Here is a 461,373-nt window from a genome sequence, read left to right on the forward strand (position 1 = left end):
CCTGATTTGGGACCATTGGAGGGCACAAGACATTTAAATGGCTACGATACCAAAGTGCAGGGAGTATTTAACATCTTTGGAGCAATGCTTAGTTTGGATCAACTGAAGTCTGACAATGATGTGGCCATTATGTCGTATCATCAAACCCAAGACCCTGTGGTTCCATGCAATGCAAACAAACCATATTTTGGCAATCCTTTAGTGGCTGCCAATTATCCCACTTTGTATGGAAGCTGTGTTCTTTCTCAGCACCTTCAATTTTTAGGAGTGCCAGAAAAATTGCACAAATCCTGGATTTATTCAGGTAATCAACATGCCATGCACAACCAAAATGAGGTGTTCAAATTTCTTTTGGAAGGAGCAAATCCATTGCTTTGTCAAGGTTTTACCTCCACCACAGAACCATCCAATCGTTTTGCAGTGATGCCCAACCCATTTCAAGATCAAATTCAAATTGTATCAGATTTAAATTTCGATTCATACCGAATTTTAGATTTGAATCACAGGGTATTGTCTTCCGGAAATCTAAGCACAGATTCCTTTATTTCTACCAGCACGGTTACCCCAGGATTTTATTTTTTGGAGTTAAGAGCGGGAAATGAATACATGAAAACTAAAATAATAAAACTTTAATTAACTTCTTTTTTATTTTCTTATAAAACCGATATGAAACTTTTGGATGGAGTCCATTTGTCTGGAATTATACGCCGGGAAATTGCAATTAGAGTGATGGAACATTGCGGCAACCAAAGGAGGTCACCTCATCTTGCCGCCATTTTAATTGGCAATAATCCCGCAAGCCAGGCTTATGTCAGAAATAAAATAAAAGCATGCGAAGAAGTGGGTTTTGGTTCGACATTGATTAAAAAACCAGAATCAACAACGGAGCACGAAATTATTGAACTAATTTCTGAACTGAATGCAAGCAGAGAAATCGATGGTTATATCGTTCAATTGCCCTTGCCAAGGCACATCGATGAAGATAAAATTAATCTGGCCATTGATCCGATAAAAGATGTGGATGGATTCCATCCCAATAATTTTGGCAGAATGGCTCTTGGCCTTCCAGCACTTAAACCTGCAACACCAAAAGGAATCATGATGATGCTGGAACGTTATGAGATTGAAACCGAGGGCAAACACTGTGTTGTTTTGGGAAGAAGCAATATTGTAGGCACACCTATTTCCTTGCTCATGTCAAAGAAAACCAATCCTGGAAATGCGACAGTGACCATTGCTCACAGCAGAACAAGTGATCTTGCTGGTTTGTGTAGGAGTGCAGACATCATTATTGCCGCCTTGGGCATTCCTAAATTTGTGAAAGGAAATATGGTAAAAAATGGTGCAGTTGTAATCGATGTAGGCATCAATAAAATATTGGATCCATCTCACCCGAAAGGTCATAGGTTGGTAGGAGATGTGGATTTTGATGAAGTGAGCCATTTGTGTTCTGCCATCACACCTGTCCCGGGAGGGGTTGGTCCCATGACAATTACTGCACTACTCGACAATACATGGGAAACTTATGCCAATACCCATATGATAAATGCTCCCTCATGAATAATTATGTTGGTCTGACCATCCAACTTAGCCCTGAAAGACAGGAGCTGATCATGGCATTCCTCTATGAAATGGGGTTTGAGGCGTTTGTAGAATCTGAGACTCAGCTTCAGGCTTTTATTCCGATCAATTTGTGGGGAGAAGATATAAAGTCGCAGGTTTTTGGGAAACTACATGCATCTGGTTATGCATTTTCTGAAAAAATATTTGAAAACAGAGATTGGAATGCGGAATGGGAAGCCAATTTTCAAGACATTGTTATTTCCAATGAGTTAAGAATAAGAGCTATCTTTCATCCCTATGACAAGCGATTTAAGGAGGAAATCATCATCGCTCCAAAGATGGCTTTCGGTACCGGACATCATGCCACCACTTCTATGTTGTTAGAGTGGATGATCGGACAGGACCTTATGGGTAAAAAGGTTTTGGATTTTGGATGTGGAACCGGTATTCTTGGTATCTATGCCATTAAGAAAAAGGCAGATTTTGTGGCCTTTGTGGATATAGAGGAACCAGCTTGCGAAAACACCCACGAAAATCTAAGACTTAATCAGCTTGAGTCTCAATGGGTAAAACAGGGTTCAATTGATTCTATCCCGAAGGTCACATTTGATCTTATTCTTGCCAATATTACCCGGAATGTAATTGTCGAGCATTTAGACGAATTGCTGATTCACTTGAATCACAACGGAAGTTTGATCATTTCTGGATTTTTAGAAGCGGATAAAAATTTTATGTTGGAATATTGTGAAAGCAAAAAACTGAAATTGACCCAGCTCATGCAAAAACAAGATTGGATAGCGATGGCGTGGGTAAAACCCTAATCTTTTAAGCTCAGCGCCCCATCAAAATTTCTGAGTGCTTCATACACCAAATCTGTTGGAAGACCCATAATATTGGAGTATGTGCCTTCGATTTGCGAGATTTTACAAAGTCCGATCCATTCTTGTACTGCATACGCACCGGCCTTATCGTAAGGTTTATATTTTTCAATATACCATTTGATTTCACCATCATACATTTCTCTAAAGCTAACGGTAGATTTTCCGGTAAACGAAATTTGCCTGGTGGAATCTTTAAGGCAAACACCTGTATAAACCTGATGTGTTTTTCCGGAGAGGGTGGCCAATATTCTGTATGCATCCATGTAATCGGTGGGTTTGTTAAATATTTGCTTTCCCATAACAACTACAGAATCTGCGGTCAATAAGATCTCGTCATCTTTAAAATGGGCTTTAGATGCAGCTGCCTTCTTCTCCGCCAAATAAACTGCAACCAGCTCTGGAGAAAGGTCTGGTGGAAATTGTTCATCAAAATCTAGGAAAACAGTGTCAAACCAAAATCCTGATTCTTCCAACAATTGTTTTCTGCGGGGTGACCCAGAGGCCAGAATTATTTTTCGTCGATTAATGTATTGCTCTTCCAAAATAAATGATTGTATAGTAAAACAAACCAAATAGCATGTATATTTTAAGAAATAAACTTACTCTTGAGTACAATTTGGGATGGTGTCCAAAGGTATAATAAATGAAGAGAATACAAACCGGAAGATACAAGAGAATCATGGGGTAGGCCCAATGAATAATTTCAGTGTCAATATTTAAGAGACATTGAATCATCAACAACAAAACAAGAAGTATTTTAACGAGAATTTTACTGCTATTCAAGCCCAATCCTACTGCTGTGGTTTTACATCCACAGAGCCAATCGCCATATCTGTCTTCCTGATCCTTCACAATTTCTCTGGCAAGTGTGATTAAAAACGCAAACCCAGACAGTATTAAAAAAGTGTTTTGTATATTTTCATATAAAATTGGTTGCTGTTCTTTTATATCTAGCAATAGCTCATGATGAAAAAAAAATGGTATTCCTATTAGTATTGCAACCAGACCAGAAATCAGGAGATTTCCAAAGAGAACAGTGCACTTTAAGCGATAGGAGTAAAAATACAACGCAATCACAAAAAACGGATATAACCAAAAGCTCCAGAGGAAGTCTTTTCGTACAGCCAGAATCAGCGCATATACAAAACCTCCCACCAATAAATATTGATACATTCTTGCAGCCCTTGGCACACTGATGATTCGGCCAATGATTTGTTTGATTGGCGGTCTGTTTGCCCAGTCAAGTCTTGAATCATAAATATCGTTGATCAGATTGCCAGAAGCAGCGACAAGTATACAAAAACAAGTAAGCAAAAATTGATCCTTGATTGTAATGGCAGAATATGGGTTTTCAATCCTCAAAAGGGGCTCATAAATCAGGATATAAAAGCAAACGGATTGAAAAATTAAAATCATCAGGAGATTAGGCCATCGGATCAGATTTAGCCATTCCCTCATGTTCACCAAAGATTTTTGGCCCGAAGAATATTTTCAATTAGTTCCCTGACGCAACCCTCTCCACCTTTGTATTTGGAAACATGAAGTGCATGATTTATGGCAGCTGCCATAGCGTCTTCAGGACAAACAGCTAAGCCCACCAATTGGAGACAAGCGATATCGAGTTCATCGTCACCCATATAGGCTGTTTCCTGTGCGGAAATGTTCCATTCAGCAAGTTGAGAAATAAGGACAGGCAGTTTGTCCTCTACACCCATATGAACATCCTTGACATTCAATATTCCCAATCTCTTTAAAACACCATCTGAGCGCCCTCCGGTGATGACCGCTATTTTTAAGCCATTCTGTATTGCTTTTTTGATGGCGTATCCATCTCTTACATTCATCGAGCGCAGGAATTGCCCGTCTTCTGTTACTAAAATTTTATTGTCTGTTAAGACTCCATCTACATCTAAAACGATGGCCTTAATGGTAGGTAAAAGTTCGTAATAGGATTTATCTCTCATGAATTGTTGTCTCTCCATTCATAGACCCATTTAGCCTGGATTTGTTCCAGGTGGCCCTCAGAACAATCTTCTCTCTTTCCTTCAAAATGGGGAATTTCCAAAATCCATTCGATGAGGTCTGTAAAACGGATTCTGTAAATTTTACCTTCATCAAATTCTGATCCAAACTTTTCATACAAAGCCATGGCGATGTCTTCGTGGTCCGTCCAATGAATTGGTAAATTTTCAATATCTTTAAAACTCATGTGTGGTGTGATTTGGAATTTAGTGTTCGTGACCAATGATCCTTTTTTGATCCGGTATTTCTACTTCTATTTCTGCAGATTCTTCCAAAACAATGCACTGGCAGGCCAGTCTTGATTCGAGTTTTGGATTGATGGCACGATCAATAAAATCTTCTTCTTTGTCAGATATCGCTTCCAGATATTGATCTCCCTGATGAATGTAAACATGACAAGTCGAACAGGCGCAAACTCCTCCGCAGTTGTGGTTGAGGTGGATGTCTAATTCTTCAGTGAGTTCCAGCAGGGATTTGTCCAAAGCTTCAATGTTTACATTGACTTCCGGAATGCTATTGTCTTCAAAAATAAATTTAATTTTTGCCATGTAAGATCAATCCGCTATTAAACATCAATAGGGTAGCAAGGTTCAAAACCCCTTCTGATATCAAATTTATTCTGTTTGAATGAAAAGGACAAATTACATATTCTGAACAATCTCTTCACCAAACTCACTGCATTTTAACAAAGTAGCGTTTTCCATCAATCTATGAAAATCGTATGTGACTCTTTTGGAGGCGATTGATTTTTCAAGACCTTTGCTAATCAATTCAGCAGCTTCATTCCAACCCATGTATTCAAACATCATCACACCTGATAAAATGACGGAACTAGGATTTACTTTGTCTTGTCCGGCGTATTTTGGAGCCGTTCCATGAGTTGCCTCAAAGATGGCATGTCCTGTGATATAATTTATATTTGCACCCGGAGCAATACCTATGCCCCCTACCTGTGCAGCCAAAGCATCGGAAATGTAGTCTCCATTTAAATTTAATGTGGCAATGACATCGTATTCATCAGGTCTAAGTAGAATTTGTTGTAAAAACGCATCTGCAATTACATCTTTGATGATCAAACCATTGGATAGTTTCATCCAAGGTCCTCCATCGAGCAATTGTCCTCCAAATTCATTCGCACAAAGCTCATAACCCCAATCCATAAAACTTCCTTCTGTGAATTTCATGATATTGCCTTTGTGCACCAGGGTCAAACTTTTTTTCCCTTGGGCAATTGCATAATTTATCGCGGCGCGCACCAATCTGAACGTACCTTCTTTGGAGACAGGTTTAATACCAAATCCTGCGGTATCAGGAAATCTTACTTTTTTAAAACGATCCGGAAAATGCTCTTCCAATATTTTCTTAAATTTATCAGCATCCTCTGACCCAGCTTTAAATTCGATGCCAACATAGATATCTTCCGTGTTTTCTCTAAAAATGCACATATCCACTTTTCCGGGTTCTTTGACAGGAGAAGGCACACCCTCAAACCATCTGACGGGTCTTACACAGGCATATAAATCCAATTGCTGCCTCAATGCTACATTGAGTGATCGTATACCTCCACCAACGGGTGTGGTCAAGGGTCCCTTAATAGCGATTAAATGGGATTTGATGATATCCAATGTCTCCTGCGGCAACCAGTTTTGGGTTTTATGGAATGCTTTCTCACCTGCTAAAACCTCCAACCAATGAATTTTTCTCGACCCATTGTATGCTTTTTCAACAGCAGCATCAAAGACTTTTACAGAGGCCGACCAAATATCGGCACCCGTACCATCACCTTCAATGAAGGGAATAATAGGTTCATTGGGTACAGTCAATTTTTGATTGGAGCAAGTGATTTTTTCGGCAGACATATTATATTTATTTAAATGTGTAGTTATTTAAAACGCAAAGATAATATTTTATATCATCATACTTCAAGAAATTGATAACCGATTTACAAATTTTGGAATAACAAAAGCATATCATCCAAGTTTAATTGCTATTTTCGTTGCTTGTTATTGGTTTTAACTTTTGTATGCATGAATTGTATCAATATCTAAGTGGGTTTTATCCCATTGGCATGGAGGATTTTCATTTGCTTTTTGAAAATTTTTCTGGGAAGTCGTTTAAAAAAAATGAGCATATTATTGTACCCGGGCAAACCCAGACCCATTTGTATTTTATCGGGAAGGGTGTTCAAATGTCTTACCATGAAGGAGAGTCCAAATCCCATGTGATTGCCTTTACTTATCCCCCCAATTTATGTGCAATTCCTGAATCATTCTCTTTCCAGCGACCTTCCAGCTATTATTTGTCTTGCTTGACCGAAACAAGCGCTCATGGAATCAGCTATGAGAATTTGCAAAAGGTTTTTGATCAATCTCACCAAATCGAAAGATTGTTTCGCGTAATGACAGAGGTCGTCCTTGCTGGAATGATTTTCAGACATATTGAATTGCACTCCTTGTCCATTGAGCAAAGATTTAAGGCATTTTGCAACCGTAGCCCACATTTACTACAGCTCGTACCCCATAAATATATTGCATCTTATCTGGGAATGGATTCCACCAATTTTAGCAAACTTTACAACCAGGTAAAAATTTAATATTGGTTTGTACCAACTTTCCTTTGGTCAAACAGATAGAAATTTACACCGAAATTCAAATCAACAGAAGGATTGTATTTTTCAAATTATTTCTAAGAATAGGAGAGTATGACGGATCAATTTGCCTGGCTTGACAGAAGGGAATATCCCTTTGAATCAAAATATTTTAACTTCAATAACCACAGAATTCATTACATTGATGAGGGGGTGGGTGAAATTCTATTGTTCGTACACGGTACGCCATCCTGGAGTTTTGACTTTCGCAAGGTCATTCTCAATCTAAAAAAATATTTTCGTTGCATAGCCATTGATCATATCGGATTTGGCTTGTCTGACAAACCAGAAAAGTATGATTATTCAACAAAGAAACATTCTGAGGCCCTTGAAAAATTTATCCTTGACAACAATTTGAAGGATATCAATTTGGTAGTGCATGATTTTGGGGGACCGATTGGTTTTCAAGTAGCCATCAATCATCCAGATCTTTTTAAAAAATTTATAGTTCTTAATTCCTGGTTGTGGAGTAGTGAAGAAGACCCAGATTTTCAAAAATTTAGTAAAATTCTGCGAAGTCCATTACTGCCTTTTCTCTATTTGTATTTCAATTTTTCCCCTTCTTTTCTCTTGCCCAGATCGTTTGGAGATCATAAAATTTCGAAATCAATTTTGCGACAATATACCAAACCATTTGCCAATAAGTCCCAGCGATATGGAGCTTTGGCTTTTGCCAGATCATTGATGAATGACCAAAATTGGTTTGATGATTTGTGGCATTCACGGGCTGTCATATCCTCTGAACCGGTACTTTTTTTATGGGGAATGAAAGATCCCCTTCTGAAGCCGAAATACTTAATCCAGTTTAGATCCGGCTTTACCAATTCTAAGGAAATTCATTTGACAAATAGTGGTCATTTCCCGCAGGAAGAAGAACCGGAATTGGTGTCTTTGGAGATAGAGCGATTTTTGAAGATATGATCCATGCAATCCATTAAACGCTTATTATTCAACGATCAACGGATTGTAAATAAATCTTGACCGCACTATATTTCTCTGAATTCAATATTATTTTGAAGAAAAGTTTCTTTTAGTTTCGGAGAATTGATAAAGCCGAAAGTAATATTCTTTTTTGGAATGTTGGCTTCTTCAACTTCTGCATAATGCCGCCATTCGGTTACAACATCCTGTAAAAGCAATAGAAGTTCTGATGGTGCATCCGGCTCAGTGATTAATTCATCGCAAAGTATTTTTTCAAAATGTTCAATTACGATAAGAATGTTCGAATTCGGGATCCAGGCCAGATCCAGCAAGCCATCGTAAAGGGCGTCTTGATTAGAACCAAAGTATTCTGGAAATTCAAGAGATTTTGCAATCAAATGAATTAAATCAGACCAGGATTTAGCTTTTTGTCCATTCCACCAGAATATGGAATGATTTTCAAGTGCCAGTTTTTGCAGGCTCTCCCGATCATGCAAAACGATCATCTCAGTTTTGAGCTTCATGGTTTTTATTATTCTATTGGAATGAACGTGCTGTAATGATCAAAAGTATAGTAAGCGGTTTGATTGGATCCTGTGACAAGTCTTTCCGGACCACGATCTTTGCCAGTTATATAGGGATGCACATCCCATTCTCTGTATTTAATACTCTGGCCTTTATTCGATTTTTGGGGTAATTTCTTTTCTCTGTTCTGAAAATTTCTGCCCCCCACATATTGATTAGGAGCTTTCCCATTTTCCCGAATATAATGATACACTTCAAGTACATATTTTGGAATCTCTACTTTTTTAAGAAGTTGATCCTTCTTGTCGATTTTTGTGCGAGCTATTTGAAGCTTTGACTGATATGAAAATAAATATCCAACCAAGCACAAACCGATGCACAGCAAAAAGAAAATTGGGAAATAGCCTGAATGTCTAAAATTAAAAGAACGTTTTTTCTCGTTCTTCATGCTTTAAAATCTGCTTGATAACTTTCTTATTTTTTCGCGGGTGTTGTATCCAAGCATATAAATGGTGGGTACCACCAGCAAAGTCAAAAAAGTGGAGGCGATAAGCCCAAATATCATGGTCCAAGCAAGTGGGCCCCAAAACTTGACATTATCACCGCCCAGATAAAACTTTGGATCAAAATGGGTCAAAAGAGACTCAAAACTCATATTCAGTCCAATGGCAAGTGGAATTAAACCTAGAATGGTAGCGATCGCAGTAAGTACCACAGGTGTCAGCCTGGTAGCCCCACCTTCAATGACGGCATCTCTCACTGAAAGTCCCCGCTGTCTTAATTCATCAATAAATTCCAATAAAATGATTCCATTCCTCACAACAATACCAGCCAAAGCAAAAATTCCAACTCCGGTCATTACCACACTTAAAGTCAACTTGGCAAAGCCAAATCCAATGGCAATACCAATTAATGAGAAAAGTACGGTTGAGAAAATAATCAATGGCTTCACCACAGAATTAAATTGACTTACCAGAATGAGAAGCATTAAAGCCAATGCGGCTCCAAAAGCCACACTCAAAAAATCCATGGTTTCCTGTTGCTGCTCTAACTCACCTGTAAAATCAACTCTGTAGCCTTCCGGCAATTCCATTTGGGAGATTAGGTCTTTTAAACTGGCAACAATGCTATTTGGGTTATAGCCCGGACTTACATCTGATGAAAGGGTGACCAATCTTTTTTGATTCTTCCTGTTGATGCCGTTTATGGCATTCGTATATCGGATCGTTGCCAAGGCATTGATTGGAATTTGACGAAACTGACCAAGAGACATGTCCATATATGATATGTTCATATTCATGATCATTTCCAGTTGTTGTCTGTCAGCTTCTTTTAATCTTAACTGGATGGGAGCATCATCGTTTTTATCTCTAAATTTGGAGGCTTCTTTTCCAAACAATGCCGTTCTTATTTCAGAAGCCACCTGAGCCAGACTTATCCCATTTCTCTGTGCTTTTTCTTCATCAATGTCAATGATTATTTCCGGTTTGCTGATTTGGAAGTCTGAGCTTAAATTGTCTACTCCTTCAATATTTGATTCCTTGACCGCATCCTTTATTTGATTGGATAATTTGACCAACACTTCAAAATCATCCCCACTGATTTCCATATTGATGGCTTTTCCGACTGGAGGGCCATTGCGCTCTTTTTCTACCCTGATTTCTGCACCTGGGATTCCATCCGCAAATTCCTCTTTTAATGCTTTCAATACATCAACGGTGGACGCATTATTTCTTTCAGAAAATCTTACAAATGCAACGGAGACTTTACTTTTATGTGGTGTAGCCACCCTGTCCGGATTGTCAGGATCGCCGGCACCTAATCCGACATTTGTAATAACTGAAGTAACTATTGGGTTATTTTGACCAATCACTTTGTACACCCTCTCTTCAATAATTTTGGTCACGCTGTCCGTTACAGAAGCATCTGTGTTCATGGGCATTTTGCAATATACATACGCAAAATTGGGATCTCCGTCCGGGAAAGTCTCCACAGCGGGATTGCTCATTATAAAACCCACCCAACTAATTATTAAAAATAAAGTAACTCCAATTAAGATAAAAATAGGTCTTACACCTTTGATCATCATGATCAGTAGATTCTTATATCCATTGATCACAGAAGGCCAGATTCGGGTTTGAAATGCAATTACCATCTTTTGAATGGCAAAGTGGTACAACAATATCAGTAAAATGGCTACTATTGAAAAATTACCCAATCCTCTTCCCAGCCAAAAATATCCCATCAAAGCAAGTACAACAAAAAAGAGGATGGGCCAAAAATAATCTTTGATTTGGGCTTTGTGTTCAGTATCATCCCTTTTCATAAAGGACACCGCAAAAACAGGATTCATGATAAATGCAACGAAAAGCGAAGCACCCAAAGTAATGATCAGTGTGACCGGCAAGTTGCTCATGAATTTGCCAATAATGCCTGGCCAAAACAACAATGGTACAAAGGGCATTACCGTCGTAAGAGTCCCTGATAGTACCGGAAAGAAAACCTCACCGGCCGCTGCATTTGCTGCTTGGACGATGGAAAGGTTTTTAAATTTATTAAAAATTCTATGGGTATTCTCAATGACAACAATGGCGTCATCTACAATAATTCCAAGCGCCAGTAAAAGCGAAAAAAGTACAATCACATTCATGGACATACCCAGAACAGGCATCCACAAAAAAGCAACCAAGGTTGAAAGCGGAACAGCCAAACCTACAAAAAAGGCATTGGTAAAACCCATGAAAAACATCAAAACCACCACAACAAAAATAAATCCAAGGATAACCGTATTAAATAAATCATCCAGTTGGACTCTGGTATTCTCTGATGTGTCACTTGTCACTTTTATGGTTAGACTTTCAGGAAATTCTTCTTTCTTGTAGTCTTCAATTATTTGATATATTTTGTCGGTAGCTTCAATCAAGTTTTCACCTGACCGCTTGATTACGTTTAGAGTGACGACCGATTTGTCATCCAGTCTGGCAAAATCCTGCTTTTCTTTGAATCCATCTTTTACCTCTGCAATATCCTTGATGAATACTTCTGTTCCGGTGAACGATCTGACAACGATTTGTTCAATGTCACTGGGAGAGTTGAATTCTCCGGTAACCCTTACATTTCGTCGCAGATCTTTGACCCTGAGTTCTCCTCCTGAAATATTTAAATTTTGCCTTTGTATTGCCCCTTCAATATCCCCAAATGTTATTCCGGATGCATTCATCCTATACAAATCGACATTGACTTGAATTTCTCTTTCAACTCCTCCGATAATATCAACCCTTGTAATTTCCTTTAAGGATTCAATTTGATCTTGTAATTGTTCAGCAAATCCTTTAATCCGATCCAAAGGAAAATCACCAGCAAGGTTGATGTTCATGATCGGAATTTCACTAAAGTCAAACTCCTGTACCTGAGGATCTGATTTTAAATCATTGGGTAAATCTTTTTTGGCCTTATCCACTGCATCAGCCACTCGCTGCTTGCAAATTTTTGGATCCATTTCTGTACTAAACTCAGCAATGATCAAACAAAAATCAGATACTGAATTGCTGGTTACTTTTGTAATCCCATTAATTGATTTTAATTGCTTTTCGATCGGCTTTGTGATCAGATTTTCAATATCCTGCGGGCTGGCACCTGGATAGATGGTTGAAACTGAAACGGTAGGAATGACAATGTCTGGAAATAATTCCTTTGGAGTTCTGTTGTAAGCCACTATACCAGCTATGGTGATGAGTATTGTAAAAACATAAATACTGGTGGAGTTGGCAATGCACCATTTGGTAAACCCCAGATTTTTAATATGATCCAATTCCATAAAATTCCTTCTTCGAAAATTAATTTAAGCAGCGGTTTAACTTAGAGGATCTTGATTTTTTGACCATCTACGATGTCTCCGAATCCTTGTGTAATTAAAAACTCACCTGTTTTGAGTCCTTTGTTAATCACAGTATAGCCATTGTAACTGACATCAGGGTTGATTATTTTTTTGCGAGCTTCCCATCCTGTCTCTGATTTTTCTGCAATTAAAACATAGAATTCTCCGTCAATTGTGGTTTGAATTAAATTTGCAGGTATGACAATGGTGTTTTTTATAACTCCATTGTTAATTTTCATTTTTACCAGCTGGTTGGCTTTAATGCCGATATGACCGGGAGGAATTTTAGCTTCAACGATAACGGTTCGACTGGATAAATTAACTGTTTGGCCGGCATAGCTGATCGTACTTTGTATCGTTTTGTTAAGATCTGGAAATGAAAGGCTTACTTTATCTCCTTTCTTAATTTTACCGGCATACAAATCACTTACTTTGGCCTTTACGGAAAGAGATTTGTCATTCACCACCCTGATTCCATTAAAGCCGGGACTCGCCATTTCACCTATTCGCAATTTAATCTCATCCACAACCCCATCAATCGGGGAAGTAATTTGGCTGAGACTTAATTGGGTTTGGAGAGATTTTAATCTTTCTTCCAATTGAAGTTTTTGATTTTTTGCCTGCAAAAATTGCGCCTCAGATCCTATCTTCTGGTCCCACAAATCCTTTTGTTTTTGGTACATGGTCTCAGCAAGTTCAAGTCCTGTTTTCACCTCCTCCATGGCTTGTCGGATGGTAGAGCCATCAAGGGTGGCCATGGTCTTGCCTTTTCTGACCGGGTCGCCTACCTTTACCATGATGGATTGCACAACACCAGGCATTTGAGGAGAAGCCACTAGGTTAAACTCGGCATCTACCATACCTTGAATCTCTAAATATTCATTAAAATCTTGATTGAGTAAAGTGTCAATTTGTACCAATTTAAGCTTGCGGGTACTATTTGAGGTCGAACTGTCAACACTCACCAAACTTTCTAATTCTGCAATGCGCGCATTGTACTCGGCCACTTTTTGTTTAAGTTCTGCCAATTCCATTGCAGGGTCTTTTGCTTTTTGTGGTCCACAGGAAAAGCCAATTGTTAAAACAGCCAGGAAAAGCCATTGGGATCGTTTATGCTTCATACTCTAATGCAATCTTTGTTTTGAAAAGCCGCAATCTAAACGCAAAATAAAGTTATAGGTTTGGCTTAAATCTAAATTTAAATGGCTCTTTGAACTAAGATTGCAAAACAATACTAATATTTGAGAAAGATTAACAGATAATCCATAAGATCACTCTTCTTCGAAGAGCTCATCATAAAATATGGGATCAAGCATAGGCAAACCCAACCAGACATTTTCCTCAGTGCTAACGGCACCCATTCGTAAGAAACCGCCTGAAGCTTTTGCTACTTCTTCAGCAAAATCAATGAGACTATCGTAATACTGTGAGGCTACATAAAGCTTTAGCTTTGGCAAAATCCCGTTGAGAATCATCAGCTCTTTGCTGATTTGTTTATTCCTGGTGATGTGATCGTTGGGGTATTCCTCCAGCATTTTTGAAAGCAGCGGGCCAAATTGTTCTTTCAATTCCTGGTAAATGGGTTTTAATTCATGGGTATATGCAAAAGAACGAATGCCGATTATTTTTTCTGCCCAGGCCTTTTCTTTAAAATCGATCTGGCCATCTGCGCCTGCAATCAGAATCGCTATTTTTGGTATGGCCAAAACTAATTCCTGATATTCAGATGGTTTAAGTATTTTAAACGCTCCGGAGGTTGTCATAATTCATCATTGATTATTGACCCAAAATTAACAGTAGTTTTGAAATTTTACAATTGAAATATGGGCATTGCTTTTTTTGCAACATGATTCCTTACCTTTGTGATCCTCTTCGTTAAAAATGGAGCAAAACTTATTGTTTGAAGTCAAATCCATCACTCCATTGATGGAACAGTATTATGCCATGAAGGCTCAACATCCCGATGCTTTGCTATTGTATAGAGTGGGAGACTTTTATGAGACCTTTGGGTCTGATGCTGAAAAGGCAGCCAATATACTTGGAATTGTGTTGACCAAAAGAAACAATGGTGGTGCAGACATAGAGCTGGCGGGTTTCCCATACCATGCCTTGGATTCATATCTTCCAAAATTGGTGAGGGCCGGTTTGCGTGTGGCCATTTGCGAGCAACTTGAAAAACCTGTAAAGGGTAAAAAGGTAGTAAAAAGGGGAATCACTGATGTAATTACACCTGGAGTTACATTGGATAACAAGCTCCTGGATCATAAAAAGAATAATTTTTTAGCGGCGGTCTTTCAAGCGGATTTAGTCACTTTTGGAATTTCGTTTGCTGACGTAAGTACCGGAGAATTTTTCCTTGCCCAGGGCACCAAAGAGTATATAGATAAGTTAATTCAAAATTTCTCACCTGCAGAAGTCCTGATCCCCAGATCATCAAAAGTCTGGTGGGAGGAACATTTTGAAAATTCGCTCTATATTTATCCCCTCGAGGACTGGATTTTTACCTCTGAATACGCTTGCAAAAAGTTATTAAATCATTTTAATACCCAAAGTTTGAAGGGCTTTGGAGTGGATGAATATGAGATTGGGCAAATTGCAGCAGGAGCCATTCTCAATTATCTTGAATCCACTCAAAGTATTGTCCCAAAACACCTTTCCAACATTAGTAGAATAAAAGACGACGATTATGTCTGGATGGACAGGTTTACGCTTCGAAACCTTGAATTGGTAGATTCAATGCATGTGGATGGGAAATCACTGTTGGATATATTGGACCATTGCCTTACTCCAATGGGCTCTAGATTGATCAGGAAATGGATTTCATTGCCCCTGCAGCTCATAGACAGAATCGAAGAAAGATTGGTTTCTGTCGAAAAATTTTTAATTCACGACGATGCTTCAAGTGAGTTGCGCAAAATCCTCAAGACTTTAGGCGATGTGGAAAGATTGGTGGCTAAAATACCCATGAGGAGAATTAATCCGAGAGAACTTCGATTTATTGCCACAGGTCTTCAAAGTATTGGCGAAATAAAAAATTATTTGCAACAATTACAACCGGAAGGATTGGTTTCCAAAATTGTGCAGCGCCTTGATCCAATGGACCCTTTGATTTCTTTGATCCGCAAAATTCTACAGAGTGATGCACCAGCCACCATAAACAAAGGAGGCATCATTAAAGAAGGAAATAACCAGGAGTTGGATGACCTTCGGTACATACACCAAAATAGCAAGGATCTATTGTTGGATATTCAAAAACAGGAAATTGTCAACACGGGGATTTCCAATCTTAAAATTGGATTTAATTCGGTTTTTGGGTATTTTTTGGAGGTGACCAACAAGTATAAAAATCAGGGAATGGTTCCTGAGCATTGGGTCAGAAAGCAAACCATGTCAACCGGCGAGAGATATGTTACCGATGAGCTTAAAAAATTGGAATCAAAAATTCTGGGGGCAGAAGAGAGAATTATTGCTTTGGAAGAGGAGTTGTACAACCGATTGGTGGACGAAATTCAGGAATTTGTCATTCCACTTCAGAACAATGCTTTGGCCATTGCTCAACTGGATTGTTTGTTAAGTCTTGCATTTGCAGCCAAAATATACCATTATACCAAGCCTGAGGTGTCCGATCACAGGGTTATTGATATAAAGGAAGGAAGACATCCGGTCATAGAACGCCAAATGAAAGAAGGAGAATTCTATATCCCCAATGATGTTTATTTGGATCATTCTGACCAACAAATCATCATCATCACGGGACCCAATATGTCTGGAAAATCTGCTATTTTACGTCAGACAGCCTTGATTTGTATCATGGCACAAATAGGAAGCTTTGTGCCCGCCAAATCTGCTTCCATCGGTTATTTAGACCGGATCTTTACCAGGGTTGGAGCTTCAGACAACATTTCTTCCGGTGAAAGCACTTTTATGGTAGAGATGAATGAGACTGCATCCATTCTCAACAATCTTTCTGATAGATCTTTAATCCTTTTGGATGAAATTGGCCGCGGCACCAGCACTTATGATGGAATTTCTATTGCCTGGTCCATTGCAGAATTTTTGCATCAAAGTGCTTTCAAGCCAAAGACTTTATTTGCCACCCATTACCATGAGCTCAATGAATTGGAATCTCATTATGCAGGCATTCGTAACTTCCATATTTCTACCCAGGAAATACAAAAAAAAGTCATTTTTCTCAGAAAGTTGATAGAAGGTGGTAGTGAGCATTCTTTTGGAATCCATGTGGCAAAAATGGCAGGTATGCCTGAATCTGTCGTATTAAGAGCGGAGGAAATACTGCTTAGTTTGGAATCCAAAAGGACAAAAGGTGAAAATTCTATTCCTAAAGTTAAAATGCACGATATCACAATAATTGATCCTGTCCAAAACAAATGGAAAATGGTCATTGAAGAACTCAAACAAATGGATCTCCAGTCTTTGTCACCACTGGAGTGTATGATAAAAATCAATGAATTAAAGAAAAACTTGTAGGGGAATGCAACTTAAAATTTGTGTAAGCTATTGAAATTAAGTGATTTGTGTTCTTACTTACTTAGAAATTATTTTTTTTTGGACTTGAAGCTTGGATATTTGGAAGGATTGTTCGTTTTAGATTTAATTTTGCGCCTTCAATTGATAAAAAGAAAATGATTCGAACTCTTTTAATTGCCTTTTTGGCTATTTTTATACAACAACTGAGCGCCCAAAAAGGAGATATCAGAGGTAATGTTTACGACAAGAGTACAGGTGAGCCCTTAGAATTTGCTTCTGTCTTTTTAGAAGGAACCAGGTATGGCACAGCTACTGATAAGACAGGTTTCTATATTTTGGCGGCTATACCTGCAGGAGAATACAACCTCTGTGTCAGCTTTATTGGGTACGATACTGTGAAGCAAAAGGTGAGCATTAGAAATAACCAGATCATTAATAAACAATTTAGTCTTTCTGAATCAAGCTTTAATCTGGAGGAAATATCCATTACCGGAAAAAGAGAACAGTCAAGAACAGAAGTGCGCATTTCATCCATTTCGATCACCCCAAAGGAAATTAAATCATTGCCGGCTACCGGTGGTGAAGCGGACATAGCTCAGTATCTTCAGATCATTCCGGGCGTCATTTCTACAGGAGATCAGGGCGGTCAAATATACATTCGCGGTGGATCTCCGGTGCAGAATAAAATTTTACTCGATGGAATGACGGTTTTTAATCCATTCCATTCGATAGGAATATTCTCTGTTTTTGAAACAGAAATTATCCGTTCAGTAGATGTTTTGACTGGTGGATTCGGTGCAGAATATGGTGGCAGAATTTCAGCCATTGTTGATATGAAAACCCGAGAGGGAAATAAAACCAGATTTGGAGGATTGGCCAGTGCAAGCCCTTTTATGGGTAAATTGTTGTTGGAAGGGCCAATATCCAAGTATAGAGAGGACAAATCGGGTAGCACCTCTTTTCTTCTTACCGGTAAAAAATCATTCATAGATCAGACAGCTCCAACACTGTACAAATATGCGCTGGATTCTTTGACTGGTAATTTACCTTTTTCATTTACCGATGTCTACGGAAAGATCTCTACCATTAGCGACAATGGTTCCTTTTTGAATCTATTTGGTTTTAGTTTTGATGACGCGGTCAATTATACCGGACTGGCTAGCTTGGGTTGGAATGCCAGTGGTGCCGGTGCCAATTTTAAAATTGTACCAGCGACTTCTTCCATTTTGATTGGTGGAAATTTGGCTTATTCAGATTATAAAATCAATTTGGATGAAGGTCAGGATGAACCTCGATTTAGTCGGATCAAAGGAATCCAATCCAATTTGCATTTTAGCTATTTTGGCAGAAACAGCGAGGTGAGATACGGTCTTGAATTTAACGCTTTTAGCACCGATTTCAAGTTTACAAATTTTTTAAAAGTTCCGCTGACCTTTAATGTCAATAATACTGAATTAGCGGGATTCGTCAGGTATAAATATTTTACAAAAAGAATTGTGCTTGAGCCCAGTCTCAGACTACAATATTATGCTTCACTTTTAAAAACATCCATAGAACCAAGATTTGGAGTAAAATACAATGTGACGGATAGGTTTAGACTCAAATCAGCAGGCGGTCTGTATTCCCAAAATTTAATGAGCTCAGTAAGCGAAAGAGACATTGTCAATTTGTTTGTGGGTTTTATCACGAGTCCTGATCTCATTTATGGAAGTCATCTGGTAGGAGGATTTGAATTGGATTTAAATTCTTTTACAGAGTTGAATGTGGAGACCTACTACAAAAGATTTACCTCTCTCTATAATCTCAATCGAAACAAAAGAAGAGTCAATGAGAGCGATTTTACCAAAGAGACAGGAGAAGCTTATGGTATTGACTTTTTGCTGAAATCAAGTTTTGTCAACTGGAGGGTATGGTTGGCTTATTCTCTGGGATTTGTCAATAGAGACGATGGACAGCAGCGATTTCCTGCACTATTTGATCGGAGACATAATTTAAATTTGGTTTTAGATTATCAGTTCGGAAGAAATAAAAGCTGGGAGACCGGGTTAAGATGGAATCTTGGTTCGGGATTTGCCTTTACCAAGATTCAAGGTTTCATTTCGGATCAGTTTTTGGGAAGTGGCCTCGAATCAAATTTCGGTATTGAAAATCCCGACATAGGAGTCGTTTATTCAAGAAATATTAATTCCGGGAGATTGCCTTATTATCACCGGCTTGATTTTTCAGTCAAAAAGAGAATTGAGTTCACAAAACGCCTGAAATTGGAAATTACTGCCAGCGCGACCAATTTGTACAACCGTAAAAATATTTTTTATTACAATGTGGTAGAAAACAGAAGGGTAAACCAACTTCCGGTACTTCCCTCTTTGGTTGCAATGCTCTATTTTTAATGATTGCATTTTTGAATGGCGGATTGAACTTCTTGTAAACTGGTTATTGAATCAATCTGTAGCATTTCATATAAATAGTTGATAAGATTGCAGAGCTGAATTTCACTGAGTTTTTCATTGGAGGGCATGGGTGTTTTAATTTCTTTTGAGGGCTGGGATATCGGACTGCCATATTTCACAAGGCAAATTATTTCCTTTTGAGATTTAATTAAAAGACCTTCTCTGCTCAAAGATGGGTATAATTGTGCCAATCCTTCCATTCGAAGACCGTGACAATTTGCACAATGATGATTGTAAAGCAATTTACCTTCTTTAAAAGGTTGAAGCGAAATCTGACAGGATACAATGAACAGGAAAGAAGCAATTAATTTACCTTTCATCCAGCAATATTCTTACATCTTTCATCAACCGATCGACATCCTTATCATCTGTGCCGAGTGCATAGGATCTCATTCGTCTGTTTGAATCGACCAATAGAATCCAGCCGCTATGGTTGATCCCACCTGCAGTCTCTGGATCATCCACAGCTATACTCATATAATCATTGACCAAATTGCGGATATCACTAGCAGTCCGACCTTGCAGTATGTGAAATGATGAATGGTTAATTCCCAATTTGGTATAGTAATCTTTTATGCGCCTGACTGAATCCCTTTTGAAATCCAGACTAAAGCAAATATAGGCTAGGTTTTTCTCTTCCGGGAATTCGTCTTTTAGGCGGATCATGTTGCGCATGACCTTAGGACAAATGGTGGGACATCCTGTAAAAAAGAAAGTCGAGAGATACACTTTTCCTTCCAGTGATTTGGATGAAAAAACCATACTGTCCTGGTTGATCAACTCCCATTCAGGAACCTGATTAAAAATGGTGTCATTATCAACAATAGTGTAGTTGCCAATGTATGGTAATCTCTTTTCTTGTTTGCAATATTGAAATGCGATGGCCATTAGAAATAAAAAATAGGGAACTCCTTTCATATCAATAAGTAATGATTTTACCAACATGATGTTTAATAGAAATCTGATTATTTATCAATTTAATCTTCAATGCAGTGCTGGCCTAAGCTCTAATTGATCAATGACCATGGCCTCCTGATCAAGCCACCAATTTAACCTTGTATAGACCTTTTCCTCTGGAAAATACTGCAGTGCCATTTTGACATAAATATGTCCATGTTTTGCTTCTGAGGTCCAGAGCATTTTGTAGAATTTTTGATACCCTGGATCCGACAACCCTTCTTCAATCAACTTAAATCTTTCTGCGCCCCTTGTCTCAAACACCGAACCTATCAGTAAATGATCCAAAAACCTTTCATTTCTTCCGGAATGCATGAATGCGATCAGTTTTTTTATATAGGGATCTTCAGTAAGTTTGTGCGGCATCTCCACTCCACGATCTCGCATTAGCCGATAGACCATTTTAAAATGTTCCAATTCTTCAATGGCAGTATCGATTAAATCGTCGTGAATCAAAACCCTGTCTGGATATTTGGCCACAAGACTCATGGCCATGGCAGATGCTTTTCGCTCGCAATCCGCATGGTCTTTTAAAAACTCATCAAAATGATTCAAAACACACACCACCCAGTCCGGCCGACTGGGTCTGCGTACATCAATATTTAATTTCAAATTAAAAAAATTATGAATTGGCTGATTTAAACAGGAAATACATCAAGATCATTAATGCCACTGCTACAGATAGAATGATGGTGAAAATTTTCTTTTCTTCTTTTTTCTCTTGCTGTCTGTTGGGCTGCTTTAGTTTAGACATATTGCATTGTTTTGTTGTGTAAAGTTAGAAATTATTATCAGATTTCGGGTTAAATTATCTTCATGCTAAGACCAGGCTTTTAAGAATTCAGTAACTCGCTCATCCGTCCGAATATCTTTCCAATTCAATTTTTCTTTGAGAAATACACCTTCTATTGATTTGCACCTGCTGAGCGCAACATACACCTGTCCGCTTTCAAATGCCCCAAACCCTAAGTCTACCAATATTCTCTCAAATGTTTTGCCCTGGCTTTTATGAATCGTCATGGCCCATGCTAGTTTTACAGGCAATTGGGTATAACTACCTAATATTTCCGAATGGATGGTATTGTCTTTTAACTTGTAGCGAACAACGTCCCATTTATTTTGTCCAATTTCGACGATTTCATCGCTCTCGTTCATTCTGGCTATAATGCTGTTCTCTCTAAGCTCAGTCACTACTCCGAGACTTCCATTGTAAAATTTCTTTAAAGGATCATTTTTGATGGTCATTATCTGTGCTCCAACTTTCAAGGACAAATGGAGATCTGCAGGATGTTGACTTTGATGTACAATACCTGTGGTGGTGGCGGTGTAGATTTTTGTGGCTTGATCAATCGCATTTAAGGCTTTCAGATTAATTACAGAAGCGGCAGAATTCGTGCTTGTTAAGGTCACATAGGGCGCTTGGATAGTTGCTGTTGATTGGACATGCCGGGTATTTATTTCATTCAAATCTTCTTCGTCCGCTTCATTCAGTCTAATCCGGTTTAACAATCGAATAAAGCGCATTTCATTTTGTCTAAACACCTGATTTAATTCAATTAATTCGAAATTGTCCAGGCGTTGCATTACCTTAGAAGAAAAGAAAAACGGACTTGGATAAACACTGCCAAAATATTCTCTTTCTTCGTTCGTACTCACTATTGGAGGCAATTGATACAGGTCTCCAATCCATATCATTGGAATACCGCCAAAAGCGAGGTCATTTTTTGCAGACAACCTTAAAACAGCATCGATATGATCCAGCAAATCTGCACGGACCATGCTTATTTCATCAATAATGATCATTTTGATTTGCTGAATCATTTTTTTGGGTAAAGGGCGGTAATCATTAGGAGTAATCCAACCTGGAGGAAATTTGAAAAATGAGTGGATGGTTTGACCCCCGATAAGTATGGCTGCTACACCAGTGGGCGCAAGTGTGATTACTTTGTGGTCTATGGTTCGCTTAAACAAGTTTAATAAGGTTGATTTTCCAGTGCCTGCCTTGCCGGTCAAAAACAAAACCCCCCGTAGTTCCTCCATCCTGTCAAGGATGGAATGTTGCTCTTCATTGAGCAACAAGATTTCTTTTTCATGCATGGTTATGGTTTTGGAAGCGGTCACTAATCCAAATTCTTTTTGAGAAATACAAGCACCGGAAAATGATCACTGTAACCATAATTGTACACATCGCCTGAAAAAGTTCTCTTTGGGTGATTTCTATAATGCCCCTGGTCTTCGATCATAAAAGCTTTTCGGTACACATGATTCTGATAGAATTTAAAACCCGAATTCTCTTTCTGAATGAAATCGCTGGAAAATAAAATCTGGTCAAATAAGTGCCAGCTGTTATTATGGGCCAATGTACCTTCACCTTGCATAAAGTTTTTATAGAAAGGATTAAAATACTGTTCCTTGGTACACTTGTCGATTTGATCACATGAATTAAGTGAGCTTTTTACACTTTCATTATTGGGGTTGTCATTGAGATCACCCATGATGATAATCCCGCAATCCGGATTTGCCATTCGGACTGAATCTGCCAGATGTCTGTTGACAAGAGCAGATTGGATTCTGAATTCTTTTGTTGCGCCTTCACCTCCTCTTCTGGACGGCCAATGGTTAAGCAATAAACAAACCTTTTGACCAGCCAACAATCCGGTGACCATGAGGATTCCTCTTGTTGGTTTTGACTCCCCCGATTTGTTAGTCAAATTAATTGTAACCATGCCGGAAGAAAATGGAATAAACACCTTCGGTTTGTAAATAAAGGCCAAATCAATACCCCTTGGGTCAAATGATTCATGGTGAATAATATCGTATTGCATTGGTTTAAGGAAGGGATGTTCAATCAAGTCTTTCAAAACTTGTCGATTTTCAATCTCACAAACTCCTAATATATCTGCACCTCTTGTCGAATAATGGAGTCCAAAATCTTTAATGACCGATGCCAATTTTTCAATTTTATCATTGTATTTGTCTTGTGTCCAAACTTTTGCCCCTCTGGGTGTAAATTCTTCATCCTGAGTTTCCGGGTCATCCAGTGTATCAAATAAATTTTCAAGATTGTAAAATCCAATACCAAGAATTTCAGCTTTGATCTTGTTCTGGGATTGTACGGCGGTTACGTTTACCAAAAAAAATAGACCGAAAATGAGATGGAAGCAATAACGAATACTTTGGAAGAAAACCATAAAATGTCCTACTTTTGAGGTACAAATTTAACTCATGACGGGCTTTCCGGGTTGTAAAACAGCCGTATTTTATTTACTTTCATCTTGTTGTCTATTTGCTCAGTCATTTTCAGTTTTGGTCTATGAATCCAATCAGGACATTCCGATCGAATTTGTAGAAGTTAGAATGGACGGGGTCTTGCTGGGTCTGACCAATGCGTTGGGGATCTTAAATATTCCCCTGGATAAGAAAGATAATGCATATTCAATTGATTTTTCTAAACTTGGATATTTTACCTTTAGCACGCAAATTACCAATATAAAGGAAGGTCAAACCATTGTGTTCAGGATGTCCAAAGAGGTTGGCGACTATGCTGAAATAGCTACTGTCACCCTTGATGAAGGAGAGGGCAGTGACAATAGAGACTCTGAAGTGTATAGTCTTTTGGCTGCATCCAGAGATCCATTGCTTCAGGCTGGTGCATTCCAATTTGGAATCTTCAGGTTTAGAAACCGCGGTATAGACAATCTGTATAATCAACTGGGATATGAGGGATTTTTACTCAATGACGCAGAAACTGGTTTTATCCCATTTCTTATTTTTTCTGGTCAAAATCAAATTACAAGATATTCTGAAAACAGCATGTCTTACCAAGTAGAAGCAGAAGATTTCGGCTCAGCTGGATTAAACCAATGGATTCAATTTGATCCAAGAACCTACCGACAAGGACTTCACTTAAATTATTCAGTTTCCAATAGATCTTTTACAACTCGACTAGGTCTTCAATATGTCAGACATTGGGGAAAGCAAGGAATCAGTCTGTTGGCTGGGGCAAACCGTCGATGGGCAGATGCTGGTATTTTTCAGGGCAGTTTTTACAATGCATTTGGCAGTTACCTTGGTGTGAGAAAAGAGCTTGGTAAAAGATCAGGACTTACTTTTTTGGGTATTTATTCTCCGGTAGAAAGAGGTAAGAATAGTCCCGGAGTAAGTGAAGTGTATGATTTGAGTGGGGATCCATTGTACAATTCTTATTGGGGAAATCAAGCTGGACAGATTAGGAATTCACGTGTGGCACGTTCTTCTTTCCCTACTTTTTTTCTCAATTTTAATTCTCAATTTTCCTCCAACCTTGCTTTCTATGGAGGTTTGATGGTTCTAAAGGGCAAAAGATCGGATTCAAGCATCGATTGGTACAATGTAGCTGATCCAAGACCGGATTATTATCAGAAGTTGCCAAGTTATGTTCCAGTGACTTTTGTCAAGGACTCCATTGAAAGTCTATGGGAAAACAATGAGTCAATTCGACAAGTAAACTGGGACCGGATCTATCAGGTTAATCGCTCAAATTACCGTACAATATATAATGTAAACGGCACCGATGATAGTTTGTCAGGAAATCGTTCATTGTATATTTTGTCTGAGAGATACAACAATCCCACGGACATTGAATCTTTCATCAGAGCACATCTTAAGTGGGGTCAATTCCAAATGAATGGAGGATACAGAATAGAATACACCACAAAAGAGAATTACTTGCAGGTGGGAGATTTGCTGGGAGGAGATTTTTTCTTGGATAAAGAGAATTTCATTTTAGATCAATCCAAAGCTGATCCGGATATCGCTCAACGGAATAAACTGGTCAGACAAGGAGATAAGTATGGATATCATTATTCATCCAACACTTGGAGGAACAGCCTTTTTGCAAATTTGAAATATCGATCTTCTAATTGGGACTTTCAATCCGGAATAAAATTGGCAATGAGATCGGATCAGCGAATATCTTATTTTGAGAATTCAATTTTTGACCATTCCATTGGTTCATCTGAACGCATTGTTGGTTTTCAATATCATCTAAAATCCGCCGCCACCTTTAAAGTAAACGGAAGAAACTACTTGCGCGCCAGTGTGGCAACTGAATCATTAGCTCCCAACTTCGAACAAATCTTTATCAATCCTGCTTGGCGCCCCGATGTCATTCCGAATTTGGAGAACACGATAGTTTATCATTCCGAAATCGGTTATTTTTACCGCAGCCCTAGCTTTAAGATTCAGATCGGCGCTTTCTTCTCACGCTTCGAGAACCAAATTAGAAACCGCGATTTTTTTCTGGATGAAGCATTGGTGACAGATAGTGACAACAATCTGGCCAGTGGTGGATTGATCAATGGTTTTTACACGGGACTTGATCAACAACATATCGGAATTGAATTTTTTGCACAGCAGAGTTTTCCAATGGGTTTTGATGTTTTATTGGGAGGTCAATTTGGTAGATATGTTTATTGCAGCAGACCTGAATTTCTAATTTTTGATCAGTTCGGTTATAGCTTTTCTTCAGAGAAAATTTACCTGCTCAATTTTTATGTGCCAAATACACCTCAGCATGTTTTAACCACCGGGCTAAAATACAATTTCAAAAGAAATGGATTTGCTCAAATAAACATTTCGTATGCAGACAGAAATTTTGTCGAAATAAATCCTTTGCGCAGGACAGTTGGTTTCGTTGAAAATGTGGAGAGAACGGACCCTTTGTTTCGGCAAATTATCGATCAGGAAAAACTACCCAGTTATTTGGTAGTTGATTGTAATATTTTTAAAAGTTTTAGGATTAGAGATCGTTTTTTTTCTGTAAGTCTGGCTTTAAACAACATCTTAAACAAAACCGGAATGCGATCTGGTGGATTTGAACAGAACAGATTGAATACAGAAGACAGAGACATTGGCCAATTTCCAAATAAGTATTTTAACTTACAGGGATTTAATTTTTTCATCAACCTTAACTTAAGCTTGAATTGATATGAATGCACCATCTATACCATCATCGGCAATGCAATTTTTGAGATTTGCAATTTTGATCATCCCAGTTCTTGCCATTGTATCGTGTCAGATTCAAGATTTTGACGAACCACCTGTTAAAACACATACCATACCCTTTGCAGCGAACAGCAGTATAGCGCATTTAAAATCATTGCACGTGCCGGGCCAATTTGTTGATATTGCAGAAGATCTTAAAATTATTGCGACGGTAATAGCAGATGATCTTTCTGGAAATTTTTATAAAACCCTGGTGGTTCAAGATAGCACTGCCGGAATAGAAATTAAAATCAACAGGACCGGTTTGCATGCCACTTTCCCAGTAGGTTCAAAAATTGGTATAAAATGCAAAGGTTTGACCATTTCGGATTACGCAGGACTCATCCAGTTGGGGCAAGGAAATTATCTGGATGGCAATAACAAGAGACTGGGAAGCATTGAGGATGTTTTATCTGACAGTGTACTTTTTTCTGGACCGCGAGGCAATTTTATAATTCCTGCGGTGAAAACCATACAGTCAATAAGCACTTTTGACATGAGCACCTTGATTCAATTGAACGATATGGAATTTTCCAGAATCTCTTTAGGTGCTACTTACGCAAATGCCACCAATCAAACCACTGTTAATCATATATTGGAAGATTGTAGCGGCAACAATTTGATTCTTAGAACCAGTGGATTTGCCAACTTTGCCAATGTCTTGATACCTGAACTCAATGGTAGTATCACAGGAGTATTGGGTAGATTTAATCAGGACCTTCAGTTATTTATAAGAGATACAGGAGACGTTCAGTTTAACCAAACACCCTGTGGTGGGGGCTCAGGCAATTTGGAATTAAAATCAATTCGCGACATCAGATCACTTTATTCAGGTTCAAACTTAAATATCAATGGAAATTTTAAGATCAAAGGAATTGTGATTTCGGATAGACTTAACAATAACCTGAATGCGAGAAATTTATTTATTCGAGACCAATCAGCAGGGATAATGATCCGATGGAATACAAATCATTCCTTTGATCTGGGAGATGAATTGGAGATCAATTTGCGCGGGCTAGAATTATCTGATTTTAATGGATTGTTGCAAGTTAATAATGTGCCAACCAGCAACGCGAGTTTATTATCAACTGGGCAATCCGTGGTGCCAATAGTTATCAATATATCCAATCTTATTTCGAATTTTGAAATGATGGAAGGTCAATTGGTGCAGATTCGTGCCGCAAAACTTTCAAAATCTTCGGGTACTACTTATGAAAGCAATGTAATCATTAGTGATGCAACTGGCAATCTAAATTTATTTACTTCAAGTGCAGCCACTTTTGCCAGCAGCAATTTTCCGATAGATTCTGTAAACATTACTGCCATCGCATCACAATTTAACAGCCAGCAATTGTTGTTGAGAAATTTGTCAGATGTTGAAATCAGACAGGGTGGGGGAGGTATGGGTCCGGAATTGCGAAGCATTCGGGAAATTAGGAATTTGTTTCAAGGAACAAGGACAGATATCAACGATGATTGGTTTGTAAGAGGCGTAGTTACTTCAGAAAAAAATGCCCTCAACATTGTAGGACAAAATCTTTACTTGCAAGACAGTTCGGCTGCAATTCTCATTAGATTTTCTCAATCCCATAATTTTGATTTGGGAGATGAAATAGAGGTACAGATAAAAGCTGTGGAGCTGTCGGAGTTTAACAATTTACTTCAATTAAACAATGTTCCACTCGGCAATTCAAAGCCCATATCGAAAAATAAACCAATAGTTGCCCGACAAACAACCATTAAAGATATTCTGGAAAACGGTGAAAATTGGGAAGGCGAGTTGGTCAAAATTGTTAATGTCAATATTTCCAAATCTTCAGGTACAACTTATGGTGGCACCATTGTTCTGAATGATATGACAGGATCTATTGATTGCTTCACTAGAACTCAAGCTAATTTCGCCAATCAGAATTTTCCATCATCTGCTAGCGCCATTATTGGCCATGTTGCTCAGTTTGGAAATTCCCGTCAACTTTTGTTGAGAACCTCTGCTGATGTAATCCCTTAATCCAATCTTTTTTTGAGAGGAACCTTTTTATTGCCAGGATTAAAATTGAATTACGATGACAAGGTCATGAGACCAGGTACCGATTCCCTTTTGCTGGGAGCTTGGGCTTCTAAATTGAAATTCCAACATGCTTTGGATTTGGGTTGTGGTATGGGTATAATAGGCTTTATGTTGGCAGCTATAAATCCAATGTCATCCGTTTTAGGGGTCGATTTTGATGTGGATGCATTTAAGATGTGCTTGCAAAATAAGCAATCAAATCCTGAGCTTAAGAATATTCATTTTGAGTTGGATGATTTCCTGGATGACTCTTTCAAGGACAATGGCCCATTTGATTTATTGGTAATGAATCCACCCTATTTTTTGATGGGCCTTGAATCGCCAAATTTGGCAAGGAAATTTCAAAGGCACTGGAACCTAAATCATTTGAGGAAACTATCAAGCCTGTGCAGTAGAATTCTTAGCCCGGAAGGTCAACTTAGATTGGTGCTGCCAGTTAATCTGGAGTCAATCTGGTGTTTTGAGTTGATGAAAAATGGATTTTGTCAAAATGAATCAATAATTGTGAGACATTTGCCAAGCAGTGAATCAAGCCTTTGTTTACTCCAGTTTTCTTTAACAGTTTCCGAATACAAAAGGAGCGAACTTGTATTAAAAAATTCAGTAAATTCTTTCACAGAAGCCTACCGCAATTTTCTGGACTCCTGGTATCTTGACACCTACAATCCATAACTCCAATTATCTATAAAAGCATTGACACAGGATTTTCTAAAATAAATTTCAGGCTTTGCAAAAACTTTGCACCTGTGGCGCCGTCCACAGCCCTATGATCGCAGGATAGACATACTTTTAAGCGATTTGCAATTACAAGTTCATCGTTTTTTACCGCAGGCTTTTTTTGAATGGCTCCTACGGCAAGAATGCAGGCATCCGGTGGATTAATGATGGCTGTGAAGTTTTCAATGTCAAACATTCCCAGATTTGAAATGGAAAAGGTATTGCCTTGCATTTCATCCAAAGAAAGTTTTTTGATTTTAGCCCGCGCTGCTTTATCAGCAATAGTTTCATTAATTTGAGACAAAGTCAATTGGTCCGTGTTGCGGATGACCGGTACCACCAAGCCGTCTTCAATCGCCACGGCCACACCTATATGAATGTCATTATGGTAAATCATTTGATCTCCCTTCCAGGAAACATTAACAGCTGGATTTTGTCTTAAAGCAGCAGCACATGCTTTTACTATAAAATCATTGAATGATATTTTCTGCTTTGCGATGGTATTAATTTGGTTTCTGGCCATAACACATTGATCCATGTCAATTTCCATATTCAGATAGAAATGAGGGGCAGAAAACTTACTTTCAGACAATCTTTGGGCAATGGTTTTTCTCATTTGACTAACTGGTACAAACTGATCACCCATATGGACTTGGAGGCCTGACTTTTGTTTAAAATCAGGGGGTTTAGAGAGGCTTAGTTCTATATCCTTTTTTACAATTCTGCCTTGCTCACCAGTCCCTTTAATTTTTCCAATATCCACTCCAGCATCTTTGGCCATTGATTTGGCCAATGGAGAAGCTTTTATTCTATTCTCTTGTTCTTCAGTAGCTTGGGTAGAATGCACTTCAGTATTGGTTACAGGTGCAGAAACCGAAGGGTTTGTATTTAAGGGCGTACTGTCTTTTAGTGATTTTTTTTGCAAAAGAGGACCGAAATCTTCACCTTTCTGCCCAACAATTGCAATAATGCCGTCAACTTCAACCTGACCCTCTAAAACCTCAATATGTAGAAGCTCACCTTCCTGGAATGCTTCAAGATCCATTGTAGCCTTATCGGTCTCTACTTCTGCCATGACGTCACCCGGCTGAACTTTGTCTCCTACCTTCTTGTGCCAAACCTTAATCACGCCTATCTGCATCGTGTCACTTAATCTGGGCATTCTGATTACTTCAGCCATATATCTTAATTTTGTGTAAGAATTTTGTGATTTCTTGAAAATCCCGTAAAAATAGTGGAATTTATATTAACAATCACTGCAGTTTTGGAATTTGATGAATTGTATTAAATCAAATCCTTATAAATTATACTTTAATGTAATTTTACACCTGTGAAATATACTTCCGAATTGATTAGAGAGGCTGTAGAAGTGCTCAGTACACTCCCCGGTGTAGGTAAAAAATCCGCCATGCGAATGGTCCTGTTTTTGGCAAAACAAGATAAAAGCAGAAGCAAAAGGTTTACACAGACGATTGCAAAAATGTTGGAAGAACTGAAAGAATGTAGTCAATGTTATGCATATTCTGACGATGAGATTTGTGCCATCTGTTCAAATTTGACAAGAGATCAATCGACCATTTGTGTGGTAGAGTCTATAAGAGATTTAATTGCCATTGAGGAGACTCAGCATTTCAAGGGATTGTACCATGTATTAGGAGGATTGATTAGTCCAATGGATGGATTGGGACCGGATCACCTTAATATCGAAAGTCTATTGAGAAGAATAAGGAACAATCAGCCAAAGGAAATTATAATGGCTTTGCGACCTACCATTGAGGGGGATACCACTGTTTACTATATAAACAAACAACCTGAATTGGAGGGGATTTTAATTAGCCAAATTGCTCGCGGCATCTCGTTTGGATCAGAATTGGAGTTTGCAGATGAATTTACTTTAAGCAGGTCCCTGGCAACACGAACCCCTTATACATTAAAGGATAAATTACAGACTTGAAATTAAGCATAATTATCGTCAGTTATAATGTAAGGTTTTTTTTAGAAGAAGCTATTGCATCTGCTTTTAGAGCTGCCGAGGGAATTGAATCCGAAATTATTGTCGTCGACAATGCTTCTGCGGATGATTCTTGTGAGATGATAAGGACACTTTTTCCAAAAGTAAAACTAATTGAATCTGATTTGAATTTGGGATTTGGCAAAGCCAATAATTTGGGTTTAAAAATAGCGACAGGAGAATATATACTTTTTTTAAACCCAGACACCATCGTGGCAGGAGATGCTTTGCAGATTTGCTTATCTTATTTAGAAGAACATCCTGAGTATGGAGCCTGTGGTGTACGGATGTTGGATGGTTCAGGCAAAATTTTACCGGAATCCAAAAGAGGATTTCCCACTCCGTGGGTTTCGTTTTGTAAAATGCTCGGTTTACATAAATTATTTCCTCATTCCAAACTCTTTAATGGTTACTATTTGGGTCATCTGTCTTATGAGGAAAATCAGGATATTGAAGTATTGAGTGGCGCATTTATTTTTGTAAGAAAAAAAGTCCTTGATCAAATCGGAGGATTTGATGAAAAGTATTTTATGTATGGTGAAGATATTGACCTTTCGACCAGAATACTTCGATCTGGATGCAAGATTGCTTATCTGTCTAACGCAAGAATTGTCCATTATAAAGGAGAAAGCACTAAAAAATCAAGCCTGAGTTATTTTAAAAGTTTTTATGAAGCAATGCTTATCTTTTCGGAAAAGTATATGTCTCAAAATAATAAGAGGTGGTTTGTATATTTATTAAAGCTTGCAATTGTACTAAAGGGTATTTTATCTTGGATCAAATCGATTTTGATCAGTTGGCTCATCTTTCTTTTGGACGCAGCGGCATTATTATTGGGTATTTATTTGATCAAAATATTTTGGTCAAAATTTTATTTTCAATCCGATTTCTATTTTGAGGTGGACCGGTTTTGGATAAATGCAGCTTTGTTTACAACAGGATGGTTAATGGCATTTTATTTTAACGGTCTCTATGATGATAGACCAAGCCGCAAATCTCTGATAGTTTCTGCAATTGGTGGATTTATTTTAAACCTCCTTGTATATGCACTTCTACCAGAATCTATGCGCTCTTCTCGTATGATACTACTATTGTCATTTGCATGGGTCTTATTTTATCTTTTGAGCAGCCGATGGTTACTTTATTTAGGATCTCAGAGAAAGAATGGACCAATGGAGATAATTTTAGTGGGCTCAGAAAAGGAGTGTGATACAGCTGAGCAACTCCTCAAGTTTACCTACACAGATTATAGAGTTTTGAAAAGATTATCACCTGAAGCAGCAAGCCTTCTGTCATCAGGTTGGAAAACGCTCATTAGAACTTTAAAGCCCGCTCAGATTATTATTGGTTCTGCCAATCAAAATTTGGAAACAATGATGCAAATCATGGGTGCTCTGCCTGAAAAAACTGAAATCAGATTGTTGACTAACAGTAAAAATGCAATTATTGGAAGCAGTTCCAAAGAATCCCCGGGGGAGTTGCATGCATTGGACTTTAGATATCACATTGAACTAACATCCTATAAACGACAAAAAAGGTGGTTTGATCTTTTTTTCTCTTTTTGGATTGTTGCATTTTTACCAGTTTTTATTTTTTTACAAAAGGAAAAAATGCAGTTTTTATCAAATATTTATCTTGTGATCAGCGGTAAAAAATCCTGGGTAGGTCTTCCACACGATTTTACCCACAAGATGTCAATATCTAATTTGAAAATTGGCGTATTGACAGCCTTGCCTTTCGGCCAAAATGTGGAGAATCACCTTTTTTCGGAGCAGTATTTGATCCATTACGCCCTTTATTATTCGGTGTGGATGGATTTAGACATCTGCATCAGAAATATTCAATCATTAGACAAGCACTGATATGCATCCATCTATATTAAAACAGTTTTTAAAGGAGATTGAAACAGATCTGATCGCCATTCGAAGAAATTTTCACGCTCATCCTGAACTCTCTTTTGCAGAGAGAAATACTTCTCTTCTCATTCAGACATGCCTAAATCGCTGGAACCAGTCCTTTACAAATGGTTGGGCTGGGCATGGGATTGTTGGATTAATTGAAGGGGAAGCTGGGCCAAGCGATAAAGTAGTTTGTATCAGAGCAGACATGGATGCCCTGCCAATACAGGAGAAAAATGATTTGGATTACAAATCCACCTTTCCGGGAATTATGCACGCATGTGGTCATGATATGCATATGAGCTGTCTGCTTGGGGCCATATATGCCCTTCAAAAATCCAAATCAAATTGGGCTGGGACGGTAAAATTTATTTTTCAACCCGGTGAAGAACAATTGCCTGGTGGTGCTTCAATAATGATTTCCGAGGGTGTGCTAAAAGATCCTGCTGTACATGCTGTGATAGGATTGCATGTACAACCCAATTTAGAAGTGGGTAAAATAGGTATTTGTCCGGGTCCAAGTATGGCCTCTTCAGAAGAGATTTTCATTGAATTGACTTCTCAGGGAGGACATGCAGCCATGCCTCACCTTGTGGGGGACCCTGTTTTTGCCTCTGCAAAGCTGATATCTGGGGTTCAAGAGCTCTTAAGTAGGACAAAACCACCTCTTGTGCCCGCAGTTGTAGGGTTTGGGAAAGTAACTACTGAGGGAGGGGCAACCAATGTGATACCCCAAAGGGTATTGCTGGAAGGAACTTTCAGGACGCTTGATGCTGCCTATAGGGAATTATTCTGTGCCATGCTTCCAGGGTTTATTGATTCGATGACTTCCTCATTTCAAGTGGGGTCTAAAACAAAATTGGTCAAAGGTTATCCTGTATTGGTCAACGATCCACATTTGGCAAAAATTTGGAAAGAATCCGCTATACAATATACAGATAATGAGTCTGTTGTGGAAATTTCACCAAGACTTACAGCTGAAGATTTTGCCAGATATTCGGAGATTGTTCCGGGCTGTTTTTTCCGATTGGGCACGGGTCCTTCTGCCAATGTGCACAGTCCTGAGTTCGTCGCAGATGATCGTGCAATTGTCATTGGGGCGGGTGTCATGGGCCATGCGGCGATCCAATTTTTACAAAACGTATAAAATATTTTCATAATTTGTAAGAATATATTATTCAAATTATTATCTTTGCCTCTGTTTTAAAATCAAGAATAAGAATTTAAACTAATGGCAAGAATTCTAATTGTGGATGATGAACAAAGTATCCGCAGGGTCTTAAAGGATATTTTGGAACTGGAAAAGTATCAGGTAGAAGAAGCTGTAGATGGCCTTGACTGTCTGGTTAAACTAAAGCAACATGAATACGATGCAATTATTTTGGACATTAAGATGCCCAAAATGGATGGTATGGAAGCTTTGGAGAAAATACAGACCCTGGCCCCGGATACGCCTATTGTGATGATCAGCGGTCACGCCACCATTGATACGGCAGTTGAGGCTGTCAAGAAGGGTGCTTATGATTTTATATCAAAACCCCCTGATTTAAATAGACTTTTAATTACCCTCCGCAATGCGATTGACAAATCCTCATTAATTAGTGAGAAAAAATTTTTACAAAAGAAAGTATCCAAGTATAAAACTCAGGAGATCGTCGGAGAATCTAAATCCATCCAGAAAGTGCGTGAAACGATAGATTTAGTGGCTCCTACGGACGCACGTATTTTAATCACTGGACAAAATGGAACTGGCAAAGAATTGGTGGCGCGATGGATTCATGAAAAAAGTCATCGGGCAAAAGGAAATATTGTTGAAGTAAATTGCGCAGCAATCCCTTCAGAATTGATTGAAAGTGAGTTGTTTGGCCATGAAAAAGGCTCTTTTACCTCTGCCATCAAACAGCGCTTGGGGAAGTTTGAACTCGCCAATGGCGGGACCTTGTTTCTGGATGAAATTGGAGATATGAGCTTGTCGGCCCAAGCTAAGGTGTTGCGTGCCTTGCAAGAAAATAGAATCACCCGGGTAGGAGGGGACAAGGAAATTCCGGTGGATGTCAGGGTTGTTGCTGCCACCAACAAAGATTTACGCGAAGAGATCTCAAAGGGAAAATTTAGAGAAGACTTATACCATCGGTTGGCAGTAATTATTATTGAGGTGCCTTCACTCAACGATCGGGTGGAAGACATTCCTGTTTTAGCCGAGCATTTTATGGAACACATTTGTCATGAATATGGATTGGCCCTTAAGAAAATAGATGAGTCTGCTTTGGAAGAACTAATGAAATACAATTGGACCGGAAATATTCGCGAATTACGCAATGTAATCGAACGATTGATTATTTTAAGCAAACAAAAAATCACAAGAAAGGAAGTTTTGGATTTTGTAATACCTGCCAGTCAAAGAAATCTCAAATTTAAAGAATTATTTGAGCAGTTTGATACTGTTCAGGAGTTGAATGAATTCATTAAAAAAGAATTCGTGGCTTATAAAGCGGAGTTGTAATTAACCCTCCGGGTGGAATGGAATAATATGGATGAGTGATCAGATCACATGTTGAAATGTCTACGCACCAATTTAGTTTCCTTCCATTTTCAAGAAACTGATTTTTCCCGTTTCTTATAATATTTGGGATGAACCAACAGCATGCCAAATGATTCACAGGATTCTTTGGTGGTCTTGGCATGATGTGCGCCGTGTGCCCTTAAAATGGCTTTTGAGTAAGGGTTATCCAATTGTTTGAACCATTGAAATCGCCTGTGAATGTATACATCATGAACAAGAAAATAGCATACTCCGTAGATTGAAATTCCAATACCAATGAAAAGTAACCAGGTATATTCAGCAACCAGTGAGCCAATCAGATAGCAAAAAAAGCTGGGAATGGCAAAGACCAAAAAGAATCGATCATTTCTCTCCCAAAATCCGGTTTTTGAGTGATGTGGCTTGTGGTGGTCTTCGTGCCAGGACCACAAAAAACCATGCATGATGTACTTATGAGTAAACCAAGCCATAAATTCCATTCCAAAAAATGCACCAACCACACAAATTAAATACAAAACCCAAACAGCCATCTGGTGTAAATTTTTTATTTAAAACAACAATTGTGCAGAGTTGGTTTAGGAGAATGCCTCAATCCTGACCCTCGTTTTTCATGATAGGCAGGCTCACAAAGAATTCAGTACCAACAGTCTCTTGAGTCTCAAAATAAATCGCTCCGTTGACAGACTCTACGATCTGTCGACACATGGCCAAGCCTAAACCGGTTCCGGAGCTTTTGGTGGTAAAATTTGGCAGGAAAACTTTGTCTTTCATGTCAATGGGAATGCCTATACCATTGTCTTTTATTTTAATAAGAGCAGATGGTGGGTCGCACAGCAAGACAATCTCAATTTTTCCCCGCCGATGTTCAGGTATTGATTGAATGGCGTTGTTAATCAAATTATTGAGTACTCTCATTAGTTGATTTTTGTCGCAAAATACATAACACTCATCAATTGGCACCGTTAGGAAAATATCAAGATCATCTCTTTTTCTATACAAATCATGGACATGAGAAATGAGTTCATTTAATAAAATTTTCTCGTGGACACCTTGAGGCATTTTGGCAAAATTTGAAAATTCAGTGGCTATTTGAGTGAGTCCATCGATTTGTTCCAAAATGGAGTGACTGACTTTTTGAGCCATTTCTCCAATGTCACGGTCTCCCGATTTAATTCTTTGTAATAAATATTGAATATTTAATTTCATCGGGGTCAAAGGATTTTTTATTTCATGGGCCACTTGTTTGGCCATTTCTCGCCAGGCGTTATCCCTTTCAGATTTTGCCAATAACTCTGCAGATTCGTCAATCTGGCTTACCATGCGATTGTAATCCTGTATCAGATCCCCAATTTCATCCTGACTTTCCCATTCCAATGTGTCATTCCTTTTTCCGAGACGCATTGATTTTATTTTTTCACTCAACACTTCGAGTGGAGATGTTATCGAGTTTGCCAACAATGTGGCTAAAGATGCAGCGATCAGAAATAGAAAAACATAAATGTTTAATAAGGTATTGATTAAATTGGTTAAACGGTTTTCGGTAGAACTTTCAGAACCATGAAAGCTTGACATCTCGATCGTCCCCAACCTGATACTGTTAAAAAAAATATTCTTGTAAGCGTACAGTTTTTCTTCATGGTCTGGTAGGGAGATCCTTTTGATAATGATATCAGATATGCTAAATGGGTAGAAAAAATAAAATTCCGGATTACAAAGTTTTATCTTTGAATCGCTAGCTGCAGGATTGGCAAATACCGGGACCTGATATCCCTGATTGTCATAGAATTCCAGACTATAATCAAAAAGTGAAGAAGTGGTTTTGATTTGTTCCCTCAAAAGAAACTTTGCGTCTTCCTGCTCCTTGACATTTTGAATGCTTTGTTCAAGAAATGTGCTTAAATACCTCAGTTTGTTAAATAATGATTCCTCGCTAATCTGTTGCTCTGATCTTCTGGTAAAGAAAACAGTAACCATCGCAATAATAATAAAACTGAATACGATTCCAAGGATTATGTAAAATTGAATTTTGGTCCGCAAGGAGGGTTTGGATTCTACCTGGATATTTAAACCTTCCGGTAGAATCGGATACCGTTGGTGCAACAGGCTTATTAAGTAGGATAATATGATAAGAATGGTAAATAGATAGGAAAAAAGAGAAATACTCTTTACCAGCGTGGGTAATTCATGTCTTAATACAACGATATGTTCTTTGCTGAATCTATGTATCCACAGCTCTGATTGTTGAACACGGACAATGCGTGAATTTTCTTTTTTTAAATTCCTAATACAAAATTGGTAATCCGGTGAATCAAACCCAGAACTGTATTTAAGGGATTTATTCTCAAATAGAAACAAGTCAAAACCCATGTCAAGGGAAAGACTGATCAGTTGATTGAGATCAATTTCTGAAGTAGCGAGACTATCGTTGCGCTGAACGATTTGCTGAATACTTTGGTTTGCAATTTGTTCCTTTTCTTTTCGCTTCCGGATATTCTGATAGTGGAATACAAGTCCGGATGTAATGACAGAGATGATGAGTAACCAACTGATCAACCACATTGAACTTGCCTGCTTGTATTCTACGAAATAGTCAAAAAGCCAAACAATTATCGAAGCACCAAGAATGAATGTGACTGGATGAATTTCTGTTTTGAGATATAAAATAAAAGGCAGAAAAAAAACGACAGAACACAAATACATCAAAAATCTGGTTCTAAGCTTCAGTCGAAAGCTAAACGTACTTTGGAATAATTTATGTGAGATTAAAAAGACAGAAATAATGATCAATAGCAAGCTCAGTAAGATCAGGTAATTCTCAACCGGCATAAAGATCGTCTTTTGTAGTTCAAAAACAATCTGAGATTTTACAAAAATGGTTTTGAAAAAACTGACATAAAATAGAAGGGCAAGTAAAATGGTGACGTAGTTCAAAATGGGAATAAGCTGCCTGGTAAATGCTTTTTGAGTTAAATCAAATTCAGGCAAACTAAAATACCTGTGGTATAGATAGGATAAATGGAATATGATGAAAGAGAATACAATCAATTCAAATAAAGTATATTCGAAGAGTATGGACTGGATTCTGAATTTTGTAAAAATGCTATTGAAATATTCAGGATCCTGAACCAACCAGTGGGCCAAGCTGGAGGTTGTCACAATCCCCATAAAAATGGAAAGGAATCCCCAACTGATCCATTTTCTTTCAAAAAATAGTTTTGCAAATTTATGTACCGGATAATAGAATACAAGCAATAGTAGAATGTAAAATAAAATAATTGTTTCTGAAAATTCTTTGGAAAGCCCAATGCCAATATGATTGACAAATCCAATTTGTTTTTTTTGCAAGTTGAAAATGGGCAGTTGATTTTTGTTGGATCTTTCTAATGTAATGTAGGGAGAATCTTTTATTGACGTTAATGGATTTGGAAGTTTGGAGTAAAGTATAAAACATAATTCAAAATTCGGAAAAGAAATATTTTGTCTTACTCCATAGTAGTTTTCATTGTGAATGGTAAAAAGTCCATCCCCGGATTCTGTCAGACAAGGACACCATTGAGGATCAAAGTAGCTTTCAGTCCGATGCCAATAAAGTAAATTACCTCCTTTGCAAAACACCAGATGGCTATTCTCATATTGCTTCTTGTCTTTTAAAAGGAGTGAAATTCTCTCATAGATTTGATTGGATTGATCGGAACTCCATTGTACCGATTTTAGCAATTTTGTGAGATATCCGGATAACTCTTCTGTTTCATGGATTTTTGATTCAATTTGAGATTTGTATTGGTGTCCGAGATCGTGCTGGAGGAGCTGATAATTTCGTTCATACAGTTTGCCAATAGCCACCATCAATAAGCCAATGGCCCATAAATAGTACCAGTGACCAAATCGCTTGAATGCTAGTTTATCCAATATCACCGCATAAAGTTAAAACATTATACATTTACATTATTTATAATGTGAAAATCTTTTAGGAATTAGTTACATTTGCAACGGAGTCAGGGTCCATCGCTCCGTGAAGACGGGGAGGAAAGTCCGGACAACATGAGGGATCACACCACCTAACGGGTGGGTTCTGCAGATATGCAGAAACAGATAGTGTCACAGAAACTAAACCGCCACGCCATTGGCGTGGTAAGGGTGAAAATGTGCGGTAAGAGCGCACAGGTGTAGTTGGTAACAATGCATCTGATAAACCTTGTGAGTTGAAATGCCATGTATATCCGTTGGAAGCAATTGCTTCCCAGTTCCTCGACTGTGCTCTTGGGCATGCGGAAGGGTAGGCAGATAGATTTTGTCAGTAATGACAAAACCAGATAAATGATGGACACCCTTTAAGGGAACAGAATCCGGCTTATACTGACTCCTTTTTTTATAAATATTGACTTATTGTTCCGCACAATGCCTAAGTTCAGAACCATTGAAGCATCAAAGTCTCTTGAGCTTGCTTTCTTTGATTAAACATTTTTGATTTTTGCAGAATATACTCCATCGATAAAACTGAATCCTTTTGTCGCAATTATCAAATTTGAATTTTAAACCATTGTTGCTTTGATATTTTGAAAAACCCTTAATTTATGATTGCAAGTTCGATTAGAATTTGAAAGTTTTTTATTGCAATGTTGATCAGGAGAATTTCACTGATTGCTTGATTTTGATGCAATCCGCCAAAAAAAATTCATTGTATTGTTTTATAAAGTAAAGTATCGTCATCAACGAATAGTCGTTTTGATATCTTGACATTGTTAGCACATGTTTCATTTAACCATTTTGAACAGGTGGTTCAATAATCAACCAAATTGAAAAGAGAAATCTTCAATCCGCCATTTCGAATGGATAAAAATAAGAACGATTGACTTATTTAATTTTCTTCGCCTTGTTTAGCTCCTAGATCAAAAATGAAAGTAAATCGCAAGGTATTTGCCAATGGGCTTCTATTTATATTGGTTGGCACCAAATAAGAAATATTAATTGAGAAAACATTGTATTTTACTCCACAACCCAATGAGAAAAATTTTCGATTACCCTTTAAAGCATGTTCGTAGAAATACCCCATTCTCACAGCGAACTGTTTGTCATACCAGTATTCCAGAGCTGGATGGATGGTAACCTCTTGCATTTCTTCTGTAAATCCTCCTACTGCATCCGAAAATGAGCCAAACACACCACTAAACAAAGGTCTCTCTCTGATATCGGCGATTTTGTTATTGTTGGCATCAAAATCTGGATGACCTTGTGGAATTGTGGAAGGAACCATTAGTTTGTTAAAATCGAGAATTAGATTTAAGCTATTGTAATCATCAAAATTCATCTCGTAATTGGCACCAATGCCAAAATTGGTGGGGATAAAGTCTCTTGTTGTTGATTTGGTGTAAGTTACTTTAGCTCCCAGATTGGTTATCGCAGCACCTAAACTGAGGTAATTTCTCCTTCCAGATGAACCTGCAGGCCCCTTGTAAAAAACACCAATATCTGCTGCAAACGTCCTCGCAGGAAATATTTGCGTTCCTGAAACCGTCCTTCCTGTAGCGAGACTAGATAAAGCAAATTTACCGCTAAGACTTGCGGACAATCTGGGTGTCAGTTTTCTGGCATACGCGGCAGTGATTTCAATTTCGTTTGGACGACCTGTACCAAGATCATTGCCAAATTCATCCCGGAAATCGATCGAACCCAGGGAAAAATATCGGATGGCACCCCCCACCGCTTGATCATTCCCTGCTTTATAATAGCCGGAAAGGTAGAGCAAATAAATATCGTCAATGTTTAGATTGCGCAACCAGGGAGAAAGGGTCGCTGAAACTGCAAATTTGTTTTCTACAAAGGCAAGTTTGGCAGCGTTGAAATGCATTGAATTTGGGTCAGGGCTAGTAGCCAAACCTGCATCACCTATACCACCGGCTCTTGCATCAGGATTAATGTGCATAAATGGAAGTGCTGTAAGTATCGTATTGGTGACACATTCACCGGTAGCCTGATCGATGATACAATTTTTCCTGTCGTCCCATTGCTGTGCATGAAGCAAGCCATTGAAGAACACGCAGGTGGATATGATAAAGAATTTTCTCATTGGACTTCTAAAATTTTTGCAAAATTATGATTTTCTGGAATATTACAAATAATAAATACTTATGATCTATCTATTTAATAAAGTTTATTGGGGTTTTATCTCAGGATTACTAATTTTTGAAAATCACTGGATTTATTGAATTGGATCTCATTGTCGTTGGAACTCACCCTTATTTGGTACAAATAAACACCATTGGCCAAGGGGGTGCCCAAGTCGTCGGTGCCATCCCATTCCAATTCTTCATACCGGTAACCGGTCAATTGAATTTGTTTTTCAATGGTTTTGACCATTTTGCCTGTGATGGAATAAATAGGAACAGTAATCAACATACCAAGTCCGCTCACATTTGTTTCAAATTGGAAACGGGTCCATGCATTAAATGGGTTGGGGTAATTTAGAACTCGATCCAGAATAAAATCGGATTCATCCACCACATGGAATTCAATTTCAGCGGTTCCCATGTTATTGGTAATATCCCAAGCTACAAGACTGAGAGTGTGTTTACCTGCAGCCAAATTCTTGAGAGGGTAACTTACTTCACCCTCCTGAAAGTTATTAAGTTTGGTTTTATAGAAGCTATTTAGAATAATTGGGTTATCGGAATTGCGGTCCAAAATAGCTACTAAATCATGGCCAATGGAATTACCGGTTACATTGATCCCCATATCATCAAACAATTTGGCATAAATTTTTGGATTTTGGTCGGTAATACCTCCGCTGACAAATTGGTCGTCATTGATAAATAATTGAATCACGGGCGGCTCGTCCTCTGCAATTCCCCCAGTGGAAACTCCGCCAACAACAATTGAATTGTTAAATCCCGCGGCGTCCCTGTTTGTTTGGTCCGAAGCATACAAACTTATCTTTCCATTGCCATATGCATAATTGATGTCTTTCGGGACGACGAAAGAAAATTCCCATTCTCCATTCTTTACTTCTGTATTTCCCTTAAATAGGATATTTTTTTGAACCTTAAAATTTTGAATTCTGCTACCGGCATCATTCCCCCTTGTTTTTAGTTCAATTACTTTGTCAAAAACGGTGGCGACCAGCGTGCCATTGAAATCACTGATCAATTCTTTGTTTTCATCGAGAATACGTCCTTTGAAAGTTACGGTACTCAATGCACTGATTGTGTCAGTGGCTTCTTGTATAGGCTTTCCATTCATCGAGACGATTTCTATATCGTTTTTCGGATAGGCCAGGGTTTGTGATGGATCGCCAAAGAGCATAAATTTGCGGGCATTTGTTGTAAAAAAGCCTCCTGAATTCGCATTCTTTGATTTGGCGAGAACCTCACCAAGGGTTAAGTATTTTCCATTTTCTTTTTTCCTGATGAATTTAAAAACCGCATTGGTCAATTGATAATTGTCATTGGCGTAAACAGGTCTGACAGTAGAAAATAATCCGATTGTACCACCTTTGATCAAAGTGGTTTGCTGCCCGGCACTGGTTATTTTTGGATCGTCAAAAGTAGTGAAGGTACAGGTCGCAGTGATCATCAAAAACATTTTATCCTGATTGTCCCATGTGTTGATATCAGGAACCTGTAACACTCTTTCCTGAGCCAATCCGGTTGGCCCCCCGTGTCCCAAATAGGTCATAATCAGATTTCCGGAAAACACAGAAGCATTGATCGCTTTATTGACTTCAGGAAAACGATTTCCACCCGGTGTCGTTACCTGTTCGTAAGCATCCAGATAAATTTTTTCGTGGTTGTATAACAAATCCTGTTGGTGAAAATCATCACTTACCCGATTTACATCTACCATGTGAATATTACCATCTTCGTCATCTCCAATGAAAGACATTTTTAATCTCCAGTCCTCCATCATTTTTGGATCGGTATCGTATTTTATAATTTTATCGACTTGATTTTTGGCTTCTTCTGCAGACCTCGCTAATATACGCCCAACATAAAGATCCAAAAGACCTGACAGAGATTTTCCTTCATTTTCATCCATCAGGGCAAAATAGTCATCTGAAGGAAACCCATCGATGGGATCAAGGGATTGATTTGTCTGAAAAGTTGGGACAAAATTATTATCAGGATAGCGATTGTTATTAATGTAGCGGTAATCAAATGTGGCATTTCCCATCAGAATCACATATCTAAAATTGGGACCTCTTGTATAAAGCATTCTTAGAAAATCCCGAAGTGCGGTAGGATCTTTGGAGCCTGAACCAAATTCTTCATAGATCTGATCAATCGGAACCACTGCTCCTTTCAAATTGGAAAAATTGGATCTGTGATTAAATAATCGGATGGCATCAGATTCAAAGATTTCAGGGTACACAACCACAAAATCCAGTTTGTCCAAAGAGTGGATGTTTTGATTTTCAATGAGGCCAATATATTCAGGAGAATTTTGAATGGCATTTGTATTGATTAAAAAATAGGACTTGTATTGATCTTTGGATGCGTCAATGAATTGGATGGAAGAACCTTGCGATTCAAAATTAATTTGAACTGGTCTGAGTGGATCAGTCACATTCCAAATCATAGTATTGGAATTGGCCTGGTGTTGTATGTTATATTGACTGAAATTAAATTGAGCTGCATTTGGATCAAAAATAAAGAGCGGTTCATTCTGATAAGCCAGTCGTCGCCATGCAGTTAATTGAATATAATCCAACCAACCATTTGAACTGGAAGAGATCGAAGGGAAATTTATTTTTACCCGGGCCAAATCTTCTTTCAAATCAATTTCATCAGAGATAGAATTATAGGCAGCATAAGTGGATGTGCAGCTATAATTAATGGTTCCTAAAAATTTAGACACCGTTTGATTGTTGACATTAATGTGAAGTTGAGTGGACCTGTCAGATCTGGAGGCAAAACCGGCTTTTAGTTTTACTTTTTTGGTAAAATCCACTCCGGTAAAACTAAAAAAATTACCAAGATCCAGGCTCCTGCTGTTGCTCAGGTCTTCTCCAAACCACTGCTGCCCTGTACCATGGGTGCAATCTCCAAGGTCCAAAAGATTGTTGAGTTCCTTTTGATAGTGTAGGCAATGTAAGCCCAGTTGTGTTTGATATTCAGGCTGAAAATTGTTTTCAATCTTTTCAATTCTGAGACCGGGTGTATTGTCAATTTTTATATAATAATAACTCTTAAAACTATAAGGATTTTTTGTCATTTCAAAATCCGAACTCAAATCAGAATACTTCAGAAGATCAGGGCCGGTGGCGTAAAATAAAATAAAATCTTGATCATTAAATACTCCATCTTCTGCACCGGAAACAAAAATGTGATTTTCAGCCAAATCATCTTCTCTCGGCACATCATTCCCTTCCGGTAGTTTAGTTCCTCCATTTCCAAACAAATGAATATGGTTTGGATTGATCCCTGTGAGGTTGATTTTTAAATTTTTTTCGAGGTATGATTTGTCCATTTTATAAAACCCCGCTTTGTCAACGGCAATTTTATAGATATTGCCACTTTCCAACACGGAATGCCGGGTATATTCCGGGCTGTTCCTCGTTTGCGTCAGAGGATTGTTTTCGAAGAGAATTTCTATTTTGAATTCAAGCAATCTTTCAAATTTGCCATCGGCAAGTTTTCGAACTGGATGAATGGCGATCACCGATTTATACTGATTTCGTTCTTTCAAAACTTCGCCAGAATGTAAATATTCTGTTTGGATGGACAAATTTGTTGCTTCCAATGAAGCTTGGGAAACTTCAAATGACTCAACCGATATTGGATACAATCTAGTGGTTACTTTGCCAGAACGCTCAACAGGGATTTCTATACGATAAATTGGAATTCTTGGATCAGATTGAGCCCTGTGCGCGCCTTGAAATATACCAAGTGGATTGAAAATTTCTTGATTCACAGAACTACCCAGAGGTAGCCAATTTAGTTTTGGTTGGTAGCTATATATTTGTTGGGATGATAAAATATAAGGACTAAAAAGTAATATAACTTTTAATAAAAGATTCATGACAGGGCTGATTGATTTACGTAAAAACTAGTCCAATATCCAAACAATTTGTGAAATAAACGATTGTTTAACCAAGTTATTTTAATTATGGTTGTAAAGAAATGGATTTTAACAGCTGGAATGGTATTAATCCTGATCGGGTTGGCCATGCAGACCAGCAGTTCTCAGGATCCAGTTTTCAGTCAGTTTTATGCGGCACCCTTACAATTAAATCCTTCATTTGCAGGACTTTCGGAGTCTCCGCGCTTTGCGGCTGTTTATAGGAATCAATGGCCTTTGATAGAAGAGCCTTTTAGAACCTATTCCACCCTGCACTTAAGCTATGATCAGTATTTTGATAAAATCAAAAGTGGCTTTGGTTTTGAATTATTGGCAGATAATGCAGGTGCGGGTTTTATTCAGAGCTATAAAGCGGCCGGATATTATTCTTATCGTGTCGAGCTCAATCGGGATGGCCACTATATAAAAGGGGGGGTAGAAGCTGGTTTGGTAGGATTGAATTATGGATGGGATAAGTTCGTTTTTGGCGATCAAATTGATCCCAAAACGGGTTATGTTACCCCAGGTGGTCTTCCAATTGCATCCAGCGAAGTACGTCCAGCCGATGACAGAATTGCATATTTAGATGTTGGTGCTGGCTTGCTTTACCACTCACCCAATTGGTTTATTGGTTTGTCTTCCAAGCACTTGAACGGACCTTCGATTGGAATATTGAATGTTAATAACAGTGGGTTTTCAGGTTTACCTGTTCGTTGGTCTCTGCACACTGGTGCTCAGATTCCTTTATCTAAACAGAAGAATATCAATGTATTATCATTACAGCCAGCTTTGGCAATATTTAATCAGGCCGGTTTTTTACAATTGAATGCAGGAACCCAACTCCAGTTCAATACTGTTTTTGTTGGTATGTGGTATAGGCATGCGACACAAAATCCAGATGCTCTAATTGGGGTTTTAGGATTAAAAAAAGGCAATCTAAAGCTGGCATATAGCTTCGATTTCACAGTATCTTCCCTGACTTTGGCCCAGGGAGGGAGCCATGAATTTAGTTTGTTGTTCAATAAGGCAAAACCCCCGAAAAAGTCCTATGTAAACTGTTTTGAGGCATTTAATTAATTTTTTTTCATTTTTTTTTGGGCCAAACAATAAATAAAGCAGTAATTTTGTTCTCCAATTGTAAAAGTCAGTAGTAGAATGAAAGTCAAAGTATTTTCAATGGTGTTGCTTTTTGCGACAATTTTATTGATCGCTTCTTGTAGCAAGAAGGATAACAAGTCTTCCGCAACTGGGTGGAAGTACAATGACCCAGAATATGGTGGGTTCGAAAAAGTAGATTATGAAGGACAGGTGACAGGCCCTAATTTGGTGCTGATCGAAGGTGGTACTTTTACCATGGGTCTCACTGAAGAAGATGTAACTTATGAGTGGAACAATATTCCAAGAAGGGTTACAGTATCATCTTTTTATATGGATGAAACAGAAGTTACCAATATCAACTACAGGGAATACTGCTTCTGGTTAGGTCGGGTTTTTAAATCATATCCGGACGTTATGCGAGCTGCCTTGCCAGATACTTTGGTTTGGAGAGAGGAGCTAGCCTTGAATGAGCCTTTTATAGAAACCTATTTTAGGTTTCCTTCGTATGACGATTATCCGGTAGTTGGAGTGAGCTGGTTACAGGCTACCGAATACTGCAAATGGAGAACGGATCGGGTCAACGAAATGATTTTGATTGAAAGAGGTATATTAAACCCCAATCCTGATCAGGTCGATTCAGAGAATTTTAATACCAAGTCTTATTTAAATGGCCAATATCAGGGCAATGTCAGAAAAAATCTGGAAGACATTTCCACAGGTGGAGAGCGTTCCGTCCGTTTTGAAGATGGTATTCTACTTCCGGAATACCGTTTACCTACAGAGGCTGAATGGGAATATGCTGCTTTGGCGCTGGTTGGTAAACAATCCATAAATAAAGATGAATTGTACACTGACAAGAGATTTTATCCATGGGATGGTAACACAGCAAGATACAAAAGAAGAGACAAACACATGGGTGAGATCCTTGCCAACTTTAAAAAGTCTGGAGGTGATTATATGGGTATGGCAGGTAAGTTGAATGACAGGGCTCACATCACTGCACCGGTAAGAACTTATTGGCCCAATGACTTTGGTCTGTATAACATGGGTGGCAATGTTTCTGAATGGGTAGAAGATGTTTTTAGACCTTTGACATCTACCACTTTACGGGATGTTGAAAACCATGATTTAAACCCATTCAGAGGAAATGAATTCAAGGAATTGATATTGGATGAATCAGGAGCACCTGTTGAAAAAGATACTTTGGGAAGATTGCAATATCAGGCTGTGAAGGATTCTGCGGTAAGCGATCGTGAAAACTACAACAGAGGTGATGTAAAAGATTGGAGAGACGATGATTCTGATCGCATTGAATATTTGTATGGTCAGTCATCTTTGATCAATAAAAAATCAAGGGTGGTGAAAGGTGGTTCCTGGGCCGACAGATTGTTCTGGTTGTCTCCCGGGGCAAGGAGATACAAGGATGAAGACAAATCAGACAGGACGATAGGATTTCGTTGTGCAATGACCCGCACCGGAGGACCAACCGGTAATGAAGATGCCGGTGGAATCGAATTTAACCGCAAACAACCCAAGATAAAAAGAAGTTACAAATAATTGAATCAATTGATTGTTCTTTAAGAGTTAGATCCCCGGGCTTTATTGTTCGGGGATTTTTTTTTATATTTCTATTGTTATGACAGAGGACCAGATTTATGCTTTACTTGAGCACAAACTCGATAAAATTGTTACGGACTCAAGACAGATTAAAGAAGGAGATATTTTTTTCGCGCTCAAAGGACCTAATTTTAATGGCAACCAATTTGCCATCCAAGCGATTGAAAAAGGTGCCCAATTCGCAGTAGTGGATGAACTGCCAATGGATGCTTCCGATCAAATTATAACTGTTCAGAACGCATTAATTTGCCTGCAAAATTTATCCAAACTGCATCGAAAAAAAATGAATCCTTTTGTCATTGGTATTACCGGGTCTAATGGCAAAACTACGACCAAAGAACTTTTGTATTCCATTTTATCAAGGTATGATGAAACCATTGCGACGATCGGAAATTTGAATAACCAAATAGGTGTTCCGTTGACCTTGTTAAAATTAAAACCTCATCACAAGTATATAATCCTTGAGATGGGTGCAAATAAGCCCGGTGATATAGCTGAGCTTAGTTCTATCGCTGACCCAGACCTTGGACTAATTACAAGCTTAGGTAAAGCACATTTAGAAGGATTTGGAAGTTTTGAAAATTTGGTGGCGACCAAATTTGAGTTATTTGATTATGTAGATCGCAAAAATGGCTATTTGTTCTACAACATGAATGATATTCACATAAAAGGACAATATCAGGCAAAAGGCAATCACATTACCTTTTCAGACACAGGATTTGATTCCCACTTTGAATACACCCTATTAAAATCACATCCTACTTTGCGATTTAGCCAAACAAAACCAATGATCAATGAAAACTTTGAATCAAGTTTGTTTGGACATCACAATTATCAAAATGCAATTGCTGCGATAAGTATTTCTGAGCATTTGGGAGTGCCAGTTTCAATGATTGTGGCCGGTATCAGCGATTATATTCCTAGTAATATGAGATCTCAGATTCTACAATGGAGGGGAAATCTGGTTATTTTAGATGCTTATAATGCCAATCCGGCATCTATGAAACATGCATTGGAAAGTTTGTGCATGTTCGATCAAAATCCAAAATGGGCCATTCTGGGAAAAATGGCCGAATTGGGAGCAGAATCTACCTTCGAACATGAACAAATTTTGCAGCATGCTTTAAGTTCAGACATCGAAAAAATAGTATGCATTGGAGAGGAATGGCCAGTTAAAAAGGATGGGAAGCTCTTATACTTTGGTAATGTAAATGAAGCCAAGAAGGAAATTCAAACCATGAACTTAAAAGCCAAAACGATTTTGATAAAAGGTTCCAGATCTGCTACATTAGAGAAGCTTTTACAGGATTAATTCCGCTATTCTTTTTGGGACATTGGATTGTATGGTCTGTAGATATTCTTCATAAGTACAGGGTATCAAAATATTTGCATTGGACAACTCTCCTGAGTATGGACTTTTAAACCACCATTTTCCGGTAATCTCCGATTTGCAAAAGCAGATTTCCGAATCAAATTCTGGTAAATCAACTACATATTCTGTTAATTGAGTTTTTTGAGCGGAAGCATCTAACTTTTTAATAGAAAAGCCCTCCATGAAATACCAAACCAATTGAGCTATATTATAGTCGCATTGCTCAGTACTGTCTTGTTTTGCCTGCCAAGTATGAATGAAAAAAAGTTGATTGTTTTCTCCTGCGCCCGCCATGCGGCAAATGGAAGCTGCTTCTTCTGAATATAACCCACTGGATATAGGATGCCCCTTCGCCGGAAAATCGGAAAAGCGAATGCTTAGGGGTGAAAAAAAACACCATTCCGATCTTCTCAGAATTGGATCCACAGAGTTTGAAGACTTTCTAAAATCGGACAAATAGGATGTGACAATATCTGGAAAATTTGTTTTAAGTTCCTGTCTATGTATAAGTTGCCTTTGCATTGCGATCCCGTAGATTTTTTTTACAACCATTTGACCCTTCCAGATTTCCAAATTTTGCAATGACCAGGTTGGTTGAATCCAACTTAAACTATAAGGTATGGTATTTTTCTCTGACCATTTGTGCATAGAACGAATCAAATCAATATCTCCGCCTACGACAATTGGCAATATCCCTTTTTGGATTAGATAATGAATAGTCTCTGCCATCCTGTCTGAATCATACCCGGCAAACTCACCCAAATCCTGAAACCTTAGTGAATGAAAAGCACTTAAGTCCATTTGTGAGAGATATAATTTCCACTGGGAGCCGGTTATAGAGGGATGTTGAATAATGGCTAAATCAAACTCCAAATTACTACTATTCAAACCCATCTTCTCGACATGGTTTAAGGATTGGGCTGATGGCCTTAGATACAGGGTCATAAACTGATTTTAGCACAAATATATATTATATTTTTGAATAATATATAAAGAATTTAAAAACATAAATTTTCTTCTTGAGAATTGCTTTTATTTTTGGCGGATAAATCAGATTTGTGGAAAAATTAGACCATTTTTTAGAAAAGAGACCTTTCTTAATATTTGAGTGGAAAGATGAATATTCTGATGCAGAAGCATGGTTGGTGATCAACTCATTAAAAGGAGGTGCAAGTGGTGGTGGGACAAGAATGCGTCAAGGTTTGACAAAAGAGGAAGTCGTATCCTTGGCTAAGGTGATGGAAGTCAAATTTAATGTATGCGGACCTCCTATAGGTGGTGCTAAATCAGGGATTAATTTTAATCCTTCAGATCCGAGAAAGAAGGAAGTGCTGGAGAGATGGTTTCAGGCAGTTAGTCCCTTGCTTAAAGCTTATTATGGAACCGGAGGGGATCTGAATGTAGATGAAGTTAGGGATGTTTTTCCAATCACAGAATCTCTTGGGATTTTTCACCCGCAGGAAGGAGTCCTTTCCGGTCATTTTGGATTTGATCAATGGAATAAAAGAAAAGCCCTGGAAAACCTGGATGCAGGATGTAAATTATCGGTCAAAAGTGATTTATACTCCCCGGATTTGTCGAATGGAGCCTATACGGTTGCTGATATGATAACGGGATATGGAGTTGCAGAATCTATTATTCAATACCTTCAAATTTTTGAAGGGAGTGAAGTAGCTGGTAAAACCTGCGTTGTACAGGGATGGGGAAATGTTGGTTCAGCCGCAGCTTACTATTTAGGACAAGCGGGTGTCAAAATAATTGGAATTTTAGACAGGCAATTTAGTTTAACTAAAAAAGAGGGATTATCCTTTGAAGAAATCAGGGAATTGTTTCTAAAAAAAGAAGGAAATCAGCTTTATTCCTCAGATGCAAAGCCGTCGGCTGAGGTATTGGATTATATTTGGGATTGGGGCCCTGATATTTTTATTCCTGCTGCTGCAAGCAGAATAGTTACCGCAGATCAACTTGACCGTTTGGTAAATTCCGGAACAAAGATTGTTGCTTGTGGGGCAAATGTTCCTTTTGTTGAAGATCAGATAATTTATGGAGATACCTCCAGGGTATATGATCAAAAATTGACCATTATCCCCGATTTTATCTCTAATTGTGGAATGGCCAGAACCTTCCATTTTTTAATGGCCAGTAAAGATCTTCCAACAGAAAATGAAATCTTTGAAGATGTGGCAAAAACCCTTGGCTTAGCACTGCAGAAGGTCAAAATGCAAGCCGATGAGAATAAGGGTTTTTTTGAAAATGCACTCAGTGTATTTGTTAAGTAGCAAACTATCATTCAAATATATATTGTAATTTATTGTTATTTGAATTTTGTCGATTATGGCCGGATTTTTGCATAGCTTTGCTATGGCTATGGTTTAACCATTGAGCTGAATTTCGTGGTCTATGATTCGAAAATTAAGTTTAATCCTCCTTATTTGGACATATCATTTGGTTTTGTTCGGTCAAACAGATTCTTTAAAATTGCAGGACACCACCAAAATCTTAATCCCGAATGCTAGTTCGGAAAGCAAAAAAGCCAGTTCACCAAAATATCCTCCAAAACCAAAACATGCCTGGGAATTAGGCCTTCATTTTGGTCACTTGCTAATAGATGGGGATGTGGATCAATGGAAACCACTCTCTGGTTATGGACTTGGAATTCACGTGCGCAGGGCGATTCATTATGTTTTTTCGATTCGCTTGGACGCGACTTACGGAAGAACATTTGGACTAGAACCACAGCCTTATGGCGCCAGTCTTGAACCTGAACAATTTTATCAGGAGCCCAATGGCACCAATCGAGCAGTTTTTAATGGATACAACCGAAATGCACCATGGTTTCCCGCTTATCGGACAGAGATCTATTCTATGTCACTGCAAGGAATATTGAATATTGGCAACATCCTATTCCACAAAGAGAGAAATAAGTGGAACTGGTACCTGGTGGTTGGAGCAGGAACTTATCATCATCGCACCTTTTTAGATCTAAGGGATGGAAATGGAAATAATTATTCAGATTTATTAAACAGGGTTCCATTCAACAATATTGATTTCAATACAAGGCAGGGCAGATCTGATATTAGGGATGCGATTAAGAATATTTATGACGGTGATTATGAAACAGAAGCCTTTAAAAAGAGAGGCATTTTTAGACTTGCAGATAAACACAACATTCACTTCGCATTTACAGGAGGAATGGGTATTGCAAGAAAAATAAACAAACGAATTAACATTGGAATTGAACATTCATTTATTATTTCTGACAATGATTATCTGGATGGAATAAAGTACCGTTCTGATGTGGATCAAACGAACAACAATGATGTTATTCATTATACTCAATTGAGATTGGCCATTAACCTTGGTAATTTGAATAAGATAAAGGAACCACTTTATTGGCTCAACCCAATTGATGGTATTTATGAAGATTTGGCAGAGTTAAAGGCAAGACCCATTTACGACCCAACGGATACAGATGGAGATGGAGTCATTGATTTAATAGACTTAGAGCCAAATTCAGCAATGAATGCGCCGGTGAACACAAAAGGTGTCACTTTAGATAGCGATAAGGATGGATTGGTAGATCATCTGGATGCAGAGCCATTTTCACCTCCAGGCACCAATGTGGATGAAAAAGGAGTGGCAATTGTACCTCCAAAAATGACCGAGGAAGATGTCAATCGATTAATCAATAATAAACTTGGAAATGCCCTGGACAAAGATGGCAATCTGAAGACCTGTTGTCCTCCGGATTGGTTTTTACCAATGGTGCATTTCAATTTAGATGAATATTGCGTAAAGCCGCAGTATTATCCACAGTTGCAGCATGTAGCAGATGTGATGAAAACCCACCCGGACCTAAAAATTGTAGTAAAAGGACATACAGATATCAGACATTCTGATGAATACAATTTGGTGCTATCTTACAATAGAGCAAAGTGGACCATTGATTATATCGTAGAGAAATACAAGTTGCCCAGAGAGAGATTTATCTTAATGTATGGAGGAGAATCAGCTCCTTATGGTAGCATTCATTCCATCGACCGCAGGGTTGAATTTTGGGTAGCCAAAGAAGGCGATAAAGAAATGGAAAGGCCACAAGGACCTGAAGCAGGACATTGTCGTAAAAAGATGGTGAGAAAAGCCGCAAAGCTTAAAACAGATACAGGAACAGAAGATGACAAGAAATCCGGTTATTGATGCTGCTTCTCAGACATCATACTTGATTTTATTCTTTCCTAATTGAAATTTTGTAGCCCATTCAGAAAGTCTGCAATATTCATCTTTCTTTTGGATTCAGCTTGTATTTCTAATATTTGAAGGTAGCCATCTTTGCAATATATTTTTAGCATTTTTGGCAACTCAATTTTCCATATACCCGGACGATATGAATGAACTTCCTGATGAGGTATAGCCTTTGTTATTTTAAAAATTTGATGATTGTGAATTGTTCTAGCACCTGGCGCCGGACTGAAAGCTCTAATTTGATGGTAGATTTCTTCTGAAGTTCGATTCCAATCAATTTCCAAATCTGCCGAAGTGATTTTTGGAGCATAGCTTGCATCCTCATTGTGTTGTTGTATGGGTTTAATTGAATTGGTTTGTAGTGAATGAATGGTTTTTACCAAAAGTAGGCTTCCTTCTTTTTTCATTTTTTGATAGAGAGTTTCAAAATTATCCATGGGGTCAATAGACAGCTCGGTTTGCATCAAGAGATCTCCGGTATCAATTTCTTTGTTTATGAAAAAAGTTGTTAATCCGGTTTTTTGTTCACCATTCAGGATGGCTCTTTGGATGGGTGCTGCTCCACGATATTTTGGCAGGAGAGAACCATGCAAATTAATGGTACCCAATGGAGGAATGCTTAATAAGGAAGCAGGAAGCATGCGGAAAGCCACTACAACAAACAGATCGGGATTTAAGGCTTTTAAAGTTTCATGAAAATGGACATTTTTCAAATTTTTCGGTTGAAACAGTTTACAGCGATTTTTTACGGCCCAAATTTTTACAGCTGATTCAAGGAGTTTATGATTTCTACCACCGACTTTATCAGTTGCAGTAACTACAGCAACCACTTCAAAGTGTTTTGCAAGCTCTTCTAATGAATCAACTGCAAAATCCGGAGTTCCAAAAAATACGATCCTCATAAAATTCAATATATACAATAATAGTTGGTCGCAAAAAATGTTCTTTAAGTGACCCAAAAGTACTCTGCAATGTCTAAATTAGTACGTATAGAATCGATCAATTTACTAATTTCGCACAAATTATCCACCATGACTGCAAAGGAATTTTTGTTTGAACTCCCATCCAAAATCAATTTGAATCTGTTAGAAGGCCTGGAGACTGTTTTTCATTTTGAGTTGGAAGGAGAAAATAGCGGTCCTGTGACCATAGTCATCAAGGGAAATGAAGTAAAAGTAGAGGAAGGTTTGATTGGTGAGCCTAACTGTGTGGTGAAAGCAACAGATGAAAATTTTAAAAAAATTTTAAAGGGTGAACTTAATCCTATGATGGCGCTGCTAACTGGAAAACTGAAAGTTGTGAACCAAACTGAAATGATGAAATTCGCCAAAATATTGGGTTGGATGTAATGGAGTTTGGTATTGCAGAATTTCAAGTTTGCTTTTATTTGTCCAAACTCTGAGAATGATCTCCAGAATCATTTATTTTTAAGATGAAATGCAATGCCCATAGAGTTTGTATTGAGTTGTGGTTTAATTTGTAAGCTTAAATCATCACTCACGTCAAAAGTCTTTAGATGACGATCAACAAAAGCATCCATACCAATCAACAAATAGACTGCTACAAGACCTAAATAACTCCGCTGCAAATTTTTATCGTATAAGTCCCTAAAAGATTTTAGACTTGATAAGCTGTAAATTCCAACAAATTCATCGTTGGACGATTCTCCAAAATCAACCCGCATGATATAGGCCTTTTGGAATCGATTGTAGTTTTTCTGATTGATGGCCAAGGAATAGACTGGAAGTGCAAGTGCTCCATATACTATGGGTAGTTTCCAATATTTTCCATTGTAAATTTGGCCTGCTCCGGGTAGCAGCAATGAATAAGTCAAGGCTCTTCCGGGTTTTCCCTGAAAAATATTGCGCAAGGTGCTTTGTGTTTTTTTTTGATCAGGAGAAATACTATCCTGTTCGCTAATTGAACTGTCGCGCCCAATTATTGAATTTGGTTCAGGATTTTGTTGCGCATGCAAAAAATGCACGATGAAAATCAAAGTTAAAGCGTAAAGCCTCATGTTGAAGCAATTTAATCTTCTAAACGGTCTAATATATCATTTAGTGCCTGATCAGAATTGAATCGAATGATGATTTGACCAACACCTTGGTCATTCCTTTTTACGATTACCTTACTTCCAAATTGGGCTGAAAGCCTATCCTCTATAGGTTTAATCAAGTTATGGCTTGAAGTGGAAACAGGTCTGACAGATTTGCGCTTGCCTGAATGCATGTGTTGGGCAAATTTTTCAGCATCTCTAACTGACAGGTCTTTTTCCACGATATCTCTATACAACTGTGTTTGCTGCAGCAAATCCTCAATACCCGCTATTACCCTCGCATGTCCCATGCTGATCCTTCGCTCTTTTATAGCGCCTTGAATCTCGGGTGGTAACTTTAACAAACGGATGTAGTTACTTATGGTGCTTCTCTGCTTACCAACTCTTTCTGAAAGTTTATCCTGGGTAAGATTGCATTCTTCCATCAGCCGGGAATAGCTGATGGCAATTTCTATGGGTGTCAGATCTTCCCTTTGAATATTTTCAACCAGTGCCATTTCAAGAACTTCCTGGTCGTTGGCTGAACGGACGTAAGCAGGCACCTCTTTAAGTCCAGCCAATTGAGCCGCGCGGAATCTTCTTTCACCGGATATAATTTGAAACATTCCATCCGATATTTTGCGCACAGTTAAAGGTTGGATGATTCCAAAGCTGAGGATAGAACGAGATAGTTCTTCTAAAGCTTCTGCTTCAAAAGTGTTTCTAGGTTGATGTGGATTGGGTTGTATGAATGATATGTCCACAAGATAACTCTCAGTCTCCTGTTTTGCAGTATGAGGCTTTATTTTAGAATCCTCCTTATTGATATTGGCTATAAGTGCTTTGAGGCCTTTTCCCAATTCTTGTTTTTGACTCATTTTGAGATGAGATTTTGATTGTTTATAAATTCCTGGGCAAAATTTAAAAAATTGACGGATCCTTTACTGGCGGCATCATAGAGTACCACAGGTTTTTTAGCCAATGGGGCTTCCGCAATTTTAGAATTCCGGTGGATTATTGTTTCAAAGATTGGAATTTTAGCCTCTGACCGAAGGGTTTCAATTACCATATTGGACATTCGCAACGTTTTATTGTACATAGAGAGAAGAGCACCTTCAATTTCAAGCCCGGGGTTTAGATTTTCTTTCACGAGTTTGATGGTGTGCAATATTTTTGAAAGACCTTCTAGTGCAAATAATTCTGTTTGAATGGGGATGATGACTGAATCAGCCGCCACAAGGGCGTTAACGGTCATTAATCCAAGCGAAGGGAGGCAGTCAATGATAATAAAGTGATAGTCATCTTTGACCTCATGGAGCACTTTGCGCATTACAAATTCCCTTTTTTCCATATTGACAAGCTCAATGTCAGCACCTACTAAATCGATATCTGCTGGTAAAATATCCAAAAAGGGAGTCGAAGTTTGAAGAATGGCTTTTCGGGTAGGTAAACCTTTTATCATGCAGTCATACAAAGTGTTCTCAAACGTCAATTGGTCAGAGCCAGTTCCTGAGGTGGTATTCGCCTGAGGGTCCGCATCAACAAGCAATACCTTATATTCCAAAATGGATAAACAGGCAGCCAGATTTATGGCAGTGGTTGTTTTTCCAACTCCACCTTTTTGATTCGCAATGGCAACAATTTTACCCATTAGTTCCAGTTGACTGTTTCACCTATTTTTGGTATGATTAAGCGTTTTGACCTGGTAGCGAACTTCTGTACACAAGCATCGTGATCAATTTTTATTCCTGGAAAACTGTCAAAGTGAGCGCCAATAACTGTGTTAACCTCACAAAACTGACTTGCCAAGATTGCGTCATCCGCTCCCATTGTATAAAGGTCTCCAATTGGAAAAATGGCAAAATCAAGCTTAGGGCAAGTGAGAGGAATTAATTTCATCTCCATACTCAGAGCGGTGTCTCCTGCAAAATAAAAACACAGTTCAGAATTCCAAAGAACAAATCCATTGGAATGACCACCGTAACTGCCATCTGGCAAAGAGGAAGAATGCGCTGCGTATACCATCTTTACCGTACCAAAGTCTGTATCTAATTTTCCACCTTGATTCATAGCAATTCCTTCTATTCCTTTACTTTTCAGCCAGTTGATTATTTCATAATTTGAAATAACCGTAGCCTTTGTTTTTTTAGCCAATTCTATACAATCACCGACATGGTCTGCATGGCCATGGGAGATAAGCATATAGTCGGCTTCGATTTGACCAATTGAAATATGTGAAGCTAGTGAGTTTCCCGAAATAAATGGATCAAATAACAATATTTTTCCACCCATTGTAATGGAAAAACAAGAATGTCCAAAATATTTTAACATAGATGCCTGCAAATTTTACACAAATTTAGCCTATTTATGACAACTGTATGGAGCAAGCTCATCCTAAACATTCGTTAACACTCTGGGTTATACTTTCCATGTCAATTTTGATAGTGAGTGGCACCAATCGACCCAATAGCCAAAGCTTTCAGGTCGCTAAAATTTGTCAGAAATTTTTAGACCAATTGGGTGAAAAATCCCGTGTACACTCTTTAGAGGAGTTTTGTGAAGATCTGGCCAATCCTGATTACTATCAGTCTGAATCTTGGACAAATGAAATGGTCAACTTTCAGGATCATTGGATATTTCCTGCTGTAAAATTTATTTTTGTAATTCCAGAATACAATGGAGGATTTCCGGGAGCGTTAAAGCTATGGCTGGATGTATTAAGTGTGAGAAATAGAGAGGAGTGCTTTGCTTTCAAAAAATTCGCTCTGATTGGAATTTCTGAGGGAAAATCTAGCAATATAAGAGGCTTGGATCATTTTCTTGCAATTGCGCGCTACTTTCAAATGATCGCTTTTCCCAAAACCGTTCATATGCCCGAAGTTCATAAAACACTTTTACATTGGAACGATGCCAATCCAATGTGGTCCAGATTGCAAAAACTCACCAATGACTTTTCAAAATTCTAATTTTTTCATTTTTTTTCTTTTAGCTGGGTTTATTAGTTGCAAATCGGTTTCAGAAGTTGATTCAAAGGCTGTTTTCCATTATAACCAACCAAACCCAATTGGCTCTTTGGATCCGGCTTTCGCAAAATCGCAAAACAATATTTGGGCAGTTGATCATATTTTTAATCAATTGGTGGATTTGAATGATGATCTTGAGATAACGCCCGAACTGGCTCATTCCTGGGAGATCACAGAGGATGGATTGCACTATATTTTTCATATCCGCACCGATGTTTGGTTTCACAAGGATCCTTGTTTTGGTGCTGATAGCTCAAGGCGGCTCTCTGCTGAAGATGTAAAGTTCAGCTTGTTGAGATTGATCAATCCTGAATTGAGCGCACCTGGAAGTTGGGTCTTTCAAGATAAGTTGGACGATCACAACCCAATTGAAGTCAACTATGACAGTACGCTGGTATTTCATTTGAAAAGTCCATTTTCACCTTTTTTAAGTCTGCTGACCATGCAATACTGCAGCATTTTGCCCCGTGAAGCAACGGAGTATTATGGGCTTGATATTCGATCCCATCCTGTGGGTACAGGACCCTTTTACTTGCACAAGTGGCTTGATCGTCAGGGTATATTTTTAAAGAAAAATCAGTTTTATTTTAAATCCGGATTACCATTGCTGAAGGGTGTCAGAATTAGTTTTGTGGAAGATCGCAATACGGCCTTTTTGGTATTTATGCGAAAGGGAATTGACTTTTTTTCAGGATTGCAATCTTCGTTTGGCGCGCAACTAATCGACGATCATGGGAATTTGCAATCCAAATTGCAGGATAAGATGCAAATGATCAAAGCCGAGTATTTAAATACAGAATACATTGGTATCAATCTTGAAGCACTGCCTGAATCTCATGCCTTACAAGATAAGAAATTCAGGAGAGCACTGAATATTGGCATCAACCGTGAGGAAATGATCCGTATTTTTCGCCATGGTCTGGCCTCTCCGGCAGAATTTGGATTTATACCATCCGTGTTAAAAGATTCTATCTATAAAGTAAGACGGATTTCATATCTCCCTGATTCCGCCAAAAAAATAATTCAGGACATTGGATATCAGAGTTTCTCAAATGAAGACAAACTTATTACCCTATATACCAACAAGGATTATTTGGATTTAATTTCCTATATCGCCCGACAGTGGCAAGAATTGGGAATACTTGTTCAAATTGAGTTAATGGAAACTGCAACTCTGCGCGAAAAGATGAGGGCAGGTACGGTGGGTATGTTTAGGGCATCCTGGATCGCCGACTACCCGGACCAAGAGAGTTTTGCCACCATATTTTACAGCAAGAATCCTGCTCCCCCAAATTACACGCGTTTTAAAAATGCTGCATACGATTCATTGTACGAGAAAGCCATTCAGGAAACCGAGGCTTCGGAAAGAAATTACCTTTATTTTAAAATGGAAACTATTTTGTGCGAAGAATCACCTGTAGTTTTCATATTATACGATCAAATCGCATTGTTTGCGCAGAAGAACATCACAGGATTGAAAGGTAATGCAATCAACTTATTAAAGTTGGAGCAGGTGCAGGATTTGGAATAACTGATTATCTGAGTTGGACAAATTTTAAACTTTCCGTTTCTCCCGATTCCAACATGCATTTTACTATAAACAATCCAGTTTCTCTAATTGTAAATTTTACTTTCGATGTATTAAGTCCTTCCATGTTTTCAACAGGAATTTTTCTTCCACCCAAATTAAAAACATCAAATCCAACGATATTAAGGTCTACGGAATGGAGACCAAATCCACCTGGAGTGGATCCTGTCTGTACAGTTACGAAGGAACCTTTGGTGATGGGTCCCAACTTTCGCTCAAATACAAATTTAGGGGTAAATGAAATGAGATTATTCCCCTCTGTAACTATGATTTCACAAATATTAGTAATGCAATTATAAAAATCCAAAACTTTATTGGATTTAAAAGTTAATATTGGATTATTTGAATTAAAATGATAATTTCTAGCAAATGGATCTGACCAAAGAAGTAAAAGAGAGTTTCCAGAAAGAACTGCATTTCCTGGTCCCAAACCACTTGGATCTGAGTTGATAAAAGAAAGTCCAAACACTTCGGACGAAGACATATTTAAGCAAAGTTGGATACCAGTAATTGGATTGTTATTAAATTCAAAGAAAACCTCATGCAAAAACTCCTCGTTGTTTTTGGTCGTCAGCACCTTTATAACAAATTCATCATTGGCTCTTGACATCAGGATCTCATCATCTTCTTTGAATTGACTTGCTCCACTTACATCTCCGTATTGGGCCATCCCAAATTCATTGGACTTTAATTTTTGGATCATATCAAGTAGTCGGACACTCTTGGTATACTGCTGACTCTTCAAAAATGGATTGATTGCCCAGGTGTAGGGACTGCTGACTGCTTGAAACCGATCCGTGATACCCAAAATAAACTTTCTGAGCTCATTGATATCCGCTGTGGTCACAGTTCCAGAATTGTTGACATCTGCTGCTGCGAGTTGCAGGGAAGTCAATTGGCTCATGCCTAAAATATGTCTTTGGATAAGAATAATATCCTGAGTAGTTATGCCGCTGTAATTAAAATTTGCCGGGGTATTTTTGGTGGGTATTAAAAAATAAAAATCTTTGGCCTCCGGAAAAGCATATTCACAATTGTATTTGTAATCTAGCAAAGTAAATTCAGGGGCAACAGGATCTACTAAATTTCTGATATAGACTGCATCAGGTTTTATTTCAGTCAGAAATTTGATGCCGAAGGAATCCTTGCAGCGGACTGGGTCAGGATCTGGGCCTCCGCCTCCGGACTTTACCCTCAAAGCTTTTGCAATCGCGCTATCCAGATTGACCTGGTTGGACCTGGTGTAGGTGATGTTAAATGTTACTTCTCCGTCGGGTGCGATAACAAGCATGGTAGGCGTGCCGTAATAAGGACCGAAAGTTCCAGATTTGTAGGGGGCAGTGGCTGCGAAACCTCCACCGTCAAAACCTACCCCTGGAAATGTTAAACCATGCTTTTGGGCATATCCCTTGACGTTGTTATTTTGATCCCAATTTTGAGTGCTGAGTTCAATAAATTCGACGCGATCTTTGCCAGAACCCCATTTGACATAGGATTGCTGTACCGTTGGAGCAATGCTATTGCACGGAGGACAATCCACAAAAAATAACTTGAGGACCACCACTTTTTCATGGTTGAGATAATCCGCGTAAAGGCGGTGGGTCTTTTGATTGTAATCCGTTACGGTAAAATCGGGGGCTTTTGCACAAAAGCAAGTGATTGGCAATAGGATGAGGAATAGAATAAACTGTTTCATGAAAACTATGTTTTGTCTTGCAAAGATAATAAACAGGTTTTTTAAAGTACCAAATAATTTTGAAAAAAATATTGAAAATCAAAGATTTGGGATTGATTCAATACCCTAAAGCCTGGGAATATCAGACTGAAATCCATCAACAATTAATTCTTGAAAAGAGATCTGGAAATGTAAAGAATCCCTCACCTCATGTCCTGATATTCTGCGAACATCCCCATGTATTTACTTTGGGCAAATCAGGCGATGAAGCCCATCTAAAGGTAAGCGAAGATCTACTCAGTGAAATGAATGCCGAATTTTTTAAAATCAACAGAGGAGGTGACATCACTTATCATGGTCCCGGGCAATTGGTGGTTTATCCCATCTTTGATTTAGACAGATTGCAAACCGATGTGCATTGGTATATCCGATCATTGGAAGAGGTTATCATCCGTACTTTGGCACATTTCGGACTGCAGGGAGAACGAGTCAATGAGTATACCGGCGTTTGGGTGGGTGCAAATTCTGCTAGCGCTCGAAAAATTTGTGCAATAGGGGTCCATTTAAGTCGATGGGTCAGTTTGCATGGACTGGCTTTTAATGTCAATACCAATCTTAATTATTTTAATCATATCGTACCTTGTGGGATCAATGACTCTTCCAAATCTGTCACCTCCCTTGAAAAAGAATTAGGTAAAAAGGTATTGATGGAAAATGTAAAGGAAATATTGCTGAAGCAATTCGTAGATGTTTTTGGATTGGAATTAATGGACACTTCTAATGAAACGGAATTAAATGTAAATTGAAATAGCATGAATTCTAAAACGGTAGCAGAATCGAAAACAGAAATGACCGAATTGGTTATGCCAAACGATACCAATATTCTCGGTAATTTGATGGGGGGTAACCTGATGCGTTGGATGGACATCGCGTCAGCGATTTGTGCCAGCAGACATTGTGGCGCCCACGTAGTAACTGTATCGGTCGATCATATGACTTTTCATGAACCGATCCGCCTTGCAGATGTCGTTACAATAAAGGCATCTGTCTCCAGGACATTCACAACATCCATTGAAGTGTTTTTAGAAGTATTCACCAAAGGAATTTTGGATCCTAATCCTAAAAAATCCAATCAGGCTTTTTTCACTTTTGTAGCCATCGACAAAGAAACGATGAAGCCAAAGCCTGTACCTCCTGTGGCCCCATTGACAGAAGAAGAAATCAAATTGTTTGATGAAGCAGCTGTTAGACGGGAATTCAGACTCATTGTAAGTGGCAAAATGAAACCATCCGATGCCAAATTGAGTAAGAATTTTTTTGAAGTGGTCAGAGAATTGTAATGTTTGAGTATCAAACAAAGAATGGAATATTTAAAGCTGTTAATGATTCAATTCTTTGACATGATGATTCGAACAATGACTTCCGCTGCTTTTTTGATATCCTGTACCGATACCCATTCTTTTTTAGAGTGAATTCCATGTTCTCCGGCAAATAAGTTCGGGCATGGTAATCCCATAAATGATAATCTGCTGCCATCGGTTCCTCCTCTTATTCGGCCTTTTTTGATTGGAATGCCGGCTTCTTTGATGGCTCTCTCTGCCAACTCAACGATTTCTGGTTTTGCAACCAGAATTTCTTTCATATTTCGGTATTGCTCCCTGCGTTGGATGTGAATGGTCGAAGCTGGATAATTTGACAAGACACGATTACAAATATTTTCTATTTCGGACAAATGTTTGGAAAGCATGGCGGTATCAAAATCGCGAATGATAAAATCAATCTCTGCTGATTCAAGTCCTCCTGAAATTTTGGTGGGGTGGACAAAACCTGAAACACCTTCTGTGGATTCAGGACTGAGTCGATCTTTGGGCAACAAACTGACTATCTCTGAGGCAATTTTAATGGCATTCTCCATTTTATTTTTGGCATAACCAGGATGGGTCGAAACTCCCTTAATTAAAATGGTGCAGGCATCCGCAGAAAAGGTTTCGTCCTCCAAACTTCCCAATTCGCCACCATCCAGTGTATATCCAAAGTCAGCATTTACTTTTTCAACGTTGACAAAATCAACTCCTTTGCCGATTTCTTCATCTGTTGTGAATAGGATAGACATTCCATGGTGAAGAATATCTGAATGATTGTTGATATACAATGCAGCCTCCATTATAGCACATACACCGGCCTTGTCGTCTGCCCCTAATAGAGTTTGTCCGGATGCCGTAATAATATCTTCACCAATTTTTGTGGCCAATTGCGGAAAGTCTTCGGAGCTAATTGTAATTTCCGGGTCATCTGGTAATTGGAGTGCCTGACCTTTGTAATTCTGATGTAATATAGGCAAGACATTTGTGCCAGAACAATCAGGTGCGGTGTCAACATGGGCGCAAAAAAAAATTCTTGGTCCGGGATTTGGAGAGTTGGGAGGAATCCATGCATATACATAGCCGTATTCATCACATTCTGCTTTTATGCCAGCTGAATTAAGTTCTTGAAATAACAATCGTGAAAGTACTTTTTGTTTTTCACTAGACGGAGAGGTCTTGGATTCCGGATCGGCCTGGGTATCTATCTTTGCATAACGTATGAAGCGTTCGGCTGTGGTATTAAATTTATTCGAAAAGTCCATTCATTTTTGTTTAAGCCCAAAATTAGAGAAATTTACCCAATGTGCAAACCACCAAGTCTGTGTAGCGTTATAGTTTACAATGCCAGATAAAATTATCGTCTTTTTCGACAATACCTGTCCAATGTGTCTTGGTTGGGTGAGATTTTTGATACAGAAGGATTCGAAGGGTGAATTTTATTTTTCAGATTTGTCATCTCAAACTGCGCAAAAGTTGCTTCTGGATCCTAAAAGAGACACAGTGGTATTGTGGAAGGAAGGAAAAATACACATCAAAAGTGAAGCCGCCATCGAACTGGGTAAATTGATAGGAGGGCCGTGGAGCTTGTTGGCAAAATCTATTGGTATTTTGCCCAAGCAATGGAGAGATTGGGTTTATGATCGAATCGCCAGCCATAGGGATTTTGGGCATTCTTGTGAATTACTGCCCATCGAGCAAAAATGGAGATTTTTAGCATAGGCCATATTTTAATGAGTATTATGGATAGTAATGAACTTGATTCGGTGGACTATCTTGTAAAATAGCTTATGCCAAATGGAACTTTTCTGGATAAATCAAAGTTATTACAGACTAACTGGGTAAAAGTAACCGGGGCTGAATGGAATCGACAGGAAATGTGATCGGTTGATAAGCATGCCGTAGCATGATAGTACACTACGCAAAAAACGTCTATCAAATCACAAATGGCAATACTTCTTTTGCTGTTGCAGCCTAATTCTAGGAGTTAGTTTGCATCTGTGCTATAGGACAGAAGTCTGATAAGTTCTTGTTGCGCATCAAAAAAACATCGGACTGGCAGAGTAGGAGTCCTGATTGCTCTGCAAGATTAAGGGAATAAGGAATTGAAAGGTGGTTTTCTGACCTCCTCAGTTCCTGACAAATAAACAGAAAACTAAGCATGTAGAAAGTGAATGGGTTCTTTCTCTGGACCGGGGTTCGAATCCCCGCAGCTCCACCATTTTTTTAAGTCAACGGATTAAAATCCAGCAAGATAGGCTTTGATAGCTTCGACCAACAAATCCCAGGTATCATCATTCTTCTACGGATAATCCTTGCGGGATAGCAGATTGTTTTCTGACATCAGACCTCATCAGCCCAGTGCTGACTTTTTGTTTCTCTTGAAAATTTTGTTTGATTGTATTGTTGAGAAGTGTTTTTTGGAATGGATAAACTTTTCCATTCTTCGCCTTTGTACATTTTGGCCAGATAAACGATCTGGCCCACGTGATAAGCATAATGCGCTAGTTGTCTATGAATGGCATCCCTTATGCTTAGACCTTCGTTGCGGATATAGACAGTCTGATCCAATTCCGCATCTTTTGTATCATCCAAGGCTTCAAATAAACAAGACCAGCCAAGGTCCCATATTCTTAAAACCTCTTCTTTAGTTTCTGCGGGATTTTCAAATTCCGAATCCCTGTTTCTCCATGCTTTCTCTCCATCACTTTGCTTGTAATTTGTCCATCGAGACAACATATTGCCAGAAAGATGTTTGACAATGATGGCGATGCTATTGATACCTTCAACGGGTTCGGATTTCAGAAATATTTCATCTATTTGATCCATGGCTTTGTCACCCAATTTTTTATAATATAAAAACAATTTTTTAAGGGACTCAATTTGATGGTTGTGTTTTGGCATTAATTTTTGTTTAGCAACAAAGTTAATTGTATTTTTGCCAGCAAAGTGGTTTAAATGAATGTTCAGCTTATGTCAAGAATTTGTCAGTTTTTAGTAAGCTTTTTACTTTTGGCTTTAATTTTTAATGCTCCTTATTCTGGAACTTCTCAAACCCTGCATTACGGATTTGAAGATTGGCTGGAATTTGAGTTGTATGACGAGCCCTTGGTTTTTGAATCAAGTAATTTCCAAAGCTTTTTTACATCATTCGAACCCAACGTGACTCAGGTACAGGGTTCCAATTCATCTGCTATTCGACTTGAAAGCAAAAAGGCCTTATTTGACAATACAATAACATCTGGCTTGATTTATGTAGGTGATTTGAGCAGCTTTCCCAATGGTGGAATCCCTTTTGAATCCAACATTCCTGATTCATTTTACATCACTGCAAGGTACAATATTGAGCCAAGTGATACGGGTATAATATTGTTGCTTTTCAAAAGATTTGGGTTTCCGGTTTCCGTCAACATTTTTCCATTAACTGGCGGAAACACCCAGTTTGAGAGATTGGCATTCCCTATCAGCCCTTCACCTATAGGAGCAGATTCCTTGGTTTTATTGTTTAGTTCCGGTGATTTGGAGGAACCAATAGAAGGATCGTTCATTGAAATCGATCAAATAAGAATCGGCACGGGAAATCTTCAAGTTCCAAACAGTGATTTTGAATTATGGGAGACTATCCGATTTGAAGAACCAGAAGAATGGACGGGTGCCAATCTGTTGTCTGCAATTTTTAGATGGCCAAAGTCCATTGAAAAATCAGACCAATCCAGCGAAGGGCAATATGCATTATCTCTTACCCAGCGCAGCATTCAAAAATTAGGACTTAATCAAAATACCGGATTTTGTTTTTTAGGACAAGAAGCCTCCGCTACACCAGAGTTCATTCCATACCCCACCGATGGCTTTAAATTATCCTTTGATTATCAATACGATCCGGTAAACAACGACACTGCCTGGTTTGTCGTAAGAGGTACTGATTCAGAACCTTTTGGATCGGATACTCTTATTTTGCTACAAATTCCTTTAACCAATTCGCCATCGTATAAAAAAATTGAGATAGAGTTAAATTCTCTTCCGGAGCCTGTTGATTCCATATTGTTAGAAATTTATCCGAGCAATGGATATCCTGGCAAGACGAGTGGACAGCTTGTTGTCACGGATGGTAGTCGGTTGCTAATAGATAACATCGTTTTAGGCGAAGTTTCAGGAATCGAGAAGGTAGATGGACCGAATCTTATTTTTTATCCCAATCCAGTTTGTGATTGGTTTCAAGTAGAAGGCTTGCAGACAGGAGATCATTTAAAGATTTACGACAGTCAATCCTTGCTAATCGTACAAAATCAAGTTGTTTCGGAAAGTATTAATATGAATCTTGTTGGACATCCTCCGGGTCTTTATTTTTTGGTGATAGAGCGTTCTGGCAAAACCCAAATTAAATCTTTCATTTTACAAAAACCTTAAAAATGCTGAACACGAAAATTGCTGGAATTGGCTATTATATTCCGGATAGGGTAGTGCCCAATTCAGAACTGGTCAAAATGATGGATACTTCTGATGAGTGGATACAGGAGAGAACAGGAATCAAGGAAAGGAGATACGGTCACCCCCATAAAGAAACCACCACCACCATGGGTGCAAGGGCAGCAGAAATAGCGGTTGAAAGAGCAGGTATCCAGAAAGAAGACATTGACCTGATTATATTTGCCACACTTAGTCCTGATTATTTTTTTCCGGGTTGCGGTGTTTTGGTTCAGAGAGAACTTAAAATTACACATAAAGAAATGCCGGCATTGGATATACGAAATCAATGTTCGGGCTTTGTTTATGGACTTGCTGTTGCGAATGCTTTCATAAAGAGTGGCCAGTATAAAAATATTTTGTTGATTGGTTCTGAAATGCATTCCATGGGTTTGGATTTTACTGACCGAGGAAGAAATGTAACGGTCATTTTTGGTGATGGGGCAGGCGCAGCCATTCTCCAAGCTACTACTGAGCAGGAAAAAGGTGTGCTTTCCACCCATCTGCACTCTGATGGAACCCATGCAGAAGAATTGGCCTTTATCAATCCCGGTTGTCATGGCGGGCATCATTTAGGCACTGATCGGTTTGGATATCCTGAGCAGGAGTATGGAGGTATTTTTCTCACAGAAAAAATGTGGCAGGATCAAGACATTTTTCCGAATATGAATGGACAACTTGTGTTCAAAACAGCTGTGACTAAATTTCCTGCTGTAATCCAGGAAGCTTTGGCTCAAAATGGATTGACACCTGCAGACATTGATATGTTGATTCCCCATCAGGCTAATTTGCGAATTGCGCAATTTGTACAAAAGACTTTAGGTCTCAGAGATGATCAGGTCTGGAACAACATCCAAAAGTATGGCAACACCACAGCAGCATCTGTCCCAATTGCTTTATGCGAAGCCTGGGAAGCTGGCAAAATCCAAACAGGGGATTTAGTTTGCTTGGCGGCATTTGGTAGTGGATTTACTTGGGGTTCAGCTTTGATCAGATGGTAATGGATCAGGTAATCCCTGTTGACATTTTGGCCATCGGTGTGCATCCTGATGATGTAGAACTTTCCTGTTCGGGTAGTCTTTTGGCAAATCGCACAAAGGGATTTCGATTTGGAATCCTTGATTTGACGAAGGGAGAATTGGGTACCCGTGGCAATGCGGATTTAAGGGTGAAAGAGGCTGCCGCCGCCGCTCAAATTTTGGGATCAGATTTCAGGAAAATATTAAACATGAAGGATGGTTTTTTCCAAATAGATCAATCTCACATCCTGCCCATTGTTGAAATTATTCGCGAAGCAAAACCTCAATACGTGCTTGCCAATGCCATTGTAGACAGACACCCTGACCACGGACGAGCAGCACAATTGATCAATGAAGCTTGTTTTTATTCGGGACTAAGGAAAATAGAGACTGATTATATTGGTAAGGAACAAGCGCCATGGAGGCCCAAAGCTGTCTATTTCTATGTTCAGGACTATGTCAGTACTCCGGATTTGGTGGTGGATACCACTGGGTTTATGGATCAAAAGCTGGAAGCCATTAAAGCATTCAATTCTCAATTTTACAAGGAAGGGTCAACCGAACCAGAGTCACCCATATCTTCAAAAGATTTTTTGGATTTCATCAAATCCCGAGACAAAGTTATGGGAAGATACATTGGTGTGGAATATGGAGAAGGTTTTAAAGTTGCACGCCCCATTGGCGTCAGAAGTTTTAATGGGTTGGTGTAAGTATGATTCACAATGACTTGAGAGCAGCGCACCCAAATGGATCATTTCGAAAATCCCCAGTTTAGGCCAATTCCAAATCTTGGGCCAATTTGAAAATGTAGGTCAGCGGCCAGGTCGATTGAGAGCTGATTCTTTAGATTTAGGCCTGCACCAAATGAAAAACTCCCTAAAGTTTTCGCCCCCATTCGGATAGAGAAAGCCTTGCGCAGCTGATATTCCAAACCCAGATGGCCATTCATGGGAAATTCACCTGATTTTTGAGCTCCAAAATAGATTAGCAATCCTTGGGAAGGTTCGTAGCAAAAACCCAGTCGATAATCACTTTGAAATAGTACTCCCTTCTGGATCTCGATTGGAATTGGATTGCGAACCAATACACCCAGGCTGATAGAACTGTTCAATTTTGTTTGTATTCCAATTTCAGGAATCAGACCCAATGAGTTCATCGATTCGGGAAATTGCTTTGACAATAGGGAAAGTCCAATCCCTATGGACGATTGAGCTCCTATTTTTTGTCCAAAACCGATTCCTGCCAAAATTTCATTTAAATAGCCTGAGCCTTCTCTCTGAATATAGACACCGATCCCCTGCCTGGAGCTAAGTTTCATTCCGGCAGTGATGCTTAAAAATGACAGACTGCCATTCCTGATATATGGATGTGAAATGACTCCCAATTGAAATGGATTCAGAAAAACAGCATGGGCAGGGTTGTTCATTGCAGTCGTTGGTGAGCCCATTACTACGCCGGTTTGTGACATTCCTGCTGCTCTGATATCTCCAGATTGATGAATCAGTGAATATTGGGACCATGAGTGACAAGACGTTGTCAGCCAAAGTGCCAAAGCAATCAATCTAGAAATCAAGTGTTGCATTTCTCGATGCCAAGTTATATCAAATTGTTAAATTGGGATCAATAATCCAAATTTTTTAAAATTAAATTAGTTTTGTACTTTGATCCAATTCATTATGAAAGAAAAGTTTGTTGAAGACATTCAAAAATCCTATTTATTCAAAGGAGATAGTTTTTTCTTGGGTTGTGGGTTTTATGACAATATGGTGGTATCTGAGGCAAGGGTAAGTCTTCCCATTAAAATGTTTAATCGTCATGGTCTAATTGCGGGGGCAACAGGTACCGGTAAAACCAAAACACTTCAGGTATTGGCAGAGCAATTGTCCCAAAAAGGCGTTTCATCACTACTATTGGATATCAAAGGTGATTTGAGCGGAATTGCAGCAGAAGGAGCCAGCAACCCAAAAATTATAGAGAGGCACCAATTGTTGAATGAAGAGTGGAAGTCATTTGCCAGCCCGGTCGAATTTTTGACATTAAGCGACCAACCAGGAACCAGACTCAGAGCAACAGTTTCAGAATTTGGACCTGTATTGCTTTCCAAAATTTTAAACTTAAATGACACCCAACAAGGAGTTGTGGCTTTAATATTTAAATTTTGTGACGACAGGGCTTTGCCATTGCTGGACTTAAGAGATTTGAAAAAAGTATTGCAATATGTTTCTAACGAGGGCAAGAATGAAATCATTCAAGAATTTGGTTCTGTATCATCTACCTCCGTTGGAACCATATTGCGTAAAATCATTGAACTGGAACAACAAGGAGCAGAATCGTTTTTTGGTGAGCGCAGTTTTGAGGTGGAAGACCTTGTTAGAACCAACCGTGAAGGACATGGAATGGTGAGTATATTGCGAGTGGTGGACATCCAAGACAAGCCGAAATTTTTTAGTACATTCATGTTGCAAATACTTGCAGAGATCTATTCGAAATTTCCTGAGGAAGGCGATCCGGATAAACCCAAGTTGGTCATGTTTTTGGATGAAGCTCATTTGTTGTTTGAAGAAGCTTCAGAAGCATTGTTAAACCAAATGGAAACCATTATCAAACTTATTCGCTCCAAAGGAATAGGTTTGATTTTTATAACACAAAATCCGATTGACATTCCAGCATCCATTTTAAGTCAACTCGGGATGAAAATCCAACATGCACTCAGAGCATTTACCGCAAAGGACAGAAAGGCAATAAAGATGGCTGCAGAAAATTATCCGGAAACCAATTTTTACAATGTATCTAAAATAATTACTGAGTTGGGGATAGGGGAGGCATTGGTTACAGCGTTGAATGAAAAAGGAATTCCTACGGCCCTTGTGCATACCATGCTAAGAGCGCCTGAATCAAGAATGGATGTATTGAAAGAAGATGAAATTTTATCCATAGTTAGAAAATCAGAAATTGCTGGATATTACAATGAGCAAATCAATCGCGAAAGTGCTGAAGAGATATTGAGTAAAAAGTTGGAAGATTTTAATAGAAATTTTCCAGAAAAAGAAACTCAAAACAGCCGTACTGGAAAGCATGAGAAATCTACAGTAGAGAAGGTGCTTGGAAGTCCAACCGCCAGATCATTGGGCAATACTGTGGTCAGGGAAGTGACCCGGGGATTGATGGGCATGCTGGGTATCAAAACAAGAAGTACTACCAGAAAAAGTACTACAGGTTGGTTTTAAATAAACATTATTAAACGAAAAGTAGAGATTGGTATTGATTATTTTTCAGTCTTCTATACACCAGTGAATCGGTGCAAGATTTTGAGTGGTTAAAAATTGATTTGTTTTTGAAAAGTGGCAATTTCCGAAAAATCCATTACCAGCCAAGGGCGAAGGGTGTGGGCTTTCTAAAACCAGATGCTTTGCGCCATCAATAAATACTCTTTTTGATTTTGCAAAATTGCCCCAAAGTAAAAATACAATTCCATTCTTCTGCAAACTAATCTGTGAAATTATAAAATCGGTGAAGCGATGCCATCCGATGTTTCGATGTGAATTGGGTTTATCTTTCTCCACAGTAAGAGAAGCATTCAGTAGCAATACTCCTTGTCTTGCCCAGGCAGTCAGATCACCGTGTGTTGGGATTGGGCAAGCCAGATCCCGATTCAATTCTTTAAAAATGTTCTTAAGTGAGGGAGGTTGCGGCATTGACCTTGGCACAGAGAAACACAAACCCATTGCCTCTCCGTGTCCATGATATGGATCCTGACCAAGGACAACCACTTTTATTTTTTCCCATGGAGTTAATGCAAAGGCATTGAATATCAAGGGTCCAGGCGGATAGATGACAGTACCTGCCTTTTTTAGTTCTTTAAGTTGTGTCGTTAGTTGAATAAAATACTCTTTCTCAAATTCAGTTTGTATTTGAGTTTTCCAGGAATTTTCTATTTGGACTTCCATTAAACTAATGTAAAAAAAATCTACTGTAAATTGTTTAATTTCCGTAACTTCATCCCAAATTAAAGGAATAAATGATGAGTATTTTACAATTTATCTGGTGTTTACTTGTTTTGTTGCCCACTTTCATTTTTTCTCAACCAAAGAAGCAATGGACAAAATCATATGGTGGCAATGGCGGTGAATACACAAACAAGGCCATTGTGTTTGATGATAGTTTGATTCTCGCTGTCGGAAGATCCAATTCAAGTAATTTGGGTTCAAAAGGATTGGATGACGGGGCCCTGTGTTTTTTTAATAAAAATGGTGGGCTTAATCACATTAAAACTTTCGGATCCCCCTCGAACGATGTTTTCAATGGGGTGAGCAAGATGCCAAACGGTAATTTGATTTGTGCTGGAAATGCCAATGGTCAGGGTGGCGATGTATCTACTCAGTATGGATTGCTAGATGGATGGATGTTAATGTATAACCCAATTACAAGGATGAAAGTCTGGGAAAAGAATTATGGCGGATCCAACAATGATCAAATCAATGATGTCAGTTTTCTGGAAGCGGGCAAAATAATTTTCGTTGGTGGAACCAGATCAACTGATCGAGATCTAAATGCCAACAAGGGTAATTTTGACATAATGGTTGGCACAGCAGATGAATCAGGCACTGTCGTTAGGGTTAGAAATTTTGGGGGAACCCGTGAAGACATAGCCCGTAAAATAATGAATGCAGGAGGTGGCGAATTTTGGGTAGCTGGTGAAACCCAATCTTCCGAAGAAGGGGATTTCAATGGCTTAAAAAACAAAGGAGGAAGAGACATATTCTTAATGCGGTTTAATCGCAATACTTCACTCTTGAAGACCACCATTTACGGCAGTCTTGGAGACGATTTGGTAGGTGACATGGTAGCTTTTCGCGATGGTTCAGTATTAATTGCTTCCACGATTAACGGTGGAGGTGGGGATGTGGATTCCACTTATGGCTCCAAGGATATTTTCTTATTGAAATTGGATCGTGAAGGAAGTATTCTTTGGAAGAAAACAATTGGTGGAACCGGTGATGAAGAATTGTCAGCATTGGTTTTAGATCAAAATGAAGAAATTATTTTATTGACAAGTTCGAATTCAGCAGATGGACATTTTCCGATCAATTATGGTGAAAAAGACATCAATATCGTCAAGTTGGATAAAGATGGCAATCATCTTTGGACACAGAATTACGGTGGACGACGGACAGAAACAGAAGGGTCCATCGCCATTGACGATGAAAATTTGATTTTTACCGTAAACGCCAGTTTTAGCATTGATCGCGATTTAGATACAAGCAATACCAATACACCGAATTTTTGGATCATGCATTTGTATGAATGTCCATACATCGAAAATGAAATCGTCCGGGAAATTTGCTTGGGAGATAGTGTTGAGATAAATGGCAAATTGTATTATCTCGGAAATGATAAGGGATTTGACACTTTGGTGGGATCTTCCTTTAGGGGATGTGATTCTGTATTAAAAATTCAAGTGTATTTCAACTCCCCTTCGACAGAATTTTTGAGAGATACATTGTGTGACAATGGCACTGCAACAATTAATGGTGTTGTTTTTGATAAGAATAAAAAGGACCATGTATTTTTACTATCCAACCAATATGGCTGCGATAGCAATTTAATCGTCAACTTGCATTTTACGGAGCCAATATCTATAAGAGATACAACCATAGTCCATGACAATGGAACAGGCAATGGTCGAATTCAAGTCAATCTCCAAGGTGGAACCGGACCTTATATTTACAACTGGAGCAATGGATTTTCAAGTTCACAAATTGTCAATCTTATAGCAGGGAGATATACCTTAACAGTGACTGATGCGAGATCTTGTGTAGAAATGTTTTCTTTTATCGTTCGATCTACCGTTTCTTCAGACAATCAACAGTTTTCAAATATAAAATGGCATAGAGCACAGGAAAGCTGGTTTTTTGAACTTGAATCTGGTTTAGAATCAATTGAGATATTCTCTCCAGAAGGCCAAAATTTGTTTTTCAATAATGATTCCTCGCAAAGATATGAATGTAATGTTCAGAGTTTGCCGGAAGGACTATTGATTGCTGTAATCAAAACAATGGATGGCCGACAACAAATTCTTAAATTTGTCAACCACAGATAAGAAATCCAATTATATTTGCGCCTCTTTTCGACTTTTTCTAATGGAAAGAGCATCAACTTGGGCATTTTGCTCTGCATTTTATACAGTGCTGGGGCGTGCAAAAAACTCAAAAGTTAGCAAAGGACTGAAAGCAGATTTGATAGATGATGATTAACAGGTTCCGTAGCTCAGCTGGATAGAGCATCTGCCTTCTAAGCAGAGGGTCTCAGGTTCGAATCCTGACGGAATCACGATTAGAGCCATAAATATTTGTATTACAAGTATTTGTGGCTTTTTTGTTTTAAAATAAAAACCCGACTTTTTAAGGGTCGGGTTTAAATAAGCCCAATCAATGGAACAAGATCTTTACTTTTACCTTTTGACCAGGTTTAGAATAATTGTTAACTCAGCGTAAAGATATAAGTCAATATTCTGGTAAATAATTAAAAAATCTTAATTATTCACGATCCATAAGAGGAGATTTTGTAAAATTCAGAAAAGCAATCGCTCGTAATAGTAAATAGAACAAAGCTTTACAATTCTCTATTTGATAGGAATTAATAGGTCAAGGGAGTAAATGGAATATTGCTATTGCGAACAAGTAAAAGATAAAAAAAAATACGGATTCTTAGAAATACCTACCGACATGGAAAACTATAAACGAATTTTCCATCCACATGGCAACTTGAATTCCCACAGTACGGAATGGCCAATATGGTAATTTCCATTTTAGTCATACGCTGGTTCTGGGGTAAAATATCTCTAAATACAATATTTGGAACAAAGGAATAGCGATATAGCCCTGGTCTAACTTCAGTCATATAAAATTCTTTGGCATCCTGTATGGTCAATAAGTTAGAAGATCTATAAGTGTTACCTTCATTGGACTCAACTCTTATCAGAACTGCAAAATCTGACTTGTCTTTTAGATGGATATTGTTTTCAAGCTGATAATTGTAATAAAACACAAATGGTTCGTCAGATCTGTAATTATTGGATTCAAAATGGGTCGAAGGGAAAGCCATCACTTTGGCATCTCCAAGAGGCAGACTGTCATTGAGCTGTATTTGGCTTAAGCTGATTTGTAAGTAAAACAACAGACTCGCACAGATCATTTTAATTCAATTTTTGATATTGGTAGATGAATTTGTTTTCCGGCAGTGTTTGGCTTAAATGGCAATCATGGTTTTGTCGGTGATATTCCCAAATAAGGGTGGATGAACCTGAAGGATGATGATGGAGCTCAATAGAAATCGAATAAATCAGGCCCGCCTGGTCTTTTACAATCATTTTATTCTGATTGGTTTCTAACACGATTTGAAAGTTTCCGAAATAAGGAATATAATGCAAAGAGCTGCCAGGTGCCAAAACATAGTCACTTTCAAACATAATTAAGGTGGATGGGTTATTGCCTACCATGATTGAAGTGACATCTTCTGCGTATTTTATCCCAAAATCCGGATGATACATGAGGATTTTGGTTAATTGCCATTCACCGGTCAAACCAGGTAAGCAGTCAGACGAATGACAATCGGTGGTAGTAGCATGGTGGACACAGTTGCTTATAAAAAGTAAAAGGCCAATTGAAATAGCAAAAGTTTTAAGAATACCTGGTTTAGAATATATTTCGCCACGGTGCATCATACCCCCATCAAAGATATTTATTATGGTCAATCAGTCAACCAAAGATACAATTATTTATAACAACTGTTAATCGGGTATAAAAGTTCTTTAAAATAAAGAGCTTGCAGGTAAAATACTAAATCGATTTTGGGTAAGCTGCTATCTGAATTTTTCCAAAATCATTTTTATGGATCGAAGCAAAAGGATGTATTGGATCGTGTTCAAAAACAAAAATGGAGTTTCTTTCCAATGCGGATTCCAAGATTCTACTTTTTTCTTTTAATGTCTCCAAAGGCCTGACATCATAAGCCATAATAAAAGGCAAGGAGATATGATAGCTTGAAGGAATAAGATCAGTGGGGTATATAAAATTTTGACCATTAAAATCAAAATCCAGGATCATCAATCCTTCTGTATGTCCATTGCAAAAGCTGACTTTGAGTTCAAACGGCCAATCAGGGTGAAGTCCTTCAGAATCAATCCATTTGACCATGCCGTGTTTCAATAGAGGTACAAAATTTTCCCGAAGAAAGCTAGCGCGTTCCCGATCATTTGGCTTGAATGCCCAGTCCCAATGAAGCTTATTGGACCAATACACCGCCTTCGGAAAAGTAGGTATTAACTCGCCTCTTGAATCTCTTTGTACGGCTCCGCCACAATGGTCAAAATGAAGGTGTGTTAAAAATACATCCGTGATATCTTCCGGCGATAAACCAAGATTACCAATGGAGCCTAATAAATGTGTATCGCCATGGGGATAAAAGTGAGATTTGAATTTTTCATCCTGTTTATCACCCATTCCTGTGTCTATCAGAATATTGCGATGCTCAGTTTGGATTAAAAGACATCGCAGGGCCCAAGTACACATATTGTTATCATCAGGTGGGTTCATTTTTTTCCAAAGGCTTTTGGGCACTACCCCAAACATTGCTCCTCCATCTAATTTGAAGAGGCCAGATTCCACCAAATGGACCGATTTAATCACCTGGCTATTTTTTGGATCATTTTTCGCAAATAGATCATTTTCAATAAAGTATATGCACAATCTTTGCCTTTGTTGCCGAGTTTTCCCCCTGATCTCGCCTTGGCTTGTTTGATATTCATGGTCGTCAATACCCCATTAATCACAGGTTTTCCAAATTTTAAACTCAAATCGAGCAGGGATTTGTTAATTGCATGGGCGATGAATTCATCGTGTTGTGTCTCTCCTTTTACAATGCACCCCAGGCAAATGATTCCATCTAGGCTTTTGGTTTCAAGCAGCCATTGAGCAGCAAGGGGCAATTCGAACGAGCCAGGTACACTGTGAATCAAAATTTCAGAGGGTGGTGATTTTTGATCGAGTAAAACTTTTTTGCAAGCCTCCAGTAGATTGTTTACGATATTTTCATGCCATTCGCTATAAACGATGGCAATACGATATTTTCCTTTAAGGGAAGGGGAATTTTTCTTATTGGATGGCAACTTGCCAGCCATTATTGATGCAATTCTGGTTTGAGGTTAATGATATAACGCTCAATCGTCACTCCATCCGGAGAGCCAAGATATTTTTCCTTAATTTCCTGATATGCTTTCAGGGCTCCCTCAGTATCACCAAGAGATTCTTTTAAAATCCCAAGTTTTTTGAGAATTACCGGAGTGAGGAAGTCATTTTGCCTAACGCTGATGGCTTTTTCATAATTTTTAATAGCCTCTTCGTTGTCCAATAAATTGGCATTGACATCCCCAAGCGCATTGTATTTCAATATTGGCATCACCTCACCTTTACCATCAAAATCTTCAAAATAAGACTTTGCTTCATCGTAATTCCCAAGTTTAAGTGCACAAACGCCTGCATAATACTTTGCCAGATTACCTGCGGGGGTATGGCCAAAATTTTCTGCGATTTCTTTAAATCCAGAAAAACCACCTCCCGGGTTGTTTAGCGCCATTTCAAAAGAATCTTTTTCAAAAAGTAATTCAGCCTGGTACATTTGTTCCAAAGCGGCTTTGTTATCTGATTCTATGTATAAATACTTATAGGCCAGATAAACTCCCACCACCAGTAAGATTCCACCAATAATCACAGTCAGTAAAGTCTTGTTTTTTTCGATGAAGTTTTCTGCTTGGTTCTTAACTTCACTGATATCAATTATGGTGTCGTCGGCAGAGGTTCTGGAAGTTGCAGATTTAGAAGTGGACGATGGTCTGTATCCTTTTGTCATGTATTTATGATTAAAATCCGCGCAAAATTAGCTAAAATAAAAGAACTCGATAAAAAATTATATTTTAGTGCTAAATGTCAGATTTTCAATCATTTAAAAAAGGATAATCCGTTTGGACATAATTGTCACTGTATAAATCAGATCCTTCGGGGAAAGGAGAGTTTTCAGCAAAAAGCACAGCCTCATCTATTTCTAACTTGATTCTTTCTTTGATTTCATCCAATTCGGCGGAATTGGCAATCTTGTTTTTTAAAATTTTTTCTTCAGTAACCAATACGGGATCCAGTTTCTTATAGTGTTCGAGCTCTTCTTTGCTCCGATAATTGCCTGGATCGGACACGGAATGACCTCTATAACGATAGGTTTTTATTTCCAAATAATAAGGGCCTGATCCTGCACGGCAATGTTTTGCTGCTTTTACGAGTGCCTCATGGACTGCAATTGGGTCCATCCCATCCACCTGTTCTGAAGGCATGTCAAAAGCAGCGCCGATCTTATATAATTCATTGACATTGCTAGTTCTTTCTACTGAAGTGCCCATTGCGTAACCGTTGTTTTCAACAATATAAATTACGGGAAGCTTCCAGGTCATGGCCATGTTAAAGGATTCATACAGTGCACCTTGGCGAGCCGCACCATCGCCAAACATCGTGACACACAATAAATCGGAATTTTTGTATTTCTCGGCAAAAGCAATACCTGTACCGATTGGTATTTGAGCGCCAACGATCCCATTCCCACCAAAGAACCGATGTTCCTTTGAGAAAAAGTGCATGGATCCTCCTTTGCCCTTAACGCAGCCGGTGGCTTTGCCATACAATTCAGCCATACAGGATTTGCTGCTTAAACCTCGGCAAAGTGCAATGCCATGCTGTCTGTATCCGGTCACAACTGCATCTTCTTTCCGAATGCCAGTTACCAATCCGGCTGCAATTGCTTCTTGTCCAATGTAAACGTGGCAAAATCCACGTATTTTTTGTTGGGAATACATCATCAATGTTCGCTCTTCAAACTTCCTGATTCTGTACATGGTTTCAAACCAAGTCAACCAGGTGTTTTTATCATAATTCCTGAAAGATGTTCCGTTTGTACTTTTGGCTTGTTTAGATTTTGAAATGGTTTGTGGCATTTCCGGTTTTTGATGTAAAAATAGGACTTTCCATTTAACTTCGCCGAATAATATGGTATTGAGAAAACTTAATTTATTGAATTACAAAAACTTAGAATGTATTTCAATAGCACCACATCCACAGATGAACTTCATCATTGGTTCCAATGGGGCTGGCAAAACCAATCTTCTGGACAGCATTTACTATACCGGAATGACAAGAAGTTATTTCTCTGCATCGGACAAAAATGTATGCAAGTTCTCTCAGGAATTTTTTAGGATTGAAGCTTTTTTTTCAGAGCAGCGTGAAGATCATGAATTAATCGTGAAAGTAGCACCGGGAGCGGTTAAGGAATTTGAATGGGATGGAGTGCCCTTAAAAAAAGCAACAGATCATATTGGAAAAGTTCCAGTTGTTTTGGTGTCTCCGGATGATATATTTTCATTTATTCAGGATGCCAATTCAAGAAGATCATTTTTGGACCAGACGCTGGTTCAGACCGATCATAAATATTTGACTGAATTACTTCAGTACAATAGATTGCTTAAACAAAAAACCCAACTTTTAAAATCTCCTCAGCTGAAAGGCTTGGAGACGATTTTGGATAGCTTTGATCAGCAAATGATTCAACCAGCCATGTACATTGCTCAGAAAAGGGCAGAAATGGTGGCGGAACTTAATCCTCTTCTTATAGAGCTGTCAGCAATTTTTAGTTTGAATGAGCAAAATTCAAGTTTGATTTATCAGTCGGATTCGGATGACAAAATTCTCGAAAAATGGCATTTTGATAGACCAAAGGATTTGAGAACAGCAAGGGTTCATTCAGGAATTCACAAAGACCGGTTAATTGCTGAATTCAATGGAAAATCATTAAAGGACTTTGGTTCGCAGGGACAAATTAAGACGTTCATCCTTTCCTTAAGATTGGCTCAGTACAATTTTCTATATGAAAAGTGTGGAATGAAGCCCATTTTGTTGTTAGATGAGTTATTTGCAAAACTAGACGGAGCAAGGGTGAGGTCTCTGATGCAATTTCTGTCTTCCAAACATTCAGGACAATGTTTTATAACAGATAATTATTTGAGCCGAGCACTTGATTTAAAAAATCAGCTTGTAATGGAATCCACTATATTTGAGCTTGATAAAAATGGGATTCGGATCTATGAAAAAAAGCAATGATCAGAAATTGTCTGAGATTATTCGGGAATTTGCAGATCAAAAGCCCTACAAGAACAAACTTTTTCACAAAAAAGTCGAAGTTGCCTGGATGGAGTTGTTTGGGGATTTAACAAAAGGATATTTGGAAAAACTTAAAATTCAAAATAAGATACTTTCTGTTTATTTAAAGTCTCCAAGTTTGAGAATTGAATTAGAAATGAATAAGAAATTGATCTTAAGCAACATAAACAAAAAGCTTGCTCCCGATCAATTGGAGGATATAAAATTTCGTTGATCTTTGATCCATTCATTGAGAAGACCCACTAGAAATTCGTTTAAATTCTCGATGGATTCAGAAAGTTTCCAGAGTTTTTTGTCTCTGGGTAGTACATGATTAGAAACGGCCCTGATCGATACAAACTTTACATCTTTCATCCTGCAGGCATAAAATACGGCTGCACCTTCCATTGATTCCAAAGCAAAAGGATATTTTTCCTTTAATTTTTGTATTTCAGATAGAATGCCACTTGCACAATTGCTGGTAATTCCATAAGCTTTGGGCAAATTGATTGCAAAATTAGAATGATTGACAATCCATTTGTCCTCAAACGGAAATTGATTTGAATCCAGGAATCCCAAATCGTGTAAATCGATCAGATTTCCTTGTTGATCCTTAGCACCCAGATCTGACCATTTTTCTTTTGTCACCTGAAACAAGGATGCCAGTTTGACCTCCGTATCCAACGAGCCGCTCAGACCGGCATGTATCACGAATTGGATATTTTGCATGTTTAATTGGGCTAGGGCAAAAGCAGTCATCGGGCTGCCTACACCTGAAATAAATGGGCTTACGCTAAAGCTTTTGAAGTAAAATGTAGAAATGGATTGCCTGATGGAATTCTTTTTTAGAAAATCGAGGGTTGGATCAATTTCAGCCTGGGTCGCAGAAATAAGTAAGATCTGCATGATTAAAAATTAAAAAGTCCCGAAGTGCGGGCATTGATCATCTCAATGATAGCACCCATGTCTTCTGGTCTGTTAATAAAATCAAGTTTATCGGCATCTACGATGACCATCGGGGACTCTTCATATTTTTCAATCCATTGATCGTACCGATGGTTTAGTTTTTTTAAATAATCCAAACTCATGTTGCCTTCATAATCTCTTCCGCGGGCTTGAATTCTGGATACCAGAGTTGGTATTGAAGCTTTAATGAAGATGAGTAGATCCGGAGGTTGTATTGTGCTCATCATGATTTTGAATAAAGTGAAATAATTTTCAAAATCTCTTTGATGCATAAGCCCCATTTCATGCAAGTTGGGTGCGAAAATATGGGCATCTTCGTATATGGTTCTATCCTGAATGATGGTGCTTGCACCGGATTGAATGTCGAGAATTTGTTTAAACCTTGAATTTAAAAAATACACTTGCAAATTAAAAGACCAACGCTGCATATCATAGTAAAAATCGTTCAGATATGGGTTTGAATCTGTATCCTCATAATGTACTTCCCAGCCATAATGTTTGGCCAGTTGGATACAAAGACTTGTTTTGCCGGCTCCAATATTGCCAGCAATGCCAACATGCTGAAGCTTCTTTTTGGGGGATGAATCCATTTAAAAATGTGGCTTTTACAGAATAAAACAACTCAAATATCTAAAATAATCCGATGTTCGTTGTAGAAGGTTTAATTTTAAGCCATAATTTTTGAATAAATGGGCCCCGAATCTCTTATTGAACTTATTGACATTGGCAAATATTATATCATGGGTTCTGAGAAACTGGAAGCCCTTAAGAAGATAAATTTAAAAGTTGGTTTTAATGAGTATCTTGCTTTAATGGGGCCATCAGGAAGTGGAAAGTCGACCTTGATGAATATTATCGGTTGCCTGGATAGTCCGAGTTTTGGCCGGTATTTTTTGCGGGGTCATGATGTGAGTTCGATGGACGACAGGGAGTTGGCAAATGTGCGCAATAAAGAAATTGGCTTTATCTTTCAAACATTTAATCTTATGCCCCGGATAAGTGCTTTGGAAAATATTGCACTGCCTCTTGTTTATGCGGGACTTAGTAAAAAGGAAAGACTTTTGAGGGCTGAAGAGGTCATTCATAGCGTTGGCTTGGGTGATCGGATGCACCATAAGCCTAATCAGTTGTCTGGGGGACAAAGACAACGTGTGGCAATTGGGAGGGCTTTGGTGAATAATCCATCGATTATCTTGGCAGATGAACCAACTGGAAATCTCGATTCAAAAACCTCAGAGGAAATTATGAAGATTTTGGATGACATCCATCGAAATGGCAACACCATTATTCTTGTAACGCATGAATCAGATATTGCCTCTTATGCAAATAGAATGGTGAAACTTAAAGACGGAGGTATTGAATCAGACCAGTATTTGAAATAATTGAAAGATCTGTTTAATGAAAATATATACTAAATCAGGCGACAAAGGAACAACAGGGTTATTTGGAGGCACAAGAGTGGATAAGGATGATATCAGAGTGGAAGCTTACGGCAGTCTTGATGAATTGAATAGTCATGTTGGAATGCTTCGCGCAATGAACAAGGAATCCGATACTGACATTTGGCTTTCCGACATTCAGAAAAATCTATTCATCATCGGCTCACATCTAGCAACGGATCCAGCCAAAACAAATGTAAAACTACCTGTGATGAAGGCCGATGCAACGCATATATTGGAACAAGCTATCGATAGTATGGAGCAGAAACTTGACCCTTTAAAAAACTTTATTTTACCAGCAGGTTCTGTATCAGTTGCACAGGCTCATATTTGCCGAACCATCTGCCGTAGAGCGGAAAGAAGGGTTGTCAGTTTGTCAAAGATTGGAAAAGTGGATGAATATGTCATCGTATTTTTAAATCGATTGTCTGATTTTTTCTTTGTTCTGGCAAGATTTATTGCACATCAGACAGGAATTAACGATGTGCTTTGGATTCCTGAGTAACTTCCAGATTTTCCTTTTTTTCACCATAAGGGCAATGCCTGCATCCACTTTTGCAGCAATAACCCCTTTTCAATAAAAATAAGGAAGTAAATACTACCTTACCATCTTCCAGATAATATTCCTCATTCTCATTGATATTGGGATTTTCAATGGCGGGTTTTTCCTCCAAAGACATATTGAAATTCTTCTACCTTGTTGTAATTCCAATACACGGCAAACATAAGAAGGGTATAGAAAATGGTACCTGATATTTCATTTACAAAAAATGGCAGTGCCAAAGTAAAACACTGAAGCAATCCATGAAAATCTTTGGTGTACATACTAGAACTTCCCCAGACTCCAATATTGGTTAATATGAAGAAAAAAAGTGAACTTATTAAAGATAGCGAGAACAATTTGAAAGGTGGGTGGGAGTTTTCTGTCATCATCCGATTAAAGAAATAAATCACGGCTAAAGGAAAATAAATCCAATAGACTTGCCCAAGCCCAACACCGAGGGTTCCATATTGAAAGTAGTTAATCAACAAATCTGCCAAGAAGTAACTCAAAAGGATCATGACCAATCCAATGCTGTGTCTTATGATCACTGCTCCAAAAATTAACCCGGCAAGGGAGGCAGTAAAATTTGGTGCATGCGGAATTAACCTGGAGATCACCAATGTAGCAGTTACTACAAAGACCATCAGAAAATCTCTTGAACTCATTGTTTAAGTTTGGATGCAAATATAAAGGATTTGAACATGAGATGAAGAAAAATCAGGGTAACTATCGCAATTGTCTGTAAAACAATATCTTAAACTTAATTGATGCAATCGCTTAATAATAAGATCTTCCAATCAACCAAAAAGATGGTTTGGGAGAATTTCAACAAGCCAGGAGATTAAATAGAAGGGATGAAACCTGCGGGCATGATACTTGTTAATGACTTTTGATAAATTTTGAAATAGGATTAAAAAATGACCAGACAATTATATTTTAGAAGAAAGAGAAAAAGCAAGATGGCAATCCAAAGAGCGGTAGGATTTATTTTCTTGATTTTTATTTTTTTAAATCCGGAGTCAGCGCTTTCTAACCGCTGGCAAATCGGGGTACAGTATAAAATGAACATACAGTTAGATGATCAACGACATTTATTGACCGGAAATCAAATTTTAACCATTTATAATGAAAGCCCTGATACCCTCAAAGAACTTTGGTATCATTTGTATTACAATGCTTTTCAGCCCGGAAGTGATATGGATGTTAGGTCCAGATCTCTTCCAGATCCTGACCCAAGGGTAAAGGATAGGATTAGTTTGCTTGGCAGTACTGAAATTGGATTTCAAAAAATCAAAAAACTGACTATTAAAGAAAGAAATCAGGACTTTGAAATCGATGGAACCATAATGAAAGTTGATTTGGATATTCCCGTGGCTCCGGGAGATTCAATCATCGTTGTATTGGATTTTGAAGCTCAGATACCTGTTCAGATCAGAAGAACAGGTAGATTTAATAAAGAATCGGTCGCCTATTCTATGGCTCAGTGGTACCCTAAGCTATGCAATTATGATGAGCACGGATGGCACACTGATCCTTATATTGCTCGAGAATTTTATGCTCCTTGGGGATCATTTGATGTACAAATAAAGCTTCCATCGGATTATTGTGTTGCAGCTACAGGGTATTTGCAGAATAGAGATGAATGCAATTGTGGTCAGTTAAAAATCGAGACCAGATTTAGGACCTGGCATTTCATTGCAACCAAAGTACATGATTTTGTTTGGGCAGCCGATAAAGAATTTGTACACGATGAATACCGGAGGAAGGATGGCAGGTTGCTACAATTTTATTATAAAAAAGATAAACCATATAGTGATACCTGGAAACAACTTCAGCCAGTTATGGATCGAGCATTGGACATTATTGAAGAACTGGTCGGGCCTTATCCTTATAACACCTACTCATTTATACAAGGAGGAGATGGAGGAATGGAATATCCAATGGCCACCTTGATAACAGGCAACAGACCTTTAATTAGTTTGGTCGGTGTGGCCATTCACGAATGGGTGCACAGTTGGTTTCAAATGGTACTTGCATCCAATGAAAGTCTTTATCCATGGATGGACGAAGGATTTACAGCATACATAGAGGAGGAGGTATTGAATCAATTGAAGAAAGAATCTTATATTCCAGGATATGATGAAAAGGAAGATGCCCATTTTGAAACGCTAAGCAACTTTAAAACTTTTGCGGGTTCAACAAAAGAAGAGCCCTTAAGTACCCATGCAGATCATTATGAGACAAACAAAGCTTATGGTATTGCGGCTTATGTGAAAGGAGCGTTATGCCTGCATCAAATAAGGTATATAGCAGGAGAGAATAATTTTTGGAAAGGATTGCGACGATATTATGAGCTTTATCAATTTAAACATCCAAGGCCAGATGACTTTTTTAGAGAAATGGAAAAAGCATCGGGTCTAGAGCTGGATTGGTTTAAAAGTTATTGGATAAATACGACAAAGACAATAGATTATGCGATTTCTGAAGTCAATGAGGATGGCCATTCCACTAAAATATCTTTAACCAGAGTGGGTGATTTTCCGATGCCAGTAGACATTGCCATCGTTATGCAAGATTCAAGTTATGTGTATTGTCATATCCCATTGGACTTAATGCGCGGTTCCAAGCAATTTACGATACCCAATGTTAAAATACAAAAATCATGGCATTGGGTGGACAGAAATTATAATTTCACATTGGACGTAAATAAAAGTAATATCAAATACATTCTATTGGATCCATCAAGAATGTTGGCTGACATTTTTGAACAAAATGATCTATGGCAATCCGAGAAATAAATGGTATTTTAACGAATACTAATTTATAATTTAAAGATTATCAATAGAAAATACCTTAAATAAGAATATATTTGATTAATTTTTCTAAATTGAATTTTATTTTTTCCTAATTTAGGAACAATTTCTAACTTGTGGTTCCATTTTTCAAGCAATCGAAACTGACGATCATGATGATTATTAGTATTGCAGGTGGCATGTTGCTAGCCTTCTCATTGGGCTCACTGTTCCTTGCCAGACGAAGTTTTAAAAGATGACAGTGATTTAATCATTGGTTGATTATTTTTAAACTTTCGCAGGTTTATTTAAGTTATTGTGTTTGTAATCAAACGCATGTCATCTAAGATCAGGGCCAAGCTCCCTACAGAATTTGGAGATTTTCATATTTTTACTTATCCATCGAATGATGAGCTTCATCCACATGTGGTATTAACACATCAGGGTATTGATCCAAAGGGTATTGTGCCCTTAAGAATTCATTCTGAATGTCTTACAGGAGATGTTTTTGGTTCTAAGAGGTGTGATTGCGGCTATCAGCTAAAGGCCAGTATGGAATATTTATCTAAATATCCTGGCATTTTGATTTACCTGAGACAGGAAGGCAGGGGAATTGGTTTAATTCACAAATTGGAGGCATACATGCTTCAGGATGGTGGACTTGATACGGTTGAAGCCAACCACCAATTGGGATTTGAGGCTGATCTGAGAACTTATGAGGTGGCAGCCTCCATTCTAAAAGAGCAAAAAATTAAAACTGTTAACTTGTTATCAAATAATCCAGTCAAAAGAGAATATTTGGAAGACAATGGTATCAGTGTTCACAAAATGATTCCCATCATTAAACCCCTTGATGAATTTAACAAGAAGTATTTAAAAACCAAGCGGGAGAAACTGGGGCATATCTTACCATTTATCTAAGCATGAATCCTGGATTATCTGATTCTTTTCTTCGTCTTGTGAAAATTATGGATGAGCTTAGAGAGGGCTGTCCGTGGGATAGAAAACAGACAATCCATTCTTTGCGCAATCTCACCATCGAGGAGACTTTTGAGTTGGCCGATGCCATATTGGACAATAATTTTGCAGGTATCAAGGAAGAGTTAGGAGATTTACTCTTGCACATTTTGTTTTATTCCAAAATTGCAAAGGAGCAAGATCAATTTGACCTTCTGGAAGTCTTGAATGCCATTGCCGACAAATTAATATACAGACATCCTCATATTTACGGAGATTTGAAAGTGAAGGATGAAGAAGATGTAAAACGCAATTGGGAGATGTTAAAGCAGAAGGAAAAAAAAGTTGGAATTCTGGCAGGCGTTCCGGTGTCTTTGCCAGCGTTGGTAAAAGCATATCGATTGCAGGACAAAGCAAGTCAGGTTGGATTTGATTGGCCGGATTCAGCTCAGGTCATTGATAAAATCATGGAAGAGATTGGAGAATTTACTGAAGTTGTTAAAAATGGAAAAGTGCAGGAAGACATTGAAGCTGAATTGGGAGATGTTTTATTTTCCATTATCAATCTCGCCCGTTTTTTAAAAGTGGATCCTGAAGCTGCCTTGGAAAGAACCAATAGGAAATTTATACAAAGATTTGAGTTTATTGAAAAAAATGCCAACAGGCCTTTGACCGAAATGGGTTTAGAAGAAATGGAACAACTTTGGCAGAAGGCAAAGGGGGAGAAGTAATCAGAGTTTAATGAGTTTTTTAGGAAGCGAAATTTTAGATTGATTTCCGACAATAATATAGTACAAGCCAGAAGGCAAATGTGCTATGTTTACTACGATTTTGTCAACGAGCTGAGCGTTATTCCTTTGTTCATCAAACACGGAGATTCCGTTTAAATCTATGATGGAAACATGAAGATCTTTGATTTCAGTATTGAGGTCAAGTGTGATTTCAACTTCATCCACCACCACACTGGATTTAAATTCAAATTGTAATGGATCTAAATCTTGTGTAGAGGTAGCAGAAGTACAGAGTTTCGAAAACGGACAATACGTCCTTCTGGCAAGACTGCAATCTAAAATGAAGGGATTGACTTTGTCATTTTGATATTTTCCTATGAGATGGGTCCTTTGCCATTCCAAAGAATCCACCGGATCCTGTAAATGCCAGTTGCATAAATCAGCTTTGATCTCCTCGAAAAAAGTTCTGTCGGCTTGTAGTTCATACATACACATAAAATAGAAGACGGCTCTTGCAACATTTCCTTTGTGGTCCTCTCTGGGTTCAAACGCATGATTGTTAGCCTCACTGTAAAGATCTTTGTTTATTGTTGGAATGCTTGATTGGCTGCTTGATTTGAAAAACCAACTAGTGGTTTGTCTGTCGTCAATTTCTTGAAAGGGTAAATTGGACCTCGCTTCGTTGACTGCTGCCCGTGATGGGTAAAGATGATGCATGTCCGATCTGGCATTGCCTTGATCAGCACCTTTGCTTTGCGGAAAAGTATGTTCGCAATTGATTCCATTGGGGTTGCCATTTTTGATGAGGTCGCCAATAGGATCAATGCTCAAAGGGTTTAAATACAAAGCATGCTTGCTATAAACACAATAAACCGTGTCTTTTTCGTTGTAAATTTCCTGATACATTTTGACCCTTGCATTGGAATAATCCAATACGGTCGAAGGTTTATATTGATTGACGAGTTTGGATAATAGAAAATAGGACGAATCACCTGGAAACAAGGTCGTATTTCTCCATTGTGAATGACAAAGATGAGGGCTCTGAAAATAATATAGAATTAATAGAAAAAACGGTCTCATATTTGCAAAATTAGGGTATTTATTCATTATTTTTCTAAAAATGAATCTTGAACAGTTTATTGCTTATTGTGAAACAAAGCCAGACATTAGCATGGAGTTTCCTTTCGGACCTGATACATTGGTTTTTAAAGTCAATTCCAAAATATTTGCATTGGCCGGAATAGACACATTGGAGTTTAAGGTCAATTTAAAATGTGATCCGGAATATGCAGAGGAATTGAGATCTGAATTTGAAGACATCAAGCCGGGATATCACATGAATAAAAAGCACTGGAATACGGTTCATTTTGAAGGTAGGATAGGCGATACCTTGCTTAAAAAATTAATTGACCATTCTTACAACCTTGTTGCTATTACAAAGTCTAAGAAGAATTCGTGAAAAAATACGATTTTGGAATAGTCGGTGCCGGATTGGCAGGTTGCTGGTTGGCGTATCAACTTAGCCATCAATTGGAGGCCAAATTAATTTTATTTGGAGGTAGTAAAACAGGTGAGGCAAGTAGTGTTAGTTCCGGGGTGATCAAACCAATTACTGGTAGGAAATATGTCAAAACCTGGAATTATGAAAATCTATGGAATGCTGCTTTTGAAATGTACAGAGAATTGGAAGAGGAGCTCAGAGTTAAAATATGGCATGATCGGGAAATCCTGGTAGAGTTAAAAACTGCTGCGCATTCCAACGAATGGCATGCACGAAGCCAGGATCCGGAGTATGCTTCTATGATGCACATGGTTCCATCGAATCATCTTGCCTGGAAATATTGTCAATCTGGTTCTGACCTGGGTTTGTTAAGTTGCGCTGCCCAGGTCGATGTGTCTTTGTTATGTACTATATTGAACCAAAAATTATTAGAATCTGGAATTTCTCGAGAATCAGAATTTTATTTAGACGATCTAATAAGAACGGAAAATGGATGGATTTATCATGGAGAACTGTTTGACAAAATTGTCTTTTGCGATGGTGCCAGAGGCTCGAAAAATCCATATTGCAACAGTATTGAATTATTTCCGTTAAAAGGGGAGTGTATGATTGTACGATTGAAGGAGGAAATTGATTTTATTTTCCAATCCGATTATAGTATTGTCCCTTTTGCAAACCATAAGTATTGGGTGGGATCCAATTATAATTTGAAAGATCAAACTTATATGCATACAGAAATTGAGAAAGCAAATCAAATCAATTTTCTGGACAATCTAACAAAAGGAGGTTTTGAGCTGGAGACTCATCTATTTGGATTTAGATCAACCACCCGTGACAGAAGGCCGGTCATTGGTGAGTTGATTAAATTTTCGGGAATGTATATATTTAATGGTTTTGGCACAAAGGGGGCCTCTTTGATTCCATATTCTTTGAAGTCTATGGTCAATTTATTGGAGAATCAGGTTCAACCGGAGTCCAGTATTAATTCGAATCGGTTTTTAGTATGACCAAATTCTGGTGGCAAAATATTTGTATATTTACTATCTTAATTCTAAATGATGTTCAAATCAGTTTTAATAGTCTCAATTTTTATTTCAGTTTGGTTAAATCTTCCCGTTGAAATGAATCAAGAAAAAGATTATCCGGATTATAAATTGGTGTGGGATAAAATCAACTTGTTGTTAAATGACGGATTGCTTGAAGACGCAATGATTGAAATTGAAAAGTTGTACCAACAAGTTACAGTGGAGCAAAATCATCCTCAGATTGTCAAAGCATTAATTCACATGGAAAGTATTCAGATTCAAAAAGATTCTGAAGGTTTAAAATCAGCCATTGGCAGACTGGAGAAAACTTTACCAAATATACAAGAACCTGGAAGATCGGTTTTATTTTCCTTGTTGGGAAAATATTATCATGAGATGGCAAATCTTTGGCATCCAAATTACTCCCAAAGAACAGATATTGCAGGAGAGGAGCAAGATTCTCTGGACCTGGACACCTGGTCCAAAAGTAGTCTGCTAAAGAAATCACAGTATTTTATACACCAGTCTTTGAAAAATGACTTGTCTAAAACAGAATCTTTAAGTAACTATGAATCCATTCTAAATATTGGTGAAGATTCTGTTTTTTTGCCTACTCTCTTTGATTTTTTGGTTCACCATGCTTTGGAATTATACAAAGAGGGTTCTTTTGGCTTATTGGAATTTCAATCAACGTATCGTATAGAGGATTTACTGAAGCCTGTTGATGAATTTCTGGAATTAAGAGTGGATAGCTTTTCTGCTTGGCATGTATTTCAGACAATATTGAATTACCACAAAGACACCAACAAAGATAAACTATTCATGTTGACCAATCTGATTAGGCTTCGAAGTGTTTACGATGCATATCAGACTACGCAAACAGCTATGGATTTGTATTTGAAAGCTTTGGATGAATACTTCAAGTCCCAAAACAGGAGTCCTTATTCTACATACATCCTCTGTGATCGATTGGAAATCATGCATGAAATTGCCATGGTAGAGAATGAATCAAATCTGGAAGATCAAAAAATTAATTTTCAATATACCCAAATTGATTCCTTTGCCGATCAGATTTTAAAACTGAATCCAGATTCTTTTTTGAGTCTAAAAATTTCTGAAATTAAAAATGTATTGCGAAGAAAAGAACTTTCTGTTAAGTTGGAATCAGTGGTTACAATCGATCAACCTTTTAAGTGTTTGGTCACTTATCGTAATGTTTTTAGTCATAAATTTCGTTTGTATAAATCTGAAAATTCAGATTGCAGGGATTTTCAACCTGTTTGGTCTGAAGCCGATATTAAGATATTGTATAAAACAAAACCATTTAAAGAATGGAACGAGACATGGCCGCAAAGCTCAGATTTTAAAAAGCATCGGGTTGAATTAAAATTGGATGGCCTTAAAGCAGGGTATTATTTGCTGACATCTGATTCCTTGGTAGATACAGAATTTCATTCAAGAATCTTGCTTTTTCAGGTGAGTGATCTTTCGGCTGTGACCCTACAAAATACGAATGTAGAGAAGAAATTTTTCATATTAAACCGCGTCACTGGTGCACCCATAAAAGGAGCCACTGTTCAATTCTATTCTTACAATAACGGTAGAATGCACAATGGCGATCCTTGTTTCTCTGTCCATACGATTAAGTCAAATGAAGATGGCTCCGTCATTGTTAAAAAGCCCAATTATCATAAGTATAAAGTAAGCTTTAAAAAGGATGTCTTGTGGGGGATCGATTGGTTTTACGACCATGGAAAGCAGCAAGATGTGGACTACACCCAAGCACATTTTTTTACGGATAGATCGATTTATCGTCCTGGCCAAATTGTTCATTTTAAAGTACTCTATACAAAATACAATTCTAAGAATAATTTTCCGAAAATTGTCGCCAATGAAAAACTCGAAATTGTTTTTCGAAATGCGAACTATCAGGAAATAGGAAGACAGCATGTGCGCACCAATGAATTTGGAACAGCCAGTGGCAGCTTTGTGATACCCATTGGTGGATTAAAGGGTGCTTACTCTATTCAAACGGTCAATGGCGGGACTGGTATTCAAGTAGAAGAGTACAAACGCCCCAATTTTGAAGTTAAACTTGATTCTTCTTTTGGCAAAGTCAAATTAGGTGACGAGGTTCAAGTGAAGGGTGCCGTAATAAGTTACAGCGGTGTGCCAGTGGCGCATTCAAAAATTCAATTTAAGGTGTATTTTTCTGTCTATTGGGATTTCTTTAATATTTTTAGAGGCTCAAAGATGTTTTTTCCACCTGCCAGAAGGATTTTATTGACTTCTGGTTCGGCAGAATCTTTATTGGATGGAACATTTTCTTTTCAATTTTTAGCCAGTAAATCGGATGATTTGAAGCATGGTATTCAGTATTTCGAGATTGAAGTGGACGCTGTGGACCCAAATGGAGAAACGCAATCTACATCAAGTGCTTTTTCCTTGTCCAATCAATCTGTATTCATTCACACAGAGTTGAAAGATTGGATGATTTTAGATTCTTTGCAACAATCAAAAGTAATTATAAATAATATACAAGGTCAACCAGTTCTTTCTAATGTTCAGGTTCAAATTTATGAACTTAAAACGCCTGATCAACATTTAAAAGCCAGAGTCTGGGAAAAACCTGACGTGTTTAAGTACAGTTTGACCCAACACCAGAATTGGTTTCCCAGGGATGTTTATGACAATGAAGATCAATTGGAGGGAATGGAGATTGGAGGGAAGATATTTGAAAGTGAATTTACTCAAGTAAAAGAATTCAATTTGAACCTTAAGGAAATTTTAAAAAATCGGAAAAACGTAAAATGTGTTATTACTGCAAATCGAGGAACGAAAGATGAATCTGTTTATATCAAGCATTTCTCTGTTTTTTCAAAGGGAGAGAATTTAAATTCCATCAAACCCTATGCTTTTACCTTAGCCCCAACCCTGAATCAAGGTGATAAACTGATTGTAGGGCTGACAGGTCCCAATACCAAACTTCATTATTACACTCAATTTTCTTCGAGGGATTCACGCAAGTCAGAGTGGAAATTTCTTCGGGATCAATCTGTTCTTGAATATCCAGTCCTTGATCAAGAAGCTGGACATGTCTTTTGGAGTGGATTTACGATCCTGGACAATAGAATGTATCCGTTTAATATTTCTGTGGAAGTGCCATGGAAAAATAAAAACATAGAAATTAATACTGTAACATTTAGAGATAGAATGCTGCCAGGGAGTCAGGAAATTTGGTCATTTAGTCTTAATTCAGTCGTGAAGGAAGATACTGGTTTTGAGATGCTTGCCTCAATGTATGACGCATCTCTAGATCAGATTTTACCATTTGCGTGGAACCATTCATTCTGGCCTGATTTTTATGCGGCTACTCATATTTCATCCAGCAATTTTGGGTCGGAGTATTTGGCTTTACAATCAGAACAGGGGTCAATTCTTTCTTGGCGAAATGGTCTTTCAAGGACGCATTATTCTTTACCTGATTTAGCGCAAAATTATTCTGATTTCCGAATGTTAAAATCTCATGCAGCCGGAGTGGCTGATCGAAGTGCTGCTCCGATGGCTTCCGAAAGTGCGGTGGAGGCTTTTGCGGAAAATGAGCAAATAAAAAACCACGATGGGATAGAAGAGACAAATAAAGTTAAAAAGGAGGAAGTCCCCACCAGAACCAATTTAAATGAAACCGTTTTCTTTTATCCGCATTTAAAGTCCGATAACACGGGTAAGGTTGAGTTTCAATTTAAAATGAATGAGGCATTGACGAGGTGGAAACTTCAGTTATTTGCTCACTCCAAAGATATGAAAACTGGATATAAATCGCTTGAAGTGATTACCAGTAAGCCGGTTCAGATTAAACCTTTTTATCCTAGATTTTTAAGACAGGGAGATCAAATGGAACTGCGTGCTACAGTGAGTAATTTGTCTGAAACTAGCATCATTGGTACGGCTAAATTGGAAATTTTAAATGCTTCCAATCTGCAAAATATTTCGGATCAGTTTAATATTAAACAAAGCAATGATCAGGTCCAAATACAAATTGGTCAATCAGAAACTCTGGTTTGGAAATTGAAAGTGCCGGAAGAGATGACAAATGCGGTGATCTTAAGATACAGTGTGGTGTCTGGCCAACACAAGGATGGAGAAGAGAAGAGTGTGACAGTGGTATCCAATCGGAAATTATTGACACAAACCTTGGCCATGCATGTTCCGGCAAAATCTACAAAAGAGTATAACTTTACTGGGATAAACAATGCATTTGCACCGGGCGCTAAGCCTCATAATTTTACCATTGAATTTAGTTCTAATCCTGTTTGGTACGCCATTCAGACGCTGCCATATTTGTCTGATTATCCTCACGAATGTAGTGAGCAATTGATGAGTCAAATATTTGCCAATTCGATTGGTTCGCATATCATTGAGAAAATGCCAAGGGTTAAAATGGTACTTCAAAGATTGTTGGAAGATGGTCAGCAACTTTCTCCTTTGTTAAAAAATCAAGAGCTAAAATCTGCTTTAATTGCAGAAACTCCTTGGGTTTTGGAAGCAGAATCAGAGAGTGAGCAGATAAGGAGAGTAGCATTGTTAATGGATTATAATTTAATGAATCAACAAGTTAAATCTTCTATAAATAAACTAAAGCAAAGACAAAATTCAGACGGATCTTTTTCGTGGTTTCCGGGTACCTGGCCAGATCGGACTATCACACAACATATTGTAAGTCAAATTGCGCATTTGCAAAAACTGGGAGTGATTGATAAGGGAGAAGGTGATTTACAAAGTATCGTCCTTAAAGCTTCAAAATTTTTAGATCAATCAATTCAGGAAGATTATAATCGCATCGAGAAATTGGTGAAGGAAGGAAAAGCCAAATGGGAAGATCAGCACATTTCTGCACTCCAAGTTCAATATTTGTATGCGACGAGTTATTATCCGGATTGGTTTTCAAAAATTAAGTCGACAGCAGCCGTAAAATTTTGGATGGAACAAATGAATGTTTATTGGAGAAAGATGAACATATATGATCAGGCCATGTGTGCCTTGGTTTTTCATCGGAGTAAGAATCAGACGAACTCTTTATTGATTATTGAGTCATTGCGCCAAAGATCCATTCAACATGCTGAATTGGGAATGTATTGGAAGATACCAAGAAGTTATTATTGGAACCAACTGCCAATAGAAACTCAGGCAATGTTGATTGAAGCCTTTTACGAAATCACCAAAGATGTAAAATCCTGTGATCAAATGAAATTGTGGTTGCTTAAAAATAAGCAGACGCAACATTGGGGAACGACCAAAGCCACTTCGCTGGCTGTGTATGCCATCTTGCAATATGCCACGGATTGGACGAGCGAAAGTCAGGAAACAAAAATCAGTTTAAACAATCAGGTCTTGGTTCCAAAAGATCAATTGGCGGGAAGTTTATATTTTAAGGAAAAATTTGAATCTTCCCAATTGAAGAAAGAGTTGGCCAAAATAAAAGCAGTGAATCCCAACCCACATGCTTCCTGGGGTGCTGCGTATGTTCAATATTGGCAAGATTTGGATCAGATAAAAGATGATTTTGGTTCCGGATTGTCTATTTCTCAGGAGCTGTTTAAGAAAGTCATCATTGACCAAAAAGAAAAATTGATTCCTATCAAAGGAAAAGAAAAATTATTGAAAGGAGATTTAGTAACAGTGCGATGTGTGATTAAATCTGATCGGCCGATGGAGTATGTACATTTAAAATTGATGCGTGCAAGTGGGCTTGAATTGATAGGACAATTGTCAGGATACGAATGGAAATCTGGTCTTGGTTATTATAAATCTCCTGGAGATTTGTCCACGGATTTTTTCATTTCCTTTTTACCGTCCGGAACATTTGTTTTTGAGTATGAACTGAGAGCTGCATTTACCGGATCTTTTTCCAATGGAGTGTCCACCATTCAATGCATGTATGCACCGGAATTCAATGCCAACAGCAAAGGAATATCATTAAACATCGATTAATTTACTTTATTGGTCTAAGATTGATAACTGGAATCTTTTGTATCTCTTATCTTTGAAAAAAAATAAAATGGAAGAAAAATCTAAAGCCAATCAATCTGAAGATGTCATTCGCAATCACGTGATGTGGGCCATGGGGGCCGGTTTAATCTGGGTCCCGGTCGTTGACTTTTTGGCCGTATCTGCTATCCAATTGGATATGATTCGGCAACTGTGTAAAATACATGGCAAGGATTTTGGAGAAAATCAAGGAAAAGCCATCATCACAGCACTTACTTCATCTGGTGCATCAAAAATAGCTTCAAGAGCTGTAAAATTTATTCCCGGTATCGGGACAATTCTGGGGGGGATTACTATGTCGGCTATGAGCGGAGCATCTACCTATGCAATGGGTCAGGTTTTTAAAAAACACCTGGAAGATGGAGGCACCATTCTCGATTTTGATCCTAAGGCTTTCCAGAAGAAGTACGATGAGTGGTTTGAAAAAGGAAAGGAATACGCTGAAAATCTTAGTAAAGCAAAGAAGGCAGAAAGGACTGAGACTCAAGAAACAGCGCAAAGCTCGGCAAGTAATAATGACAAAACCAGATCTGCGATTGACCAGTTAAAAGACATTGCAGAGTTGAAGGAAAAAGGGCTTCTTTCAGAAGAAGAATACCAGCAGTTTAAAAAGAAGATAATGGGGGATGCTTGAGGGCGTTAAGGAATTATTCGGATAATCCTGCCAAGTTGGTGTTGAAGCTCAAAACCAGACATTAAATCTATTTTGGCATTTTTGACTTACTTAAATTAACTCATTTTCAAATAATCAGTATAGAACAACATAGTGTATCCTTTCCTCTGTCCTACTTTTTGTCGCGCAAAAAGTAGCAAAAACGCAGCCTTTCTAAAAGGCGGCGGGTCTTTTTGCAGCGCTAATCTTTAACCTCCGTTTCTTAAATCCAACGCTGTTGAGCAGATTTTGGGTGCTGGATTTTGTCGTTACTTAAGTGTCACTTTCCGAAAATTAATTTAACCAATTCCCTCAATAAAATTTTTTCTAAGTAACGACAAAATAAGGCACAAAGCAATACCTTCCATCATGTGATTAACTCTTGGATCTTCATACTTGCCATGTAAATTTCATCGCCAAAATCTGCCTCTTTGGCGCCGCTGGTTTAGAAAGGCTATTTAAAATCAGAGCTTTATCTAAATACAACTATATCCAAATTTCCAAATTAAATTCTTTAACCGCTGGTTTAGCAAGGCTCATTTACAAGTCGGCGATAAATTATCAAAAATTCATTCTTCAATTTTCTAATTAACTAATTCTCTAATTTTCTAATTGAATTCTTAACGCAGTTTTATAGACTTCCAAACAACGTTTCCTAGCAAACTCATGATCGATGACTGGATTGGGATATGACTGGCTGTCAAATTCAGGGACCCATTTTTTAATGTATTCAAATTGAGGATCAAACTTTTTTTGCTGAGCCGTCGGATTAAAAATTCTAAAGTATGGTGCGGCATCTGTTCCCGATCCAGCCGCCCACTGCCAGCCTCCGTTGTTACTTGCCAAATCGAAGTCCAATAATTTTTTAGCGAAGTATGCCTCACCCCATCGCCAGTCGATTAACAGATGTTTTACCAAAAAACTAGCCGTGATCATACGCAATCTGTTGTGCATCAAACCAATATTGTTTAATTCTCTCATTCCAGCATCGACCATGGGATATCCTGTTTTGCCCTCACACCAAGCTTGAAATTGACTTTCATTGTTCACCCATTTTATTTGGTCGTAAGCTTTTTTGAAGGAAGAGAATTCGACATGAGGAAATGATTGTAAGATGTAAGAATAAAACTCACGCCAGATCAATTCACTAACATAAGTTTGGTCCGTTTGCCAAACCTCTCTTAGAAGTTCTCTGATTCCAATGGTTCCGAATCTTAAATGGATTCCCATTTTACTAGTGGCATCTAAATGTGGAAAGTCTCTTGAAATACTGTATTTTTTTATGATACTTTGATCAATTTTTGAAGACGGAAACACTGATCTTGCCGGCAAAAATCCCAGATCTTTCAAGTCCATTAAAGTTGTGGGAGTAAATTTTAAGAAAGGAGAATGGGGCAAGTTAATTGAATAATCCTTAAAACATTCCTCTACACCAATTTGCCTTATCTTGTTTAACCAGGCATTCTTAAACGGCGTGAAGATTGTGTAAGGAGTTCCATCTGATTTCCTTACTTCGTTAGACTCAAATATTATATGGTCTTTAAAGGAATGGAAAGTTATTTTTTGTTGGATGCATATCTCTTTTATCTTTTCGTCCCTTGATTTTGCATAAGATTCATAATCCCTGTTAAAATATATTCCATTTAGTTGATACTGCTTGATCCACATAGGCCACAATTCTTCAGGCTTGCCGTGTCCAATGACCAAATCAGAACCAAGCATTTGCAATCTGGATTTGATGTTTTGAATGGAGTGATAAATAAATCCCACTCTTGCATCCATTTCATCCTCTATCTTGGAAAGAATATGGCTGTCAAAAACAAAAAAACAAATAACCTGATGTCCAGAACCAAGAGCTTCATGTAAGGCCCGGTTATCGCTTAGTCGCAAATCCCTTCTAAACCAGAATGCAGTATTTTTCACAGTGCGAGGAACAGTTTATCTTTACTAAAGTTTAAATAGCTTGTTAATCAGTGTGTTATTGGAAATTATGGTTTATATTTGTGCTAAATAGTTCCTTATGCGGTTATTCATTGTTTTGTTGTTTTTAACTAGTTCTATTTCAGAATCTTGCAAGAACAGTTTGCCCAGCTATTCCAAAGAGCTGTTGGAGGCTGAAGAAAATTTTAATAAAAATCCAACGGAAGAAAATTATACCCAATTCATGACCAAAGTGTTGGAGCACCTTCAGACATCAACAAAGGGAATGGATCAGAGCGAGCTGTTGATTAAGGCCGCAAAAGCAAGTGAGCAATTGAATAAGAAAGATCAGGAAATTATTTTCCTAAACAATATTATCAAGTCCTATCCTAATTTGGAAGGGAACAAGGATCGAATATATAGAATGATTGGATTGCTTCACGGGACCAACAGACACACCACCGGTGATGTAATGGCCGTTTGTTTTATGACTGTTTATCCTGATGACCCAAGGAATGAAGAATTAAAAACAAAAATTCCTAAAGTAGCTTCTCCTCAGGAATATGTCATGGAAATTGCGAGATCAATTTTTGCAGATACCATCACCGGCTTTGATGAATCGAAAGCAAGAACCTATGTCGATGCATGTGAGGCTTATGCCATGACAATGCCAAACGATGCCGAGACTCCGGAGTATTTGTTTAAAGCGGCAGAAACATCCAATACTTTGCGCACGTATGAGAAAAGTTTTTCCTTGTATGACTGGATTATCGATCAGTACCCGAAGCATGATCGTGCACCCGTTTCCCTTTTTATGAAAGGATTTCTTTTTGATGGAACGCTCAAGGATTCAGCCAACGCTGCAAAATATTACAACGAATTTATTCAAAAATATCCGGATAATCAATTTGCCAAAGATGCCAAGTTATTGATGCAGAATTTGGGAAAGTCAGATGAAGAGGTGTTGCAGGAGCTGATGAAAAAAGGGGAAGCTACCCAATAGTCAGAAATCTTATTTTAGTTTTTCAATCACAAATTGATCTGTTGCCGGAATAGGACTTCCTTTGACTTGTGCAATGAGATCGAGGTGAAAAGTAGATTGGACTCCTCGGATTGTTTTTGCAAATCCGGTCAAAGGGGATAGCCATGGATTGGATTCCTTGAGTTTGTCAATTTTTGATTTAATTAAAGTGTATTCAAGGCCAAAGTTTATCTCACATACAGAATTTTGTTGCAATTCGATGGGTTCATCTAATTTCTTAAGACCCAGGATAAATTCATTTTTTGTATGCTTTTTGGATCTTCCTGATTTATAGGTTTCTTTTAAATAAATGTCAATTTCTTTGATGGTGGCCTTCTGAAAAGTTGAAATAGAAAGTGTGGCTTGAATCAGGCCCGGTACCGAAGTATTTACATTCTTGATTTCGATTTTAGGACCTTCAATGCCCAAAAGAGATTTTAGTTTGCCTATCATGAATCAAAAATAAGCAGAGATGGACAATGGAATTGTAAATTATCGACCAGTTCAAATTAATTTTAGATCAGATAAATCTTCGGTGCCATGAATCTTTTAAAGGCTTTAGCCAGGAGTGGATAAATTTGTACTTTGTATCTACCAAATTGTCAAAAAACAAGGTATCCAGGTTGATGATTCCTTTTTCCAGAAAGTCATTAAGTTCCACTGATTTTACCAAATGAATTTGATCCTGATCTAAGTACTGAAAATTCATTCGATTGAAAAAATCAATTTGATATTCTTCGCCCAGCTTCCTAATAAAGCGGACGGATTCATCGATGGAACATCCGGAAGCGCCAGCCTGAGTCTGGTCGACCACCAGCACGACCATATTATTGTGCATGATTCCTCCTGTGGCTTTTAAATGTGAACCATGACTAGCCCAGCTTTTACTAAAAGATTGAATGCTGTGATGAATTTGAGGAATTAAATCATCGGGCAAAATTTTATCTGCTGCATAAATCCAAATTTTGGATTCATCTGAAAATGCCAATAGATCCATCATTCACTTATCTCATTTTATGCAGTACCATTTCTGATAAATCGTACACCATCATTTGTTCTTGCTTTTCTTTGGCTTTGATCCCATCCTGAAGCATGGTCATGCAAAATGGACAATTGGAAACCACGATTGCAGATTGTGTTTCGATGGCGTCTTCTATCCGCTCTTCATTGATTCTCTTTTCTCCTTTTTCGTCTTCTTTAAACATCTGCGCGCCACCTGCACCGCAGCAAAGACCATTTTGGCGGGATCTTTTCATCTCTCTGATCTCCAATTTCAGATGATCGATCACCTGCCTTGGAGCTTCATACATTCCGTTGACTCTTCCCAAATAACAAGAGTCATGATATGTTACGGATTCAGTGGATCGATCTTCTTTAACTTTAATTTTGCCCAAGGACAATAATTCTTCCAAATATTGACTGTGATGCATGACTTCATATTTGCCACCCAGTTCAGGGTATTCGTTCGCGATGGTGTTAAAACAATGAGGACAGGTACATACAATTTTTTTAACCTGATACTGGTTTAGTGTTTCAATATTTTGGAGCGCGAGAATCTGAAACAGGAATTCATTGCCAGCTCTTCTGGCCGGATCTCCTGTGCATTTTTCTTCATTGCCCAATATGGCAAATTTGATTTCTGCTTTGGTGAGAATTTCTGCAAATGCACGGGAAACTTTTTGAGCACGCGCGTCATAAGAACCGGCACATCCTACCCAAAATAAGACCTCAAAAGTTTCTCCTTGTGAAAAATATTCTGCGGCTGTTTTAATTGGAATCATTTTACTTTAATTGGATTTAAGATTTGGTCCAGCTGTCTCTGGTTTCAGGAATTTGCCAAACCGACTGGGTGTTTTCAAGACTGTTGAACATACTCATCCATTCAGAAGGGCCACCAGAGTTCATCAAAATATCGTATCTTCTCAAGGCCAGAATGGGCTCCAAAGGATTGATCAATACAGGACAGGCTTCTACGCAAGCATTGCAACTCGTACATGCATAAATTTCTTCCCGACTAATGTAGTCAAAGAGATTTTTGCCATCGTTGCATTCCCCATTGGGTTTTGGCTGCTTCGAAATTTCTTCCATTCGATCCCGAATGTCCATCACTATTTTTCGAGGGCTAAGTTTTTTACCGGTCAGATTAGCTGGACAAACTGCGGTGCATCTTCCACATTCAGTACAGCTATAAGCTCCGATCAATGTCCGCTTGGTAAGGTGGAAAATGTCAGCTGCCCCAAATATTTCCGTTTGATCTTGTATTTCTTTAGGAGATAGACCTACCATGGATCTTGCTTCATTTTCAATTACCGGAATATTAGACATTTTACCCCTGGAATCTTGGTTGCTAAGGTAAGCATTTGGGAATGCCAGAAAAATATGAAGATGCTTTGAGAATGGGAGATAGAGAATAAAACCATAGATGACAAAAAGATGCAACCACCAACCCATTCGCTCTAACCATATCAGCCAATCTTGTGGAAATTGGCCAAGCAACGACGCCCCAATAAAAGAAGAGATGTATAGTTTTCCCGTGGAAGGGTAATGTTGGGGATCTAAGTTTTGCAAAATTTGATCTGAACTATTCATTACAAAAATTCCAGCAATGAGTAAAATTTCACCCATTAGAATCAGATTTGCATCCAGACTGGGCCATCCCTTCATTTCAGGTTTTTGGAACCTGATCAACTTTAAGATATTTCTTCGGTATAAGAATATGAAAGTGCTGATAAACGCCAGGAAAGAAAGTATTTCAATGCTATTAATCAAGAAATTATAAAATGAACCCAGCGCATGGGCAAAGATTCGGTGCTCTCCTGTAAATCCATCCATGAGAATTTCAAGGAGTTCAATTTGGGTAAGCGCAAAAGCCAAATAGATAAAAAGATGAAAAATTCCGGACACCGGCTTGTTAAACATTTTCTTTTGACCCAATGCAAATAAAATCATATTTTTAAGCCCTGTAATAGAATTATGTTTTTCGTTTTCAGTGATTCCTAGTGAAATATTTTTATAAATCTGGAGAAATCGTCCATAAGCTATGTAAAAGACCAAACCGCTTAAGATCGAGAAGAATAGGATTTGCAACATAACTAAAAGGGATTAGTAAAAAATATCCAATTTTGTCTTTTTAGAAACATGAGCCAAAATACCATGATAATTTTAAATCAGGATCAAATTAATAAAAAAATCCAAAGAATGGCCATAGAGATCTATGAAAAACATTCTGAGCGGGATGTGGTCTATTTTTTAGGAATCAATCAAAAGGGGTACTTTTTGGCAAATCAAATCAGAAAGGAACTTGAAAAATTGAGTCCGCTGAAGACCAATTTGTACCGATTGTCCATTAGTCCTTCTGATCCGCTTTCCACCGAAGTATCTATGGAAATCCAAGCATCTGTGCTTAAAAAACAAGCCGTAATCATCGTAGATGACGTGATGAATTCAGGCCGAACGCTTTTTTATAGTTTTAAGGGTTTAGCCAATGCATTGCCAGCCTCTGTGGAAGTATGTGTTTTGGTACTTCGAATGCACAAATCATTCCCGGTACATGTGGATTATTATGGAATGCGACTTGCTACTACGATTAAACAAGACATCGAAGTTGTTTTCCAAAAGGAAATTGCGACAGAAGCGAAAATGTATTGAGTTGGAACTTATTCCCAATCTACTACTTTTTTTACAATCATTTTCTTATAAACTGAAGCTTTTATTTTTTATTAATAGGAGGTTGAAAGTATTTATTATTTAATTCAAAATTTCTTTTAATTTCAAGCTGAGCTTTTTATTACGGAGTGAAACATCTTAATTTTTTAATGAACACTGTTGACAAAAGAGCCAAAAGTCGTTATGGCGATGTGATACAAAAGATTATGCCATGGCATGAAAAACACCTGTCATGTGGAGTAGGGACGGGTAGTATGGAGCATCAGATCATTCAGTAAGTAAATGTGCCGATAATTCAAAGAATTCAAATGATTTGACAATGATCCTTGTGATCACTTCACTCTCCCTCAAAAATAACTGACCCCACCCTAATCATCGTGGCACCCTCTTCAAGAGCTATTTGATAATCTGATGACATGCCCATAGAGACTTCGTTAAATTCAGATTGGTTTTGAAAAAAGTTCTTTTTTAGTTCGATGAAATGGGAGTACAAGTTTTTAAATTCTTGTCTTGTGTTTTGTGCGGCTAGACTTCCAATGCCCATGACACCTCTGATACGAATGGCATCCAATTGTTCCCATGGATCTTGCTCCAAAGAGCGAATTAAATCATCCCAGAGAAATCCTGATTTTTCCTGATCATTTGATATTTTAATTTGAATCAGTAGATCCGTGGTTTTATGCTGTTTTTTAGATTCTTTTTGGATGGTTTGGGCTAGTTTAAAGCTATCCAATGAATGGATCAAGCTGCATACCTGTATAGCATCCTTTGCCTTGTTGCTTTGTAAATGGCCAATGAGATGCCATTCTATGTCTTTTGGTAAACTTTGCTGATTCTTAAGTAGCGATTGCACCTTGTTTTCCGCAAACAATCTCTGACCTTCATTGTAAATTTTTAAAATGGAGCCGGGGGCTTGGTTTTTAGACACCACCAATAGCTTCGCTCTGTAGGATTCGCATTGTTTTAATATTTGATGGTAATCTGCAATCATTGTTTTGTAATCAACTGAATGGGGTAAATATGGGTTTGCTCGAGTGGATTCATAGCATTGATCAGGGCAAATTTTTCAAATCGGGTTAAATCCTGTAGCCTGATCTCAATTTCTTGGATTTTTTTTTGTTGTAATAAAACGGCCCTCATGGTGCCCTCCAATAGACAATGACTTGGAGTGAACCATTTGCTACCATCATAAAAAACCAGATTTGCATTCGTTGCATCGGTCAAAAAATTGTTTTTAAGTATTATGATTTCTGTGTCAGATGGTAAGCCTTTCTTTAGATAATTAAAACTCTGACGATCTGAATATTTGTAGGTATAATTCAATGAATTGCAAGGTACGAGGTAAATCTTATGCAATAACTTGGATTGATATTTTGTCTGTTCAAATTGATGACTATTCTCATTGTAAAGGAATTTAAGTTTATAATGCCCGGTGAGAGCAAAGGTCTTTGTATCCAGTTCTGCTGACAGGGTATGGGGATTGTGATCTGGATAAAAAAAATGAAAGGTCCGATTGATTCTGGCCTGGTGCATCTCCAGATTTTCCAATCTGCCATTTCTCAAACTGATGGATTCAAAAAATGGGTACATATACCTTGTTTAACATTTCCTGGTATTCTTTTTCTGGATCGGCATCATGCGTTATTCCTCCGCCTGACTTAAAGACCAGTTTTCCGTTGTTTTGTTCTATGAATCGAATCATAACAGCACTTTCCAATTTAGTTTTCGTACCTATTCCAAAAATGCCGGTGTAAAATCCTCGGTCGTGTCTTTCGATCTGCTGGATAATTTCAATGGTTTTTTTCTTCGGGGCTCCCGTTACCGAACCTGCAGGCAACAATTGATCCAACAGCGAACCAAAATTTTGAATATATTCATCGCGCAATTCTCCCTCAATTTGACTACTCATCTGGATCAATTCCCCTTGATTTGTTTTGATGGTCTCTAAATATTTGAATTTGGATACAATGACATTTTTGGCCACAATATGAAGGTCATTTCGGAGTAAGTCTATAATCGTATAGTGTTCTGCATCTTCTTTGGGATCTTCCAGCAAAATTGTCGCAGCATCTGGTCTGTCAGCCAAGATAGTACCTTTCATGGGAAAAGTGCTTATTTTACCATCTTCAATTCTTACGAAACACTCTGGCGAAAATACCACAAAATGATCCCTGATCCACAATTTATATTTTGCATTTGCCATTTCATAGATTTCCAATAATGAAAATTCTGTTTGAATGTCTGTGCTGCAAGTCAAATTGGTCAAATAGGTATTTCCACTTTGAATTTCCAATTGAAGTGAATGGAACATCTCTTTAAAACAATCATAATGAATGGGTGCTGGATTTAATTGTATTTTATGGGATGCCGGACTTGAAAATTGCCTGTTTTGATTTATATTGAACCGGACAAGTTTTTCATCCAGCAAATCGATTGGTTCACAAAATCCTTTGGTTTTTGCAAAATTGACCACAAAAAGAAATGGTCTGTCTTCTTTCTGGTATTGCGCAATGGCTTGGATGGTTTGTCGGTAGGATTGGAAGGGAGGCATTCGGCAAAAATAGCTAATTTTACCCTTGTAAAATGCGTTCCATTGATTGAGAAAGAAGTGATTGTTATTGACCATGAGGACTCCTTTACGTATAATTTGGTGGGCTTGATTGAAAACTCTGGTGCCAGTGCTTTGGTGTTGGCATATAAGCAGATTCCATACTTCGATTTTTCCGAATTCCAACACATTATACTTTCTCCTGGTCCAGGTACTCCGGAAAATTATCCATTGACAATCAAGTGGATAGGGGAGAATTTTCGTACAAAAAAAATTCTGGGAATTTGTCTGGGCCATCAAATATTGGGCTGTTACTTTGGTTTAGATTTAATACATCAGGATAAGGTGGTGCACGGTAAGCGCAAACACTGCTTTCGAACCAATGAAAATTTCTGTACTTCCATTTCTTCCTTGCCTTCATCCTTTAAGGTGGGATTGTACCATAGCTGGTATGTATCAAGGCCATCAGAGGACAGTCCTCTGATTTTGAGTTGTGAGTTGGAAGATGGTCAAACCATGGGTTTGGTGCACAGATCCCATTCGATTGAAAGTTACCAGTTTCATCCAGAATCTTATATGACAGAACACGGACATGAATTGATGCAAAGCTGGCTGTTTCGATGAAAATGCATGTCCAATTTCTTGTTTTCCTGTTCTTACAGCTACCCCTTGCCAATTCTCAGGTAAAGGGAATTGTTCGGGGACAAAATGGTGAAGCTCTTTCATTTGCAAGTATCTATTTAAAATCAGGATCAACAGGCACTACTTCTAATCTGGATGGAAATTTCGAACTATACCTGCCTGCTGGAAAGCATCAATTGGTTTTTCAGTACACAGGTTACCAAAAGGCGGTTAAAGAGTTGAATTATGATGGGACCGCAGTTTGGATTGAAATGGATTTGGTGCCTTTGGTTTATGAACTAAAGGAAGTAGAATTTATAGCCAGCCGTGAGGATCCTGCTTATGCAATCATGCGCGCTGCCATCAAAAACCGAAAGAAGTATGAGTACCATAGCAGACCTTATCAATGCAAATCGTATTCAAAAGGAATGTTTAAAATTGTGGACGCACCCGATAAAATATTTGGCACTTCCTTGGGAAATATGAACGGTCATCTGGATTCCAACAGACAGGGAATCCTTTATTTGTCAGAAGCGGTAACTCAGATTTATTTTCAACCTCCTGATATTTTCCATGAAAAAATGCTGGCCTCGAAAGTAGCAGGTTCAGACAATGGTTTTTCCATAAATTGGGCATCTGCCATCAGTTTGAATCTATACAACAATTTTTCTAGTTTTGGAAAAGCAGTAATTTCTCCGGTAGCCGATTTTGCAATGAGTCATTATAAATACAGATTGGAAGGTAGTTTTAAAGATACTGACAGCAGTGATTATTTCAAGATCAAAATCACACCCAGGTTTGAATATGACGCTACCTGGCAGGGATATATTTATATTACAGACAAAGAATTTAGTATTTATGGTTTCGATGGTTTTGTTTTGGGAAAACAGATCAAACAGGAATTATTTGATACGATTTTCTTAAGACAGGAATTCATTCCATTACCTTCTGAGAAAGTAAGGAAAATTCAAACCCAGCATTATAAAGTCAGCGGCAAGTTTTTGGGCATTAAAGTTCTCGGAAGTTTTAGTCTGAGTTTTTCAGATTATGCATTTGGAGATTCAGATATTAAAGTAAATAGGTCAGAAATTTTTGAGGTTTTGGATGGAGCCAATGTCCAAAAGCAAGAATTCTGGGATTCTGTCAGAACAATCCCACTTACCTCTGAGGAACTGGTGAATTACCACTTTAAGGACAGCATTAAGTTATACAAGTCCACCGATCAATACAAGGACAGCATAGACAGAATTAGGAATCGCATCAAGCCAATTCATATCCTGACTGGGTATCGGTACGTCCTCAGTAAAAAACGGTTTAACATTAGCACCAATGGTTTATTGGATTGGATCAGTTTTAATCCAGTACAAGGTATGGTACTCGATCCCGAAATTGATTTTGTAAATTACCTGAAAAAATATTTTAACTATCAAAGGATTGGATTGACTTTAAAACCCAATTATGGATTTGGTGAGGATCGTTTTAGGGTTTCCGCACATGTTTATTACCAATATAACAATGTCCGAAAGTCGGTTTTCCAAATCTCAGGAGGCTCTCAGACTTCAGAATTCCACAATCGCGAAGGAGTCGAGGGATTGTACAATACTTTCTCCAGTTTATATTTAAAAGTAAATTATCTCAAGCTTTTTGATCAAAAATTTGTGCATCTGTATTATGGAACCGATTTGAATTATACGCATCGAATCCAATTGAATGCTGGATTTTACCAACGACAGAATTTGGGCAATCATACTGACTATCATTGGTCTAAGCGGGATCAAGGGTATTTACCCAACCATGCAATAAATTTTCAAGATAGTGTGCTATGGTTGGATCACAAATCAGTTCTGAAAGCAGGGGTGGTATGGAGAATTCAACCCGGAATGAAAGTGTGGAAGACTCCGGATGGTGTAGAAAAAATAGGAAGCGAATGGCCATTTTTCGAATTTAATTATCAAAATCTTTATTATCCCCATCAGAATTTATATGTTGGAATCTTTGGTCTGAATTCATCTTATACCACGAGTCCAAGTCGTTTTGGTGAGCTGACTTTTTACACATACGGAAAATGGCGGTTTGGAAAAAATCCGCCGGATGTTCCCGATCGCTTTTATTCCAATTCCATTCCCTTTGGATTTTACCAGATATCGGAAAACCCTAACTCCACTCTTGGTTTGAGACCTTATGACATCATTGCGTCACAATATTTATTGGAAGGAGGAATTGATTGGAATTTTAAAGGTTTGGCTTTGGATCGCATTCCATTTATTAATAGACTTGGTCTGGAAGAACTTGTCAGACTTCATTCTGTTATCTATGATCAGGCTACTGTTTATACTGAGATTTCATTTGGATTGGGAAATATTGGTTATAAGATATTTAGAATTTTCAGAGTGGATTTTGTAAAGACCTTTGGATCATCGAGCCAATCATTGAACTATTTTAAAGTAGGAATGTCAAAAACATTTTCGGCCGGATGATGAGATTAATTTTTGCCGTGTTTTTCGGATGCACTTTGTGTGCTATGTTGACCTCTTGTTTTTCAGCAACCAAGATCAAGTCAGGATGGCAAGCATTTGAATTTCAACAATATGCAATAGGGATACCCTACTTTCTAAAAGAATACGAAGAATCTAAAAATCCGGGCACAAAAGCCAAAATTGCATTTTACCTTGGAGAGTCTTATACAAGAATGGGTCAGTTTAGAAACAGTATTAGCTGGTATAAAAAGAGTCATGATCTGGGATTTGGACCTCTGTCTCTTGAAAAATATGCCTTTGCCTTAAAATCCAATGAAGATTATGAAGATGCCATCAGAGCATTTTCACTGTTGGCAGAAGAGAGTGGCGCGGCAGCAGTTTATCGAAAAGAAATTAATATATGTAAATTGGCCATTGAATGGAAAAAAAGAGGATCTTCCAGTAATGAAGTTAAAATTGCCCCTTTACTTCAGGTCAATGAATCTGGAGCAAATGACTTTGGGGCTCAATTTCATCCGGACGGAAGTTTGTATTTTTCCAGTGATCGCCTGGGCTCCCGGGGTAATAATAAATATGGATGGAGTGGTCATTTTTTCTTTGATATTTTTCGATTTGATGCAGGTTCTAATAAAGTAGAACAATTACAAGAAAACATCAATACTACCCATCATGAGGGAAGTGTTTGTTTTGATCGTCTTGGTGAGTACCTCTATTTTTCGAGATGCGAAGCCAAGTCAACGGAAGATGCCTTTTGCGACATTTATGTAAGCAAAATTAAAGCAGATTCTGAAGCTGAAATATTGTATTTGCACGATCAGAACTGCAATAATATCCATCCTGCTTTGCACCGATCAGACACTGTGTTGGTTTTTAGCTCTGATAGGAAAAGTGGTCAGGGGCTTTATGATTTGTACTATACTGTTTTCAGAAATGGAGAGTGGTCAATCCCTGTCAATCTCGGAAATACAATCAACACCCCGGGGAATGAAAAATTCCCTACCTGGCATTTAGATACATTGTATTTTTCCTCTGATGCACATCCTGGAATGGGAAGTCTTGATATATTTAAAACCTGGCTTAGTAACTCAGGACAATGGGTTTCTCCTCAAAGGTTGCCGTATCCCATTAATGGCGGAGCAGACGATTATTCTTTGTCCATTGATCCGGTTTTTAAAAAAAATGATTCAATCCTTCAATCAGGAGTTTTTTGCAGCAATCGAATTCCGAACGAGGGGGACAAAATGTTTAGGTTTTATCAAATGCAAGGACAGTCGGATATTGTTGCAGATTCAAATAACCAAGGAAAAATCTTTTGTTTTGTTAATATCTTATTTTACGCACAGCCGCTTTACTATCAAACCAATTTTGAAAAAGCCCTTGATTCTGTGTATATAATAATTGAAGAGAGTGGTGAGAACCTATTTACCAAAGACAAAAATTTGGGTATCGTACAAGTTCAACCTGGGAAAAATTATGTTCTCAAATTTAGTAGAAGGGCTTATTGGCCTACTGAAATGGAAATTAGCATACCTTCTTATCATTTTAGTTTGAAAAGGGACACCAGTATAAACATACAATATACGGTGCGTATGGTTCCTATAGAGTACAACAAGGAATTTGTTTTGGAAAATGTGTATTTCGATTATGATCAATGGTTTTTGAGACCTGAAGCGCAGCAAGCTTTGCAGTCCGTGGTATTTTGGCTAAATGCAAATCCTGAAATCAGATTAAAAATTCAATCACATACCGATTGTCGTGGAGATGAAAAATACAATCTTGATTTAAGCCATAAAAGAGCCCGATCCATACTGGATTTTTTGGTGGGTGAAGGTATTTCCGCTGAGCGTTGTTTTTCTGAAGGATTGGGAGAAAGCGCTTTGGCCGTACCATGTGTTTGTGAATTATGCAATGAGGAACAACATCAGGCCAATCGAAGATCTACATTTATCTTGCTCCGCTGATTCTGTTTAGTTTTTTTGCTTTGAGGTGAATTGGCAAATAATAAATTGAAAATAGCACAAGCATTGCAAATTGACCTGTGAGCAAGTACCAGGGCCAAGGTCCAAGCCAATCCAACAGGCTGGCTGCCTCAGGTTTTCGACATGAATAGAAATAATTTCCACCCGTAAAATAGTTGGCCAACAATGAAAAAGCCAGATAAATATTGGCTCCGATCATAGCGTTTTTTAAATCAACCGGAAACACTTTGTATTCAAGAACAAATAAACCATGCAATACCAAAACAACTAATCCACAATGCTCCAGCCAGTACTTGAAATACTCGGGATGTGGAAACTGCTCTTTGAGATCTGGTGTTAAAATGGCCTGAAAAGTTCCTACCAAAACCCAAAAATAGAGTATGCCGAAAAACCATCTTTTTTTATAATAAGCTTGCAAGGGAAAAATTAAACACAGAAAATTACACAAATGAAAAGGAAAGTGAATGGTTGGATCAAATTTATCTGAAAAGTACAAGTAAATTGATTTGAATAAAACCACGGTGCAAAGAATACAAGAAAAAATTAGCGCAGCGGTATGGTGCATCTGTTTAGACCATTTATTTTTGTATCGGATAATCCAATAGCTAAAAAGGGAAAAGATCAATACTGGTATTAAATGCGTTAATCCAAAGGGTTCAAAACAGTCAGATAATTTGACACTTGATTCCATGTTGCGGTTCAAGCAGTAAAGGTAAATGTTTGTTTTAACAAACATTTAACCCGCGATGGTTTATTTTTGCATGCATTAATTGTCTAAATAAATATGAAATCCTTACTTACGATAGTTATCCTTTTCAGCTGCTTATTTAGAATAGAGGGAAAGCCAGATCCAAAATTATCCAAAATTCTGGCCAAGGTGGAATCTCAGGTTTTGACGGCAAATACTCTTTCCATTGAATTTACTTTAGAGACTACACCTGCTGAAATGAAGAAAATCACTCAGAAAGGTAAAATGGGTATAAAGAAAAATAAGTACTATCTCATTTTACCGGAACAGGAAGTTTATTTTGATGGAAATTCCCAATATACCCATTTAAAAGAAAGAAAAGAAGTTCAAATATCAAGTTCTGATGGGCGGGACTTCCCATTTCACCCAATTGCATTGGCGGGCTTGTACAAGAAAGGGCAATACGACTATCGCTTGGAATCAGAGAACAATGAATATTGGGTAGTAGATTTCAAGCCTTTGGATAAAAAAGCGGAATATTTTAAGGTGAAGCTTCATATTTCAAAGAAAAATTATCAAATGGCGGAAGTTCAAATTTTTGAGAAAAACGGGGATCGACATAAACTCGTTTTTCATTCCATGAATTTTAATAAAAGCCTTGAAGACAGTCTTTTTGTATTGAATGTCAATAAATTACAAAATGTAAGGGTAGAGGACCTCAGGTGATTTCAAAATCTTTCCTTTGTTATCAGCAAGAGTGATACTTTTGTTTTCGAATGAATATTAAGTCCAATCTAGCCCGCGCCACCGCTCAAGTGGTATGTAAGCGAGAGGAAAGGCTTTCCAGCCTTGCAATAGCAAAGCAAAATATTATTTTTAAATCCCTTATCACCAAAGGCTCCAAAACAAAGTTTGGAAAAGAGCATGAATTTGAAGGTATTAAGAACCATTCTGATTTCTGCAATAAAGTCCCCATCAGAGATTATGAGGGGCTAAAAGGCTATTTTGACCATGTGCGCGAAGGTTATCCTGATATATTGTGGCCGGGCAAACCGAAATATTTGGCCAAGACCTCTGGGACAACGAGTGGAGCCAAGTATATCCCAATTACAAGATCCAGTATTTCCAACCACATCAATTCGGCCAGGAACGCACTTTTTTCTTATGTTTATCATCGACCAAAGACCAAAATATTTGATGGTAAGATGCTGTTCTTGTCTGGTTCGCCGGTGTTAGAAATGGTCAACGGGATTCCGACAGGAAGGCTTTCAGGAATTGTAAACCATGAAATACCTAGCTGGTTTTCCAAGGCTAAGCTTCCTGGAAATGAGCTCAATTCTCTCCAGCCATGGGATTTAAAAGTTGAAAAAATTATAGCTGATCTCTGGAAAAGGGATTTAAGGGTGGTGAGTGGCATACCTCCTTGGATACAAATGTTTTTTGAGAAAATTATTGACTTCAGCGGAAAAAATTCAGTTTGTGATGTATTTCCAAATCTTGAATTATACATTCATGGCGGTGTCAATTATGAACCCTATTCAAATAAGATAAATCAGTTGGCGGGAAAGGAACTCTCATTGTTGGAAACATACCCCGCCAGCGAGGGATTTCTAGCATATCAGGATAATCCGGATGTTGACGCGATGAGACTGGTCTCACAATCAGGTATCTTTTATGAGTTCGTCCCACTATCAGATATCCACCAGCCCAATCCGATCAGACTGCTTTTGCAAGACGTACAAGTGGGTGTAGATTATGCGATTGTCTTGAGTAGCAATGCCGGTTTGTGGGCATATCTGTTGGGGGATGTGATTCGTTTTATAAGCTTAAATCCTTGGCGAATTAAGGTCACCGGCAGGGTAAGCCAATATATTTCAGCTTTTGGTGAACACGTTATTGCAGCAGAAGTAGAAAATTCCATTAGCCATGTGATTCAAGAATTCAAATTAACAATAAACGAATTTACGGTGGCACCTCAGGTTGCACCTCCTGAACAGGGTTCTCCTTACCATGAGTGGTTTATTGAATTTGATGTGATTCCATCCAATTTACACGAAATTGAAACAGCTCTAAATTTCGAAATGTCACGCCAAAATGCGTATTACTCCGATTTGATCAATAATAAGATATTAAGCCCTTTGAAAATTAAGTGCATTCAAAAAGGAGGTTTTAAAAAATACATGATGAGCATTCAACAATACGGTGAACAGTTTAAGGTGAAGCGTCTTTCTAACAATCGGAATATTGCAGAAGCTTTGAAGGAGCTAAATGTTGTAATTTAGAATTTAGGACACACGTACCCATTATTGTCATAATTCCCAATCCAGGTCAATCCCAATTCAAAAGAATGGGTTGGGTTTGAAAAACGTATGGCATCTCTTAAGCCAATGTCATAATGAAGGCCTATGATAAAGCTCTTGATTTCAAATCCCATTTGTAGCCCTAAATCAACAGGAGTAATCAGCTTGTCAGAAGCGACTGAACGAATCGCCACTGCAGTGTGAAATGCAGTTTGGTTTAGACTGTAGAAGGATTTTCGATATCCAGTGCCTAACTGAATAATGGTGTGAGGGCCTTGTGTGCCTACAAAAAGCCTGGGAATGAATTGTTCAAATTTATTGATCTCGTAGATAAAATTAAGGATGGTGTTTGTTCTGATAAGAGCTCTGAAGTCAGAAACACCTCTATAGTTCGGATCATCCAGGTTTTTAAAAAATGAAAAATTGGGTCTAAAAATATAATGAATAGCAGAGGCAGCTTGCAAGTTCCAGCTGGAGGTCAATTCTGTGCTGATCCCAATTCCAATTTTTAAATCAGGGGTCGTATGAATATTTATTGGCAAAATTTCACCGGTTGGGTTATTGTATTCGCTGAGTCCGTCAAATTGATCCTGAAAATAGATATTGTCATAACTCAAGGATCTTTGGAGCAATCCTATACCTAAACCACCAGACAAATAGGTATTTTTTGCTTTGTTCAATTTTTTATAATAGCTAAGTCCAACGCCCATTTCATTTTTATTCCAATCCAATAGTTGGGCGCGATCGGACAAAAAATAAGCGCCAAGTGATAAGTAATCATGTTTGAAATCCTGACTTTTTAAATCAAATTTAATGTCACCTGTAATTCCAAAACTTCTATATGGATTTTCTACGAATCGAACCCAGTGGTCTCTGTTGATTAAACTAACTTTCACAGTTCCCTCAAACATACCGGATAAAACCGGGTTGTAATAGGTTTGAAATAGATTGTACTGCGAAAAACTAACATCTTGTGCTTGTACAGAAAAATGCAAATAGCATGCTATAAAAAAGAAATATTTTAAATTAGAATTGAGAATCATGAAGGTTGAGACGATGATTTGCGCTGTAAAAGTAAACAAAATCGGGAAAATGTGTTTTATCTATTTTACATTGGTGCAATGACTAGCTATCTCGTTTCTCAACCGCTCATACCTTTAAGGTCAAATCCATCTCACAAAAGCGAACAGGTCAATCAATTGCTGTACGGCAGTGAATTTGTTGTTATGAAATCGGCGGGTAGTTGGACTAAGATAAAAAATTTGGAAGACCGCTATGAGGGCTGGATGGATTCTGAAGCTTATATTCCACAGGGAGTTGAGGATTGTATGCTCAATCCATTTGCAATTGCAACGATCCAAATTAATAAAGAGGTCATGCATTTACCCTTTGGGTCCAAAGTGCCGTATCAATTTATAGATCGGTATAAATTGAAAGAATGGCAAGAAAAATTTCAGCTTAACCCAACGGATAAATTACACTACTTTTCGACAGTGTTTCTAAATGCTCCTTACTTATGGGGCGGAAAGACCATTTTTGGGATCGATTGTTCAGGATTAACTCAACTCTATGCAGCATATATGAATGTCCCAATTGCCAGAGACGCCTCTCAGCAAGCTTTGTTGGGTGAGGAAATTCATTTTTCCGAGCGAAGGGAAGGGGATTTTGCATTTTTTATTCAAAACAATGGCCCGATCAGTCATGTCGGGATTCTGTTGAGTCCCTTTGAAATCCTACATTCTTCCGATTTTGTAAGAGTAGATGATTTCAATAGTGAGGGAATTTGCAGAAGGAGTAATGGGAAAATTTCACACCAATTCCATTCAATCAGAAGGGTGCTTAAATTTAATCTAAATAGCCCTAATGATATCGTACTTCGTTAGAACATGGTATCGGTTATTCACATCCTTTGTGATGACCCCTGGTATTTTTTCATTAAAACACTTATTCAGCATACTCATTGGCATATCCATGGGTACCATAGGCATGGGTTCAGACATGATGGAAGCCACATCCTTGTCTGCATTTTGTAATGGATTCTCTAGAATATAGGAGAGAATGGTATTCTCTGAAATAGTCCCCTTGATTTCTCCATTCACCAATACTGGTAATTGGGATATATCCCTGTCCTTCATGATTTTGAGGACTTCCTTAATCTTATCATTCGAGCTGACAGAATAGAACTCTTTGTCTGCTTTGGCATAAACAAGATCAGAAACCTTTTTCTCTGCGTCCAAAAATCCTCTTTCCCTCATCCAGTCATCATTGTAGATTTTTCCTATATACCGACTTCCATGGTCATGAAAAATAAGTACAACGACATCCTCTTTGGATAGTTTATCTTTTAGCTGAATCAATCCTGCCATCGCAGAACCAGCGGAATATCCCAATAGCAGACCTTCTTCCCTGGCTAGACGTCTTGCAGCTAAAGCTGCATCTTTGTCCGTAACTTTTTCAAAAAGATCAATTAACGAAAAATCAACATTTTTTGGTAGAATGTCTTCACCGATTCCTTCTGTGATATAAGGATAAATTTCCTTTTCATCAAATATTCCGGTTTCATGGTATTTTTTAAAAACTGAACCATAGGTATCGATTCCCCAAATTTTGATATTGGGATTTTTCTCCTTGAGGTATTTGGCGGTACCTGATATGGTGCCTCCTGTGCCGACTCCTACTACAAAATGGGTGATTTTTCCACCAGTTTGATCCCAAATTTCAGGTCCGGTGGTTTCATAATGTGCTTTGGCGTTGCTCAAATTGTCATATTGATTACACCAAAAAGAATTCGGAATTTCTTTGCTCAGTTTTTCGGCGACGGAGTAGTAGGATCTAGGATCAGTCGGCTCTACATTGGTTGGACAAACAATTACCTCAGCTCCCATGGCTTTCAACATGTCTATTTTTTCCTTCGATTGTTTGTCACTGGTGGTAAAAATGCAACGGTATCCGCGTACACAAGCCACCAAAGCCAAACCCATTCCTGTATTTCCACTGGTACATTCAATGATGGTGCCACCAGGTTTTAGTTTTCCCGCTCTCTCTGCGTCGTCGATCATTTTTACGGCCATTCTATCCTTTATAGAATGTCCAGGATTAAATGTTTCCACCTTCGCAAGTACCAAGGCAGGAATTCCTGCACATATCTTATTTAGTTTGAGCAGGGGTGTGTCACCGATGGTTTGTAGAATATTTTGATAAAATTGCATTGGATAATCTTCAATTAAATTGCAAAAATAGTTAAAATACAACTATTTAGAATATTTGACTTCAACAAAAAACTTTTTGTCAATTGCCCACAATTCTTTTGCAGCTTCTGAGGATACCACCACTTCGATATCTTCTGCAAATGTTTTTGGAATTCTACCCACAACTTTTGCCAAAACGGATCTTCCTGTAATAGGATTTAAAATCTGGATAAACTTATTTTTGGGAACGTCTCTGTGAAGCGCGTAAAACCGGCCCCTTCCCAATTCTATTTTTGACCTGGCGGCAACTCCTCTTTTTTCAAAATTGTATGTAAAAGTAGGAGTAGTCTTTATCTCAGGAACCAAAGATATTGCATTGCTATCTATTTTGGCATTTTTCATGCTGTCTTCTCTGGTAGAAATTAGGGATTCATTGAGTTTGGAGGGCTCTTGCCCCGGCATCCAACCGATTTGTACCAGCATATTGGCCTGCATCCCTTTTAAAACGGGTGGATTTATTGTTTCAAATTCCTTTCGCGAAAAGGAAGTTTTGTGTTTAAGGATATGGTATAGCGTTTCTTTGGGTAATACTTTATAATACAAAGGTATGCTGTGAGCAGTTTGCTTAAAGCTCATATTGACCGGCACTTTCAAATAGTCGCCTTCTTTGATTGATTGCAAATTAGAAAGTTCATTCAATTTTAATAGATGGATCTCTTTTTGGCTATAGAGCCTTGCAATGCTATATAAAGTTTGTTTCTTGGTGACTTGATGCACAATAAATGGTTTGAAATGTTCATCAAATTGAACCAATGCCTTTTCCGGCAATTGATACAATGGCTGATCTTGTGCATAGATCTTAAAAGATAGGTTTAGAAAATAAACCAAAAGTATAAAATGATATTGCATACCTTGTATTTGTCGCAAATATATTACTAATTTCTATCATATTCATTTTATTGTAAAACAATAATTTAATGAAAGTATTGGCTATCATACCCGCGCGTTTGGGGTCTTCCAGGCTGTCCGCCAAAGTCTTGCGCATGATCCAGAATAAGTCGTTGATACAGAGGGTGTACGAAAATGTATTGGCATGTCCTGGCTTAAGTGAGGTGGTAGTTGCCGTTGATCATCCATCGGTATTTGATCACGTGATCTCATTTGGCGGTAAGGCTGTCATGACCTCTGATGGATTATTGTCGGGTACGGATCGTTGCGCAGCAGTGAGTAAGCAGTATCATGATTTTCCATTGGTGGTCAATGTTCAAGGTGATGAACCATTTATTGGAACTTCTGAGATCCAGATTGTGATCCAACAACTTCAGAATTTGGATGCCGATATCGCCTCATTGATGGTGAAGATGGAAGATCCGATGGATTTAAATAACCCAAATGTGGTAAAAGTGGTGTGCAAGCTCAATGGAGAAGCCATGTATTTTTCAAGGTCTGCAATACCTTACAATCGAAGTTTCGAGATGGAAGAATGGGTAAATAGGGCAGTGTATTGGCGACATATTGGAATTTATGGTTTCAAGAGGGATACTTTATTGCAGATTACCAACTTGCCGGAAAGTAAATATGAAGGAATTGAAAAATTGGAACAACTGAGATGGCTTGAATCAGGCTACAGGATTAAGATGGGAATTGGTAATTATCGGGGGATAGGAATTGACACAGAAGATGATTTAAAAAAGGCTGAAGAAATTTTGTCAAAATAAATTCAAATCTGAGAGCGATAAACTAAGGAGGCGGAAAAAAAATTGATGGATCAATTGTATGGATTGGTCGATTTTGTTGAACAAAGTAGAACGTTACAAAACTTTTGTTTCTAGATTTGGTTTAATGATCTAAAATCACAGATGGGTTTTTTCATATTATTGGCCATTATTTTTTTGATTGAAATCTATGCATTCCAGGGTTTTAAAGTTGTAATTAATTCTATGGAGTCTGCAGCTTGGCGAATGGCAGCCAACTGGGCTTATTGGCTTATTTCTATTTTGCTTTTGACAATTAGTTTGTTTGGATTGTATTTTTATCGAAAAAATCTTCAATTTCCAGAATTGTCCAAATGGACTTTGAATATTTTCATTTCTATTTTTATTACCAAAATCATTTTCATTTTGTTTGTTTTTTCTGAAGATGTTTATCGATTTGTTTTTGGTATAGGGCGCAAAATGGTGGGTCAAGAAAGTGATGGTTTTCTGCCTGAAAGGCGATTGTTTTTTAATCAACTTGGTTTATTGGTGGCCAGTGTACCCTTTGTTTCATTTCTTTACGGAATCACCAAAGGAAAATATCATTTTAAGATTCACACTGTCAGTATAGAGTTTGAAGACTTGCCGGAAGAATTTGATGGATTTAGGATTGCGCAATTTTCAGATTTTCACAGTGGGAGTTTTGACAATCACGAGGAGGTGGCCAGAGGATTGCAAATGTTGCAGGCTCAAAATTGTGATTTGATTGTTTTTACAGGTGACCTGGTCAACAACAAAGCGAATGAATTTTTACCGTATCAGAAATTATTCAAAGATCTTTCTGCTCCATTTGGGAAGTACTCAATCCTTGGCAATCATGACTACGGTGATTATACAAGTTGGCCTAGTCCATCAGACAAACAAAATAATTTTGATCAATTGTGTAGATTGCATGCAGAGTTAGGTTTTCAGCTTTTGCGGGATGAGCATAATCTAATTGAAATAAAAGGACAATCTATTGCGATTTGCGGTGTTGAGAACTGGGGAATTGGGTTTGGGAAAAGGGGCAATTTAGCCAAGGCTTTGAATGGAGTAGATGAAGAAAAATTTAAAATTTTGCTTTCTCATGATCCCTCTCATTGGGAGCATGAAGTTAAAATGTATCCTAGCAAAGTGCAACTCTGTCTATCTGGTCATACCCATGGAGCTCAAATGGGAGTAGAAATTCCCGGTATTAAATTTAGTCCGGTGCAATTTAGATATGCGCATTGGGCCGGATTAAAGGAAGAGGGCATGCGATATCACTATATAAACCGAGGATTTGGATACCTTGGCTTTGGAGGTAGGGTAGGAATATGGCCGGAAATTACGGTATTGGAACTTAAAAGCAAAGAAAAAAATGTGGTCGGCTGATCTATTTTTTTAGCCTTTTTTCATGGTACATTGATTTAAATTTTTTGCTTCTCAACTCGTGTTCTTTTTTCCTTTTCGCTATGTAATGATTGACTAGTTTATCTTCCATTATGGGGTCTGATTTGACAGTTCTGTAAAATGCCCTGATCAGAAGATCTATTTTATCATCCGTCTCCGTAACACCTTTGAGCTTGTAATAGTGGCTTAATCTGCTGCCTTCTTCAAATCCCCAATTGATGGAAATCCATCTCCCCAGACTGAAGTGAAGCTTACTTGCGATGGTATCTTCTGATGCGGTTATGAGTTTTTTTCTCCCTTCTGAATCAGTTAACCTCAAAAGTTCTGCCATCGCATCATCTGTGTCCTTTGGGATATAAACATCATTGATTCTTGAAAGTAAAATTCTTTCATTGTAGTTCTTAATAAATTCTACTGAGTCTAAATCCTGTGAAAAACCAATGCCAAAAACAAAAAATGAAATTACTATAAAAAGAAAGGATTTCATACAATGCTAATCAACGTATAAATGAAGGATTTATTATAATATTATTGAGGTACAAACTCAAGTGAGACGCTGTTTATACAATAGCGGAGTCCGGTTGGTTGAGGGCCATCTTCAAAGACATGTCCAAGATGGCCATTGCACCTTGCACAAACCACTTCCACTCGTTTCATTCCGTGACTGATATCAGGAAATTCTATGATAAGATCTTTCCGGATGGGTTGATAATAACTAGGCCAGCCTGTTCCTGAATCAAATTTAGATTTAGAATCAAATAAGGCCATTCCACAACCACTGCAGCAATATATCCCATTGGTATGTTGATTGTAATATTTTCCGGTAAAAGGTCTTTCCGTTCCTTTTTCACGCAATACATAGTACTGCATTTCATCCAATCTGGATTTCCACTCTGTTTCAGAAAGTTCTAATTTTACAACTTTCAAAGGAATTTGAGGATTGGCAATTTTCGTTTTGCCCTTAGAAGGTTCATTATGTTTTGATTCAGTCCTGGTCTGACAAGCACCAGTATTAATAATCAAAACTAAAGCTGTGATCACATTAATGATTTTCATTTCTTAATTTTTGTTCCTGTTTTAAGGCTATTTGTATTATTTTGCGTATCAGACTCGCCAGACTTAGAAATAAAAGATATACAAAGGAAAAAACAAAAATGATCCAGGAATAGGTTTTGGCTTCGAATACAGATACTCCTGAAGCCCATTTTCCAACCATAATTCCGATAAAAAGCAAGAGAGCATACCCATATATCGAATTTCTATAGTAGATTAATTTATGTTCTTGATTCATGCCCAGTGAAATATTAAATAGGATATAGAATAAGAGCATAGAGGTAGTTAATGTCCAAATATCCAGGCTTTCAAAATTCTGAGGAAGCCATTTTCTTAAACCTATAAATAACAGGGTTCCACAAAATACAATCAGAATACAGATTCCGGACTGAACGAGCGGATTGGTTTTGAATGCTTTAATCATTTTGATCAGGTTTTATCAAAGTGGCATACAAATCAAATGGATGTGTTTCAACAATTTTAGCATGAACAAAGTCACCTATGCGCAAGTAGCCTGAATATTTGATATAGATTTCATTATCCACTTCAGGACTATCGGAAAAGGCTCTTCCAATGTAGTATTCTTTTTCTTTTCTGTCAATCAAGACCTTTAATACCTGTCCGATCTTTTGATCATTTAATTCCTGCGATATCTCTTCTTGAATAGACATTAGCTTTTGTGCCCTTTGTTCTTTTACTTCTTGACCAATTTGGTCAACCAAACGATACGCTCCTGTATCTTCTTCGTGGGAGTATTGAAAAACACCAAGGCGATCAAATTTTGTCTGTTTTATAAAATCACAGAGCTCCTCAAAATCTTCCTCTGTTTCTGTCGGAAAGCCAACCAGCATTGTAGTGCGAATGGCAACACCCGGAATCTTGCTTCTTATTTTGTCGATCAATTCAATGGTTTCTGCCTTTGTAATTTGCCGTTTCATATCCTTCAGAATTTTATCTGAAATATGCTGAAAAGGAATGTCAATATAGTTGCAGATTTTATTTTGTTTTTGAATCACATCTAATACTTCCAATGGAAATTTTGAAGGGTAAGCGTAATGAAGTCTGATCCATTCAATCCCTTCCACCTGACACAAAAGAGTCAATAAATCTGCTAATTTCCTTTCTTTGTATAAATCCAAACCGTAATAGGTCAATTCTTGTGCGATAAGGATTAACTCTTTAACACCTTGTGCAGCCAGTTTCTTGGCTTGGATATATAAATCTTCCATGGGGACACTTAAGTGTTTTCCTCTCATCAAAGGGATGGCGCAAAAAGTGCAGGTTCGGTTGCAGCCTTCTGAAATCTTGAAATACGCATAGTGCGATGGTGTAGTGAGTACCCTTTCACCTACCAATTCATTTTTGTAATCTGCATTTAATTTGTGCAAAAGAGCGGGCATTTCCATGGTGCCAAAGAAGGCGTCCACTTCTGGAATTTCATCTTCGAGTTTGTCTTTGTATCTTTGGCTGAGGCAGCCAGTTACAAAAAGCTTTCCAATAGTTCCCTGCGACTTTAGTTTGGCATAAGTTAAAATGGTTTCGATGGATTCCTCTTTTGCTCTATCAATAAAACCACAGGTATTTACGATGATAATGTCCGAATGTTTGTTACCAGTTGGGTTATGCTCTACATGGTAATCATTGTCATCCAATTGGTGCATGAGATTTTCGGAATCGACCAGATTTTTGGAACAACCCAAGGTTACAAGTTGGACTCTTTCTTTTCGGTAGGATTTGGTTTTCAATTCGAATTGCTTAAATATGAGATACAAAGATAGCTCTGTTGAAAACTACTTTGAAACAAAGAAATGTCAAGATGCGTTCAATGAATGATTTGTTGGGTTTAATTTTATCCATTTAGAATGACTAAATATCGCAAAAGATATGTGTAAACTAAAGATAGTCAATTACATAGTATTTATTTATGTGTTTTTTTGTATTGAAAATCTGAACGCCCAATTAGGTCTTGGAGTTCAACTTGAGTTGCAAAGTAATGAGATCAATGGATTCAATTCCAATGATATCGGGAATCGGATCTCATTACATTATAAGTTTAGATTAAAAAATGCCAGAATTGAATTTCTTCCAGGCTTGAGCATCGGGTGGGGAAGTTCTGGGATTTTTGTGGACACTGAGAAAGCCATCTATTACAATGAATTTTCACCGCAGATCCAGCTTCCAATCTTAATATACCCTTTTGATTTCAGGAGTGATTGTAATTGCCCGACTTTCAAAAAGTCTGGTAATGCAGCTTCGAAAGGTTTGCATCTGATGCTATCTACTGCCTACCGATTCGTGATGAGGGATTATGAACTTCAGTCCAAAAGACATCAAGTCTTTCCCCTTGGTGCAGGTTTCGGAATGGATTTTGGAATGAGTCCTGTATTTACCTTAACTCCGTTTATGATGTTTCAATACGTTTTTTCAGACCAACTGTTGGTTGAAAGGGAAACAACGAGTTTGGGCAGAAAAGAATTTGTTTTTGGATTAAGGGGTCAGTTTCACAAACCTGAAAGAAGAAGGGGTAGAAGCAGATGATTATTAATATATCATCCCTGCGTAAAAATGCCATGAGACAATCCCTGCAGCTACACTGACATTTAATGAATGTTTTGTGCCATGTTGAGGGATTTCGATGCAGACATCGACCATGTCAAGAAGTATTTGCGCTACTCCATCCAGTTCATTTCCCAAAATAATCAGATATTTTTCTTTTTTTTCTACCTGAAAGTCCTGTAAGAGGATGCTGCCTTGCGTTTGCTCCAAAGCAATGATCTTATATCCCTTTTCTTTGTACCTCGTAATATATTCCGAAGGATCTTCGACATCATGCCATTCCACACTTTCAGTGGCTCCGATGGCCGTTTTGTGAATTTCTTTGTGCGGTGGGCGGACGGTATATCCCGATAATGCGATGGCTTCAAATGCAAAAGAATCAGCAATTCTGAAAAGAGACCCCACATTGTGTCCTGATCGAAGCCTATCTGCCATGAGAATAATGCCTAACTTTGGCTGATTTTTATAACTTATGAGATCTGGTCGATTTAATTCATGGTTGTGAAGTTTGAGGTAAGTCATTTTTCAAATTTAATCCCAAAGCTAACAAAGTTGCGGAAACATTGGATTCAAATGGTGATTCCTTTGATTTACATGATTTTTTGGGGATTGAATACGGATTGTGGGGATATGACAGAAATCGTACCTGCTATAAAACAATTATCCAATCCACAATTGTACCCTAAAGATTTTTATTTGAATTTTACCAATCAATTACTCTGGTATGAAAGAAGTTTTATTGTATGGTTTTTGTTTTTGACCGTTTCCTGGCATAAAATTCTCTTTTATTTGATGTGGTATATCCTGGCTGTATTTTTTTTAACCGGCTTGCAAAAGCTGATCCAATATTTTGGCATTTTTGGGATCAACAGCTGGATGGCTATTCTAATTGTACTTTTCGTTTTTCCATATACTGCAATTGGAGGAAATGAAATATTTTATCCCGTGTTGTCCGGATCAATATTTGCCAAGACTTTGGTGGTATGGGCTTTTGTCTTTTTTCTGAGAAATCAAATCGTGATGACTTTTGTACTTCTTGGTATTTCCATTTGGTTTCAGGCGATTGTAGGGGCTCAGATGGGTTTGATGTTTGGATTGGTTTCTATTGGTTTATTGGCCTATAAAAAACTAGATTATGCTGCTTTCATGAAAGGTGTTTTCAGTTTTTTGATCCTTGCTCTACCATGTATCTTTTTATTAATGTGGTCAAGGTTGTCGGTGCATGACCACTCAAAGCTTTTTCATTATTTGATTGAATTCAGAATTGGACATCATTTTTACTTGCAATACAGTTCGAAAATCGATATTATAATATTCTATTTTTTATGGATAATTGGATTGATTTTATGGAGGAAAATTGATTTTCGGGTCTTTTGTTTCTTCTTGATTCAACAAATTATTATGATTCTTTATCTTCTCAATTCGTTTCTTGTGAATGATTCTGTTTTGCTGCAAACACAGTGGCTAAAAACAAGCATTTGGATTGAGTTGTTTGCATTGATTGGACTTTTTTTAAGTTTTAAAGATTGGATACCATTCCGTTTAAGTCCAATGCATTTATACATTGGGCTTGGAGTCCTCCTGGCGACCGGATTTTGGAAAATGGACAAAAGATATGCACAGAGCATTGATGAAAAGACACTTTCCTTGTGGGTGAAAGAGCATATTGAAATGGATGCCTTGTTTTTAATTCCAGCTGGATTTACCTGTTTTAAATCTTTATCTGAAAGATCTGTGTGGGTGGATTATAAGTCTGTTTGCCATCAAATCCAATATATGGCAGCTTGGTATGATCGGATCCAAAGAGTATATGGCATAGGTTTGAAAGACAGAAGGGAAGGACTCAATTTGTGGAAAATGGCAGACGAGTTTTATCAGAACTTGTCAATAGATAGTCTAGTTGAAATTTGCCAACAACACAAAATAAATTATGTAGTTCTACCAAGCTCAAGAAAAAATGATTTTGATAAAAATCAGTTGGTCTTTGAAAACAAGCTTTATTGCATCATTGCATTCCATTAAGCCATCTGCACATCTCAATGATCGTTGAGACTTATTCGATCATTAGCTTTTTTTGTTTTTGATGCAATGTTGGATAAAACTTACAAACAATGGATGTGGATTTTCCACAGTACTTTTTAATTCAGGATGAAACTGAACACCAACGAACCACGGATGGTCTTTAAGTTCAATGATTTCCACAAGATTTTTGTTGGGATGAATACCTGAGGCTAGCATGCCTTTTTCTTCAAATTGCTTCAAATATTGGTTGTTGAATTCATATCGGTGTCTGTGTCTTTCAGAAATGAGCGTTTTTTTGTACGCAATCCAAGCTTTTGTATTCCTGTTAACTCTGCAGTCGTATGCCCCAAGTCGCATGGTTCCGCCTTTTTCTGTGATTTGGAGTTGATCGGACATAATATGAATAACAGGGAACTTGGTTTTGGGATCTACTTCCGTGGATGCCGCTTTTTTGAAGCCCAACACATTTCTGGCATACTCAACAACTGCGCATTGCATACCCAAACAAATTCCCAGAAATGGAATTTTATTTTCCCTTGCAAATTTTACAGATTCAATTTTTCCTTCTATTCCGCGCTCACCAAATCCTGGCGCAACGAGTATACCATCTAAACCCGATAATTCTTCTGCAAGGCGCATTGGATTTTCAAGTGACTCTGAATGAATGGCTTTAACACGGACCTTGCATTGATTGGCAGCACCTGCATGGACAAAGGATTCATAAATGGACTTATAAGCATCCGGTAGCTCATTGTATTTTCCGATCAATCCAACATGCACCTCGTGGATGGGATGCCTCAGATTTTTAAGAAATTCTTTCCAGGCTTTTAATTCGGGAATGCCTTTTGACTTTAGTTTTAGCTCTTTGAGGACTCGGACATCCAGTTTTTCTTTCAACATCAGTAAGGGGACTTCATAAATGGTATCTGCATCGATGGCTTCAATCACATTTTCTTTCTTAAGATTGCAAAATAGCGCCAATTTTTGACGGATATCATCAGAAATGGGTTTCTCAGTTCTGCAAACGAGAATGTTGGGCTGGACCCCGGATTCCTGTAGTTCTTTTACAGAGTGTTGGGTGGGCTTTGTCTTCAATTCTTTGGCCGCTGCTAGGTAAGGTATCAGGGTGAGATGGACTGTGCAGTAATTGTTTTCTCCCAACTCCATTCTCAATTGCCTCAATGCTTCTAAATATGGAAGTGACTCAATATCTCCAACCGTCCCTCCCAGTTCAGTGATGATCATGTCATATCCTTTGTCCGACAACAACAACATTCGTCTCTTAATCTCGTCAGTGATATGAGGAATCACTTGAACCGTCTTTCCCAAAAACTCACCAGCACGTTCTTTGTTAATTACTGTTTGGTAAATTCTTCCGGTGGTGACATTATTGGCTTGAGAAGTGGAGATGTTTAAAAATCTCTCATAATGTCCTAAATCCAAATCCGTTTCAGCTCCATCGTCAGTCACATAACATTCGCCATGTTCGTATGGGTTGAGCGTTCCCGGATCAACATTGATATAGGGATCAAATTTTTGAATGGTAACTTTAAAACCATGCCCTTGAAGCAATTTGGCAAGAGAGGCGGCAATAATCCCTTTTCCCAATGAAGAGGTTACTCCTCCCGTAACAAAAATGAATTTAGACATAGGTGTGGTTTCGCTACGGGATACAAAGGTAGTCCGATATTTTAAAATGAAAGCTAAAAAGGAAATGATTAATTTTAAACCCTTTGGTGACCTTGACCAGTTTTGGTGTAAATCAGGTACATCAGCGATCCCAATAATCCACCCATCAGCCATCCACCCAGTAGATCCAAAGGATAATGAACACCAATATACAATTGCGCAAATCCTATGAGAAATGGCCAGGCCAAAAGTCCATAACGCCAGTTTGAGCTTGGAGCTCCGAGGACAAAAAATAAAAATACGCCCAGTGCCGCATGGTTTGAGGCATGGGATGAGGGAAAGCTGTATCCACCGCTGCATCCCAATACAGGTTTATAATATTGAAGAAGAGAAGTCTCCTGACAGGGTCTGATTCTCTTGACCCTCTTTTTGAGAAAATTGCTGCTAAGCTGATCTGAAAAGCCAACAATCATTGCAACAAAAAGGAGAATCTTGAGTATTTTGGTTTTGCGCCAAAATGCAAGATAGCTAATCAAAAACACATACAATGGCAGCCAAGTATGCTTGTCTCTGAGAATCGCTACCGGGAGATCAAATAGATGGTTTCTTAGATGGTGCTGGATCCACAAGAACAAATTTTGATCTAGTTCTATTAAATAATCCATGTCTTGTTAATTCTTCACAAATACAGCGATCAAGCGGTCAGATTGTTCAGAATGAAATTCTCCCAAATCGTAATCTCCAAATGTGTAAAGTATGCTGAGTCCAAATGGCTCAAAGAGTTTTTTAATGTCCGATAATTCATAGAGCCATACCTTTTCCTCAAATTGCAGCATTTGACCATTTTCCTCTGCAATAATTTGCTTCAAGATTCGCCCGTTTCTGATCAGCCTTTTGATTGAATATTGAACGTTTTCAATCTGCTTGGTTTCTGTATTGATCAGGCAATTTTGAAGTTTCAAGGCATTTAGAAAATCAAATACCAGAAATCCACCTTTCTTTAGATTGGCTGATAAACTGTATGCAGCTTTCACTTCATTTTCGTATCGTTCAAAATATCCAAAACTCGTAAACAGGTTGAGCACTATGTCAAAATAATTGATCCTAAAAAGTCGTCGCATATCATGTTGATAAAAGCTCAATCCGGCCTTTTGCTGTAGAATTGCTTCTGAAATACAATCAGGATGCAGATCAATGCCAATCACTTCATATCCATATTGTGACAACGCTTCTGCATGTCTTCCATTTCCACAAGCTACATCCAAAATTCTGGCGGGCATATTGGGATTCAAAAGATTAACGATGTTTTTGGTAAAAAGATCTGCCTCAAAGGCATTTCTGTCCCTGTACAAAAGTTTGCAATACCGGGTTCCAAACCAATCTTCAAACCATTCTTTTTGTCGCATTGAGCAAACTTTGCTGAGTTAAGAAGCGGCGAAATTAATACTTTTGCTGCTCATTGTAAGCCATGACTCTTATTTCATCTGTTTCAGGCATTAGAGGCACCATTGGAGGCTTGCCGAGTGAGAATCTCACTCCGCCTGACATCATGGCTTACACGCTGGCTTTTGGGTATTTGTTGAGATCCAAGTTTCAAAAACCAGTCATCGCCCTAGGTCGTGATTCCAGAATGAGTGGCAGGATGCTGTCTGGTATGGTCGAATCTACTCTTTCTTCCATTGGTATTGATGTTATTAATCTTGGCTTGACGACTACACCTACCATTGAGATGTTTGTAGCCACAAATCATTTGAATGGTGCTATGATGTTGACGGCCAGTCACAATCCCAAAGAATGGAATGCATTAAAGCTATTGAACGAAAAGGGAGAGTTTATTTCAGCGGCAGAGGGTTTGAAAATAAATGAACTTGTCAAGGATCGGTGCATTTTTCATCAGTTTGTCCCAGTGGATAATTTGGGTAGAATCCTTGAAAACGATCAGGCAGTAAATGATCATGTGCGTGCAATTTTATCATTGCCTTATTTACCGGTGGAAAGGATTAGGAGGAGAAGGTTTAATGTGGTCGTTGATTGTATTAATTCAACGGGTTCAATCGCTCTTCCAGTTTTATTGGATGCACTAGAATGTCAATATACTTTGCTCAATGCTTTGCCAAACGGTGATTTTGCCCACAACCCTGAACCCCTTGAAATTCATTTGAATGATTTAATGGAAGCTTGCAAAGTCCATCATGCAGACCTTGGTATTGCAGTAGATCCGGATGTGGATCGCTTGGCATTTGTCGATGAGAATGGAGAATATTTTGGAGAAGAATATACATTGGTGGCGGCGGCAGATTTTGTGCTTGGGATAAAACCTGGTCCCGTTGTGACCAACTTGTCATCATCTAGGGCTTTAGGGGATCTTGCCAGGAGTAAAAACCAAATTTGCCAATATTCCGCAGTAGGAGAAGTGCATGTAGTAGAAAAAATGAAACAGCATAATGCAGTCATTGGAGGAGAAGGAAATGGCGGAGTAATATTGCCGGAATTGCATTATGGACGAGATGCTCTTGTTGGAATTGCCCTGGTTTTGGGAAACCTGGCCTCAAAAAATATAAGCTTATCCGAGTTAAAAAAGAATTTCTCAAATTATTTTATGGATAAAGACAAGCTTACCCTAAATCCGGAAGTGAACTATGATGAATTGATTCAATATTTAACGAATAAATATTCAGATGAGAAAATAAACACTGAGGATGGCTTAAAAATAGATTTTGAAAATTCTTGGGCACATTTGAGAAAATCAAACACTGAGCCCATTATCAGGATATACGCAGAGGCAAACAGTGCGGCCAATGCAAAGATGCTCGTTAAGCAAATTCAAATAGACATTCAAAACTTTAAACCATGACTTTAGATCAAAGAATTTACCTTGATCACGCAGCTACTACACCACTTAGTTCAGGCGCTTTGGAAGAAATGATCAGGATAGGAAAGGATTTTTATGCCAACCCTTCATCGATTCATTATGATGGCAGCAAATCAAGAAGCTATATAGAAGAATCCAGAAAGCAGATTGCACAATTATTGGGAATTTCTTCGGGCCAGCTGTATTTTACAAGCGGAGGCACAGAAGCCATAAATACGGTTGTCCGGAGTTGCGTGATGGACCAGAAAGTTGAGCATATTTATTCCAGTCCGATTGATCATCCATCCGTACTAAACAGCATTCGTTATTATACAAATTACTTCAAAATTCCACATACCATAATTGCCACGGACCGATTTGGAAGAATTAATGAAGAAGACTATGTATCTAAACTGAAAAATATTTCTGATAAGTCTTTGGTGTGCCTTATTCATACCCACAATGAAACCGGTGCAATCAATCCAATCGAAAAACTGGCTTTGATGGCCAAGGAATCAGGTGCTTTGGTGTTGGCGGATACCGTACAGAGCATTGGTACTGTTAAATTGAATTTAGATCAACTTCATGTGGATTTTGCAACAGGATCAGGTCATAAATTTAATGGGCCAAAAGGGGTGGGGTTTTTGTACGCAAGACACCCTGAAAAACTGAAACCTTTTATCTTTGGTGGAGGACAAGAAAGGAATTTAAGAGCTAGTACAGAGAACATTATGGGAATCGCCGGAATGAAAATTGCTTTGGAAGAAGCCACGCGCGACTATGACATTCGCCATGAGAAGGTAATGCAACTTCATAAGGTGTTGCGTACCGGTTTGGCTTCACTTTCTGATAAGCTGGAATTTAATTCACCGGCTGAAGATTTTCATCCAAAAATATTAAGTACCTATTTTGATTTGGGAATTCATTCAGAGTACTTGCTGATGAATTTAGATTTGGCAGGAGTCTCTTCCAGTGGTGGCGCAGCGTGTTCTTCCGGATCTGAGAAAGCATCTCATGTATTGAGTTACTTGAGACCAGGACAGATGGGTAAAAACATTCGCTTTTCTTTGTCTCATTTGAACACAGCCGAAGAAATGAATCAATTGCTTTCAATAGTCAAAGAAACTATGGATAAATCAAAATGACCAATCCTAATAATTCAAACATCCTATGGCCTTTTTTATACCTTTGTATTTGAAATCCAGTTCAATTGAGTAAAAAACCCAAAATTCTAATTAAAAAGCGTCAACTTCAAATAATCATAGATCGCTTATGCTACCAATTGATTGAGCATCATGGAGATTTTGGGCAGAGCTGTATCGTTGGGATTCAAAAGAAAGGTGCCATCCTTGCTGAAAGAATTATCAGCAGATTAAAGGAAATTGGCGTAAAAACTACGATTCCTTTTGGAAAACTCGATATCACATTTTTCAGAGACGATTTTAGGCAGGGAAATAAAATATTGGTTCCACATGATAATTCCATGGAGTTTTTGGTAGATGATTTGGATGTTATTTTGGTGGATGATGTCCTTTATTCAGGAAGAACCATCCAGGCTGCACTCCAAGCACTTACACATTATGGCAGATCCAGGTCTGTGGAATTGATGGTACTTATTGACCGCCGATTTAATCGCTGTTTGCCTATCCAGGGTCAATACGTTGGACTTAAAGTAGATTCTTTGGATCAAGCTTATGTAAAGGTGGAATTGGAAGAGGAGGGTCACGAAGACCGGGTTTTATTTTTTGACGCGGATCAAAAAGTTGAGAAATGAAGGAACAAGCATTGAGTACAAACCACTTGCTTGGAATAAAAGATCTTAATCTTCAGGATATCCAGCTGATTTTGAAAACAGCGGATCAGTTTAAAGAAGTCATAAACAGACCCATTAAAAAGGTACCTTCACTGAGAGACATCACCATTGCCAACTTGTTTTTTGAAAATTCCACAAGAACTAAATTGTCTTTTGAGCTGGCAGAAAAAAGATTATCCGCAGATATCATTAATTTTAGTTCTTCCGGATCCTCCGTTAGTAAAGGAGAAACTTTGTTGGACACCGTCCAGAATATCCTAGCCATGAAAGTGGACATGATTGTCGTAAGACATTCTTCGGTTGGGGCAGCCCGATTTATTGCATCGAAAGTCAAAGCTCAAGTCATCAATGCAGGAGATGGAACCCACGAGCACCCAACACAGGCTTTATTGGATGCCTTTTCGATTCAAAAGTCACTTGGGTATTTAAAAGGTGCTAAAATTGCCATTATAGGTGATGTGTTGCACTCAAGAGTAGCATTGTCCAATATTTTCTGTTTGACCAAACTTGGCGCAAAAATTAAAGTTTGCGGACCTCCTACCTTAATTCCTAAATATATCAAGGACTTAGATATAGACGTCGATTACGATCTTAAAAGTACATTGGCTTGGTGTGACGTGGCCAATGTTCTCCGAATTCAAACCGAGCGTATGGAACTGCAGTATTTTCCATCTGCTAGAGAATATCATCGTTTTTTTGGTATCGATTTGGAATTGTTGCAATCGATGAAAAATAAGATCATTTTGATGCATCCCGGCCCAATTAACCGGGGAGTTGAATTAACAAGTCTGGCAGCTGACAGCCAACAATCCATCATATTAGAGCAGGTGGAAAATGGAGTTGCAATCAGAATGGCCGTTTTGTATTTATTGGCAAATAAAGTTTAAAAATTGTATAATAAAGCACAATTTCCAAACATTTTGCATTTTTAAAACATTATGCAGTTTGGTGATACGTTGTATTTCCAACATAGTCCGGTTTTCCAAATTTCAAAAGATCCCATGATGTTACGCAAATTATTGCACGTCAGTTTATTGTCTATCTGTATCTTGAGTTTAGATGCTCAGGGATATGAGATCAAGGTTAAAATCAAAGCCTATCAAAATGATACCCTTTTGCTCGGTTACCATTTTGGGGACAAGACCTATCTAAAGGATACCGCAATTAGAAAATCCGATGTTTTTACTTTTAAGGACGATACGCTGTTAGAAGGTGGGATGTATCTGTTGGTGCTGAAACCCAATAATGATTTTATACAAATACTTATTGATAAGGACAATCAAAAATTTTCCTGTGAGACCGATACCAATGATTTATCCGGGAACATTAAGTTTAAAAATTCAAAACTAAATCAGGAGTTTTATGATTATCTTGATTTCCTGGATATTCAAAGACAGAAAGGAGATTCTCTCAATGCGCTCTACAAAGTGGCCGGAGACGAAAATTCAAAAACAAACTTGACAATACAACTAAATGCTGTGGATCAAGAGGTTAAGGCAAGACAAAAGGCCATTTTTGAAAAACCACAGTTGAGTTTGCTCAGCCTGTTGCTTAAATTGGGAACAGAACCTGAAGTTCCGGATTTTGAAGGAAATGAGGAGGAAATTAAGGAAAAATCATTTTACTACTACCGATCCCATTATTTTGATCTGATCGATCTATCTGATGATCGAATCGTTAGGTTACCCCTGTTTCATGGTAAAATAGACCGATATCTGAACAAATTAACTTCACAAATACCGGATAGCATCAATAAAGCTTTGGATGTCATACTTGGCAAAGCCCCTGCTAAATCTTATGCCTTTAAATACATACTTTCTACCTGGCTAACCCATTATGCCAATTCGAAATACGTTGGAATGGATGCTGTTTATGTCCATCTAGTGGACAATTATTATTCAAAAGGCATGGCTTATTGGTTGGATGAGGAGCTTTTGGCAAAAATGATGTCGGATGCCAAGACCCTCAAGCCTTTGTTACTGGATCAGATTGCACCGGATATTACAGTTTACAAGCAAGATGGAACCCCAGTGCGCTTGCATAAAATACAATCTGAGTATACGATTTTATATATTTGGGCTCCGGACTGCGGTCATTGTAAGAGTTCAATGCCACATCTGATTAAGTTTTATGAAAATTACAAAGACAAAGGTGTGGAAGTTTTAGCGCTGTGTTCAAAAGTAGGTGAAGACGAAAAAACTTGCTGGGAAGGCGTACAAAGTCTTCATATGGAGTCACTTGTAAATACTTCTGACCCATTTCACCGATCGAAATTCCGGCTTACGTACGATGTAAAGACCACACCTGTGGTTTATATTTTAGACAAAAACAAAAAAATTCTAACAAAAAAAATATCCGCTGAGCAACTCCCAGAAGTGATGGAAAAGCTCATGGCTATGGATAAAAACGAAGACTAACTGGTTGGGGCTGCAAAAAAAAATTTTCGGTACTGTTATATATTATAAAAAATTGTAATATATTTGTGCCTGATTTTTTTGTTTTTAGTAAATACACAACCAATGAAGTATTTTAAGACCTACTCCTGGAGGCCATTGGCCTTCGTCGGCTTGCTTTTCTTCGCAGCTTGCAATAAAGATGTGCCGACACCGAACTCACCAGCTCTTGATTTGGCGGATAATCGCCTGGTCAGAGAGTGGCTTGACTTAAGCGTTACTCTAAGTCAGCAGTGCAATGGGTATTCTGAACCCATTATAGCCCGCTCCTTCAGATATCTCACGTTTGCTCTTTATGAATCTCTGGTCCCAGCAGTGCCAGGAATTCAATCCCTTCAAGTCAATTTGGATGGGTTTAAAGTTGTTTTGCCTCAGGCAGATCCGGCCCTTGTATATCACTGGGGCTTAGTGGCCAATGAGGTGATGTCTCAACTCAATAAAAGGTTTTTCGAGTCAGCAGGAGATTATTGGGTACAACAAATTTTAGGATTGCAAAACAAACACAGACTAGAATTTTCCGCCAATTTAGATCAAGATGTTTTACTTCGATCTGAAAGCTTAGGCAAATCTATCGCCAAAGCCATCTGGGATTTTAGCCTGACCGATGGAAAGGGCTATTCATTTTTGGATAATTATCCGCGGGGATATGTTTATCCAACTGGACCTGGTAAGTGGATTCCTACCTCTCCAGATTATAGACCTAACCCGCTTTTGCCACATTGGGGTGAGACTCAAGCGGTATTGAATGTCAATGTTTTAGGGGTGCAACCACCGAAGGTTTTAAAGTATGCCGATTCTCCCAATTCTATTATCTATTCTGAAGCCCTCGAAGTATATAACCTGAGCAAGGCAATTGTACCTGAGCAAAAAGAGGATTTCAATTACTTTAACAAAGAAATGCATGCCAATGCAGTTCCCGTTTCACATGTATTCAGACTGGCATTGCAAATTAGTAAAGAACAGCAACTTGATCTAAGCTCCACCATTCGAATGTTGTGTTCCTTGTCTTTTGGGATTCATGACGGACTTGTAGCCGCATGGAAACAAAAATATACACATCATTTGTGCAGGGTGTCAAGTTATATCAAGCAGGAAATTGATCGGTTTTATGTCCCACAAATGGGTTCAGAACCCACACCGGATTTTGTTTCAGAAGAGGCCATTGTATACAGTATTGGGGCTGAAATTTTGTCCGCTTATTTTGGTTACAGATTTCCATTTATGGATCATACCCAATCAGAGAGAAATGATTTAAGGGCAAAGTCAAGAGAGTTTACCTCATTCAGAGAATTTGCCAGAGAAGCAGCTTTTATAGACATGCATTTGGGAGTGCATTACCGGAGCAGCATAGAGGCTGGACTTGAAATGGGTTATGATATTGCTCAGAATATTTTGAGGATAGATTTTCATAAGAAGTAGTTGTAATTGTCAAAATTAACCTGATTCATCCTCCTGAGGCATTCGTTTCAGGAGGATTTTTATATTAAAGGGCTTGTAAAATTCAATTAATTTTGCAATTCGATGAAAAGAAATTTAAACCTGAATTATAAGGCCAATTCTGGATTAAATTCTTAGATCATACTTCGATGCTTTAACCTAATCAATTGATTTTACAATGAAAGTTTTCAAATTTGGCGGTGCTTCTGCCAAAGATCCGGAAGGGCTTAAGAACATTCGAAATATTATTTTGCAATATGGTGCATCCTCACCGCTTGTGGTGGTCATATCTGCCATAGGAAAAACAACCAATGCCCTGGAAGAAGTGGTCAATGCTAAATTGACGGATAAATCGAAAGCCTTTGATTTATTGAGAATCATCCGCAAACAACATGAAAGTTATATAGAACAGTTATTTGGTAAATTTCCGGATGTTTTAATGGACGATATCAATGAGCATTTTGTCGAAGCGGAATGGTTATTGGATGAGGACCGGAAGATGCACTATGATTATATGTATGACCAAATTGTTTCGGTGGGTGAATTGGTTTCATCCAGAATATTGTACCATTGGCTGATTGAATCCGGATCAAATGCTCAATGGGTGGATGCCAGAGAAATTATCCGAACCGATGAAACCTGGAGGGAAGGCAGGATCCAATGGGAAATGACCAATTCACAAATTTCGCATCGATTGTTGCCATTGCTGCAATCTGGTAAAATGGTGGTGACTCAGGGTTTCATAGGTAGCACCTCAGAAAATAATACAGTTACCTTAGGACGTGAGGGATCTGATTATACGGCAGCCATTATTTCTTCTGCCCTTGATGTACAAGACATGACCATTTGGAAAGACGTACCGGGTGTGTTAACGGGAGACCCAAGAATTTTCGATCATGTGAGCAAACTCGATCGGCTTTCTTATACAGAAGCCATAGAGATGACATACTACGGAGCGAAGGTCATTCACCCAAAGACGATTCAACCTTTGGAAAATGCACAAATCCCGCTATATGTTAAGTCATTTATTCACCCTGAACTGCCAGGAACTTACGTGTCGGGTGATCCAGATCCTGAATACCCTCCCATTGTGGTTTTAGAACCCAATCAAGCATTGGTTCATTTTTCATCCAGGGACCTGTCTTTTATTGCGGAATACCATCTGGCGCGTTTGTTTATTTTATTTGACCGTTTCAGGATTAGAGTCAATATGATGCGAAGTACGGCTATATCCTTTACCATTTGTACACAAAACGACGAATCCAGATTAAAACAATTGTTTGACGAGTTGAAGGATGAATTTAGGATCGTTGTTGATCCAGATCTGGAGTTGTATACGGTCAGACACTACAATGAATACATGCTTCCGGAACTCTTCAAGGAAAAGCTGATTCTTTTGGAAGAAAAAATTCGAAACACTGTTCAGAGGGTGGTTAAAAAATCTCCCCCAATCGTACATAAGAAGATGGTTGAATAAAATTACTCCAATTCCTTTTTACCATACATTGAACAAATAGGGCACAGTGCTTTCTGATGCCCTCGTGCAGGACAGAACTTTCGACCGAAATAGATGATTTGAAGGTGGAGCTTGTTCCAATTATCCTTCGGAAAAAGCTTCTTAAGGTCTGTTTCCGTTTGCGTCACATTTTTGCCGGAACTCAAACCCCATCGCCAGGCCAGCCGATGAATATGGGTATCCACAGGAAATGAAGGCACTCCAAAAGCTTGAGCCATTACAACTGAAGCGGTTTTATGTCCAACGCCCGGAAGCTCTTCCAATAATTCCAATTGGTCAGGGACCTGATCATGGTATTTGTTGTGTAAAATTTCAGAAAGAGACTTTATGGCTTTTGATTTGTTTTCCGAAAGTCCACAGGGCCTTATCATTTCCTTTATGGTTTCCAGGGAAAGTTTTGACATGTCGGATGGATTGTCTGCCAAGGCAAACAACTGGGGTGTGATCTTATTGACGCGTTCATCTGTACATTGAGCGGACAACAAAACCGCTACCAACAAGGTAAAGGGATCCTTGTGCTGTAAAGGGACAGGTACATCAGGAAACAAAGCTTCCAATATTTTTTGAATTTCTATTGCCTTTTGTTTTTTTGAAAGCGACATTGGACTATTGTTTCATATTTAGAAACTCCATGGTATCTATGCCATCTGCATATTCGCTTAAACCCGGTTTTTGAGAATTGCCAAATCGCACATTCTCAATATTTCTTAAATCTTTCGGCCCGACCACGCTTTGAATTCGATTTTTATGCGTTACAATTTTTTCTCGAAGATCCTCTTCTGAAGTATAATTCTCAAAATGCAAGGTTGCCAGCGGAGAATTGATTTCATTGTTTTGGATCAGTAACAAAGTCTCTGATTGAAAAAATTGAATTGGATTGAGGAGGCAGATCGCAAGACGGTATTCGTAATTATTTTGATAGCGTGTATTATTTTTCAAATAGCTATAATGCTTGTCCCACAATCCAAGAATTTTATCGATGTCAATATCCTGAGGAATGTAGATTTTGCTCACATTTCTGCAACCCAATCCAAAATAAGAAAAAACATCTTCGCCAAGCAATAGAATTTCTTCATCTGATTCATCTCCATGCAACCATGCTACAGAATTTCGATGCGAACGAATCAGATGTGGTACTTTGGAAAAATATTCCTTAAACAAAGTGGCAGATTGATCACTACCAGTGGCAATGATCATATCATAGTCACTCAATTTGTCAACTAGTATGAACATCTCCGCAGCTTTGGGTTCTAGACGGATCAATATATCTTGAAGCCAAACATAGAGTTGCTTGTCTCTTTCAGAGCATTTTACAATGGCTTGATGACCCGATATCAAGATGCACAACAAATCATGAAATCCCACCAAAGGAATATTTGCAGCTGCTATTAATCCTACTTTTTTTGGCTGTGGAGAAACCGGATACTGTGAAAGCCATTTTTCCAATTCATTTTTTTGTAAATATTGAGAAGCAATGGTGCCAATCATTCTTTCAATTTCTCTTGATTCAAACCAGGGATTTTCAAGTCTTGCCTTGTCAAATGCTTCCTGACGAGATGGGATATCTTTTAACACTTCTATTCCGAGCTGTTGAAATAGATCCAACCAATCTAACATTACATTTCCCATGGTTAAATTACTTCTGATATAGAATCATCATCTTCCAAGCCATCCTTGCGGTGGTTAAGATATTTTCGCCATTTTTCCAATAATTCTTGGAAGTCTTCAGGTAAAGGGACCTCAAATTTCATTCTTTCTCCTGTGACAGGATGGGTGAATGCCAGACTTTTTGCGTGAAGAGGAAATCTAGGCATTAGTTTATAACAGTTTTGAATGAATTGTTTGTATTTACTAAATAGTGTCCCCTTGTGGATTTTTTCTCCTCCATATTTTTCATCATTAAACAATGGATGCCCCAATAATTTTAAATGTATCCTGATCTGATGAGTGCGTCCAGTTTCCAGTTTACACCTGATTAAGCTGGTGTAGTAGAAAGTTTCGACGATTTGATAATGCGTGACTGCATGCTTGCCAAATGAACCATCTGCAAATGCATACATCTTTTGTCTGTTTTTCGGATCTCTACCCAGATTGGCTTCGATGGTTCCCTCCTTTTCTTTAGGTTCTCCCCAAACCAAAGCCAAATATTCTCTGTCAATGGTGTGGTCAAAAAACTGTTTGGCCAAATGAACGTGGGAAAATTCATTTTTGGCCAATATCAAAATGCCGGAAGTCTCTTTGTCAATGCGGTGGACCAATCCATAGCGACTTGTTTTTGGATCTTCAGGATCCAAATTAAAATATCCTGCGATGGCATTTACGAGGGTTCCTGTGTAATTGCCGTGCGCGGGATGGACGACCATTCCGGGAGCTTTATTGACCAATAATACATCTTCATCTTCATACAGAATATCCAACGGAATATTCTCCGGGATAACTTTGCTGTGATCGACCTGAGCAGGTAGTACAATATCAATCAGATCATTGGGCCGTACTTTATAATTGGACTTAATCAAATGTCCATTGATGGATACCAATCCATTTTCAATGGCATTTTGGATTTTACTTCGAGACACCTTACCCAATTTATCCTGAATAAAACTGTCAACGCGGATACTGGATTGACCAGGATCGACCCGAAGGTGGATTTCCCTTGTTTCTTGTTCATCTTCCTGCTCCGATTCCCAGGGCATGATTATTTCTTCGTCAATTAGCATCCCAGTTTAACTTTGTTGAAAAAAGATGAACATCAAATCAAAGAAACAGTTCTCAACTTTATGTGCCCAATCAGGAAAGTTGAGTCAACAAATACATCCCCACCAAACACCTGTTTACGCCACGGCTGCCTTTGAATTTGACCAATTGACAGAGGGGACAAACGCCTTTTTGAGCCAACCGGGCACCCATGTTTACAGTCGATATGGAAACCCAACGGTAGAAGCTGTGGCGGAATCAATTGCCAATTTGGAAGGCATGGGTGTGGACGGTCAAACTTATGCTGTTATGACGGGTTCTGGAATGGCAGCCATCCATTTGGTGGTTCAGGCTTTGTGCAGACCGGGAGATGTCATTTTAACCCAGGAAGATTTGTATGGAGGGACCACCGAGTTGTTTTTTAAACTGTTTAAACCATTTGGGGTGGATTTGCTGACTTCAGATTTTGCGGAGGAAATGGATTTAACCAAGCTTCTCAATAAATTTCCCATTAGACTCATTTATCTAGAGACTCCTACCAATCCAATGTTAAATTGTGTGGATTTGGAAATGGTTTGTCAAGTAGCAACAAAAGCAGGGGTGATGGTGGTGGTGGACAATACATTTAATACACCATATATCACTAGACCTTTGGCGCTGGGTGCAGATTTGGTCATCCATTCTACCACCAAATTTATACACGGCCACGGTTATTCTACGGGAGGGGTCGTTGTTGGCAAAAGCAAAGAGTTAATTATGGAAAAAATCTGGACGGTACTAAAGCTGAACGGATCAATTTTGAGCCCATTTGAAGCCATGCTGATTCAGATTGGAGTTAAAACACTGGGTTTGCGGATTAAGCAGCAGTCTTTCAATGCCAATCAACTGGCAAAATATTTTCAAGAGCATCCAAAAGTCAAAAAAGTGAATTATCCTGGTCTTCCTACCCATCCTCACCATCGGATTGCGCAAAAACAAATGAATGCTTTTGGTGCCATGTTGAGTTTTGAACTTGATCTAAACCTTGGTGAAATCGAAAGTATGTTGTCCGGTCTGGGTATTGGAAGAATAGCGCCATCATTGGGTGAGGCAGAGACTATGATCATGCACCCTGCCAGTATGTCCCATTTGAGAATGCCTGAAGATCAGAAGAAAAAATTTGGAATTACCGAAGGTTTGATCAGGCTTTCGATAGGCTTAGAAGATGTTGAAGATCAGCTCGATGCATGGGATTCGGCCCTGCGGGCAGTTTGAAAGTATCATTTGAATCTAGACTTTGGGAAAAATCAGTAATTGAATTGAATTAAAGCATTTGATATATTTTAACGATAAAGTTACAGAAAACCCTTATACTTAGGTACTTTTGCGGTTCATTACCGATTTTAAAAGATTCGATGAAATTAATCCGCAATTTTTGTGTCATTGCCCATATTGATCATGGCAAAAGTACTTTATCCGATAGACTTTTAGAGTTTACGAAAACCATTTCTGCCAGAGACATGCAATCTCAGGCTTTGGATGATATGGACCTTGAACGCGAAAGAGGGATCACCATCAAAGCACATGCCATCCAGTTAAAATATCTGCATGATGACGGACAGTTGTATGTGTTCAATCTGATTGATACACCGGGTCACGTTGATTTTTCGTACGAGGTGAGCCGTTCAATCGCGGCTTGTGAAGGTGCATTGTTGCTCATTGATGCCACTCAAGGTATACAAGCTCAGACCATTTCTAATCTTTATCTTGCTTTGGAGCACGATTTGGAGATTATTCCCATTCTCAATAAGATTGACATGGACAATGCAATGATTGATGAGGTCTCCGATCAGATCATCGATCTGTTGGGTTGTCCAAAAGAAGAAATCATTTTGGCAAGCGGCAAAACAGGAATCGGAGTAGAAGCAATCATGAAAGCGATTGTCGAGCGAATTCCACCACCCAAAGGAAATCCGGAAGCTCCCTTACAAGCCCTGGTTTTTGATTCGGTTTTCAATTCATTTAGAGGAATCATTGTTTATTTCCGGGTGCTCAATGGTGTAATTCGCAAAGGAGATAAAGTGCGCTTTTTCAATACCGGAAAAGATTACATTGCTGAAGAAGTAGGCTATCTGCAAATGAATCTAGTGGCAATGCCACAGGTCAATTGCGGTGATGTAGGGTATGTAATTACAGGAATTAAAGAGGCCAAGGAAATCAAGGTGGGTGATACCCTGACCTTAGCCAATAATCCCTGTGAACAAGCCATACAAGGTTTTGAAGAAGTAAAACCAATGGTCTTTGCTGGTATTTTTCCCATTGAGAACGAGCATTTTGAAGATCTCAGAGATAGTTTGGAGAAATTGCAGCTCAATGATTCATCTCTGGTTTACGAGCCAGAATCTTCTGTGGCACTTGGATTTGGTTTCAGATGTGGTTTCCTTGGAATGTTACACTTGGAGATAATTCAGGAGAGACTCAGCCGTGAATTCAATCAGGAAGTGATTACAACGGTTCCCAATGTCTCATATATTGCCAAGACCACAAAAGGAGAGATTTTAAAAATTAATACTCCCAACGATTTACCAGAACCCAACTATCTGGAATACGTTGAAGAACCCTATATTCGGTCCAAGATCATTACCAAACCTGATTTCATAGGAACGATCATCAAGCTTTGCATGGAGAAAAGAGGCAACCTCGAAAAGCAACATTACCTCACGCCTGAAAGAGTCGAATTAACTTTTGACATGCCTTTGGCTGAAATCGTATTTGACTTTTATGATCGGTTAAAATCTTCGACCAAAGGGTATGCTTCGTTTGATTACTATCCATTGGATTACCGCAAGTCTGATTTAATCAAAATGGACATCAAACTCAATGGCGATAATGTTGATGCCCTTTCTGCATTGGTACACCGCTCAAAAGCAGAGTCGGTTGGACGTAAGATGTGTAAAAAACTCAAGGAAATACTTCCGCAGCATCAGTTTGTGATCGCAATTCAAGCAGCCATTGGTGCCAAGATCATCGCCAGAGAGACGATATCGGCACTTCGCAAGGACGTAACAGCAAAATGTTATGGTGGCGATATTTCAAGAAAGAGAAAGTTGCTGGAAAAACAAAAGGAAGGAAAAAAGAAAATGCGGCAAATTGGTTCTGTAGAAGTACCGCAGAAAGCCTTTCTGGATGTGCTTAAACTTGACGACTAGACTTTTGTCACCAATGTATTTAATTCGATGACGACCATGGATATCTTTACTGAGTTACACGATGCTGTGAACAATGCCATTCAAACCTTGAATGGATCTCCTGCATTTGCAGGGGACATTGTGATCACTCCCTGTAAAAGAGAATTTGGAAAAGATTTTACATTGGTGCTTTTTGGGCTTTCCAAAAAATGGGGCAAAAACCCGGAAACTTTGGGTCGCGAGATTGGCGAAATCATGCTTGCACAGAATTCCATTTCATCCTTTGAAGTGATCAAAGGTTTTCTCAATTTCAGTCTACCTGATGACATCTGGATTCGTATATCTGAACAGCTTTACACAAATACGGTCGAACAACAGATTCTTGTTAAAGATCGGTTCAAATATTTGATCGAATATTGCTCTCCAAACACCAATAAACCCCTTCATTTGGGCCATGTGCGCAATATTCTCCTGGGTTGGTCTGTGTATCTGATTCAAAAATCTTTGGGGCATGATGTAAGTACCACTCAGGTAATCAACGATCGGGGCATTGCCATCTGCAAGAGTATGCTGGCCTGGCAGAAATTTGCATCTGGCAAGACACCAGAGACTGAAATGATTAAATCCGACCATTTTGTGGGGGAATATTATGTTTTATTTGAAACAAAATTTAAAGAAGAATTCGAGGCCTGGCAGAAATCAGAAGCAGGAATCCATACTTTTGACCAGCTGAAAAAGGAAAATGAGACTTTGGCTGAATTTTTCAAACGGTTTAAAAATGAATATTTTTCAAAGCTTAGCCCTCTGGGAAAGGAAGCTTCAGAAATGTTGAGAAAATGGGAGAGTGGAGATCCGGATACCAAATTGCTTTGGAGTCAAATGAACCAATGGGTCTATGCAGGCTTTGAGCAAACCCAAAAGCTTCTTGGAGTAGGTTTTGATTTTACTTATTACGAATCTGAAACTTACCTTTTGGGGAAAGACCTGATCAAGCAAGGCCTCGAAAATGGAGTTTTTCATACTGAGGAAGGAGGAGCAGTTTATGTTGATCTGACCGATGTCGGACTTGACAAAAAATATCTACTTAGATCTGACGGGACCTCCATTTACATTACCCAGGATCTTGGCACTGCGGTGGAGAGGCATAAAAACCATAAGTCCGATAGGTACATTTACATCGTTGCGGATGAGCAAGATTATCACTTTCAGGTATTGTTTGAAATATTACGGCGGCTAAAGGTACCTTTTGCGAATGGACTTTATCATCTCAATTATGGAATGGTCGAACTCCCTTCCGGTAGAATGAAGTCCCGCGAAGGCACCGTGGTTGACGCTGACGACCTTATTGCTGAAGTAATCAATGAAGCCAGTGTGTTGGCACAGGAAAGAGGTGAATTGGAAAGTTTGACCAACGAAATGAAAACCGAGATCATTTCTCAGATTGGACTTTCTGCACTCAAATACCAATTGCTTAAGGTTCACCCAAAAAAGCGGATGATTTTTGATCCGGCAGAGTCTGTTGACATGCAAGGCAATACCGGGCCCTATATTTTGAATGCGTATGTGAGGATTAAGTCCATTCTCAGAAAGACAGAAAGCAATGCAAGAATTAATCCGACGTCCATTTTACAAGAAGAAAAGGATCTGCTGAACTTACTGATTCATTATCCAAAAACCATACAGGATGCCGGACAAAATCTGGATCCATCTCAATTGGCCAATTATCTTTATCAAATGGCCAAAGATTTTCACAAATATTACCATGACATTAGAATTTTAAACGCTGAAACCGAAGAGGCAAAAAATTGGAGAATTTTATTGGTTCAAATTTTTGCCAAATACCTTCACCACGGAATGTCCTGTCTCGGAATTGAAATGCCAGAAAGAATGTAAATGAAGAAAGAAGATGAACGAAATAAGTCATAAAGCAAACTTAAATTTTATAGAAGAAATCATTGAAGAAGACATTCGCTCCAACAAACATGGAGGAAGAATTCACACGCGATTTCCCCCAGAACCGAATGGGTATCTGCACATCGGTCATGCAAAATCAATCTGCTTGAATTTTGGATTGGCTGAAAAATATGGAGGAAAGGCCAATCTCCGATTTGATGACACCAATCCTGTAACGGAAGAAATAGAATATATAGAATCCATCAAGGAAGATATCCGATGGTTGGGGTTTGACTGGGAGGATCGGGAATTTTTTGCGTCCGACTATTTTCCTCAATTTTATCAATTCGCCATCCAACTGATCAAAGCCGGAAAAGCATATGTGGATCATAGCACGCAGGAGGAAATTAGTAAGATGCGGGGAGTGCCGACTTCGCCCGGCATTGAAAGTCCTTTTCGAAAACGCAGTGTAGCAGAAAACCTTGCTTTATTTGAGGACATGAAAAATGGAAAATTCAAAGAAGGTGAGTGTGTACTTCGGGCAAAGATTAACATGGCCTCTCCCAATATGCATTTACGCGACCCCATTCTTTACAGAATATTATTTACCCCTCATCACAGGACCGGAAATACCTGGTGCATTTATCCCATGTATGATTTTGCGCATGGTCAAAGCGATTCGATCGAAGGAATTACCCATTCTATTTGCACCTTGGAATTTGAAAACCACAGACCGCTGTATGAGTGGTTTATTCAGGAATTGGGGATATTTCCAAGTCGTCAAATTGAGTTTGCAAGACTCAATGTGGAGTATATGATGATGAGCAAAAGAAAATTGCTCTTATTGGTCAATGAAAAAATAGTAAGTGGATGGGATGACCCAAGAATGCCAACCATCAGTGGTATGCGTAGAAGAGGTTATCCACCCGAAGCATTGAGAAAATTTGCCACAGAAGTGGGCGTTGCTAAAAGAGAAAACCTGATAGAATATGTGAGGTTGGAAAATGCGGTGAGAGAACAACTCAACAATGTGGCCATCCGGGCCATGGCTGTACTTCGACCACTCAAAGTCATTATTAGCAACTATCCGGAAGGGATGGAGTGGTTGCCTGTAGAAAACAATCCAGAGGATCCCAATGCAGGAACCAGAGAAATTCCTTTTGGAAAGGAAATTTATATTGAGCAAGAAGATTTTATGGAAATACCTCCACCCAAATATTTTAGGTTGAGTCCCGGTGGTATGGCCAGGTTAAAAGCAGCATACATTATCCGATGTGATGAAGTGGTTAAGAATGAAGATGGAAGCATTTTACATCTTTTGTGTAGTTATTTTCCGGAGAGTAAATCAGGCTCTGATCAATCCGGTTTAAAAGTGAAGACGACCATTCATTGGATCGAATGCCAACATGCCTTAAAAGCTGAGATCAGATTGTACGAGAAACTATTTGATGTGAAAGAACCGGCAGGTTCAGACGAAGATTTTAGAACATTGCTGCATCCAAATTCATTGGAAGTCATTGAAGGAGCTTGGATAGAACCATCATTGGCAAATGCTGAAATACACCAGAGTTATCAATTTATGCGTACCGGATATTTTTGTTTGGACAAAGATTCTACCAAAGACCATTTGATATTTAATAGAACCGCGACGCTTAAAGAAACATGGCTTAAGACCTAGTTGGATTTAATATCTGACTCCTAGTTTTTTATAAATAAAATGTAATAGCCAAGCAGGGCCTATCAATAAGAATTGTAGGTCTTGGAGGAAGGAAGGTCTTTTACCTTCTATATGATGGCCATAAAACTGTCCAATCCAGGCTATGGCAAAAATGACAAGGAAGATCAGGCTAGGGCTCCAATTGTTCCACACAGCCAAATGGTGGAGATATTCTACACCCAACAACATGACCAGACTAATCAACACAAATCCGAGGAACATCATAAAGGACAATCGGAAATAGTATCCTAAGGCCAATAGCAAGAAGACCACAGCCCAATTGAGGCCGATGATGTCTGAAGGGAAGGGTATTTGACGAATAAGTCCTACAAGGCTAAACATGATCAGAGGCACACAAATCCAATGAATGAGTTTATTGGATGCATTTTGGTGGCTCTCTCCATAAGTGATGAGCAGTTGATCGATGGCACGCATGGTTGGTAGGTTTTAGTTTGACAAAGTTAATCATTTATCAATAAACGATATTTTGGATTTGAAATTTATTTATAAGTGGAATACGAATGTTGAGTACATTTTGACTTGATAATTTTCAGTATTTAAAATTTTACAAATTTCTTTGAATAAGGAATATTTTCTTCATTTCTTAAAACCAGCACGTAGCAACCAGAGGGCAAATTGGTAATATTGATGTTTTCAATGTAATTTGGTATTACGATAACAGGTCTTCCAACCAAAGAATAAATACTTACTTCATGGAAATTTAGTTCGGTTGCGATGTGCAATTCATCTCCTAATAAGTATAAATTTATCGAATGATTATTTTCGATGTCATTTGAATTAATTAGGAGATTTATTGGTTTGATTGTCTTGTATACAGCGTCTTGAAAAGCCGATAAATAAAGGTGATCATCAGGTCCTTTAACTAATTTTGTAAAGTACTTATTGATTGGTAGGCCTGATTGAAGTGAATTCCATGTTTTTCCTGAATCAAGACTAAATCTAATATCATTTCTAGAATCTGATTTATATAATACTTGATTCTTTAATATTAAATCTAGGTAATGTTCGTTGCTTACAAATTCATAGCTGCATAATAAGTCCAACGAGCGATAAATTCCACCACTCATATTTTGGTTTGAAAGGAACTGTAGGTAAATTGAACCATCCTCTAAAATATCCATACTTAAAATACCTTGATTTAATCGTATTGAGTTCCAATTTTTGCCCAAGTCATAAGATATGTAAATTATTTTATTATGACTGGTTAAAACAAATACACTTCCATTTCGATGAGATTTAAAATTTACAATATCATTTAATCCAAAAGGAGTTTCCGTAAGGATCCAGTCAATTCCTCCATTTTTACTAATATATGTATATAACTCCATTTGTGCAATAAAAAAATCCTTGCCATCAGAGTAGAGATATAAAAATGTACTATCATCGTTTATGGAAAATTTTGTCCAACTATTGCCATAATCAATGCTTTTATATACAGTAGAATTGTTTTTGATAAAAACCTGGTCTTTTGTATTAATAAACATTTCATTTGCAGTGATTGGACATTTTATGTCGACCCACAAACCTTGAATTATATTGTATCTTAGAAGATTTGGGTTGCCTCGAACTATAGAAAACATGTAAGGATTATTTTGACATGTAATCAATTCATTAATGTATGGCGTTTTAAACATTTGAAAATGAGATGTCCAAGATTTTCCATGATCTTTGCTCGAAATAAAACCTTCATCGGAATCATTACTTACAATAACCATTAAATCATGGTCTAAATGTATTTTCGCAAAGGAATTAAAACGACTGTTATTGGAATTGCCTGTTGGCTTCCAATTTTTTCCTAGATTTTCTGAAATATAATCCCCATGAGGAGTGCTTATAAATAAATTTCCATTTTGATTTGAAAATATACGATGTGGAATGTGAGGATTGGACATTTCATAGTTACCAAATTCATCAAAAACTAAAATGCCATTCGAGCCTGAAGGAATAAGCAGTTTTTTAGAAGGATGCCAAATCAAATAATTTTCAAAATAATTTAATTTATATAATTCTTTTGAAATTATCCCATCGTCAGTTATTTTAAATAAATTGTACCTTGATTTATCTGTATGAGCAATGATGAAATTATTGTTTTCACCATTAAATATATATTTTTCAATGTACACATTATAAGAATAATGATTAAATTTTTTGCCATTGTCTTTAGAAATATAAAGCCCAAATGGTGCACTGGCTTCTACAACAAAGATAGTTCCATTGGGTGAGATTGTAATATTTTCTATTCCTATTGGTAAACTGGCTTCTTCCCATTCATCAAAGTTTGGTTTTAGAATATATAATTTTGAATTTAGAATAGCAAATAAAGTACCATCTGGCCCAAAATCTAAAGTAGCCTTAAAATACTCATTTATAATTAGTCCTTTTGATTTTCTTTGCCACGACAATCCTTTGTCTAGAGATAGATAGATACCGTCATTTTGAAGAATAACAGCCCACTTATTTTTATCAATTGCAATATCAAATGGAATACAACCTGATGGGCCTTGTGTGCTATTCCAAATATCTTGGGAAAAACCTCTATTGGTTATAAAAATTGTACCAATTATGGTAAAGAAAATTCGAACAATAACAGAAATAAGAGATTTCTTATTTGGATTATTAAGATTAGATGAATTCACAACCTCTATTTTTCATTAATTGGCTGTAAATATAATAAATTAACTCAGTAAATGACCAAATTCTAATTACTGGTCTCAATTTTTTACAAGAATTCTTTGTCCTGAGGATTTATAGAAATAAAAAAGCCCGACTTTCAAGCCGGGCTTCTAAATAATCGTAAAGATTAAATTTATTTTAAAGCAATTTCTTAACTTCTTCTTCCAAATTGTCTCTTGGGTCAATGGCGGCAATATTGCCATCTTTATCCACCAGAAAGGTCTTGGGGATCGATCTAACACCGTATGTTTGAGCAGGGGCACATTCCCATTTTTTTAGATCGCTGACGTGGGTGTCCCACTCTAACTGATCTTTTTCGATGGCTCCGACCCATGCTGCTTTTGCCCGATCCGTAAATTCTTGTATTTGTCCCGGATCCCCCAATTGCGCTTTGGTTCGGCTATCCACACCGTCCAAAGAAACACTGTAAACTGTGAAACCCTTTGATTTGTATCTTTTATAGATGTCCACCACATGTGGATTCGCTCTTCTGCAGGGGCCACACCAACTTGCCCAAAAATCAATCAAAACCACCTTGCCCTTTAAATCTGATAGTTTATAATTTTTACCTTTTGGAGATGGAAGATCAATGTCAGGAGCTGGCATACCCACTTGGATGGAACCGGTGGCTTTTTCAGCCATGACCTGTTGTTCTACTTGTACGATCAGGCTCTCATACGATTTGGTAAATTCACTCTCTGGATATTTTTCCTTCATATTTTTAGCCACGGCCTTATGAGACTCTATAAATTCAGGTCTGAATCCTAGGAGTTGGACAGCCAATAAGCCCGCTGAAAGGGGATTTTGTGCTGCATCAATCTTAGACTTTGCTAGGTCTGCAGTCAATTGCCCTTGGCTTAATTCTTTCAGTACATTTATCACTTCTGAAGCAGCTGCTGAGCCCGTCACATCGTAATTCCCCTGATTGAGTCCTGCCAGTGTGCCACTCAGTTTTATGTCTTTTTCAGTTCCATCCAAAACAAAAATCATTTGCTGTTGACCCAATCGGATTCGGTAGAGACCCGGTTTGAGTCCTTCTTTGGCCAAAAATTTAAATTTACCATCGCTCATTTTTTGGTTGTCAACACTCACCGAGGTATTGTCCAGTCCAATCCTTTCAAGGCTCACATTCATTTCTCCCGCGTCTGAAAAATGACCTTGAATGCAGGTGCCATCCTGACAGGCATTTAGAAAAAATGCCAAACTAATTATCAAACATGCTAGAATCGATTTCATATAATTGCTAATTTAAATTTTCATTTTATTTTCCAATACCTCATTGTACAATTTCTTGAATTGTTCAATGCTTCCATAGTTCTGTTGGTTGATCTGGATGTTTTTGCCTGAGCAAATACCAATTTCTCTGGCTTCTACTCCCGCGGATGTAAGGAACGAAATAATCTGCATTTTGTTTTCAGGAGCACAACTGATCAAAACCCTTCCCTGGCTTTCACCAAATAGGAAAATGTCACTCCTGAATTCAAAAGGAATTTTGATTTGACAACCAATTCCTGACACCATGGCTGATTCAGCCAAGCTTATAAAAATTCCTCCTTCAGAGACATCATGTGCAGAATGGATAATTCCCTGGTGAATCAGTGCTCGCAATGACTGTTGCATTTGATGCTCCTCCTCCAAATTGAAATAGGGGCAAGGTGCCAAATCAATTCCGTGAATATGGACGAGGTATTCGCTAAGTCCAATATGATTGTTTTGCTTGCCAACAAGAATGATCAGGTCTCCCTCATTCTTAAATCCCAGAGTTGTAAAATGATCCAGATTTTCTAGAATACCCAGCATGCCAATGGTTGGAGTGGGGTAGATGGGTTCCACCTTGCCATGGGTGTTGGATTGATTGTAAAAACTAACGTTGCCACCTGTTACCGGTGTGTCAAATTTTCTACAGGCATCACCCATCCCTTTTAAAGCGTGTTCAAACTGATAATACACTTCCGGATTATACGGATTTCCAAAATTCAGGCAATTGGTGATGGCGACCGGGAGGGCACCTGTGCAGCTAATATTCCGTGCTGCTTCTGCCACCGCAATCATTCCACCTTCGTATGGATGGGCGTAAACATAAGCGGAATTGCAATCCACTGTTAAGGCTAAACCTCTTTGGGTTCCTTTGATTCTTACAACTGCAGCATCAGCAGGCATTCCCGCGGTCACAGTGCCAAGCCTGACCATCCGGTCGTATTGATTGGAAATCCATTTTTTGCTGGCGATATTTGGCGTAGAAATCAGTCTCTTGGCAACATCAACCAAATCGTCCGGTTCGAGGATGATGGATGGGGAAAATTCATCCATCTTATCCATATAGTGCGGACGAACAGATTCTCTTTGATAGACCGGAGCGCCACCTCCAAGGACCAAGGATTCTGCTGGCACTTCTGCTACTTTTTCCTGATGCATATAATATTCTAATATACCTGTATCAGTAACTTCCCCTATTTGAACGCATTCGAGATCCCACTTTTCAAATACTTTTTGAAGAGATTCTTCTCCACCTTTTTTGCACACGATGAGCATTCTCTCTTGCGATTCAGAAAGTAGAATTTCAAACGGTTGCATGTTCTTTTGACGGGTCGGTACTTTATCCAGCCAGATGACCATCCCGGTCCTTGATTTCGCGGACATTTCTGATGTTGAGCAGGTGATTCCTGCGGCTCCCATGTCTTGCATTCCAACAATCTGCCCAGTGGCAATGGCTTCTAGACTAGCTTCCAGCAGTAATTTTTCCTGGAAGGGATCTCCCACTTGTACAGCGGGTAGATCTTCGGAAGAATTTTCGGTTAAATCTGCTGAGGCAAAGGTAGCTCCGTGGATACCATCTTTACCGGTGGCTGAACCCACAATAAATACTGGATTGCCGGGCCCATCAGCACGGGCAGAGACTGTTTTGCCCACTTCCACGATTCCAACTGACATGGCATTCACAAGGATATTTTGGTTGTAACAGTCGTTGAAATAAACCTCTCCACCGACGGTTGGTACTCCAAATGAATTTCCGTAGTTGCCAATTCCTTTGACGACACCTCGAATCAGTTTTTTGGTGTGCTGGAGGTCGGGGTTTCCAAATCGCAACGAATTCAAGGCTGCAATGGGCCTTGCCCCCATCGTAAAAATATCTCGGTGTATACCACCTACGCCAGTTGCCGCACCTTGGTATGGCTCAATGGCAGAGGGGTGATTGTGAGATTCTATTTTAAATGCACAGGCCAAACCATCTCCGATATCTACCAGGCCTGCATTTTCTTCCCCGGCTTCAACCAAAAGACGACTCCCTTTGCGGGGTAGTTTTTTCAGTTGTAAAATGGAGTTTTTATAGGAACAATGTTCTGACCACATCACTGAGTAGATACTCAATTCAGTGAAATTGGGTTGGCGTCCCAGTATTTCAACGATTTTTTGGTATTCTATCTCTTGTAACCCCAGTTTCTGTGCTGTTTCTAATCCAGGTAACTCCATCTTATATTGTTTTTTGTCTTAGAAATCGCAAAGATATCCCATTTTGACACACATATATGATTTTCTAATCAGGTGTATCGTTAAGGAAAACCTAATCATTTGCAATACTTTGAGCATTCAATGGCTTTCTACGGGAATAATGAATCTAAATTTCTATTTTACAGTCAAAACCAATTGCTAACTTTGAACTGTTTACTTTTAAATATTTTGAAAAATGACATTAAGACTTGCCTTAATTTTTATTTGGTTTTTAGCAATTTCCTTCCTCATCGCTCAGCCCTTTCAAACCCTGGATATTCCCTTTTACATTTCACAGAAAAAGCTGCTATGTCCGGCAACGGGGGGATTCAATAATCCGCAATTTAGCGAAGCTGATCTCAATTTGGATGGTCAGGATGATCTGATCGTATTTGACAGAACAGGAAATGTTGTTTTGCCTTATCTTTTTAATCCTGCTAATTCAAAGTATGAGTTTCAATTTGCCTATAAGTCAATATTCCCACCAGTTGAGGATTGGGTTCTTGCAAAGGATTACAACAGAGATGGACTTGTGGATCTATTCTGCAGTTCTTCGCGAATTGGCATTCCGGGAATAGAAGTCTATACGGGGTATTTGGAAAATGGAAAATTGCGTTTCAGTCTATTTAAAACTTACCGTAATTTCAATGCTTTGATGTGGCCCACCGGCAATGACAAATACACCCAAATACCTGTCGATTTTACAGACATACCGGCCATCGATGATGTGGATATGGATGGAGATTTGGATATTATAAGTTTTGAGCCTGGAGGCTCCAGGGTATATTATTTTAAAAACATTTCTGTGGAAAGAGGCTGGGGTACGGATTCTCTCTATTTTGTGTTAGAGTCTCTGTGTTATGGTGGATTCGTCGAATCTGGATTAAACAGTGACATCAAACTCAGCGGAAGCATTGACTCATGCGCCAGTTATTTTACGAGTCCGGATCCTGTGGTTCGCCATGCTGGTTCGACCTTGTTGAGTCTGGATCTGGACAACAATGGTTTGCAGGACTTACTGATCGGTGATTTGTCCAGTGATCATCTGGTGGCTTTGTACAACGATGGACGCAAGGACAAATCCTGGATGAAGACCATGGAAATCAACTGGCCGCTGAAAAGTAGACCGGTCAATATTCCAAGATTCGTAGCTGCCTTTGAGGTCGATGTTGACAAGGATGGTCTAAAAGATGTCATTGCATCTACCAACCAAAGGGGGCTTTCCAAAAATTCAGACAACGTTTGGTACTACAAGAAGATTTCCCGACAATTGGGTGAAGCTCAATATGACTTTGTTCAGCAAAATTTTCTGACCGAAGAAATGTTGGATTTTGGATCTGTGGCTTGTCCTGTATTTGTGGATTACAATCAGGATGGATTGATGGATTTATTGGTGGGGACAGAAGGAATTTATCAAACCGGAAATAAATTGCAGGCCAGTTTGATATTATTTGAGAACAAAGGAACACGCACTCATCCTGAATATCATTTAGTAGACAGCAATTACCTCAATTTTAGACAATATTCAGAAGGAGATTTTCCTTCCTATTCTCTTACGCCAACATTTGGAGATCTGGATGGAGATGGAGATCTTGACCTCCTGGTCGGGGATCACGATGGATTTTTGTTTTACTGTGAGAATTTGGCAGGAGCCAATAATCCTTTTCGTTTCAGAGCTCCTGAATTCGGTTACATGAACATCAAAGCCAAACAACAAGCTTGTCCTTGGTTGGTGGATTTGAATGAAGATGGTTTGCTAGATTTGGTGATTGGCACGCAGACTGGAAACAACAACACCAATTTTGAACCTTGCAGTAGTTTTTTCTACTTTGAAAATATAGGAACTAAATTCAAAGCCCAATTTGATCCTGATTCAAGGAAATTGCCAAACACCGCATGTCTTGGTCATGCGATCATTCAAGGAATTGGTTCACAAATGTATGGTTCCCCCAGAATTTATAAGTTCGGAAATGAGTACAAAATGCTTGCAGGAAGCTTAATTGGAAAAATAAATTTGTTGGAACGGATCAATGGTCATATTTACGATACATTCTCTATCATCAATTCTGATTTTGGACAGATCCGGGAAGGTTCCAGGACTCATATCGATTTGTACGACATCAATGATGACGGTGTTTTGGATATGGTAGTTGGGAATATAAGAGGAGGTTTTAGCTTTTATCAGACGAACCTAAAGACGGATGGAACGTACGTTCAAACCAAGCACCAGGCTGTTTCACCCTTATCGGTACATCCGAATCCGGTTGGTGATGTGCTGTTTTTTGAGGCAGATGAAGCACTGTCAGGACTCATTGAATTTATTGACCTGTATGGGAGGGTTGTGCATCGCGAACATATTCACGATCGTTGGGAATTGAAGGTTCCCTCAGAATTGTCAAATGGTTGGTATCTGATCAAATTGATAAACCAACATTCTATATTATTGCAGAATATAATTATTGCCAGATGAAAATAAAAATTTACACATTGCTTTCAGTTTATTTTGTTTTTTTAAATTTTGCCGGAACTCAATCCAGCTATCGTTTGACATCGGGTGATGTGGATATTCGGATTACGGAAGTAATCGAAGTTGCAACACCGCCTTCTGCTCTCGCAACATCCAATCCGATGATTTGCATTGGATCCAATTACTCCTATTTGGATGGGCGCGGAGACGGTGTTTTGTTATCTCAGCTTGATCAAAGACTAAGTTCGATAAAGTCTTATAAAATTTTTGGACAAAGAAGTCATCTTGCTGCAAAGGATTTGGTTTCGACCGGTTCCGATTATTTTATTCTTGGAGACATCGGCAACAGTGGAATTTTTATTAGTAAAATATCAAATGCTGGCGTGCCGCAATGGTCGAAATCATTTCATTTTGCACAGGGAGGGAATCAAATTTCTGCTGTTGATCTTCTCTTTGCCAACAACCAATTTTATCTTTTGACCAATGTACAAACTGAAGCATCCAATCCAAGTGGATTTTTAATTACACAATTGGCAGAAGATGGCCGTATAAATTGGTCCAAATGGTTTACAGGATCCTCAATTACTTCTCACCATTACTTCGGATCAAGCCTTACTTTTTCATCGGATCGAAGCATTCTGGTCAGTGGCAGAAGGGTGAGCATGGCTTCGGAATTTGACAAGGAGATATTCTTACTCAAATTGAATGAATCAGGAGAGAGCCAAATACAAAAAACAATGATTTTTTACAACTCATTTGGAAAGAGAATGAGTCCCGGAATTCCTTATCTGGATGTCAATGGGATCAATCTTCATTTGGTCGTTCAAGCAGTTGATCCTGGAAATGTACCCGGTAATCTAACAGTAACCATGATTGACAATGATTTAAACATTCGCACCTGGAGAAATTACAGCCCAATGTTTCGAGTTGAAGAATTCAAAATTGGATCGAACAAATTTTTATTATCAGGTCAGAATACAGGAAGGAAAAGCGGCAATGGTTATGCCATGGTTGGAATCAACAATGCAAACGCCATACCGGAAATAGTAGATTATTACCAATCGGGGTTTGAAAATTCGAGTCATCAAGGAAGTTCCTCGTTGGGTTTTCACAGGTCCTGGCAGAAGTATTTGATGGCATCACGACCAGATAATGGAAGGCATTCGGAAATTAGTTTTAGCATTCGTCCAGAAAGACAAGAGGCTTATTGCGCAGATACTTTTTCATTTACAGTGACAAAGGATCCAATTGATAATGAGGAATCTCTTGATCTGATTTCTGAAAATGTGGGTTTGGAAACTTCAGAATTGCAATTGATTGTGGAACCATTTGAGCAAAGATTGGAAGTTATTTGCAATCTGACTTCAACCGAAGAGCTTGCTTCAAAATTTAATATTTTTCCAACCATCGCCACTGATCGAATAAATATACTGAATCACGATGGAATTAATTTTCAAACGATGATTACAGGCTTGGATGGGAAAGTTGTATACAAGCAGGCTGCTTTTCAAAAGGAACATATCGATATATCAGATTTTCCGGATGGAATCTATTTTTTGCAATTGACAGATTTGTTGACTGCTAAATCCTACACAGCAAAATTTATTAAGAAAGATTAAATTCTGAAGAGTACACTGATAGGGTGTATTGTAAACTGGTTGTCTTGTTTTCCAATTCCAAAATCTTTGATTTGGATGGAATAATGGTCTGCTACTCATTTTTTATACGAACCCTTAGAGAATCATTGTATGGCAACTTGTAAATTTCATTCAAAATAATGGATTTATAATCGATTATCCCTGGGCTGATATCTTTCCTCTTGAATTTCAAAACGGCCTATTTAACACAGAGTTGAGTTTTAGCAAAAACAAGAGATCCTATCTCTGTTTAGGGTATATAAATCGGATAGGATGTGAGAATGAACTTATATTTGCAAAAATTATATATAAAGGATATGAATGCTTATCTACAGCTATTGGAAAAAGTATTGAAGGAAGGAGTGGTTAAATCAGACCGAACCGGGACCGGCACCAAAAGTATTTTTGGATATCAGATGCGATTTGAGCTTTCGAAAGGTTTTCCCCTGCTTACCACAAAGAGAATTCATTTGAAATCTGTTATTTATGAATTGCTTTGGTTTTTGAAGGGAGATACGAACGTTCAGTATCTGAATGAGCATGGTGTCACTATTTGGGACGAATGGGCCAGTGAACAGGGAGAGCTAGGACCAGTTTACGGTCAACAGTGGAGATCATGGAATTGTAAAGACGGACGTGTTATTGATCAGATTTCAGACGTCATTCATACCCTTAAAACCAATCCTGATTCCCGGAGAATGGTCGTTTCTGCTTGGAATGTGGAAGACCTTCCCAAAATGGCATTAAATCCGTGCCACTGTCTTTTCCAATTTTATGTGTCTGAAGGCAAATTATCTTGTCAGCTTTACCAAAGAAGTGCAGACTTGTTTTTGGGAGTCCCGTTTAATATTGCATCTTATGCATTACTCACCATGATGATGGCTCAAGTATGCCATTTGGAGCCTGGCGATTTTGTCCATAGCTTCGGAGACGTTCACTTGTATTTAAATCACATCGACCAGGCCAATGTACAACTTTCCAGAAGTCCATATCCCTTGCCTAAGATGCTGATCAACAAAAAAGTGGAGGATATTGATCAATTTGTTTTTAGTGATTTTGAGTTAATAAATTATCAATCTCATCCAGCGATCAAGGCACCCATTTCAGTATGAATTGCTACAAATCAAAGGATTCGTCATATTCAAAAATAAAAATATTTATCCATTTATTGGGCCAAGAATTAGGAAATATTCGAAGAAGGCTTACTTTTGCACCGAAGTAAGCCACAATCCCTTACTTGTGAAAATTTGTAATTTGTATTCACTTATTTTTCAATCAATTATGAGCTGCAAACAAGTTCTAAGGATTCTTATTGCTCTACTCTTCATTCAGTCGTTTGCTATGGCTGCTCCGGATATAGAGCTTGGAAAAACCTCTTTTAAAAACAATTGTGCCAGCTGTCACAACAAAAATATGAAAGACGCCCTGACAGGACCTGCACTTGCGGGATTTGTAGAGCGTTGGGCAGCATATCCAAAAGAGGACCTTTATAAGTGGATACGGAATTCTCAGGCCATGATCAATTCGGGGCACCCAAAAGCCAAAGAGCTATGGGATCAATACAAGCCAACTGTGATGACGGCCTTTCCGAATTTATCTGATGATGAAATTGAAAGTCTGACTTTATATATCAATGGGGTAGCTGAAGGTAGCTATCCACCAAAATCTGCAGATGTAGCGGGTGGTACAGCTGCATCGAATGCGACTTCAGCAGCTTCTTCTCCAATATGGTTGTACCTTATTTTTGGCATCCTGTTGGCACTTGCTCTTTTCCTCTGGAGCTTACAAAATGATTTAATTTACTCTAAAAAATTGGCAGAAGGCGATCCAACGGCATCAAGAAGATCAGTTTGGGAACTATTGACCAGTAAATCCGTGGTCACTTTTGTCATTTTCGCTTTGGTTCTTTTTGGGGGATATACTACGGTTAATAATGCCATTTCATTGGGTCGTCAGCAAAATTATGCCCCTGAGCAACCAATCAAATTCAGTCACGCTACACATGCGGGACTGCATAAGATAGATTGCAATTATTGTCACGATGGTGCCAGGAGAAGCAAACAAAGTGTGATTCCTCCAGCCAGCACTTGTATGAATTGCCATAAAGCAATCAAAACAGGAAGCAAATACGGTACTGCTGAATTGACTAAAATTTATGCTTCCATTGGATTTGACCCCTTGACTGACAAATATATCCCTAATTATGAATCCCTTAGCAATGAGGAAATTAAAAACATCTATACCAAATGGATTGGCGAAGAATATAAAAAAGCAAATGCAGTTGCTTCTATAAGTGGTGATGCTCAAGTTTTGGTCGATGAGCAATGGAGCAATATTGAAGCTTCACTTACACACGAATCCAAGCCCAAAGTTTCAGGTCCGATCGAATGGATTAGAATCCATAATTTACCAGACCATGTTTACTTTAACCACTCACAGCATGTGACCATTGGAAAATTGGATTGTCAAAAATGTCACGGTAAGGTGGAAGAAATGGATGTTCTAAGACAATATTCTCCACTCTCTATGGGATGGTGTATTAATTGTCACCGTCAGACGGATGTAAAGTTTCAGGACAATGCATATTATGAAACTTACAAAACATACCATCAGGAACTTAAAGATGGAAAGAGAACCAGTGTAAAAGTTTCCGATATTGGAGGTCTTGAATGTCAAAAATGTCACTATTGATTTTACTAAATATCAAATGATGAAAAGTAATGTAAATGGTTGGGTGAGTTTGGATGAATTGAATAATGACAATTCTTTTGTTGAAGCCCAGCAAGCTGAAGTGAATCCGGTGGCCATGGAAGCTATCCTTGAAGATGAGAAGCTCATGGATCTGTCTTCCAACAGAAGGGATTTTTTAAAAATGCTCGGTTTTGGAATAAGTGCTGCTACCTTAGCGTCTTGTGAGATTCCGGTTAAAAGAGCGATTCCTTATGTGGTAGCACCGGATGAAATTGTACCGGGTGTAGCCAATTATTATGCATCTTCTTTCGTCAATGGTGGAGACTACTGTTCCATTTTGGTAAAAACCAGAGAGGGAAGACCCATCAAAATTGAAGGAAATCCTTCTTCAAAAGTTACTTTTGGAGGGACCTCAGCAAGGGTTCAAGCATCCGTTTTATCATTGTATGACATCAACCGATTAAAAAACCCTGCAAAAATTAATAATGGTGAAGCTACAGAAATGAGCTGGCAGGATTTGGATGCAGAAATTATAGGAAAGCTGAATTCAAATTCAAAAATACGCATCATTGGTTCCACTCAAATGAGTCCTACTGCGCTAAAGGTAGTTGAGGAATTTTGTACCAAGTTTCCAAATGCAAGACACCTCCAATATGATCCGATTTCCAGCGCTGCCTTGCTGCAGGCTGTACAAAATTCATTTGGCCAAAGAGCGCTTCCTGATTATAGATTTGATCAGGCAGAAACCATTGTTAGCTTTAACGCCGATTTTTTAGGCACCTGGATTTCACCCATTGAGTATTCTTCTCAATACGCCAAACGAAGGACCATCCAAGCCTTGGATCCAAAAATGTCCAGACATTATCAGGTCGAATCTCACATGTCAATGACCGGGTCTAATGCAGATAGCAGAATATTGGTTAAGCCTTCCGAACAAGGTGTGGCCATTGCTTATTTATACAATTTGATTGCTTCGAAGGCCGGACAAGCTTCTCAGCCAGAAAGTAGTGGTTTAACTGATCGGGCAAAAAAGGGACTGAATGCAGCAGCAGAATCACTTTGGTCCAATGCAGGTAAATCGCTGGTGGTTTCTGCATCCAACAATGTTGCGGAACAAACACTGGTTCTAGCGATAAATTCTTTATTGGGAAATATTGGTAAGACCATTGGCTTTAGTAGAGTTTCTTATCAGCGCAAGGGGGATGAAAGATTGATGACTGAATGTCTAAAAGAAATTAACTCTTCTCAAGTGGATGCTTTGATTTTCTGGAATTCCAATCCTTGTTATGATCTTCCCAATGGGTCTGAATGGGCTTCTGCAATATCCAAAGTAGGCTTGAGTATTAGTTTTAATACCATAATGGATGAAACCACAGCACTATGCCAATACAGCGCTCCTGATCATCATTTTCTGGAGTCTTGGGGTGACGCAGAACCCAAGAGGGGCTTATTGTCATTGATGCAACCAGCCATCAATCCAATTTTCAAAACAAGGCAAAGTCCACATTCTTTATTAGTTTGGGCTTCCAGCTCTAATTTGTTAGCAACAGCAGAACAGCCTTATTATGAATATTTAAAATCCAATTGGAAGAACAGTTATTACTCAGGTCCAGACTTTCAGACTTTCTGGGATAGCTCACTTCACAATGGTGTTTTTGAACGTGAATCTGGCCTTCCAGATACCCTTGCTTTCAACGGCAATATAGCAGAATCACTGTCCGGAATTGGCAAACCTTCAAGTTCTCCCAACGAAATCGTTTTTTACGAATCCATCGGAGTGGGAAATGGACAATATGCCAACAATCCCTGGTTGCAGGAACTCCCAGACCCCGTGATGAGAACGACCTGGGGGAATTATTTGGGTAGTACGGTTTCCTTTGATGGCGATCGGAGATTTTTGGTAGAAAATGGAGTGAAAGAAGATGGAGAGATTCTAGATCTTAAAATAGCTGATTCCGTTTATACCCTTGGCTCAGTCAAACAATTTGGTTTGTTGAGCGGTACGACTTCAGTAGCTTTAGGTTATGGGAGAAAACAGGCTGGAGTTTGTGGTACAGGAGTTGGAACCGATTTTTACCCTTCATTGACAACAGACGCAAACGGATTTACACAATATTTTCAATCCAATGTAGAAATTGGAAAATCTTCCGGTAAGATCGAAAAGCACTTTGCCTGCGTGCAACACCACCACACTTTGGGTGTAACTGCGATTGAAAAAAGTTCTGGTCAAACCTTTAACGCGGATGAAGCGGCATTGGTCGATGATGCTTTTAAAGGAATGACCAAAGGATATCAGGGTTCGTTGACAAAACGATCCATTTTCAGACATTCACATGTATCTGAAATAAAGGAAAAAACGGAGGCACTTCTCAAAGAAAGAAAAGCCCATCAGCATCTCAATGAACAAACCCTCTATCCCGGACATGATTACCTCTTTAATGCCGGGCATCAATGGGGAATGCACATTGATTTGAATGCCTGCATTGGTTGTGGTTCATGTGCGGTGGCCTGTATGGCTGAAAATAATGTACCGGTGGTTGGAAAGAAGGAAGTGTCACGACACCACGAAATGACCTGGTTGAGAATAGATCGTTATTATTATGGGGATGTGGAAAATCCCAATGTGGTTTATCAACCAATGATGTGTCAGCATTGCAACAATGCCCCATGTGAGAACGTATGTCCGGTCAATGCCACCAACCATTCCGCAGAAGGATTGAATCAGATGGCATACAACCGCTGCGTTGGTACAAGATATTGCGCCAATAATTGTCCTTACAAAGTCAGAAGATTTAATTGGTACGATTTTACCACAGCCGATTTATTTCCTGTTAATCAAAAGAACCTGGCTGGTGAAACTGAAAGACCCTATTATGCTGAAAATTTGGTGAGGATGGTGTTGAATCCGGATGTTACTGTCAGATCGAGAGGAGTCATTGAAAAATGTTCTTTCTGTGTTCAGAGAATTCAGGAAGGAAAGTTAAATGCAAAGAAATCTCAAAGAAAATTATTGGATTCAGATGTGCGCACGGCGTGTCAGACGGCTTGTCCTACCGGTGCCATTACTTTTGGTGACAAAAATAATCCGGAAAGTCAATTGTCCAAAAAACTGGACAATCCACTCAATTATCTGGTGTTGGAAGAAGTCAACGTTGCTTCATCTGTCAACTATACGATGAAAGTAAATAATAGAGATCACAGTATTGATGCTTAATATTTATAACTAAATTAAAAGAATCGAAATGGCTGGAGGATATGTAGCCCCTGTAAGAAGACCACTTGTTGAAGGACATAAAACCTATCATCAGATTACTGAGGATTTATGTGCTCCAACGGAAAGAGCTCCCAGCAGAGCCTGGATTATTGCATTCATTGTATCAGTAAGTGTTCTATCGTTTGGTGTTTTTTGCATTTTGTGGACCATCTGGATGGGTACTGGTAGCTGGAACCTTAACCGTACCATTGGTTGGGGTTATGACATTACCAATTTCGTTTGGTGGATTGGTATTGGTCACGCGGGAACGCTGATTTCTGCTATCCTTATGCTATTCAGACAAAGATGGCGTACAGGTGTCAACCGCGCTGCCGAGGCCATGACCATTTTTGCGGTGATTTGTGCAGCCTTGTTTCCGGTCATTCACGTTGGTAGGGTGTGGGTGGTTTTTTACTTTCTGCCTTATCCCAACACACGGGGTTCACTTTGGGTGAATTTTAATAGCCCTCTCTTATGGGATGTATTTGCCATATCGACTTATTTTTCGGTTTCTCTATTGTTTTGGTACACGGGACTTGTCCCTGATTTCGCCACCGTCAGAAACAGAGCAAGTGGACTTCGCAAGAAAATATACAATGCACTTTCATTCGGGTGGACAGGATCTGCAAAGCATTGGCAAAGGTGGGAATCTTTGTCTTTGGTGTTGGCAGGCTTGTCTACACCACTGGTGCTTTCGGTTCACACCATCGTAAGTTTTGATTTTGCTACTTCGGTTATACCTGGTTGGCATACAACAATATTTCCTCCATACTTTGTCGCTGGTGCTATTTTTTCAGGATTTGCCATGGTGCAAACCCTGATGGTCATTACAAGAAAGATTCTAAAACTTGAAGAATACATAACCCTTGAGCACATTGAATCCATGAACAAGGTCATCCTGGTTACAGGAACGATTGTTGGTGTTGCGTATTTAACGGAGCTGTTTATCGCCTGGTATTCCGGTTATGTTTATGAGCAATTTGCATTTTTCAACCGTGCCATGGGAATTTACTGGTGGTCTTATTTTGGTATGATGGCCTGCAATGTGATTTCACCACAAATCTTTTGGGTGAAAAAATTCAGGAGGAGCATTTTTGTGACTTTTTTCATGTCAATATTTGTCAATATCGGTATGTGGTTTGAGCGTTTTGTTATTATTGCTACCACACTAGCAAGGGATTATTTGCCATCTTCCTGGAGTTATTATTATCCAACTTGGGTTGAAATCGGAATATTTGTTGGAACAATCGGTTTGTTCTTTACATTTTACATGATTTTTACAAGAGTAGCTCCGGTGGTGGCCATTGCTGAGGTCAAACACATCCTCAAAGTAGCGGGAGACCAATACATTGGCGACCATAAAATACACGCCTCTCATTCCCATGAAACCCACGAAACCCATTCAAATCATTAATCCAAGAAACAGAATCATAGAAATATGAGACAATATAACAAAGAAGTTATCTACGGCATTTACAACGACGAAGAGGTGTTGCTGAAAGCGGTGCGAAAAGCCAAAAGTGAGCATCTGGAAATCATGGATGTTTTTACACCATTCCCTGTGCATGGATTGGATCAGGCGATGGGTTTGAGTGAATCCCGACTGCACCAAATTGGATTTGTATATGGTGCTTTGGGCACCCTGACTGCTTTTTTGGGAATGACCTGGATTTTTACACAGGATTGGCCTACGATCTTTGGAGGTAAGCCATATTGGCCGGCACCTGCATTCATTCCAATTACATTTGAATTGACGGTACTGTTTGCTTCATGGGGAATGACAATTACTTTTTATACCATTTGCGGATTATGGCCAGGAGTAAGCAACCCACAATTGGATCTCAGAACCACGGATGATAAATTTTGTCTGGCTTTTGATACCAGCGAAGTATCTCCCGCTGATGCCAATCAATTTTTTCAAAACACTGGAGCTGAGGAAGTAAATAGCAAAAACATTTAATAATGAAATTGAGTCAATATATTCTTTTCGTTTCATTGGTTGCAATCGGGATGATGGCTTGTTCTCCATCCGGTGGCAACAAAACCGGACACGAGTATATGCCGGATATGGCACATAGCATTGCTTATGAAGCCAATGTCAATACCTATTATTCTTATCACATTTGGGGATCCAAAGCAGAACACAGAGAATTTAGTATTCCAAGGTTGCCCGTAAAAGGAACCATTGCTAGAGGATATGCCGGATTGGATCAGACAAATCAACCAGGTGACAATGGGATAACAACCACCCAAAATGGCCATGTCAATTACTATTATCAGGACACAGAAGACGAAAGAACCAGGGCAAGCAATGAAATATTGGTCAACCCATTTCCTTTGACGGCAAAGGCTTTGGAAAATGGAAAATCAAACTACACCATTTACTGTGCCATCTGTCATGGTGACAAAGGGGATGGAGCTGGATACCTTGTAAGAGATGATGGTGGAAAATATCCGGCTCAGCCCGCCAATTTTCTGAAAGATGATTTCATCGCATCTTCTGAAGGTAGGTATTACCATGGAATTATGTATGGAAAAAATGTGATGTCAGGATATGCCGATAAGTTAAATTATGAAGAGCGGTGGGAAGTAATCCACTATATAAGATCCCTTCAGGCAGGATCAAAAAGTTTGAAATATTCTCCTGAAGAAAATACTTTTACAAATTCACAGGTACTGTCTGATCTTAGAAAAGCTTACAACCTGGTGGGCATAGCCAGATGATTTTTAACCATTGTAGAAAGAAGTAAAAATGAGTACAATACAATTACCTTCCAGAGATAAAAACATCCTGTATTTAATGGGTGGAATTGGTGTTATTAGTCTGATTTCGATTATCATGAACGATGATCATTCACACACCAGGCTTTGGGCAAATTTGCTGCACAACTCTGTCTTTTTTACCCTGATTGCTTTAATGGCAGTATTTTTTATATGCATAAGCATCACCGCTTATGCTGGCTGGAATGTGGTTTTCCGCAGATTATGGGATGGTATGTCCCAGTTTTTACACATTGGATTTATATTAATGGCCATCATCGCAGTCGGTATTTATTTTGGTTGGCACCATCTTTACCATTGGGCTGACCCGGAGACCGCCTCTACGGATGAAATTATCAAGGGTAAGTCAGGGTTTTTAAATAAAAACTTCTATACAATTGCAGGATTGGGAATTTTGGGCACCTGGTTGTTTTTCGCAAGAAAAATGAGGCAGTTAAGTTTTCATGAAGATGATCATGGAGACGATAGATGGGGACATTATAAGTCAATGAAATTTTATGCTGCTCTTTTTCTCCCCATAGCAGGATTTTCAAGTGCCGCGGTCATCTGGTTGTGGGTAATGTCAGTTGATCCACACTGGTACAGTACGATGTTCGCCTGGTACACTGGTGCGAGTTGTTTTGTCAGCATGATAGCTTTGACGATCTTAATTTTAATTTATCTTAAGAGTAAAGGATATTACAAGAATGTAAGTGAAGAGCATTTTCACGATCTTGGAAAATTTATGTTTGCCTTTTCTGTTTTTTGGACTTATCTGTGGTTTAGTCAATACATGTTGATCTGGTATAGCAACATTGGTGAAGAGACCATTTATTTTAAAACCAGGATTAAAGAATATCCCGTTTTGTTTTATGGAAACCTTGTGATGAATTTTGTGCTTCCTTTCTTAATTTTAATTAGAAACGACACGAAAAGAAAGTATGGCACTTTGATTGTCGTTTCTATCATTGTGTTTTTTGGACATTGGATTGATCTTTTTCAAATGATTACTCCAGGAGCATACCACACCGCTCATGAATTGGGTGGACATGTGGCCACTGCCGTTGATCAAGCTGCAACGCATGGGGATGCACATGGAGGGCATGATTCTAATTTCAAAGTTGGTGTCAATATTCCCGGATTACCGGAAATTGGCCTTATGATAGGTTTTGTTGCCTTATTTGTTGGCACTACACTTCATTTTCTTTCCAAAGGATCACTTACTCCAAAGAGAGATCCATTCTTACAAGAAAGCCTTCATCATCACGTATAAATAATAATAAATCCATCGAGAAATGACAATTTTAATTATTATTTTATCCGTCATCTTACTGGCCATCGTTTTGGTTCAGATTGCAAAGATAAACGAGATAACAGAGCAAATCAAAGGAGAAGAAGAAGCAATCCGCAGCAGTTCTGAGACACACGGCAAATGGTTGCTTATCTTTTGTGTCTTGCTTTTTGCAGGATTTATGTGGTGCTCATTGTATTATGCCAATTACATGATGGGGTATGGTCCACATCAATCCGCTTCTGCACATGGCGGCACCATTGATTCTATGTTTAATGTAACTGCATTTTTCACCATCGTTGTATTTGTCCTGACGCACATTGCACTGTTTTGGTTCGCTTATCGATACAGATATACTCCTGGCAAAAAAGCTTTATTTATGCCACACGACAACCGATTGGAGATGATCTGGACCGCTGTACCGGCATTTGTGATGGTTTTTTTGGTCGTCAAAGGTTTGGTGGCGTGGAATGATATTATGGCTGATATTTCAGAAGGGGAAGATCACATCGAAATTGAAGCCACCGGATGGCAATTTGCATGGAATCTGAGATACCCCGGACAAGATGGAAAATTGGGAGTAAAAGATTTTAGATTGATTCAACCAGGCGTAAATGACCTTGGGCAAGATTGGAACGACGAAAGAAATCATGATGACTTCAATTCAGATGAACTGGTTATACCCAAAGGTAAAAAAATTAGGATTCGAATTACGGCAAGAGATGTTTTGCACAATTTTTATTTACCACACTTCAGGGTTAAGATGGATGCAGTACCGGGTATTCCGACCTATTTTATATTCACACCGATCAAAACCACAGAAGAATATAGACAGGAATTGCGAAAATACCCTGAATACAATATTCCTTCCGATCCAACCGATCCTGCAAGTCCTCCAAAATGGCAAGCTTTCAATTACGAATTGGCATGCGCTGAGCTATGCGGCAAAGGACATTACAGTATGAGAAGAGTCGTTAAAGTTGTTTCACAAGAGGACTTTGATAAATGGAATGCAAGTCAAAAATCTTATTATTTGAGCAATATAAGGAACACTGAAAACGACCCATTTAAAGGTAAAAATTTAGGTCTTGAATTAAAATTAAAGGCAAAGGATCTTGAATCTGCATTGACAAAGGCGTTGGATACAAGCAATACCAAATTAGAAGACAGGACCCTGAGGTTGGACAATATTTATTTTGAAACAGGATCAGCTGCTCTGAATGCTGATTCGGATTTGGCTTTGGAAGTATTGAAAAACGCACTGGATAAAAACCCTAAACTTCAAGTTGAGATTAGTGGGCATACGGACAATGTAGGTGATAATACAGCCAATAACAAATTGTCTTTGGACAGGGCATCTGCAGTAAAGGATTATTTGGTAGGGAAAGGAATTGCCGCACAACGAATGAGTGCGGTTGGTTTCGGATCCTTAAAACCAGTGGATTCCAATGACACGGAAGAAGGTAGATCCAAAAACAGGAGGATAGAATTTAAAATATTAACTTTTTAAAATTGTGAACATGTCATCAAGTCATCATTCGCATAAAGAAACAGACATCCTGATAGAAAAACAGGGTTTTGATGATCACTTTCATGAACATCATGAAGGAGATAAATATCAAACCAATTTCCTGTTTAAGTATATCTTCAGCATGGATCACAAAATCATCGCCCGTCAATTTTTAATGACAGGAATTTTTTGGGCGATTATCGGTGCGGCCATGTCGATTATATTTAGACTCCAGCTCGGATTTCCGGATGAGAGCATCGCTTGGCTTAAACCCATTTTAGGAAAGTGGATCATCATTAATGACGCTGGAATGGGCTCATTGGATCCTGAGTTTTACTATGCCCTGGTGACCATGCATGGTACAATTATTGTATTTTTCGTTTTGACGGCAGGATTGAGTGGAACATTCAGCAATTTATTGATTCCATTGCAATTGGGAGCCAGAGACATGGCTTCACCATTTTTGAACATGTTATCATATTGGTTTTTCTTTTTATCAAGTGTGGTCATGTTCTATTCTCTTTTTCTAAGTACCGGACCATTTTCTGGTGGCTGGACAGCTTACCCACCTCTAAGTGCTTTACCTCAGGCCTCTATTGGTTCTGGGGCTGGTATGACACTATGGTTGGTTTCACTGGCACTGTTTGTGGTATCGGTTTTGTTGGGTGGAATGAATTATATCACGACGGTATTGAATCTAAGAACCAAAGGAATGAGCCTTTGGAGAATGCCATTAACCATTTGGGCTTTTTTGGTGACCGCAATTTTAGCGCTCCTTTCTTTTCCTGTATTGTTCTCAGGTTTTCTACTTTTGATTTTTGACCGAAGTCTAGGAACCAGTTTTTATATCTCGGATATATTTATCAATGGAATGGCTTTGGACAGGATAGGAGGCAGTCCGATTCTTTATCAGCATATTTTTTGGTTTCTGGGGCACCCTGAGGTGTATATCATTATCTTACCAGCGATGGGCTTGGTTTCTGAAGTCCTTTCTGTCCATGCCCGCAAACCAATTTTTGGATACAGGGCGATGGTATATTCCATATTGGCCATTGCATTTTTGTCTTTTATTGTTTGGGCTCACCACATGTTTATGTCAGGAGTGAATCCATTTATTTCCAATTTCTTTGTGGTCTTTACCCTGATCATTGCAGTCCCTTCTGCTGTTAAGGTGTTTAACTGGATCAGCACGCTCTACGGTGGGAATATCAGACTCAATACACCCATGCTATTTTGTATAGGCTTTGTGTCTATGTTTATTTCCGGCGGCTTAACCGGTATTTTTTTGGGTAACTCAGCGATTGACATCCAACAGCACGATACTTATTTTGTGGTAGCGCATTTTCACATAGTGATGGGAGTAGCAGCGTTTTTTGGGATGTTTGCGGGTGTTTACCATTGGTTTCCCAAGATGTTTGGCAGATTCATGAATGAGACTTTGGGTAAAGTACATTTTTGGATCACAATGATTGGAGCCTATGCAGTTTTCGGACCTATGCATTTTTTAGGAATGGCTGGAGTGCCAAGAAGATATTATCGGTTTGATAGTTTTGAAGCATTTACAGGCTTTGATGATATGAATAAATTTATCACAATAGCCGCAATCATTACCTTCTTTGCACAAATCATGTTCGTGGTTAATTTCTTTTGGAGTATGTATAAGGGCCGGAAAGTAACCAATCAAAATCCTTGGGGTGCAACCACTCTTGAATGGACTACACCGATTGAAGCCGGACACGGCAACTGGCCAGGAAAAATACCGTCAGTCCAACGATGGGCTTACGACTATGGAAAAGATGGAATTGAATTTACACAACAACACGTACCACTCCGGGAAGGGGAGGAGCACAGCAGTCATTAACGAATATCAATCTTATACAGGAATATTGAAGTGTCAACTACCAAAACATATCACCTAGGTTCTTTTGATCTTATCCGAGACATTGGTCAACTGGTTAAATTCAAGTTGAGCATGATGGTTGTATTCAGCTCGATGATGTCGTATTTGATTTTTGCAGTGGATCAGTTTGTATGGCTTAATTTTTTATTGTTGCTGTGTGGTGGATTGTGCATTACTTTTTCGGCCAATGCCATAAACCAGGTATTGGAAAAAGATTTTGATCGCATGATGATCCGTACCCGTCTAAGGCCGCTTGCCGACCTGAGGATGAGTTCTTCCACCGCTGTTTTAATCGCAGGCATATTTACCGTACTTGGATCTATCTGTTTAGCCATGATCAATCCTTTGTGTGCCACCCTTGGGATGGGATCTTTGATCTTATATGCTTTTATTTACACTCCGCTGAAACGTTATTCCACCTTGGCCATTCCAGTGGGGGCAATCCCAGGTGCACTTCCTGTTTTGGTGGCAGGTGTTGCTGCACAAGATTCCATTTCTTTGGAATCACTTTCTTTATTTGGACTTCAATATCTATGGCAATTTCCCCACTTTTGGGCGATTGCATGGCTAGGCCATCAGGACTACAAAACAGCAGGTTTCAAATTGATTAAAGACGTAAACGGTAAGCCTGATCCCATGTACGGATTTTATTCGTCGCAGTATAGTTTATTAGGGATAGCCGTATTAGTTCCTCTTGTCATGGAAGGATATTTCAATCCTTTTATTTTAACCGGCATGATTATTTGTATGTTGGTTTATGCATGGTTTGGATTGCGTTTGTATCAAAAAAATAACAGACCAACGGCCAGAGCACTGATGTTTTGCTCAATTTTGTATTTGCCGATCCTATTAATTCTTTTACTTATTAACCAGAATCTGTAAAAAGCATTATGCCAATTGTACAAATGTTTCACAAAGAGCTTCCACCTGATAAAATTCAGGCGTACAAGTTTGCCTTGTGGATTGGCATGGCTTCTATTATCATGTTTTTTGCTGCGATAACAAGCGCTTATTTGGTTCGAAAACCTGTTGGCAATTGGTATGAATTCAAGTTACCTGTTCAATTTTTTTATTCCACCATTTTGATCGTACTATCTTCTGTATTTATAGAAAATGCATACAAAAGCATGAAGTTAGGAAACGAAAATAGGTATAAGTTGAATATTGTTTTTGGCACAGCTTTGGGTTTGGCATTTATTGTCATGCAAATCATTTCATGGAAGGTGATGGTTTCAACAGGATTGTTTATTGACCTAAATGTGTCTGTTTCTTTCTTGTATGTTATTTCAGGTTTTCACGCGCTCCATGTGATTGGGGGATTGGTCGTACTCTTGATCAGTTTGTTGAATGCTTTTCTGATCGAATTCCAGCCCGATCCAATGAGAATTTTAAAATCCAATTTAGTAAGGCAGTATTGGCATTTTGTCGGAATACTTTGGTTGTACCTTTTAATATTTTTGATTTTACAATAAAAGAATAAATAAAGATATGTCTTCAGAACATTTAGCGCATTCACATGATACCCATGCTTCGACCCAAGCAAGTTGGATGGGAGGCAGCGAGCCTTTCAAGGCCAGTTATGGCAAGCTTATGATGTGGTACTTTCTGTTGTCAGACGCATTTACCTTTTCCGCATTTTTGGTGGCCTATGGAACCCTGCGTTTTAGTATGCCAACCTGGCCTGTTCCGGATTTTGTATTTTCAACCCTTCCCTTTGGTATTCATCACAAGCCTTTGATTTTTGTGACGATCATGACCTTCGTTTTGATCATGAGTTCTGTGACCATGGTGAGAGCAGTTCAGGAAGGACATCGTGAGAATAAAAAGGGAATCGTATTTTGGATGTTGCTGACCATTGTGGGCGGACTGATGTTTCTTGGTTGCCAGGCTTGGGAATGGACCACTTTGATTAAAGGTGAGAATATGTCAATCACCAAGAATCCATTCGGTACCCATACAGAAAGTGGTGTATATCTGGAAGGAGATGGTCACGACATTAAAGAAGGGGATAGATTTAAAGCAGGACAGTCATATCTTATTCACTACCATGACGGACATTATACCCCGTTGAAATATAAGACTGACGATGGAGAAGTGAAGGTACAGCAAATGGGACCAAAAGCCTTTGGTGCGCTATTCTTTTTCATTACTGGATTTCATGGATTTCACGTTTTTAGTGGGGTGGTATTTCTATTGATTATCATGCTCAATGTGGCGAGTGGCATTTATGCTCGCCGCAACAACGGCTATGAAATGGTAGAAAAAATAGGCCTTTATTGGCACTTTGTAGATTTGGTTTGGGTGTTTGTGTTTTTGGTGTTTTACTTATTATAAAATTTAGCTCATGGGACATTTAAGTTACGAAGAAGGCAAGAAAGTTGTTTTTAAAGGATTGATCATACTGGGTATTGTTACCCTTGTGGAGGTATTTGTTGCTTTATTAGGGAAAGGATATATTGTTGATGGATTTCATCTACCCGTTTGGCTAATGTATCTGGCCATGATTGGAATGAGTCTGTATAAAGCATATTTTATTGTTTACGAATTTATGCATATGCGGTATGAAGTTCCAGGCTTGGTTAAATCTGTGTTGCTACCAACTTTGTTGTTGATTTGGATGGTGATTGCTTTTTTTGTGGAAGGAGGTACCTGGAGAAAATGGAGAGCTCAAGCCAATGACAGACCAATCGCTTCGTTTTTTTCTCCGGTTGAAAAGGAAAGCACCCATGGAGATGGTCATCATGACGCACCAGAGCATAAAGAACATACCGGCTCAGCAGTGACTGATAGTTTGGTCACAACGCCTATAGATACTACCGGTGGTACTCACATTGATGAAACAAAAGAAGGGAAGAAGCATTGATATATTGGTACCATTGCTTCAACCGATTGAATGACCCAGCAGATTAAAATAGCGCTTGTTCTAATCATTCTGATAGGACTACCCTTGTTTGCTTATTATTTTTTACAGTCTGGTACCAGAATGAGGAAAGAGGCAATGGAGGCTTTGAAACCCAAAATCGCAATATCCCATTTTCAAAACACAGATTGGAAAGATAGGACCATCTCAGAGGATTCTCTGAAAGGGAGTAAATGGCTAGTGGCTGTTTTGGGAGCTGATTCGATGAACAGGGATCACGTCCAAAAGCTGATAAAACTCAATCAACAATCATCTGAAGAATTTACCCAAAAAACCTATTTGATCGCAGGAATGAATTCCGGAGAAACTGCAGATTATCTCAACGCACTCTTGTCCGTACCGATTCACGATCCTAAATGGATTATCAGCTATATGGCAGCCGACCACGTATTTCCATTTAGTGCATCTGTATTTGGAATTCCGGAAGAATACAAAAATACATCTGTCGCTATTTTTTTAGATGACAAACAACAAATCAGAAATTATTACAAACTTTCAGATTCGGAAGATGTCAAGAAATTAGTAAGGCATTTACCGGTTTTTCTCAGTTTAAAAAAATAATCGCATGATCAGTCCGGGCAATCTGAAGATGATGAACAGGATGGCAACTCTAATTAGCGTTGTTGTATTGCTGGTGGTGGTGTTTATGAGGCGAATACACATAGACACTAAGATTGATTTTTCTTTTCTTCCTCCTTTTTACAGCACACTAAATGCCCTGGCCGCTATTTGTTTGATGATTGCATATATCCACATAAAAAATAAAAGAATTGCAGAACATAAAAGAATGATCATGATTGCATTGGGAATTTCTGCCTTGTTTCTGGTAAGCTATGTTGTCTACCACATCACAACTCCAGAGACAAAGTACTGCGGTGAAGGTTGGTTGAGGTCTGTTTATTTCCCCTTGTTAATAAGCCATATTGTTCTTGCAGCAATAAGTTTTCCATTTATTCTTTTTACCTTTATTCGCGGATACAGCATGCAGGTAGACAGGCACAGGAGAATGGCCAAATGGGTATTTCCCATTTGGTTGTATGTTTGCCTTTCTGGCCCCGTTTGTTATTTGATGCTAAAGCCTTGTTATGTATAATTGGAAGAAATACTTGATCAGATATACTTCAATATCGATATTGTTGTGTTCACAGTTATTATTGATGGCACAATGTCCCATGTGTAAAATGGCCGCTGAAGCAAATATGAAAGACGGAGGTTTAGCAGGGCAAGGGCTTAACAATGGAATTTTATATTTGTTGGTCATTCCATATTTGTTAGCCGGGACTTTGATTTACTTGTATCGCCGTAGCAGGAAACAACTGAAGAATTAAATCAGATACCTGACTTAATCGGATTTACACTGAAATTCCAAAACCTGTTTTTATACTTTTATTTGAACTTGGAAAATTTTTTCAAGCTTGATATTAAAAGGAGCCCTTACTTGCAAAAGCAAAACTTTTAATGCAAGCATCCTCAAAAATGAATAAGTTGATTGAAATTATTCTTTTCGGTGGTTTACCGTTTTGAGAGCCGGATTGGATTTAGCCGGGGTATTGTTCGAAGCTTTGTAACTTTCTTCATAAACCTGGAAAGGAGTTGATTTATGGTGGTTGCCATAGAAATAACTGGCAATGATTTCAAAAGTCTTTGAATCTAGATAACCCGGAATCGGCTGTATAACATCTAGATTTTCATCCATAAAAACAAAAGTGGGGAAGGAAAGATTGTTCTGTGTAATTTCAAGAGCAAGTTGGTGACAACCTCTCTTTCCATACGTGACGTATTTAAACACACGGTCCTTGAAAACAATATCTTCTCTGTAATCGGCATTTAGTTTGACGGCATAGTAATCCTTTGACAAAGCTTTAATGACTGCCGGATCCTGAAAGGTCGTCTGGTCCATTCTTTTGCACCAGGAGCAACGATCAGTATATATATCCACAATGACCTTCCTTTTTTGCTTTTTCATCATGGACTCCATTTGCTCCCAACTCAGCCACTCGATGTTGTTCGATTGGGCATACAATATATTGCCCATCCCAATAAAGAAAAGCACAGAAGCAAATCCAGTCAATGCTATTTTGTAAGCCAAATTCAACATTTTTCGTGTTTCATCCAACAAAGAAACAAAATTTACTGAATTTGTTCAATGTCTAACCCATTCATTCTGCCTATTTTAAAATAATTTTAACGTTGTTTAAAAGCTTTTGAATCTATATTTTTTCAAGGCTTGATGACAAACCAATCATCTGACAGAAAACTCCAGGATGCCTCTAATTTGCCTCTTAAGAGAGGAGCAGATATTCCGCTTTTCAATTCCAAACCGTGATTTTTTACAATTCTGGCCTCGTCCCACAATTCCCGATCAATGAAATATTGTAAAGTTTCTCTGCCACCCTCTACCAACAAAGATCCGCAGGCTTCTTCTTCATACACTTTCTTTAAACTCTGTACTATATTTAGGCCGGGGTATGGTAAAGTGGTAAATTCAGAAATGTTTTGTGAATGAGAAATGATGTATTTCTTCGGATGTCCTCCAGTCCAATGCCTGACATTGAGCTGTGGTATATCGTTGATGTATGTTTTAGAGCCCACGAGTATTCCATCTACTTGGGATCGCCATTTGTGAACCAGAATATCTGATATGGCATTGGAAATTTTAACTTTCTCATTTTCTCGGCCAATCAGCCCATCCAAGGATTCTGCCCATTTTAGTATGATGTATGGCCTCAGCAAGCTTTGACGGATATAGAAAGGATGGATCAGCTTAAGAAAATCAGCAGGATTGTCTGCGAGTTGTATTTGGACACCCTTGCTTTCTAAGTATTGTATACTTTTTCCTGACATTTTAGGATTGGGATCTGTGCAACCAATCATGACATTTTTAATGCCACTTTGCAAGATCAAATCTGTACAAGGTGGCGTCTTGCCAAAATGATTGCAAGGTTCCAGACTGATGTACATGGTGGATAATGGAATGTATTTTCTGAGTGCTTGTGGAACACTTCTAATGGCATTGACTTCCGCATGCGGGCCGCCAAATACCCCATGCCATCCCTCACCGATCACCTGGTCTTCGTACCGCAAAAGAGCCCCAACACTGGGATTGGTTTTGGTCATAGAACTTCTTCTGGCCAATTCCAGACAATATTTAAAATATATATCATGATTATCTTGCATTTGTTCTAAATTGCGAACTCAAGCAGACAAAAGTAGTCAAACCATGAAAAAATTGTTGGTAGAATTTATTGGAAGCCTGATCATTGCATTCATTTTGGTGATTGCAGCCATGCAGGATTCATGGACCCATTTGTCATTTGCAGTGGGCCTTGTGTACATGGCCATGGTTTATGCAGGTGGTCATATTTCAGGTGGACATTTTAATCCCGCGATTAGTCTAGCCGTATTTCTACGGGGCAGAATGTCTCTTAGAGAATTACCCGGGTTTATACTGGTTCAATTTCTGGGATCTTCATTAGGTGCTGCGCTGGGTTTGCTCTCCATTACAGTCAAACAACCTGCCGGTATCGTGCTCGATGCGGATGTGGTTCCTGCAATGCTTTGTGAACTTCTTGGGACATTCGTACTTTGTTTTGTATTTCTGAATGTGGCTTCATCGAGAACTACCATAGGTAATTCTTTCTATGGATTATCCCTTGGAGGAATCATGATAGGCGGAATGATGACTTTGGGAAAAATTTCAGGAGGAGCATTTAATCCGGCCCTTGGTCTAAGTCTTGGGATCAGCAATATTTCCGGATTTGGCAATATCTGGGTGCATTGGGTGGCGGAGGTGACAGCAGCAGTGGCTGCAGCTTTTTGCTTTATATGGATTCATGGTCGAGATAATTGACCCTAACCAAAATGGAGACGAATTCATTCATTTTTAGAACTCTTCTGCATAGCCAATGTAATTGTCGGGACGTAAATTTTTAATTTCATTTTTTACAGAATCGGAAATGTCAAGTGTTTCCACAAACTCAAATAAATCAGATTGTTTGATGGCACTTTTTCCTTGTGTCAGGTTTTTGAGTAATTCGTAAGGATGCTCAATGTTTTCCCTTCTTAGGATACTTTGAATTGCTTCTGCAAGGATAATCCATTGCTGATCCAAATCCGAACGGATTTTAACACTGTTTACTTGCAATTTGGACAAACCATGCATCAAGGATTTTAACCCTATGAGGATGTGGGCTGCCGGAGTTCCAATATTGCGCAAAACAGTACTATCCGTTAAATCCCTTTGGAGTCTGGAAATTGGCAGTTTCTCAGCCATGAAATGGAGGATGGTATTGGCCATTCCAAAATTGCCTTCTGCATTTTCAAAATCAATTGGATTGACCTTGTGTGGCATTGCAGATGAGCCTACTTCTCCCGCAATTACTTTTTGGGTAAAGTAATCCATGGAAATGTAAGTCCATAGATCACGGCTAAAATCAATAAGTATGGTATTAATTCGGATCAATGCGTGACACCATTGAGCGATTTCATCGTAATGCGCAATTTGGGTGGTTAGTCTTTGCCTCCCGATGTGCAATTTTTTCTTTAAAAAATCATCAGCCCACTGAGGCCAGTTAATTTGAGGAAAACTCAATTTATGCGCATTAAAATTACCTGTTGCTCCACCAAATTTTCCAGTAAACGCGGTGGATTTAAGAGTAGCTAGTTGCAATTCTAATCTTTCAACAAATACAGCCAACTCTTTACCCAGTCCAGTTGGGCTGGCAGGTTGTCCGTGGGTCCTGGCCAGCATGGGTATATTGCGATGGGCAAAGGAAAATGACCTAATTTGCTCTATCAATTTTTGCAGACATGGAACAAGTACTTCATTGGTAGCATCCCTCAATATCATAGGGATGGCGGTATTGTTTATGTCTTGAGAGGTGAGGCCAAAATGAATCATTTCGTGAAGCCGGTCCAAGCCCAGACTGCTTAGTTTTTCACGGAGAAAATACTCAACAGCTTTGACATCGTGGCGAGTGATGGATTCAATTTCTTTTATCCTGCGAGAGTCATCAAGTGAGAAAGCTTCAAAACAATTAGTTAAGGACAACTCCTGATCGCTGGTAAGGGGATTTAATGAAAGTTCTTTGGTTTTACACAGCTCTAACAAGTAAAGAACTTCAACCTGAACGCGGTATTTAAAGAGTGCGTGTTCAGAAAAATAGTCACTCAGTTCGATGACTTTTTGGAAATAACGACCGTCTATTGGTGAAATTTGAATTAGACCCATTTGATGTTTTTTAGACCGGTTGAAAACAAATTAAACCGGAGTCTTCTGAAAATATAGTAAATCAGGAGAACAAAAGCTGAACCGATGACTTCAAATCCAATGATATGATAAGGAAACTTACCCGTAATCAGGACATTGTCCACTTTTGGAGGTTCGCATAAGTAAATATAATTTGACCCAATGAGATAATTGATTAAACCCACCGTTCCTAAAACAATGTTGCCAAATACCAGAACATACAACCAGGAACGAACCCTGGGTCGAATATGCAATACAAAAAACAAATAGAGTGGTGTAAAAAGTATCAATCCATGACTCAAATAATAATCAAACAACAAAAATGGTGAATAACCATGCGTCATTTCCGGAGTCAGAAAACTCATAAGCGCTCCCACACTTCCAAGCATTAAAAGATATTCGTAAAGAAGCATTTGGGGTTTGTACAAACAAACCAGACAAGCTAAATAAGAGAGTCCGCAAAGATGAAGGGGCAGGGATTCTTGTATATTGAAATGACCTGTGACCAAATAGTATACGTGGATGAGTATTTCACGAACAAAAAATACGACAAACAATGCCCGGCGAAAAAGTTCTTCCTTGCCAATTGACTTAAAATAGCTTCCTAATTTTGCCAAACCACTGTAAAATCCCAGACCTAATATAATGCCACCCCACCACATCAAGGAGTATGTCGGAATTAAATAATGTTCGTGAGGCATATGGTTTTAATCATTGGCTTTGTCGCCAACAAAATGATTTTCCTTGTATTTAAACAATATATTAAAGGTGGTTAGGCTGCCGTAAATACGAGTGATGTATTGTTGGAGATTTACTTTTTCTTCATCGGTCAATAAGCTGGCATTGATTCTTTGCTCCATCACCCGCAGACGATCGCGCACCATGACGATTTTGTGAAAAAACGATTCGATCGGAATTTCTTTTTCCTTGAGACTTGGGTCCGCTGATCTGAGAATCATGACACCATCTTTCCACTTGTCGTGTAATGGAACAACTTCACTGATATCAGACCAGGCCTTGAGGATCTTGATAAGTGATTTTTCGGCCTCTGTAAAGCTAACGGCTTCGGTGGGTTCAATCTTTTCAATTATTTCCCAATTGGCATATTCCTTCCCCACCAACTTAATACCAAACTGTATGAAGCAAACACGGTATGCCGCAATATCAACTTCGATGACGACTCCATCTCCAAAAGCAGGATGCTTGACCCTGGAACCAACACCCAGGAATTTTTCTATGCTCATAAAGCTTATTTTGACCCAAATATATGGATTATGTGGTATTTAATCTGATATCAGCTAGATTGAAGTGCGTATATGCTTCAAAGCCACTCATAAGGCGGAATAAAAAGCAAAAGAATGCTTTTTTAGGTTTTGAAACTTTAGGATAATGTCTTAATGGGAGTCATCCAATAAAATTGAGAAAATCAGGTCTTTGATATTGTAAATTCCGATTGAATATGTGATGGTAAATCCTTTGTACAAAATTGAAACAGGGTAGGTTGTACCCATTGGGTGAACTGTCCCAAAGGCTTTTCAGGATATTACGGAACTCAACTGCTTTTCTATCTAAAAATCCGTTTGGGTAAGATGTCATCGGAGTTTCCCTCTACTTCGAATAATTAAAATTGATTAATTTGACAAATTTTAACCATAAATTTTTTATTTGTTAGGAAATATAGTATAAATTTACGCCAAAGGATTGAGGAAGATGTATAGCCCCACTATAATCACCGCCCCTAGCTTGTGGTTCGTTATTCGGGTTAAACCCCGTCAGGATGCCAAAACTTCCAGGTTTTTGCACACAATTGGTATGGAGCATTACCTGCCAGGAAAGAAAGAATTGGCTAGGAATAAGGACCTCATTAAAGAAAAAATCAAACCCGTTCTTAGCCCTTATATGTTTGTTAAATGCAGGCCTGGAGAAAGAACTAAGGTTTACGACGGAGGATCGGTGCTTGATTTTTTAAAAGACAATGGTAAGCCAGTTCAAGTTAGTCAGGAGGAAATCGATCGGTTACGGCAAATTTGTGATGGCTGCTTTGATGCGATTTGGAGTAGAGATCCGATAAAAGTGGGTGATGCTGTTGAGGTAATCGCGGGAGCTATGAAAGGTGTGCAAGGTTTGGCAATACAAGAGCATGGAAGGTGGAATATGTATGTTTTGATTGAATCTTTGGGGCGATACGTCAGATTCAGCATTGCCCGTTCCCTCTTGAGACGATTAAAATTTGTAAATGAGTGAATCATCTGCTGTTTCTTTTAAATGATTGAAAAACAAAGTGTTGGCTAATTTTTGACCAATCCTACGACGGCGAAGCCATTTGACAATTTAAAATAGAGAGAACAGCAAAATTGTGAAACATGTGGGCCAAATCAACAACTATCTTCACAAAGAAAATTAAAACCTGGCTATTGAAAGCGCCCAAATAATCTCCGCAAATGGTAGGAATTTTACCAAAGAATCGAACCATTGACAATTGAGAAAAAGGAAAGAGAAAACTACGATGTTAATTGGATCTATTGTACCTGTTTGCCGATTATAAATTTTTAAATTTTAATCCAATATCTATTGAAATATTAGAATTGAAGTTTGGAAGAATTCATTCGTCTTTTTTTTGGTAGGTTCAATTTAGGTTTGTCATGCAATTTGGAGAAACTATTTATTGATTTGCAATTGCATCAAACCCTACCGGGCTTTATGCTCTCTAAGGGTGTTGCATTTTAATGAAGATTATTCATTGCCATATTCTTTGCAAACCCCCAATTAATTGACTAGGTTTTGGTGATATTTATCGATAATTGTTGTTTAAAGTTTCCATGAAAATGGATCAGAATGTCATACTCAGATTGGTAATACTAAAGTCAAGGAGTTTAATCTTAAACTTCGTTGGAATTTAATATCAATCGTGTTATACCTGGGTTCATTAAAAATAAATACTGTAATTGATCTAATGAAAAGACAAATATGAAAAATAGAAACTCAAAAAAGAACAATGAAATACTTAATATTTCTACTTTGGAAATGTTTGAGCGACTAATCAACAGAGATGCAAAACATTATGACATTGATCTTATGGTGATGCCAGGAACATTGGAAGACAAGCATAAAAATTGCGAAACGATACCTGCTCTAAGAAGACAGTTTAATTTGATTTACTTGCTGCTGGAGGGTGAACATGATGTTCGCCTGGGTGCCGATCACCTCCAGCTAAAACCCAATGACCTGGTTATTGTTCCTGAAAATACTCTATATGCCAGCGATCACATTAAAGATTGTAAGGGGTATTGCATTCATTTCAAATCAGAATTTTTGAAGCCTCAACTGACTAAACCTCTTGCCGAAGAATTTCCCTATTTTCATTTTGATGCCCCTCATATTATCAATCTTTCACAAATTGAAAGTGAATTGATTCAATCTGCATTTGCACAAATTCTAGATGAATACAAACGATTTTCAGCAGAGAAGAATTTTCTCCTATGCAATCTGATACTCATATTACTTTATAGAGTTCGTGAAATTTACCGGATTCATGTAAGAGAAATAAGTAAAAATTACAGTAGAAAAGAGCAACTGGCCAATTCTTTTAAATTGCTTGTTGAAAAGCAATTTGTGGAATTGCGTACAGTCCAACAATATGCTGATTTGATGCATATCTCTGCAAAGCACCTTTCTGAAGTGGTTAGGGAGACTTTCGGACGCCCACCTTTACAAATGATCCATGATATTTTATTGCTTGAGGCAAAGGTGCAGCTGGGCTCGACGGATCGATCGGTTTCGGAGATCGCTTACGAGTTGAAATTTGACGACCCATCCCATTTTACCCACTTTATTAAAAGGAAAACTGGCTTATCGCCACAGGATTTTAGAAAGAAGCTCTGAAATATACATACCATTCCGAAGAATCTACAATGACTGCCCAAGCACTGCACATACCTTTGCTGTATTAAATCAAAAAATACAAAAAATGGAGAAGAAATCAAAAATGGCTGAGTGGAAAAATTTTGGAACATCTGATGAAGTCAGGGAATTCCCAAAAGGACGTTTGGAGCTTATTCAGATAGGGGGAGCCACAATCGGCCGAGGCATCTTTGAGCCTGGTTGGCGGTGGACAACTTCCGTGCAACCACTGGCCAAAACCCACAGTTGTGAAGCCCCACATTTTCAATACCATGTTTCTGGTATTCTTAGAATTAAGATGGATGACGGAACAGAGTTCGACTGTAAACCAGGTGATGTTTCTCTGCTTCCCTCGGGTCATGATGCTTGGACCATTGGAAATGAACCCGCTGTGGTAATTGATTTTCAGGGTATGATTGACTTTGCGAAACATCTATCATAAAATTTTCTCTTCAACATTCTTATTGAGATCTGTTTCCTTTTATCTTTTTTAAATGATCAAATTTATTATTGTTCAATTATATTAATTTTAACTTATGTCCTATTTTCGTATTCTTTTCAATGCTTTATGGTTCATTTTCGGATATGAGAACATTTTATTAGGCCAGTCCGTCAATTCTTCCAAACCCGTATATGCACCCGGAGAAAATATTGTGGTTAACTTTTCGGGATTTTCAGGTGCAAGCAGGGATTGGGTGGGACTTGCCGCAAAAGGACTGGCAGATGATAAATACACTAGCTGGCAATATACTGGCGGGGCGATCAGTGGTACCTTAACTTTTAATGGCTTACCTTATGGCGACTACGAAGTGCGAGGATATTTTAATGACGGAGGAGTGGTGAAAGCCAGGTCCTATTTTAGGGTGGGAAATACAGATCAAAATTTAGTGGCAAAAACAGAAAAAACAAGTTATAAGCCTAATGAGAAAATTAAGATTACTTTTTCCGGTTTTCCTGGAAATGCTAGAGATTGGATAGGGATTGCAGTGCCGGGGAGCAGTGATGAAAAATATGTGATCTGGGCTTATACCAATGGTCAACAATCCGGAATTATAGAATTTCAAGGTTTGGCAGATGGCAATTATGAGGTAAGGAGCTATTTTAACAATGAAGGAATCGTGAGATCGAGGTATTCTTTTAGCGTAAGTAATACTGTTTCGGCCAATCCTACTCAATTGTGTCGGGCACCCTTAAGTGTCTTCTTTGCAGGAATGACAGGTCTTGGCGCTGCCTGGGGCAGAACAACCTGTGAACCTACCATTATGAGTGCGATAGGAATTTCAGACATTCAGGCAACTCTGCGAAATGCCAAAGATGGAATGGATATGCTCAGGGATTGTTTCCAGTTTAACTCTGAAGAAATTAGTCAATTGATCAACCGAATACCAAATTTGACCAATGTGCAGGCTGAGCAGGAAATTCATTTACTTGTCCGCAAATTACAAGAAGTGGTCGTCAACAACCGATCAAAATGTCACCATCAGATTCCATTGTCCTCCCTCTATGTGGCGGGTGTTCATTTGGGAGCGGCGCAAGCTCATGCTTCTTGTCAACAATGTCAGTTGACACCGATGCCTATGGCCATTCAGACAGTCATCCGAAACCATCTGAACACTGCAAGAGATGCTTTTTCCGCTTTTTTGCCCTGTGTGCCTTCAGTAACTTTGAATCAATTTAACTCCATCCAGTTGGGCAGCATGAATTCGTTGGTAGCCCATACGGAGATAGTAGGTCTTCATACCAATTTATTGTGGAATATATCCCTATCCGATTGTTGTTGTGAATGTAGATAGAGTTGACCTTTTTGCAACTCATTTAAAGGAAAGAAATACTCATAAACAGAATTATATTTTGCTTGTACCAGGCCTGTAAGGCCAATACAAAATTTAACCAAGGTAATATAGGATCCTTTTTTGTGATAAAAACTGCTGTAAATAAATTTGACCATGTACACCCTTACTCGTCAAATCCGTCAAATACTCAAAAATCTGGTCAACCGCTAAAATTTAAAGCAGATAAGCCCGATCTGATTTAATTTTGCCTTGCTTTTGAAAATGATTGGGTTAAAATGTTATTATTTAATCATGCCAATTAAGATTCTATATACCAAACTCCAAACTCTTGTTCCCGAGGACTTTCTCTACAATCCTGCTTATAGTTATGAGAAATTGGGCAAATGGAATCGTTCTGGCTTGAAAGCAGAATACGGCTGGGATTTTAATCCTTTATTCTTAATGGAAGCTTAAAACTTATAAAAAATTTATAATACATCAAAAAAATGAAAATTATTGTGAAAAATTTATTCATCCTATTTGTTTGGTGGTGCGCTGAAACGATTATGGCACAAAATCTTTTGATTGAAGACTTTCTGTATGATCCTGTGGACAGTCTTGAAAATCAAGGATCTTGGTTTAGATCCGGCAGTAATACTGAATACAATATTAAGGTAGTATCTGTTGGATTAAATTATTCAGATTACGTTGGTTCAGGAAAAGGAAATAGCTGTTTGATAGAGAATTCCGGAAATGGCGATGTACTTCTTCATAATTTGAAATCCAAGGTAGAATCCGGTGATTTATATATGTCATTTATGTTTAGAACGGACAGTTTAGCTGCTACTATGACGGAAGGATATCCTATATGCTTCGATCAGGGAGGGCCAGCTACCAATAATAATACAAGGCTTTTTATTAAGAGGGAATCTGATGCCATCTTTCAGTTAGGTGTTTCAAAGTATGGTGAATCAACAAGTTATATTAATGCAAACTTCGAAATTGGCAAGACTTATCTCATTGTATTGAAATATAGCTATCTTGCTGGAACCGACAATGATGTTTCTAGCTTGTACGTGTTTGAGACTGGAATTCCAGCTCTGGAACCCGCACAACCGGACGCATCAAATAACCATGGAGAGGATATGCCTGATCAGGGCCAAATAAGCTTATCCAATAATTACGCCCAATCTGGACTCGAAGGTTGTAAAATTTTTATAGATGGTATCAGAGTAGGAACATCTTGGGAAACCAGTGTTCTGTCCATGATAAGTTCTTTAGAGTCCAATCATGACAAGGATCAATTGGCTTTTCAATTTTATCCCAACCCTATAACGGTTCATACAACAATCCGCATTCATACACCATATTCTGGAGAAGCACAACTCATTGTTTTTGACACAAATGGACGTCCAATGGAAAATCTAAATCTGAGTTTTCCGACCAGTGGGACTTATGATATTCCATGGAACAAAGGTTTGTATTCTCCGGGGGAATATTTTTGCAAATTGAAATTTGGAGCTAAAGAGCTAACGCATAAGCTTTTAATACAAAACTGAAAATATATTTACAATTATGCATGGTTCATAATGGGCAATCATGCTATTTAATTCAACTTATTTTGGTGAAAGTAAATTGAATTTAAAAATATTCCTATATTTGCATAAGAACTGTGAACCGTTTTTAACAACACTCTAAATTTTTAGCCATGGAATATTTTTATTTTTGACTTTTCTGTTATTAGAATATTTAGCAGGAAGTTTTGTTTGTTATAGCTATATTTGAATAGAATTCATAAATGGAATGTAAGCTTATACACTTGACTTTGCATTTTTGAGCAATGATTGGTATAGCTATGCCAATACTTAAATTTGTGTATTTATTTTCAGTCAACCTATGTCAATTCAAGTCTTTATACAGCAAGTCCTCTATGAATACAGTTATTTTACCCTTTTTGGATTGAGTTTTGTTTATTTTTTTGGACTTTACTTTGGATTAGCACCATTGTTTAAAGTTAGTTGCGAATATTTGGCTTCAAAGAATTTACTCACCAGAATTATACAAAAGGAAGTGACGGATCGCCAAATTTCAGATGAAAAAAGACATTCCTTTGTTTCCATTCTAATCTTTGGCACTTCAATTATCCCCGTGATTTATCTGATCAGAATGGGTGTGGCCAGTTTATTGCCAAATACTTTTTTAAATGTGATGGCCGGGATCCTCTTACTAATATTGTGGAATGAAGTCCATTTTTTTATCGTGCACCGGACCATGCATTTGAATTTTTTTATGAAGAACTTCCATTATATTCATCATCAGTCAAGGATTCCTACCGTTTATTCGGTGTATAGCTTCCACTGGTTGGAAGCTTTCCTGTTAAGTACGGTGCCATTGACTTTCATGCTACTTTTTCCCATCGCTATATGGTCTATTTTTATTTATCCTTTAATCAGTATTCTCCTTAATTATTCAGGTCATTGCAACCATCGATTTGGGAGTGGGAAGGGTTGGAGTATGCTGCTCTTTGGAACCTTGCACAATGAACATCACGCGAAAGGAAGAAAGAATTATGGTTTCGCGAGCAATGCATTGGATGAATTAAACGCCTGGTTGAAATCTAAATTTTAAAACACCCTATAAAATGAAAAATGTTTACATCAACAGTGCCGGAATCTTTCTACCCAATCAAGCTATTTCAAATGATGAAATGGAAAAGTATTTGGGTCTTATTGCTGGAAAAAACAGTTTGGCCAAAAGCAGGATATTGAAACAAAATGGAATTAAACAAAGGTATTATGCAATGAATGCCAATCAGCTAAGTACGCATTCTAATGCCCGCCTTGCCATCCACGCCGTTGAATCTGCTTTATCAAAGAGCCATTTGCGTCCAAAGCAGATAGAATTACTTTGCACAGGTACCACGCAAGGGGATTTACCCATACCAGGGTTTGCAAGTATGGTACACGCGGGTCTGGAATTTTCGAACTGCGAATTGGCAAGTTTCCAAAGTGTTTGTGCCAGTGGAATGATGGCCCTAAAAGATGCTTTTTCACAAATTAAATCAGGTGAGAAAAACAACGCAGTTTGTGTTGCAAGTGAATTTGCCAGCAGGCTGTTTAAAGCGTCGCGATTTGAGGCGCAAGGTATGTCCTCCTTATCTTTTGACACGGAATTTTTGCGATGGATGCTATCGGACGGGGCAGGTGCATTTGTTTTGGAGAATAATAGAAATTCGAATGGACTATCATTGAAAATTGAATGGATCGACATTAAATCTTATGCAAATGAATTTCCTTTATGCATGTTTACCGGGAAAACTGACAATACAAATGAAGATGAACCAAGCTGGCTGGACTATCCGGATTATGAAGCCGCAGCAAGGGCAGGTGCGCTGAACCTGAAACAAGATGTTCGCTTGTTAGACAGTTTAATAAAATCAGGTGTTGCCCATTATTTCGATTTGATCGATCAGGGAAAAATTGTAAAAAATCAAATAGATTGGTTGTGCGCCCATTATTCCTCCGAAGTATTTAAAAAACCCATCATGGAACTTATGGTCAAAGGAGGTGGTGAAATCCCTGAGGAAAAATGGTTTAGCAATTTGAGCAGCAAAGGTAACACTGGTTCTGCTTCTATTTATATCATGTTGGAGGAATTGATGTATTCCGGAAAACTGAAAAATGGAGATACCATTCTTTGTATGGTGCCTGAAAGTGGTCGCTTTGTCACTTCTTTTATGCAACTAAAAGTTGAATCTTCCGTAGAAAATGCAAGTATGACTTTTCCTTATCGAAGCATTGAAGCGCCTGAATTAAATATTACAAGAAATGAATCTTCGGAATGGCTGGTGAGACAGTTGACTCAGATTTGGATCGATTTTGAAACAGAATTGTTGAAAGTGCCCATCGTCTCTAAAATCCATGCCGGAAAACTAAGTTTACAAGATTACAAATTGCTCTTAAGAGATCTCAGACAACAAGTAATAGATGGATCACAGTGGATATCCAGGGCCGCATCCAATATTGATGTGGAATTGTTCGAACTGAGGTCAGCATTTATTAAACATACGGCAACAGAACACAAAGACTTTAAAATGTTGGAGCAGAATTATGTCAATCTGGGTGAATCCTTGACGGACATTCAATCAGGCGATAAAAACGTTGGAAGTCTGGCCCTTTCTTCATTTATGTTTCATCAGGCCAGCAAACCCAATCCTTTGGATCTCATGGGGGCCATGTTTATTATCGAAGGAATTGGTAAAAGACTTGCGGCCTATTGGGGAGAAATGATCAAAAAACAATTAAACTTACAAGATGATCAGGTATCCTTTTTTACCTACCATGGTGTAGCGGATGAAAATCATTTTCATCGCCTGGAAGAGGCACTAAATCACCCTTCCATGAACTTGGCACTTGCTAAAAAAATAGCAAAAACCGCTAAAACTACTGCAAAACTTTACTGGATGCAACTGAATGAATTAGGAAATTACTAATAACAAAACAATGGCTGAAATATTCGACATTAAAACCCATGACAGCAGAGATCCCAATCCATGGCTCGCATTGTATCTGGACAGTAGCATTCCAATGAATATCAAGACAAAAAGGGCTCTGATGAGAGACAACAATTCAAAATCAGCCCGATACCTTTTGCCCATTATTCAAATTTGGTCTAAGATCACTATGTTCTTTATTCATATCTTTAAATTCTTTTTTCCAAATTTGCTGAATTCCTCCAAAACTTTGCATCGGATTTTGGCATGGGGTTTAAAATATTTTGTGAGTCCGGATGCCAATTTATTAATCTTTAGACATTTTCACGTTGGTAGCGAAATCCTCGAATTCATTGCTGCCAATGTGAAGGGAGTTCAAATTAAAGGAAATCCATTGAAGCCAAGAAATTTTGAAGATGTAAAAGATGATCTATTTTTAAAACACGATTTGAATCTGTACAACTTTGTGATAAATTTGAACAGACAACTCAATGAAAAAGGAATTTCAATCAGCGAGGTAGAGGACAAAAATTTAAGTATGATCACTGAAGATCAGTTTGATCACATCGATTTTCCAAACCGATGGACCAATATTCTGGATTTAAGATCGGCCATCGAATTGTTTACACCCTTTTACCAATTGTTTTTGACCTCCAATGATTTTCTAAGAGCGTCTAATTCTTTGCAATTGGACGAAACCATTGCAATTTATTCTGCTCAAATTTTAGGTACACCCGGTCATTTGGGCCTGGTCAACAACAAACACCCAATGATCCCGGAGACAACTTACAGTGCTGCATATCGTTTGGTTTTGCACGGTCTGGCGGCGGAAACACTTCATGAAATATTGGTTAATTCAAAACTGAAAATTAAAAATGACGGGATTATGACGCCTATATAGACTGGCAAAAAATTAATCCTACTTTAAAACCTGGTCAATAAATGCGTGGATAACTTTTCTCAATTTCAATCGGCAAATACAAATGAATCTATTGATTAAACTTTTAAAATGGTTTGCAAAATCCATTTTGGTTTTATTGGGTATTCTGCCATTAATAAGATGCAGTTCTGGTTACAAGGATGAAGGAGGAAAGACTTATTTCAATGGTAAGGAAATTACGGATAGAAAATTTAAAGTTTTAAATGAGGTGTTCGCAAAGAATGACTCGATGGTATATTACAACGATATATTGATCGATGGTGCTGATCCATTTAGCTTTCAAGCGTTGGACAAGCAGTATGCAAAAGATAAGAATTTTGTATATTTCTGCGATGAATTCAGAGAAGGTCAGAATTACTATCTCACAAAAAAATCGAAAATTCAAAAAATAGAAATTGCAGATGTAGCGAGCTTTGAGGTTCTCTCTGAAGCTTATGCAAGGGATCACCATCGCGGATATTATAGGGGGAATGCTTTTGATCTTAACGATCCAGCCAGCCTTGAAGTATTGGATGTGCGATTTGTTAAAGACCAATACAATGTTTATTTCGAGCAAAATCCAGTGAAAAATGCAATCCCTTCTAAATTTCAAATCATCAATCATCATTATGCAGAAGATGGAGAAAAAGTGTTTTATTTTGGATATCGAAGTGATTTGTACAATGGTATACATATTTTAACACAACACACAGATCGTTTTGTGCTACTGCAATATCCATATTCCAAGCACCATTCTGCCGTGTATTTTTATTATTTTAAATTGAGTGAGGCGGATCCATTTAGTTTTGAAGTGCTCGGGAATTTTTATGCAAAAGACAAAAATCGCGTATATTTTGAAAACAAGGAAATTTTGGGGGCTGATCCCCTTAGTTTTCAATTGATTTCATTTGAGTCAGATAACAATGACCTGATTCAATTTGCTAAGGACCATCAGAAGGTATTTTGGAAAGACAAAATCATTCAAAAAGCCACAGCCAATTCTTTCAAGGTTTTAGGTCTTGATTATTCAACTGATGGGAACAGGGTCTATTTTGAGGATAAAATGCTTCAAAATGCCAATCCTAAAACATTTTCTGTCCAAAGACATGGTCATGGAGATTTTGATGCAGAAGATTCAGAAAATCAGTATTTTAAAGGAAAATTGCGCTAGACAGAATATTTATTTTATAGGAATCCTCCTTCTCCAATTCTAATATTCTATGGCTTCTTCAGCGAAACTAATAGATCGATTCATTACCTTTATCGTCCAAAAGCTTCGATTTTTGCCTTCAAGTTTTATGCAATATATTATAATTTCTATTAAAATCAACAATATTGAAATATGGAGAAAATAGAGATCGAATTAAAATGGGCATTCATTTTTTTTCTTGCTTCCCTTTTATGGATGGTTTTGGAAAAAGTGAGTGGATTGCATGGAGAAAGAATTGGCTTGCATCCATATCTTTCCATGCTATTTATGATTCCGGCAGTATGGATCTATGTACTTGCGTTGAAGGAAAAAAACACGAAGTATTTTGGGGGATCAATGGATTTTAAATCTGGAATGACTTCTGGAATGATCATCTCAATCATTTTAACTCTATTGGCACCTCTTACGCAATGGATTGCCGCTGAGTTTATTTCTCCTGAATATTTTTCCAATGTGATCGAATATTCAGTAAAAGAAGGACATTATTCTACTGTGGAGGAAGCAAAATCTTACTTTAATTTAAAGAGTTATATCTGGCAAAGTATGGTCGGTGCTTTAATTTCTGGGACATTGATCAGTATAGTGGTAGTCTATTTTTTGAGAAGAAATAGCCAAGCAAAGGGTTGATTCCAATTTATCTTAATTTTACGTATTTCAATTATATAAACCATTCATTAAAACATAAAAACAAGCATCATGACAACAATCAATGTATATCTTAACTTTAACGGAAACTGCGAGGAGGCTTTTGAATTTTATAAATCTGTCTTCGGTGGGGAATTCTCTTATGTTGGAAGGTTTGGTGAGATGCCACCACAGGAAGGGCAGCCACCATTGCCCGAAGAAATGTCAAATAAAATTATGCACATTGGCTTGCCAATTAGCAAGGAAACTTCGCTGATGGGTAGTGATACAGGCGGCGAGTGGGCACCTAATTTTAAACAGGGTAATAATTTCTCCATTTCAGTGAATACCGATAGCAAGGAGAATGCGGATAGAATTTTTCACGGCCTTTCCGATGGGGCTAGAATAACAATGGCAATGGCGGATACTTTTTGGGGAGATTATTTTGGCATGCTGGAAGATCGTTTTGGTGTTAACTGGATGGTTAGTTTTAACGCTCAACACCAGCAAGTGTAAAATCATCTAGTTAGACAAATCTTTCTATGTATTTACAGTTTAGTTTTTATGAATAAATATGAAAAGGATTCCGATTGGGCTTTGGATCATGCTCATAATTTTAAATGCGCTTGTTTTACTTGGTCAGCTTTGGCCAAATGGCCAACCACCTTTTGCATCTAAAGTTAATATTTTGACCCTGGTGTTCAATCTGATTTTATTCTGCTATATTATTTTCAGTTACAAAAGAATCAGCAATTATTGAGCAAATAGTAAAAAAAACGATATGAAATTATTTATTATATTTATATTCTTTGCTCTGCTTAATTTTAACGCAGAAAGGGAATTGAGCTTTCGCAGCATCAGAGAAGGTGAAATAATTAATTTGTATGATGCATTTGGGAAAGATTCGCTACTTAGTAAAGATTTTGGATTTTCGTGTATAACCAAATACAAGGGCAAAACATTACTTTTTGATGCCGGTAGCAATGCCGATATTTTCAAATCAAATGTTCAGAAAATTGGAATTGACCTTTCCAAAGTTGATCTTGTGGTTGTATCTCATGGGCATTTTGATCATTTGAATGGATTGGATTATTTATTGAAAATCAATCCCAATGTAAAGATCTATTTTCCCTATGACATATTTTGGGGTGCTCCTGTTCCTTTTGATGCAACTGGTCTTGAACCTGAAGTTAAAGATTCACTCCCACAGTATATGAAATATTTTGATGGGGGTTCTACAAAATTTTCTATCAATCAATCTGGAAGATTTTGGAATTCAAACATAGAATTTATTAAGCAATCGTGTGAAATATTACCGGGAGTAAAACTCATTGCTACCAATTCATCTTTAATGGGATATTTTTCGTGCTATCCAGGTAAAAGTTTTGTGGAAGGACATTTTGAGCACCCATCTGACAATTGTAAAAACATCAATTTGCCAGAACTTTCACTTTCTCTATCTGGTCGAAATGGTCAAACTTTATTGGTGGGATGTTCACATACCGGGGTGGTAGATATTGTCCGGCAAACAATGTTGTTTAGTAGTGAGAAGATCGACCTTCTATATGGTGGATTCCACATGATTCCATTCAACCGCGAGCAAATCCTTAAATCGATTCAAGTATTGAAAGAAGAAATAAAAATTGCCAGAGTTGCACCAGCCCATTGTACTGGTCATCTTGCCTTTAAATTATTCAAAGATTCATATGATGATAACTATTTGTTTGCTGGACTTGGATCTTCTGTAGAATAAGAGATCAACATGATTCTCTATCGTATACATGGTAAGATAAAATCCATCATCGATGAGCGGTACAAACATAGTTATTGGAATTAGTTATGATCGAAATCGAAATTGCTCGCGCAGCACCTTCCATCATGCGAATGGGTAATTTTAACATTCATTGTTCCGTTTAAAATAGTTAAATAATGCTTTTTTCTTTGGCTAAATCGATTGAAATTCTGCAGTCAACACCATCTGTGCTTCATGATTTGGTATATAATTTGTCAAATGAGTGGACTTTTGAAAATGAGGGGCCTGATACCTGGAGCGTTTACGATATCATCGGTCATTTGATCCATGGCGAAAAGAAGGATTGGATCGAGAGATTGGATATAATTTTGTCGGATTCTCCAAACAAAGAATTTACACCATTTGACCGATTTGCACAATTCACAGAAAGCAAAGGCAAATCAATCAAGGAGTTGTTGGCAGAATTTGAAACTTTGCGGAATAGGAATTTGGAATATTTGAAATCAAAAAATTTACAAACCGCCGACTTTGCAAAAATAGGAATTCATCCAAAATTTGGCACGGTGACTCTTCAGCAACTACTAGCTACATGGACTGTCCACGACATGAACCACCTTTCTCAGATTTGTAGGGTCATGGCAAAACAGCTAAAGGAAGAGGTAGGTCCTTGGGTTGAATATCTTCGGATATTAAAAGGTTAATGAACAATATTTCAATGCGACATTTGAGTTTAAACTAAAATAAAAAAAAAGAAGATCGGAAGACTTAAATTATACAACTAGCTGTTAATAAACAGAGTAATTTGGATTATCATCGTTTTTTTTGCGTACCCATAGAATTTATTTAACCATTTTGTTATAAAATTTTGATTCCAATTGATTTTTTAAATTTTATATGTATTTGTAAAACAAGTTATTAAGACTTTTTGTATTCTAATTGATCGTTAAATGGAACTACTCATCATTTTTATTTTGATTTTACTCAATGGAGTATTCTCAATGTCAGAAATGTCATTGGTATCCTCACGTCGCTTCAAGTTGGAGAATGCCAGAAAAAAGGGTAGTACAGGCGCCAAATCTGCCCTTGAGCTTTCAGAAAATCCAACGCGGTATTTATCTACTGTACAAATTGGAATCACTCTGATAGGTATTTTATTGGGAGTTTACAGCGGTGACAAGCTGACCAATGATGTTCAGATTTTTCTTGAGCAATTTTCTTTTTTTCATCCTTACGCCAATAATTTGGCGGTGGCTATTGTCGTCATTTTTGTAACCTATCTCTCCATCGTTTTCGGAGAATTATTGCCTAAGAGGCTTGGAATGGCATTTCCTGAATCTATTTCAATTTTACTTTCGCCTTTTATGAAAGTAATTTCAACCCTTTCCTCTCCATTCGTAACGCTTTTGACCGTTTCTAATAATTTATTGCTGCGACTAATGGGTATTAAAAAAATCTCGCAGAATAAGATTACTGAAGAAGAGATAAAATCAATCATCAAAGAAAGTGCTGACGAAGGAGAAATTCAAGACATCGAACATAATATTGTGGAAAGAGTCTTTGAGTTGGGCGACCGAAGGGTAAATTCGCTGTTTACCCACAGATCCGATATAGTCTATTTTACAACAACGGACAGTTTGGATGAGATCAAGTTAAAGATTCACCAAGAGAAGCATTCTGCATATCCGGTATCTACCAGCACTGACTTGGATGATATAATTGGTATCGTTCTATTGAAAGACCTGTTTGTTTTAAATTCGGAAAAGGATTTTGACATACGGCAATATATGAGAAAACCCATATTTATCAACGACAATGCGTTTGCATACAAAGTGTTGGAAATCTTCAAAAAGGAAAAAATTCATTATGGAATTGTGGTAGATGAATATGGTACCACTCTTGGTATGATCACTATGGATGATGTGGTGGATGCACTGGTGGGTGATGTTACAGAAATGGGTCAGGATGAATATAAGATTGTACAACGGGATGAAAATTCTTGGTTTGTAGATGGCCAGTATTCGATCAACGAATTTGTTCGCTTTTTTGGAATCCAATTGGAAGAAGAAGCCAATTACCAGTTTAGTACAGTTGCAGGACTGATCATTTATAGAAAAGATGATATACCTGATATTGGTGATAAAATTTCAGTGGACAACTACGTTTTGGAAGTAATTGACAAGGATGGCCAACGGATAGATAAGATATTAGTGACCAGGGTTTAATTGTTCGATTGAAAACATTTTCATTTTGAATTTGAATGAATTTATTCTGGTTTGGTTTTATCAATAGGATCACATTTTATCAAAATCAACCCTGCACGGTTTGATGTAAGTGATTCACATTGGATTGTATTTTACATGACGGAGCCAGCATCAAAAATCAACGGATCGATCAGATTGCTTTCGCCTTAAGAAGAATATATTTTCACTTTTTTAATAAATTTGAAGTAAGTTTGTATTTAATTTTATCTGAAATTCAATGACCGTGAATTTACTCCAGGATTTTCTGATACTTTTGATAGCCTTGCTACATTTGTACATTCTCTACATGGAAATGTTTGCTTGGGAAAGCATGGGCAAGAAAACATTTAGGGGAGCTATGCCGGAAGAAATGTTTAAGCCAACAAAGATTCTTGCAGCCAATCAAGGTCTCTACAATGGATTTTTAGCGGCGGGATTGGTCTGGAGTCTAATTATTTCCGATCCGAACTGGTCAGAAAATGTAGCCATTTTCTTTTTGCTGTGTGTGGCTGTGGCAGGTATATATGGTGGCTTTACTGCCAGTAGAAAAATCTTCTATGTGCAGACTGTTCCTGCTTTATTGACTTTGTGTTTGGTATTAATTAATTAATTTGGGAATTGGAAAATTTTGATATTTTTGTATTGTTTTATTACTCTGACTTAATTTTATTTGTATGAAAAAAATCTATTTTTTTGGTTTAATTTTATTTCTTGGATTGTATTCTTTCTGTTCTTCTGATAACAATACTACAAAAGATTGTTCTACTGCTTATGCTACCGAATTGCAGGTTGAGGTAAATGCTCTGACAACCGCTGCCCAGGCCTATGGAATGAATCCTACTCAGGCGAATTGTCTTGCCTATAAAGCTGCCGCCGAAGCTTACGTAAAAGCTTTAGAACCATATGGCAACTGTCCGGGACTAACTGGTCAGGCAAGGGTAGATTGGGAAAATTCGCTCAACATTGCCCGCAACAATGTGGCAGCAATCCAATGCTAAGACGATTTCAGTATTTTGTCTCTGATAAGACTTAGTGGGGTAGCCACTTTTTTAGTTTTTTATTTTTGATATTCATTCTGGAAATATTCAATTTTATTAATTGAGATGATTAAATTTGTTGAATTCATCAGGCGCATTTCTAACTGGAAATCCTTTCTTTTCTTCTTTGCCTGCTATATGGTATTCAATCTGTTTATACTTAAAAATGCAGAGACTAGAATGAATGGTTTGGCAGGAAAGGAAGTTGGAGTGATCGATCTGACATTTGGATATTCTCCGCAAAGAGCTCTCGACATGGTGGCGGCTTATGGGGATGAAGGCCGTGCTTTTTATGCTCGAACAGAATATACTGCTGACCTTGTTTATCCCCTTGTTTATGCTTTTTTGTTTTCGATAGTGTTTGTACTCTTATATCGAAATTCGGCCCAACCATGGATGATCCTATTGCCGTTTTTAACCTTGCTTTTGGATTATTCGGAAAATGTATTTATAGTCAGTCTGCTCACCAATTATCCTTTGCAATCCATGCAATCAGCAATCTTTTGTGAGATATTCAAATTGTTGAAGTGGGTTTGTTTTGTATTCATAATTGGCTTGGTTTTATTTGGGCTTCTTAGGAAAGCATTTTCTTCCTTCAACAGGAATAAGGCATAATTGCTGGTATAAGAATTATTTAGCACCTCATTGAAGACCTCGGGAGATGCTAAATTTCGTGGCCTATAATGGTCCTATACATTATCTTTGTTTTTAATATGCGAAATCCTGTATTAGATTCAGATCCCTCTCATCTGGCATCCGAAGACATAAAGATTGAGAAGGCATTGAGGCCAAAGCATCTAGATGAATTCTCCGGACAGTCTAAGGTTGTGGATAATTTACGCATTTTTATCAAAGCAGCCCTTCAGCGTGGAGAAGCTCTTGATCATGTATTGCTGCATGGCCCTCCCGGTTTGGGAAAAACGACTTTGTCCCATATCATTTCCAACGAACTAGGTGCTTCTCTGAGGATGACCTCTGGTCCCGTTTTGGAAAAACCGGGTGATCTCGCTGGTTTACTCACCAATCTTCAGACAGGAGATGTTCTTTTTATTGATGAAATTCACCGGTTGAACACGGTCGTAGAAGAATACTTGTATTCTGCAATGGAGGATTACCGGATCGATATCATGATTGACTCCGGCCCAAGTGCACGATCCGTACAACTCACACTCAATCCCTTTACCCTCGTTGGTGCAACAACTAGGATGGGTTTGCTTACTTCGCCACTGCGTTCAAGATTTAGCATAAATTGTCATCTTGACTATTATGATACCGAAACATTGAGACGAATTGTACTGAGATCAGCAGACATTCTGAAAATGGACATTACCGATGGTGCGGTTACAGAAATAGCACGCAGGAGTCGTGGGACTCCAAGGATTGCCAACGCGTTGCTCAGAAGACTTAGGGATTTTGCTCAAATCAAAGGGAATGGTACTTTGACCCATGAGATTGCTCTTTTTGGACTTGAAGCCCTGAATGTGGATTCCCATGGATTGGATGATATGGACAATAGAATTTTACTTGCTATCATTGATAAATTTTCAGGTGGACCCGTTGGGTTGACCACTATTGCCACAGCAGTAGGAGAGGAGGCCGGTACCATTGAAGAAGTGCACGAACCTTTTCTCATCATGGAAGGTTTTTTGCAAAGAACCCCAAGGGGTAGACTTGCTACACAGAAAGCATATGACCATTTGCACATTCCTTATAAAGCTACAACAGGTGGTTTGTTTTAAGTTTTTTAATTTTTTGAGAACTCCGATAAATTCTAATCGTAGGATTTCCTTCCACTGCGATCCACCAAAGTGGCCGATCCTTGCTGACTGGATGTCATCACAATGTCAAGGATATTGACATGTCCGGGAGCTGAAACCATGAAATATATGGCATCCGCCACATCCGATGATTTAAGAGGAGTAAAATCTTTATAAATGTCGGCCTTAACGACATCGCCTTCAAATCTGTTGATAGCAAACTCTGTTTCCTCAACATGTCCGGGGCTCACTTGTCCAACTCGGATATTGTAAAGGTAGAGATCCTGACGTATGGCTCTTGTTAAGGCATCCACTCCAAATTTGGTGGCGCAATACACATTGCCTTTGGGATAGACTTCTTTGCCTGCAGTACTGCAAATGTTTATGATTTGGCCAGACTTTTTTGCCACCATCCTCCTGCTGATCAATCGCGTAATGTAGATCAATCCTTTGATGTTGGTGTCTATCATGGTATTCCAATGATCTGTATTCCCCTCATGGATAGGATCCAAGCCCAATGCTAAACCAGCATTGTTGAGGAGAACATCCACATCCTGCCACTCTACTGGTATTGAATCGATTGCCCTTTCAACGGAAGCTTCTTTGCGAATATCAAAGCATAATACAAGGGTTGGAATTCTGTATTCTGATTCAATATATTGAGCCAATTCTTCCAATCGCTCTTTCCTTCTGGCACACAATATGAGCCGGAATTTTTTTTCTCTGGCAAGGCGGATTGCTGTTGCTTTTCCAATGCCAGAACTGGCTCCTGTGATGAGTACGGTTTTCATCATTTCAATGCATCAATAATTTGATCAAATTCGTTGTCAAATAATGTAAAATGACTGGTTGCGGGACCATCAAAACCAGTATGTACTTTCTGAATGACATTGTTTTTATCTAAAAAGATCATGGTTGGAAAAGCATAGATTTTGTCCAGTTGGGGAAACATGACTGAAACAGAATCTTTATTGGCAGGTCCAGCAATCAATATTTCATAGGGTAGATTCAAACTTTCTTTATACCTGCGGATCCTGGGAAGTGACCATGCAGGGTCTTTTTTTCGCTCAAAAGCCAATGCAATTACCCCTGTTTCATCCAATTTTCCATCCTTAATTTTTCTGGTCAGAAATTCACATTCATCCCTGCAGTTTGGGCACCAACTGCCTAGAATTTGTATGATTTTATTCTTGTTTTGATACCTTTCATCTGCCAGACCTACCCAGTTTCCATCTGCATTCTGCAATCGAAAATCAACTGGTTTTTGTGAAATGATTTTCACGATGTCCAAAGAATTGGACAGCTGAAAATTTTCATTTCTTGTAGCTTCAAGACTGGCGGTGTGGTGGTTGCCCGAGTAAAAAGTACCTGTGAATTTATTATCCGACAAATTCAGTTCAAACATAAATACATGAGCGCCATCAAATGAACTCATTTTGGCCTGCGAACCAAAAACCTGCCCGGATAAAAATCGATAATCTCCCGTTTCAGTTCTGAAAGTCCCTGTGATATGGCTATTATTCTGAGTAAATTCTCCGATTGCTTTATAAGAATCAGCTGAATCTTTGTCAAAAACAACTTCCCAATTTCCAGTTAAATTAAACTGTGCTTTTTCTGGAATTTTTTTAAACAAATAGGTTTGACCATATTGTGCCGTAAAAGGAATGCTGTAGTTATTCTTGTCTAACACGATTAAATCTCCTGCCAGCTTATCGTGTTCCCAAACTCCTTTTAGTTTTGCGTCATAAGGAGTTAGCATAATCTCAAACGTATCTATTCCATTTCGGACATCATAGCCCAAGCTAATCTGATTAAAATATATTTTTTCAGAACCATTGATTAAAATGAAGGTATAACTTGAATCCGATGGTTTGATAAATTCAAACTGAAATGGTATCACTTTTTTCAAAGATTCGGGTTCAGGGTCACGGATCACAATCTTGTCTTTGCCTTTGGTAATTATTATCTGGCGTTTGTCTTCAAGCACAAAAGTACCTCTCCAAATGCCAGGTATCGGCCCACCATGTTGCTTTGGAACCTCAATGCATGAACTTTGCGAGAAGAGCAATAGGATAAAATAGATACATCTGCTGTTGAAATTTGCCATTAAAACGAATCTAATAAGTTTTTAAAAAATAACGCGGAAATTTCAAACAAGGCAGTATAAAACTACCCTGCATTTTTTGAATTTAAAATAGCCCCAGCTTGTAAGGGCCATGACTCAATTACCCTATCTTCGATGTCTTCAAATTGGAGCATCATTTTTTTTATTTCCTTTCTGGGCAATTCGGCAATCTGTTGAAAAGTTCGCAATCCCATATTTTTGATCTCTGCGGAGGTATCTTCATCAATGCCCATTATCCAATGCAGAGGGTCAGAAGGTAATTCTTTAATAGGAGCAGAAATTATTTTATCATCTGCGATCAGTTTTCTCAGGACTTCAGCATGCTGGTCTAAAACGGATTTAAGGTCTTTTAGTATTTGATGGCCTGCTGTTTCCTGTGGAGATTCACGGTTGGTGCTTAAGCTATAATCTTGTTCATTTTTGCCAACCCTTCCGACTGTATAATCTTGGATGCTTTCCACCTTTGAGTCCATTTCTTTTTTTAGCAAGGTGTACTTCTGCTCCAGAATTTCATACTTACCTTTCCAATCTTCATAGGCCACTTTGTAGGTTCTCTCCTGGGCCTGCAATTGATTCAATTTTTCATCGGTCTCAAATTTTTCCTTCCGCAGCAGATCAAAGTTTAATCTGATTTGGTCTCTTTCTGATTTTAGATCCCTGATTTTGTCTCTTAACCTGTTGATGTTCCACCATAAAATTCCAATGCTGGCAAGCGCCAACAATATTAAAAAAGTAAAAGAAATTACGGTAAATTGATCCATATTTAAAAGAATGCAGCGACTCTAATTGCTAATTAAAAGATCTTATTGGGATACTCTCTATTGTATTCGTATTTCAAAATATCAAAAGTAGTCACCATGCCTACTAATTCGCCGTTGTCAATAACGGGCAATGCATGGAACAAATGTTCCATAAAAACTTCGGCAGCCGTACCAACCTTATCCGTCGGTTCAATAAATGCGAGCTTTTTGGTCATTACATTGGCTACTTTGGTCCTTTCGTAGTCTTTATGGTCCACATTGAGTTTAAACAGATCATAAGTGGTAATTAAACCCACCAGCTTTTTGCCTTCAACCACTGGAACGTGATGTATCCTGTTGTTAATCAGAATGTTTTTAACTGTTTGCAAATTGTCTTCCGGACCAACTGTGATCAATTGAGTTGTCATGATCGTGGCAACAACTTCGTTCATCATAAGCTTTCGATTTTAAATTTTGGCTGAAATTAAGTACTTCTAAAATATTGGAATCATATTATTTTATTCAACAAAGCTGAATCGACTAGATTTGGCTTGGTTATCAATAAGTTATCATTTTTTTTCATAATTTGTTCAGCAGCTTCCAGGGCACCGGGATTTCTGGCCCAGGCTCTTCGACTTATTCCATTCGCCACATCCCAAAGGATCATTGACCTGATATTTTCTTCTGATTGATCTGATCCATCAATGACCATACCGAACCCACCATTAATCACTTCTCCCCATCCAACCCCGCCTCCATTGTGCAAGGATACCCATGTAGCCCCCCTGAAAGCATCTCCGATTACATTGTGTACAGCCATGTCTGCGGTGAACTTAGAACCGTCTCTAATATTAGCGGTCTCTCTAAAAGGCGAATCTGTGCCTGACACATCATGGTGATCCCTGCCCAAAACAATGCAATTTTTTAGTTCACCGTTCCTAATGGCTTTATTAAAGGCAAGAGCTATCTCAATCCTACCTTCAACATCTGAATACAGGATTCTTGATTTGCTCCCAACCACTGGTAAATGCTTTTCTGCAGTTCTAATCCAATTGAGATTGTCTTGATTTTGGGCTTTTGTATTGCCAGTTGTAACACCAATCAGTTTTTCCAAAACACCGGCAGCTATTTGATCTGTTTTTTCCAAATCATCTATACTCCCAGACATACATACCCAACGAAAGGGTCCAAATCCATAATCAAAACACATTGGTCCCATAATGTCCTCCACATAACTTGGATAACGATATTGATTTGGATTTGTAGAATCCCTGATGTCTGCACCTGCAACTCCAGCTTCTTTTAAAAAAGCATTTCCGTAATCCCAAAAATACATTCCGGTGCTGGATAACTGATTTATGGCTTGCACATGCCGCACAAGCGTCTTTCTGACTTCCTGTAAAAAAAGATCTTTATCTCTATTTAGAAGTTGTTTTGCCTCTTCAAAACTAAAGCCAACAGGACAATAACCAAGATCATCTATATTGTGAAGTGAAGTTTGATCAGAACCTAGATCAACATGAATTTGATGGGAAGCAAGATATTCCCACAAATCCACCACATTGCCGGCATAAACATAACTGACTGCTTCTTTTAGATTCTGTGATCTGCGAACTGCCACGATTAGTGGATCGAGGTCGTGGTAAACCAATGATTCTTGGATGTAGCCATCATCTATCCTTTGACGAATTGCATCAGGATCAACTTCTGCTAATATGCATACTGCCTTGCAGATAACAGAGGCTAAACTTTGAGCTCCTGACATACCACCTAGTCCGGACGTGACAAATAATTTTCCTTTTAAGTCTGAATCACCTAAACCATTTAGTCTACCTGCATTCAGTAAAGTAAGTGTTGTTCCATGGACTATTCCCTGAGGTCCAATGTACATAAATGAACCTGCTGTCATTTGACCATACTGAGTTACGCCAAGAGCATTGTATTTGTTCCAATCTTCTTTTTTACTGTAATTTGGAATCATCATGCCATTTGTCACCACGACCCTTGGTGCATTTTTTGAAGATGGATATAATCCCAAGGGGTGTCCACTATACAGTACGAGAGTTTGTTCCTCTGTCATTTCGGACAAATATTTCATGCATAGTCTGTATTGAGCCCAATTTTGAAAAACAGCTCCATTGCCGCCATAAGTAATTAACTCCTGGGGATATTTTGCAACCAACGGATCCAGATTATTTTGAATCATTAGCATGATCGATGCTGCTTGTTTACATTTGCATGGATAATCATCTATTGATCTTGCATATATTGGGTGGGACGGAATAAAGCGATACATATATATCCTACCATATTGCATCAATTCTTCACGAAATTCAAAGGCCAAAACTTCGTGCATACTCGCATGAAAATAACGCAGAGCATTGGCAATTGCTAATCTTAACTCTTCCTGGCTCAATAGGCCATTGATATTCCTCTTGGGTGCGTGAGCAAATTCCCGATTAGGCGGATTGTGTTCTGGTAAATAGTCAGGAATTCCTTGTTTTATTTCTTCTGAAAACGTGATTGATCTCATCTGCTATTATGGTTGATTTTGGTAATCATACAATGATTTGACAATGATTTGATCAGATCCTATTGCTGATTGGTTTGTTTGAATTTGAATTTCTCTGCTTTCGCCCGGCGCAAGGTCTATGAAATTTGGAAAAAAACGCAATCCATTTTGCTCGCGAAAATAAACTGCTTTTGCAAATTTGTCAGATTGAATTAAAAATTTGTAACCAGAAGAAGTTTTTTTAAAATTAGTTAAGTTGAAATTGGGTTTTAATAACTCAAGATCCTTGCATTTTTGAGGGAAGAAAATACTTTGTTCTTTTTTGCCAGAATATTCCCACTCCAACACACCTACCCATTTGATACTCCTATATTGGTCCAAAAAATCCGCCATCTGCATGCTTTGCACAGTTTGTGTCTGCTCATAGCCCGCCAGCAATTTTGTCTTCCAATTAAAATACTCATTTCCGTTAAAATCTCTTAAACTCAATTGGATAAAAAGACTATCTTCATAAATGAGATCGGAGGTGTAGCCAATCTTCCATAGATCATCTTCTATGGTTAAATGACAGAGGATGGGTTGAAATAAATGACTCACTTTATGATGAAGGGCCTTCCAGTTTCCGAAATAATCCATTCCAGACCAGGAAATTCCGGGCCAGCAATCATTGAGCTGCCAATACAAAGTACCCATACAATAAGGCTTTGATTTGCGATGTGCTAAAATAGCTTTTCCCATGCCTTCAGCCTGCATGAGTTGACTTAGGTATATAAAGCTCTCCAGGTCGGTAGGTTTTGGATAATCACGCGCCAAATAAGTCTGGATGGTCTGTTGGCCCTTTGGATGCTTTTGATGAGATAATAAAAATTCTGATTCAAGCTTTAATTCATGCTCGGGCAAATATTTTCGCAGAGTAGAAAGGTCTGGAAAACTTTGAAAACCCGCTTCACTCATAAACCGTGGAACCCTATGTTCGAAATCTTCAAATGGCAAACCATCATGCCAGATTCCCCAATCATGCGCATCGCCATCCGATTTAAATTTTGGATCGCCACGCCCGTATAAGGGTGAGGATTCAATATAAGAATGGTAATTGCCATGAAGCTTGACAAGTTCTGGTAAAATGTTATTAAATAGTTTTTGGTAATCAGACCAAATTCTATCTTTGTTTTTCTTAGACATTCCGATTTGCCATCCCCAGCGATGCCATCCCTCGTTGTTTTCATTGTTGCCACACCATAATGCAATACATGGATGTGAAGACAATCGGGTAACCTGCTCGTATGTCTCCGCCGCAACATTTTGCAAAAATTCTGGATCGCCAGGGTACATGGCACAGGCAAACATAAAGTCCTGCCACACCATAATTCCATGACGGTCGCAAGAAGAATAAAATGCGTCTTGCTCATAGGTCCCTCCTCCCCAAATGCGTATCATGTTGAAATGACTTTCTTTCAGACTTTTAATCCACGGATCTGGATTGGGATGGTAAAGCTCAACTGCATCAGCTGGTATGTAATTGGCCCCTTTTGCGAAAATTGGAAGGCCATTGACCTTAAAATAAAAACTCCTACCGTAATCATCAGGCTCCTGAATCAATTCAATGGTTCTGATGCCAGCTTTTACCGTTCGAATTATGGGCTGAACGAGAGAATCTGCATTCGTAATGGAAATTTTGGCGTCATACAAGTAAGGTTCGCCGGAACCGGAAGGCCACCATAATTTTGGATTTACAATATCAAATTCAAAGCGTTGTTGGTGCAGTCCTGACGGATAGTTGAAATCAAAACTGAAACTATCCTTGTCCATTGTCAGGTGTATTTTCCCATCGCCGGATAGAATACTTTTGGTTTTAAGGTCCAACTCTAGAGTTGCCACTTCATTTTCAAGTTTCTTGGTAAAAACACCAAAGGAAGAAACTTCAAACAATCCTGGAAATTCCAGAAATATTTTTTTCCTGATGGCACATGCCTGTAATTTTGGGGCAAAATCCCATCCAAAAGAAAACTGTGGTTTTCTCACCATCACTCTTTCTCCTCCGGGAAGCAGATGAGGCAACATGCGATACTTAGTTTCGGCGATTAAGGAAGTAGATGAGAAACGAATTTCCAATAGATTCCCATTTTCCTTTAGCAAATCCTTACAAGGGATTCTCCACTCCCTAAAGCTGTTGTCCGCACTCAATATTTTTACTTGGTTTAGAAAGATGTCCGCATACCCATCCAATCCACCCAGTACCAACTCAGCTTGTGGAAAGGAAAACCACGTGCTGTCAATTTCAAAAGTGGATCTAAACCACCAGCTCTTATCATCTACCCATGTTAATTTTGTCTCTTGATCCATCCAATATGGATTCAGAATTTTTCCTTCATTCATTAGTATGGAATAAATACTTTGTGGGAGACTGCATTTTTTCCAAATCTGATCTGTGGATTCTTTATATTCCCATTGATCAAGTTGTATGGCCAACTGTCCAACTGCATTGAAAGAATTAAAAAAAAACTGCGATAACATCGGGATCAAAAGAAGAAGATTTCTGGGAAATTTGCTTAACATAGTTCAAAAATAGAGGATTTGAATGAGCTATAGGGTAATTTGATCATAAAAAAAGCCCTCTGTGAAAACAGAAGGCTCTTTATTAACTTAAAGCGGTATATTAATTTACTGGACTGGTGTTCTCAGCTTTTGCTTTAGAACAACCCTTTGCATCCTTTTTAGAACAACAAGCTTTTCCCTTAGCTGCCGAAGAACATGCCTTGGCTTTTGCTTCTCCTTCATGAGATACTTCAGTAGATTGATTTACAAACATGGCTTTGCCCTCGTCATACATCACCTGAGTTGAAACAGACACTCCAGTTTCATCTACTGTATTTCTGTAAAAACTCACTTTCCCAGATTTTTCACAAACTTTCTTTTCAATAGTAGGATCCAACTCTGCTGCTTTCAGGGCAGCTTTTTCTGCACTAGCGGTTTTAGAAGCACAACAACCGGCCGCTTTTGACTTGGAGCAAGATTGAGCAGAAACTTGCACCATCCCTCCCAATAAGAATACAAATAAAACAAAAAATAAATTCTTCATAATTTAATGGATTTAACTAATTTTGGCTTAAAGATACAACTGTTTTCGAAGAAATTTAATGTAGTGAATCTTGTTTTTAACAATTATTTAAGTCTACCTAAGGTTAATGACTTCATAGATAATAGGTTATATTTATTTATCAGCTTAAGTTTTGTCATATGCTGTGCCTCCAACAGGACAAAAAATGAGCCAATGGATCTTCTTAGATTTGGGCACGGAGGCGGGGTGCTTGGTAAGGAATATGTCTTTTTCTTAAAAACTGATGGAACGATCTGGGACCAATCCGGGCTAAATGTGAAGTTGAGTTCCAATCAATTGAAGCAAGTTTTGAAAAATATTGAATTTGCCAAATTGAGAGATAGCCGATACAACCAGCCGGGCAACTTATATCAATTTGTAGAGATTGAAAACACTCAGAAGGAATGGACCAGAATCGCTTGGGACCCAAACAGTCCATACCTTCCGGATAAGTATTCCCTATTTTATAACTTTATGTACCATTTTCTTAAATCTTAGTGGCGTGAAGAAGTTTTATCTTTTCCTGATGCTGTTCGGCTCTTTTCTAAATCAGATGGATGCTCAGGTACTTAAAAAGATAATTTTTGACGGCAACATTGAATTGCCAAAAAGTCCAAAAGTATTAAGAAAAGGCAATAACTCATCAGGAAGAGGTCTTTATTTTCAAAAACCCATAAACTCAAATATAGGAAAACAGAAAATCCAAAATTTCCATCTAAAAAAGGCATTGGGGAAAATTGCGGATCTCAGGCTGGACGAAAACGGTCATCCAATTTGGTTGGAGACCAACATTGAGCTTATGCCAAGGAATTCTGAGACCAAAAAAGAATTATTAGAAGAAATTCTTTTAAATGAATTGGGCGTAAAGGATTCTGGAAGAATAAACTACCAGCTGTCCAAGATTTACAAAGATGAATTGGGTATTGAGCATGTGCAAATGCATCAACATATCAACGGTGTAGAAGTGTTGGATGGCGAATTCAGAATGCATTTATATCCATCTGGCAAATTGATCCTTCATGGAAGAATGGTTATGCCAAATGAAGCCATTAGCTTACAGAGGGGTAGAAATTTTGATATCAATAAGGTATTAGATAAATTTTATAGTGCAAAAGGAATTTTGCCAAAAAACTCAACCCATTCTTTGGTTTCAACAGGAATCCAATCCATGAAAAATTATTATTGGCGGCATCCTGATTGGAAATCTTGGCATCTTATCAGTTTGGTTAAAGTGACGCCCAATTTACAGGAACATTGGGAGTTATACATTGATTGTCAAACGGGAGATATTTTAAAATCAATTAAAAACACCTGTAGCCTTTTTTACAATCACTCGCACAATGAAACTTGTAAATCCACCAGCGATGATTTAAATGAATCAATTTTTCCAGGACCGGAAATGGGTTCTGGTTTTGACCTTTTAAATCAACGAAGGGATTTTGGAATCTGGCGAGAGGGTGGTCTTTATTATTTGATCGATGCCACAAAACCAATGTTTGATGCACAAACGAGTCGAATACCTAACAGTGGGGTAGGGGTAATTGTCACTCTGGATGGTTTGTTTAAAAGTGCCAGTTCAAATGAAATTGATTATATAACGAGTCCTGTGAATTCTTGGTCATCCGCTGTCGCTGTATCCGCACACTGCAATGCTGGTGTTGCTTATGATTATTTTCTGACCACCTTTGGGCGTAATTCAATTGCCAATATCGGAGACAATATTGTTTCTGTCATCAATATCACGGAAGACAATGGCCAAGCTATGGACAATGCTTTTTGGAATGGCAAAGCCATTTTTTATGGCAATGGCAACAAAGCATTTACCAGTCTGCCGAAGGCATTGGATGTAGCAGGACACGAATTGACCCATGGTGTTATTCAAAATGAAGCCAACTTGGTTTATGAGAATGAATCAGGTGCAATCAATGAATCCATGGCAGATATTTTTGGAATAATGATGGATAGAAATGATTGGACAGTTGGCGAAGAAGTGGTCCTTAAATCATTTTTTCCATCAGGAGCTATGAGAAGTTTTAGCGATCCTCACAATGGCGGATCGAGTTTAAATGATCCGGGTTGGCAACCCAAACATGTCAATGAACAATATAAAGGGACTTTGGACAATGGAGGTGTGCATATTAACAGTGGCATTCTTAATTATGCCTTTTACCTAATGTGTACAAAACTGGCTGAAAGTAGATCTGTAGAAGGAGCAAAAATAATGGCTGAAAAAATATACTACAGGGCCTTAACGCAATATTTGATGCGCAATTCAGATTTCAAAGATCTAAGGGCAGCCATCGAACTTTCTTGTGTGGATTGGTATCCCACCCTCCCGGATGTATTAGCTTCTGCCATTTATGCTTTTGACAAGGTTGGTATTCTTAACCCAGGCCCTACAACACCTCCTGATAGATCCATTGAGCCCAATTCTGGGAAAGAATATTTAATTTGTACCAACTTTGAAAACGATGGGGTCTATTTATATGATTTTGTTTCAATTCCGGTTAAAATCAGCAATCGAAGAGTCTATTCAAAACCTTCGGTGACGGACAATGGACAAGAAATATTCTATGTTGGCGAGGATAAAAAATTGTATCAGTTGTATTATGATTCCATCACCCGGGGATATGTGGATTTTGAGGTGGACGACACCCCAATTTACCGCAATGTTGCGATTTCAAAAAATGGCAGACATTTGGCCATTTTGTACAATACACAGGAAAACAAAATTCACATCTATGATTTTGTGACCGAGACCTACAAAACATTCGTGATCTACAATCCTACTTCTTCCGGTGGAGCAACGTATGACGTTTTGTTTGCAGACCAGATGGATTTTGATTTAAGTGGTCAATACTTAATGTATGATGCATTTAGTGTAATATCTAATTCTGGTATTGAATATTGGGATATTGCTTTCTTAAGGTTTTTCGATCAACAGACTGATGATTTTGGTGATGGAAATATCAGTAAATTAATTGCCAAGTTGCCTGAAAATACCAGTGTTGGAAATCCGGTTTTTTCAAAGAATAGCCCTGACGTGCTAGCCTTTGATTATATCGAGTCAGAATTTTTCTCCACCAGTTACGCATTGTTGGGGATTAATTTAGAGCAAAATACTGCCAGCAGTATTGCAGATAACAGAGATCGGTTGGCCTATGCAAGTTATGGTGTAAAAGACAATGCGATTTTATATGACAGCAGAGGCACGTCTAATGAAGTATCCATTGGAGTAAAACCTCTTGCTAGCAATAAAATTTCTTCCGCAGGTCCGGAAAATATAATTCTTAAAAATGCAAAATGGGGAAGTTGGTTTGCCACAGGAAACCGTAAATTGGTAAATGCTGAAAATATAAGCACCATTTCGGAAATATCGATTGCTCCCAATCCTTTTGAAGAAGGATTTTATTTGAATTTGGATTCAAAAATGAAGCAATCTGCCATTTTGAAAATTTATGAAGTCACCGGAAGATCAGTTCGGGAATTGTCCATTGAGTTGACAGAGGGCCCCAACCAGTTTTTTATATCTGGAATGGAGCTCACCAATGGGCTTCACTATTTAAATATTCAAATAAAGGATGGGGTAAAATCCATTAAGATCTTTAAAAACAATTAAATATTATTTTATCTAGTCCAACTAAAGCCAAAAATAATCGATATGCCAATTAATGATTGCCTTAAAGGAGGCCTGCAGCCATATCAACCTTCAGCCTCAAAACCATGGAATGAGCGAAGAATTCATCATCTGTACAACAAATTGTCCAATGGCGCTCCTGTTCAACTTATCAATGCCGCTAAGTCAAATTCGCCTTCGGTCATCATTGATTTTTTATTAAACAATGCAGCAACTCATCCTTTGCCTGGCGAAAAGAAATCCGGAGGAACAGTGACCTGGGATTATACCTACCCATGGAGCGCAGAGAAGACAATTGACGCTGACGGCAACATTACCTATTACAAATATTTGGTTTTGGTGCAACAGTGGTTGAATGGGATGATCAGAGAGGGAATAAAACATAAACTGGTGCTTTTTTGGTCCAATCATTTTGTCGCTGAATCAGGCACCTATGGTCATTACCCAAGCTGGGTTTTTCAATATTATTACCTACTGCACAAGAATGCAATGGGTAATTTCAAAACCTTTGTTGAGGATATGGGTAGGACACCTGCAATGTTGCATTATTTGGATGGAAGGCTAAATATAAAAAACAGACCCAATGAAAATTATGCCCGTGAGTTATTGGAACTTTTTACCATGGGCGTAGGAAATTACACGGAGCAGGATGTAAAGGAGATTGCACGCGCATTGACGGGCTGGCAGTTGAGATATTCTTCCACCGACCTTTATCCGGTTGAAGTAGGGCAATTTTTATTTAGTAGCGGCAACCATGACTTTGGCAATAAAAGGGTCTTGGGGCAATCTTTTACTCCGCAAGATTCCTCTCAATTGGACAAAGGCGATTATAAACTGGTGCACAACATCATCTTCAATCAAAGAAAAAATGAAATTGCCAAATTTATTTGTACCAAATTGTACAGATTTTACATGTATCAATACCCACCACCAGAAATTATAGATGGTCTTGCACAAATTTTCATTCAATCAAACTGGGAGATAATGCCTGTTTTGAAGGCTCTTTTTAAGAGTGAACATTTCTTTGAGGATGAAAATATGGGTGTTAATATTAAATCAAATATTGATAACTTTATTCACTATTTCCGTTCACTGGATCTCAAGCCAGATGAAGATTACTTTTTCTTTGATTGGCAAAGAAAAACAGCTGCGGCAAACAATCTCAATAGGGATGCATTAGGCTCCATTTACAACCAATGCGCAAACCTAGGTCAAACACTATTTAATCCTGTCAATGTGGCTGGGTGGCAAGGCCACCGGGCCTGGTTAAGTGAATTTGTGTTGGTAAATAGATGGAGGTATAGTCGCGATCATGTAGATTATCATTTACCTTATAACGCCACCAAAGAGAAATATCGAAACTTTTTGAAAATGTTGGCGGGCCAAAGTCTTGATCCAAATCAAATTGTGACCAAAGTGATGGAGTATTTTATAACATTGCCCATGCCTTTGGATATTATTGAAACTGCTGTCTCCGTCTTCAAAGCAGGCGTTCCTGCCAATTATTTTGAAGACGGCACCTGGGATCTGGATTATGTGACCGTGCCCACTCAATTTGCTAATTTGATGAAATATATCACGACCCTTCCTGAATATCAATTATTGTAAAACCGCTTTAAGTATTGAAATATGCACAAAGATCATAAAAATCAAAATCATCCATTCTCTAGTGAAAATCTGAAAGAACAACACGACAAAGAACACATTCTTTGGAATCGCAGACAGTTTTTATGGACTGGTGGGTTGGCAGGATTGGGCACTGTTTTGTTGGGTGGATTACCAGTTAATTCAATCATGTCAGCAGGGATTCCAAATCCTATGGCTCCCGGCGATGAAAATATTTTGGTATTGATAAAAATGTTTGGCGGTAATGACGGTTTAAACATGATATTTCCACACACAGACAGTGCCGGTAATACAGCCTATAAAAATTTAAGACCCACCATAGCCCATCAATACAATACCGATTATACGGACCAAACCATTTTGGGAGGATTTGGTCCTGCTACTCATGCAATGCCCGGGGTCATGGCCAATTTAATGCCAATGTGGAATGAAGGAAACATGGCCGTGTTGCACAATGTTGGTTACCCCAAACAAAACTATTCTCATTTTGCCTCCATTGATATCTGGTCATCGGCATCGGATGACTTACATGACAAAAGAATTTCTTCAGGAATGATTGGGAGATATTTAGATCAGGATTTCCCTGCATTTACGGAGACACCCCCAACAGTGCCGCCTGCTTTGAGAATAGGATATAGCACTGATCTCCTTTTTGCAGCTCCAGGTAATCAACAAATGGAGTTGGTCTTCAATGATCCAAATGAGTTTTACCGATTGGCTCAGTATGGTAAGCTTTATCCAACCGAGGGATTTGGAGAATGCCCTCAAGGGGAAGAAAGAGCTTATTTGAGACAACTGACCAACAATTCTTTGAGGTATTCTACAGCGGTTTCAACAGCTTATGCCAAAGCGACCAATAAGATTTCTTACCCAAGAAATACAGCAAGCAGATTGGCAGATCAGTTGGCAATTGTTTCCAGGTTGATCAAAGGAAGATTAGGAACAAGACTGTATCTTGTGAATTTGGATGGATTTGACACTCACAGCAACCAAAAAGCGGCCCATGCGAGATTGATGGGAGATTTTGCCAATTCTGTCAAAGCATTTTACGATGATCTCAAGGCGGACAATGCCCAATCCAATGTAAGCATTTTGACTTATTCTGAATTTGGCAGAACCATAAAAGAAAATGGATCATTTGGTACTGATCATGGAAATCTTTCCCCGATTTTATTGTTTGGCGATGGGGTCAAGGGCGGATTTTATGGAGACCCGATCGACCTTTCAGATTCTTCGTTAAATGGTAATGGCACGGTGGTCTTTTATGAAACTCAAAAGAGTCTTGACTTTAGAAGAATATTTAGCTCAGTGATGAAAGACTGGATGTGCGTCGATTCAGATCTGGTTGACTTTTCAATGGGTAAGCACTATGAACCATTGGACCTAATGGACAATCCTTGCAATACGGGTAAAGGATCTAATTTTAATACTGTTTTACTGGGTCACCAACCCAGTGATTCGAATATAAAGAATTTAGAAATAAAATTTGCCACCCAATCCTCCAGCGATATTAAGGTTTTTGTAAAGTCTTTGAATGGCTCAACCTTGGCAATTTTATTTGATAAATTTGCTCCAAAAGGATCCTATACAGTCACATTTGATCCAGTTAAATGGAAAATATTGCCCGGTGAGTATATTTATCAAATAAATGCATCGGGAAAAACATATCTCAGAAGATTTAATGTTGTTTAAACATCAATTTTAAGAAATCATGAAATCTATTTTATATTTTATCGCTTGCATTCTTTCATTGACACTGAATGCGCAATTGCCAATCTACTTTAATACTCTGGACGAATGTAAATTATCTCCGGGGTGGAATTTTACAACACTGAACGGCAATTATGGATTCAATGTAAACAAGGACCAGGTAAGTGTTTTTCCTGACGGCAGTTGTTTGATTTCATATGAGCAAAAAAACAGATCAGATATCACGAGAAGGAGATTTCAGTTGCGGAGTCAGTCTTTTGCCATTGGAGGATATGATCGTTATTATCTGGTTTTTAATATGCAATATTTAAGACCCTTTAATTCTACTTTTAATCTTTATATGAATTATGGAACCACCAATATATTGGTAAGGAGTTTTTCTACCGAGGTAAGGGATTTGACAACACAAAGTGTATCTGTAAGTATTCCAATTTCAGCAACCAGTGTTTACTTTTATTTTGATTATGATTTTAATGGCAATGATGGTGGAACTAAAATTATTCTGGATGATTTTATTTTCAGCCCGGACAACGGAGATTGTACAAGAGCATTGCCTATAACCAAATCCGATATTTGTTTGATTGGGCATATCTCAGGGTCTCTTAGTTTTTCACCCTCTCAAAATATTTGTGCTGGTGATTATTCCGGCTCATCCTGGTATCGTTTCATCTCTGATTTTACAGGATTGGCCCGGGTTAATTGTAGTGCCAAATACAATAATTCTCTGACAATTTTTGAGGGTTCCTGCAATAATTTACTCCCTGTAATTTGTACCAACAAGGATGAAATCGGATTTAAAGGCGAATTCATTGAATTTCAAGTAAAATCAGGTATCAATTATTTTATAAGATCTTCTAGAAAAATCAACGACTTTGGATTAGAAACAGGATCACATTGCATTTCTATTGAGCAGATTCCGACCACAACCACACCGCCACCGTCACATGATCTATGTGATCAAAGAACAAAGGTGCAGGTAAATGGACCTTGCGTGCAGGGCTTTAATCGACATGCGCTGACAGGAAGCAAACTTCCTTCCTTGAATCAAAGATCTCGGGCCGATGTTTGGTATGAGTTCACAGCCATTTCTTCCAAGCCTCACGAAATAATTCCACATGCCAATTTTGCGGATGTTATCACCATTTTTGAAGGAAACTGTAGTAATTTGATGGAAGTTGTAGCTGCCGATCTCGGACATAAACTTACATTTAATCCAGTTTCAGGTAAAAATTATATTGTACAAATCACCGGTTACTTTGCTTCGATCGAAGGAGATCTTTGCTTATCTGTGGTAGAACAACAGGACAATTCTACTCCCAATGAGATTTGTCAAACCGCCACCCCTTTGGTTTTAAATAGTTCTTGCGTATCCTCTATTTTTACAACCAATCAGCTTAGTGTAAAAAAGCCAAGTTGCGTGGTGTATCATGCACCGGATGTATGGTTCTCATTCGTTGCTCCTCAAGAGAGACAGGTGGCAATTAGAATCTCTGCCGGCTTCTTATATCACTTTGCAGTTTACTCTGGAACTTGTACTAATTTGACTGAGAGAATTTGCGGGCTTACACCTGATCCATGTAGTGGATATATTACAATGGACAATTTGACAGCTGGTCAAACTTATTTCTTACAAATCATGTCAGCAATCAATATTCTTCCAGCCACAAATGGGCAGTTGTGTGTTAGAATTGATGAATTAAGTAAAACGACGCCCTTCGAACCAGTGCAATTAAATTTAACCTTGGATTGTTTGCACGGTGTATTGGGCCAAGTCAGTTATACCATCGAAGGTGGAATATCACCTATTGAATACAATGGTCCGGATCAATCTGAATTGTATTTACCAGGAGAAATAATTGAGGCATTTGCAGAGGATGCAAATGGATGCAGGAGCTTTGCTAAGCTTGAATCTAATTGCATTCCGCCAATTAAATGCAATAATTCAAACCTCACAACGGATATTCAAGTGGAGTGTTTGGTGGATCAAATAGGCAGACAGACTGGAGAAGTAATTTTGCATGTTTCCGGAAAAGGTGGATCCGGTGTGTATTATTTATATGGCACACAAGATGGTGCAAGACTTAAGCATGGAGATGATTACAAGGTCATTGTGATCGATCAAGACTCGTGTTTTGTCATTGAAGAAGGTAGGATTTATTGCCCACCATTCGATTGCGCACAATCGGCTTTGAAAGTTGATGTACAATATGATTGCGTAGATACCTTGTTAAAAGCCATTCTCAGAGTAGAGGTTAGTGGCCAACTTGGACAGATAGTATTAAATGGCAATAACTCAGGGGATTTGTTGGATCAGGGAGAAAATTTTAAAACGACTGTAATCGATGAAGCAGGTTGCGAAAGAGAGATTAATGGTATTATTCAATGTGATTTTGATTCATGCGCATACTCCCGGCTAAAATTGGAAGTAGATTATATATGTATCTCATCAGCACCTGGTCAGAATACGGGCAGAGCTGTATTGGTTGTGAATGGAAGTAGCAAAGCTGGATCTGTCATCTACATCGGAAATCAGCCAGGCGATACACTAATGGATAAAGAATCTTATCACGTCACATTACAGGATCCATTTGGGTGTAGATTGGAAGCAGAAGGGGTGATTAATTGTACAGTTTCTTCTTATGATGATTATCACACTGACCTTCTTCAAGTACATCCCAACCCAACAAACGGAATCGTAGAAGTGATTTTACCAGGCGCTGAAAAAATTAGAAAAAATGAATGGTCGATTTCTGTGACTGATTTAAGTGGCAAATTATGGCTCAGTCAATACTTAAAAGGGAACGACAAAAGCAAACAACTGATTCTTGATTTGTCCAATCTACCTTCTGGCTTGTATTCTATTCGTGCTGCATCAGATGGAATTTTCCAATGGACTAAAATATTGAAATTATAGTAAACTTAATAGTTTAAGGCGTATGTCTTTGGGTATTTTAGAGACAATGGGTGTTTTTGATTTCACACTTTATTTTATTTGAGCCAAATTTCTGTAGCGCCATCTTGTTGGATCGATTGCCAGAGACGAATGGATGGATGAAACTTGAGTATATTTCTGATTTCATCCCTCAGAATTCCTTCTCCCTTTCCATGAATGATTTGAATGCTGTATAGCTTTTGGTCAATTGCCCACTCCAGAAATTCATTGAATTTATCCAATTGATAGGAAAAGATTCTCTCTTTGGGACCTTGTAATAGTTGGGGTGCTAAAGTATGAATGTGCAAATCCAGTGTGTTTGAGCGGAATGAAGTGATAGATTCCTTGGTATTTTGAGGTTCTGATTCTAAGTTTAGATCAATATCCAACACATACTCTGGCGCCATTTCCAATTCTGTTGGATTGAATTTTTTCAGACCTTCGTTGGTCCTTAAAAGAATCAATCCATTGGAGTCTGTTCCTTCAAAATAACCTCTTTTCTTTCCATTTTGATGGATAAGCTCATCCCCAATCCAGAGTTCGTCTATATTTATCACAACAACTAACTAATTAATTTATGTACTGATTGTTTTAAAAAGTAATTCACTTTTTTGTGTATTTGGGAGTATTTTAAATATCTTCGCGGCTTCAAAATTGAAAAGCGTTGAAAATAGGAGTTTTAAAGGAATCAAGAAACCAGGAAAAGAGGGTAGCACTAAGTCCCCAGATTGTTAAACAATTGATTTCTAAAGGTTTCGAAGTATTGGTTGAAGAATCTTCCGGTGAGAATTCGGCATTTACCGATGGGGATTATCAAAACGCTGGAGCAAAGATTATTGCTCAAAAAAAAGAATTAATTTCTTCTTCACAAGTTTTGGTTAAAGTCAACCCCTTTACACAAGAAGAGATTAATTTGTTAAACTCCGGAACAATTACCATCAGCCTTATGTATCATTCTCTGCACCCGGAGATGGTGAAATCTTTGTCGGAAAAAGGGGTAAGTTGCTTTTCCATGGACGCCATTCCCAGAATATCTAGGGCGCAAAGTATGGATGTTTTAAGTTCTCAGGGCAGTTTGGCTGGATACAAGGCGGTGATCCTTGGAGCGGAGCAAATGACCAGAATATTCCCTCTTATGATGACAGCAGCTGGGACCATCACACCTTCCAAGGTGCTTATTTTCGGTGTTGGGGTAGCGGGTTTACAAGCCATTGCCACAGCGAAAAGATTGGGAGCGGTTGTGGAAGCAACAGATGTAAGACCGGAGACCAAAGAACAAGCAGAATCTCTCGGAGCAAAATTTATTTCAGTAGAGGATGACGGAGTAAAAGTAGAAGGAGGTTATGCGAAGGAAGTTACTCCGGAATATCTTGCCAAACAAAAAGCAGCCGTTAATAAGTCGCTTTTTCAGGCAGATTTGGTGGTAACCACAGCTTTGGTCATGGGCAGAAAGGCACCTGTTCTCATTACCGAAGAGCAGGTCAAACAAATGAAATACGGTACTGTCATTGTGGATATGGCTGCTGAGCAAGGGGGTAATTGTGAATTGACAGTGCCGGATCAAATTGTTGTCAAGCACGGTGTCAAGATCGTTGGTATCACTAATCTCCCATCCACCTTGGCTACCAATGCCAGTGAGTTGTATGCAAAAAATTTACAAAATTTATTGCTCCATCTTGCAGATAAAGATGGCTTCAAATGGGACTTGGAGGAAGAAATCACAAGTGGCACTTTGATTATTCACAATGGAAAAATATTAAAATAATACTGTATGGCTATTTTGGAATTTATCCATCAAAACATCGACATCATTTATTTGGTGATTCTTATGATATTTGTTGGGATTGAACTGATCTCGCATGTTCCATCCGTGCTGCATACCCCTTTGATGTCAGGAGCCAATGCCATACACGGTGTGGTTATTATTGGCGCTATCATAGTGATGGGGCAGGCTGAAGGTACTTTAAGTCTCATTCTGGGTTTTATTGCTGTGATACTCGGCACACTTAATGTAGTAGGGGGATTTGTTGTTACGGACCGTATGTTGGAAATGTTTAAGAAGAAAAAGTAATGGAACATATCTTAGTTGTAATTTATTTGATCGCTTCAGTCACCTTTATGTTGGGGCTGAAAATGCTTAGCAAGCCAGATACAGCAAGGAAAGGCAATCTCATTGCTGCAGCTGGAATGGGATTGGCTATTTTTGCCACCATTTTTTTATACAAAGGAGAGTCTGGACAACACCTTGGAAATCTTATTTGGATCTTTTTAGCCCTTGTAGTAGGTACTATCATAGGTTACCTTATGGCAAAAAGAGTTCAAATGACTGCTATGCCTCAAATGGTTTCATTTTTCAATGGAATGGGTGGAGCCTGTGCTGCTTTAATTAGCATCATTGAATATCAACATATTTTACACACCATGAGCGGAGTGTCCTTGGGAGCTGTTTTGCCGGAAGATTTAGTCGGCAAAATGGTGATTATTCTGGCAGGTTTGGTGATCGGTTCAGTTTCTTTTTCTGGATCAATGATTGCATTCGGAAAATTAGAAGGCAAAATCAATGATTACAATTTGCCCGGCCAAATGATCATCAATATGCTCTTCTTATCCGGGATATTGGTGTTGAGTATTCTCTATTCAATCGGATTCTTAGTTGGACCAACTTGGTTTTACATGATATTGGGCTTGTCTCTATTCTATGGAATCCTCTTTGTTTTGCCCATTGGTGGTGCAGATATGCCTGTCGTAATTAGTTTGCTCAATTCCTTCACAGGTGTGGCTGCCGCATGTGGTGGTTTCTTATACAACAATTATGTGATGCTAATTGGTGGGATATTGGTTGGATCTGCAGGTACCATACTCACCGTCGCTATGTGCAAGGCCATGAACCGATCTCTTTTAAATGTATTGATCGGTAATTTTGGAGGAGGATCCAGCACAGGGCAAACAAACTCTGCTGGTGGTTCAACCAAGGAAATCAATCATTCAGATGCAGCTATTTTGATGAAGTATGCCCAAAAAGTAGTGATCGTTCCAGGATATGGTCTAGCAGTTGCTCAAGCGCAACATGCCTGCCATGAATTGGAAAATCTTTTGGAAGATAGTGGTGTAATTGTGAAGTATGCCATCCACCCAGTAGCAGGTCGTATGCCTGGTCACATGAATGTTCTGTTGGCAGAAAGCAATGTCAATTACGATAAGTTAATTGAAATGGAGGATATCAATCCTGAGTTCAATACCACAGATGTAGTCCTTGTGGTAGGTGCAAATGACGTTGTCAACCCTGCAGCGAAAACAGATCCATCTTCGCCAATTTATGGAATGCCCATACTGGAAGTAGAAAATGCAAAGAATGTCATTGTGATGAAGCGCTCCATGAAGGCTGGGTATGCAGGTATTGACAATGATTTATTCTATCAGCCAAAGACATACATGCTGTTTGGGGATGCCAAAGAGACATTGACCAAATTGGTCAATGAAGTCAAAAGCCTTTAAATTGTTCTGCACAAGTAAACCATATCATCATTGGTCTGATTTATTTGTGAATGTTCAGACTTTTCATGTTAATTCCTGTTAATCAAATATTTCGACACACGATTTGATCTTATTGTGGTATAACTTTGCCACGCCATGATTGCTTTTTGGTCCTACATAGTAGTTCTCCTGCTAGCCGTTTTTACAGATTACTGGTTTTTTGCAGGAGGTCATGAAAAACACAAACACAATAATGCCATAAAAAGCATTATTTTTTGGGTCAGTCTGACCATTTTAACTGGCATTTACATTTATATAGCCTACGAAGGCCAGTGGTTTGGAGGTTATCAATCAGAAGATAAAACCCTTGATTCGTCCAAGGCGGTGAGTTTGTTTATTTCAGGTTTTCTGGTAGAGCAATCCCTAAGCCTTGACAACATCTTTGTCATGGCATTTATTCTCAGCTATTTTAGAGTGCCTAAGGAGAACCAGGCAGGACTTTTGTCCATAGGGATATGGACTGCAATCGTATTAAGAGGAATTATGATTATTGTGGGTATATGGCTCATTACCACGATTTCCTGGATGATTTATCTCTTAGGTATCATGCTCATTTGGTCAGGAATTAAAATTTATTCAACAGATCCTAAGAATCAGGCAGATCCAAATAAAGGATTTGTAATAAAAGTCATCAAAAGATATTTTCCAGTGACCAAAGGATATTTTGGGAATAAATTCTTTATTAATCGGATGGGAAGGCGGGCAATAACACCCATGGTTTTGACCCTGGTTGCGATTGAATTTACAGATATATTATTTGCAATTGATTCCATCCCAGCCATTTTTGCCATTACAACGGACCCTTTTATTGTATTGTCTTCCAATATTCTCGCAGTAGCCAATTTGCGTGCACTATTTACCATTCTTTCCAGGATGCTTCAAAAATTGGAATATATCCATTACGCATTGGCTATATTATTGATTTACATAGGTGTTAAGATAATGCTAAGTAATGTATTTCATGTCAACGAATGGATTAATATGCTCGTTATTATTGTGGTGATTGGTTTTGGAGTTGTGTATTCATTAAAAAGGACCGCCAGACACAAGACTAAGTCCAATTGAAACCATAAAGCTATGTTAATACGAAATAAATATATTATACTTTATCGTTATATTTGCAGCGTTAATTCCATCACACAATCCATACGAGCATGCGCAACATATTTAAACTGAAAACTTCGTCGAAAGAGTCAAAACTGGGAAAACCTCTATCTGAAAAAGACACCAAGACCAATAAACAAAAGTCCAAAACTTCTAAAAAAGAGGCTGCAGCACAGTCAAAAAATTTTTATGGCAATGACGACGATTTGGGTTATTGCTGAGTTAGTTTCTATTCAAATCATCTTTCTTCGTTTGAAGTAAATGATTAATGAGATCACAATAACAGAAGTGCTTATCCACCAGATCAAATATCCATATTCCCACTTTAACTCCTGCATGCTCTCAAAATTCATACCATACACACCTGTCAAAAATAGGATTGGGATGGAGATGGTGGAAATGGCGGCAAGCCATTTCATGTCTTTATTTAGTGATAAAGAAGTTTGATTGATCGAAATATCTCTTAAGCCATTCAGTAACTCCCTTTGATTGTCAATCATCTCGATGATTTGGACGATGTGGTCCTCAAGATCCTTGATGTATTTAATATTTTGTTCTGCAATCAAAGGACTTTCTGATCGAACCAGTTTTGTAAGATCATCTCTCAATGGATTGATGTATCTCCTGATTTGCAATAAGATATTTCTCAGGTTGAAGACCTCTAAAGAAACATCTTCGTGTTTTTTCTGATAGATGATTTCTTCTATTTTTGAAAGACTGTTCGAAATTTCATCCAGTGCTACAAAGTATTTGTCAATTTGATAATCCATAAAAGCGTACAGCAAATAATCTGTATTGCTCTGCCTCATTCTGCTCCGGTTCACTTCCATCCTTACCTGGATCAATGGAAATGATTCCTCAGAATTCTCCTGGAACGAAATAAGTAGTCTATCTGTGACAAAGAAAGCCACTTGCTCCTTTTTCAATTCATCCGTTTCAGAATTGAAGTCAACGTTTTTCATTAGGACAAAGACTCCATTCTCATATAAATTGATCTTTGTTCGTTGATGTACTTCCTGAATATCTTCCAGAGCAAGTGCATCAATTCCAAACTCCTGGCCAAGGGATTTCAACAAATCAGAATCATGTATTCCTTTGACATCTACCCACAACTTATCTTCTCCTTCACGCCAAGATTTTGTAAGAGTATTCAAATCTCCTTTTTTGAGATGATCTTGGCCATAAAGTGTGCCTACAATCACTGAGTTCTCCACCAATTTCTCTCTTTCCAGGATTAGCGATCCAGGTGAAAGTCCTACTTTTTGTCTTTGTTGTGGTTTGTACTTGCGCCTTCTCAATGGAAAATATTTTATTTCATAAAAACTATCCTACCATTCCGATCTAAAACAATCCACTTATATTTCCTTCCTTGTCAATGTCTATACCTTCTGCAGCGGGAATGTCTGGCAATCCTGGCATTCTCATCATTTCACCGGTTATGGGAATGAGAAAACCAGCACCAGCTGCAATTTCAATCTCACGGACCGTCATGGTAAAATCTCTTGGTCTTCCGATTAGATCCGGGTTATCAGAAAAGGACTTTTGGGTCTTTGCCATACAGATAGGAAGGTGGGATAGATTTAGACTTTTAATTTTTTTCAGATGGGACTTCGCCTCAGTGGAATATTCAACTTTTGCTGCACCATAAATTTTGGTGCAGATAGCCGCAATCTTGTTTTCAACTGTATCGTTCCAATCATAGGTTGGCTTAAAACTTTGGTCTTGATGATTGCTTAATTTTATAACCTTCTCCGCTAGTTCAAGAGCGCCATTTCCTCCTTTGGCCCAAACTTCAGAGAATACAGCTTCGACTCCGAGCAGCTCGCATTGCTCCTTAATGGCATTCAACTCCTCATCAGTATCTTTCACAAATCGGTTAATCGCTACTACAGCCGGCAATCCAAATTGCTTGGCATTCTCAAGGTGTTTGGACAAATTTTCGCATCCTTTTACGACAGCCTTTGCATTTGGTTCAGCCAAATCCTTCAGGGGTTGTCCTCCATGATATTTAAGTGCTCTTACAGTAGCTACAATTACAGCGGCATGAGGACTTAGTCCGGCCGTCCTACATTTGATGTTGAGAAATTTTTCTGCCCCCAGGTCGAAACCAAAACCTGCTTCTGTTACCACATATTCTCCTAAACTCATACCCATCTTGGTAGCCAATATTGTATTGGTTCCTTGCGCGATGTTTGCAAAAGGGCCACCATGGATAATGGCCGGATTTCCTTCCAAGGTTTGCACCAAATTGGGGAAAATAGCATGTTTTAAAAGTGCCGCCATGGCTCCTTGTGCCTTCAAGTCACGTGCAAAAACAGGCTTTTTGTCAAAAGTGTAACCAATGAATATATTTCCAATTCTCTGCTTTAGGTCTTCAATGTCTTTGGATAGACACAAAATAGCCATGATCTCTGAAGCCACAGTAATATCAAAACCACTCTCTCTGGGAATTCCATTTGAACTTCCACCCAATCCAACTACAATTTTACGAAGCGAACGATCATTCATGTCCATGACGCGTTTCCAGCTGATGGTCCTGGGGTCGATGCCCAAACTGTACTTTTTATTTTGAAGATTGTTATCGATGAGTGCTGACAATAAATTGTGGGCTTTTTCAACCGCTGCAAAATCACCTGTAAAATGCAAATTAATGTCTTCCATTGGAATCACTTGCGACCACCCGCCCCCTGTAGCCCCGCCTTTCATACCAAATACTGGCCCAAGTGAAGGTTCCCTTAAAACAACGATGGATTTTTTACCCAATTTATTAAGACCTTCTGATAGGCCGATGGATGTTGTGGTTTTGCCTTCTCCAGCCGGCGTCGGAGAGATGGCTGAGACCAATATCAATTTGCAATTACCCAAATTTCTTTCATTAATCAAATGAAGGGGCAATTTTGCTTTATGTTGACCAAATAAATACAAGTCAGAAACATCTATTCCGAGTTTTTCAGCAATCTTTGTGATGTGCTGGGGACTCACTGACTGGGCAATTTCTATATCTGAATTCATAATTTGACAATAATTTTAAATAAAAAACATGCTGGTAGCAAAAATTAATCCAATTTTAATTCCTGTCCTCCTATTTTTCATTAGTTGCAAAGAAATTAGAAATTCTGAAGGAGTGAATGCTTTAAATAAAAGTAATCCATTGATAATGAATGGTGAAAAGCATCTAAGCAATGTGCGCCAATTGACTTTTGGTGGAAACAACGCAGAAGCTTATTGGAGTTTTGATGGCAAAAAACTAGTGTTTCAGTCCGATTTTAAAGATTGGGGTGCCAGTTGCGATCAAATATTTTGGTTTTTAGTGGATCAAGATGACTTGTCCAAAAACAAACCAAATGAAATTTCCAAGAATTTAGGAAGAACGACCTGTTCCTATTTTCTGCCTGGAGACAGTTTGATCGTTTTTGCTTCCACAGCTACAGGCGGTGCTGGCTGTCCGCATGTCCCTGAGCGCAAACCCGGAGGAAAATATGTTTGGCCTATTTATAGGGATTATGAAATTTATATTTCTGATCTACAAGGAAATATAATCCAAAGAATGACAAACAATCAGTTTTATGATGCCGAAGCCACTGTATCTCCAGATGGTCTGAAAATGGTATATACTTCCGATAAATCAGGTGATCTCGAACTTTATGTAATGGATCTGAATGGCAAAAATGAAATTCAGATCACAAATGAGCTTGGATATGATGGGGGAGCCTTTTTCTCTCCAGATAGCAAGAAGCTGGTATTCAGGGCATCGAGACCTAAGACTGAGGAAGAGATAAAAGAATACAAGGAATTGTTGGAACAGGGTTTGGTTCAACCCACCAACATGGAAATCTATACTGTAAATGCAGATGGCACAGATTTAAAGCAAATAACTCATTTGGGTAAGGCAAATTGGGCACCTTATTTTCATCCGTCCGGTGAGAAAATCGTCTTTTCCAGCAACCACGCATCCACCCGTGGATTCCAATTTAATTTATACATGATTCATACAGATGGGACAAACTTGGAACAGATTACTTTTGATTCTGTCTTTGCGTCATTTCCTATGTTTTCACCAGATGGCAAAAGAATCTCTTTCAGCTCAAACCGCAACAATGGCGGAAATCATGACACCAATTTATTTGTGGCGGATTGGGTGGAATAAAAAAACAGCGGGCGATTTTTGGATGACCGGCCGCTGTTTTTGGATAATATGGAGAGTTATTTTTTAGTACAAACCATGGAACAATTTAGAGAACCACCCGCAGCGGATCCGGTGTAAGTAATATTTAAAATGTTTCCATTTAATGCCCCACTTCCGCTTAGGGTAACACTGATTCCACCAACATTTATGGTTTGATTGGGAATGGTTAGATTGTTACCACTTACCGTTGCTTTTACAGAGCTGCCTGTTTCTCCAAAATTATTGATCAATATCGTGCTGCTGGATTCTGCAGATGTAGTAATAATAATGTCGTAACTGCTATTAATTCCTGGACAACTTTCAACAACTCCATAGGTGGCCAGAAACTTGTCCCTGGGGTTGGTTTCATCCTTGGTGCAGGAAACAGCCAAAATCATCAGAGAAGCAAAAATTAGATTAAATTTCATGGTTTTGAATTTTTTAAGTGAGTTAAATTTATATTGCAAAGATATAGCACATTGCATATTTGTTATAATAATTACATATATTAAATATATATAATATATAGTTTACAGTATAACAATGGTATGAGTAATTTTCGTTTTCATGCTATTGGGGTGTCAACTGAAGTAAGTTGGAAAAATTCATTGAGGATGAATTTCTATCATTGAGTTCTTACTTTATTACAATACATCCAAAGTTACATTTTTTTTGAATGACTGACTGGGCTAATTTTGAGAAAGGATTTTGCAAATTGATCGCATGGAAACCTTTATACGATATCAATTTTTCTGAAGCATTTTTTACAATTATTCAAACACCAATCTGTGTTTAAAAGGATTCTGATGAATAGTATTGTTTCCTTAGAAATACTCCAATTTCAAAGCAGGTAATGCTGTTTTAAAGCACTTAAATTTATTCTAAGCGTTCAAGAATATATCTGGCATTAAGTCTGATGCATGAGTCCAAACCAATGTTGTGATAAATTGATTGAATTAATATTTTATCCATATATTCTGCATTCCTTAGTATGTCCTGTTCTATTTTGTTAAATTGCGCCATCGTCAATGAATCTGCATAATCCACCGTATACCCATCTTTGGTTTCAAAAAGAACCAGTCGATGCTCCGGATTTTCACCAAAACTAAATGATCTTATTTCAAGAAATCTTGAATCATTTTTAATTTGTTCTAAACTTATTTGCGATTCATAAATGCTATAATGAGAATCCCATATCAATAAACTTCCTTTTGGGAATTTCCTGTTTGTTTCATGGATGGCCCTAAGGTTTTCAAAGTACGGGCCAAAAGGATCAATGTTTAAACTATAGGGCAAATAGGCAGCCGAACTGAGTAAATGCGTTTTTGAAATTTGGGGATATTCTCTCCGAACATAATCTGTCGTTAAATCCATGGCAATTTGGATGGGCTTTTTGTAGAAAGTTTTATGGGTGACTGTGCGAAAAATAAATCCATCTATTATGATGATCAATACCAGAAATATTAAATTAAGATGGATAGATTTTCGAATGGTAAATTTACTATAGAGGAATTCTCCACAATAAGCTCCAATGAGGGCTGCACATGGCGCAATAGCCAACATTACCCTCAATAGCCCAAACGAATTGAAACGGCCCATTCCCCAAGCATACACATGAAATAGAAAAGTGCTGATTAAACTGCCCACTATCAATAAAATCCAAATTTGATCTTTTTTGTCTCTTGAAAACTTTAATCCGTTTAAATACAAAGTAAGCAAAACTCCAAAAGCAATCAGGAATCTTCCAAGATTACCGAAAGTCAAAGTCAGGTTTTCAAAAAAGTGTCTCCAGGTTCCATGGCCATAAACACCTTCATTCACTGGATAGGGTATTTTGGACAAAGTCCAGAAAAAATCGCCATCATGATATTGTGCACCAAATATTCCATATAAAACATGTCCTGTGAGCAACCATGGAATTTGCCGCCATTCCTTTTGAATCAATAGGAATAACATCATTAAAATCAAAAGAATTAATCCTTCTGACCTCACTAATGGTAGCATCGAAATGAGAAGGGTAGCAAGATTGGTATTTCCTTTAAGAGCAGCATAGATGGCCCAACATAAAACATGTGCAAACATAGGCTCAGTAAGTCCACCTGGAATATTGACCAATGTAACAGGAAAGCTCGCCATTAAAATTACAGGAAGGATAGGAAGTTTAAAATTCAGATGATTAGCAATTAAATAAATACACCATAATATCCCCAAGAGATGTATTACATTAAAAATCTGAATACCCTGAAAACCCAGTTGCGCAAATGGACTGGAAATAAAAGTAAACAAAGGTTTTCCCCATGGATCATAAAATAGTCGTTGGTGGGTCCACGAATATTTTGAAATTAAATAGTGCAGTATACTGTCTCCCTCATCAACAGTGCCATAAACACCAAATACAAGATACAGATAGACAAATATGAAGAAAACAAGGTAGCCAATCAGCTCAAATTGAATGGCTCTGAGTGGTGATGACATTTTGAAATGGTAGAATAATTTTTTGGGTCTAGTTGAGAATTTGTTCTCCAAAAAGAATACCCTTTTTTGCATCATAGCTGGCAACCCCGGAATGTAAATAGAGTTCTTTTTTATATGGATACTCTCTTGCATCTACAATATAGACCTTACAGCCTAAAGCCGATGCAAGCTCTTTGTTGCTGTCTCTCCAGCAATGCGCTAGTTCTTCTGTGGTTTCAGAATATGATTTTTTCCACTTTTTGGTAAACATCACTTCAAGATATATAATCCCATTCTTAAAGTTAACCAATCGGCTACAAAGCCCGTAATTGATTCTATATACGACATCTGAGCTGAGCAGATGTTTCCGATTGATTTCTTGAATGTTCAGTTCCATGCCAGAATTAATGCATAAATTATGCCAATCTGTCGCTTGCCCTGGTAAAGCAGATTTGTTCAAATTAAATTATACAGGCATTATATTTTGTCATATTATGTAAATATTAAAACAGGAAGTATTTAATTGTCATAATTCAAAATTATATTCTTCAAATGTTAAATAAGATTAAAGTGTAATTAAATCAATTATATATTATAAAATATTTTAATGTGTTATTTTGTGATTATGCGATCCCATATTCTTATTTTTTTAGAAATTTGCCTCCCCTAATTTTGATCTTTACTGGTCTCATAGTTCAATGGATAGAATAGGAGTTTCCTAAACTCTAGATCTGGGTTCGATTCCCGGTGAGACCACACTTTTTAGATCCTAACTAATTACTATATAGGTATTTATACAATGGTATTGACGCGCAGAATTTTACAGACTTGATCAATTTATGGATGATTTTGTACCCAATATGGCTTAATATATTGGTATTCTGAAGGGTCGGTCAATAAATCTTCAAATTATTTCCCATTTGTAACTTACTGACTTAGACCCTCCCAATCATACCTTTTTGTTATTGGGCCTAAAAACTCTGTACATCAAAGAATTATTATTATTTTCCACTTATTCCCAAACATTCATTACTTTTGCCCCGCTAAAACTGATCTCCGTGATCACATTTGGTAACTTTTAGATAAATCTTAGATGAGTGCTTATTTAACAAAAGAAAAAACAGCAGAGATTTTTAGTCAATTTGGTGGGACTGCGACCAATACCGGATCTACAGAAGGGCAAATTGCCCTATTTACCTTCAGAATTCAGGCCCTTTCTGATCATTTGAGAGTCAACCGCAAGGATTTTTCTTGTAAAAGGACTTTATTGAATTTGGTCGGCAAGAGAAAGCAGCTTTTGAATTATCTCCACAAATCGGATCTGGAAAGATACAAAAAAATTATTGATCAGCTTGGCTTGAGAAAGTAATAAACGGCTGATTAAGTTTATTTTATCTAAATTTTTCTGGAAACAGTACGATCTGGAAGTTCTCGGAATTCAGTGCGGCTTTTATCATTATAATCATTGAAAAAACATGGGACTAAAGACTCCATTTTCCACTTCATTTAATCTTCCTGATGGCAGGGAGGTAACGCTCGAAACGGGTAAACTTGCAACTCAAGCTGATGGTTCAGCTGTGATCAGATGCGGAAACACCATATTACTGGCGACCGTAGTTTCTGTGAAGGAAGCAAAAGAAGGCCAAAATTTTTTTCCACTGTCCGTGGACTATCAGGAAAAATTTGCCTCCAATGGCAAGATTCCGGGCAACTTCTTCAGACGTGAAACCAAACTGTCCGAATATGAAGTCCTGATCTCGCGATTGGTGGACAGACCCATCCGACCTCTATTTCCGGATGGTTATATGAACGAAACCCAAATTATCATTTACCTTTTGTCTGCAGAAGAGAATGTTCCGCCGGATGCTTTTGCTGGCTTGGCTGCTTCCACCGCGATGATGTGCTCCAATATCAATTGGGAAGGTCCTATTTCAGAAGTGAGAGTGGCTAAAATCGATGGTCAATTTGTGGTGAACCCCGGGAAATCTGATTTGGTCAATGCAGACCTCGATATCATTGTCGCGGCGACAGAAAAAAACCTGATGATGGTGGAAGGAGAAGGCAATGAATGCAGTGAAACGGATCTGATCGAAGCGATAAAGGTGGGCCACGAAGCAATTAAAGTGCAGTGCAAGGCCCAACACGCACTTGCATCACAACTTGGAGACAAAGTGCTGATCAAAAGAGAACTGATTCCTCCAGTCGAAGACGAGGAATTAAAAAATATGATTGCTCAAACCTTGTCTGAATCCATCAAAGAAGTGGCATATGGTGCGTTTGACAAGCAGATCAGAAAAGAAAAATTTGATAAGATATTCAAGACCTTTCTGGAGAATCTGAAAACCGAGAAAGGGGAGGAGTTTATGGAGGAGAAAGCTGGCCTGATTAACAAGTACCTCGACAAACTTAAAAAAGAGATTGTTCGGGACATGGTTCTCAGTACCGGCAAACGTCTTGACGGAAGAACCAGCAAGGAAATCAGACCTATTTGGACAGAAATCAATAGTCTTCCTTCGCCGCATGGGGCTGCTATTTTTAATCGGGGTGAAACCCAATCACTAACTACGGTAACTCTTGGTACCAAGGACGATGAGATGTTAGTGGATAATGCCCTGGAATTCTACAATGAGAAGTTTATGCTTCATTACAATTTTCCTCCATTTTGTGTGGGAGAAGCAAAATTCTTAAGAGCACCCAGCAGGAGAGAAGTAGGACACGCCAATCTCGCCGGACGTTCCATTAAAAAATTAATTCCTTCCGAATTTCCATATACAGTAAGAATCGTATCTGATATTCTCGAATCAAATGGTTCATCATCGATGGCTACTGTATGTGCAGGTTCTTTGGCTTTAATGGATGCTGGAGTTCCCATAAAATCCGCTATCGCAGGTATTGCCATGGGGCTTATCGCAGATGAAACTGGTCGCATTGCCATACTTTCTGATATTTTAGGGGATGAAGATGCGTTGGGAGACATGGACTTTAAATTGACTGGAACCCGCAATGGAATTTGCGGAACACAGATGGACATGAAAATAGATGGTCTCTCTTATGAAATTCTCGAGAATGCTTTGTTGCAGGCAAAAGAGGGTCGTCTTCACATCCTGGACAAAATGGATGAATCCATAACTCAGCCAAGAGAAGATTTCAAACCTCATGCTCCCAGAATTGTAGAAATGATCATCGATAAGAGTTTTATTGGAGCTGTAATTGGACCCGGAGGTAAAATCATTCAGGAAATGCAGGCAAAAACAGGGACCAAAATCAATATTGAAGAAGTGGGTGAAACTGGGGTAATCAATATCGCCAGTAGCAACAAAGAAGCGATTGAAGCTGCAGTTAAGATGATTAAGGCAATTACTTTTACACCTCAAATCGGGGATGTATACGATGCTAAGGTGGTTTCTCTATTTCCATTTGGAGCTTTTGTCGATTTTTCAGGTAAGAGCGGTTTGTTGCATATTAGCGAGATTTCACATAAGCGGGTAGATAAAGTGGAGGATGTGCTCAAGGTCGGTGACATGGTTAAAGTAAAATTAATTGGCACAGATCCCAAAACCGGAAAATTGAGATTGTCTAGTAAGGTTTTATATTCCAAAGACGGCCAGTTATTGGACTCAACTTCATCCAATTGATTTGGAAAACACATCCTCAGAGATAAGTATATCAATGTTTTATCATTTTCAAATTGAGAGCTTTATTTATTTTAAGAGGTAAGCTTTCTTAAAATTTCTTAATTTCGCACCATGGGTGTCAGGAACAATATTAGATTGATTGTGTACAGAATGCATGTGAAAGGTTTGGAGATTTTAACTTCGAAAGGCTCTCTAAGTTTATTAGAAGGGACCCATCTAAAAACTCAAATTCCTGTCCTCAACACCGACCATATTATTCAGTTCGATACTCAGGATCAGGACGGGATGCAAATAACCAATTTAGCAATTGAAGCAGATTGGCACGAAATCCCAAGAGTGCGCACGATGATAAAGGAAGACATAAAACTTGTGAAAGATACCATTTGGCATATGATTCCGGAATGGAAAGATTACAGCTATATGGCTGCGAAAGAAGCTCTAAAAAAAGCTCTTCCACACGAATATGCCGCACTAAAGGAATTGAAAGAAATCCTGATTGATCGCAATTTGGTAAAGAATATTTAGCCAATCCATGTTACCTGAGGAGGTTTCTATTCAATCGACGGATTTTAAGTTTAAAAATCTTATCGGAAAATATCAAGGTAAAGTCAGGGATGTCTATGACATCGGGGATTTGCTGATTATGATAGCAACGGACAGGATTTCTGCTTTTGACCATATTCTACCGAGACCAATTCCATCGAAAGGGCAAGTTTTAAATCAAATCTCTCAATATTTTCTGGAATCAGTAAGAGATATTTGCCCAGTCTGGCTAACATCGGTTCCAGATCCAAACGTAAGTATTGGACATAAATGCAAACCGATAGCCATAGAAATGGTAGTCAGAGGTTATCTGGCCGGGCACGCCTGGAGAACTTATCAGTCGGGACAAAGAATACTATGTGGAGAATTGTTGCCAGATCATCTTAAAGAAGGACAGGCCTTTGATCAGCCCATTATTACTCCAACAACCAAGGCGTCAGAAGGCCACGATCAGGATATTTCTTATGATGAATTGATAAAACAAAAGATCGTTTCAAAAGATATTTTGGATGAGATGTACCGATGCTCATTGCTTTTATATCAAAGAGGACAGCAAATGGCATCTGACAAAGGTTTGATTTTGGTGGACACCAAATACGAGTTTGGATTACATCAAAACAAACTGACATTGATGGATGAAATACATACTCCGGATAGTTCGAGGTACTACCTGTTGGAAGGATATGAAGAAAGACTAAATAGCAATGAACCTCAAAAACAACTATCCAAAGAATTTGTGAGAGAATGGCTTATAAGACATCAATTTCAGGGATTAGATGAACAATTTATGCCTCACTTTCCCGATGGATTTGTTTGGGAAATAAGTGATCGATATATTCAGCTTTATGAAAAAATTACGGGTACTCCATTTGTCAATCAGGCCAATCCATTTATTTTAAACAGGATTCAAAAAAATCTACAGGATTTTTTGATTTAATCAAATTCATGTTCACCCAGTTGAATGTTCATTTTTAAATTTTGTAATTCTGCAAAATCATGATCTGCTTTGCGTTGCAGACATTTTTCCAATCCTGATTCTATCACCTTCAAGGCAGCTATTTCATCTTTTAACTTTATTCTCAAGTTCGCTAAATGGTAGTAAGCACCCGTATAATCAGGATCTTTTTCCAACAAATCCTCCAGCCATTGAACTGATTTGGAAGTTTGATCAAGCGATTCAAATTCCTTTGCAATGGCAAACTTTATAAAGCTATTAGTAGGCTGTAATTCAAGTAGTTGCATCAATTTTGTCAGTCTTTCCATAAGTAGTAGAATTCAATTATTGATAAGTTTCAATCGCTTATCTTTGCTCCAGAAAATGATCGATCATGAAGATATTGGTTTGTATCAGCAAAACACCGGATACTACCTCAAAGATAAGCTTTGATTCCTCCGGTAAAAAATTTATCGAAGAAGGGATTCAATATATACTAAACCCTTATGATGAATGGTATGCGTTGGTGAGGGCGATTGAACTAAAAGAGCAATTGGGAGGAGAAGTCCATGCGATCCATGTCGGTAGTGGATCTTCTGATATGGTGATCAGAAAAGCTCTTGCTATTGGTGCTGATATTGCTTTTAGAATTGATGCAGAACCAATCGATTCTCAATTTACTTCTACTCAAATTGCTGCATTTGCAAAAGATAAAAGCTATGATCTTATCCTCTTGGGTAAGGAAACAATCGATTATAATGGTTCAGAAGTTGGCTCTATGTTGGCAGCGATGCTTGATATGACCTACCTTTCCTATGCCAACAAGTTGGAGTTGGATGGACAAAAGGCCACTGCACATTTGGAGGTAGAAGGAGGGGTAGAAGTGGTAGAAACAAATTTGCCTTGTGTCATATCCGCTGCTAAAGGTATGGCAGAACAAAGAATTCCAAACATGAAAGGAATCATGGATGCCAAGAAAAAACCTTTGGAAGTCTTAAGTCCTGTACCATATACTCCTACTGTTGAATACATTCAATTTATATTGCCACCTTCTAAGACCCAGGTTGAAATGATAGCTGCCGATGACATTGATCGTTTGGTGAGCATATTAAAAGACGATCTTAAATTATTTTAAATTTCGATAAAGATGATCATTGTATTTCTAGAACACAAAGCCGGTCAAATAAAAAAGCTGAGTTTGGAAGCATTGGAAATGGCCCACCAATTGGCTTCAACAGAAGGAATAAGCTATAAAGCGATGGTTATTGGAAATGAGGTACTGAGTCCCAATCCAGGTAATTATGGAGCTAAAGAATTAATCAGGATTGCTACAAATGAAAAATTATCTTCTGATCAGATTGCATCTGTTTGCTTCAATGTAGTTCAATCATTGCAACCAAAGTATTTTATAGCAGGATTGAGTACCCTTATGAAAGGGATTGGTGGGCAAATTGCTATAAAGACACAGTCCAGTTTGATATCGGGTGTGAGTGCCTTCCGGAGAGATTCCGGAAAGAGCATCTTTAAAAAATCTGTTTTCTCCGGAAAAGCTTTTGCTGAGCTTTCTCCGATCTCCGATAAAACTGTTTTAACAGTTATGGCAAACTGCTTCAATTCAACCATAAAATCTGAAGAACTGGCGACGGAGAATACGATGACTTTTGGTATTCCTTCTGCGAAAATTCAAAGTATCGAAACGAGATTAATTCAAGGAAAAACTCCATTGACAGAGGCAGCTGTCGTAGTGAGTGCAGGCAGAGGACTAAAGGATCCGTCTAACTGGGGTATGATTGAAGAATTGGCCGATTTATTAGGAGCTACTACAGCTTGTTCACGACCTGTTGCCGATGTGGGTTGGAGACCTCACCACGAACATGTGGGGCAAACAGGCATAGCCATCAGGCCAAACGTGTATATTGCAATAGGAATCTCAGGGGCCATCCAGCATCTCGCTGGTGTAAACAATTCCAGAAAAATCCTTGTTATCAACAAAGACCCTGAAGCTCCTTTTTTCAAAGCCGCAGATTATGGTGTTTGTGGTGATCTGTTTGAGGTGGTTCCAAAATTAAATCAAGCCATTAAAAAGCTAAAAAACTAAGTGAACCAATCACAGTGAAATAGCATTATATGGACTGATAATATTTGCATGGCAAAAGTACAACTGGAAATTATAGCACTCTCTCATTCTGTTACCCAAAGTCAAAACTACGCTGTTGTTTTGGGAGAAATCGGAGGTACCAGGCGCTTGCCAATTGTCATAGGTGGATTTGAAGCTCAGGCTATTGCAGTTGTATTGGAAAGAATGAATCCCAATCGCCCTTTAACCCATGACCTTTTTAGAAACACTTTAAATGCTTTTCAAATTGATATTCAGGAAATTATCATAAATGACCTCGTGGAAGGTATATTTTTCTCAAAATTGATCTGTGAGAAAGAGGGAGAGGTAATTGAAATTGACTCCAGAACATCTGATGCATTGGCAATGGCTGTTCGATTCAATTGCCCTATTTATACGTATGAGTCTATCTTAGAAGAAGCAGGAGTGATTTTTGAGGAATCAGAGGAAATTAGCAATGCCAAAGAAGAAATGAAAGCCAAATCAAAAACAATAGGATTTGATCGCTATACTTCTGAAGAACTCAATAATTTGCTAAAGGATGTGCTTGCAGAAGAAGATTATGAAAAAGCGGCCTTAATTAGAGATGAGCTTAACAAAAGAAAGTAATTTCCTGTCTCCATTTCTATCTTAATTTTCCTATAATTTCAATAACCTGATCAATCATTTGTCTATCAATGTCGAGATGAGTGACCCAACGAATTTTATTGTTACCAAAAGCAGCAGAATTTATTCCTTCATTTTTTAACTTATCGACCCAAATATCTGCTTTGTATTTTTCTTTCAATTCAAAAATGACAATGTTTGTTTTAACCGGTAACACATTTTCGATACAGGGATGGTTGAGCAAGGCTTGCTCTAGTAATTGGGCATGCTGATGGTCTTCGACCAGTCGATCGACGTGGTGATCTAACGCATAAATACCTGCGGCTGCAAGTATTCCAACCTGTCTCATTCCTCCTCCCATCACTTTTCTAATCCTCCTGGCTTCTTCAATTAGTTCAGTTGGACCCAACAAAACTGAACCAACCGGAGCGCCAAGTCCTTTTGAGAGACAGATGCTAATGGTATGGAATTTCGATCCAATCCATTGACTAGAAATATTTGAGACAAGCATTGCATTGAATATTCTGGCCCCATCTAAATGCAATCTCAATTGGTATTCTGAACAACAATTGTAAATTTCTTGAATAAGATCTGCGGGATAAACATTTCCACCAGCTCTGTTTGCTGAATTTTCCAAAACGACCAATTTAGTCCTGGGTAACCAGTCGTACAAAGGCTTTATATTGGATTTAATCAACTCTGCTGAAAGCAATCCATGATCACCTGCTAAAGGATTTACGGCTATCTGACTGTGAAACGCATATCCGCCTACTTCGAACTGATATACATGGGAGCTGATGTCACAAATCATTTCATCCAAAGGCCTGGTTAATAATTTTATTGCAATTTGATTGGCCATCGTTCCCGATGGACAAAACAAGGCAGACTTATGACCAAACATATCAGCCATTTTCTCTTCCAAAACCCGAACCGTTGGATCTTCTTTAAAAACATCATCACCCAACTCAGCCTTGTACATGGCGTCCAACATTCCCTTTGTTGGTTTTGTTACTGTATCACTAATCAGGTTAATCATGATTTGGATTTATCAATTGGATTTATAATCCAGAAATTAAAAAAAAATATTTCACCTTTGCCTAAATAAAATTGCAATATATGAAGAAAGTGGTGAATGGACCTGATGAAGCCATTCAGGATATTGAAAGTGGAATGGTCTTAATGTTGGGAGGTTTTGGCTTGTGCGGTATACCTGAAAATTGTATTGCTGCTTTGGTGAAAAAGGGAATCAACAATTTGGTCTGCATTTCCAATAATGCAGGAGTTGACCAATTTGGTTTGGGTCTGTTATTGCAAAACCGGCAAATTCGCAAAATGATATCTTCTTATGTTGGCGAAAATGATGAATTCGAGCGACAAATGCTTTCAGGAGAACTGGAAGTCGATTTAATCCCGCAAGGTTCTCTGGCTGAAAGATGTAGAGCAGGAGGTGCGGGGATACCCGCTTTTTTTACTCCGGCTGGATATGGAACGGAGATTGCAGAGGGAAAAGAAGTCCGTATTTTTAATAACAAACCCCATATTTTAGAAACCGCCTTGACTGCTGATTTTGCGATAGTAAAAGCATGGAAAGGTGATCATTATGGCAATTTGATTTACAAAGGCACTGCAAGAAATTTCAATCCTATGATGGCCATGGCCGGAAAGATAACCATAGCAGAAGTAGAAGAACTGGTCGAGCCAGGACAATTGGATCCAAATCAAATACATACACCCGGAATATTTGTACAAAGAATTTTCCAGGGATCGCAATATGAAAAGAGAATTGAACAAAGAACTGTAAGACCTAAATCTATAAATAATTAAAAATGTTAGACAAAATAGGAATTGCAAAGCGAATTGCTCAAGAGCTAAAAGATGGTTGGTATGTAAATCTGGGAATTGGAATTCCTACCTTGGTCGCAAATTATATTCCTGAAGGAATTGAAGTTGAATTTCAATCTGAAAATGGAATTTTAGGGATGGGACCTTTCCCTATCGATGGTGAGGAAGATCCGGATTTGATCAATGCGGGAAAACAAACCGTCACACTCAGACCAGGAGCATGTCTATTCGATTCAGCAACCAGTTTTGCCATGATTAGAGGACAGCATGTTCAACTAACTGTCTTGGGAGCGATGGAAGTATCAGATCAAGGGGACATTGCAAATTGGAAAATTCCGGGTAAAATGGTAAAAGGTATGGGAGGGGCCATGGATCTTGTTGCATCTGCTGAAAATATTATTGTAGCAATGATGCATACCAATAAAGCGGGTGAGTCAAAATTATTGAAGAAATGCACCTTGCCACTCACAAGTGTAAAATGTGTAAAGAAAATCGTAACTGAACTTGCGGTCCTTGAGGTGACTTCCGAAGGGTTTAAACTATTGGAAAGAGCTCCCGGAGTAAGCGTCGAACAGATTGTGCGATCTACGGAAGGCAGGTTGATTGTCGAAGGTGAAATCCCGGAAATGATACTCTGAGTGATTGTATTGGTATCAAGTTAAATCTCTTACTTTAGTCTCTAAAACTTTAAGTCCGGTCTTATAGCCTAAATCGTATAGGGCTTGAGGGTTGGTCAGATCATACCTTTTATATTGACAGATTTCATTGGTCTCAATCAATATGTTTGCGAATGGTCTTTGAATTTTGGTATTTTGATCAATACTGATTTCTAAAATACGGGTTAATTTTTTCACCAATCCATTAAAAGCAATATCCAAATTCTTATCGATTGGGATGAGATTTGAAGCGATTATAATGTCACAATATGGAACAATCGGAGTCACTGGAAGATTCATGGTAATCCCACCATCCATAAAAATTTGATCTTGGATTGTCACGGGTTCAAAGAGAAATGGAACGGCACAAGATGCCTGAACTGCCTCAAACAATGGGCCTGTATGAAATAGGTGGGCTTCTCCTAAATTCATGTTTGTTGCAGCCAACCAGATGGGTATTTTTAAAGATTCAAATCTATTTTCTGGAATGTATTTCTCCAGCAATTGACGCACATACCGCAAGTCTGTCAATCCACTTTTTGGAATTCTGGCACCTAAAAAGTGGAACCACCGAACTGATTTTGCTTCCTGTAATATGAATTCAATGGGTACACCAGCAGCATACAAAGTACCCACCAATGCACCAGCGCTTGTGCCTGATACAATAGATGGAAAAATTTTCAATTCTTCCATTGCCTTTAAAACTCCTATATGAAACACACCCCGCGTTCCTCCACCGGAAAGCGTCAATCCAATTTTCATGAATTAACTAAAATTACAACACAAAAAATTTGAGCACTGTTTTTTCTCCATTGGACTTTGTCAACTTGCACAAATACACACCAGTTTGTAATGAGAGAAATTCTGTGGTCTGGAAATTTTTACAAATAATGGACTTGCCATCCAAAGAAAATATTTCAGTGAGAATGATGTCCTCATAACTTCCATGAAAATGAATTTCTCCTTTAGTGGGATTCGGATAAATTCTGATTGAAGTTAATGGCAAGTCTATGTCATTGTCAGAACTTAAAAAATCAATGTCAGCTCTATACCTTGGCATAATTTGATAATCGCCATCATAAGGTATGGTATTGTCAAACTGAGAGCCAATACCTGTAACCGTAATCCTGGTGGTATTTGGTTTTGTACTGGCGAGATCTGTATTGTCATCTATTCTCATGATAAATTCACGTGTACCATCCGTCAGTCTGACATTGAAGCCCAATCCATTTCCAATCCAATCATCCGGATTTACCAAGTTCAAACCCACCATACGAACCAATTCTGATTCAGTATTTTCATCCAATGTGGTAACAACCCTTGGCGATTTTAAAGGATTGTTAGAACTTATCCGAACAATGGTATCAGGAATAATCTCAGCCAAACCTCTAAATTGATCAATTCTACCTTGTACAACAATTTCATCGCCTTCCCGCACCTGATAAGCAAAATTTCTATCATTGTGAAATACAGAAATGCCTCCCGTTTGATCGATAAGCGTAAACTGAATTCCGGAAGTTCCATTAAAATCAATTCCATAGACAATGCCGGCAAGTTCGCATCTTGCATTTAATGAATCTAAGACTCCATTCGCATTAATTGAGCGCATTTTCTGGATGGGTTGTCTGGTGTAAAATCTGCTTCCAGGTATGTATGGAGAAATATCAGCGGTATAACGAGGCCAAATTTGATAACCTTCTGTATATGGATCCGATGGATCGTTTTGGTAACCGAGTCCGGTCAGATCAAATTTTCCACCTGGTGCCTCCTTGTTGACCAATTCACAATCATTGTCGATTCTAACATCAAATGTATTGATTCCATCGGTTACCCTCACCGTAAACCCAATTGGATTTTTGGACCATTGTACCGGATTAACCAGAGAGACATTTTGAAGTCTGATTAATTTTGATTCTACAGACTCATTGATGGTAGTTACGACCTGAGGATTTGCCAATGTATTTCCCTGACTTAATAATAAAATGGTATCTACTGTAATCTGTGCAAGACCATTAAATTGAGAAATTACACCCCTTACAGACAAGCGATCTCCTTCTACCACCGTATACCCATGATTCGCCGAACCTGAAAAGACTGAAATTCCATTGCCTTCATCATCAATGATGGTAAACTGAAGGCCAGCAGGTCTGAAATTTATCCCATGCACCAAGCCATCCAGTTGACACTTTACACCCAATGAATCTAATATTCCATTCGCATTCACCTTATTGATTTTGTCGATTGGATAAAATGGATATTCTCCATCATCAACTTTAACCAAAATAGTGCCCTTCATTTGTGCTGGATTTGGATCACTTTGAAATTCATATCTACCTGGAATATCAAAGCGATGAATATAACTCCATGCAGTTCCGCTGGGTAAGCCATTTCCAAAGCTTTCCGGATTTTGTGGAAAGGTGCTTTTATTGCCATTGACATTATGCATACCACCTTTATTCAACCATTCAACTTGCTCCCCAACATTTATGGTAATATCTGCAGGCACAAATTTAAAATTAGACACCTCAATCACCTGATCACCACATGTGGCTTGGTTGATTTCGCCTGGTGTTCCTTTCAATTCAAATCCTTCTATAATTATACCTGTGCTCCCCGTGCTTGGTCTCCAAAAAGTCGGTAAGGTTCGATCAACTCCTTGCCTGCACAATTCCAGAGAAGGACCATTTCCATCCGGGAGTTTTGTCCAACCATTGGTGTCAAAGTACCGGATTGAATCCATGACGGTAGAATCAGCCTTTCTCAAAGTGATGATTTCAGAATCATTTCTCAATGCCCCGGCAGTCCATTCCAATGCTTTAAAGCCAAATGCAGTGTCAAAAGCCAGTTGATTCCCACAAATCACAAAATAACCATACCCTTTAATTATTGTATCTGGAAAAATAATTTCCACCGCATCTTCGATATAAAAATCTTTCAGTGAAATATCAATTGGACTGATGTTGTAAAATTCTATGTATTCCAATTTATCGTTTCCAAATTCCGGAGGATTGTACATAATTTCGTTAATAATCACCTGGGAGTATGTCTTATTGAAAATCAACAAAATACAAAAGAAAATAAAATTTAATTTGTTCATTGTCAAGTCTTTAGATTGCAAAGATAAAAATTTTCGCTTATTATAGGGTATTAAAAGAATACTTGTATTTCAGTTCCGCAGGAGTGAAATGTGTTTTGATCCAATTTTGAATAACTACAGAAATATTTTAATTCTATCTTATTCTTTCTCCATTTATAAAGACCGCTTCAACTTCGGCATTGAGAATTTCTTCATCCGTACAGGTAAGTAAATTTCGATTTAGTATAATAAAATCTGCCAATTTTCCGGAAGTTATACTTCCTTTATTGCTGTCTTCATACGAAGCATAAGCATTCCAAATGGTATAGGATCTAAGTGCTTCATCTCTCGTCATTTTTTGATTGGGATAAAACTCAAATCCCGAATCGATTCTTTTTCTAGTAACAGACGCGTAAATGCATTCGAATGGATTGATGCGCTCCACTGGTGCATCAGTGCCGTTTGCAAAATGGACTCTTTGGTCCAGGAGCTTCCTCCAAATATATGCTCCTGAGGCTGCTCTTTCTGATCCAAGTCTTTTTTCTACAAAGGGCGCGTCACTAATGCAATGGATGGCTTGCATGGAGGCTATAATTCCCATTTCTTTAAACAAAGTTATATCTTTTGGATCTAAATGTTGAGCATGTTCTATTCTCCATCGATCCGTTGCATTTACTGAATTCTTCTTAAAAATATTTAGTACTTCATGATTGGCTCTGTCTCCGATCGCATGCACACACATTTGAAGATTGAGTCGCTTTGCTTTATCGGCAAGTTGAAACATTTGATCCAAACTTATCAGCGTCTGTCCTTTGTTGCCCGGATTGTCGGAATAATCTTCCCACAACCAGGCTCCGTAAGAGCCCAATGCGCCGTCCATGTATGCTTTAATGGACTTAGCTCTAAACCACTCTGAGTTGTAACTCCTGTCGCGCAGACTATCCATAATACTCAAGATATTTTGGCTGTCCTCATATAGCATGACATTAAGCCTAATCGGAATTTTACCGGAGGTACTCATTTGGTATAGCCAGTCAATATCTTGCAAACTGGAACCGGCATCCTGTAAACTAGTAATTCCGTATTTTAAAGCTTCATGGCAGGCGAGATTTAACTGCTTTTCTTTGTACATTCGTTGGACACTGTCCGGTAATTTTGATTGATACGATTTTAAATTTTCAGAAACAATGTCCATCGCATTTTCTTCAAAAATTCCGATGATTTTTCCGGATGGGTCTTTTACAATCCGACCACCTTTTGGTGACTCAGAATCAGGATTTATACCACTTAAATGCATTGCATTTTCGTTAGCCAATAAGGCATGACCACTCGCATGGTACAACACCACCGGATGATCTGGACTAATATTGCTCAAATCATCATGATAAGGATAGCCGTTGTATGTTTTTAGAATTTTTTTATCCCACTTATCTTGATGCCAACCTCTACCTTCTACCCAAGTCCCTTTTGGCATTGTATCCACTGCCATTTTTACTTTCTGCAATAATTCTTCCCAGGATTTTACATCGAGAAGGTCCAGTTGAAGTAAAGATTTCCCAAGACTCAAGAAATGAGCGTGCCCCTCATTTAAGCCTGGCATGATAAACTTTCCTTTTGCATCCAATAATTCAACTCGATTGTTTTTGTGCTTTATAATATCTTCATAATGACCAACTTCGACAATTTTTCCCTTTTTAATCGCAAATGCCTCTGCAATGGGATTTGTGCTGTCTGCAGTATAAACTACCGCATTATAAACAATCAGATCAGGATTTTCATTTTCTTTGCAAGCCAATATTGTAATCAGCAAAAAGAGGAATAAATAGAATTGATTCATGAAAAAATGACTTTAAGTACAAAAATAAAATCATTACACCAATTGGCAGAAGAATATCTATCCTTTGCAAATTCTTTCAATTGGAATTTACAACCTGTTGGTTTGTATGAACCGATTTCATATATTATGAACCAACAGGGTAAAACCCTTCGCCCACAGGCCCTGTTGATGTTTGTTAATTTTACCGGCAAATCCTTAGCTACAGGTTTAAAAGTCGCCTATGCCATTGAATTGTTTCACAATTTCACTCTGGTGCATGACGATCTAATGGATAGGTCAGAGACCAGGAGGGGAAAACCCACCATTCACATCAAATATGGTGATGCCGCTGCTGTGTTGACCGGGGATGCAATGATGATTTATTCACTTAAAATGCTTACTGAGTATTTAAGAGGACCTTGCTCAGATCAGCTGATTGCTGATATCTATAAAATGGCTCTTGAATTGTGTGAAGGACAGCAACTAGATATGTCTTTTGAATCAGAACAATTGGTGACTATGCAAGAATACCTAAGTATGATTCGAAAAAAAACATCCGCCTTACTTGCAACCAGCTTTAAAATTGGTGCTAATTTGGCTGGACTCGATCAACATGACAGGGATATGGCATACCAATTGGGTGAGAAACTCGGTCTTGCTTTTCAGATCCAAGACGACTGGCTTGATTTTTATGGTAATCCTGAAATAACCGGTAAACAAAAAGGAGGTGACGTACTTCGTTGTAAGAAATCCATTCTGATCATAAAAGCTTTAGAAAAAATGAATGCAATGGAGCAAAAAGAAATCATTTCTCTTTACCAACAACAGATGGAAGCTAAAGTGGAAATTTTCGAAAATATTTTTGCTCAGCATCAAATTCGCGAAATTGTATTGAATATGTTTCTTTCCTATAAGGAGGAGTGTATTCAAATCATCCAATCTTTTCATTCACTGCAGGAAACCCACCGCAAACAGTTATTGGAATATGTGAATGTTGTATTATACCGAAACCATTAATAATAAAAAATATTTATGTGTATCAATTTAAAATCTATTTTTATATTTCTAATCTTAATTTCATTTTGCATTCTAAGCTGTACATCAAAGAACAGATATGAAAAACAAGAAACCGGAGAAACACTTCCGCCACCAAGCAATAAATTAAACTTAAAGAATGACAATCAAGCAGAAATAGAGAGCAATGCAATACCATATTTGGAGGGATTTGGAGCGCAGGATGAGTGGTTTCTAAAATTGTCCTTTATTCAAAACGAAGTATTTGAAGCACAACTTAATTTTCAAGGCAAATTATACATTGGACTGCTTAAACATTCGACATCAGAAAATCCACAAAATATTGGTGAGTTTTATGTAGGAGAAGTTATATACAACAATCAGAAAAAAGAGGTTCAATTTTATATGAAAACCGCCGATTGTACAGATTCTAAAAATGTGTTGCACAAAGCAAGAATTGCAATGCTTTGGGAAGGGAAAGAGTATTATGGGTGCGCCAAAATGTTGCTATAATCAATCAAAACTAAATCAATAGCCCACTGTGAAATGAAAAGGGGAGGATGCTTTGGCAAGATGGGAAGGATGCAATAAGGAAGTCCGGGTGCCCAAGTAATAATCGGATGGGGTTTTTATTTGCAATTTCAGTCTCAACCATTACTTGTCTGCAAAATCCACATGGAAAAGGAATTTCCTGACCAGGACTGTTGGTGACAATGGCCATGCTTTGAATAATTTCTGAGTCGTTACCAATGCCAAATGTGTGAATGGCATTTCTTTCAGCACATATTCCACAAGGGTAGGATGCATTTTCCTGATTAAATCCAGTGATTATTTTTTGGCCATTGGTTTTCAAAGCGGCACCTACAAGAAATTTGGAATAAGGTGCATAGGCTTTTTTGCTCGCTTTTAAGGCTTCTACCATCAATTCCTGATCATTCAATGACAGATCTGAAAATTGTCGGTAAACTTTATACTCTACACACCATGTTTTGCTTTCCATGAATTACTTTTTTACCACAATCTTTTGGGTGATGCTTTCGCCTTGAGATATCAATTGAATAAAATAATAAGGATGATACAATTCATCACTTCCTATCCGCAAGTAATTTTTTCCAAAGTCTGTAAGAAAAGTGTATGATTTTACTTTTTGAAAAGAGGGATCTAGTACATTCACAATTGTGTTTATTGGATTGGGAATGGATTGATTGTATTCAATATTTAAATCGGAATACCCCAGTGGATTAGGATATAAACTTAACCGATTTGTTGCAGCATAAGAAGATGACAAAGACACGATAGGAGAAAGATGTTTAGACCCATCCAAACCGACCAATGTAATTCTATAGAAGGCTTCATTGCTTATTTTAAAGTCATTTATGGAATAAGATCTGATTATGTCACTATGATTGACAGCCTTTACAAAACCTATGGAGTCAAAACTGATCCCATTGATACTTTTTGAGATTACAAAGTAATCCGTCTCTCGTTCCTTGCTGGTTGTCCAAGTTATATTTTGATAAGTCCCAAAGCGTCTGGCACGAATGGTATTATACTCTACCAAAGTCTTGCTCGTTGGATTTGGATTAGTTTGAACTCTTACTTTGGTGCCTGCGCTTATGGAAGATAAGTTAGAAATGAGAAGTTCAATGGCAAATTGATCCGCTTCATTTTTAAAAGTAAATTGTTGTGTGGTAGGAATGTCTGCTTTCTTATATTCTGTATAGTGCTTTGTCTCAACATTTTTATGACCGTTCTCAGGATTAGCACTTCCAGGATACTGGATTGTAAAAAGGTGCATTGCACTGATATCAAAATCAGGATTTACTTTCTCCAACTCTTCAAGGTCTGTTTGATTAAAATATATTTTTACTTTGAGTGGAAGTCTCGGTTGCGTTGTACTGATTATTTCCCAGTATTTGTTTGATGCGAAGTAATTATACCCGGGAATCTGGTACTTACCTGAGACTGCCGTTGCTTTTGTTCCGTAAGAAGGGGTTGTGTGGCATAAAATTTTGAGACTGCCGTCATGAAGACTGCCAATATTTTGTCCGCTCGTCTGAATGGACATTAACATCACATCATCTTCGGTTGTCAGGGTATTGTTGTCATAATAGTAATGGGTAAATTCAGCATCTGAGCACTGTATGTTTGCACTCAGGTGCGCATCTTTGTATTGAATGGATTTGATAAGAGGGGAGTATGCACTCATGCAACTTGCTTTTCCGACTGTGTTTCGGATTATATTTCCCGGCTCAGGCCCAAAGCCTAAACTCAAATCGATTCCAGGTTGACCTGCTACATGACAATAACTCATCAATGTACCTTTCACTGGTCGCTTTCCGGGAAGGCAGCTTCCTTCCACTTTTGCGCAGTTGTCTAAGGCCTGATTTTTGTTAGGTCCCCAAACACAAGCATGGGTATGACGAGATCCCAATATGTGCCCAATTTCATGGGCAGTGGCATAAACATCAAATGAAAAATTAGGTAAGGAATAATAAGTAGCATTGACGTTTACATAAGCATAGGAATATTGTCTTACACAAAGGGCATTGATATAAGCAATTCCTCCCAGAGAAGCTTTACCATTTTTCAACACACCGGATAAGCAAAGGTGGATATCACCATAATAATTGGTATAATTCCTCCTGAAATAATCAAGTGCCAATGTAGAACTAGTCGTAGGGAATCCATCTGGGGATGTGTGGATAATGATTTCTGCAAGTCCAATTTTGATGTCTTCTCTTTTGTAGATGGTGCTAATTTGGTTGAATAAACCTGTTATATAATTTGAGACTGCCTGAGTACTTTTACCAAATCTGAGAAATAATTCATAATCTGCCCGAATGCTAATAGACACTTGTTTACAACTTTCAGTGGTGCGGTACTGAATTTCACTTTCATTGTTCAGATAGTGTAGAACATCATCTGTATGACAATCGAAATTAGTTGTAGTTGACTGATTTTTTAGTTCATACATTGCTTTGCACATAAGCATATCCTTTGCATTGCCATTTGACTCAAGGGAAACACTCTCACCATTGAAACCCGTATAAAATGCCTTCACTTCTGTGGCAAAAACACTCAGGTCCATATATGAGTTGGGTTGATTGATTCGGATGGCTTTGAAGTGTTTTCCTTTTTGGATTTCAATTTCCGATTGAACTCCATTGCATAGGGTATAGACTTTAAAATCTGGATCAAAAAAATCATATTCCGTAAGTAAAAAGTCAGCCTCCCCAAGGACTGGCAATTCTATTTTGGTTTCAAGAATAGCTTCAGTATTTTGTAACCAGTGTTTAAGCTTGGATTTGGAAATCGTATAATCCAATACCTGAATTTCTTTCGGATATTTATTCTTCACCAATGTAAATAAGCTATTTTTCTTTGGGTGAAAACTCTTTTTTAATTCAATGATTTGATATGGATCGTATGTTTGCTGAGAATATGAGCTGAAACCCGTCATCAAAAGAATGCAAACCATCGCAAAAACAGGATGAAATTTGTTTTTCAATTCATTGAAAATTAAGGTTTTAACTACTTTTATGCACATAATGAACATTTTATACATTATATTTTAGTTTAATATGTATAAGAATTACCAAGAATTGTGCCAAAGTCTCATGCACAGACTTCAAGCGTCAAAAGAAATTGAATGGAATGTTGCACATACCCAATTTCTTATCAAATCTGAATTTCTAAAGAAGAAATTTATAGAAGGGATCGACCAAAAAGGATTTGAGAAGCTTATTGAATTAATAATAAAGGAAAGAAGAGTAGATAAACCCATCCAATACATCATTCACGAAGCAGTTTTTATGGAACTCATTCTATATGTCGATGAGAATGTCCTTATCCCTAGATTCGAAACAGAAGAATTAGTCGATTGGATTACACAAGAATACAAGAAACAAATGGAACCTTTGTCAGTTTTAGACATTGGAACCGGAAGCGGATGTATACCGATATATTTAAAGCGGCAATTTCCGCACTGGAATGTTTATGCATTTGATATCTCCGCTGAGGCTTTAAGGGTTGCAGAATTGAATGCAAATAAATATTCCTGTAAAATAAGTTGGACCCAAACTGACTTTTTATCCGAGCAAGTATCAGACCACTTAAAAGTAGACCTGATTATCTCCAACCCACCTTATATTACACCCGAAGAAACCCATCAAATGGACTCCCATGTTTTTCTACATGAGCCCAGGTTGGCGCTATTTGTTCCAACGGAAGATCCGCTCATCTTTTATAAAAAAATAATTGAATTTTCAGTTAACCATCTGTCTGCAAATGGCAAAATATTTTGCGAATTAAATGAATTTAGAATGGATGAAGTCGTTTATTTATTCAATCAATCAGGATTTATGGTTGAAATTAAAAAGGATCTTCAAAATAAAAACAGAATGTTGAAAGCATGGCGTTGCTGAGCCTTTAGAAAGCTAGTGCGTAATAACGCATTTCACCCGATGATGCTTACCTAAAAAATAATAAATACCCGGTGAAAGCTGTTCCCATTTATTCAATACATCATCTGACATGTTTGATATAATAATTCCCTGACTTGAAAACCACCATCCATCCCCTAGGGATCCCATTAGTCTTTCTAATTCAAATTTTTGAAATACCACTTTGAATTCGTTGACAGGATTGGCCAAAGTATTTAATTGACTTGGAGTTTTAAACTCTGCGCTCATTTGAAAAGCACCCTGTCCATGGGTAAAAATAGTGAGTGTGTTTCTCAAATGATCCAACTTCAAATCATATACCGGTACAATATAAATGCTTTCATCTGTAAAATTCTGCCAACTTTGCCCCATATTCTGGCTAACAAACAATCCGAAATCATTTCCAACAAATAGAACTCCGTCCTGATCAGGGTGAAATTTTAAACAGTGAATGGGTATTTCAGGTAAATTCCCTTGGAGACTAATCCATTTTTTTCCAAAATCATCACTAAAATACAAGTGATCCGTTTGATAACCAGAAAATGAAACCAGGATTTTATTGGGGTATTTGGGATGAATTTCGATATCAGAAATTATTCTATTCGGAAGAGTAGCATCTATCCGCGTAAAATGATTAAGGTTTAATCTAATTTGATACAATCTCGTTTCAGGTGGTTGAATCGAATAAGACGAAGCGTATAAAATATCCGGATTATATGGATCAAATTCACAGCCATTAAAAGTCTCATTCGGATTTCCAAAATCCAGTTCTTTCCAAATTTGCCCTTGATCATTTGTATGGTAAATTTTGCGTCCTGTAGCGGCAAGTATATTTGGCTGCAAAGGATGCATGGTGAATGGACTTATAAAGGAAGCATCTTGATCTACTTTTTTAATTTCTTTCCAACTTTTACCAGCATCGTTTGATCGATAAATATTCGAATATTGGCTTGAAATATAGAAAATATCCTTAACATCTTTGTGAAAGTAGCAGGAACCTCCATCACCTCTTCCAATTTTTGACCAAGTACCACTCGTATCCCTCCATACGGATTGATTGTCTTGTAAGCCTCCTATAATCCTACCTTCACTAAATGGATCTAAATCTCCAGCATAAAACTGCGCGGTTCGCAAGCCTCCATTACAAGCATAAAAGTCCTTTCCAAAATTATCAGACCGAAAAATTCCACCATCCGTGCAGAAATAAACCTTTTCAGGATCTAAATGATTTTTAATAATATCATGAAAATCAACATGCACCTTGGTTTCGTTTGGATATAGTCTTTCAAACTGATTACCAGCGCCTTTTTCATCCAAAAAAAGATCGACTCCGCCAGCAAGAATTTTGTTTGCGGATAAATCATGAATAGCCAATCCATTTGCATACCAACCCTGGTAACTTGCGATATCAGGCAAGTTGTGGTAAAACAAATTCTCAAAAAAATTAATCGTTCTGATAAATCTGATTGTCCTAAACTTGTCAGAAAGAATTGCACAAATATAATCCGGGCGTTTGCTTTGATGGGCAAGCATAATTTTCCCCTGATAAGATGCAGTATCTGGCAATTGGATTTTTCTCCAATTCTTCCCAGCATCTTTGCTTTGAAAAATACCATAATCATTTGCTCCCAAGCCGCCCACACCAACCGTAATCCAATGGGGCTTAAAGCTGTGCAATAGCAAGCCACTTATCATGGGTTTGTCCAATATTTGATTCCAACTTTTTCCTCCATTGATCGACTGATATAAGCCTTCCGTTGTTGCCGCATACACTGTATCGGGCGATATTGGGTTAAACACAATCTTATTGATGCCTCTGGGTATCTCATCCTTCCAATCCAGTACAATCTCCCAGGATGCTCCGGCATCCACCGATCTCAGTATTCCAATCCCATTGAATCCGCGTAAAGTTCTTATGTTGCGGTTGTCCCATTCCTCCTCTGAATGATATACTTCCCCCGTGCCAACCAAAATGGTATCTGGCTGCTGCGGGTGCAAGGCAATGGCAGAAAAACTACATACAGGATAAGTGACTTTAACCCTTCTCCAAGCCTGTTCGCCAATTCCGCCAGACGCAGAATACCACAAACCACCTGAGGCACTACCAGCCCATAAAATAGAGGTGTCAAATGGATGAATTGCTAAACTTAACATTCTTCCAGCAATATGATCTGGCCCTAAAAAATGCCATGAGTATCTATTTTCTTCTCCAGATTCTATCCGCTTTACATTTGCAAAACGATCTACAGCAATTTGATACAATGAATCAACATTCAGGAATTGGTGAGGAAATCTATCCCGAAAGCCTTCATTTTGCAGTCTATTGAATGATTCAGATGTTAAGGTGTTATTCTGTGATGGAGTACATGCAAAAATAAAAAAAATTATATAACAGAAAAGGTAAGTAAAAAAAATCCAAGTTGAAGAATTCATAAAATTAACCACCTGCCTTTTTACAGTTGCTATATCCCAATCCATTTAAGAATTCAATCGCTTTTAAAACCTGGTTACCTTGAATCAGAATTTCACCCTCCTTAACACTTCCACCAACACCACATTTTTCTTTGAGGCGTTTTGCCAATTCATTGATTACTTCATTGTTTTCTTCAAATCCAAAGATTCTGGTCACGAATTTTCCACCTCTGACAGATTCTGGAACAACTCTAATTTTTTGCATTTTTTTTGGAGTTCCGGGTTCTATTGAATCCGAATTAGAATTCAAATCATTCTTTGAATCACCTGTAGAATAAACCAAACCTAATTCTGAAAGTGAATTTAACTTCTTAGCCATATCAGACTTTTTTTCCTTTTAGAACTTGCTCCACTGAGAAATCCATGGCTTTATGCGCCAAAGGACTTGCAAATGTATTTAATTCTTCCAAAAGTTGTAATATCCCATCTTTATCCCTTAGTTCAATCCTGGTTTCCAATCGGTCTATATGATCCTGTAAGGTATGTACATCTTCATTGTTTAACCAAGTGGCATTTTGTTCGATAAATTTTTTGGTATGTGAAATGACCATTTTCGCTTCATTGCTTGCATCAATAAGGGTTTTTTGATCCATATCTGCTTTGGCAAAATCAATGGAATTTTTTAGCATTCCTGTAATTTCTTCCGGTGTAATCGCAAATTGAGATTTAATGATTACCAACTGCTCCGTTTCCGATCTCAGTTCCTTTGCTTTTACTTGTAATATACCATCCGCGTCAATTTTAAAAGTAACTTCAATTTTAGGAATGCCCAAAGGCATTGCAGGAATATTGCTCAGAATGAATTCACCCAATTTGCGATTGTGTTCTACAAGATCCCGTTCGCCCTGAAAGACAGAAATCTTTAGCTTGGTTTGACCATCTTTCGATGTGGTATAATTTTTTGCAAGTTGTGTTGGTATTTTGCTATTTCGAGGAATAATAACATCCATGATTCCTCCGAGTGTCTCAATGCCAAGGGAAAGTGGATTTACATCAAGAAGAAGCATGTCTTTCCTTCCTCCTGATAAAATATCAGCCTGAATCGCTGCTCCCAATGCAACAGCCTGATCCGGGTGGAGCTCAGTATGGACTTCCTTTTTAAAAAAGGACGAAACAGCATTTTTGACGATGTTCATTCTTGTCGCTCCTCCAACTAAAATAACTTGTTGAATATCTTCAAATTTTAATTGAGCATCTTGCAAAGCCAAGCGCACACAATCCATTGTTTTGCTTAAGAGATGATTTGTGCAAGATTCAAATTCAACACGATTTAGTTCCAGCTCATACTCATTCCATTGATATTTGGAGCTTTCAAGTTCATTTAAATCCTTCCTGACCTGCTCCGCAATCAAGCGCAATTGATTGAGAGAAGCGTGCTGTTCAGGAATGGAAAACTGATATTTTACTGCCCAAAAATCCACTATGGCTTGGTCAAAATCATCGCCTCCTAAATAGGTATCTCCCCTCGTGGATAAAACATCAAATACCCCGTCTTCAATTCTCAAGATAGAAATATCAAAAGTTCCCCCACCAAGATCATAAACAGCCACGATTGAACTATCAAATCTATTAAGTCCAATGCCATAGGCCAGACTGGCAGCTGTAGGCTCATTAATGATTCTCAAAACATCCAATCCTGCTAGTTTTCCAGCATCTCTTGTGGCCTGCCTTTGAGCGTCATTAAAATAAGCAGGCACTGTGATTACCGCTTTGTTGATTGTTTTTCCGGTACTTTTCTCAGCTTCATTTTTTAAATGCTGCAACAAAATTGCTGACAATTCAAGAGGGGAATAAGTTTTATCATAGACTTTAATTCGCACCATACCTTCCTGAGAATCTTGATCTAATTGGTACCCAAAATATTTTTTTTGTTCTTTGAGATCATGGAAAGATTTGCCGAGCAATCTTTTGACCGAATAAATGGTAATGCCAGAATCTTTGGTAAGGTAATCTTTGGCCTCGTTTCCAATCAATCTAGTGCCATCCTTCAAAAAATGAATAACTGATGGTACAAAAAGCTCTTTACCACAATGATCTCTGATGATATAACTTTTACCTTCATGAACCGCGGCAATTAAACTATTGGTCGTACCTAAATCAATTCCTACAACTAATTCCTTGGTATGGAGCAGCTCACCAGTCTTAAAATTAATTGGAATTTTTGCCATCGATGTATATAAACCAAATTTTATATACAGTGTTTAGATTTTGCCATGTTAAATCTCTCAAAAAATAAGCAGGTCTCTTTATTTATTGTTCTAGCTGGTATTTTTATTACAAATGTTATTTTGGCGGAGTTCCTTGGCGTCAAAATATTCTCCCTTGAAAAGACTCTGGGTTTTCAGCCGGTTCACATTTCTCTATTTGGATTCCAAAACTTATCGTTTAACCTTACAACGGGTGTGTTGATTTGGCCGGTGGTATTTGTATTAACTGATCTAATCAATGAATATTATGGACCAAAAGGGGTCCGGTTTTTGTCATATTTAGCTGCCGGACTAATTTTGTTTGCATTTGTGGTCGTATCAGTTGCCATCCAGCTTGTACCCGCAGATTTCTGGCCAAAGTCTCATCTTTCACTGGCAGATGATGGTCTTGCTCAACCTGTCCAAGATTTGAACCACGCCTATAAGCTTATTTTTGGGCAGGGAATGTGGATTATTGTTGGTTCATTGGTTGCATTTTTAGTAGGTCAGATATTGGATGTGTTTGTTTTTCATAAAATTAAGGAAAACACTGGTGAAGGAAAAATTTGGTTAAGAGCTACAGGATCTACTTTGATCTCGCAGTTTATAGATAGTTATGTGGTATTATGGATTGCCTTTTACTTGGGCGCAGGTTGGCCATTAAAGCAGGTATTGGCAATCGGCACGATAAATTATTTGTATAAATTTATAGTGGCCATTCTGACCACCCCTGTTATTTATATTGCCCATTATTACATCGATCGTTTTTTAGGAGAGGATCTCTCTAAATCACTAAAAGAAGAGGCCATTCAAAGTTAATATTTATATCATTTTTAGATGAACAAACAATTGACATCGCGTATCATTATGGTAAGGCCAGCTCATTTTGGCTATAACCCGGAAACAGCCAATAACAACAAATTTCAATCCAAACCTGCTGATGTCTCCTCCAATTCAATTCAGCAATTGGCAGTTGAGGAGTTTGATGCAATGGTTGCAAAATTGCAAATGAGGAATATTGAGGTAATTGTATTTCAAGAGGATGATCTAGAAATTAGGCCGGACGCTGTATTCCCAAACAATTGGCTTACTTTACATGAAGATGGTAAACTGATCAGCTACCCAATGTATTCCCCATTGCGTAGATTAGAAAGATCTGCCAAATTGGTTGAAATACTGCACCATAACTTTGTTGTCAATCAATCCATCCACTTAGAAAAATATGAAGAGAAAAATCAATTTTTAGAGGGTACAGGAAGTATGATTTTTGACAGAGGGAACAAGATTATATATGCTTGTCTTAGTGAAAGAACGAATCCTGAATTACTTCAATTGATTTCTGATATCCTAAACTATCAATTGATTACTTTTGAATCCAAAGACGCAATGGGCTATCCCATCTACCACACCAATGTGATGATGGCCATGGGTTTGGATTTTGTAATCATTTGTATGGAATCTATCTCAGTGCCCGATCAATTGAAATTAAAAACTATTTTTCAACAAACTGGTAAACAGATCATTGAAATAGACTTTCAACAAATGAATTCATTTGCGGGCAATATGTTACAATTGGTAAATTCGAAAGGAGAGCCTCAGTTGATTATGTCTGGATCTGCTCATAAAAGTCTGAATTTAAATCAAATTGAAGCACTTGAATCTAAGACCCAAATACTGGTTGTAGATATTCCTACCATCGAAAAAATTGGAGGTGGTAGTGCAAGATGCATGATAGCAGAAAATTTTCTTTCTCCCAAGTAGTCCAAATATTAGCACAGATTATTTATCAAGAATCCACTGAATTTCACTTTTCGATTTGGTCAACTGGGTACTTTTTCTTACTTTATCCATATTAAAATGGACAATATTAACCTGTGAGGGTATAATGGAATGGAGAAAATCAAGCTTAATTTTAATCATTTGTGGTGAATCACATTTTCCTTCTCTGTAAATTAATACAGCCTCTTCATCCTGTTCAAAACCCAACAGTCTTAAATTGATTTTGGTATTATTTATATAAACATTACTCGTAAGTTCTAAATATTGCCCGAGCAACTGTATATTATCAGAATATAAACTATCCTGCAGAAGATCAGTCTTTGTGCCTTGATGAAAGGAAAGGGCACGTTCCAAATCATCGGTAAACACGCGATGGGTGACTTGTAAGACCGAGTCAACAGCAATATACTTGAAGTTGGAAACACTCACAAAATGCGGGTGAGTAAATAAAAAAGAAAAGTGCAACAGGAAATAAAGAATCATGGACAAAAATAGGAAATATTAATGGATCTACGAAGAAATTCGTAGAATCATTTTACCTTTGTTTATTACAATGTTCTTCTATGAAATTTAAAAGTGGTTATACCATCGTTTTTATTCTCATGCTACATTCATATTATATTCTTTCTCAGAATATTATGAATAATCCCTCCTCTAATCATGGTAATAAATTTGAACAATTGGGCAGCATTCTTCCTGATCCAAACACCTATCGAAATGCGGCAGGAGCCCCTGGATTTCAGTATTGGCAAATGAAAGCCGACTATAAAATAAACGTATTTCTGGACGAAGAAAATTTCAGGATAAAGGGAGACGAATGGATTACTTTCCACAATTTGTCACCAGAATCTCTGGATTACTTATGGCTACAACTTGATGAAAATCAACATAGTCCGGATGCTGAAAGCAATTTCTATGATGGAAGCAAATACGCTCCGCCATTTTATGAAAGAACATTAACCGACATGGACATCCGGTCAAAATTGGAGGGACATGGCGTAAAAATTGAAGCCGTTCTGGATGGAAAAGGGCAAAAATTACCCTTTACAATCCATCAAACCATGATGAGAGTGGACTTGCGACAGCCACTGGCATCCGGTAAAACGTTCAAATTCTTTATCAAATGGACTTATGCAATTCCCAATAGGTTGACCATTGGTGGAAGAGGGGGATATGAGCTTTTTCCGGAAGACCAAAATGCGCTATTCACCATCTCGCAATGGTATCCAAGGATGTGTGTCTATTCTGATTTTCAAGGCTGGCAAAACAAACAATTTTCAGGCCGGGCAGAATTTGCATTGACATTTGGAAATTTTGATGTAAAGATGAATGTTCCTGCTGATCATATCGTTGCTTCCACCGGTGAATGCCAAAACTATGGTGAAGTTTTAAGTGCGGATCAATTTTTGAGATATAAAGCTGCCATTCATTCCGATGAACCCATAGAAATTGTACTAAAGAAGGAAGCTGAACAATCTGAAAAACAACAATCAACAGATCGTAAAATCTGGCATTATAAAGCAAATAATGTTCGGGATTTTGCTTTCGGGAGTTCTCGTAAATTCATTTGGGATGCCATGGGAATCAAAATAGGCAATAAGAAGGTAATGTGTATGAGTTATTACCCCAAAGAATCCTATGGATTGTACCGCAAATATTCCACCAAAGTAGTTGCACACACCATTCGTACCTATTCCAAATATACGATCGACTACCCCTATCCAGTAGCAATCAGCGTTGAAGCATCCAATGGAATGGAGTATCCTATGATTTGTTTTAATTTCGGGCGGACAGAAAAGGATGGTACTTATTCAGAGGGCACCAAATATGGTATGATTGGAGTCATTATACACGAGGTGGGGCACAATTTCTTCCCTATGATAATTAATAGCGATGAGCGGCAATGGACCTGGATGGATGAAGGATTAAATTCCTTTATTCAATACCTGACCCAGGAAGAATTTGATAACAACTATCCATCCCCACGTGGACCGGCGCATAAGATAGTGGATTACATGCGACTTCCCAAAGATGAACTTGAACCAATCATGACCAACAGTGATAATTTGGTCCATTTTGGCTCAAATGCATATCATAAAACGGCAACAGCCTTAACTATTCTCAGAGAGACCATAATGGGAAGGGAATTATTCGATCATGCTTTCAAAAAGTATGCGGAGCGTTGGAAATTTAAACACCCTACGCCTGCTGATTTTTTCAGAACGATGGAAGATGCTTCTTCTATTGACCTGGATTGGTTTTGGAGAGCTTGGTTTTATGACATAGACCCGGTTGACATATCGATGGATTCTGTAATCGTTTATTCTTTTGTAAACAAGGCGATCGTTAAAGATTCAACCACCCAAAATTCAAGTTTGACCAACCGTACATCCATGTCGAAAAGTATCGAACCGAAGTATGAAATTCCGAAAAACTTTAAGTCAATCACTAAAATTAGAAACAAAGAATCAGGGATGTCTTTCTTAATTGACCGGGACACCTCTCTTAGGGATTTTTACTATACTTATAAAGAAGTGGAAAAACCTTCAAATGAAATTTCTCCGGGTCCTATTAGAAATTCTAATAGCCGCACAGAAAATGAGTTATTAAATGATTCAATTTTTGCTAAATACGAATCCTACCATTTATACGAAATTCATTTTTCAAATATTGGTGGATGCGTGATGCCAATTATTTTACAGTGGAATTACAAGGATGGCACTTCTGAAATAGAACGGATACATGCGTATATTTGGAGAAAAAACGAATATTCGTTTACAAAGACATTCCTAAAAAAGAAACCAGTGCAGTCTATTGTCTTAGATCCCTTCCTCGAAACAGCAGATATTGATATGGACAATAACATTTGGAATACTCAAATAGAACCTGCTCGTTTTGAACTTTTCAAATCGGGTCAACGAACTGGAGGCAGAAGATCACAAAATCAAAACAGATCTCCTAACCCAATGCAGAAAGCACTTCAATCAAAAGAACAAAATAAATAAAAACTTTATTCAATACCAAAGCCATGGTGCTGACAGCTGCAGTGCGCATTGGAATATTGTAAGTTTAGTAAGCTTTGTGGAAAGATCGCTCCTTCCTTATTCCAATAGAACGATGGTTTTTTAGTTTGATCTGGATAAATCTCTTGCATTGAATTCGCATCCCATAATTTTCCATTGATCATCGTATATTGTACAGATTCGCTGTGTTGGATGTTTTCCAAAGGATTTTTACTCAGAATAACCAAATCGGCTAACTTGCCATTTTTAATGCTGCCAATAGAGTGTTCCATCCCTAAGTATTGGGCACCATTCATTGTAGCGCACTTAATGGCTTGCAAAGGACTCATTCCGCCTTGTACCAGCATCCATAACTCCCAATGAGCCCCCAAACCCTGAATTTGTCCATGCGAACCAAGATTTATACGAACGCCATGATCATCTAAAGCTTTGCAGCTTTTTGAACTAAGAATATGTCCATTTTCATATTCTTCTTCTGGAATCATCGTGCGATGTCTTGATCTCGCATCAATTATTTGTCGTGGAGTAAATTTTAAAAGTCTTTCATTTTTCCAAACATCAGTATGTTGATACCAGTAATATTCGCCATTGACTGATCCGTAATTCACAATCAGAGTTGGTGTATTGCCAGATCCAGCATGACTCCAAAATTGAATTACATCCTTGTAAATAGGATAAACAGGAATATTGTGTTCAATACCGGTATGCCCATCAGCTATCTGAGTCATATTGTGATAAAAAAATGAACCACCTTCCGGAACCACCAGCATACCTAAATCACTGGCAGCTTTGATAACCATCTGACGTTGGTCTCTTCTGGGCTGGTTGTACGACTTAACAGAAAATGCTCCCCAGGATTTTGTCCTATTCACAGCAAAGTATGCATCCTCTAATTGATCTATACTCGCTTTAAAATCACCATCAGCCCCATAGAGTATGTTGCCGGTTGTAAAAATCCTGGGACCAACCATTCTTCCCGTTTTGACCATTTCGGACTGAGAAAAGGTCATCTCACTATTGGATGAGGGGTCATGGGTGGTAGTTATTCCAAAAGCAAGATTTGTCCAATATTGCCAATGTTTCTTTGGACTTAAGCCAAACCTGAAAGCTCCCAAATGGGCATGTACATCAACGATTCCCGGCTTAATTGTCATACTTTTTAGATCCATTTCTCGATCTGCTTTAAAAGAAATGCTTAAATACTCGCTCATTGGCCCAACTTGAAAAATTTTGTTGTCTTGAATTATTAAGTATCCATTTTCCACAACACCTTCATTTTCCATGGTAATAATTCTTACATTCTTGAAAACAATGCTTCCCTGTGGTTTTTCAGCTTGGAGTGTCAAATTAATTTTTACAAATTGAGTATCGTATGGAGGCAATGTATCTACCTTGTTTCTTAGAAAAGAAAATCGATTTTCCAGTTTTTCACAATAGTATTCATTGCCCTGTGTCCAATACAATTTTTTACTATCAGCAGACCAATGCAAGCTAATTCCGGCTCGATCTGTAATTTGAGCAATAGGCATACCTTTGGTTTCCTTGCTTAAAAATAGTGGCTTACCTGCCGGAGGAAAAGCAGAAATATAAACCTTATACAACTCTGTAAATGCGACCCATTGATTGTCCGGACTCGGTATAAATCGATTGGCGTAAGTACTTGTAAAGTGGGTCATTTCCTGATGGCCATCAAAGTCCACAGATTTCAGAGATTTACTGAGCGAGCCAAATAAATAGCCTCCGGTTTGAAAAAAAATGCGATTTGAGCTGGCATTGAATAATGGATATTCCCCAATCGGAGAGACTAATTTAGTACCACTGCCATCGATTCGCATTAAATAAATTCCTGGATTCTTACAATGCAAAAAACCTAAGTGTTCGTTGCCTGGTTCTTTGCTATAAACAATCCATTTGCCATCAGGGGAATTGAAGGGTTTCGGTAAATTCCTCTTTCTGTTGACAGCACTGTCGTACTACCTTTCACCAAATTCATTTTGTGTATTCTGCCCATTTCGTCATCATCCCAACTGACAAATACCAACTCCTTTCCATCGGATGAAAAACTGGGTTCGTATTCAAAATGATCTCCTTTGGTTAGTCGTTCAGCTTGTCCATCAGGCAATTTCATCTTATACAAGTAACCTGCAGCATTAAAAACGATGATTTTCCCATCTGGACTGGTAATACAGTTCCGAATCGCATGAATCTTAACAGTATCTTCAAAACATATCTGCTTTGATTGCAAGGGATGCACAATCTTATGTTCCACTTCCACATCAAATGGGACTATAGAAGCAATTTTAGAAGCAACATTAATTTTTCGTATTTTTCCTTTTGCCCATATCAAAATGTCTTTATCATCTGGTGTCCAGGAAAAACCGGTGTAGATTCCAAAAATGGTCCAAGCCTCTTGTTGGTCTTTTGATAATTCAGAATAAAGGCTATATTCTTCTCCAGTTTCCAGTTGGTGAATCACCAGCTGGGTTTTCGTACGGTCTCTTCGGATATAAGCCAGATATTTTCCATCATTGGATGGAGTAGGGCGAAAAGCAGATCCTGATCCGCCGATGATATTTTCCGTTTTAGAGTTTTTGGTATCATATCTTCGAATGATAAAGATCTGATTGTTTGGGTCCTTATTGTATTGAAAAAAGCCACCAGGATACATGTCTTCACTAAAATAAATGTATCTTCCATCCGGAGAAAAGAAGGGTTCATTGACATCCTGTTGGTCATTTTTTCTTTCAGTTAATTGGACACCTGCACCTCCCGATCGGTGGTACAACCATATTTCACCCGCACCCAAAGACCTTGTGCTGGTAAAATGCTTCCTTGCGGCAAAATAATTGCCGTTGGGATGCCAACTTGGATTGTTTAACAAGCGAAATTTTTCACTGGTTAACTGCTCTGCATTTGACCCATCCACATCCATTACCCAAATATTGTCCGCTCCTCCTGCGTCACTCGTGAATAAAATTTTAGTTCCATCTGGACTAAATCTTGGCTGAACCTCATAGGCAAGTCCAGAACGAAGTGCAGTTGCTCTCCCACCAGTCATGGGCATGATAAAAATATCTCCTAGCAGATCAAATACAAGCTTCGAACCATCCAGGCTAACATCAAGGTTCATCCAAGTACCCTCATCCGTCTTTAAGGTAAAGGATTTGGTAGCAAGGGGTGGATTGTTTATATCCCATTTTTTCTCATTGGATTGCGACTGCAAATCAAATCCAAGCAAAGGAGAGAGTAAAAAAATAGGTATCAACCGTCCTAAAATAGCTTTTGTCATATTAAGTAAATTAAATTGTCCACAATATATCAAATATAATAACATTTCAAAGATTTATAAATTTGCACAAATTATCATTGCAATATGGTCATATATAACCCCAAAGATTGGTGGAAACTCATCTTTAGCTTCCACAAATCTGATACATTTAGAATGACCTGGAGAGGCATGATGGCAGTTGGAATTTATACTGCTTTGGTTGCCTACATAGAAAATGAAATATTTCATGCCACCTTCAAAAACACAACCGCCATTCATTCTTTGGTGGGTTTTGTGCTGTCGCTACTCCTGGTCCTTCGTACAAATACAGCTTATGACAGATGGTGGGAAGGAAGAAAATTATGGGGAGGTATGTTGACAAGCACTCGAAACTTTGCGTTTAAGCTAAATTCCCTTCCAATTGACGAAGAAACAAAAGCTTCAATAAAGAATCTGTTGGTGAATTTTTTTATTGCGTCCAAAGAGCATCTTAGAAATGGAGTTAAAATCGAAATTTTAATTCCGGTGAATGAACCCTCTTTGCAAAAACTTGAATCCAGCTCGCATGTTCCAAATCTGATTGTCAAAACCATTTACCATATCATTCTAAACTTAAAAAACAATATTTCAGATGAAAAAATCAAGATGCTTGATCAGGAATTGGGAAATCTAACACATCATTTGGGGGCTTGCGAACGAATAAAAAGAACGCCAATGCCCTATTCATACAATCTCTATCTGAAGAAAATATTGTTTATTTATATTTTCACGATGCCAATTGGTTTTGTTCGTGAATTTGGATATTGGGCAGTTCCAATAGTAGCGTTATTGTTTTATGTATTTACAAGCATTGAAATTTTGGCCGAAGAAATTGAGGATCCGTTTGGATTAGAACCGAATGACCTGCCTACAGACGAACTTACAGAAAATATATCTAAAAATTTAGATGAAATTTTTAGGGATTAATTTTACTTTTTGTTTTTAGTTTTTTTAACTTTTTTTCCCGACTCTCTTGCCATTAAAGAAAGTTCATCTTTTAATGTTTCAGTAAAAGCCTTTATATCGGAAGAAATTGCATTAAAAACTTCTTTGGATGTGTCAGCATTAATTTCTGGTTTGTTTTTCAGTTTTTTCAAAATTGAATTTTGCTGATTTAATATCTGACTATATTTTATCAAAATAGCAGTCTCAGATCTCTTTTCTGCGACAGAGGTCTTGTCATTATTAGAAAACTGACCTTCTATGGTTGGATTGTATGCTTTTGGCAAATCCTCAGCTTTGTCCTTTTTCTTAACAGGAGCTACCTTTATGGTGCGATCCGAAATTCTGGTATTCAATTCCAAATTTTCCTTATCCATTTGGCCAAGAATTGTCGCCAAAGAATTATTTATGTAATCAACATTTCCTGAAGCAAAAGATTTCTCGGTGGCAGATTGAAGCCTGATAAAATTTTTAAGGTCCTTTTTTTCTTTTTTAATTTCCTTCTTGGTGTATATCGCTTGATATCTAATCAAGGAATCCTGAGAATTTCCCCTCATTATTCCAAAGGATATACAACACAGAAGGATCCAAAATTTTAGCAGCATCTTACCAATCAATTGCAGTACATGTTAAATGCCCCCACGAGATTCTGTGCGATCATTTGTGCTGATCTTCCTTCTATATGGTGTCTTTCCAACATATGCACCAATCTTCCATCCTTAAACAGTGCAATGCATGGAGATGAAGGAGGGTAGGGTAGCAAAAACTCCCGTGCTTTTGAAGTTGCTTCCGTATCAAATCCTGCAAAAACAGTTAAAAGTTGATCCGGTTTTTTATCATTCTGAATCGACATTTTTGCGCCAGGTCTGGCGTTTGCAGCTGCACAACCACACACCGAATTAACCACCAGCAAGGTGGTGCCGGATGACTGATTTAAATATTGTTCTACCTCAACTGGGGTTCGAAGACTTTTAAAACCGGAGTCAATTAACTCCTGAGCCATGGGTTTAACCAATTCTGGAGGATACATATTTTATACTTTTGAATGGAAAAACGCAGCATTAAAAAAAAAGTTTAGGAACTTTGGCAATAGCTTTGTCATGCAGTGATATCTAACAATCGTTGCAAGTACTCACCGTAAAAGCTTTTATGCAATTTATCGGCCTGGACCTGCAGTTCTTCTCTGGTTATAAAATTCATTAGAAAAGCAACTTCTTCTAGACAACCTATCTTAAGTCCCTGTCTGGCTTCAATAACCTGGATAAATTGAGAGGCTTGCATCAGGGATTCGTGGGTGCCGGTGTCCAACCAGGCTACACCACGACCCAGCATTTCTACTTTTAATTGGCCTCTGCTCATATACGCCTTGTTTACATCTGTGATCTCATACTCGCCTCTGTCTGATGGTTTTAGCCCTTCTGAGATTCGAACAACCTCATTGTTGTAAAAATAAATCCCAGGTACCGCAAATTTGGATTTTGGGTGCTTCGGTTTTTCTTCAATGCTGATGGCTTTATGGTTTTCATCAAATTCAACCACACCATATCGCTCAGGATCTGCTACCGGATACGCAAACACAATACCTCCCTCTGGATTGGTACAAGCTCTGAGCATTTCAGGCAGTTTGTGGCCATAAAATATATTGTCTCCAAGTATTAAACACACCTTATCATTGCCAATAAACTCTTTTCCCAATATAAAAGCTTGGGCCAATCCATTTGCATTTTCCTGAACCTTATAACTTAGATTGATACCAAATTGAGATCCATCCCCCAACAAAGATTTAAACATCGGAGTATCCCGCGGGGTAGAAATGATCAATATTTCCCTGATTCCTGCCAACATCAGGGTAGACAAAGGATAATAGATCATTGGTTTGTCGTACACTGGCATCAATTGCTTACTCATGGCCAGGGTAAGTGGATAGAGTCGCGTTCCTTGCCCTCCGGCTAAAATAATTCCTTTCATTTTCACTATTTTATCTCCTAATCGAAGGGTAAAATTAGGGTCTATTGGCCCAAAATAGAGCAGAAAGTATATTATTTCAAACTATTCAACATAAATAATATTACAATCGTCACATTATCAATTCAATATCCAAAATACAAGATGTTGCAGTAAATTATTCAACCGTAAAAACTTAATACTATTACTGAAATATTAACAATAACAGATATTTGGAATTGTAATCTCATTTCTCAAGATTTGCAATTTTCAATTTGAATCAGGGCCATGAATTATTAAGAATAAAAGCGCTAAATGAAGAACTCGTCAACTGATTATCTTATGATAAGATTAGTTTGTCAAATTATAATTCTCCATTCCATTGAATTGGGTAGCTAAAATGGTCTTTGTTTGAGGATATTTCTTCAAGTAATTTAGAATGATACCATTGCTTTCAATATTGCCCGTGTATTTTTCCAAATGCACTTTAACAGATTCCAAATCATAAGCTTCAATATCATTCGGTACGTAACCGATATAGCTACAAAATCCATTCTCAATTAAAATCACAGATTGCTCTTCGTTGGTTCTTCCAATATCTATAATCATCATATCCTCTTGGAAGAAGCGATTAATTTTCTGATGCATTTGTTCAAATCTCTCCTCGTAATTTTCAAATGATTCGTCTCCTGTACAAGCTCCTAAACACAATCCAATTTGCTTCCTGGCACATGGTTGATTTTTCTTCATAAGATCTCTCTGAACAGCATCACACAATTGATACTGATATATGAGATAATCCAAATAAGCATGTGCTTTGGCTGAATTACTAAAAAGTTGGATGGTGATTTCGTTTCCGATCAATTGATCTTTATGCCGGACCCTGTAAACTGGATATTTATTGATGTTTAACTCCCTTACTATGGCGTAGGTTTCTGCCCTCTGCCTTTGAGCTCGGTTTATTTCAGGCTTATACGCTTTAATGTCCCGCGATTCAATCAACGAAGCCATAAGCTCACTTCCTGTCAGCTGAAACTGAATGTTGCAAACTGACTTGATCATTTTTGATGATTTAAAATTAATCTCTGAAAAATGCTGAGTAATTCTCTCTTTTATGTGCTTGCTCTTTCCAATATATACGAATTCTCCGTCTTTATCGGACATATAATAAACACCACATTCATCCGGGAGCTGATCAATTATTTGTGGTTCCAATCCGGGTGGAATTCTGGAATCCCTAATGGCATGTCCGATGTAATTTTGCAAATGACCATCCTCAATTTCCTGCAACTCAAGCATTTTCTTAAAAATCTGTAAGGTGGCCCAGGCATCGTCATATGCTCTGTGACGATTAATAACCTTTATGTCAAAATTTCGAATAAGGCTGCCCAAAGAATAAGACCTTAGCCCCGGAAAATATTTTCTGCTCAATGTAACTGTGCACAATTTTTTCCTGTGAAATGAGTAACCAAGTTTTCTAAATTCCTCTTTAATAAACCCATAATCAAAACTAACATTATGCGCCACGAAAATACAGTCTTGCGTCAGTTCAATAATCTTCCTGGCTATTTCATAAAATTTTGGGGCATTCTCTAACATTTCATTGGTAATCCCAGTGATTTTTGTAATTTCAGATGGCACTGAACATTCTGGATTAACAAGTGATTCGAATTTATTTATTTCTTTACCATTTTCAATGACGATTATTGCAATTTCCGTAATTTTGCAATACCGGTAATGACCCCCGGTAGTTTCAATATCAACTATGGCAAATTTACCCATGAGCTATGCGCACAAATATTTAAATGTTTTATTGTTATTTGGTCTTATCAACACTTTACTTTTCTGCTCACACAAAAGTAAGCAGATCATACCAAGTAAGCTACTCCAAAATTCAGTCCTAAAACTTTCTCTGGACACAGTCCTTCCGGGAGCCTATCAATTGAGTGAATATTTGCCAATGCTAAAAGGAAAGAAAATTGGCCTTGTTGTTAATCATACATCCATCATTCAAAACACCCATCTTGTTGATTCATTGATATCACTCCAGGCAAATGTAGTTAAGCTGTTTGTTCCCGAACATGGATTAAGAGGTGAATCTTCTGCAGGTGACCTGATTAAAGATGGCAGAGATGAAAAAACCGGAATTCCCATAGTTTCACTTTATGGAAAATCAAAGAAACCTACCAACGAACAACTTAGAGACATCGATCTTATCCTCTTTGACTTACAGGATGTAGGAGTTCGATTTTTTACCTACATTTCTACTTTACATTATGTCATTGAAGCTGCTTCTGAAAATCGAAAAACATTAATTGTTTTGGACAGACCAAATCCGAATGGTCATTATGTGGATGGACCTGTATTGAAAAATGAATTTAGTTCATTTGTTGGATTACATCCCATTCCGGTTGTTTACGGAATGACCATTGGTGAATTGGGAAAAATGATGATTGGCGAAGGGTGGGTAAAAACGGATAGCAGTTTTGCCTACTTGATCATTCCTTGCAAAAATTACCAACGAAGTTTGGCTTTCAGTTTACCGGTAAAGCCTTCTCCAAATTTGCCAGATATGCGATCCATTTGGCTTTATCCCGGAATCTGTTTTTTTGAAGGAACAAGCTGGAGTCTTGGAAGAGGTACTGATTCTCCTTTTCAAATTTTTGGGCACCCCCAACTTACTAATTTTGACACCACTTTTACTCCAAGAGAAATGACCGGCGCTAAAAATCCACCCCATAAAAATTTAAATTGCAAGGGTTTTTCATGTAAAAATCTAAGATTGGATTCCTTGTTTAATTCAGGTAAAATTCCCTTGAAATTCCTACTAAAAGCACATTCTCTCCAACCTGACTCTTTTTTTAGCCCAGGAAAATTTTTTGATCTTCTGGCTGGAACTGATCAATTGAGATTTCAAATAATTCATCAGTGGTCTGAGGAAGATATCAGAAAATCATGGGAAAAAGATCTAAAAAATTTTGGAAAATTAAGAAAGCAATATTTGATCTATAAAGACTAAAACATTATGAGTAGTCTCTAAGCTTTGATGTTTGAATCGACCTTAATTTACCTCAATCCATTTTTCAGATTTATCAATGCATATTCCAATTGGGTGAAGGTCTAAGTTAAATTTGCGACATAGATCCACAAAACCTGTTTCAAACTGTGGATCAATGGCTACTAGTAATCCTCCACTAGTTTGTGGGTCGCATAAGATTTTTTGTTGAAGCTCCGAAATCTCACTCATTTTATGGCCATAACTTTTCCAATTTCGCACCGATCCTCCAGGTACACATCCCAAATTCAAATAGTGATGTATAACTTCCTTATCGATCAAAGGAATTTCATTCCAATTTAAAAGGGCGCTACAATCACTTGCTTCACACATTTCAGATAAGTGACCAAGAAGCCCAAATCCTGTTACATCAGTCATTGCATGAACTTGAGGAAGCTTACCAAATTCAATACCAATAATATTGGGTTGAATCATTAAATCTCTCGCAAGAAATTGATGTTCTGGTTTGAGCAGTCCTTTTTTTTGTGCAGTAGTTAATATTCCTACGCCCAGAGGTTTGGTCAAATAAATTAAATCGCCTTTTTGTGCACCACCATTTCTTTTAAGATGTTTAATTTCGACGATACCTGTTACAGCCAAGCCAAAAATGGGTTCCGGACTATCAATACTATGACCTCCTGCCAATGGAATTCCTGCATCTAAACAAACCGACCTGCTTCCTAAAATTACCTGATTTGCGAGTTCCGGGGGTAGTTTATCAATTGGCCACCCTAAAATGGCAATTGCCATAATTGGTCGACCTCCCATGGCGTAAACATCACTTATGGCATTCACAGACGCAATCCTTCCAAAATCGAACGCATCGTCAACGATGGGCATAAAAAAATCGGTGGTACTCACCACTGCGATCTCTCCATCCAATTGCAAGACAGCTGCATCATCCCTGTTTTCATTGCCTACAAGCAATTCTGGAAATTGAAAATTGTCACCTGTTTGCTTTAATATAGAGCTTAGTATCGATGGAGAAATTTTACATCCACAACCTGCACCATGACTATAATTTGTCAACATGTATTGCATACCATCCTCACTTTTCATAAACATCTTTATTGGCCAAAATTATCAAATCCCTGGCGATGAGGTCAAATTCAAATTCTTCAACTGGAAACTGCTCATAATGATTTGTATTCATCGCTTGTAATGAGTGACTATATTTTTTGTCATAATAAAAAAGAGCAATCTCAGCAGCTAGCTCGTAATTCTTTTCTTCAATGGCCTGAATGGCGATTTCCAGTTTTTCCAAACCAAGTCTTTTAGAAATTTTACGAAAAGAATCAACCAATTCCTGCTTAGGATAATCGGCATAAACTTTAACCAAATGTTTGATCCGATTTTTTTTATCTACTTTCAACTCAATCATGCGAGACCCCGTGATTTGCTGCCAAACCAAATCCGGAATCCTGACCAAACCAATGGCTTTGCTTTCGCTTTCCAGCCAAATTATACGTTCACGGTCCATGGATTGAATTCTGTGGTGAAGATTATTACCAAACTGTTCAAAACTAGGTTGCTCTTTTTCACCAATGGCTCCAAATGCTGATCCCTTGTGACAGGCCAATCCCTCCAAATCGATGACTTGCTCGCCAAGTTCTTCGAGCTTTCTCAGAATTTGTGTTTTTCCAGATCCAGTTTTACCCGCTAAAACAATAAATTCAAATTTTGAATATTGAAAAGTATTTAGAATCCAATGTCTATAGGATTTATATCCGCCATCTAAAATTTCAACATTAAAATTTGCCTGATTCAAAAGCCAAGCAACGCTTTGACTCCTTTGGCCACCTCGCCAACAATACAATATGACTGACTTATTTGGAGAAATTTTGATCGAATCTTCTACCAAATTGCGCAACTTAGGACCCACCAATTCAAGCCCCTTGAGCAATGCCTTTTCTGGATCAGATTGTCTGTACAATGTGCCGACAATTGCACGTTCCTCGTCTGAAAATAATGGTAAATTAATCGCTCCGGGAATATGGCCGTTCAAATATTCAGAAGGTGATCTAACATCAATAATTTGTCGGTTGGAATTAAAATTCAGGTGTTCAATGTTTATTGTATTTAAATGCATTTAATTCTCCTGACAAGGGAATCCGCTAATATTTGACCATAGGAAAAGAAATACAATTTTAATTGAGCCTCTTTTCCATTCCAGCAATTTTAACAGTGACCATTCCACATTCTTTGCGGGCAGCCGATGGATTGGCGACATATTTGCAACTTTTGATTTGAGCCATTGCTGCTCTCACAAACTTAATGTCCCGTGTAAGTGATTTTTTTGAATTGAAGGAGGTATAGGTAATATAACCCTGTCTATCAATACAAATGTTAAATACAGCACTTTGCAAAACGGGCCCAGCCAAAGTTCTCGCATCAATAGAACAGGATTCTCTTCTTCTTCTAAGTTCTCCTAGTTCATCAAAATTGACTCCGACTCCATCTCCGGTTCCGCTGCCTGTACCAGAACCTTCACCGCCGCCACTGCCACCTCCGCCGCCAGTACCAGTACCGCCACCGGCTCCAGTTCCAGATCCTGAGCTGGAACCACCTGATCCGGTTCCTGCACCAGACCCTGTGCCAGTCCCACCAGTTCCAGGTGTATCCTCATCTCCTGAAGATGAGTGTGTTGTCGTTTTTGTAGGCGTTGTCGTGGTTGAACTTGTTCCTGTCGATTCGGTAGGGGTGGTAGTAATGGTTACTTTGGGTGGCGTGGGCAAAGTGACAATATCCGGTTCTGTAGTGGTGACTACTGTTTTAGGTCCTGAAGGAGTCGGGATTTTTTCAACCGGGGTTGTTTCTACTTTTTTGTCGGCAACTTCCACAGGTTCAGGAGTTGGTGAGGGCTTTGATTCACCTTCAGAGCCACCTTCTTTCGTTTCCAATCCTTCAGCTCCTTTACTGCCGCCAGCATTTTCATACTGTTTCATTTTTTCCAACGGAACAAAACTCACCAGACTTAAATAGGGCGGAGAATCTGGATCTTCGGGAGGTATAATTTCAAATTTGAAGAAAAATATAATTAACAACAACAATAAATGTGCAATTATCGCATAAACAGTGCCTTTTATACTATTTTTTTGCTCTGTTTTGACATAACTGAAATAAATGGTCGACATGGATTGAATTGTAGAATTGAAGTGTAAAGTTAGCTATTTATATTGAATATTATATAAATAAATATATTATAATTTCTTTATATTAACTTTTTGTAAAGACAGATACACCAATACAATACCGATCAAAGAAAGTATTCCTTTTATCATAAACGCCCAAAAAAAACCCAATTTTTCGATGGGTCTCAAAAAAACAAACGAAACATTCACCAGACTTAGTATGATGGCAAGGCAACCGGTAATAAAGAATACAAATCCGATAATGGCCATCCAATTTTTCATAGAAAATTATTAAAATTTTGTCAAATGTAGTTCTAATCTAGAATTCTACTCAAAAAGCCTTTAGTTTTGAGCTTTTTACGATGACGGAGATAAAAATAATTGAATGCCCAAGAGACGCCATGCAAGGTATTCAATCATTTATTCCAACTCAAACAAAAATAGAATACCTCACAAAACTACTACGTGTAGGATTTGATACCATCGATTTCGGCAGTTTCGTTTCTCCCAAAGCCATCCCTCAATTAAGAGATACCCATGAAGTAATACAAGCCATCTCATCCATCAAAGGAAATACCAAATTATTGGCTATTGTAGCCAATGACAGAGGTGCAAAGGAAGCTTGTTTGCATGAATCAATTGACTATTTGGGTTATCCATTTTCAGTTTCCGAAACATTTCAAATCAGGAATACAAATGCCTCAATTGAGGAATCCATTCAAAGGATTAAGTTTATTTACCAGATTGCAAAGGACCATGGAAAAGAAATGGTAATTTACATTTCGATGGCTTTTGGAAATCCCTATGGGGATCCATGGAATGCAGACATAATTTCCCATTATATTGATCTATTAAGCAAAGAGGGCATTCAAAATTTTGCACTTTCGGATACGATTGGAGTAGCGAATTCAGATAGCATATCTTATTTGTTTGAATCTATTCTTCCAAATTGGGAAGGACTTAGTCTGGGTGCCCATTTCCATACCACAGCTCATACCTGGGAAGAAAAAATGCAATCCGCCTGGAATGCAGGATGCAGGAAATTTGATGGGGCAATCAGAGGATTTGGTGGATGCCCAATGGCGAAAGATACTTTGACCGGCAATATGCCTACAGAAAATATGATTCAGTTTTTTGAAAAATCGGGTGTATCGGTTCCAATCGACAAAGAGGCATTTAGGCAAGCAATGATGTACACCACAGAAGTGTTTGGAATTTAGTAAATGAATGTATGTATTTTACCGAAATTGATTTTGGAACACCTGAGTATGACGAAGCTATATCACTTCGCTCAGAAATCCTTCGCAAACCTTTAAATCTTGAATTTGAAATAGGTCAGATTGCGGAAGAATGGAAAGAATTGCATTTGGCTGCAATCGATGGAAACATCATTGGCACCTTGACATTTCAAAAACAAAATGATGGCTTGCTAAAAATGAGACAGGTGGCTGTGGTATCTGATTTACAGAATCGAGGCATTGGTGCTGCTTTGGTTACATTTGCAGAAAACTGGGCGTTGACCAATGGATTTCATCAAATAGTTTTGCATGCAAGAAAGGAGGCTACAAAATTTTACCTAAAGCTTGGCTACCACATCGAGGGAGAAATGTATTTGGAAGTTGGTATTCCGCATTTCACCATGGTAAAAAACCTATTTTCTAATCAGGTATTCCAAAGATCCTAATTAAAATATTTTCTGTTTTATTTGGCACAAAACCTGAGGTGTTTATTACTTTTACGGGCTGAAATACTTGTTTTTTTACTTATATAATTTATTATTATTTGTAATAAGTTAATAATAAGTATTTTAGAGAAATTTATCAACCAACCTGCTCATGAACTCAAGCCTTATTCATCTAAGACTTTTATGCAAATTTTGCATAATTATTCTAATTACACATTTATCAGTTCCTTTAACAGTCAATAGTCAGGTAACCATATCCGGGGGATCTACCGTGAATGGTGTCTATCCTAGTATTTCTGCAGCCATTATTGCTTTAAATGGTGCGGTCATTTCTGGGCCGGTGGTTATTGATGTAAACGCCGGTCACAGCGAAACCAGCCCTTCCGGAGGGATTGAAATGACTGCGACAGGTACAATGGTAAACACCATCACCCTCAAAAAATTTGGCGCTGGTATAAATCCCAAAATAATTGCCTATACAGGCGGCACAGGGACCCCAACGACCGTTGTTCAAGATGGAATTTTCAGATTGGTTGGTTCGGACTACGTGACCATAGATGGTATAGATTTGGAAGAAAATAGTTTAAATACGACCAATCCATCCACCATGGAATATGGATACTCTTTTTTTAAAGCCAGTACTTCCAACGGTTGTCATTTCAACACCATTAAAAACTGTACGATCACCCTGAGCCATATCAACAATGCCACCTCAACACTTCCTGCAACAGAAGGATCCAGAGGAATTCAAGTGGTAAACAGTACACAAATTGCTCAGACAACATCTCTCATTCCGGTTTCACAAGCTGGTGCAAATTCAAACAATAAATTTCATTCCAACACGATCAAATTGTGCAATTACGGAATTGTACTCAGTGGATATGCGGCGCCTTCTCCATTTACTCTTGGCGATACTCTGAATGATATTGGTGGTAGTTTTTTTGGCACAGGAAATACCATTTTAAATTTTGGAGGTGCCCCTGCAGCGACTAATCCTTCAGCTGGTATTAGAGCCATCAATCAATGGGGTGTCAACATTTCCTACAACACGATAAACAACAACGATGGCACCCATACCAACCATGTGACCACCTTTAGGGGGATTTATGCTCAATCTGGTACAAGTGCATCTGCCAATATCAACTTCAATCATTTGGATATTAAAGGAGGAGGTACAACTTCTCAATTGGCCATTATTGAAAATGGAATTGGGGCTACTCCGGCAGGTAATACCGTCAATATCATGAACAACGTAATTACCGGTAGTTATTTAACGGCCACCTCAGGCGCATTTTATGGTATTTACAATTTATCGGCCACAGCTGCGGTCGTAAATATAGTCAGCAATTCTATTTCCAATACCACATATAGCAGTGCAGGATTAACGGGTACTGGGGTAAACTATCTGATTTACAATTCTGCAAACTTGAGTACAATGGTGCTAAATATTGCAGACAATGAAATCATCAATCATTACAGAACTGGTACTTCAGGTGGAACTACCATAGGTATATATCATGTGACAGGCACTACAGGAATGCAGGTAAATGTTAAAAGGAATACCATCGAAGGACTTTCAATCGATGGCTCCGGAACAACAAGCACACTCTACGGTATCCAGACTTCTACGGGTACCATTCGCTGTGATAGCAATAATGTATCTTATCTTACCTGTTTTAAAACATCAGGAACAAGCGCACTTTACGGTATTTATAATGGTTCTTCGCCGGTTGATGAAACATACAATTACAATGAGGTTAACAACCTGACACACAATGGTACTGGTATTCTTTACGGTATTTATGCTTTTACCACTACAGGTATTAGAACGGTTAGAAACAATGTTATCCACAGTTTGAGGACAGGAGGAACTACAATCTCTGGTATCCAAATGTCATCTAGTGTTCCAACCATTTTTAATAACAAGATTTACAATTTAGAATCACTAAGTACAGGGGCCCCCACCGTTTCTGGAATTATGATAACTTCCTCAACAGCTGGAACCATCCCAATTTACAACAATTTGATTGGAGATTTAAGAGCGCCCAATGCCAATACATCTATTGCGACTGCTCCTTCAGTGAGGGGAATCAATTTTACCACTACTACCTCCTCAACCACCTTGGCAGTAAGCTACAATACCATTCTTCTTAATGCCATGAGTTTTGGAACCAATTTTGGTACAGCCGGAATTTTCCATACCACGAGCACTACAGCCACTTCCGCAATGCTGGAATTAAACAACAACAACATTGTTAACCTTTCAACACCAAAAGGAATTGGAAAGACCACTGCATATCAGAGATCAAGTGCTACTTTGACCAATTTTGGTACAAATTCCAACAGGAATAACCTATATGCGGGTGGTGTTTGTAATGAACGCTTAATCTTTTTTGATGGCACCAATTCGGATTCCACATTGGCTCAGTATCAAGCTCGCGTAAATCCAAGGGATGCTAATTCAGTATCCGAGACCCCTCATTTTATTAGTACAAACGGTGCTTCTGCTAATTTTTTACACATAGATCAGACCAAACCAACACTTCTCGAAAGTGGAGCAGCGCCAATTGCTGGAATAACCAATGATTTTGATGGAGATACACGAAATGTCACTACCCCGGATATTGGTGGCGATGAATTTTTAGGGTCTATTCCTTCTGCATGCAACGGAACACCAGTATCGGGAACAATTAGTTCTACCCCAACTTCAGGATGTTCGGGTAATAAAGCCACACTATGCGTCTCAGGACAAAGCAATACAAGTGGATTAAGTTACCAATGGAAGTTTTCAAACAATGTTGGTGGGCCATTTGATAACATTCCTTGTGCCAAGGACAAATGCTACATGACCGATACATTGTCTGCGGGGACTTATTATTTTCAATTAATGGTAACCTGTGATGCATCTGGACTTTCTTCTACAACTCCTACCTACACTTTTGTTGTAAACGGTTCTCCTACGATATCAGTTTCACCCCCTGCTCCGTCAATTTGTAGTGGTTCACCCGTTAGTTTAACCGCATCAGGGGCGATTTCATATAGCTGGGCACCAGCAACTGGTCTCAATATGACAACCGGAGCAACAGTAATGGCAAATCCAATTGCAACAACAACCTATACCGTTACAGGTACAGATGTGAATGGGTGCACGGGTACTCAATCAGTTACGGTTTCTGTAAATCCCAGTCCTCAAATCAGTTCAGTGACTGCTGTACCCAATCCTATCTGCATCGGTGGAAGCACCCAATTGGATTTAATGGATGCTGACACAGCTTATTACATCCTGCCGATAGTCTATGGTGTAATTGATTCAACAGGCTGGAATGCGGTAAATTTAGTTACCGCCGGTATCGCCAATATTGGTTTATCAGCTGGTACGTTGGATGATGGTTATTGGAGTGGAATTAGCATTCCGTTTTCATTCAATCTGTATGGTACGCTTTATAATACTGCCGCAGTTGGCACCAACGGAAATCTTCAATTGGGGACATTGGCAACCGGTGGATATAATGGTGTTTGGCCAACTGCAACAGCGCCAAATGGAGTCATAGGTGGGGTTCATGCCGATTTACGAATGGATAACGCTGCTACCAATGTTTATTATTTCACCAGAGGTGTTTCGCCCAATAGACAATTTATACTAGTGGTGGATAATGCAGGCTTTTTCTCCGGAGGCGGAAATGCTTCATATCAAATTGTGCTAAATGAATTCGACTATACAGTTGAAATTCACACAGGTCTTTTGACGAATACGACAACGAATAAAGTCCAGGGGATCGAAAATGGTCCGGGTACTGTTGCAGCAGTTGTTGCTGGCAGAAACAATACTCCTACCTGGAGTGGGATTCCCGACGCTTATCGATTTTCAAGGGTTAAGTCCTATTCATGGTCTCCACCCACCTACCTCAACAATACGACCATCAAAAATCCATTAGGTACTGGAATCCTTAATGACATTAGTTATACAGTGACTGTCACCGCTCCTAACGGATGTACCGATACAGAGGATATTGACATCATTGTAAATCCAAAACCAACCATAAGTTGTAATGAAACTTCCGGCAACCTTCCAAATGATTGTGTGATTTGTTCCGGAGCAAATGCAAGCTTGACAGCAAGTGGTGGGGTCAATTATCTCTGGAGCAATGGTGGAATGACTGCCTCAATTGTGGTTTCTCCAGCCATGACTACCATTTACACAGTGACGGTGACTGACGCAGATAATTGTACTGGCACCCAAAGCATTACAGTTATGGTCAATGCAAACCCCAATCCCTCAATCTCACCTTCCAATCCTCAAATTTGCCCGGGTGAATCTGTACAATTGAATGGATCTGGAGGAGGTAGTTACCTTTGGAGCACTGGCTCGACAGCTCCATTTATCCTTGTTTCACCAATTACTTCCACAACTTATTTTTTGACCGTAACCAATGCAAATGGTTGTTCAGCAATTGCAAGCGCAACCGTGAATGTAAAGGCTGGTGTTACCCTTGATCATTCAAGAATAGAACCAAGCACTTGCCAAAGTCAAGATGGATCCATCGACCTGATGGTGACTGCTGGGCAACCACCATTTTCATACAATTGGTTTACCCCAAATGGTAGCGGTTTGGTTAACGGTCAGGAAGACCAAAATGGACTAAGCATTGGTTCTTATTTTGTCACTGTTACTTCGACCAATGGATGCTCAGCCACAAGACAAATAAATCTTGTGGGCCCAGGAAATTGTTCAGTATGCCCAACCATTGGAGGGCTCTCGAAAAGTGTCAACTCAATATGCCGTTCAGCACCTTTTACCCTGACAGCAACTGGACTCGTGAATATGGGAACTACCTATGGTATAACTTTTAAATATTCAACCACCATGCTCACAGGGACTGAGCCTTATACAATGGGCTCTGTGATAGGTACGGTTCCAAATGGAGGTTTGACAATGGGTGGTACACAGGCAGTATTGAATACAGCCAGTATACCAATTTCTGGTCCCGTATTTCTGTATGCCATCTTGTCTCCGACGCCGACAGATCCGGCTTGCAGACCTTCAGCTGCCAATTCAGTGAATGTAGTTAGTTGCAATGTGATTATTTCTGATCCTTGTGCATGCTTAAACAATGCTACCACTTTAACCAATGGTCAATTTAGCGAAACAATAAAAGTAACAGCTCCTCCAGGACAAATCTGGAGATTAACTGCAAATACAGGATTGTACACCACTTCAAGCCCTCCACCTCCAGGAGCTCCTGTTTTAATTCCAATTAATACCATTTTGACTGAGATGCCCATCAATTCAGATTCCAGCATGTACATTCTTGCCGGCAGGCACGTTGATGCCATGGGATATAATGTAACTGTTAGCAACACTGTAACCTCCAGCTCTATTAGCAATACATGCTATTATCCAAACCCAACAATCAACAATCTCAATGCCAGATATTGTGTTACAGATCCTGCATTCACCTTGCAAGGCTCTGCTCAATTGGGAGATGGTTCCGGACCCGCCATGGGTGTGGGTACGTTCAGAATAAATGGAAATATTGCAACCATTTTTAATCCCGGCGCTTTGGGAATTGGAACTCACACGGTACAATATTGTTTTGACGCTGCGGACGGAATACCCAACGGCCAGCATCCCGGTTGCAATCAATGCATCAGCCAATCTGTTGGTATTGACGGCCCACCCACCATTACCTGTCCGGCCAATCTAAATGTTTCATGTGCAATAGATGTCCCAGCTCCAAACCCAGCATTGGTAACAATAAATTCAAACCCTTGTCCAAATCCTGCAATGGTTGTACATGTCAGTGATGTAATTAGCAATCAAACATGTCGTGACCGTTTTACTTTGACAAGAACCTATCGAGCTACCAATCCATGTTGTCCAAACAATCCTGTTACTTGTACTCAAATCATAACAGTCAATGATGTGACTCCACCATCGCCATTTTGTCCGGCCAATCAAAATCTCCAGTGTGCCTCTCAGATACCACCTGTGAACACAGCGAGTGTAATTACAGCAGATGGTTGTGGTAATGCCGGGATTGTAGTGACGCATGTAAGCGATACACGAGTCAATGAAACTTGTCCAAATCGATTTACCCTGAACCGCGTTTATCGCGCTACTGATATTTGCGGTAATTCTGCCACTTGTCTACAGGTGTTTACCGTGTTTGACAATGTTGCACCTTCACTTACCTGTAGAAATCTCACCATTTATGTGGATCAAAATGGAAATGCTACCTTAATCCCAAGTGCTGCTGTTGTCAACGTTTCAGACAACTGTACTCCGGCTGCTCAAATTACTCTTGGAGCAAGTACTACCAATTTCACCTGTGCCAATTTAGGCCCCAATCAGGTCACTATTTTTGCCACAGACGAATGCGCCAATGTGGGTATTTGTACCACTACGGTTACCGTCTTGGATACGATAGCACCTGTCATTATGGGCTGTCCCATTAAGTCACCTGTGACCCTCAACCTGGGCCCCGGTGCCTGTGAAATCAGCTGGGATGTCCCTCCTTTTATGGCCATGGACAATTGTCTCGTGCCCAGTCGTCTGTTTGGTGCCAGAAACACCACCACCGTTTGTCTGCCTCCGGCCTCTTACTGGTCTATCACAGGTGGAGCCAATAGCTGGGGTGTGATGTTTGACCTGGTCAATACCTCCGGTATGGCTTTAAATCTTCAATTGCTGGGTGAAAGGGCTTTTGCCAACGTGCCTCATAGAATTTGGTACCGTACCGCTCCGGGTGGCCATGCTCCTGTTCAGGGTACTCCTGCTGCATGGACCTTGTGCGCAACACGAACCCCTCAGTTTGGTGCTCAATTTACTACCATCATTGACAGCTTTAATCTGATTACAGGTGTTGTGCGCGATACCATGGTCTCTTGTACAGGTACCCGCATTGACTCCTCTTCCGTAGGTTGTCTGACCATGTTACCCGGTGAAACCCGTGGTATTTACATACACGCTCCCGGTACTCCGGGCACCAACGCTTCCTTGTTTAATGGGTGTACACCTGCTCAAATGGGAAATGCCCAGATCACCACTCCTTTGAATGGGGCCACTTATACAGGGGGTGAGTTTGCCGCTCCGTTTATCAACAGCTCCTTTGGATTTGGAGGTGCTAACTGGATTGGTGTCATTGGATACAATCTGGGAGCTTCCACCAACCTGGTACCGCTGGTGCAAACCTGTGGTGCTCCTTATGGACCGGGTTGTTTCTTCCCCATTGGCTGTGTCAGATTATGCTATGAGGCCCGTGATGCTGCCGGCAATGTAGGACGATGCGAATTCGAAGTATGCGTCAACGAATATTCCAATCCCATCAATGAGCTGGCTTGCAATGACCTCATCCAAATCAGTCTGGATGACAGTTGCAGGGCTACCATCCACCCAGACATGCTCCTGGAAGGAGGTCCTTATGCCTGTTATGACAACTACATTGTCACTGCAAGAGACTGGATCACCAATGCCATCATTGACAGAGACCCCAACAGACCGGGTGTCCAAATAGATCGTCGCGACATCGGTCGTGATTTGCGAATCACAGTCACCGATCCTCGCACCGGAAATAGCTGCTGGGGCAAAGCTACTGTCGAAGATAAGCTTGCACCAAAAATCAGTTGTTCTTTGACTTCAACTTTACTTTGCGGAGAGGATACCAGCCCGAATGGAAGTTCTGGACTACCATCCATAGAAGAAAATTGTGGATCTTATTCGCTTACATATAGAGATCGGAGGATTCCTGGTGGTTGTGATCTTGGTTTTTCAGAAATCATTGAGAGGACTTGGTATGTTGAAGATCAATACGGAAATAGGGGAGAGTGCATACAACAAATCACAGTTGCATTAGGCGATCTGGCCAGTGTGACCGTACCACCCAATTATGACAACATCGATCAGCCTATCCTTAACTGCGATGAGAAAATCGATCGCAACAAAAATATAGTTCCACACATGTTGGACAATCCTGTTTGTTTGGATGGATACATTCTGGACAGCGCTTACTGGCTGGCCAGACCCACCCAACTTGATCAGTATCCAAACAGGAGAATCCCAAGGGTTTTGGGATGGAATTGCATTGATGATCCTGCGGATGTCCACTTTGGTCACCCCAGTCCGGATCCGGTGTATTATCCACAGCATCGCCTGTGGCAACCCAACAATCCTTTGTGTTGGGGACCTGACACCCACATCATGTGGATTGGTACCGGACGTCCCGGTGGATCTACTTCCTGCCACAATTTGGCAGTCACCTACAAAGACATTGTTTTTGATCTGGCCACCCCGGATGTGATGCCGGACCCATTGGCTGTTACAAAGTGCTGCGTCAGTGGACCGTCATGGATTGGTGTACCAGTCTGGTGGGCGGCCACAGCCAAATTATCAAGGTGGGCGACCTGGTTGGACCTCAGGTCTTGTATCCTGATTCCGTCAGAGTCAATATGGACAGCTATGTCTGTGCAGGACGCTGGGAAGTCTCTCCAGCATGGTTGTTAGACAACTGCTCCAACGAGCTGCACTATAGCGTCGAAGTCGAACATGGCACTGTCCTGGGCAACGAAGCCACCGGTTATGTCGTCATCAACATGCCCGAGGGAATTCAATTCGCTTGGATTGTGGCTGAAGACTGCTGTGGTAACATCACCCGCAAACAGGTGGTCATCAATGTCGTGGACAGAGTTCCCCCAACTCCCATTTGTCGCACTTGGACGACCGTCAGCATCAATGGCAACCAAAGTCCTCTGGACAACTATGCCAGAATATATGCCCATGATCTGGACGAAGGCTCTTACGACAATTGTGCCCCTCATGTCTTCTTTAAAGTCATCCGTATGGCAGAACTTCTGGGTACCAACAACGGATCCAATTCCAACAATACCGTTGCCTGCAATGGCCGCAACGGGGATGACAATCTCACCCTCGCTGGCAATCAGGTCTATTTTGATGATTTCACTGACTTCTGCTGTGCAGATGTAGGACAGAGAGTCATGGTCGTTCTCAGGGTCTTTGACATCGATCCGGGGGCCGGACCCGTCACTCCGGTCAGAATGACCAGCACCGCTCAGCCGCTCCACGGTCGTTTCAGCGATTGTATGGTCGAAGTAGAAGTTCAGAACAAAGCCGTTCCTACCGTGATCGCTCCTCCAAATATCGTCGTCAGCTGCTGGTTCTGGTTTGATATTGCCAAGCTCACCAATCCCAATGATGAAACTTTCGGTAAAGTCGTCACTGACCTTACCCTCAGAAGAAAGGTGGTTACAAAAGATCTCGTTTGCTATAAGTATTGCGAACGAAATGACTATACGGGTTATCCGGGTTTTGTACCGAGCAATCAGGTGCCTAAACCAGCTCCAAATCAAGCCTGCGAGTTCTATTGGCAGTATTTTGACAGCGCTCACTGGGACCGCAAATACGAACTGGTCTGGGGATTTGATGGTTACGTCCTGGCTCCTTGCGGTGCCACCCCTACCATCACCGTCAACGATCTGCGCGAATGCGGACAAGGTATCATCCAACGAATCGTCAGCGCTACAGGACCCAACAACATCAATGTCACCGCCATTCAGACCATCTGGGTGGTTGACTGTGATCCTTTCTATATCGACGATGCCACTTGCAATGATCCTCGCTTCAGCGATGTCATCTGGCCAAATGGTATCTGCACACAGACTCCGGTCACCCTCAATGGTTGTGGAGCGGACATCAGCCCGGACAATCCTCAATTGGGTCGTCCGCAAATTATCAACAACGCTGATGACAATTGCGCTTTGATTTCGGTAGAATACCACGATGAGGTCTTTACCATCGAACCCGATGCTTGTATGAAAATCCTGCGCACCTGGACCATCATCGACTGGTGTCAGTACGATCCTTTCATCGATGCCGACAACGGAAGATGGCAAAGACTGCAAGTCATCAAAGTCAGAGATCAGGACAAACCGGTGGTCAGCTGCAACGTAGGACCATGTGAACCGGCAAGCATACACCCAACCCTGGGTGTTTGTGTAGGACACATCAGCCTCAGCGCAGATGCCACGGACAACTGTACTCCCGTTGACTGGTTGTTCTGGGAATACAAAATAGATGCCTACAACGATCGCAAAGGAGTCCACGGAGGTTGGGACTTCAGAGTCGGTACCCTCACTCAAAAACAATTCAACGCAGGGGATACCGTAGAATACAGCCACAATCCTTTTGCCGACAACCCGCGCAATCCGTTTAATGCCAGCGGCACTTATCCGATCGGTATCCACAGAATCAACTGGTATGTCGAAGACGGTTGCGGTAATGTAGGTACCTGCGAAACCCTGTTTGAAATCAGAGATTGCAAGGCACCAACACCTTACTGTCTGACGGGTATCATCACCGTACCTATGCCCAGCAGCGGATGTGTCAGCATCTGGGCCAAAGACCTGGATAAAGGAAGCTTTGACAACTGCACCCCTCAGGACAGACTCTTGTTCTTCTTTGACAACGACATCAATAAAACAAGCATTGATGTGTGCTGTGAGGACTTTGTCAATGCAAGGGTAGACGATGAGCTGATTTTGAGTGTAGAAATGTGCGTACAGGATGAAGAAGGCAACAGAGATTGTTGCATCACCACCATCGTCATTCAGGACAATCAGGACCTGTGTCCCAACGGAGGTAGCTTCGGTAAAGTAACAGGTGCCATCCTCACTTCCAGCGGACAGGGTACCGATGAAACTCAGGTCGAACTCAAAAAAGCAGGACAGATCATGAAAGACGTCCATACCTCCGGGGATGGCAAGTATGCCTTCTATTCCCTGGATATGTATCAGGATTATGTGATCAAACCTTCCAGAGACGACGACCATCTCAATGGGGTGACTACCGCTGATATCATCAGGATTCAAAAACACATCCTGGGACAGGAAACCATCTCTGATCCTTATCTGCTCATCGCTGCGGATGTCAATAAATCCAATAGCGTCACCAGTGCTGATATCACTGAAATCAGAAAACTCATCCTCGGCAGCATCAGCCGGTTTGCCAAAGTCCCTTCCTGGACATTTGTTCCAAAAGACTTTGTCTTCCCTGATCCGGCTCAACCTTTCCAATATGAGGCCTATGGTAAAGTCAAACTCGATGATCCAAACATGACCCTCGACTTCGTCTCCATCAAAATGGGCGATGTCACCAACAGCGCACGTGCCAACGCTCATGCAGGCATTAGCGCCAGAACTGCTGGTAAACTCATTTTGGAATTCGACGATGCTCTAATTCAGGCCGGACAAAGCTACAAGCTGATCCTGCGAAGCAGCAACTTCCGACAAATCAAGGGTATGCAATACACCCTTCGCTTCGACCACCAGGCTCTCCAGTTTGAGGACATTCAGGGAATCCTATTGGAAATCAACCAGACAAACCTGGGTCTCACCAAATTACAACAGGGTGTCATCTCCCTGAGCTGGAATAACAAGGAAGCCCTCAGTGCCAAGCCTCAGGATGCTTTGTTCGAATTCCACTTTACCGCCAAACGAAACGGACGTCTCAGCGAATTGATACACATCAACAGCGACCTGACCAGGGCTGAAGCATATCTTGAAAATGCCGATGTTCTCGATGTCACCCTCCTGGCCAGAAACGGTCTGACAACTTCCTCTACTGCCTTGTTTGATTTGTATCAGAATGAACCCAATCCTTTTGACAAACTAACCAACATCAGATTCATGTTGCCAAAAGATGGACCCGTCACCCTGACCGTCTATGACATCTCAGGTAAAGTCCTCAGGGTCATACAACAAAACGCAGTCAAAGGACTCAATCAGCTGACTTTGCAAAAATCTGAACTCGGTGCTTCAGGGGTCTTGTATTACCAACTCGATGCAGACCAACACACCGCCACCAGAAAACTCATCGTCATCGATTAGTCCCGTGGATCAAAAAGGGTAGATAGGACCCACTGAATCAGCTCGCTATTCTTAGAGCATTCACCAAAACTCAACTCAAATAAAAAAGCCTCCACTATGGAGGCTTTTTTTTATATAAAAATATTTGGTCAATTGAAATTATTGTATTTTTGAGGGTAAATATTTGAATTTTAATATATTAGATTATTTTATAATTTATATACATATTGTTTTTCAAGTATTTTGCGAAGCATTTACTAAACCAAACCAACCAAACTCATGAACTTACAGTTTACTGTATTTAGTAGAATCAAAGGAATTACCCAGCTATTTTTGATTTTCTGCTCAATTATTTTTAACTTACATTCTAGTTTTTCTCAGACCACTGTATGCTTTAACTACACGGGGGCAATGGAAACCTGGACCGTTCCAGCGAATGTAACCTCTGTATTTATTGAAGCATATGGAGCACAAGGTGGATCAAACCCACTGGGAGTTGTCGGAGGATTAGGAGGTTTTGCCTCTGGAAATCTTGCTGTTTCTCCAGGTAATGTGCTTAATATATTTGTAGGTGGAACTGGCTTACCTACCACAACTGTTAATTCGTTCAACGGTGGATTTAACGGAGGAGGTAGTGGAGGAACTACTACAGCAACCAATGTAAATCCACGTGGCGGTGGCGGTGGCGGAGCTTCTGATGTGAGATTCGGAGGCATTGCTTTGGCAAACCGCGTAATAGTTGCTGCTGGTGGAGGTGGTGCTGGTGGAAATAGAGTTCAAAGTATAGGTAGAGGAACAGGCGGCGGCGGCGGCGGCGGATACTATGGCGGCGGTGGTGGCGCTGGTTGGCCCGGAACTCTTCCAGGAGGAGCAAATCCAACTGGCGGAACACAAATTGCTGGTGGAGCTGGTGGTGTTTCAACTTTTAATGTTGCATACAATGGTTTTCCCGGAGCTCTTGGTACAGGAGGAAATGGGGGTATAGAAGTAGCATCCGGTCAAGGTGGATCCGCAACAGCCACTTCTGGTGGTGTTGGAGGCGGACTTATTGGTGCCAACGGAACTTATGTTACCAATTGGTGTGGTGCTTCTGGAGCGGGTGGCTCAAGTTATATTGATGGAGTTACTGGTGGTGTTACAAACTCAGGCGTCAGGTCTGGTAATGGACAAATTTGTATCACCTATACCACAGGTAATCCTCCTCCTCCTCCAGGTAACTTTCCTTCGATTAGTTGCCCAGCAAACATCAATGTATCTTGTGCTATTGATGTACCCGCTCCGAATATTAATTTGCCCTTGGTGAATGGTGGCTGTGAGACCCCATTAATGGTGACTCACAGAAGAGATTCCATTACCAATCAAACCTGCAGAGACAGATTTATTGTTCACAGAATTTATCGTGTGACGGATCCTTGTAATAATTTTTCAGAATGTATCCAAACCATTACGGTTAATGATGTAACCTCCCCATCACCATTCTGTCCGGCAAATCAAAATTTTCAATGTGCTTCACAAATTCCAATACCCAATCCTGCCAGTGTTATTACAGCCGATGGATGTGGTAACTCTGGAATTACCGTAACCCATGTAAGTGATACCCGAGTCAATGAAACTTGTCCAAATCGATTTACCCTGAACCGCGTTTATCGCGCTACTGATATTTGTGGTAATTCTGCCACTTGTTTGCAGGTGTTCACCGTGTTTGACAACACAATTCCTTCCGTTACCTGCCGAAACCTCACCTTATATATTGGTCCAAATGGACTTGCTGTTCTGAATCCAGTGGATGCTGTTGTAAGTGTCAGTGAAAATTGCACACCTACTGCACAATTGGTATATGGTGCAAGCACTACCGACTTTACTTGTGCCAATTTAGGGCCCAATCAAGTCACTATAACCGTTAGAGATGAATGTGCGAATACAGGAACTTGCGCTGCAACAATTACTGTATTGGACACCGTAGCACCTGTCATTATGGGCTGTCCCATTAAGTCACCTGTGACCCTCAACCTGGGCCCCGGTGCCTGCGAAATCAGCTGGGATGTCCCTCCTTTTATGGCCATGGACAATTGTCTCGTGCCCAGTCGTCTGTTTGGTGCCAGAAACACCACCACCGTTTGTCTGCCTCCGGCCTCTTACTGGTCTATCACTGGTGGAGCCAATAGCTGGGGTGTGATGTTTGACCTGGTCAATACCTCCGGTATGGCTTTAAATCTTCAATTGCTGGGTGAAAGGGCTTTTGCCAACGTGCCTCATAGAATTTGGTACCGTACCACTCCGGGTGGCCATGCTCCTGTTCAGGGTACTCCTGCTGCATGGACCTTGTGCGCAACTCGCACCCCTCAGTTTGGTGCTCAATTTACTACCATCATTGACAGCTTTAATCTGATTACAGGTGTTGTGCGCGATACCATGGTCTCTTGTACAGGCACCCGCATTGACTCCTCTTCCGTAGGTTGTCTGACCATGTTACCCGGTGAAACCCGTGGTATTTACATACACGCTCCCGGTACTCCGGGCACCAACGCTTCCTTGTTTAATGGATGTACACCTGCTCAAATGGGAAATGCCCAGATCACCACTCCTTTGAATGGGGCCACTTATACAGGGGGTGAGTTTGCCGCTCCGTTTATCAACAGCTCCTTTGGATTTGGAGGTGCTAACTGGATTGGTGTCATTGGATACAATCTGGGAGCTTCCACCAACCTGGTACCGCTGGTGCAAACCTGTGGTGCTCCTTATGGACCGGGTTGTTTCTTCCCCATTGGCTGTGTCAGATTATGCTATGAGGCCCGTGATGCTGCCGGCAATGTAGGACGATGCGAATTCGAAGTATGCGTCAACGAATATTCCAATCCCATCAATGAGCTGGCTTGCAATGACCTCATCCAAATCAGTCTGGATGACAGTTGCAGGGCCACCATCCACCCAGACATGCTCCTGGAAGGAGGTCCTTATGCCTGTTATGACAACTACATTGTCACTGCAAGAGACTGGATCACCAATGCCATCATTGACAGAGACCCCAACAGACCGGGTGTCCAAATAGATCGTCGCGACATCGGTCGTGATTTGCGAATCACGGTCACCGATCCTCGCACCGGAAATAGCTGCTGGGGCAAAGCTACTGTCGAAGATAAACAAGCTCCCATTCTTACCTGTCCTCCAAATATCACTGTGACTTGTGCAGAAGGCACCTCACCTGCAGTAACGGGCGTTCCCAGTGTGTATGAAAACTGTGGAGGATTCAGCCTTGGCTACAGAGATCAGGCCAGTCAGGGAGATTGTGCCCTGGGATATCAAACCAGAATCATCAGAACCTGGACCGCTGAAGATGCTTACGGCAATCGCTCAGTCTGTGTCCAAACCATTGAAGAAAGTTTAGGCGATCTGGCCAGTGTGACCGTACCACCCAATTATGACAACATCGATCAGCCTATCCTTAACTGTGATGAGAAAATCGATCGCAACAAAAATATAGTTCCACACATGTTGGACAATCCTGTTTGTTTGGATGGATACATTCTGGACAGCGCTTACTGGCTGGCCAGACCCACACAACTTGATCAGTATCCAAACAGGAGAATCCCAAGGGTTTTGGGATGGAATTGCATTGATGATCCTGCGGATGTCCACTTTGGTCACCCCAGTCCGGATCCGGTGTATTATCCACAGCATCGCCTGTGGCAACCCAACAATCCTTTGTGTTGGGGACCTGACACCCACATCATGTGGATTGGTACCGGACGTCCCGGTGGATCTACTTCCTGCCACAATTTGGCAGTCACCTACAAAGACATTGTTTTTGATCTGGCCACCCCCGGATGTGATGCCGGACCCATTGGCTGTTACAAAGTGCTGCGTCAGTGGACCGTCATGGATTGGTGTACCAGTCTGGTGGGCGGCCACAGCCAAATTATCAAGGTGGGCGACCTGGTTGGACCTCAGGTCTTGTATCCTGATTCCGTCAGAGTCAATATGGACAGCTATGTCTGTGCAGGACGCTGGGAAGTCTCTCCAGCATGGTTGTTAGACAACTGCTCCAACGAGCTACACTATAGCGTCGAAGTCGAACATGGCACTGTCCTGGGCAACGAAGCCACCGGTTATGTCGTCATCAACATGCCTGAGGGAATTCAATTCGCTTGGATTGTGGCTGAAGACTGCTGTGGTAACATCACCCGCAAACAGGTGGTCATCAATGTCGTGGACAGAGTTCCCCCAACTCCCATTTGTCGCACTTGGACGACCGTCAGCATCAATGGCAACCAAAGTCCTCTGGACAACTATGCCAGAATATATGCCCATGATCTGGACGAAGGCTCTTACGACAATTGTGCCCCTCATGTCTTCTTTAAAGTCATCCGTATGGCAGAACTTCTGGGTACCAACAACGGATCCAATTCCAACAATACCGTTGCCTGCAATGGCCGCAACGGGGATGACAATCTCACCCTCGCTGGCAATCAGGTCTATTTTGATGATTTCACTGACTTCTGCTGTGCAGATGTAGGACAGAGAGTCATGGTCGTTCTCAGGGTCTTTGACATCGATCCGGGGGCCGGACCCGTCACTCCGGTCAGAATGACCAGCACCGCTCAGCCGCTCCACGGTCGTTTCAGCGATTGTATGGTCGAAGTAGAAGTTCAGAACAAAGCCGTTCCTACCGTGATCGCTCCTCCAAATATCGTCGTCAGCTGCTGGTTCTGGTTTGATATTGCCAAGCTCACCAATCCCAATGATGAAACTTTCGGTAAAGTCGTCACTGACCTTACCCTCAGAAGAAAGGTGGTTACAAAAGATCTCGTTTGCTACAAGTATTGCGAACGAAATGACTATACCGGTTATCCGGGTTTTGTACCGAGCAATCAGGTGCCTAAACCAGCTCCAAATCAAGCCTGCGAGTTCTATTGGCAGTATTTTGACAGCGCTCACTGGGACCGCAAATACGAACTGGTCTGGGGATTTGATGGTTACGTCCTGGCTCCTTGCGGTGCCACCCCTACCATCACCGTCAACGATCTGCGCGAATGCGGACAAGGTATCATCCAACGAATCGTCAGCGCTACAGGACCCAACAACATCAATGTCACCGCCATTCAGACCATCTGGGTGGTTGACTGTGATCCTTTCTATATCGACGATGCCACTTGCAATGATCCTCGCTTCAGCGATGTCATCTGGCCAAATGGTATCTGCACACAGACTCCGGTCACCCTCAATGGTTGTGGAGCGGACATCAGCCCGGACAATCCTCAATTGGGTCGTCCGCAAATTATCAACAACGCTGATGACAATTGCGCTTTGATTTCGGTAGAATACCACGATGAGGTCTTTACCATCGAACCCGATGCTTGTATGAAAATCCTGCGCACCTGGACCATCATCGACTGGTGTCAGTACGATCCTTTCATCGATGCCGACAACGGAAGATGGCAAAGACTGCAAGTCATCAAAGTCAGAGATCAGGACAAACCGGTGGTCAGCTGCAACGTAGGACCATGTGAACCGGCAAGCATACACCCAACCCTGGGTGTTTGTGTAGGACACATCAGCCTCAGCGCAGATGCCACGGACAACTGTACTCCCGTTGACTGGTTGTTCTGGGAATACAAAATAGATGCCTACAACGATCGCAAAGGAGTCCACGGAGGTTGGGACTTCAGAGTCGGTACCCTCACTCAAAAACAATTCAACGCAGGGGATACCGTAGAATACAGCCACAATCCTTTTGCCGACAACCCGCGCAATCCGTTTAATGCCAGCGGCACTTATCCGATCGGTATCCACAGAATCAACTGGTATGTCGAAGACGGTTGCGGTAATGTAGGTACCTGCGAAACCCTGTTTGAAATCAGAGATTGCAAGGCACCAACACCTTACTGTCTGACGGGTATCATCACCGTACCTATGCCCAGCAGCGGATGTGTCAGCATCTGGGCCAAAGACCTGGATAAAGGAAGCTTTGACAACTGCACCCCTCAGGACAGACTCTTGTTCTTCTTTGACAACGACATCAATAAAACAAGCATTGATGTGTGCTGTGAGGACTTTGTCAATGCAAGGGTAGACGATGAGCTGATTTTGAGTGTAGAAATGTGCGTACAGGATGAAGAAGGCAACAGAGATTGTTGCATCACCACCATCGTCATTCAGGACAATCAGGACCTGTGTCCCAACGGAGGTAGCTTCGGTAAAGTAACAGGTGCCATCCTCACTTCCAGCGGACAGGGTACCGATGAAACTCAGGTCGAACTCAAAAAAGCAGGACAGATCATGAAAGACGTCCATACCTCCGGGGATGGCAAGTATGCCTTCTATTCCCTGGATATGTATCAGGATTATGTGATCAAACCTTCCAGAGACGACGACCATCTCAATGGGGTGACTACCGCTGATATCATCAGGATTCAAAAACACATCCTGGGACAGGAAACCATCTCTGATCCTTATCTGCTCATCGCTGCGGATGTCAATAAATCCAATAGCGTCACCAGTGCTGATATCACTGAAATCAGAAAACTCATCCTCGGCAGCATCAGCCGGTTTGCCAAAGTCCCTTCCTGGACATTTGTTCCAAAAGACTTTGTCTTCCCTGATCCGGCTCAACCTTTCCAATATGAGGCCTATGGTAAAGTCAAACTCGATGATCCAAACATGACCCTCGACTTCGTCTCCATCAAAATGGGCGATGTCACCAACAGCGCACGTGCCAACGCTCATGCAGGCATTAGCGCCAGAACGGCCGGTAAACTCATTTTGGAATTCGACGATGCGCTAATTCAGGCCGGACAAAGCTACAAGCTGATCCTGCGAAGCAGCAACTTCCGACAAATCAAGGGTATGCAATACACCCTTCGCTTCGACCACCAGGCTCTCCAGTTTGAGGACATTCAGGGAATCCTATTGGAAATCAACCAGACAAACCTGGGCCTCACCAAATTACAACAGGGTGTCATCTCCCTGAGCTGGAATAACAAGGAAGCCCTCAGTGCCAAGCCTCAGGATGCTTTGTTCGAATTCCACTTTACCGCCAAACGAAACGGACGTCTCAGCGAATTGATACACATCAACAGCGACCTGACCAGGGCTGAAGCATATCTTGAAAATGCCGATGTTCTCGATGTCACCCTCCTGGCCAGAAACGGTCTGACAACTTCCTCTACTGCCTTGTTTGATTTGTATCAGAATGAACCCAATCCTTTTGACAAACTAACCAACATCAGATTCATGTTGCCAAAAGATGGACCCGTCACCCTGACCGTCTATGACATCTCAGGTAAAGTCCTCAGGGTCATACAACAAAACGCAGTCAAAGGACTCAATCAGCTGACTTTGCAAAAATCTGAACTCGGTGCTTCAGGGGTCTTGTATTACCAACTCGATGCAGACCAACACACCGCCACCAGAAAACTCATCGTCATCGATTAGTCCCGTAGATCAAAAAGGGTAGATAAGAACCACTGAATCAGCTCGCAATTCTTAGAACATTCACCAAAACTCAACTCAAAAAAAAAAGCCTCCACTATGGAGGCTTTTTTTTTTGGAATTCTGAAATTAAATTACCTTTGGCTCATAATTAATTGAAATACAATACATTAAATAATTTAATAATTTATTTAGTGCTGTGTATTAATTAGTTATAACTTATATTTAATAAACCAAACCAACCTGCTCATGAACTCGAAGCAATTACTGCTGGGTGGCTTAAACCGATTTAAAGCCCAATTATTTTCATTTTTAATTTTCTTTTTCACTTTTTTTCAAATTGGACACTCACAAGGTTCTCTTCCAAAAATCCAGGAATACCTTAATAGTGCAAAATCTCAATTTGGATTAAAAGACCCTGACATCGCTGATTTTGAAATAACTTCTGAACACACCAGTACCATTTCAGATGTTTTGCATGTGTATTTTACACAAAGATCTTCAGGAATTGAAATCTACACTACGGAAAGTTCCGCACACTTCTATGCTAGCGGTCAACACTTTCACAGCAACATTAAGTTTCTAACAAATTTAGAAAACTATCAAATAAATTCTAATACTCCTACATTAAATATTGAACAAACCATAATACAAGTACTTAAGGAACTTGGAATTAATTTCACCGGTAACATTAATATAAAAGAAGAGCTTGGGACCGAAGCCCGAGAAGTGATCATCGACAAGGGAAATATAGCTTTCGATGACATAAAAGCGAAACTTAAATATCTACCGATTTTAAGTTTGGATTCTCGAAGCACTTCTACTGAGAAAAATAAATTGGGCCTAATGTGGGAAATTTATTTTTATGAAAAGAATCAAAAACATTATTGGCACTTATTAGCAAATGCAACCACTGGAGAGATTGTCGTTAAAAACGACCTGGTTGTAAACTGTGGATTTGAACATTCGTGTGAATCTCATTTAGTCGAAAGCAATTTTGATTTTCCTGGATATTATAAAGTTCCTTTCACGCCAACACCTGCGATTTCAAACGCAAGTGTAGCAATGGTAGGAGCGTATCGCGTCTATCCCATGCCCGTTGAAAGCCCGGGGCATGGTGGGAGAGTATTGGTGGCTAATCCTGACAATGCTTTGGCTTCACCTTTTGGTTGGCATGATACCAATGGAGCTTCAGGTCCTGAATTTACAATAACAAGGGGAAATAATACCCATGCTTATGAGGATGGCAACAATCCAGGTTTTAGTCCGGATGGAACTGGTGCTTTAACTTTTGATTTCCCGATCAATACCAATTATCAAATGGGAATCGATGAATCTGAACCCGCCGCAATAACCAACCTATTTTATTGGACAAATATCATTCATGACCTTTTGTATCAATATGGATTTACTGAATCTGCAGGTAATTTTCAAGTAAATAATTACGGTCGCGGAGGAATTGGTAACGACGATGTAAGAGCTGAGGCACAAGATGGTTCAGGTACATGCAATGCTAATTTTGCGACTCCACCTGATGGGTCAAGACCAACGATGCAAATGTATGTTTGCGGTAACAGAGACGGCGATTTAGACAATGCGGTAATTGTCCACGAATATGGACATGGGATTTCAATCCGATTAACCGGTGGTCCGGGCAATTCAAGTTGTTTGAACAATCAGGAACAGCCTGGAGAAGGCTGGAGCGATTGGTATGGATTGGTGATGACCATAGAACCGGGTGATCAAGGTACTGATTCCCGGGGAATAGGTACCTGGTTATTTGGACAAGCGCCAAATGGCCCTGGAATTAGACCATTTCCTTACTCAACTAATTTAGCCATCAATCCTCATACATACGACGCCATAAAAACAGCGGCAGTACCACACGGAGTTGGGTCTGTTTGGTGTGCGATGTTATGGGAAATGACATGGGCACTTATTCAGCAATATGGCTATAGTTCTAATTTCTATACAGGAAATGGTGGTAATAACCGTGCAATGGCATTGGTTACAGAAGGATTAAAATTGCAACCATGTTCACCCGGATTCGTGGACGCCAGAAATGCAATATTAAGAGCTGACACTGTTTTATATGGCGGTGCTAATGCATGTTTGATTTGGACTGCTTTTGCAAAAAGAGGACTTGGATTTAGTGCTATTCAGGGAAGCTCAGGAAGCAGATCTGATGGCACCGAGGCCTTTGACATTCCACTTGCCTGCCAAGCTCAAGCACCACAAACGGTTTGTTTCAATTATACCAATAGTATGCAAACTTGGACAGTTCCAGCCGGAGTAACTAGTGTAACAATTGAAGCGTGGGGTGCAGAGGGAGGGTCTGCACCTAATAACCAGTCCTCTTGTGGTAACCTCAATATGGGAGGAGATGGTGGATATGCATCTGGTACACTTTCAGTCACCCCTGGTCAAGTTTTAAATATATTTGTAGGTGGGAGAGGATTTAATGGCGCAGGGCCTGGTGGATTTAATGGAGGAGGCTCTTCTGTTGGTAGAGATAACTCTACTTGTGCTTCTGGTGGAGGTGCCTCAGATATCAGAGTTGGAGGTACCGGTCTTGCAAATAGAGTTATTGTTGCTGCCGGAGGCGGTGGAGCTGAATGGTCTGGAAGATGCCAACAGGCTGGACAAGGTGGTGGATTAAATGGTGGCATCAACGGATATGGAGATAATACTGATCCAACAAGAAATGGTGGACCTGCTTCTCAAGCAGCTGGTGGATTTGTTGGAATTGATAATTGTAACTCCAACACTGGAACTGCAGGTTCTTTAGGTGTTGGCGGAACAGCAACTCAGATCCATTCAGGTGCTGGAGGAGGTGGGTATTATGGTGGTGGCGGTGCTGGTTGCGATGGTCATGGAGGAGGTGGTTCTTCTTACATAGGAGGAGTTACTGGTGGAATCACAACTCCGGGTCTACGTACCGGAGATGGACAAATATGCATCACTTACAATGGTACTGGTGGTACACCTCCCAGTATAACTTGTCCAGCCAACATCAACGTATCTTGTGCAATAGATGTACCTGCTCCAAATATTAATCTGCCCATCGTAGGAGGTGGGTGTAGAGCCCCATTGCAAGTTACCCATAGAAGAGATTCCATCACCAATCAAACCTGCAGAGACAGATTTATTATTCACAGAATATATCGCGTGACGGATCCTTGTAATAATTTTTCAGAATGTATCCAAACCATTACGGTCAATGACGTAACACCCCCATCGCCATTCTGTCCTGCCAATCAAAATTTACAGTGCGCTTCACAAATTCCAATACCCAATCCTGCCAGTGTTATTGCTGCCGATGGGTGTGGTAATTCAGGAATTACGATTACCCATGTAAGCGATACCCGAGTCAATCAAACCTGTACAAATCGATTTACCCTGAACCGCATTTATCGCGCTACTGATATTTGCGGTAATTCTGCCACTTGTCTACAGGTGTTTACCGTGTTTGACAATGTTGCACCTTCACTTACCTGCAGAAATCTCACCATTTATGTGGATCAAAATGGAAATGCTACTCTGATACCAAGTGCTGCTGTTGTCAACGTTTCAGACAACTGTACTCCGGCTGCTCAAATTACTCTTGGAGCAAGTACTACCAATTTCACCTGTGCCAATTTAGGTCCCAATCAGGTCACTATTTTTGCCACAGACGAATGCGCCAATGTGGGTATTTGTACCACTACGGTTACCGTCTTGGATACAATAGCACCTGTCATTATGGGCTGTCCCATTAAGTCACCTGTGACCCTCAACCTGGGCCCCGGTGCCTGTGAAATCAGCTGGGATGTCCCTCCTTTTATGGCCATGGACAATTGTCTCGTGCCCAGTCGTCTGTTTGGTGCCAGAAACACCACCACCGTTTGTCTGCCTCCGGCCTCTTACTGGTCTATCACTGGTGGAGCCAATAGCTGGGGTGTGATGTTTGACCTGGTCAATACCTCCGGTATGGCTTTAAATCTTCAATTGCTGGGTGAAAGGGCTTTTGCCAACGTGCCTCATAGAATTTGGTACCGTACCACTCCGGGTGGCCATGCTCCTGTTCAGGGTACTCCTGCTGCATGGACCTTGTGCGCAACTCGCACCCCTCAGTTTGGTGCTCAATTTACTACCATCATTGACAGCTTTAATCTGATTACAGGTGTTGTGCGCGATACCATGGTCTCTTGTACAGGCACCCGCATTGACTCCTCTTCCGTAGGTTGTCTGACCATGTTACCCGGTGAAACCCGTGGTATTTACATACACGCTCCCGGTACTCCGGGCACCAACGCTTCCTTGTTTAATGGATGTACACCTGCTCAAATGGGAAATGCCCAGATCACCACTCCTTTGAATGGGGCCACTTATACAGGGGGTGAGTTTGCCGCTCCGTTTATCAACAGCTCCTTTGGATTTGGAGGTGCTAACTGGATTGGTGTCATTGGATACAATCTGGGAGCTTCCACCAACCTGGTACCGCTGGTGCAAACCTGTGGTGCTCCTTATGGACCGGGTTGTTTCTTCCCCATTGGCTGTGTCAGATTATGCTATGAGGCCCGTGATGCTGCCGGCAATGTAGGACGATGCGAATTCGAAGTATGCGTCAACGAATATTCCAATCCCATCAATGAGCTGGCTTGCAATGACCTCATCCAAATCAGTCTGGATGACAGTTGCAGGGCCACCATCCACCCAGACATGCTCCTGGAAGGAGGTCCTTATGCCTGTTATGACAACTACATTGTCACTGCAAGAGACTGGATCACCAATGCCATCATTGACAGAGACCCCAACAGACCGGGTGTCCAAATAGATCGTCGCGACATCGGTCGTGATTTGCGAATCACAGTCACCGATCCTCGCACCGGAAATAGCTGCTGGGGCAAAGCTACTGTCGAAGATAAACAAGCTCCCATTCTTACCTGTCCTCCAAATATCACTGTGACTTGTGCAGAAGGCACCTCACCTGCAGTAACGGGCGTTCCCAGTGTGTATGAAAACTGTGGAGGATTCAGCCTTGGCTACAGAGATCAGGCCAGTCAGGGAGATTGTGCCCTGGGATATCAAACCAGAATCATCAGAACCTGGACCGCTGAAGATGCTTACGGCAATCGCTCAGTCTGTGTCCAAACCATTGAAGAAAGTTTAGGCGATCTGGCCAGTGTGACCGTACCACCCAATTATGACAACATCGATCAGCCTATCCTTAACTGTGATGAGAAAATCGATCGCAACAAAAATATAGTTCCACACATGTTGGACAATCCTGTTTGTTTGGATGGATACATTCTGGACAGCGCTTACTGGCTGGCCAGACCCACACAACTTGATCAGTATCCAAACAGGAGAATCCCAAGGGTTTTGGGATGGAATTGCATTGATGATCCTGCGGATGTCCACTTTGGTCACCCCAGTCCGGATCCGGTGTATTATCCACAGCATCGCCTGTGGCAACCCAACAATCCTTTGTGTTGGGGACCTGACACCCACATCATGTGGATTGGTACCGGACGTCCCGGTGGATCTACTTCCTGCCACAATTTGGCAGTCACCTACAAAGACATTGTTTTTGATCTGGCCACCCCCGGATGTGATGCCGGACCCATTGGCTGTTACAAAGTGCTGCGTCAGTGGACCGTCATGGATTGGTGTACCAGTCTGGTGGGCGGCCACAGCCAAATTATCAAGGTGGGCGACCTGGTTGGACCTCAGGTCTTGTATCCTGATTCCGTCAGAGTCAATATGGACAGCTATGTCTGTGCAGGACGCTGGGAAGTCTCTCCAGCATGGTTGTTAGACAACTGCTCCAACGAGCTACACTATAGCGTCGAAGTCGAACATGGCACTGTCCTGGGCAACGAAGCCACCGGTTATGTCGTCATCAACATGCCTGAGGGAATTCAATTCGCTTGGATTGTGGCTGAAGACTGCTGTGGTAACATCACCCGCAAACAGGTGGTCATCAATGTCGTGGACAGAGTTCCCCCAACTCCCATTTGTCGCACTTGGACGACCGTCAGCATCAATGGCAACCAAAGTCCTCTGGACAACTATGCCAGAATATATGCCCATGATCTGGACGAAGGCTCTTACGACAATTGTGCCCCTCATGTCTTCTTTAAAGTCATCCGTATGGCAGAACTTCTGGGTACCAACAACGGATCCAATTCCAACAATACCGTTGCCTGCAATGGCCGCAACGGGGATGACAATCTCACCCTCGCTGGCAATCAGGTCTATTTTGATGATTTCACTGACTTCTGCTGTGCAGATGTAGGACAGAGAGTCATGGTCGTTCTCAGGGTCTTTGACATCGATCCGGGGGCCGGACCCGTCACTCCGGTCAGAATGACCAGCACCGCTCAGCCGCTCCACGGTCGTTTCAGCGATTGTATGGTCGAAGTAGAAGTTCAGAACAAAGCCGTTCCTACCGTGATCGCTCCTCCAAATATCGTCGTCAGCTGCTGGTTCTGGTTTGATATTGCCAAGCTCACCAATCCCAATGATGAAACTTTCGGTAAAGTCGTCACTGACCTTACCCTCAGAAGAAAGGTGGTTACAAAAGATCTCGTTTGCTACAAGTATTGCGAACGAAATGACTATACCGGTTATCCGGGTTTTGTACCGAGCAATCAGGTGCCTAAACCAGCTCCAAATCAAGCCTGCGAGTTCTATTGGCAGTATTTTGACAGCGCTCACTGGGACCGCAAATACGAACTGGTCTGGGGATTTGATGGTTACGTCCTGGCTCCTTGCGGTGCCACCCCTACCATCACCGTCAACGATCTGCGCGAATGCGGACAAGGTATCATCCAACGAATCGTCAGCGCTACAGGACCCAACAACATCAATGTCACCGCCATTCAGACCATCTGGGTGGTTGACTGTGATCCTTTCTATATCGACGATGCCACTTGCAATGATCCTCGCTTCAGCGATGTCATCTGGCCAAATGGTATCTGCACACAGACTCCGGTCACCCTCAATGGTTGTGGGGCGGACATCAGCCCGGACAATCCTCAATTGGGTCGTCCGCAAATTATCAACAACGCTGATGACAATTGCGCTTTGATTTCGGTAGAATACCACGATGAGGTCTTTACCATCGAACCCGATGCTTGTATGAAAATCCTGCGCACCTGGACCATCATCGACTGGTGTCAGTACGATCCTTTCATCGATGCCGACAACGGAAGATGGCAAAGACTGCAAGTCATCAAAGTCAGAGATCAGGACAAACCGGTGGTCAGCTGCAACGTAGGACCATGTGAACCGGCAAGCATACACCCAACCCTGGGTGTTTGTGTAGGACACATCAGCCTCAGCGCAGATGCCACGGACAACTGTACTCCCGTTGACTGGTTGTTCTGGGAATACAAAATAGATGCCTACAACGATCGCAAAGGAGTCCACGGAGGTTGGGACTTCAGAGTCGGTACCCTCACTCAAAAACAATTCAACGCAGGGGATACCGTAGAATACAGCCACAATCCTTTTGCCGACAACCCGCGCAATCCGTTTAATGCCAGCGGCACTTATCCGATCGGTATCCACAGAATCAACTGGTATGTCGAAGACGGTTGCGGTAATGTAGGTACCTGCGAAACCCTGTTTGAAATCAGAGATTGCAAGGCACCAACACCTTACTGTCTGACGGGTATCATCACCGTACCTATGCCCAGCAGCGGATGTGTCAGCATCTGGGCCAAAGACCTGGATAAAGGAAGCTTTGACAACTGCACCCCTCAGGACAGACTCTTGTTCTTCTTTGACAACGACATCAATAAAACAAGCATTGATGTGTGCTGTGAGGACTTTGTCAATGCAAGGGTAGACGATGAGCTGATTTTGAGTGTAGAAATGTGCGTACAGGATGAAGAAGGCAACAGAGATTGTTGCATCACCACCATCGTCATTCAGGACAATCAGGACCTGTGTCCCAACGGAGGTAGCTTCGGTAAAGTAACAGGTGCCATCCTCACTTCCAGCGGACAGGGTACCGATGAAACTCAGGTCGAACTCAAAAAAGCAGGACAGATCATGAAAGACGTCCATACCTCCGGGGATGGCAAGTATGCCTTCTATTCCCTGGATATGTATCAGGATTATGTGATCAAACCTTCCAGAGACGACGACCATCTCAATGGGGTGACTACCGCTGATATCATCAGGATTCAAAAACACATCCTGGGACAGGAAACCATCTCTGATCCTTATCTGCTCATCGCTGCGGATGTCAATAAATCCAATAGCGTCACCAGTGCTGATATCACTGAAATCAGAAAACTCATCCTCGGCAGCATCAGCCGGTTTGCCAAAGTCCCTTCCTGGACATTTGTTCCAAAAGACTTTGTCTTCCCTGATCCGGCTCAACCTTTCCAATATGAGGCCTATGGTAAAGTCAAACTCGATGATCCAAACATGACCCTCGACTTCGTCTCCATCAAAATGGGCGATGTCACCAACAGCGCACGTGCCAACGCTCATGCAGGCATTAGCGCCAGAACGGCCGGTAAACTCATTTTGGAATTCGACGATGCTCTAATTCAGGCCGGACAAAGCTACAAGCTGATCCTGCGAAGCAGCAACTTCCGACAAATCAAGGGTATGCAATACACCCTTCGCTTCGACCACCAGGCTCTCCAGTTTGAGGACATTCAGGGAATCCTATTGGAAATCAACCAGACAAACCTGGGCCTCACCAAATTACAACAGGGTGTCATCTCCCTGAGCTGGAATAACAAGGAAGCCCTCAGTGCCAAGCCTCAGGATGCTTTGTTCGAATTCCACTTTACCGCCAAACGAAACGGACGTCTCAGCGAATTGATACACATCAACAGCGACCTGACCAGGGCTGAAGCATATCTTGAAAATGCCGATGTTCTCGATGTCACCCTCCTGGCCAGAAACGGTCTGACAACTTCCTCTACTGCCTTGTTTGATTTGTATCAGAATGAACCCAATCCTTTTGACAAACAAACCAACATCAGATTCATGTTGCCAAAAGATGGACCCGTCACCCTGACCGTCTATGACATCTCAGGTAAAGTCCTCAGGGTCATACAACAAAACGCAGTCAAAGGACTCAATCAGCTGACTTTGCAAAAATCTGAACTCGGTGCTTCAGGGGTCTTGTATTACCAACTCGATGCAGACCAACACACCGCCACCAGAAAACTCATCGTCATCGATTAGTCCCGTGGATCAAAAAGGGTAGATAGGACCCACTGAATCAGCTCGCTATTCTTAGAGCATTCACCAAAACTCAACTCAAATAAAAAAGCCTCCACTATGGAGGCTTTTTTTTTTTGGAATTCTGAAATTCATGAATTGTATTGCATTACTCTTTTAATAAAACCCCCAATAAGAAAACATAATCCCTTGCTGATTCTCTAAATGGCTTGAAACGTCCTGAAGAGCCACCATGACCGGTATCCATATCGCACTCAAACAAAATCTCATTGGATCCCATTTGATTTAATCTGAGTTTTGCAACCCATTTAGATGGCTCCCAATACTGAACTTGAGAATCATGGTAACCTGTTCGAATATAAATATTTGGATACAACTGATTCTTTACATTGTCATAAGGGGAATAAGATTTCATGTATCTGTAATATATTGGATCATTAGGATTGCCCCACTCATCATATTCTCCAGTGGTAAGTGGAATACTTTCATCCAACATGGTTGTCAATACATCAACAAACGGCACAACGGCTATCACTCCTTTCCATAACTGTGGGAATTCATTTAATATATAACCCATTAACATGCCACCTGCAGAACCCCCATATGCAAAAAGTTTATTTGCGGAGGCCAATTTTTCTTGTATCACAAACTGCGCGCAGGAAATGAAATCGTAAAACGTATTTTTCTTTGAAAGTAACTTGCCGCCCTCATACCATTCCCGCCCTAATTCTTGCCCACCTCTGACATGAGCAATTGCAACAACAAATCCTCTATCCAAAAGACTAAGTCTGGCAACACTAAATCCAGGATCAATCGAAATTCCATAGGATCCATAACCATATAAGAGAAGGGGAGACTGTTCAGAAGGCGGATGGTTTTTGGAAAAAATCAAAGTCAAAGGAATTAGTTTAGAATCATGGGACATCACATCCAGCCGTAAAACTTGGTAATGCTCTGATTGAAAATCTCCAGGAAGAATCTGCTTCCAAAAATTAAATCTTTGCTTATTGATAAAATGAAAACGATAAACTATTTTCGCTGTAATCGGCGTTGAATACTGAAAGTAGATCGAATCAGAATCCGGATTCTTGTTTTTATAAAATTCAATTACGTAGGCAGACTCATTGAAAGGAATGTAATAGGAATCATCGCTAAATTCTAATACTTTTAATCTTTGAAGACCAGAACTTCGTTCCAATACCACAAGTCTGCTGGAAAACAATTCAAAATCTTCAATATAAATGTGTGGAGAATGGGATAACAATATCTCCCAATATTTCATAGAAGTACGATTTTCCAATGTCTTCATAATTACAAAATTAGGAGCATTCCAATTGGTTCTGATATACCAATCATCAACTAGATGATCCACATAATATTCAATATTGTCTATAGATTCAGTAAACAGTTCTGGTTCACTTTCAGGAGCCAATGATGGTAATACCCTTACAGCTGATTGCACTGAAGAAATGGACTCTATCAAAATGTACTTTCTAGATTTGCTTAGATGAATACTGACATAATATGAATCATTATTTTCTTCATAAACAAGTTGATCTGAAGCTAAAGAGGAATGTAACTTATGTCTTATAACTTTAAATTCACGCAATGAATCATCTTTAGATATATAAAACAAAAATTGAGAATCTGCTGACCATTCCATTTCAACTCCACAACTATTACTAATTTCAGCAACCACGCTGCCATTATGTAAATCTATGATACAGATATTGTAAATTCTTCTACTTAATGTATCGCAACTATACGCCAGGTATTGGTTATTGGGACTTATTGAAAAGCTTCCCAAATGAAAATACACCTTATCCTTTGCCAATAATTCAATGTCTAGAATGAGTTGAGGATTGGCTGAATCCAAATTAAAAGACCGATAATATTGAGGATACTCACTACCATCTTTATATTTTTTAAAATACCAATATCCATTTTCAAACCAAGGTGCTGCTTCTTCATTTGGGGAAATTCTGGAGACAATCTCTTGATAAATTTCATCTTCCAAATTCTTATACGGTGTAAACCAAGACTTTGCATATTCATTTTCTTGATTTAAATAATCAATAACCTGTGGTGAGTCTCGCTGATTCATCCAATAAAACGGGTCAATTCTTGTGTCTGAATGCTTTACTAGAGATTTATTTTCTTGAATTGCTTTAGGTGGTTGCATGATCTTGATAATGATAATTTTACAACAAAAGAAAGCAATATATTGGATATAGACCTACCTAGAGACTTCACCAATCGTGTTATATTCATAGAAAATTACTATGCCTTCACTATCTTTGGGAGATATATCCTATGCACGAATTTATTCACAACACAAAGAAATTGATGTGGTTATCTGTTCCCATTATGTTGGGCAGTGCGGGTCAGAATTTGATTGCCCTTACAGACAGCCTATTTCTTTATGGATACGATGAAAATGATTTTGCCGCCGTCGGCTTTATAAGCGTTTTTTATTTGGTACTTTCTGCAATTGGATTTGGATTCTCAAAAGGAGGACAAATATTAATCGCTCGAAAATATGGAGATGGTTCTCATTTACAAGTGAATAAATTTTTTTATGCAATATTGATCTTTGAATTGATTCTAGGCGTTCTATTGTTCTTATGTTTAAAATTTTATTCCAAAGAAATTCTTTCGCTGTTTGTTCAATCGGAAATCATACTCAATAAATCAATTGAATTTTTAAAATACAGAAGCTACGGATTAATTTTTTCATTTGCCGGCCTTTCTCTTCTAAGTTTATATATGGGAATCGGCAAACCAAGAATCATTTTAATTGATACCGTTTTTTTAGGGTTGGTAAATTTAATGTTATGCTATGTACTTGTTTATGGTAAGTTTGGTTTTCCAGAAATGGGCATTTCTGGAGCAGGCTTGGCGAGCACTATATCCGAAGCTGCAGCACTTCTCTTTTTTATTGGATACATGGCCTTGGATTCCAATGTTAAGCCATACCGACTCGGTAAACTTCAACCCATTACATACCTAGATATCAGAAACATTATAAAAATTGGTATACCAATAATGTTTCAATCGATGATTGGCATTGCCAGTTGGTTTATATTTTTTAGTTTTATCGAAAAATTAGGAGAAAGAGCTTTGGCGATCTCGAATCTATTAAGAGTGCTTTATTTGGTTTTTTCAATTCCCTGTTGGGGGTTTGCTTCTGCAATCAATACCATGGTTTCACGAACAATAGGGCGGGGCAGAGAAACACGAGTTCTGAAACAGGTTTTTCATTCATCCATCATTTCACTATTGGTAACAGGAATATTGTCCTTTCCCTTTCTAATTTTTAGTCAAATTTTCCTGCAACCACTTCTTGGGGGAGAACATGGAGGAGTTTATGATGAAACCCAGCCCTATTTAAGTCTATTGTATTTTATTTTGCTCGTGGCTTCTTTTTCAATCATCTATTTTAATGGTGTTAGCGGAACTGGTGAGGGTTTTAAAGGTCTTAATATACAATTGATTGGATCAATTTGTTACCTCCTTTTGGCCTACATCTCTATAATATATCCGAATCAATTGGGTCTTAGGTGGGCCTGGATCTCAGAAATGGTGTATTGGGGTATCCAGTGCGCTCTGTCCTGGTGGGTTTTGAAGTCCGGAAAATGGTACTTTATCAAATTTTGAGGATGGACATCAGCCATCCTTGATCTTAATTAAACAGCCAAATTTTATCAAATTTTTAATCGATTGATTTCTATTAATTAATGTAGTATTAATATCCATATACAATTGTATTACAACAAATTAGGCTTTGATAACGAATAAAGATATCAAAATAATATATTAGAATTTTCTATATTTTTGCGGAACTATGAAATTGAGTAAGCTAGAAATCAAGGGATTTAAAAGTTTCGCAAATGAAACTGTCATACATTTTAATGAAGCCATCACAGGGATCGTCGGTCCCAACGGGTCTGGAAAATCAAACATTGTAGATGCTATACGTTGGGTTCTTGGGGAGCAGAAAGGACGCGAACTGAGATTGGAGCAAATGTCGGATGTGATTTTCAATGGCACCAAAAAAAGAAAAGAATCCCCAATGGCTTCTGTTACACTCAGTTTTGAAAATACACGACAGATATTGCCAATAGAGTTTCAGCAAATAGCAATTTCAAGATTGTTGTATAGAAGCGGAGAAAGTGAATATAGAATTAATAATGTTCCTTGTAGATTAAAGGACATTACCTCCATTTTTATGGACACGGGAATCGGAGCAGACAGTTATGCGATTATTGCTTTGGGCATGGTAGAAGATCTTTTATCCAACAAAGAAAGTGCTAGACGCAAAATGTTTGAGCAGGCTGCTGGAATATCGAAATATAAATCCAGGAAAAGAGAGTCAATCAATAAATTAAAAGCAACAACAGAAGATTTAGCAAGAATTGAAGACCTGCTATTTGAAATTAATAACAATTTAGTTGAATTGGAAAAGCAGGCTAAAAGAGCCAAAAAATTCTACGAATTAAGGGACAAATACCGCAATGCAGGTTTGAAGTTATCCGCAATGACAATAAGCTCTTTAAAGGAGCAAATTGGAATTCTTTCGACTCAAATAGACCAACAAATTGGGATTTTATCCGAAAAAGAAGTGGAATTAATTACTCAAGAAGCAGAAAATGAGAAATACAAAAAAGATCATTTGGACAAAGAGAGAAGTCTAAGCGAGTTTCAGAAAAAAGCCAATGACTTATTAGATTTCATTCGATCCATTGAAACAGAAATCCAGGTATTTGAGCAAAAAAATGGTTTGCTGAAAATCAGATAACACAATTGTCATCAGCTGAATCCGATCTCAATGCCAAAAAGGAGGTCTTGAATCATGATCTAAATTTGCTTGTGACTGAAATAGAAAAAACCCGCATTGAGTTTGAAAAATCAAATATTGAATCACTAAACCTAGAAGAAGAATTAATTAGCAGACAACAAAAATATGATCAGTTAAAGTTTATGGCGGATCATAATTCTGAAGTAAAAATTGACATTGAAAGAGAAATATTTGAATTAGAAAAAGTCATAGCCATTGAAGAAAATCAAATTGAAAATCTTGATTCAGACACACAACGATGCAATGCCGAACTCAATATAAAACAGTCTGAATATGATGACAACATACGTGAAAATGAACATATTCAACAAGAATATCAAAAACTATCATTAAAAATCAATGAAATTCATGCATTAGAAAGCCAAAGGAAAAAAGAGCTTCAGGATCGACATTCGTTGCTTGAACAGCAAACATTGCAATCAAATACACTTACAAGAAAAAGAGACGCCAAAAAAAATGAATTTGACCTTCTAAAATCGATGGTTGAAAAAATGGAAGGATTTCCAGAATCTTCTATTTTTTTATCACAAAATTGGAAAAAGGACACACCCATTCTATTGGATTTAATATATACGGATGAAAAATATCGTCCAGCCATTGAATTTTATTTGGAGCCTTTTTTAAATTATTTGGTGGTTAATTCTGAAGAAGAAGCCATTCAAGCCATAAAAATATTGTATGGCAATGCCAAAGGCAAAGCCAATTTTTTTATACTCAACAAGATTTCTGAAAATACAATGCCGGTAAATTCAAATTTGCCCAATTGTAAAGCTGCCATTGATTTAATTGAAACAGATTCAAAGTATTCAGCACTTTTCAAAAATCTATTGCACAATGTATTTATCATTGACAAGGAAGGTAGCGTTGATGAAATTAGTAAATATCCAGATGATCAGATAGTCATCACTCTATCGGGGTCCATCATAAAGAATCATTCAACAATTACAGGAGGTTCAGTTGGATTGTTTGAAGGGAAAAAACTAGGTCGTAAAAAGAACCTTGAAAAACTAGAAGTTGAAATTAATGAACTGGATCAGCTAGTTTTAAAAATGGACAAGCAATTGTCTGATTTGAAAAATGAAATTAAGCGAATTGAGCTTAGTAACCATGAGACTGAGTTGAGTCAATTACTTAAAGAAGAATCTTCATTTTTGCAATCTTTGGCCCAGATAGATGCAAGACTAAAAGGTATTCAAGAAATTAGAACTCAATTATACGATAGGATAAAATCCAACGAATCGCAAAAGGCAAATTATCTGGAATCTAAATCCAATCAACTTAACTTACTGCTTGACTTGCGAAAACGACACGAAGACATTAACCATAAAATACTATCATCTGATCAATTGTTTGGTCAGATTAGTGCCGAACTAAGTATATCAAATACCAACTATAACCAATCAAGATTGGAGGCTATAAAATGGGAAAATAAGCACGATAATCTAATCAAAGAACAGGAGTATAAAAATAAGTTGGTTCAAGATTATGAAACTCAGCTACAATTAACCAAGACCAAACTTGACTCCTATCAAACTGAAATATTACATTTAAATCAATCGATTCAAAATTCAAATCAAAAACTGCAAGAAAGATATGAATTGAAGAAATTTCTGGAAGCAGACCTATCTCAATTGGAGCAGGAGTACTTTGAAATAAGAAACCAGATTAGTATTAAGGAAAACCAAATTAAGGAAACCAATAGAAGCGTCAGTGAAATGCAGTCTTCTATCAATCAAATTAAGGATCAAAGAACCAACTTGAATTTTCGGATTCAATCCACCATTGAGCGGTCAGAACTTGAATTTAATTTGAAAATTGAAGATTATATCTCTGAAGAGGAGACAGATCAAATGACCGAAGAGCAACTGAGAGACCGCGTGCAATATTATAAAGTCAGGCTTGAAAATTATGGTGAAATAAATCCATTGGCCCTGGAAGCCTACGACGAAATGAAATCAAGATATGACAATATTACCTTACAGCGCTCCGACATTCTGACCGCCCAGGAGAGTCTACTTCAAACCATTAAGGAAATTGAACAAACTGCCACCGAATCTTTCCTGGCCGCATTTAACCAGGTGAGGTTGCATTTTCAAAATGTATTTCGTTCATTGTTCACCAGCGATGATGACTGTGATTTGGTGTTGATGGATGAGATGGATCCGCTGGAATGCGATATTGATATCATTGCAAAACCAAAAGGTAAAAGACCAAAATCAATTCATCAACTTTCTGGTGGCGAAAAAACCCTAACAGCCATCGCACTTTTGTTTTCTTTGTATCTTTTGAAACCAGCTCCGTTTTGTATTTTTGATGAAGTGGATGCTCCGTTGGATGATATTAATATCGATAAATTCAACCACATTATCCGTAAATTTTCAAAAGACTCCCAATTCGTTATCATTACACACAATAAGTTAACCATGGCTGAAGTGGATGTACTATATGGAGTTTATATGGAGGAACCTGGAATTTCAAATGTCACAGCTGTTGATTTCAGAACTTATTCACACGATGTGACTCTTGCAGAAATGGAAGCCTAATGATCGCTATAAATGATTATAAATATCAAACCATTCCATGAAGGCGGCATTCATCCATCATATCAACCAACCATTGGAAATAAGAGATGTTTCTCTCCCTAAATCGAGAAATGGTTATAAATCAGTCAAAGTACTTTATGCAGGACTTAATCACAGAGATGTCTGGATTTCTAAAGGGCAATACGCCGGCATAAAACTTCCAATTATACCCGGATCTGATTTGATTGGATTGCTTGAAAATCGAAAGGTTATTGTAAATCCTGCATTCAATTGGGGTGATAACGAGAAGGTGCAATCCCGTGGCTTTTCCATTTTGGGATTACCTGAAAATGGATCTTTGGCAGAATTTACCTTGGTGCCTGAAACCAACATCTTTCCTTCACCTGAACATCTTGAGGATTATCAATCTGCCTCTCTGCCACTTGCTGGATTGACTGCCTATCGATCTCTGATAACTAAAGGTAACGCCCAAAAAGGTGAACATGTTTTTATTTCAGGAATAGGTGGAGGCGTGGCTTTATATGCAATGCAATTTAGTCTTGCCTTGGGTTGCAAAGTTTTTGTAAGTTCTTCTTCTCAATCAAAAATTGAAACAGCCATCTCAATGGGTGCATCTGGAGGTGTAAATTATCAGCAGGAAAATTGGGAATCGACTTTAGTAGATATGAGCAACGGAATTGATTTAGTCATTGATGGTGCAGGCGGTGCTGGATTTAATAAATTGCTAAAAGTAATGAATCCTTCAGGCCGTATTTGTATTTATGGCGGCACTCAAGGTCTCATACAAAACATTTCTCCTCAGAATCTTTTTTGGAAACAAATTTCCATTTATGGATCTACAATGGGGTCTCCTTCTGATTTTGAAAATATGCTGAAATTTGTAAACACCCATAAAATAGTTCCAATAATTGATTCTGTTTTTAATCTGGATCAAGTGAATGATGCTTTTCAAAGAATGAACAATGGTCTACAATTTGGAAAGATTGTTATCCAAATTGGAGAGAAATGAAAATAGGTCTGCTCTCGGATACCCACGGCTATTTTGATTCAAAACTAAATATTTTTTTTTCAGAGGTGCAACAGATTTGGCATGCTGGAGATTTAGGCAATATCGAAGTATATGAATCTTTAAGTAAAATTGCCCAGGTAAGGTTGGTTTTTGGAAACATTGACAGCAATGCAATACGTCAAATATCCAAAGAATTTTTAATGATAGAACAGGGCCAAACAAAAGTATTAATGACTCATATTGCAGGGTCGTTTCAGAATTACAACCCAAAAGTCAGAGAATTAATTCAAATTCACCAACCCAATGTATTGGTCTGCGGGCATTCGCATATATTGAAAATTGCATTCGACAAAAAATTCAATCTGCTATATATCAATCCAGGAGCGTATGGCCTTCAGGGTATTCACAAACACCGAACAGCCCTAAGATTTAATATTAACCAATCTGGACTTTCCGATATGGAAATTTTGGAATTACCCAAAAAGAAAATTGATTCATCCCACACACAAACAGATGACACTAAGATTTAAAGAGATCATCGTATTGGCTTCTCTCAGCCGTATTCTTATCTTGTCTAAGTGGGGTCTGATCATCTAACTTAAATGTTTCAGTTTTAACTGGCCCCATCAAAAGCAACTTACTCTTCTCTTCGTAAGTTTGCAGCATTTTAAGCCCTTCTTCCTCAAAGACTCCATTTTGTAAGTCAACCGAATTCATAAAATTCTCAGAGAGTTCCATAAATCTTTCCATTTCCCCCACTTTCATCGCAACATCATCTGCGATGTGTTCGAGAGCCTGATCAAAAATCAATCGTTTGTCGGAATTTCCAGCGATTACATTCATTGCAGATTTCATGGCACTATGTGATGCTCTGATGGCTTTGCGTTCTTCTTCCTTAAGTTTAACTTGATCTCGGGTATCTGCCAATAGGATTTCAGAATTTTGATACATTTTGGTCAATACCCTGCTCAAAATATCCATTTTACTCAGCAAATGATTGTACTTTTCATTGGTTTCCTGCAATCTTGCAGCCTTTCTGGTTGCAAGCACCATTTGAGCTTCTTGATTTTGGTTTCTGGCCACCTGCGCCATCCTGAGCTGATTTTCTATTTCTTTAGAATTGTCAGTCACGTTGCGTTGCAACTTGCTAATTTGGCCTTTCAGTATTCCAATCTGTTTACTCATTTTACTTAGATTATTTTCCAAGTCATCCACATAATTTTTTAGGATTCCAATTGGATCAATGGTAACAAATATGCCAGTTATCCACCGCATAATACTTTTGTACATATACCCGATCAAAGTTCTCATTCTAGGATCAATGATCATATAGAGCAATGCCCCTAAAACAAGTAGCATACCAACCAGATATATTACATTTTGAGCCAAGGTCAAAAGAATAGGCAAGAATTTATACAACAAAGCTCCTGCTCCTATGACAATACCCAAAAGCACAACTGTCCCTGTGACTCCTTCTGGTCTTCCCCAAAATGACTTTGGCTTTTCTAAGCCCGGACCAGGCGATACTGAATTTGACATAATGTAAATTTAAAGTGAGAAAATTATTTTTCCAATGTTTGAATATCTTTTGAGATTAGATCCTTTATGACCGATACTGTATTTTCAAAAAGTTGTCTTTTTTCATCAATAAATGATTGTCCTTCTTGAATATCCTTTTCCAATTCTGATACCTTTGATTTCAGTTCATCAATTTCCATATACAATTGCTCAATCATCTTTTTCTTGTTTTCCAAACTTTCACCTGCCTGTATTCTTTCGGACATTAACTTTTCTACCCTTAAAGAATATTGGGATTGAAGCGCAATATTAAATTTATCCTGTTCTTTGGTCAACAATTCGATAAAATGCTTGGCAGATTGAAGAATCTCCTCTTTCTCAACTCCCATTGTTTTGGCTGTTGTCAGTGTTGATATTCTTGCCATTTCCGGATCCATTTTCAGGCCTAACAAGCCTTGTATTGCTTGTCTATATTTAACATAATCAAATTTGGTATTGGATTGTCGAAAAATTTCATCTCCAAGCACCCGTGCACTTGGGGCATGAATTCCTTCATTATTTAACGAGAACATTTCTTCCAGCATATCATCCTTTTAGCAAGCAATGCAAATATCGCGCAAAATTGAGTATTTTGTAAAATTGGGGTAAATTAATCTACAGAATCTCTAAATTTGAAGACTAAATATCATTAAATGAAGTCAACATCCGGCAAATAGGGATACCTCATCAAAAACTGGATTGCCTTTTCCAATTCAATACCTTCAAACAATACACTGTAAATCATCTGGATGATCGGTACCCGAATCTGATAATTCTTGGCCAACTGATGAGCAATTCTCGTGGTCCTTAGTCCTTCTATCGTCTCATCCATGGACGAGATTATTTGTTCCATTGTTTCACCTTTACTAAATCGGAACCCAAATTGAAAATTCCTGCTATTCTCACTGGTAGCGGTAGCAATCAAATCACCAATCCCCGCAGTCCCCAAAAATGACCTGTGGGTAGCACCCATCGCTCTTCCCAATTCAATCATTTCGCGCAATCCCCTGGTAATCAACATAGCTTGAATGTTTTTTCCCAGTCCTTTCCCAAAGAGCATCCCGGCGGCAAGCGCAATAATGTTTTTCAAAGCACCTGCCATTTCTGCACCCACTAAGTCATAAGATCCAAATACAAAAAAGTATTTACTGGACAGATATTCAGATCCCACTTTGATTACTTCATCGAATTCACTGGCTATAACACATGCAGTAGGTTGACCCTGAAGTATTTCTTTGTATAAATTGGGCCCTGCCAAGCAACCGACCCTGGATACACAGGATTCTTGTCGAATCACCTCACTCATCGTGTGTATATCTTTTCTTGAAATATTGATTTTGGCTAAATCCTTGATGTTAATTTTAGAAAGATCCAGCCCTTTTGTCCCATGTATCAAAATATGGCCCGGGTTTAAATGGGGTCCCAAACTCTGCATCGTCTCTCTAAATTTTTCGGACGGAACGATTGGAAAAATCAAATTACATTGGCTTGTAATCTCCTCAAGATCAGATGTTGCCTTAATTCTAGGAGATAGTTTTATACCGAAATGGGCTCCTTCATTGTTTATTTTATTTACAACTTCCTGTCTTCGAGTATAAACCAACACATCTGAATTGTGCGCCAATAAAGTTGAGACAGTTGTGCCAAAACTGCCTGCGCCAATCACTCCTGCTTTGTTTTTATTTGTAGAATGCATTTCGAATAAGGATCGCGAAAGTAGGGCAATTTAAACTATTTTTCAAACAAATCACAAGCAGAAACCCCCAAACAATACCCCTAAATGGATAAAATCTGTTAATTTTGGCCTTATAAGGCAATTAGAATAAAAATGTTTAAAACACGCTTGAACCTCCACCGTTCCAAATTTTGGTGTACAATTTATATTTTTTTAATCAGTTTTTCAGTTTTTCATACTGCTTGCCGCAAAAAAAATGCCGAGTGGGAAAGTGAGTGGGCCGTTCCATTGGTTAAAACCCAGTTAAAACTTTCAGATTTACTTCCTTCAGATATCCTAAGTTCTGACTCTTCCGGCTTACATCAATTTGTTTTTAAATCCTCACTTTTCAATTTAAATGTGGATTCCCTGTTTGTCTTACCAGACACTGTAAGGACAAGAAGTTTTACCATAGACTCGCTTTCACTATATGACGCAAGCACCATTTTTCCAATTACTTTGGGTGAAATATGCAGACAAGCCGGAATTCTTGGATTGTTGATTATAAGTAATCAGGGAAACATGGTTCCTGTAGGTCCCATACCATCTTTCAATACACCTGCTTTTGAAATTAGTGCTGACACCATATTTACCTCAATGACATTGGATGAAGGCACCATGGAAATTAGCTTCAAAAATGAATTGCCGATCGATATTACGGATGTCCAATTTGAATTGAAAAATAAGTCCCACAATGCAATCATTGTCTCAGGAACTTTTCCACTCATTAAATCCAAGGAAAAGGTGAGTCAATCTTTTTCATTGGCTGGGAAAACGGTTGAAGGTAAAATCAATGCCCAGATTATAAGCTTTGCATCACCTGGAAGTAATGGCATGCCTGTCCTAATTGATACTGCGAATGCAATTGTTACAGAGATAAGGGTGTTTAATCTTCGTCCGAATTCTGCAACCGCAATTTGGCCTGCGCAAAATTTAGTCAATACCCAACAAGATTTTAATATCAGGGGATTGCATGTATTATTAAAAGAAGCATTGATTAAAAGTGGTGCCATTCGGTTTAGAATGAAGAGTTCCATTCCAGATAGTGTGCGATTTACTTATACCTTGCCTGCAGCAATCAAGGATGGAAAATCTTTTGAAATTCATACAACACTTCCACCTGCTGAACCTGGACAGTTTTCTGAATTTCTGCGGGACTACGATTTTACTGGTTATACTTTGGATATGAGCGGAGTTTCCAAAGATACATTTAACGCTGCTTACAATACTTATCTGGTTAGAATTGACTCTTCGGGAATAATGAAGACTTTTTCAAAATCAGACATATTTATACTCGAACTTGGCTTTGTTGGAATTCGACCATCTTATGCCAGAGGTTATTTGACCACTGACACTTTCCGCATTGAGAAGCAAACTACAAACATTGATGTTTTTAAAGAACTTTCGGGAAAAATTAATTTTGACAATGCTCATCTGGAATTATCGATTGAAAACAACATTGGGGCAGATGCTTCGATCACACTGCACCAATTGGTATCTAGCAATACAAATACAGGATTGATCGCTACACTAGATGGAGATTCCGTTTATATGTCACATAACATCCCAAGAGCATCAGATCAAGGTGGAATGCTGCCAGTGTCTCCGGGTAGATATTCGATAAATATATCCAATGAAAATTCCAATATTACAGAACTCATTAATCTATTGCCCGACCAATTGGAGTACTCTGTTGACATAATAACAAATCCAAATGGAAACATCAGTGATTTTAATGATTTTATTTACGATGGCAAACTTTTGAATCTAGATTTGGAAGTTGCCATTCCATTGTCGATCAATGCTGAAGGCTTAACCCTGGTCAAAACAATGGACCTTGATTTATACAATCAGAATTTTGATGAAATCATTTCTGGCAAATTACATTTTCTATTTACAAATTGGTTTCCATTTGAGTGCCAGATTGTCATGCACCTCCTAAACGATGATGGATCAGAGGGAATTTCTCTCATTGACTCTGGCCAAAGAATACAATCTGCTAAATCAGATTCTTCCGGCAAAGTGATTCAACCAGAAGAATCTTTAATTTCCATACCATTGGATAGTGACCTAATTAAAAGACTTTCAAAAAATTCTAAAATCAAAGTAAAGACCAATTTTAGCACAAAACCAATAGACACATTGGTAAAAATATACGATAGTTATTTTATGGATCTTAAAGTTACTGGTGAGTTTAATTATTTGAATAAATGAAAATAGCTTCATTCTCCGTTTTTATCCTGTTCAGTTTCCAATTTGTCTTCGCCCAGAGTTCAACGCTTTTTAATTCAGAAGCAGTTTTAGATTTAGATGATCGCTCCAATATACAATTGTATTTAGGTGGAATGACCGGATCAAAAACTTTGACCAATCAATTTGGCAAAAATTTTTTCATAGGAAGCAAATTAGACAAAGACCTAATCAACAATCAGTATCGCAAATTGGAAAATAATAATCAACTGTGCTACATTGTACCGGCTTATTTGCGCTTTAACCTATACAACTCAAATTTTAAGTATTTTAACTCATTAAGGCTTGAATTCGCTTCCATGTATTATAATGACATCACATTTGATAAGAATTTGTTTGGCCTATATTTTTTAGGTAACAAACCATTTCTAAACACTACTTTGGGAATATCAGCCACATCGACCAATTACACTTACCATGTTCTCAAATTAGGATCAGCATACAGGAAAGGCATCTTTGAAGTTAAGTACAATCTTGGTTTAGTCTCCGGTCAAAATCTGGCAACGAATGAAATTGTAAATAGTCGAGTTACAACTTCCGGATTAGGAGAAAGTATTGATTTAAATTTAAATTATCAATCGACTCACTTAACCAACGGATTAAACAAAAGTAATTTGTTTAATGGAATTGGAGTTGCGCTGGATCTTGGTCTAAGTTTAAAATATGCCAACGGAAACTTTGTCTCCCTTGAAATCAATGACTTTGGAAAAATATACTGGGATAATACAATTTCCAGAACATCCCTTGATACTCATTACATTTTCGAAGGCGTGGAGGTAGCAGGCTTTTTTGATTCACTTTATTTTGACATTGGAAGTTCCGAAAATTTGCGCGACAAATTCATTTCAAGAAAAAATCTAAGTCAACATCAAACCATTCTTCCATATAGCATTAATATTTTCGCACATTATCATTGGAAGAATAAAAAAATTTATTCAAACATCAATTGTAGAGTATATCCTGAATCTTTCTTCGTAGGAAGCGTGGACGTAGAAACTTATTATAAATACAACAAGCACATTAATGCTGGAGTAATCATAGGAACTGGGTGGAACCAAATGATTTACGGCGGGGTTGGCCTTCATGGTTATATTGGACGATCCAATATTTACTTCATAAGATTCAATTCAATGGTCAATGCCTTTTATAACAATTCTCCACTTGGTCCAGTTGGGGAACTCAGATATGTTAGAATTCTGAAATAAACTAAATTTTATTTAGTACCAATAAAAAATAAATCCAAACACTTATCATCGCAACTAAGCAGTTTAAAGTCGTTGATTCCAATTCTCTTAGTCAATTCTGAATTTGCCTTTGCCAATTTTTTTCGATTCATGCGATTCAATAGATCATAAGGAATTTTAAGCATAAATCTAGGAAGTTTGTATTGAAGATTGAAAAGATCAAAGCGTGTGATTTTCCGAATTTGTTTTTTATTTTCTTCAATGTACTCATTGACTAATTTCGAACCATAGGTACCTTTTGTTTCAACTTTACAAAAACCTTGACCTATCATCAGATGGTATAACCCTTCTGGAGTATATTCTCTTACATGCCACGGATTCCTTGTCAGACTTTGCGATATATTGGGAGTAGTAATCAGCGCTTTTCCACCAGGTTTTAGAACCCGGACAATTTCCTTCAAAAAAAGTCCATCATTTTCAATATGTTCAATGACCTGAAAGCTTACTACAAAATCAAATTGATTATCTTCAAAAGCATCCAATGGTGGAATGGTCATTTGTTTAAAATTGACATTCGGATATTTTGAAAAATCAATCCCACAATCAAATTTATCAATCGTTGTTAATTGTTCACAATGACTGGCCATCCATTCAACTCCCAATCCAGAGCCAGTGCCTATTTCCAATACGGCCCCCGATAAATATTCCTTTGCTACATGGTAAGCAAACATGCATCTTTGAAACACATAATTATCCATTAGATTTTCCCCTGACACTCGTTCTGCGGTCTCTGACATTGAGTTAAACTTTTGAAATTACATAAATTAATGAACTGCTTTTTCGGTTGTCGAACAAACTTAAAACTTGCCCAATGAATCCAACAATAATGCCTTTTATAAAATAGAATCCACTCTTTAAATTTTTTTCACTTAACATACTTACATAATAACCGTCCATCGGCATCGACTTAATTTGAATAATTTTCAAATTGTGTGTAAGTAATAAGCGCTCGAGAGATCCAATATTGAAATGCCATAAATGTCTTGGAACATCCCATCCTGCCCAAAATCTCTGATAATGTTTTGCATCATAAGACTGTGAATTAGGAACGGCCACCACCAATATGCCATCATCAAATAACAAGTTTCCTATTTTATCTAAAATAATTGGCAAATCATATACATGTTCTAGCACATGCCACATGGTGATTGCATTGAACTTTTCCGCAGAAGGAAAATTGTCTAAATACTCTGGTGATTGTACTTCTAACCCAAATTTTTCTTTACAATATGCTCTTGCCTGATCACTTATTTCAATTCCTGATACTTCCCAATTGTTTTGAAGAAGTTCATTCATAAAATACCCTGTGCCAGAACCGATATCAAGTGCTTTTCTTCCTTTAGTCCATCTTTCCAATAGCCGTCTCTTTCTCCCAAGCATAATGGATCTCACAAAATGGTATAAATAATTGAACAAACCTTTTCTAGAATCAGTATGAGAAATGTATTGATCGCTTTTATAATAAAACCCTGCATCCATTTCATGAGGAGGATTGCGCGTAAATTTTAAATTGCATTGATTGCACTCTGCTATGGTAAAAGATTCTAAGCTGAAATTAAAGTCCATCGTTTCTAAAATATTGTCAACCTCCAAACTATTGCAGATGGGACAAACGAGATGATTGAGCTTGTGGGCGCTTACTTTGATCATATTAGAACACTTCTGAAAGTTTTAATTCATTTTGCAACTTTCTTGATAAGCCAAAACTTGGACACTTAATTTGCAATGGCTATAATTTTAATTTCAACGCGTTGATTTCGAAGACGACCGGCGACAGTGTCGTTGGAAGCGATAGGTTCTCTCTTTCCATATCCTCGATGTGAAATTTGTTCGAAAGGTATCCCATTGTTGTATAAATAATCAGCCACATTTTTTGCACGAGCGGCAGACAGTCGATCGCAATATTCATGTGGAGGAATTCCATTGGTGTGTCCTCCAATTTCTATACTTACATCTTTATTTTTCAATAAGAACTGATAAATTTCATCCAGTACAGGAAATGACTCTTCAGAAACGATGGCAGAATCCGCTGTAAAATAAAGTTGGTTAATTCTCAAAGTCTGTCCAACAGCCAATTTCGTTCGATCAAGGTCTGGAATAGCCTTCGGTGATTCGATATAAACTTCCGTAGATTGATAACATTGGTTTTGATCATATATTTTTACCACATGTTTTCCGGCAGAAAGATTGGTCCCATTTGTTCCTGTCCGTCCATTGTCCCAAATAATTCGATAGGGTGGTGTGCCTCCCTCAACCTGTATAACAGCCTTGCCATCCTTTGTATTGAGTTCGCTCACTCTGGTTTTTGAAACCACAGTTGATTTTATTTCCTTAGGCTGTCTGACAGAAACTGAAGTAATGTAACTTTCCCCTTCTGCATCAGTTATGGTTACAGTATACTCACCTGCACCAACACTATCTATTTTATTTCCATTTAGTCCTGGAATATTCCATTGAAAACTATAGGGAGTTTTCCCTCCCTTTGCAATTACAGTGATGGTAGAGGATTTTTCTCCTGGACATTTCAACTCCCCTCTGGCATACGCCACTGCTGTCAATTGAGAAACACCTTCAAGAGATACATCCACTCTAAACATACCTCGATCTGCTGTACCTACCCAGAGGTCATCATTTCTGTCACAAGACAAGGATAGTGTTTGAGAAGAAATAAATCCATAGTCTTTGTCAATGGGAGTACTTTGATCTGTGTATGGATTAAACTGAACCAATATCTCAGACGCGATGTAAATATTTCCTTTGCTATCTGAAACAATTGACCTAACCGGACCTTGGCTTAAGCCCCTTTTTACGGCGGCATCCTGCCAACGGTCACGACCCTCCTCCTTGTAAATGAGCCACATTTTTTTTTCAGCCAATAACCATATTCCTTCACTTGTAGAAACTGCTCCGTTGATTTTATTCTCTTTTTCAAAATGACTCCAAGATTTATCTTTGATAATTACAACACCCTCATTTGTTCCTACCCATAGCCTTCCTTCCGAGTCAGGGAACAATGAGTTAATTTGATTGGATTTGAGTTTGGAATTATTTGAAGTGTAGTGGTTTAAAATTTTTATCTGATCATCAGAAACTCTAAACAAACCGTTACTCGAACCTACCCAAATATCACCTTTATAATAACTTAAACAAGTCACCTGAACCCCTTTCACTTGAATGTCAATTTGATGATAAGGGTCAAGACTTTTGATCTGTTGATTTCGATTGGCGTACCAAATAACTCCTTTTTTATCTTCAGTGATTGCCAAAATACTATCGTTAGAAAACTTTTCTGGCTCCAAATCCAAACCGATCACCCTATACAGGCCTCTATCGGTGCCTAGCCACTTGTAATTGTTTCTGTCAATACAAATAGCGCGAACGGCTTCATCCTGGTCAAATTTTGTATAATTTTCAACAGTGATTGTTTGGATGGATTCTTGTGCAAAGGCCTCATAAAACACAACCAAAGAAAATAGAATTAATACACTGAATTTCATAGCTTTAGCTCTCAATATACATCATTTAACGAAAGTAGCTGAAATTTAGTTTTACCCATACGTTAAATTTCAAGTTTACATCCAAAATCTTAAAATAAAAAAGGCCCAATCCAATAGAAACGGGCCAATGTTGCTAATTTATGTAGTCTTATTTTAATTGGGAATAATTAATTCTTGTCCAGGATGAATCAGATCAGGATTCTTTAGAATATCTGTATTAGCCTCAAATATTTTCTTGTATTTGTTCGCATCTTTGTAATACTTCTTTGCAATTAAGCTAAGACTCTCTCCCTTTGCGACAGTATGCTTTGTATAGTAAGAGGTGTTGCTCACTTTAATATCGGCCATTAAATCAGATGGATTTTCTCCACCAATCTCTTTAATTTTATCCCAAAGCTGATCTTTTTCATATTGGGTCTTTGCAACCCCTCCGATTTTGAGTACACCATTGACTTCTTCTACACTTCCTTCTTGAATTCCAAAGGCCAAACCCAAATCTAACACTGCTTTGTACTTGTTTTGAAGACTCATAATTCTTTAATTTTTTGGTTATAAATACAAGCTTAACATTTTTATAGATAGATTTGTTTAAAGTCTTTTTCGGTCTCCAACAAATTGGATTCTACCTTCATTTTTAAATCCAAATTTTAGATCATCTAATTGAATGTCATTTATTTATGAAATAGTTCTTTCATGAGTTTTTGATCGTGTAGATATATATCGTCTCTAAAATGCAAGTTTCCGTATGAATCAACCCATGCCGTAAAATAACAAATAAAGACTTTTACGGGCACAGGTAGATTAACCCATGTCTCCTTCTCTTGATTGGAAAGATCGGCAAGCAATTTTGAGGTGTATTTTGGATTTTTCCTCAACAAATAGTTGGCTAATTTCATGGGTTCTGAAACCCTGATGCATCCATGGCTAAAATCTCTCCTATTTTGAGAAAAATAGGTTTTTGCAGGAGTATCGTGCAAGTAAATACTATAGGAATTTGGGAATAGAAATTTCACTTTTCCGAGTGCATTTTGTCGTCCGGGTCTTTGCCTAATGGTATAAGGTATGGTCGATTTAAATTTTGACCAATCGATACCCTTTGAAGAAATAATTTTATTGCCGGAAAGCAATTCCATGTTATTTTGCTCAAGGTATTTACTATTTCTCTTGAGCTTGGGGAGAATTTCTTTTATAGCGATACTTTGTGGTACTACCCAATACGGACTAAAAACAATATATGCAAGATCACCTGCAAAAATATTGGTTTGATGAATTGTCTTACCTACAACAACAGGACAACTCCATTGCAATCTTGCATCATGATAAACAAATAAATTGAAATCAGGTATATTTACCAACAAAAATTCATTGGGAATCGTATCAGGTAACCACCTCAAGCGTTCCAGATTAATGATGATTTTTTCTAAATAATAATTGGTATTCTTTATAGCAGCGTTCAAAGTGAATGAATCGATTATTCCCGTTCTTACCAAACCATGCCGAAATTGGAATTTTTCCAAGCCTGTCTTAAGCAACTCAAATGAAAATGAATAATCGGGACATTCAATATCACCAAGCAATTTTAAAAAAGCGAACCAATGTAAATTGAGATCTTGGGTTTCTTCCAAGTTAATATTTTTGTCATGTTGCATGAGAATTCTTAAACTGTCGATTTTTCCAGCTTTCGCATATAGCTTTATCAGATTATTTTTAAGTTCCCGATAATAATAATTGATGGGTTCATATTTCGCTAGATCTGCCCTTCCTTCAACCATTGCATCCAAAAACAAACCAAGATCCTTTTTCTTTCTTGGAATATACCATTCCAGATCCTTTGGATCTTTTTCCATTCCTTTATAATACTTAAACGCATAGGAGAAATACGCGGCAGTCAATCCTATTTCCATCTGAAAAATCAATTCAGGGTTTTTCGTAAAGCTATTAGAATCAATGATAAATTGCTCAATGATTAGATCCGTGTTAAACAATGAGAGTGTTGAATCATTAAAAATAGTTTTGTACTCTTTGACCAAATGAATAAAACTCAAAGCTGATTCTGAGATCCCATCTTCAGTATACCAGGCCAATTGAAAATCTCTTCGAATGTAAAAGGAAAACAAATCATCCACGATTGAATTGCTGACACATTGGGTATTTAAAAATTTTGCAATCTCAAAACTGTCCAAATGAAAATGGGTAAATCTGATCTTACTATAAACAGTGCTATCTGAAGGAATCGCATAATTGTCCTTAGAATTCTTGCAACCCTGATGGATAAATAAATTCATCTGGATGGCAGCAAGAAGGAAAATTATACGAATAAATGGTGTGCCGCGGCTCATTCCATTTTATTAAAAACTAAGAAAAATACAAGTAATCAGGATCTGGAATTTGCAGATGAATTGCCATGAATATAAAGCAAAGCGCCATCTTTCAAAAGGGGAATAATATTTTGCAATACTTTGGCAGGTACAGCAGGACATCCATGACTTCTCCCCAAACGTCCATTTTTCTTGACAAAATGATCACTGACATAATCTGCAGAATGAATTATGATCTCTCTCTTTCTGGCTTGATCATTCAATCCTTTTTCAAGGCCTTCTAAAAGCAATGCATCTCCATGTTTGGGGCTCTTGATTTTTTGTCCTATTTGAAAAAATCCCAAACTACTTTTGTATGAATTCATTTGGTTTGAAAAAGATGTCGCCATTAATTCCCCGGAGTTTCGTCCATGAGCAACCAATGATTTTGCCAATAATTTCATCTTTTGTAAATCAACAATGAAAAGACGCTCTGCAGTTGATGGTTTAGTAAAATCGCAAATTGCAATAATTTTTTTTGCGGGTCTAAATAGGTCTACTCCATCAATTGCTTTCTTAAACACTTCAAAATCAACCTTACCATCTAAATTGCAATTGGCGAAACAAATTCTGGCAATATCATTACTCGTAGACTCAGTTTGTTCTAAATCTGGACAATGTTCTGGTATGCTACATGTACCAGAACTTCCTTTGTAAAATACAAAAGCAATGCTCCAGGTGATTAGCATAAGTAAAAGCAAAATAATTATACGAGCTTGAACCAACTTTTAACCATTCATTGTTAAAAAAAAAGTGGAGGTTATCGGAGTCGAACCGACGACCTCTTGCATGCCATGCAAGCGCTCTAGCCAGCTGAGCTAAACCCCCTTTTATTAGAACCGGCCCCAATAAAACTTTTTAAATTGGATAGTGCCTAAAAATAAAACGCTGCAAAAGTAATAAATATAAAGATCTTAGACTATAAATTCACATTCTCTTGGATCTTTGATGGATAAAGCAAAGCCATAATAGTCAGATCACTATTATGGCTTTGCTGAATTCAGTTATTTTGTAACAAACTTTTACTTTAATTTTTATTGACTTCTTCAAATTCTACATCTGTTACTGGTTCGGTGCCAGATCCATTTGAATTGTGATTTCCATTGGCATTCCCTGAAGCGGATTGGTTTTCAGCCTGTTGGGATGCATTGTACAAATCTTGAGAAGCAGCCATCCAAGCTGTATTCAAAGCTTCCAATTTGGCTGTAATCGCATCCAAATCCTGAGCCTGATGAGCGGATTTTAATTCTGACAATGCGGTCTCAATGGTTGACTTTTTATCAGATGGAATTTTATCACCATACTCTTTCATTTGCTTTTCAGTTTGGAAAATCATAGAATCGGCCTCATTCAGCTTATCAACCCTTTCTCTCGCTTTTTTATCAGCGTCAGCGTTCGCGGCAGCTTCATTTTTCATTCTTTCCACCTCTTCTTTTGACAAACCAGTAGATGCTTCAATTCTTACGTTTTGGCTTTTTCCTGTCCCTTTATCTAGTGCAGACACACTGAGAATTCCGTTGGCATCCATGTCAAAAGAAACCTCAATTTGTGGAATTCCTCTTTGGGCCGGCGGAATACCATCCAAGATGAATCGCCCTACTGTTCTGTTGTCTTTAGCCATTGGGCGCTCTCCTTGAAGAATATGAATCTCTACACTTGGCTGGTTATCAGCTGCTGTAGAGTAAACTTTGGATTTTTTAGTAGGGATGGTCGAATTGGCTTCTATGACTATATCATAGACTCCTCCCATCGTTTCAATACCCATTGAGAGTGGGGTAACATCCAGTAACAATACGTCTTTTACTTCTCCGGTCAAAACACCCCCTTGGATGGCAGCACCTATGGCCACCACTTCATCGGGATTGACTCCGCGGTTTGGTTTTTTTCCAAAAAATTCTTCAACAACTTGTTGAATTCTTGGAATCCTGGTGGATCCACCTACCATGATAATCTCATCAATATCAGCTTTGCTTAGTCCGGCATCTTTTAAAGCATCCTCACAAGGCTTTAAGGTTCTTCTAACCAGTTCATCAGCCAGTTGCTCAAATTTTGCCCTTGTCAACTTCAGAACCAGGTGTTTTGGCACACCATCAGTAGCTGTAATATACGGGAGATTAATTTCTGTTTCAGTACTTGATGACAATTCAATTTTGGCTTTTTCGGCTGCTTCCTTAAGTCTTTGCAGGGCCATTGGATCTTTTCTCAAATCAATATTTTCCTGGCTTTTAAAACTATCAGCCAGCCAATCAATGATTACATGATCAAAATCATCACCTCCAAGATGTGTATCTCCATTGGTCGATTTTACTTCAAACACCCCATCGCCTAATTCGAGAATTGAAATATCAAATGTTCCACCACCTAAATCGTACACGGCAATGGTCATATCCTTATTCTTTTTGTCAAGGCCATAAGCCAGAGCGGCCGCGGTTGGCTCATTGATAATTCTTTTGATATTTAAACCGGCAATTTCGCCAGCCTCTTTGGTAGCTTGTCTTTGAGAATCATTAAAATAAGCAGGAACCGTAACTACTGCTTCAGTTACTTCTTGTCCAAGATAATCCTCGGCTACTTTCTTCATTTTTTGAAGAATCATGGCTGAAATTTCCTGGGGTGAATACAATCTGCCATCGATATCAACTCGGCAGGTATTGTTTTCTCCATTCACCACCTTATAAGATACTCTTCCTACCTCTTTATTCGACTCGTTGAATCTCTGCCCCATAAATCGCTTTATGGAAGCTACTGTGCGTCTAGGATTTGTAATAGCCTGTCTTTTGGCAGGATCACCAACCTTTCTCTCACCATTGTCCAAAAAAGCTACAATAGAAGGAGTTGTTCTCCTTCCTTCATCGTTGGCAATCACAACAGGCTCATTGCCTTCCATCACAGAAACACAGGAATTTGTAGTTCCTAAATCTATCCCAATAATTTTACCCATTTTTTTAAAATTTAATATATCATGCTGCATCAATCCTTGTGCCAAGACAGATTTAAGAAAATTTGTCAGGTTTGATCCTGCCAAAATGAACAAATAGCCATAGAAATCCTGCCAAAATTGACAGAAAGAACAGGAAGCTTAGAATCTAGAAATTTAATAATTGGGTCTCGGGAGTGTTTCTTAGCAAAACTTTGGTCTCGGGGGTGACTCCAAAGCTCTTGATGTGAGTGAAAACACTGGAAAATAATCCAAACCCTTCAGACATATTTGTATATCGAGGAATTTCCTGCGATGCTGTCAAACCGGTATTGGCATTTATCACTGAATCAAAATCATAAATTTCTACACCTCCTGCCTTCACAATAAATTGAAGAGAAGAAATCTCACGATGAATAGACTGGTCCACGATTAAATTGTCTTTTAGCAACCTGTAAAAATCTATTCCAGGTACCAAAACACTGTTTTTTAAACTTTTTCTCATAAACACCCAGGGAATGGTGACAATTTTAGATTGGCCCGTAACTCTATTGGTCTCAAGAATATTGACCTTCACCTCAAATGAATAAAGATGAGCCCCTGTCAGCAGCGTCCAGGCAAAGGTCTGTCCCACCTCAGGCTTAAATGTTATTTCCCGTGTATCCCGGGATGGAGAGGTCAAAACAATATCTCTTACTAAAACTATTTTACTAGTAACCAATGGTTTATTATCTCCTCGTTGCAATCTGAATTCCAAACTATCTCCTCCCATCAGCGGAATTTCGGAGGCTTTAATTTTGTAGAGAAAGTTTGGTGCGGTGGCAAAAGGACCTGGTTTTCTTTGAAACCCCTCCAAGTTCCCGTCTACTTTACTCAGCATAAACTCGGTTTTTAATCTAGGACTGTAAAGTGAGACAATTGCATTCGCATAATATAGAGAATCAGCTATTTGAGCTATTTCAACTGCTGACTTATTTTCGTCAACAAACAATTTCTCGACCCTGATATAATGTGCCGAATCCGTTCTATCTATAAATCCATACACCACAGGCAGGTCAATCCATTCTTCTGTTACCTGAAAATCTTCGTCGCAGGACACAAAAAGTATGATTAAAAACACAAAACATGAAAAAATTGCTCGAAACATGGCGCAAAAGTAATTATTTAAAATTTATCAAAACTATTGACTATAACGCATCAAAGTGAAAATTAGTGATCGGGTCCGACAGAATCGCTAATTTTGTGATATGTCTGTACACAAAGAAATTAAGAGAATAACCACCAGGACTTTACAAGAAATGAAATCAGCAGGTGAAAAGATCGCTATGCTGACTGCCTATGATTTTTCTATGGCAAAAATCCTTGATGAAGCCAATATAGATGTTTTGCTGGTTGGGGATTCCGCATCCAATGTGATGGCAGGGCATGAGACCACACTTCCCATTACTTTGGACCAAATGATTTATCACGCTCAATCAGTTGTCAGAGGTGTACAAAGGGCACTTGTGGTCGTTGATTTGCCTTTTGGAAGCTATCAGGGAAATTCAAAAAGGGCACTGGAATCCAGTATCCGTATTATGAAAGAAAGTGGAGCCCATGCCGTAAAACTCGAAGGGGGTGCTGAGGTCGTCGAATCCATTAAAAGAATATTAACCGCTGGAATTCCGGTAATGGGTCACTTAGGCCTAACTCCGCAATCAATTTACAAATTTGGCACCTATACAGTCCGTGCCAAAGAAGATATGGAAGCCATAAAATTAAAGGCCGATGCCAGAATTTTGGAGAAGGCGGGTTGTTTTAGTTTGGTCTTGGAAAAAATACCAGCCTCATTGGCCATTGAAGTGACTCAATCCATACAAATACCTACTATTGGTATCGGTGCTGGTGCTGGAGTGGATGGACAAGTATTGGTATTGCACGATATGCTTGGATTAAACAAGGGATTCAACCCTAGATTTTTGAGAAGATATCTTGATCTGCACGGAGAAATCAAATCGGCCGTTGAACAATATTCAAAGGATATCAAATCCGGTGATTTTCCTAACTTGAAAGAACAGTATTAATGCGAAAAAAGAATATTTTCATTAGCCTCTTTGTTTTAGGGGCTGGTGCGGTCGTTTTTTATTGTTTATTTGCACCCAATGTATCCAAGGTCCACCAATCCTATTTTTTAGAAATCAAACCGGTTTTCAGTTGGTCTGAAATTGAACAAAACTTAGTCGATCATAAAGTTCTAAAAAATAACAAGAGTTTCCAACTCACCAGTTATATTTTCTCATTCTCTGCCAAAAAGTGGAAAGCAGGACGATATAAAATCAACAAAGGGATGTCAAATTTTGATATCTTTAAAAAGCTTCTTTCAGGTGCGCAGGATCCAGTTATGCTTGTCATTAATAATGTAAGAGATATTTATCAATTGGCAGGAAAACTTGATCCTTATCTTATGATTGACTCTACTGACATACTAAATACCTTGAGCGATACTTTATTCCTGGACAGTTTGGGTTACAATTTGGAAAATATACTCAGCATGATTTTACCCAATAGCTATGAAGTATTTTGGACGATCCAGACAAAAGCACTGTTTTTAAAATTAAAAGCGCATCACGACAAATTCTGGGAGTCAGAAAGTAGATTAATGGCATTGCGCGATGTTGGACTAAGTCAAGTGCAAGCATATACACTTGCATCCATCGTAGAAAAAGAGTCCCAATATCTCCCAGAGAGAAACATGATTGCCGGAGTTTATCTAAATAGATTGAAAAGAGGAATGAAGCTGCAAGCTGACCCAACTGCTGTGTTTGCATCAGGTTTGGATGGGGTGCAGAGAGTAAATTATGACATTTTAAATGTGGACTCTCCATATAATACTTATAAAGTGGTCGGGTTACCTCCAGGTCCTATCTACATGCCTTCCATTAACAGCATTGAAGCAGTTCTAAACGCAGATAAGCATGAATATATATTCTTCTGTGCTTTGCCGGGTTATGAAGGTAGACATTCATTTGCCAAAACAGCTGAACAACATTTTGAAAATGCGAGAATCTACCGAAAATGGTTAGACCAGCAGAACATACATTGAGAAAAAAGTACGATTAATTGGAAGGGACAGGTAATTTGCTTTTTCGCAAAAATTTAATTTGCCAGGGGTTATTCCCATACTTTTCAGTACCAACAAAAAGCATGGCATCCGGGTCAACTTTTACTTTCCATTCACTGGAACTGTCTTTTACTGACCTTAACTCAATCGTCCCATTCTGAGGAACATACAAATACCTCCCTTCATCAGTCTTATCCCCAAAAATTCCTTTTTCATAGGTTCCATTGTCTTTAAGATCTAGCCAATGCCCCTCATAGATATTTTTTTTAGGAGTCTCTTCTGAAATAGAAAGAGCGAAGTAAAAATGCCATAAACTGTCAGTGATCAGAAGATATGGCTTTTGTTGATTGGACAATTCAATAAAATCTTTATCAATAGGCGCAAATTTAACCATGGTATTAGAAGAGAGCTTAAGCCCCTCATTATCAGGCAAATTTGTAACCATGGGTTTCTTTGATTCTACTTTTTGGTCCGGTTTACAAGAGCCAATAGAAAATAAAACAACCGCAATTAATACATACTTAATATTCATGCTAAATCAACTTTAATGCAAAAAAAATTCATTTTAATCGATTGAATCCTAAAAATTCCTCAACTTGCAAAAAATTAACTTTTCTTGAATTTGCGAACAAAATTTCAAAATGAAATTAAAACAGCTCTGGATGTTTATCTTGACTCAACATTTTTGGTAGCAGTCAGTGGTGGTGTGGACTCCATGGTTCTTGCTGATTGTATGAAAAGCCTTAGCCTTAAATTTGGCATTGCTCATTGCAATTATCACCTAAGAGGTGAAGATTCTAAATTAGATGCCAAGTTGGTCATGGAGTGGGCACATCTCCACAATATCTGCTTTCACATGGCTGAATTCCCTATAAATCCAGATGAAAAAAGCATACAGGAGAACGCCCGACAGTTAAGACTACAATATTTTGAGAAGATAAAATCAGAATTTGGTTATCAATTTATTTTAACGGCACATCACAAAGGTGATGTGATTGAGAATTTTCTATTTCGGCTTCTTAATGGATCTGGATTAAGAGGTATGGTATCCATTGAAAACAACTTTCATTTCTCAATTAAACCATTTTTGAATATTCATAAGACAGAGCTTTATGAATACGCCGCTCAATATCAGGTACCTTTTAGAGAAGATGCATCCAATCTATCGTCCAAGTACAGTCGAAATCAATTGAGAAATCAAATCATTCCACTTTTTGAAAAAATCAAACCTGGATCCCTAACTTCCATTCAACAATCATTGTCTATTCTTGCACAAGCCTATGACTTTATCACAAAGAAAAAAGAAGAATGGGTTTCCCTTAATGTTTTGAAACATCAAAACCATTCGATCATAAAGATCCCCAAAGAAGACGATTTGTATTTGCTCAATGAATATTTGGTGGAATTCGGATTTAATTTTAGTATCCTGCAAGATCTTAAACAACAAATTCATCAAGCAGGTAAGGTTTTCTATTCCAATACAGGATTCAGGATTACCACTGGGAAAGGATATTTAAATCTAGAAAGGGTAGAGGAATTAAAATTAGGCAAAGTAATATTTATCGAATCCCTTCCGATCCAATGTTCTTTGGAATTGGGTGAAATCAAGCTGACACTGAACAAAGAGACCGAGCCAACTATTAGGAATGAATCCAGTTTTAAACGAGTTCACGTTGATCTTCAGCAAATCAAATGGCCTTTAAAAATTGAATATTATCAGCCAGGAGATAAAATAAAGTCATTGGGTCTGAAAGGAAAGTCCAAAAAACTCAAAAAAATATTCATGGAAAGGGGGACCGATATGCAATTGCGTAAAAAATGGCCCATCGTAAAATCAGGAAATGAAATTATTTGGGTTCCGGGTCACGCCATGTCTGAATTGGTCAAATGCGGAGAAGCTACCAAGGAGATTGCAGTTTTTAACTGGTGTCCTTATTAAAAATTTTAGGTCACCCCACTATTTTCACATTACTCTTTCTTCTCTCTGCCAAACAGATCCTTCGGTCTATTGTCCAAAATTGGATGATCCCTTGGTGCTTCGTTTAATAGGGTATTGCTCAATTGCAATTCATGCCTCCATGCATTGTCTATATATTGTAAGGATTCATAAGTTCCGTCTGGGATAAAAACCGGACCACCCCCTGATCTGGTATCTTCAAACCTCATGATGTGATCGTAAATGATTTGGTTCTCAATTTCATTAAAACTTATGCTACAACTTGCATTTTCAGAATATCGGATCACTTGCCTGGCAGCTCCAAATGACTCATTGTTTTCGTCTTTGAGGGTCAAATCGTCAAGTCCAAAAAACAAAGTATCCGATTTAAATCTTAAACCATCGATAATTTTAAATTTCTCTCTTTTTTGATTCTGAGAAAATCCAAAAAAAATATATTGGTCATTGTTTGCACCAAACACTTTTGGAAGAATTTGGTAGATTAATGCGCCATACCAATTGTCAGAGGTGATATGATCTTTTCTTATGCGCAAATAATCCCTTCTTTCTGTATTTAAAACCAATAAGTTTCCATTGGACCATTTTAGGACTCCACCATAATGCCATAAACTCCTTTCGCCTTCAAATTGCCAGGTATAAAAGGTAAATTTTTTATCTGGAGCTTTTGCCACGATCAAACCTGGAATTAGGATGCTCGAATCCAAATCCATTGATCTCAAACTGCTTAATAAAATATTTTTAAACTGAATCTCTGCATTCATTCTAAATTTTGGATTCCTCGAAGAAGCCATTACGTCTGCCCAGAACTGCAAGCTATCCTTGGTAGTAACTAAAAAACTCTGCCCAGAGAGAAAAACAACTATTGTGCAATTTAATAAAAAGAATAATAAAGGCTTTAGAAAGAGCATTGCATAAAATTTTAACAACTGTCTTGTCCCTAAACGAGCAAAATGTCCTGACATTACGTGGGTACGCACGAAATCATACTTAGGTAATCTGGCTTATCTGAGGCATATCTATGCCTGAATTCTGAAGTTACTTTACCATTGGAAATGGTAAATACCCCGGGCATTTGGAAACCATCTCCCAATTGTACTCCCCAACCATGGCCCTTTACAATACCTGCGTCTACACCTCTAATCCATGATCTAAAACCAAACAATTGATTAAATCGCCCCTTGATCAGACCAAAATCCTGGTATATTTTACAATCAGGGTCAGAAATGTGATCTAAGTGGGAAATTTTAAACTTTTCAAAATAACTCATGGCGATACTAGGCTCCGCCATATGCACCAAAATGATCGAAATTTGTCCGGAATCCAATTTTTTATCAAGGATCCGTATTTCCTCAAGTGCTTCTCTGCAAAATGTACAACCAAAATGTCTAAGAAAAACGAGGAGTACTGGTTTGGAATAACTTAGCTCGCCGATCGATTTTCCACCATGGGTACTAAGGGTGCGAAGTCTTTCATTGATTTTATTCATCACTAGCTAAACAGCAAAGGATAGCCTCTGGTTTAATTGCTAGGATTGCGGAAGATTATCATATACTTTCATCATACTGGCAACTTCTGCAGCGGATTGATTAAGAAGGTCTTTTTCGGCTGAGTCTAACTTGAGATCAATAATTCTTTCAATTCCGTTTCTCCCCAACACAACAGGGACTCCTACAAATACATTGCTCAGGTCGTATTCGCCATTTAGCATTGCGCAGCAGGGAAATATTCTTTTCTCATCTTTCAAAATTGCTTCCACCATTTGGGCAGCAGCAGCTCCAGGTGCATACCAAGCAGATGTACCCATGAGTTTTACCAACTCACCACCACCATATTTGGTCCTTTCGACAATTTGGTGCAAGCTAGCTTCATCAAGAAATTCAGTTACTGGAATTCCTGAAACAGTGGTAAATCTTGGCAACGGGACCATTGAGTCGCCATGACCGCCCATCAATAATGCCTGTATATCTTTGGGTGACACCCCAATTGCTTCAGCCAAGAAAGCGCGGTATCGTGCTGTATCCAATATTCCTGCCATGCCAAATACCCTTTTAGAATTCAGACCACTTACCTTATAGGCTGCGTACGTCATCACATCCAAGGGATTGGAAACCACGATTATAATTGGATTATTAGAATACTTTAATGCCTCTTTGGTAACAGAATTCACAATGCCTGCATTGGTAGAAATTAAATCATCTCTGCTCATTCCAGGTTTGCGCGGCAGGCCGGCTGTAATCACAATGACATCAGAATCCTTTGTTAAAGCATAATCATCTGTGCCTGTTATTCTTGTAGAATAATAATCCACGGGAGCCTGTTGCCAGGAATCAAGGGCTTTGCCTTGAGCCATTTCTGCCTTAATGTCAACGAGTACAATTTCCTTTACAAAATCTTTATGGGCTAAAACATTTGCAACTGTTGCCCCAACATTTCCTGCCCCGATGACGGTAACTTTATTCATATTCAATCGTTATTAGATAAATCGGCGCAAAACTACTTAGATGTTTGGTCAAGTTGTTGTATTTTTGTGTTATATTTGAAATTAATTAAACTTAAAATGATTAAAAAATTCACATTTTCAATTTTTGCTCTTTGGAGCATCGTGTTATTCTCTCAGGAAAAGCCAATCGGTTTTTGCGGAACTAGTATTGAAGATCAAAGAGTTATTCTCGACAGAATGTTCAAAAATAGGGAAGAAATGGGCTTGCTCTCACAAAGAACCGGAGCCATTCGATATATTCCAGTCAATTATCACCTTGCTGCCAACGCGGATGGTTCAGGAAGATTGAGAATTGCAAATGTTTTCATTAATTTATGCGCCATAAATCGATTGTTTGAGCCCCTTGAAATTCAATTTTACCTTAGACACATTAACTTTGTTAACAATTTTGCTCTGTATGATGATCCAATTAGTCAAATAGGTACGGCCTGGTGCAATAGCCTGGCGAATAACAATCGAAATGCAGTCAACATCATTTGCGCCCGGGTAGCCAATAAAAATGAAACAGGCGTTTTGGCTTTTTATAGCCCTTCTGGAGATTACATAGTTTCAGGAAACTCTTCCGTAAATTCAAATGGTACAACCCTTGCACATGAGATCGGTCATTTTTTTAGTTTGGCTCACACTTTTTATGGCTGGGAATCCACTCGATATACCTGTAACACACCGACACCCAATACAGTATTTATAAATAATCAACCCGTTCAGGTAGAATACGTTGATCCTACTAAGAGGATAAACGGTCAATTGGTTTGCAAGTTAGCCGCTGATGGCTTCTGTGATACACCTGCGGACTATAATCTTGGCTTTGGATGGGCCGGAGGTTGTGTATATAATGGTTGTGCGGTTGATCCAGACAACCAACCATTGGATCCGGATGAGCGCAATATGATGAGTTATTTCTTGAGTTGTCTTCAAAATTTTTCAACGGAACAGATTGCAGCCATCAATAGGGATTACAATAGTAGTCAGAGAAATTACCTAAAAGCTGCTTACAATCCTCTTCCTTCCTTGACTTCAGAAATAAGTATAGTTTCTCCTTTGGATCAATCCATTACGGAAGGTTTCAATCAGGTCAAATTTGAATGGGCTGCTGTACCCAATGCAACCCATTACTTCGTTGAATATGGCGAAAGCTCCTTAACCGTCAAAAATGTTAGTTTTATCACTAGACGGACAGATACCACTTTGACCAACCTGCTCGCAAACAAAAGATATGCCTGGCGAGTTTTTGCTTACAATAGCACAAATTTTTGCCACAATATCATGAATCCAATTAGCTTCACAACTGGAAAATTTGCAGTTTCCAATAATGACATTTTGCAAGACATCCACAACATTGACTGGTATTCTGTAGGAGGCAATCAGCTTCAATTTAACATAAATGCAAGACAATCTGCAAATGCTGAGTTTGAAGTATTTGGACTGGATGGTAAAAAAGTGGCACTGATCTCAATGAATTTAGCTCCTGGACAAAATCCAGTTTTAGTACAATTGCCAATTAGTGGTGGATATATTTACAGAGTGAAAACCGTCAATGGTTCTATTGGGGGTAAATGTTTATTATTTTAAATTGATTTAATTCTTTCCATCTATGGGTTCGCGATTATTTCTCTTGTGGACATTTATTCTTTTTGCATTTATTGAAATTTTAAAGGCACAAGATCAGCCCTGTGGTACAAGCCACAAGGATCAAAGTGTCATGTTAGAAATGGCTCAAAAATCAAGTCAACTTACTTATAAAAAAGAAGGTGGCTTTATTTTTCTCCCCATACAAGTACATATGTTACTCAATGATCAAGGCAATGGTTTATACAACTTAATTTCATTGGATGAATCACTTTGTACACTTAATAAAGACTTTGAGCAAACTGGATTCCAATTTTACATGGAAAATGAAATTAACTTTATTAAAAATGGCGAATGGGACAACCACACCGAATTTCATGCTGGAATTGAAATGATGCAAACCAATAATGTGGACAATGTAATAAATTGTTACATTGTAACAAATCCAGCTGGCACATGTGGATATTTCGCCTGGGATGGAAATGCAGTGGCATTGAGTAAATCCTGTTTAGGTAAGGCATCACATACCTGGGCACACGAATTAGGACATTTCTTTTCATTGCCGCATACGTTTTTTGGCTGGGAAGGAATTTCATACAACGGTTCTCAACCCACCTCAGCATACCAACAAAGGGTAAGGCGTCCCATCGAGAACGTAAACAGAGAGAGATGCCAAAATCAAGCGGATGGTTATTGTGGAACCACTCCTGATTACATCAGTAACCGTTGGACATGCAATCAGGAACAAAAAACATCTTATTTTCTGAAAGACCTCAATGATTCATTGTTTCAGGCAGATGGAAGTTTATTTATGTCCTATGCCAACGATAGATGCATGAGCCGATTTTCATCCGATCAGTCTGAAGCAATGGTCCAATTTCTTCATTCAAATCGATCTGAATTATTGAGATCAGCTGTACAGCCAGTCTATCTCAGCAGAATAGAAAAAGAAAATATGTGGCCAAATGATTCTTCCGTAATTTCAACCAGTTCTGTAAATTTTACCTGGCCTGAAATCCCTGGAGCTGATGGTTACATTTTTCACCTAGCCCGAAATGAGGCAATGACAATCACTGTAAAATTCACCTCCACCCAAACGAATCATATCAGTCTAGACAATTTAGTGAGTGGTAGAAATTATTACTGGCGTGTAAAGCCTTTTAATAAATTTGATTTTTGTCAGCCTGTTTCCGACACTTCTTATTTTCACTACAATACAATTTCTAATATTTTAGATTCTGATCAAACTGTAACAAGCATCCATATATTCCCAAACCCTGCCACAGATATTAATGAAATTACCATACAATCTGAAAATGTTGATATTTTAGACGCATCGCTTGCCAATCAACTAGGTGTTTTGGAATATAGGCCTCTACAAAAAATAAACAACCATTTTTATAAATTGAACATAGAAGGACTACCAAAAGGGATCTATTTTATTTCAATGAAAACAAGAGATCAAATCATCACACAAAAACTGTTGGTAAAATAGATATCTCATTATGAATTTACACGAGTACCAGGGAAAAATAATCTTACAGAAATTTGGTGTGCCTGTTCAGCAGGGTATGATGATTGAAGATGCATCAAAAGCTGAAGCAACATACCAAGAATTAAAACAAAAAACAGGGACTACATTTGCAGTAGTTAAAGCACAAATTCACGCAGGCGGTCGTGGCAAAGGTGGAGGCGTTAAATTAGCCAAGAATCTATCTGACGTTATTAACTATACAAATTCAATCTTAGGAATGATGCTAAAGACCCCACAAACACCCGGTGGTATGGAAGGTCCTGGTAAAAAAGTTAGAAAAGTTTTGTTGGCTGAAGACAGTTATGCCCCTGATTTTGATGCGTGCAAAGAATTTTATTTATCCATTCTTACTGACAGAGGATCGCAGCAGAATGTAATTATTTATTCGACACAAGGAGGAATGGATATTGAGAAAGTGGCTGAGGACACTCCCGAATTGGTATATAAGGAATTTGTAGACCCGGCGTTGGGTATCCAGGAATTTCAGTTAAGAAAAATTGCATTTAATCTTGGATTAAGCAGCCAAGCATTCAAAGAAATGACCGCTTTTGTAAGAAATTTATACAACGCTTTTGTTGAATCTGATGCAAGTTTGATTGAGATCAACCCCTGTTTGAAAAATTCCAATGACAAAATTATTGCTGTGGATTGCAAATTTGCAATTGATGACAATGCTTTATACAGGCATCCCGAGATAGAAGCCATGAGAGATGAAGACGAGGAAGACCCAACTGAAGTAGAAGCAAGACATCACAATCTCAACTATGTAAAATTGGATGGCAATGTAGGTTGCATGGTGAATGGCGCAGGATTGGCCATGGCAACCATGGATATTATTAAAATGGCAGGAGGTAACCCAGCTAATTTTTTAGATGTTGGAGGTACAGCAGATGCAGCCAGGGTTGAACAAGCATTTAGAATTATACTTAAAGATCCTGAGGTAAAAGCAATTTTAGTCAATATATTTGGAGGAATTGTCCGATGTGATCGGGTAGCACAGGGTATTGTGGACGCATACAGAAATATGAATAACATACAAGTTCCGATCATAGTGAGATTACAAGGGACTAATGCAGAACTTGCAAAGGAAATTATTGATTCATCAGGTCTAAAAGTCCACTCTGCCATCGAACTTCAAGAGGCTGCCGATTTGGTGACCAAAGTTTTAGCCTAAGCTTTTTGAGATGGAAACCATCTCATTGTCCAGTTTATTCAATAAAATCAGTAGGGTAGTAGCTCTTAATTTTCCTGAGCCCATTTGGATCACCGGCGAGGTTTTGCAAATTAAAATGGTCAAAAACCATTATTATTTAGAGTTGGCGGAAAAAGGAGAATTAAAAGACATTATTGCACAGGCATCTGCTGTCATTTGGAAAGCAAAAGTTGCAGAAATTGAAGCCCACATTCAAACGGATCTTTTGCAAATATTAAAACCAGGAAATGAGACACGAATGAAAGTCCTGGTTGATTTTCATTCAAAATTCGGACTAAAGTTAGTTGTTTTGGATGTTGATGAAAGATACTATCTCGGGAAAATTCAACAAAGGAAAAATGAGATTATAAGGCAGTTGATTCAAGAAGGAGTTTGGCAAAAAAATAAAGAACTTGCACTACCATTAGTGATTCAAAGAATTGCTATTGTAAGTAGTCCATCAGCATCTGGTTACATCGATTTTCTCACCCATATGAATCAAAATAAATATGGATACAGCTTCAGGTTCAATTTATTCCAAAGTAGTATGCAGGGAATTTCAACGGAGACCGATGTGATCAATGCCATCGGTCAAATTAATAATCGATTAGAGGATTTTGATTGTATTGTCATCATCCGTGGAGGAGGTTCAAAATCAGATTTACATGATTTTGATAATTTTGCAATAGCCGGTGCGATTAGTCATTCACAACTTCCTGTCTTTTCAGGAATTGGTCACCATCAGGACGAGTCCATCGTTGACCAAAATTGTCACAGCTCATTCAAAACACCTACCGCGGTTGCGGAACATTTACTGGACCACAATTTTCAATTTGAAAGAATGATGTTGAAATATTTTGAACAATTAACAGCAAATATTGGACAAAAAACAATTTACCATAAAAGCAGGATCGAACAATATGAATTAAAACTAAAGGCCCATTTAGCCCAAATTGTTTCATTGGAATACATGCGGATAAATAAAATTGGAATTCAATTAATTTCAACCTACAAAAAATATTTAATTGATCTCACCAAAGAAATACACAGCCTGGAAATGCAATTGCAACAAAATGATTTGGGTCTAATTCTTTCTAATGGATTTACCATGGTAAGTCAAAATAATGTAAGAGTTACCCAAATAAAAAACCTTAATAAAAATGAAAAGTTAAACATTCACTGGGCAGACGGAACTGTCGAGTTGAATTCTAAAATTACAAATGAAATTTAGTGTTATGAAGAATGATTCTTATTCAGAAGCCATTAAAGAAATTGAATCCACCTTGGAAAAACTCCAGAAAAATGATATTCCGGTGGATCAGTTGGAGTCCACATTGGTAAACGCCAAAAATTTAATTGAATTATGCAAGAAGAGACTTCGCAATATTCAGACTGAGATAGAGAAGGCGGAGGAAGAAATAATGGATTGAGGTAATCATATTATGATTAAAAATCACGAATTTTAAAATAAAATGTCAATTCTAAAACTATGAAATCAATGAAACAATGGAGCCAACTAAAAGCCGAAAATAGTTGGACCATGTTCAAAGTAATGGCTGAACTGGTGGATGGCTTTGAAACCATGCAAAAACTGGGACCATGTGTTTCAATCTTCGGCTCAGCCAGAGTAACGGAAGGCCACCCGCATTATGAATTGGCGTGTAAAATAGCACAAAGATTAACAGAGGAAGGATTTGGAATTATAACAGGGGGAGGTCCCGGAATCATGGAGGCTGCCAATAAAGGCGCTCATCTTAATAATGGGGTTTCTGTTGGGCTAACCATCAATCTTCCATTTGAGCAATTCAGCAATCCCTATTTGGATCCGCGAAAAACCCTTAATCACCGGTACTTTTTTGTCAGAAAGGTGATGTTTGTAAAATATTCGCAGGCTTTTATAGCGCTACCGGGGGGGTTCGGCACCCTAGATGAACTTTTTGAAGTATTAACCTTAACGCAAACTGGAAAAATCAGTAAAGTGCCCATTATGTTAATAGGAGCAGAATTTTGGAACCCTTTAAAAAACTGGTTAATGAATGTAGTTGGCGAGAGGTATGGATACATCTCACCAAATGACAAGGATTTGATTCCAATTGTAGATGATCCGGAAGATGTTGTGCGCATAATTAATGAATTTTACGGTGGTGACGGATCGATTGGATTAAAACCAACCTTTGATTTATAAATTTTAGCGTCATTCAATTGATAATATAAATGAACCTATAGTATTTATGAAGCAATTTTACAGATATCTGTTCTTTAGTGTAACATTTCTAAGTATATCCTGTGACAATGCAACTCCACCTTACATTATTCCTAAAATTTGGTTTATCTCTTTTTCCAAATTGGAGTTTATGCAAGGAGATATTAATCAGGATTCTGTTTGGCTGGAAATCGGATTTGAGGATGGAGATGGTGATATTGGCTTTGGGGCAAATAATCCATCCCAGGATATTTTTTTGTACGATCGCCGAACGGGAAAACTACAGGATTCTTACAAACTACCCGATTTGCCAAACTCAGATGGAAAACCTGTTTCTGGAACAATTAAATTAAGGGTTTTCAATACTTGTTGCATTTTTCCACAAGGAATTCCTCCATGTTCATCACCTCCACAATTCCCAAACGATAGTATCAATTACGAATTGTACCTCGTTGATAGATCTGCCAATCAAAGTGAAAAGATCCAAACTCCTTTTTTGAGTATTTTATGCAAATAATGAAGGATTATAATTCAATTATCAAAATTGATATTTAATAACAATTCCAAAGTTTAGCTATAAGTAAATCTGAATCTCCTTTCTAATTGCTGACAAAGCAGTATTGACCGCTTTATCTGCAAGCAATGTCGTTTCGAGTTGCATTAAATTTGCGGTAGCGACATCGGATAACGCGTTTTGTGAAATAGCATCAGTCAGTGCGTTTAGCGTTTCATTTTTTGCAAATTGAACAATTTCCCATAATTTGTCACTCACATACAATTGCATGGCCATATTGTGCTCATACTCCTGATGAACTGCCATCATCATTGATTGATACCATGATATTGCACTGGTATCTTTAAGATGGGGAAAACGTATAATTAAATTGGACAAACGAATGCGCTCGAGGAATAAACTCAACCTCTCATATGCCTGAAGCCTGACTGGTAATGAATCTTTTTGTGTCTTTGCAAAACGATCTGATTGAAACTTAAGGCGTTCAAGATTAAAATACTGTCTTAACAGAAAATAGACTGTTAAAAATACAACCACCGAAGGCAAGGTGTACTTTAAGACTTCAAAAAAAACCTCCATTCTTTTTATAATTTATTGTAGGACAGATACTTAAGAATATAACTGCAATAATAGGAACAAAATTATTTAATTTTGTGTTAGGATGATGGTAAATGTGAGCAAATATGAATGTCATCGATCAATCTCCAATTATAATTACTGATTCTGCATTGAATCAGTTGAACAGAATCAGGCAAGAACAAGGAATTCCTCAAGATTTTGGACTTCGGGTAGGAGTAAGAGGTGGAGGTTGTTCCGGATTTAGCTATACACTTGGATTTGATGAAAAGAAAGAACATGATCAGGAATTTGAGATTGGAGGAATCAAAGTATATATGGAAGCTTCCCATTCTCTATATTTGGTTGGCATGCAAATAGAGTGGGTAGATGGATTGAACAACCGTGGTTTTTCTTTTGTAAACCCCAACGCAAAAGAAACCTGTGGTTGTGGCCAATCATTTTCCGCCTAATTCAGCAAGTGTCGGTCATGAAAGATTTATTGGATCTAATTGCACGTGCATTTATCTCAGCTATATTTTTATTTGAAGCTTTTACTTCTGCAAAGTTTTTTGACAGGACAAAGTTGACCATGACTGAATATGGATTGACCTGGAATCAGGATTTTTTACTGGTCTCTACCATAATTGCTCTCACTGTTGGGGGTATTTTTTTATTAATTGGATATCGACCAGGTTTTGCTGTTTTATTGTTGTTGATTTATTGGGTTCCGGTTACATTTATTGTCTACTCTTTTTGGAACAAAGCCCCTGACAAACAAACCCTTTATTCGATTCTATTTATGAAAAATATTGCTATTACCGGTGGACTTATACATATTTATTTGTACGGTACAGGTCGATATAGCTTTAGAAGATTGGTAGGGATGACCCGAATACCAAAATCTTAAATTAAGGGAATTGTAAATGATTTCGGACATGTTTTCAAAGTGTTGGCTGGGCCTATTTTGCATTTGTGCGCTCAATACTTCGGCTCAACAGAAGATTGAATTCAGTTTTGATACCATCAGATTAATAAATTGGCCAAACATCCATTCCTTTAGCTACGGAGAATGGGAAAATGAGGTATATATCTTCGGCGGAAGAAAAGATGGTATTCATGAAAAAAAGTCAGGGTTTGAAAGACAAACAAACAACTTCAATTTGTATATTTGGAATCCTTCTACCCAACATATTGATTCGATGGACCTTCGATTCCTCCCGGACTCATTGCTGGATCCACTAATTGCTGCAGCCACTAATTTCTATCAAAAAGATAATTTTCTTTTGATCATTGGAGGATATGGTCAAAATAGATTGGATAGTTTTCTAACTTATGCCAGTCTGATCGTTGTGGATTTGGCGAAAGCAAAAAAACTCTCTAATTGGTCTGATACCTCCTCCAGAGTGATCAGACAATTGATCCATCCGGATTTTGCAATCGCTGGTGGACAACTCATCATGATCAATGATGCTTTTCTCTTAGTTGGAGGGCATCAATTTTACGGAATTTATGATGACAACTCAGGAGCAATAGTACAACATTATTTAAATAAAGCTTCAAGCTTTAAACTGAAGTTTGAAGGCAATGATATTATAATTAATGATTGGTTTGATCTTATCGATGAGTTTAATTTTCACAGACGCGATTTTAATTTAGTGCCTTTCATATTTGAGGATGGGATTCTGGAAAGCATGGTCTTTTCGGGAGTATTTCTTGTCAATGAAAATAGGCCCTTTCTCAATATTGCTAGATTAAATTCGAACAGATTTGTTGACATTCAAGATTTCAGACAGTTGTTAGCCAACTATCATTGTGCTAAATTGGGCATTTATGAAAGGGGAGCAAACATCATGCAGCAGTGGTTTTTTGGAGGAATGGCTGAATATTTCATTGATGAAAACGCACAAGTCATTCAGGACCCTAAAGTCCCATTTGTCAAGACAGTTTCCTCCATTGTAAGATTACCGGATGGAAGTTATTTTGAAAAGTATCAACAGACTGGTTTGCCGGGATATTTTGGTACCAATTCTGAAATTTATATTTTACCCCATATCAAAAGGACAAATGAGAGTTCAAAGATTATTGAATTGGACTCCATTCAAACAGATTCGATCGACATAGCCATTCTGTTTGGTGGAATCTATAACCCAACAACTGATCCTAATCCCTGGAGTAATAACAAAGCATCTACAACAGCAGCAAATTCATACATTGTCAAAATAAAATTACGAAAATCAATTCATAATCAAACTCAAAGTGGAAATACCAGAAATGAGAAATTTCCAATCTTTAACTTTTACCCACAACCAGCAAAAGAAAACTTGTTTTTGGACTTTGCAGACTATGGTTGGAAGAATATTTCTGTTTGTTTAATAGACCAACAGGGGCTTCAAATACAAAATTATACATTTAATGCAGGTGACAAGCTGGAAATTCCTTTAAAAGACGTAAAACCAGGGATCATTACAGCTTATGTCTTGTTGGATCATCAGTATCCTTATTCAAGGAAAATTGTCATCTCTAACTAAGGTGGTAATTATTTCTGTTTGAATTTAGCGATTGCATTTTTAGAAAATTGGCTTAATACCAATCTACCACTAATCGAGGCCCTTTTATTCATTAGATTTTCCCAATGATCTGTCCCTTCCCAAAAGACACTCTTTAGTTCAGCCAAAGCTTCCGGATTTGAGGAAGCCAATATCGAGGAAAAATATTCAATATATTGATCCAACTGTTCCGTGGTTTGAAAAACTTCGTGGAATAGATTATTTTGTTTTGCCCAATCAGCGGTTTGCCATTCCGTCGCATTCAAAGCCAATTTTGCAAAAGTAGATGTTCCAATTTTTTTTTCGACCACCGGACCAATCACAAAAGGCCCAATACCTACTGCCAATTCACTTAGACGGATAGAAGAAAAGTGAGTTGCCATTGCATAATCGCAAGCTGCTGCCAAACCAACTCCTCCACCCACAGCCTTACCATGAATACGACCTATCACTATTTTTGGAGAATTTTTTAAGGCAAGAATAACCTTGGAAAATCCGGAAAAAAATTGTATCCCTGATGGCAAATCACGAATGGTAACCAATTCATCAAAGCTTGCTCCAGCGCAAAATGCTTTTTCTCCTTCACTCTTAAGTAAGATTAATGATTTAGTAGAACTTTTTGAAACTTCTGTAATTTTATCAGCCAACGAAAGTAGCAATGCAGATGGGAGAGAGTTGCTTTGCTCAGAAAAAAAACTAATTTCTTCATAATACTCTTTTGTTGACACTTTCACATATGGATCCATCATATTTTATGTTTTGTGTTTTGTCCAGTTTTTAAATTCTCCGGTAGGTGTTTTCCAATTCTCAGGAAGTGTATTCAAGGGCTCAACTGGCTTAAGTTCATTCAAACATTCGCCGGCCAACTGCTGGTACAGTTGTGTGCCCTGCTTCTTCCATTCCAACATTTCGTCGGAAACTTTCTTAATCACCTTAGCTGGATTTCCAACTATCAAAGATCGATCTTCAAATGTGGATCCTTCCTTCACAAAGGACATTGAACCCACAATACTGCCAGATCCTATTGTGCAACCATCCATAATAACAGAATTCATGCCAATCAAACATTCTGACTGAATGTAAGCACCGTGAATAATAGCGCCATGTCCGACATGAACATTGGATTCCAAATGCACGACCATCCCAGGAAACATGTGAATCATAACATGCTCCTGTATATTACACCCGTCATCGATAATAATCTCTCCAAAATCTCCCCGAATTGCAGCAAACGGACCGATATACACGTTGGCTCCAATTCTAACACATCCTGTTATAGCTGCCAAAGGATGAACGAAAGAGGATGGATGGATGTATGGGATAAATTCTTTAAACTGATAAATCATAAATCTGCAATCTATTGCAAAAATAGTCATTATTTTTACGAGAAATTGTAATTTAAAGAAATGCTTAGTCCTGAATACACAAAATTCTTCCGAGATCTGTCAGACAACAATAACAGGGAGTGGTTTAATCGCAACAAAACCATTTTTAAAACTGAAGCAGAGACTATGTTTAAGGGTTTTATAAAAGACCTGATTGATTCATTTTCCAACTTGATGCCAGACTATAAAAATTTACCTGAAGAAGCAATATTCAGAATTTATAAAGATGTAAGATTCTCAAAGGACAAAACTCCCTACAAAACTTACATGTCTGCCTTGTTGAGTACAGGGGGAAGAAAAAGCATGGAAAAAGCAGGATGGTATATTGAAGTTCATCCTGAAAGAATAGATTTTTATGCCGGGGTGTATCAACCTGACAGTGCAAATCTTCTGAGAATTAGAAATCATATTTCAAGGAATTTTACTGAATTTAATTCCATTATCAATGAACAGGAATTCAAAAAACATTTTGGTGAAATCATTGGAGAAAAAAGTAAAATACTACCTGCACACCTGAAATCTGTCGCTCAAAGCGTTCCTGAAATTTACAATAAAGCATTCTATATTATAGGTTGTTTGAAAGAAAATCAATATGACAAATCCAAATTGATCCAAGATATATTGGTTAAATGGAAATTAACACAGCCATTTATCAGGTTCCTTTCAGAAACTGATATAAAAAATTAAGGTCAATTTTGCGAAGGCGCGGTTAGTTGACGATTGATAATGATTGCAGCATTAATTTCAAAGCCCAATAACAAAATAATTACATTCAACCGAATCCAAATCAGGGTAATAATGAGTGCCGAAATAGCCCCATAAACTTTATGGTATTGCGAAAAATTTTCGACAAAATAACCAAACACCAAAGAAGACAAAATTGAACCCAATGTTGCGAATATCGTGCCAGGAGAATAAAATCCGATGGGTTTCCTAAGTGCTGGGCCATAGCGATAAATCAAATCAATTACTGTAAAAAACAGCAAAATAACTACAAGATATTGTAACATTTTAATGGCATAGGAAGTAAAAACATCCAAATTTAACAATCCAAATAGCCAGTTAAAAATTGTACCTCCTAAAATGAGAAGTATGACAGACACGATAAGTAAAAGACCCAATAAAATTGTAATTATAACTGCAACTGTTTGCTTTTCTATGAAACTTCTTTTTCGAAAACTTGATTTGTAGGTTTTGTCAAACCCCTTCATCATTGCAAGGATTCCATTGGAGGCAAAATACAGTGCAAGTAAAAATCCGATGGAGAGCAAACTTCCTTTGGCTTGTGGCTTAAGTCCGGAAACAACATTGTTCCATAAATATTTTGAAGTATCTTCTGGTAAAATATTATTCATCGAAATCTCTAGGGTCCTAAATAAATCCAATTCTGAAGGCAAATAAGCAGTCAAGGTAAACAAAAAGACAATAGCGGGAAACAAAGCTAAAAAAAAATGATACGCCATAGCACTTGACTTTGTGGAGATATCATTCTTATTAAGCTCGGATTTTATAAAGGAAATAAGATCATAAATACTAACTCCTTGAAATCCTGGGAAAGAGTTTGACTGTGCAAATACCATCATTTTTTTTACGAGTTCGGAATTGGAAACAAAACGATGGATTCGATTATTGATTGTCATTTTGATAAGGCTGGATAAGATCAAAGAGGACAGAGGGTGTAGCCATTCTACTTTTTGTTTCCCTTTCAACAAAACAAAGAATTACAAGGCCATTGTTTGCCAACTTTCCATTCTCTTTAAATACATTGGTTTGAAAATGGATGGTATTATCGGTTAAACTTAAGATGGTGGTTTCCAAAGACAGAAGTTCATCATAAAAACATGGCCTTATGTACCTGCAATTCATGGACATAACGGGCATAAAAATCCCCATTTCATCCTCCATCTTTTGATAACTCAAACCCAATGACCTCAATGCCTCGACCCTTCCGGTTTCGTAATACATAGGATAATTTCCATAATAGACATAACCCATTCTATCTGTCTCGGAATACCTCACCCTCCAATTTGTCTTATGTCTAAACATCTTTTATCAAGGTCTCTCTGCTCACTGGGAATGACATACAATGTGGGCCTCCACGCGCCCTTGATAATTCGCTTGAAGAAATGGTGATAATGGTATCCTTCAATTCAGCCGGATTCATTTTTCCACTTTGAAAATTTTCCAATAGCTCAGTGGCATGAATTACCTGATAACCAAAATCTTTAAATGCCTTTTCTGTTTTTGGATTCCTGTCATAAGTGATGGCAAGACCAGGTCGGATTGTCAACAAATTACAACCGTCAGTCCATTGTTCTCGCTCCTGGTATGGAGATTTACCGTTACCACTCCAGATAAACTGGATGTTCTTGCCCAATTCATTTTGCATAAAATCCAATACAGATGGATATTCCATGACCTCACCATTCATTCTGTGTACAGTAACGTATGATCCAAAGCCATCCTTTACGATGGGTTTATAGCCCACAAATTGTCTGTGATTAATTTGTGTAAACAAAGTGTCGATGTGCATAAAGGAACGCTCTTTTGGTACGTCTATTTCAACCACATTTTTAATTAGACCTTTATTAAACAACACTTTCTTTAAGACCATTAAAGCATGCTCCGTTGTTCGTTCGCTGGATCCTATTAATAAGTAATCATCATTGATCAACATCAAATCACCGCCTTCGATTGAGATGGGTTCACCGTCCCTGGACGGAGGAAACTCATCCACTAAATTTAGATTAATCAATTTATTTTCCAAATTCAAATGTGCAAAGAGGGGATGGGCATATAAAAAAAACCGGGTGAGTAAATTTTCTCTGTGGCGTACAGATTTTGCGGCTTTGGTAATAACGATATGGTCTTTGATGGCCAAACCAATGTCCCTTGTAAAAATAAAATTTGGTATTGGATCAAAATAAATTTTGTCTCCCTTTGAATCGTAACCCGAAATTAAAACTTTTGCCAATTCAACATGATCCATGTTATTGAGTTCATCCACCCATGCCTTGGGAAGCTCTTCCCATTCCTTAATTTTAAGAATTAATTCTGCCTTTAAATCCATGCTTGCATCAAGAGACTCCCTGATCAAAACTTCAGTTTCCAAAACATTTTCTGAACCAATCAAAAAACCCAAAATTTTGGTAAAAACATCGTGCTCATCTCGCATGGTAGGTAAATAAACGATGTCATCGAAAAGCAATTCACCCGCTCTTTTTGGACTTATGCGATCAATCCCTACATCTGGTCTGTGAACAATTAATTTTTTGAGATTACCAATCTCGGAATTAACATATAAATCCTTTAGCATAAAAATAGAGATAAGCACAAAGTTAGTAATTTTTTCGGATCATTGATGAACAGATTGCTGCCCAACATTCACAAGCTATTGATTATCTATGGAATAGACTTTTTTTATTATAAAGTATTACCTGCTATTGATTTAATCTCCAAACCTAAAAGTACTTCTTCAATTAAAAAGAAAATTTTACGGCAATTGTCACAATCGCTGTTGTGATATCTGAATATGCAAAGTAAAACAATATGTTTACAAAAATTTATTTCCAAACTGGCTTTCTATCTTTTGCACCAATTTCTTAACTGACTGTTCTTCATTTCTTGGTAAAACCAAGATGGCTTCTGTTGTATTTATTATGATCAAATCTCTGATTCCGTAGGTTGCTAATATTTGATTTCCTTCATTGTAAATCATACAACCTGAGGTCTCCAGAAGAATTTGTTTGCCATGCAGAGAGGTGTTCGCAAATTCATCCTGCTGGATTAAACCATAAACAGATCCCCAAGTGCCGAGATCACTCCAACCAAAATCAACTCTTTTTACAAAGATCTTATTGTAATTTTCGAGAATCGCATAGTCAATAGAAATGTTCTCGCATTCCTGATAGACCTTTTCAATTTGTTCCAAACCATTCTTTTCAAACAATTGATACATTGCAGCACATTGCTCTTGAAATGCCGACAGAATGGTCGGAATAGACCATAAAAACATACCGCTATTCCAAAGAAATCGGCCAGTATTCATATATTCAATGGCCAAATTTCTATCTGGTTTTTCAACAAATCTTGAAACCTTAAAAACCTCATTATTTTCTTCACTTTCAGGATCAAACTCTATATATCCATAACCAGTATCAGGTCTGGATACTTGAATTCCCAAAGTTAAAATCCCCTCTTCATTCTTTAAAAAGCTGACTGATTCCTCTACATCCAATATGAATTGATTGGATTGCAAAATCAAGTGATCTGAAGGAGCAACGAACATTAATGCATTTGGGTTAATTTTTTGGATCACTAGGGCAGCATATAATATACAGGGGGCCGTATTTTTGCGCTCGGGTTCCAGAAGAATATTCTCTTCAAGCACATCAGGTAACTGATTTTTTACAAGTTCGAAATAATCTTTATGAGTGACTATCAAAATGTTACTGGCAGGACTTACATTCAATAATCTGTCCCAGGTCAGCTGCAACAAAGACTTTCCTGTACCCAAAATATCCAAAAACTGCTTGGGGTGATTGTTTCTGCTTAAAGGCCAAAATCTACTGCCAACACCTCCGGCGAGAATGACTGAAAAAATTGAATCTCTCTGCATGATCGAATTGTCTTAAATGTTCTTTTATTTTAAAAATTTCATCATACCAGCTTTCAGTAAATCAAGCATGTCAGGGATCATTGTGAGATCAATGGTCCCTACAGATATTCTATACCAATCTGATTCCTTGTCGGCCCCAAAAGCCATAAAAGGGACAATGGCCCAATGACATTGTTTGAGTAAAAATTCAGTAACCGTACTTTGGCTTTCAAATGACAAACCCTGCCCGTAAGACAATCCTTTCCAGGGAAATCGAACGGTAAGATAAATAGCACCTTGAGGTTTAACGACTTCCACAGGAAATCCCTCCATCTTTAATTTTTCCAAGCCCTGATACAATGCAAATAGTCTTAAGTGAATTTCTCGCTTAAACTGAGATAGAAACTGATCAACTTTTTCAAAATCTTCTAGATAACGAGCTGTAGCAACCTGTTCTGCTTTGGGTGACCATGCACCTATATGCGACAAAATTGCTCTCATTCGATTGATGATTTCCAAAGGACCAAATGCCCAACCAACTCTTACTCCGGTTGCAGCAAATGACTTGGACATTCCATCAATGTAAATGACATAGTCTCGCAATTCAGGAACTAAATTAACAGGATCCAGATGTTGGTGCTCATCAAAACAAAGTTGACTATAAATCTGATCAAACAAAATATAAATGGGCTTTTTCTTTCCCTTTCGCCGCAAATTTTCTTTTAGTACGGCAGTTGATATGTCCATCATTGATTCCCTTGAAAACATGGTTCCTGTTGGATTTTGGGGAGAGCACAATGCCAACAAAACTGCGTCGCCAAGCAGTACCTCCAATTCTTCCAATCGAGGCATAAAATAATATCCGGATTGGGTCAGCAACTCAACGGGGATTGCACCTGCCAAGTAGCTGTAATGATTGTTATTCCATGAAGGAATTGGATAAATCACTTTTTCTCCAGGGTCAACGATCGTTAAATATGCCGCATAAATCAATGGTCTGGACCCCCCGGAAACTAAAATTTGGTCAACCGGGTAGTTCAGTTTTTGGTATCTATTTATATAGTTTGATATGGCTTTTCTCAATTCAGGCATGCCGTGTGCGGGCGGATAGTTGGTATGGCTTTGATGGTAAGCTTCAACAATAAAATCTCTTAGTTCTTCGGGAATCGGAAATATTTTAGGATCAAAGTCACCTATTGTCATATTGTATATTTGGTGACCTTCCTGAATTAGTTTATTTATTTCGTTTCCAAGTCTGATAATCTCAGACGGTATCAAATGAGTTGCCATTTGAGACAATTCTCTCAAGTTTTGATTTTCTGTCATCATTGGGCTTCGGCTTTAAATCAAGCGGTAATATATTCACATTTTTTGAATTGGTTAAAAGTTTATAATATTGCGACTTAATTAGTCCACCATTCATGAGTTACAACAAACAAAAGGAAATTCAATTCCTAAGCGGTCCATTGAGCAGGTGGCAAGAGTTTAAATATCTGCTTAGTGTAAGTAGAGACTTATTCAGAGGGATCAGGAAGCTTCATTTTGTTGGTCCTTGTATTACCGTTTTTGGATCTGCAAGATTTAAGCCAGATCATCCATACTATAAAATAACAGAAGAAATATCCGGCAAAATAGCCAAACTTGGATTTACAATTTTGACAGGGGGAGGTCCCGGAATTATGGAAGCTGCCAACAGGGGGGCCAAAGCAGTCGGTGGCAAATCCGTAGGCTGCAATATTATCCTTCCACATGAGCAGTTTCCCAATCCGTATCTGGATCATTTTGTGGATATGGACTACTTTTTTACCCGCAAAACGATGCTTATTAAATATTCGTATGGTTTTGTGGTAATGCCAGGTGGGTTTGGAACATTGGATGAATTGTTTGAAGCAATTACTTTGATTCAAACTGGAAAACTAACTAATTTTCCGATCATTCTATTCGGATCAGAGTTTTATAAGGACATGCTTGAATTTATCGATCTAATGGCAAAGGAAGGTACCATTTCTCCCCATGATCGTGAATTGCTTTACTTAACTGACGACATCGACGAGGCTGTTGAATTTATAAAAGATCACACAATTGTCAGAAAAACTTTGCGTCCATTTAATGAAGACAGACCTATTCCCTGGTTATTTGAAAAGTGATCTATCCATACAAGGTCTGAGGGTTCCTTTGATTTTACCTTCACCATTGCAAAAGATAGTATTACCTTTTTCCAAAAAGAATATTTGGATGAAAAGAGATGATTTAATTCATCCCATTCTGAGCGGAAATAAATTAAGAAAGATTGTAGGCTTTCTAGAAATTTTCAGGAATGCGAATAAATCAGAAATCATCACCTGCGGTAGCTTGCATTCCAATTTTATCCATGCTTTTGGATACATTGCCAGTCAACTTTCCCTAAAGACAAATATTTGGCTTTATGGACACAATGCCTCAGATTCATTTGTAACCAATGATTTAGAAAAATGGGGAATAAAATATCAGGTCATCGACCGGAAGACGTTTAAATTAAATTTTGAGACATACTTTCCTCTGGAGGACCAAATTTTATATATTAAAGAAGGCGGACAAGGTGTTGGAGCGGAAAAAGGAGTACGCCAATTGATTGAAGAGTTGGACATTCAATTCAATTCTCAAAATTATCAGATCGTATTAGCTACAGGTACTGGAACCATGTTGCAATGTATCCAAAAGATAAAACCAGGAGCATCTGTGGTTGGCTTCAGCCCAGTATCAAATAATTTTATTCTAAAAGAATCCCAACCACCTGCCATTTATCTTCAAGAAGAAAGAAAACTGGCTTTTGGCGGATATTCTGCTGATCTCATGAAATACATAGATCTGTTTTATTGTCTTAACTCAATTTGGTTGGATCCTATCTATACCGGAAGACTGGTAAAGGCACTTGATTTAAGTATTGAAAAATTGGACGATAACAAGGTAATAACCATACTTCACACAGGTGGATTACAAGCCTGGCGCTCTTACCTAAACAGATGGCCTCAGGCAAAAAACTACCTAGACTATAAAGCCTTAGAAAATTTCATTGCAACAAATTTTTCGTAAACCATTGATCTCACCAGTCTATTGGAAAGTAATCTTTTAGGAACTTTCCGCACCAATGTTTCCCTGTATTAATACCATCTATGAATGGGTCGCAAATTCTGGCAGCACCATCTACAATATCCAGTGGAGGTTGGAAATCATGGATTTCTTCTTTGTTTTTTGAAAGGAAGTATGGATCTTCATCAGTCACCCATCCGGTATCCACAGCATTCATGTAAATACCATAATTGGCCAATTCTGATGCTGAAGTATGGGTCAACATATTTAAAGCAGCTTTGGCCATATTGGTATGAGGATGTCTGGCTGATTTATGAAAACGATGAAACTTCCCTTCCATTGCAGTTACATTTACGATATGCTTACAAGCCGTATTTTCTCTCTTCATCAATTGGATCAACCGGTTGTTTAAAATAAATGGCGCCATTAGATTGATTAGCTGAACTTCAATCATTTCGGTACTTTCTATTTCTCCAAGGTATAGTCTCCAACTATTGGTTGTCCTTAAATCCACTTGCTGCAAATCTGCATCCAGCTTTCCAGAAGGAAAAAAATCATGCTCTGCAATGTCATTGTCAAAACCATACGGGCGTTGAGAAAGTCCTGCTGAATTTTTAATTCCAATGCCTGCTTCCGTGGCATTCCAGCGTATTGGAAGTGCTGCAAAATCTTGGTTGGAAGAAGCGATCCCTGAATTTAAATAGGATTTTAACGACTCATGTTTTCTAAGCAGATGTCTGACTGCTTCAGAACGATCGGTAAGAGCACTCTCTTCATCAGACATAAGATGACTATAAAACCCCGGAGGTCGTCGAACAGTCTGAGCAGCGTTGTTAATGAGCAAATCCAATCTTGAATAAGAACTTTGTATGTAATTGGCAAACAATTCCACACTTGGCAAACGCCTTAAATCCAAACCATATATGTCCAATCGATCTTTCCAATCCTGGTAATCCGGTTCAGATCCATATCTTTTTGCAGAATCAACTGGAAATCTGGTAGTTGCAATGACATGAGCCCCGGATCTTAGCATCATTAGGGTAGCCTGATACCCAATTTTAACCCTGGACCCGGTTATCAAGGCCACTTGACCAATGAGATTACATTTTTGAAATCGTTTAGAGTAGTTGAATTCCCCGCAAGAGGGGCATAAAGCATCATAAAAATGATGCAGCTGATCGTATTCACGTTTGCACACATAACAATTTCTGTAGGAGTTTAAACTGGGTGAACTTTTCTCCAGAGGTTCAATAAGTTGCTGCGGTGCAATAAAAATTTCGTTTTTTCTTGATCTTCTTATGCCTGTATCTTCTCGCAATAACCTATCCACTTTTCTGATTTTATCCTTTGTTTGTTTGCGAACTTCCTTATTGATTTTTTTTCGGTGATGTTTATCAGGTCTGGCAATTGCTCCACAATACGTCATAAATTGGATCCTCTGGGCTTCCGGTAATGTAGCCATCAATTCAGGTTGCTCCGTAATTCTTTGCAGCATTTGGACAACAAGGTCAAAATCATTCTTTTCTACCATTGATTAGCAAAAAATTAAAAATTCCATTGAGACAAGGTTTATAAGCCGAATTAAAACAGAAAAGCCGGCATTGAACCGGCTTTTTCCTTTTGTGGCGGAGGCAGGACTCGAACCTACGACCTCCGGGTTATGAGCCCGACGAGCTACCAACTGCTCCACTCCGCAATATTGGACGGCAAAGATACAATCTTTATATTATTGGACAAAAAATATTTTGAAAGCTAAACTTCAACAAAACTTATCGGTTTTAATTAAATGCTATACCTCATTCAAATTATTGGAATAACTATTGGTATTTTATCCTGCAAACCAAATCCCATAAAGGAAACAACATTCAACAAGCAAATGGAATTAGATACTACCAATATTGAAAATCTGTCAAATACAGATACTGCAATCTTCGGAGGTGGGTGTTTTTGGTGTCTAGAGGCCGTTTTTCAGGATCTGAAAGGAGTCCTTGAAGTCACTTCAGGCTACATGGGTGGAATGATTAAAAATCCGTCGTACAAAGAAGTTTGCAAAGGTACGACTGGGCATGCTGAAGTGGTAAGAATTATATACAATCCTCAATTAATCAGTTTTGAAACTTTACTTGAAGTTTTTTGGACCACCCATGATCCGACCACTTTAAATCGTCAGGGAGCAGATAGAGGAACTCAATATAGATCCGTCATTTTTTATCTAAATACAATACAAAAGGAAATTTCTTTAAGATCGATGAAGGAAGTGGCTTCACAACTTTGGGAAGACCCCATCGTGACAGAAGTTTCTACTGCTACCGAATTTTACAAAGCCGAAGATTACCATCAAAATTATTATAAGTACAATAGCAATGAGGGATATTGTCAAATTGTCATTTCCCCAAAGCTATCTAAACTGAGACTAAAATTTCCAGGATTAATATCAAAATAATTCAATGGATTCTACTTTTTTAAAACCACTCACGAAAGAAGAAGAGGCTGTGATTCTTCATAAAGGAACTGAGTATCCATATTCAGGAATCTATGAAAGTCATTTTGAGGCAGGAACCTACTGTTGCAAACAATGTTCCTCACCTTTGTACAAGAGCGAACACAAGTTTCATTCTGGATGTGGCTGGCCTAGTTTTGACAAAGAAATAGAAGGTGCAATTAAGAGATTGCCCGATCGTGATGGTCATAGAACGGAAATCGTTTGTTCTAACTGCGGAGGTCATTTAGGGCATGTTTTTGAAGGTGAGGGATTTACCCCATTGAATACAAGACATTGTGTAAATAGCATCAGTTTAGATTTTATCAGCAAATAAACCATCGCTGTCTTTATTGTTCCAATGTTTTTGAAATTCCTTCAGTTTGTCATTTATTTCAGATTCGATTTTTTGAATGGAAGTCATTGAATCCTGTACTTGCACAGGATCAAAAAAATGCAAACGCACCTCGGTATTCCAATTGGAAAAACTGATAAAAAATTGTTTTAACAAATGATTGTGCCACCAGAAATCAGTAGCTGGGTTCATGTACTCCATCGCACAATATTGAACCGGTGCACCAGCTTGCATTGCTGCCTCAAGTGATCCTTTACGAAAGGGTAGGGTATGCTTGAAAGTACTGATGGTGCCTTCCGGAAAAATCAAAACAGATTCATTATTTTCCAGCAAAGTACAAATTACTCCACGTACCTGATTCCTGCTTTCTGCATTTGACCTCTCGACAAAAACTACTCCGGAAAGGATGGCACCTGTATTAATCAATGGATAGTTTTTAACCTCCGCCTTACTAATCACATATCCATGATCAAGGATAGAAAAAAGCACCACCGCATCAATGAGTGATCTGTGATTGGATACAAACAGAGTACCGGATCTTAAGATGGGCTCGCCTGATCTAACTCTCTTGATTCCCAATAGAAAAACAGTCCAATTGCAAAAATACCACCTAATTTTATAGGCTAATTTTCTGTCAATAATCCTCATTTTAAATAGCGTCCACCCAATCAGAACTACGATGGCCATGGATAGCAATAATAAGAACATCCTCAGGCCAGCTAGCAAGTAATTGATTGGGCCTACCACCATCTATCTAATTAAGTAATTCAATTGCCAGAGGCACTTCAGTTACCGGCAATTTACACACTTTATTCCGGCAAACATAAATATAGGTTTTACCTTCCTGAAGCTTTTCCTTCAATAACTCAAGACTTCCCTCTGTGACACCACCCAAGAGGATTGCATTTGGCAAATAGTGAGAAGCCAGTTGATCCCTTAGATCAGTTGCTTTAGGTCCGACAATTGCAATCTCATAAGCAGGCTTTAACATAAAAATTCCCAATCGCATCCAATTTGCATAGAACTCGGCTTGCTGTTCTCCAAACTGCTGAATAGCTCCCAAGATCATTTTTTCAGCCCTATCTGAATATTTTGAATCATAATAATACAAACCCAATTTATAAAAACATTCCGCCAAGACCGAATTTGCAGATGGAATTACCTGATCCTCGAAATCAATTTTTCGCGCTATCAGCCTTCTGTCTGAATGAGAGGTAAAGTAGAAATAAACATTCTGATTGTCAGAAAAATCTTTTATCACAATTTCCGCCAATTCTTTTGAAAAATCCAAATAGGATTCATCAAATGTCAACTCATACAATCTCAAAAAAGCATCCATTGAAAATGCATAATCTTCCAAAAAAGCGGATATGCTCTTGGTATTATTCATGAAATTTCTGTAAAGCCCTTTTCCGGGATCATACATATTTATTTTTAGTTGCTCAGCAGCTTTTATAGCTGCATCCAAATATTCCCTGTTTTGTAAGGCAGCTGAAGCATCGGCACAGGCTTTGATCATTAATCCATTCCACGAACACAACATTTTTTCATCTCTGAATGGCATCGTCCTTTGATTTCTTGCTGAAAGCATTTTTTGTTTTGAGGTCGATAGGGCCTTGAGAGCAGCAGACTCTTCCAATTTATTCTTTTTAATGACAGATTTGATATCATTGGTTTGAAACAGGATATTTCTACCCTTCTCCCAATTACCGGCTGAGGTAATGTTAAAGGCTGATTTAAAGAGCATCTTTTGAATGGTGTCAGAAAGAATTTGATCAATCTCATTTTCAGTCCACACATAAAATTTGCCTTCTTCGCCGTCAGATTCTGCATCAAAAGAAGAATAAAATAATCCCTCTTTATGACGCATGCTATTCAATACAAAATTCATTGAATTCTTCACAACCTCCCTGAAACTTTCTTCCTTGTATCTTTGAAAGGCAAGCGAGTAAAGACTGATCAGCTGAGCATTGTCATAAAGCATCTTTTCAAAATGTGGTACTTTCCACTCAGAATCCACTGTATATCTGAAAAACCCTCCGGCCAAATGATCATAAATACCGCCTTGGGCCATTTTATTCAGACTTAAAACACACAATCGATTTATTTCTGCATTTTTAGCGTGGTACGAATATTCCATCAAAGATTTATGAAGTGCTGGCAGAGGAAATTTTTGCGATGAAATCTTGCCCCCATGTTTTAGGTCCATCTCTTTAGAAATGCCCTTAAATATATCTTCCAATTTACCCTTGGTCACTTGATTTGGGTTAGAAGAGACAAATTGAGAATAATCGACTGACAAATGACTTTGGATGCGCATGGCCATTTTTTCCAACTCATTGGGATCTTCCTCATATAAGTTCTGTATGGAGATAAGCAACTTTATCCATTCTTCCTTGGTGAGGTAGGTTCCAACCCAGACAGGTCGGCCATCAGGCAAAGTGATAGAATTTAGAGGCCAGCCGCAGGCTCCTGAGTTGACAATCTGACAAGCATTCATGTATACCTGATCCACATCAGGTCTTTCTTCACGATCAACTTTTATAGAGATGAAATTCTGATTCATAATTCGACTAACCGCTGTATCGCTGAAAGATTCTCTCTCCATCACATGACACCAATGACAAGAAGAATATCCGATGCTTACAATCATCAGTTTCCTTGATTTCAAACCCAATTCAAGCGCCTCATCTTTCCATGGGTACCAATCCACTGGATTGTGTACGTGTTGAAGCAGGTAAGGTGAGATTTCGTCTTTCAGGTGATTGGAAATTCCCGTACTTCCATTTTCGTGTTGTTTTGATTTGCAGCCTGCTTGCAACAAAAAGGCCCCAATAAACAGGCTTCCTAGAAAATAAAGCCTGGTAAAGTTGGAAATCTGCTTATTGCCAAACATTGGAAAATGGAAAATTAATCTGGACATTTTGTTAAAATTTGTAATATTGTGGAGAGTTATTAAAATTATTTTCGACAAGGCTCTTTTTAAGAATATTGAAATTTTTTGTAAGAATATATCTTATTGATATACAAAAATATAGAGAATTTTATTGAGTCTTTTGAATAATAAGAATGCAAAGATAACTTATGGAGTGGAAAACCTTTGATGGAAAAAAGATCCACCTAGATGTCAGAGAATTGGTAGAACAAACCATTCTTAGAGAAAAAGCACTGGGTTTTAATCTTAAAGTTTGTATCGGTACTGATTCTCGAGTACATGGCAGCGTTTCTGAATTTGCCACTGTTATAGTATTTCTTCGTGAAGGCAAAGGAGGATTTATGTTTATCCATTTAAGCAAAGAAGCTATAAAAATGAGTTTGAAACAGAGAATGTTGGCAGAGGTGGCAAAATCTGTTGAAGTGGCTTATGCAATTTGCGATTTGTTGGAATCCCACAAGATTCCACTAGAGGTGCATGCAGACATCAATACTGACCCACATTTTAAGTCCAATATTGCTTTGAGGGAAGCCATGGGTTATATACTTTCTATGGGCTTTATTTTCAAGTGTAAGCCGAATGCATTTGCATCAAGTTATTGTGCAGACTATGTGATTTAACCTAACTGGAGGTCTATTTGAAATTCGATTCTTTATTTTTTAGTAAATTTTATTACTTTAATCTGCTGGACCTGAAATTCAGGGGAAACCGTGGCCAGTCCTTCTATAAATCGAATAAGGTAAGAACCTACCGGTAAATAATGAATGGGGATGTCTGCTGAATTAAAATTCTTTTGAGCTTCGCTTTTCAAAGAACCATAACCACATAGTTTCCCGTCAATATTATAAATTTCAAAATTAAGTTGATCGCTCTTGCTGGTCCATTCGACCGAGATCAGCTGGTCAGCGGGTTGAGGAAATATTTTAACTTCTAGATTGTTTTTCAAAGATTTGGAAGCGGCTATGCTGATTGCCGAAGAATAGGTGTATGTATGGTCTTTTTCCACCATCTTAAGTCTGTAATAAGTAGTACTTTGTGGTATTGTAGGATCCATGTAATCAATTTCGTGAACAAAAGACCCGGAATACTCTGATTTGATGGCAAAAGTCTCGATTCGAACAAAAGTCTTTTCATGACTAAAACGCCTTTCCAATTCATAATGTGAAAAATACTCGTCCGCTAAGCCAGTCCAATTTAAATAATTGCGTTGATTCTCAAAATTTCCTGAAAAACTCAGTAATTGCAAAGGTAAAACTGTACCGCAAACAACAATATAACCAGAGTTATTTCCTCCACCCTGGGTGGATGTAAATTCATCGCCAGGGCAAGCCGGATTCGACCATCCACCGGTTGTTCCATCGCCGGTCACTGTTATGGTCGGCCTCAAAATTCGCGGATAACCACAGGTGTATTTTGCCTTAAAACAAAAAGGCTTTAAGTCAGGGAATGTGGCTCTTGGGGTTCCTTTTCCATTGTCACCGTAATTGTTCTTCGGATTTCCATCAAAATCATCAACGTAAAATCCAACCCCAGGTAACTTAAACTGTTTGGCTTTTAAAGAATCAATATAAATCCATTTTCTTGGCCCGTGTTGGGTATTCTGTTCTCCAGATTCTCCCAATTCATAGGTAACACCATCTTGCAAATCTCCAAATGAAATAAAAATTCCATGAACCCAATTGGTTTGAGATTCAAAAAATTCATCCAATTTAAAGCAAAATTCAAACTCAATTTGGCCCAATGCAGGATCGTCATAGGTACCAGCTCCTGTGGTTGATGTGACTTTGGTAATATAGGTCACACCTGATGCACATTGGCTGTTCGATGTATGAATCACCAAAAAATTAGCCGATATAAATAATAAAGCTGCTTTAAAAAATTTCATAATGAATTGATTATGAGATTAAAACTTATCTATCTACCAATAATTAAATGGAGACAGTTGGACAGCAGCAAATAATGTGCCATTTAATTATTATGTCAAGAATTTCAATACTTTACACTTTAAATTTTAAGTAAATATTTAATTCTGAAATTAATTCGTAGACAAATATAGCCAAATAATAGACAAGTGGCTATTATATAGAGAACGATCCCAAGGTTTTGAGTGTTATAAGGTTTTTAATCAACAAACCAAAAAGTCAAATGGGCATTTTTAGTTTTTTCAAAAACGAGTTTATTGAAGTGATTGATTGGGTTGAAAATGACCCAAATGTCATCCTTTACAAATTTCAGGACAAGCAGGCCGATATTAAGTATGGCGCAGCGCTTACGGTGAGACCTTCTCAGTTGGCCATTTTTGTCAATGAGGGTGAAATAGCAGATGTTTTCTCAGAAGGCCTTTATTCTTTAGAGACACAAAACTTGCCCATACTGACGAAGTTGAGGCATTGGGACATGGGATTCAAATCCCCTTTTAAATGTGATATATACTTTGTCAGTTTAAAACATTTCACCCAATTTAAATGGGGTACTCCAAATCCAATCTTATTGCGCGATCAGCAATTTGGACAAGTCAGGGTAAAAGCTTTCGGCACTTATATGCTTAAAATTTCAGATCCAATTGCATTTTTTAAGCAATACGCCGGAAACAGGAATATAGTATATCAGTCTGAAATTGAAGAAAGTATGAGAGATTTAATCTCTCCGAGATTTGGCGAAGCACTGGCCGAATCCAAAATTTCAGTTATGGATATGGTCTCTAATTTAACGGAAATTGGCTCAGCCATCCTTCCCAATTTACAAGATGATTTCAACCAGTTTGGCATTCAGATTACAAAATTTGTCATTACTAGCATCTCACTTCCTCCGGAGGTTGAATCCTTCTATGACAAAATTACGAATATGAACATGGTAAAAGATATGGATCGACTCACCAAATTCGAAACCTCACAAGCCATCGGAAAGGCAGCTGAAAATCAAGGTTCAACGGGTGCTTTTATTGGCATGAACATGGGAGCCGGTATGGGGCAAATGATTCATCAATCCATGTCATCTTCAAATCAAAACAGTCAGGATGAACTTGATCTTCAGGCCAGAATAATGGAAGCAATCCGCGAACTTGGTAAGCTTAAGTCTGAAGGGATTATAACAGAAGATGAATTTGAGTCAAAGAAAAAAGAACTCCTGGCAAGATTGTGATTCCAGAAGCGGTACCTGCAGAATTTCTAGATAAAGCAAAAGCTCTGGGTTCTAAATGCCCGTCTTGTGGCGGCAGTATAGGCTTCGATCCTAAAACCACCCAATTGCTTTGCGAATATTGCGGATACAACGAATCCCTTCCCAACAAGAATGACCAAATCAAAGAACTAAAGTATTCTAGAAATGAGGGAGAGGAAGAACTATTTTATTTAGACCCGGAATCCAAAAAAGCTTATCACTGTAACTCTTGCGGCGCAACTGTCCTGGTGGATGCTGACCAGATTAAGTCCAATTGCAGCTTTTGCGCTTCTGAAGTCACACTCATTGATGCTTTCCAACAGCGCATCATTAAACCAGCTGGAATCATCCCTTTTTATTTGGGTAAAAAAGAGGCTGAAAATAAATTTTCTGATTGGATCAAACAAGGATGGTTTCACCCATCAAAATTGAAGGATGCTGCGTCTCTGGATGCCTTGGTTGGGATTTATACTCCATTTTGGACATTTGATTTTCAAGTTTATGCAGAATGGTGTGGTGAAGCCGGTTATTATTATACAGAATACCACAATGCTTATGTAAATGGCAAATGGGTTACAAAACCAGTCACAAAAGTTCGCTGGGTGTATCGCTCTGGAACCTTGAATCATTTTTTTGATGATATTTTAATTGCTGCATCCGATATGATCGACCCAAAATTCAGATCAAAAATTGCTGGATATCGCCTTAATGAAATGGTTAATTTTGACACGCGGTTTATGATGGGATGGCAATCTGAATTGTACAATCAAAATATTCAGTCTTGCTATGAATTGGCAGAAAGGCAGGTAATGGAACAAGTCAGGCACATGTGTTCCGGGCAATTGGGAGGGAATACCCAGCGAAATTTGCATGTTACTACTCAACTCTCACAACAAACATACAAGCATGTTTATTTACCACTTTGGATCAGTGCCTATAAATACCAGGGTAAAGTTTATAAAATTCTGATCAATGGTCAAACCGGAAAGGTCTACGGTGATAAGCCCTGGTCCTGGATAAAAATCGGTTTGCTTATTTTTCTGTTTTTAGCATTGGTTTTTACCATTTGGTGGATGAGAGAATACGGATTGATGGATTAAGTATAAATTTGCAGAATGGTTACAGAGAACAATTTTATCCAAATATTTATTACAGGTGGAACATTTGACAAAGAGTATAATTTTGTGACCGGGCAATTGTACTTTAAAGACAGTCATGTCGTAGAGATGCTTGAAAGAGGTCGATGCTCACTTGATGTCAATGTAAAAACTTTGATGATGGTAGATAGTCTCGAAATGACCGATTCTGACAGAGACATGATCATTCATCAATGTAAAACTTCAAAGACTGATAAGATTCTGATCACGCATGGTACTGACACCATGGTCAAAACAGCGGAAGCCATTATTCAGGCTGGTGTTACTCAGAAAACCATCGTTTTAACAGGGGCAATGATCCCTTATGCATTTGGAAGCTCTTCCGATGGATTTTTCAATCTAGGAAGTGCCCTGGCGTTTGCCCAAACATTAAACAATGGTGTTTATATTTCAATGAATGGAAGGTATTTTCCCTGGGATAAGGTTAGAAAAAATACAAAGACAGGATTTTTTGAAGAAATCTATTAAATAAAGTTTCTGGTAATTATTCCATCAGAATCCATTTGCGGTGAATGATAGATTTACCTGTTTCCAATTTAATAAGATACAGTCCAGAAGGTTGAATCCCCAAATCGATTTCATGCAATCCTGGTAAAAGATTTTTTTCTGAAAATACAGTGATACCTCCGGAATTCAGAACCGAAATGTTTGTAGACCCAATCGTTTCTAAATACAAAGAAAGAATCGGCTGGTTTGATGGATTTGGAAAGACTAACACTGTTTCCAAAATGACATTAGTTTCTCCTTCAAAACTGACACAGCTTAGCTCAAATGGGCCAAAAGTGATGGTACAAGTTTCATTGGTCTGCGCGTCCTTGAAACTAACACGATAGAAATAAACCCCTATTCCTAAATTTTCACCCGTTTGATTATCCAGCTCATTCAAATCCTGATCCAACCATCGTGCTTCCGTGACTGAATCCGAAAAAAATAATTCAATCTTACCATCTTTTGCAATGCAATCTGAAGGCTCTGTAATAACTATTTCTCTGGGTTGGTAGGATGGATCCTTGTATTGAATATCAAAAGCAAAAGTCCGGTTGCATAAATTTGAATCCCGAAAACTCAACAAAAATTTAGAATCCGGTATCTCCCCAAACTGGTAAATCTCAATGGTGTCAAAAGATTTGACAATGGAATCGTTGTAATACATCGAATATTCCAAATCATTCTTGTGTTGCATGCTCAAAACAACCACCGGATCCTTACCAGTACAATCGTCCAAAAGGATGGTATCCACTTTGATTTCTAGGGGATTGATGAGCTCAACCTTATACGCTACTGCTGTAATATTTCCAGATGGATCCTCAAACTCATATTTTAAATGGTTTATCCCTTCATTAAACAATGCGCCTTCGTCAGGCCCTTCCAACTTCCTGATTTCTTTTATCCCGCAGTTATCAAATCCTGATAAAGCAGGAACTTTAAGGCTACAATTATTGATTGTCATATCCATTGGAACTTGAACAATGGGAGCCAATGTATCCAATACCAATACATCAATCATTGCAGAGTCAATATTTCCAGCAAGATCGGTGGCAACGATTTTGACAGGCAAAAGGCCCAAATTATTGCATTTGACTTGACCTACGTCAGCCTTTATAACAATTCCGGTATCACAATTATCGATTACGTTTTTTGCAAATAGTGAAGGCACAATGGTAAATTGTCCAAAAGAATCCAAATGAACCACTGGCATTGGATTCGGCAGAATCCTCGGCTTGATCCTATCATCCACAACAAGATTGATTGATTGAATTCTAACGCACAATTTTTGATCCGTGACCGTACAAGTGTACACTCCTGGAAACTTATCGCTTATTAGTGCAGAAGTCTCTCCTGAATTCCATTTATAGTTGTATGGTAAGCTGCCTCCGGATACACTCATTTCAATACTTCCATTGTTGTGATTTATGCAATCCGGTTTGTTTAAAACAAGAGGTATAAGGCTCAAAGCATCTGGTTGTTCAATAGAAAATTCTTTGATTTGCTCACACTGCGCATTGTCTTTGACTGTAACTGTATAGTCCCCAGCTCTTAAATTTGAAATATCCTTGGTGGTTGGTCCATTTGACCATTTATAGGTATATGGACTCACACCTCCACTGACTGTCAAATTAATAAAACCATTGTTATCTCCAAAACAATTTAACAATAATCTACTTGCAGAAGCATTTATATGGATGATAGTCGGTTGGGTCAGGTTTCTATTAAGTACCACCATACCGCCAGCTTGATCTGTGACCGTTACTGAATGATTCCCTGCCATGAGGTTACTGGCTGTCGCGGTGGTTTGACCATTGGACCAATTGTAGTTATAAGGTGGAACACCATTGGATGCTGAGACTGTAATAAAGCCATCGCTTCCATCAAAACACGACACGTTTTTAAAATTTGAAATACTTGCACTAAGTGGGGGAGGGCCCGGCATATTTCCCAAAACCTGTTCTGAATAAACCCTGTCTCCAGAATTGTTTCCATTGCCATTGGCCATCACACAAGCGGCATACATATTAACGACCTGACCTGTTGCACTGGCCGGTGCTTGCCAATCGACGGTCCATGTCAAATTATTTCCTCCACTAAAATTTTTAAAAGGGTTGTGTTCCCAATAATTTTTACCAACAAAAAAACTCAAAGTCGATGAGGTGCTTGGGTTTGATAAAGTTCCAATGTTGTTATTATTTTGATCGACAACAACCAACTGAAAACCACCCCGGACAGCATTGGTTAATGGAGTCGAGGTATTGTTTATTTTTAAGGTGATTTGATAAGTCTGCCCCGGAGTGATGCTGCCGGGAAGGCCCAATATTTCCAAACTTCCACTGATACTTCCACCGCCTGAATGGCAGCTCGCACAAGTACTTTCGCCAGGAGCCCCGGTATAACCATTGGGAGGGTTGGAGGCATAAGAAATGAACAAAAGACCTGAGAGAATAGCAAATGCCCATTTGTAAACTACCTTCATCCTGAAGTTCTTTAATTAATCAAAATTACAATAAATATTAGGCATACCTAACATTTATCGATAATCTTAATGTAGATTAAGAATAATTTCAATAAATACCAATGGGAGATCTGTTTTAGAGGCTACCGGCCTTTGAAAATAAGAGGTCAATAAAGGCCTTTTTATTGAAAACCTGAAGTTTATCAATACTTTCTCCAACTCCGATGTATTTGATTGGGATTTTAAACTGGTCAGATATGCCCAACACCACACCACCTTTTGCTGTACCGTCCAATTTGGTTAGAATCAGACCAGTTAATTGGGTAGCATTGGTAAAATGTCTGCATTGTTCAATGGCATTTTGTCCCGTAGTAGCGTCAAGGACCAACAAAACTTCATGTGGAGCACCAGGAAGGGCCTTCTGAATGGAGCGATAAATTTTACTCAATTCGTTCATAAGATTCAATTTCGTATGAAGTCTTCCTGCTGTATCAATTATTAAAATGTCAGAACCTTTGACAACGGCTTCACGGGTAGCTTCGAATGCAACTGCAGAAGGATCTGCACCCATACCTTTGGTAAAAAAATCACAGTTTACCCGATCTGACCAAATTTTAAGCTGATCTTCTGCCGCAGCCCTAAATGTATCTCCGGCGGCAATGATTACTTTTTTGCCTTTTGCAACAAATTGGAAGGCTAGTTTACCAATGGAAGTTGTTTTACCTACTCCATTGACACCTACCACTAAAATAATATGGGGTTTCGTTTCTCCGGTATAAAAATCATCCAGATCTTCCGTTTTATTTTCTCCCAACATTTGATCGATTTCACTTTTAAGTAGTGTGTTTAGTTCCTCTATTTTCACAAACTTATCAGCTGCAACCCTTGCTTCAAGGCGTTCGATAATTTTTACTGAAGTTTCCAATCCAATATCAGAGCTAATAAGAATTTGCTCTAATTCGTCCAGAATTTCTTCATCTATGGTAGATTTTCCAACGACAGCCCTGGCAATTTTATCAAAAAAGCTTTCTCTGGTTTTTTCAATTCCCTTCTCAAGCTCATGTTGTTTTTCTTTATTGAAAAAACGGTTGAAAAATCCCATATAAAAATGATTATGAATTAAATAAAAAATGAGACGCTCGAAATTCGAACCTCTCATTTTATCAAGTACTCAGATAAAAGAAATTACTTGTTTTGCTCGAAAAAGTCTTTGACTTTGTCCTTGTGGACCATCAGTTCTTTATAGGTATATTTTCCTGTTACCGGATCTTTAATCGACTTGATCACTTTGACAAAATCCCTACCAGAACCTACATTGGCTGCACGCTGAGCAACCCTTGCGTTTTTAGATACTTTAGCCATGATTATTTAATTTCTTTATGAACAGTGTATTTCTTTAAGATGGGATTGTATTTTTTCAATTCAATCCGATCGGGGGTGTTTTTCTTATTCTTTTCAGTCATATATCTTGAAGTTCCGGGCATTCCAGAATCTTTGTGCTCTGTACACTCCAAAATAATTTGTTGGCGGTTGCCTTTGCTTTTCTTAGCCATAACTTGTCAATTATTAAAATTCTAACATTTACATTCCAATTTCTTCAAATACTCATATAAACCATATTTATCAATGGTTCTTAGCGCTTTGGCCGTCACCTTTAATTCAATCCACTCATTGGTCTCTGGTATAAAGAAAGATTTTTTCTGAAGATTTGGGTTAAATCTTCTTTTTGTTTTTCTATTGGAGTGAGAAACTTTATTTCCAAACAAAGGCCTAGTACCGGTTAAATCACAAACTTTAGACATTGTTATACAGATTTATCAAAATTTTTTTTAGTGACTCCGTCAGGATTCAAACCTGAAACCTCCTGATCCGTAGTCAGGTGCTCTATTCAATTGAGCTACGGAGCCTTTTAAAAACAGGGTGCAAAATTAAAGAAAATATTCCATCAGAATGAACTTTTCTGTTAATATTTTACAAAACCCTTGGTTTCCTGTTTACCATTAAATAAAAATTGAATATAATATATACCTGAAGGATAATTACTTACATCCCTCTCAATGGTTTGATCTACAGATCCTGGACGGTGATTTTCATCCAAAAAGTCAATCATTTGGCCCAGAGGATTAAATATTCGAAGGGTATAAGGACCAAATTGATCAAATCCTAAATTTACTTTTAAATTGCCGTCTTTCAAAGGATTAACCTCAATTTCCATAAAGCTTTGTTCCTTTAGTGAGTTGCAATAAGTTTCCAAACACAGCATGGATTTAAACACATTAAACCTATTGCCGGATACCGTAATATTGGATAAGCTTGAAAGCGGGTCTCCACAATTGAGGATCATTGATTTCAGCAATTTGAGAGCATCTTCTGGTTTATTTTTTAGAAGCTGGGCATATTTACCACAAAATTGATTGAGCAAAACGATACCTGCTCCCACTTGAGGTGCTGATAAAGAACATCCTGAAGAGGATCCTAACATACCCCCTCTTTGTAAAACGGCGACTTCTTCACCAGATGCGCCAATATCAATGTGCAGCTTACTATATCCCGAGGATGGCACGAACCGGTCATTCATATCGGTATTGGTTACCGCTATTAAAAAATCACTTGGACACAAGGACGGAATATCTCCCTTTAAGCCAATATCATGATCAGGCTCATTTACTGTGGCACATACATTCATAATTCCGATGGATCCGAGCCAATCATACAAAGGGCAAACATTTGGGTGATCCTCAGGAAAAGCTGAATTAAAACCCAGTGAAATACTGGTGGCCACCACATAGGCTCCTTTCTGTCCTCCAGATTGGAGATACAATTCTTTCATTTTGTAAAAGTAGGTATAGCAGGCAATCATGTGTGATTCAGACATCCCGGAACACATTAAAATTTTTATGTTCTGCGCTGCTCCTGTAATGTCCTTCCCATTGTTTCCCTTGGCCCCCAAGATGCTAATTACCTCCGTTCCGTGATTGGCTTCGGGATGCTCATCATTCTTATTGATTGAAATAGGACTATAACCATAATAATCATCCACATAGCCATTTCCGTCATCATCGATTTTGTTGTTTGGCAGTTCGTGATGATTGACAAAAACATTGGGCAAAATATCATTGAGGCGAAAATCAAAACCGAAATCCATTAAGCCGATCACCAAAGTATCACCAAGAGGACTGATACCTTCGTTGGTATAACACCAAACCTCATCGAATTCCATTTTTCCCATATTCCATTGTCTGTTATACGATGGATCATTTGGAGAACACCCTCTGGCTTGAAGTACTTTGGAAGCATGGAAGTGCTTTATGGATGATTCGTTCGTTAATAATTTGATTTCATCTTCCCTTTGAAAAGTGGCGGGAAAAGTGATGATTCCAAAAGGTTGATACGAGTCCAGATATTGGATTTCAATATGATTCAATTTACAATTTGCAATGAAAGAATTCAAATGGGCTTTTGGTTGGCGCCACTCCACAAAGTATTCATGCGGTATGGTTTCCTGCCCATTGATATCACATGAGCCCACTAAAATACAAAGCAATAAGAGATATTTCATGGAGTAGTTGTTTGGATCTGATCAATTAAACGACAAAAATACTTAAAACTATATAACATTCTACTTCCATACCAACTGAAAGGTTCGCCATCAACAATGATAGAATTAAAATCCTTGAATAAATCTTTATGCTTCTCATTAAAAGGGTAGGGTTCTGATGAAAGAAAAATCCAATCAGGCCCACGTTGTCTGATTTCATCGAGACTGGTTGTTGGATATCGGATTTTATCTGAAAAAATATTCTCAAATCCAGCCAACTCAAGCATTTCATGAATAAATGTATCCTTACCTACACTCATCCATGGTGCTTTCCAAATCAAATAGCAAATTTTAAGCGGGGTTGGTAGAATGCTCTTTCTAAATTGCACAAAATGTCTTATTTCATGCTGTATTTTTTGCGTCATCGCTGTTGCTTCTAATTGGCGATCGCAGATCATGCCAATCTGGTCGATCATATAAAACGCATCTTGTACATTGGACACTTGACTGGTCCAAACCGGAATAGTTTGACTCAATCGATCAATATCCTCCTTGTTATTTTCTTCTTTATTGGCAAGGACAAGATCCGGGTTAAGATCAATCACTTTCTGAATACTGACATTTTTGGTACCACCCACCTTTAATTTCTCTTTAATCCAATGGGGTGGTCTGACACAAAATTTAGTAATTCCTACTACTTGATTTTCCAAACCTAAATCATACAATAATTCTGTCTGAGAAGGCACGAGTGAAACGATTCTTTTGGGAGGAAAGTTTATTTCGATCGTTTGAAAAACTTGATCTTTTACTTGCATTGGGCATTATCAGCTACGGTTCGTTGACCAGTAGAAATTGGTTGTCAAGAATGGAGATTCTCTTTATATTATTCAAACCAAATTCACTCAGATCTATCATCAAATTCCAAGAGGAATGAATCTTATCAAACTTGAATAATTCTGCGCCTTTTGCACAAATAATTTCTCCATCTTTGGTTAAACCAAAATCTTCAACACCTTTCGGCATTTCGCCTAGGTACTCCATTGACTTTGTAGAAGGAAGGTATTTCTTCAGTTGCCACACTTCTTTGGTCAGTTTATGGACAAACAAAATACTTCCATCTTCCAAAACTTCAAAACACCGTCCAATATCAGATGCAAATACGATCCGGCTTGTGTTTTCCTCATTGCAAATGGCCAAATAATTGTAATGGTCAACGATAAAACAAACCCATTTTTTCTGAGTTAAAAAACGATAATATCCTATTTTCCCATGTTCACTTAAAATCATCCTTCTTTTCTTGCCTGTCTTTAAGTCGTAAGCTGCCAGATACTGCGTGGTATCGGGTAAAGTATTTACCTCAACGACTGTAAGTTCAGTTGAATCCAAAGGATGAATCCTTGGCGAATAATGACTTAACGGATGGTCCAAAATCCTTGTATAAATGGATTCTGACAAATCAAAAAGACAAATATCCGGATCTTTTTTTTCAAGGGTAGCGATGGATGCAAGAAATTCATTCTTACTCATCCAAAAAGCCTGGTTATTGTAAGAGTTTTTATTAAATAAACTCAGATATTTTATTTTTCTATGAATCCAATTTCCATTTTTATCTTGACTTAAATCTAAATACCACAAAGAAGTGGTTGGCATCTGCGCGAATCCCTGTAAAGCAGACAATCCAAATAAAAAAAGAAAGAAAGACTTACCAATCAAATATTTTAAAGTTTATTAGGTGAAGAAAAAACCCTTTTCCAGTTGACTCCTTCTCTTAATGATGCATTTTTTAAGCTAAACCATATTAATACTGGTTTGCCAACAATGTGGTCTTCCGGTACATATCCCCAGGCTCGAGAGTCTTCAGAATTTCTTCGGTTGTCGCCCATTGCCCAATAATAATTTTGCTTAAAGGTGTATTGACTGGATTCAATCCCATTAATAAAAATTTTGCCATTATTGAGTTCTAGCTTATTTGATTCATATACTGAAATAACGCGGTCGAAAAACTTTAGGTTTTCTGGCGTTAGCTCAATGGTAACTCCGGCTTTTGGAATCCAAACAGGTCCATAGTTGTCAAAGGTCCAACCAGTCTGACCCGGTGGAAACACCTGGTCGTCATTGGACTCATAAGGCAATAACTCAATATCGGGTCCCAATGATTTAACTTTTTCATATTGGGTCTCATCCAGATAAATTAAACCCGCTCTTAGATTGGGATCGTAGGTATTAATTCCCCATTCTGTAAGTCTTTTCATCGGAATGGATGTCGTGGATGTTTTCATTAAATAGGCATGTTGAAGGTGCTTGGGATTTTGTGCTTCCTTTCCGTTGATGTACAATTGCCTGTTGATGATTTGAAGACTATCTCCCGGCATACCGACGCATCTCTTAATATAATGATCCTTCTTATCGACTGGTCTAACACGAAGTCCTGCACCTTTGCAATCTTGAGTTGCATACGGATTGTTGGCTAACTGAAATGCAGCCCAAGATCTTTCCTTCCCGAGATACACGCTATCTCCGACAGGCCAGTTAAATACAAAGGGATCATTTCTTTTGATTTCGACCAATTTTGGCAACCGCTTATATGGCAAGCTTGGCTTGGAAAAATAAGATTCTGTTCCCAGGCCTGGTACGGTGTTGTGCAACAATGGCAACATCGCAATCGTCATTGGCATTCTAACCCCATAATGCAATTTTGAAACAAATAAAAAATCTCCTACTTTAAGCGTTCCTTCCATAGAAGGAGTAGGGATGACGTATGCCTCCAATATAAACATTCGCAACAAAGCAGCTGCGAATACTGCAAATATGATAGATTCCAGCCATTCTCTTAGAGCCGATTTGGCATATGGACTTTGGGATTTAATTCGTTCAAATTTGGCACTGTCTTTTTCCTTCTGAGCCAAATGCAAGGAATGGATGTATTCTCTTTCCTTAATAACGGCAGGTTCGACAAAAACATCTTTTGGATTTCTGGCAATCAAAAAGAAACTAAGAGGTGCATAAACTACTGCCAGGGCTGAATCAAAGAATTTCATTTTTCTGAATGACCGGACCAGGTCAACACTCATCCCTACGAATATAAATACATTCACAATCGGCATTAAAAGCCAAAGTGCGTGCCATGGAGATCTCCCTATCCCTTTGCACCAAACCCCAAAATTGACACCCGGAATCCATGCTTTTATTGGATCAATCCCCATTTTAGGGAATATCAAATATAGACTAAGACAAAGCAGCAGGTAACTAATTATAAAAAATATCAATAAAAACATCGAGACATTGAATTGTTAAGGCGCAAAGATACTTATTTTAGCATGGGAGTGTCTGAATATTCAGACTTTGATTTAGACATACCCTATCAATTAAGCTAGAATATCGACTAAATACAATCATGCCTCTCAATTGTATATACTTTGCCTGGGATCAATTCTTCAAGAATTAGATTCCCAATGGAGATCCGAATCAATCTTAAAACTGGGAAGCCCAATTTTGCACACATTTTCCGAATTTGCCTGTTTTTTCCCTCGCTAAGAGTGATAGATATCCAGGTAGCTGGTATGTTTTGTCGGTATCGCACCGGGGGATTTCTAGGTGGAATCTGAATGGTATTTTCCAAAGGTTTGACCAAGGCAGGAAGACAGAAATGAGCTTTTTGATTAACCATTATTTCTATACCTTTTGCCATTGCTTGAATAAAATCATGATTGGGAATTCCTTCTACCTGAACCCAATAGGTTTTCTCCTTTTTTTGGTCTGGGTGTAAAATCATCTGATTGATTGTAGGGTCATTGGTCAAAATCAACAATCCTTCACTGTCCTTATCCAATCGACCTACCGGATAAACATCAGGTGGAAAAGCATAGAGGTCTTTTAAAGTTTGATCGTCTGGATGCTCTCTTGTGAACTGCGACAAAACCCCATAAGGCTTGTAAACCTTATAGTATTTGAAAACCTTCTTTTTAATCATCTCCGCAACAAATACCTGCTGCTATTTTTTGTCAAATTTCAACGGAATAAAAACCGGAGATTCTAATTTTAAGATCTTCTGATTTAGTTCCAATAAATCTATTGATTTGACCATTGAAAATCGGTGAAGTTGCTCATCTATTTGTTGGATCAATAAGTCTGCAAGTGCTTCTGCTTGTTCGGTGGGAGGATATACTTCCTGGTTGTACAATGCCACCAAATGGGCTAATTTATTCGTCAATTTAATGGGATAATTGATGGGATCCTGGATCGCCTGCATTTTGGTTTGGTACAACTCATTTTCTATAATTGTCAAAATGCTATCAATTTTACTTTTCTGCTTGCTGCATTCTTCAGGAATTTCGTTCCATCTTTCAAAATAACCGTCCATTTGTGCGCGCAAATCCCTTATTTCTAAAATTGCTTTGTGTGCTTCGTCCACTTTATCTCTGCATTTTTTTAAAAATTTAAATCGGTTGATCGCATCCTGATTACTTGATGGATACCCAAAATTTCTCAGGAGAGAGCAACTGTCTTGATATAGCCTTTGTTTGTTTTGCAGGACGCTTAGATGATAGGTACCGGGGGGTGCCAATGGTCCTGCGAGTGAAGCTCCCCAGAGGACCATGCCTTCCACCTTTGTCGCATCAGGGTATTTAAATGGAATTAACACAAGGTTTGATCCCGTTTTAATATTGACTTTTTGATAATTTTTCAAAGCTTTATTTGATAATCTGCTTAAAGTATCTGAATCCATAGAAACGAGAAAAAATTCCATCGTGTCCGAATTTCGGATTGAATCCAAATAAAAATAAAACATCCATTCAGATGGGTGATTGATTCCTGCATTCAAAATCGTTGTGTCCTGACTGCCCCTCATGCTGTATGCAGGTTTGGGGTGATGAAAAAAGTGTGAACCCTTTCTTAAGTTTTTCAGATCACGCAAAGAAGTCAAATCATCTAACATCCAAATACCTCTGCCCTGTGTAGAAACCAATAATGAAAAATCTTTTAAAGCAATGTCGGTGATTGGCACCAGCGGCAAATTTTTCTGCAATGAAAACCAGTTTCGTCCATCATCTTCTGAAAAATAGATCCCCCTTTCTGTCCCACAATACAATAATCCTGGATTAATGCGATCTGCTCGTATTACTCTGGTGAAATGTTCAGCGGAAATCCCTTGTACAATTTTTTTCCAGCTCTTACCGAAGTCTTCTGTCTTAAACAAGTAAGGCGTATAGTCACCCGATTTATAACATGTTGCAGCAATATAGCAACCGCCCGGATGGAAGGGGTCGGCTTCCAGGCTATTGATCATGGCCCATTCAGGCAAAGCCGAAGGCGTCACATTGATCCAGTTTCTTCCTCCATCTTTTGTCAAATGAACCAGACCATCGTCAGAACCAGTCCAGATTACATTGGAATCAGAGATTGACTCTGTGATTGCAAAGATGGTGCAATAATATTCTACAGAGGTGTTGTCTTTTGTAATGGGCCCTCCTGAAGCCACCAATTTAGTACTGTCATTTCTGCTCAGATCAGGGCTAATGGTTTTCCAACTATGTCCTTCGTTCTCTGAAAGATGAACATGATTAGAGCACACAAACAATTTTTTAGGGTTGTGTCTTGAAAATAATATGGGAAAATTCCATTGAAACCTGTATTTTAAATTAATGGCACCATGTCCTATGGGATTGTCAGGCCAAACATGAATGTTTCGATTCCACTTATTTTGATGATCGTAGCGAGTGAGATATCCCCCGTAACTTCCGCCATATACAATCTCAGGATTTAAGGGATCAACGGCTATGTGACCCGACTCACCCCCTGCAGTATTTTCCCAGTGGGCACTGGAGATGGAATTGCTGTATGTACGATGTAAAATGCGGACAGTGCTGTTGTCTTGCTGCGCTGCATAGACACGAAATGGAAAGTGTTCATCTGTCGTAAGTCTGTAAAATTGTGCGGTGGGCTGGTTGTTCAAACTGGACCAGCTCGTTCCTCCATTGTAGCTAATCTGTGCGCCGCCATCGTTTGCAAGAATCATTTGATTCGGATCTTTCGCATCTATCCACAAATCATGATGGTCCACATGTCCAGCAGAAATGGTTTTAAAACTTTTACCCCCATCCGTTGATTTGTGAAAAAAGACATTCAGCACATAGATTGTATTGGGGTCCAATGGGTCCACCTGGATTCTGGAAAAATACCAGGCGCGTTGACGCAAATCACGGCTATCATTTATTTTTGTCCAACTCTGTCCCCCATTTTCAGTTTTAAATAATCCACCTTCCTCATGCTCGATTAATGAATACATCACATCCGGATTGCTAGGACTAATGGTAATGGTGCTGATTCCCCATAATCCAGAAGGAAGACCGTTGATTCCTTTTAGTTTTGTCCAAGTATCTCCGCCATCATTGCTCTTCCACAAATTACTTTCCGGACCACCGCTAATGAGTGAATAGGGACTTCGTCTGATATTCCAACTTGTCGCATATAGAATATGGGGTAGGGTAGGGTGAATTACAAGTTCTACAACTCCTGCAGAGTCACTGGGAAATAGAATTTTGTTCCAATTTTTGCCCCCATCTGTGGTCTTAAAAACACCTCTTTCAGAATGATTTTTGAATAAATCACCCATGGCTGCAATATAAACTATGTCAGGATTGTCTGGATGAATTCTAATTCTGCTAATGTGTCTGGTTTTGGCCAATCCTTTAAAAGACCATGACTTACCGGCATCCTCAGATTTCCAAACTCCCTCTCCGGGAGAGACATTGCCTCTGACAGTTTCTTCTCCTGTTCCCACCCAAATGTGATTTGAATTTCGCTCGGCCAAGGCAATTGCACCAATTGATCCACCAAAATATCCATCCGAAATATTTTTCCATTGTTTTCCCCCATCTTTCGTCAACCATACTCCACCACCGGTACTGCCCATGTAATATTTGTCCTTTTGACCAGGAACTCCCGTCACTGCACAAGAGCGCCCTCCTCTATATGGACCCAGCTCTCTCCATTTTAATGCATCAATCATGTAAAACTTGGGGTGGGTGACTTGAGCAAAATTTGAATGGACATCAATCAGTAAAATCAAATTGAGTACGCCTAAAAATTTAGAGACAAATTTCATCATAAAAATTTCAGCGAATATAAGTCGAATTGCAGGACTGGCAGGGGTCAATGGTTAAATTAAGTTTAATAGATTGATTGTGATGTATTTATGAATGAAAAAAGGGCATATTATGCTGCATAAAGCCATAATTGAAATATAGTCTTAATTTTGCAGGCATAATGAAACAAGACATTCACATAGGATCTGTCCATTTAAAAGAATTTCCACTAATCCTGGCACCTATGGAAGATGTAAGTGATCCACCGTTTAGGGCGCTTTGCAAACAAAATGGATGTGATCTGATGTACACAGAATTTATTTCAGTAGAAGGATTGGTCAGAGAGGCAGATAAAAGTGTGAAGAAACTTGATATTAACAATGAAGAAAGGCCCATCGGTATTCAGATATTTGGGGCTGAATACGATTCGATGATGAAGGCGGCAGAGATCATTGAAGACGCCAGACCCGATATATTGGATATCAACTACGGTTGTCCTGTACAAAAGGTGGTTTGCAAACTGGCTGGAGCCGGAATATTAAAAGATGTCAATAAAATGGTTTCACTGACTGAAGCAGTGGTTAAATCTACTTCACTTCCTGTAACCGTAAAAACCAGACTAGGCTGGGATGAAAATACCATCAGAATTGTAGAAGTGGCAGAGAGATTACAGGATATTGGAATACAGGCACTCAGCATTCATGCCAGAACCAGAAGCCAAATGTATAAAGGACATTCTGACTGGAGTTGGATCGCAAAGGTCAAAGAAAATCCACGCATGAAAATTCCTATCTTTGGGAATGGAGATATTGATTCACCACAAAAAGCTTTGGAATATAAAAACAGATATGGAGTGGATGGTATAATGATTGGCCGGGCTAGCATTGGTTATCCCTGGATATTTAGAGAAATAAAACATTTTCTAAAAACGGGCACACTCATGGATCCACCAGATTTTGAAGAAAGAATCCAAGCGGTGAGGCAACATTTAGAAAGTTCCATACGCTGGAAAGGTGAAAAGTTGGGTGTACTGGAAATGAGAAGACATTACACCAATTACTTTAAAGGATTTCCAGGGATCAAAGAATACAGGTCAAAGCTGGTCACAGAAACAGATCCGACCACATTGTATGCAATCATCGATGAAATGAAATTTGTTTTTCAACATCAAACTGAAGAAGTAACAGCCTGATGTTTAACAGTGGATTATACAAACTTGATCCTCGGGAAAAAAAAATACTGAGCATCATTTCAGAAAAGGGAATTCAGCTTCAATTTCCATTGTTTGTAGTAGGGGGTTTTGTGAGAGATAAAATTCTGGGCCGGCCGTGTAAAGACATTGACATCGTTTGCGAAGGAGATGGAATTCAGCTGGCACAGGAAGTTGCCTCCGCATTTAGACCTATTCCAACGGTGAATTATTTTGATCGCTTTGGTACTGCGATGATAAAGCATGGGGATTTGGAAATTGAGTTTGTTGGAGCCAGAAAAGAATCATACAAACATGATTCTCGAAAACCACTCATCACCCCGGGAACCATCGAAGACGATCAGTTGAGAAGGGATTTTACCATCAATACCCTTTCCATCAGTTTAAATTCTCAAGATTTGGGAGAAATCATCGACCCTTTTAACGGATTGGATGATTTGACATCAAGAATCATTAGGACTCCTAATGATCCCGACATAACCTTTTCAGATGATCCCTTGAGAATGATGAGGGCCATCCGATTTTCTAGCCAATTGGGATTCAGCATTGAACAAAAAACATGGGAAGGCATCGTGCGAAATGCGGATCGACTTAAAATTGTCTCCAGAGAAAGAATCAGTGCAGAATTGGATAAGATTATTCTAAGTCCAGTGCCCTCGGTTGGTTTTGATTTATTGTTTAAATCAGGATTGCTTAAAATTTTCCTTCCTGAATTGTGCTTACTGCATGGTGCAGAATATTTAGATGGCAAAGGTCACAAAGACAATTTCTATCACACATTGCAAGTATTGGATAATCTTGCATTACAAACTGATCATCTTTGGCTGCGCTGGGCCGCAATCCTACACGATATTGCCAAACCTCAAACCAAACGATATGAATCTGAAATAGGTTGGACTTTTCATGGTCATGAAGTACTTGGTGCAGCAATGGTTCCAAGGATTTTTAAAAACCTCCGCATGCCTTTGGATCACAAAATGAAATACGTCCAAAAATTGGTTCGCTTACACCTTAGACCGATCGCTTTAACCCAAGAACAAATCACTGATTCAGCTTTGAGAAGATTGTTGTTTGAAGCAGGAGAGGATCTTGAAGATTTGCTCTTGCTTTGTGAAGCTGATATTACTTCCAAAAATTCAGATAAGGTTAAAAAATATTTGAACAACTATTCCATTGTCCGGCAAAAGTTGCAAGAAGTCGAAGAAAAAGACAAAATCAGGGCATGGCAACCACCAATTAGTGGGGAGAAGATTATGGAAATCTATGGTTTACCACCTTGCAGGGAAGTTGGAATAATTAAAAATGCAATTAGAGAAGCCATCCTGGAGGGTGAAATTCCAAATCAGCTGGACGCAGCCATGGAACTTATGGATCAAATTGCGCTAAAATTAAAACTAAAGAAGGTGCAACTCACTTGAAAATTTCGCCCACCTGTACCGCACCATTTGCCTTGTTTACCGAAAAGCCAAACCCAAATCCCTTGTTGACAAAATTGGTGCTGGCTTGTGCTTTTTGATTTCCATAATTTATTTCAAAAGTCAGCTTTGACAATACCATACCGTCAAACACCAAGTCGATGTGCTTCAATTCTATATTTTGAGCTTTAAGAACCAAAACAATTGAATCTAACAAAGCTTGGTCCATGGCCCGACCATACTCCAATTCGACGGTGCTTTCGCTGATTTCAAAGCGGTATGGCTTGTACTTTATAAAACAAGCATGGATGGTAAAAGCCAGGGTCAAAGTGGCCAATAAAAAGAATGCTTTACACCTTTTCATCCTCATTTGGCAATTCCAAAGTAGGCTTTGCAGGTTGTGTTTCATTCGAATCAGCAGTAGGGGAGGCAGCACCTGTTTGTTGATCTTTATTTAGAAATTGCTCTGCTTTTTCAAAAAAACTATCTTTTGTTTTGTCACCGGCCAATGGGCTGCCAAAATTGATGGGATTGTCTGCAAATCCGTCTTTGTCTTGATCCTTTTCCTGGTCTTTGATGTCTTCTTCCTTTGCTTTTTCAATGGTATGATCTACAAATTCATTGAGCTTTTGAACCGCTTCGGTGGCCTTTTTCTTAATGTTTTCTCTGACTTCCTTGGTGTCTTCGTCCAAATTTTGCCATCGCTCTTTCAGATCTTCCATGACCTCTTTGCCTTGAGCGACAACTTCTTTGCCAGTTTCTTCTAAAAATTCCCTGGCTTTCTCCACCATGCTATCTTCCTGAAGCTGAGTCTTTTGTTCTTCATGATTGACAACAACCGGAACCTTTCTCGGCGTTCTGTCATCTTCGGACATTGGATCAGGGTCCAGATAGGGATCTTCCTTTTTTATCAGTTTTGATTTCAGCCAACTTAAAACTCCCATTTGATTTAATTTGAAGCAAATATAACTGAATCCAAGCACATTAACCGCTGAAATAAAATCATTTATCCAAGCACCGCAACGGCGGTATCTACAATTTGAGATTCAAATCGTTAATGTAATTTAGCTTAATCAGAATAGGCCCTGTGTATTGTTGATATATGGGGCTTTTTATTAAAAATCAAGCTTTGGATTTGTCCCATAATTTATATTATGTTAACTTAATTGATTTTATTCTTAAATCCATTCCTCCTTGTATTTGGAAACAATCTTTGCAAGATTCAAAGCATCGTACAATGCCCTGTGTCTTTTTCCCTCAAAATGAAATCCATTTTGATGCATCACCCGATCCAAGCCCTGCAATTTACTTAGTTGACGATTGCGGTGGTAGCGGGCTTTGATATCAATGTATGGATCAAACCAGGAAACGTCGATGTTGAAATTTTCTGCGTCTGATTTGAGAAGAACCTGATCCGAGTTGCCCCATGCACAATAAAGAAATTCATCCTCTTCCAAATTTCCCCATTCCAAAAATTTTTCCATCACTTTGGGAAAGGAGTTGGCTTTATTAATGTCCTCTTGTTGGATGGTGGTAAGTTGTGTACAATAGGTGGATAACAATGGATGATTCAATGGTTTTACAAAACTCTGAAAGGTGGACTCTACCCTTCCATATTCATCCAGGATACAAGCTCCTATTTCTATGATCTCTTGCTGTCTAAAATGATTGTTACCGGAATTCCAGCAAGTAGCTTCCAAATCAAAAACCAGATGTCTCATGTCAATTTTTCCTAAGATTCAAATTCTCCCATTGAATCTCTTCATCCAACTCAAAAATGCTCATTTTATTTGCATAATACAAAAGTGTTATAAAGTCTTCACTCATGACATCTCCTCCCGGCAATATTTTAACGACTTTGTTTTTGTGAAAAATACCCAAACTCTCGCTTCCTTCTAAAAGGATTTCTTTTGCCTGCATATCCACACATTCCATTGCTATCAACTGGCCTGCATTTATCTTGTGTTTCAACAATCTAAGCACCTCTGCGATTAAGTTTTCAAGAACCTGACCGGGTAAAATAATTTCCTCTTCTGGCATTTGAACCATGCTAAAAATATCTTGACCGGTGTATAACTTTCCATATAACTTAAAAGTGCAAAATGCAACCAGATGAGCAGGAAAGACATAATTGTATTTAATATATTGGTTTGCAATTTTTTCTGAAAGTTCCTTTGTATAGATACTTTCTCGTTGCAAATCCAGGAAGTACTCCCCTTCCCTCTTGTAATACAATCCAATGTCCATTTTATGGCCATGTGCATCCAAACTATTGCCGTTATTGTCCACAATATTCCCAAAAACATCCATTGGCTTGGCGATTGAAAGACACATTTTGGATTCTTTGGTAAGTATTCTCCAGATCAAACTAATGTATTGCCCAATGGGAGATTGCACGGTTCTAGCTGTGTATTTCTCCTGTCCAGTTGTCTTTAAATGTTGGGTAATCAATGATCTAGCTTCCAGGACACTTTCATAGCTTAATACAGCCGGGACCACGATGATTTTTCTGGAATCTGCCTCCATGATTAACTCTCTTTGCGCTGAAATCATCGAACTTAATAATCCCAATTTTAGTTTCAATTCTACTTCGCCTGACCTTGACCTGGTGCCTCCCGGAAAAAAAATGGTATGAACCCCTTTCTTTGCAATAATTTTGGAATAGGAATTTAGTGTTTGTAAATAGATTTGATTTTTTTTTCTGCGATCCAATTTATATGCGCCAAGTCGATTCATAAAAAATGCAAAAAACTCGCTATCAAATAAATTAAGTCCAGCACCATAAGAAAATGCCGGCAACCCACATACAGAATCCAACAGATATCCTACCAAAACTGAATCCAAATTACTGGAATGGGTAGGAACCAAAATAATGGTATGATCTTTCATCAGTGATCTAACAGCTTCAACATTTCCTACAACTTTCATCCGATCAGAGAGTCGATTGGCTTTAAAACCTGATGATCTGAAACTATTCAAACCAAACTTAAAAAACAAAATATAAAAAAAATGATTTGTGATTTTTCTTGCAAACAAGAAAGTATTGATATTAAAATTACCTGCAATTTCTTCTGTATACCTTCTGATTAGTTTAAAAATGGATTCTCTGATTTTAGCTTCTGCGTGTTCTGTATTATGAAACTCATTGTAATCTTTTTGCAATTTTCTCAAATATTGCATTTCGTTTGGCGGATCCACTTTGAATGGATTTGACTTGACCCTTTGTTTTTCAAAATAAATGGTCTTTGCTAAAATCTGATCCAATTCTCCAGTTGGAATGTTCTTAAAATACTTCTCAAGATCAGCTTCAACATCTTGTAAGATAGACTTTCTCTTTTGAAAAACCTTATAAATAGGCCAATCCGTCAAATTTGGAATCAACTGAACGTATCGTTTCATAGCGGTTGATTTTCAGGTTTAATCCTTTGTATGGACTGAATCAATTCTCCCTTTCCAGTGCCTGTTCGCGTATTTACTATAATACACTCAGGAATTGGATCCCAATCTTCAGACATCCGTTCTGTATGCAATTTATACTGTGCCTGACTTGCTCTTTTGGTTAATTTATCAGATTTTGTAAACAAAACAATGAAGGGAATTTTATACTCGCCCATTTTTAATAAAGTATGCTGGTCTATTTTCTGGGGAGGTATGCTTAAATCGATTAATAAAAATAAGCACTCCAAATTTTTTCTGCCCTTGAGATATTTGTGAATTTCAAGCTCCCATTTACTCCTGGAAGATTTTGAAGCCCTTGCGTATCCATAGCCCGGTAAATCCACAAAGGATAAATTCTGATCGATTAAGTACAAATTAAAATGAATGGTTTTACCGGGCATTGAAGATGTTTTTGCAACATTTTTTCGATTCAAAATGTAGTTAATCATGGTGCTTTTCCCAACATTGGAACGTCCCCAAAAGCAAATCTCAGGAATTTCTGCCTGAGGTAATTTGTTAAATGTCGGGAATGATCCCAAAAACTGAACATCTTCAAACATTTCAGTGTTTTCTCTAATATTTACAAAAATCGTCGAAAGATATACATCTTATCCTATAAATAATTTTATTTGCTTTAAATTAATATTCATGCATCGCCATTTATTCCCCATTATTCTATTATTAACTATTGGTTATCAATCAAATGCGCAATTAAGTTTTGGACCTGGAGTGGGTATTTCCACCTTGAGAATTCCCGGTAGGTCATTTGTTGTAAACGACAAGGAAAAAAATGATTCCGTTCTCGTTAGTTATTTTGATGCTGATTACGGCTATCACTTTGGCGCTTTTTTAAGATACCAAATCAAATCTTTTATAATCCAACCTGAAGTGTATTTTAACTCTAACAAGACCACCTACAAAATTAAAGGATTTGGCTCCACATCCATTATTGATTCTATAAAAAAAGAAAGGTACCAGCACGTGGATCTTGGATTAATGTTGGGTTACAAAATAGGAATCATTCGATTTAATGCTGGGCCAATTGCTCACCTTTTTATCCAAAGCAGATCTGATTTGACAGATCTTGATGGTTTAAAGGAAAGGTGGAAATCTGCCACTTTTGCTTATCAATTGGGCATTGGATTTGATTTGTCTAAACTGGCTTTTGATTTGAGATGGGAACAAAATTTTACCAAATACGGAGATCACATTGAGATTGATGGTCAAAAATACCATTTTTCAAAGGCCCCAACCAAAATAGTGGCTTTGCTCACATATATGTTCTAATTCTCCAATTTGACCCTTGGGTCGAACACCGCATACAAAAAATCAGATATTAAACCAACGCTGGTAAAAATAATGACTGCAGCCACACAACAACCTGAAACAACTGGTATATCAAATTGATTAACAGCTTGTATCGTCAAAAGCCCCATTCCTTTATAGTTAAAAACAAATTCAACAAAATATGCCCCTGTTAAAAGGGAAGCAAACCATGAACCCACCGTGCTAATGACAGGATTAATGGCGTTTTTCAGGATATGCTGATAAAAAACCTGTCTTTCGGTAAGACCCTTTGCATAAGCTGTGCGAACGAAATCGGCATTCTTTACCTCCAAAATAGAAACTCTGACCATTTGGCAAATTTGACCAATGGGTCGAATGGCAAGTGCAATAAGAGGCAGCCAAAGATGATCGAGGTGAAAGCTGAGCTCTCCGTTATCGTTTAAATCCCAAAGACTACCCTGTATTGGAAACCAATTTAAATAAAACGCAAGCCCTATGGAAAGAATGATGGCCGTTACATAGCTTGGCAAAGCATACAATAGACTGGTGGTACTGACAATTAACCTGTCCAACAAATTGCCAGCATGTATGGAAGCCAACCAACCGAGAAAACACCCCAAAATAAATGATAAAAAGGTAGCAGCTGTCGCCAAAAGTAAAGTAGGCCAAATTGCTTCGATCAACATGGCTGAAACCAAGACCCCTGAGTGATATGATCGTCTTAAAAAAGGCAACTTAACTATAACTACATTTTTATTGGATTCCCATAAGGGTAAAAATTTATAATCTTTCATTCGCTCATCCATTCTTGAGATGAACTGTAAAGGAAACAAATCCTCAAAATACCTTAAAATTTGGATCAAAGGAGGCTTATCCAGAAAATACTTCTTTTTGAGTAATTGTACCGTATTCTCATCAGTCCTTTGACCAAAACTAATCCGTGTTGGATCTACGGGAGCCCAATAAATAATAAACGAAATACAAGCAACGACGACAAAAATTGTCAGTATTCCTAAGCCCAATCGTTTAACAAAATAGTGCAACATAAAAGCTCTGCAATGATCGCAATAAAATTTCTTATATTTGCGCTTTAATTTGAAGGATCAAGGATGAATTTACCATTTAATCATTTTTTGATGGTTGATCCATCCGAATGCACTGCCTTCAAAGTTGGAGATCTTAAATACTGGAGACATCCAGAGTTCTTCAAAGAATTTATCGGTAACCCACCAGATCTGGAGTCTATTCCGAATCAAATAAAACTAAAAGAAGAAAGCTATACTGCCAGAAGTGAATTTCTATCCATTGTAAAAAAACAATATCATTCGCTGGGCCTGTTTGATGATTTGAAGCACACCATAGAAAGATTAAATTCAGATAAAACCTTTGCAATTGTTTGTGCCCACCAACCCATTCTTTTTGGGGGACCTTTGTATTGGTGGTATAAAATCATACATACCATTTCCATGGCAAATAAACTGAATTCGCTCTATCCGGAATTTCATTTTATACCTATTTATTATATTGGATCAGAAGATCATGACTTTGAAGAATTAAATCACTTGGAATTGTTTCAGCACCTTATACATTGGAATGGCAAAAGTGATATTTCCATGGGAAAAAAATCTACATCAGGATTAGAAGTCGTTTTAGAAGAAATTTCTTCCCTGTACACCCGACAACTTGACGTTCAGGAAATTTTGCTCCATTGGAAGAACATACTACTCAGTACAAAAAATTACGGAGATTTCTATTTTAAGCTAGTACATGAAATTTTTAAATCATTTGGTTTACTGTGTTTTAACCCAGACGATGCATCTGCCAAATCTCAAATTAAAAATATTATAAAAGATGAGATAATCCATTCAAGCAGTCATCGCATTGTTAGCGATACAAATGAAAAATTAAAAAATATATCATTAAAACCACAAGCTTATTCGAGAGAAATTAATCTGTTTTATCACCACCCTGCGGGTCGAAAGAGAATTGTTCATCACACAAATGGCTTTGGCCTTCACGATGAAACGACAGTTTGGACATTGGATGAAATTCTTCAGGAAATAGACGACCAGCCAGAAAATTTTAGTCCGAATGTAATACTCAGACCACTTTATCAGGAATATTTAATTCCAAGCATTGCATTTATTGGAGGTGGAGCTGAGATAAATTATTGGCTTCAATTGAGGGATCTATTCAATTACCACAAAATCACATTCCCCATTTTGGTACGACGATATTCAAATATAATTGTTGCGAAATCTTTGGCGGGTAAGATTCATAAATTAGGCTTATCCGGTGAGGATTTTTTAAAAGAAGTAGAAGTCATAATAAATAAGTTCATTTTTAGTAAAGATCATGTCCAGGCTGAAATTAACCAAGCACAAAGTCAATTTAAAGAATATATAAGAAATTTAGAAGTCTTGGCTGCCAAAATATCAAAGTCAGAGTTGGCAGGAACAATGAATGAAATCAACAAACTAAATGTTGCCATGGATAAAATTGCTTCGAAAATGCTAAAAGACTACAAGAATTCTCATGAGGTTGAAATCCAAAGCATTCGCAAAATAAAGAATCAATTATTTCCAAACAACCAACTTCAAGAAAGAACAGAATCAGGATTGGGCTATTATTTAAAATACAAGAACGGATTTATCTCTGGTTTGTTAGATTTGTTTCGATTACAACCAACTGGCTTTCTAATTGTATTTGAATCCGATCATAGTTAATCAAATAGAATAATATGGCCGCTTCCTTTGAAACTGATATATGCATAGTTGGTGCTGGGCCATGTGGCTTGTTTGCGGTGTTTGAAGCAGGATTACTTAATCTCCGATGTCATTTAATTGATGCCTTGCCAATGGCTGGTGGTCAATTGTCAGAAATTTACCCAAAGAAACCGATTTATGATATTCCTGGATTTCCTTCAATCCTCGCCAGTGAATTGGTAGATAACTTGCTTAAACAAATTGAACCATTCAAGCCAGAATTTACCTTGGGTGAAACCGCCCAAAGCTTGGAAAAACTGGAAGATGGTCGGTTTCTGGTCACTACCAATTTCAATACAAAAATCACGGCTCACACCATTGCCATTGCAGGAGGATTGGGATGTTTTGAGCCCCGAAAACCAGATATCCATCGACTGGAATCATACGAAAACCATGGGGTCGATTATATCATTAAGGACCCAGAGAAATATAGAAACAAGAGAATCGTAATTTCTGGTGGAGGAGATTCTGCTTTGGATTGGGCCATTTTCTTAAGTGACATCGCTTCTGAAATAAGTCTTGTCCATCGCAGAATGGAGTTTAGGGGAGCGCCTGAATCGGTTCAGAAAGTTATCCGCCTTAACGAACTTGGAAAACTAAAACTATATTTAGAAGCAGAAGTGAAATCCTTGGAAGGAAATCCTGATTTGGAAAAGCTTATAATTGATACGAACAATAATCAAAAAACCATTGAGCTTGACTATTTCATTCCACTCTTCGGCCTGACGCCAAAACTAGGGCCTATTGCAGATTGGGGACTTAATCTGGATAAAAATGCGATAGAAGTAAATACATTGGATTATCAAACAAATGTCGATGGAATCTTTGCGATCGGAGACATTAACAATTATCCAGGCAAATTAAAACTAATTTTATGTGGATTTCACGAAGCGACATTAATGGTACAATCTGCTTATAAAATTATCAACAAAGGCAAGAAACCGAGTTTTAAATACACTACTGTTACCGGAATTCAACCCATCAAAGATGCAAACCATGGAAAATGAAATCTCAATAACAGTTATTGACAGAACTGAGAAAGAACACCAATATATTATACCATCTGATACGGGCCTTAATTTAATGGAATTGTGCAAAGCAGATCAGCTTCCTGTGGAAGGCACCTGTGGAGGATTGGCATTGTGTGGTTCATGTCATGTTTTTGTTTTATCTGATTTTGAACTACCCCCACCCTCTTATGATGAAGAATTAATGTTGGACCAGCTACCAGGAATAAAATCAAATAGCAGATTGGCCTGTCAAATAAAACTTTATCCGGAGGTTCATACATTGAAAGTGATGTTAGCTCCCATTGTTTAATGAGCTTATTGACTCAAAGAAAGGCATATATTGCGCTTGGAATCACCTGTATAATTTGGGGTACTACTTATCTTGTGAATAAAATTGGAGTATCTCAAGTTTCTCCAATTCTGTTTAGCGCAATCAGACAATCCATCGCAGGATCTATTCTTTTATGGTTTTGCTTCAGCTTTAAAAAATTCTCTTTTCCGGATCGAAAATATTTATTATTTCAACTTATTCTAGGTATTGTATTAATTGGCATAGGCAATGGTATCGGGATCGTTGGCTTAAGTTATATTGATAGTGGCCTTGCTGCCATTCTGGCAGCAACTTCGCCAATAATTATTGCAATCCTCAACCAATTTTACTTTCCTGCCAACAAATTAAATCTATTAGGTTGGCTTGGAATCCTTATTGGGTTTATAGGATTGGTGCTAATTTGTTCAGATAAAATAAATCTTGATTCATTTGCAGATACTGAAGCCGGGATTGGTATTGGTTTAACACTTGTATCAGTCATTGCCTGGGGAGCAGGCTCTGTACTTAGTAAAACCAAATCATTCGCGCATTCCACATTGATGTCTTCAGGATTCCAAATGCTTTTTGGAAGTATCCCTATGTATTTATTGATTGGCTTTACTAAAAATCCTACATTGAATAATTTTAATGCAACAGCCATTTGGTCAATGGTATATGTTATCATATTTGGGTCAATACTTGCATACAGTGCTTTTATATACGCATTAAATCACTTGCCTGCGATCATAACAGGAATTCAAAGCTATATCAGCCCAATCATCGCACTTATATTGGGATTTCTAATTTTAAATGAACAAATTAATGGAGTATTGCTCATCGGAAGCGCATTGGTGCTTGGCGGAGTCTTCTTGGTAAATTATTCAGAATGGATGAAATTAAAAAAATGAGCTTCCTATTGTTTAACTGCCACAATATTCGCAATAACAGTGTAAATCAAATCATTCACCTTTTGTTCTGATTTCAATTCAATATTTGGCAATTGATAGACCAAGGTATACTTCACATCATCTCCGGAAATACCAGAAAGCCAAACATGTAAATTCTCGAATTGAATTTCCAAATTCTCACTTTTAATTTTGGACAATATAATTTGCTCCAAATCAGACGCCGGTTTAAACATCGAAACATTGAGTGCAAATTCCAACTCCACCTGATAATTGCGAATTTTAGAAAAATTTATAATTTCTGAAAAATAGGCCTTCGAATTCGGCACATAAACAAGCTCTCCTTTTTCAGTCAATAATACAATTTTATAGATATTAATATCTAATACTTTTCCTTCAATATTCGCAATTCGCACATAGTCTCCCAAGGCTATGTCTTTTGAAAAGGATATAATAAAGCCGGTAATAATATCACTTACAATTTCTTTGGAAATAATCGCCAATGCCGCCGCAACAATTGATAAAGCAGTGAGCAGTTTAGAAAATTCAATTCCAAACATTCCCAATAGCATCACCATAATACCTATACCGGTCAATAAAAAGTAAATGTTCTGCAAGCCTACAATGACATTGTCAGAATACTTATCTCCAAGCTTTTTTCTTTTTCTGTAAATGAACTGATTGAGTCTGATAAAAATATTGGCGGTCAGCCAAAAAATTGCAAAATTAACCGCAGAAATTACAACACTTGATCTGGCAAAACTGCTATCCGGTTGGTAAGCCAGCCAATCTCCGCTTTTATAAAAAATCAAGCCCGCCAATAAGCCAGCTTTCAATCCAAACCGAATTATGTACTCTAACTTCATCTTCTACAAATCTAATCTACATTAATTCTTTTTCTTCTTAAAGGGGTTCCAATCCTTTACTTTGTTCTTAATATCATCAACTTCATTTCCTCCTCCTTCCTGCAATAATTTCTTTAGTTCTTTGTCTAAACTATCTTTGCCTTTCTTCAGTAATGTTGAATCAACATGAGACCGTAGCTCATTGGAAGCCTTATCGATCAACTTTTTCTTTTCTTCTTCTATCTTTCTGTTTGCAATAGCGCGAATACTGTCCTCAGCTTTCTTTGCCTCCTCCAAAGCTTTTTTCTTTAAATTTTCGGATTCCTGTTCTGCTCTTTTTCTCAATGAGTCGGTCAAATCAGAAGCAACATCTTTAATCATATTGCTGGCATTTTCTTCTAAACTCTGTCCAGAGCTACTCAACAATTTGATGTCTATTTTTGGATCCAATAGTTTTCCGCTCAATCCTACTAATAGATTAATATGTGTACTTGACTTTAACTCCAGGTTTGCCTTTGAAGCCAATCCTTGAATATAATTCATTCCTGATTCCATCACATTTCCTACCGCAGAATTTCTTAGCTTTGATTTGGGAATATTAAAGACAAATTTATAATTCATATCCCCCTGAATTTTATGACTCCCTTCATACTGCATTTTAATCTCCTTAAATACTTTTTCTCCCGGAGTTAAATGCATGGATCCACTTTCAATTTTAACCCAATTTTTAGTATTTTGCAATGAAATTGATTTTAACTCATCAACGCCGAGTTTATTGGCTACTTTTTCAAGCGGTGGATAAGATTTGATAAAACCATCTAAAGTTTCAATCAAACCATTTAAATTTAGAGATGTATAAACTGGTGACATATCAGAATTTAAACTACCAGAACAAACAATGGATGTATTAAATGTCCCTTCAATGTACTTAAAAATCGGAGCCAAGACTGAGATGGTTTTTACTGATTCAAAAGCCTTTCCAAATTTAATTTTTTTCATGTCATATTTGAAGTCAAAGGAAGGATTTTTTAAGTCAGTAGAATTATAAACTCCTTGCATACTAATATCACCTCCCAATGAGCCCGATGAAAAATTTCTAAGTTGAAGTTCGTGATCATCTGTTGCTAGCATACCTTTTGGATTTGAAAAAATCCATTGATCATATTTTAGCTCATCAAACTTAAAATTCACTTCAATATCCATATTGGTTGGAGCCTCAAATGCCGTTTCTGACCTATCAGTGGTCGATGCGTTTTGATCTTCACCCATAAATTGGATCACATCTATTTTTCCACCCTGAATGTTCAACGCTCCCTTTAATCGTGAACGATCAGAAGCAAAAGCCATTATTGGTTCCAGGTGACCGCTTAATTGTATACGATTATTATTAATTGTGGCATCAAATAACTCAATTTCCAGTATGTCATCGTTAAATTTTAACTTAGATTTGGCATCTTCAATTATATAATCTTCATATACAATTTGACCGTAGGAAGCCAAGACATTTAATTCAATCAGTTTTTCAAATCCAGTTTCACTCTCAGAAGAAGCAGTTGGTTGAGTTAACACTGAATCTTCCGGAGCCAGCCACTCATCCGCATTCAATAATTTACCCTTAACATTGAAATCGGCTTTACATTTTCCTTTACCGGTTACAATGGCCAGAGGATTAATGGCTTCGCCTGTTACTTGCATATCAGATTTACCTAACTGCATATTTGAGTTTTGCAATTTACAGGATTTAAAATCGAATATCCATTTCATACTTTCAATATAAACACCAGGAATACCACTGGTTTTGTACTTAACATTTAAAAGATCCAGAATTCCACTTAATTTAATTTTCTCATAATCTTCAGATTCCACCATTTGCTTGTTGAATCCAAATACAACATCCGCTATGACATCACCGCTCATACTGGTATTCTGATCCATTGGCAGGAACGATTGATAATCAGACAATGAAATACTGCCTTTGATTTCACCTTCACATTGGGCTTGCTGTTGCAATTCCTTAATACTACAATTTGCATTGAAATTTCTTCCATTTAAAACAAACCCCAATTCTGGAATTTGAATATTGGTATTTTCCAATTTAGCCCCTTTGTCGCTCGCCGACATGCGGAAGTTGATGTCTTCCATGGAGAATGGCATTCCTGGATACTTTACCTTCCCATCCAACAACAATAGGTCAATGTCAAAAGATGGATAAATATTCTCAACCCCTTGATATTTGCCTTTCGTGCTTGCAATCAAGGAAAATGTACCCTCTGATTGAACATCTTTATAATCTCCTTTGAAAGAATTGGGAATCAAAGAGAAAAAATCTTTGACAGAAGACTCTGAAGACTGCATTGATAAATCTAAATCGATGGATTCATCAGGATTCATCTGAACAAAACCTGATGTAAGGAGAGAAAGAGAGTTTAAACTCAATTCACCCCTTTTTATTATATATTTGTTGGTAGCATTTTCCTGATCCAAATCGATGGTATAATTTAGCCGGGCATTTGTCAAAAAATAGATTCCATTCATTTTCAAACTAAGTGAATCAATACTGGTCTTACCAATCATTGAATTAATTGATTCCCCGAGAGAAGCTTTGATCGATTGATTGATTCCAAGGGCAAATGCATTGGTACCATCTATATGATCAAAATATGCGATTTGTCCATTGATAATTTTCAGTTCTTCCAAATTCAATTCAAAAGCATCTGCAGCCGAAATCGTATCTTCATCAAGAGAATCAAATACGAGAAAATTTGAGGTGCTGTCTTTGAAAATTATCAAATGAATGACAGGATCTAATAGAGAAATTGTATTAATTTTTAAAATGTCTTCCTGCCGCACTATACTCCAGAAATCAACCGCCACAACAAACTCCTTGGATTTAAATAAAACGGTGGTGTCCAATCCAGCGTATGAATCTAATTTTGGGTTTTCAATGACCAAACTAATACTTGGAAAATTTCGAATCAAGCTTAATTTTGCCTTCGAAAATGTCAATTCTCCTTTTATTTCCTTATTCATCCCATCTTTGACAGATGCGATGATTTCATCCTCATACAACAAGGCAATCAGAAATGCAGTTGCTACCAAAAAAACAGATAAAATTGCTGTTATCTTTAAAAATATGAAGAAGTACTTTTTCATGTTTAAGGTTAAAGCTAAAGGAACAGATAAGTTAAACCATTATTGACCTCCGGGCTTCTATTTTAACTTGAATTGGATGAAATTGGTTTAATTTGTGGCTGTGAAAATACTTGAAGTTCAAAATTTAACCATCAGCTTTGAAAATGAAGGAATTAGCAAGAATGTTGTAAATTCTTTGTGTTTTTCACTAAAAGCCGGTGAAACTCTAGGTATGGTCGGCGAATCCGGCTCTGGAAAATCTGTCACATGTATGTCCATATTGAAACTGCTGGGCCCAAAAGCCAGATACAAATCTGGATCAGTCATGTGGCAAGAAAATGAGCAAGAGCAAGCAGTTGATTTGTTGAAACTGAATGCTGAATCCCTAAGAAAGATTAGGGGGAGAAGAATTTCAGTGATTTTTCAAGAGCCTATGTCAGCTTTGAATCCAGTTTTAACCTGTGGTTTTCAGTTGACTGAAATACTCCAGGCTCATCAAATTGTTCCTTCTACAGAATATAAAAAATATACCCTTGATTGGTTTGAAAAAGTCGGACTTAAAGATGTCGATCGAATTTACAAATCCTACCCCCATCAGTTATCTGGAGGACAACTCCAAAGAGTTATAATAGCCATGGCATTGTGCAGCCGGCCCAAATTAGTAATTGCTGACGAGCCAACAACTGCATTGGATGTTACCCTTCAAAAGAAAATACTCGATTTAATTGAAAACTTGAAGAAAGAACTTGGTATTAGTATCATTTTTATTTCACACGATCTTTCTGTCATTAAAAATATTTGCGATCGAATTATTGTGTTGAAAGATGGGTTAATGGTTGAATCTGCTACAACAGAATATTTGTTCAACCATTCCGAGCAAGCGTATACCAAGGGGCTTATCAATAGCAAGCCCCCTATTCGGATGAGACTTCGCCGATTGCCTACTGTTCAAGATTTTTTGAATGGCAAGTCGATGGAATCTTTTTACGACGATTCCCAAATTATTCATCCAACAGAGTCAGACCAAAAGCTAGCAAACTTATCCCTACAAAAACCCATACTGGAAATTCAAAACCTAAATGTTCAATATTCCATTCGAAAAAATATATTCGGTAAGACTAGCCAATATCTACACGCAGTTGCAAATGTAAATTTTGAACTCAGGTCAGGAGAAGTTCTAGGTATCGTAGGAGAATCGGGCAGTGGCAAATCTACCATCGGAAGAGCTATACTTGGCTTAGTTCCGCGCCAATCCGGTAATTGTACCTATAAAAACAGCTTGCTCCCGGAATACAATGCTCCTGAATGGAAAAGCTTGAGAAAAGAACTTCAAATTATTTTCCAAGATCCATATTCTTCCCTTAATCCGCGTAAAAATGTAGTCGAAGCCATTACTGAACCCATGATGGTACATAATATATTTCAAAAAAGAAAAGAACGAATTGATAAGGCCACTGGTATTTTGGAAAAGGTCGGATTGAGTTCAGAGTTTCTTAATCGGTTTCCACATCAGTTGTCGGGAGGTCAGAGACAAAGAGTTTGTATTGCAAGGGCATTGGTATTAAATCCGAAAATTCTGGTGCTGGATGAATCTGTATCTGCGCTGGACGTATCCGTTCAGGCTCAAACTTTAAACTTATTGATGAGCTTAAAAGAAGAATTTGGGCTCAGTTATTTATTTATCACACATGATTTCTCGGTTGTCCATTTTATATCAGATAGGATCATGGTAATTAAGGATGGTAAAATTGTTGAGCAAGGCCCTTCCTATCAAGTTATCAAGGATCCACAGCACGAATACACCAAACATCTAATTGATTGCATCCCTTAGATGGTACTTGACTCAGTTTTCTCAAGCCATTCAGCTGATATTTTTTTGATGTTAAGACCTCCAAATTGTCCAGATCCCATAAAGACCAATACATCAAAATCAGGTGCATTTTTATTAATTGCGTGATGTAACTCCACGGTGGTTGTGCAAATTTTCAAATCCTCTCTATTAAAGGCCTCCTTTATTTCAAATTGGGTCAATTCTGTCATTTTCTTTAATTGCATAGCCTTTGGATCAAAATAAAGTATCACATTACGAATCAGGTGAGTTGTGTCTTTGTATTGCGGAATAAATTCCCGACTCAGACTCGAATAAGTATGTAGCTCCATAATTAGCAATATTTTTCGGTCAGGATATTTTTCAACAAAAGCCTGAATGGTCGCTTTTACTTTGGAAGGTGAATGGGCAAAATCCAAATATGCTATTTTAGATTTGTTTTGGGCAAGAATTTCCATTCTTTTGGCGGATCCTTTGAATTTGGAAAGTTCCGCAATGATAGATCTTTTATCAAATCCCAACAAAAGACCTAATTCAATAACTGCTTGCATATTTTGAAAATTGTGGGATCCAAATACACCCGTTAGAAACCATTCATTTTCATACCGCAGATAGAATTGTCCATCTTTCATTTCATAAGGTACATGATGGTAGGGAATGCAATGAAGATGTTGACCTGACCCTTCAACGATTGAGCAAAGTGCTTTATCCCCCGAATAATAAATTAGATTTGACCCTGATTTCATACTTTCCAAAAACAAGCTAAAGGCTGATTCATAATCCTTTGTTGTGGGAAAAACATTAAAATGATCCCAGGCAATCCCGGTGATTATCGCTATATCGGGGATATAATGCAAAAACTTCGGTTTTGGATCCAGACATGAGCTTAAATACTCATCTGACTCAAGTATTATATGTCCTGCCTCAGATAAGTGCACCATCCTTTCGAATCCCTCAATTTGCGCACCAACCAGATAATCAAAATCCAATCCCAATCCCTTGAAAGTATGCATTGCCATTGAACAAGTGGTTGTTTTGCCATGACTTCCTGCAATAGAAATTCTTCTTTTGGACTGAGATTTACTGGCAATAAATTCAGGAAAGGAGTAGATTTTTAACCCGAGCTCCAAAGCTCTAAGCAACTCAGGATTGTCCTTTCGTGCATGCATCCCTAGAATTACTATATCCAATTGATTATCAATATTTTCGACAAACCATCCCTCCACAGGAGGCAGAAGATTGGCTCTGTATAAGTTAGACCGGGCAGGTTCAAAAATCTGGTCATCAGATCCTGTAACTATATAGCCCTGGCTGGCAAGGTCGAGTGCCAAATTATGCATGATGCTCCCGCCAATGGCAATTAAATGAACTCTATGAGGCATTTCTTATCAAAAATTTAACTCAAACATAAGTCCATTGCCAAAAATAATATAACTTTGCAGGCGTTTTGATGATAATTTAGTCATTTATACCGCTAATCATGAAAAATAGAAAAAATCTGCCGTCCTTGTTAGTTTTAACTGTGCTCTTTGTGATTACTTTGGGCTCTTGCAACCGTGGCTATGGTTGTCCCTATGATTTTAGCATTGGATCTGCCATAGAAAATGCATTCGCGATGGTCATCAGTTTTGTGGTAGGATTGTTTTAATATTGATTTGATTATTTGATTAATTCTGCCCTAGACCTCCACGGTGATCCATTTATAGTAAATACAGCCGATGGATCCGATACCCTCTTCCACCCTCTCCTTGCTCAAAGCTATCATTCCTTACATGGGGCCTTCACAGAAAGTCAACATGTTTTTATAAACAATGGGCTTCATTTTGTTTCACAAATGAAGCGTAATATCCACATTTTAGAAATTGGATTTGGAACAGGGCTAAATGCAATTCTCAGCCTAAGATACTCAATTGAGAATAAAATGCATCTTTGTTATCATTCCCTGGACAATTATTACTTACCCTTAACTATGATTGAAGGACTCAATTTTAATTTATCTGAAAGTGAAAAAATTGATTTTGCAAAACTGCATCAATCTGAAGTGAATGATGAAACAAAAATGTCTGAGTATTTTCTTTTCACCAAATTGCAGAACGATTGGTTGCAATTTAAAACTCAAAAAAAATACGACCTGATATATTTTGATGCATTTTCACCAGAATGCCAACCCAATATGTGGAATTTATCATCACTTGAAAGGTGCTATTCTCTGCTTGCATCCTCAGGTGTACTTGTCACCTATTGCGCCAAAGGACAATTCAAAAGAGACTTAAAAACAGTCGGCTTTGAAGTACAAACCATACCCGGTCCACCCGGAAAAAGAGAGATGACAAGGGTTGTCAAACATTAACCTAAATCCTTATCCGGGATTTCAAGATTTATTTGAAATTTAATTCCTTCTCATCCAATTCACTTTGATCCAAGAGATTGGATTTAAGTCAAGTTGCGCGGTCCAACTGAGTAAAATACCTGGTAAAAGTATAATAGCACATGGCAGAAAAGCACCTATTTCCGGACTAACCGCTAGACTTTCTGAAAGTCTCTTAAACAATGTATTCAGCAATATATAAACAACAAAGACAAATATGCATAAAATTAGTGGGTAACCGTATCCACCCTTTCTTACAATCGCTCCTAAAGGGGCACCAATAAAAACAAATAGCAGACACACCAAAGCATACGAATACTTAATGTATAGCTCGTAGGCAAATTTAGCAGCTTTTTTATTAAGACTCTTCTCACTTTCTAGGAATCCGGAATAAGATTCAAAATCTCTTTCAGCAATGTGCATGGCTGCTCTTGCAACTACTCTAACTACTGCGGTGTCATCAGAATGATAAATCTGCAAAATGCTATCAGGATCAAAATCGTTGGTTGTAAATCCCAAATAACTTCTTTGTTTCCAATCTGTTTTTAAGATTTCCGCATCAGAACCTGAATTGGCTGCACTCAGTATTTTAGAATTGGCCAAGCTATTTTTTTGTGATTTAAAATCTCTCACATATTTGCTCAATGCTTCTGGCAAATTGTTGTCTAACTCTTTTTGAATTGAATCTAGCTCTATTCTTAACTGTGTGGAATTTTTCATTCTTTGGTTGTTCTTAAATAGATCTTCATCAGATCTCTCAAGATTAAACTCATCCAATGCAAATACCTTTGTCAGATTTTTAAATCGAGTCCTTACAAACGGATAGATGGATTGATTTGCTGATGACTTGTCAGGCACCTGATACAATTCACCTTGACGCAATTCCATCACAAGAAACTTTCCACCCTGGGTCACGTACATTTTTCCATCTTCTGAAGAAATGGTTGATTTAGAATTTAGATTATTGTGGTCATCAATTAAGACATTCTGAATGCTTTTCCCATCATTTGCTTTATCTTCAATACGAATAACATAACCATAAAAGTCATCATTAAAAATACCCTCCTCCAGACTGAGCGTTGGTTTTTGACGCTTTAAATCATGTAACCGGCTCAAAAATTTTAAATTGGCACGAGGAATGATAATGTCAGAAAAAAACCATGATGTCATCACGATCATCATAGACAGCAAGACAATTGGCCGCATGATCCTCAATAAAGAAATACCAGCAGATTTAATACTGGAAAGTTCATATCGCTCCCCAAGGTTACCAAATAGAAAAACTCCTGACAGCAACACACCAATGGGTAAGGCCAATGGAACAAGTGATAAACTTAAATAGAATAGGAACTCCATTATAACAAGAATGCCAGCACCCTTGCCAATAATATCATCAATGTAGAGCCAAAGCGTTTGCATCACCAAAACAAACAAGGCTATAAAAAAAGAAGCTACAAAGGGTCCGACAAACCCTCTCAAAATCATTAAATCCAATTTCCGAAACACTCTATTAAAATTGGAGACAATGTCTAAAAACAAAAACCATTTTCCTCTATCGCTTTTAAAGCGATCATTCTTCTCAATTTCAAAATATTGGGTGCTTCGTACCGACTAAATCTTTTAACACCCATCAGCATAATTCTTAGTTCATCTCCTTCTGCAAATGAAACTAAGGCATCTTGGGCATTTTTGATGATTCGGGTTTGGGCGTCCCAAATAAAAGTCCTCATAACCGCTTCAAAAAGTGCCAATTTTGATTCACCCTTCTCTTTCAACTTCATCAGACGCAAATAAATAGATTCTGCATTATACACATCAATGGCAATATCAGCAATGTTCATTAAAATTTCCTGTTGATCTTTGAGATCATGTTTTCCATCCATCTGATACTTGACTGCAGCACCAGCCACCATTAACAAGTTCTTTTTAAAGTCTCGGATGCTTCTCAATTCCATCCCATAAGGACCTTCTGGAATCTCCATAGATGGCATTCCAGTGAGTTCTTTTTGTACAGCCCATGCAGGTCCCACCAAATCCAATTCACCTTTTAGAGCACGTTTGAGAATCATGTTAATACTCATCATCCTGTTAATCTCATTTGTGCCTTCATAAATTCGGTTGATACGGGCATCGCGGTATAACCTGGATGGAATATACTCTTCAGAATAGCCATACCCTCCAAAAGATTGCAGCATCTCATCTACTACAAAATCCAATACTTCAGATCCGTTTATCTTAATAATCGCACACTCAACTGCGTATTCTTCTGCTGCTTTAAGCATCGCTTGGGCGTATCCCGAACCCAAGTTGATTTCCTGGGTTTTCTTATCTTCCATTAAATCGCTTACCCGATAAACTGTGGATTCAAGAACCAATACTCTGATAATAGATTCCGCCAGTTTATATTGAATTGCTCCATAACTTGAAATGGGATGGTCAAATTGAATCCTTGTATTGGTATATTTCACCATTTCATCGATGGATCGCTTACATCCACCCATCGCCATAATGCCAAGTTTGTACCGGCCAATGTTCAAAACATTGAATGCAATTAAATGACCTTTTCCTGGTTGGCCAAGCATTTGATCTTTGTGCACTCTCATGTTTTCAAAGAACACCTGTCTAGTTGAAGATCCTTTTATTCCAAGTTTGTATTCCTCAGCACCCAACGAAAGTCCAGGAGTTCCCTTCTCGACAATAAACCCTGTAAACTGGTTTCCCCCAATTTGCGCAAAGACAATAAATATATCAGCAAACCCTGCATTTGAAATCCACATTTTCTGACCATTGAGTAAATAATGATCACCATCGGTATCCAGGTCAGCCCTTGTCTTCGCACTAAGCGCATCGCTGCCGGAACCTGGCTCAGTCAAACAATAGCAGGCTTTAAGTGTGCCATTGCTCAAACCCGGTAAGTATTTATTTTTTTGTGCTTCGGTTCCAAAATACAATATTGGAAGCATGCCTATTCCTGTGTGTGCTGCGATGCTGGTATTAAATGAAGCATCTCCACGTCCCAACTCCTCTGATATCAAAGTATTAGAATGGGTATCCAAAGCCATTCCTCCATATTCTTCCGGAATATGTGCACCCAATAATCCAAGTGAAGCAGCTTGGTTCAACAAATTCACTTGTTCTTCCAATTTATGCCCTTTGTGTCGAATTTCAGATTCGACAAATTGTCTGACCATTGATCGAATCATTCTCTGATCTTCGTTCAAGTCTTCAGGAATAAAGTTGGTCTTATAATCTGTTTCAAGGATAATAAATTCACCACCCTTAAGCACCTTATCTTCTGTCTGGTTGCTCATAAAGTTCTTATTTTATTTGCCATCAAGTATTAACGGATGGTTTTTGCCATTTAGTACGATCACTTTGGCATTTGAAGATGTAGCCAATTCTTTATACGCTTTAATCATTTCATATTCCAGCTGTTTCTCAGTCAAACCGGTATTGATGATTCGTTGATAATCTGCAATACCCTGGGCCTCCACTCTTTTTCTTTCTGCCTCTTGTTTTTCTTTCATCAGCACAAATTGCATTTTTTGTGATTCTTGCTCAGCTTGAATTTTTACTTCAATCGCTGTTTTAACACTAGCAGGCAAGGTGATATTTCGAATGAGCAATTGCTCAAGAATTAGGCCGCGATCTAAAAAATCTGTCTCTATCGTTTTAAAAATCTGCAATTGAAATTCTTCGCGCTTGCTGGAGTACAATTCAATTGCTTCATAAGCCACCGAGAAATCTCTTATTCGTGAGCGAGCCAATGGTCGAATAATTTTATCACGATAATCACTTCCGATTTCGTTGTAAATTTTGGGTGCCGATCCAGGAATCACTTTGTAAAGAACCGTCACGTCTATTACGATTTCAAGTCCGTCCTTCGTCAATGCCCGAATCGCGTCATCTCCTGTGGAATGAGCTTCATCATTGATACCACTCATTGTGTAATTTTGGGTTCTTACATCCATTTCATGAATTACAAGCAAGGGGTTTATGACATGGAGCCCCGGATGTAATACATCATTTTGCACTTTCCCAAAAAGTACTTTTACGCCCACCTGTCCGGCATTGATTTGAATAATACATGAAGTTAAAAACCCAATGACCATTAAAACCAATCCCACCAATCTCATGCCAGAACCAATCTTCCTTAAATTAGGGTGTTGGTTGTTTTGGTTCAAGACAAAATGAGCCATGAAAATAATTACTCCAAGAACTATTAAAGCCATATAAAAAATTTTAAGATAATAGTTAGAAACAGTTGTTAAAACAAATATTCCTTAAGCCAAGTTCATTTGGAGTTTGCAATGAAGATTTTATTTGATCAAATTCACATTTCCCTTACGGGTGAATTCCTTATCTTCAAAACAGTAAAACCTCAGGAAATAACCATAGACATCCGGTGGTAGCTGGTCTCCTTTAAAAGTTCCATCCCAGCCAGGTTCTGCCTTGTCAGTCTCAAATACTTTCTCACCCCATCGAGAGTATATTTCCAATTTAACTTTGGTCAGAAAGTCACTCCTTGGATAAAAAAAGTCGTTCTTGCCATCGTTGTTAGGACTAAATGCATTGGGTAAAAACACTGCTTCCTCACAAGATTTAACCATTACTGTCACAGATGCTGTAGAAACGCATCCAAGCTCATCTGTAACCGTTACGGTATAAGTTGTGGTTACCATAGGCATGGCCATGGGATTAAAAATGTCCGTTGCAGTCAATGATCCATCTTTCGGATCCCAGTTGTAAGTGTACCTGCTATCTTCTACTGTGGTCAATTGAGTTTTGTAACCAGGAACGATCATTGCAGGATCTGCATTGGCAAAAATTTGCCTACCTACCTGGCTGACTTCAATCGAATGACTTAACTCCCACACACATCCTTTACCATTGTCGATGGTCAGGGTATAGGTAATATCACTATTTGGCGAAACCGTAATTTTGGGTCCATCATCTGGTCCAATGATCCCATCCGAAGGCGTCCAATGATATATGTGGCCATCAGGTAAAATGGTATCCAATTGCAACATGATGGTATCAAAAGAACACATTTGATTGGGGCCAATGATCATTCCTTTAAAGTCATAAAGTGTAACATACACTGAATCAATGTAGGAGCATCCATATTTGTCAATCAACTTTATAATAAAGTAATCAGTTGAATCAATTTTTACAGTAATTTTTTTGCCGGAGCCAATTCTGCTCCCTCTTGAATCACACCAATACACTGAATCAATGTAATCAATCGTATCAATAACGCTAAGCATTAAAGAATCCGGTTCGCACAAAAAGGTATCCTTAGGAAATACAATGGAATCCCATTTTCTTGGAAAAAGCATTACATCGACGGTGTCAAAATACGGACAATCCAGAAAATCTGGGTGTTGAATTTTAACAGTAAATCTTGTCGCTAGATCACAACAAACGTATGGATTGTAATGCATAGAGTCTTCCAACAATTCTCCGGGAGACCACATGTATATTAAAGTAGAATCTCCATTGGGGTTTAAATACGTACATTGTCCATGACAGATGGTAATTGGAGAGCTCAAGGGTTTTATAAAAAAGACGGCAACCTCTTTACAAAGGGTTCTACTACAAACAGAATCTATCGTCAAACAAATTTTGTACCTGCCGTTTTTTTGATAGGTATATTCTACCATTGGGTCTGTGGACATTCCTACTCCATCACCGAAATCCCATTTAATCTTGCCTTTTGATCTTGTACTTACCTTCACTTTAAGGGATCCGCACTCTGACATCAATTCAAAATCAACAACAGGAGGATCTACCGCCTGAATAATAATTGAATCCTCGTATTGACAAGCATGTTGGTTCGTGGCGCTGAATTTTAATACAAACTTTCCTGCAGATGATACCAAAACACAAATTTCTCCGGTTCCCTGTCCTTCTACAATTAAACTATCCGGAATCCAGTTAACTTTTAAGGAATCTGTCGGATCAAGGGAATTTAATTTTATCTTCAAAGTATCTCCTACACAAATGGTATGTTCTTTACCAAACTGTAACTTGACCGAATGATCCAATAACCGGATGGATTTTCTACTTGGACAATCTTCATTTCTACCCGCTTTTACATAAATCGTCCTGTCACCGTTGATATTGATCATAAACATTGCGCCGGTACCAATTGTATCGCGAAAATCAGGAAAGGAAGACCAAAGGAAAATATCTGTAGAATCAGACATTGCCATCAGCGAAATCTTGCCATCACAGGTTGTAGTGTCACCTGTTACTTTAAATGAGATGGTGTCTTTAACCCTAATGTAAATACTATCTATCTTGTCACAAATGCCATCTGAAATTGACACAAAATAAGTGATGGAACTATCTGGTCTGGCTACGGGATTGTGTGGATTGGTCAAATCCAACCATTTTGTCGGCGTCCAGGTATATTGATAACTCGTATCCGGATTGCGGACAATTCGAATGGATTGCCCAATACAAATTTCAATGGAATCGCCAATTAAATCTGTTCGAATCCTAAAAAAAACAGTGTCTTTACTAATCCTGGCTGTACATCCATTGCTATCTGTTATAGTGAGGTGAATGGTCATTCTGCCATCCAAATTTGGATTAAAGATTACATTTTTTTCGGTCCCAATTAAAGAATCTGTACCTGCCACAAGCAACCATCTGTAATCTACAATTGTAAAATTAGACATGGATTGGTCAAATACCCGGATGGTTAAATCAGGGTCACAGTCTAACTCCATTCGAAAATCAGGTTTTAACCCCGGATCAATGACTGTCAATAATTTTCTGATGGTATCTGTACAAGAACCATTAATTGCAACCAGGACAACTTCATATGTACCTGCGGCAGGAAATGTAAAAGATGGGTCCTTTGCTGAAGATCTAAGGTTCCTGTTGTTTTGAAAATCAAAATACCAATCATAGCTCATTGCATCGACACTCTTGTTGGTAAATCTTTGATCCAATCCATCGCACAATTCGGATTCAACTGAAAAATCAGCTGTAGGCTGTTGGCCGCACATCACAACATTGAGTTGAAAGTCCCTTGTAACAATTCTAACCAATTTTCCATTGCGATACTTGTGAACTGCAACGCCGATGAGGAATTGTCCAACAAAAATTGGAGTTCCAGTTATTATTCCGGTCAAAGGATCAATCTTAAGTGGTGAATTGCCAACACCTGCATTGGTAAAATCCAAAACAGAGTAGTTGGCATTAAAAACCACACTGTCATAAGGAGGTGGATCAGGTCTGTCAGCTGGATTTAATATCGTTTTCCCAAGATTGGGTTTAATAAAAAAATAAGCCAGCGAATCTCCTTCGGGATCTGTTGCCGAATGATCAAACAGGAATGGTTCATTGACACAAGTATAAATTGGAGGAAATGCTCCAAACTGAGGAGAAGAAATGTTCCATTCGGTCCGTGAGCCAGGAATTCTAACAACATAAGTTGTCCCAGTCTCCAACGGATTTACAATATTTGAAAGCGTCTCGTTACGGCAACATCTTTGGTACACCAATATAAAATCCTTTTCCCTTTCAGGTAAAAATATTCTCCGTTGATAAACTGCCTCATGCACACAAACACCTTTTGATCCAGGAATACAAATTTCAGTTGGAATATCACGGATGGTGTCATCGCCGTTAAATTCAATTTGAAAAACTCCATCCAAACCTACGTCGTAGGCTTTCTGATTATCGCTGTAAAATACACCAATCACCGCTCTGGGATCGAAGGGTTCTATTCCTTTTTCGCAATCTCTTCGAATCACCAAACGAATGTCGTAATAACCATTTCCCACTGCTCTATAGGTCAATTGACCTCCAACAATATGGGTGGCATCTGCGTAAGGTAGCAATATACACATCGCAAATAAAAAAGACAATCCAACCCTCTTTATCATCGGAGAAGCTATATAGTAAAGTGCTTTCATTTTCATAACCATTTCAATTTTAAGACTACTCGTCTATATCAACTATTTCCACTCTGCGTTCCTTGCTTGCTTTTATCCCGTATATTGACTTTGGATCTTTTGAATTGTCGCTGATCCCAGTGGGTGCTTTGTCTTCGCCAAATGGCTTTTCTGAAATGACCAATTTTCCATTGTCCAAATACTTTTTGAAAATTCCATTCTTATAGCGGTAAAATTCATTTTTAACACTTTCAATTCTTCTTTGGCTAAGGTGATAATTGTAATGATTGGATGCAAGTGGGCTGGCGTAACCTTTAAAATAGATCACATATTTTTTACCCTCCGCCAATTCTTTTTCCAAAATTTTAATGAATGCGTCCAACTTTTCTTTACCACCTTTCACGCTGTCTTCAAAAAAACCATTCATGTCCTTTTGGGCATCTTCCCTATCTATACCTGATGAAATTCCAGAATACCTTTCAGCAAAATACGATTTCCTTAGATAATATCGATGATAGGTTGTGTAATAACCCAATTTGGTAATTGTATCCATTGTTCTTGGGTTGGGATGATCGTTGTCAAAATACAAAGCCAGAGGAAGGAAGCTGTAAAGAATTCTGTCCAGGAAAAGTTTTTGGGTTAATTTTCCACGGTCCAAACAATCAACGGTAAATTCTAAGCTTGCAGGAGCGTAGCCTTCTTTCTCTGCAAGGATTTTATATTTGTGACAAGGCTCGAGCTTAAACTGACTGAGATTGGTATTCGGGTTTAGGATTGTAATGGGAGCAATGGTGGTATCGCTTAAGTCAATCAAGCTTACCTTTGTACCATTAAGATCCAACTGTGATTGTTTGTCAAAGGTCAAAACGTCCAAACTCACGTTTGCAGGCGTGAGATAAATTCTTTTTACAATTTCCTCAAATTCACCTGGTTTACCAGACATAAATTGTACATTTTCGGTATTGTACCCAGTTTTACTTGCTTCTATTCTGTATTCTTTGTCACATAATATATCAAACTCATATAAATTGGAATTCTCTTTTGTTATAACAATAGGCTCTGATTCAGGATTTTTTAAATCATACAATTTAAGAGTGGCCCCATTGAGATCCTGTTTGGTTAATGCATCATACACCCAAGCCCTTAGTTTTACATCACAAGGCGGCATGAAGACTTTGTACAAATCGAGACAGCATGCTTGGGTCAAGTCATCCAGAAAAATAGAGCCTGTGCGATTGGAAGAGAGATAAGCAATTTTTGGATCCTGATCACGAACAAAATAAAGATCATCCAGACAAGAGTTGAAAGGAGTCCCCATATTATTAGGCTTACCAAATTCCAAATTCCTTCCTACAACTGAAGAATAAATATCAAATCCTCCCATTCCGAGATAACCTTTTGAACTAAAATAAAAGGTTTGGTTTGCATGATGATAATATGGTGTCATTTCATCTTGCGGTGTATTGAGTGCAGACAAATTAACAGGTTCTGAAAATTTCAAATCCTTGTCGATCGTCAAATACCAGATATCATATCCGCCTTTCCCGCCGGGGCGATCTGACACAAAATACAATCTGTCCAACCCAGTCATTTGATCCTTCACCCAGTTGGGTTGAGTAGTACTGCTATTGGGGAAGTTTACTTGTTCCGGAAGTTTTTCAGATTTTATCCAACTGCCATCATCTTCGACCATCGCCATATACAAATCACAGCGCTTGTCGTGATCATTCAGATCTTCGCACACTGTAAAAATAATTCTATTGGATGTTGGATTAAAACAAATATGGGCAACATTTAAACCAGGAAACTGCTCATTGAAATCTTTTAAAACGCTAACAGTACTGTCTTTGTCCATTGACAATACACCACTGATGGTTCGTCTTGGAATAAACTTGTTGCTCTTATTATCAAAACGGTTGGAAGAGTAGATCAACTTGCCATTTTTTGGTGCAGGTGCAAATTCAGAATTATCAGAATTTATATTTGGTCCCAGGTTCTCAACAGTTACATTCTTTACTGGCTGATCGATTTGTTCCATTGCCCATTCACAAGCACTAATTTCCTTCTCTGCTAAAGCTTTCAAATAGGGCTCAGAATCTCCCGTTTCAGAAATAAATATTTTATAAGCTGAAATTGCTGAATTAAAATCACAACGACTCTGCGCAATTTGGCCACGGTAAAATCCTGTTTTAGTATATTGATTTCCATTTTCATGTTTCCATAAAGAATCTAAATACAATCCAGCAAGTTGATAGGCGCCATGCAACCTTGCAGCTTCTGAAGCTTTAAATAAATATTCAACATTGTTAGGTTCAAACTCAAGTACTTGCTGATATTTTATCAATGCATCATAATAATTCTTTGATGCAAAGGACTTATCACCGACTTCAAGAAGTGATTTTTTACTCGCAGTTTGACTCCATCCGGAATAGAGGGGTATAAATAATAAGAACAAAAAGAAAATATATTTTTGCATGGTTTTGTCAGGATGAATGGTTAGAAAATTGGGCATGCTTTTAATTGAGAGAGCGGCCTGGCCTTAACAAAAATATATTGAACTGAAAATTCAGGACCTCCTCTGCGTCGGGTGGCCACCTTAAATGGTGATGTATTTACATCATAACTAAATCCCACATACCAGTTATTAATTTCAGCGGCAATTTTTGCAGCAATTGCATCACCAATTCTGGTTGCAGCTCCAAGCAACAAGGCAAAAGATGATCCTCTTTGGGTGCGTAAATAAAACTTTCCATAACCTCCTAAAACAGTTTCCTGGTGTGGCCCCTGATTTTGATAAAGTCCGTGCAACAATAAATCAACTCGCTGTGCGAGTTGGATGGAAGGCAATAATGATACACTCATTCGTATGGGCAAATTTGCATTGGCCGTTTGATCAAAAAACTTTTGTTCGGGTGTATTTAGATGAAAAAGCCCAAGTCCAAGATCAAACTTTGTTCGATTGGATCTTTGCCATCGATAATTGACACCAGCTGATAAATCCAAAAAAGCCCTGGAGGTATTGTTAAAATTTTCACCGGAACTTAACCCAGGATCATGACCTACACCAGGAACCCATTGCTCATTCCATGTTAATTTGTCTTGTTCAAATCTACGATGCGCAGCTCCAACCAAAGCCCCAACTGAAACAATATGGTTCGTCGAGATGGGATAGGCATAGGATACACTTAATCCCAAATGTCCCAAACTCAATCTGGAGTCACCAGCCCGATCATAATTGATCATGAATCCGGCACTCCAAATACCTTTGCTGGTCCATTTCTTGGGATAAAATCGCATGTCTGCCATCCCGGAAAAAGTGAGGTATTCTACCAACTCATCAACGAACCATTGATTCCTATAATTGGCAGAAGCCCTTAAATCTCCATTAAACATGCCTGTCAATGCCGGATTAAGTTGGATGGGAGCAGTATAAAATTGAGAATGATGGAGGTCTTGTCCCAGAATCGGGTTAAAATAGCTCATTAACAGGGCAATGGATAAGGATGCAATGAGATGGTTTAGATTCGTCTTCACAGTAACATATTTAATCTTGATGTAATATATTTTAATCTAATAATCCAGCGCTTCCAAAGTTATTAGATAAAATTCTGCCTATAATATCAAGGCATAGGCAATCGAAATTCTACAAATTCAGATTCCAAATGTCTGAATATCATGAAAATGGTCTTGCAAATATAAAAATCTCAATAGAATTATAAATATATAATATTAAAAAATTCTATATCAAATGAAATATTAAAAAAATTAAAATCCTTGATTCAGATGAACTACAAATTCCAGAAGAGTACCAGACAATCAAATCCTAGGTTAGCCTGTTATTCGGGCAATAAAAGCCAAACTATATTTGATTGGCGCAATAATTAGAAGCGTAGAAACAGAAAAATGAATTACATTTTGTAAAAAGGAAAATACATGGCTTGACCCAAGGAAGTGGAATGAACAACCAATAAAAATTGTCCTTTCCCCTGAAAATCAAGTTGAAGCCTTGTTTCTAAATTTGCTTGCAAGGTCATTTTTCTATTAAAAACCCTTTGCCCCAAAGGATTTAATACTTCAATCCAGTATTCGCTAACGGGTAAATCATAACTTTTTAACGTAAGCTCCTCCTGGACAAGATTGGATTTTAGTTCAAGCCATCTGGATTTGCCAGCATTTTGGGTGGATACCTGAGATTGATCTGGTTTGAATAATACTGAGTTGATATTTCCTGCGGTATCCGAAGAAACAGAAGCAATAAATCCTTTGGAATCATTGGAATAAAAAACATAATCGATGGAAGTATTGCTCAAAGAGATCCCTCCCAATACGGGTCCTGCTAAAACTGTAACATCTATCCAGCCTAAGAAACCTAGTTTGGCTTCAATAGTACCTGAGTTTACTGTTGTTCGTTTTTCCCTTAAAACATCCCAGGTTTTTACTGGCAGCTTGATTTGTCCCCAAGAATCAAACACTTTTGAAACATCTGCTTTATTTTTGATTCGGATAGAATCTGGTCTAATTCCTCCGGGAAATTGAGATAGAATCGTATCGGGTAAAAAATTGGCAGGGATGGTAAATGAAGTTTCGGTTTTGTGATTCAGGCCATCCTGATATTCTGATGGAGTGGTAAAAACAAGAACGGGTGAAGGATAAATATTGGGGAAATTTCCAAAGGGGCCACCCATCGGTTGAGCATTGCCAAACCCCAACTCTTCCATCCTATTCGCAGAAACCCTATAAAATCTTTCAACTCCCTGGGTACGAAATACCAAATTTGCATTAGGGAATAAGGAGGAATTGCGGCTGGCACTTGGATCTACCCATAAATCAGTTCTGGTTCCCATCCTTTGTAATCCACTTAAATCCCAAATTTTGTCGGGACCTTGTGCATCCACCGCTGTAAAATCATTAAAAACAGTATCCAAATGATAGATATAGCTATCTCCCAATGCTGGCAGAATACGATTGGTCAAAGTGATCTGAGCACTCAATTGCATTGAAATGCTGCAAAGGGCAAAAAGAAATAATCTGTTCATAAATTTATTTTAATGATTGCAAGGATACAAAGGTATAATATTCTCCTTTTTTGTCCAACAAAGATTCATGTGTACCTTGTTCGATAATTTTACCATCCTTTAACACTATAATTTTATTGGCTCTTTTAACAGTGGATAGTCGATGTGCGATCACAATTGCAGTGCGATCCACCAACAATTCATCCAATGCTTCTTGTATTTGTTTTTCCGATGCTGAATCCAAAGCAGAAGTTGCCTCATCAAGAATCAGAATTTCTGGGTTAAACAGCAATGCCCTTGCAATCGTCAGTCTTTGCTTTTGGCCTCCGCTCAATTTGACTCCTCTGTCACCAATGACAAAATCAAGTCCCTTCGATGGATCAAAAACAAATTCTTCTGAATTGGACAATTTGAGGGCTTTGTTAAGTTCTGCCTGGTTGGATTCTCTTTGTCCAAAAACCACATTGTTCTCTATGGTGTCATTGAACAAAATCGGATCTTGAGTTACCATTCCCATCATAGACCTCAAATCCCTTATTTTTATTTTTCGGATGTCTATTCCATCCACTTTAATAGAGCCTGAACTCACTTCATGAAACCTAGCCAATAAATCCACCATTGTTGACTTTCCAGCTCCGCTGCTTCCAACAAGAGCCACCGTTTCACCTTTACCGATTTTTAAACTTAACTGATCTAAAACTGGATGCTCAGAGCCAGGATAAAAAAAACTGACATTGTCGAATTCAATTTCTGAATCAAAACTTGTCTTGGCGATCGCATCATCTGCATCGCGTATTTTAATATCTAGATTCATGATTTCCTGAATTCTGCTCAGAGCGGCCATGCCTTTCTGCACATTAAAATACGATGCAGACAAGGCCTTGGATGGTTCTATAACACTAAAAAATGCGTACAAAAACGCCAAGAACACCGAAGATTGCATGGCTCCGGAAAACACAAAAATTGAACCCACTCCCAATAAAATACAAACAATGACTATTCCCAAAAATTCTGAAGTGGGCGCGGCGAGATCTCTTCTCCTTTGGATTTGAATCAATAAGTTTCTATAGGTTTGTAATATTTTATCAAATCTCCCGGTGATATAACTTTCAGCCCCAAACAGCTTAATGATTCGCAATCCTCCCAGACTCTCTTCCTGCAATGAAATCAAATCCGAAAACTCTTCCTGTGCATTTAGTGATTTTTTTCGCAATGTCCTTGATATACCACCAACGACAAAAGCGGTAAGAACCAATAAAATCAATACAAAGATTGTCAACCACGCATTCGTGTATAACATAAATGCAAGGCTGCCCATTATAATCAATGGATCTTTGACCCAAGATTCAAAGGTAGATAACAAAGTCCATTCAATGTCATGTACATCAGCAGTCATTCTAGAAATCAGGTCTCCTTTTTTCTCATCAGAAAAATATGAAACCGGTAATTCCACCATTTTTTTAAACAGATTGCTTCGGGTGTCTTTGACTATTGAAGCCCTGACGGGGGCCATGAAAAACATGGCCAAATACCGGAATAAATTTTTGAAAAAGAATACAATTGCTATCAATCCGCAAACATAGAGAACACCCTCATGTCTTTCTTTTGTAGCCAACCAACTGAAAAACTTAAACTTCAAATTTTGAATAAGCCCCTGGTCAGTTGAATGCGTTTGCGGAATTAGTTCTGCATTGTTTTGCGTAAACAACATTTCGAAAAGCGGAATAATGGCAGGGATTGAGGCCACTGTAAACAGCGCAGTCAATATATAACATATCAGATGCAGAATCACCTGTGTTTTGTAATGTTTTACCTGCCTAATATATATCAGGAAATCCTTCAATCCAAATCAATTAATTGTCTGAAGGAACAATGGATCAGGGTTCAAGTTTGAAAGTATTCAAAAATCCGGTATTAAAGTCGCCTCTGCGGAATGCCTCATTCTTCATTAATTGTTTATGGAATGGCAAAGTTGTTTTAACTCCTTCAATAATAAACTCATCAATGGCTCTTTCCATTTTGGTGATGCATTCTTCCCTGGTTTGCGCCTTACAAATAAGCTTTGCAATCATGGAATCATAATGGGGAGAAACAGTATATCCAGAGTAGACATGGGTATCCACCCGAACACCATGTCCTTTTGAGGTATGCAAAGAAGTTATTTTCCCGGGGCTTGGTCGAAAATCATTGTAGGGATCTTCCGCATTGATTCTCACTTCAATGGCATGTAAATTGGGATAATAGTTTTTACCGGAAATAGCAATCCCTGCGGCAACTTTTATCTGCTCTTTGATAAGATCATGGTCAATAACCTCTTCGGTTACTGGATGTTCAACTTGAATTCTGGTATTCATTTCCATAAAATAGAAATTTCGGTATTTATCTACCAGAAATTCAACAGTACCTACACCTTCATAATTAATTGCTTTTCCTGCTAAAATAGCTGCCTCTCCCATTCTGTCTCGCAATTCTGTAGTCATAAAAGGGGACGGGCTTTCCTCAACCAATTTCTGGTGCCTCCTTTGAATCGAGCAATCTCTCTCCGACAGGTGAACCACTTTTCCAAATTGATCTCCAACGATCTGAAATTCGATGTGTCGTGGTTCTTCAACATATTTTTCCATGTATACTCCATCATTGGAAAATGCAGCTTTGGCTTCAGCGCGGGCAGTATTCCAGGCATTTTCAAAATCTTCTTCCTTCGAGACAATTCTCATTCCTTTGCCCCCACCACCTGCTGTTGCTTTCAAGATTACTGGGTACCCGATTTCCTTCGCAATTTTTTTTCCTTGTTTTACATCTTTTAGAAGTCCGTCAGACCCTGGCACTACCGGGACTCCGCAACTTATCATCGTCTCCTTTGCAGTTATTTTATCACCCATTTTTCGAATCTGCTCCGGAGTAGGTCCAATAAATTTAATTCCATATTGGGTACAAATCTCAGCAAACTCAGCGTTCTCAGCCAAAAATCCATATCCCGGATGCACAGCATCTGCATTGGTGATTTCTACAGCTGCCATAATCTTGGGAATATTTAAATAGGACTGTGCAGATGCAGGTGGTCCTATACATACTGCTTCATCTGCAAATCGAACATGAAGACTTTCCCTGTCTGCAGTGGAATAAATGGCTACTGTCTTTATGCCCATTTCTTTGCAAGTACGAATGATTCGCAAGGCAATTTCTCCACGATTGGCTATCAGGATTTTTTGAAACATAAATAAGAGATGATGATAAAAAATTAAGGTTCCAAAATAAAAAGAACCTGATCGTATTCTACAGGTGAAGCATCTTCCACACAAACTTTGACAATAGTACCTTTTACCTCGCTTTCGATCTCATTGAATAACTTCATTGCTTCAATAATACAAACAGTGTTTCCTGGTTCCACTTTGTCTCCCACCTTTACAAAAGGCGGTTTATCAGGAGACCCAGAGCGGTAAAATGTACCCACCATAGGCGATTTAATTTCAATTTGTGCTTTCGATGAAGTGGTTTCTGGGTTTGTCGATGAACCCGCCTTTGGACTCTCAACAATTTGTTTTTCAACGATCGCGGGAGCTGGCATGCTGATAGGCGAAATCAAGGGCGGCACATAAGGACTTGCCGGTAATGCTTCCATTGCTTTTCCAGCTTTTTGGGTTTTGATGGTCAGTTCAAATTCTCCGTCTTTCATCTTAAATTCAGAAAGTTCAGATTTCCCAACCAACCGAATGAGTTCCTGTATTTCTTTAAAATTCATGATATGGTGGTTTGTTTTATTTGACTCTTTCGACATATTCTCTGGTCCGAGTATCTACTTTGATTTTTTCACCTTGTTCAATAAAAAGTGGCACTTTTATTTCAGAACCAGTTTCAATGGTCGCCATTTTCATTGCATTGGTTGCTGTATTTCCTCTAACTCCTGGCTCTGTATATGTCACTTCGGTAATGATATGGGCTGGAAGTTCAGCCGTCAAGGGAATGTTTTTTGAAGCGTGGTAAAGCACTTCAATTTCCATTCCTTCCTGTAAAAATTCTCCATTTTCAATCATCTTTTCATCCAGGGCCTCCTGCTCAAAAGTCTCAGAATTCATAAAATTGTAACCCATATCGTCCTTGTACAAAAACTGAACTTTTCGCCTTTCCACTCTTACTTCATTAATCGTGTGCCCGGCAACAAAGGTATTTTCTAAGACTTTTCCAGATGTTAAACTTTTCAACCTTGTCCTTACAAAAGCATTTCCTTTTCCCGGCTTAACGTGTTGAAATTCAACGATAACAAAAGTGTCATTGTTAAATTCCATGCACATTCCGTTTCTTATGTCAGATGTTGTAGCCATTCTCTATGATAATTTTTAAATTAGCACGCAAAGATACGGCTTTCGATGAATTCAAGCTAAGAATACTGCATTGACGCTCCCATTTATCCTACCCGAAGATTGCAATTTATTTGGGTACCATCACAAATTCAGTCCGCCTATTTAGATTTCTGCCTTGCTCAGTAGCATTATCTGCCACTGGTTTGGTCTGTCCATAACCAGCATAACTCAATCGAACCTGACTGATCCCTTTCGAAATCAAATATTCGTAACACACTTTAGCTCTTTTTTCAGATAGTTCAAGATTAAATCCAGCACTTCCCGTATTATCGGTGTGGCCGCCAATTTCTAATTTATAATCCTGGTATTTTTTAAGAAGCCCCGCTATTTTATCCAATATGGAAAAAGACTCTGACTTAAGTGTAGCTCTTCCTAAATCAAACTGAACAGCCCTCATCGCAAAATCGAGAACATCTTGGTCTTTCTTTTCAATCAATGGACAACCTTTGTTGGATTTTGGTCCTGCAACATTGGGACAAGAATCGAATTTATCTTGAATACCATCCCCATCGGAGTCCGGACAGCCATTGAATTCTTTAGACCCTGCTGCAAGTGGGCAGTCGTCCATCTTATCTTCAATACCATCTCCATCACTATCCTTAAATGTCTCCGGGCATCCATTCATCTCAGCTTTTCCAGCCTTATCCGGACATTTATCTTTGTGATCTGGAATGCCATCTCCATCAGAATCTGGGCAACCGTCAAATTGCAATAAACCAGCAACATCTGGGCATTTGTCCAGTGAATTCACTACACCGTCATTATCTGAATCTGGTTCAGGGCATCCTTTATTCTCGATCAACCCTTTCAAATTTGGACACTCATCCTCGTTGTCGGGGACATCATCCCCATCTGTATCTGGGCAACCCATGAATTTTTCCAATCCTACCTGTTCTGGACACTTGTCTTTGTGGTCAGGAATCCCATCCTTGTCCGTATCGGGACATCCCATATGAGCAGCTACGCCTTTTTCATTGGGACAAAGATCTAATTCATCAATGATCCCATCACCATCCGAATCGAGTTTTAGAATCGTGCTGTCCGCCTTCCGTGCTCCAAATAGATAAACCAGACCGCCAGTATATTGCAAATGATTTTCCCAATCCTTCAGAGAAAGTCTGTAATCTGCCTGGGCTTGTAAGAACACCTGAGGATGCAATTTAACATTGACACCAAGACCTATTGGTAATTGAAGAGCAAAAGGTCTGGATAGGGGAAACAATGCCTGTACACCACCAATTGCAAATGGGTTTAGCCAACAAGAGTTCTTGTATAAATGATATTGAGCCTGTAGCCCAACAGAGAAAAAAGGACTTTGCACCCCATCCAACAAAGTATCTTTGTATGAACCCAATCCCAATGGTAAAAACAAAGCAAATCGGTCAGAAAATGTCCTTAAGTAAGCAAGTTCTATTCCATCAGGAAAATCTCTAATGGCTGAACTGTTTTGGGATCTCAGGGTATTATAGTCATAAAATGTTTTCCGAATGGACATCCCGTTCTTGGTCGTAAAAAGTTGTGCACTCAAATCACAAATCTCTAATAACCAAATAGATATACTTAATACAGCAATAGATTTTTTCATATTTCCCATTAAAATTCAGTCAAAGGTAAAAATAAATATTACAATATTACAGCATATATTAATAAATCTAGGGTATTGAATTCTGCTTTGAAAAAACAGGGTTTGCTCATTTTGTAAATTGAGTTTTAATAATATCTTTATGCCATGAAATATCAAATTTGTCGAGACTGCATGTTCCAAAAACTTTTACAATTCATCTGTTTGATTTTTCTTTTTACCTTGGCATCTTGTGACAAAAAGGATGACCAAAGATTGGAGGAAAGTCCTTTTTTTAACTTCCTTAATTTTTCAAATATTAACATCGACACAAGCTCTTCCGGCAATAAAACCTGGGAGTATGGATTTGTTTTCAATTTTTTAAAGAAAGGAGAAATCAGAAAAATAGGATTGAAATTACCATCTCAGGGTGAATTCACCGTTCGTTTATGGGATTTTGAATCTGCCACCCCTACCGTAATTCATGAAAGAAAAATTCGCGTGAATCAAATCCATCGGCCAGAATTTGTAAATATACCTTCCTTCAATGCCGGAATTACTAACAAAATGGGGATCAGCGTTATTTCCAATACCTTTTATAGAGTACAAAAAAGAGACTCTACAGCTTTTACCTTCCCTCTTCAAATTGGAAATATAAACATATTATCTTTCAACGAATCAGAGGTCATTTCTGGTGAATCAGATTTTCCTAATAACACAAACCAATTGAGGGTGGCACCTTGTGTCAATGTGGTTTTTGTGGCAGAGTAAATTGATTGGATGCACAATGCGTGGTGGAGAATACTGATTATCTGGATTTGCACAATTCACCAAATATACAGTCAGAATCAGTTATTGGATTCACTGATCGAGCGAGAGTCCAAATACTCAGATGAAGATTCCATTCGATGCAAACTATTGATTGATATTGGGAGAGGTTTGCTCCTAAAACAAACCGAACAAAGTTTTTTGTATCTCGACAAGGCGGTTCTGCTTGCAGAGAAATTGCAGAATGGAAAATTACTCACCAACGCAATTAGTGCAAAAGGAACCGCTTACTATTATTTAAGAAAATTTGCATTTGCCCTAAGTGAGTATGAAAAAGCACTGGCAATTAATCAAAAAATGGGCAATGAACAAGGAGTTGCAAACAATTACAATAATCTAGGATTGGTTTATCAGGCCACCTTTCAATATCCTAAATCACTCGAGTGTTTTCTAAAAACTTTATCTCTGAATGAAAAAACGGGAAACCAACCAGCCTTGATCAATGCATTGGGCAACATTGGAAATATTTACAATGAATTAAGTGAATACCAAAAGGCAAAGGAGTATTATGAAAAAGCACTATCCTTAACAGATCAAATAAAAAGCAATCAGGCCCTTTCTGGAATCCTTACAAATCTGGGAAATGCCCACACTCAATTGGAAGAATATGACATTGCATTGGTTTATAAAATGAGATCGCTGGAACTGAGCAGACAGGCCAATGACTCAAATGTAATTGCGATCAACTTGGGCAATATTGCCAATGTCTATTTATTGATGGGAGTGCTTGACAAAGCATTGTCATTTTATCAGGAGGGATTGGCAATGTACCAAAAACTAAAGGATGATAAAGGTAAGGCAGAAATGCATTCTGGATTGACTGAGGCATACCTCCGATTGGGAAAATACGATTTGGCAAAGACAAATGCCTACATTGCATTACAGCTATCTAAAACCAACCAGCTTTATAATATTGAAAGTACAATCCTGAACAATCTAAGTAAAATATTTAAGGCAACACAGAATTTTGACAGCGCTTATTATACCTATCAACTCTATATAAATGCAAAACAAAAGATTGATAACGCTGAAATCCAAAGAGAAATAACGAAGACTACCCTATTGTTTGAATTTAGCAAAACAGAAGATTCGCTGCGCCAGCAACAATTGATTACTAAGATTCAGTTGAATGAACAATTGTTGATTTCTGAAAAGCAAAAACAGGAAATCAAACTAAAACAAAATGCGATTGATCTTTCAAAAAAAGAAAGGGAAATCCAAAAAATTCAAATTCAAAAGAGTCAGGCTGACTTAGAACTCGCTCAAAGCCAAAACAAAATTAAAGAAGAACAATTATTGACCGCAGAAAAAGATAAAAAGCTTCAAGCCTCATTGGTGGATCTACAAAAAGCTGAATTAGAAGTACAGAAAGTTGAAATTCAAACTCAAAAGAATCAAAAACTTTTTTTGTATAGTGGTATGGGGTTGTTGGCCATATTATCCTTTTCATTTTATCGAAATTTCATTAATCAGAAAAAATCAAAAATTGCCATTGAATCTGAAAAAAACAAGTCAGAATCTTTGCTGCACAATATTCTGCCATTTGAGATAGCACAGGAATTAAAAACGAAAGGAGAGACTACTGCTAAACGATTCAATGAAGTAACAGTACTTTTTAGTGATTTTGTGGATTTTACAAAAGTAGCAGAAAAATTATCACCAGAGGAATTGGTGCAAGAACTTCATTTATGTTTCAGCCAGTTTGATATTATATGCACAAGATACGGCCTCGAAAAAATTAAAACCATTGGAGATGCTTATATGGCTGTAGCCGGCCTTCCTGTTGAATCTAAATTTCATGCGGAAAATGCTGCAAAAGCAGCTTTGGAAATGGTAAGTTTTATGCAACAGAGATTAGAAAAAAATCCCTATACATTTAGAATTCGAATGGGCCTTCATTCAGGACCAGTCGTTGCGGGCGTGGTAGGAGTTAAAAAATTTGCGTTTGACATTTGGGGTGATACTGTCAACACCGCGTCAAGAATGGAAACAGCAAGTGAGCCGGGAAAAATTAATGTAAGTGAGATAACTGCCGGCCACCTGTCTCCGGTATATAATTTATCTTATCGAGGTAAAATGCCTGCTAAAAACAAAGGTGAAATTGACATGTATTTTTTATTGGATAAAAAGTAATCTTCCATGTTTGAGTTGTACTGCATTTATAAAAGAAATTTTTTGGAGAACTTATTTAACCAATAGATCTCTAACTTTCTCGCCAATCATCGAAGGAGATTCAACTACATGAATACCGCATTCTTGCATGACTTTGATTTTAGCTTCTGCCGTATCTTCTGCCCCACCTATTATGGCACCAGCGTGACCCATTTTGCGCCCTTTTGGCGCGGTTTTTCCAGCGATAAAGCCGACCACAGGTTTGGTTCCAAAATCCTTAATCCAAAGAGCTGCATCAGTCTCCATACTTCCGCCTATTTCCCCAATCATCACAATAGCATGGGTGTCATAATCTGACATTAGCATTTGAACGGCCTCCAATGTGGTTGTGCCAGGAATGGGATCTCCACCAATACCGATACAAGTGGACTGACCCAAACCCACTTTTGTGACCTGGTCGACCGCTTCATAGGTCAAGGTTCCGGAACGCGATACGATGCCTACATGCCCTTTGCGATGTATAAATCCTGGCATAATTCCCACTTTGGCTTCATCTGGTGTAATGACTCCGGGACAATTGGGTCCAATGAGGGTACAGGGATAATTTTTAAGATATTCCTTCACTTTTACCATATCTTGAACCGGTACCCCTTCCGTAATACAAATAATCACAGCAATTCCTGCGTCTGCTGCTTCCATGATGGCATCTGCCGCATAAGCAGGTGGTACGAATATAATGGAAGTATCAGCTTTGGTTTTTATGACTGCATCATTAACCGTATTAAACACAGGCAAACCCAGATGCAATTGTCCTCCTTTTCCCGGAGTGACCCCACCAACAACCGGAGTCCCATAAGCAATCATTTGCTCCGCGTGAAAACTTCCTTCTTTTCCTGTAAATCCCTGGACAATAATTTTAGAGTGTTTGTTAATTAGTACGCTCATTACCTATTCTTTCTTTTTGGTTTTGGTTTCAATGACAAATACCTCTTCATCTTTTCGGGACATAAAGTATTTTTCTCTTGCAAATTTTTCAAAATTTTGTTCTAAATCAATTTTATCAGCTTTTGCCTGCAAAATCATTGCTTTGTATTCATTCCTTTTTTGCTTTAACTCCTGAAGATTGCCATAGATTTTAATCTGATTCCCTATGTTGAATTTATCAAAAAACACCATGTAAATCAGAAATAAAATGATTGTAATCAATGCTTTACGTTTGTAAATATAACTTGTTACCCTGAAAGGCAATTGGAAAATTGTTGACGCATTACTCATAATTCACGGAATTAGAAGCAAATATACATTTAATTTACTTTTCAAGTAATCTTTTTCCAAAGAAAATGGAACTGCCTTCGAGTTCCTGTTCAATGCGAAGCAACTGATTGTATTTAGCCATTCTGTCTGATCTGGATAGAGAGCCTGTTTTAATTTGTCCCGCATTCACTCCAACAGCCAGGTCTGAGATAAAATGATCTTCTGTTTCACCGCTGCGGTGAGAAATAACTGCCGTAAAGGAAGAATTTTGAGCAAGTCGCACGGCTTCCATTGTCTCAGTCAGCGTTCCTATTTGATTCACTTTAATCAGAATAGAATTGGAAGCCTTCAGCTGGATTCCTTTCTTCAGCCTATTGACATTGGTCACATAAAGATCATCCCCTACCAATTGAATTTTTCTCCCAATAGCTGAATGCAATTTTATCCAACCATCCCAATCATCTTCAGCCAGACCATCCTCAATGCTAATGATAGGGTATTTGTTGACCCAATTTTCCCAATAGGCTACCATTTCATCGGTGCTAAGGCTTTTTTCTCCAGACTTATTAAATTCATAAAGTCCGGTTTCCTTATTGTACATTTCGGTGACCGCTGCGTCAATTCCTATAAATACATCCAAGCCTGGTTTATAACCGGCTTGTTCTATTGCTTTAAGAATTAACTCAACAGCTTCTTGATTGGATTTTAATGATGGAGCAAATCCTCCTTCGTCACCTACATTGGTGGAATGAGAAATTGATTTCAGTAATTTTTTAAGCGTATGAAAAATTTCTGAACCCATTTGCAAACTATGGGTAAAAGTATCAGCACCAGCCGGAATAATCATGAATTCCTGAAAATCCAGATGATTGTCTGCGTGTGCGCCACCGTTGATGATATTCATCATGGGCAGTGGTAAAATATGAGCGTTTGATCCCCCTAGATACCGATACAATGGAAGTTGAGCCTCCTCTGCAGCAGCGCGGGCACAGGCCAAGGATACGGCAAGAATAGAATTTGCTCCCAGTCTGCTTTTATTTGAAGTACTGTCCAATTCGATCATCGTTTCATCAATTAATCTTTGATCGGCCACTTCAATCCCAATGATCGTGTCAGCAATCTCTTCTTCAATTATACGGCATGCAGTAGACACTCCTTTTCCAAAATAAGAAGGATTCCCGTCTCTCTTTTCAATCGCCTCATGAGTGCCTGTAGAAGCTCCAGAAGGCACTGCTGCACGTCCTAGAAATCCATCTTCAGTAATAACATCAGCTTCCACAGTGGGAAATCCCCTGCTATCAAAAATCTGTCTTGCGACTATATCAATTATCCTGCTCATTTCCCGCAATTATACCATTTGTCTTATCCCTAATTCTCTTTGTACCAACTTTGAAAAATCTGAAAACAGATACCTTGAATCATGCGGTCCAGGGCCAGCTTCCGGATGGTACTGAACACTAAATACAGGAGAATGGTTAAATTTGAAACCCTCCACACTTTGATCGTTCAAATTGATGTGCGTAAGCGTTAACTCATCTTTGTACTTTTGGAGACCCTTCAAATCGACCATAAAGCCATGGTTTTGAGAAGTAATTTCACCAAGGCCTGTTTGTAGATTCTTCACCGCATGATTAGAACCCCGATGACTGTGAAACATTTTGACGGTTTTTACCCCATGTGCCAAGCCAAGTATCTGATGTCCCAAACAAATTCCAAAAGTAGGTTTTCCGGATGCAATAATTTCTGTTGCTGTTTGAATGGCATATTGCATTGAGGAAGGATCCCCAGGTCCATTGGACAAAAAGAAGGAATCTGGTTTCCATTCATTTATTTCTGCAAATGAGGTTTGTGCTGGAAAAACCCTTAGATAAAAATGATACAAACTTAACTGTTTTAAGATGCTCGACTTTATTCCAAAATCAATCACTGCCAGTCGCGTAGCGGATTCTATTCCTGCAATGTCATAAATCTTGTTGGTGGTAACAAGAGATGCCAACTCCAATCCTTCCATCGAAGGAACCTCATCCAACTTCATTTTCAATTTTACCGGATCTAAAATTTCACTGGAAATGATTGCATTCATGGACCCAAAAGTTCTGATATGCCTAACCAGAGCTCGGGTATCTAAGTCATAGATGCAAACAATTTTGTTTTGAATCAAATAATCTTCCAGGCTGCCATCAGCCATATTTCTACTTAAATGTTCGGAAAAATTACGGCAAACCAATCCGGAAATTTGAACCTTTGCCGACTCAGATTCTTGAAAATTAATTCCATAATTTCCAATGTGAACATTGGTCATTACAATGATCTGACCATAATAACTGGGATCAGTAAATATTTCTTGGTAACCTGTCATGCCAGTATTGAAGCAGATTTCTCCAGTACAGCTGCCTTGAAAACCAGCAGCTCTACCCTTCAATACGGTTCCATCCTGCAGTACCATGATGGCAGATCCCAAAGGTTTGTTATTCATTGAATGGATCTATTTAATTTGTTGCAAATGTACCAAAAGATATATATAATATTTGAATATAACTAGGCAATCAACAAAAAAAAAGCGGCAAATTGCCGCTTTTCTATTTCTTTATTGCTTTGCGCTTTCCTCACTCTTGTCTGATGCAGTTTCATCAACTGAAGCTTCAACTTCTTGTGGAACGTTCGCATCATTGGCATCGGTCTTCGCTTTTTTAACAGAAGATCGTCTGGTCCTTTTACCGGTTTTTGCTTCAGGGGCTTTCGCAGCCGAAGCGGAAACCATGGTGGAATTGAAATCAACCAACTCGATCAATGCCATTTCAGCGCCGTCTCCTTTCCGAAACCCGGTCCTGATCACTCTGGTATATCCTCCTGGCCTGTCAGCCACTTTTTCAGCAATACTTCCAAATAATTCGGCAACTACCTCCTTGTTGTTCAAATAACTAAAAACAGTTCGGCGGCTGTGTGTAGAATTTGTTTTGGATTTTGTAATAATCGGTTCAATGTAAACCCTCAAAGCCTTGGCTTTTGCAAGAGTGGTGGTAATTCTTTTGTGTTGAATCAATGCACCTGCCAAATTCCTCAGCAAAGCAACTCTATGTCCTTTCTTTCGGCTCAGGTGGTTAAATTTTTTTCCATGTCTCATGACAGCAGGTTTTTATCTTAATCTTATAATTAGAAACTAGTCTTTTTGATTGTCTTCGTCCATTTTAAACTTTCCCAAGTCCATTCCAAAAGAAAGATTCTTCGTCTCCAAAAGTTCTTCTATTTCAACCAATGATTTTTTACCAAAGTTTCTAAATTTCAACAACTCGTGAGTATCAAATTTTACCAATTCGCCCAAAGTGTTGATTTTTGCAGCTTTTAGACAGTTGTAGGCCCTTACGGATAAATCGAGATCTTCCAGTGGAGTTTTCAGTAATTTACGCATGTGGAGCGTTTGCTCATCTACGACGTTTTCTTCTTTTTTCACAGCATCTTCAAATGTTATATTTTCATCTGTGATAAGTAAAAGATGCTGGATTAAAATCTTGGACGCTTCCTTAACAGCTGCTTCCGGATGAATTGTGCCATCCGTTTTAATGTCCAAAATCAACTTTTCATAATCCGTTTTTTGGCCTACCCTTGTATTGGATATACTATATGTCACTTTTTTGATGGGTGTGTAAATCGCATCCAACGGAATCACTCCAATCGGTAAATCTTTAGTGAGGTTTTCATCTGCTGGCACATATCCTCTTCCTTTGGCCACTGTCAATTCAATCTCCAAATTGACAAAGGGCTCCATGTGGCAAATGATCTGATCGGGATTCGTAACTGTAAATACATTGGTAAATTTTTCAATATCCCCTGCCTTGAAAGATTCTTGTCCACTGATGGTTATATAAATTTTTTCTTCTTTGATGTCATCCTGCTGGTTTGCGGGCTTTAACCTCACTTGCTTGAGATTTAAAATAATCTCCACAACATCTTCGATAACACCTTTAATTGTAGAAAACTCGTGATCTACACCAGCTATTCTGACCAATGTTATCGCATGACCTTCCAATGATGACAAAAGAACCCTCCGCAAAGAGTTTCCCAATGTTTGACCAAATCCTGGTTCGAGAGGTTTGAATTCAAAAGAACCTTCGTAATCAGTCGCTTTTTGGAGAATGATTTTCTCAGGTTTTTGAAAGTTTAAAATACTCATATCCTTAGATAAATTGAGATGATTAAATAGAAATGCTTACTTGGAGTACAGCTCGACGATAAGCTGCTCATTGATGTTTTCGGGAATCTGGTCTCTGGTTGGATATTGTAAAAATTTGCCTTCCATTTTATCAGCATTCCATTCCAACCAAGGAAACTTGCGAACATCTGATTTTTGGGCAACCTGATGTGAAATGTATTCCAAGTTTTGAGAATTACCTTTTACAGTAATCACATCACCTGGTTTTAATCTGTATGATGGCACATTACATACCTTTCCATTGACAGCAATATGTCTATGGGACACTATTTGGCGCGCACCTTTCCTGGTGGAAGAAATTCCGAATCTAAAAACCGTATTGTCAAGTCTCGCTTCCAAAAACTGAAACAAAACTTCACCAGTAACACCTGATTTTTTATGGGCATCATGGAAGACATTTCTAAATTGTCTTTCCAATACACCATAGGTAAATTTGGCTTTTTGTTTTTCGATCAGCTGTAAGGCATAATCGGATTTCTGCTTCTTTCTTCTGGAAGGTCCGTGCTGTCCGGGAGGATATTTTTTCTTTTCAAAATATTTATCATATCCAGTCAAAGATTGACCTACTGCTCTTGACTTCTTTGTTACCGGTCCTGTATATCTTGCCATATCTTAAATAATCTAATAGGAATGGAGATGCAATTAAATTCTTCTTTGTTTGGGAGGTCTGCAACCATTGTGGGGAATGGGTGTGATATCCGTTATTTTCAATACTTTTATTCCTGAACTGTCGATTGCTCTTATGGCAGCCTCTCTTCCAGAACCGGGACCTTTCACAAAAACTTCCGCGCTGCGCATTCCCGCATCGTAAGCTACCATTGCGGCAGAATTGGCTGAAAGTTGTGCAGCATAAGGGGTATTCTTTTTTGATCCCCTGAATCCTGCTTTTCCAGCACTACCCCATGCAATTACTTCTCCCACCCTATTGCACACAGAAACTATAATGTTGTTAAATGTCGCCTGGATAAAAACGAGTCCTTCGGCATCCACCTTAACCTTTCTTTTTTTAACTTTTTTTCCTTTTGCCATTTCCTTTCATTTTTGTAATACTTAACCAAAAATCAAATCATTATTTGGTCACTTTTTTCTTATTGGCCACAGTTTTTCTCTTTCCTTTTCTGGTTCTTGCATTGGTCTTGGTTCTTTGCCCACGCACTGGCAATCCTTTCCTATGTCGAATTCCGCGAAAGCAAGCAATATCCATAAGCCTTTTGATACTCAATTGGACTTCAGATCGCAACTCTCCTTCTACTTTAATTTCATCCTGGATCACCTTGGCAATGGCCTGAACTTGATCGTTGGACCAGTCATTGACGCGCATACTTTCATCAATGTTGAGTTTATTCAAAATGTTGGAGGCAGTAGTTCGTCCTATACCATAAATATAGGTCAGGCCAATGACGCCTCTTTTATTTCTTGGAAGATCTATACCAGCTATACGAGCCATAATTATGATTGATTAACCTTGACGTTGTTTAAACTTAGGATTTTTTTTGTTAATGATATACAATCTGCCTTTTCTCCTGACAAATTTACAGTCTGCAGTCCTTTTCTTGATTGATGCACGAACCTTCATGATTGTTAATTATTTGTATCTATAAGTTATTCTACCTCTTGTTAAATCGTAGGGACTCATTTCAACTGAAACTTTGTCACCTGGTAAGATCCTAATATAATTCATCCTCATTTTACCTGATATTGTGGCTATTATAAGATGATCATTTTGTAATCTAACCCTAAACATTGCATTCGAAAGAGCCTCTTCAATAATGCCATCTTGTTGAATAAGGTTCTTTTTAGTCATCTTTTAAAATTCGGAGTGCAAATATCTGATTATTTAATGAATTATAGTATGATTTCGGAATTATTTTTTATTTCAGTTTTTATGATTTGATGGTCTGACAAAATTTCAGGTCCATTCATCCTGACAGCGATTGTATGCTCATAATGAGCCGATGCCTTCTGGTCTGCCGAAACCACTGTCCAACCATCCTTGAGCTGCTTAATCTGCTTGGTGCCCAGATTGATCATTGGTTCTATGGCGATTGTTAATCCCTCTTTCAAAACAGGACCTTTTCCTTTTTGCCCATAATTTGGCACTTCCGGTGCTTCGTGCAACTTTTTGCCGATTCCATGCCCCACTAATTCTCTTACTACTCCATAATGATGTCTCTTTTCGGCATGTTCCTGTATGGCATAACTAATGTCACCTATTCTATTTCCAACCCTTGCCTGATCAATCCCACGATACAAAGCCTCCTCGGTGACTCTGGCTAATTTTACAACTTCATCAGCCACTTCACCCAACATAAAGGTGTAAGCAGAATCACCGTAAAAACCATCTTTAATAACTCCACAATCGACAGAAATTAAATCTCCTGATTGAAAAGCTTGAGCTGAGGGTATACCATGTACGACACATTCGTTGATTGAAATACACAAGGTTCCTGGAAATCCATTGTATCCTTTGAAAGCAGGAATTCCTTGATGGTCGCGAATAAATTCTTCCGCCATTTGATCCAATTCCAAGCCCGTTTTGCCCACTTTAATTCCAGAAACCAAAAAGGCAAGCGTCTTACTGACAAGCAAACTGCTTTGGCGGATTAACTCAATTTCTTCATCAATTTTTAGGTAAATCATCCTATAGACATCTGATTGCCTACAAGGACTTAACCCATGGTCATTGGACCAATTCCTGTACTGGTTCTGCCTTCAATCCTGCCCGATTTTACCAATCCATCGTACTTTCTCATCAAAAGATAAGATTCAATTTGGGCAAGTGTATCCAAAACAACGCCTACAAGAATCAAAATTGAAGAGCCTCCAAAAAATCTTGCAAATGAACTATTCACTCCGAATACAACAGCAATGGCAGGTAATATGGTAAGAATTCCTAAAAAGATAGACCCGGGTAAAGTGATCCGGGTTGTGGTTGTATCTATATACTCTTCCGTATCAGGACCAGGTTTGATCCCGGGAATAAAAGCATTGTTTCTTTTTAAGTATTCTGCATAATTCTGCGGGTTAACGATCAAAGCTGTATAAATATAGGTAAAACCTACTACCAGAATAAATGTAATCGCGTTATTCCAAAAACCATAAGGATCTGTAAGAGCCCTCAACAGTCCTGAGCTTCCCAGGGACGGGTCATTGGTCACATACTGCACAACCGTCAATGGCAAAAACATAATGGCTTGTGCAAAAATTATTGGCATTACTCCCGCAGCATTTACCTTCAAAGGAATATAATCTCTGTCTGTCGCTACTGGCATTGCGCCACCGCCGCGTCCAACCATTCTCTTGGCAAATTGAATGGGGATTTTTCGAACTCCCTGTACAATGAGAATGGAAGCTATTATGGTCATAAACAAGATGACCAATTCAAAAATAAATAAAATCAATCCATTGTTGGCCAATTGAGCCTGAATTTCAAAGCTAAATGCACCGGGTAGTCCAGCTATAATACCAATCATGATAATCATAGACACACCATTGCCAATCCCTTTGTCCGTTATTCTTTCTCCCAGCCACATTGAAAATATGGTTCCAGTAGCCAAAATAATGCTATTCGAAAACCAAAAAACAAAAGGACTCACATTTGGATCGACCGCTCCAAGAGATTGTATATAGGTTAGATAGCCCCCACCTTGCACCAGGGTTATAAATACAGTAAAAATTCTGGTCATTTGATTGAGCTTCCTTCTGCCAGATTCTCCCTCTTTTTGCTGCAATCTTTGAAAATATGGAACAGCAAAGCCAAGTAACTGAATGATAATTGAAGCGGTGATGTAAGGCATGATCCCAAGCGCAAATATGGAAGCTTGATTGAACGCTCCACCAGTATAAGTATTTATCAATCCAAACAAACTATTGCTGCTGGAAGAAGTGGCACTTTTGAGAACACTTGGTACTACTCCAGGTAATACAACAAAAGAACCAAATCTGAAAATGGCCAATAAAGTGGCTGTAAACACCAGTTTATCTCTGAGTTCTTTTATACTCCAAATGTTCTTTATAGTTTCAATGAATTTTTTCATGTTGTAATTTAAATGATATCAACAGATCCGCCAGCAGACTGAATTTTTTCAGTGGCTGTCTGAGAACACGCATGAACTTTAATGCTTATTCCTTTCTTTGCCTCACCCCTTCCCAATATTTTTATCTTGGCATTTGATTTACACAATCCAAGTCTGTGCATTTCTTCAGGTGTAAATGTAGTAACTTGATATTTGTCGGACAAATCTGACAATTGGTCCAAATTGTAAACCTGATATTCGACTCTGTGAATATTATTAAAACCAAGTTTAGGAAGTCTCATATGAGTGGGTGTTTGACCGCCTTCAAAACCTCTTTTTCGTTTTGCACCGGCTCTGGCTTTTTGACCTTTGTGACCTTTGGTGGCTGTTCCACCATGACCCGATCCTTCTCCCCGAGCGATCCTTTTTTCTCTATGTACAGCCCCTTTTGCGGGTTTTAAGTTATGTAATTCCATTGTTAGATCTTTTCTACGGTAACCAAATGTTTTACTTTATCCACCATTCCGAGAATGGCAGGAGATGCTTGCAATTCTACAGCATCATTTAAATTTTTCAGACCAAGTGCCAAAATGGTTTTCTTTTGTCTTTCGCTTGTTTTTATGACACTTCTGATTTGTGTTATACGGACTTTGGACATAGATTTAGTATTTATATTCCTTCGAATACTTTATTGACTTCAATTTTTCTGGATTTGGCTACATCGTAAGGAGATCTGATTTTTGTAAGAGCATCGATTGTAGCTTTGACAACATTGTGTGGATTAGACGATCCGTTTGATTTTGCCAAGACATTGTGCACTCCTGCAATTTCGAGTACTGCGCGCATCGCACCACCTGCAATGACTCCAGTTCCATCGGATGCTGGTTTTATGAATACCCTACCTGCTCCAAATTTGCCATGCTGCTCGTGGGGCACTGTCCCCTTGTGTATGTGTACTTTTACCAAATTCTTTTTGGCATCGTCCACCGCCTTGGAAATGGCATCAGCTACCTCCCGGGCTTTACCCAAGCCATGTCCAACGACTCCTTTACCATCACCAACTACCACCAAGGCAGAAAAACTGAATGTTCTACCTCCTTTGGTAACTTTAGCTACCCGATTAAGAGCCACCATTTTATCTTTAAGCTCGGACTCTCCAGCTTTAACTCTTACAATATTTGTTCTTGCCATAATTTCTTCTTCTTAAAATTAAAAATTGAGTCCACCTTCACGGGCCCCTTCTGCCAAAGATTTGATCCTGCCATGGTAAACATATCCATTTCTATCAAAAACCACGGTTGAGATCTTTGATGCACTTGCTTTTTGTGCGATCAGTTTGCCTACTTCCTTGGCTTGTTCAGATTTGGAGGCATTTAAGCCTTTGCTTGAGGCCGCAACGATTGTCCTTCCAGAAATATCATCAATGATTTGACAATAAATGGCCTTATTGCTCTTATAAACGCTAAGGCGCGGTCTTTCGGATGTGCCACTTATCTTTCTCCTGATTCTGTATTTGACGCTTTGTCTTTTTTCAATTTTGTTCTTCATATACCCAAAATTTAGAATTCATTATTTACCCGCGGACTTGCCGGCTTTTCTTCTTAGAATTTCACCCGCAAATTTGATACCCTTACCTTTGAATGGTTCTGGTTTTTTGAATGAACGGATTTTAGCACAGATTTGTCCCAACAGCTGCTTATCAGATCCTTTAAGAATTATCTTAGGGTTTTGACCTTTTTCTGTCACTGTTTCAACTTTTAACTCGCTGGGTAGAAAAAACATAATAGGGTGTGAAAATCCTATTGACATTTCAAGCAAATTACCTGTATTGCTTACACGATATCCAACCCCTACCAATTCCATTTCCTTTGTAAAACCATCAGAAACTCCAGTAACAAGGTTACTTACCAAAGCACGGGTAAGGCCGTGGGCAGAACGGTGTCTTTTTTGGTTGGTCGGTCGGGTGATTGTCATAACGGACCCATCCATTTTAACTTCCATATCTGGATCAATCACCTGTGTCAAGGTCCCTTTAGGACCTTTAGCGGTTACTTTGTTTTTATCTACCTTAATCTCTACACCGTTGGGTATCGGGATTATTTTTTTTCCAATTCTGGACATAATTCTATCCTTTTATCTCTGATTAATAAATATTAAAAAGCACCTCTCCACCTAAATTTTTCTTTCTGGCTTCTTTATCAGTCATAACTCCATGTGAAGTAGATACCAGGGCAATACCTAAACCATTTTTTACCTTAGGCAATTGGTCTGAGGTCTTATAAATTCTTCGACCGGGTTTACTCACTCTCAACAATTCCTGAATTACAGGTAATTTGCTAATCGGATCATACTTAAGGGCTATTTTGATTGCTCCTTGTTTATTTTCGGTTTCTACAAATTTGTACTTGAGCAAATAACCATAGTTATATAATATTTCCGTAATTTTCTTTTTCATATTAGAAGCAGGAATCTCTACAACCCTATGGCTCGCCATTTGTGCATTGCGTATCCTGGTGAGGTAATCTGCAATTGGATCTGTTGTTATCATATAAACTTAAATTACTTTTATTAAAATTACCAACTAGCTTTTGTTACTCCAGGAATTTTTCCTTCCAATGCCATCATACGAAATGCGTATCTAGAAATTCCAAACCTTCTCACAAAACCTTTTGGTCTGCCTGTTAATTGACAGCGGTTTTTGAGACGAACAGGAGAGGCATTGCGCGGCAATTTATCCAATGCATCATAATCACCCTCTTTTTTAAGTTTTGCGCGAACGTCGGCAAACTTGGCGACCATTTTCTCCCGCTTATTTTGTCTTGCAATAATTGACTTTTTGGACATATCCTGTAGTTGATTTAAAATTGTATTTTAATTATTTGCATTCTTGAATGGAAGGCCCAATTCTTTCAAAAGACTAAAAGCCTCTGCATCGGTTTTGGCAGTTGTCACAAAAGTGATGTCCATTCCTGTTATTTTATTAATCTTATCAAGATCAATCTCAGGGAAGATAATTTGCTCAGTGACTCCCATGGTATAATTACCTCTTCCATCAAAACTTTTATCATTGATTCCTCTAAAGTCACGCACCCTTGGAAGCGCTACCGTAATCAATCGATCTAAAAACTCATACATTCTTTGAGATCTAAGGGTTACCCTTACACCAATTGGCATGCCGTCGCGCAATTTAAAATTTGAAATTGCCTTTCTGGCATAAGTAGCCACCGGCTTTTGACCAGTAATAATGCTCAACTCAGATACTGCGTTTTCAATTAATTTTTTATCCTGGGTTGCCGCGCCAATTCCTTGATTGATGCATATTTTTACAAGTCTGGGCACCTCCATGCTTGAACTATAATTGAATTTCTCCATCAAAGCTGGCACCACATTGGATTTATAAAATGTCGCTAATCTTGGTTCGTAACTCATCACTTAATAATTTCATTTGACTTTTTAGAATACCTTACTTTGAGCCCCTTCTCGATTTTATATCCCACTCGGGTTGGGCTTCCGGACTTAGGATCCAATAACGCTAGATTTGAAATATGCAAAGGTGCCTCAATATCCACAATTCCTCCTGGGTTGTTGTTGGTTGGCTTGAGATGCTTTTTGCGAATATTTATCCCTTCCACGACTGCCCGGTTGGTTTCTTTAATTATAGCTGTAATAGTTCCTTTCTTTCCTTTTTGTGATCCGGCAATTACCTGGACAGTATCACCTTTTTTTATTTTCAACTTCATCATATGGCGTTAAAATTTGATATAATTAAATAACCTCTGGAGCCAGAGAAACAATCCTCATATAATCTTTTTCTCTTAATTCACGTGCAACTGGACCAAAAATGCGGGTTCCTCTTGGTTCATCCGAAGCATTAAGCAACACAACTGCATTGTCATCAAACCGGATGTAGGAACCATCCCGTCTCTTGACTTCTTTGGCTGTACGAACGATAACTGCTTTTGAAACTGTTCCTTTCTTTACCCCTCCCGGTGAAGCCGATTTAACGGTAACAACAATTTTGTCACCCAAAGAAGCATATCTTCTGGCTGTACCTCCCAAAACACGAATGCACAATACCTCTTTAGCACCGCTGTTGTCTGCCACTCTTAATCTGCTTTCCTGCTGAATCATATCCGTTCGATTTAATTTATTTTAAATTATTCTCCTTTTTTGATGACCTCTACCAGCCTCCAACATTTCATTTTACTCAGTGGTCTGGTTTCCATAATTTTCACTACATCCCCAATTCCACATTCATTGTTCTCATCATGTGCATAATACTTCTTGTTTTTCTTCACGTACTTTCCGTATTTTGGATGCAACATTCTTTGCTGGATGGTAACTGCAATGGTTTTGTCCATTTTATTGGAACTCACCACACCAATTCTCTGTTTTCTTAAATTTCTTAACATACTTATTAGATGAAATATGGATGATGCTGATTAGGTATTTTTTCTTTTCGTTAACTCTGTATTCATCTGAGCAATTTCCCTTCTCAATACAGGAATTGCAGCAGGATTTGACAAGCCCTTTACTTTGTGTTCAAATCTCAATTTGGCCAAATTCTCCTTGGCCAAGCTCAAATCCTTTTGAAGCGTTTCTAACTCCATATTGACAAAGTCCGAATATTTTCTCGTTTTCATTTATCTCGAAAGTTTAACTATTGGTGTTATAATTGTAATCTCTTCTAACTACAGTTCGGGTCAGTACTGGCAACTTTTGGGCAGCCAATCTAAATGCCTCTTCTGCAATATTGAATGGTACACCATCCATTTCAAACATGATAGTTCCAGGCTTAACGACAGCAATGTAATGATCCAAAGAACCTTTTCCTTTTCCCATCCTCACCTCAGCTGGTTTTGAAGTAATAGGTCTGTCCGGAAAAATGCGAATCCATACGGTTCCTTCCCTTTTCATATAACGAGTCATGGCTATCCTTGCGGCCTCAATTTGTCGGTCTGTTATTCTGGCAGAATCAACAGATTTTAATCCAAAAGATCCGAAAGCAATGGTATGACCCCTGTGCGCGTCACCGCGATTCCTTCCTTTCTGCTGTTTTCTGTATTTCAGTCGTTTAGGCTGTAACATATCCTTTATTTAAGCTATATTTTTAAAAAAAGAGTTGCAAAATTACAACAATTTATACTATTTTATCTCCTTTTATCTCTTCTGCCTCCTTTGTCTCCTCCACGGCTTCCTCTTTCAGATCTTTCACCTCTTTCAGGTCTCTCCGGTCGATCACCACCCCTGAATGGTTTGTTTTCCTTTTTTGTCAGCCCAACCAATGGAGAAAGATCTCTCTTGGTAAAAACTTCTCCTTTACAAATCCACACTTTTATTCCTATTTTTCCATAGACAGTCAGTGCTTCTCTAATGGCGTAATCTATATCAGCTCTGAATGTATGGAGAGGAATTCTTCCCTCCTTGTATTCTTCTGAACGTGCCATTTCTGCACCATTCAATCTACCTGAAATTCTGATTTTTATTCCTTCAGCTCCTGCCCGCATGGTTGACTGGATGGCCATTTTTATAGCCCTGCGGTAATTAATTCTAGATTCTATTTGTTTGGCCACAGAATCACCTACAATGATCGAATCCAATTCTGGCTTTCGTATCTCGATTATATTGATCTGAACATCCTGATCCGTAAGCTTTTTCAATTCTTCTTTAATCCTATCTACTTCTGTTCCTCCCTTTCCAATAATAATTCCAGGTCTCGAAGTTTGAATAGAAACCGTAATTCTTTTCAAGGTCCGTTCTATCACTACGCGAGCAACACCACCTTTTGCAATCCTGGCATCCAGGTAGTTGCGAATTTTTTCATCTTCCACAACTTTTTGTGCCATATTACTGCCACCAAACCAGCTGGATTCCCATCCTCTGATGATTCCTAATCTATTACCTATTGGATTTGCCTTCTGACCCATTTATAATTTATTTACAATCGTTTTAAATTAATTTTCTTTACTTGCAACCACCAAAGTCACATGGTTTCTGCGTTTTCTAATTCGATGTGCACGCCCATGCGGTGCAGGCTGGAACCTTTTTAAAACGGTTCCTCCATCAACAAAAGCTGTTTTGACAAATAATTCATAGTCATCTGCAGCCCCTTCACCATGTTTTTGCTCCCAGTTGTTGATCGCAGACAGAAGCAATTTCTCAAGCCATTCAGAAGCTTCCTTCTTGGTAAACTTCAAAATATGCAATGCCTGATTGACCTTTTTACCCCTGATGAGATCAACGACCAAACGCATTTTGCGCGGTGACATCGGACAGTTTCTTAATTTAGCTACAGCTTCCATTTTTATCTCTGTTTACGTTAATTATCTATTTCCTGAGTGACCTTTAAATGTTCTGGTTGGAGCAAATTCACCAAGTTTATGACCTACCATATTTTCAGAAACATATACAGGAATAAATGATTTTCCATTATGAACGGCTATGGTTTCTCCGACCATATCAGGAATTATCATCGAAGCTCTACTCCAAGTTTTGATAACGGATTTCCTACTTGACTCCTTGGCCTTTTGGATTTTTTCCAAAAGTTTATGGTGAATATATGGTCCTTTTTTAATTGATCTTGCCATGACTTATAGAAGATTATTGAATTTACTTATTTTTTAGTAGATTTTCTTTTTGAAATAATCAAATTGTCTGAATGCTTGTGAGGGCTTCTAGTTTTAAGCCCTTTTGAAAATTGTCCATTTCTAGATCTTGGCTGTCCTCCAGATGAACGCCCTTCACCACCACCCATTGGATGGTCTACCGGATTCATCGCTACCCCTCTAACTCTTGATCTGAAACCCATCCATCTGTATCGACCTGCTTTACCAACAGACTCTAAACTATGGTCCGGGTTGGAGGTAGATCCGATGGTTGCTTTACACGTCATAAGGACTCGTCTAATTTCACCAGAAGGCATTTTGATTACAGCATAGCGATCCTCTTTACCCATCATAGTTGCAGAGGTCCCTGCAGATCTAACCAAAGCTGCTCCCTGACCTGGGTGTAATTCAATGTTATGAATACTTGAACCCAATGGAACTTCTGACAATGGCAAAGCATTCCCTATTTCAGGAGCAGCACCGGCACCACTAATAACCTTTGTATCCACTTTGAGTCCATTGGGTGCAAGAATGTATCTTTTTTCTCCATCAGCATACCAAAGCAAGGCAATAAATGCGGTACGATTTGGATCGTATTCGATGGATTTTACAGTTGCAGGAACGCCATCTTTGTTTCTAAGAAAATCTATGATTCTATATTTCTTCTTATGGCCACCACCTCTGTTTCTTGTGGTGCGATGGCCTTGATTGTTTCGACCACCAGTTGATGACTTTGAAGCCATCAATGATTTTTCAGGAACATCAGCTGTGAGTTCTTCAAATGTATTTGCTACCCTAAATCGGGTACCTGGTGTAACTGGTTTTAACTTCTTAACAGGCATACGGCTTGTTTTTATTCTTCACTGTAAATATTAATCTCTTCACCAGCGGCCAATGTGACGATCGCTTTTTTGTAGGCTGGTTTCCGTCCTCTCAACATATTTCTTTTGGTGTTTCTCACAACAGTCCTGGCCGGAATAACCATGGTATTGACTGACTCAACGGCAACGTTGTACATTTTTGCGATGGCTTTTTGGATTTCAATTTTATTGGCATCCCTACGGACAACAAAAGTGTACTGATTTCTGCTCTTTGACAGCCTTTCAGCCTTTTCTGTAATCACCGGTTTGATTATAATTTCATTTGTCATTTTCTGATAGTTTAACTTAATGTTTCAGAAATTTTTTGTATGCTAGATTCCAGCAACAACATATTCTTGCAATTGAGGATATCAAATGGATTGAGATCTGTTGCTACTCGCAAATGGGCCTTTTCAATGTTTCTGCCAGAATAATAGAAAGTTTGATTGTATTCCGGGGCAACGACCAAAGTTTTTACACCACTTAAGCCAAGATTTTTAAGAATGTTATTAAATTCTTTCGTTTTAGGAGATTCAAAACTGAAGTCTTCTATCACTGTAATTTTGGATTGAGCCGCCAATTGAGACAAAGCTGATTTACGGGCAAGAGATTTAACTTTCTTGTTCAGTTTTTGGGAATAGTCTCTTGGATGAGGGCCAAATGCACGTCCACCACCCTTAAACATTGGGTTTTTCAATGAACCAGCTCTAGCACCACCCGTTCCTTTTTGCCTTTTAAACTTCTTGGTGGTCCTATGAACATCGCCTCTTTCGGTGGAATCATGAGTTCCTTGCCGTTGATTGGCTTGATATTCCTTTACCGCCAAATACAATACATGCTCATTGGGCTGTATTCCAAAAATAGCATCGGGAAGTTCCGCTTGTCTTCCGGTACTTTGACCTTGAGTATTTTTAATATCCAGTTTCATTACTTAACGGTTTTTTCAATGATAACAATCGATCCTTTATGACCTGGAATGGCACCTCTGATCAACAAAAGGTTTTTGTCTTCCATGATTTTTGCAATCTTCAGGTTTTTTACTTTTACCTGTTCGCCTCCTGTACGGCCTGCCATGCGTAGGCCTTTAACAACTTTTGAAGGATAAGATGACGCACCAATAGATCCCGGTGCTCTGCTTCTATTATGTTGTCCATGGGTGGCATTCTGCACACCACCAAAACCGTGTCTTTTAACAACCCCCTGAAATCCTTTACCCTTGGTTAATCCAGTAGCATGAACGGTATCTCCTTCACTGAAAATTTCAGAAATACTGATGGTCTCACCAAGGTTCTTATTGAGTGGTATATTTTTAAATTCTTTTGACTCCTTTAATGCCTCTGAGCCAGCTTTGGTAAAATGACCTGTTATCGCTCTGTTGGCGTTCTTAGCCTTTCTTGAGCCATAAGAAAGTTGGAGTGCTGAATACCCATCAGAATCCTCTGTTTTAACCTGGGTTACCACATTGGGAGAAGCCTGAACAACCGTTACGGCAATGGCCTTGCCATCCGCTGCATAAATACTGGTCATTCCAACCTTTGTTCCTATTAATCCATTCACAATCGTATAGTTTTATGGTTAATTTAAGTCACAACATTTCATCTGTTATGACAAAAACAAAATTTCAATTTTTAAAAAATCAGGATAATTTGACTTGAATGTCAACACCGCTTGGCAGTTCGAGTTTGGACAACGCATCCACTGTTTTGGGAGTGGGCGTATAAATCTCAATCAACCTTTTGTGGGTCCGAAGTTGAAACTGCTCACGAGCTTTTTTATTTACGTGCGGTGATCGCAAGACCGTAAATATTTCTTTCTCAGTGGGCAGCGGAATCGGACCGGCAACAACTGCTCCGCTATTGCGGACAGTCTTGACAATCTTCTCCGTACTCTTATCCACCAGATTGTGGTCATAAGAGCGAAGCTTTATCCGAATTTTTTGATTCATGCCTTTTGAATTATTTAATCTATTTTATTATTTCAATTATACTTTTACTGTTCCTTTTGCTTTTGCAATGACCTCTTCCGCGATTTGCTTTGGCACCGGGGCATAATGTGAAAATTCCATTGTTGAACTCGCCCTGCCAGAGGTGATGGTTCTTAATTGTGTCACGTAGCCAAACATTTCTGAAAGTGGAACATCTGCTTGAATCGCCACTGCACCACCCATTCTCGGTTCTTGTCCTTTGGGTAGTCCCCGACGTCTGTTAAGGTCTCCAATGACCGGCCCAACATAATCCTCCGGTGTAATAACCTCCAGCTTCATGATGGGTTCCAATATATGGGGCGCTGTTTTTGGTGCGGCTTCTCTAAATCCATCTTTTGCACAAAGTTCAAATGCCTGGGGTTTGGAATCCACTGGGTGCATCGAACCATCAAAAACCCTAATCTTCATGCTATCAAGATTATATCCGGCCAAAATACCTTGACTCATCATAGAATCAAAACCTTTGGTAATTGCTGGCATATAGGATTTATCGATAGAGCCTCCAAAAATATCCCAAACAAACTGCATTTTCGTTCTACCTGATTTATAATCCTCGCTCTCAAGGAATTCTTCATCTGCAGGCCCAATGGTGAATGCCATGTCTGCAAATAATCCCGAACCACCAGTTTGCTTTTTAAGTCTCTCCCGATGCTCGATGGTTTTTGTCATTGCCTCTTTATAGTTCACTTGAGGAGCACCTTGATTACACTCCACATTAAACTCTCGTCTCAATCTGTCGACAATAATTTCCAAATGAAGTTCCCCCATACCACTAATGATGGTTTGGCCCGTGTTTTCATCTGTATAAACTCTAAAGGTAGGATCTTCTTCAGCCAGTTTGGCAAGAGCCATACCTAATTTGTCCTGATCTTTTTGAGTTTTAGGCTCAATAGCAATGGAAATAACCGGTTCAGGAAAATTCATTGCTTCGAGAATGATCGGGTTATTTTCATCACATAAAGTGTCGCCTGTTTTAATGTCTTTGAAACCAACTGCAGCTGCTATGTCACCTGCTTCCACATATTCAATTGATTTGCGGTCATTGGCATGCATCAAAAACAAACGGGAAATCCTCTCTTTATCAGTCGTAATTCTATCTTTATCAGACCTGACTTTCATAACATAGGAACCTGCATCCAATCTCCCTGAATAAACGCGCAAAAAAACCAATCTTCCAACAAATGGATCAGTGGCCACTTTAAAAGCAAGCGCGGCAAAAGGATCGTCAACAGAAGGTCTCCTTATTAGTTCGGCATCCGTTTTTGGATCAATACCATGAACAGCTTCCACATCCAAGGGACTTGGGAGAAAAGCACATACAGCATCCAAAACCGCCTGAACTCCTTTATTTTTGAAAGCTGAGCCACACATCATGGGCACAAACTTCATATCGCATACTGCAGCCCTGATGGCATTGATCATTTCTTGTTCTGTAATGCTTTCAGGATTGTCAAAAAACTTCATCATGAGATCGTCATCATACTCTGCAATATTTTCAATCAATGATTGACGATACTCCTGAACTGTATCTTTAATATCTTCTGGGATAGGAATTTCGGTATAGGTCATTCCCTTAGAAGCTTCATCCCAAACAATGGCTTTATTTGTGATCAGGTCAACCACTCCTTTAAAATTCTCTTCCGATCCAATTGGCACTTGTAAAGGGACTGCATTTGATCCCAACATTTTTTTAACCTGGTTGACTACCATAAAAAAGTCAGCACCCTGTCTGTCCATCTTATTAACAAATCCTAACCTGGGTACCTTGTAATTATCCGCAAGTCTCCAGTTAGTCTCGGACTGTGGTTCTACCCCATCCACTGCAGAAAAAAGAAAAACCAATCCATCCAAAACTCTCAACGACCTGTTTACTTCGACCGTAAAATCAACGTGTCCCGGCGTATCAATAATATTAACGGTAAAGGGCTGATCTTTCCAAATCCAATTGGTTTGGGTCGCAGCAGAAGTGATGGTTATACCACGCTCCTGTTCTTGAGCCATCCAGTCCATTGTAGCCGCACCATCGTGAACTTCACCAATTTTATGGGTTAGTCCAGTGTAATATAGAATTCTTTCAGTTGTTGTAGTTTTACCCGCATCAATGTGTGCAGCAATTCCAATATTTCTAAGATAATTAAGGTCCTTTGCCATTGGTGTTTGAAATTACACTTTAAAGTGAGCAAATGCTCTATTTGATTCCGCCATTTTGTGAGTATCTTCCTTTTTCTTTACAGCTGCTCCTTCTCCTTTAGAAGCTGCAATGATTTCTGAGGCCAGTTTATCAGCCATTCCCTTACCTGCACGTGCCCTAGAATATTTGATCAACCATTTAATACCTATGGACAGCTTTCTGGCAGGACGCATTTCCATAGGAATCTGAAAAGTAGCTCCCCCAATTCTCTTTGGTCTGACCTCAACATGAGGCATTACATTGTTTAAAGCTTTTTTCCAAACTTCGTGGGGGTTTTCGCTCGTTTTTGATTCAACAGTATCCATGGCTGAGTAAAAAATATGATATGCGGTACTCTTTTTACCTTGCCAAAGCATATTGTTTACAAATTGAGTCACCATGGTATCACCAAATCTTGGATCTGGTTCAAGTATTCTCTTCTTTGGTTTATGTTTTCTCATGATCTGGAATCCTCTGAATTTTGTCTAAAATGAACTTTGAATTACTTCTTTGGTCTTTTGGTACCGTAACGAGATCTGCTTTGTTTGCGGTTGTTGACGCCAGCAGTGTCTAAAGCACCACGAACAATGGTATACCTTACACCTGGCAGATCTTTAACCCTTCCTCCTCTTACCAGAACAATTGAGTGTTCTTGTAGATTATGCCCTTCACCCGGGATATAACAGATTACTTCTGTGCCATTCACAAGCCTCACCTTAGCCACTTTTCTTAAAGCAGAATTGGGCTTTTTGGGCGTCGTGGTGTAAACACGGGTACAAACTCCCCTTTTCTGTGGATTGGCCTGAAGTGCTCTGGATTTGCTTTTGTACTCCACCACTTCTCGCCCTTTTCTAATCAACTGGTTAATAGTAGGCATAAATTAAAATATCAATTAATTTCTTTTATTTTACTTAAATTATTATAAATCAATACCTTACAGGCACACGTATGCCATAAGGAGACGCAAAGGTAATATACTTTTGACAAATAGCAAAGAGTCGAAAATAATTTTCTGCCTAGATTTGCTGATTAACAAGCCATTAAAAAAATGAATCCGAATATCAAGATCAGAACTATGCAATTGGATGATGTGGAGGCAGTTCAGGGCCTCATTGTTGAGTTGGCATTGTTTGAAAAATGTCCTTTGGAGGTAAGGACTAGTAAGGAAGACCTGTTGACAAACTTACAAGAAGGCATATTTGAGGGTAAAGTGGCTGTCAATGAGTATGATATAATAATTGGTATGGCTCTTTTCTTTCCCTATTATTCCACTTGGAATGGAAAAACTTTATATCTGGAAGACTTTTATGTCAAGCCAGAATTCAGATCAATGGGTGTTGGACAAGAGCTTTTTGAAGCCTTCAAACAAACTGCCCTTGCTCACAATGCGAAGTTACTTAAATGGCAAGTGCTTGACTGGAATGTCGAAGCAAAAAAGTTTTACCTTAAAAATGGGGCTTTATTTCAAACCGGCTGGGAAAACGGAATTATCAGACTGTAACTTGAATTTGTCCTCAATATTTAAAAAAATTAATCTCACCTTTAGATTCAATATAAAAATCTTTGATTTTGGAGTTTGACTATATTGTTATCGGATCAGGTTTTGGCGGTAGTGTTAGCGCAATGAGACTATCTGAAAAAGGATACAAAGTCTTGATCATCGAAAAAGGGAAGCGATGGGGAAATAATGATTTTCCAAAAAGTAGTTGGAATCTTAGAAAATTCCTTTGGATTCCTTCATTGCGCTGTTTTGGAATTATGAAGATGAATTTTATTAACAAATTATTAGTCCTTAGCGGTGCAGGAGTCGGAGGAGGAAGTCTGGTTTATGGAAATGTGCACATGATTCCTGACGAACAATTTTGGGAAAGCGATGGCTGGCAGATAAAAAAAAACTGGAAATCAATTTTATGGCCATTTTATGAGAGGGCAAAGTACATGTTGGGTTCTACCATTTATCAAAAAGAATTCTATGAAGATAAAATCTTAAGAGATGTTGCCATTGATATGAACCGGGGTTCCACCTACAGAGCGGTAGATTATGTGGGAATATATTTCTCTGAAGACCAAAAAGCAAAAGATCCCTATTTTGGCGGGAAAGGTCCTAAAAGATCACCCTGTATTGAATGTGCCGGATGCATGATAGGTTGCAGGCACAATGCGAAAAATAGTTTGGATAAAAACTATTTGTGGTTTGCAGAAAAATATGGCGCCACTATATTACCTGAAACTTTGGTCACCAAAATTGAATATGTCCAAGGAAAATATAAGATTACTACGAAAACTCAAACAAAGCTTTTCGGAAAAGCTGAACAAGAATTTATTGCAAAGGGACTGATTTGCAGTGCCGGAGTGCTCGGCACCGTTAAACTACTTCTGCGGCAAAGGGATTTTTATAAAACCTTACCAGGATTGTCAAACCAATTGGGTCATTCTATCCTTACCAATCAGGAAATGATAGCGGGAATTGGTTATACGCCTTACAAACTAAACCATGGAATTGCCATCAGTAGAATGTTTCAACCCGATCGCAATACCTTTGTAGAATTGTGCAAATATCCAAATGGAAGTGGAACAATGTTCAAATTGGGTCTCCCTGCTGCTGGACCAGGACCAATTTTTGTAAGAATGATAAAGTCTTTTTTACAATGGATTAGAAACCCTCTGACCCTATTCAAAATAATCTTCCATCCCAAGACAGCAAACAGTTCTATAATACTTTTGGTCATGCAATCCTTACCAGGTAAATTAAAATTAGGATTAAAGTCTTTTTGGTGGGGAACAAAGCTCAAAATAGACAAGGATTTTCAAGAAAATATATCCAGCTATTTACCAATAGGGCAAGAGGTCATGTTAAAATATGCTCAAAAATCAAAAGGCATTCCACTTAATGCATTTAATGAACTACTTTTTGGCATGAATACCACCGCACATATTTTAGGAGGCTGTCCTATTGGTCCTCACTCAGCTACTTCTGTCGTAAATGAATTATTGGAAGTCCATAACTATCCAAACATGTATATCATTGATGGATCTATCATACCAGCGAATTTAGGGGTCAACCCTTCCTTAACCATTGCTGCAATGGCTGAATATGCAATGGATAGCATTCCAAACAAAAAGCAAAATTAGCCCTTACGATTCTTATGAAGAAGCACCATAAAATTATGCTTAAAAAAGCTGATATTAAGAATCTAAAAAAATCTATCCTGCATCAGGATCGCTCTACAATTATATCCATTCTCAATAAAATTAGAGTCTCAGATATAACATACCCATTAATCGTTGATTTGACCGATGTAATTTTGTTCTCTCTGGCACATCCTTTAAGCCAGGAAGTCCATCAATCAAGTACCCAAACACTGAAGTTTATTTCCAAAATGATTTTAAAGTTTCCAGTCGATGCAATGGAAAAATTTGACAATACCGGACTACCAAATTCAAACATTTATTCTCATTTTTCCTTCACCATTTTAAACTGGATTCAAAAAAACCATTTCAAAATTGAGTTAGATCATTATCCCGAACATTCAACAGAACTTTCGGATTTACTTTATCAAACTTTACCTCCTCACGAAAAAGAGCAATGCACTTTAGGTTTAAACAACAAGTTACTATTAAGACAATTGCACATAAAAGATTCCTGCTTGCTAAATTTCATAGTAAATCAAACCAAAATACTAGATTACTCGCCTTCCATTCAAGACTACTTTTTTGACAGATTAAATCTAGTATTTAAACTGAAACTTTCATCAAACTCTGTCACAAAGCTTAATAATTATATTCCAAGCGGATCTCCCTACATTCAGCAAGATTGGTCAAAAGATTTTAATACAAAACAATGGTTATTAAAAAAATTACCGGCCGGAACCAAAAATGATACTACAAATAGAGGCAAAATAATTTCCACAATAAAAAACTCTTTGATTTTACTGCAAAGAGAAACCGACCCTGTGACATATTTGGATCAGGAAAGTCTAAGGTATTATAATTTAGAACGAGGAATTGGCATTGCACTTTATACCATGACAACTGATCGGCAAATATATCCAGAGATATATATTGGTTATACCCTGTTCAAGAATGGAATTCCGGCAGCCTATGGTGGTGCATGGATCTTTGGTCAAACGGCACTTATTGGATTGAATATTTTTAATTGGTGTAGAGGTGGTGAATCAAATTTTCTTTTCGTACAAGTTTTAAGGCTATATCATCATATATTTGGAATTAGTCAATTCGAAGTAGAACCTTTTCAATTTGGAAAAGACAATCCCGAAGGGATTAAATCTGCCGCTTTTTGGTTTTACTATAGAATTGGATTTAGACCCGCAAAAAAATCAATCCATCAATTGGCCACCCAAGAATACCAAAAAAGACAGAGGAATGCCATGTATAAAACTCCAACTTCCCTTCTTTATAAATTTACAGAATGTAATTTAAGACTTCGGATCAACAATGATAATTTGATGCTTAAAACTACAACCGTACGGAATAGAATTCTTCAAATGATTACAATGAAGTACCATGGTGACAGATATCAAGCAACCCAAGATTGTTTACGCTGGCTTTGTGCTGAACTTGGCAACAATTCAATATTGGCAAACCTTTATCCGAAGGTTCCAGAAGAAATGGCATTAATGAATCGTGCTTTTGATTTTCCAATCAGTAAAGAAAAAAGTTTAATCAAATCTTTACTGCTAACAAAGAATTCAAATCAATATGAGTATCATGAATCGCTATTGAAATGGATGAAAAAAATTAAACTAGTGTATAACTTAGTTTAATCCAATGATCACTAATCTAGCAACAAAGAAGAATGGGGTAAAACTTCCAATTCCTCAATAACACCCTTCTCATGATCGATTCTGGCTATAAGACTTTGAAGTCCTGAAGTAATACAAAGATACCTGGCCCTGACTTCAAAATTGTATCTGGCTACCTGATTCCAAACCTCTTGTGATAAATTTGATTCAAAGGATTTACATTCTACCAATATCAGGGGACGAGCATTTTTATCATACACCAAAATATCAAATCGCCTTGAAAGTCCATGTAATTTAATCAATCTTTCAACAGCCATGTTTGAATATGAATATCCCAATATCTTGTGCAAGTGTATGATCATCAATTGTCTTACAAACTCTTCAGGCTGGTTCTTCACCCATTTTTTTCTGACTGGATCAAACAATAACTGATCGGGACTTCTTTGTACCAATGATTCCAGTGATTGCAAATTAAGATCAATCACTTTCATCCTCTGGACAGAACTGTGCGTTTAGATTGAATAAAAGATCCTTGAGCCGGAAGTTTCAAAAAATTTCTATATTCAAATAGTAAACTGGTACTAAAATCAATTATTTCAAAACCGGCAGCTTCCATGCACCTTCTAAAATGCCATTGCCATTCGAGTTGTTGAATTGAACCAACTTGAGGATTAAAAAGACCGTCAACAATCCATATTTTCTTCAATGTGCCTTTGAAAAGAAAGATCTCGGTCAACTGATCCAATGCACTGGAATCATCCAGAGTAATCTGATTCCAATCAGAATCTGACCATTGAAGTATCAAAGATTCTATATGTTTGGGTAGAAAAGATATGCAGTGTTCAGAAGAGTTGACAAATATTTTAAATTGAGGAAAATTGTTGTAAATAAATGAAGCAAATGAATGTAATACCTCAAAACTGTCAGAACCAAAATCACGTATTAAAACAGACTTAATAATTAATGGAGGGGATTGACTTAATGCGATTTGGAAACTACTTGTGTCTGAATAACCTTCAAATAGATTGATAAAATGATGGCATGATTTTAAAAATCTAGGTAGGTATTCATTTTGTAACTGATCGTTTAAATTCCAAACCTCATCCCAAATTTTATCAAAATCTGCTGGATAAAATTCCGGATGCAAACTCTCAAGGATTATTACCGGAAATACCATTGCAAGCGAATCCAATCTTTGATAATAATCGCTTAGTGAAAAGTGATGTCCCATGTTATTACCAATGGAGCTGTGCAATTCCTTACACTGCTTTTCCATTTCTATCAAGTTCAGATATTGTTCCTTTTCATACACAGAATGTAAATATTTCTGTATCTTACTTTTCCATACCAATAATGAATCAATGCAATTTGCAATTTGGTCATCCCCGGTGATGGATGGTGAATTTTTTGCCCCTTCAAACTGTTGATTGATGTAAAAATATTCTAAAGCATCTGACCATTGATCGGGAGGAATGGCCTTGAACCATAAAAGCAACTCCTTCTGTGAGGGGCTAAATGTATAAGTGAGTCTTTCCCACTCAAAATACTTTTCAAATTCAACATTTTGTTCCAAAATATCATAAACCAATCCCATTAACCTTTGCGCCAAAGAAATTTGACTGGAAAAATTTGAAACTTTATATTCGGGAACATGGATTAGTATTTTGGAGTTTTCCAAATCTTTATACCATACCTCAAATTGCTCTTTCAATGTATTTACACATTTTAGAAAAACTGAAGGTGTTTCATGGAAGTCAATCATTCTTTCAAATTCAAATGGCAAAGTATCTTCAATGGCTTTTTCCAATTCTACCTCCCACTCCAATTTGGAATAAGCCATTGAATTTGAAGAAATAATTCTTTCTTTTCCCAAATCAATTAAAAATGAAATCAAATTTTCAACTGCAAGTTGTTTCTCAATTGTATTATTGACAGGATTTTCAGTACTCAAATTTTGTAATTCCCACCCTGCTATTAATTGAGTTTTGATTTTCCTTAGTCGCCCGTAAACTTGATCTGCCAGTTCCGTTTGGATCATTTTAAACTCACTCAAAAGTACCTTTCCACGGGCATACCAATTTTGAAGAAAATGAGAAAAATAAGACCAAGCCTCGTCCACCAAAAACAACTCAAAGTTGACCTGATTCAAATTTTTCAAGGGATGATTTTCACGGAGTTGACCAAGAGCGTTGGCTGACAAATCATCGATGTTTCTTTTCAAAAAATAAATTTCTTCAGAACTTAGTTTGCTGGGAAAGTTGACCAGAAAATGGAAATTCTCCTTAGGGAGTCTTATGTATTTATTCAATAATAGCAGCAAAGAATCCTTGTTGGTTCCTTCGGGATAATAACATTGACTGATTGATCTCAATAGTAAATTTGCATGATCAACAAACTCTATTGTAGTACGCTTGAATGTATTGATATTTAAACTACCAGAAACGCTAACTGGCTTAAATCCCGCCAATTCTTTCTCAATTTCTGACCTGGAATGATGAAAACGTAAAAACAATGGACTCAAATTAAAGATATCCATAAACTCCTGAATGTCATTTAGTTGATTCAAATTATTCACAAGGACAAGTGTTTTTCTCTTTGTGATGAGATTCCTTAATAATTTATTGTGCATCCAAGTTTTATAGGCATTGGAAGTGGTAGGTCTGATGTGAATATTGGTCTCTGTCTCTGAGATCAACATGGATTGAGCGACATCATCAGGCATTGGATATAAATAGGAAAAGACCTCCTGGACCATTTTGAGTAATTATCAAACAGGGGTAAATATATATAAACTAATTTAATACGTTGCTAAAATTATAATAGATTCAATTCAAAATGAAATCTAACTTATTGAATTTATTCCACTTATTAGCGATCAAAGGATAATCTTTGGGCCGATGAACGGTCAGAAATTTTATGCCCATCATATATCATATGCCCGTTGACCCAGGTACTGCAAATTTTGCCGGTCAATAATTTTCCTTCAAGTGGAGACCATTTGCATTTATAAAAGAGTTCTTCCTTACGCACCAAAGTTTGAGAATTCAAATCCAATAATATAAAATCAGCAAAATAACCCTCCCTAATAAACCCCCTTTCCTTAATCTGGAAGCACTGCGCAGGAGCATGAGCCATTTTTTGTACAATGAATGGGAGGTCCCAATTCTCTTCTTTGGCCATGGTTAGCATTAACAAAAGCGGGTGTTGAATTAATGGAAGTCCGGCAGGAGCTTCCAAATAAGTCTGCATTTTTTCATCGTAAGTATGAGGCGCATGGTCAGTCGCAACAACATCCAAAACCCCCTCTTTCAATGCCTTCCTTAAAGCAATTCTATCAGAACGCTTCTTAATTGCTGGATTGCATTTGATCAGATTTCCCAGTGCCGCATAATCACCCTCATCAAAAAACATGTGATGCACGCAGACTTCAGAAGTGATTCTTTTTTGATCCAGTGGTATTTCTGAACGAAAAAGATCAAGCTCCTCTTCTGTCGAAATATGCAGAATATGAAGTCTGGTATTGTGCTTTTTAGCCAATTCTACCGCAAAATTGGAAGAATTAAAACAAGCTTCCCTACTTCTGATGCTTGGGTGTTCAAAAATTGGCAGCTGTTGTCCATATCGCTCCTTGAATTTAATGGCATTGTCTCTAATTATTTTTTCATCTTCACAATGGGTCGCTATTAAAGCATTGGCGTTGGCAAAAATTCTTTCCAATACCAAGGGATCGTCTACTAACATGCCTCCGGTAGAAGAACCCATGAAAATTTTAATTCCACAAGTTTGGTTGTAATCGATTGACATGATTTCATCATAATTTTCTAGAGAAACACCCATAAAAAACGAATAATTTACCGCTGAACTTTTGGATGCAATGGCATATTTCTCTTCTAAGAGTTCTTTGGTAAGGGTATTCGGCTTTGTGTTTGGCATTTCCATAAAACTCGTGACCCCACCAGCTGCCGCTGCCCTCGATTCGTGGAATATATCCGCCTTATTTGTCAATCCTGGTTCTCTGAAATGAACTTGATCATCAATGCATCCTGGCAGTAAAAATAGTTGGTTGCCTTCCGCTATGACGGCATGTGGGTCGGATAAATCTCTGCCAATTCTATAGAACCTATCACCTTTGATGTGTACATCCCCATCAAAGACACGACCTTCGTTAACAATCTGCACATTTTTGACAATCGTATTTATTTGCATATATTTCATGTAAATTTTGAATCTTTGCCCAATATCTGGATATGGCTTTTGTACCTTCAACATTAAAAATTGGAATTCTAGGTGCTGGACAACTTGGCAAAATGCTTGCGCAAGAAGCTTCCAAACTTGATATCGAACTCCATTTCCTCGACAAAAGTAAAGATTATCCAGCTGGTAAAATTACCCGATTTTTCACTGAGGGAGATTTTACTGATTACGCCGATGTATTAAATTTCGGCCGCCATTTAAACACCATTGGTATTGAAATTGAAAATGTAAATCTGCAGGCTTTACATGAATTGAAAAGCATAGGAAAGAAAGTGATCCCGGATCCAGGAATTCTAGAGATAATTCAGGACAAAGGTCTGCAGAAGATTTTTTTTAAGAAACACCAAATACCAACTGCTCCGTTTACATTATATGACCAAATTGAATCCATTCTTCAAGATATCGAACTAGGCAAACTAAAATACCCATTCGTTCAAAAGAGCCGAAAAGGAGGATATGATGGAAAAGGTGTATCAATTATTAGGTCAGAAAATGACTTGGACAAATTACTGGTTGGCCCAACCGTGGTAGAGCAAATGGCCAACATCGAAAAAGAACTTAGTGTTATCTGTATCAATGGACAAAAAAATGAAAGATTGGCTTATCCTGTTGTTGAAATGGATTTTCATCCGGAAGCCAATTTGGTGGAATATTTACTTTCTCCCGCGCAGATTGAAACCAATCTTTCTGCCCAAGCCCAATCAATTGCATTAAGAATTTCCGAATTACTCCAAATTGAAGGTCTTTTGGCAGTAGAGATGTTCCAAAATAAAGACGGCAGTATTTGGGTAAATGAATTGGCTCCCCGACCTCACAATAGTGGTCATCATACCCTGGATGATGGATCATGTTCTCAATTTGCAAATCAAATTCGCGTTTTGGCAAACTTGCCTTTGGGTACAGTAATGCCTGATCGCTTTGCCATTTTAATCAATTTGATTGGTAGTGAAGGGTTTTACGGTCCCGTCAAATATCTGGGCATTGAAGAATGCAGCACTCTGCCAGGAATTCACATTCATCTTTACGGCAAATCAGAAACAAAGCCCAATCGCAAGATGGGGCATGTTTGTATTACGGATATTGATCTTGAAAAATGCAAAGAAAAGGCTAACTTCGTGCGTCAAACTATAATAGTAACATCATAATTTAATTTATGAAAGTTGGAATAATAATGGGTTCTGATTCTGATTTACCCATCATGAATCAAGCAGTTGAGATATTATCTGATTTTGGAGTTGATTTTGAACTGAGAATCGTTTCAGCTCATCGCACTCCAGAACATATGATGACTTATGCCTCTCAAGCCAAATCCTTAGGTCTTCATTTGATCATAGCAGGAGCAGGCGGAGCGGCTCACTTGCCAGGAATGGTCGCTTCTATCACTACCCTCCCTGTAATTGGTGTTCCAATCAAATCCTCCAACTCACTGGATGGCTGGGACTCTATCCTATCGATTCTGCAAATGCCCAATGGAGTACCCGTCGCAACAGTGGCTTTGAATGCAGCAAAAAATGCTGGCTTGCTTGCAGTTCAAATCTTAGCTCTTCAATCAAATGAACTCCAGGCAAAACTTGTCCAATACAAGCTAAGAATGAAAGATGATGTTTTACAAAAGGATCAAAAATTAAAAAATAAAGAATAAAACTTCCTAATTAATAGAGTTAATGTAGTTGCTGTTATAGTATGGAGGAATTCTGGAATTTCAAATTATTTGTCAGTGGAGAGAACAACATAACAGTTGGAGTTGTAGTCACTTTTATTGCATCTCTTATCCTTTTAATATTTATCACGACCAGATTAAAAAAGTTTTTGGTAACCCGGATTTTTGTCAAATACAATATGGATCAGGGAACCAGTCAGGCTATGGCCTCAATTATTCAGTACTTGGTCGTCATTCTTGGAACCGTCATTATTGTCCACAATTCTGGTATCAATCTAACGGCATTGGGTTTACTGGCAGGAGCTTTAGGGATCGGTGTGGGATTCGGATTGCAAAACATAGCAAGCAATTTTATCAGCGGAGTAATTATTTTATTTGAAAGGCCCATTAAAGTGGGTGACAGAATCGAAGTGGGTAATGTTGTAGGAAATATAATTAAAATTTCAGCAAGAGCTACCACAGTAATTACCAATGACAACATTGCGATCATCGTACCTAATTCCGAATTCGTCAATGGCAAAGTTATCAACTGGAGCCTTAACAACCGTATCGTTCGTTTTAATTTTATGGTAATGGTTTCGTATAAAGAAGATCCTGCCAAAATAAAAAAATTATTGCTTGAGGTAGCTTCTCAAAATGAAGGCGTCCTCCGGGATCCTCCTCCAGATGTACTTTTTGATTCTTTTCTGGAAAACAATCTGCAATTTAATCTAAGGGTTTGGAGCACAAAATACAGCGATACCCCGAAAGTGCTGCAAAGCCAATTGTACTATTCCATTTATGAGAAATTTGCTGAAGAGGCTGTATCCATTTCATACCCTCAAAGAGAAATACACATTGTATCGAAGAATCCTTTAAGCAGCTCCATTCCATATTAAAAGATTGTCTTAAAAACATCTCGAATCATTCTATCCACCACAGCTTCTGGGTCTTTCGAAAATTGATTCGTAATTCTATTTGCCAAAATTGCATTTATTGAAAGACAATGATGACCCAACAAGCGCCCAAGTGCATATAATCCTGAAGTTTCCATTTCAAAATTGCTAATTCTTGTACCATCGGAATGTCGCAATGCCCCGATGATGGTCAAAAGCATAGGATATTTCAATGGAATGTGACTTATTCTTCCCTGAGGACCATAAAAACCTGGTGCAGTCAAAGTTAAGCCTGTGTTATAACTTATTTCCTTTTTAAATTTACCCAACAAATTTTCATCAGATCTTACGAAATACGGAGATAAATCCAAATTGGCCGATTTAAAAGCTCGATCCCAGGACTTTGATTCTACCATAAAATCCATCTTGTAAAAATTGTGCAATGAGTCAAGCCCCAAGGCTGAATCACTTACCAGAGTTGTTCCCACCGCAATATCAGGTTGTATTGCACCTGAAGTTCCTAATCTGATTATGGTGGCTCGTAAAGGCTCTGGTTTTCGTTCAAAGCTATTTATGTCCAAATTCCAAAGGACATCCATTTCATTCAACACGATATCCATGTTATCAGTACCAATACCAGTCGAAATCACAGAGACTCTGGTAGATCCCACCCAACCGGTATGTGTTACAAATTCTCTGGATGTTTTCTTTAATTCTATCACATCAAAATGCTGACTAATACTGGCTACCCGTGAAGGATCACCAACCGTAAAAACAAAAGTAGCCAACTCATCCGGTGATAGCTTTAAATGGTAAATTGAACCATCCTTGTTAAAAATCCATTGAGTATCCATCCTATAAAGATAAGTTGAACATGAAAAACAAAATTTACAATCTGCACGCTAACTCCACCCGCTAAAAAAAAATTGAATGGTATAAATTCTTTAAAAACTACACTATGCGAATTTAGAACAAAAAAATTTACTCCAAAGAGTCCGATACCTTTGCTAAGCTGCCTGAAAGCTATGAAACTTTGTTTTCTAGAAAAGCGTAATTGTAAAGAACCCTGGAAATAATAAACAAAGTTTTGACATTAGAAGATTACCGAAAATTGATTCTTGAGGAATACAGCCTTTCAAAAAAAAAAGTCATCATTGCAAATAAGAAAATATTGATTGGATCCACTTTGGATTTTGGTAACCCAAACAAAGGAACAACTATGTATCAGTAATACTTATAAATCTGCTTAAATGCAGATAATTAATCAATATGTCCTATTCTAGATAAATAAGTTCTTAAGATAAACTCTAATGAAAGTCCTATATCATCTGCTCCACTCTGCGATGGACTCATTGTTCATTTTAATATAGTTGTCATCACCCGCAGCAGTAGCCATTTCTAAAGACCTTTTGGCTATTTGGATGGCCTCAGCCCTTCTTTCTAACCTCGCCAAAATCAAGGATTCCAATCTCAATTTCCAATACTGTGGTTCCGCCGCATTGGACTTTTGAATCCAGGCCAATGCAATATTTAAGTCTTTTCCGGCATCAAAATAATACCTGGCAGCAGCGTAATAATCATTTGGAGATGGACCTGCCAATACTTTATCAATCGTCTGTAATACTTTGGAATCAATGTCTGTTTTAATTTTTACCGACACCATGGTATTTTCCCAAGTGATTACGAGGTTTATGGCATCATTGCGAATGTCGTTAAAATCAATGGTAAATGTTTCAACGGTTGTGGTCAACAGTTCTGGAATGGCTGAAATTTTTAAAGCTTCCTTGGTTACATCATAATTACGAGGTACGCCAGACAGATCCCAATCAGAATAAAAAACAATATCCCAGGAAGCCTCACCTGGTATGCTATAAAGGGCATAAGTTCCCTTGGCCAATGGCTTTCCTTCAATTGAAACATCATCTGTAAAGGTAATTTTGGTCGCTTTATTTGCACCAGTTCTCCACATTTTACCAAATGGAACCAAATCGCCGAAAACAACCCGATTTTTCATACTAGGCCTGGAATATTCCAAGGAAATTGAGCCCAATCCGAACTTTTGTTCAAGTTTAGCCAATGGACTGGCAGATGGAGTTTGGATCTGAGCATTCAAGTCAATGGTCAGGCAAAATACAATTAAATATAATACTTTTTTCATAAGAAGGAAATTTACAAGTTTAAGATAGTCAATATTTTAGACATAAACTATTAAAAAGACAAATTGTTTAGTGAAAAATATATTACAATTTTTGATAATATGTATTATCTTTGTATACAGTTATCAAAATTTGAAATTATGATTATTGCCTCCATTTGTACGGTGTGTTTTATTTGTTCTTGGTTTTTGGTACAGCTTAGGACGTCTGAGCAAGAATAGTAGACGCAATCTATATGGCTGAATCCTTAGTGGATTATTTAATGTCTTTTACAACATTCAATATGGTGGTTGTCTGCCAGTTTCGGACTTAAAAAAGGAATATCCAAATTCAAACCTCTTAGTATAAATAACAATGCCAATAGTAAAGTCGCAACTTGGCCAAGTTTTGTATATGAAAAAAATCTTTTGGGTTTAAACAATTTGCTTCCCCCAATGATCAATGTTAAAATTGGAATCGTTCCAAATCCAAAAAAGGCCATAAAAGCCATACTTAATCCTGGTGAGTATCCCATGACTGAGGCTGCAAGTGCCACATAAACCACTCCACATGGTATTAAGCCATTGGACATCCCGAGTAAAATAAAAGTCTTTCGGTTGTTTATCTTAAATAGAAGGGATATGTATTTTGACCATACAATCATAAGCTTGTTCTTCCAGTCTTTTGCATGACTGTTAATTTTAGGGCCAATCAGAAAAAGCAACAATAGAATTCCGAATATGACTGAAAACCACTGCTGAAATCCCACCAATTTTAAACCCATTCCAAAAAATCCAAATATTCCACCAAACAAGGCATAAGACAATGTTTTACCCAAATGGTATTCCAATACTGCCCTTATTTGGATAGCTCCGTCAGGTCTTTGAAATGGCATTGTTAGGACCAAAGGGCCACACATTCCTGCACAATGTAGGCTGCTCCCCAATCCGAGAATAAAACCAGAAAATAAAAAAATCCACATTTAAAGTGTAAAGTTTAACTCTTCATAATAAAATAATTGTTTTGTCTCTATTTCCACTTTAATAATATTGACGCCTCTTTTCAATCCAACCATTGGTATTTGTATTAAACGATTGGTATCACCTATAGCTATTTGATGTTTATAATCATTATGGGATGAAGAAGGGCAATATACTTTTATGGCTCCTTCTTGAAAAGGTCTTGGCAAAGAATCTGACAATTTAATCTCCAATTGATCCTCTCCAACTTTCAGCTGTGCCAATCCACCTATGTTCTCAGACCTTTTTCTACCTTCTATAAGTTTGTTCATCTTGGTTTCCTTGGAATAATAATCATCCTCCGACATTTGAAAATCTATTTGAAAACTGAGGGTAACTAAAAATAAAATAAATCCGGCCCCTAATATATAGGCTATTAATACATAATGTCCAAAATTTAGTTTCATCCTGTCAAAGTTTTAAAATGAAATCCAATGAACCGTTGTACAAAATTTGATGGTTTGAATGCAACCGGATTTTCACTTTGGTTTTCTTGAGGGTACTTTCGGAACCTGGCTTGGTTACAAAAAATAAATAGTCAATTTTTGACTCCGCTAAAATGCTATCTGGTACATGACCAACATTTTCAATTTTTCCCACCTCGTCATCTATTTGAAGTTGGATTGGCATCCCTCTTTTGCTCTTATTGGTTATTTTCATTGAATATAGATTGCTAATTGAACCATCATCATTGTATCTCAATACTTGTCCTGGAACTTTTAGAACGGTTACATCCACCATTTTTCTCGTAGCGAGGATTGACGCCAAGGCACCAGTCAAGACCAGAAGAATTGCACTAAAAACTTTTACTCTACCATTTAATGCAAATCTATTAGAACTGATAATGTTATCCTCGGATGCATATTTTATAAGCCCCAATGGTCTTTTAACCTTGGCCATCATCATATTGCATGCATCAATGCATGCCGTACATTGTGTACATTCCATTTGAGAAGATCCATTGCGTATATCTATTCCAGTTGGACAAACTTGAACACATAAATTACAATCGATACAATCACCACCAAAATCAGATGTCTTGTGTTTAGTTCGTGGCTCTCCCCGAATATAGTTATAACTTACAGAAAGGGTATGCTTATCCACCAATACTCCCTGCAAGCGTCCATAGGGACATACTACAGTACACACAATTTCACGAATAAAAGCATAAACTGCGTAAAATGTTAGGGTAAAGAAAACCAAAGCCACAAATCCTCCAATATGCTGAGATACAGGTTCATGAATCAACTTACTCCATTCTTCTTTTCCAATAATATACATTAAAAAAGTATTAGAAATGGCAAATGAAATGAGAAGAAATATGATATGCTTTGCAGTTTTTCGCAAAATCAATTCGTTGGTCCACTTCTTGTGATCGTTCACCCTTTGCTTGTTTGCATTTCCTTCAATCCAATATTCAATCTTGCGAAACACCATCTCCATAAATATAGTCTGTGGGCAAACCCATCCGCAAAAAAGTCTGCCAAAAATCATGGTGAAAACGATGATAATAAAAATAAAGACCAACATACCCAATCCGAACATGATAAAATCCTGGGGGGTAAAAAGAACCGTAAAAAAGTAAAACTCCCCTTTGAGTATATTAAATTGAAACAAAGGGTGGCCATTAAAATGGATAAATGGAAAAGTAAAAAAAAGCAGTAAGTAAAAATAACTCAACCAAGATCGATAATTATACCACTTCCCTTCTGGCCTGAGAGCATAAATCCATTTCCTGTTGCCAATGGATGTTACAGTAGAATGAATATCTCTGAAATCTGGATCATCTGATGAATTTTTCACGATAAACTATAGAAGGATTGAGCTATTTATTTAAAGTATCCTGTGTAGCTGAAATAGAGTCTTTTGCGATACCGTCTTCTTTGTAAAAATCTCCCTGCTTGTCCTTTTGATTGGGCGGATTTGTACCTACCAATGTTTTTACATAGCTAGAAACATGTGCTATCTCAGATGGCGAAAAATCTTCACTCCAACCTTTCATTCCATTTTGAGGCCAACCATATTTAATACTGTAAAAAATATCTTTTAAACTTCCTTTGTGAATCCAATAATCATCTGTCATATTGGGTCCTATTCCCCCTTCCCCTTTTGCTCCATGACAAACAACACAATTTTTTAAATATAAATTAGCACCAATTGCTATACCGGCTTCATCCGACATAGTTACATTGGTTTCATCAATAAGTTCTGCTGAATTCTTTAGATATTCGGCCTTTTTTACAGCAGCTTCAGCCAGGGCAATTTTATACTCTTCCAAAGGGAGCGGAGCAGATTGTGCAATATGGTATCGGTACATATATACTCCAGCAAAAATTATACAAAATAAAAATGACCAATTCCACCATGCCGGAGTCTTATTATCCAGTTCTCTGATACCATCGTAATCATGTCCAACATCAAACTGGGCCTCTTCTTCAATAGGTCTAAAATTGTTTAACTTATAAAAAAATCTAACCCACCAAGAATCACGGTTATATTCTTTATTCTTCTCACCAATATTTAAAAATGACCTTATTTTATTGCTTAAAAAAATTATAACCAGAATTTCAAGGAATACAATCACCAAATATATCCAGACATCATAAGGTAGATTTATCCATTGATTCATGTCCATACTACCTTGTGCAGAAACCGAATTTGGAACTAAACTCCCCAAAAAAGAAATGATTAGAAAAGCCCAGGGAGTGTAACCGGACATTTTATTCTTAATAAAATTCCTATAACTCGCTGTTAATGTATTTCCCAAGACGACAATGACGACAAACAAGATAATCCCAATTGTCAACAAAACCATCCTCAATGTGTCATGACCATCAGAGGATTGTTGCTGCACAAATTTATCTTGAGAAAACGCAAAATTATTAACTAAAAAAGTAAAGAGTAGAAAATTAAAAATATATCGAGGTTTCATTTTTATAAATTTATCATTTTAAAGGAATTTGACCATAATCATCGGCCAATGATTTTTTCATTTTGTAAACATAAAAAACCACCCCACAAAAAAAGCCAACAAACAAAACCAATGAAATGAGTGGATAAATGCTCACATCTTCAATTGCCGTCAAATAATTCTTAAATTTCATTTATTCAAAATTTACTTGTTTCCCAACCTACCATCTTTTCCCATCCGTTGTAAATAGGCTATCAGAGCAATTATTTCTTTATTTGCCTCAATTTCAATCTTGTCCTTTTTAAGCTTTAGAACAATACCTTCGGCCTGCTTCATTAAATCAATATTTGCTTGTTGATCATAATCAGCCGGATATGGCACTCCCATTATTTGCATTGCTCTGATTTTAGCCGGAGTCGTTTCCATATCAATGGCTTTATCAAATAACCATGGATAGGATGGCATGATTGAACCTGGCGCAACTGTTTGCGGATCCAGCATATGCACATAATGCCAGCTGTCAGAATATTTTCCGCCGATCCTTGCCAAATCTGGTCCCGTCCTTTTACTTCCCCATTGAAATGGATGGTCGTACACAAATTCACCACCCTTAGAATAATCGCCATATCGTGCAACTTCATCTCTAAAAGGCCTGATCATTTGACTATGACAGGTATAGCAACCTTCTTTTATGTAAATATCTCGCCCTTGCAACTCAAGTGGCGTATAAGGCTTTACAGAAGCAATCGTTGGTACATTGGATTTAATCAGAAATGTTGGTACAAGTTCGATCAATCCTCCTATGGCAACAACAATCAAACTAAAAACCAACATCAACATCGGCTTTCTTTCTAAGATGGCATGCCAAAATTTTGGCAGATTGGATTGACTTTGTTTCTTCAAACTCAATCCTTCAGATTGCTCATCTTGGGTAAACTGCCCAAGCTGAATGGTCTTATAAAGATTGTAAACCATTAGACCCGCTCCCACCAAAAATACTGTACCACCTATTCCCCTCACAATATACATAGGAATAATCTTTGTGACAGTCTCCAAAAACTGGTATTTCAATTGTCCGGCTTCTGTAAACTGCTTCCACATAAATACCTGTGAAAAAGCGCTCCAATACATTGGAATGGCATACAATAGAATTGCAACAACACCTATTAAGAAGTGCGTATTTGCCAATTTAGTGGAATATAACTTTGTGTTATATAGTCTTGGGACCAACCAGTACAACATTCCAAAAGTCAAAAATCCATTCCAACCCAAAGCTGCAATGTGCACATGAGCAATTGTCCAATCTGTATAATGGGAAATGGCATTCACATTTTTTAATGATAGAAGAGGTCCTTCAAATGTTCCCATTCCATAGCAAGTTAATGCCACTACAAACATTTTGAGTACTGGATCTTCCTTCACTTTGTCCCAGGCTCCACGCAAAGTAAAAAGTCCATTTAACATACCGCCCCAACTTGGCAAAATGAGCATTACACTAAACACGGTACCCAAAGATTGAGCCCAATCTGGCAAAGCAGTATATAATAAATGATGAGGTCCCGCCCAAATGTAAATGAAGATAAGCGCCCAAAAATGTATGATACTCCACTTGTATGAGTATACGGGTCTATTTGCTGCCTTAGGCACAAAATAGTACATAATTCCCAAATACGGGGTGGTCAAAAAGAATGCTACCGCATTGTGCCCATACCACCACTGAACCAATGCGTCTTGAACACCTGCATACCAACTATAACTGTGAAACAATGAAGTAGGAACTGCAAATGAATTAACGATATGAAGCATTGCAACCGTAACCCAAGTGCCAATAAAAAACCATATAGCCACATAAAGATGGCGCTCTCTGCGGGTCAAAATAGTACCAAACATATTTATCCCAAAGACCACCCAAATCAATGTAATTAAGACATCAATTGGCCAAATTAATTCTGCATACTCTTTTCCTTGGGTAAAGCCAATTGAAAGAGTAATAGCGGCCAAAACAATAATAAATTGCCAACCCCAAAAGTGGATGGCACTTAATTTATCGCTCCACATTCGGCTTTTTAACAATCGCTGCAGAGAGTAATAAACTCCAGTAAATATTCCATTCCCTACAAATGCAAAAATAACCGCATTGGTATGTATTGGTCTAAGACGGCCATAGGTTACAAACTCCAAACCCAGATTGAGCGATGGAAATGCCAATTGAAATGCAACAATGACACCAACCAGAAATCCAACAATTCCCCAAACAAGTGTGGCAAATGCAAAGTTTCTAACGGTTTTGTTGTCGTAATAAAACTTCTCCAACTCCATATTATTTATTTAAGTTTTGTTTCTTGTTGTCAAACAGCATTCTCCTTGGTGGTCCATATTCATCATCAAATTGTCCGTTGGTAATACTCCATAAAAATGCAAGTAGAAAAAAGATTGCCACAACAAGGCTTACAGCCAAAAGTAATATTATAATTTTCATTTTATATTGGACCAACAAAAGTAATTTCCATCCTATCACCTCCCAAAAACATGCATCAATTCTAAATATGATATTTATCAAATTTTTCTCAATGACAAATCACAAGCTTTGAGAAGGTAAATTTTAAAAAAATCATCCATCTTTTAAAAATTTATATTCATAAACTTTCAAAAACAAGAATGATAAAAATATAATACTTAATGATGAAATTGGCATAAGAACAGCTGATATCAATGGAGTAAGTCTCGCAGTAACAGCAAAGAATATTCCTATAATATTGTAAACAAATGAATAGAAAAAAATAGCTTTTATAACTTTCTGACCAAATTTTGACAAGGTGAGCATCTTATCAAATCTATTTAACTGCCCACCTTCCAAAATGGCATCAGAGGCCGGTGTAAAATTAAAATTGCCATTTAAAACGGATACACCTACGTCAGCCTGCTTAAGGGCTCCCGCATCATTCAAGCCATCACCCAACATAACTACTTTTGAACCACCGGATTGTAATTTTTTTATGAAATCCAATTTATCCTTTGGTGTACAGTTTGATTTATAATGAACACTCCTTGGAATTGAAGATACCAGCTGCTTAACGCTCTGTTCTTTGTCTCCACTTAAAATATGAATACCTTTCACTTTCAATTTTAATATACAATCTGTGATTCCATCTCTTAATTTCTGTTGAATAATAAACTTTCCCTTAATGGATTGATTGAACTTAATGTAAACTTCTGAATGAGTTAAAACATTGGTCTCAGTTTGATTTTCTACAAATTTCCTGCTACCTAATTTGATTACATCTTCTTTACATTTCGCGAGCAAACCTAAGCCTGTATACTCTTGAAAATAATCCAACTCCAAATACTTTTTACTTCCAAGATACTGGTGGATTGATTTGCTAAAAGGGTGATTGGATCTTGATGAGACCGAAACCAATAAATCTTTTTCGTAATCACTTAGCGGTTCCCCTTCATATAAAACCTCCATTTCGCTATTGGAAGTAATGGTACCTGTTTTATCAAACACAATCTGATCACATTCCGACAATCGTTCAATCCCTGTATAGTTTTTAAAATAAAAACCGTACTTTGAAAACAAAGATATTAGAAATCCATTCGTATATGAAGATGCAAGAAGCAACAGACATGGACATGCAATGATCAATATCGACGTGACCGAATTAAAAATATTCTCAGGCTTGGTTGCGGACCAATATATTGCAGTTGTAATAGCAATTGAAAACACAATTAAAGAAAAATATTGACTGAGTCTGTGAATTACAGA

Annotated in this window: 399 protein-coding genes, 5 tRNA genes, 2 other RNA genes and 1 pseudogene (2 of these 407 cut by a window edge); 186 read left to right on the forward strand and 221 right to left on the reverse strand. The window is 38.4% G+C overall.

Translation table 11 applies throughout. The features are described from left to right. The 3 genes in view from IPM48_11270 to prmA are tightly spaced (at most 33 nt apart) and all read left to right on the forward strand, a layout consistent with a single transcriptional unit that may run on beyond the window. On the forward strand, window positions 1-633 hold the 3' portion of the coding sequence (locus tag IPM48_11270; GenBank protein MBK9272164.1) for a T9SS type A sorting domain-containing protein. Its footprint begins 576 nt before the window's first position; 633 of the gene's 1,209 nt are visible here — the last part of the coding sequence; its start codon lies off the left edge, out of view; it ends in the stop codon at window positions 631-633. A gap of 33 nt (window positions 634-666) precedes the next feature. Next, window positions 667-1,560, forward strand: coding sequence for a bifunctional 5,10-methylenetetrahydrofolate dehydrogenase/5,10-methenyltetrahydrofolate cyclohydrolase (locus tag IPM48_11275; GenBank protein MBK9272165.1), 894 nt, complete (start codon window positions 667-669; stop codon window positions 1,558-1,560). Then, the gene (prmA, locus tag IPM48_11280; GenBank protein MBK9272166.1) at window positions 1,557-2,384 is read left to right on the forward strand and encodes a 50S ribosomal protein L11 methyltransferase; all 828 of its coding nucleotides are present in this window, start codon (window positions 1,557-1,559) and stop codon (window positions 2,382-2,384) included. Before IPM48_11275 ends, prmA begins: the two co-directional genes overlap by 4 nt. On the opposite strand, the gene maf is transcribed toward prmA, so the two are convergent. From maf to icd, 6 genes are all read right to left on the reverse strand, one after another. After that, complete coding sequence (maf, locus tag IPM48_11285; GenBank protein MBK9272167.1) at window positions 2,381-2,971, reverse strand: septum formation protein Maf; 591 nt, start codon at window positions 2,969-2,971, stop codon at window positions 2,381-2,383. The two genes, prmA and maf, sit on opposite strands and share 4 nt — an antisense overlap. After that, complete coding sequence (locus IPM48_11290) at window positions 2,967-3,902, reverse strand: UbiA family prenyltransferase (protein ID MBK9272168.1); 936 nt, start codon at window positions 3,900-3,902, stop codon at window positions 2,967-2,969. The genes maf and IPM48_11290 overlap by 5 nt, the downstream gene beginning before the upstream one ends. 2 nt (window positions 3,903-3,904) lie before the next feature. Next, window positions 3,905-4,426: an HAD hydrolase family protein gene (locus tag IPM48_11295; protein ID MBK9272169.1), complete on the reverse strand. Its 522-nt coding sequence runs from the start codon at window positions 4,424-4,426 to the stop codon at window positions 3,905-3,907. Then, complete coding sequence (iscX, locus tag IPM48_11300) at window positions 4,405-4,653, reverse strand: Fe-S cluster assembly protein IscX (GenBank protein ID MBK9272170.1); 249 nt, start codon at window positions 4,651-4,653, stop codon at window positions 4,405-4,407. Before iscX ends, IPM48_11295 begins: the two co-directional genes overlap by 22 nt. 19 nt (window positions 4,654-4,672) lie before the next feature. Further along, a complete protein-coding gene (locus tag IPM48_11305) occupies window positions 4,673-5,014 on the reverse strand; it encodes a 2Fe-2S iron-sulfur cluster binding domain-containing protein (protein MBK9272171.1) in 342 nt (113 codons plus the stop codon). 93 nt (window positions 5,015-5,107) lie between these two features. Next, a complete protein-coding gene (gene icd, locus IPM48_11310; GenBank protein MBK9272172.1) occupies window positions 5,108-6,325 on the reverse strand; it encodes an NADP-dependent isocitrate dehydrogenase in 1,218 nt (405 codons plus the stop codon). 164 nt (window positions 6,326-6,489) lie between these two features. Between icd and IPM48_11315 the strand changes: the two genes are divergently transcribed. Next, on the forward strand, window positions 6,490-7,059 hold the full coding sequence (locus IPM48_11315) for a Crp/Fnr family transcriptional regulator (protein ID MBK9272173.1): 570 nt from the start codon (window positions 6,490-6,492) through the stop codon (window positions 7,057-7,059). Between the two features lie 108 nt (window positions 7,060-7,167). Further along, a complete protein-coding gene (locus tag IPM48_11320; protein ID MBK9272174.1) occupies window positions 7,168-8,034 on the forward strand; it encodes an alpha/beta fold hydrolase in 867 nt (288 codons plus the stop codon). A gap of 65 nt (window positions 8,035-8,099) precedes the next feature. On the opposite strand, the gene IPM48_11325 is transcribed toward IPM48_11320, so the two are convergent. The 5 genes from IPM48_11325 to IPM48_11345 all read right to left on the reverse strand — a co-directional run bounded on the left by IPM48_11325 (window position 8,100) and on the right by IPM48_11345 (window position 14,199). Further along, window positions 8,100-8,558, reverse strand: coding sequence for a barstar family protein (locus tag IPM48_11325; protein ID MBK9272175.1), 459 nt, complete (start codon window positions 8,556-8,558; stop codon window positions 8,100-8,102). Window positions 8,559-8,566: 8 nt separating this feature from the next. Next, entirely contained in the window at window positions 8,567-9,007 is a 441-nt protein-coding gene (locus tag IPM48_11330) for a ribonuclease (GenBank protein MBK9272176.1), read from the reverse strand. A 3-nt stretch (window positions 9,008-9,010) separates the two neighbouring features. Then, window positions 9,011-12,376 (reverse strand): efflux RND transporter permease subunit, encoded by a 3,366-nt coding sequence (locus IPM48_11335; protein ID MBK9272177.1) that lies wholly within the window; start codon window positions 12,374-12,376, stop codon window positions 9,011-9,013. A gap of 41 nt (window positions 12,377-12,417) precedes the next feature. Beyond that, window positions 12,418-13,557 (reverse strand): efflux RND transporter periplasmic adaptor subunit, encoded by a 1,140-nt coding sequence (locus IPM48_11340; GenBank protein MBK9272178.1) that lies wholly within the window; start codon window positions 13,555-13,557, stop codon window positions 12,418-12,420. A gap of 150 nt (window positions 13,558-13,707) precedes the next feature. Next, window positions 13,708-14,199: a hypothetical protein gene (locus IPM48_11345; protein MBK9272179.1), complete on the reverse strand. Its 492-nt coding sequence runs from the start codon at window positions 14,197-14,199 to the stop codon at window positions 13,708-13,710. Window positions 14,200-14,317: 118 nt separating this feature from the next. Between IPM48_11345 and mutS the strand changes: the two genes are divergently transcribed. After that, a complete protein-coding gene (gene mutS / locus IPM48_11350) occupies window positions 14,318-16,924 on the forward strand; it encodes a DNA mismatch repair protein MutS (GenBank protein ID MBK9272180.1) in 2,607 nt (868 codons plus the stop codon). 155 nt (window positions 16,925-17,079) lie between these two features. After that, window positions 17,080-19,314, forward strand: a complete 2,235-nt coding sequence (locus tag IPM48_11355) for a TonB-dependent receptor (protein MBK9272181.1) — start codon at window positions 17,080-17,082, stop codon at window positions 19,312-19,314. Here the strand turns inward: IPM48_11355 and IPM48_11360 are convergent. The 5 genes from IPM48_11360 to IPM48_11380 form a co-directional block, all read right to left on the reverse strand. Beyond that, the gene (locus IPM48_11360; GenBank protein ID MBK9272182.1) at window positions 19,311-19,694 is read right to left on the reverse strand and encodes a c-type cytochrome; all 384 of its coding nucleotides are present in this window, start codon (window positions 19,692-19,694) and stop codon (window positions 19,311-19,313) included. The genes IPM48_11355 and IPM48_11360 overlap by 4 nt on opposite strands. After that, the gene (locus IPM48_11365) at window positions 19,684-20,292 is read right to left on the reverse strand and encodes an SCO family protein (GenBank protein MBK9272183.1); all 609 of its coding nucleotides are present in this window, start codon (window positions 20,290-20,292) and stop codon (window positions 19,684-19,686) included. Before IPM48_11365 ends, IPM48_11360 begins: the two co-directional genes overlap by 11 nt. Window positions 20,293-20,358: 66 nt before the next feature. Then, a complete protein-coding gene (locus tag IPM48_11370; protein MBK9272184.1) occupies window positions 20,359-20,943 on the reverse strand; it encodes a tRNA-(ms[2]io[6]A)-hydroxylase in 585 nt (194 codons plus the stop codon). Window positions 20,944-21,150: 207 nt separating this feature from the next. Continuing rightward, window positions 21,151-22,428, reverse strand: a complete 1,278-nt coding sequence (locus IPM48_11375; protein ID MBK9272185.1) for an AAA family ATPase — start codon at window positions 22,426-22,428, stop codon at window positions 21,151-21,153. 23 nt (window positions 22,429-22,451) lie between these two features. Next, window positions 22,452-23,522, reverse strand: coding sequence for an endonuclease/exonuclease/phosphatase family protein (locus IPM48_11380; protein MBK9272186.1), 1,071 nt, complete (start codon window positions 23,520-23,522; stop codon window positions 22,452-22,454). A gap of 34 nt (window positions 23,523-23,556) precedes the next feature. On the opposite strand from IPM48_11380, the gene IPM48_11385 reads away from it, so the two are divergent. Genes IPM48_11385 through IPM48_11395 form a run of 3 tightly spaced genes read left to right on the forward strand, consistent with a single transcriptional unit; the run spans window position 23,557 to window position 29,095 of the window. Next, the gene (locus IPM48_11385) at window positions 23,557-26,298 is read left to right on the forward strand and encodes a hypothetical protein (protein MBK9272187.1); all 2,742 of its coding nucleotides are present in this window, start codon (window positions 23,557-23,559) and stop codon (window positions 26,296-26,298) included. 31 nt (window positions 26,299-26,329) lie between these two features. Further along, window positions 26,330-28,363: a hypothetical protein gene (locus IPM48_11390; GenBank protein MBK9272188.1), complete on the forward strand. Its 2,034-nt coding sequence runs from the start codon at window positions 26,330-26,332 to the stop codon at window positions 28,361-28,363. A gap of 12 nt (window positions 28,364-28,375) precedes the next feature. Continuing rightward, window positions 28,376-29,095, forward strand: a complete 720-nt coding sequence (locus IPM48_11395) for a methyltransferase (protein ID MBK9272189.1) — start codon at window positions 28,376-28,378, stop codon at window positions 29,093-29,095. A gap of 10 nt (window positions 29,096-29,105) precedes the next feature. Here IPM48_11395 and IPM48_11400 read toward each other — a convergent pair whose 3' ends face one another. Then, window positions 29,106-30,320 (reverse strand): 2-oxo acid dehydrogenase subunit E2, encoded by a 1,215-nt coding sequence (locus IPM48_11400; GenBank protein MBK9272190.1) that lies wholly within the window; start codon window positions 30,318-30,320, stop codon window positions 29,106-29,108. 150 nt (window positions 30,321-30,470) lie between these two features. On the opposite strand from IPM48_11400, the gene recR reads away from it, so the two are divergent. The 4 genes from recR (at window position 30,471) to IPM48_11420 (ending at window position 35,552) form a co-directional block, all read left to right on the forward strand. After that, window positions 30,471-31,094: a recombination protein RecR gene (recR, locus tag IPM48_11405; GenBank protein ID MBK9272191.1), complete on the forward strand. Its 624-nt coding sequence runs from the start codon at window positions 30,471-30,473 to the stop codon at window positions 31,092-31,094. Then, the gene (locus tag IPM48_11410) at window positions 31,091-33,013 is read left to right on the forward strand and encodes a glycosyltransferase (GenBank protein MBK9272192.1); all 1,923 of its coding nucleotides are present in this window, start codon (window positions 31,091-31,093) and stop codon (window positions 33,011-33,013) included. Before recR ends, IPM48_11410 begins: the two co-directional genes overlap by 4 nt. 1 nt (window position 33,014) lies before the next feature. Further along, complete coding sequence (locus IPM48_11415; GenBank protein ID MBK9272193.1) at window positions 33,015-34,196, forward strand: amidohydrolase; 1,182 nt, start codon at window positions 33,015-33,017, stop codon at window positions 34,194-34,196. An 84-nt stretch (window positions 34,197-34,280) separates the two neighbouring features. Beyond that, window positions 34,281-35,552: a sigma-54-dependent Fis family transcriptional regulator gene (locus tag IPM48_11420; GenBank protein ID MBK9272194.1), complete on the forward strand. Its 1,272-nt coding sequence runs from the start codon at window positions 34,281-34,283 to the stop codon at window positions 35,550-35,552. A gap of 89 nt (window positions 35,553-35,641) precedes the next feature. Here IPM48_11420 and IPM48_11425 read toward each other — a convergent pair whose 3' ends face one another. Together IPM48_11425 and IPM48_11430 are read right to left on the reverse strand one after the other, a co-directional pair. Continuing rightward, window positions 35,642-36,121: a sterol desaturase family protein gene (locus IPM48_11425; protein MBK9272195.1), complete on the reverse strand. Its 480-nt coding sequence runs from the start codon at window positions 36,119-36,121 to the stop codon at window positions 35,642-35,644. A gap of 58 nt (window positions 36,122-36,179) precedes the next feature. Beyond that, window positions 36,180-39,500 (reverse strand): HAMP domain-containing histidine kinase, encoded by a 3,321-nt coding sequence (locus IPM48_11430; GenBank protein MBK9272196.1) that lies wholly within the window; start codon window positions 39,498-39,500, stop codon window positions 36,180-36,182. Between the two features lie 80 nt (window positions 39,501-39,580). Between IPM48_11430 and rnpB the strand changes: the two genes are divergently transcribed. Further along, an RNA gene (gene rnpB, locus IPM48_11435) (RNase P RNA component class A) lies at window positions 39,581-39,961 on the forward strand. 488 nt (window positions 39,962-40,449) lie between these two features. Here rnpB and porV read toward each other — a convergent pair. Continuing rightward, window positions 40,450-41,658 (reverse strand): type IX secretion system outer membrane channel protein PorV, encoded by a 1,209-nt coding sequence (gene porV / locus IPM48_11440; protein ID MBK9272197.1) that lies wholly within the window; start codon window positions 41,656-41,658, stop codon window positions 40,450-40,452. 95 nt (window positions 41,659-41,753) lie between these two features. Beyond that, the gene (gene porU, locus IPM48_11445) at window positions 41,754-45,605 is read right to left on the reverse strand and encodes a type IX secretion system sortase PorU (protein MBK9272198.1); all 3,852 of its coding nucleotides are present in this window, start codon (window positions 45,603-45,605) and stop codon (window positions 41,754-41,756) included. Window positions 45,606-45,692: 87 nt separating this feature from the next. Here porU and IPM48_11450 point away from each other — a divergent pair, with 87 nt between their 5' ends. The 3 genes from IPM48_11450 to murF all read left to right on the forward strand — a co-directional run bounded on the left by IPM48_11450 (window position 45,693) and on the right by murF (window position 49,671). Beyond that, window positions 45,693-46,721, forward strand: a complete 1,029-nt coding sequence (locus IPM48_11450; protein ID MBK9272199.1) for a PorP/SprF family type IX secretion system membrane protein — start codon at window positions 45,693-45,695, stop codon at window positions 46,719-46,721. A 78-nt stretch (window positions 46,722-46,799) separates the two neighbouring features. Next, window positions 46,800-48,299 (forward strand): SUMF1/EgtB/PvdO family nonheme iron enzyme, encoded by a 1,500-nt coding sequence (locus IPM48_11455; GenBank protein ID MBK9272200.1) that lies wholly within the window; start codon window positions 46,800-46,802, stop codon window positions 48,297-48,299. A 79-nt stretch (window positions 48,300-48,378) separates the two neighbouring features. Beyond that, entirely contained in the window at window positions 48,379-49,671 is a 1,293-nt protein-coding gene (gene murF, locus IPM48_11460; GenBank protein ID MBK9272201.1) for a UDP-N-acetylmuramoyl-tripeptide--D-alanyl-D-alanine ligase, read from the forward strand. Here the strand turns inward: murF and IPM48_11465 are convergent. Beyond that, the gene (locus IPM48_11465) at window positions 49,660-50,625 is read right to left on the reverse strand and encodes a hypothetical protein (protein MBK9272202.1); all 966 of its coding nucleotides are present in this window, start codon (window positions 50,623-50,625) and stop codon (window positions 49,660-49,662) included. The two genes, murF and IPM48_11465, sit on opposite strands and share 12 nt — an antisense overlap. Window positions 50,626-50,789: 164 nt before the next feature. Here IPM48_11465 and IPM48_11470 point away from each other — a divergent pair, with 164 nt between their 5' ends. Then, window positions 50,790-52,010 carry a Glu/Leu/Phe/Val dehydrogenase gene (locus IPM48_11470; GenBank protein MBK9272203.1) on the forward strand — a complete coding sequence of 407 codons (1,221 nt, stop codon included), beginning with the start codon at window positions 50,790-50,792 and terminating at the stop codon, window positions 52,008-52,010. Window positions 52,011-52,131: 121 nt separating this feature from the next. Continuing rightward, window positions 52,132-53,928, forward strand: a complete 1,797-nt coding sequence (locus tag IPM48_11475; protein MBK9272204.1) for an OmpA family protein — start codon at window positions 52,132-52,134, stop codon at window positions 53,926-53,928. Window positions 53,929-53,966: 38 nt separating this feature from the next. Here the strand turns inward: IPM48_11475 and IPM48_11480 are convergent, their stop codons facing one another. Further along, window positions 53,967-54,875: a methionyl-tRNA formyltransferase gene (locus IPM48_11480; GenBank protein MBK9272205.1), complete on the reverse strand. Its 909-nt coding sequence runs from the start codon at window positions 54,873-54,875 to the stop codon at window positions 53,967-53,969. A 129-nt stretch (window positions 54,876-55,004) separates the two neighbouring features. On the opposite strand from IPM48_11480, the gene IPM48_11485 reads away from it, so the two are divergent. Next, a complete protein-coding gene (locus IPM48_11485) occupies window positions 55,005-55,322 on the forward strand; it encodes an SCP2 sterol-binding domain-containing protein (GenBank protein ID MBK9272206.1) in 318 nt (105 codons plus the stop codon). A 68-nt stretch (window positions 55,323-55,390) separates the two neighbouring features. Here the strand turns inward: IPM48_11485 and IPM48_11490 are convergent, their stop codons facing one another. From IPM48_11490 to IPM48_11505, 4 genes are read right to left on the reverse strand one after another with little or no spacing between them, the layout of a single operon-like run. Next, window positions 55,391-55,990 carry a hypothetical protein gene (locus tag IPM48_11490; protein ID MBK9272207.1) on the reverse strand — a complete coding sequence of 200 codons (600 nt, stop codon included), beginning with the start codon at window positions 55,988-55,990 and terminating at the stop codon, window positions 55,391-55,393. An 11-nt stretch (window positions 55,991-56,001) separates the two neighbouring features. Continuing rightward, window positions 56,002-56,886 carry a ParB/RepB/Spo0J family partition protein gene (locus IPM48_11495; GenBank protein MBK9272208.1) on the reverse strand — a complete coding sequence of 295 codons (885 nt, stop codon included), beginning with the start codon at window positions 56,884-56,886 and terminating at the stop codon, window positions 56,002-56,004. After that, a complete protein-coding gene (locus IPM48_11500; GenBank protein ID MBK9272209.1) occupies window positions 56,883-57,659 on the reverse strand; it encodes a ParA family protein in 777 nt (258 codons plus the stop codon). Before IPM48_11500 ends, IPM48_11495 begins: the two co-directional genes overlap by 4 nt. Further along, window positions 57,659-58,339, reverse strand: coding sequence for a metal-dependent hydrolase (locus IPM48_11505; protein ID MBK9272210.1), 681 nt, complete (start codon window positions 58,337-58,339; stop codon window positions 57,659-57,661). Before IPM48_11505 ends, IPM48_11500 begins: the two co-directional genes overlap by 1 nt. A gap of 98 nt (window positions 58,340-58,437) precedes the next feature. Here IPM48_11505 and IPM48_11510 point away from each other — a divergent pair, with 98 nt between their 5' ends. Both IPM48_11510 and IPM48_11515 read left to right on the forward strand, forming a co-directional pair. After that, entirely contained in the window at window positions 58,438-58,974 is a 537-nt protein-coding gene (locus tag IPM48_11510) for an NAD(P)H-dependent oxidoreductase (protein ID MBK9272211.1), read from the forward strand. A gap of 106 nt (window positions 58,975-59,080) precedes the next feature. Then, complete coding sequence (locus tag IPM48_11515) at window positions 59,081-60,562, forward strand: ABC transporter substrate-binding protein (protein MBK9272212.1); 1,482 nt, start codon at window positions 59,081-59,083, stop codon at window positions 60,560-60,562. Window positions 60,563-60,566: 4 nt separating this feature from the next. On the opposite strand, the gene IPM48_11520 is transcribed toward IPM48_11515, so the two are convergent. Then, window positions 60,567-62,315 (reverse strand): redoxin domain-containing protein, encoded by a 1,749-nt coding sequence (locus IPM48_11520; GenBank protein ID MBK9272213.1) that lies wholly within the window; start codon window positions 62,313-62,315, stop codon window positions 60,567-60,569. Between the two features lie 59 nt (window positions 62,316-62,374). On the opposite strand from IPM48_11520, the gene lipB reads away from it, so the two are divergent. Both lipB and IPM48_11530 read left to right on the forward strand, forming a co-directional pair. Beyond that, window positions 62,375-63,100, forward strand: coding sequence for a lipoyl(octanoyl) transferase LipB (lipB, locus tag IPM48_11525; protein MBK9272214.1), 726 nt, complete (start codon window positions 62,375-62,377; stop codon window positions 63,098-63,100). Window positions 63,101-63,106: 6 nt separating this feature from the next. Continuing rightward, window positions 63,107-63,634 (forward strand): acyl-CoA thioesterase, encoded by a 528-nt coding sequence (locus IPM48_11530; GenBank protein MBK9272215.1) that lies wholly within the window; start codon window positions 63,107-63,109, stop codon window positions 63,632-63,634. Between the two features lie 47 nt (window positions 63,635-63,681). On the opposite strand, the gene pepT is transcribed toward IPM48_11530, so the two are convergent. Beyond that, entirely contained in the window at window positions 63,682-64,920 is a 1,239-nt protein-coding gene (pepT, locus tag IPM48_11535; protein ID MBK9272216.1) for a peptidase T, read from the reverse strand. A 79-nt stretch (window positions 64,921-64,999) separates the two neighbouring features. Between pepT and IPM48_11540 the strand changes: the two genes are divergently transcribed. After that, a complete protein-coding gene (locus IPM48_11540; protein ID MBK9272217.1) occupies window positions 65,000-65,377 on the forward strand; it encodes a DUF393 domain-containing protein in 378 nt (125 codons plus the stop codon). Between the two features lie 131 nt (window positions 65,378-65,508). Further along, window positions 65,509-65,876, forward strand: a transfer-messenger RNA (tmRNA) gene (gene ssrA / locus IPM48_11545). A gap of 122 nt (window positions 65,877-65,998) precedes the next feature. Here the strand turns inward: ssrA and IPM48_11550 are convergent. Next, window positions 65,999-66,559: a DUF1572 family protein gene (locus tag IPM48_11550; protein ID MBK9272218.1), complete on the reverse strand. Its 561-nt coding sequence runs from the start codon at window positions 66,557-66,559 to the stop codon at window positions 65,999-66,001. Window positions 66,560-66,628: 69 nt separating this feature from the next. Between IPM48_11550 and IPM48_11555 the strand changes: the two genes are divergently transcribed. The 3 genes from IPM48_11555 to bshB1 are packed head-to-tail and all read left to right on the forward strand — an operon-like array spanning window position 66,629 to window position 69,848. Continuing rightward, window positions 66,629-68,062, forward strand: a complete 1,434-nt coding sequence (locus IPM48_11555) for a T9SS type A sorting domain-containing protein (protein ID MBK9272219.1) — start codon at window positions 66,629-66,631, stop codon at window positions 68,060-68,062. 5 nt (window positions 68,063-68,067) lie between these two features. Beyond that, the gene (locus IPM48_11560) at window positions 68,068-69,120 is read left to right on the forward strand and encodes a ketoacyl-ACP synthase III (protein ID MBK9272220.1); all 1,053 of its coding nucleotides are present in this window, start codon (window positions 68,068-68,070) and stop codon (window positions 69,118-69,120) included. 11 nt (window positions 69,121-69,131) lie between these two features. Beyond that, window positions 69,132-69,848: a bacillithiol biosynthesis deacetylase BshB1 gene (gene bshB1, locus IPM48_11565; GenBank protein ID MBK9272221.1), complete on the forward strand. Its 717-nt coding sequence runs from the start codon at window positions 69,132-69,134 to the stop codon at window positions 69,846-69,848. Between the two features lie 41 nt (window positions 69,849-69,889). Here bshB1 and IPM48_11570 read toward each other — a convergent pair whose 3' ends face one another. After that, window positions 69,890-70,720, reverse strand: a complete 831-nt coding sequence (locus IPM48_11570) for a hypothetical protein (protein ID MBK9272222.1) — start codon at window positions 70,718-70,720, stop codon at window positions 69,890-69,892. Between the two features lie 94 nt (window positions 70,721-70,814). Between IPM48_11570 and IPM48_11575 the strand changes: the two genes are divergently transcribed. Further along, the gene (locus IPM48_11575) at window positions 70,815-72,365 is read left to right on the forward strand and encodes a DUF853 family protein (GenBank protein MBK9272223.1); all 1,551 of its coding nucleotides are present in this window, start codon (window positions 70,815-70,817) and stop codon (window positions 72,363-72,365) included. A gap of 45 nt (window positions 72,366-72,410) precedes the next feature. On the opposite strand, the gene ung is transcribed toward IPM48_11575, so the two are convergent. Further along, window positions 72,411-73,085 carry a uracil-DNA glycosylase gene (gene ung / locus IPM48_11580; GenBank protein MBK9272224.1) on the reverse strand — a complete coding sequence of 225 codons (675 nt, stop codon included), beginning with the start codon at window positions 73,083-73,085 and terminating at the stop codon, window positions 72,411-72,413. A 74-nt stretch (window positions 73,086-73,159) separates the two neighbouring features. Here ung and IPM48_11585 point away from each other — a divergent pair, with 74 nt between their 5' ends. After that, entirely contained in the window at window positions 73,160-75,238 is a 2,079-nt protein-coding gene (locus tag IPM48_11585; protein ID MBK9272225.1) for a SprB repeat-containing protein, read from the forward strand. A gap of 156 nt (window positions 75,239-75,394) precedes the next feature. Beyond that, a tRNA-Arg gene (locus IPM48_11590) sits at window positions 75,395-75,468 on the forward strand. Between the two features lie 387 nt (window positions 75,469-75,855). On the opposite strand, the gene IPM48_11595 is transcribed toward IPM48_11590, so the two are convergent. From IPM48_11595 to pdhA, 6 genes are all read right to left on the reverse strand, one after another. Beyond that, window positions 75,856-76,332, reverse strand: coding sequence for a hypothetical protein (locus tag IPM48_11595; GenBank protein ID MBK9272226.1), 477 nt, complete (start codon window positions 76,330-76,332; stop codon window positions 75,856-75,858). Between the two features lies 1 nt (window position 76,333). Continuing rightward, window positions 76,334-76,858, reverse strand: a complete 525-nt coding sequence (locus IPM48_11600) for a hypothetical protein (GenBank protein ID MBK9272227.1) — start codon at window positions 76,856-76,858, stop codon at window positions 76,334-76,336. Window positions 76,859-76,976: 118 nt separating this feature from the next. After that, window positions 76,977-77,768: an MBL fold metallo-hydrolase gene (locus IPM48_11605; GenBank protein MBK9272228.1), complete on the reverse strand. Its 792-nt coding sequence runs from the start codon at window positions 77,766-77,768 to the stop codon at window positions 76,977-76,979. A 53-nt stretch (window positions 77,769-77,821) separates the two neighbouring features. Next, window positions 77,822-78,316, reverse strand: coding sequence for a 6,7-dimethyl-8-ribityllumazine synthase (locus IPM48_11610; protein ID MBK9272229.1), 495 nt, complete (start codon window positions 78,314-78,316; stop codon window positions 77,822-77,824). Then, window positions 78,316-79,044 (reverse strand): tetratricopeptide repeat protein, encoded by a 729-nt coding sequence (locus IPM48_11615; protein ID MBK9272230.1) that lies wholly within the window; start codon window positions 79,042-79,044, stop codon window positions 78,316-78,318. The genes IPM48_11610 and IPM48_11615 overlap by 1 nt, the downstream gene beginning before the upstream one ends. A gap of 85 nt (window positions 79,045-79,129) precedes the next feature. Continuing rightward, window positions 79,130-80,173 (reverse strand): pyruvate dehydrogenase (acetyl-transferring) E1 component subunit alpha, encoded by a 1,044-nt coding sequence (pdhA, locus tag IPM48_11620; GenBank protein MBK9272231.1) that lies wholly within the window; start codon window positions 80,171-80,173, stop codon window positions 79,130-79,132. A gap of 52 nt (window positions 80,174-80,225) precedes the next feature. On the opposite strand from pdhA, the gene IPM48_11625 reads away from it, so the two are divergent. Beyond that, window positions 80,226-81,332: a DNA replication/repair protein RecF gene (locus IPM48_11625; GenBank protein MBK9272232.1), complete on the forward strand. Its 1,107-nt coding sequence runs from the start codon at window positions 80,226-80,228 to the stop codon at window positions 81,330-81,332. Beyond that, window positions 81,316-81,606, forward strand: a complete 291-nt coding sequence (locus IPM48_11630; protein ID MBK9272233.1) for a DUF721 domain-containing protein — start codon at window positions 81,316-81,318, stop codon at window positions 81,604-81,606. Before IPM48_11625 ends, IPM48_11630 begins: the two co-directional genes overlap by 17 nt. On the opposite strand, the gene IPM48_11635 is transcribed toward IPM48_11630, so the two are convergent. Beyond that, the gene (locus IPM48_11635) at window positions 81,579-82,277 is read right to left on the reverse strand and encodes a hypothetical protein (GenBank protein ID MBK9272234.1); all 699 of its coding nucleotides are present in this window, start codon (window positions 82,275-82,277) and stop codon (window positions 81,579-81,581) included. The two genes, IPM48_11630 and IPM48_11635, sit on opposite strands and share 28 nt — an antisense overlap. A gap of 2 nt (window positions 82,278-82,279) precedes the next feature. After that, the gene (locus tag IPM48_11640; GenBank protein MBK9272235.1) at window positions 82,280-82,927 is read right to left on the reverse strand and encodes a deoxynucleoside kinase; all 648 of its coding nucleotides are present in this window, start codon (window positions 82,925-82,927) and stop codon (window positions 82,280-82,282) included. A gap of 99 nt (window positions 82,928-83,026) precedes the next feature. On the opposite strand from IPM48_11640, the gene IPM48_11645 reads away from it, so the two are divergent. Both IPM48_11645 and IPM48_11650 read left to right on the forward strand, forming a co-directional pair. Then, window positions 83,027-83,719 (forward strand): ABC transporter ATP-binding protein, encoded by a 693-nt coding sequence (locus tag IPM48_11645; protein ID MBK9272236.1) that lies wholly within the window; start codon window positions 83,027-83,029, stop codon window positions 83,717-83,719. Between the two features lie 16 nt (window positions 83,720-83,735). Beyond that, window positions 83,736-84,281: a cob(I)yrinic acid a,c-diamide adenosyltransferase gene (locus IPM48_11650; protein ID MBK9272237.1), complete on the forward strand. Its 546-nt coding sequence runs from the start codon at window positions 83,736-83,738 to the stop codon at window positions 84,279-84,281. Here the strand turns inward: IPM48_11650 and IPM48_11655 are convergent. Together IPM48_11655 and IPM48_11660 are read right to left on the reverse strand one after the other, a co-directional pair. After that, the gene (locus IPM48_11655; protein MBK9272238.1) at window positions 84,253-84,456 is read right to left on the reverse strand and encodes a hypothetical protein; all 204 of its coding nucleotides are present in this window, start codon (window positions 84,454-84,456) and stop codon (window positions 84,253-84,255) included. The genes IPM48_11650 and IPM48_11655 overlap by 29 nt on opposite strands. Further along, window positions 84,428-84,985: a hypothetical protein gene (locus IPM48_11660; GenBank protein MBK9272239.1), complete on the reverse strand. Its 558-nt coding sequence runs from the start codon at window positions 84,983-84,985 to the stop codon at window positions 84,428-84,430. The genes IPM48_11655 and IPM48_11660 overlap by 29 nt, the downstream gene beginning before the upstream one ends. Before the next feature lie 252 nt (window positions 84,986-85,237). Here IPM48_11660 and IPM48_11665 point away from each other — a divergent pair, with 252 nt between their 5' ends. The 3 genes from IPM48_11665 (at window position 85,238) to mazG (ending at window position 88,800) form a co-directional block, all read left to right on the forward strand. After that, on the forward strand, window positions 85,238-87,118 hold the full coding sequence (locus tag IPM48_11665) for a M1 family metallopeptidase (protein MBK9272240.1): 1,881 nt from the start codon (window positions 85,238-85,240) through the stop codon (window positions 87,116-87,118). Window positions 87,119-87,448: 330 nt separating this feature from the next. Then, complete coding sequence (gene ribA, locus IPM48_11670) at window positions 87,449-88,033, forward strand: GTP cyclohydrolase II (protein MBK9272241.1); 585 nt, start codon at window positions 87,449-87,451, stop codon at window positions 88,031-88,033. A gap of 2 nt (window positions 88,034-88,035) precedes the next feature. Further along, window positions 88,036-88,800, forward strand: coding sequence for a nucleoside triphosphate pyrophosphohydrolase (mazG, locus tag IPM48_11675; GenBank protein MBK9272242.1), 765 nt, complete (start codon window positions 88,036-88,038; stop codon window positions 88,798-88,800). On the opposite strand, the gene IPM48_11680 is transcribed toward mazG, so the two are convergent. Beyond that, on the reverse strand, window positions 88,801-89,880 hold the full coding sequence (locus IPM48_11680) for an endonuclease (GenBank protein ID MBK9272243.1): 1,080 nt from the start codon (window positions 89,878-89,880) through the stop codon (window positions 88,801-88,803). 40 nt (window positions 89,881-89,920) lie between these two features. On the opposite strand from IPM48_11680, the gene IPM48_11685 reads away from it, so the two are divergent. From IPM48_11685 to IPM48_11700, 4 genes are all read left to right on the forward strand, one after another. Further along, window positions 89,921-90,259 (forward strand): MmcQ/YjbR family DNA-binding protein, encoded by a 339-nt coding sequence (locus IPM48_11685; protein ID MBK9272244.1) that lies wholly within the window; start codon window positions 89,921-89,923, stop codon window positions 90,257-90,259. Further along, window positions 90,256-91,308, forward strand: coding sequence for an FAD-binding oxidoreductase (locus IPM48_11690; protein ID MBK9272245.1), 1,053 nt, complete (start codon window positions 90,256-90,258; stop codon window positions 91,306-91,308). Before IPM48_11685 ends, IPM48_11690 begins: the two co-directional genes overlap by 4 nt. Before the next feature lie 114 nt (window positions 91,309-91,422). After that, complete coding sequence (locus IPM48_11695; protein MBK9272246.1) at window positions 91,423-97,317, forward strand: hypothetical protein; 5,895 nt, start codon at window positions 91,423-91,425, stop codon at window positions 97,315-97,317. A 67-nt stretch (window positions 97,318-97,384) separates the two neighbouring features. Continuing rightward, window positions 97,385-98,008, forward strand: coding sequence for a DUF697 domain-containing protein (locus tag IPM48_11700; GenBank protein ID MBK9272247.1), 624 nt, complete (start codon window positions 97,385-97,387; stop codon window positions 98,006-98,008). Between the two features lie 618 nt (window positions 98,009-98,626). Here the strand turns inward: IPM48_11700 and IPM48_11705 are convergent. After that, on the reverse strand, window positions 98,627-99,949 hold the full coding sequence (locus tag IPM48_11705; protein ID MBK9272248.1) for a deoxyribodipyrimidine photo-lyase: 1,323 nt from the start codon (window positions 99,947-99,949) through the stop codon (window positions 98,627-98,629). A 97-nt stretch (window positions 99,950-100,046) separates the two neighbouring features. On the opposite strand from IPM48_11705, the gene IPM48_11710 reads away from it, so the two are divergent. Then, window positions 100,047-100,949, forward strand: a complete 903-nt coding sequence (locus IPM48_11710; GenBank protein MBK9272249.1) for a tetratricopeptide repeat protein — start codon at window positions 100,047-100,049, stop codon at window positions 100,947-100,949. A 9-nt stretch (window positions 100,950-100,958) separates the two neighbouring features. Here the strand turns inward: IPM48_11710 and IPM48_11715 are convergent, their stop codons facing one another. The 4 genes from IPM48_11715 to IPM48_11730 all read right to left on the reverse strand — a co-directional run bounded on the left by IPM48_11715 (window position 100,959) and on the right by IPM48_11730 (window position 104,057). Continuing rightward, the gene (locus IPM48_11715; protein MBK9272250.1) at window positions 100,959-101,420 is read right to left on the reverse strand and encodes a hypothetical protein; all 462 of its coding nucleotides are present in this window, start codon (window positions 101,418-101,420) and stop codon (window positions 100,959-100,961) included. Between the two features lie 67 nt (window positions 101,421-101,487). Continuing rightward, complete coding sequence (locus tag IPM48_11720; GenBank protein ID MBK9272251.1) at window positions 101,488-101,967, reverse strand: hypothetical protein; 480 nt, start codon at window positions 101,965-101,967, stop codon at window positions 101,488-101,490. Between the two features lie 4 nt (window positions 101,968-101,971). Continuing rightward, on the reverse strand, window positions 101,972-102,745 hold the full coding sequence (locus IPM48_11725; protein ID MBK9272252.1) for a (Fe-S)-binding protein: 774 nt from the start codon (window positions 102,743-102,745) through the stop codon (window positions 101,972-101,974). A gap of 19 nt (window positions 102,746-102,764) precedes the next feature. Continuing rightward, window positions 102,765-104,057 (reverse strand): (Fe-S)-binding protein, encoded by a 1,293-nt coding sequence (locus IPM48_11730; protein MBK9272253.1) that lies wholly within the window; start codon window positions 104,055-104,057, stop codon window positions 102,765-102,767. Window positions 104,058-104,120: 63 nt separating this feature from the next. Between IPM48_11730 and IPM48_11735 the strand changes: the two genes are divergently transcribed. After that, a complete protein-coding gene (locus IPM48_11735; protein MBK9272254.1) occupies window positions 104,121-104,615 on the forward strand; it encodes a phosphoribosyltransferase in 495 nt (164 codons plus the stop codon). Between the two features lie 355 nt (window positions 104,616-104,970). Here IPM48_11735 and IPM48_11740 read toward each other — a convergent pair whose 3' ends face one another. Genes IPM48_11740 through IPM48_11750 form a run of 3 tightly spaced genes read right to left on the reverse strand, consistent with a single transcriptional unit; the run spans window position 104,971 to window position 107,184 of the window. Then, complete coding sequence (locus IPM48_11740; protein ID MBK9272255.1) at window positions 104,971-105,624, reverse strand: YggS family pyridoxal phosphate-dependent enzyme; 654 nt, start codon at window positions 105,622-105,624, stop codon at window positions 104,971-104,973. Continuing rightward, window positions 105,621-106,223, reverse strand: coding sequence for an aminotransferase class IV (locus tag IPM48_11745; protein ID MBK9272256.1), 603 nt, complete (start codon window positions 106,221-106,223; stop codon window positions 105,621-105,623). The genes IPM48_11740 and IPM48_11745 overlap by 4 nt, the downstream gene beginning before the upstream one ends. Then, entirely contained in the window at window positions 106,207-107,184 is a 978-nt protein-coding gene (locus tag IPM48_11750) for an aminodeoxychorismate synthase component I (protein ID MBK9272257.1), read from the reverse strand. Before IPM48_11750 ends, IPM48_11745 begins: the two co-directional genes overlap by 17 nt. Before the next feature lie 42 nt (window positions 107,185-107,226). Between IPM48_11750 and IPM48_11755 the strand changes: the two genes are divergently transcribed. The 3 genes from IPM48_11755 to IPM48_11765 are packed head-to-tail and all read left to right on the forward strand — an operon-like array spanning window position 107,227 to window position 112,240. Beyond that, window positions 107,227-107,805, forward strand: a complete 579-nt coding sequence (locus tag IPM48_11755; GenBank protein MBK9272258.1) for an aminodeoxychorismate/anthranilate synthase component II — start codon at window positions 107,227-107,229, stop codon at window positions 107,803-107,805. 2 nt (window positions 107,806-107,807) lie between these two features. After that, the gene (locus IPM48_11760; protein MBK9272259.1) at window positions 107,808-110,279 is read left to right on the forward strand and encodes a carboxypeptidase-like regulatory domain-containing protein; all 2,472 of its coding nucleotides are present in this window, start codon (window positions 107,808-107,810) and stop codon (window positions 110,277-110,279) included. Then, window positions 110,276-112,240, forward strand: coding sequence for an OmpA family protein (locus IPM48_11765; protein MBK9272260.1), 1,965 nt, complete (start codon window positions 110,276-110,278; stop codon window positions 112,238-112,240). The genes IPM48_11760 and IPM48_11765 overlap by 4 nt, the downstream gene beginning before the upstream one ends. Here IPM48_11765 and IPM48_11770 read toward each other — a convergent pair. Next, window positions 112,224-112,949: a TIGR02206 family membrane protein gene (locus tag IPM48_11770; protein MBK9272261.1), complete on the reverse strand. Its 726-nt coding sequence runs from the start codon at window positions 112,947-112,949 to the stop codon at window positions 112,224-112,226. The genes IPM48_11765 and IPM48_11770 overlap by 17 nt on opposite strands. A 93-nt stretch (window positions 112,950-113,042) precedes the next feature. On the opposite strand from IPM48_11770, the gene IPM48_11775 reads away from it, so the two are divergent. Next, window positions 113,043-113,672: an outer membrane lipoprotein carrier protein LolA gene (locus IPM48_11775; GenBank protein ID MBK9272262.1), complete on the forward strand. Its 630-nt coding sequence runs from the start codon at window positions 113,043-113,045 to the stop codon at window positions 113,670-113,672. 50 nt (window positions 113,673-113,722) lie between these two features. Next, window positions 113,723-115,228, forward strand: coding sequence for a GH3 auxin-responsive promoter family protein (locus tag IPM48_11780; protein MBK9272263.1), 1,506 nt, complete (start codon window positions 113,723-113,725; stop codon window positions 115,226-115,228). Here IPM48_11780 and IPM48_11785 read toward each other — a convergent pair. After that, entirely contained in the window at window positions 115,225-116,241 is a 1,017-nt protein-coding gene (locus IPM48_11785; protein ID MBK9272264.1) for a type IX secretion system membrane protein PorP/SprF, read from the reverse strand. The two genes, IPM48_11780 and IPM48_11785, sit on opposite strands and share 4 nt — an antisense overlap. Window positions 116,242-116,340: 99 nt before the next feature. Here IPM48_11785 and IPM48_11790 point away from each other — a divergent pair, with 99 nt between their 5' ends. Next, window positions 116,341-117,129 carry a C40 family peptidase gene (locus tag IPM48_11790; GenBank protein ID MBK9272265.1) on the forward strand — a complete coding sequence of 263 codons (789 nt, stop codon included), beginning with the start codon at window positions 116,341-116,343 and terminating at the stop codon, window positions 117,127-117,129. Here the strand turns inward: IPM48_11790 and IPM48_11795 are convergent. Further along, complete coding sequence (locus tag IPM48_11795; GenBank protein MBK9272266.1) at window positions 117,097-118,455, reverse strand: pyridoxal-phosphate dependent enzyme; 1,359 nt, start codon at window positions 118,453-118,455, stop codon at window positions 117,097-117,099. The two genes, IPM48_11790 and IPM48_11795, sit on opposite strands and share 33 nt — an antisense overlap. Window positions 118,456-118,497: 42 nt before the next feature. Continuing rightward, window positions 118,498-119,343 (reverse strand): LysM peptidoglycan-binding domain-containing protein, encoded by an 846-nt coding sequence (locus tag IPM48_11800; protein ID MBK9272267.1) that lies wholly within the window; start codon window positions 119,341-119,343, stop codon window positions 118,498-118,500. 68 nt (window positions 119,344-119,411) lie between these two features. Here IPM48_11800 and kdsB point away from each other — a divergent pair, with 68 nt between their 5' ends. Both kdsB and IPM48_11810 read left to right on the forward strand, forming a co-directional pair. Continuing rightward, window positions 119,412-120,152 (forward strand): 3-deoxy-manno-octulosonate cytidylyltransferase, encoded by a 741-nt coding sequence (gene kdsB, locus IPM48_11805; protein MBK9272268.1) that lies wholly within the window; start codon window positions 119,412-119,414, stop codon window positions 120,150-120,152. A gap of 141 nt (window positions 120,153-120,293) precedes the next feature. Beyond that, entirely contained in the window at window positions 120,294-121,541 is a 1,248-nt protein-coding gene (locus tag IPM48_11810) for a metallophosphoesterase (protein MBK9272269.1), read from the forward strand. Window position 121,542: 1 nt separating this feature from the next. On the opposite strand, the gene IPM48_11815 is transcribed toward IPM48_11810, so the two are convergent. From IPM48_11815 to rimO, 4 genes are read right to left on the reverse strand one after another with little or no spacing between them, the layout of a single operon-like run. Further along, window positions 121,543-122,046 carry a hypothetical protein gene (locus IPM48_11815; GenBank protein ID MBK9272270.1) on the reverse strand — a complete coding sequence of 168 codons (504 nt, stop codon included), beginning with the start codon at window positions 122,044-122,046 and terminating at the stop codon, window positions 121,543-121,545. A gap of 41 nt (window positions 122,047-122,087) precedes the next feature. Then, the gene (gene msrB, locus IPM48_11820) at window positions 122,088-122,615 is read right to left on the reverse strand and encodes a peptide-methionine (R)-S-oxide reductase MsrB (protein ID MBK9272271.1); all 528 of its coding nucleotides are present in this window, start codon (window positions 122,613-122,615) and stop codon (window positions 122,088-122,090) included. Then, window positions 122,602-123,036 (reverse strand): hypothetical protein, encoded by a 435-nt coding sequence (locus IPM48_11825; GenBank protein MBK9272272.1) that lies wholly within the window; start codon window positions 123,034-123,036, stop codon window positions 122,602-122,604. Before IPM48_11825 ends, msrB begins: the two co-directional genes overlap by 14 nt. Beyond that, window positions 123,029-124,357, reverse strand: a complete 1,329-nt coding sequence (gene rimO / locus IPM48_11830; protein ID MBK9272273.1) for a 30S ribosomal protein S12 methylthiotransferase RimO — start codon at window positions 124,355-124,357, stop codon at window positions 123,029-123,031. The genes IPM48_11825 and rimO overlap by 8 nt, the downstream gene beginning before the upstream one ends. A gap of 139 nt (window positions 124,358-124,496) precedes the next feature. Between rimO and IPM48_11835 the strand changes: the two genes are divergently transcribed. Next, window positions 124,497-125,150: a hypothetical protein gene (locus IPM48_11835; GenBank protein MBK9272274.1), complete on the forward strand. Its 654-nt coding sequence runs from the start codon at window positions 124,497-124,499 to the stop codon at window positions 125,148-125,150. A gap of 3 nt (window positions 125,151-125,153) precedes the next feature. Here IPM48_11835 and IPM48_11840 read toward each other — a convergent pair whose 3' ends face one another. Continuing rightward, window positions 125,154-125,690, reverse strand: a complete 537-nt coding sequence (locus tag IPM48_11840; GenBank protein MBK9272275.1) for a TrmH family RNA methyltransferase — start codon at window positions 125,688-125,690, stop codon at window positions 125,154-125,156. Window positions 125,691-125,720: 30 nt separating this feature from the next. On the opposite strand from IPM48_11840, the gene IPM48_11845 reads away from it, so the two are divergent. After that, window positions 125,721-127,190 (forward strand): hypothetical protein, encoded by a 1,470-nt coding sequence (locus IPM48_11845; protein ID MBK9272276.1) that lies wholly within the window; start codon window positions 125,721-125,723, stop codon window positions 127,188-127,190. A 42-nt stretch (window positions 127,191-127,232) separates the two neighbouring features. On the opposite strand, the gene IPM48_11850 is transcribed toward IPM48_11845, so the two are convergent. From IPM48_11850 to IPM48_11860, 3 genes are all read right to left on the reverse strand, one after another. Beyond that, the gene (locus IPM48_11850; GenBank protein MBK9272277.1) at window positions 127,233-128,840 is read right to left on the reverse strand and encodes a CTP synthase; all 1,608 of its coding nucleotides are present in this window, start codon (window positions 128,838-128,840) and stop codon (window positions 127,233-127,235) included. 74 nt (window positions 128,841-128,914) lie between these two features. Continuing rightward, window positions 128,915-129,484 carry a phosphatase PAP2 family protein gene (locus IPM48_11855; GenBank protein MBK9272278.1) on the reverse strand — a complete coding sequence of 190 codons (570 nt, stop codon included), beginning with the start codon at window positions 129,482-129,484 and terminating at the stop codon, window positions 128,915-128,917. 6 nt (window positions 129,485-129,490) lie between these two features. Further along, the gene (locus tag IPM48_11860; GenBank protein MBK9272279.1) at window positions 129,491-130,225 is read right to left on the reverse strand and encodes a class I SAM-dependent methyltransferase; all 735 of its coding nucleotides are present in this window, start codon (window positions 130,223-130,225) and stop codon (window positions 129,491-129,493) included. 62 nt (window positions 130,226-130,287) lie between these two features. Here IPM48_11860 and glmM point away from each other — a divergent pair, with 62 nt between their 5' ends. From glmM to IPM48_11895, 7 genes are all read left to right on the forward strand, one after another. Next, window positions 130,288-131,673 carry a phosphoglucosamine mutase gene (gene glmM / locus IPM48_11865; protein MBK9272280.1) on the forward strand — a complete coding sequence of 462 codons (1,386 nt, stop codon included), beginning with the start codon at window positions 130,288-130,290 and terminating at the stop codon, window positions 131,671-131,673. After that, on the forward strand, window positions 131,670-132,815 hold the full coding sequence (locus tag IPM48_11870) for a cysteine desulfurase (protein ID MBK9272281.1): 1,146 nt from the start codon (window positions 131,670-131,672) through the stop codon (window positions 132,813-132,815). The genes glmM and IPM48_11870 overlap by 4 nt, the downstream gene beginning before the upstream one ends. A 65-nt stretch (window positions 132,816-132,880) precedes the next feature. Further along, entirely contained in the window at window positions 132,881-133,444 is a 564-nt protein-coding gene (gene pyrR / locus IPM48_11875; protein ID MBK9272282.1) for a bifunctional pyr operon transcriptional regulator/uracil phosphoribosyltransferase PyrR, read from the forward strand. After that, on the forward strand, window positions 133,441-134,370 hold the full coding sequence (locus tag IPM48_11880) for an aspartate carbamoyltransferase catalytic subunit (GenBank protein ID MBK9272283.1): 930 nt from the start codon (window positions 133,441-133,443) through the stop codon (window positions 134,368-134,370). The genes pyrR and IPM48_11880 overlap by 4 nt, the downstream gene beginning before the upstream one ends. Before the next feature lie 117 nt (window positions 134,371-134,487). Next, window positions 134,488-135,900 (forward strand): redoxin domain-containing protein, encoded by a 1,413-nt coding sequence (locus IPM48_11885; protein ID MBK9272284.1) that lies wholly within the window; start codon window positions 134,488-134,490, stop codon window positions 135,898-135,900. A gap of 102 nt (window positions 135,901-136,002) precedes the next feature. Beyond that, the gene (locus IPM48_11890) at window positions 136,003-137,355 is read left to right on the forward strand and encodes a vanadium-dependent haloperoxidase (protein ID MBK9272285.1); all 1,353 of its coding nucleotides are present in this window, start codon (window positions 136,003-136,005) and stop codon (window positions 137,353-137,355) included. Between the two features lie 196 nt (window positions 137,356-137,551). Continuing rightward, window positions 137,552-138,850, forward strand: a complete 1,299-nt coding sequence (locus IPM48_11895; protein MBK9272286.1) for an aspartate kinase — start codon at window positions 137,552-137,554, stop codon at window positions 138,848-138,850. 2 nt (window positions 138,851-138,852) lie between these two features. Here the strand turns inward: IPM48_11895 and nth are convergent, their stop codons facing one another. From nth to IPM48_11910, 3 genes are read right to left on the reverse strand one after another with little or no spacing between them, the layout of a single operon-like run. Next, window positions 138,853-139,491: an endonuclease III gene (gene nth / locus IPM48_11900; GenBank protein MBK9272287.1), complete on the reverse strand. Its 639-nt coding sequence runs from the start codon at window positions 139,489-139,491 to the stop codon at window positions 138,853-138,855. 4 nt (window positions 139,492-139,495) lie between these two features. Beyond that, complete coding sequence (locus IPM48_11905; protein ID MBK9272288.1) at window positions 139,496-140,518, reverse strand: acyl-CoA reductase; 1,023 nt, start codon at window positions 140,516-140,518, stop codon at window positions 139,496-139,498. A gap of 2 nt (window positions 140,519-140,520) precedes the next feature. Next, window positions 140,521-141,582, reverse strand: coding sequence for an RluA family pseudouridine synthase (locus IPM48_11910; protein ID MBK9272289.1), 1,062 nt, complete (start codon window positions 141,580-141,582; stop codon window positions 140,521-140,523). A 103-nt stretch (window positions 141,583-141,685) separates the two neighbouring features. On the opposite strand from IPM48_11910, the gene IPM48_11915 reads away from it, so the two are divergent. The 4 genes from IPM48_11915 to IPM48_11930 all read left to right on the forward strand — a co-directional run bounded on the left by IPM48_11915 (window position 141,686) and on the right by IPM48_11930 (window position 148,321). Next, window positions 141,686-142,837 carry an aminotransferase class I/II-fold pyridoxal phosphate-dependent enzyme gene (locus IPM48_11915; protein ID MBK9272290.1) on the forward strand — a complete coding sequence of 384 codons (1,152 nt, stop codon included), beginning with the start codon at window positions 141,686-141,688 and terminating at the stop codon, window positions 142,835-142,837. A 140-nt stretch (window positions 142,838-142,977) separates the two neighbouring features. Continuing rightward, window positions 142,978-144,771 carry an elongation factor 4 gene (lepA, locus tag IPM48_11920; GenBank protein MBK9272291.1) on the forward strand — a complete coding sequence of 598 codons (1,794 nt, stop codon included), beginning with the start codon at window positions 142,978-142,980 and terminating at the stop codon, window positions 144,769-144,771. A 36-nt stretch (window positions 144,772-144,807) separates the two neighbouring features. Beyond that, the gene (locus IPM48_11925; GenBank protein ID MBK9272292.1) at window positions 144,808-146,643 is read left to right on the forward strand and encodes an arginine--tRNA ligase; all 1,836 of its coding nucleotides are present in this window, start codon (window positions 144,808-144,810) and stop codon (window positions 146,641-146,643) included. A 13-nt stretch (window positions 146,644-146,656) separates the two neighbouring features. Further along, entirely contained in the window at window positions 146,657-148,321 is a 1,665-nt protein-coding gene (locus IPM48_11930; GenBank protein MBK9272293.1) for a glutamine--tRNA ligase/YqeY domain fusion protein, read from the forward strand. Window positions 148,322-148,327: 6 nt separating this feature from the next. Here the strand turns inward: IPM48_11930 and IPM48_11935 are convergent, their stop codons facing one another. The 4 genes from IPM48_11935 to purL form a co-directional block, all read right to left on the reverse strand. After that, window positions 148,328-148,795, reverse strand: a complete 468-nt coding sequence (locus IPM48_11935) for a DUF962 domain-containing protein (GenBank protein ID MBK9272294.1) — start codon at window positions 148,793-148,795, stop codon at window positions 148,328-148,330. Window positions 148,796-148,917: 122 nt separating this feature from the next. Next, a complete protein-coding gene (locus tag IPM48_11940) occupies window positions 148,918-151,017 on the reverse strand; it encodes a T9SS type A sorting domain-containing protein (GenBank protein ID MBK9272295.1) in 2,100 nt (699 codons plus the stop codon). A 175-nt stretch (window positions 151,018-151,192) separates the two neighbouring features. After that, complete coding sequence (locus tag IPM48_11945) at window positions 151,193-152,290, reverse strand: TlpA family protein disulfide reductase (protein MBK9272296.1); 1,098 nt, start codon at window positions 152,288-152,290, stop codon at window positions 151,193-151,195. A gap of 12 nt (window positions 152,291-152,302) precedes the next feature. Then, the gene (purL, locus tag IPM48_11950) at window positions 152,303-154,525 is read right to left on the reverse strand and encodes a phosphoribosylformylglycinamidine synthase subunit PurL (GenBank protein ID MBK9272297.1); all 2,223 of its coding nucleotides are present in this window, start codon (window positions 154,523-154,525) and stop codon (window positions 152,303-152,305) included. A 214-nt stretch (window positions 154,526-154,739) separates the two neighbouring features. On the opposite strand from purL, the gene IPM48_11955 reads away from it, so the two are divergent. From IPM48_11955 to IPM48_12035, 17 genes are all read left to right on the forward strand, one after another. After that, window positions 154,740-157,013 carry a VCBS repeat-containing protein gene (locus IPM48_11955; protein ID MBK9272298.1) on the forward strand — a complete coding sequence of 758 codons (2,274 nt, stop codon included), beginning with the start codon at window positions 154,740-154,742 and terminating at the stop codon, window positions 157,011-157,013. Next, window positions 157,010-158,629 carry a T9SS type A sorting domain-containing protein gene (locus tag IPM48_11960; protein MBK9272299.1) on the forward strand — a complete coding sequence of 540 codons (1,620 nt, stop codon included), beginning with the start codon at window positions 157,010-157,012 and terminating at the stop codon, window positions 158,627-158,629. The genes IPM48_11955 and IPM48_11960 overlap by 4 nt, the downstream gene beginning before the upstream one ends. 335 nt (window positions 158,630-158,964) lie before the next feature. Further along, on the forward strand, window positions 158,965-159,759 hold the full coding sequence (locus tag IPM48_11965; protein ID MBK9272300.1) for a thymidylate synthase: 795 nt from the start codon (window positions 158,965-158,967) through the stop codon (window positions 159,757-159,759). 169 nt (window positions 159,760-159,928) lie between these two features. Further along, entirely contained in the window at window positions 159,929-161,338 is a 1,410-nt protein-coding gene (locus IPM48_11970; protein MBK9272301.1) for a c-type cytochrome, read from the forward strand. A 19-nt stretch (window positions 161,339-161,357) separates the two neighbouring features. Next, window positions 161,358-164,552 (forward strand): TAT-variant-translocated molybdopterin oxidoreductase, encoded by a 3,195-nt coding sequence (locus IPM48_11975; protein ID MBK9272302.1) that lies wholly within the window; start codon window positions 161,358-161,360, stop codon window positions 164,550-164,552. Between the two features lie 28 nt (window positions 164,553-164,580). After that, complete coding sequence (gene nrfD / locus IPM48_11980; protein MBK9272303.1) at window positions 164,581-166,005, forward strand: polysulfide reductase NrfD; 1,425 nt, start codon at window positions 164,581-164,583, stop codon at window positions 166,003-166,005. Between the two features lie 24 nt (window positions 166,006-166,029). Beyond that, entirely contained in the window at window positions 166,030-166,551 is a 522-nt protein-coding gene (locus IPM48_11985; protein ID MBK9272304.1) for a DUF3341 domain-containing protein, read from the forward strand. A gap of 2 nt (window positions 166,552-166,553) precedes the next feature. Further along, complete coding sequence (locus IPM48_11990) at window positions 166,554-167,315, forward strand: cytochrome c (protein ID MBK9272305.1); 762 nt, start codon at window positions 166,554-166,556, stop codon at window positions 167,313-167,315. A 28-nt stretch (window positions 167,316-167,343) separates the two neighbouring features. Then, a complete protein-coding gene (locus IPM48_11995; protein MBK9272306.1) occupies window positions 167,344-168,624 on the forward strand; it encodes a hypothetical protein in 1,281 nt (426 codons plus the stop codon). A gap of 22 nt (window positions 168,625-168,646) precedes the next feature. Then, on the forward strand, window positions 168,647-170,152 hold the full coding sequence (locus IPM48_12000; GenBank protein ID MBK9272307.1) for an OmpA family protein: 1,506 nt from the start codon (window positions 168,647-168,649) through the stop codon (window positions 170,150-170,152). Window positions 170,153-170,162: 10 nt separating this feature from the next. Next, on the forward strand, window positions 170,163-172,013 hold the full coding sequence (locus IPM48_12005) for a cbb3-type cytochrome c oxidase subunit I (GenBank protein ID MBK9272308.1): 1,851 nt from the start codon (window positions 170,163-170,165) through the stop codon (window positions 172,011-172,013). 30 nt (window positions 172,014-172,043) lie between these two features. Next, window positions 172,044-172,934 (forward strand): protoheme IX farnesyltransferase, encoded by an 891-nt coding sequence (locus IPM48_12010; protein MBK9272309.1) that lies wholly within the window; start codon window positions 172,044-172,046, stop codon window positions 172,932-172,934. An 8-nt stretch (window positions 172,935-172,942) separates the two neighbouring features. Beyond that, complete coding sequence (locus IPM48_12015; protein MBK9272310.1) at window positions 172,943-173,524, forward strand: cytochrome c oxidase subunit 3; 582 nt, start codon at window positions 172,943-172,945, stop codon at window positions 173,522-173,524. Between the two features lie 16 nt (window positions 173,525-173,540). Further along, window positions 173,541-174,386: a cytochrome c oxidase subunit 3 gene (locus IPM48_12020; protein MBK9272311.1), complete on the forward strand. Its 846-nt coding sequence runs from the start codon at window positions 173,541-173,543 to the stop codon at window positions 174,384-174,386. Window positions 174,387-174,396: 10 nt separating this feature from the next. Then, window positions 174,397-174,915: a cytochrome C oxidase subunit IV family protein gene (locus tag IPM48_12025; GenBank protein MBK9272312.1), complete on the forward strand. Its 519-nt coding sequence runs from the start codon at window positions 174,397-174,399 to the stop codon at window positions 174,913-174,915. Window positions 174,916-174,945: 30 nt separating this feature from the next. Next, complete coding sequence (locus tag IPM48_12030; protein MBK9272313.1) at window positions 174,946-175,533, forward strand: BRCT domain-containing protein; 588 nt, start codon at window positions 174,946-174,948, stop codon at window positions 175,531-175,533. Between the two features lie 4 nt (window positions 175,534-175,537). Continuing rightward, window positions 175,538-176,065 (forward strand): DUF420 domain-containing protein, encoded by a 528-nt coding sequence (locus IPM48_12035; protein ID MBK9272314.1) that lies wholly within the window; start codon window positions 175,538-175,540, stop codon window positions 176,063-176,065. 402 nt (window positions 176,066-176,467) lie between these two features. Here the strand turns inward: IPM48_12035 and IPM48_12040 are convergent, their stop codons facing one another. Then, entirely contained in the window at window positions 176,468-177,070 is a 603-nt protein-coding gene (locus tag IPM48_12040; GenBank protein ID MBK9272315.1) for a thioredoxin family protein, read from the reverse strand. A gap of 122 nt (window positions 177,071-177,192) precedes the next feature. Further along, entirely contained in the window at window positions 177,193-178,149 is a 957-nt protein-coding gene (gene ribD / locus IPM48_12045; protein ID MBK9272316.1) for a bifunctional diaminohydroxyphosphoribosylaminopyrimidine deaminase/5-amino-6-(5-phosphoribosylamino)uracil reductase RibD, read from the reverse strand. A 43-nt stretch (window positions 178,150-178,192) separates the two neighbouring features. Here ribD and IPM48_12050 point away from each other — a divergent pair, with 43 nt between their 5' ends. Continuing rightward, a complete protein-coding gene (locus tag IPM48_12050) occupies window positions 178,193-178,822 on the forward strand; it encodes an aquaporin (GenBank protein MBK9272317.1) in 630 nt (209 codons plus the stop codon). A 33-nt stretch (window positions 178,823-178,855) separates the two neighbouring features. Here the strand turns inward: IPM48_12050 and purB are convergent, their stop codons facing one another. The 3 genes from purB to IPM48_12065 are packed head-to-tail and all read right to left on the reverse strand — an operon-like array spanning window position 178,856 to window position 181,464. Next, window positions 178,856-180,202 carry an adenylosuccinate lyase gene (purB, locus tag IPM48_12055; GenBank protein ID MBK9272318.1) on the reverse strand — a complete coding sequence of 449 codons (1,347 nt, stop codon included), beginning with the start codon at window positions 180,200-180,202 and terminating at the stop codon, window positions 178,856-178,858. Further along, window positions 180,193-180,921, reverse strand: a complete 729-nt coding sequence (locus IPM48_12060; protein MBK9272319.1) for a TIGR02206 family membrane protein — start codon at window positions 180,919-180,921, stop codon at window positions 180,193-180,195. The genes purB and IPM48_12060 overlap by 10 nt, the downstream gene beginning before the upstream one ends. A 6-nt stretch (window positions 180,922-180,927) precedes the next feature. After that, a complete protein-coding gene (locus tag IPM48_12065) occupies window positions 180,928-181,464 on the reverse strand; it encodes a hypothetical protein (GenBank protein ID MBK9272320.1) in 537 nt (178 codons plus the stop codon). Between the two features lie 499 nt (window positions 181,465-181,963). Here IPM48_12065 and IPM48_12070 point away from each other — a divergent pair, with 499 nt between their 5' ends. The 19 genes from IPM48_12070 (at window position 181,964) to ruvB (ending at window position 199,906) form a co-directional block, all read left to right on the forward strand. Beyond that, window positions 181,964-182,464 (forward strand): UpxY family transcription antiterminator, encoded by a 501-nt coding sequence (locus tag IPM48_12070; GenBank protein MBK9272321.1) that lies wholly within the window; start codon window positions 181,964-181,966, stop codon window positions 182,462-182,464. A gap of 723 nt (window positions 182,465-183,187) precedes the next feature. Beyond that, complete coding sequence (locus IPM48_12075) at window positions 183,188-184,102, forward strand: AraC family transcriptional regulator (GenBank protein MBK9272322.1); 915 nt, start codon at window positions 183,188-183,190, stop codon at window positions 184,100-184,102. 85 nt (window positions 184,103-184,187) lie between these two features. Then, complete coding sequence (locus IPM48_12080; protein ID MBK9272323.1) at window positions 184,188-184,562, forward strand: cupin domain-containing protein; 375 nt, start codon at window positions 184,188-184,190, stop codon at window positions 184,560-184,562. A 94-nt stretch (window positions 184,563-184,656) separates the two neighbouring features. After that, window positions 184,657-185,913: a hypothetical protein gene (locus IPM48_12085; GenBank protein MBK9272324.1), complete on the forward strand. Its 1,257-nt coding sequence runs from the start codon at window positions 184,657-184,659 to the stop codon at window positions 185,911-185,913. Window positions 185,914-186,204: 291 nt separating this feature from the next. Continuing rightward, a complete protein-coding gene (locus IPM48_12090) occupies window positions 186,205-186,366 on the forward strand; it encodes a hypothetical protein (GenBank protein MBK9272325.1) in 162 nt (53 codons plus the stop codon). Between the two features lie 32 nt (window positions 186,367-186,398). Further along, the gene (locus IPM48_12095) at window positions 186,399-187,451 is read left to right on the forward strand and encodes a T9SS type A sorting domain-containing protein (GenBank protein ID MBK9272326.1); all 1,053 of its coding nucleotides are present in this window, start codon (window positions 186,399-186,401) and stop codon (window positions 187,449-187,451) included. A 337-nt stretch (window positions 187,452-187,788) separates the two neighbouring features. Then, a complete protein-coding gene (locus IPM48_12100; protein ID MBK9272327.1) occupies window positions 187,789-188,520 on the forward strand; it encodes a sterol desaturase family protein in 732 nt (243 codons plus the stop codon). Window positions 188,521-188,533: 13 nt separating this feature from the next. Further along, the gene (locus IPM48_12105; protein ID MBK9272328.1) at window positions 188,534-190,384 is read left to right on the forward strand and encodes a 3-oxoacyl-ACP synthase; all 1,851 of its coding nucleotides are present in this window, start codon (window positions 188,534-188,536) and stop codon (window positions 190,382-190,384) included. Between the two features lie 10 nt (window positions 190,385-190,394). After that, window positions 190,395-191,285: a hypothetical protein gene (locus IPM48_12110; GenBank protein MBK9272329.1), complete on the forward strand. Its 891-nt coding sequence runs from the start codon at window positions 190,395-190,397 to the stop codon at window positions 191,283-191,285. An 82-nt stretch (window positions 191,286-191,367) separates the two neighbouring features. Further along, complete coding sequence (locus tag IPM48_12115) at window positions 191,368-192,474, forward strand: DKNYY domain-containing protein (protein ID MBK9272330.1); 1,107 nt, start codon at window positions 191,368-191,370, stop codon at window positions 192,472-192,474. 171 nt (window positions 192,475-192,645) lie between these two features. After that, the gene (locus IPM48_12120) at window positions 192,646-193,140 is read left to right on the forward strand and encodes a DUF4199 domain-containing protein (protein MBK9272331.1); all 495 of its coding nucleotides are present in this window, start codon (window positions 192,646-192,648) and stop codon (window positions 193,138-193,140) included. Window positions 193,141-193,209: 69 nt separating this feature from the next. Continuing rightward, window positions 193,210-193,653 (forward strand): VOC family protein, encoded by a 444-nt coding sequence (locus IPM48_12125; GenBank protein MBK9272332.1) that lies wholly within the window; start codon window positions 193,210-193,212, stop codon window positions 193,651-193,653. 265 nt (window positions 193,654-193,918) lie between these two features. Then, complete coding sequence (locus IPM48_12130) at window positions 193,919-194,890, forward strand: MBL fold metallo-hydrolase (protein ID MBK9272333.1); 972 nt, start codon at window positions 193,919-193,921, stop codon at window positions 194,888-194,890. A 176-nt stretch (window positions 194,891-195,066) separates the two neighbouring features. Further along, on the forward strand, window positions 195,067-195,591 hold the full coding sequence (locus IPM48_12135) for a DinB family protein (protein MBK9272334.1): 525 nt from the start codon (window positions 195,067-195,069) through the stop codon (window positions 195,589-195,591). Window positions 195,592-195,837: 246 nt separating this feature from the next. Next, window positions 195,838-197,112, forward strand: coding sequence for an HlyC/CorC family transporter (locus IPM48_12140; protein ID MBK9272335.1), 1,275 nt, complete (start codon window positions 195,838-195,840; stop codon window positions 197,110-197,112). A 256-nt stretch (window positions 197,113-197,368) separates the two neighbouring features. After that, a complete protein-coding gene (locus IPM48_12145) occupies window positions 197,369-197,740 on the forward strand; it encodes a DUF1304 domain-containing protein (GenBank protein MBK9272336.1) in 372 nt (123 codons plus the stop codon). A gap of 64 nt (window positions 197,741-197,804) precedes the next feature. Then, window positions 197,805-198,128 (forward strand): hypothetical protein, encoded by a 324-nt coding sequence (locus IPM48_12150; GenBank protein MBK9272337.1) that lies wholly within the window; start codon window positions 197,805-197,807, stop codon window positions 198,126-198,128. A 105-nt stretch (window positions 198,129-198,233) separates the two neighbouring features. After that, window positions 198,234-198,782 (forward strand): hypothetical protein, encoded by a 549-nt coding sequence (locus tag IPM48_12155; protein ID MBK9272338.1) that lies wholly within the window; start codon window positions 198,234-198,236, stop codon window positions 198,780-198,782. A 98-nt stretch (window positions 198,783-198,880) separates the two neighbouring features. Beyond that, the gene (gene ruvB, locus IPM48_12160; GenBank protein ID MBK9272339.1) at window positions 198,881-199,906 is read left to right on the forward strand and encodes a Holliday junction branch migration DNA helicase RuvB; all 1,026 of its coding nucleotides are present in this window, start codon (window positions 198,881-198,883) and stop codon (window positions 199,904-199,906) included. Window positions 199,907-199,938: 32 nt separating this feature from the next. On the opposite strand, the gene IPM48_12165 is transcribed toward ruvB, so the two are convergent. The 7 genes from IPM48_12165 to IPM48_12195 all read right to left on the reverse strand — a co-directional run bounded on the left by IPM48_12165 (window position 199,939) and on the right by IPM48_12195 (window position 208,380). Continuing rightward, complete coding sequence (locus IPM48_12165) at window positions 199,939-200,718, reverse strand: SDR family NAD(P)-dependent oxidoreductase (GenBank protein MBK9272340.1); 780 nt, start codon at window positions 200,716-200,718, stop codon at window positions 199,939-199,941. After that, window positions 200,715-202,031, reverse strand: a complete 1,317-nt coding sequence (locus IPM48_12170) for a TlpA family protein disulfide reductase (GenBank protein MBK9272341.1) — start codon at window positions 202,029-202,031, stop codon at window positions 200,715-200,717. Before IPM48_12170 ends, IPM48_12165 begins: the two co-directional genes overlap by 4 nt. 62 nt (window positions 202,032-202,093) lie before the next feature. After that, window positions 202,094-202,810, reverse strand: a complete 717-nt coding sequence (locus IPM48_12175) for a hypothetical protein (protein MBK9272342.1) — start codon at window positions 202,808-202,810, stop codon at window positions 202,094-202,096. A gap of 32 nt (window positions 202,811-202,842) precedes the next feature. Then, complete coding sequence (locus IPM48_12180; GenBank protein MBK9272343.1) at window positions 202,843-203,241, reverse strand: CBS domain-containing protein; 399 nt, start codon at window positions 203,239-203,241, stop codon at window positions 202,843-202,845. 56 nt (window positions 203,242-203,297) lie between these two features. Further along, a complete protein-coding gene (locus IPM48_12185; protein MBK9272344.1) occupies window positions 203,298-205,322 on the reverse strand; it encodes a urocanate hydratase in 2,025 nt (674 codons plus the stop codon). Between the two features lie 6 nt (window positions 205,323-205,328). After that, window positions 205,329-207,770 carry a glycoside hydrolase family 2 protein gene (locus tag IPM48_12190; protein ID MBK9272345.1) on the reverse strand — a complete coding sequence of 814 codons (2,442 nt, stop codon included), beginning with the start codon at window positions 207,768-207,770 and terminating at the stop codon, window positions 205,329-205,331. 187 nt (window positions 207,771-207,957) lie between these two features. Beyond that, window positions 207,958-208,380, reverse strand: a complete 423-nt coding sequence (locus tag IPM48_12195; GenBank protein ID MBK9272346.1) for a hypothetical protein — start codon at window positions 208,378-208,380, stop codon at window positions 207,958-207,960. 192 nt (window positions 208,381-208,572) lie between these two features. On the opposite strand from IPM48_12195, the gene IPM48_12200 reads away from it, so the two are divergent. Genes IPM48_12200 through IPM48_12220 form a run of 5 tightly spaced genes read left to right on the forward strand, consistent with a single transcriptional unit; the run spans window position 208,573 to window position 218,285 of the window. Next, entirely contained in the window at window positions 208,573-208,896 is a 324-nt protein-coding gene (locus IPM48_12200; protein ID MBK9272347.1) for a hypothetical protein, read from the forward strand. Between the two features lie 4 nt (window positions 208,897-208,900). Then, the gene (locus IPM48_12205; GenBank protein MBK9272348.1) at window positions 208,901-212,017 is read left to right on the forward strand and encodes a M4 family metallopeptidase; all 3,117 of its coding nucleotides are present in this window, start codon (window positions 208,901-208,903) and stop codon (window positions 212,015-212,017) included. A 42-nt stretch (window positions 212,018-212,059) separates the two neighbouring features. Further along, on the forward strand, window positions 212,060-213,643 hold the full coding sequence (locus tag IPM48_12210; protein MBK9272349.1) for a DUF1800 domain-containing protein: 1,584 nt from the start codon (window positions 212,060-212,062) through the stop codon (window positions 213,641-213,643). A gap of 21 nt (window positions 213,644-213,664) precedes the next feature. Further along, window positions 213,665-215,353, forward strand: coding sequence for a DUF1501 domain-containing protein (locus IPM48_12215; protein ID MBK9272350.1), 1,689 nt, complete (start codon window positions 213,665-213,667; stop codon window positions 215,351-215,353). Window positions 215,354-215,372: 19 nt separating this feature from the next. Next, entirely contained in the window at window positions 215,373-218,285 is a 2,913-nt protein-coding gene (locus IPM48_12220) for a T9SS type A sorting domain-containing protein (GenBank protein ID MBK9272351.1), read from the forward strand. Window positions 218,286-218,359: 74 nt separating this feature from the next. Here IPM48_12220 and IPM48_12225 read toward each other — a convergent pair whose 3' ends face one another. Next, window positions 218,360-218,860 carry a Smr/MutS family protein gene (locus IPM48_12225; GenBank protein MBK9272352.1) on the reverse strand — a complete coding sequence of 167 codons (501 nt, stop codon included), beginning with the start codon at window positions 218,858-218,860 and terminating at the stop codon, window positions 218,360-218,362. 107 nt (window positions 218,861-218,967) lie between these two features. Between IPM48_12225 and IPM48_12230 the strand changes: the two genes are divergently transcribed. The 5 genes from IPM48_12230 (at window position 218,968) to IPM48_12250 (ending at window position 223,162) form a co-directional block, all read left to right on the forward strand. Beyond that, window positions 218,968-220,068, forward strand: coding sequence for a Re/Si-specific NAD(P)(+) transhydrogenase subunit alpha (locus IPM48_12230; GenBank protein ID MBK9272353.1), 1,101 nt, complete (start codon window positions 218,968-218,970; stop codon window positions 220,066-220,068). A gap of 6 nt (window positions 220,069-220,074) precedes the next feature. Beyond that, entirely contained in the window at window positions 220,075-220,374 is a 300-nt protein-coding gene (locus IPM48_12235) for an NAD(P) transhydrogenase subunit alpha (GenBank protein ID MBK9272354.1), read from the forward strand. Then, the gene (locus IPM48_12240; GenBank protein MBK9272355.1) at window positions 220,374-221,798 is read left to right on the forward strand and encodes an NAD(P)(+) transhydrogenase (Re/Si-specific) subunit beta; all 1,425 of its coding nucleotides are present in this window, start codon (window positions 220,374-220,376) and stop codon (window positions 221,796-221,798) included. The genes IPM48_12235 and IPM48_12240 overlap by 1 nt, the downstream gene beginning before the upstream one ends. 135 nt (window positions 221,799-221,933) lie before the next feature. After that, window positions 221,934-222,902: a TerC/Alx family metal homeostasis membrane protein gene (locus tag IPM48_12245; GenBank protein MBK9272356.1), complete on the forward strand. Its 969-nt coding sequence runs from the start codon at window positions 221,934-221,936 to the stop codon at window positions 222,900-222,902. Window positions 222,903-222,991: 89 nt separating this feature from the next. Continuing rightward, window positions 222,992-223,162, forward strand: a complete 171-nt coding sequence (locus IPM48_12250; GenBank protein MBK9272357.1) for a hypothetical protein — start codon at window positions 222,992-222,994, stop codon at window positions 223,160-223,162. 12 nt (window positions 223,163-223,174) lie between these two features. Here IPM48_12250 and corA read toward each other — a convergent pair whose 3' ends face one another. Together corA and IPM48_12260 are read right to left on the reverse strand one after the other, a co-directional pair. Further along, window positions 223,175-224,239, reverse strand: coding sequence for a magnesium/cobalt transporter CorA (gene corA, locus IPM48_12255; GenBank protein ID MBK9272358.1), 1,065 nt, complete (start codon window positions 224,237-224,239; stop codon window positions 223,175-223,177). Between the two features lie 43 nt (window positions 224,240-224,282). Then, on the reverse strand, window positions 224,283-225,953 hold the full coding sequence (locus IPM48_12260) for a formate--tetrahydrofolate ligase (GenBank protein MBK9272359.1): 1,671 nt from the start codon (window positions 225,951-225,953) through the stop codon (window positions 224,283-224,285). A gap of 28 nt (window positions 225,954-225,981) precedes the next feature. Here IPM48_12260 and IPM48_12265 point away from each other — a divergent pair, with 28 nt between their 5' ends. Next, window positions 225,982-227,088, forward strand: a complete 1,107-nt coding sequence (locus IPM48_12265; GenBank protein ID MBK9272360.1) for a PD40 domain-containing protein — start codon at window positions 225,982-225,984, stop codon at window positions 227,086-227,088. Between the two features lie 56 nt (window positions 227,089-227,144). Here the strand turns inward: IPM48_12265 and IPM48_12270 are convergent, their stop codons facing one another. The 3 genes from IPM48_12270 to IPM48_12280 all read right to left on the reverse strand — a co-directional run bounded on the left by IPM48_12270 (window position 227,145) and on the right by IPM48_12280 (window position 229,957). Continuing rightward, entirely contained in the window at window positions 227,145-227,534 is a 390-nt protein-coding gene (locus IPM48_12270; protein ID MBK9272361.1) for a hypothetical protein, read from the reverse strand. A 448-nt stretch (window positions 227,535-227,982) separates the two neighbouring features. Then, complete coding sequence (locus IPM48_12275) at window positions 227,983-229,581, reverse strand: hypothetical protein (protein ID MBK9272362.1); 1,599 nt, start codon at window positions 229,579-229,581, stop codon at window positions 227,983-227,985. 28 nt (window positions 229,582-229,609) lie between these two features. Continuing rightward, window positions 229,610-229,957: a hypothetical protein gene (locus IPM48_12280; protein MBK9272363.1), complete on the reverse strand. Its 348-nt coding sequence runs from the start codon at window positions 229,955-229,957 to the stop codon at window positions 229,610-229,612. Window positions 229,958-230,244: 287 nt separating this feature from the next. Here IPM48_12280 and IPM48_12285 point away from each other — a divergent pair. The 5 genes from IPM48_12285 to IPM48_12305 all read left to right on the forward strand — a co-directional run bounded on the left by IPM48_12285 (window position 230,245) and on the right by IPM48_12305 (window position 234,675). Continuing rightward, window positions 230,245-230,316, forward strand: a tRNA-Arg gene (locus IPM48_12285). A 337-nt stretch (window positions 230,317-230,653) separates the two neighbouring features. Then, entirely contained in the window at window positions 230,654-230,929 is a 276-nt protein-coding gene (gene rpsO, locus IPM48_12290; GenBank protein MBK9272364.1) for a 30S ribosomal protein S15, read from the forward strand. Between the two features lie 106 nt (window positions 230,930-231,035). After that, window positions 231,036-233,195: a polyribonucleotide nucleotidyltransferase gene (pnp, locus tag IPM48_12295; GenBank protein ID MBK9272365.1), complete on the forward strand. Its 2,160-nt coding sequence runs from the start codon at window positions 231,036-231,038 to the stop codon at window positions 233,193-233,195. Between the two features lie 111 nt (window positions 233,196-233,306). Continuing rightward, complete coding sequence (locus tag IPM48_12300; GenBank protein ID MBK9272366.1) at window positions 233,307-233,720, forward strand: hypothetical protein; 414 nt, start codon at window positions 233,307-233,309, stop codon at window positions 233,718-233,720. Between the two features lie 7 nt (window positions 233,721-233,727). After that, the gene (locus tag IPM48_12305) at window positions 233,728-234,675 is read left to right on the forward strand and encodes a phosphoribosylaminoimidazolesuccinocarboxamide synthase (protein MBK9272367.1); all 948 of its coding nucleotides are present in this window, start codon (window positions 233,728-233,730) and stop codon (window positions 234,673-234,675) included. Here the strand turns inward: IPM48_12305 and IPM48_12310 are convergent. Then, entirely contained in the window at window positions 234,672-235,001 is a 330-nt protein-coding gene (locus IPM48_12310) for a hypothetical protein (GenBank protein MBK9272368.1), read from the reverse strand. The two genes, IPM48_12305 and IPM48_12310, sit on opposite strands and share 4 nt — an antisense overlap. 65 nt (window positions 235,002-235,066) lie before the next feature. On the opposite strand from IPM48_12310, the gene IPM48_12315 reads away from it, so the two are divergent. The 3 genes from IPM48_12315 to IPM48_12325 are packed head-to-tail and all read left to right on the forward strand — an operon-like array spanning window position 235,067 to window position 237,397. After that, complete coding sequence (locus tag IPM48_12315) at window positions 235,067-235,807, forward strand: electron transfer flavoprotein subunit beta/FixA family protein (GenBank protein MBK9272369.1); 741 nt, start codon at window positions 235,067-235,069, stop codon at window positions 235,805-235,807. A gap of 12 nt (window positions 235,808-235,819) precedes the next feature. Further along, window positions 235,820-236,770, forward strand: a complete 951-nt coding sequence (locus tag IPM48_12320; GenBank protein MBK9272370.1) for an electron transfer flavoprotein subunit alpha/FixB family protein — start codon at window positions 235,820-235,822, stop codon at window positions 236,768-236,770. Window positions 236,771-236,818: 48 nt separating this feature from the next. Beyond that, the gene (locus tag IPM48_12325) at window positions 236,819-237,397 is read left to right on the forward strand and encodes a bifunctional nuclease family protein (GenBank protein MBK9272371.1); all 579 of its coding nucleotides are present in this window, start codon (window positions 236,819-236,821) and stop codon (window positions 237,395-237,397) included. A 16-nt stretch (window positions 237,398-237,413) separates the two neighbouring features. Here the strand turns inward: IPM48_12325 and IPM48_12330 are convergent, their stop codons facing one another. Continuing rightward, window positions 237,414-238,430 carry a threonine aldolase gene (locus IPM48_12330; protein MBK9272372.1) on the reverse strand — a complete coding sequence of 339 codons (1,017 nt, stop codon included), beginning with the start codon at window positions 238,428-238,430 and terminating at the stop codon, window positions 237,414-237,416. Window positions 238,431-238,510: 80 nt separating this feature from the next. Here IPM48_12330 and IPM48_12335 point away from each other — a divergent pair, with 80 nt between their 5' ends. After that, window positions 238,511-239,218 (forward strand): CoA transferase subunit A, encoded by a 708-nt coding sequence (locus IPM48_12335; protein ID MBK9272373.1) that lies wholly within the window; start codon window positions 238,511-238,513, stop codon window positions 239,216-239,218. A 2-nt stretch (window positions 239,219-239,220) separates the two neighbouring features. Next, window positions 239,221-239,874 carry a CoA transferase subunit B gene (locus IPM48_12340; protein ID MBK9272374.1) on the forward strand — a complete coding sequence of 218 codons (654 nt, stop codon included), beginning with the start codon at window positions 239,221-239,223 and terminating at the stop codon, window positions 239,872-239,874. Between the two features lie 15 nt (window positions 239,875-239,889). Here IPM48_12340 and IPM48_12345 read toward each other — a convergent pair whose 3' ends face one another. The 3 genes from IPM48_12345 to IPM48_12355 form a co-directional block, all read right to left on the reverse strand. Beyond that, window positions 239,890-240,654, reverse strand: a complete 765-nt coding sequence (locus IPM48_12345; GenBank protein ID MBK9272375.1) for a patatin-like phospholipase family protein — start codon at window positions 240,652-240,654, stop codon at window positions 239,890-239,892. Between the two features lie 13 nt (window positions 240,655-240,667). Next, window positions 240,668-242,989 (reverse strand): lamin tail domain-containing protein, encoded by a 2,322-nt coding sequence (locus tag IPM48_12350; GenBank protein ID MBK9272376.1) that lies wholly within the window; start codon window positions 242,987-242,989, stop codon window positions 240,668-240,670. A gap of 133 nt (window positions 242,990-243,122) precedes the next feature. Further along, window positions 243,123-244,805, reverse strand: a complete 1,683-nt coding sequence (locus IPM48_12355; protein ID MBK9272377.1) for an amidohydrolase — start codon at window positions 244,803-244,805, stop codon at window positions 243,123-243,125. A 6-nt stretch (window positions 244,806-244,811) separates the two neighbouring features. Between IPM48_12355 and IPM48_12360 the strand changes: the two genes are divergently transcribed. Both IPM48_12360 and IPM48_12365 read left to right on the forward strand, forming a co-directional pair. Further along, window positions 244,812-245,801, forward strand: a complete 990-nt coding sequence (locus tag IPM48_12360; protein ID MBK9272378.1) for a polyprenyl synthetase family protein — start codon at window positions 244,812-244,814, stop codon at window positions 245,799-245,801. 15 nt (window positions 245,802-245,816) lie between these two features. Beyond that, window positions 245,817-246,311, forward strand: a complete 495-nt coding sequence (locus IPM48_12365; protein ID MBK9272379.1) for a hypothetical protein — start codon at window positions 245,817-245,819, stop codon at window positions 246,309-246,311. 10 nt (window positions 246,312-246,321) lie between these two features. On the opposite strand, the gene IPM48_12370 is transcribed toward IPM48_12365, so the two are convergent. Further along, window positions 246,322-246,798 (reverse strand): cytidine deaminase, encoded by a 477-nt coding sequence (locus tag IPM48_12370; GenBank protein ID MBK9272380.1) that lies wholly within the window; start codon window positions 246,796-246,798, stop codon window positions 246,322-246,324. Window positions 246,799-246,801: 3 nt separating this feature from the next. Continuing rightward, a complete protein-coding gene (locus IPM48_12375) occupies window positions 246,802-249,309 on the reverse strand; it encodes a hypothetical protein (protein ID MBK9272381.1) in 2,508 nt (835 codons plus the stop codon). A gap of 109 nt (window positions 249,310-249,418) precedes the next feature. Here IPM48_12375 and prmC point away from each other — a divergent pair, with 109 nt between their 5' ends. Next, on the forward strand, window positions 249,419-250,225 hold the full coding sequence (gene prmC, locus IPM48_12380) for a peptide chain release factor N(5)-glutamine methyltransferase (protein MBK9272382.1): 807 nt from the start codon (window positions 249,419-249,421) through the stop codon (window positions 250,223-250,225). 12 nt (window positions 250,226-250,237) lie between these two features. Here the strand turns inward: prmC and IPM48_12385 are convergent, their stop codons facing one another. From IPM48_12385 to hscA, 3 genes are all read right to left on the reverse strand, one after another. Beyond that, window positions 250,238-252,505, reverse strand: coding sequence for a hypothetical protein (locus IPM48_12385; protein ID MBK9272383.1), 2,268 nt, complete (start codon window positions 252,503-252,505; stop codon window positions 250,238-250,240). Between the two features lie 175 nt (window positions 252,506-252,680). Further along, entirely contained in the window at window positions 252,681-253,034 is a 354-nt protein-coding gene (locus tag IPM48_12390) for a translation initiation factor (GenBank protein ID MBK9272384.1), read from the reverse strand. 1 nt (window position 253,035) lies between these two features. After that, window positions 253,036-254,883: a Fe-S protein assembly chaperone HscA gene (gene hscA, locus IPM48_12395; GenBank protein ID MBK9272385.1), complete on the reverse strand. Its 1,848-nt coding sequence runs from the start codon at window positions 254,881-254,883 to the stop codon at window positions 253,036-253,038. 45 nt (window positions 254,884-254,928) lie between these two features. Between hscA and IPM48_12400 the strand changes: the two genes are divergently transcribed. Together IPM48_12400 and IPM48_12405 are read left to right on the forward strand one after the other, a co-directional pair. Next, the gene (locus IPM48_12400) at window positions 254,929-255,720 is read left to right on the forward strand and encodes a queuosine precursor transporter (protein MBK9272386.1); all 792 of its coding nucleotides are present in this window, start codon (window positions 254,929-254,931) and stop codon (window positions 255,718-255,720) included. A gap of 18 nt (window positions 255,721-255,738) precedes the next feature. Beyond that, window positions 255,739-256,662: an amidinotransferase gene (locus tag IPM48_12405; GenBank protein ID MBK9272387.1), complete on the forward strand. Its 924-nt coding sequence runs from the start codon at window positions 255,739-255,741 to the stop codon at window positions 256,660-256,662. Window positions 256,663-256,680: 18 nt separating this feature from the next. Here IPM48_12405 and IPM48_12410 read toward each other — a convergent pair whose 3' ends face one another. Beyond that, window positions 256,681-257,163 (reverse strand): hypothetical protein, encoded by a 483-nt coding sequence (locus IPM48_12410; protein MBK9272388.1) that lies wholly within the window; start codon window positions 257,161-257,163, stop codon window positions 256,681-256,683. 80 nt (window positions 257,164-257,243) lie between these two features. Between IPM48_12410 and IPM48_12415 the strand changes: the two genes are divergently transcribed. Next, entirely contained in the window at window positions 257,244-259,685 is a 2,442-nt protein-coding gene (locus tag IPM48_12415) for a M1 family metallopeptidase (protein ID MBK9272389.1), read from the forward strand. A gap of 5 nt (window positions 259,686-259,690) precedes the next feature. Here IPM48_12415 and IPM48_12420 read toward each other — a convergent pair. After that, window positions 259,691-262,992 (reverse strand): annotated as a pseudogene (locus IPM48_12420) (PD40 domain-containing protein). An 84-nt stretch (window positions 262,993-263,076) separates the two neighbouring features. Here IPM48_12420 and IPM48_12425 point away from each other — a divergent pair. Next, complete coding sequence (locus IPM48_12425) at window positions 263,077-263,937, forward strand: hypothetical protein (GenBank protein MBK9272390.1); 861 nt, start codon at window positions 263,077-263,079, stop codon at window positions 263,935-263,937. A gap of 2 nt (window positions 263,938-263,939) precedes the next feature. On the opposite strand, the gene IPM48_12430 is transcribed toward IPM48_12425, so the two are convergent. The 4 genes from IPM48_12430 to IPM48_12445 form a co-directional block, all read right to left on the reverse strand. After that, window positions 263,940-264,329 (reverse strand): hypothetical protein, encoded by a 390-nt coding sequence (locus tag IPM48_12430; GenBank protein MBK9272391.1) that lies wholly within the window; start codon window positions 264,327-264,329, stop codon window positions 263,940-263,942. A 236-nt stretch (window positions 264,330-264,565) separates the two neighbouring features. Next, entirely contained in the window at window positions 264,566-264,982 is a 417-nt protein-coding gene (locus IPM48_12435) for a BrxA/BrxB family bacilliredoxin (protein ID MBK9272392.1), read from the reverse strand. 68 nt (window positions 264,983-265,050) lie between these two features. Beyond that, window positions 265,051-265,920, reverse strand: a complete 870-nt coding sequence (gene rfbA, locus IPM48_12440; protein MBK9272393.1) for a glucose-1-phosphate thymidylyltransferase RfbA — start codon at window positions 265,918-265,920, stop codon at window positions 265,051-265,053. 327 nt (window positions 265,921-266,247) lie between these two features. Further along, entirely contained in the window at window positions 266,248-267,678 is a 1,431-nt protein-coding gene (locus IPM48_12445; GenBank protein ID MBK9272394.1) for a GIY-YIG nuclease family protein, read from the reverse strand. Between IPM48_12445 and IPM48_12450 the strand changes: the two genes are divergently transcribed. After that, entirely contained in the window at window positions 267,677-268,915 is a 1,239-nt protein-coding gene (locus tag IPM48_12450) for a DUF1343 domain-containing protein (GenBank protein MBK9272395.1), read from the forward strand. The genes IPM48_12445 and IPM48_12450 overlap by 2 nt on opposite strands. A gap of 42 nt (window positions 268,916-268,957) precedes the next feature. Here the strand turns inward: IPM48_12450 and selD are convergent, their stop codons facing one another. From selD to IPM48_12470, 4 genes are all read right to left on the reverse strand, one after another. Further along, window positions 268,958-270,010: a selenide, water dikinase SelD gene (gene selD / locus IPM48_12455; GenBank protein ID MBK9272396.1), complete on the reverse strand. Its 1,053-nt coding sequence runs from the start codon at window positions 270,008-270,010 to the stop codon at window positions 268,958-268,960. Continuing rightward, complete coding sequence (mnmH, locus tag IPM48_12460) at window positions 270,000-271,040, reverse strand: tRNA 2-selenouridine(34) synthase MnmH (GenBank protein ID MBK9272397.1); 1,041 nt, start codon at window positions 271,038-271,040, stop codon at window positions 270,000-270,002. Before mnmH ends, selD begins: the two co-directional genes overlap by 11 nt. A gap of 58 nt (window positions 271,041-271,098) precedes the next feature. Beyond that, window positions 271,099-272,085 (reverse strand): hypothetical protein, encoded by a 987-nt coding sequence (locus IPM48_12465; GenBank protein ID MBK9272398.1) that lies wholly within the window; start codon window positions 272,083-272,085, stop codon window positions 271,099-271,101. A 66-nt stretch (window positions 272,086-272,151) separates the two neighbouring features. Continuing rightward, window positions 272,152-272,364, reverse strand: a complete 213-nt coding sequence (locus IPM48_12470; protein MBK9272399.1) for a hypothetical protein — start codon at window positions 272,362-272,364, stop codon at window positions 272,152-272,154. Window positions 272,365-272,444: 80 nt separating this feature from the next. Here IPM48_12470 and IPM48_12475 point away from each other — a divergent pair, with 80 nt between their 5' ends. The 5 genes from IPM48_12475 to IPM48_12495 all read left to right on the forward strand — a co-directional run bounded on the left by IPM48_12475 (window position 272,445) and on the right by IPM48_12495 (window position 302,269). Beyond that, window positions 272,445-273,302 (forward strand): hydroxymethylglutaryl-CoA lyase, encoded by an 858-nt coding sequence (locus IPM48_12475; GenBank protein MBK9272400.1) that lies wholly within the window; start codon window positions 272,445-272,447, stop codon window positions 273,300-273,302. Window positions 273,303-273,313: 11 nt separating this feature from the next. After that, window positions 273,314-273,766, forward strand: a complete 453-nt coding sequence (locus IPM48_12480; protein MBK9272401.1) for a GNAT family N-acetyltransferase — start codon at window positions 273,314-273,316, stop codon at window positions 273,764-273,766. Window positions 273,767-273,917: 151 nt separating this feature from the next. Beyond that, the gene (locus tag IPM48_12485) at window positions 273,918-282,266 is read left to right on the forward strand and encodes a hypothetical protein (GenBank protein ID MBK9272402.1); all 8,349 of its coding nucleotides are present in this window, start codon (window positions 273,918-273,920) and stop codon (window positions 282,264-282,266) included. A 3,656-nt stretch (window positions 282,267-285,922) separates the two neighbouring features. After that, window positions 285,923-293,074 carry a T9SS type A sorting domain-containing protein gene (locus IPM48_12490; GenBank protein MBK9272403.1) on the forward strand — a complete coding sequence of 2,384 codons (7,152 nt, stop codon included), beginning with the start codon at window positions 285,923-285,925 and terminating at the stop codon, window positions 293,072-293,074. Window positions 293,075-293,320: 246 nt separating this feature from the next. Further along, a complete protein-coding gene (locus tag IPM48_12495) occupies window positions 293,321-302,269 on the forward strand; it encodes a M36 family metallopeptidase (protein ID MBK9272404.1) in 8,949 nt (2,982 codons plus the stop codon). 145 nt (window positions 302,270-302,414) lie between these two features. On the opposite strand, the gene IPM48_12500 is transcribed toward IPM48_12495, so the two are convergent. After that, window positions 302,415-304,448 (reverse strand): S9 family peptidase, encoded by a 2,034-nt coding sequence (locus tag IPM48_12500; protein MBK9272405.1) that lies wholly within the window; start codon window positions 304,446-304,448, stop codon window positions 302,415-302,417. A gap of 164 nt (window positions 304,449-304,612) precedes the next feature. On the opposite strand from IPM48_12500, the gene IPM48_12505 reads away from it, so the two are divergent. The 5 genes from IPM48_12505 (at window position 304,613) to IPM48_12525 (ending at window position 311,206) form a co-directional block, all read left to right on the forward strand. Beyond that, window positions 304,613-305,923 (forward strand): MATE family efflux transporter, encoded by a 1,311-nt coding sequence (locus IPM48_12505; GenBank protein MBK9272406.1) that lies wholly within the window; start codon window positions 304,613-304,615, stop codon window positions 305,921-305,923. 187 nt (window positions 305,924-306,110) lie between these two features. Beyond that, window positions 306,111-307,064 (forward strand): AAA family ATPase, encoded by a 954-nt coding sequence (locus IPM48_12510; GenBank protein ID MBK9272407.1) that lies wholly within the window; start codon window positions 306,111-306,113, stop codon window positions 307,062-307,064. Between the two features lie 47 nt (window positions 307,065-307,111). Continuing rightward, window positions 307,112-309,667, forward strand: a complete 2,556-nt coding sequence (locus IPM48_12515) for a hypothetical protein (GenBank protein MBK9272408.1) — start codon at window positions 307,112-307,114, stop codon at window positions 309,665-309,667. Window positions 309,668-309,704: 37 nt separating this feature from the next. After that, the gene (locus tag IPM48_12520; protein MBK9272409.1) at window positions 309,705-310,676 is read left to right on the forward strand and encodes a zinc-binding dehydrogenase; all 972 of its coding nucleotides are present in this window, start codon (window positions 309,705-309,707) and stop codon (window positions 310,674-310,676) included. Then, window positions 310,673-311,206, forward strand: a complete 534-nt coding sequence (locus IPM48_12525; GenBank protein MBK9272410.1) for a metallophosphoesterase family protein — start codon at window positions 310,673-310,675, stop codon at window positions 311,204-311,206. The genes IPM48_12520 and IPM48_12525 overlap by 4 nt, the downstream gene beginning before the upstream one ends. Here the strand turns inward: IPM48_12525 and IPM48_12530 are convergent. The 3 genes from IPM48_12530 to IPM48_12540 all read right to left on the reverse strand — a co-directional run bounded on the left by IPM48_12530 (window position 311,196) and on the right by IPM48_12540 (window position 313,929). Continuing rightward, entirely contained in the window at window positions 311,196-312,215 is a 1,020-nt protein-coding gene (locus IPM48_12530) for a hypothetical protein (protein ID MBK9272411.1), read from the reverse strand. The genes IPM48_12525 and IPM48_12530 overlap by 11 nt on opposite strands. Before the next feature lie 23 nt (window positions 312,216-312,238). Then, window positions 312,239-312,778 (reverse strand): hypothetical protein, encoded by a 540-nt coding sequence (locus IPM48_12535; GenBank protein MBK9272412.1) that lies wholly within the window; start codon window positions 312,776-312,778, stop codon window positions 312,239-312,241. Window positions 312,779-312,882: 104 nt separating this feature from the next. After that, window positions 312,883-313,929, reverse strand: coding sequence for an NAD(P)-dependent glycerol-3-phosphate dehydrogenase (locus tag IPM48_12540; GenBank protein ID MBK9272413.1), 1,047 nt, complete (start codon window positions 313,927-313,929; stop codon window positions 312,883-312,885). A gap of 132 nt (window positions 313,930-314,061) precedes the next feature. On the opposite strand from IPM48_12540, the gene IPM48_12545 reads away from it, so the two are divergent. After that, complete coding sequence (locus IPM48_12545) at window positions 314,062-316,161, forward strand: hypothetical protein (GenBank protein ID MBK9272414.1); 2,100 nt, start codon at window positions 314,062-314,064, stop codon at window positions 316,159-316,161. Beyond that, window positions 316,158-317,402, forward strand: coding sequence for a hypothetical protein (locus IPM48_12550; protein ID MBK9272415.1), 1,245 nt, complete (start codon window positions 316,158-316,160; stop codon window positions 317,400-317,402). The genes IPM48_12545 and IPM48_12550 overlap by 4 nt, the downstream gene beginning before the upstream one ends. A gap of 8 nt (window positions 317,403-317,410) precedes the next feature. On the opposite strand, the gene IPM48_12555 is transcribed toward IPM48_12550, so the two are convergent. The 9 genes from IPM48_12555 to IPM48_12595 all read right to left on the reverse strand — a co-directional run bounded on the left by IPM48_12555 (window position 317,411) and on the right by IPM48_12595 (window position 327,359). Continuing rightward, complete coding sequence (locus IPM48_12555) at window positions 317,411-318,178, reverse strand: class I SAM-dependent methyltransferase (protein ID MBK9272416.1); 768 nt, start codon at window positions 318,176-318,178, stop codon at window positions 317,411-317,413. Window positions 318,179-318,182: 4 nt separating this feature from the next. Beyond that, complete coding sequence (locus IPM48_12560; GenBank protein MBK9272417.1) at window positions 318,183-318,920, reverse strand: class I SAM-dependent methyltransferase; 738 nt, start codon at window positions 318,918-318,920, stop codon at window positions 318,183-318,185. A gap of 236 nt (window positions 318,921-319,156) precedes the next feature. Further along, window positions 319,157-320,938, reverse strand: a complete 1,782-nt coding sequence (locus IPM48_12565) for an OmpA family protein (GenBank protein MBK9272418.1) — start codon at window positions 320,936-320,938, stop codon at window positions 319,157-319,159. Between the two features lie 153 nt (window positions 320,939-321,091). Next, complete coding sequence (locus IPM48_12570; protein ID MBK9272419.1) at window positions 321,092-321,469, reverse strand: LysM peptidoglycan-binding domain-containing protein; 378 nt, start codon at window positions 321,467-321,469, stop codon at window positions 321,092-321,094. 140 nt (window positions 321,470-321,609) lie between these two features. Then, complete coding sequence (locus IPM48_12575) at window positions 321,610-323,277, reverse strand: L,D-transpeptidase family protein (protein MBK9272420.1); 1,668 nt, start codon at window positions 323,275-323,277, stop codon at window positions 321,610-321,612. 35 nt (window positions 323,278-323,312) lie between these two features. Further along, window positions 323,313-323,984 (reverse strand): murein L,D-transpeptidase catalytic domain family protein, encoded by a 672-nt coding sequence (locus IPM48_12580; GenBank protein ID MBK9272421.1) that lies wholly within the window; start codon window positions 323,982-323,984, stop codon window positions 323,313-323,315. Window positions 323,985-324,049: 65 nt separating this feature from the next. Continuing rightward, window positions 324,050-324,123: transfer RNA gene (locus IPM48_12585), tRNA-Ala, on the reverse strand. Window positions 324,124-324,322: 199 nt separating this feature from the next. Continuing rightward, entirely contained in the window at window positions 324,323-326,236 is a 1,914-nt protein-coding gene (dnaK, locus tag IPM48_12590; protein ID MBK9272422.1) for a molecular chaperone DnaK, read from the reverse strand. A gap of 145 nt (window positions 326,237-326,381) precedes the next feature. After that, on the reverse strand, window positions 326,382-327,359 hold the full coding sequence (locus IPM48_12595) for a hypothetical protein (GenBank protein MBK9272423.1): 978 nt from the start codon (window positions 327,357-327,359) through the stop codon (window positions 326,382-326,384). A 100-nt stretch (window positions 327,360-327,459) separates the two neighbouring features. Here IPM48_12595 and panB point away from each other — a divergent pair, with 100 nt between their 5' ends. After that, the gene (gene panB / locus IPM48_12600) at window positions 327,460-328,275 is read left to right on the forward strand and encodes a 3-methyl-2-oxobutanoate hydroxymethyltransferase (protein ID MBK9272424.1); all 816 of its coding nucleotides are present in this window, start codon (window positions 327,460-327,462) and stop codon (window positions 328,273-328,275) included. Beyond that, entirely contained in the window at window positions 328,275-329,294 is a 1,020-nt protein-coding gene (mltG, locus tag IPM48_12605) for an endolytic transglycosylase MltG (protein MBK9272425.1), read from the forward strand. The genes panB and mltG overlap by 1 nt, the downstream gene beginning before the upstream one ends. 13 nt (window positions 329,295-329,307) lie before the next feature. On the opposite strand, the gene IPM48_12610 is transcribed toward mltG, so the two are convergent. Further along, on the reverse strand, window positions 329,308-329,844 hold the full coding sequence (locus IPM48_12610) for a hypothetical protein (protein ID MBK9272426.1): 537 nt from the start codon (window positions 329,842-329,844) through the stop codon (window positions 329,308-329,310). An 84-nt stretch (window positions 329,845-329,928) separates the two neighbouring features. Here IPM48_12610 and tilS point away from each other — a divergent pair, with 84 nt between their 5' ends. Continuing rightward, entirely contained in the window at window positions 329,929-331,251 is a 1,323-nt protein-coding gene (gene tilS, locus IPM48_12615) for a tRNA lysidine(34) synthetase TilS (GenBank protein ID MBK9272427.1), read from the forward strand. Window positions 331,252-331,280: 29 nt separating this feature from the next. On the opposite strand, the gene IPM48_12620 is transcribed toward tilS, so the two are convergent. The 3 genes from IPM48_12620 to mdh are packed head-to-tail and all read right to left on the reverse strand — an operon-like array spanning window position 331,281 to window position 333,730. Beyond that, complete coding sequence (locus IPM48_12620) at window positions 331,281-332,177, reverse strand: hypothetical protein (GenBank protein MBK9272428.1); 897 nt, start codon at window positions 332,175-332,177, stop codon at window positions 331,281-331,283. Window positions 332,178-332,230: 53 nt separating this feature from the next. Beyond that, on the reverse strand, window positions 332,231-332,755 hold the full coding sequence (locus IPM48_12625) for a redoxin domain-containing protein (protein MBK9272429.1): 525 nt from the start codon (window positions 332,753-332,755) through the stop codon (window positions 332,231-332,233). A gap of 39 nt (window positions 332,756-332,794) precedes the next feature. After that, the gene (mdh, locus tag IPM48_12630; GenBank protein ID MBK9272430.1) at window positions 332,795-333,730 is read right to left on the reverse strand and encodes a malate dehydrogenase; all 936 of its coding nucleotides are present in this window, start codon (window positions 333,728-333,730) and stop codon (window positions 332,795-332,797) included. A 96-nt stretch (window positions 333,731-333,826) separates the two neighbouring features. Between mdh and IPM48_12635 the strand changes: the two genes are divergently transcribed. From IPM48_12635 to IPM48_12665, 7 genes are read left to right on the forward strand one after another with little or no spacing between them, the layout of a single operon-like run. Continuing rightward, the gene (locus IPM48_12635) at window positions 333,827-335,341 is read left to right on the forward strand and encodes a hypothetical protein (protein MBK9272431.1); all 1,515 of its coding nucleotides are present in this window, start codon (window positions 333,827-333,829) and stop codon (window positions 335,339-335,341) included. A 22-nt stretch (window positions 335,342-335,363) separates the two neighbouring features. After that, window positions 335,364-336,833 (forward strand): T9SS type A sorting domain-containing protein, encoded by a 1,470-nt coding sequence (locus IPM48_12640; protein MBK9272432.1) that lies wholly within the window; start codon window positions 335,364-335,366, stop codon window positions 336,831-336,833. Between the two features lie 10 nt (window positions 336,834-336,843). Continuing rightward, complete coding sequence (gene sucC / locus IPM48_12645) at window positions 336,844-338,046, forward strand: ADP-forming succinate--CoA ligase subunit beta (protein MBK9272433.1); 1,203 nt, start codon at window positions 336,844-336,846, stop codon at window positions 338,044-338,046. A 10-nt stretch (window positions 338,047-338,056) separates the two neighbouring features. After that, window positions 338,057-339,295, forward strand: coding sequence for an exodeoxyribonuclease VII large subunit (gene xseA, locus IPM48_12650; GenBank protein MBK9272434.1), 1,239 nt, complete (start codon window positions 338,057-338,059; stop codon window positions 339,293-339,295). Further along, entirely contained in the window at window positions 339,285-339,494 is a 210-nt protein-coding gene (locus IPM48_12655) for an exodeoxyribonuclease VII small subunit (GenBank protein ID MBK9272435.1), read from the forward strand. Before xseA ends, IPM48_12655 begins: the two co-directional genes overlap by 11 nt. A gap of 59 nt (window positions 339,495-339,553) precedes the next feature. Further along, entirely contained in the window at window positions 339,554-340,249 is a 696-nt protein-coding gene (locus IPM48_12660) for a TIGR00730 family Rossman fold protein (protein MBK9272436.1), read from the forward strand. A 46-nt stretch (window positions 340,250-340,295) separates the two neighbouring features. Next, on the forward strand, window positions 340,296-340,784 hold the full coding sequence (locus IPM48_12665) for a hypothetical protein (protein MBK9272437.1): 489 nt from the start codon (window positions 340,296-340,298) through the stop codon (window positions 340,782-340,784). A 57-nt stretch (window positions 340,785-340,841) separates the two neighbouring features. Here the strand turns inward: IPM48_12665 and IPM48_12670 are convergent, their stop codons facing one another. Continuing rightward, window positions 340,842-341,360, reverse strand: a complete 519-nt coding sequence (locus IPM48_12670) for a hypothetical protein (GenBank protein MBK9272438.1) — start codon at window positions 341,358-341,360, stop codon at window positions 340,842-340,844. A 104-nt stretch (window positions 341,361-341,464) separates the two neighbouring features. Between IPM48_12670 and IPM48_12675 the strand changes: the two genes are divergently transcribed. The 3 genes from IPM48_12675 to IPM48_12685 are packed head-to-tail and all read left to right on the forward strand — an operon-like array spanning window position 341,465 to window position 343,867. Next, window positions 341,465-341,809, forward strand: a complete 345-nt coding sequence (locus IPM48_12675; protein ID MBK9272439.1) for an iron-sulfur cluster assembly accessory protein — start codon at window positions 341,465-341,467, stop codon at window positions 341,807-341,809. A 17-nt stretch (window positions 341,810-341,826) separates the two neighbouring features. Next, window positions 341,827-342,246: a DoxX family protein gene (locus IPM48_12680; GenBank protein ID MBK9272440.1), complete on the forward strand. Its 420-nt coding sequence runs from the start codon at window positions 341,827-341,829 to the stop codon at window positions 342,244-342,246. Between the two features lie 28 nt (window positions 342,247-342,274). Then, window positions 342,275-343,867: a hypothetical protein gene (locus tag IPM48_12685; GenBank protein ID MBK9272441.1), complete on the forward strand. Its 1,593-nt coding sequence runs from the start codon at window positions 342,275-342,277 to the stop codon at window positions 343,865-343,867. Window positions 343,868-343,875: 8 nt separating this feature from the next. On the opposite strand, the gene IPM48_12690 is transcribed toward IPM48_12685, so the two are convergent. Next, a complete protein-coding gene (locus tag IPM48_12690; GenBank protein MBK9272442.1) occupies window positions 343,876-344,631 on the reverse strand; it encodes an enoyl-CoA hydratase/isomerase family protein in 756 nt (251 codons plus the stop codon). 6 nt (window positions 344,632-344,637) lie between these two features. After that, window positions 344,638-345,231 (reverse strand): transferase hexapeptide repeat family protein, encoded by a 594-nt coding sequence (locus IPM48_12695; protein MBK9272443.1) that lies wholly within the window; start codon window positions 345,229-345,231, stop codon window positions 344,638-344,640. A 60-nt stretch (window positions 345,232-345,291) separates the two neighbouring features. On the opposite strand from IPM48_12695, the gene IPM48_12700 reads away from it, so the two are divergent. Continuing rightward, the gene (locus IPM48_12700) at window positions 345,292-345,957 is read left to right on the forward strand and encodes a DUF2461 domain-containing protein (GenBank protein MBK9272444.1); all 666 of its coding nucleotides are present in this window, start codon (window positions 345,292-345,294) and stop codon (window positions 345,955-345,957) included. Window positions 345,958-345,959: 2 nt separating this feature from the next. Here IPM48_12700 and IPM48_12705 read toward each other — a convergent pair whose 3' ends face one another. The 5 genes from IPM48_12705 to IPM48_12725 form a co-directional block, all read right to left on the reverse strand. After that, entirely contained in the window at window positions 345,960-346,910 is a 951-nt protein-coding gene (locus IPM48_12705) for a YihY/virulence factor BrkB family protein (protein MBK9272445.1), read from the reverse strand. Beyond that, on the reverse strand, window positions 346,897-347,316 hold the full coding sequence (locus IPM48_12710) for an acyl-CoA thioesterase (GenBank protein MBK9272446.1): 420 nt from the start codon (window positions 347,314-347,316) through the stop codon (window positions 346,897-346,899). Before IPM48_12710 ends, IPM48_12705 begins: the two co-directional genes overlap by 14 nt. After that, window positions 347,309-348,586: an arginine deiminase gene (locus tag IPM48_12715; protein ID MBK9272447.1), complete on the reverse strand. Its 1,278-nt coding sequence runs from the start codon at window positions 348,584-348,586 to the stop codon at window positions 347,309-347,311. Before IPM48_12715 ends, IPM48_12710 begins: the two co-directional genes overlap by 8 nt. Window positions 348,587-348,823: 237 nt before the next feature. Then, entirely contained in the window at window positions 348,824-349,888 is a 1,065-nt protein-coding gene (locus IPM48_12720; GenBank protein MBK9272448.1) for a mannose-1-phosphate guanylyltransferase, read from the reverse strand. Between the two features lie 24 nt (window positions 349,889-349,912). Continuing rightward, window positions 349,913-351,193, reverse strand: a complete 1,281-nt coding sequence (locus IPM48_12725; GenBank protein ID MBK9272449.1) for an aminotransferase class I/II-fold pyridoxal phosphate-dependent enzyme — start codon at window positions 351,191-351,193, stop codon at window positions 349,913-349,915. Window positions 351,194-351,288: 95 nt separating this feature from the next. Here IPM48_12725 and IPM48_12730 point away from each other — a divergent pair, with 95 nt between their 5' ends. Both IPM48_12730 and IPM48_12735 read left to right on the forward strand, forming a co-directional pair. Then, window positions 351,289-352,014, forward strand: a complete 726-nt coding sequence (locus tag IPM48_12730; protein ID MBK9272450.1) for a TIGR00730 family Rossman fold protein — start codon at window positions 351,289-351,291, stop codon at window positions 352,012-352,014. An 88-nt stretch (window positions 352,015-352,102) separates the two neighbouring features. Next, a complete protein-coding gene (locus tag IPM48_12735) occupies window positions 352,103-352,939 on the forward strand; it encodes a hypothetical protein (protein MBK9272451.1) in 837 nt (278 codons plus the stop codon). Window positions 352,940-352,949: 10 nt separating this feature from the next. Here the strand turns inward: IPM48_12735 and IPM48_12740 are convergent, their stop codons facing one another. Together IPM48_12740 and IPM48_12745 are read right to left on the reverse strand one after the other, a co-directional pair. Next, on the reverse strand, window positions 352,950-354,467 hold the full coding sequence (locus IPM48_12740) for an SDR family NAD(P)-dependent oxidoreductase (GenBank protein ID MBK9272452.1): 1,518 nt from the start codon (window positions 354,465-354,467) through the stop codon (window positions 352,950-352,952). 92 nt (window positions 354,468-354,559) lie between these two features. Then, window positions 354,560-354,632: transfer RNA gene (locus IPM48_12745), tRNA-Met, on the reverse strand. A 180-nt stretch (window positions 354,633-354,812) separates the two neighbouring features. Here IPM48_12745 and msrA point away from each other — a divergent pair. Both msrA and IPM48_12755 read left to right on the forward strand, forming a co-directional pair. Further along, on the forward strand, window positions 354,813-355,379 hold the full coding sequence (msrA, locus tag IPM48_12750) for a peptide-methionine (S)-S-oxide reductase MsrA (protein ID MBK9272453.1): 567 nt from the start codon (window positions 354,813-354,815) through the stop codon (window positions 355,377-355,379). A gap of 4 nt (window positions 355,380-355,383) precedes the next feature. Beyond that, window positions 355,384-355,752, forward strand: coding sequence for a methionine-R-sulfoxide reductase (locus IPM48_12755; GenBank protein MBK9272454.1), 369 nt, complete (start codon window positions 355,384-355,386; stop codon window positions 355,750-355,752). Here IPM48_12755 and IPM48_12760 read toward each other — a convergent pair. Both IPM48_12760 and IPM48_12765 read right to left on the reverse strand, forming a co-directional pair. Continuing rightward, window positions 355,732-356,418: a 1-acyl-sn-glycerol-3-phosphate acyltransferase gene (locus tag IPM48_12760; GenBank protein MBK9272455.1), complete on the reverse strand. Its 687-nt coding sequence runs from the start codon at window positions 356,416-356,418 to the stop codon at window positions 355,732-355,734. The genes IPM48_12755 and IPM48_12760 overlap by 21 nt on opposite strands. 106 nt (window positions 356,419-356,524) lie before the next feature. Continuing rightward, a complete protein-coding gene (locus IPM48_12765; protein ID MBK9272456.1) occupies window positions 356,525-358,693 on the reverse strand; it encodes a thioredoxin domain-containing protein in 2,169 nt (722 codons plus the stop codon). Window positions 358,694-358,854: 161 nt separating this feature from the next. On the opposite strand from IPM48_12765, the gene IPM48_12770 reads away from it, so the two are divergent. Then, window positions 358,855-359,325, forward strand: a complete 471-nt coding sequence (locus IPM48_12770; protein MBK9272457.1) for a hypothetical protein — start codon at window positions 358,855-358,857, stop codon at window positions 359,323-359,325. 32 nt (window positions 359,326-359,357) lie between these two features. On the opposite strand, the gene IPM48_12775 is transcribed toward IPM48_12770, so the two are convergent. Next, the gene (locus IPM48_12775; protein ID MBK9272458.1) at window positions 359,358-360,590 is read right to left on the reverse strand and encodes a T9SS type A sorting domain-containing protein; all 1,233 of its coding nucleotides are present in this window, start codon (window positions 360,588-360,590) and stop codon (window positions 359,358-359,360) included. Between the two features lie 260 nt (window positions 360,591-360,850). Between IPM48_12775 and IPM48_12780 the strand changes: the two genes are divergently transcribed. From IPM48_12780 to IPM48_12790, 3 genes are read left to right on the forward strand one after another with little or no spacing between them, the layout of a single operon-like run. Continuing rightward, on the forward strand, window positions 360,851-361,846 hold the full coding sequence (locus IPM48_12780) for an SPFH domain-containing protein (GenBank protein MBK9272459.1): 996 nt from the start codon (window positions 360,851-360,853) through the stop codon (window positions 361,844-361,846). After that, on the forward strand, window positions 361,843-362,964 hold the full coding sequence (locus tag IPM48_12785; protein MBK9272460.1) for a hypothetical protein: 1,122 nt from the start codon (window positions 361,843-361,845) through the stop codon (window positions 362,962-362,964). Before IPM48_12780 ends, IPM48_12785 begins: the two co-directional genes overlap by 4 nt. A 15-nt stretch (window positions 362,965-362,979) precedes the next feature. Beyond that, the gene (locus tag IPM48_12790; protein MBK9272461.1) at window positions 362,980-363,489 is read left to right on the forward strand and encodes an asparaginase; all 510 of its coding nucleotides are present in this window, start codon (window positions 362,980-362,982) and stop codon (window positions 363,487-363,489) included. A 16-nt stretch (window positions 363,490-363,505) separates the two neighbouring features. Here the strand turns inward: IPM48_12790 and IPM48_12795 are convergent, their stop codons facing one another. The 12 genes from IPM48_12795 to IPM48_12850 all read right to left on the reverse strand — a co-directional run bounded on the left by IPM48_12795 (window position 363,506) and on the right by IPM48_12850 (window position 376,611). Beyond that, window positions 363,506-365,989, reverse strand: coding sequence for a T9SS type A sorting domain-containing protein (locus tag IPM48_12795; GenBank protein ID MBK9272462.1), 2,484 nt, complete (start codon window positions 365,987-365,989; stop codon window positions 363,506-363,508). A 115-nt stretch (window positions 365,990-366,104) separates the two neighbouring features. Then, entirely contained in the window at window positions 366,105-367,070 is a 966-nt protein-coding gene (gene ftsY, locus IPM48_12800; GenBank protein MBK9272463.1) for a signal recognition particle-docking protein FtsY, read from the reverse strand. A gap of 83 nt (window positions 367,071-367,153) precedes the next feature. Next, a complete protein-coding gene (locus IPM48_12805) occupies window positions 367,154-367,330 on the reverse strand; it encodes a DUF4295 family protein (protein MBK9272464.1) in 177 nt (58 codons plus the stop codon). A gap of 2 nt (window positions 367,331-367,332) precedes the next feature. After that, on the reverse strand, window positions 367,333-367,521 hold the full coding sequence (rpmG, locus tag IPM48_12810) for a 50S ribosomal protein L33 (GenBank protein MBK9272465.1): 189 nt from the start codon (window positions 367,519-367,521) through the stop codon (window positions 367,333-367,335). Between the two features lie 21 nt (window positions 367,522-367,542). Beyond that, window positions 367,543-367,770: a 50S ribosomal protein L28 gene (rpmB, locus tag IPM48_12815; protein MBK9272466.1), complete on the reverse strand. Its 228-nt coding sequence runs from the start codon at window positions 367,768-367,770 to the stop codon at window positions 367,543-367,545. Between the two features lie 31 nt (window positions 367,771-367,801). Continuing rightward, window positions 367,802-367,875: transfer RNA gene (locus tag IPM48_12820), tRNA-Arg, on the reverse strand. A 56-nt stretch (window positions 367,876-367,931) separates the two neighbouring features. Then, window positions 367,932-369,527 (reverse strand): S8 family peptidase, encoded by a 1,596-nt coding sequence (locus IPM48_12825; GenBank protein MBK9272467.1) that lies wholly within the window; start codon window positions 369,525-369,527, stop codon window positions 367,932-367,934. Then, entirely contained in the window at window positions 369,524-370,321 is a 798-nt protein-coding gene (locus tag IPM48_12830; protein ID MBK9272468.1) for an ABC transporter substrate-binding protein, read from the reverse strand. Before IPM48_12830 ends, IPM48_12825 begins: the two co-directional genes overlap by 4 nt. Before the next feature lie 13 nt (window positions 370,322-370,334). Beyond that, window positions 370,335-371,156, reverse strand: a complete 822-nt coding sequence (locus IPM48_12835; protein MBK9272469.1) for a hypothetical protein — start codon at window positions 371,154-371,156, stop codon at window positions 370,335-370,337. Window positions 371,157-371,224: 68 nt separating this feature from the next. Beyond that, window positions 371,225-372,781, reverse strand: a complete 1,557-nt coding sequence (lepB, locus tag IPM48_12840) for a signal peptidase I (GenBank protein MBK9272470.1) — start codon at window positions 372,779-372,781, stop codon at window positions 371,225-371,227. A 107-nt stretch (window positions 372,782-372,888) separates the two neighbouring features. After that, the gene (locus IPM48_12845) at window positions 372,889-373,476 is read right to left on the reverse strand and encodes a pseudouridine synthase (protein ID MBK9272471.1); all 588 of its coding nucleotides are present in this window, start codon (window positions 373,474-373,476) and stop codon (window positions 372,889-372,891) included. A 21-nt stretch (window positions 373,477-373,497) separates the two neighbouring features. Beyond that, entirely contained in the window at window positions 373,498-376,611 is a 3,114-nt protein-coding gene (locus IPM48_12850) for a glycosyl hydrolase (GenBank protein MBK9272472.1), read from the reverse strand. A gap of 161 nt (window positions 376,612-376,772) precedes the next feature. On the opposite strand from IPM48_12850, the gene dusB reads away from it, so the two are divergent. Then, window positions 376,773-377,783 (forward strand): tRNA dihydrouridine synthase DusB, encoded by a 1,011-nt coding sequence (gene dusB, locus IPM48_12855; GenBank protein MBK9272473.1) that lies wholly within the window; start codon window positions 376,773-376,775, stop codon window positions 377,781-377,783. After that, entirely contained in the window at window positions 377,783-379,219 is a 1,437-nt protein-coding gene (locus IPM48_12860) for an HD domain-containing protein (GenBank protein ID MBK9272474.1), read from the forward strand. Before dusB ends, IPM48_12860 begins: the two co-directional genes overlap by 1 nt. On the opposite strand, the gene IPM48_12865 is transcribed toward IPM48_12860, so the two are convergent. The 5 genes from IPM48_12865 to ysxC form a co-directional block, all read right to left on the reverse strand. Then, complete coding sequence (locus IPM48_12865) at window positions 379,212-379,580, reverse strand: hypothetical protein (GenBank protein MBK9272475.1); 369 nt, start codon at window positions 379,578-379,580, stop codon at window positions 379,212-379,214. The two genes, IPM48_12860 and IPM48_12865, sit on opposite strands and share 8 nt — an antisense overlap. Further along, window positions 379,567-380,160 (reverse strand): hypothetical protein, encoded by a 594-nt coding sequence (locus IPM48_12870; GenBank protein ID MBK9272476.1) that lies wholly within the window; start codon window positions 380,158-380,160, stop codon window positions 379,567-379,569. Before IPM48_12870 ends, IPM48_12865 begins: the two co-directional genes overlap by 14 nt. Before the next feature lie 234 nt (window positions 380,161-380,394). Then, window positions 380,395-380,937 carry an exonuclease domain-containing protein gene (locus IPM48_12875; protein MBK9272477.1) on the reverse strand — a complete coding sequence of 181 codons (543 nt, stop codon included), beginning with the start codon at window positions 380,935-380,937 and terminating at the stop codon, window positions 380,395-380,397. A gap of 1 nt (window position 380,938) precedes the next feature. Further along, window positions 380,939-382,615, reverse strand: a complete 1,677-nt coding sequence (locus tag IPM48_12880) for a 1-acyl-sn-glycerol-3-phosphate acyltransferase (GenBank protein MBK9272478.1) — start codon at window positions 382,613-382,615, stop codon at window positions 380,939-380,941. Continuing rightward, a complete protein-coding gene (gene ysxC / locus IPM48_12885) occupies window positions 382,612-383,214 on the reverse strand; it encodes a ribosome biogenesis GTP-binding protein YsxC (protein ID MBK9272479.1) in 603 nt (200 codons plus the stop codon). The genes IPM48_12880 and ysxC overlap by 4 nt, the downstream gene beginning before the upstream one ends. Window positions 383,215-383,302: 88 nt before the next feature. Between ysxC and IPM48_12890 the strand changes: the two genes are divergently transcribed. Further along, window positions 383,303-383,941, forward strand: coding sequence for a PorT family protein (locus tag IPM48_12890; protein MBK9272480.1), 639 nt, complete (start codon window positions 383,303-383,305; stop codon window positions 383,939-383,941). Here the strand turns inward: IPM48_12890 and IPM48_12895 are convergent. Continuing rightward, complete coding sequence (locus IPM48_12895) at window positions 383,938-384,987, reverse strand: ABC transporter permease (GenBank protein ID MBK9272481.1); 1,050 nt, start codon at window positions 384,985-384,987, stop codon at window positions 383,938-383,940. The two genes, IPM48_12890 and IPM48_12895, sit on opposite strands and share 4 nt — an antisense overlap. A 63-nt stretch (window positions 384,988-385,050) precedes the next feature. On the opposite strand from IPM48_12895, the gene bshC reads away from it, so the two are divergent. From bshC to IPM48_12915, 4 genes are read left to right on the forward strand one after another with little or no spacing between them, the layout of a single operon-like run. Beyond that, window positions 385,051-386,667: a bacillithiol biosynthesis cysteine-adding enzyme BshC gene (gene bshC, locus IPM48_12900; protein ID MBK9272482.1), complete on the forward strand. Its 1,617-nt coding sequence runs from the start codon at window positions 385,051-385,053 to the stop codon at window positions 386,665-386,667. Between the two features lie 14 nt (window positions 386,668-386,681). Further along, entirely contained in the window at window positions 386,682-387,713 is a 1,032-nt protein-coding gene (locus IPM48_12905; GenBank protein ID MBK9272483.1) for an NAD(P)/FAD-dependent oxidoreductase, read from the forward strand. Beyond that, window positions 387,703-388,026, forward strand: coding sequence for a 2Fe-2S iron-sulfur cluster binding domain-containing protein (locus IPM48_12910; GenBank protein MBK9272484.1), 324 nt, complete (start codon window positions 387,703-387,705; stop codon window positions 388,024-388,026). Before IPM48_12905 ends, IPM48_12910 begins: the two co-directional genes overlap by 11 nt. Next, window positions 388,026-388,934: an EamA family transporter gene (locus tag IPM48_12915; GenBank protein MBK9272485.1), complete on the forward strand. Its 909-nt coding sequence runs from the start codon at window positions 388,026-388,028 to the stop codon at window positions 388,932-388,934. The genes IPM48_12910 and IPM48_12915 overlap by 1 nt, the downstream gene beginning before the upstream one ends. Before the next feature lie 5 nt (window positions 388,935-388,939). On the opposite strand, the gene IPM48_12920 is transcribed toward IPM48_12915, so the two are convergent. Together IPM48_12920 and IPM48_12925 are read right to left on the reverse strand one after the other, a co-directional pair. Next, window positions 388,940-389,797: a mechanosensitive ion channel gene (locus IPM48_12920; GenBank protein ID MBK9272486.1), complete on the reverse strand. Its 858-nt coding sequence runs from the start codon at window positions 389,795-389,797 to the stop codon at window positions 388,940-388,942. A 21-nt stretch (window positions 389,798-389,818) separates the two neighbouring features. After that, window positions 389,819-392,929 carry a hypothetical protein gene (locus tag IPM48_12925; protein ID MBK9272487.1) on the reverse strand — a complete coding sequence of 1,037 codons (3,111 nt, stop codon included), beginning with the start codon at window positions 392,927-392,929 and terminating at the stop codon, window positions 389,819-389,821. 100 nt (window positions 392,930-393,029) lie between these two features. Between IPM48_12925 and IPM48_12930 the strand changes: the two genes are divergently transcribed. Further along, complete coding sequence (locus IPM48_12930) at window positions 393,030-394,739, forward strand: ABC transporter ATP-binding protein (GenBank protein MBK9272488.1); 1,710 nt, start codon at window positions 393,030-393,032, stop codon at window positions 394,737-394,739. Here the strand turns inward: IPM48_12930 and IPM48_12935 are convergent. Then, on the reverse strand, window positions 394,736-396,118 hold the full coding sequence (locus IPM48_12935) for a peptidoglycan synthetase (GenBank protein ID MBK9272489.1): 1,383 nt from the start codon (window positions 396,116-396,118) through the stop codon (window positions 394,736-394,738). The two genes, IPM48_12930 and IPM48_12935, sit on opposite strands and share 4 nt — an antisense overlap. 98 nt (window positions 396,119-396,216) lie before the next feature. On the opposite strand from IPM48_12935, the gene IPM48_12940 reads away from it, so the two are divergent. Continuing rightward, window positions 396,217-396,384, forward strand: coding sequence for a hypothetical protein (locus IPM48_12940; GenBank protein ID MBK9272490.1), 168 nt, complete (start codon window positions 396,217-396,219; stop codon window positions 396,382-396,384). Window positions 396,385-396,399: 15 nt separating this feature from the next. Beyond that, window positions 396,400-397,086 (forward strand): tRNA (5-methylaminomethyl-2-thiouridine)(34)-methyltransferase MnmD, encoded by a 687-nt coding sequence (gene mnmD, locus IPM48_12945; GenBank protein MBK9272491.1) that lies wholly within the window; start codon window positions 396,400-396,402, stop codon window positions 397,084-397,086. Window positions 397,087-397,125: 39 nt separating this feature from the next. Here the strand turns inward: mnmD and IPM48_12950 are convergent, their stop codons facing one another. From IPM48_12950 to IPM48_13005, 12 genes are all read right to left on the reverse strand, one after another. Next, window positions 397,126-398,610: an LptF/LptG family permease gene (locus IPM48_12950; GenBank protein MBK9272492.1), complete on the reverse strand. Its 1,485-nt coding sequence runs from the start codon at window positions 398,608-398,610 to the stop codon at window positions 397,126-397,128. Between the two features lie 23 nt (window positions 398,611-398,633). After that, on the reverse strand, window positions 398,634-400,415 hold the full coding sequence (locus IPM48_12955) for an acyl-CoA dehydrogenase family protein (GenBank protein MBK9272493.1): 1,782 nt from the start codon (window positions 400,413-400,415) through the stop codon (window positions 398,634-398,636). Window positions 400,416-400,427: 12 nt separating this feature from the next. Beyond that, window positions 400,428-401,336 (reverse strand): prohibitin family protein, encoded by a 909-nt coding sequence (locus tag IPM48_12960; protein ID MBK9272494.1) that lies wholly within the window; start codon window positions 401,334-401,336, stop codon window positions 400,428-400,430. Window positions 401,337-401,423: 87 nt separating this feature from the next. Continuing rightward, the gene (locus tag IPM48_12965) at window positions 401,424-405,041 is read right to left on the reverse strand and encodes a gliding motility-associated C-terminal domain-containing protein (GenBank protein ID MBK9272495.1); all 3,618 of its coding nucleotides are present in this window, start codon (window positions 405,039-405,041) and stop codon (window positions 401,424-401,426) included. 19 nt (window positions 405,042-405,060) lie between these two features. Continuing rightward, window positions 405,061-407,526 (reverse strand): PD40 domain-containing protein, encoded by a 2,466-nt coding sequence (locus tag IPM48_12970; protein MBK9272496.1) that lies wholly within the window; start codon window positions 407,524-407,526, stop codon window positions 405,061-405,063. After that, window positions 407,511-408,548 (reverse strand): PorP/SprF family type IX secretion system membrane protein, encoded by a 1,038-nt coding sequence (locus IPM48_12975; protein MBK9272497.1) that lies wholly within the window; start codon window positions 408,546-408,548, stop codon window positions 407,511-407,513. Before IPM48_12975 ends, IPM48_12970 begins: the two co-directional genes overlap by 16 nt. 374 nt (window positions 408,549-408,922) lie before the next feature. Next, window positions 408,923-410,050 carry a hypothetical protein gene (locus IPM48_12980; protein MBK9272498.1) on the reverse strand — a complete coding sequence of 376 codons (1,128 nt, stop codon included), beginning with the start codon at window positions 410,048-410,050 and terminating at the stop codon, window positions 408,923-408,925. Window positions 410,051-410,054: 4 nt separating this feature from the next. Then, entirely contained in the window at window positions 410,055-411,872 is a 1,818-nt protein-coding gene (locus tag IPM48_12985) for an ABC transporter ATP-binding protein (protein ID MBK9272499.1), read from the reverse strand. 34 nt (window positions 411,873-411,906) lie between these two features. Beyond that, window positions 411,907-413,247 (reverse strand): acetyl-CoA carboxylase biotin carboxylase subunit, encoded by a 1,341-nt coding sequence (gene accC / locus IPM48_12990; protein MBK9272500.1) that lies wholly within the window; start codon window positions 413,245-413,247, stop codon window positions 411,907-411,909. A 23-nt stretch (window positions 413,248-413,270) separates the two neighbouring features. Next, the gene (gene accB / locus IPM48_12995) at window positions 413,271-413,771 is read right to left on the reverse strand and encodes an acetyl-CoA carboxylase biotin carboxyl carrier protein (protein ID MBK9272501.1); all 501 of its coding nucleotides are present in this window, start codon (window positions 413,769-413,771) and stop codon (window positions 413,271-413,273) included. Between the two features lie 16 nt (window positions 413,772-413,787). Further along, a complete protein-coding gene (gene efp, locus IPM48_13000; GenBank protein MBK9272502.1) occupies window positions 413,788-414,351 on the reverse strand; it encodes an elongation factor P in 564 nt (187 codons plus the stop codon). Window positions 414,352-414,457: 106 nt separating this feature from the next. Further along, a complete protein-coding gene (locus IPM48_13005; GenBank protein ID MBK9272503.1) occupies window positions 414,458-415,975 on the reverse strand; it encodes an OmpA family protein in 1,518 nt (505 codons plus the stop codon). Window positions 415,976-416,176: 201 nt separating this feature from the next. Between IPM48_13005 and IPM48_13010 the strand changes: the two genes are divergently transcribed. Both IPM48_13010 and IPM48_13015 read left to right on the forward strand, forming a co-directional pair. After that, window positions 416,177-416,722, forward strand: coding sequence for a hypothetical protein (locus tag IPM48_13010; GenBank protein MBK9272504.1), 546 nt, complete (start codon window positions 416,177-416,179; stop codon window positions 416,720-416,722). 9 nt (window positions 416,723-416,731) lie between these two features. Next, window positions 416,732-418,912: a tetratricopeptide repeat protein gene (locus IPM48_13015; GenBank protein ID MBK9272505.1), complete on the forward strand. Its 2,181-nt coding sequence runs from the start codon at window positions 416,732-416,734 to the stop codon at window positions 418,910-418,912. Window positions 418,913-418,963: 51 nt separating this feature from the next. Here the strand turns inward: IPM48_13015 and sucD are convergent, their stop codons facing one another. From sucD to IPM48_13200, 37 genes are all read right to left on the reverse strand, one after another. Further along, window positions 418,964-419,836 (reverse strand): succinate--CoA ligase subunit alpha, encoded by an 873-nt coding sequence (gene sucD / locus IPM48_13020; GenBank protein ID MBK9272506.1) that lies wholly within the window; start codon window positions 419,834-419,836, stop codon window positions 418,964-418,966. 3 nt (window positions 419,837-419,839) lie between these two features. Further along, a complete protein-coding gene (locus tag IPM48_13025) occupies window positions 419,840-420,166 on the reverse strand; it encodes a hypothetical protein (protein MBK9272507.1) in 327 nt (108 codons plus the stop codon). Between the two features lie 34 nt (window positions 420,167-420,200). Continuing rightward, the gene (gene eno / locus IPM48_13030) at window positions 420,201-421,484 is read right to left on the reverse strand and encodes a phosphopyruvate hydratase (protein ID MBK9272508.1); all 1,284 of its coding nucleotides are present in this window, start codon (window positions 421,482-421,484) and stop codon (window positions 420,201-420,203) included. A gap of 9 nt (window positions 421,485-421,493) precedes the next feature. After that, window positions 421,494-422,621 (reverse strand): glutamine-hydrolyzing carbamoyl-phosphate synthase small subunit, encoded by a 1,128-nt coding sequence (gene carA / locus IPM48_13035; GenBank protein MBK9272509.1) that lies wholly within the window; start codon window positions 422,619-422,621, stop codon window positions 421,494-421,496. A gap of 111 nt (window positions 422,622-422,732) precedes the next feature. Further along, entirely contained in the window at window positions 422,733-423,269 is a 537-nt protein-coding gene (gene rplQ, locus IPM48_13040) for a 50S ribosomal protein L17 (protein MBK9272510.1), read from the reverse strand. Window positions 423,270-423,305: 36 nt separating this feature from the next. Continuing rightward, window positions 423,306-424,316 carry a DNA-directed RNA polymerase subunit alpha gene (locus tag IPM48_13045; GenBank protein ID MBK9272511.1) on the reverse strand — a complete coding sequence of 337 codons (1,011 nt, stop codon included), beginning with the start codon at window positions 424,314-424,316 and terminating at the stop codon, window positions 423,306-423,308. A gap of 36 nt (window positions 424,317-424,352) precedes the next feature. After that, complete coding sequence (gene rpsD / locus IPM48_13050) at window positions 424,353-424,964, reverse strand: 30S ribosomal protein S4 (protein MBK9272512.1); 612 nt, start codon at window positions 424,962-424,964, stop codon at window positions 424,353-424,355. 33 nt (window positions 424,965-424,997) lie between these two features. Continuing rightward, complete coding sequence (gene rpsK, locus IPM48_13055; protein ID MBK9272513.1) at window positions 424,998-425,384, reverse strand: 30S ribosomal protein S11; 387 nt, start codon at window positions 425,382-425,384, stop codon at window positions 424,998-425,000. Window positions 425,385-425,424: 40 nt separating this feature from the next. Beyond that, the gene (rpsM, locus tag IPM48_13060; protein ID MBK9272514.1) at window positions 425,425-425,802 is read right to left on the reverse strand and encodes a 30S ribosomal protein S13; all 378 of its coding nucleotides are present in this window, start codon (window positions 425,800-425,802) and stop codon (window positions 425,425-425,427) included. A 12-nt stretch (window positions 425,803-425,814) separates the two neighbouring features. Beyond that, window positions 425,815-425,931, reverse strand: a complete 117-nt coding sequence (gene rpmJ / locus IPM48_13065; GenBank protein MBK9272515.1) for a 50S ribosomal protein L36 — start codon at window positions 425,929-425,931, stop codon at window positions 425,815-425,817. A gap of 9 nt (window positions 425,932-425,940) precedes the next feature. Then, window positions 425,941-426,159, reverse strand: a complete 219-nt coding sequence (gene infA / locus IPM48_13070; GenBank protein MBK9272516.1) for a translation initiation factor IF-1 — start codon at window positions 426,157-426,159, stop codon at window positions 425,941-425,943. Between the two features lie 41 nt (window positions 426,160-426,200). Next, window positions 426,201-426,995: a type I methionyl aminopeptidase gene (gene map / locus IPM48_13075; protein MBK9272517.1), complete on the reverse strand. Its 795-nt coding sequence runs from the start codon at window positions 426,993-426,995 to the stop codon at window positions 426,201-426,203. Between the two features lie 29 nt (window positions 426,996-427,024). Further along, window positions 427,025-428,392, reverse strand: a complete 1,368-nt coding sequence (gene secY, locus IPM48_13080) for a preprotein translocase subunit SecY (GenBank protein MBK9272518.1) — start codon at window positions 428,390-428,392, stop codon at window positions 427,025-427,027. Window positions 428,393-428,400: 8 nt separating this feature from the next. Continuing rightward, window positions 428,401-428,847 (reverse strand): 50S ribosomal protein L15, encoded by a 447-nt coding sequence (gene rplO / locus IPM48_13085; protein MBK9272519.1) that lies wholly within the window; start codon window positions 428,845-428,847, stop codon window positions 428,401-428,403. 2 nt (window positions 428,848-428,849) lie between these two features. Next, complete coding sequence (gene rpmD, locus IPM48_13090; protein ID MBK9272520.1) at window positions 428,850-429,056, reverse strand: 50S ribosomal protein L30; 207 nt, start codon at window positions 429,054-429,056, stop codon at window positions 428,850-428,852. After that, complete coding sequence (gene rpsE / locus IPM48_13095; GenBank protein ID MBK9272521.1) at window positions 429,041-429,562, reverse strand: 30S ribosomal protein S5; 522 nt, start codon at window positions 429,560-429,562, stop codon at window positions 429,041-429,043. Before rpsE ends, rpmD begins: the two co-directional genes overlap by 16 nt. A gap of 18 nt (window positions 429,563-429,580) precedes the next feature. Continuing rightward, on the reverse strand, window positions 429,581-429,919 hold the full coding sequence (locus tag IPM48_13100) for a 50S ribosomal protein L18 (GenBank protein ID MBK9272522.1): 339 nt from the start codon (window positions 429,917-429,919) through the stop codon (window positions 429,581-429,583). Between the two features lie 21 nt (window positions 429,920-429,940). Beyond that, window positions 429,941-430,492 carry a 50S ribosomal protein L6 gene (gene rplF / locus IPM48_13105; GenBank protein ID MBK9272523.1) on the reverse strand — a complete coding sequence of 184 codons (552 nt, stop codon included), beginning with the start codon at window positions 430,490-430,492 and terminating at the stop codon, window positions 429,941-429,943. Window positions 430,493-430,514: 22 nt separating this feature from the next. Next, window positions 430,515-430,919 (reverse strand): 30S ribosomal protein S8, encoded by a 405-nt coding sequence (rpsH, locus tag IPM48_13110; GenBank protein ID MBK9272524.1) that lies wholly within the window; start codon window positions 430,917-430,919, stop codon window positions 430,515-430,517. A 26-nt stretch (window positions 430,920-430,945) separates the two neighbouring features. Then, the gene (gene rpsN / locus IPM48_13115; protein ID MBK9272525.1) at window positions 430,946-431,215 is read right to left on the reverse strand and encodes a 30S ribosomal protein S14; all 270 of its coding nucleotides are present in this window, start codon (window positions 431,213-431,215) and stop codon (window positions 430,946-430,948) included. Between the two features lie 27 nt (window positions 431,216-431,242). Then, on the reverse strand, window positions 431,243-431,800 hold the full coding sequence (gene rplE / locus IPM48_13120; GenBank protein ID MBK9272526.1) for a 50S ribosomal protein L5: 558 nt from the start codon (window positions 431,798-431,800) through the stop codon (window positions 431,243-431,245). Then, complete coding sequence (gene rplX / locus IPM48_13125; GenBank protein ID MBK9272527.1) at window positions 431,800-432,105, reverse strand: 50S ribosomal protein L24; 306 nt, start codon at window positions 432,103-432,105, stop codon at window positions 431,800-431,802. The genes rplE and rplX overlap by 1 nt, the downstream gene beginning before the upstream one ends. Window positions 432,106-432,136: 31 nt before the next feature. Next, window positions 432,137-432,502: a 50S ribosomal protein L14 gene (gene rplN, locus IPM48_13130; GenBank protein ID MBK9272528.1), complete on the reverse strand. Its 366-nt coding sequence runs from the start codon at window positions 432,500-432,502 to the stop codon at window positions 432,137-432,139. 26 nt (window positions 432,503-432,528) lie between these two features. Next, window positions 432,529-432,783 (reverse strand): 30S ribosomal protein S17, encoded by a 255-nt coding sequence (gene rpsQ, locus IPM48_13135; protein MBK9272529.1) that lies wholly within the window; start codon window positions 432,781-432,783, stop codon window positions 432,529-432,531. Window positions 432,784-432,813: 30 nt separating this feature from the next. Beyond that, complete coding sequence (gene rpmC / locus IPM48_13140) at window positions 432,814-433,014, reverse strand: 50S ribosomal protein L29 (GenBank protein ID MBK9272530.1); 201 nt, start codon at window positions 433,012-433,014, stop codon at window positions 432,814-432,816. Window positions 433,015-433,027: 13 nt separating this feature from the next. Beyond that, entirely contained in the window at window positions 433,028-433,459 is a 432-nt protein-coding gene (rplP, locus tag IPM48_13145) for a 50S ribosomal protein L16 (protein MBK9272531.1), read from the reverse strand. Window positions 433,460-433,521: 62 nt separating this feature from the next. Then, complete coding sequence (rpsC, locus tag IPM48_13150; GenBank protein ID MBK9272532.1) at window positions 433,522-434,298, reverse strand: 30S ribosomal protein S3; 777 nt, start codon at window positions 434,296-434,298, stop codon at window positions 433,522-433,524. 27 nt (window positions 434,299-434,325) lie between these two features. Next, entirely contained in the window at window positions 434,326-434,673 is a 348-nt protein-coding gene (rplV, locus tag IPM48_13155) for a 50S ribosomal protein L22 (GenBank protein MBK9272533.1), read from the reverse strand. A gap of 21 nt (window positions 434,674-434,694) precedes the next feature. Further along, window positions 434,695-434,958, reverse strand: coding sequence for a 30S ribosomal protein S19 (gene rpsS, locus IPM48_13160; protein ID MBK9272534.1), 264 nt, complete (start codon window positions 434,956-434,958; stop codon window positions 434,695-434,697). 26 nt (window positions 434,959-434,984) lie between these two features. Further along, window positions 434,985-435,818 carry a 50S ribosomal protein L2 gene (rplB, locus tag IPM48_13165; GenBank protein MBK9272535.1) on the reverse strand — a complete coding sequence of 278 codons (834 nt, stop codon included), beginning with the start codon at window positions 435,816-435,818 and terminating at the stop codon, window positions 434,985-434,987. Window positions 435,819-435,829: 11 nt separating this feature from the next. Then, window positions 435,830-436,126 (reverse strand): 50S ribosomal protein L23, encoded by a 297-nt coding sequence (gene rplW / locus IPM48_13170; protein ID MBK9272536.1) that lies wholly within the window; start codon window positions 436,124-436,126, stop codon window positions 435,830-435,832. An 11-nt stretch (window positions 436,127-436,137) separates the two neighbouring features. Further along, window positions 436,138-436,764: a 50S ribosomal protein L4 gene (rplD, locus tag IPM48_13175; GenBank protein MBK9272537.1), complete on the reverse strand. Its 627-nt coding sequence runs from the start codon at window positions 436,762-436,764 to the stop codon at window positions 436,138-436,140. Further along, the gene (gene rplC, locus IPM48_13180; GenBank protein MBK9272538.1) at window positions 436,764-437,393 is read right to left on the reverse strand and encodes a 50S ribosomal protein L3; all 630 of its coding nucleotides are present in this window, start codon (window positions 437,391-437,393) and stop codon (window positions 436,764-436,766) included. Before rplC ends, rplD begins: the two co-directional genes overlap by 1 nt. A gap of 79 nt (window positions 437,394-437,472) precedes the next feature. Beyond that, complete coding sequence (rpsJ, locus tag IPM48_13185) at window positions 437,473-437,781, reverse strand: 30S ribosomal protein S10 (protein MBK9272539.1); 309 nt, start codon at window positions 437,779-437,781, stop codon at window positions 437,473-437,475. Between the two features lie 36 nt (window positions 437,782-437,817). Further along, complete coding sequence (gene fusA / locus IPM48_13190) at window positions 437,818-439,971, reverse strand: elongation factor G (GenBank protein ID MBK9272540.1); 2,154 nt, start codon at window positions 439,969-439,971, stop codon at window positions 437,818-437,820. Window positions 439,972-439,983: 12 nt separating this feature from the next. Continuing rightward, window positions 439,984-440,451 (reverse strand): 30S ribosomal protein S7, encoded by a 468-nt coding sequence (gene rpsG, locus IPM48_13195; protein ID MBK9272541.1) that lies wholly within the window; start codon window positions 440,449-440,451, stop codon window positions 439,984-439,986. A gap of 41 nt (window positions 440,452-440,492) precedes the next feature. Continuing rightward, the gene (locus tag IPM48_13200; protein MBK9272542.1) at window positions 440,493-440,867 is read right to left on the reverse strand and encodes a 30S ribosomal protein S12; all 375 of its coding nucleotides are present in this window, start codon (window positions 440,865-440,867) and stop codon (window positions 440,493-440,495) included. Window positions 440,868-441,038: 171 nt separating this feature from the next. Between IPM48_13200 and IPM48_13205 the strand changes: the two genes are divergently transcribed. The 3 genes from IPM48_13205 to IPM48_13215 all read left to right on the forward strand — a co-directional run bounded on the left by IPM48_13205 (window position 441,039) and on the right by IPM48_13215 (window position 444,774). Beyond that, window positions 441,039-441,491, forward strand: coding sequence for a GNAT family N-acetyltransferase (locus tag IPM48_13205; protein MBK9272543.1), 453 nt, complete (start codon window positions 441,039-441,041; stop codon window positions 441,489-441,491). A 62-nt stretch (window positions 441,492-441,553) separates the two neighbouring features. After that, window positions 441,554-443,122, forward strand: coding sequence for a GMC family oxidoreductase (locus IPM48_13210; GenBank protein ID MBK9272544.1), 1,569 nt, complete (start codon window positions 441,554-441,556; stop codon window positions 443,120-443,122). A gap of 275 nt (window positions 443,123-443,397) precedes the next feature. After that, complete coding sequence (locus IPM48_13215) at window positions 443,398-444,774, forward strand: hypothetical protein (protein MBK9272545.1); 1,377 nt, start codon at window positions 443,398-443,400, stop codon at window positions 444,772-444,774. A gap of 11 nt (window positions 444,775-444,785) precedes the next feature. Here IPM48_13215 and IPM48_13220 read toward each other — a convergent pair whose 3' ends face one another. The 3 genes from IPM48_13220 to IPM48_13230 form a co-directional block, all read right to left on the reverse strand. After that, window positions 444,786-445,244: a type I restriction enzyme HsdR N-terminal domain-containing protein gene (locus IPM48_13220; protein ID MBK9272546.1), complete on the reverse strand. Its 459-nt coding sequence runs from the start codon at window positions 445,242-445,244 to the stop codon at window positions 444,786-444,788. Beyond that, window positions 445,241-447,508, reverse strand: coding sequence for a hypothetical protein (locus tag IPM48_13225; GenBank protein ID MBK9272547.1), 2,268 nt, complete (start codon window positions 447,506-447,508; stop codon window positions 445,241-445,243). The genes IPM48_13220 and IPM48_13225 overlap by 4 nt, the downstream gene beginning before the upstream one ends. Window positions 447,509-447,621: 113 nt before the next feature. After that, window positions 447,622-448,959, reverse strand: a complete 1,338-nt coding sequence (locus IPM48_13230) for a dihydroorotase (GenBank protein ID MBK9272548.1) — start codon at window positions 448,957-448,959, stop codon at window positions 447,622-447,624. 41 nt (window positions 448,960-449,000) lie between these two features. On the opposite strand from IPM48_13230, the gene IPM48_13235 reads away from it, so the two are divergent. Genes IPM48_13235 through IPM48_13245 form a run of 3 tightly spaced genes read left to right on the forward strand, consistent with a single transcriptional unit; the run spans window position 449,001 to window position 451,545 of the window. Then, window positions 449,001-450,152, forward strand: a complete 1,152-nt coding sequence (locus tag IPM48_13235) for a 5-(carboxyamino)imidazole ribonucleotide synthase (GenBank protein ID MBK9272549.1) — start codon at window positions 449,001-449,003, stop codon at window positions 450,150-450,152. An 8-nt stretch (window positions 450,153-450,160) separates the two neighbouring features. Further along, complete coding sequence (gene purE / locus IPM48_13240) at window positions 450,161-450,649, forward strand: 5-(carboxyamino)imidazole ribonucleotide mutase (GenBank protein ID MBK9272550.1); 489 nt, start codon at window positions 450,161-450,163, stop codon at window positions 450,647-450,649. Between the two features lie 41 nt (window positions 450,650-450,690). Beyond that, window positions 450,691-451,545, forward strand: coding sequence for a mechanosensitive ion channel (locus IPM48_13245; protein MBK9272551.1), 855 nt, complete (start codon window positions 450,691-450,693; stop codon window positions 451,543-451,545). On the opposite strand, the gene IPM48_13250 is transcribed toward IPM48_13245, so the two are convergent. Then, complete coding sequence (locus IPM48_13250; protein MBK9272552.1) at window positions 451,542-452,396, reverse strand: nucleoside phosphorylase; 855 nt, start codon at window positions 452,394-452,396, stop codon at window positions 451,542-451,544. The two genes, IPM48_13245 and IPM48_13250, sit on opposite strands and share 4 nt — an antisense overlap. Before the next feature lie 233 nt (window positions 452,397-452,629). Here IPM48_13250 and IPM48_13255 point away from each other — a divergent pair, with 233 nt between their 5' ends. Further along, the gene (locus tag IPM48_13255) at window positions 452,630-452,773 is read left to right on the forward strand and encodes a hypothetical protein (protein MBK9272553.1); all 144 of its coding nucleotides are present in this window, start codon (window positions 452,630-452,632) and stop codon (window positions 452,771-452,773) included. Window positions 452,774-452,866: 93 nt separating this feature from the next. On the opposite strand, the gene IPM48_13260 is transcribed toward IPM48_13255, so the two are convergent. The 9 genes from IPM48_13260 to IPM48_13300 form a co-directional block, all read right to left on the reverse strand. After that, on the reverse strand, window positions 452,867-453,700 hold the full coding sequence (locus tag IPM48_13260; protein MBK9272554.1) for a DUF2911 domain-containing protein: 834 nt from the start codon (window positions 453,698-453,700) through the stop codon (window positions 452,867-452,869). Between the two features lie 257 nt (window positions 453,701-453,957). Beyond that, entirely contained in the window at window positions 453,958-454,659 is a 702-nt protein-coding gene (locus IPM48_13265; GenBank protein MBK9272555.1) for a sulfite exporter TauE/SafE family protein, read from the reverse strand. Beyond that, window positions 454,660-455,103 carry a FixH family protein gene (locus tag IPM48_13270; protein ID MBK9272556.1) on the reverse strand — a complete coding sequence of 148 codons (444 nt, stop codon included), beginning with the start codon at window positions 455,101-455,103 and terminating at the stop codon, window positions 454,660-454,662. Between the two features lie 4 nt (window positions 455,104-455,107). Continuing rightward, window positions 455,108-456,499: a cytochrome c oxidase accessory protein CcoG gene (ccoG, locus tag IPM48_13275; protein MBK9272557.1), complete on the reverse strand. Its 1,392-nt coding sequence runs from the start codon at window positions 456,497-456,499 to the stop codon at window positions 455,108-455,110. A 22-nt stretch (window positions 456,500-456,521) separates the two neighbouring features. After that, window positions 456,522-457,628 (reverse strand): c-type cytochrome, encoded by a 1,107-nt coding sequence (locus IPM48_13280; GenBank protein ID MBK9272558.1) that lies wholly within the window; start codon window positions 457,626-457,628, stop codon window positions 456,522-456,524. A 13-nt stretch (window positions 457,629-457,641) separates the two neighbouring features. Then, window positions 457,642-457,800 (reverse strand): cbb3-type cytochrome c oxidase subunit 3, encoded by a 159-nt coding sequence (locus tag IPM48_13285; GenBank protein ID MBK9272559.1) that lies wholly within the window; start codon window positions 457,798-457,800, stop codon window positions 457,642-457,644. Between the two features lie 11 nt (window positions 457,801-457,811). Continuing rightward, window positions 457,812-459,926 carry a cytochrome-c oxidase, cbb3-type subunit I gene (ccoN, locus tag IPM48_13290; protein ID MBK9272560.1) on the reverse strand — a complete coding sequence of 705 codons (2,115 nt, stop codon included), beginning with the start codon at window positions 459,924-459,926 and terminating at the stop codon, window positions 457,812-457,814. Between the two features lies 1 nt (window position 459,927). Continuing rightward, the gene (gene ccoS, locus IPM48_13295; GenBank protein ID MBK9272561.1) at window positions 459,928-460,086 is read right to left on the reverse strand and encodes a cbb3-type cytochrome oxidase assembly protein CcoS; all 159 of its coding nucleotides are present in this window, start codon (window positions 460,084-460,086) and stop codon (window positions 459,928-459,930) included. Window positions 460,087-460,218: 132 nt separating this feature from the next. Then, window positions 460,219-461,373: the 3' portion of a heavy metal translocating P-type ATPase metal-binding domain-containing protein gene (locus tag IPM48_13300; protein MBK9272562.1), read on the reverse strand. The gene runs 1,245 nt beyond the window's last position; the window shows 1,155 of its 2,400 coding nt (coding positions 1,246-2,400); the start codon falls outside the window, past its right edge; its stop codon occupies window positions 460,219-460,221.

This window comes from Saprospiraceae bacterium (assembly GCA_016715965.1).
Taxonomy (GTDB): domain Bacteria; phylum Bacteroidota; class Bacteroidia; order Chitinophagales; family Saprospiraceae; genus Vicinibacter.

Bases quoted from the DNA above. Each gene is read 5' to 3' on its own strand.
- IPM48_11275 (MBK9272165.1), top strand. From the start codon at position 667: ATGAAACTTTTGGATGGAGTCCATTTGTCTGGAATTATACGCCGGGAA.
- prmA (MBK9272166.1), top strand. From the start codon at position 1,557: ATGAATAATTATGTTGGTCTGACCATCCAACTTAGCCCTGAAAGACAG.
- IPM48_11290 (MBK9272168.1), bottom strand. From the start codon at position 3,902: ATGAGGGAATGGCTAAATCTGATCCGATGGCCTAATCTCCTGATGATT.
- IPM48_11295 (MBK9272169.1), bottom strand. From the start codon at position 4,426: ATGGAGAGACAACAATTCATGAGAGATAAATCCTATTACGAACTTTTA.
- iscX (MBK9272170.1), bottom strand. From the start codon at position 4,653: ATGAGTTTTAAAGATATTGAAAATTTACCAATTCATTGGACGGACCAC.
- IPM48_11305 (MBK9272171.1), bottom strand. From the start codon at position 5,014: ATGGCAAAAATTAAATTTATTTTTGAAGACAATAGCATTCCGGAAGTC.
- icd (MBK9272172.1), bottom strand. From the start codon at position 6,325: ATGTCTGCCGAAAAAATCACTTGCTCCAATCAAAAATTGACTGTACCC.
- IPM48_11315 (MBK9272173.1), top strand. From the start codon at position 6,490: ATGCATGAATTGTATCAATATCTAAGTGGGTTTTATCCCATTGGCATG.
- IPM48_11320 (MBK9272174.1), top strand. From the start codon at position 7,168: ATGACGGATCAATTTGCCTGGCTTGACAGAAGGGAATATCCCTTTGAA.
- IPM48_11325 (MBK9272175.1), bottom strand. From the start codon at position 8,558: ATGAAGCTCAAAACTGAGATGATCGTTTTGCATGATCGGGAGAGCCTG.
- IPM48_11330 (MBK9272176.1), bottom strand. From the start codon at position 9,007: ATGAAGAACGAGAAAAAACGTTCTTTTAATTTTAGACATTCAGGCTAT.
- IPM48_11335 (MBK9272177.1), bottom strand. From the start codon at position 12,376: ATGGAATTGGATCATATTAAAAATCTGGGGTTTACCAAATGGTGCATT.
- IPM48_11340 (MBK9272178.1), bottom strand. From the start codon at position 13,557: ATGAAGCATAAACGATCCCAATGGCTTTTCCTGGCTGTTTTAACAATT.
- IPM48_11345 (MBK9272179.1), bottom strand. From the start codon at position 14,199: ATGACAACCTCCGGAGCGTTTAAAATACTTAAACCATCTGAATATCAG.
- mutS (MBK9272180.1), top strand. From the start codon at position 14,318: ATGGAGCAAAACTTATTGTTTGAAGTCAAATCCATCACTCCATTGATG.
- IPM48_11355 (MBK9272181.1), top strand. From the start codon at position 17,080: ATGATTCGAACTCTTTTAATTGCCTTTTTGGCTATTTTTATACAACAA.
- IPM48_11360 (MBK9272182.1), bottom strand. From the start codon at position 19,694: ATGAAAGGTAAATTAATTGCTTCTTTCCTGTTCATTGTATCCTGTCAG.
- IPM48_11365 (MBK9272183.1), bottom strand. From the start codon at position 20,292: ATGAAAGGAGTTCCCTATTTTTTATTTCTAATGGCCATCGCATTTCAA.
- IPM48_11375 (MBK9272185.1), bottom strand. From the start codon at position 22,428: ATGCATGAAAAAGAAATCTTGTTGCTCAATGAAGAGCAACATTCCATC.
- IPM48_11380 (MBK9272186.1), bottom strand. From the start codon at position 23,522: ATGGTTTTCTTCCAAAGTATTCGTTATTGCTTCCATCTCATTTTCGGT.
- IPM48_11385 (MBK9272187.1), top strand. From the start codon at position 23,557: ATGACGGGCTTTCCGGGTTGTAAAACAGCCGTATTTTATTTACTTTCA.
- IPM48_11390 (MBK9272188.1), top strand. From the start codon at position 26,330: ATGCAATTTTTGAGATTTGCAATTTTGATCATCCCAGTTCTTGCCATT.
- IPM48_11400 (MBK9272190.1), bottom strand. From the start codon at position 30,320: ATGGCTGAAGTAATCAGAATGCCCAGATTAAGTGACACGATGCAGATA.
- IPM48_11415 (MBK9272193.1), top strand. From the start codon at position 33,015: ATGCATCCATCTATATTAAAACAGTTTTTAAAGGAGATTGAAACAGAT.
- IPM48_11420 (MBK9272194.1), top strand. From the start codon at position 34,281: ATGGCAAGAATTCTAATTGTGGATGATGAACAAAGTATCCGCAGGGTC.
- IPM48_11425 (MBK9272195.1), bottom strand. From the start codon at position 36,121: ATGGCTGTTTGGGTTTTGTATTTAATTTGTGTGGTTGGTGCATTTTTT.
- porV (MBK9272197.1), bottom strand. From the start codon at position 41,658: ATGAGAAAATTCTTTATCATATCCACCTGCGTGTTCTTCAATGGCTTG.
- porU (MBK9272198.1), bottom strand. From the start codon at position 45,605: ATGAATCTTTTATTAAAAGTTATATTACTTTTTAGTCCTTATATTTTA.
- IPM48_11450 (MBK9272199.1), top strand. From the start codon at position 45,693: ATGGTTGTAAAGAAATGGATTTTAACAGCTGGAATGGTATTAATCCTG.
- IPM48_11455 (MBK9272200.1), top strand. From the start codon at position 46,800: ATGAAAGTCAAAGTATTTTCAATGGTGTTGCTTTTTGCGACAATTTTA.
- murF (MBK9272201.1), top strand. From the start codon at position 48,379: ATGACAGAGGACCAGATTTATGCTTTACTTGAGCACAAACTCGATAAA.
- IPM48_11465 (MBK9272202.1), bottom strand. From the start codon at position 50,625: ATGGGTTTGAATAGTAGTAATTTGGAGTTTGATTTAGCCATTATTCAA.
- IPM48_11475 (MBK9272204.1), top strand. From the start codon at position 52,132: ATGATTCGAAAATTAAGTTTAATCCTCCTTATTTGGACATATCATTTG.
- IPM48_11480 (MBK9272205.1), bottom strand. From the start codon at position 54,875: ATGAGGATCGTATTTTTTGGAACTCCGGATTTTGCAGTTGATTCATTA.
- IPM48_11485 (MBK9272206.1), top strand. From the start codon at position 55,005: ATGACTGCAAAGGAATTTTTGTTTGAACTCCCATCCAAAATCAATTTG.
- IPM48_11490 (MBK9272207.1), bottom strand. From the start codon at position 55,990: ATGAGGCTTTACGCTTTAACTTTGATTTTCATCGTGCATTTTTTGCAT.
- IPM48_11495 (MBK9272208.1), bottom strand. From the start codon at position 56,886: ATGAGTCAAAAACAAGAATTGGGAAAAGGCCTCAAAGCACTTATAGCC.
- IPM48_11500 (MBK9272209.1), bottom strand. From the start codon at position 57,659: ATGGGTAAAATTGTTGCCATTGCGAATCAAAAAGGTGGAGTTGGAAAA.
- IPM48_11505 (MBK9272210.1), bottom strand. From the start codon at position 58,339: ATGTTAAAATATTTTGGACATTCTTGTTTTTCCATTACAATGGGTGGA.
- IPM48_11510 (MBK9272211.1), top strand. From the start codon at position 58,438: ATGTCAATTTTGATAGTGAGTGGCACCAATCGACCCAATAGCCAAAGC.
- IPM48_11520 (MBK9272213.1), bottom strand. From the start codon at position 62,315: ATGAAACAGTTTATTCTATTCCTCATCCTATTGCCAATCACTTGCTTT.
- IPM48_11530 (MBK9272215.1), top strand. From the start codon at position 63,107: ATGAATTCTAAAACGGTAGCAGAATCGAAAACAGAAATGACCGAATTG.
- pepT (MBK9272216.1), bottom strand. From the start codon at position 64,920: ATGGACTTTTCGAATAAATTTAATACCACAGCCGAACGCTTCATACGT.
- IPM48_11540 (MBK9272217.1), top strand. From the start codon at position 65,000: ATGCCAGATAAAATTATCGTCTTTTTCGACAATACCTGTCCAATGTGT.
- IPM48_11550 (MBK9272218.1), bottom strand. From the start codon at position 66,559: ATGCCAAAACACAACCATCAAATTGAGTCCCTTAAAAAATTGTTTTTA.
- IPM48_11555 (MBK9272219.1), top strand. From the start codon at position 66,629: ATGTCAAGAATTTGTCAGTTTTTAGTAAGCTTTTTACTTTTGGCTTTA.
- IPM48_11570 (MBK9272222.1), bottom strand. From the start codon at position 70,720: ATGCAACACTTGATTTCTAGATTGATTGCTTTGGCACTTTGGCTGACA.
- IPM48_11575 (MBK9272223.1), top strand. From the start codon at position 70,815: ATGAAAGAAAAGTTTGTTGAAGACATTCAAAAATCCTATTTATTCAAA.
- ung (MBK9272224.1), bottom strand. From the start codon at position 73,085: ATGGAAGTCCAAATAGAAAATTCCTGGAAAACTCAAATACAAACTGAA.
- IPM48_11585 (MBK9272225.1), top strand. From the start codon at position 73,160: ATGAGTATTTTACAATTTATCTGGTGTTTACTTGTTTTGTTGCCCACT.
- IPM48_11595 (MBK9272226.1), bottom strand. From the start codon at position 76,332: ATGATCTGTGCGAGTCTGTTGTTTTACTTACAAATCAGCTTAAGCCAA.
- IPM48_11600 (MBK9272227.1), bottom strand. From the start codon at position 76,858: ATGCACCGTGGCGAAATATATTCTAAACCAGGTATTCTTAAAACTTTT.
- IPM48_11605 (MBK9272228.1), bottom strand. From the start codon at position 77,768: ATGTTTGGGGTAGTGCCCAAAAGCCTTTGGAAAAAAATGAACCCACCT.
- IPM48_11610 (MBK9272229.1), bottom strand. From the start codon at position 78,316: ATGGCTGGCAAGTTGCCATCCAATAAGAAAAATTCCCCTTCCCTTAAA.
- IPM48_11615 (MBK9272230.1), bottom strand. From the start codon at position 79,044: ATGACAAAAGGATACAGACCATCGTCCACTTCTAAATCTGCAACTTCC.
- pdhA (MBK9272231.1), bottom strand. From the start codon at position 80,173: ATGCCACAAACCATTTCAAAATCTAAACAAGCCAAAAGTACAAACGGA.
- IPM48_11625 (MBK9272232.1), top strand. From the start codon at position 80,226: ATGGTATTGAGAAAACTTAATTTATTGAATTACAAAAACTTAGAATGT.
- IPM48_11630 (MBK9272233.1), top strand. From the start codon at position 81,316: ATGAAAAAAAGCAATGATCAGAAATTGTCTGAGATTATTCGGGAATTT.
- IPM48_11635 (MBK9272234.1), bottom strand. From the start codon at position 82,277: ATGCAGATCTTACTTATTTCTGCGACCCAGGCTGAAATTGATCCAACC.
- IPM48_11640 (MBK9272235.1), bottom strand. From the start codon at position 82,927: ATGGATTCATCCCCCAAAAAGAAGCTTCAGCATGTTGGCATTGCTGGC.
- IPM48_11645 (MBK9272236.1), top strand. From the start codon at position 83,027: ATGGGCCCCGAATCTCTTATTGAACTTATTGACATTGGCAAATATTAT.
- IPM48_11650 (MBK9272237.1), top strand. From the start codon at position 83,736: ATGAAAATATATACTAAATCAGGCGACAAAGGAACAACAGGGTTATTT.
- IPM48_11655 (MBK9272238.1), bottom strand. From the start codon at position 84,456: ATGTCTTTGGAGGAAAAACCCGCCATTGAAAATCCCAATATCAATGAG.
- IPM48_11660 (MBK9272239.1), bottom strand. From the start codon at position 84,985: ATGAGTTCAAGAGATTTTCTGATGGTCTTTGTAGTAACTGCTACATTG.
- IPM48_11665 (MBK9272240.1), top strand. From the start codon at position 85,238: ATGACCAGACAATTATATTTTAGAAGAAAGAGAAAAAGCAAGATGGCA.
- ribA (MBK9272241.1), top strand. From the start codon at position 87,449: ATGTCATCTAAGATCAGGGCCAAGCTCCCTACAGAATTTGGAGATTTT.
- mazG (MBK9272242.1), top strand. From the start codon at position 88,036: ATGAATCCTGGATTATCTGATTCTTTTCTTCGTCTTGTGAAAATTATG.
- IPM48_11680 (MBK9272243.1), bottom strand. From the start codon at position 89,880: ATGAGACCGTTTTTTCTATTAATTCTATATTATTTTCAGAGCCCTCAT.
- IPM48_11685 (MBK9272244.1), top strand. From the start codon at position 89,921: ATGAATCTTGAACAGTTTATTGCTTATTGTGAAACAAAGCCAGACATT.
- IPM48_11695 (MBK9272246.1), top strand. From the start codon at position 91,423: ATGAATCAAGAAAAAGATTATCCGGATTATAAATTGGTGTGGGATAAA.
- IPM48_11700 (MBK9272247.1), top strand. From the start codon at position 97,385: ATGGAAGAAAAATCTAAAGCCAATCAATCTGAAGATGTCATTCGCAAT.
- IPM48_11710 (MBK9272249.1), top strand. From the start codon at position 100,047: ATGCGGTTATTCATTGTTTTGTTGTTTTTAACTAGTTCTATTTCAGAA.
- IPM48_11715 (MBK9272250.1), bottom strand. From the start codon at position 101,420: ATGATAGGCAAACTAAAATCTCTTTTGGGCATTGAAGGTCCTAAAATC.
- IPM48_11720 (MBK9272251.1), bottom strand. From the start codon at position 101,967: ATGATGGATCTATTGGCATTTTCAGATGAATCCAAAATTTGGATTTAT.
- IPM48_11730 (MBK9272253.1), bottom strand. From the start codon at position 104,057: ATGTTGCAAATCCTATTCTTCTCGATCTTAAGCGGTTTGGTCTTTTAC.
- IPM48_11735 (MBK9272254.1), top strand. From the start codon at position 104,121: ATGATAATTTTAAATCAGGATCAAATTAATAAAAAAATCCAAAGAATG.
- IPM48_11740 (MBK9272255.1), bottom strand. From the start codon at position 105,624: ATGATTGCAGATTACCATCAAATATTAAAACAATGCGAATCCTACAGA.
- IPM48_11745 (MBK9272256.1), bottom strand. From the start codon at position 106,223: ATGTACCCATTTTTTGAATCCATCAGTTTGAGAAATGGCAGATTGGAA.
- IPM48_11750 (MBK9272257.1), bottom strand. From the start codon at position 107,184: ATGCCTCCCTTCCAATCCTACCGACAAACCATCCAAGCCATTGCGCAA.
- IPM48_11760 (MBK9272259.1), top strand. From the start codon at position 107,808: ATGCATGTCCAATTTCTTGTTTTCCTGTTCTTACAGCTACCCCTTGCC.
- IPM48_11765 (MBK9272260.1), top strand. From the start codon at position 110,276: ATGATGAGATTAATTTTTGCCGTGTTTTTCGGATGCACTTTGTGTGCT.
- IPM48_11770 (MBK9272261.1), bottom strand. From the start codon at position 112,949: ATGGAATCAAGTGTCAAATTATCTGACTGTTTTGAACCCTTTGGATTA.
- IPM48_11775 (MBK9272262.1), top strand. From the start codon at position 113,043: ATGAAATCCTTACTTACGATAGTTATCCTTTTCAGCTGCTTATTTAGA.
- IPM48_11780 (MBK9272263.1), top strand. From the start codon at position 113,723: ATGAATATTAAGTCCAATCTAGCCCGCGCCACCGCTCAAGTGGTATGT.
- IPM48_11795 (MBK9272266.1), bottom strand. From the start codon at position 118,455: ATGCAATTTTATCAAAATATTCTACAAACCATCGGTGACACACCCCTG.
- IPM48_11800 (MBK9272267.1), bottom strand. From the start codon at position 119,343: ATGCAATATCATTTTATACTTTTGGTTTATTTTCTAAACCTATCTTTT.
- kdsB (MBK9272268.1), top strand. From the start codon at position 119,412: ATGAAAGTATTGGCTATCATACCCGCGCGTTTGGGGTCTTCCAGGCTG.
- IPM48_11810 (MBK9272269.1), top strand. From the start codon at position 120,294: ATGGGTTTTTTCATATTATTGGCCATTATTTTTTTGATTGAAATCTAT.
- IPM48_11815 (MBK9272270.1), bottom strand. From the start codon at position 122,046: ATGAAATCCTTTCTTTTTATAGTAATTTCATTTTTTGTTTTTGGCATT.
- msrB (MBK9272271.1), bottom strand. From the start codon at position 122,615: ATGAAAATCATTAATGTGATCACAGCTTTAGTTTTGATTATTAATACT.
- IPM48_11825 (MBK9272272.1), bottom strand. From the start codon at position 123,036: ATGATTAAAGCATTCAAAACCAATCCGCTCGTTCAGTCCGGAATCTGT.
- IPM48_11835 (MBK9272274.1), top strand. From the start codon at position 124,497: ATGTGTAAACTAAAGATAGTCAATTACATAGTATTTATTTATGTGTTT.
- IPM48_11840 (MBK9272275.1), bottom strand. From the start codon at position 125,690: ATGACTTACCTCAAACTTCACAACCATGAATTAAATCGACCAGATCTC.
- IPM48_11850 (MBK9272277.1), bottom strand. From the start codon at position 128,840: ATGTCTAAATTCATTTTTGTTACGGGAGGAGTAACCTCTTCATTGGGA.
- IPM48_11855 (MBK9272278.1), bottom strand. From the start codon at position 129,484: ATGGATTATTTAATAGAACTAGATCAAAATTTGTTCTTGTGGATCCAG.
- IPM48_11860 (MBK9272279.1), bottom strand. From the start codon at position 130,225: ATGCGACAAAAAGAATGGTTTGAAGATTGGTTTGGAACCCGGTATTGC.
- glmM (MBK9272280.1), top strand. From the start codon at position 130,288: ATGACTCTTATTTCATCTGTTTCAGGCATTAGAGGCACCATTGGAGGC.
- IPM48_11870 (MBK9272281.1), top strand. From the start codon at position 131,670: ATGACTTTAGATCAAAGAATTTACCTTGATCACGCAGCTACTACACCA.
- IPM48_11880 (MBK9272283.1), top strand. From the start codon at position 133,441: ATGAAGGAACAAGCATTGAGTACAAACCACTTGCTTGGAATAAAAGAT.
- IPM48_11885 (MBK9272284.1), top strand. From the start codon at position 134,488: ATGTTACGCAAATTATTGCACGTCAGTTTATTGTCTATCTGTATCTTG.
- IPM48_11890 (MBK9272285.1), top strand. From the start codon at position 136,003: ATGAAGTATTTTAAGACCTACTCCTGGAGGCCATTGGCCTTCGTCGGC.
- IPM48_11895 (MBK9272286.1), top strand. From the start codon at position 137,552: ATGAAAGTTTTCAAATTTGGCGGTGCTTCTGCCAAAGATCCGGAAGGG.
- nth (MBK9272287.1), bottom strand. From the start codon at position 139,491: ATGTCGCTTTCAAAAAAACAAAAGGCAATAGAAATTCAAAAAATATTG.
- IPM48_11905 (MBK9272288.1), bottom strand. From the start codon at position 140,518: ATGGGAAATGTAATGTTAGATTGGTTGGATCTATTTCAACAGCTCGGA.
- IPM48_11910 (MBK9272289.1), bottom strand. From the start codon at position 141,582: ATGCCCTGGGAATCGGAGCAGGAAGATGAACAAGAAACAAGGGAAATC.
- lepA (MBK9272291.1), top strand. From the start codon at position 142,978: ATGAAATTAATCCGCAATTTTTGTGTCATTGCCCATATTGATCATGGC.
- IPM48_11925 (MBK9272292.1), top strand. From the start codon at position 144,808: ATGGATATCTTTACTGAGTTACACGATGCTGTGAACAATGCCATTCAA.
- IPM48_11930 (MBK9272293.1), top strand. From the start codon at position 146,657: ATGAACGAAATAAGTCATAAAGCAAACTTAAATTTTATAGAAGAAATC.
- IPM48_11935 (MBK9272294.1), bottom strand. From the start codon at position 148,795: ATGCGTGCCATCGATCAACTGCTCATCACTTATGGAGAGAGCCACCAA.
- IPM48_11945 (MBK9272296.1), bottom strand. From the start codon at position 152,290: ATGAAATCGATTCTAGCATGTTTGATAATTAGTTTGGCATTTTTTCTA.
- purL (MBK9272297.1), bottom strand. From the start codon at position 154,525: ATGGAGTTACCTGGATTAGAAACAGCACAGAAACTGGGGTTACAAGAG.
- IPM48_11955 (MBK9272298.1), top strand. From the start codon at position 154,740: ATGACATTAAGACTTGCCTTAATTTTTATTTGGTTTTTAGCAATTTCC.
- IPM48_11960 (MBK9272299.1), top strand. From the start codon at position 157,010: ATGAAAATAAAAATTTACACATTGCTTTCAGTTTATTTTGTTTTTTTA.
- IPM48_11965 (MBK9272300.1), top strand. From the start codon at position 158,965: ATGAATGCTTATCTACAGCTATTGGAAAAAGTATTGAAGGAAGGAGTG.
- IPM48_11970 (MBK9272301.1), top strand. From the start codon at position 159,929: ATGAGCTGCAAACAAGTTCTAAGGATTCTTATTGCTCTACTCTTCATT.
- IPM48_11975 (MBK9272302.1), top strand. From the start codon at position 161,358: ATGAAAAGTAATGTAAATGGTTGGGTGAGTTTGGATGAATTGAATAAT.
- nrfD (MBK9272303.1), top strand. From the start codon at position 164,581: ATGGCTGGAGGATATGTAGCCCCTGTAAGAAGACCACTTGTTGAAGGA.
- IPM48_11985 (MBK9272304.1), top strand. From the start codon at position 166,030: ATGAGACAATATAACAAAGAAGTTATCTACGGCATTTACAACGACGAA.
- IPM48_11990 (MBK9272305.1), top strand. From the start codon at position 166,554: ATGAAATTGAGTCAATATATTCTTTTCGTTTCATTGGTTGCAATCGGG.
- IPM48_11995 (MBK9272306.1), top strand. From the start codon at position 167,344: ATGAGTACAATACAATTACCTTCCAGAGATAAAAACATCCTGTATTTA.
- IPM48_12000 (MBK9272307.1), top strand. From the start codon at position 168,647: ATGACAATTTTAATTATTATTTTATCCGTCATCTTACTGGCCATCGTT.
- IPM48_12005 (MBK9272308.1), top strand. From the start codon at position 170,163: ATGTCATCAAGTCATCATTCGCATAAAGAAACAGACATCCTGATAGAA.
- IPM48_12015 (MBK9272310.1), top strand. From the start codon at position 172,943: ATGCCAATTGTACAAATGTTTCACAAAGAGCTTCCACCTGATAAAATT.
- IPM48_12020 (MBK9272311.1), top strand. From the start codon at position 173,541: ATGTCTTCAGAACATTTAGCGCATTCACATGATACCCATGCTTCGACC.
- IPM48_12025 (MBK9272312.1), top strand. From the start codon at position 174,397: ATGGGACATTTAAGTTACGAAGAAGGCAAGAAAGTTGTTTTTAAAGGA.
- IPM48_12030 (MBK9272313.1), top strand. From the start codon at position 174,946: ATGACCCAGCAGATTAAAATAGCGCTTGTTCTAATCATTCTGATAGGA.
- IPM48_12035 (MBK9272314.1), top strand. From the start codon at position 175,538: ATGATCAGTCCGGGCAATCTGAAGATGATGAACAGGATGGCAACTCTA.
- IPM48_12040 (MBK9272315.1), bottom strand. From the start codon at position 177,070: ATGTTGAATTTGGCTTACAAAATAGCATTGACTGGATTTGCTTCTGTG.
- ribD (MBK9272316.1), bottom strand. From the start codon at position 178,149: ATGCAAGATAATCATGATATATATTTTAAATATTGTCTGGAATTGGCC.
- IPM48_12050 (MBK9272317.1), top strand. From the start codon at position 178,193: ATGAAAAAATTGTTGGTAGAATTTATTGGAAGCCTGATCATTGCATTC.
- purB (MBK9272318.1), bottom strand. From the start codon at position 180,202: ATGGGTCTAATTCAAATTTCACCAATAGACGGTCGTTATTTCCAAAAA.
- IPM48_12060 (MBK9272319.1), bottom strand. From the start codon at position 180,921: ATGCCTCACGAACATTATTTAATTCCGACATACTCCTTGATGTGGTGG.
- IPM48_12065 (MBK9272320.1), bottom strand. From the start codon at position 181,464: ATGAGCATAGAAAAATTCCTGGGTGTTGGTTCCAGGGTCAAGCATCCT.
- IPM48_12075 (MBK9272322.1), top strand. From the start codon at position 183,188: ATGAAAAATAGAAACTCAAAAAAGAACAATGAAATACTTAATATTTCT.
- IPM48_12080 (MBK9272323.1), top strand. From the start codon at position 184,188: ATGGAGAAGAAATCAAAAATGGCTGAGTGGAAAAATTTTGGAACATCT.
- IPM48_12085 (MBK9272324.1), top strand. From the start codon at position 184,657: ATGTCCTATTTTCGTATTCTTTTCAATGCTTTATGGTTCATTTTCGGA.
- IPM48_12090 (MBK9272325.1), top strand. From the start codon at position 186,205: ATGCCAATTAAGATTCTATATACCAAACTCCAAACTCTTGTTCCCGAG.
- IPM48_12095 (MBK9272326.1), top strand. From the start codon at position 186,399: ATGAAAATTATTGTGAAAAATTTATTCATCCTATTTGTTTGGTGGTGC.
- IPM48_12100 (MBK9272327.1), top strand. From the start codon at position 187,789: ATGTCAATTCAAGTCTTTATACAGCAAGTCCTCTATGAATACAGTTAT.
- IPM48_12105 (MBK9272328.1), top strand. From the start codon at position 188,534: ATGAAAAATGTTTACATCAACAGTGCCGGAATCTTTCTACCCAATCAA.
- IPM48_12110 (MBK9272329.1), top strand. From the start codon at position 190,395: ATGGCTGAAATATTCGACATTAAAACCCATGACAGCAGAGATCCCAAT.
- IPM48_12115 (MBK9272330.1), top strand. From the start codon at position 191,368: ATGAATCTATTGATTAAACTTTTAAAATGGTTTGCAAAATCCATTTTG.
- IPM48_12120 (MBK9272331.1), top strand. From the start codon at position 192,646: ATGGAGAAAATAGAGATCGAATTAAAATGGGCATTCATTTTTTTTCTT.
- IPM48_12125 (MBK9272332.1), top strand. From the start codon at position 193,210: ATGACAACAATCAATGTATATCTTAACTTTAACGGAAACTGCGAGGAG.
- IPM48_12130 (MBK9272333.1), top strand. From the start codon at position 193,919: ATGAAATTATTTATTATATTTATATTCTTTGCTCTGCTTAATTTTAAC.
- IPM48_12135 (MBK9272334.1), top strand. From the start codon at position 195,067: ATGCTTTTTTCTTTGGCTAAATCGATTGAAATTCTGCAGTCAACACCA.
- IPM48_12140 (MBK9272335.1), top strand. From the start codon at position 195,838: ATGGAACTACTCATCATTTTTATTTTGATTTTACTCAATGGAGTATTC.
- IPM48_12145 (MBK9272336.1), top strand. From the start codon at position 197,369: ATGACCGTGAATTTACTCCAGGATTTTCTGATACTTTTGATAGCCTTG.
- IPM48_12150 (MBK9272337.1), top strand. From the start codon at position 197,805: ATGAAAAAAATCTATTTTTTTGGTTTAATTTTATTTCTTGGATTGTAT.
- IPM48_12155 (MBK9272338.1), top strand. From the start codon at position 198,234: ATGATTAAATTTGTTGAATTCATCAGGCGCATTTCTAACTGGAAATCC.
- ruvB (MBK9272339.1), top strand. From the start codon at position 198,881: ATGCGAAATCCTGTATTAGATTCAGATCCCTCTCATCTGGCATCCGAA.
- IPM48_12165 (MBK9272340.1), bottom strand. From the start codon at position 200,718: ATGATGAAAACCGTACTCATCACAGGAGCCAGTTCTGGCATTGGAAAA.
- IPM48_12170 (MBK9272341.1), bottom strand. From the start codon at position 202,031: ATGGCAAATTTCAACAGCAGATGTATCTATTTTATCCTATTGCTCTTC.
- IPM48_12175 (MBK9272342.1), bottom strand. From the start codon at position 202,810: ATGGATCAATTTACCGTAATTTCTTTTACTTTTTTAATATTGTTGGCG.
- IPM48_12180 (MBK9272343.1), bottom strand. From the start codon at position 203,241: ATGAACGAAGTTGTTGCCACGATCATGACAACTCAATTGATCACAGTT.
- IPM48_12185 (MBK9272344.1), bottom strand. From the start codon at position 205,322: ATGAGATCAATCACGTTTTCAGAAGAAATAAAACAAGGAATTCCTGAC.
- IPM48_12195 (MBK9272346.1), bottom strand. From the start codon at position 208,380: ATGAAGAATTTATTTTTTGTTTTATTTGTATTCTTATTGGGAGGGATG.
- IPM48_12200 (MBK9272347.1), top strand. From the start codon at position 208,573: ATGGATCTTCTTAGATTTGGGCACGGAGGCGGGGTGCTTGGTAAGGAA.
- IPM48_12210 (MBK9272349.1), top strand. From the start codon at position 212,060: ATGCCAATTAATGATTGCCTTAAAGGAGGCCTGCAGCCATATCAACCT.
- IPM48_12215 (MBK9272350.1), top strand. From the start codon at position 213,665: ATGCACAAAGATCATAAAAATCAAAATCATCCATTCTCTAGTGAAAAT.
- IPM48_12220 (MBK9272351.1), top strand. From the start codon at position 215,373: ATGAAATCTATTTTATATTTTATCGCTTGCATTCTTTCATTGACACTG.
- IPM48_12235 (MBK9272354.1), top strand. From the start codon at position 220,075: ATGGCTATTTTGGAATTTATCCATCAAAACATCGACATCATTTATTTG.
- IPM48_12240 (MBK9272355.1), top strand. From the start codon at position 220,374: ATGGAACATATCTTAGTTGTAATTTATTTGATCGCTTCAGTCACCTTT.
- IPM48_12245 (MBK9272356.1), top strand. From the start codon at position 221,934: ATGATTGCTTTTTGGTCCTACATAGTAGTTCTCCTGCTAGCCGTTTTT.
- IPM48_12250 (MBK9272357.1), top strand. From the start codon at position 222,992: ATGCGCAACATATTTAAACTGAAAACTTCGTCGAAAGAGTCAAAACTG.
- IPM48_12260 (MBK9272359.1), bottom strand. From the start codon at position 225,953: ATGAATTCAGATATAGAAATTGCCCAGTCAGTGAGTCCCCAGCACATC.
- IPM48_12265 (MBK9272360.1), top strand. From the start codon at position 225,982: ATGCTGGTAGCAAAAATTAATCCAATTTTAATTCCTGTCCTCCTATTT.
- IPM48_12270 (MBK9272361.1), bottom strand. From the start codon at position 227,534: ATGAAATTTAATCTAATTTTTGCTTCTCTGATGATTTTGGCTGTTTCC.
- IPM48_12275 (MBK9272362.1), bottom strand. From the start codon at position 229,581: ATGTCATCACCACTCAGAGCCATTCAATTTGAGCTGATTGGCTACCTT.
- IPM48_12280 (MBK9272363.1), bottom strand. From the start codon at position 229,957: ATGGAACTGAACATTCAAGAAATCAATCGGAAACATCTGCTCAGCTCA.
- rpsO (MBK9272364.1), top strand. From the start codon at position 230,654: ATGAGTGCTTATTTAACAAAAGAAAAAACAGCAGAGATTTTTAGTCAA.
- pnp (MBK9272365.1), top strand. From the start codon at position 231,036: ATGGGACTAAAGACTCCATTTTCCACTTCATTTAATCTTCCTGATGGC.
- IPM48_12300 (MBK9272366.1), top strand. From the start codon at position 233,307: ATGGGTGTCAGGAACAATATTAGATTGATTGTGTACAGAATGCATGTG.
- IPM48_12305 (MBK9272367.1), top strand. From the start codon at position 233,728: ATGTTACCTGAGGAGGTTTCTATTCAATCGACGGATTTTAAGTTTAAA.
- IPM48_12310 (MBK9272368.1), bottom strand. From the start codon at position 235,001: ATGGAAAGACTGACAAAATTGATGCAACTACTTGAATTACAGCCTACT.
- IPM48_12315 (MBK9272369.1), top strand. From the start codon at position 235,067: ATGAAGATATTGGTTTGTATCAGCAAAACACCGGATACTACCTCAAAG.
- IPM48_12320 (MBK9272370.1), top strand. From the start codon at position 235,820: ATGATCATTGTATTTCTAGAACACAAAGCCGGTCAAATAAAAAAGCTG.
- IPM48_12325 (MBK9272371.1), top strand. From the start codon at position 236,819: ATGGCAAAAGTACAACTGGAAATTATAGCACTCTCTCATTCTGTTACC.
- IPM48_12330 (MBK9272372.1), bottom strand. From the start codon at position 238,430: ATGATTAACCTGATTAGTGATACAGTAACAAAACCAACAAAGGGAATG.
- IPM48_12335 (MBK9272373.1), top strand. From the start codon at position 238,511: ATGAAGAAAGTGGTGAATGGACCTGATGAAGCCATTCAGGATATTGAA.
- IPM48_12340 (MBK9272374.1), top strand. From the start codon at position 239,221: ATGTTAGACAAAATAGGAATTGCAAAGCGAATTGCTCAAGAGCTAAAA.
- IPM48_12345 (MBK9272375.1), bottom strand. From the start codon at position 240,654: ATGAAAATTGGATTGACGCTTTCCGGTGGAGGAACGCGGGGTGTGTTT.
- IPM48_12350 (MBK9272376.1), bottom strand. From the start codon at position 242,989: ATGAACAAATTAAATTTTATTTTCTTTTGTATTTTGTTGATTTTCAAT.
- IPM48_12355 (MBK9272377.1), bottom strand. From the start codon at position 244,805: ATGAATCAATTCTATTTATTCCTCTTTTTGCTGATTACAATATTGGCT.
- IPM48_12360 (MBK9272378.1), top strand. From the start codon at position 244,812: ATGACTTTAAGTACAAAAATAAAATCATTACACCAATTGGCAGAAGAA.
- IPM48_12365 (MBK9272379.1), top strand. From the start codon at position 245,817: ATGTGTATCAATTTAAAATCTATTTTTATATTTCTAATCTTAATTTCA.
- IPM48_12370 (MBK9272380.1), bottom strand. From the start codon at position 246,798: ATGGAAAGCAAAACATGGTGTGTAGAGTATAAAGTTTACCGACAATTT.
- prmC (MBK9272382.1), top strand. From the start codon at position 249,419: ATGCACAGACTTCAAGCGTCAAAAGAAATTGAATGGAATGTTGCACAT.
- IPM48_12390 (MBK9272384.1), bottom strand. From the start codon at position 253,034: ATGGCTAAGAAGTTAAATTCACTTTCAGAATTAGGTTTGGTTTATTCT.
- hscA (MBK9272385.1), bottom strand. From the start codon at position 254,883: ATGGCAAAAATTCCAATTAATTTTAAGACTGGTGAGCTGCTCCATACC.
- IPM48_12400 (MBK9272386.1), top strand. From the start codon at position 254,929: ATGTTAAATCTCTCAAAAAATAAGCAGGTCTCTTTATTTATTGTTCTA.
- IPM48_12405 (MBK9272387.1), top strand. From the start codon at position 255,739: ATGAACAAACAATTGACATCGCGTATCATTATGGTAAGGCCAGCTCAT.
- IPM48_12410 (MBK9272388.1), bottom strand. From the start codon at position 257,163: ATGATTCTTTATTTCCTGTTGCACTTTTCTTTTTTATTTACTCACCCG.
- IPM48_12415 (MBK9272389.1), top strand. From the start codon at position 257,244: ATGAAATTTAAAAGTGGTTATACCATCGTTTTTATTCTCATGCTACAT.
- IPM48_12425 (MBK9272390.1), top strand. From the start codon at position 263,077: ATGGTCATATATAACCCCAAAGATTGGTGGAAACTCATCTTTAGCTTC.
- IPM48_12430 (MBK9272391.1), bottom strand. From the start codon at position 264,329: ATGGATAAGGAAAATTTGGAATTGAATACCAGAATTTCGGATCGCACC.
- IPM48_12435 (MBK9272392.1), bottom strand. From the start codon at position 264,982: ATGTATCCTCCAGAATTGGTTAAACCCATGGCTCAGGAGTTAATTGAC.
- rfbA (MBK9272393.1), bottom strand. From the start codon at position 265,920: ATGAAAGGAATTATTTTAGCCGGAGGGCAAGGAACGCGACTCTATCCA.
- IPM48_12450 (MBK9272395.1), top strand. From the start codon at position 267,677: ATGAGCTATGCGCACAAATATTTAAATGTTTTATTGTTATTTGGTCTT.
- IPM48_12445 (MBK9272394.1), bottom strand. From the start codon at position 267,678: ATGGGTAAATTTGCCATAGTTGATATTGAAACTACCGGGGGTCATTAC.
- selD (MBK9272396.1), bottom strand. From the start codon at position 270,010: ATGAAAAGTGAGGATGGTATGCAATACATGTTGACAAATTATAGTCAT.
- mnmH (MBK9272397.1), bottom strand. From the start codon at position 271,040: ATGCATTTAAATACAATAAACATTGAACACCTGAATTTTAATTCCAAC.
- IPM48_12465 (MBK9272398.1), bottom strand. From the start codon at position 272,085: ATGTCGACCATTTATTTCAGTTATGTCAAAACAGAGCAAAAAAATAGT.
- IPM48_12470 (MBK9272399.1), bottom strand. From the start codon at position 272,364: ATGAAAAATTGGATGGCCATTATCGGATTTGTATTCTTTATTACCGGT.
- IPM48_12475 (MBK9272400.1), top strand. From the start codon at position 272,445: ATGACGGAGATAAAAATAATTGAATGCCCAAGAGACGCCATGCAAGGT.
- IPM48_12480 (MBK9272401.1), top strand. From the start codon at position 273,314: ATGTATTTTACCGAAATTGATTTTGGAACACCTGAGTATGACGAAGCT.
- IPM48_12485 (MBK9272402.1), top strand. From the start codon at position 273,918: ATGAACTCAAGCCTTATTCATCTAAGACTTTTATGCAAATTTTGCATA.
- IPM48_12490 (MBK9272403.1), top strand. From the start codon at position 285,923: ATGAACTTACAGTTTACTGTATTTAGTAGAATCAAAGGAATTACCCAG.
- IPM48_12495 (MBK9272404.1), top strand. From the start codon at position 293,321: ATGAACTCGAAGCAATTACTGCTGGGTGGCTTAAACCGATTTAAAGCC.
- IPM48_12500 (MBK9272405.1), bottom strand. From the start codon at position 304,448: ATGCAACCACCTAAAGCAATTCAAGAAAATAAATCTCTAGTAAAGCAT.
- IPM48_12505 (MBK9272406.1), top strand. From the start codon at position 304,613: ATGTGGTTATCTGTTCCCATTATGTTGGGCAGTGCGGGTCAGAATTTG.
- IPM48_12510 (MBK9272407.1), top strand. From the start codon at position 306,111: ATGAAATTGAGTAAGCTAGAAATCAAGGGATTTAAAAGTTTCGCAAAT.
- IPM48_12520 (MBK9272409.1), top strand. From the start codon at position 309,705: ATGAAGGCGGCATTCATCCATCATATCAACCAACCATTGGAAATAAGA.
- IPM48_12525 (MBK9272410.1), top strand. From the start codon at position 310,673: ATGAAAATAGGTCTGCTCTCGGATACCCACGGCTATTTTGATTCAAAA.
- IPM48_12530 (MBK9272411.1), bottom strand. From the start codon at position 312,215: ATGTCAAATTCAGTATCGCCTGGTCCGGGCTTAGAAAAGCCAAAGTCA.
- IPM48_12535 (MBK9272412.1), bottom strand. From the start codon at position 312,778: ATGCTGGAAGAAATGTTCTCGTTAAATAATGAAGGAATTCATGCCCCA.
- IPM48_12540 (MBK9272413.1), bottom strand. From the start codon at position 313,929: ATGCATTCTACAAATAAAAACAAAGCAGGAGTGATTGGCGCAGGCAGT.
- IPM48_12545 (MBK9272414.1), top strand. From the start codon at position 314,062: ATGTTTAAAACACGCTTGAACCTCCACCGTTCCAAATTTTGGTGTACA.
- IPM48_12550 (MBK9272415.1), top strand. From the start codon at position 316,158: ATGAAAATAGCTTCATTCTCCGTTTTTATCCTGTTCAGTTTCCAATTT.
- IPM48_12555 (MBK9272416.1), bottom strand. From the start codon at position 318,178: ATGTCAGAGACCGCAGAACGAGTGTCAGGGGAAAATCTAATGGATAAT.
- IPM48_12560 (MBK9272417.1), bottom strand. From the start codon at position 318,920: ATGGATGCAGGGTTTTATTATAAAAGCGATCAATACATTTCTCATACT.
- IPM48_12565 (MBK9272418.1), bottom strand. From the start codon at position 320,938: ATGAAATTCAGTGTATTAATTCTATTTTCTTTGGTTGTGTTTTATGAG.
- IPM48_12570 (MBK9272419.1), bottom strand. From the start codon at position 321,469: ATGAGTCTTCAAAACAAGTACAAAGCAGTGTTAGATTTGGGTTTGGCC.
- IPM48_12575 (MBK9272420.1), bottom strand. From the start codon at position 323,277: ATGAGCCGCGGCACACCATTTATTCGTATAATTTTCCTTCTTGCTGCC.
- IPM48_12580 (MBK9272421.1), bottom strand. From the start codon at position 323,984: ATGCTAATCACCTGGAGCATTGCTTTTGTATTTTACAAAGGAAGTTCT.
- dnaK (MBK9272422.1), bottom strand. From the start codon at position 326,236: ATGGGTAAAATTATTGGGATAGATTTAGGAACTACAAATTCCTGTGTT.
- IPM48_12595 (MBK9272423.1), bottom strand. From the start codon at position 327,359: ATGTTTCGAGCAATTTTTTCATGTTTTGTGTTTTTAATCATACTTTTT.
- panB (MBK9272424.1), top strand. From the start codon at position 327,460: ATGTCTGTACACAAAGAAATTAAGAGAATAACCACCAGGACTTTACAA.
- mltG (MBK9272425.1), top strand. From the start codon at position 328,275: ATGCGAAAAAAGAATATTTTCATTAGCCTCTTTGTTTTAGGGGCTGGT.
- IPM48_12610 (MBK9272426.1), bottom strand. From the start codon at position 329,844: ATGAATATTAAGTATGTATTAATTGCGGTTGTTTTATTTTCTATTGGC.
- IPM48_12620 (MBK9272428.1), bottom strand. From the start codon at position 332,177: ATGCTCTTTCTAAAGCCTTTATTATTCTTTTTATTAAATTGCACAATA.
- IPM48_12625 (MBK9272429.1), bottom strand. From the start codon at position 332,755: ATGAATAAAATCAATGAAAGACTTCGCACCCTTAGTACCCATGGTGGA.
- mdh (MBK9272430.1), bottom strand. From the start codon at position 333,730: ATGAATAAAGTTACCGTCATCGGGGCAGGAAATGTTGGGGCAACAGTT.
- IPM48_12635 (MBK9272431.1), top strand. From the start codon at position 333,827: ATGATTAAAAAATTCACATTTTCAATTTTTGCTCTTTGGAGCATCGTG.
- IPM48_12640 (MBK9272432.1), top strand. From the start codon at position 335,364: ATGGGTTCGCGATTATTTCTCTTGTGGACATTTATTCTTTTTGCATTT.
- sucC (MBK9272433.1), top strand. From the start codon at position 336,844: ATGAATTTACACGAGTACCAGGGAAAAATAATCTTACAGAAATTTGGT.
- xseA (MBK9272434.1), top strand. From the start codon at position 338,057: ATGGAAACCATCTCATTGTCCAGTTTATTCAATAAAATCAGTAGGGTA.
- IPM48_12655 (MBK9272435.1), top strand. From the start codon at position 339,285: ATGAAATTTAGTGTTATGAAGAATGATTCTTATTCAGAAGCCATTAAA.
- IPM48_12660 (MBK9272436.1), top strand. From the start codon at position 339,554: ATGAAATCAATGAAACAATGGAGCCAACTAAAAGCCGAAAATAGTTGG.
- IPM48_12665 (MBK9272437.1), top strand. From the start codon at position 340,296: ATGAAGCAATTTTACAGATATCTGTTCTTTAGTGTAACATTTCTAAGT.
- IPM48_12670 (MBK9272438.1), bottom strand. From the start codon at position 341,360: ATGGAGGTTTTTTTTGAAGTCTTAAAGTACACCTTGCCTTCGGTGGTT.
- IPM48_12675 (MBK9272439.1), top strand. From the start codon at position 341,465: ATGAATGTCATCGATCAATCTCCAATTATAATTACTGATTCTGCATTG.
- IPM48_12680 (MBK9272440.1), top strand. From the start codon at position 341,827: ATGAAAGATTTATTGGATCTAATTGCACGTGCATTTATCTCAGCTATA.
- IPM48_12685 (MBK9272441.1), top strand. From the start codon at position 342,275: ATGTTTTCAAAGTGTTGGCTGGGCCTATTTTGCATTTGTGCGCTCAAT.
- IPM48_12690 (MBK9272442.1), bottom strand. From the start codon at position 344,631: ATGGATCCATATGTGAAAGTGTCAACAAAAGAGTATTATGAAGAAATT.
- IPM48_12695 (MBK9272443.1), bottom strand. From the start codon at position 345,231: ATGATTTATCAGTTTAAAGAATTTATCCCATACATCCATCCATCCTCT.
- IPM48_12700 (MBK9272444.1), top strand. From the start codon at position 345,292: ATGCTTAGTCCTGAATACACAAAATTCTTCCGAGATCTGTCAGACAAC.
- IPM48_12705 (MBK9272445.1), bottom strand. From the start codon at position 346,910: ATGACAATCAATAATCGAATCCATCGTTTTGTTTCCAATTCCGAACTC.
- IPM48_12710 (MBK9272446.1), bottom strand. From the start codon at position 347,316: ATGTTTAGACATAAGACAAATTGGAGGGTGAGGTATTCCGAGACAGAT.
- IPM48_12715 (MBK9272447.1), bottom strand. From the start codon at position 348,586: ATGCTAAAGGATTTATATGTTAATTCCGAGATTGGTAATCTCAAAAAA.
- IPM48_12720 (MBK9272448.1), bottom strand. From the start codon at position 349,888: ATGCAGAGAGATTCAATTTTTTCAGTCATTCTCGCCGGAGGTGTTGGC.
- IPM48_12725 (MBK9272449.1), bottom strand. From the start codon at position 351,193: ATGACAGAAAATCAAAACTTGAGAGAATTGTCTCAAATGGCAACTCAT.
- IPM48_12730 (MBK9272450.1), top strand. From the start codon at position 351,289: ATGAGTTACAACAAACAAAAGGAAATTCAATTCCTAAGCGGTCCATTG.
- IPM48_12735 (MBK9272451.1), top strand. From the start codon at position 352,103: ATGAAAAGAGATGATTTAATTCATCCCATTCTGAGCGGAAATAAATTA.
- IPM48_12740 (MBK9272452.1), bottom strand. From the start codon at position 354,467: ATGGTAGAAAAGAATGATTTTGACCTTGTTGTCCAAATGCTGCAAAGA.
- msrA (MBK9272453.1), top strand. From the start codon at position 354,813: ATGGAATTAGATACTACCAATATTGAAAATCTGTCAAATACAGATACT.
- IPM48_12755 (MBK9272454.1), top strand. From the start codon at position 355,384: ATGGATTCTACTTTTTTAAAACCACTCACGAAAGAAGAAGAGGCTGTG.
- IPM48_12760 (MBK9272455.1), bottom strand. From the start codon at position 356,418: ATGAGGATTATTGACAGAAAATTAGCCTATAAAATTAGGTGGTATTTT.
- IPM48_12765 (MBK9272456.1), bottom strand. From the start codon at position 358,693: ATGTCCAGATTAATTTTCCATTTTCCAATGTTTGGCAATAAGCAGATT.
- IPM48_12770 (MBK9272457.1), top strand. From the start codon at position 358,855: ATGGAGTGGAAAACCTTTGATGGAAAAAAGATCCACCTAGATGTCAGA.
- IPM48_12775 (MBK9272458.1), bottom strand. From the start codon at position 360,590: ATGAAATTTTTTAAAGCAGCTTTATTATTTATATCGGCTAATTTTTTG.
- IPM48_12780 (MBK9272459.1), top strand. From the start codon at position 360,851: ATGGGCATTTTTAGTTTTTTCAAAAACGAGTTTATTGAAGTGATTGAT.
- IPM48_12790 (MBK9272461.1), top strand. From the start codon at position 362,980: ATGGTTACAGAGAACAATTTTATCCAAATATTTATTACAGGTGGAACA.
- IPM48_12795 (MBK9272462.1), bottom strand. From the start codon at position 365,989: ATGAAGGTAGTTTACAAATGGGCATTTGCTATTCTCTCAGGTCTTTTG.
- ftsY (MBK9272463.1), bottom strand. From the start codon at position 367,070: ATGGGATTTTTCAACCGTTTTTTCAATAAAGAAAAACAACATGAGCTT.
- IPM48_12805 (MBK9272464.1), bottom strand. From the start codon at position 367,330: ATGGCTAAAGTATCTAAAAACGCAAGGGTTGCTCAGCGTGCAGCCAAT.
- rpmG (MBK9272465.1), bottom strand. From the start codon at position 367,521: ATGGCTAAGAAAAGCAAAGGCAACCGCCAACAAATTATTTTGGAGTGT.
- rpmB (MBK9272466.1), bottom strand. From the start codon at position 367,770: ATGTCTAAAGTTTGTGATTTAACCGGTACTAGGCCTTTGTTTGGAAAT.
- IPM48_12825 (MBK9272467.1), bottom strand. From the start codon at position 369,527: ATGAAATATCTCTTATTGCTTTGTATTTTAGTGGGCTCATGTGATATC.
- IPM48_12830 (MBK9272468.1), bottom strand. From the start codon at position 370,321: ATGCAAGTAAAAGATCAAGTTTTTCAAACGATCGAAATAAACTTTCCT.
- IPM48_12835 (MBK9272469.1), bottom strand. From the start codon at position 371,156: ATGCCAACCACTTCTTTGTGGTATTTAGATTTAAGTCAAGATAAAAAT.
- lepB (MBK9272470.1), bottom strand. From the start codon at position 372,781: ATGTTTTTATTGATATTTTTTATAATTAGTTACCTGCTGCTTTGTCTT.
- IPM48_12845 (MBK9272471.1), bottom strand. From the start codon at position 373,476: ATGATTAAAAAGAAGGTTTTCAAATACTATAAGGTTTACAAGCCTTAT.
- IPM48_12850 (MBK9272472.1), bottom strand. From the start codon at position 376,611: ATGAAATTTGTCTCTAAATTTTTAGGCGTACTCAATTTGATTTTACTG.
- dusB (MBK9272473.1), top strand. From the start codon at position 376,773: ATGAAACAAGACATTCACATAGGATCTGTCCATTTAAAAGAATTTCCA.
- IPM48_12860 (MBK9272474.1), top strand. From the start codon at position 377,783: ATGTTTAACAGTGGATTATACAAACTTGATCCTCGGGAAAAAAAAATA.
- IPM48_12865 (MBK9272475.1), bottom strand. From the start codon at position 379,580: ATGAAAAGGTGTAAAGCATTCTTTTTATTGGCCACTTTGACCCTGGCT.
- IPM48_12870 (MBK9272476.1), bottom strand. From the start codon at position 380,160: ATGGGAGTTTTAAGTTGGCTGAAATCAAAACTGATAAAAAAGGAAGAT.
- IPM48_12875 (MBK9272477.1), bottom strand. From the start codon at position 380,937: ATGAGACATCTGGTTTTTGATTTGGAAGCTACTTGCTGGAATTCCGGT.
- IPM48_12880 (MBK9272478.1), bottom strand. From the start codon at position 382,615: ATGAAACGATACGTTCAGTTGATTCCAAATTTGACGGATTGGCCTATT.
- ysxC (MBK9272479.1), bottom strand. From the start codon at position 383,214: ATGTTTGAAGATGTTCAGTTTTTGGGATCATTCCCGACATTTAACAAA.
- IPM48_12890 (MBK9272480.1), top strand. From the start codon at position 383,303: ATGCATCGCCATTTATTCCCCATTATTCTATTATTAACTATTGGTTAT.
- IPM48_12895 (MBK9272481.1), bottom strand. From the start codon at position 384,987: ATGTTGCACTATTTTGTTAAACGATTGGGCTTAGGAATACTGACAATT.
- bshC (MBK9272482.1), top strand. From the start codon at position 385,051: ATGAATTTACCATTTAATCATTTTTTGATGGTTGATCCATCCGAATGC.
- IPM48_12905 (MBK9272483.1), top strand. From the start codon at position 386,682: ATGGCCGCTTCCTTTGAAACTGATATATGCATAGTTGGTGCTGGGCCA.
- IPM48_12910 (MBK9272484.1), top strand. From the start codon at position 387,703: ATGGAAAATGAAATCTCAATAACAGTTATTGACAGAACTGAGAAAGAA.
- IPM48_12915 (MBK9272485.1), top strand. From the start codon at position 388,026: ATGAGCTTATTGACTCAAAGAAAGGCATATATTGCGCTTGGAATCACC.
- IPM48_12920 (MBK9272486.1), bottom strand. From the start codon at position 389,797: ATGAAGTTAGAGTACATAATTCGGTTTGGATTGAAAGCTGGCTTATTG.
- IPM48_12925 (MBK9272487.1), bottom strand. From the start codon at position 392,929: ATGAAAAAGTACTTCTTCATATTTTTAAAGATAACAGCAATTTTATCT.
- IPM48_12935 (MBK9272489.1), bottom strand. From the start codon at position 396,118: ATGCCTCATAGAGTTCATTTAATTGCCATTGGCGGGAGCATCATGCAT.
- IPM48_12940 (MBK9272490.1), top strand. From the start codon at position 396,217: ATGAAAAATAGAAAAAATCTGCCGTCCTTGTTAGTTTTAACTGTGCTC.
- IPM48_12955 (MBK9272493.1), bottom strand. From the start codon at position 400,415: ATGAGCAACCAGACAGAAGATAAGGTGCTTAAGGGTGGTGAATTTATT.
- IPM48_12960 (MBK9272494.1), bottom strand. From the start codon at position 401,336: ATGGCTTTAATAGTTCTTGGAGTAATTATTTTCATGGCTCATTTTGTC.
- IPM48_12965 (MBK9272495.1), bottom strand. From the start codon at position 405,041: ATGAAAATGAAAGCACTTTACTATATAGCTTCTCCGATGATAAAGAGG.
- IPM48_12970 (MBK9272496.1), bottom strand. From the start codon at position 407,526: ATGCCCAATTTTCTAACCATTCATCCTGACAAAACCATGCAAAAATAT.
- IPM48_12980 (MBK9272498.1), bottom strand. From the start codon at position 410,050: ATGAACAGATTATTTCTTTTTGCCCTTTGCAGCATTTCAATGCAATTG.
- accC (MBK9272500.1), bottom strand. From the start codon at position 413,247: ATGTTTCAAAAAATCCTGATAGCCAATCGTGGAGAAATTGCCTTGCGA.
- accB (MBK9272501.1), bottom strand. From the start codon at position 413,771: ATGAATTTTAAAGAAATACAGGAACTCATTCGGTTGGTTGGGAAATCT.
- efp (MBK9272502.1), bottom strand. From the start codon at position 414,351: ATGGCTACAACATCTGACATAAGAAACGGAATGTGCATGGAATTTAAC.
- IPM48_13005 (MBK9272503.1), bottom strand. From the start codon at position 415,975: ATGAAAAAATCTATTGCTGTATTAAGTATATCTATTTGGTTATTAGAG.
- IPM48_13015 (MBK9272505.1), top strand. From the start codon at position 416,732: ATGCACAATGCGTGGTGGAGAATACTGATTATCTGGATTTGCACAATT.
- sucD (MBK9272506.1), bottom strand. From the start codon at position 419,836: ATGAGCGTACTAATTAACAAACACTCTAAAATTATTGTCCAGGGATTT.
- IPM48_13025 (MBK9272507.1), bottom strand. From the start codon at position 420,166: ATGAGTAATGCGTCAACAATTTTCCAATTGCCTTTCAGGGTAACAAGT.
- eno (MBK9272508.1), bottom strand. From the start codon at position 421,484: ATGAGCAGGATAATTGATATAGTCGCAAGACAGATTTTTGATAGCAGG.
- carA (MBK9272509.1), bottom strand. From the start codon at position 422,621: ATGAATAACAAACCTTTGGGATCTGCCATCATGGTACTGCAGGATGGA.
- rplQ (MBK9272510.1), bottom strand. From the start codon at position 423,269: ATGAGACATGGAAAAAAATTTAACCACCTGAGCCGAAAGAAAGGACAT.
- IPM48_13045 (MBK9272511.1), bottom strand. From the start codon at position 424,316: ATGAGTATTTTAAACTTTCAAAAACCTGAGAAAATCATTCTCCAAAAA.
- rpsD (MBK9272512.1), bottom strand. From the start codon at position 424,964: ATGGCAAGATATACAGGACCGGTAACAAAGAAGTCAAGAGCAGTAGGT.
- rpsK (MBK9272513.1), bottom strand. From the start codon at position 425,384: ATGGCAAAAGGAAAAAAAGTTAAAAAAAGAAAGGTTAAGGTGGATGCC.
- rpsM (MBK9272514.1), bottom strand. From the start codon at position 425,802: ATGGCTCGTATAGCTGGTATAGATCTTCCAAGAAATAAAAGAGGCGTC.
- rpmJ (MBK9272515.1), bottom strand. From the start codon at position 425,931: ATGAAGGTTCGTGCATCAATCAAGAAAAGGACTGCAGACTGTAAATTT.
- infA (MBK9272516.1), bottom strand. From the start codon at position 426,159: ATGACTAAAAAGAACCTTATTCAACAAGATGGCATTATTGAAGAGGCT.
- map (MBK9272517.1), bottom strand. From the start codon at position 426,995: ATGATTTACCTAAAAATTGATGAAGAAATTGAGTTAATCCGCCAAAGC.
- secY (MBK9272518.1), bottom strand. From the start codon at position 428,392: ATGAAAAAATTCATTGAAACTATAAAGAACATTTGGAGTATAAAAGAA.
- rplO (MBK9272519.1), bottom strand. From the start codon at position 428,847: ATGGAATTACATAACTTAAAACCCGCAAAAGGGGCTGTACATAGAGAA.
- rpsE (MBK9272521.1), bottom strand. From the start codon at position 429,562: ATGGCAAGAACAAATATTGTAAGAGTTAAAGCTGGAGAGTCCGAGCTT.
- IPM48_13100 (MBK9272522.1), bottom strand. From the start codon at position 429,919: ATGAAGAACAAAATTGAAAAAAGACAAAGCGTCAAATACAGAATCAGG.
- rplF (MBK9272523.1), bottom strand. From the start codon at position 430,492: ATGTCCAGAATTGGAAAAAAAATAATCCCGATACCCAACGGTGTAGAG.
- rpsH (MBK9272524.1), bottom strand. From the start codon at position 430,919: ATGATAACAACAGATCCAATTGCAGATTACCTCACCAGGATACGCAAT.
- rpsN (MBK9272525.1), bottom strand. From the start codon at position 431,215: ATGTCCAAAAAGTCAATTATTGCAAGACAAAATAAGCGGGAGAAAATG.
- rplE (MBK9272526.1), bottom strand. From the start codon at position 431,800: ATGAGTTACGAACCAAGATTAGCGACATTTTATAAATCCAATGTGGTG.
- rplN (MBK9272528.1), bottom strand. From the start codon at position 432,502: ATGATTCAGCAGGAAAGCAGATTAAGAGTGGCAGACAACAGCGGTGCT.
- rpsQ (MBK9272529.1), bottom strand. From the start codon at position 432,783: ATGTTAAGAAATTTAAGAAAACAGAGAATTGGTGTGGTGAGTTCCAAT.
- rpmC (MBK9272530.1), bottom strand. From the start codon at position 433,014: ATGAAAACGAGAAAATATTCGGACTTTGTCAATATGGAGTTAGAAACG.
- rplP (MBK9272531.1), bottom strand. From the start codon at position 433,459: ATGTTACAGCCTAAACGACTGAAATACAGAAAACAGCAGAAAGGAAGG.
- rpsC (MBK9272532.1), bottom strand. From the start codon at position 434,298: ATGGGTCAGAAGGCAAATCCAATAGGTAATAGATTAGGAATCATCAGA.
- rplV (MBK9272533.1), bottom strand. From the start codon at position 434,673: ATGGAAGCTGTAGCTAAATTAAGAAACTGTCCGATGTCACCGCGCAAA.
- rpsS (MBK9272534.1), bottom strand. From the start codon at position 434,958: ATGGCAAGATCAATTAAAAAAGGACCATATATTCACCATAAACTTTTG.
- rplB (MBK9272535.1), bottom strand. From the start codon at position 435,818: ATGCCTGTTAAGAAGTTAAAACCAGTTACACCAGGTACCCGATTTAGG.
- rplW (MBK9272536.1), bottom strand. From the start codon at position 436,126: ATGACAAATGAAATTATAATCAAACCGGTGATTACAGAAAAGGCTGAA.
- rplD (MBK9272537.1), bottom strand. From the start codon at position 436,764: ATGAAACTGGATATTAAAAATACTCAAGGTCAAAGTACCGGAAGACAA.
- rpsJ (MBK9272539.1), bottom strand. From the start codon at position 437,781: ATGAATCAAAAAATTCGGATAAAGCTTCGCTCTTATGACCACAATCTG.
- fusA (MBK9272540.1), bottom strand. From the start codon at position 439,971: ATGGCAAAGGACCTTAATTATCTTAGAAATATTGGAATTGCTGCACAC.
- rpsG (MBK9272541.1), bottom strand. From the start codon at position 440,451: ATGAGAAAACATAAACCAAAGAAGAGAATACTTGAACCAGATCCAAGA.
- IPM48_13200 (MBK9272542.1), bottom strand. From the start codon at position 440,867: ATGCCTACTATTAACCAGTTGATTAGAAAAGGGCGAGAAGTGGTGGAG.
- IPM48_13205 (MBK9272543.1), top strand. From the start codon at position 441,039: ATGAATCCGAATATCAAGATCAGAACTATGCAATTGGATGATGTGGAG.
- IPM48_13215 (MBK9272545.1), top strand. From the start codon at position 443,398: ATGGAAAAATTTGACAATACCGGACTACCAAATTCAAACATTTATTCT.
- IPM48_13220 (MBK9272546.1), bottom strand. From the start codon at position 445,244: ATGAAAGTGATTGATCTTAATTTGCAATCACTGGAATCATTGGTACAA.
- IPM48_13225 (MBK9272547.1), bottom strand. From the start codon at position 447,508: ATGGTCCAGGAGGTCTTTTCCTATTTATATCCAATGCCTGATGATGTC.
- IPM48_13230 (MBK9272548.1), bottom strand. From the start codon at position 448,959: ATGCAAATAAATACGATTGTCAAAAATGTGCAGATTGTTAACGAAGGT.
- IPM48_13235 (MBK9272549.1), top strand. From the start codon at position 449,001: ATGGCTTTTGTACCTTCAACATTAAAAATTGGAATTCTAGGTGCTGGA.
- purE (MBK9272550.1), top strand. From the start codon at position 450,161: ATGAAAGTTGGAATAATAATGGGTTCTGATTCTGATTTACCCATCATG.
- IPM48_13245 (MBK9272551.1), top strand. From the start codon at position 450,691: ATGGAGGAATTCTGGAATTTCAAATTATTTGTCAGTGGAGAGAACAAC.
- IPM48_13250 (MBK9272552.1), bottom strand. From the start codon at position 452,396: ATGGATACTCAATGGATTTTTAACAAGGATGGTTCAATTTACCATTTA.
- IPM48_13260 (MBK9272554.1), bottom strand. From the start codon at position 453,700: ATGAAAAAAGTATTATATTTAATTGTATTTTGCCTGACCATTGACTTG.
- IPM48_13265 (MBK9272555.1), bottom strand. From the start codon at position 454,659: ATGTGGATTTTTTTATTTTCTGGTTTTATTCTCGGATTGGGGAGCAGC.
- IPM48_13270 (MBK9272556.1), bottom strand. From the start codon at position 455,103: ATGAAACTAAATTTTGGACATTATGTATTAATAGCCTATATATTAGGG.
- IPM48_13280 (MBK9272558.1), bottom strand. From the start codon at position 457,628: ATGAAACCTCGATATATTTTTAATTTTCTACTCTTTACTTTTTTAGTT.
- IPM48_13285 (MBK9272559.1), bottom strand. From the start codon at position 457,800: ATGAAATTTAAGAATTATTTGACGGCAATTGAAGATGTGAGCATTTAT.
- ccoN (MBK9272560.1), bottom strand. From the start codon at position 459,926: ATGGAGTTGGAGAAGTTTTATTACGACAACAAAACCGTTAGAAACTTT.
- ccoS (MBK9272561.1), bottom strand. From the start codon at position 460,086: ATGAAAATTATAATATTACTTTTGGCTGTAAGCCTTGTTGTGGCAATC.